The organism is Bacillus sp. Bvel1 (assembly GCF_014872755.1).
Lineage (GTDB): Bacteria > Bacillota > Bacilli > Bacillales > Bacillaceae > Bacillus > Bacillus velezensis.
Genome location: NZ_JAAOBZ010000008.1, coordinates 515737 through 977109, shown reverse-complemented (window position 1 = coordinate 977109; position 461373 = coordinate 515737). Strand labels below are relative to the sequence as shown.

The following is a 461373-nucleotide window of genomic DNA, read 5'->3' as shown; positions in this document are numbered from 1 at the left end:
GCTGTCCGTCAACGAGCGCCAGCAGATTGATTCCGAAAGACGTCTGCAGGGCCGTTTGTTTGTACAGGTTATTCAAAATGACGTGAGCATTGGCGTCACGGCGGATCTCAATGACGATTCTCATTCCGTTACGGTCGGATTCGTCTCGCAGATCGGTAATTCCTTCGATTTTTTTGTCTCGGACAAGATCCGCGATTTTTTCAATTAATCTCGCTTTGTTCACCTGATAAGGAAGTTCCGTGACAATAATTCTTTCTTTTCCCGATGAAGTCTCTTCGATTTCAGCCTTAGCCCGGATCGTGATTGATCCCCGTCCGGATTCATATGCCTTGCGGATGCCGCTCCGGCCCAAAATCTGACCTGCAGTCGGAAAATCCGGGCCCGGGATGTATTCCATCAGCTCCTGGTTTGTAATCTCAGGATTCTCACTTACGGCAAGCACGCCTTCAATGACTTCCCCAAGCTGATGCGGGGGAATGTTTGTCGCCATTCCGACCGCAATACCGGCAGCCCCGTTTACGAGCAGATTCGGAAATCTCGAAGGCATGACGGCAGGCTCTCTTTCTGAACCGTCATAGTTATCTTGATAGTCAATCGTGTCTTTCGTAATGTCACGCAGAATTTCCATTGCGATTTTTGACATTCTCGCTTCTGTGTAACGCATCGCGGCCGCTGAGTCGCCGTCAACCGAACCGAAGTTGCCGTGTCCGTCAACAAGCATGTAGCGGTAGTTAAAATCCTGCGCCATTCTGACCATTGATTCGTAAACCGCTGAGTCACCGTGCGGGTGGTACTTACCGATAACTTCACCGACGATACGGGCAGATTTTTTATATGGTTTGTCACTGGTCATGCCTAAATCATTCATTGCGTACAAAATCCGTCTGTGAACCGGCTTCAGACCGTCACGCACATCCGGAAGCGCCCGGGATACGATAACGCTCATTGCATAGTCCAGGAAGGATGTCCGCATTTCCTGACTGATATTGACTTCACGTACTTGTGGTGTGTTTTGTTCACTCATTAAAAAAACCTCCCTGAAGTATCACATGAAATAATGTGGGAGTAGATTGTCCATTATGATCTTCAATACGATTTCACTATTCTCCATTATATCAATAAACTTGTGTTTATACACATTAATTTAGTAGAATATACGGGTTTTGCGGGTTTTCAGAGGCTTTAGAAGCCGCTTTGAGAAAAAAGCCTTATTTCTTAACGAAAATAAGGCTTTCTTGGTTAAATATCAAGATTTTTCACGTATCTGGCGTTTGCTTCTATGAAGTTTCTCCGCGGTTCTACTTTGTCACCCATCAGCATTTCAAAAGTCTCGTCAGCGTCCATTGCATCTTCAAGATTGACTTGCAGAAGCGTTCTGGTCGCAGGGTCCATTGTCGTTTCCCAAAGCTGAGTCGCGTTCATTTCTCCAAGACCTTTATAACGCTGGAGGCCGGGCTTAGGTGATTGCGGAAGCTCTTTTAACAGCTCATCAAGCTGCTTATCGTTATAAGCGTATTCCACCCGTTTTCCCTGCTGCACTTTATAAAGCGGCGGCTGGGCAATGTAGACATAGCCGTTTTCGATGATTTCCCGCATGTATCTGTAGAAGAACGTTAATAAAAGCGTTCTGATATGGGCGCCGTCAACATCGGCATCCGTCATGATGACCACTTTATGATAACGCGCTTTTTCAAGATTAAAATCTTCTCCGATTCCTGTTCCGAGGGCCGTGATCATTGATCTGACCTCATTGTTTGAGAGAATCTTATCAAGTCTGGCTTTCTCAACGTTCAGAATCTTACCGCGCAGCGGCAGAATGGCTTGGAAATGACGGTCCCGTCCCTGTTTCGCTGATCCGCCCGCAGAGTCACCCTCTACGATATACAGCTCGGAAATGCTCGGATCTTTAGAAGAACAGTCCGCCAGTTTGCCCGGCAGATTGGAAATCTCAAGCGCACTTTTGCGCCGGGTCAATTCCCGGGCTTTTTTCGCCGCCATCCGCGCTCTTGCGGCCATTAAACCTTTTTCAACGATTTTGCGGGCTGAGTCCGGATTTTCAAGAAGGAATGTTTCCAGCGCAGAAGAAAACAGCGTATCAGTGATCGTTCTCGCTTCGGAGTTGCCGAGCTTGGTTTTCGTCTGCCCTTCGAATTGCGGATCAGGGTGCTTAATTGAAATAATGGCAGTCAGCCCTTCTCTCACATCATCCCCGCTTAAATTCGGATCATTTTCTTTGAAAATCCCTTTTCTTCTTGCATAGTCGTTTATGACACGGGTCAGACCGGTTTTAAATCCGGCCTCGTGCGTGCCGCCTTCGTATGTGTTGATATTATTTGTGAAAGAATAAATATTGCTTGTATAGCTGTCGTTGTATTGCAATGCAACTTCAACCGTTATGCCGTCTTTCTCGCCTTCGATATAAATCGGCTCTTCATGAACGACTTCTTTGGAACGGTTTAAGTACTCAACATAGCTTTTGATTCCGCCTTCGTAGTGGTACTCGTTTTTCCGTTCTTGTCCTTCACGTTTGTCTTCAATCGTGATGTTTACGCCTTTTGTCAGGAAGGCCAATTCCCGGACACGGTTTGAAAGCAGATCATAGTCATATACAGTTGTTTCTTTGAAAATTTCCGGGTCCGGAACGAAGTGCGTAATCGTTCCGGTCTTATCAGTTTCGCCGATCACTTCAAGATCGGCCACAGGTACACCGCGCTCGTACGCCTGATAATGGATTTTTCCGTCACGATGAACCGTAACGTCAAGAGTGGTCGACAAGGCGTTTACGACGGATGCCCCTACACCGTGAAGACCGCCGGATACTTTATATCCGCTTCCGTCAAATTTACCGCCGGCGTGGAGAACGGTCATGATGACTTCAACCGCAGGGCGGCCCATCTTCTCCTGGATACCGACCGGAATTCCGCGCCCGTTGTCCTTAACGGTAATGCTGTTATCTTTTTCAATCTCGATGTTAATATCTGTACAATAACCGGCCAGGGCTTCGTCAATACTGTTGTCGACGATTTCCCACACCAAATGGTGAAGGCCTTTGCTGTTAGTTGATCCGATGTACATCCCCGGTCTCTTTCGAACAGCTTCCAAACCTTCTAATACCTGTATCTGATTCTCATCATAACTATTTTGCTGCTGTTCCATAGCCATGCACATTCACCTACACTTTTCTTAAACGATAATATATTCATTGTAAAGATCCGCTAAGAATCTATTTCTAACATAAATTGCGCACGTTTCTTCAGTGTGCCGGAAGATAAGGGAGAGTAATATATATTCTCAGTCGTGACTACGATAGACTTTGGCGTGCCGTTTACGGACGGCACTACTTTTTCTTTCTGTCTGTCCAGAAATTCTTCAACGATCGGCGATACATTGACCTTGCAGTCAAAAATGCCGACGATATCGCGGGTTGAAACGACAAAGTCGTCACCTAAATGAATATACAATCGCTCACCTCATTTCTTCACTTCACTAACGCACCGTTTTCCACACGGAACATTCCTGCTTGATGTAAGGTATCGTGGTCAATGCCATCCACGCTCGTCGTGGTGACAAATGTCTGCACACGGCCTTGGATCGTATGAAGCAAATGGGACTGTCGGTAATCATCCAGCTCGCTTAGTACATCATCCAAAAGTAAAATGGGGTATTCTCCGATTTCTTCATGAATCAAATCTATTTCAGCCAGCTTCAGAGACAAAGCCGTCGTACGCTGCTGTCCCTGCGAACCGTAAGTCTGCACATCGCGTCCGTTCACATAAAAAAGGACATCATCCCGATGCGGTCCGAATAATGTGACGCCTCGTTCTATTTCTTTTTCTTTTAATTTCGAAAAAGACTCCTGGTAGCTGTTACCTATTTTCGACAAATCTTTGGGATCTGATACATCAAGCGCCGTGTGATACTTAAGCGTCAGTTCTTCAAGTCCCCGGGAAATGCCGGAATGGATCGGCTGCGCCCATTTTTCAAGCTGCGCCGTAAACTGCAGACGTCTGGCGACAACTTTTGCGGCTGCTTCAATCAGCTGATCAGTGAGAACGTCAAGCATGGTCCGGTCAGTCTGTTTCCGGCTTTGCAGCTGTTTCAGAAAATGATTCCGCTGTGAAAGGATTTTTTGATAAAGAGATAAATCATACAGATAAACGGCAGAAACCTGCCCGATCTCCATATCGAGAAATCTTCTCCTCACCTGAGGGCTTCCTTTGACGAGATTTAAATCCTCAGGGGCAAACATAATGGTGTTCAGCGCTCCGACATACTGACTGAGTTTTTGCTGCTCTATATGATTGACCTTGCCCTTTTTACCTTTTTTGGAGATGACAAGCTGCATCGGGATGTCCCCGTTGCGCTTCATCACTCTTCCTTCTATTTTAGCATAGTCTTCGTCCCACCGTATAAGTTCTTTGTCATTTGAGGTGCGGTGTGATTTTGCCATCGAAAGGACATAGATGGCTTCCATCAGATTGGTTTTGCCCTGGGCATTTTCCCCGATGATCACATTCACCTTGTTTTCGAATTGAAGCTCAGCGCGCTCATAATTACGGTAGGATGTTAATTCTAAATTTTGGATATACAACCGCTGTCACCCGCTTTAATTGACGACTTGAAATGAACCAAATCCTTCAATCGCGACCACGTCTCCAACGTAAAGCTTTCTGCCGCGGCGATTGTCAGGTTCATTGTTGACAGTCACCTCATGCTCGCTCAGAAACCACTTCGCCATGCCGCCGGACTGAATCACATCAGCTAATTTTAAAAACTGGCCAAGCGTAATCATTTCTGTATCAATCGAAATCGGATTTGCCATAATATCGACCTCTTTCAAATATCACTAATATCTAATTGTACTAAAAAATCCTGAAATAAGGAAAGGGAAAACTTGAGGGAGCGGCTGATGAATAGAAAAGCTGCCGAACTAAGCCGGCAGCACATTCTGTTTGATTAATACGTTCTGACCGGAAGGATGAGCTGAACGATAGTCTCATCATTCGGCGTACGGATAAGAAACGGTCTCATCGCTCCCGTAAAGCTGATACGGATGTCCGCTCCTTCAAGTACTTTCAGTGCGTCCATCATATATTTTGGACTGAATGAAATATTTAATTCCTCGCCGTCAATCTTGTCAGCCAGCACAGCTTCGACCACTTTCCCGATTTCCGGAGAATTTGATGAAATCTCAAGCGAATCCGCCGGTTTGGCAGAAAGTTTTACAACGTTGTTGCGGCCTTCTCTCGCCAATAAAGAAGCACGGTCTATCGCCTGTAAAAATTCCTTCGTGTTCACGACGATTTCCGTTTTGCTTTCCTGCGGAATTAAGCTGGTCGTGTCCGGATAGTTTCCGTCAAGCAATCTTGAGAAGAATAATACGTTTTTCGCTTTGAACAGAACTTGGGTTTCTGTAATGACGATATCCACCAGCTCTTGGCTGTCATCAAGAATTTTGCTCAGCTCGGTTAAGCTTTTCCCGGGAATGACGACGTTATAAGTACTGTCTTCCGGAATATCAAGCTTCGCCTTTCTTAAAGCGAGTCGGTGGCTATCCGTGGCAGTGCATAATAATTCACCGTTTTCAACTTTCCAGTTTACACCTGTCAAGATGGGGCGTGTTTCTGAGGCGGACACAGCGAACACGGTTTGGCGGATCAGGTTTTTCAAAAGATCCGTCGGAATCTGAATGGCGTGATGCTCTTCGATTTGCGGTAGATGCGGATATTCATCTGCATCAAGGCCGTTTAAATTAAATTCGGCTTTTCCGGAACGGATAATCGTTAAATATTGATTTTGAACTTCGATTTCAACAGTCGCCATCGGCAGTTTTTTAACGATTTCGCTGAAGAAACGCGCTTGCAGCACGATACTTCCCGGCTGATCGATCGTCACGATTTCTTTATCATCATCTTCTTTCGGAATGAATGACTCAATTGAAATATCAGAGTCACTTCCTGTGAAAGATACTCCTTCATCTGAGGCGACGATCTTAATACCGGTGAGAATGGGAATTGTGGTTCTGGATGAAACGGCTTTTAGAACGTCTTGTACACTTTCGACTAACCGATCTTTTTGAATCGTAAATTTCATGTTTATCCTCCTAACGGATAATATAATTAATATATTTTAAAAATAGCAGTAGTAATAGCAGGGCCTGTGGATTTGTGGATAAGTTGTGAAAAAGACAGGAAACACAGCCTATCCACATGTGGACAGACTGTGCATGGCTATGAAAAAGTTATTCACACTTTCCCCGATTCATCCGAGGGCACATTATTTAAGCAGTTCTTTTATTTCTTTCACCTGCTGCTGAAGCTGCTCGTCATCAATCAGCAGTTTTGAAATCTTTTCGTGGGCGTGAATGACGGTTGTATGGTCTCTCCCGCCAAATTCTTCCCCGATTTTAGGCAAAGAAGAATCCGTCATTTCTCTTGAAAGATACATCGCAATTTGTCTTGGGAAAGCCACAGATTTCGTACGCTTTTTCGCTTTGAAATCTTCAAGCTTAATGTTGAACTGCTGTCCGACAATCCGCTGAATCTCTTTTATCGTAATGACCTTCGGCTTAGAAGACGGAATAATATCTTTCAATGCTTCTGCAGCCAGGTCTGCGTTAATGTCTTTATTGATTAAGGATGAATAGGCGACAACCCGGATTAATGCCCCTTCCAGTTCGCGGATGTTGCTGTCAATCTGATTGGCGATGTAAAGCATGACCTCGTTCGGAATATCAAGGCCCTCCGCCTTCGCTTTCTTTCTCAGAATGGCAATCCGCGTTTCCAGATCCGGCGGTGTGATGTCTGTAATCAATCCCCATTCGAACCGCGAACGCAGGCGGTCTTCAAGGGTCGGGATCTCTTTCGGCGGTCTGTCACTGGAAATCACGATTTGTTTGCTTTCTTCATGAAGCGTGTTGAATGTATGGAAAAACTCTTCCTGTGTTTGTTCTTTTCCGGCTAAAAATTGAATATCATCTATCAAAAGTACATCAACGTTCCGGTAGCGGTTGCGGAAATCAACGGCTTTATTATCGCGGATTGAGTTGATGAATTCATTTGTGAATTTTTCAGAAGACAGGTACACCACTTTGGCTGAAGGATTATGATCAATGACATAATGGCCGATCGCGTGCATTAAGTGGGTTTTTCCTAAACCGACTCCCCCGTATATAAATAAAGGGTTGTACGCTTTAGCGGGTGCTTCCGCCACAGCCAGTGATGCTGCATGGGCGAATCGGTTTCCCGATCCGATGACGAATGTGTCGAATGTATATTTCGGGTTGAGCATGCTTTGGGGAAAATCAGACGGTTCCTCTTTTGCCGCTTTTTTCACTTGCGGTTTCGGCAAAAAGTCTTCTTCGTCCTGATTTTGAGGAATGACAAATTTGACGCTCAATTCTTCCCCGGTTAATTCATATATGGTATCTGCAATGAGATGTAAGTACCTGGACTCCAGCCAGTCTCTGGCAAATTCATTGGGAGCGGTGATGGTTAAGGTATCTCCTTGCAGCGAATGGGCTTTCGTCGACTTCATCCAAGTTTCGAAACTCGGTTTGCTTAGCTTTTTCTCAATTTGAGCTAGAGCTTGATTCCAAAGATCCAATATATTCTCCATTATCCGGCACAGCCCTCCTTTTCTTTAAAAATCAGCGCCCTTCCCCTGTTATAGAACACAAAAAAAGAGCATATGGCTCTGACCATTCGTACACACGAAATGTTGAAAACATATAGTATAGTAGAAAAATAGCTTTTCGACAAATTCCACAAGTTGTGGACAACAATCTACACAAGCTGTGTGAAAACAATCCACAACTTATCCACAATTTGTGGATAAAGAGAATGGACTGGATAAGTAATTAAGAGTTAAAACACAAATATAATATCAAATTAAGCGAGGACTTGCAATGGTTCTCGTAATCTTATCCACAAACCTGACAACTTGTTGAAAAATCTTTGTCCACAGGGGTTAGCAATGTGAAAATGTTGTCGATAACGATTGTGGATATTAAAAAAAGACCGAAAAATTATCCACATGTCGTTTTTTCGGGGGAGCGCGGCTTTTTTTGTGCGTTAAAAAAAGGAATATGAAAAATAAGGTTTCTAATCTGGTTAAGGTATGTTATCCTATTATGGTTGTAAGAAATAAAAGCACTGCTGAAGTTGACAATGAATAGGCAGCACAAATATAATAAGTAAGACTGTCTTTAACAGCTATTCCTCGAGGGAGGTGTCATAAATGAAAAGAACATTCCAACCGAATAACCGTAAACGCAGTAAAGTTCATGGCTTCAGAAGCCGTATGAGTTCAAAAAACGGTCGTCTAGTATTAGCACGCCGTCGCCGCAAAGGCAGAAAAGTATTATCAGCTTAGGCCACTGAATAATGTCAGTGGTCTTTTTTCACATTAAGAGAAAAGAGATGTCATGCGTCGCCCGGTACTGGAGAAATTTCTTCAGTATTCCGGCGGCCCGTTTTTTTTAGATAGAAATAAAAGTTTCTGCGAGTGAATATCGGAGTGAATTAAAGTGAAGAAGCGAAATCGGTTAAAGAAAAATGAAGATTTTCAAAAAGTGTTTAAACGCGGAACGTCTATGGCAAACCGCCAGTTCGTGCTGTATACGCTTGATCAGCCGAAACAGGAAGAGCTCCGGGTAGGGCTTTCTGTCAGTAAAAAAATCGGCAATGCCGTCGTGCGCAATCGGGTGAAGCGGTTAATCAGGCAGGCGGTTCAGGAGGAAAAAGAGCTGCTCAAGCCGAAAGATTTTATTATTATCGCAAGAAAACCCGCCGGCGACCTCAGTTTTGAAGAAACGAAAAAGAGTCTGCAGCACTTATTCAGAAAAACCTCATTATATAAGAAATCTTCGTCAAAATAGCTCATATTTTGTTTTCTTCACGTTTTTAAAAGCGCTTCCTTTTATTTGGCGAAAAATGAACGCCATTTGAAACTGAAAGATGCTAAAATACATACAAGGTTTATAAAGATTGGTATAGGAGGAAACGTTCTTGAAAAGGAGAATATGGTTACTACTGAGTATGGTCGGTATGCTCGTGCTGCTGGCCGGGTGCTCGAGTGTGAAAGAGCCGATTACGGCGAATAGTCCGCATTTCTGGGACAAATATGTTGTGTATCCATTGTCAGAAGTCATTACGTACGTAGCGAAACTGACGGGCGATAACTATGGTTTGTCGATCATCATCGTTACGATTTTAATTCGTCTGCTGATTCTGCCGCTGATGATCAAGCAGCTTCGAAGCTCAAAAGCGATGCAGGCGCTGCAGCCTGAAATGCAGAAGCTCAGAGAAAAATACAGCTCTAAAGATCAAAAAACGCAGCAGAAGCTTCAGCAGGAAACAATGGCCCTGTTTTCAAAGCACGGGGTAAACCCGCTGGCGGGATGTTTCCCGATCCTGATTCAAATGCCGATTTTGATCGGATTCTACCACGCCATTATGCGTACGCAAGCCATTTCACAGCACAGCTTTTTATGGTTTGATTTAGGAGAGAAGGATCCTTACTATATTCTTCCTATCGTTGCCGGTGTGGCCACTTTTGTCCAGCAGAAGCTGATGATGGCGGGAAATCCGACTCAGAATCCTCAAATGGCAATGATGGTATGGATTATGCCGATCATGATCATCGTATTTGCGATCAACTTCCCGAGCGCGCTTTCTCTGTATTGGGTAGTCGGAAACCTGTTTATGATTGCTCAGACATTCCTTATTAAAGGACCTGACATTAAACACGATCCGGAAACGCAGAAAGCCGGAGGAAAGAAAAAGTGAAGAAGGTGACTGCTGCGGGACGGAATGTCGAAGAAGCAGTTCAATCAGGCCTTCAGGAACTTCAACTGACGAAAGATCAAGTAGAAATAACGGTGGTGCAAGAAGAATATAAAGGGTTTTTGGGTATTTTCGGAAAAAAGAATGCGATCGTAGAACTGGAAGAGAAAAGAAATCCTGTTCAGGAAGCGAAAGCGTATTTAGAAGAAATCATCCATTCCATTGCCGGGCCTTCTGAGATTGTTACGGAAGAAAACAAGAAAACAGTCTGTTTTCACATTAAAGGTGAAAAAGCGGCGCTGCTTATTGGCAAAAGAGGACAAACACTCAATGCCTTGGAAACATTGACGCAGCTTGTTTTGAACCGCGGCTCCGGCCAGTATCGCCAAGCCGTTGTCGACGCTGAGAATTATCGGCGGAAAAGAAGAGAAATTCTGGATCAGCTGGCAAACAGGCTGGCCAAGCAAGTGTCGAAAACGAAAAAAGAGGTGCATTTAGAACCGATGCCGTCAGGTGAAAGAAAAATCATCCATGACGCGCTGTCAAAGCATCCAAATATCAAAACGTTTTCTACCGGTGAAGGCCGGTACCGCCATCTCGTTATTTCCCATAAAGATAGCAGAAAACCGAAGTCCGGGTAAAATCGGAACTTCGGTTTTTTTATTGGTAAAAATGGCTCTATTCCTGAGCAGAATCGCATTTTTTGCGTTTAAGTTTTTTCTTTTTCGGTCTATGCTGTTGATAAAAAAGGTTTTAGGAAATAAAATTAATTGTTATTCACATGTGGATAAGTTAAAGTAATAAGGGATGAATTTCTGCTTTTGTGGATAACGTATCTTCCGCTTCAAACCAAACTATGTTATCTTTTAATTTTGGCATAAATAAATTTTTTATATAGATGGAAACAGAGATAAAGAGAGGTGAACAGCATGGATACAATTGCAGCGATTTCAACTCCGATGGGTGAAGGCGCGATTGCGATCATTCGGCTGAGCGGCCCGGAAGCCGTAAAGATCGCCGACAAAATGTACAAGGGTCCGAAAGGCAAAACGCTCAGTTCGGCAGAATCGCATACCATTCATTACGGGCATATCGCGGACAGTACGACGGGACGGATTATTGAGGAAGTCATGGTGTCTGTTTTAAGAGCGCCCAGAACATTCACAAGGGAAGATGTCATTGAAATCAACTGTCACGGGGGTATTGTGACGGTTAATCAGGTGCTCCAGCTTGCTTTAAGAGAAGGTGCGAGACTGGCAGAACCCGGTGAGTTTACGAAGCGCGCATTTTTAAACGGACGGATTGACCTTTCACAGGCGGAAGCGGTGATGGATCTGATCAGGGCCAAAACGGACCGTGCCATGAATGTCGCCATGAACCAGATGGAAGGACGGCTTTCCGCGCTTGTCCGCCGTCTGCGTGATGAGTTGTTAGAAACACTTGCCCATGTTGAGGTGAATATAGATTATCCGGAATATGATGACGTCGAAGAAATGACGCATCAGCTTTTAGTGGAGAAGGCAAGCGGCGTGAAGAAAGAAATCGAGGCGTTGCTCCGTACGTCTGAGCAGGGGAAAATTTTGCGTGAGGGACTGTCTACCGTGATCATCGGCCGTCCGAACGTCGGGAAATCCTCTCTGCTTAACAGCCTTGTCCATGAAACGAAGGCGATCGTAACCGATATTCCGGGAACGACGCGTGATGTGATTGAGGAATATGTCAACGTGCGAGGCGTGCCGCTTCGGCTTGTCGATACCGCCGGAATCCGTGAGACAGAAGACATCGTCGAAAGAATCGGTGTGGAACGGTCACGGCAGGTTCTGAAGGAAGCGGATCTCATTTTGCTTGTGCTTAACCACAGCGAAGCGCTTTCTGAAGAAGATGAGAAATTGTTTGAAGCGATTGAGGGAATGGACGTCATTGTCATTATGAATAAGACGGACCTTGAGGCTAAGATTGACGCTGAGCGCGTCAAGGAACTGGCGAAAGGCCGGCCTGTCGTTACGACCTCATTGCTGAAAGAAGAAGGCATTCAAGATTTAGAGGAAGCGATTCAGTCGCTATTTTATACAGGAGCGATCGAAAGCGGAGATCTCACCTATGTCAGCAACACCCGTCATATTTCGATTCTGCATCAGGCAAAGCAAGCGATTGATGATGCGCTGAACGGAATTGAACAGGATGTTCCGATTGATATGGTGCAAATTGATTTGACAAGGTGCTGGGAACTGCTGGGCGAAATCATCGGTGATGCCGTCCACGAAAGCTTAATTGATCAGCTCTTTTCACAATTTTGTTTAGGTAAATAAAAGGGAGGAAAAAACCATGGGGTATGAAGCAGGCCAATACGACGTGATTGTCATCGGCGCCGGGCATGCCGGTGTTGAGGCTGCCCTCGCATCCGCGCGCCAGGGAGCCAAAACGCTTGTTTTGACGATTAATCTTGATATGGTTGCGTTTATGCCATGTAATCCGTCTGTCGGCGGCCCCGCGAAAGGGATTGTCGTCCGCGAAATTGACGCGCTCGGCGGAGAAATGGCTAGAAATATAGATAAAACTCATATTCAAATGAGAATGCTGAATACAGGAAAAGGTCCGGCCGTACGGGCGCTGCGTGCGCAGGCGGATAAATTCCAATATCAGCACGAAATGAAGCATACGCTGGAAAAAACACCGAATTTGACACTTCTTCAAGGGATTGCCGAGCGTTTAATCATTGAAGACGGAGAGTGCCGCGGTGTCATTACGCAAACCGGTGCTGAATACAAGGCAAAAACGGTCGTGCTGACAACCGGAACGTATTTAAGAGGGCGGATCATTCTCGGGGATCTGTCTTACTCAAGCGGTCCGAATAACCAGCAGCCGTCTATTAAACTTTCTGAGCACTTAGAGGAGCTCGGTTTTGATCTCGTCCGTTTTAAAACGGGCACGCCTCCTCGTGTCTCAAGCGATTCCATTGATTACAGCAAAACAGAAATCCAGCCGGGGGACCCGGTTCCGCGCGCTTTCTCATATGAAACGGTTGAATACATTACCGATCAGCTGCCTTGCTGGCTGACTTACACGAGTCCTGAGACTCATGAGATCATCGACAGCAACCTGCATCGTTCGCCGATGTATTCCGGTATGATTAAAGGAACGGGACCGAGATACTGCCCTTCGATTGAAGATAAAGTCGTTCGGTTTAATGATAAACCGCGCCATCAGATTTTCCTTGAGCCGGAAGGCAGAAATACGCAGGAAGTATACGTTCAGGGTCTATCCACGAGTCTTCCTGAGGACGTGCAGCAGCGGATGCTGGCGACCATTCCGGGACTGGAAAAGGTGCAGATGATGAGAGCCGGATACGCGATTGAGTATGACGCGATTGTACCGACGCAGCTCTGGCCTACACTGGAGACGAAAAAAATCCCTAACCTGTACACAGCCGGTCAAATTAACGGTACATCAGGTTATGAGGAAGCAGCCGGGCAAGGAATTATGGCAGGGATCAACGCAGGCCGCAAAGCGCTTGGAAAAGAAGAAGTGATCCTCAGCCGTTCCGATGCTTATATCGGTGTATTGATTGATGATTTGGTAACGAAAGGAACCAATGAACCGTATCGTCTGCTGACTTCACGGGCGGAATACAGACTGCTGCTCCGTCACGACAACGCGGATCTTCGCCTGACGGAAATCGGCCATGAGATCGGCTTAATTTCTGATGAGCGCTATGAAGCGTTTGAGAAGAAAAAAGCGGCGATCGAGGCAGAGAAAAAACGTCTCTGGTCTGTTATTATCAAGCCGTCTCCTGAGAATCAGGAATATATCCGTTCACTCGGCGGAAGCGAGCTGAAAGACGGAGTGCGCGGCACAGATTTAATGAAACGTCCGGAAATGAACTATGAAACAGTGACAAAACTTGCGCCTGCAGATTCTCCGGTTCCGCAAGATGTGGCGGAACAAGTGGAAATTCAGGTGAAATATGAAGGATATATCGAAAAATCCTTGCAGCAAGTGGAAAAGCTGAAGAAAATGGAAAACAAAAAAATCCCTGATCGGATTGATTATGACGCCATTAAAGGAATTGCTACTGAAGCGCGTCAAAAGCTGAAAGAAGTGCGTCCTTTATCAGTTGCTCAAGCGTCCCGTATTTCCGGCGTCAATCCGGCAGACATTTCAATCCTGCTGGTATACCTGGAGCAGGGCCGTATTGCCAAGGTAGCTGAATAGAAAGGATGACGGCATGAATATAGAGCAATTTACATCCAGTTTAGCGGAGAAAGGGATTTCCCTTTCTGACCGCCAGCTGGAGCAATTCGAGTTGTATTACCGGATGCTCGTGGAATGGAACGAAAAAATGAATCTGACATCCATCACTGAGAAAAAGGAAGTTTATCTCAAGCATTTTTATGATTCGATAACGGCGGCATTTTATATTGATTTTGAAAAGGTCACCACTCTTTGTGATGTCGGCGCCGGCGCCGGTTTTCCAAGCCTGCCCGTCAAAATCTGCTTCCCGCATCTGCATGTCACCATCGTCGATTCACTGAATAAGCGGATTACTTTTTTGGAAACTCTCTCTGATGCTTTACAATTAGAGCATACGACATTTGTCCATGACAGAGCGGAGACATTCGGACAGCGGAAAGACGTCCGGGAAAGCTTCGATCTCGTGACGGCCCGTGCGGTGGCGCGTCTGTCGGTCCTGAGTGAGCTTTGTCTGCCGCTGGCCAAGAAAAACGGTATTTTTGCGGCACTAAAAGCTGCAGCCGCTGATGAAGAGCTGAAAGCGGGGCAAAAGGCGATTAAAGTATTGGGAGGAGAGCTTGAACAAGTTCATTCCTTTACACTTCCCGTTGAAGAAAGTGAACGGAACATTATGATCATTCGCAAGACGAAAAGCACTCCGAAAAAATATCCGAGAAAACCGGGTACTCCAAATAAATCGCCAATTGAAGGGTAATTTAGACAGCCTGATGTGACAATTCCATCATATTTTCTGCAAAATTGATGAAGATACAGCAGGAAAAACCATGAGAAAATAGAATTATAAAAATGGCAGTTTTTAAAGGTGGTGTAGGTACATGAAGCATTCATTCTCTCGTTTCTTCGGGTTTGGTGAGAAGGAAGAGGAACCGGAGATAGCTGAGCATGATACAAACAAAGAAGAGATACTCGAAATACCGGTACATGCTATCGTTCCCAACCGTTTTCAGCCACGCACCATTTTCTCAGATGAAAAAATCAAAGAGTTAGCAATGACTATCCATACACACGGCATCATTCAGCCGATTGTTGTCAGACATACAGAAGATGAAGGACAATATGAGCTCATTGCGGGTGAAAGGCGCTGGAGAGCGGTACAGACGCTTGAATGGGAGAATATTCCCGCAATTATTAAAGATTTTTCTGATACGGAAACAGCATCTGTCGCTTTGATTGAAAACCTGCAAAGGGAAGAATTGTCCTCCATTGAGGAAGCTCATGCGTACGCAAGGCTGTTAGAACTTCATGATTTAACACAGGAAGCCTTGGCGCAGCGCTTAGGAAAAGGCCAGTCAACGATTGCGAACAAGCTCCGATTGTTAAAGCTCCCGGAACCCGTCCAGGATGCGATTATGGAGAAAAAAATTACGGAACGTCATGCAAGAGCACTGATTCCGCTCAAACAGCCGGAGTTTCAGGTCACATTGCTTGCGGAAATCATTGAGAAAAGCTTAAACGTCAAGCAGACGGAAGACAGAGTGGTGAAAATGCTTGAACAGAATAAGCAGAAACCAAAGCCGAGACGCAAAGCGTTCAGCAGGGATACAAGAATTGCGATGAATACGATTCGTCAGTCACTGTCCATGGTGGAAGACAGCGGCGTCAGGCTGAACACTGAAGAAGAAGAATTCGAAGAGTACATCCAGCTTACCATTCGGATACCTAAATAAAAACTCTCCTGATCAGCAGGGGAGTTTTTATTTTAATCAAAAAACTATTTTGAGATAATAATAGATTTATTGTGCACTATACATTACATATGTAAAATTTTATCTTTTTGTGTCGTGAATTGTCTTTTTACAGTCAAAAAAGTCACTTTATCGGAGAACTTATATTAGAAAGTGTCTTTTTCGTTTACATTTTTTTCACTTGCTGATAAACAAATTATGAAAAAAATAAAACGCTTTACTCTTTTTTTGATAAGATAGAAACAAGACAGTACATGTTCATGTGAAGGTAGGTGACATCGTGGGAAAAATCATAGCAATTACGAACCAAAAAGGCGGAGTCGGGAAGACGACGACTTCTGTTAATCTGGGGGCTTGCTTGGCTTACATAGGTAAAAGGGTTCTTCTTGTTGATATTGATCCGCAGGGCAATGCAACGAGCGGATTAGGGATTGAAAAAGCCGATGTGGATCATTGTGTGTACGACATTTTAGTAGATGATGCAGATGTTACAGAAATTATTAAACCGACTTCAGTAGAGAACTTAGATGTCATTCCGGCCACGATCCAGCTTGCGGGAGCGGAAATCGAATTGGTTCCGACGATCTCACGGGAGGTCAGGCTGAAAAGAGCATTAGAATCTGTGAAACAAAATTACGATTACATGATTATTGATTGTCCTCCGTCTCTCGGGTTATTAACGATTAATGCGCTTACCGCTTCAGATTCAGTCGTTATCCCGGTTCAGTGCGAATACTACGCTCTTGAAGGATTGAGTCAATTATTAAATACAGTTCGGCTTGTGCAGAAACATTTAAATACCGACTTAATGATAGAAGGAGTGCTTCTGACGATGCTTGATGCCAGAACGAATCTCGGCATTCAAGTGATAGAAGAGGTAAAGAAATACTTTAGAGATAAAGTGTATCAAACCATTATTCCTCGCAATGTCCGTTTAAGTGAGGCGCCGAGTCACGGCAAGCCGATCATATTATACGATCCGCGTTCGAGAGGTGCGGAAGTATATTTAGATTTAGCAAAGGAAGTGGCAGCGAATGGCTAAAGGCGGGCTCGGAAAAGGGATTAACGCGTTGTTTAATCAGGTTGATTTGTCTGAAGAGACAGTGGAAGAAATTAAAATCAGTGATTTACGCCCCAATCCTTATCAGCCAAGAAAACAATTTGATGATGAGTCATTAGCTGAACTGAAGGAATCCATCATTCAGCATGGCATTCTTCAGCCCATTATCGTGAGAAAATCATTGAAGGGCTATGATATTGTAGCCGGCGAACGCCGTTACCGCGCCGCAAAACTTGCCGGTAAAGAGACAGTGCCGGCTATCGTGCGGGATTTATCTGAATCGCTGATGCGGGAAATCGCTCTTTTGGAAAACCTTCAGCGTGAAGACTTATCACCGCTTGAAGAAGCTCTGGCATATGACTCACTGCTGAAGCATTTGGATTTAACCCAGGAACAGCTCGCTAAACGGCTCGGGAAAAGCAGGCCTCATATTGCCAACCATTTAAGACTGCTGACGCTGCCGGAAAGCATCCAGAACCTCATTGCAGAAGGTACGTTATCCATGGGACACGGCAGAACCTTGCTTGGCTTGAAAAATAAAAACAAGCTTGAACCGCTTGTGAAGAAAGTGGTTGAAGAACAGCTGAACGTCCGCCAGCTTGAGCAGCTGATTCAGCAGTTAAACAACAATGTTCCACGTGAAACAAAGAAAAAAGAACCTGTTCAAGATGTTGTGTTAAAAGAGCGGGAATCGTATTTGCAAAATTACTTCGGAACAACAGTCAATATTAAGAGACAAAAGAAAAAAGGGAAGATTGAGATTGAGTTTTTCTCAAATGAAGATCTTGAACGTATCCTGGAACTATTGTCCGAAAGAGAAGCGTAAAAACCATCTTTTTTAAAAAAGATGGTTTTTTATATACGTCTTGTCAGCTTATGAAACGGACTGAGCCGTTCCTGCCGGCCTTCTGATTTATCTGTCAGCTGTAACCCCTCTGCTAAAACATTTGCCATGCTCATAACAAGATGAAGCCTCGTATTCTGCAGGACAAAATACTCCATAAACCCGCTGACATTGACGATTCCATTGATATGGACGTCACCGATTTCAGGAAGGTCTTTTTGAACACCTGCTCCGGGCTTCAGCGGCCCATCGCCGATTTGAAATGAGCCTACGCTTTTGACGCGGCCTAAACAAGCATCAACCGCTATAATAAACGGATTTTTATGTAGATGTTGAATATCTTTCAGCTTGTCTTTCATATTGACGGCGTGAACAGGATCTGACAGCGTGCCGTAAACGTGCAATCTGCCTAAATTCATTTTTTCTAACTTTGTTCCTACGAGCGGACCTAATGAATCTCCGGTCGACCGATCTGTACCGATACACACGGTGACTAACGGTCTGCCGGCTGCTTTACGTAAAGATGAAGTAAGGATTGCTTGTATTTGATTCGCAGCAGAAGAATCCGTATGGGATACATATTGTTTTGCCCGTTCTTGAGAAAAAAGCCCGCCTTTTCGATTCATAAGGTTCACTTCCTTGTCATGTCATACGAGTATTACATTGTTGTTTTTGGTGATGTATGGTTGTTTACAGTATATCCAGCGCTGCCTTTTTTTATGCTTATGTCATGATGAGCATGCCGGTTGTTTGAAAAGAGCGGGATAGAAAAAAGAACCCAGAGCAGTTATTCTCTAAGTTCATGAAAGAAATAAGACCATTTGATCTACATCAACATATTGCTGATGATCTAATTCCAGCGCTCTTTTTTCTGCAGAGAAGAGGATAATCCTAACTGAGCGCAGAGTTTTTTTGCGGGTTCCATTTGTTGAAGTAACAGAGAGATGGAGCTGTTCTGTGTCTTTCATCTTTTTTGCCCGGCTGATGGCTTCCGTCATTAAAGCTTTTCCCGCGCCTGACCCTAGGTGTTTGGGGGAAATATACATAGAACCGATAACCGCAATGTGTCTTAGTTTAAACAGCAGATGCTTGGAGATCTTGAGGATTCCTATCAGGCTGTCTTGTTCAAAGGCGCCAAGCACGATGGCACTGCCGGCTTCAAGCCTGGCTTTGCATTTTTCGGACGGCCATTCTTTCTCCTCATCATAGCTGACGGCGAATGCGTCCGGGTGATCTTTTAAAGCTTTGAGCCTGAATCGGAGTAAGGCTGGGTATCACTTGCGGTTAAACGCCTGATGTCCATGATTTGAGCGCCTAACATAAATGAAGTTTCTGAATAGTCAATCGTCGTTATCATACCATATTTGTCCCAATTGTATGAATGTTTGCTGCTGTCACTCAATATAGTAGCAATATGCGGAGATGATCAGAAATTTTATGAGGTGATGAGGGTGTGGAGAGCCGGGATGAAGTGGATGCTGCTCATATTAAGCAGCCAGATTGGGGCCGGGTATGCAAGCGGGCAGGAAATATGGCAGTTTTTCGGTGTCGAAAGCGGACTGGCTATTGTATTGTTTACAGTCATGTTTACGATTTCGGCTTATATTGTGTTGAAGATCAGCTATCGGGTTCAATCAACGCACTTTTTACCTGTGCTTGAGCATCTGATGGGGCCGGCTCTTGCTAAAGTCTATGATGTGCTTATTATGTTTTATTTGTTTTCAATGACGATGGTTATGATTGCCGGCGGCGGTGTGACGCTGCAAATGTACAAGCTGCCGTTTTGGATCGGTATTTTTCTTCTTTGCATTGTGACCGTGGGTTTATTCTTTTGGGATATAAAAGGGATATTATCTCTGAATAGTATTTTGATACCGATTCTTGTAGCGGGGCTGTTATATGCATTGGTCTTTTTTCAGACAACGCATCATTACACGTGGACGATAGACTTGACCCGCCAGTATAATTGGCCGGCAAGCATTACCTTCACGTCCTTAAACATTCTTTCTGTTGTCGCTGTTCTTTCTTCAATCGGGAAAGATATGAAGGGACTGGGAGAAGCCAAAATCGCAAGCGTTGCAAGCGGGCTGATTTTCGGTATGATTTCATTTGTTTACAATGAAACGCTTGTACAGCTTTCAGGCAGTCTTACACAATATGAGATTCCTCTTTTCGCCGTCCTTGAAGGCGCTCCTTATCCGTTATTTCTTTGTATGGCCGCCGTGCTTTTTTTAGCCATCTATACGACAACGGTGACCGGTCTTTTCGGGCTGTCCAGCCGAATGCTTGCATTTGTGAAATTGCCGAGATGGACGCTCGTATCTCTTCTTTTAGCTGTGATGGTGCCTTTTACGACAATCGGTTTTTCAGATTTGATCGCCATTTTATATCCCATTTACGGGCTTTTAAGTCTTTATTTGCTGGTATGTCTTCTTCTTTACCCTATTTTAGGGAGATGGAAAAAAGTATAATGCTCATTTTGAGTGCGGCCGTTGCTCTTATCCTGTTTTTTTTTGTACAATAAATAAAGCAGTCTATGGAGAGAGGTGAAGGGTCTTGGCGGATAAAGACTTTGGCCTGAATGATATTGTTGAAATGAAGAAACCGCATCCTTGCGGTGAAAACAGATGGAAAATCATTCGGATGGGAATGGATATTCGGATCAAATGCACGGGTTGTTCCCACAGTGTCATGATTCCGAGAAGAGATTTTGAGAGAAAGCTGAAAAAAGTACTCGTCAAGCATGAGGAGCCTACATCATAAGGGCTGGCGCTCATGCTTTTTCATATAGAGGAGAGGAAGAGGCCCGATGAGCAAAGTGCATCAGTCAGCGTGCCCGCTGAATTGCTGGGACAGCTGCGGCTTTTTGGTGACAGTTGAGGATGGAAAGGTGACGAAAGTAGACGGAGACCCGAATCATCCTATTACGGAAGGGAAAATTTGCGGCCGGGGCAGAATGCTGGAGACGAAAACGAATGCGCCGGAACGGCTTCGTTTTCCTTTAAAAAAGAAAGACGGCGAATTTGTCCGCATTTCCTGGGAGCAGGCGTTAGATGAAATTGCTGAAAAAATGGCGGTGATTAAGGAGACGCTGGGCACTGCCGCAGTGCTGCACAGTCATGACTACGCCAATAACGGTCTTTTGAAGGCGCTCGACCAGCGTTTTTTCAATGGATACGGCGGTGTAACCGAGATTGCGGGCAGCATTTGCTGGGGTTCCGGCATTGAAGCGCAGCGCTGGGATTTCGGGCGTTCTTACGGGCATGGACCGCTTGATATTTATCACAGCAAGCATGTGATCGTATGGGGCAGAAACGTGTCCCGGACGAATATGCACCTCTATCATCATCTGCAGCAGGTGAAGAAAAAAGGAGCGACACTGACGGTCATTGACCCTATTTTTAACCCGACTGCAAAGCTTGCCGACCGGTATATATCCGTCAAACCCGGCATGGATGGCTGGCTTGCGGCGGGTGTTTTAAAAATATTATGCCAAACCGGCAGAACCGATTCTGATTTTATTCAAAAGCATTCGGTCGGTTTTGAGGAAATAGACAAGCTTCTGCAGACGATTTCTTTTGAGGAGATCATTGAGAAAACAGAAACGTCTTTAGAAGCGCTTGAATATCTTGCCGATTTATATGCTGACGGTCCCGCCTCCACTTTTATGGGTCTTGGGATGCAGAGATATAAAAACGGGGGCGGGACGATACGGTGGATTGACGCTTTAGCTGCGGCGAGCGGAAATGTCGGTATCAAAGGCGGCGGCGCCAACTTCGGAAATGTGCAAGTCGGTGAAAGCTTTGCAAAGGCCGAGCTCACTCGTCCTGATTTGAAGAAAAGTTCGAGAACGTTTTCGATGATGACTCAAGCTGAAGAGGCGCTGAATGCAGCCGACCCGCCGATTGAGATGATCATCGTGACGTGCGGCAATCCGCTGACACAGGTGCCGAATACAAAAAAAGTGAAGGAAGCGTTTGAAAAAACGCCGGTCACAGTGGCCATTGATTCGGTCATGACCGATACGGCGAAGCTCTGTGACTATGTGCTGCCGACGGCCGTTGTTTTCGAAGAGGAAGATATTTATTATTCCAGCATGTATCATCACTATGTTCAATATGGTAAGAAGCTTGCGGAACCGCAGGGAGAGGCAAAATCAGACCGCTGGATCTGGACGGAACTCGCAAAGCGTCTGGGATTCGGGGAGCTGTTTGATTACAGTGCGGAAGATTTCTTGAAAATGGGGCTCTCTTCCTTGGAGAAAGAAGGAATCACCCTTGAGCAATTAAAGGAAAAAGGACATATGCCGCTTCCGGTTAAACAGGTTCCGTGGAGTGATTTTCAATTTTTAACCCCAAGCGGAAAATTAGAATTCGTCTCGTCACTGGCAGAAGAGAAAGGATACAGCGGCCTCCCTCAATTGGAAGTGCCGGAGGAGTCTGTTTATCACGACGCCGGACTGGCCGGGAAATATCCGTATACGCTGCTGTCCATTCACCCGCAGCGCTCCAATCATTCACAGCACGTGCCGTTTATTAAAAAGCTCCAGCAGATTCAGGTGGACCTGTCGCCGGATATCGCCGAGGAGCTTTCACTTCAAGACGGAGATACGGCAGAGGTATACAATGACCGCGGCCGTCTGCGCGGCAGGGTGAAAATCATGAAGCAGGCTCACCCGAAGACGGTGAATATAGATGAAGGCATGTGGGCGGCATTCGGAGGCTCCGTCAACATGCTCACAAAGGATTCAAATTCCGATAATGGAATGGGAAGTACGCTTTTTGACTGTCTGGTAGCGGTTAAAAAAGGATAATCTAAGGAGAGAGAGGGCGGGAAATGCTTTTTTCTCAGCTTGTCTTTTCCTATGAACCTCCTTATAATTGCTCTAGGTTTACAATACGTTTATACGATGATGGTTTGATATAGAGGAGATGAAAGAATGGCTTTAACTGCTGGAATTGTCGGTTTGCCGAATGTCGGAAAATCGACGTTATTTAATGCAATTACCCAGGCTGGTGCCGAATCAGCCAACTACCCGTTCTGTACAATTGATCCGAACGTGGGAATCGTGGAAGTGCCGGATGAACGTCTGCAAAAGCTGACTGAATTGGTGAACCCGAAAAAAACGGTGCCGACTGCGTTTGAATTCACTGATATCGCGGGGATCGTAAAAGGCGCATCTAAAGGTGAAGGACTCGGAAATAAGTTTCTTTCTCATATCCGTCAGGTTGATGCGATCTGCCACGTTGTACGTGCATTCGCTGATGACAATATTACGCACGTGTCAGGGAAAGTCGATCCGATTGACGATATTGAAACGATCAATCTTGAATTGATTCTTGCCGACATGGAGACAGTCGAAAAACGCATCACGCGTGTAAGCAAGCTTGCGAAGCAAAAAGACAAAGAAGCGGTTTTTGAATTTGACATTCTGTCTAAATTAAAAGAAGCTTTCGAACAAGAAAAGCCTGCCCGTTCCGTTGAATTTACGGAAGAACAGCAAAAGCTTGTGAAGCAGCTTCATTTGCTTACTTCAAAACCCGTGCTTTATGTGGCGAATGTAAGCGAAGATGAAGTGGCTGATCCTTCAGACAATGAATACGTTGCGAAAATCCGTGAGTACGCCGCGGGTGAAAATGCCGAAGTTATCGTCGTCTGTGCGAAAATTGAGTCTGAAATTGCCGAATTGGAAGGCGAAGAAAAGCAAATGTTCCTTGAGGAGCTCGGCATCGAAGAATCAGGTCTTGATCAGCTGATTAAAGCGTCATACTCTCTTCTCGGCCTTGCAACATACTTTACGGCGGGCGAACAGGAAGTGCGCGCATGGACATTCAGAAAAGGCATGAAAGCTCCTGAGTGTGCGGGTATCATCCACACTGACTTTGAACGCGGCTTTATCCGCGCTGAAACGGTTGCTTATGAAGACCTTTTGGCAGGCGGCGGAATGTCCGGAGCGAAAGAAGCCGGAAAAGTGCGTCTGGAAGGTAAGGAATATGTAGTCCAAGACGGAGATGTCATTCATTTCCGATTTAATGTATAGGACACAGTTGTAAAGGGACAAGAGCTTTGGTATAATATAAACTTGTGAGTAATAGAATTATTGCTCCTTGCCCATTATAGGGCCGCTTAGACCAAAAGGAGGTGCAAACAGATGAAAAAGTACGAAGTTATGTACATTATCCGTCCGAACATTGACGAAGAGTCAAAGAAGGCAGTTATCGAGCGTTTCAACAACGTATTGACTTCTAACGGAGCGGAGATCACTGGAACAAAAGATTGGGGTAAACGTCGTCTTGCTTACGAAATCAACGATTTCCGTGACGGTTTCTACCAAATCTTAAACGTTCAGTCTGAAGCTGCAGCGGTTGCTGAATTCGACCGTTTAGCTAAGATCAGTGACGATATCATTCGCCACATCGTTGTTAAAGAAGAAGAATAAGCAATTTGAAATATATAATGTTAAAAGGTGGTCTTTCATATGCTTAACCGAGTTGTATTAGTCGGAAGACTGACAAAAGACCCAGAGCTTCGTTATACGCCAAGCGGTGCGGCTGTCGCCACGTTTACTCTTGCTGTGAATCGTACATTCACGAACCAGTCCGGAGAACGTGAAGCCGATTTCATTAATTGTGTCACTTGGAGAAGACAAGCCGAAAACGTTGCAAACTTTCTTAAAAAAGGAAGCCTTGCCGGCGTAGACGGCCGACTCCAGACAAGAAATTATGAAAATCAGCAGGGACAGCGTGTCTTCGTGACAGAAGTCCAAGCTGAAAGTGTTCAATTTCTTGAGCCTAAAAACAGCGGCGGTTCTGGATCAGGCGGATACAACGAAGGAAACAGCGGCGGAGGCCAATACTTTGGCGGAGGCCAAAATGATAATCCGTTCGGCGGAAATCAGAACAACCAGAGACGAAATCAAGGGAACAGTTTTAATGATGATCCATTTGCCAACGACGGCAAGCCGATTGACATCTCGGATGATGATCTTCCGTTCTAATAGATTATCGCTATATTCATAACGAGAAAGGTGGGAAATGACAATGGCAGGAGGACGCAGAGGCGGTCGTGCGAAACGCCGTAAGGTTTGTTACTTCACTTCTAACGGCATTACGCACATCGATTACAAAGATGTAGATCTTCTTAGAAAGTTTGTTTCTGAGCGTGGTAAAATCTTACCTCGCCGTGTAACTGGAACAAACGCGAAATACCAACGTAAATTGACTATCGCGATCAAACGCGCACGTCAAATGGCTTTACTTCCATACGTAACTGGCGAGTAAGCCGAAAGAAAAGAGCAAGAGCCTGCGGGCTCCTGCTCTTTTTTTATATCAGTCCTCCTCCATCCTGCCGAAATGTTTCACATGAAACATGGAAGTGCTCCTGACATCTATCTTTGTTATCTTGCTCCTCTATTCAAATACGCGTACTTATGCAATGAATTTGTTTATACTGAAGAACAGGGGGTGGCTGAGATGGAGACAGACAGAAATATCCTGACTGATGAAAAGTGGAGCGCAATCATACGCAATGATGCTTCTTATGACGGGGCATTTTATTATGCAGTAAAAACGACGGGGATTTTCTGCCGGCCTTCTTGTAAATCGAGAATTCCGAATAAAGAAAACGTGCTGGTGTTTGATACGGCTGATGCAGCGATTGATAAACATTTTCGTCCCTGTAAAAGGTGCCGGCCGAACGGTCTTCGTCTTCCTGATGAAGAATGGATTGCTCAAATCATTGAGTACATTGACCGCCATTATCACGAATCTCTGACTCTGAGTGTACTGGCCGAAATGTGTCACGGCAGCCCTTATCATTTACAGCGGACATTTAAAAAAATCAGGGGAATATCCCCGATTGAGTATATACAGAAAATAAGATTGGCGAAGGCGGAACACCTTTTAAAGCATACTGATATGACAGTCATGGAGATTGCTCTGACGGTCGGAATTCCAAACACAGCGCATTTTGCCACTCTTTTTAAAAAGAGAACCGGGAATTCGCCCACAGAATACCGAAAAACTGCCGGAATGGGACAGGGAGGTTCAATATGAGTAAAGAGACAATGGTCTATTGGACACTTTTCACACGGAATGATTGGAGCCTGTATACAGCCGCCACATCTAAAGGGCTTTGCTTTATAGGTTCAAATCATGGAAGCTTTGAAGAGCTTGAGCAGTGGGCAAAAAAATCACTGCCGCAATACCGATTGGCACGTGATGATGAGAAGCTGGCGTCTTACACGGCAGAGCTGTCCGAGTACATCGAAAATGGCAGATCAGCTTTTTCAGTGCCGGTGGATCTTTACGGGACAGAATTTCAGCTTGCTGTATGGAAAGCGCTTATGGACATACCGTACGGCGAGACATACTCCTATTCGGATATAGCAGAAATGATTCAGAAACCGGCAGCCGTAAGAGCCGTGGGCGCCGCAATCGGGAAAAATCCGGTATTGATTACGGTTCCGTGCCATCGCGTCATCGGAAAAAACGGAAAACTGACCGGATTCAGAGGCGGTTTAGAAATGAAAAAGCAGCTGCTGGCATTAGAGGGCGGAAACATTGAAACACTGGAATGCCGGCTGAGCCGGACAGGGGGGAACACATGAAACTGATTTCTTGGAATGTAAACGGCTTACGTGCCGTGATGAAAAAGATAGATATCAATACTTACGTTCAGGAAACGAAAGCCGATATTTTATGTCTGCAAGAAACGAAAGTACAGGACGGACAAGTATCATTACAGCTTGAAGGGTATCATGACTATTGGAACTACGCGGTGAAAAAAGGCTACTCAGGCACGGCTGTTTTTTCGAAAGAAAAGCCGCTTCACGTGTTTTATGGACTGGGAATTGACGATCATGATCAAGAAGGACGGGTGATCACACTTGAATTTGAGAACCTGTTCGTCGTCAACTGTTATACGCCGAATGCCAAACGCGGATTAGAGCGAATTGATTACCGTCTTCAATGGGAAGCCGATTTTAAGGAGTATCTGCAGAAGCTTGACCGGAAGAAGCCCGTGATATTATGCGGCGATCTGAATGTCGCACACAGGGAGATAGATTTAAAAAATCCGAAAGTCAACCGGAAGAACGCCGGTTTCTCGGATCAGGAGCGGGAAGCGTTCAGCGCCCTGCTGAACACCGGATTTACCGACTCATTCCGCTATTTATATCCTGATCGGGAAGGCGCCTATTCCTGGTGGTCTTACAGGACGAACGCACGTGAGAAAAACATCGGCTGGCGGCTTGATTACGTCATTGTTTCAGACAGACTGAAGCCGCGGATCAGCGAAGCGGCCATTTGCGCCGATATCATGGGTTCTGACCATTGCCCTGTTGAAATGACAGTGGATTTATGATGAGATAGCAGTAAGAGAAATCCACTCTTGCTGCTTTTTTATCACCAAAAATGGAGGAGCACATGGCAAATATAAAAGAGATTGCGAAACTGGCGAATGTGTCGGTGGCTACCGTATCACGCGTATTAAACCGACACCCGTACGTATCTGAGGAGAAAAGGCGTCTTGTGAATCAAGTGATGAAGGAGCTGGATTATACCCCTAATCGAACCGCCATTGATCTGATTCGAGGAAAGACCAATACAATCGGCGTGATTTTGCCGTACAGCGACCATCCCTGCTTTGACAAAATTGTAAACGGTATCACGAAGGAAGCGTTTGCCCATGATTACGTGACAACCCTTCTCCCCACCAACTATGACCCCGCTATAGAGATGACCTATTTCGAACTGCTGAAAATGAAAAAGATTGACGGACTGATTGTCACGTCCCGCGCGAATGAATGGGAAACCGCTGTGCCTTATCTGGAGTACGGTCCCATTGTCGCTTGTGAATATACGCAGCATCAAGAGATTCCCTGCGCTTATAATGACAGGCAGGCAGCTTACAGAGAAAGCTTTTTGTATTTGAAAAACCGCGGGCATCAAGATGTTGCTTTTACATGTGTGCGGGAAGCGGAAAAAAGCCCGAGTACGGCCGACAAGGTAACCGCATATAAGGCGGTTTTCGGCTCTCTTGATGAAACCCGCATTCTGATCGGATGCCATGATATGGACGACGGAAAGCGGGCAGGTGAACACTTCTGGGGTTTCGACAAGGCGCCGACGGCCATCTATGCGCACAGTGATGATGTGGCTGCCGGCTTGTACCAGTTTGCGAAAGAACAGAAATGGGACGCGGAGATCATCGGCGAGGGAAACCTGAGCGTCAGTCGGGCATTGAATATCCCATCTCTGGAACTTCATTTGGAACGGGTCGGAAGGGAAGCATTTTTGCTGTTTTTGCACGGAGAAACGGTTAAAAAACAAATTATGCATCAATTTCAGCGGAAAAAGTCTTGAGCTGAAATGGGTTTCATGCTTTATAACTAGATTGAGAAAAAAAAGGAGGCGGACATATGCGAATTGAACATGCGGCCATATGGGTGAAAGATTTAGAACGGATGAAAGAATTTTATGAGAAATACTTCGGCGCCAAGGCCAATGACCTTTATCATAATGAGAAAAAAGATTTCAAATCGTATTTTCTTTCGTTTGACTCCGGATGCAGGCTGGAACTTATGAAAAAAGGCGGCATTGATGAAGCTCCGTCACAGAATATGACCGGATGGGCGCATCTCGCATTTTCTACAGGCAGCAAGGAGCGGGTGAATGAATTGACGGAGACGTTTAAAAATGACGGATTTCAGGTTGTAAGCGGCCCGCGCGTGACGGGTGACGGATATTATGAGAGCGTGATAGAGGATGGGGAAGGCAATTTGATAGAAATCACAGTGTAACAGTGCGGGGGAACCCGCACTGTTTTATTGATTAAATTTGCTGAGCATTAGTTTTCGGACCGAAGAGGATTAACAAAACGGAACATAGAAGCCAGCAGCCGCCGATGAACAAAAAGACGCTGATGTAGCCGAGCTTAACGGCAATAAATCCGACGAGCAGGGAGCCGAATATATTGGAAAAACGGCCGAGCCCGTACGCCAGCCCGCTCCCGGCCGAGCGATATTCCGTAGGATACGGCTCCGATGTATATGCGTATAAGTTTGAGGTGAAAACCCGTTCCGTGACGTTGACGACAAATCCAAACACAATAATCATGACGGGAATAAACGTCATGCCGTATAACAGTCCGGCAATGGCAGTCAGAAAAGCGCTTGCGGCCAGGATCCATTTCCTTTGGAACGTCTCGGATATCCTGGAACCGAGCAACGCGCCAAGCGGTGCGCCGACAGAGTGAAGCACATTGTACCACAGCGTTTTTTCCATGGTGATGCCGTTGCTTTTCAGCAGGCTGGGCACCCATGAAGCAAAGCCGTAAAAGCCAAAGGTTTCAAGAATCCATACCGCTGACAGGATGATGGTGATCTTTAAATTCCTGCCCTGAAACAGCCCTAAGTAGCCTGCGTGCTTCACTGTATGTACTTCTGCCGCCTCTTTTGGCGCGGGAAGCGGGCCTTTTTCTTTCTCTATACGTGCTTCAAGACGGTTCATAATGGCGTTTGCCTGATCATATGCGCCCCGATTTTCGTGCCAGCGCGGCGATTCCTCAAGCCGGCGGATAAAAAAGAAATAAATGAGACCGGCCGCCCCCCATACGAATACGAGCCGCCACCCCCATGAGCCTAAAGGAATGACAAAAGCGGAAACAACGTTTGTGACGGGAACGCCGATCAGTCCGATCATGGCGCAAAAGGAGATGTATTTTCCCCGTACGGATGATGGAAAAAATTCCGCCAAATAGCTGTTCGTCACAATCATGGCGGCCGCGACGCCGAGCCCGGTCAAGAAGCGGAAAATCATTAAGGACGGAATGTCCCATGCCAGTGCATTCAGAAAAGATGAGATCGAAAAGACAAGGACAAAACAATTCAGCGCTTTTTTCCTGCCGATCCGATCGGACAGTCTTCCGCCGATGGAGGCGCCTAAAAACATGCCCAGGAAGGATGCCGCCGTGATGTCGGCAATGACGGACAGCTTCACGCCCCAATGCTCAATCAGCGCCGGAGCCACGTTGCTGAGCGTAAACAGATCAGCGAGATCGAAAAAATAGATGATTCCGAGAGCGGTTAATACTTGATAGTGCACACGCGAAATGGGGAGACGGTCTAATCGGTTCGCTACATTTGAGAATGTCTGATGTTTCATAAAAAACCCCCTGACTTAGCAATTGTAATCAGAAAATACTGTAAATTTATCTGACGAATACATTATAAAGGTCTTTTTTTGGCAAAAACAGAGTGTAAATAACCAGAGCCAAAGGAAACGGCATAGCGCTTTCTTCTTAAAATATATAACATTTCCTATATCTGTTTCTGTTTATATTGTAAAATGTTGAAGGAAAGGAAGTTGATGCATAAATATGAATACATTTGTACGGCCCGCAGAGGGAAGAAATAGTGTATCGAGATATCTTCTTTCTCTGTTGCTCATTGTGGGTTTGTTCTTTTTCGGAAGCATACTGACCGTGTTTTATATGTTTCTCACGTCCGCTTTCAATCCTTCACTGACGATAAATTGGGATGAGGCGGCATTAAGTGACCCGCTGGCGGATATTTATTTACAGCATATCGTCTATTTCATAGCGATTCCGGGCATTTGGATAGCGGTTCGTTTCATTATGAAGCGGCGGTTTTTATCCATCATTACACCGAATCAGTCGCTGAACTGGAAGAGAATTTTCTTTGGATTCGGCACATATGTTGTGCTGATGTTTGTTGCGGGGCTGATTGATTTTTTAATTCATCCGGATCGTTTCACGCTTCAGGAATTCCATGCTTCACGTTTTCTGCTGCTGTTAGCGGCGGCCGTCTTGTTGGTGCCGATTCAAACCTCTGCGGAGGAATTTCTCTTTCGCGGTTTCCTGCTACAGTTCGCCGGAAAATTGACGGCAAACGCGGTGGTTCTGACGGTCATTATCGGCGGATTATTCGGCGCACTTCATTTCGGAAATCCGGAGATGGAAAATGGAGCTCTCTGGGCGGGAATCGGATATGTTACCATCGGCATGATCTGGACCTTTATCACGGTTAAAACGGGCAGTCTGGAGATGTCCCTTGGCGGTCACGCTGCCAATAATATGTTTTTATTTATCTTTCTCACAGAGGATCATTCGGTATACGGCGGCATTCCGTCGATATTTACAACAGCAGCCGGCGGCTATGAAATATACGATTGCATATCGACTCTGGTGATCAACATCATCTTCGCATGGCTCGCATTCCGTTTTGTGAAAAAAGAAAATCAGCAGGCCGCCTAGGCTCTGCTGCTGATTTGTAAGATGTTCATCGCTTCATCAATATCCGTCGTCGGCCTCCGGCAGGCGAAATTCTCACAAATGTAGACCGTTGTCTTCCCATCGATCATTTGATAACCCGCGGCAAAGTCAGAAATGCCGGCAAGCTCATCCGGATGTTCTGCGGCGAGAATCGTATAGGCGGGAGTGAAATGCTCCTGAAGCGCCTCAATGAAACGTTTTCTGTCCGGGTCATCTTTCCTTCCGAACAAAACGATTTCTTTTTGGGGCATTGTGTGTGCCAGTACGCTTTGCATGAAGAAAGCGCTGCTGCTCGGATAGGCCTCTATTTCCCGTTTGAACACGGAAAACATCGCTTCGGCTTTTTCAATCAGTGATACATCACCCGTCAGGCGGCCGAGACGAAGCAGCTGTACGGCAGCCGCGCTGTTTCCGGAAGGCACGGCTCCGTCATAAACTTCTTTTTCCCTGACAAGAAGAGTCTCAGCATCATTCCCCGTAAAGAAAAAACCTCCGTGCCGTTCATCCCAGAACAGCTCCAGCATGCTTGTACATAACGTTTTCGCTTTCTGCAGATAAGACGGATGAAAACCCGCTTCATACAATTCAAGGTAAGCCCAGATGAGAAAAGCGTAATCATCGATAAACCCTTTGTTTTTCACTTCGCCCTCGCGGTATCGGACCATGACGCGCCCGTCCGGCATGAGGTGACGTTCGAGAAAGCGGATCGCTGTTTCCGCCATGCTGAGAAAGTCAGGCTCGTGAAATACCTTTGCGGCTTTTGCCAGCCCGGCAATCATGAGCGCGTTCCATGAGGTCAGCACTTTGTCATCTGTATGCGGATAGCTTCTGTTTTCACGCGCTTCCAGCAATTTTGTTCTTGCCTCTTCAAGGCGTTCGGCCAGCTCATGTCCGGTGAGGCCGGTCTCTTCGAGGATGGCCTCACGCCGCGTGAAAATGAGGTGCGGGATGTTTTCGCCTTCAAAATTGCCTTGATCTGTGATGTTATACACCTTGCAATAAAGCGGGCCGAGTTCATCACCGAGAAGATTCATGATTTCTTTTTTGGACCATATGTAATATTTCCCCTCACGGCCTTCGGTATCAGCATCTAAAGCTGAGAAAAAGCTGCCGTCTTCATGCATCATTTCCCGCTGAATAAACGTTACGATCTGCATCGCAATCTGTTTGTAGCGCTCATTACCCGTGACTTGATAGGCTTCCGTATAGGCGGTCAGGAGAAGGGCGTTGTCATACAGCATTTTCTCAAAATGCGGCACGAGCCATTCATTATCAGTCGAGTAGCGGGCGAATCCGAACCCGATGTGATCAAAAATTCCGCCGTTCGCCATGCCGTCGAGTGTCTTGGTTACGCCGGCCAAAGCCTGTTCCTTGCCCGTATAGCTGTAGTAGCGAAGCAGAAACATGAGCATATGCGGCATCGGAAATTTCGGAGCCTGGCCGAACCCGCCGTACACCGTGTCAAACCTGCCGGCCAGCTGGCGATACGTGTCATGAACAGCCTGTTCGCCAAGCATGCCCTCAGCCGGGTGAATCTTGACTTCAAGATGAGCGGCGGCGTTTTCGGCGATATCCTCGACATGCTGCCGGTCATTCGCAAACGTTTCGGACAGATGTTCAAGCACATCAATAAAGCCCGGACGGTTAAATTTGCTCGTCTTCGGAAAATACGTTCCCGCATAAAACGGCTTCTGATCTGGTGTGACGAACACGTTCAGCGGCCACCCGCCCTGCCCCGTCATCAGCTGGCAGATTCTCATATACACGGAATCCACATCAGGCCGCTCTTCACGATCAACCTTGATGGCTATGAATTTATCGTTTAACATACCGGCGATCTCTTCGTCCTCAAAGGACTCGTGAGCCATTACATGGCACCAATGACAAGTCGAATAGCCGATGCTGACAAGAACCGGCTTGTTTTCGCGTTTCGCTTTTTCGAAGGCTTCTTCTCCCCAAGGGTGCCAGTTTACGGGGTTGTGGGCGTGTTGAAGTAAATATGGAGATTTCTCAGCGATTAATCTATTGGGTGTACTGTTATTTGGCATGGGCTCACCTTCTTTCACTTTTAAATTGGTTGCTATTTTTACTTTACCATAATGGAGTTTAGTTTATACCTTATTAGATTAACTAGACTAGATTTTATCTACTCGTCTAAGGAAAACCAGTCATTTTGCGCACAATTTTTTTGCAAAATAAAGACTTATAAACATTTGCTGTTTCTTGTAAAGTGGTAACTAATAAAGAAATAATGAAACAAACGATAGAGGTTTAGTACAAATTTATAAGACGTTGATTATTTATACAGGAGGAGAGAATTAACAATGGCATATTTATATTTATTGCTCGCAATTTTTGGTGAACTTATTGGTTCCTCTATGCTCAAGGCCGCAGAAGGCTTCACGAAACTTTACCCTACTATTGGTGCAATTATTGCTTTTATAGGTTCCTTTTTCTTCTTATCACTTGCAATGAAGTCCATACCTTTGAATACCGCCTATGCAGTTTGGTCTGGTGTAGGGACTATTGCTACTACAATAATTTCGATTTTGATTTGGAAAGAAAAAATTAACATTGCCAGTGTTACTGGGATTGTTTTGATACTTGTAGGAGTTGTAATATTAAATCTTTTTGGACCTGGTCATGGTGAAGCACATAGTGTTGAAAACGCAAGCGCAACAACAAACAATGAAAAAATAATTGAGTAGTGACTGTTTGATAGTGAAGTCTATAAAACCTCACTTTTTTATTTATAGTCATATAATATTTGAATGTCATCATCTTTCATGAAAAGTAAAGTCTCTTCGTTTTTAAGTTGTTCAATTGCTTCATTGACTGTTTGATCCAATTTAGATTTGGGTCTGTCCTTTTCTTCTCTACCGACCAAAAAATCAGTGGATACATCATATAAATCAGCGAGTTTCTTTAATGTCTCCGGATCGGGCGATCTATAATCCCTTTCGTAATTAGACAATGTCTACCCTGTTAATCCAATTTTCTCTGCTGTCACGTCTTGATTAGAGTAACCGGATTTTTTTCGAGCCCATTTTAATCTTTGGCCTAATGTCATTTGTTATCATCCATTCCACAAAGAGTTGATTAATTATTATAATATCAGCAATTGCTGACCCTTTCATAAAGTAGAACAAAAAGGCGAACATTAACCTTTGACTCTCCGAATCGGAGTGTTAAACTTAATCTGTAGTTTTATTCATTTTGTTGTCTCGTCCATACTTTCGTAAAAATTCTCCGAAGGCATCTTGAAGCACAAAAAAGCTCTGACTAATTAATTTAGTCAGAGCTTTTTTTTTATGAAGTATTCCCGAGTATCTGTCCTTGTTTTTTTAGGCAATACTACGTCCAATTCTTTATTTAACCATGCGAGCGTTTTATTACGAAGATAATTACGCATCTGTTCTTCTGCTTCAAGCATTACCAAGTTAATTGTACAAGAAGAATTGCTGGATTCACAAGAGTTGCATTTGTCTCGATAAAGCAGACCATTGCTTACAATATTTTTACATTGAAAAATGGGTTTTGGTCCTTCAACAGCCTCTATTACATCCCAAAAGGAAATATCCTCCGGGGATTTTGCTAACCTATATCCTCCCTTTACACCAGGGACAGAATTTACAATACCAGCTTTAGATAATTTACCGAAAACTTTTGAAAGAAATGTTTCTGAAAGTCCTTGGAACTCTGCAAGGTCCCGAATCCCGACACTTTCCTTGGAGGGAACATCTATTAAATAAACCAGACAATGTAAAGCATATTCAACCCCAACACTGTACTGCATATAAACTCACCTGCTTTTGATTTTAAGGTTTATCACATTGTATCTTAGGAGTATTTTTGATGATAGTCAATCTTAAAACCCTTCTTCAGATACTATTTGTTCCGTTTGACAAAATAAAATACAAGGTTTATATTAGTGACCAAGTTAATCGTCGATTAATATAGTCTTTAATATAAAATAAAAGGAGAGTTTCAAATGAGCAAAACACTTATCATTAACGCACATCCAAAAGTAGATGATACGTCATCATACAGTTTACGGGTAATGAACCACTTTTTAGAGGCTTACAAAGAATTAATTCCAGAGAGTGAAGAGCTTGAGCAAATTAACTTATATAGTGATGATGTGCCTATGATTGATAAAACAGTTTTAAGTGCATGGGATAAGGCAGGAAAAGGCGAAGAACTGACAAGCGATGAACAAAAAGTAACAGAACGCATGACAGAAGTATTGAAACAATTCAAAAGTGCAAAAACGTATGTCATTGTTTTGCCTTTGCATAATTTCAATATTCCATCAAAATTAAAAGACTATATGGACAATATTATGATCGCACGTGAAACATTTAAATATACTGACACTGGGTCAGTAGGTCTTCTTAAAGATGGACGAAGAATGCTTGTCATACAAGCTAGCGGATCAATTTATACAAATGATGACTGGTATGAAGAAGTTGAATACTCAAATAAATATCTGAAATCAATGTTCAATTTCCTCGGTATTGAGGATTATCAAATTATCCGAGTGCAAGGAACAGCTTTACTGAGTCCGGAGGATGTTTTACAAAAAGCAAATAAAGAAGTTGAAGAAGCTGCTTCAAGATTGGCAGGTAAATAAGGTATAGCATGAAGATCATTGTTGCTTGGTCGGTCCCTTCTTCCTAAATTAATACAAAACGGCTATCCAGTATTTGCATTGACCCGAGGTAACCGGTCGAACACGTTCCTCAAAAGAATAGGGGTAACTCCTGTAAAAGCAGATGCAATGGATCGAGATGCTGTTCTTAATGCTTTTAGGAAAATTTAACCTGAGGTTGTTGTCCATCAGTTTACCTCTTTAACAGGTTACAATCTTGAAGAAAAAGCGAGAATCAGAATTATAGGTGCGCGAAATACTGTTGATGCGTGTCATGAAATTGGAGTGAAGAGGATAATTGCTCAAAGTCTTTCTTTTGCTTATGAACCCGGATTAATACCTGCCAATGAGGACGTCCCTTTAGATCTCGACGCACCGAATCCAAGGAAAATAAATGTAATTGGAGTGGCATCATTAGAATCAGCAGTTGCTGAATTACCCGATTTAGTAAACAACATTAAAACATTGCAAGAAAATGGGTTGAACAATATCTCATTTGAAGTAAATCATGACACGTTAGAGCATCTTTCCAGCGTGTTTTTTTATTTGTGAAAATGAAAAACCTGTCAAGAAACACAAGACATACAATAACCGCAATAAAAACGAAAAGAATAATTTAATCAATAGACACTTTGTATCTTTTTACATTTTAACTTTGTCAAGAAATGTTCAATCTGCCATGTAAGTTTTCAAAATTCTTTACGGGAGTGGGGGAATTTGCTTGCAACAAGTTTTCTTGAACAAAGGTAACGCCCACAACCCCGTAAACTGGCACCCTTGGGGAGAAGAAGCCTTCGAAACCCAAGTATTAAAAAGGAGAACTGCTTATGACTCTATTTTCAGGGTTAAATGTCATCTGCTTTATTGCTTTTTAGATAAGAAATAAGGATTTAAAATCTTTATCTTTTTATTTACTGTTAGATAGGTGAAACACACCCCGGCGACTGTAACCATCCCGCCTGTCAGTGCAATAAACGCAGGTACTTCACCTAACCACACCCAAGAAATGACCAAGGTTATGGCTGGTGTTAAATAAAGTGAAATGGCTGCTTCTGAAGCACCGACGAGTGAAGTGATATACGCAAGTGCAAAGTAAGGCACAACCGTTGGTAATAAGCCTAAGTAAACGATAGACAATGTTGAGTTCATTGAAGCGTTCAAAAACTCTTCCCCTAAGCCAGGCAGAAATACAAGCATAGGTATTGTCCCGCCCCAAATAGTGAATGTAACGAATGGGATAAATCCATATTTTTTTATATAGCGGGCTTGAAAAACGAAATAAATACTCTCCGAAAAAGCTGCCAGCAGGATTAACAAAATGCCGTTCACTGAATTTGTATAGTTTCCTGCCCCGAAAGAAATGATCGATACACCCAATAAACTAATGATAGAGCCGACCCATTTATAAAAACCGAAATGTTCACCAAAAAACAGACGGGATAACATTGCAGAAAAAATAGGTGTCATGGTCACGAGTAAGCTCGCAACTCCTGCGTTGACAGTTTTTTCTCCGATATTCAGCAAAATGTGATATAGTGCAAAACCTAAAAACCCTAACGATAAAATAGCGGGGATATCCTTCATGTCAGGCAAACGCATATGAGTCAAAACAGCAAAAACCAACAATGCCATTGACCCAATCAACAAGCGAAACAAAGCAAGGTGTTCCGGCGTGTAACTCTCAAGACCCGCGCGAATTCCCGGGAAAGCTGATGCCCACAACCCAATCATCAGACTGTAAGCTATGCCGATTCGAACTGTTTTCTTTCTCATCTTTCTCACTCCTCTTTACAAAAACCAACCAGTTATTTAATGTTTTTCTATATTAATAAAGATTTGATGAGATGACTTCAACCAGTTAAATAGATTTTGACCCAACCACTTTAAGGAGGACCCTTTTAATGAGCGCTCCAGAAGAAAAAAAGATGAGAAAGCTTCCTAAGTACATACAAATCATTCAATTTATAAAAGAGAAAATAGGAAATGGAGAATGGCCGATCGGAAGTAAGATTCCAAGCCAGCGCACGCTTGCCAAACACTTTGAGGTGAACAGGAGCACAGTCATTACAGCTTTAGAGGAATTGACGGCGGATGGATTAATCGAAGGCAGAATGGGCAAAGGGACAGTTGTTACGAACAATACATGGACACTTTTGGCTAAGAATTCCGCTCCCGATTGGGATCAGTATGTAACCTCCGGAATTCAGCAGCCAAGCCAAAAAATCGTTCAAGAGATCAATAAATCAGAATCAAATTCTGATCTTATACAGCTCAGTAAAGGAGAACTTTCACATGAGATTTTTCCTTTAGCTGTTATGAAAGAGATCATGGGAAAGGTATCTCAAAACATAGAGGCATTCGGATATGAGGAACCAAAAGGATATTTGCCTTTGAGAGAGGCATTAAGCGGCTATTTAAGAACAATCGGCATTCAAGCTTCTCCTTCTTCCATTCTTATTGTTTCGGGCGCACTGCAAGCCTTACAGCTTATATCAATGGGGCTTTTACAAAGGGGATCGACCGTTTATCTTGATCAGCCTTCCTATCTTTATTCATTACACGTATTTCAATCAGCCGGTATGAAGCTGACTGGAGTTCCTATGGATCATGATGGAATTTTGCCGGAACATATCCGCATGGCAAGGGGGGAACGGGGGAGGGCTATATTATATACAAATCCTTGTTTTCAAAACCCGACAGGTATTTTAATGTCAAAAAAGAGACGAGAAGAAATCCTTGCGGCAAGTGAGAATACACAGCTTCCCATTATTGAAGATGACATTTATCGTGAGTTATGGATAGATGAGATTCCCCCGGATCCTATTAAAACAATAGATAAAAATGGGCATGTGCTTTACATAGGCAGTTTATCGAAAACATTAAGTCCGGGCTTGAGGATTGGCTGGATTGTCGGGCCGGAACCAGTGATTGAACGTTTATCCGACATAAAAATGCAAACAGATTACGGCTCCAGTTCGTTATCCCAGAGAGTAGCGGCAGAGTGGTTTATATCCGGTGAATACCAGCAGCATCTAGAACAGGTGAGAAGTCAATTAAAGGTGAGAAGAGAATTGGCCTTGAGTGTTTTAGAAACTCATTTGAAAGATGTGGCGACATGGAATATCCCAAAGGGAGGATTCTTTGTCTGGGTAAAAATATTGCCTTCCATATCCATGAAATTACTTTATACCAAAGCCTTATCAAAAGGGATTCTGCTCAATCTCGGCAGGATCTATGCTGAGGAAAAAGGGAATTATATTCGCTTATCATATGCTTATGCATCTCTTGAAGACCTTCAAAAGGGAATTTATGAATTGGGTTTGATGATTAAGGAATTGGCAAGCAGATAAATTTATCATGATTACTTTAATAGAAAGAGACATGACACCAATGACACGCGGATTGTTCGCTGACTACGGTTGGGGTGCTGGTTAAAAAATACTTAGGACAACTTGATATTCAAAGAGCTGTAAGAGAGAGATTATCTTTAAAACCGTCACTAGCAGAAGTCTTCAAAATTATTTAAGTTAATATACCGGTCTTTATTGAGATTTGTTGAAATATTTCCTGAAAAACTTTGATTTTTAATTGCAGATTGATATAACAGCCAACCATTGAAGATAAATTGAAGCAGAATAGTATTAATTCTACTCTGCCGGATGCTCATGCTGCTGAGATGAAAAGTGCGGGCGCATTATGGGGAGAGGGGAATCTTACACACTTATCTGCAGCTTCACCGACATACTTTGTGAAAGCCCCAACAGCTTCTTCGCATTCTGCAAGACAACAACTATTCCGTTGCTTTTTAACATTTTCACATTACAGGATTCAGGATAAAAAAGCCGCCAACAGGGCGGCTTTTCTTAAGTTAATATACCAAATATATATCAAACTTCAATCTGTATAGCTATGTCTTTCCTAAAAAACCATCGGCTTGGTTCTTGAAGAGTAAATCATTTAATCCAAAGCACTATTACTCCTGCAGATGAAATTTAGATTATTGGGCTGTATAGCCGCCATCCATTACGACGGCCTGCCCTGTAACTCCTTTAGCTTTGTCACTGGCGAGGAATACTGCGTAATCAGCGATTTCTTGCACGGCTAACAAACGTTTTTGAGGAACCAAGGGGTAAATGACTTCTTCAAACACCTTTTCTATAGAAATGCCTCTAGTCTCTGCAATATCTTGTAACTGGTTTTGTACCAATGGAGTGTCGATATATCCCGGACACAAGGCATTGACAGTAATTCCGTATTCCGCTCCTTCTAATGCTGATACTTTAGTTAAACCGATCAAACCGTGTTTAGCGCTGCAATAAGCTGCTTTCCCTGCAAAACCAATTAAACCATTTATGGAAGCCATATTGATGATGCGGCCAAATTTTTGTTTTTTCATCAAAGGGAACGCTCTTTTTGTCGCACCAAAAGGAGCAGTAAGCATTAATTTCAGCATAAATTCAAATTTATCAGTCGGGAAGTTTTCTATATCTGACACATGCTGAATCCCCGCATTGTTTACCAGAATATCCAATCGCCCAAAGGTTTCAAGTGTCTTAGAGAAACTTTTTTCAACTTGTTCTTCGTTTGTTACATCACAAACCGCAGGCAGGACTTCATATCCTTGTCCCTTAAGTTCCTCAGCTGCATGATGCACGGCTTTTTCGTTCAAATCGGAAATTACCACTTTTGCGCCTTCTTTAGCGAATTCACGTGCAATTTCTAAACCAATTCCGCTAGCCGCGCCTGTAACAAGAGCAACTTTACTTTCTAATAATTTACTCATAGTAACCCCTCCAGGAAACATTTTGGTCTCCTAAAAGTTTACACCCGGCAATTGTATAAGTAAAATGAATAAAAAGAATATAATGTATTCGTTAAACTTATGGAATGGAGATCATACGATGGATATACGCCAAATCACATACTTTCTTGAAGTTGCTAAATCCAACAGTTTTACTAAGGCATCAGAAAATCTGCATTTGTCACAGCCTGCCTTAAGTAAGATGGTTAAAAGTTTGGAAGAGGAATTAAAGGTTGAGCTCATTGATCGATCCGCTAGACAAATCGCTTTGACAGATGCGGGCGAAATTGTATTTGAGCAAGGCCAAATGATTATGAAGTCATTAGATGACTTGTCGACGAACTTATACGATCTTTTGCATTTAAAAAAAGGAAAAGTGAAAATTGGAATACCGCCGCTGATCGGTGTCTTGTTTTTTCCTAAAATCATTAGAGGGTTTAAACAATTGTATCCTGATGTGAACATCAAGCTGATAGAACATGGAGGAAACAAGGTGAAACAGGAGGTTGAAGATGGAGTACTGGATCTTGGCGTGGTTATTGAACCAGTGGACAAAGAGCAGTTTGATATCATTCCATTGCTTAATGAAGAACTGATGCTCTTCGTTCATTCCGCTCACCCGCTTGTTCATAAAGAGATTGTGGAAATGCAAGACTTGAAAAATGAACCTTTCATCCTGTTTAGTGAAGACTTTTCTCTTCACGATCGGATTATTCAGGAGTGTATTAGAGCCGGTTTTCGTCCAAATATTGTTTATGAAAGTTCTCAATGGGATTTTATCAGCGAAATGATTGGAGAAGAACTAGGTATTTCCATTTTCCCTCAGTCAATAGTGAAAAAGACTGATCAAAGTTTAGTTAAGGCAATCTCCATTGTTAACCCATCCATTCCTTGGAAAGTGGCAATTATTTTAAAAAAAGGAAAATACGTTTCACACGCAGTACGCGAATTTATCCGGTATATTTCATCTTTTTGTAAGAGTAATTACGTAGACTAAGATCACTCATGAAAAAAATGAATGGTTTTTATAGTTTTTATGTATTTTACGGTTAGAGAGGGCTGCGATATATTATCTTATGTCAGGAAATAAGTACCTTTCAGGAGGAATTTCAAATGGAACAAAGCCGTTACCAGCAAGGTTTAGACAAATTAATGGAGTACACTTTAACAAGCGATGATAAAATCTCTACGCATTTAAAGATTTCTGAAGACTTGAAAGATATCGCTCCAGATGTAAGTAAGTACATTATAGAATTTGCTTACGGAGATATATATTCACGACCGGGATTAACCAATCAACAACGTGCGCTTGTTACCATTTCATCCCTTGTAACGCAAGGAACCGAGCCGCAGCTTGAACTTCATATCAATACAGGGCTTACATCCGGATTAACACCGACTGAGATTGTAGAGAGTATCACCCAATTGGTTCCTTATACAGGCTTCCCGCGTGTACTTAATGCTCTTTCAGTGGCTAAGAAGGTGTTTGCACAGCGGCATGTAGAAAGCCATTGAGAAATAAAGAGCTTGTATGGAATGCGGGATGAAGTAGTATAAACTCATCAATAGAATATACACAAAACGACAGCCTATAAGGCTGTTTTTTAACACAAATGTCTGACCTCTTTTTTGTTTTCGGCTGATCATATGTAAAAGCGATTATATGAATCGCTTTTTGATACTTAGAAACATGCTAACCTTCGACCTCTTTATCAGTAAGCACTTTTAAAGCATTTCTTACTTTTAAGGCGAAGTTGACAGGTTTATCAATCGCTTCGAAATGAATATACATCAGTCTCGGTTTGTCAAACAGCCAGTGATTGTGTAGAGACGTTACAATCAGATCATGTTTCCGAAGAGCGCTGATAAATGGATTGATTTCTTTTTGCAGAATTACAGTTTCTCCGCTGCAAAGAGCACGGCCGTCTTTTGTCATTGATTCAAATGAAAACATTTGCGGAATGAGCAAAAATGATCTTCCGGGCCGTCCCAGTACAACCGGTTTTATATTCGTTCGTGATCTCATTACTGTACAAATTCCATTTTCAAACGTATGCATGGTTCCGCCCAGAATATCGTTGAATTCGTCACAAAGACCATGCCGTTCAATCATTTCCCCGTCAGTTTTTGGTACCGCACGCACAGTTTTAGTAGTCAGAACTCTCAGGGCCTCTCTCACTTTTCTTGCAAAATTGAGAGGTTTGTCAATTGATTCAAAATGCATAAACATCAGACGCGGTTTATCAAACAGCCAATGGTTATGAACGGCAGTTACGATGATACCGAATTTGCGCAGTTCACTCATTAATGGGTTCACTTCTTCTTGCAGTAAAACAGTCTCACCTAAACATAAGGCTCTGCCTTCCGAGTCCATGCTTTCAAATGAAAAGGCCTGAGGAATAAAAGGAAATGCCTCGGCTCTTCTTCCGAGTACCACCGGGTGAATGTTGCTTCGAAATCTTGTCGCCGTACATACGCCATTTACGACACTGGGCGTTGAATTGAGAATTCTTGCAAATTCTTTGCAGAGTCGTGATGGCTCCATACTCGTTTCTTCCACTTCATATCTCCTCCTGAAATCAATTTAAACGTACTTAGTAGTAAAGATATGTGAAGATAGAAAAAATGTAACGCGGCAGGAGTCCATAATAGAGAGAATCAGCTTTTTTCACCATCTCTTCAACTGTTAATTATTAATAGATTTTAATCGGACTATTTAAGATGTGATAAAAGCCTTCCGCATGTGTTTGTCCATTCAGTTTACATTGGGTGATGCCTTTTTCTTTTACCATGTTTTCTCATTCGCTTATGATTACTTTGCCCAACCCGTATTTGCGGTAAGGCTTCAGGATGCAGATTCGTTCGAGCTTGCCTGTTTGGTTTACGATGCGGATCCGTCCTGTGCCGGCAGGCTGATTCTCATGATAAACCAAGACATGCCCGCACTGTTCCCCAAGCGTATCGAACTGATCAAATTCATCGGATTCAGGTACTTGCTGTTCCTCAATGAATACTGCTTTTCTCATCTCAAGCGCTGCTTGCAAATCAATTTCCGTTGTTATTCTTTTTATCCTCATGATCAATCAATCCTTTTCACATATTAGTCTGGACTGCACGGCTTGCTTGTGGTCTTATAGAAGTAACGACGAAACATTTATATTGCAAGTGCAACAAAAACATGAAGGGTTTGAAAAGATATGACTGATATTTTGCGGGAAATCGGCATGATCGCACGGGCATTGGATTCCATCAGCAATATTGAATTTAAAGAATTAGACTTAACAAAAGGGCAGTATCTCTATCTTGTGCGTATATGTGAAAACCCGGGAGTGATACAGGAAAAACTGGCGGAAATGATTAAAGTTGATCGAACAACAGCGGCGAGAGCGATCAAAAAACTGGAAATACAAGGATTTGTTGAAAAGCGTCCTGATGATCAAAATAAAAAAATAAAAAAACTTTTCCCGACCGAAAAAGGGAGAAAGGTTTATCCGTTATTGCAAAGAGAAGGAGAGCACTCTGCGGAAGTAGCCCTGTCCGGCTTTACGTCTGAGGAAAAAGAAACCATTTTCAGCCTTCTTCAGCGGGTGAGAAAAAATATAGAGCATGATTGGGAATATGTGAAGAAGGGAAACAAAAGAGACTATTAATGGATGATAATTCCTTTTACTGAATGATTGCGTTGTGAATGATTAAAGTCATAAATGGATACGTTATCTGTGAAATCTCCTTCCTCGGTTCCTGCTTCAACTAGCCGATAGGCTTATTTTTAACGAAAAGTATCAATTATGGTATATTTAAATAAGACAAAATAATTGAAGCGGGGAATGATATGAGTACAATCGAAAAACAAAGACGTAAGAAATTCAGAGCCAAATCAATCGTACGGGCCATCATGGTCATCATCGGCGGAATTATTGCCGCGTATGGACTGGAAACCGTACTGATTCCGAATAGTGTATCTGACGGCGGTGTAACCGGGCTCAGCATTGTCGGTTCACAGCTCTTTCATTTGCCTCTTGGGATCTTGATTGCGGTGATTAATATACCGTTTGTCTGGTTAGGATATAAGCAAATCGGGAAAGGTTTTGCGTTTCTATCAATTATCGGTATTGTCTCACTTGCCGCGGGCACGAGTTTTTTCCACCACACGCCGGCTATCATTGAGGGAGATACCCTGTTAATCACCGTTGTCGGCGGGATTATTCTCGGCTTGGGAATGGGATTGGCATTGCGCAACGGCGGCGCCTTAGATGGAATTGATATGCTGGCTGTGCTTCTGTCACGGAAATTGCCGTTTGGCACGAGCGATCTCATTTTATTTTTAAACATTTTTGTGTTTATTTTTGTTTCTTTTGTATTCGGGCTGCAAGGCGCATTGCTTTCCGTCATTGCTTACTACATCGCATCCAAGGTGATCCATGTGGTTGAGGAAGGTTTAAGCGGTTCTAAAACATTTCAGATTATCACCAACGAGCCTGCATTAATGGTAGAGACCATTCGTGAAGAATTGGGCCGAAGCGCTACGTATAAAGAAGCATACGGCGGTTTTTCTCATGAAAAATTCAAAGAAATCACATGTGTCATCAACCGTTTGGAAGAAACCAAACTGAAAGAAATTATTAATGACATTGATAATCAAGCCTTTGTGACGGTATATGATGTCGCTGAAGTAAAAGGCAGTAATTTCAGAAAAATCCATAATCATTAAGAAGGAGCTGCCGTTCACCGGCGGCTTTTTTTAAAAAAGGAGAAAACACTTGCAAAAAAAGAATAACGGATGTATATTATTGATATATCAAACATTGACTAGTCAATTAATTGCGCAAAAGAAAGTAGGGATGGGTTTTGACAGCATGTTGCTCAGAGGAAGGCGAGATTTTGTATCAGCTCCAATCACTGCACAAAGTGATCGGCACGAAGTTTGAAGCGTGCACCGGAATCAGCCAATCCCGCCTTGAGCTTCTCGCCGTGCTTTTTTACGTCGATGAGATCAGCCAAAGCGATCTTCAGAAAAAGGTGAATATTGACGGCGCAGCTGTGACAAGACACTTGAAACAGCTTGAAGCCAAAGAAATGGTCACAAGAAGGCGGAAGCCCGAGGACAACCGAATTATACTTGTCCGGCTTACTGATCAGGGGCGGGAGAGAATTGAGGCTTCCAAAAAGGAGAAAGAGCGTTTCATAAAGGAAATGCTTGCCGGTGTCAGCGAGGAAGAACGCAGTATGTTAAAAAACGTATTGTCGCAGATGCAGAATAATATAGAAAATATGAAAGCATAGGAGTGCATTACACATGAAAACAGAACTGAAAACAAACGACTTTATGGACATTATGAAAGGGCGCCGTTCCATTCGGAACTACGATCCGGCCGTAAAAATCAGCAAAGAAGAAATGACACAAATATTGGAAGAAGCAACGACAGCGCCGTCTTCAGTTAACGCGCAGCCATGGCGTTTCCTCGTCATTGACAGCCCTGAAGGAAAAGAAAAACTCGCGCCGCTTGCCAGCTTTAACCAAACACAGGTCAGCACATCATCTGCGGTGATCGCGGTTTTCGCAGATATGAACAGTGATGACTATTTAGAAGAAATTTATTCAAAAGCGGTCGAACTGGGCTACATGCCGCAGGAAGTAAAAGACAGACAAATCGCTGCGTTGACGGCGCATTTTGAAAAACTGCCGGAGCAAGTGAACCGTGAAACGATTCTGATCGACGGAGGTCTTGTTTCCATGCAGCTGATGCTTACGGCACGTGCGCACGGCTATGATACAAACCCGATCGGCGGCTATGATAAAGAAAAGATTGCCGAGGTTTTCGGAATGGATAAAGAGCGTTATGTACCGGTCATGCTGTTATCAATCGGAAAAGCGGCAGACGAAGGATATGCTTCCTACCGTCTTCCTATCGAAACAATCGCACAATGGAAATAAGGTTGAAGTGAAGCTGAGAGGAGAGGGACAGTGGACATAATTGCGGCTGTTTTCGTCGGAATTGTAGCTTTAGAACATATATTTATCATGATACTTGAAATGTTTTTTATCAATTCGAAGGCTGCCAAGCGGTCTTTCAAATTGCCGAAGCATTTAGAAGGTGATCGGAATGTGGCGGTCATGTTTGCAAATCAAGGTCTGTATAATGGATTTCTGGCTGCCGGCCTCATTTGGGGACTGATCCTCGGAGCTGATCCGATTGGCCATATGATTCAAATGTTTTTCGTCATCTGTGTGGTCATTGCGGCCATTTTCGGAGGCTTTACTTCAAACAAATCAATTATCGTAAAACAAGGACTTCCGGCTGTTTTAGCGCTTATTTTTCTTTTATTGGCGTAGCAGACGGAGTGAGTGAGGGCTTCCGGAAAGGAAGCCCTCTTTTTTTATTCTGTTTTGAAAATCATTTCTTATATACATCACTATAGATTGGGGATGTCAAATCAGCTGTTACTCCTTCTTAATTGTTATTTGCTGAAAGTCTTCTTTCTGCTAATAAAGCCTAATAGATGGAGTGGACTCCATGTCAATCTGTTTTTTTAAAAAAAGCTGATCGGCAAATATGGTATGATTTACATAATTAGGGAGTGGGGTTGCAGAGGATGAATATGAAGAGAGCGTATTACGCTATTTTATACAGCCAGACCGCTATCAACTTGGGGTTTTCACTTTATACGATGGCCGTCATCTTGTTTTTGTTTACAAAAACCGGTTCGACGGCGATGGCCTCTCTTATGACGCTCGTCAGCATTGTATGCCGCGTATTGGGCAGCGCCGTTTTGCCGCTGGTCACCGGTCGGTTCACGCTTCGTTCTTTGTTAATCAGTTCTCAATTGATACAGATCACACTGTTAGTCTGTTTGTTTTTTGTCATCCAAACCGGTTCATCCGCATTCTTTTTTCTGCTGTTTTGTCTGATCGGAGGCATTTCTTTTTGCAACGGATGGTTTGCTCCGATAAAAAGCGCGCTGATTGGGGAAATCATTCCTCCTGATCGAAGGGCGAAAGCGAACAGTTTATTATCGGCGGCGGATCAGACCGTTCAGTTTGCGGGGTGGTCTCTGGGCGGCGTCATCATAGCGTTCCTGGGAGAGAGCGATACAATGATCGTCACTGTCATGTTATTGGTTTCTTCGGTGTTGGGCATCATTCTGTTTCTTCAAGTACGCATGTGTGCGCCGGCAGCAGTCAGGGAACGTTCCCTTTTTGCAGATGCGGCAAGCGGCTGGGTGTATTTATTTCAGCAAAAACAGCTCAAGGTTCTCATTGTGATGGATGTGATCGAATCGTGGGCAGGCATGATATGGATCGGGTCTGTGTCCTTAACTTATGTGCATGACGTCCTTCATAAAGGAGAGGCTTGGTGGGGGTATGTCAACGGAGTCTATTATGCAGGGACGATGATCGGCGGACTGATCATCTATAAGTTATCCGGTAAGCTTCAGCATCATCTCATTCCGCTTATGCTGACGGGAGCCTTGGCATATGGAATGTTCACGTTTATTTACGGGCTGATCACAAGCGCCGTTACGGCCCTTTTTCTGGTGCTGTGTATGGGGCCGGCTTGTGTATTACGAGATCTCACGCAGGAAACATTACTTCAAAATATCACGACCGAAAAGACACGGGTCAATATATTAGCGGCGAGATCAGCTTTAGTTCAGTTCATTTTTATGTTTTCCATTATCGGAACGGGGATTATCTCGGATGTATTCGGCGTGCGGTTTATTTATATTGGCGCAGGCCTTCTCTTATTAATTTCGGCTTTTATCGGATTTTCTCAGCTGCGAATGAAGAAAATGGTACAGAGCGGCATGTAGTGTAGTATAATTAGGAACGTACGTTCTATATCGAGAGAGGAGAGGGTAATGTGGGACATCTGGCACTGCAATTGTATGATTATCATCTTTGGGCAAATCAGCAAATATTCACCCGGCTTAAAGAGCTTCCGGAGGATGTGTACCGTAAGGAGATTCAAAGTGTCTTTCCGTCGATAGCCGGTGTATTGACTCATGTGTATCTGTCGGATAAGGGGTGGTTTGATGTGTTCTCCGGAGAGCGTCTGGAGGATACGCTGAAATCAGCTGAACAGCAAAAAGAGGACATCTTGTCTAAAGAGATAGAAGAGCTGGAAGATCTATTTTTGGAATTATCAGACCGATATCGACTATTTTTGCAAAAGGAGGAAAATATCAGTCTCCCCCTTGAAATAGAGCATCCGTCAGGTGACATCATGAAAACCGCAGCGGCCGATATGATCCTCCATGTTGTGAACCACGGAACGTATCACCGCGGGAATATAACAGCCATGCTCAGACAGATGGGGTATGCTTCTGTGCCGACGGATTACGGTATTTATTTATATATAAACAAAAAGTAAACAAGACAGCCAACGCGGCTGTCTTGTGATATCCGTAAAAGAGCCAAATCATATGAGTGATTTGGCTTTTTCGTTTGCTATGCCATGTTTTGCAGCCGTTCTAAACTGTTTTTCCAATTCGCTTCAAGCGCTGTAAAAGCAGCGGCGGCATCTTGCTGTTCTAATGCGTGAATGATATCAGAGTGTTCATTATATGATCTGTTTAAAGCGCCATTTTCACTGAAATAGCGGATTTCCAGTCTCTGAATTTTGACTTTCAGGCTTACTAGCAATTTGTGAAGTTCAGCGTTGTCCGCAAGCAGAATGATGCGATGGTGAAATGCATTATCCGCTTCCAGAACGGCCATTTTATCGCCGTCTTTCATCGTTTGAAGAAGATTTTCATTCAGCTGTTTCAATTCTTGAATCACGGCATCGTCCATACGCGGGAGGGCTTGCTGCAATGCGAGTTTCTCAAGCGTCCAGACGATGGAATACAAGTTTTCCGCTTCTTTTAACTCAATGGGAGCGACAAGCGTCCATCTGTTCGCTTTTGTTATCACCAAGCCGTCATCTTCCAGCCGCAATAAGGCTTCCCGTATCGGGGTGCGGCTGATTCCCAATGTTTCCGACAAATCCTTGTCCTTTAACTTTGTTTCCGGTTTGAGCTTGCCCGTTATGATCCAGTTTCTGAGTGTGCGATACACTTCGTCCCGCATGATGGTTCTTTTCAGCACAGGTTCTTTGTTTTGATTATCCAATGGAACACCTCATGAATCGTAGTATACATATTTGCATTTTACCACAGTCCGGGCGCCGGTTAGAAATGAAGAGGGACGTCTAAGAATGAATCGAACCGAGATGCTTCATCTCAATATGCTGAAAGTCAGCGGAGCCGCCTTCAGAAAAGAGCGTGATTCCCTGATCTTCGTGTTTTGGGAACACTTCATTTGTCAAAACGGTTTTTCCGTCGTCTGCAAATACTTCAATACTGGTTTTATCCACGAGAATTTTCAGATGGACGCGCCCTTTGTTTCCGTCAAATGGAGCTTTGCTTTCGACGTATGCGCCGGTTTTATCAGGCTGGTCTGTAAACGATCTGTTCACATAGGCACAGCCGTCTTCTGCTGAAATACCGACATCAATATGCCGGCTTTGGTCTGCTGATTCTCTGAGTCTGACGCCTGCATTTTTGATATCTGACCAAGCGATATCCATATCAAGCTGATATGTATCACCTTTGATCGGCAGTGTCTCTGAACCGTTCACCTGTTTGTGTTCTATGCTGTCAGTTGAAGAAGTTAATTGGTTCAATGCTTCAATCGGCTCTGACACAAGGCTGTATGTGCCGCCGTCCTGCTGCTGAAGACGGATTTCACGGACGATAGAATCCGTGCCGTTAAAGCCGTTTTTTAGTGTCGGTGTTTCATTCGGATAATCCCAATTGTTCATCCATGCCAGCGCATAGCGTTTTGTCAGCGGATCTTCGCTATTACCGTCTTCAAATGTGACGCCGCCGTACCAGTCAAAGCCGTAATCAAGCCATTGCGGTTCTTCTTGATCGGCGGTAAATTCCTTCCCGTCAAAGTTTCCGGTCCAATACGCGTACGTATTCGGTTTGCCTGCGGGTTTGCCGTTTGCGCTTGCGCCCAGAACCCACTTGGCTGTTCCGTCATCTGCACGCATCATATAAAGGTCGGGGCATTCGATGAGGCCGATCTGCTGAGTGATAAAACCGCCCGTGTATTTCCAATTTTTTAAATCGGGTGATTCATAAAAACCGATTTTTTCTCCTTCGGCCATGGCCATCACCCATTTGTCATCCTGTTCATCCCATATCACTTTCGGGTCCCGGAAATCCTTAGTTCCAGGGTTTTTCATAACGGGCTGATCACTATAGGAAGTAAACGTTTTTCCTTTATCCGTGCTGTACCATAAATATTGTTCCTGGGCTTTTGTTTTGGCTGTCGGCTGCGTTGTGACGGCGACCAGCGCGTTTTTGCCGAAGCCCGCGGTGTTGTGTTTATCAATGACGACAGAACCGGACCAGATATCGCCGTTTTCGTTGGTGTATTTCGGAATAGCCGTGCCTTCGTCCGTCCAGTGCACCAAGTCCTCTGATACGGCGTGCCGCCATTCTGTGCCGTTGCCGTTCGGGTAATCCCGATTATAAAGATAGTAGTAATGATATTTCCCCTCGAAAAAAATGGGCTTTTGAGGGTCATTTTTCCATTTGTCCGGAGTCGTAAAATGATACGCCGCCCGGTAATCCTTCTTATGCTCCGTGTTGTTTATGTCAGAGGAATTGTGGTTTTTGTTCGGCAGTAAGCCGACAAACAGGAACGCACCCAAAAAGATCAATATTACAACGGGCCATTTTCGTGCCATGATTGAATTCACCATCTTATTGAGAAATAAAAGAAAATGCCAATGAAGTATCGGCATTTTCTTTTTGTTGTTATTAGTTGTTAACCGTAAGCTGTCCTTGTTCAAGGATGCTGTTTTTAACAACGGATGTTTTCTTGCCTTTGATGTTCATTAAGAAGCTTGGCGCAAATGTCGCCTTTTTATCCTCAAAGAAGCCTCTGTTTGTCATGTAGCTTGTGATCACGACATTGTTGCCTTTGGCTTGCGGCACTGCGAAGTGAGAGTAAGTGAACGTTACATCGTTAGGATCAAGACCCATTTGCAGGACAAGACCAGTTTTGTTCAGCGGCTTGTAAGGACCTGTTAAAGAGTTTGATACATAACCAAGCATGTAAATATCGTTTGAGTTAATACCGTCGATCGTCATTTTTGAACCGCGTGAATCAGTGAACAGGTACCATTTGCCGTTCATTTTGAAAACATTCGCGCGCTCGATTTCATCAGTTACCGTGTTTGAAGTGATCAGCGGCTTCATGACTTTTTTCAATGTGTAATCATCGTTTAACTCTACCATACCGAGGGCGCCGTTCGCTAATTCAGCATCGCGTTTTTTAGCGCTTTGCTGAAGCTTCTGACTTTCTTTACGGAAGAAGTTTGTGCTGCCGCCGTAGTACGCTTTGTTAAATAAAGATTCTTCGCCTTGGTATCCGTTTTCTGTTCCCGTGTTGGCTTCGAATACAAGGTATTTATGTCCTTTGTCTTCAACGTAGTGAGGGTCTCTCAGCGTATGGTTGTCGCCGGATGTATAGTTCCCTTCATCGATAAACTGCTGAACGTTTTGATATGTTTTTCCGTCGCCGTCAAAAATCGTTTTATGATCTTCCACTCCGTTGATCTTGAGCGTGTCATCAGATTTTGACACATTTACCTGCGCCGTTGTCAGGCTTTGTTTGCCGTAATGTTTACCGGAAAAGTCAGTGTAGAATAAACGGATTTTTCCGTCAGATGTAAAGGTTGCAGAACCGGACCATTCTTGTGTCTGTTCTTTCAGGATTTCATCGTTGGCGTCGAACTTATCGCTGTCTTTAAAGACACGGCCCGCGTTTTTCCAGCTGTCGATCGAGTTGTCGCCGACTTTTTGATAAAACATGTAGATGGATGTGTCATCAGCGTCTTTCGGGCTTCCGGCAAGAGCAAACACGACGTGATAGCCGTTGTATTCAGCTACTGTTCCGTCAGCGTTTTGGAGCGGCCAGCTGTCCCACACATCCAGTCCTTTCGCGGACTCGATATTTTTAATTGTTGATGGGTCGAATTGAGGCACTTGGTATTTTTCACTTTGCTGCTGTTTAGGGATCTGCAGCATATCATGGCGTGTGATATGAGAGACGCCGTACGTTTCTTTGTAAGGTTTTTGGGTATTTTCTTTCGCGAAGGCTTGAGTCGCTCCCCCTGCCAGAAGTGCAGTCGTAAAAGTTAGAACTGTGGCTCGTTTTGCAAATTTTTTGATGTTCATGTTCATGTCTCCTTTTGTATGTACCTTTTTTTGCGATCTGCCGATTCGATCCTCCTGCATTCATGGATGACAGGTTTGTTACAGAAAAAAAGACCTAAAATATGTATGGGGTGACGCCAAAGAATACACTTTGCCCTTAACACATTTTAGGTCTTGCCTGCTTTATCAGTAACAATCCTGCATGATTTACTTGTCGACATCATTCTATTAGACTCTGATTCTATTGACAACTGGTCTATTTTCCTCTTTTGGATGATAGTAAAATGAAAAAAGGCCTTTTAATATATGGGTAATTGAGCCTAAGGGGTGCTCTGGCCCTAGGAAAAAACCTCTCTAAAAAAGAGAGGTTATTTTTTCTTGATAGATAATAAAGCGATGGTGGTTAAAATCAGCAAAGTACCCAGCCATTCTGATATTCCGAAGGGAACATGCAGCCAGATAACAGTTAAAAAAGCTGCCGACAGCGGCTCTGCACAGGCGAGCAGGCTGGTTTCAGAGGCACTCAGATATTTCAGGCTTTCCAAGTAGCAATAAAAAGCGATGAGCGTTCCGAAAATGATGATAAACACAATCGCGGCATATGCAGGAAAGGACCACTCGCCTTCAAATGTCCAGGGCGGGCGGATCAAGCTGAGGGCGGCTCCGCCGATCAGCATGCCCCATCCTACAACAATGGCGGATCCCCATTTCTTCAGCAGACGATGCGGCTGAAGGGTGTAAAACGCCAGTGCAAACGCCGAACTGATTCCCCAAAAGACGGCCAGACCGGATATGGACAGGCTTCCGACATTCCCGTGCGTGACCAAAATGAATGTGCCGGCAACCGCCAATAAGACGGCGAGCAGCTCTTTTCCTGAAGGAATTCTCTTTGCGCGAATCGCTAAAAAGCATGTAATGATCGCCGGTCCTAAATACTGAAGAACGGTAGCTGTTGCCGCGTTGCCATGCTCAATTGCCGCGAAGTAGGTGTATTGAACACCTAACATTCCGAAAATCCCGAATAAAAGAAGGGGAATTCTGTCCCGTCTGTCTTTCCAAACAGCCCATATCCGTCCTTTTTCTTTGCGGTACGCGATTCCGAGCAGAAGCGCCCCTGACACCAGAAGGCGCACTGAAGTCAGCCATTCTGTATTAAAATGGCGGTGCTGGAACAGATACTGGGCAACCGTTCCCGAGACCCCCCATAAGATAGCTCCTGTAAGCACAAGCCAAATGCCTGTTGTTCGTGAATAAGAAAGAGCAGCGTGTTTTTCCAGGATAGACACCCCCGATTCTGATGTTGTGATAGCAACTTACAATAATTAGAAAAAAGAACGCCTTACATGTGATATATTATATATTGTATATTAATAGGCGTCAAAATAATTTTAGAGTAAGCGCTTGCAAAACGGACGTCTGATGAACGAGCTGTAAAAAAAACACCCCGGCTGGTTGCCGGGGTGTTTTGGTTATTCTGCAATCGCGTCTGTTAAAACAGGAACGACTTGTTTCTTTCTGGATACGACGCCTTTTAAAAGAGCCGTGTTGTTTTCTAACGTCACGTTGAATGCTTTTTCCACTTTTGACGCTTGATCACCGATGGCAAGCGCAAGGGAATCGTTTTCCAGAATATCCGTAATCACGAGAAGGAACAGGTCAAGGTTCTTCTCGGCAATTACTTTTGAAAGAGCCGCTTCTAATTCCGGCTGCCGCTTTTTGACATCTTCAATATCAACTGTGTTGACTTGGGCGATTTCGACTTTTTTGCTGCCGAGCGTGAACTCTTTCGCATCAAGAGAAATCAGTTCTTCCACAGTTTTTTTGCTTAAGTCGGCGCCCGCTTTCAGCATGTTTAAGCCGTACTCTTCCGCATCTACGCCGGCAATTTCAGCAAGCTCTTTTGCCGCTGCGATATCTTGCTCCGTGCAAGTCGGAGATTTAAATAACAGAGAGTCGGAAATGATTGCTGACAGCATGAGGCCAGCAATTTCTTTCTCGATTTTCACGTTATTTTCTTTGTACATTTTGTTTAAGATCGTAGCCGTACAGCCGACCGGCTCAGCACGGTAGTAAAGAGGTTCCGCTGTTTCGAAGTTGGCGATACGGTGGTGGTCGATCACTTCAAGAACCTGAACGTCTTCGATATCTTTGATGCTTTGCTGGCGTTCATTGTGGTCAACAAGGATGACGCCGTTTACTTCGTTTGCGGCTGTTTCCACCAAACGCGGGCTTTCGTGCTTGAAATAATCAAGCGCGTATTGTGTTTCGCCGTTGACTTGTCCAAGGCGGACGGGCTCAGCATTGAAGCCGAGTTTATTTTTTAGATCAGCGTAGGCAATGGCAGAGCAAATGGTATCTGTGTCTGGGTTTTGATGTCCGAAAATAAGAATTTTTTCCATAATAACTCCTTGTCCTTTTTTGTAGTGTAAACAATCTTTTTATAGTTTAACACGTCTTGCGGAGGGTGTAATCTTCAAAACCTTAAAAATTGATGTGAAAAAGAAGCATTTTTGTTGAGCGGTGAGGAGGATTGCGAGTAAAATACTGGGTAAGTCAGATGCTAATCAGCATATAGTATCAAAAAAGGTACTATGGAGGATGAAAAATGAACATATATCCGAATAAAGAAGGTTGTCCGGTTGAACTGACGCTTTCCGTTATCGGCGGAAAGTGGAAGGGTATTTTGTTTTATCATATGATCGGCGGAAAAAAGCGGTTTAATGAGTTTCGGCGCATTTGCCCCAGCATTACGCAGCGTATGCTGACGCTTCAGCTTCGCGAGCTTGAGGCGGACGGCATCGTGCATCGCGAGGTATATCAGCAGGTGCCTCCAAAGGTGGAGTATTCTCTTACCGAATTCGGCAGGTCGCTGGAACCGATCGTTTTGCAAATGAAGAAATGGGGAGATGCCAACCGGGAGTTTCTCGAGACATACCGGGAAAAAACGTCGCCTCAAGATCAGTCCGCTCAAAAATAAGAAGCAGCAAAGGATTAAATTCCTTGCTGCTTTTTTTTATTTCATCGCGATGGCTTTTCTGGCGTTGCGCACATCATTCTTCAGCAATTCGCTCAGGTTGTAAGCCGGATATTGACCGCGTTCTTCCATATACTCAAAGACCATTTGATGCCACTTGATAGCCGCGTTTAAGTGCTTGACGAAAACGTGTCTTAATTGGGGTGTGGCCGTCTCTGTAATGGCTCCGGCGTAATTGCGCACAGACGTTTTGGCCATGCTCAGCAGGCCGCCGCTGTAAAACGCGGAATCAGCGCGCTCTTCTGTTTCATCCTCACGAAAAGCGGGAGCTTCAGGGAAGAAAGGAAGCAGTTCACGCAGATTTTGTTCCAGCGAATGGATGGAAAATCGGTAAAGCTGTTTTAATCTGGCATCGCTTACGTCCCGCTCTGTTCTTTTTAATTTCACAAGTCCGTTTGCCTGGAAAGCCACTAACTCATGCAGTTCTAACGTTTCATGCCATGCTAATGTTCTCCGCTCGGTCATAGTGTAAGAATCTCCTTTATCCTTCATTTTCACTTTCAGCATATGCCCCGGTCCCGATGTTGTTCCTGATGTTTTGAAGTTTCCAGAAAGGGAAACTCAATGTAAAGGAAATACGAAATAGAGGTGAAACTATATGTGGGACATGATAAAGAACTTCTTCCTTTTCAGCAGCGGGGTTTTACAGGCGACCACTCTCTTACTTATCGTTATCGTCTTGTTATATGTACGAAAAACCAAAAAGAAAAACAGAGATACTTCTGGTTTCATGGATGATCAGGATCACTGATACAACGGGCATTCTTTCACGGGGATGTCCGTTTGTCTGTTTTCATGTTTCACATGGAACATTACGGCTGTCCGCGCTCATTTTACTTGCGATTTCGACTTATGTTAAAATATATACGTGTATTTTGGAGAGTTTATGGAAAATTCAGGTCTTGAAAGAGACATTGCGGCGTCAAAAGAGCAGTCGTCTAAGCTGCTCTTTTCTATTCGTATGTTCGAATGATACAAGGTTTGAGGTGAGTAAGTGAAAAATACAAGGGCTCTAATAGAAGGCGCCATTTTGATCAGTATTTTTGCAATCATTTCCCTTTTGGTCGTGTACCTCCCTTTACTGGGGGCAATTCTTCTCTTTGCTTTGCCGCTGCCGATCATTCTTTACACCATTCGGCACGGTCTGAAGCCCGGGGTATGGATGGGGCTTGCCAGCCTTCCTGTCAGCTTTATTGTAGGTTCGTTTACCGGGCTTACAGGCGCTTTTATGGCGGCCTGTACGGGAATCGCCATGGGATATTATTTTAAAAAGAAACAGCCCGGCTATGCGGTTGCTGCCGGCGCTATGGCGTATGTGCTGTGCGGCGTCGTTTTTTTTGTGGTCAGCATCGTGTTTCTTAATATGAATGTGATCGATACCACCATGTCCCAGCTTCGGGAGTCGATGTCTTTAGCAGAAACCATGTCAAAGCAGCTCGGTTACGGAGATCAGTTCGGGAAGCAGATCAAGCTGATGGAAAGTCAGCTGAGCACGGTTCAATATCTTTTTCCGACAGTGCTCGTATTGACCGGCATCGTTTTTTCTTTCCTCAGTTATGCTATGGCAAGGCCGCTTTTACGGCGATTTTCCCCTGATCTTCCGAAGATGAAGCCTTTTAGAGAGCTCAAACTCCCGCAAAGCGTTGTCATTCTGTATTTTATTGTGACGATATTAGGGTTTCTGCCTTTAGAAAAAGGGCATATGCTGTATTCGGTTTCATTGAATGGGGGATTTATTCTCAGCTTGCTGATTTGTATTCAAGGGTTAGCGTTTATTTTTTTCTATTGCCGCGAAATGGAGATGCCGAAAGCCGTTCCTGTTTTAGCAATTGTGCTGGGTGTGCTTTTTCCGCTCATCTTGTCCGTGTATCTCCTCTTAGGCATCATTGACATAGGCTTTAACATAAGAAATAAGGTGACGCGAAATTGAGTGTGACTTACAGGTGGGGAGTTGATAGAAATGCCTAGTTTTTATGAAAAACCGTTGTTTCGGTATCCCATCTATGCATTGATTGCATTGTCAATCATCATAATCCTCATCAGCATTTACTTTAACTGGCTGATAGGAGCCATCGGCGTTGTGCTGCTCGCCGTGATCCTGTTTTTCATTAAGCGTGCGGATTCTCTGATCAGAAAAGAAATTGACGATTATATCTCCACGTTATCGTATAGATTGAAAAAAGTAGGCGAAGAGGCATTAATGGAAATGCCTATCGGGATTATGCTGTTTAATGATCAATATTACATTGAGTGGGCGAATCCGTTTTTGTCTTCCTGTTTTAATGAAAGTACGCTCGTCGGGCGCTCGCTGTATGACACATGCGAGGCCGTCGTGCCGCTGATCAAGCAGGAGGTCGATTCGGAAACGATCACCTTGAATGAGCGGAAGTTTAAAGTAGTGATTAAAAGAGATGAGCGCCTGCTCTATTTCTTTGATGTGACAGAACAGATTCAGATTGAAAAGCAGTACGAAAATGAGAGAACCGTGCTGGCATATATCTTTTTAGATAACTATGATGACGTCACACAGGGGCTGGATGACCAAACGAGAAGCACGATGAACAGCCAGGTCACCTCATTATTAAATGCGTGGGCGCAGGAGTACGGCATTTTCCTGAAACGGACGTCCTCGGAGCGGTTTATCGCGGTGTTAAATGAACACATTTTAACGGAGCTTGAAAACGCGAAATTTTCGATTTTGGATGAAATCCGTGAAAAAACATCCGTTCACACTGTATCTTTGACCCTCAGCATCGGGATCGGCGCATCGGTTTCTTCCTTGAAAGAGCTTGGAGATCTGGCGCAGTCCAGCCTCGATTTGGCTCTCGGCCGCGGAGGCGACCAAGTGGCCATCAAAATGCCGAACGGCAAGGTGAAATTTTACGGCGGCAAAACAAATCCGATGGAGAAACGCACAAGGGTGCGCGCCCGGGTGATTTCTCACGCGCTCAAGGAGATTGTCTCAGAAAGCAGCAATGTCATTATCATGGGGCACAAATTTCCTGATATGGACGCAGTCGGAGCCGCAATCGGAATATTGAAGGTGGCGCAGGCCAACGGCAAAGAAGGCTACATCGTCATTGATCCGAACCAGATCGGATCAAGCGTTCAGCGCCTGATTGAAGAAATTAAAAAATATGAAGAGCTGTGGTCGCGGTTCATCACACCGGAAGAGGCGATGGAGATTTCAAATGACGACACGCTGCTTGTCGTCGTTGATACACATAAACCGTCCCTTGTGATGGAAGAGCGTCTCATGAACAAAATCGAGCACATCGTTGTGATTGACCACCACCGCAGAGGCGAGGAATTTATTAAAGACCCGCTGCTCGTTTATATGGAGCCATACGCTTCATCCACCGCAGAACTCGTGACGGAGCTGCTTGAATACCAGCCGAAGCGGCTCAAAATCAATATGATTGAAGCGACGGCCCTGTTAGCTGGTATAATAGTGGATACGAAGAGTTTTTCCCTTCGCACGGGCTCGCGGACGTTCGACGCCGCTTCTTATTTGAGAGCGAAAGGCGCAGATACGGTTCTGGTGCAGAAAGTTCTCAAAGAATCCGTCGGTTCTTATATCAAGCGGGCGAAACTGATCCAGCATACAGCTCTTTATAAAGAACATATCGCGATTGCTTCTCTTCCTGAGAACGAAGAGGAGTACTTTGACCAGGTGCTGATTGCGCAGGCGGCTGATTCCCTCTTATCGATGAGTGAAGTGGAAGCTTCATTTGCGGTAGCCAGACGGGATGAGCATACGGTGTGCATCAGTGCGAGATCGCTGGGCGAGGTCAATGTGCAGATTATTATGGAGGCGCTGGATGGCGGAGGGCATTTAACCAATGCGGCAACCCAGTTATCGGGCATTTCTGTCTCAGAAGCGCTCGTCCGGCTGAAGGAAGCCATTGATGAATATTTTGAGGGAGGCGTTCAGAGATGAAGGTTATTTTCTTACAAGATGTAAAAGGTAAAGGAAAAAAAGGCGAAATGAAAAACGTAGCAGACGGTTATGCACATAACTTTCTCATTAAAAAAGGCCTCGCTGTCGAAGCAAATGCAACAAACATCAGCGCATTGAAAGGACAGAAAGAAAAAGAGAAAAAAGAAGCGATTGCCGAGCTTGAAAGAGCGAAAGATTTGAAAGAAACGCTTGAACAGCTGACTGTTGAGCTGAGTGCCAAATCCGGTGAAGGCGGCCGCCTGTTCGGGTCTGTCACAAGCAAGCAGATTGCAGAAGCGCTGCAAAAAACGCATAAGATTAAAGTGGATAAACGGAAACTGGAGCTCCAAGACGGTATCCGCACACTGGGATATACAAACGTTCCTGTAAAGCTGCACCCTGAAGTTCAGGCTGTGCTGAAGGTTCACGTAAAAGAAGAAGCGTAATACACAATGAAAAACCCGCCGATCCGGCGGGTTTTTTTCATGCAGCAGACGGCGCAGCGCAAGAAAATGATGAGATTGTTTCATTTCCGATCGTTACCAGATTGCATATTATATTACATCATAACGAAGGATGTGTCGGTATGAAACGATTTTTTTCTGAAACATATTTTAATAATCCGGAGAATAAAAAGGCGCTGGAGCATTATCCGCTGATCGGAGACGGAAAAGACGGGGAAGTCTACCGCTTAACACACAACAAATGCATAAAATACTTCTTTGAAAAAGGGACATGCAAGAAGGAATTGGCGGCTTTAAAGACCGGACAAGGTTCCCCGGTGATTCCAAGACTGTATGAATACGGAGATCGTTATATTGTGATGGAATACGTCCAAGGCACCTCTCTTGCCCGCCATATCAGAAAAGAAAAATCCCTGTCCGTCAAAATGACTGCTGATATTTTAAATATGCTGGATGAATTAAAAAGAATCGGTTTTACCAGATGGGATGCCGAAATCAGGCACATTCTGATCAATGAACACGGAAATCTTAAAGTCATCGACCATAAAAGAGCTTTTTCCGCTATTACCCGGTTTCCCGTAAAACTATTAAAAGGACTGGACAAATACGGCTTGGCGGATGAGTTTTTGAATACTATAAAAAAATTAAATCCGTCACGTTACCTGGAATGGCAGCCGCACATGTAAGTTTCTGAAAATCCGCACATGTAAGTTTCCTTTTTTTAGGGTCGTCATATGATATTTGTAACATTTGTTTGGTGGAGTGTGGAAAAAATGGCAGAATACATTATGGTTATCGGCGCTCATCCCGATGATGAACTATTGGGAGCAGCGGGCACCATAAAACGGCTGATCAATGAAGGATATAAAGTGATTTCCATTATTACGGCATTAGGAAGAAAAGAAGAAGCTCATCATATTAAACAATTAGGCGAACGCGCGAATCAAGAGCTTGGAATTGAGAAAGTCATCTTTTTGGAGCATACAAATTTAGAGCTGGAATGTATTCCTCTTCATAAGCTTGTCAAAGAATTAGAGCAGCTCATTCGCGTCTATCAGCCTGATAAAATCTTTACACATCATTACGGCGATATCAATATGGACCACCAGAGAACATTCCAAGCAGTTTTAACAGCCGCCAGACCGCTTCCGAATCAAAAGCCTATCGAACTGCTTACGTTCGAAACGCTATCTTCAAGCGAGTGGGAGAGGAATACGGCTGATAAACTCTTCAAACCTAATTACTTCGTTAACATCACAGACACAATGGATGCCAAACTCGCGGCGCTTCACCACTATGACGTAGAAATGAGGGATTACCCTCATCCCCGTTCATATGAAGGCGTTAAACATTTAGGAAGAGTCAGAGGGATGACGGCGGGTGTGGAATACGCTGAAGCTTTTGAAGTCGTGCGGAGGATCTGGAAATGATCAAGACATTTTCCGTCCCGTATCCGTATATGGTTCAGACGCTTGACCGCTACTACGGGGTCAAAACGCGCCCTCAAAAAAAGGCGGCAGTAAAGACACAGTTGAAACATGAACATCATATTCCGCGGTTATACAGGAAAAAAAAGAAGTTATCCATTTTGATTGCCACGTTTTGGGACTACCCGCACACGGGCGGTTTATCAAACTATATTAAAACGCTTAGTGAAGGCCTGAAAAAGAGAGGTCATAAGGTGGATGTCATCTCCCCTAATCTGTTTCCGTCCGCACAGGTAAAAGAACTGCGGGCGGCTGTTGTTCCGAAATTAAAAGATTTCTTTAAAGACAGATATGGGGATTATAACGATCATATTTTGAAAAATAATCGGCTGATGTTTATATACGAGCAAATGCTTCAAAAGATTCATTTGGAAAGATATGATGTGTTCCACGCTCAAGATTTATTTACAGCCAATATGTTAGGCAGGTTCAATCAAATCTATAAGAAACCTTTATTTTTCACACCGCATGGCATGTTTACTTTCAACAGACTTAAATTTCACATCTTTAAAAAAGGCTCGGTAGAAGAGTTTTATTATAAAAAACTAGAGATGAAAGCCATTGAATACGCAGATCGCCTGATTATTATCAGCGATACGTTCCGCAGCCCGCTCATGAAGCTCGGAGCCGAACAGGAAGACATGACAACGGTGATCACAGGAATCGATTACGATGCAAAAACAGGCGGGAAAAGAAAAATCCCGGTACCGAAAAATAAGATCATCATCTCGTGTATTGCAAGATTAGGCCCGAGAAAAGGTCACAAATATTTACTGGACGCACTTTCGAGAATTCCATCTGATGTACTTGAACATGTTCAAGTGCTGATCGCGGGCGACGGAGAGATGAGGAGCGCCTTAGAGGAACAGGCTCGAAAACTGAATCTATCTATGGTCTCCTTTTTAGGAAAAAGAGATGATGTTCCCGCTATTTTGAATATGACGGATATATTCGTACTGCCGACCATTAATGATAGTCTGCCCATCTCGATTATTGAAGCGATGTTCAGCGGCTCGGCTATCATCGCGACCGATTGCGGGGGTATTCCGGATCTGATCCGCCATAACAAAACGGGACTTATTGTCGAGCCGGGAAATGCAAAGGTTCTTGCCCGGGCTTTAGCGTTTTTTATCACTAACAAATCTGCGCGGGAGAAGGCTGCTTCAAACGCAAAGGCCTACGCGGAGAAATATTTAAGCAGTGAGACGATGATAAAAAATATCGAATCGATTTATCAAAATACCAACAGCTCGGAGGGAGATCATGAAACATGAACATGCAGCCGTTGTACTTGATTTCAGTGCCAACGGGATTGGGATCATTCGCAGCCTGGCCCGAAGAGGAATCGATGTTTACGCGTTTGACACGGAGGGACCTTATCGTATCGGAAAATCAAGATTGGCAGATTGCGGGATATGTCCCAGCCCTTTAACACAAGAGGAAGAACTGCTGACATTCCTGACTGATTTCGGGAAGCGATTCCAAGCAAAGCCGGTTCTGTATGCAGGTTCTGATGATTATGCGGGATTTATATCTAAATTCCGCGAGACATTAGCCGGTTTTTTTTTATTTTTGCTCCCGAGCCGCTCTCTGTTAGAAACGGTCTTAGATAAAAGCAAAGCATATGAATTAGCGGTCAAGCATAACATCCCCTGCCCGAAAACCTTTTTTCCGAACAACCGGGATGAGCTGGAAGAGGCCATCGCCAATATTGACTTCCCGTGTATTTTAAAACCGGTGGCCGGCCATGAATACAGAAAAAAAGTAAACAAAAAAGCAATTGTAATGAAGGATGCCGCACAATTGCGCAAGGAGTTCAGCTCCTACAGAGAAAATGGAGAACTGCTCGTGCAGGAGATCATCCCCGGAGACAACCAGTGTTTTTATAAAGTCGCCACTTTTTATGATGACCAAATGAAATTAATGGGCTTATTCTCTCTGCAAAAGAACCATCAATTCCCTGCTGATTTTGGCGCGGGGGCCCACGTCGTCAGCAAACGGCTTCCTGATTTAATCGAGAAGACCCTGCCGTTTTTTGAAGCGATTCAGCTGAAGGGAGTAGGCATGGCGGAATTTAAAAAGGACCCCCGGGACAATGTTTACAAGTTTATCGAAATTAATCCGCGCTTTTGGCTCAGCCATAGCCTGACAGAACCGGCAGGCATTCACTTCGTTTACATGTACTATCTGTATTTGACCGGACAACATGTGAAGCCCCAGCTCGAACAAAAAGACGGAATCAACTGGATTTATGAGGTGCGTTACTTCTTAACGTTTTTGAAGAAACGAAAAAGAGGAGAAATGACGTTCCGGGATTTTTGGAAAGGATTTAAAGGAAAAAAAGAGTACGCTCTTTTTGCTTGGAATGACCCGATGCCATTTATCAGAAACACTTGGTCTCATCTCAAAAACAGCTGGAAACGGAAGCGGAAGGAAGATCGGCATGTATGAAAAGGATCTTTTGTATGACGCATTTCAAAAACTGAGAATTGACGAAAAACTGTCGTATTCGTTCGGTGAAAGGGCCGCGGTGAATCCGGATGACATCACATGCCTGAAATCAACAGACAGAAGCGCCATTTATAAACTGTTTGTAAAGAAAAAATCCGGAATTGTTCCGCTGATATTGAAGGTGTATAAATCTTCCCGTGAAAAAAACAAGGTCGAGATTAATATATACGGGAAAGCCCGTTCTGTTTTAGGGGATTTGCTGCCGGACATCTATCTTATAGAGGAAAGTGACCATGAAACGTGGATATTTATGGAGTTTGTCAGCCAGATCAGAGGACAGCTTACATTTCATCCGAAGCATTTCAAGTATATTATTCCGTCTGTCGCAGAACTGCACAGCCGCACCTTTGAAAACAAGGCTGTTTCTGACGGTAAATGGCGGTCGTGGCTGCCGGTATACGAATCGGAAACCATGAGAAAAGGGCGTAAAAAGCAGATCAAAAAGACAGCGGAATTATTGGATAGAGCTCTTAAAGATGAGCGCACAAAAGATATCGTGAAGCCTCATTATCGGCAAATCACAAACTTGCTGGAGCAGGAGGAGCCGGATTTTTTCCCTGAATTGATCCAAAACGGCTCAGCCATCACACACGGTGATCTTCATATGCAGAATATCTGCACCCACGATGCGTCCGGACATGAACCGTGGGATATTCAATTCATCGATTGGGAATCCGCAAAGTACGCGCCGGTTTGGTTTGATATGACGGTGCTGGTCGAAATTCTGCTCGGCTTCAGAAAAGACTGGAGCCGGCACGCAGAAGATATTCGGACGTATTGCGTAAAAGTGTATACGAAAGAAATGAAAAAGCGGGGCATTCATTTTCAGACCCCTCCTATGACGCTTTATAAAATGGCTTATTTGCAGAGAACACTTGAGAAAGGGCTTCATACCCAATTGCGGAGAATCTTCGACAATCGGGGAGGAGAACTGCTGCCGTATCATGTTGACAAAGTGTCAAAATGGGGACGGGAATTAGGATTATAAGTTTAAGAGAGGGGGAGCGGATTTGAAAGGAGAGATCGGCAAGCCGAACGGTCTGGTGCCTCTTGCCTTATTGCGCGTCATGGATCAATTTTACGGGATCGAACATCAAAGTGAGCCGGAGATGCTGTATTCGTTCTGTGCGGAAGGAAAAAGCTCCCCCAAACGAAAAAAGCCATTGCGTATTCTGTACGCAACCTTTCTCCGTTACCCGAATGTCGGAGGACTGGCGAGTTATATCACGTCAATTAAGACGGGTTTTGAGCGCATCGGTCACCAGGCGGATGTCATCTCGCCGCTCCAAATGCCGCCAACTTTTTTTCAGGAAGATATCCCGCGGGCCGCTGACGAGATCAGAGCGTTTCTTGTTGGCAGATACGGGGCCGCAAACGAAAAGTTTGTGAAGAATCTCAGCTATTTACATGTCTTTCAAAGATTTTTGAAGGAGAAGGACTTAGAACAATATGACCTGTTTCACACGCAGGATTTATTTGCGGCATTTTTGCTGGGATACCTTAATCAAACGTATCGGCGTCCGCTTTTTTTCACGCCGCACGGACATTTCACGAAAAGCCGGATGAAGTTTCATAAAATCCAAAAGGGTTCAATAGAAGAGGCATATTTCAGTGAAATAGAAAGGCAGGGTATTCGGGCTTCGGATAAAATCATTACAATCAGCGACTCCTTTCACGAGCCCTTGCTGGAGTACGGAGCGAAGGAGGCTCAGCTGACGACTGTTCATACCGGCATTGACATCCGGGTTGCACCCGAGCCAAAACGTGCTGAAAAGGTCGTGATTGCGTGCGTTTCCCGTCTGACCGAGCGAAAAGGACATGATGTGCTGCTGGACGCTCTCGCCCGCATCCGGCACCATTTATCCGGAGTGGATATATGGATCATCGGAGACGGAAACATGAGAGGGTTTCTGGAAGAGAAGAGACGGAAACTGGGCCTCTCAAACGTGTTTTTCCTCGGAAAACGACATGATGTGCCGGCGCTTTTGGCTGAATCATCTATATTTGTCCTGCCCACATTGAATGATAATTTCCCCATAGCGATCATCGAAGCGATGTTCTCAGGTCAAGCCATTGTCGCAACTGACTGCGGAGGAATCCCTGAGATGATCCGGCATGAGGACACAGGGCTTATCTGTCAGCCTGGCAACAGCCGTGAACTTGCTGATGCCCTCGTAAAGCTGATTACGGATCAGTCTTTCAGGGAACGGCTTGGAAAAGAAGCGCGCTCCTATGCCGGCCGGCATCTGCGTCAGGAACTGATGGTTTCAAAAATAGAAAGGATTTATCAATCATTTTTCTGAATGATACCGGCGCCGCATGGCAGGTGCTTCAAGAGCAAAATAAAGAGGCCGGTGTTTAACTATCCAGCCTCTTTCCGAGCTGTTTTTTCATCTCATACAGAGTCTGCTGACTTTGTCCGTCCGGGCCGCCTGTCATTCCTCATCGGGCTGAGCCTGTTTTTCCGGTGCTGTATCGGTCAGCTGAGATTTTTGTGCCGTTCTTTTTAATCCATGAGACAAGCTTTGTGTTGCCTGAATTGTTTCCGGATAATAAGAAATAGTTCAATTTTCCTTCGTCAACAAGTTTTTTCAGCTGTGAGACGGTTTTACCGAAATTTTCTTCATGGAAAAAAGAGGCGGAAAGCCATCGCTTCCGCCTCCCGCACATATATATGAGAGAGCAGCCTTTATTTGTGATCGTTCTCTTTTTGGATTTCAGCTAATTTGGCAAGCAGAATGTGCTGAGGCATGTGCATGATTCTCTCAAGCGGCATATTCAGTGATTCTGCGAGCTTTTGCGCCGTTTCGGCGGAAATTTGCAGCGGTTTCATGTGATCACTCCTTCCGTTTCTTTATTGTACTAAAATCAGAAATCTATCGTAAGAGGATATGACAAAGGAATGGAGGTTTGAAAAGCGGGGCTTTATAACAGAATGGGGGAGGTTTTTTATGCAATCGCCATTGATGTTATTACAGCTGAAGCTGGCTGATTATCAGAAAAAAGCCGCAGAACTGCGGACAATTGACGAATTTATCATACTGAAACAGACATTGCAGGACATGATGAAAGTATTCGCCGCCTTTGAAGAATGGGAGCTGTATCAAAAAACGGCCGATCTCATGGCGCAGACGGTGCTGCACATCCGTTTCATCGAATAAGAAAAGCCCTCGCACGGGCGAAGGCTTTTCTTAAAAGGAACGTTCCTCTTCAATGTTTTTATGCTGATCATAAATGACAAGCTTAGCCGGGCTGTTCTCTTTCGCCATCTGCTCCGCTTTTTCAATCGCCGCGTCCTTTGATGTACAAAGAGCCGTCGGCGCCACATTTTCCACCTTCACAAACCATCCGTCCGCATCAACACTGGGTGTTACTGCATATGTTTTCATCCTTCTTACCTCCCGGTTTCGATTTATTTATTTGTTTCCCGGCATTCGGAACGGCAAAACACATAACCCTCTCCTGACAAATACAGGCAAAGTGATATTTTTCTATTCTTTTTCATGAGAAATGGTAAAATGAAGTTTGGATATTTTTTAAGGAAAGGACGGTGCTTAGCATGACAGACCTTCTGAATGATCGGCTGCCGCCGCAAAACATAGAAGCTGAGCAGGCCGTGTTAGGTGCTGTTTTTTTACAGCCGTCTGCGTTGACACTGGCTTCTGAAGTGTTGATTCCGGATGATTTCTACAGAATGTCACATCAAAAAATTTACAATGCCATGCTCGTGCTCGGAGACCGCGGTGAACCGGTTGATTTGGTCACGGTAACGTCAGAGCTTGCGAATACCGATTTGTTAGAAGAGGTGGGAGGCGTCTCTTACCTGACGGACATCGCGAATTCCGTTCCGACAGCGGCTAATATAGAATATTACGCGAAAATCGTTGAGGAAAAATCCATTCTCCGCCGTTTAATCAGAACGGCGACCTCGATCGCTCAAGACGGGTATACGCGCGAGGATGAAGTTGAAGATTTATTAAGCGATGCGGAAAAAACGATTATGGAGGTCGCGCAGCGAAAAAATTCGGGCGCCTTCCAAAATATTAAAGACGTGCTTGTTCAAACATACGACAACATTGAGCAGCTTCACAACCGGAAAGGCGATATTACCGGGATTCCGACCGGCTTTATCGAGCTTGACCGGATGACGGCGGGTTTTCAGCGGAATGATTTGATCATTGTCGCAGCCCGTCCGTCTGTGGGGAAAACGGCGTTTGCCTTAAATATTGCGCAAAACGTGGCTACCAAAACGGATGAGAGCGTCGCGATATTCAGTCTTGAGATGGGTGCCGAGCAGCTTGTCATGCGTATGCTCTGCGCCGAAGGGAATATTAATGCCCAAAATCTCAGAACGGGTAATCTGACGGAAGAAGATTGGGGCAAGCTGACGATGGCGATGGGAAGCCTGTCAAACAGCGGTATCTTTATAGATGACACCCCCGGCATCCGCGTCAGCGAAATCCGTTCAAAATGCCGCCGGCTGAAGCAGGAGAACGGATTGGGCATGATTTTAATTGACTACCTGCAGCTCATTCAGGGAAGCGGCCGTTCGAGCGACAACCGTCAGCAAGAGGTATCGGAAATTTCACGGGCGCTAAAAGCGCTGGCGCGGGAGCTCGAAGTCCCGGTCATCGCCCTGTCTCAGCTCTCCCGGGGTGTTGAGCAGCGGCAGGATAAACGTCCGATGATGTCAGATATCCGTGAGTCGGGAAGTATTGAGCAGGATGCCGACATCGTCGCCTTCCTGTATCGTGATGATTACTATGATAAAGAATCCGAAAACAAAAACATCATCGAAATCATTATCGCCAAACAGCGTAACGGCCCGGTGGGCACCGTCTCACTGGCTTTTGTGAAAGAATACAATAAGTTCGTAAATCTGGAAAGGCGCTTTGATGACGGCGGTGTTCCGGCAGGTGCGTAAAGCCTCAAGCAATGTCTTGAGGCTTTTTTTCATCCGAAAGAATGAGAGAATGCCGTCTGTTCGGCAGTCGATAAAAAGAAAGCGCTTTTATATAATGGCATTAAGGGAGGGATGATGATGACAATTGAATTTCCGCAATTTCAAGCGGCGCAAATCCGGATTGCCCGGCCGACCGGACAGCTTAAGGAAATCATCAGGTTTTATGAAGAAGGCCTCGGATTGAAGAGGGTCGGCAGTTTTTCCGGACATGAGGGCTACAGCGGCGTCATGTTCGGCCTGCCGCATACGCAATATCATTTAGAATTCACCGAAGAAACCGGCTCGTCTCATCCGGCGCCCGTTCCGCACGGCGACAGCCTGCTTGTCTTTTACGTCCCTGATCAGCAGGAGGTCATTCGCATCAGCACGAAATTAAAGCAGATGGGATATGAGGAGAAAGAACCCGAAAACCCGTACTGGGAAGAAAAAGGCGTGACCATCGAAGATCCTGACGGCTGGCGGATCGTCCTGATGAATACAAGCGGAATATAAATGACTGTCTGAAGAACCCGGGATATGGGTTCTTTTTCGTGTTAAAGTATGAAAGTTTCGGGAGTAATAGATAGCAAATGAAAGAGAAAACGCTTTTAATCAGGTTTAAGGCGAACAAATATAGAATAATAAGATTTTAATGTTCGGATTTACGATTGACTTTCTGTTTCGGCACTGATACACTTAATTTGTTTGAATGAGATATCGTTTTGAAAGGTTAACGGAGGTGCACGGATATATGTCTTCAGTAGTCGTAGTAGGTACGCAGTGGGGCGATGAAGGAAAAGGTAAAATTACAGATTTCCTATCAGAAAATGCAGAAGTGATCGCACGTTATCAAGGCGGAAACAATGCAGGACATACCATCAAGTTTGATGGCGTCACGTACAAGCTTCATTTAATCCCATCAGGAATTTTTTATAAAGAAAAAGCGTGTGTCATCGGGAACGGAATGGTTGTTGATCCGAAAGCGCTCGTAACGGAGCTTGCGTATCTTCATGAACGCAATGTGAGCACGGATAACTTGAGAATCAGCAACAGAGCCCACGTCATTCTTCCATACCATCTGAAACTGGATGAAGTAGAGGAAGAACGCAAAGGGGCCAACAAGATCGGCACAACGAAAAAAGGCATCGGACCTGCTTATATGGACAAAGCGGCGCGGATCGGCATCCGGATCGCAGACCTGCTAGATCGTGACGTGTTTGCAGAAAAGCTTGAACGGAACCTTGAAGAGAAAAACCGTCTGCTGGAAAAAATGTATGAAACGGAAGGCTTCAAAATTGAAGATATTCTGGATGAGTATTATGAATACGGCCAGCAGATTAAAAAGTATGTATGCGATACATCCGTCGTTCTGAATGACGCGCTGGATGAAGGCCGCCGCGTTTTATTTGAAGGCGCTCAAGGGGTTATGCTTGATATTGACCAAGGGACATACCCGTTTGTCACTTCATCCAACCCGGTCGCCGGAGGGGTGACGATCGGTTCAGGCGTAGGTCCGACAAAAATCCAGCACGTCGTCGGTGTATCTAAAGCGTACACAACCCGTGTCGGTGACGGTCCTTTCCCGACTGAGCTGAAAGATGAAATCGGAGATCAAATCCGTGAAGTCGGACGCGAATACGGCACAACAACAGGCCGTCCGCGCCGTGTCGGCTGGTTTGACAGCGTTGTTGTCCGCCATGCCCGCCGTGTCAGCGGAATCACAGATCTTTCTCTGAACTCAATCGATGTGCTGACTGGCATTGAAACATTGAAAATCTGTGTCGCTTACCGCTACAAAGGTGAAGTGATTGAAGAATTCCCGGCAAGTCTGAAAGCTCTCGCAGAGTGTGAACCGGTATATGAAGAAATGCCTGGCTGGACGGAAGATATCACAGGCGCAAAAACATTAAGCGATCTTCCTGAAAATGCGCGCCATTATCTGGAACGCGTATCTCAGCTGACAGGTATTCCGCTTTCTATTTTCTCTGTCGGTCCCGATCGTTCACAAACGAACGTCATCCGCAGTGTATACCGCGCTAACTAAGAATTTGCAGTAAACAAGCCTCCGGTCACGGAGGCTTGTTTTTTTATGTAGGAAAAAAATAATAGATTTTTTTCAAAAAAGTAGTTGCCACTTTCGAATGTTCTATGATATTATAAATCTCGTTGTTACGGAACAGCTTCAATAGAGTACTGCAAGAAAGCTTTTGTCTCAATGCTCTATGATACATAATCCGACACATCAAGAGCCATTAGCTCAGTTGGTAGAGCATCTGACTTTTAATCAGAGGGTCGAAGGTTCGAGTCCTTCATGGCTCACCACTTTTTATGGCCCGTTGGTCAAGCGGTTAAGACACCGCCCTTTCACGGCGGTAACACGGGTTCGAATCCCGTACGGGTCATTGATTTACTTTAGCGTTATTGCTAACTCCTTATTTGTCCTCGGAGGACCGCCACGATACGGTTCTCCGGACAAATTACTGTAAGGTCCGGTAGTTCAGTTGGTTAGAATGCCTGCCTGTCACGCAGGAGGTCGCGGGTTCGAGTCCCGTCCGGACCGCCATTTTACTTTACTTTATAGTATAGAAAAGAAACATCTGGCTCGGTAGCTCAGTTGGTAGAGCAACGGACTGAAAATCCGTGTGTCGGCGGTTCGATTCCGTCCCGAGCCACTTACCCAAACGCATCTGCAATAGTAGGTGCGTTTTTTCTTTTGTTATAAAAAAGGGAGAGCCGGCTTTTCAGCCGGCCCAGAAGAAGACGTCAAACACTAGACGGCGTTTTTTTTCTTGAGGTTTCAAAAAAATATTATTTTTTAAAAGAAAATAAAAAACATGACAAAAGGATGGCAGTTCAATACGTTTTTGCGCTGTTCTCTTTAATTTTTTTATCTTTTGACCTGAAACCGTTATAATAGACGGGGAACGTTTTTCACGATACGAATTGTGATCATCATGAAACATCAATAGATGAAATGAAGTCATTCTGGCAGGAGGAAAATCAAGATGATGGATAAGAAAATCCTTGTAGTCGATGATGAAAAACCGATTGCAGATATATTAGAGTTTAATTTAAGAAAAGAAGGCTATGACGTGCATTGTGCGTACGATGGAAACGAAGCCGTGGAAATGGTGGAGGAGCTTCAGCCTGATTTAATTCTTTTAGATATTATGCTTCCGAATAAAGACGGAGTTGAAGTGTGCCGGGAAGTCCGGAAAAAATATGATATGCCGATTATTATGCTGACGGCAAAAGACTCGGAGATTGACAAGGTCATCGGGCTTGAAATCGGAGCGGATGACTATGTCACGAAGCCTTTCAGCACGCGTGAGCTTCTGGCCCGCGTCAAAGCGAACCTGCGCCGCCAGCTTACGGTTGCGCCGGCTGAGGAAGAATCAGCTTCTAATGACATTCATATCGGTTCTCTCGTCATTTTCCCTGACGCTTATGTCGTATCAAAAAGAGAAGAAACGATCGAGCTGACTCATCGTGAGTTTGAATTGCTTCATTACTTAGCCAAACATATCGGACAGGTCATGACCCGTGAGCATCTGCTGCAGACTGTGTGGGGCTATGACTATTTCGGTGACGTGAGAACGGTGGATGTAACAGTGCGCCGTCTCCGTGAGAAAATCGAGGATAATCCGAGCCATCCGAACTGGATCGTCACAAGACGGGGTGTCGGTTATTACTTGAGAAATCCTGAACAGGACTAACCGGCGATGAATAAGGTTGGTTTTTTTCGGTCGATTCAGTTTAAGATCACGCTGATCTATGTGCTTCTCATTATCATCGCCATGCAGATTATCGGCGTGTACTTTGTGAAACAGGTGGAGAATTCTCTTCTCAAGTCCTATGAATTATCGTTAAATCAGCGGATTGACAATCTATCCTATTATATTGAGCAGGAATATAAAGGAGATAATGACAGCACCGTCATTAAAGATGACGTCAAACGGATTTTGAATGATTTTACGAAAAACAATGAAATACGGGAGATTACATTTGTTGATAAAAGCTATGAGGTCGTCGGTTCTTCGAGGCCTTATGGCGAGGAAATAGCGGGGAAACAGACGACTGACCCGATTTTTAAACGGATTTTCTCAACAAAACAGGCCTATTCAAAAAAATATTATGATCCTAAAAGCAAAAACAGAGTGCTGATTTCAGCAAAACCTGTCGTCACAGAGAATCAGGAAGTTGTCGGCGCGATTTATGTCGTGGCCAGTATGGAAGATACCTTTAACCAGATGAAAACCGTCAACTCGATTCTTGCTTCAGGAACAGGCTTAGCCCTTGTTCTGACGGCTCTTCTCGGTATATTTCTCGCCCGCACCATCACCCATCCGCTGTCGGATATGCGTAAGCAGGCGATGGAACTGGCAAAAGGGAATTTCTCCAGAAAGGTGCGGAAATACGGGCATGATGAAATCGGTCAGCTCGCAACGACATTCAACCATCTGACGAGAGAGCTTGAAGATGCCCAAGCCATGACGGAAGGGGAGAGAAGAAAGCTTTCTTCCGTTATCGCGTATATGACGGACGGTGTCATCGCTACGAATCGCAACGGGGCTATTATTCTTTTAAACAGCCCTGCGCTTGAGCTGCTGAATGTTTCACGTGAAACGGCTTTAGAGATGCCGATTACGTCTTTATTGGGCATAAAAGAGAACTTTACATTTGAGGATTTAGTAGAACAGCAGGATTCAATGCTGCTGGAGATCGAACGTGACGATGAAACGACTGTACTGCGGGTGAATTTTTCCGTTATTCAGAGAGAGCACGGAAAAATCGACGGTTTAATCGCGGTTCTTTATGATGTCACCGAACAGGAAAAACTCGATCGGGAACGCAGAGAGTTCGTTGCCAACGTGTCTCATGAGCTGCGGACACCGCTGACGACCATGCGAAGCTATTTAGAGGCGCTTGCAGAGGGCGCGTGGGAAAACAAAGATATCGCTCCGCGTTTCTTAATGGTGACCCAAAATGAGACTGAGCGCATGATCAGATTGGTGAACGACCTGCTTCAGCTTTCTAAATTCGACAGCAAAGATTATCAGTTTAATCGGGAGTGGATTCATATGATCCGCTTTATGTCACTGATTATCGATCGTTTTGAAATGACGAAAGAACAGCATGTTGAATTTATCCGCGAGCTTCCGGACAGAAATCTGTACGTGGAGATTGATCAGGATAAAGTGACGCAGGTTCTCGATAATATCATTTCTAACGCACTGAAATACTCACCGGAAGGCGGGCATGTCACTTTCTCAGTCGATGTGAACGAGAAAGAAGAGCTGCTTTATATCAGCGTAAAAGATGAAGGTATCGGCATTCCGAAAAAAGATGTGGAAAAAGTCTTTGACCGTTTCTACAGAGTGGATAAAGCGCGCACGAGAAAACTCGGCGGCACCGGGCTCGGCCTTGCGATTGCAAAAGAGATGGTTCAGGCGCACGGCGGAGACATTTGGGCCGACAGTGTAGAAGGCAAAGGAACGAAGATTACATTTACTCTTCCATATAAAGAAGAGCAAGAGGATGATTGGGATGAGGCGTGAAAATATAAAAACAGTCATACTGTCAGTGCTGGTCGTCATTAGTCTTGTTTTAACATGGGGAATTTGGACATTCCAGCCCAATTTTTCAGAAGGCACGGCCTCAACCAAATCGACTGTCCGGGAAAAGCATAAAATTGATAAAACGAGCCAAAAAGTGTCGCAAACGGTAAAACCCCGGGATATGTTTATTCATACAAACGGCTCTCATTATAAAGTGGATGATGAGACGCTCTTTAATGACCTGTGGGCGGATTTGCCGCAATGGGAAGTAAAAGGGATGAAGGATATTTCCGATCAATACGACAAGCTCGGTTTTAAAAATTGGCTTTACGGCAGAAACGGCAATTCGGCAAAGCTCGATCTGCAATTCAATGACACCATTCCGATTGATTTCTTCCAATCGATGTTTAAATGGTCAAATCCGTCAATGGAATACAGCTCATTTGACCATATTGTTATTCCGTTTAATGAGAATAAGACGAATAAGAAGATTTACATGGTCTCGTACAGCAAGCAGCTGATTTTGGAAGTGACTGTGGAATCGGCGAATTACCGCAATCTGATGAATGAGCTGTACAGCAAAAAGTCGAGTATGCCGTTATACCACCTCTATTCGGTCGGAAAAAGCAAAGAATTTCTCATGCCGAATGCGCGGTTTAATATGAAGGAAAAAGAATTTATCACTGAAACCATTAAGACGAACCTGTTTAAGCAGACGCTTTTTAATGATCCGAGCACGGTCAGAGAGGACCCGAATTACAATCGGAATGTGCTGACTGACGGAATCAGCCGTCTGGAAATCAATTCGACACAGCGGCAGATTCAATTCCAGCATCGGAACCTGGCACAAAGCGCTTCTTACCAAACGGGTGAGCTGATTAAGAAAAGCTATAAATATTTAGAGGATACGGGAAGCTGGACGGATCATTATCAATTTTTCAATGTGAGTGATAACCAGCAGCTGAGTTTCTACATGTTTAAAGACCAAATGCCTGTGATCAACAGCACGTCTAAGCCTTTCGGATCCGGACCTGTTTTGACCCTGCAATGGGCCAATGACGAGGTTCTCAGCTACAAGCGGCCGAACTATGTTCTCGGGCCGAATCCGATTAAAACAAAAGACGTAAAAATGATGAACGGCAATGAGGTTGTGTCTCTGCTGGAGCAGCAGGATAAATACGACGTGAACAAAATCGACCAGATCTTCCTGTCCTATCAAATGGTCTCTTCTTCAACGAATGATCTCGTTGAACTGGAACCCGTCTGGAGTATGAAGATCAACGGGAAGATCGTCCCGATTACGAAAGATCTGCTGGGGAAGGAGGAGGACGATAATGGAGTGGAATAAGACAAAAACGATCTTCATCATTGCCTTCCTCATCCTCGATATTTTTCTCGGCTATCAGTTTTTTGAAAAACGCTCGAGCAGTGAATACGAAGTGATTAAAAATTCAAACGTGGAAAAAGACATGGAGATGGACCATATCACATTCGGCAACCTGTCTTCTGATTCCGCGACGGGCTACCGGCTGACGGCGGGCCAAAAGGTATTTACCGCTGAAGATATTGATGCTTTGAAGGATCAAAAGCCGTTAATGGAAATGCCGGCGGATGATCATAAGGTCACAACGCTGAAAATGAAATTTACCGATCCGGTCGGTTTATCGAAGCAAAAACCGCAGGAGGATGCGGAATCGCTCGTCAGTTCTAAAGTAACCGGCGGTGAAAAATATAAACTGTGGAAAGTCGACAAGGATCAAAAACAGATCATTTTTTACCAGACATATGACGGACAGTTTATTTATCAGGATTTTGACTCGTCCACGGATGCGATCGGACAGGTGATTCTGCATCTGAACGATAAAAACCAGGTCGTATCCTACGAGCAGACCATGCTGGAGTCATTCAAGCGAATCCAGACCGAGAGCCTGATTCCTGAGCTTGATGCGGTCGAATTATTGTATTCTCAAAATTACTTAAAAGCGAATTGCGCCGTTAAAAGCGTCAAGTTCGGCTATATTGCCCAATACCCGCTGACAAGTACGCAGGTGCTGGCGCCGGTATGGAGAATTACAATTGAAGATAAGTCAAAAGGGACGAAGAAAAAGACACAGCAAACGTACACTGTGAATGCATTGGAAAGCACAGTCATTGATAACAATCAAAATAAATAATGGAGTGAGACACAATGGGCTTGCAATTTAGCGTGCTTGCGAGCGGGAGTACCGGAAACGCGTTTTATCTGGAGACAGAGGAGCATTCTTTTCTGGTGGATGCCGGCCTGAGCGGTAAAGCGATGGACGGGCTGATGGAGAGAATCGGCCGCAAGATAGACGACGTCGACGGCATCTTTGTCACTCACGAGCACAGCGACCATATTAAAGGGCTCGGCGTCATTGCGAGAAAGTACGGTCTACCCGTCTACGCCAATGAAAAGACGTGGAAAGCGATGGAGAATCAGATCGGCAAGCTTGATACCGGACAAAAGTTTTTGTTCCCGATGGAAAGCGTAAAATCTTTCGGCGGGCTTGATGTTGAGTCATTCGGCGTCTCTCATGACGCGGCCGAGCCGATGTTTTATGTTTTCCACTACCAAGGCAGAAAGCTCGCGCTGATGACGGACACCGGATATGTGAGCGACAGAATGAAAGGCATCATCCGTTCGGCCAATGTGTTTGTGTTTGAAAGCAACCATGACGTCGGCATGCTGCAAATGGGCAGATACCCTTGGAGCATTAAGCGGCGGATTTTAAGCGATGTCGGCCACGTCTCGAATGAAGATGCGGCGCTCGCCATGACTGATGTCATCGGCGACGGCACATCGCGCATCTATTTGGCGCATCTGAGCCAAGACAACAATATGAAGGAACTGGCGAGAATGTCCGTGCAGCAGACATTGGCTGCGAAAGGATTTGTCGCCGGGGAAACGTTTCAGTTATTTGATACCGATCCGAAAATTCCGACGCCGCTGTGCGCCGTGTAATTTTTCCAAATGAATCATGATTATTAATCCGCGATCTGACCCACACTATAAGCAAATCGAGTACTCTTGAAAGGATTTGAGATAGGGTGGATTATAATCGCGATGATGAACAGTACGCCTCCGAACAGCCCCGCCGCAGCAAGAGAGGATACTTTCTATCAAGTCTGATCGGCGTCATCGTCGGGGCCGCGCTCATGGCTTTCCTGATGCCGTACTGGACAGGCGGAGACCATGGAGACAGCAGCAAAAGCACCAGCCGGCGTCTCGGCAGCGAACAGGTGAAAACAGTCAACGTAAATGTCAATGACGCTGTCACGAATATGGTCAGCCGTGTATCGGATTCGGTAGTCGGCGTTCTCAATATCCAAAAGACTGATATTTGGGGAGAGGGCGGCGAAGCGGGAAGCGGGTCGGGCGTCATTTACAAAAAGAACGGAAACACTTCTTATATCGTAACCAATCACCATGTCATTGAAGGTGCGACTGAGATTGAGATCAGCCTGAAGGATGGTTCGCGCGTGCCTGCTGAGCTGATCGGGAGCGACCGTCTGATGGATCTCGCGGTACTGAAGGTGAAGTCTGATAAAATCAAATCGGCCGCCCAGTTCGGCAATTCTGATCAAGTCAAAGTCGGAGAACCGGTCATTGCGATCGGAAATCCGCTCGGACTTGAATTTGCGGGATCAGTGACACAGGGGATCATTTCAGGCACGGAAAGAGCGGTGCCCGTTGACTCAAACGGCGACGGACATCCGGATTGGAATGCGGAAGTGCTGCAGACCGACGCCGCGATTAATCCCGGCAACAGCGGCGGCGCTTTGATGGATATTTCGGGCAAGGTGGTCGGCATCAACTCAATGAAGATCGCTGAATCCGCCGTTGAAGGAATCGGCCTGTCCATCCCGTCAAAGCTTGTCATTCCCGTTATTCAGGATTTAGAAAAATACGGAGAAGTCCGACGGCCTTTCCTCGGTATTGAGATGAAATCCTTAACGGATATTGCGAGCTACCATTGGAGCCAGACGCTGAAACTTCCGAAAGGCGTTAAAACCGGGGCGGTCATTATGGGTGTCGACGCGTTTTCACCGGCCGGAAAAGCGGGTTTGAAAAAGCTCGACGTGATTACCGGGTTCGACGGACATAAGGTCAATGACGTTGTGGATCTCCGTGAGCGCCTGTATCGCAAAAAGATCGGCGACCGTGTGAACATCACGTTCTACCGTTCGGGAAAGAAAAAAACAGCGGAAGTCAAACTGACAGAAGCGGATCGATTACAGAAATAAAAAAGCAGCCCGGACATCCGGGCTGTTTTTTATTGATTTATTTGTTAATATTATACTATTGTGAAGCAGGGAGGTGAAACACATGAAAACGGCTGATGTGATCATCGTATTGAATGAAATCGAGGGTGAATGTGAAGGAAGAATTATTTTAGAATGCAGAATTTAAGAAAATGAAACATGTCATATTAAACGTCCTTTTTCAGGGGCGCTTTTTTTTATGCCTTTTTTCAGAAGCTATAAAAAAGAACTGAACGCGGGTCACAACACGTTCAGTTGAAAATGGATATATGTAGAAAAAGGCAGACATGACCTTAGAACTTTGTGATTGAAACAGACTGGTGCTGCTGAATAGCGGCAGATGAAACTGCCGGCAGCTTATTTGCAGATGGCTCCGTTTTCAGCGTTTATTTTCACCAATTCAGCTTAGCTTCCGTTTTGTTTCAGATAAAAGCGAATAATAGAAGGGGAAGCGAAAAAAATAAACACAGGCTGATACATCTAAGGAGAGACTGCATCATGGATAAGTTGAAAGGCATCAAGCTGCTGAGTGCAGACGGCGAGTCTGCACTCATTGATTCTTTAACGATGGGGCTTCATCACGGAACGGTTCTCGGGGAAGACAATATCGTCGAGACATACATTCGTTCTTTGCGCGAAAAGCTGAAGGACAAAGAACACAAGGTGATTCGCACGGTTCGGGGCGCCGGGTACAGGGTGGACCTGGCATGAAACGGCTGTACAGAACCCTGCGGTTCCAGCTCCTGTTCAGGTCACTGGCGATTTTGACCTTGCTGTTATGTTTCATCGGCGGTACACAGTACATGTTTATGAGACGGACGATGTATGAAAATCAGGCGATCAGCATTCAGAGTGATATCAATTCAATGGATCAAAGCGTATGGAGGTCAATCAAAACTCCTGCCCGTTCCGAAACACCGGCTCATCCGAATGTGATTTATCCCGGGGTGACGGTTGCTTTTATCAATCAATCATACAAGATGTCAGTTTTATCAGAAGACCCGCACGCGGGAGCCGCTCCTTCTTTCCCGAAAAACGTGTATCGGGATGCGCTGACAGATACAATGGCGCTTCACTATCAGGTGGCTCACAATAAGGCGGGTGAGGAAATCATCGTCGTGTTTCAGGCGATTTCCGTTGACGGAAGGCAGGCGGGAGTTGTACAGATGAGCACGCTGACCCAGCCTCTGAATGATTCGCTTTTCCGCCAGATCAGCATTTTCGCGGTGCTTTCCTTTGCGGCTTTGGTTATCGGACTGTTTGTTTTTTTGCCGGTGATCCGGCTCACACTCAAGCCGATGTCCCGCATTGTGCATATGATGGGTGACATTCATGCCGGCAGTCTCGATAAACGGCTGCCGATTGATAGGAAGCAGGCCGAAATTGAGTCATTGGGCATCTCCATCAATCAGATGCTGGAACGGATTGAAACCGCGTTTCAGGCGGAAAAAGAAGCGAAGGAGCGCATCCGGCAGTTTGTATCAGACGCATCACATGAGCTGAGAACGCCGCTTACCTCCATTCACGGCTTTATCGAAATTTTAATGCGCGGAGCGGCGGAAAAGCCGGAGCAGAAAGAAAAAGCGCTTCAAAGCATGTACGCGGAATCCGTCAGGGCGAATAAGCTGATAGAGGATCTTTTGTTTCTCGCGAAGATTGACCGGGAGCCGAGCTTTGAAATGAAAAAAGGGGCATTGGGAGACGTCATTTTGGAAATGGAGGCTGAGCTGAAGCTGCTCGCGAGAAACCGGAAACTCGAGTTCTTTGTTGATCAAAAGATAGAAGCTGTTTTTGACAAAGACAAAATGAAGCAGGCCATTCTCAATCTCTTTTACAATGCGGTGCAGCATACGGATGAAGACACGGGTGTCATCACCGTCTCCCTGCAGGAAGACGGAGGAATCATGCTTATGATTGCGGATAACGGAACGGGAATCGCTCCGGAGCATGTGCCTCATGTGTTTGACCGGTTTTACAGGACGGAAACCTCCCGATCCCGTCAATCCGGCGGCGCGGGGCTGGGTCTTGCCATTACAAAAACCATTATCGACAGCCATAACGGAACAATTGAAGTGAAAAGTGAGCAGGGAAAAGGCTCCGTGTTCATCATCCGGCTGCCGGGGTAAACCGGGATAGCGGAAGAAATATCACAATTTATATATAAATTCTAAATTTTCAAAAAATAACTTGTCCTTTTCCAATATTGATGATAATATCTAGTTATTGGTAAAGGGGGTGTGTACTGATGAAGATTGAAGAACTTGATCTTGATACAGAAACAGCAAGCTTGGTGCATCGCTGCTAGTAAAGCCGTGACTCCCCTTATTGGGGAGTTATTATCATTCAGGGGGTATGTCATGATGTCAACGGACTGTAAGCGCTGGAAGTTTAAAGACAGCGTGCAGGTGCTGACCTACACGGGGCATATTATCATTCAATATCGAAAGGCGATTAAGCTTGCGCATACGAGTGAGATCAAAGAGGCGGTTGAACGGCTGATCACCGGCTGTGAAAAACAAGAGCTTTCTGATCTTCTGGGAGAGGAAGCGGGAAACCAGTTTTTCGATGCGTTAATGAAATTGGATGCTTTAATAGAGCCATGGCAAAACGGCCGTGAAGGCTGCATCACTGAAAAGCAGCTGTACCATTTTGAGAAATACAACCAAAACCCCAATCTGATCCAAAAAAGATTAGACGGCAGCAGGGCAGCGATCGTGGGTCTGGGGGGCGTCGGAACGATCATTCTTCAAAACCTTTTGGCGGCGGGCATGCAGCATTTTATTCTCATTGATTTCGATGCCGTATCAGTACATAACCTGAACAGACAATTCGTCTATACTCAATCTTCTGTAGGCAAATTAAAGATCTCAGAATGCAGAGATTATATCGCGGGTATCAATCCCCATGCGGACGCAGCACTTTACCATCAGGAAATGACACAGCCGCAGGACCTGCGTGTGTTAGATCCGTACGAAATTGATATCGTCATAAATGCCGCTGACAAACCCCATAACATTTCTGAATGGGTTTATCAGTATTGTAAGGAGCGGAATATCGCGTTTATGACCGGGGGTGTCGGCAGCTTCAGCGGCCAATGGGGGCCTCTGCTCACGCCTGAATCCTATCAATCCGGCGTCACCTATGAAAAAAACATGCCGGCCGGACTTCTGAACTGTTACCCCGATGAACCGATCAAAGGTTCGTTAGGAGCGACAAACGGTATTATATCCTCGTTTATGTCTCATGACATTATCACATACCTTGCAGGCGGAAGCCCGAAATCCCTGAATACCCGCATCGGCCTGGACTTTGACGGACTTCATATTACAGAAACGAAGCTTTCTCAAAAGGAAAGCGCTTTATGAAGACGATGCATCGTACGGCGAGAAAACCGGGCGACCCTCTGAAAATAGAAATCGACACAAGCCCGATACGCTTGAACCCATTAGATACGCAGGATTACACAAGCAAGATGATTTGCAGCATTATGTATGAAAGCCTGCAGGACGGCTATAACTGCCGAATCATCCGCAAAGATCGCCGCACCTGTCAGGTGGACATTCACCCGGACTATTTAGGTGACGCCGAGGGTGTGGTTCAAACGATCATCTATCATCTGACAAAAGAAAACCAAAGTCCCCATCTCGGCAGTTTCCTGAACATAAAACAGGCCGTTCCGTATGTAAAAGGCCTCGTCTCATCCGATCAGCTCGGGGTGAACGTAACGGGCGAAAAACGCTTTGAAGTCACCTTGGACGAGCCGTCTGATGAAATAGAAGCCGTTTTGCAGAGCAGCTTTCTGATTCCGGCGACCGCCGGGGGCGATGTGCCGGAAAATGGCCCGTACCGATTCAAGCGTACGTTTGAGAAGGGACTGGAATTTGAGCGGAATCCGCAATATAAAATGACGCCCGCGGATGACCGCACCGTTCAGATCATCCAATTTATTTTGAATAATGATCTGGAAAAAAGCATCGGGCTGTACGAAGCGAATCAGACCGATGTGACCTGCCACACCCAGTTTCATCATTCCAACATGAGGTATCGGCAGTATGCTGATTTTAAAGAAAATCATTTGCCGATGTTATTTACCTTCAAGGTAAAGGACGGCATGCTGAGAACTTTCATTCAGCATTATTTTGATAAACAAAAGCTGGCCGGGGATTTGGGGCATATCATCACACCGACTGATTCACTGATCGGTATATGGGAAAGCGGACGGACACCGCAGAAAGATCCGCCCCTTTTGACAAAAGAAGAGCCGATCCGAATTGTTTATGCCGATTATTATCCCAACGGAGAGATCATTGAAAGGCTGGCTGAATTGTTTCGGAGGGCCGGAGCGGACGTATCCGTCTCCCGCGTCAGTCATTTCAATGATTATTACCATATGGATAAAAGCGGGTTTGATATTGAGCTCCATTTGTTTCTGCCGGCTTATATGCATGAGCTGAGCTATATCAAATATTTCATCCGCGACATCAGCGATTCGGAGAAGAAAAAAACGATCATTGATGCCATAGGATCTGAAAAAAAGAAGGAACTTTTTGGGTTATTCGAGAATACAACTCATTATTGCCCAATTTGTTTTGGGAAAAGTCTGTATCTGCAAGATCCATGTATAGAGGGTTTTAGTGTAAAGACTGACGGGCTCCTTTCTGTTCATGATGTTAAATGCAGATAGCTGGAAAGGGGTATTCATTTGCGGAATCGAAATTTGCTTTACTTCTCCGGTTTTTTCGGAAACTTCTTTTTCGAACGGGGAATTTGGATTTTATATTTAACAAGCATGAATTATTCATTGTTTCTAGTGGGCATCCTGCAATCGGTCCTGAATTTGGCGATGTTTCTGGCGGAAGTGCCGAGCGGCGTCATCTCGGACAGAATCGGGAGAAAAAAATCGCTCTTGCTCGGCCATTTTATGGTCATTGTCTATTTGGTAATGTTCCTGAGCTTTCATAACTTCATCGCCCTCTTCATCGCTCATATTATATACGGTATCGGGCTGACGTTTATATCAGGAACGGATCACGCCTTTTTGTTTGATTCACTGAAAGAACAAGGGAAAGAAAAGTGGTACGGCAAATCCATCGGAAATTATAACGGACTTGTCATACTCGGTCTTGCGATCGCCATGGGCATCGGCGGCTACTTGCAGGAAATATCATGGTCGTATGTGTTTATCGCCGGGATTGTGACTCAGCTGATTGCGATGGCGGTCATTACACAGCTGACGGAGATCAAATTTGAAAACAGTGAACACGAAACGCAGACGGTCGGGGACATCTTAAAAGAAGTCAAAGATTTCTTCAGGCTGAACAAAGCCTTTAAATATTTGGTGCTGTCACTCTCCGTTTTCTTTGCGATTACATCGGTTTTTTATATGTACGGACAAGATCTGTTAAGTCAGGAAGGGCTGTCCGTGCGCAATATATCCATTATTTTTGCGGGGCTGTCCATCTTGCAGGCGCTGTGCTCCATCTTTTCTTCAAAGCCGGCGGAAAAATTCACGCCGAGGCGCGTGCTTCTGCTGACATTCTGCATCATCGGGGCGGCCTATCTGTTTATACCTTCGGGCAGTCTGTACGTGACGATTGCAGCTTTTGTCGTCATCAACGCGCTCTATGATGTGATAGAACCCGTATCCAGTCAGGTGGTGAATAATGAGATTCCGTCCAGAACGAGAGCCACGCTGCTGTCCATTATCAGTTTGATGACCTCGCTCTTCATGTTCATTGCCTTTCCGTTTATCGGATTCTTAACGGACTATTTTGATTCAGCTTTGCTGCTGACCGCAATCGGGGTATTATCCATCTTATTGTCGCTGTTTATGATGCTCAGCTTTTACAAACTGAAAGCGAGCGTCGCCATCCAGAATAAAGTCGAGCTTTGAACCAGAATGACAAAGGGATGATGTGAGTTGCTGAATATTCATAATCTTACGGTAAATTTAGCGGGAGATACCATTTTCAAACAAGTTTCTTTCTTCATCAATGAAGGCGAAAAAGTGCTTGTGGCCGGGCCGAACGGTTCCGGCAAAAGCACGCTGTTCAGGGTGCTTTCCGGGGAGCTTGAGGCGGATGAAGGAACGATTGCGATCAACAAAGGGGCGAAGGTCGGTTTGCTGAAGCAGATCGCTGATCCCCATGAGGATCTGACATTGTATCAATATCTGGAAAAATCGTTTGAAGCTCTCGCGGCGATCCAGAAGGAAATGAAGGCCATTGAGCTGAAGCTTTCGGAACCGATGGGTGAGGACGAGCTGACTGCTTTATTGGAAAAGTACAGTCAATACACGGAAACATTTGAGCGGAACAACGGCTACCAGATGCATGCGATGATTGACGAGGTATGCAACGGGCTCAGCCTCAGCGAATTAAAGGATCAGCCGTTTTCAAAGCTGAGCGGCGGCGAAAAAACAAAAGCCGGCCTTGCCGAAATTTTAATCCGCAACGACGACATTATACTGCTGGACGAGCCGACCAACCATTTGGATGTTCATGCGATTGAGTGGCTTGAAGGGTTTATTAAAAAATCGAACAAAACCATTCTGTTTACGACCCACGATAAAACGTTTGCCGACCAGACGGCGATGAAAGTGCTCGAGATTGACGATACCGAGGTGAAGATTTGGCCTTACGGTTTCAGCGAATACCTGAAAAAGCGGGAAGAATTCATCATCGCCCAGTTTGAGAAATATGAAGAACAGCAGAGAAAAATACAGAAGATGAAGGAATCCATCGCCCAGCTGAGAGATTGGGCCAACCGCTCGAATCCGCCGTCTGTCGGGCTGCACAGACGCGCGAATAATATGGAAAAGGCGCTGAAAAGGATCGAGCTGATCAATAAGCCGGTCCGGACGGAGCAAAAATTAAAAAACGCATTTCAGGAAGCGGGCGCCGGTTCAAAAGATATTGTGTTCATTGAAAACGGAAAGGTGGCCAACGGATCTTCCCTTTTATATCAAAATGTGAATCTGCGTATAAAGCATAAAGACAGAATCGGCATCGTCGGCAGAAACGGCGTCGGCAAAACAACGCTGATCCGCTGCATTATCGGGGAAAGAGAACTGTCGGACGGCACCATTAAAGTGGGGGAAAATCTTAAGATAGGCTACATTGATCAAAAGAGCCACGTCGGAGATTCGAGTCAGACGATTCTGCAATTCTTTAAAGAAAATCTGCTGACTGAAGAGGGCATGGCCCGGAATATGCTGGCCAAGTACGGATTTTACGGGTCGTCGGTCTTTAAAAAACTTTCCGTCCTGTCGGGCGGTGAGAGAATCAGGCTGAAGCTGTCTATCTTAATGGAAAAAAAGCTGAATGTCCTGATCCTGGATGAGCCGACCAACCACTTGGATATTGAATCTCAGGAAATTCTCGAAAACAGCCTGATGCAGTTTCAAGGCACCATCATCTGCGTTTCTCACGACAGAAACCTGCTGGAGAAGTTCAACAAGATTTTCTGGCTTGAGAATCAAAACGTCACCATCTTTTCAGGTCCATACAGTTACGCCAAACAAAAAAAACGGCAGATTGCCGAATAAAAGGGGAATGGATATGACCATTGACAGACTGACAATCAATGAGTTATCGTACGATCTTTTTGTAAGCGAGTATGCTGATAAGAAACCTTTTATTTTGACGGGGGCAATGGATCACTGGGAATGCAGGCCGTGGACGCTTGAATACATTGACGAACACTATGGAGACAGAATGGTCACCATCCGGAAATCAGATATCGAAGGGGTCAAAACGTTTAAACAAGTAAAGCTTTCCAACTATATCGAGTACATTGATCAGAATGATGACAAATGGTACTGTGACTGGAATTTTACGCAGCTGAACCAAAATGACTTAGACCTTGTCTATTCCGCACCCGAGTATTTTACAAAAGACACATTGAGAGCGGATGAAGAAACGGGACGGGACTGGAAATGGTTCTTTCTCGGTTCTAAGCAGACAGGCACGCCGCTGCATCAGGATTTTAACAGCACGCACGCGTGGAACGGCGTCATTTTCGGGGAGAAGGAATGGATTTTCTATCATCCGGACGACTCTCCGTATTTGTACGAAGGAAATATCAATGTCTTTGATGAAAAAGATATAGAGCAAAAACCGCTGGCGCAAAAGGCGTCTCCGATCCGCTTCAGGCAAAAGGCGGGAGAAATCATTTACGCGCCGCGCCATTGGTGGCATCAAGTCGAGAATACGGAACATACATTGGCAGTGAGTGAGAACTTTTGGTTTACCGGAGAGCGGCTTGCCAATCAGATATAAACGAAAGGCTGAGGAGCACCTCAGCCTTTTTTTGTATGGATTCATTTCATCCGGTCCAGACCGAATTTTTTCAGGCGGTATTGCAGGCTCTGCCTGCTGATTCCGAGCTCGTTTGCCGTTTTGGATATGTTATTGCCTTGTTTTCTCAGGGTTTTTTCGATCATGTATTTTTCGAAGTTTTCCATTTTGTCTTTTAAATCTGTGCCGGGCTGGGTGCTTGCGGCTGCTTTGCTTTCCGTGTCAGCGGGTTTGATTTTCATCCGGTATTGGTAAGGCAGGTGGGCCGCCGTAATCGTCGTTTCATCCGTCATAAAGTTCATGGCGCCTTCAATCATATGTTCAAGCTCACGGATGTTGCCCGGCCAGTCATACTCCAGGAAAAATTGCTGCACATCGTCACTGATCGAATCGACATGCATTTGAAACAGGTGGTTGTTTTTCTGAATAAACACTTCGGCCAGAGGCAGAATGTCTTCCTTGCGCTCCCGGAGCGGGGGAATGATCAGCGTGACAACGCTTAAGCGGTAGTATAAATCTTTGCGCAGCCGCTCTTCTGAAATGGCGGTGATCGGGTCTTCATTCATCGTGGCGATGATACGGACGTCAATCGGTTTGTCCTGAGCTGATCCGATGCGCCTGATTTTCTTTTCCTGAAGGGCGCGGAGCAGTTTTGCCTGCAGGCTGAGATTGAGAGAGTTGATCTCATCGAGGAGCAGGGTGCCTCCCTGCGCCTGCTCAAATAAGCCGGGCTGGTCGATGGCTCCGGTAAAGGCGCCTTTTTTCGTGCCGAATAAAATACTTTCGACCAGACTGTCCGGCAGGGCGGCGCAGTTTTGTGAGATGAACGGGGCGCCTGAGCGCTGGCTGCCGTTGTGAATGCTTTGGGCGAACAGCTCCTTGCCTGTTCCCGTCTCGCCGGCCAAAAGCACGGACGATGATGTACGGGTTGCCCGTTTCGCATTTTCGATGACTTCCTGAATGACCGGGCTGTTGCCGAGAATGCTGTCAAACGTGTAGCTGTTCTGTTCTTTTCTGTGCATGTTCTCCCTGATCAGCCGTTCGAGCTTGGTGACGTCCTTGGCGATTTCCACGGCGCCCTTGATCTCGCCGTTTTGCACAATCGGGAAGGTGTGGTTGATCGTCGTGATTTCCTGGCCTTTGTTATTGAAATAGCTCTGCTTTACATTTTTAATCGTTTTGCCTTCTTGAAGGGCCTGAACGAGCGTGCTGTCCTGCTGATTGGAAAACATAAATACATCAGTCAGGTTTTTATGCAGGACGTCCCGTTCATCCATATCTTCAATCTGCATCATTTTCTTATTGTAAATGACGGTGCTGCCCTTTTCGTCCACCACATGCAGCCCGACATCAATCTCTTCCAGAATGCTTTGTAACACGAGTGTGTAAAATTCGCTGGTTGTGTGCAGGTCAATTCCCCCTCTCAATCGTCTTAACATTCATTATTTTAAAATAAATCGAACAGGAAACGCAAAAAAATTTTGCGCTTGGCTGAAGTTTGCACGCAAACTGCCGGAATATTTTGCAGGAAAAGAAAGAATGCTGGCGAAACATCCCGTTTTTTCGGATTGGCACGGAACTTGCTTTATAAAAAGGGAAAGCAAGATCTAATGTTGAATGATTACAAAACAAGGGGGAATCAGATTATGTCAGCTTTCACAAAATCTCAAGAAATTATCAGTCAAACTTCACATTACGGCGCGAACAACTATCATCCTCTGCCGATTGTTATTTCCGAAGCGCAGGGTGTTTGGGTAAAAGACCCTGAAGGCAATCAATATATGGATATGCTGAGTGCTTATTCCGCGGTGAACCAGGGGCACAGACATCCGAAGATCATTCAGGCGCTGAAGGATCAGGCGGATAAAATCACTCTGACGTCACGCGCGTTCCATAATGATCAGCTCGGCCCGTTTTATGAGAAAACAGCCAAGCTGACCGGAAAAGATATGATTCTGCCGATGAATACGGGGGCGGAAGCCGTTGAATCCGCTGTCAAAGCGGCGAGACGCTGGGCATATGAGGTCAAAGGAGTAGCGGATAATCAGGCGGAAATCATTGCGTGTATCGGCAACTTCCACGGCAGAACGATGCTTGCGGTATCCCTTTCTTCAGAAGATGAGTATAAACGCGGTTTCGGACCTATGCTTCCGGGTATAAAATTAATTCCATACGGAGACGCGGAAGCGCTGCGCCGGGCGATCACGCCGAACACAGCCGCTTTCTTATTCGAACCGATTCAGGGAGAAGCGGGCATCGTCATTCCGCCGGAAGGATTTTTACAAGAAGCGGCCGCTATTTGTAAGGAAGAAAATGTGCTTCTGATCGCTGATGAAATTCAGACGGGACTCGGCCGCACAGGGAAAACATTCGCGGTTGACTGGGAAAATATCGTACCGGATATGTTTATCTTAGGCAAAGCGCTCGGCGGGGGCGTTTTCCCGATTTCGTGCATCGCGGCGAACCGTGACATTCTCGGCGTGTTTAACCCGGGTTCCCACGGCTCGACATTCGGCGGAAACCCGCTCGCTTGCGCGGTATCGCTCGCATCTCTTGAAGTCCTTGAGGAAGAAGGGCTGGCAGAGCGTTCCCTTCAGCTTGGCCGGTATTTTAAAGAAGAGCTTGAGAAAATTGATAACCCGATCATAAAAGACGTGCGCGGACGCGGCCTGTTTATCGGTGTTGAACTGACAGAAGCGGCCCGCCCGTACTGTGAAAAGCTGAAAGGCGAAGGGCTTTTATGCAAAGAAACACATGATACCGTGATCCGTTTTGCACCGCCGTTAATGATTTCCAAGGAAGACTTGGACTGGGCGATCCAAAAGATCACAAGCGTCCTTCAAAACGCGTAAAACCTTGATGCGGAAATGCTTTCCCTCGGCTTGTATGGAATTTACAAATAAAAAATTCAGCACACTCTATTTGCGCGGAGACAGTATTTTAGTATAATGTATCTTTATGTACGAAAATGAATTTCATATAACATTCATATACAAATAGAGGCTCTTTGGACAGCAAATCGGTTTCAAAGCACCGGCTTGGTTCCAATACAAGTTGCTGAAGGGGTGCAGAATAGTGAATACAAATCAAAAAGAGAATCAGCTTCAGCGCACAATGAAATCGCGCCATTTGTTTATGATTTCATTAGGCGGAGTGATCGGCACCGGGTTTTTCCTGAGTACCGGATTTACAATTAACCAGGCGGGACCGCTGGGCGCGGTTCTGTCTTATCTGGTCGGCGGTTTTATTATGTTTTTGACAATGCTCTGCTTAGGCGAGCTTGCGGTTGCCCTTCCCGTATCAGGGTCGTTTCAGACGTACGCAACCAAATTCATCAGCCCCGCTTTCGGTTTCGCATTCGGCTGGCTGTACTGGCTCGGCTGGGCGGTGACATGCGCCATTGAGTTTTTATCTGCGGGACAATTGATGCTCCGCTGGTTTCCGCATGTTCCCGTATGGGTGTGGTGCCTCGTGTTTGTCGGACTGATGTTTCTTTTGAACGCGATTACCACAAAAGCGTTCGCTGAGTCGGAATTTTGGTTTTCCGGCATTAAAATTTTAGTCATTCTGCTGTTTATTATTTTGGGCGGCGCCGCCATGTTCGGCCTGATCGACATGAAACACGGCGAGCAGGCTCCTTTCTTCTCTCATTTTTATGAGGATGGATTGTTTCCGAACGGCATTAAGGCTATGCTTATTACGATGATTACCGTAAACTTCGCGTTCCAGGGAACGGAGCTGATCGGGGTTGCCGCGGGAGAAAGTGAAAATCCCGAGAAAACGATTCCGCGCTCTATCCGGCAGACGGTATGGAGAACGCTTGTCTTTTTCGTTCTCTCCATCATCGTCATTGCCGGCATGATTCCGTGGAAGCAGGCGGGAGTGGTGGAAAGCCCGTTTGTCGTGGTGTTTGAACAAATCGGTATTCCATATGCGGCCGATATTATGAACTTTGTTATCTTAATTGCGCTGCTCTCAGTGGCCAACTCAGGCCTGTTTGCATCGACGCGTATCTTATATGCCATGGCGAACGAAGGACAAGCCTTTAAATCACTCGGCAAAACAACTAAACGCGGCGTGCCGATGAACGCTCTGATCGTGACGCTGGCCGTCGCCTGCCTGTCCCTGCTGTCTAAAGTGGCAGCGCCGGAAACCGTTTATATGTTTCTCTTATCATTAGCCGGACTAAGCGCGCAGGTCGGCTGGATCACGATTTCCCTGTCACAGCTGATGTTCAGACGGAAATACATCCGCGAAGGCGGCAAAGTGGAAGACCTGAAGTTTAAAACACCGCTGTACCCGGTGCTGCCTATTATCGGGCTGACGTTAAATACGGTCGTTCTGATCAGTCTCGCATTTGATTCAGAACAGCGGCTCGCCCTTTATTGCGGCATCCCGTTCATGGCGGTGTGCGTTATCGTCTATCATCTGTATGTAAAAAAGCATAAGCAGTCAGAAAAACAGATAGAGCTTTAAATCTTTTCGTGTCCAAGTCATCTTTGAGAAACCCGCACAGGACAACATACAACATGTTGAGGTGGAAAAACGGATGAACAAGAATATCTCAGTTATTGGAATGCCGATGGATTTAGGACAAGCACGACGCGGAGTGGACATGGGCCCGAGCGCCATCCGCTACGCGCATCTCATTGAACGGTTATCTGACATGGGGTATGCGGTGGAAGACTTAGGCGACATCCCCGTCAATCGTGAAAAACTCAAACATGATGAAGAGCTGAAAAATTTGAACTCTGTGCTCTCGGGGAACGAGCAGCTCGCCCAAAAGGTGGACAGCGTCATTGAGAATGAGCGGTTCCCTCTCGTCTTGGGCGGCGATCACAGCATCGCGATCGGAACGCTGACAGGAACGGCAAAGCACTATAAACAGCTCGGCGTCATCTGGTACGACGCGCACGGCGACTTAAACACCCTGGAAACATCGCCGTCAGGCAATATTCACGGAATGCCGCTGGCCGTCAGCCTCGGCGTCGGGCACGACACGCTGGTGAATCTGGGCGGGTATGCCCCGAAAATCAAGCCGGAGAACGTCGTCATCATCGGCGCGAGATCGCTTGATGAAGGCGAGCGTGAATACATTAAGGAAACAGGCATGAAAGTCTATACGATGCATGAGATTGACCGCCTCGGCATGACAAAGGTCATTGAAGAAACCATTGACTACCTGTCAGACTGTGACGGCGTTCACCTCAGCCTTGATCTAGACGGCCTTGATCCGAGCGACGCACCCGGCGTAGGCACGCCTGTCGTCGGCGGCATCAGCTACCGTGAAAGCCATTTGGCAATGGAAATGCTGTATGATGCCGACATCATCACTTCAGCTGAATTTGTCGAAGTCAACCCGATCCTCGATCACAAAAACAAAACCGGCAAAACAGCCGTCGAGCTGGTGGAATCTTTGTTGGGAAAAAAACTATTATAAAATATGCGCCTCCGCACCTGCGGAGGTTTTTTTGTTGCCACGAGGAAACTAGCGGGCTGTCACCCTCTTTTTGGACCTGTAAATATGATATATTTATTACACAAAATGGGAAAGGGGGGTGTCCTGACAGATGGCTGAAGTGATGGCCCACGAAACAGTTGCGAAAAAAATCAGTGACTGGTATGAGGAAATCAAAAAGCACAACACTGAATCGGCTGAGGCGTTAAGAGAACAACTGCTTACGGATCTGCAAAATATGACACAAAATCAAACGGTGCTCCTTTATTTTAATTTAATTGATTCCCGCTATAAGCTTTTAATGGAAGAGTATGAGAAAACAGACGGCATTTTAAAAACGATCCAGCTGAACGCCGATAAAGAAAAAACAGACCAGATGATTCAATACTATTATTATTTCTTTTCCGGAATGCACGAGTTTTACCGTAAACGGTTTATGAACGCCATTAATTTTTACCGGATTGCTGAAAGCAGGCTCCGGCACATACCGAATGAGATTGAAAGAGCCGAGTTTAATTATCAAGTGGCGATTGCCTACTATGAAATCCGCCAAAACTACTTTGCGATGAACCACGCGGAAAAAGCGTTGGAGATCTACAAAGCCAATGAAATGTACGCGGTCAGAGAAGCACAGTGTTTAATGGTGATCGGCTGTAACAGAATGGACTTGTTCCACTATCAGAAAGCCGAAGAGCTCCTGCAGACGGCGGTTCATCAAGCCGCCAAAGCGGGCGATCCGCATATTGAAGCGCTCGCCCACTTTAACGCAGGCATTTGCTATGAAAGACAGGAAAAACTGGAAGAGGCGCGGGTCGAGTTTGAAACGGCTCTTGATCAAAAGGAGCATTTGCGATCAGCGTATTCGGTGCGGAGTCTGTACATGCTGGCCAGAGTGTTATTGAAGCAGGAAAAGACGGATGAGGGCCGGTTTTGGCTGCATAAAGCGCTGAATGCCGCTGAAGAAAAAAACGAGCCTGTATACACCCAAAAGCTGCGCATTTTACAGCATGTCTTTATTGACCGCAATGAAGAAGCGCTTGAATCAGCTTTCGCCGAGTTAAGAAGGAAAGAGCTGTGGAGTGACGTTTCCGATTTGTCGTATCAGGCCGCGGCGCATTTTAAAAAACAGGAGAAATACAAACCGGCGGCGAAGTATTTTCAGGAATCAATTGATGCCAATGACCAAATTTTGAGATTAACGGAGGGGATTCGTAATGAAAACATGTAAATTCATTGTACTCTCAGCAGCCTTGGCAAGTCTCATTTCGATTGGATTATTTGCACAAACTGGTTCAACGGCACAAGCCGAACAAATCATAAAACCGGCGGAAAACGGAGCCTTCGGATAATACTGCATGATACCGCTTTCGTGTAAGGAGTGATTCAATGGCTATCACGCTGCAGCCGATGACAGGACAAGAATTTCAGTCCTATCTCGCTCATTCAACCAAGCATTACGCTGAAGAAAAGGTAAAAGCGGGAACGTGGCTGCCTGAAGAAGCGCCGGAATTAGCGGAGCTGGCGTTTGAAGACCTGCTTCCAGACGGCTTGGAGACAGCCGATCACTATTTATGGACGCTGACATTGGACGGAAAGGAAAATGCCGGCTGGCTTTGGCTGCACGCCGATCCGGACCACCCGCAGCAGGACGCATTTATTTATGATTTCGGCCTTCATCCGCCTTTCCGCGGCAAAGGCTATGCAAAAGAGGCGCTCGCAAGGCTGGAGGACAAAGCCAAAGATCTGGGTGTCCGCAAGATTTCTCTCCATGTGTTCGCTCATAACGAAACGGCGCGGAAGCTGTATGAGAAGACGGGATTCCTGGAGACGGATGTCATTATGAGCAAAAAGCTGTCATGAAAAGAGGCCCGCACGATGGGCCTCTTTTGTTATTCATCTAACAATGTCATCATTTGTTTCGGGTAACGCTCGCCGGCCGCCGTGCCGATCGGAAACATCTCATCCAACCGCGCCTTCACATCCCCCGGAAGCACAATGTCGAGAGCGGCGAGGTTCTCTTCCAAGTAGTGTTTCTTTTTTGTACCCGGAATCGGAATGAGATCATCGCCGTTTGCGAGAACCCATGCGAGCGCAAGCTGAGGCGCGGTGATATTCATTTCCCGGGCAATGGCGGTAAGTTTTTGGACGAGCCCTATATTCACCGCCAAATTGTCTTCCTGGAATCTCGGCGTTCTTCTTCTGTAATCATCGGCATCCAGCTGATCTGTCGACGTCATCTTTCCGGAAAGAAAACCTCTGCCGAGCGGACTGTAAGGCACAAATGAGATGCCGAGCTCACGGCAGGCGGGCAGCACATGCTCCTCCGCTTCCCTGCTCCATAAAGAATATTCCGATTGAAGCGCGGCAATCGGGTGAATGCGGACGGCGCGCCTGATCGTTTCTGCGGAAGCCTCTGACAATCCGATATACCTCACTTTTCCTTCGTCAATCAGCTTCTTCATGGCGCCGACAGTTTCTTCAATCGGCACCCGCGGATCAACCCGGTGCAGATAATAAAGGTCGATATAATCCGTCCCAAGGCGTTTCAGACTGGCATCACACGCTTTTTTCACATAATCGGGCCGTCCGTTGATTTCGATAAACTCACCCTTTTCGCTTCGGACATAACCGAATTTCGTCGCGAGGCACAGCTCCTTTCTGAATGGGGCGAGCGCTCTGCCGACAAGTTCTTCATTCGCACCCAATCCATATTGATCAGCCGTATCAAACAAATTCACGCCGAGATGAACGGCATGATGCAGTGTGGAGATCGACTCTTCCTCACGCTGGCTGCCATAGTATTCCGACATGCCCATGCACCCTAACCCCATTGCGGAAACCCGCATCGAACCGATCGTTCTGTCCTTCATATGTCCTCCCCCTTTCTTGTATGATAACCAGATTTCCTGATATTTGAAAATGATTTATGTATATGATTTACATATTGTTATAAAATTTTTAAAAATCTGTAAATTGTATATTTTTTTATCACAATTTCGTCATATAATGAAAACGTGGAAAAATTAACCTTTGAGAAAAGAGGCGAAGTCAATGTGTAAAAAGCTGTTCAAAGCCGTCCTCCCGTTTGCCCTGTCATTCACCATGGTTCTGTCGTTCTCCGGTTTGAATGTAAAAGCGAAAGAAACAGAAATACCACGCTACGCAAAAGAAATCGCAGACCTTCAGCAGGGCACGACTCCTCAAGACGTTCTCCAATCCGCCAAAGAGCTTGCCAAACAGAAGCACGTTTCAACAGAAGCAATTCTCAAGCAGTTTCATCAAGAAATCACGGCAGACAAGGTGCAAGGAAATGTAATCGCTTCCAAAGAAGGACTCTCTGCGATGGGCGGATCATCAGGTACAAAAAAACTTCCGAAAAGCACAAAAGGCAATATTTATTACACGAACTCATACACGGCTTATTACAACCACGGGCATGTCGGCATGTATTCATCCGCTGATAAAATTGTTGAATCCGTGCCGGGAGACGGCGTCCGTCAGATTGCTTATAACGGCAGAGAAGTCGAAGACAATTCAATCGTCCAGACCGTGAAAGTTACCGATGCTCAAAAACAAGCCGCCGCTGACTGGGCCGTATCAAGAGTGGGTGATGAGTACTCCTTCAACTTCGTCAATAACAGAAATACGGGCCATGAAGGCGCCAAAAACTGCTCAAAACTGCTGTGGTCGGCATTCCTTTTAAAAGCGGGGATTGATATCGACTCTAACGGCGGCTTAGGCGTATACCCGCGCGACATCACAAGCTCGTCCTACACAACCACGATCCTGACCATTCACTAAGGAGAACAACGTGAAAAAAATCATCTGGATACCCTTAGTGATCATCGCCGCCGCAGCGGTCTTATGCTTCTTCTATTTCCGCACGGAAGACCCTGCGGAGGTTGCGAGAGACACATTAAATGACCCTGATTTTCTGAAAGATAAAGAGGCGCTGCTGTATTTCTCCACTGCGGCTGACCAAGACACGTTCGGCGGCGGAAAAAGCTACGCCCTCTTCGCCGATGAAAAAGGGCGGCTTTCTTCTTATCAAATGAAAGGGCTTGAGCTCGGATCGGCCAAAGTGCATGACGGCAACGTGCTGCTGGAGGACAAAAAAGGAATCTACACCGTTCAAAATGGTCTTCACACATATAAAAGAGCGTATCAGCATACGGGAGACAGCGCCGGGTATATCGAACGGACGAAAGGCTTTTACACGCTGTACAATTCGGGCTACGACAAGAGCGGCGGCAGCTATCGCTCAGAGCTGTACCGCCAGATTGACGGCAGGTGGAAGCAAAACGTCATCCCGCACTATATCCGCGCCTCAGGCTATTTTAAAGATCATCTTTTCGCGCTCACGCCGACAGATGACGAAAAAGGCTATCACATACAAGACATTCAGGCCGATAAAGAAAAGCTCCATACAAAATCAATTGCGACATGGACGTATAAAGAAGGCGCGTCAGTCGAATCCCAGCTCGCCGCGGACGACGGCGCCGTCTGCTTTGTCACCAGAGGGGAAAAAGCAGAACACATCTATCAAATGGTGAAAGTTATGAGAAAGAGCGGCGCGATCAAAACATATGACATCGCCGCTTATAAAAATGACGAACAGACGATCTATGACTCCATGCCGTTCAGCTTCAAAAAAAGCTTTTTCATGGAGCATCGCAGCTTCTATTTCGTTGACGGCTTCGGAACCGTCTACCGCATCAACCCTGAGACCGGAAAAAGCAAAAAGGCCTTCACCCTCCCCGCATCACGAATGAAGGCCGACTTTAAAGAACTGACGCATCAAAACGGAAAGCTGTATCTGTTCACGTACAGCTACAAAAAGCCCGCCAAAATCGAATCCTTCGACCTGAAAACGGGCAAAAAACTGAACGACCTGACCATCCCAAACTTAAAAAACATCGTCACGCCGAAAAGCCATCTCAAGCTGTATGATGTGCAGGTGATGGATGGGTTTTAAAGAGTATGAACATTTCGGAAGAGCTTGCCGCTTTTGGTAAGCTTTTTATAATGAAACGTTACTGTGGGAAAGAAGGTGTTCATTTGAAATCATTCAGTATCTTCTTATTGTTGTCCGTCATTTGTATAACCATTGTTTTTGTCATAATGAATATATTGATTGGATACCCTGATGTGAGTAACGGGGCATTGATTATGATTGTATATATCGTTGTGACCCTCTTAATCAGGCTATATAGCAAGAAAAAAACTGACCGAACATAGAGATAGAGGAATTTGAATCGTAAAAGCAGAAGACAATCAGGTGAAGGAGGGAGCCGATGAAGAAAAAGCTTGCCGCGGTGACCGTCACCATTCTCCTGGTTTCCGTGATAACCAACTCTTTTTTAAACGGCGGAAAGCCGGACTGGATTGATGTATGCTGTACGCTGCTGGCGTGTCTATTAGGAATTCTGTTCGTCCTTCGCTTAGAAAAAAGAGAAAACACGTAAAGAGCCGGATGCTGAAAACACCGGCTCTTTTTGCGCGTCATTTGCCGAATTGTGGATAAAACTCAGCCCGAAGCACTACTAACATGTGTATAAATAGGTTATATTGAAAAGAGAACAATTGCCGCGCGCAAAAGAAAACCGGAGGATGTAACAATGAAAACTGCTTATTATTCTTGTGAAGAACATATCGAAACCGTGCTGGACATGTACATAGACGATCATGAGCTTCCGCCCGAAATCAGAAAAATCGAACATACTAACAGTTTATCCACAGCCTGTGAATTATGTGGGGACACTGCAACATATCTAGTAGGGAACGAATGATCCTACACAAAATACAGAAAAGATATCCACAATTGTGGACAATATATATGAATAACTTGTTTCTAAAGTGGGGATGACCTGTGAATATCAATATTGTGACAATCGGAAAACTAAAAGAAAAATACCTCAAGCAAGGCATTGAAGAATACAAAAAACGACTCTCAGCCTACGCAAAAATCGACATCATCGAACTCCCGGACGAAAAAGCACCGGAAAACCTGAGCGACCAAGACATGAAAATCGTCAAAGACAAAGAAGGCGAACGCATCCTGGCCAAAATCAGCCCGGACACCCACGTCATCGCCCTCGCCATCGAAGGAAAAATGAAAACATCCGAAGAACTGGCCGATACAATAGATAAGCTGGCGACTTATGGAAAAAGCAAAATCACCTTCGTCATCGGCGGCTCACTCGGCCTAAGCGACGCCGTCATGAAACGGGCAGACGACAAACTGTCATTTTCAAAGATGACGTTTCCTCATCAGCTCATGCGGCTCATACTTGTAGAGCAGATTTATCGCGCGTTTCGGATTAATCGTGGGGAGCCTTATCATAAGTGAGTGGGGTTTTCTACTTTACATTAATTAATCATTCTAAAAAGAATTGATTATCTACGAAGTGAAAAGTCTAACTTGATCGGGGTGTTTTATATATATTGAAATAGTCAAATAATGCGAAATTAGTTTGGGACCTGCCCCGCTCAATTGAAAGGTTCAGTTTTTATGGATAGTCTACGAAGGTCTGGGGACTAATAGTCTTAGAATACATACAAGTGCAGTTTATAAAAGAATCACCTAGAACCATTTATTAATACATGTAACTACTAAGGTTATGAGAAAAGTAAAATGAGGTGAGAAATTTTGAAGAATAAAGAAGATTTTTATGTTGACATTAAAAAGAGAGCATTAAATATATATGAACAATACCAATTTCTTACGAAAAAAATTTTTAAAAATGAATCAAGCATCTCAAAATACAGACTAAATTTTTATATTAAAGAAGATGCGAAATTAGGTGGAAAAGCATGGTGTGAAAAATATACAGATAATATACTAATAAACAAGGGGGTTATAGATAATTTTTTTGATTACTTTTATAGCTTTACAAAAATGCAAAGTGAAACTTTCTTGAAAAAATTAAATTTTAACGATGAAGACGAAACTGAAGTATCATACGAGTTTTTTAAATTTAATGATAATGGAAAATACACTATTTTTGATAGTAAAATTATAGATATTAAATTAGCAGGATTGCTTACTATTTTTGTATCACGCTTTATAATAACTCATGAATTAGGACATTTACTTAATGGGCATTGTGAATTTATAAATTCAAAAGATGAAAAAAGTATACAATATATCCCAATGTTTGAGAAAGATAATAGTCAAACTCCAAAGACTATTTCTCCATTAGATTTCAGAACTCTAGAAATGGATGCAGATGCATTTGCTGCGACAGATAATTTCAGAAATTTGATCTTACTTTATGAACGTTTTGAAGAAATGGTGGACGGAGATTTAAATATAAAACCAATTGAGTTATTTTATTGGTGGTCATTTGCAATTAGAAGCAATTTTTTAATAACACAAAGAATCTTAAATGATGAGGAATATAAAGCTGATAAAACTCATTTGCCAAGTGTAGCACGCTGGATTTTAATATTAGGATCAATATTAAATCCTATAGAAAGTGATACATATAAAATAAATTATAGGGTTGGAGATAATAAAGCGAAATTATTACAATCATTAGCAGCTGGGTTTGTATACGCTGAAAAGTGTTATAATGAAGTTTTTTATACAAATTATAATTGTATAGAAGAAACTAGTAATAGTGCAGATTATGAATATTATGCAACAGCAACTCAAAAAAACTGGGGAAATCTTCAGAGTGAACTAAATGCATTTTCAAGGCTGCCTCTGTATAAATCTGGCTCATAGTGTATATATAAATAAGATTAAAGACTTTCTATAGGTAGAGAGTTTATACTTTTTTCATAATAAATCCTCATTTAGACATTTTACGGAGAGTCGTATCATAAGTGATGGTAAATCGGAAATTTAAAATAACACTCTAAATGTTGCTTTGTGGAAAGAGTAAATAACAATATATCCCTACGCGCTTTTTGACTCTATAAAGAAATACATAGTCATATGAAAAATTGTGAGGTATAAACTATGACCACTAAAAGTTTGAAAAAGAAGGATACACGTTCAAAAAAAACAAAATATGAAAGTATTACCCCTAAAAATAAGGATTATATCTTTAGATATCTTGAAACTATAGGAAAGAAGGATTCTGCTGATATTTATGAGGGGTCATTATTAAAGATTATATTATTTATCGATAAGGAAATAACTGAAATTAATAGTGGTGATATTGATGATTATGTAGCTGAAGCTAAGAAGATTTCTTTTTCCGTTCAAACAATTAATAGAGACTTAGCGGCGTTTAGAAATTTAATTAAATTCTGTATAGAGGAAAAAATACCTGTTGAAGTCTCCTTAAAAGACTACAAAAATTTACCGGACGAGGGGAACGAACGTGCCTTAGAGGGTGTACCGTTAACATATAAACAACTCTTGCAAGTAAAAGATGTTTTAAAGGCTCCTGATACTATTAAAAAAATGGAGTATTCAATAGTTTGGCATTTGGTATTTGAAAAAGAACTACGGAATGGTGTACTTAATGAGTTCTGCACAGAGAAGTTTTCTTCAAAGGAAAATAAGTTTGTTACGTCTTCTGGTGATGTTTTTTTGGACGAATTAAATGGCGAGTTTATGAAGAAATTAATAGCTGAAAAGGGAAAGAAATTTGGATTTTCTAAATATCTATCCGATAGGATTATTAGGGATTTAGGAAACGTTATTGGGATTAAAGAATTAACTTATAGAGATATAATTGCTACAAAGAAAAAATATAGCATGATATGCCCGGTTTGCGAAAATGTATTAGAAAACCGTGGTGATTTATGGGTTATTCTAGGAGGGAGAATAGTTTGTGTTAACTGTTCAGGGGAGATAAAAAAAAAGATAGTAGTGAATGAGGTTTCTATACCGATGAGTGAATTTTTGGTTGAAAAGGAGCCTCATCCTCTACTGGAAGATAACTTTATTTCCGCTAGAAAAAAATTTGAAATGACTATAGATGACCTATTGAACTTAAAAGATTTTCAAAGAAGAGTAGGAAGTTTAGGAGAGCGGTTTGTGTTAGACCAAGAAATTAAAAAATTAGAAGGTACAGAATACTTTCCTGAATATGTAGGAGAAGTTGATGTTACTGCCGGATACGATATTGTTTCTTATGAGCGAACAGGAGAAAAAATTTATATTGAAGTAAAAACCTCTGTGAACGTAGGTAGCTGTTTTTATCTGTCGACTTCGGAATATAGCAGGGCAAAAGAATTAAGCGATTCTTATTATATATATCGTGTTGAAAATGTATTGGCAAAGGATTCAAAAGAAGTAAGATTAAATCGGTATAAGAATCCGTGTAATAACCGTTTGTTTAACTTTATTAATAATGGCTGGAAAGTAGATATTGCTTTAGATTAAGTAATAATAGCATATAGGTGATTTTAGTTATAAGTTATTGTATTGTTTTATTTTAATAAGAGTAAAAAGTTTTCTCTGAAAAGTTAATTTAAATGGGGGATTTTGTGATCTCTTAAATATTATGGTGTTCCTCTTGTGGGGCGGGTATCATGATGAATAAATCGAAAAAATCATATGTAATATTATTGCTTTTTATATTATATTTTGCCAAGTTTAAGCTAGTAAGGGATTAAAAACATGTAAGTATATTTGATTAGAAAAGAAGTAATAGAGAAGAAAGTCCTTCGAAAGATTAAAGTGCTCTTAAGGGTTTTGAAGATAGTAGAAAAGGTCCAAAATAAATTTGAAGAGGATGCTGTATGAACTTCCCCCTTACCAATTAATAAAAAACTCTGTAAGAAACGTTCTAACTGAGAAAAAATCAGTAACGACTATTATGCGGAAAGGATAGATACAGGAGTTTATAATAATCAAGCCAAAACGCTAGAGGGAGATAGCTAGTTTAGAAGAGAATAGGAGAAGGGCTGAGAGAGTGTTAGACGAGATGAAATCCCGAACGATTATAACAAAAGAAGCTATGTATCGGATTTAGAAAATTTCGGGAATCTGTACGAAGGTGCTAGCAATCAGGATAAAGATATTGTTGATAAGAGCACTAATTTTTTTAAAAAAAGTTCTACTGAACCGAAAGGATATGGATTATATAACTTTTTGGTTTAATTATAATGACGCTTTACTACCTAGTAAGACGGGGAGAGCTATATCATAAATAAATACCTAAATTTAAATTCGAATAAATATATACAAAACGTATAGAATAAAAACTTATATATACTTAAGTTTTTATACCAAAAATCGGATTAATTATAGCTCCCATTCCGCCAAACCTGCAGCTTCATGTTTCCTAAAGCACCTTTACTCCAAAGAGTCCTCAATAATTCATAACTTCCAAATGTTTCCTCAACCCCAAAAAGAAGCTGTGATTCAAGAATTCCCCCCTTGAATCACAGCTTTTTTCTCTTTTTCCATATGTCAGTATAAATCCCTTTCCGTCACGGAAACCTAGTGGAAAAGGTTTCTGAAAGGAGGGGGCGTATGATGAAAAGTGAAAAAATTCAAAACAAAACATCTTTGGTTTGGAAGATGGCGATTGCCTCTGCGGTTGCTTGGGAAGCGGCAAAACTGGCGGGTTCTGATCATCCATATTTAGCGCCTCTGTCTGTTATCTTATGTTTGCAGCCAACGATAGATCAGTCAATTCGCTTTTCTTTTCATCGTATTGCGGGAACTGCGATTGGGATCATGCTAACGTCCTTTCTTGTCAGTCACTTGCCAATGAATGGCTGGATGCTGGGGCTGTTCCTGTTAGGCGGGACTTACATTGCGAAGTGGTTGCGAATAGATGTAACGGTTTTACATCAGGTAGCGCTCACCATTTTATTGGTCTTTACGTTTGAACGAAACTCTAAAGATTATGCATTCGACCGAATCATCGATACGGTGATCGGCGTCATCATCGCGATTCTGATTCACATGTTCCTGTTTCCGCCGGACTACACAAAAAGGGCAGCGGACTCTTTTCAAACATTGGCCCGTCAGCTTTCCGGCACACTTTCAGACCTTTCCAAATGGGTGCAATCAGAGTGGGGGCAAGGAACAGGGAACCTTATGGAATATAAAATGAACCATCTTCTGCAGGAGCTGCATACGGCAAAAGAGATGCTGCAAACAGCCTCTGACAGCTTAAAATTCAACCCTGTCAGAAAAAAACATAAACACAACATTTCAAGCTATCAAATAGAGATGCAAAAGTTGAACGCCGGGTTTGAGTATCTATCAAATATAGTGAAAACGTTAAAAGAATGGGAAACAGAGGGGGAGTTATCTTCAAGTGACAAAAGGGAGCTGGGGAATGATTTACAAGTGTTAAGTGAATACTTTGCGGGTTTTAAAGGCATACAGCATGGTGAAACAGACAATTGGAAACAGAAGGAACAGGACATGTTATTGGAATCTCTCCGCTCCGACTTGCTGTCGCACCCGCCGCCCGGTCATAAGGTCTATAAAGACTCTTTTTTTTTAGAAACGAAGAAATTGCTGAAGCGTTTGTAATGTTTTCCGGAAATAAAGAATACGGATATACAGATGCAGATATGATCAGGTAAAAGCGGGGGACATGAGATGGATGATATACACCGGATTTTGGATGTCATCGCCAATTCTAAGAAAGCTAAGGTACTGGCTACCATCATTAAAACAGAGGGGTCCGCTTATAAGAAAGAAGGGGCTTCGATGCTGATTTTAGGGGATAAAACAAGAGTCGGAATGTTATCCGCCGGTTGTCTGGAAGAAGATCTCGTTGAACGGGCAGAACAGGTCTGGGCTGCAGGACAGCCGTTGATTGTCCGCTTTGATATGAGCGCGGAAGACGATTTATCCTGGGGACAGGGCGTTGGCTGTAATGGTGTTTTGACGGTTTTACTTGAGCCTGTAAAAGGAGAATTGGAACGAAATCTGATGACAGTCAAGACATGCTTAGATGAAAAAAAGTCTGTGACCCGAGTGAAACGATTCACTGAAACGTTAGAGCCGAAGGAAGATCTGTATATCGCTGAAGACGGCAGCGTGTTTGGAACCGGGGATGTGATGGAACAAGGCCGTATTCAAAAACTGAGACAGATAGAAAAGGGAATCAAAAGGGATGAACATACATCTGATTTATTTTTTATCCATCAGATGGTGCCAAAACCTTGTTTATACGTCTTCGGAGCAGGAGAAGATGCGAGGCCGTTAGTTTCGTTGGCGGCTCGTGCGGGCTTTCATGTGACGGTGATTGACTGGCGTCCCGCCTTATGTCATCACGGCCATTTTCCTGAAGCCGGCCATTTGATAACGGGAGCGCCGGAAAAAGTCATGGAAGGCCTGAGCATGACAAAAAGGGATTTTGTTGTCATTATGACGCACAGCTTTCAAAAAGATCAGATCATTTTACATACAATAAAAAACGAGAATGTGTTTTATAAAGGCGTTTTAGGCCCCAGAAGGCGCACGGAGCGGCTGTTAGGCGGGGCAGAGATTCCGGCAGATATTCATTCCCCTATCGGCCTTCCCATCGGGGCACAAGGCCCTGAAGAGATTGCTGTAAGTATTGTCGGCGAGCTGATTCAAAAAATGCGAAAACAAAGGTCCCGCTTATGAAAACAGCAGCCATATACCTGGCAGCCGGTACAAGCAGACGCATGGGAACGGATAAGCGAAGTTTATTTCTCAATGGCGTTTCCCTTGGAAGTATGGCTCTTAAACATGCCTTGTTATCTGAATTAGATCATATTTTCGTTATTACGGGAAAGGGAGATTCACTGCATTGGCTTTCGGATTTTTTCTTTTTAGATCCCATGTCAAATAAGTGGAGCCAGGCAGAATGTGAGCAGGCGGGTAAGGGCCAAGGCCATTCTATACAATGCGGTGTAAAAAAAGCGGCAGCGTACGAGGCTGACGCCGTTATCATTCTCCTTGCAGATCAGCCGTTTGTCACCGCAGATATCATCAATACGTTAATTGATTCCTATCAAAAAGAGCGCCGTTATTCATTTATCGCCGCTGAAAATCAGCATCTTCCTATGCCCCCCATTTTATTCTCCAATCAATGTTTTCCAGTCTTGTATCAATTAAAGGGAGATCAGGGCGCCCGGCATGTCATCCGTGAAAGTATGATCAAGGCGGGAAAAATGATCAGCTTTCAAGACCCTTTGCTTTTTTATGACGTCGATACAGTTGAAGATTATAGGCTGCTGCTGAATAAATTCGGGGAGTGAATGAGTTGGAGTATATCGGGAAGAGTGTCATTCGGAAAGAGGCCCTTGAAAAAGTGACGGGTAAAGCGAAATATACGGATGATTTTCAAGAAACAGGGACGTTGCACGCAAAAATGCTGACCAGTCCATATGCTCATGCCGATATTGTGTCGATGGACTTTTCAGAAGCTTGGAAGATTCCCGGCGTGAGAGCGATATTGGGGGATGAACCTTTTCCGCTTGCAGGTGAGGAAATTAAAGACAGATCGCCGATTGCTTACAAAAGGGTCAGATACCATGGTGAGCCGGTTGCTGTTGTTGTTGCGGAAAATCCGATTACAGCTAAAAAGGCCGCGGATGCCATCAAAGTATCCTATAAACCTCTTCCCGTCGTCAATTCCCCCCGTGAGGCCTTTCAAAAGGATGCGCCGCTCGTCCATGAACATGCGGACCGCTATGAGAAGACAAAAGGTGTATTCCCGGTTCCGAAGACAAATATCGCAAACGTGGATAAGGTTAGAAAAGGAAATATTGAAGACGGATTTAGGGAAAGTGATGTGACAGCAGACTTCCAGATTTCCTTTAACCCTTCTGATCACGCTGCGATGGAGACAAGATGCTCGATCGCTGAAATTCGGGCGGATGAGGAGATTATCATTACCACATCCTCTCAAGCTCCTTTTGCTATTAAAAAATTAATGCAGTGGTATTTTGGAATTGAACCCGGAAAGGTTATCGTCAAAACGCCTTTAGTAGGCGGGGCGTACGGGGGAAAAGCAGCCGTTCAGTTAGAGGTGATTGCCTATTTGGCATCAAAAGCAGTCGGAGGCCGGCCCGTCAAATTGTTTAATACGAGAGAAGAGGATATGATCACATCTCCCGTTCATGTAGGATTGGATGCCATTGTCAAATTAGGGGCCACAAAGGATGGAATTTTAAAGGCGGCGGACATTCAGCTTTTATTTGATGGCGGAGCATACTCTGATAAAGGAGTGGACATCAGCCGGGCTGCGGTGGTTGATTGTACGGGTCCGTACGCTATCGACCATATATCGTGTGATTCATATTGTATGTATACAAATCATCCATATCCAAGTGCATTCAGAGGCTACAGCCATGCTGAAGTGTTATTTGCTTTTGAGCGGACGATGGATGTATTGGCGGAAAAGCTGAACATGGACCCGTTAGAACTTCGCTATAAAAATGCCATTCGCCCCGGTGACACCACACCGACTCAAGTTCTTCTCAATTCAAGCACGGTCGGAAATGTGCCGAAATGTATTGAAAGATTGAAGGAATTAATGAATTGGGACGAGGGACAGCGAATTGAAATAGACGGCCGGAAGATACGGGCGAAGGGGATCAGCTGTATTTGGAAAACCTCAACATTTGATACAAATGCAACGTCCGGAGTGATTTTAACCTTTAATCCTGATGGAAGCATTAATTTGATGTCAGGGATAGTGGAAATTGGAACAGGGACAAAAACAGTGCTAGCCCAAATCTTAGCGGAACGAATGAAAATGGATATAAGCAAAATTCACGTAAAAATGCTTGTAGATACACAAACAACACCCGAGCATTGGAAAACCGTGGGGAGCAGAGGGACGTTAATGGCCGGAAAAGCCGTACTGAATGCAGCGGAGGAAGCCATTCGAAAGCTGAAGGACGCGGCATCATGTGTGTTGCGGGTTCCTGTCGAGGAATTGGAAGTGGCCGACGGAAAGGTTTATTTTATAGATCATCCTTCTGTACATGTTGACATAAAAGACATTGCTTACGGATATACGTTTCCGAATGGAAATACCATTGGCGGCCAAATCATTGCGAGCGGCAATTACACATTAACCCGGATGACGAATTTAGACCGGGAAACGGGAAGAGGAAAGCCGGGACCCGAGTGGGCTGTCGGTGCTCAGGGAATTGAAGTTGAGTTGGATAAGCGGGATTATACGTATCGGATTACAAAAGCCTATTCTGTTGTGGATATAGGAACTGTACTGAATGAAAAAGCTGCAAGGGGTCAAGTGATGGGGGGGATGAGTATGGGAATCGCATTCGGAGGAAGAGAAACCTTTGTCTTTGATTCATATGGCAGAGTATTAAATCCTCAGCTTAGAACATACCGCCCCCTTCACTATGGAGAGCAGCCTGAATATATCATTGAATTTGTTGAAACCCCGCATGAGATTGCGCCTTATGGAGCGCGCGGCGGCGGGGAACACGGACTGCTGGGGATGCCGGCTGCATTGGGAAATTGCCTTTCCGCCGCTTTAGGTGTCCAATTGAATCAACTTCCTCTCATTCCCGAACAATTATGGAGGACGCAAGAGGGGTGGAAAGATGATACCGTTTGATTTTGACTATTTTAAACCGAAGACCATTCAAGAAACAATCAATCTATTTCACTCGCTTGCGGCCGAAAAGAAAACACCAATGTATTATTCCGGCGGCACGGAAATTATCACGTTAGGAAGGCTGAATATCATCTATACGGATGCGGTGATAGACATGAACGCGCTTCCGGAATTTCACGCCATCCGTTTTTATGAACGTTATCTGGTGATCGGAGCGGGCGTGTCATTAACGAAACTGGAGGAAGAAAATCCATTTCCGCTATTAAGTAAAACGGTAAGTGAAATAGCCGATCGGACGACTCGAAATAAGATCAGCCTGGGCGGAAACATTTGCGGGGGCATCTACTACCGTGAGGCCGTGCTGCCGTTGCTGATTTCTGATAGTTTGCTAGGGATTGCAGGGAGAGCGGGGATTCATTACCATCCTATAAATAAAGTATTTAACAAGGAAATACAATTGCGAAAAGGAGATTTTCTATTTCATATCGTTGTCGATCGAGCGTACGTTGACCTGCCGTTTGTCAGTATCAAAAGAAGACAGCAGTGGAATGTCGGGTATCCATTGGTGACAGTCTGTGCGCTGAAAAAAGATGATGAGATCAGAATGGCCTTCAGCGGCGTATGTCCATTTCCGTTTCGTTCTGCTGAAATGGAGGCTGTGCTTAACGATAAAAGCTATTCATTAGAAGATAGAGCGCGCAGGTCTTTACAGTATGTACCCAAACCCGTTCTTGATGATGCGGAAGGCTCAAGTGAATACCGAATATTTGTCTTGCAACATACAATTTTAGATGCCTTACGGGAATTAGAAGGAGGTCCAAATGTCTGATCTTATTACGTTGAAAGTAAATGGCGAGGAAAGACAGATGACGGTCAGACCGGCTGATACTTTGTTATTTGCTCTTCGTCTTCGTCTCGGATTAACTGGTGCAAAACCGGGCTGCTTAAATGGGGATTGCGGCGCCTGTACGGTATTAACGGACGGGGTGCCGATGAAACCTTGCTTAATGCTTGCGGCAGAAGGGGAAGGAAAGGACATTACGACAATTGAAGGACTGATCAATACGCCGATTCAAAAGGCTTTTATTGAAAAATTCGCGTTTCAATGCGGTTATTGCACACCGGGTTTTCTCATGAATTGTCATGCTTTAGTGAATACTGAGCCGAATGCAAGTGATGACACGATAAAAAATTGGCTGGAGTCCAATATTTGCAGATGTACGGGTTACAGGGAGATTGAAGAAGCGGTTAAATCCGTTTTACGTACAGGGAAAGGGACTCATTAGTCCGTAACCGTAAAAAAAAGAGCCCAGAGAATCATCTCTGAACTCCATATTCTTCACTTCATATACCGATACTCCCGCAGTTTCTCCAAAATCGCCACTTCTTTCATCAGTTCTTCACCGACGTTTGTTTCTTTTACTTTCTTCCGCTCCAGCTCTTTGTCGACTAATCGTTTCACTGTTAAGACGTCGGTTCCGGTGCTCAGCACTTCGGCCTTGGAGTTAAAGTGTTTATGGGCGACGAGCTGCATGCCGTAGGAATTGTATAAGAGCGTGTAGCCGGCGATGCCTGTTGTGGATTGGTAGGCTTTGGAGAAGCCGCCGTCGATGACGATCATTTTTCCGTTTGCCTTGATCGGATCTTCGCCTTCGATTTCTTTTACCGGTGTATGGCCGTTGATGATATGGCCGTGATCCGGATTGAGGCCGAATTCCTTCAGGATGTTTCGGCAGGTTGCCTCGTCTTCACGCAAATAGTAATACGGGTTTTTCTTTTCTTTATGCGTTTCCTTCTCTTTAATGAAATACCGCTCAAAGGTTGTCATGGCCCGTTTTCCGAAGAGGGAGGAGTATTCGCCTGTCCATAAGTACCACGTCATATCTGTCGCCAGATCATCGGTTTCTTCCGGATGGGCAAACGCTTCCCGTAAGAACCGTTCAAATACATCGAGCAGCTCACGGCCCGCATAAGCTTTATCCTCTATCATCATCGTTTCCATGCTGCCGTTTTCATCGACGGGAATACAGCCGTGAATCAACAGGTTGCCGTTATATTTCAGATACAGGCTGCCTTTTTTCATCATAAAATTCATATGGCGGCCCAGCTTTTCGGAGTGCTGGACAGAAAACAGCAGCTTGTCCATGACTTCTGCTTCTTCTTCTAGCAGCTCGTCAGGCTGTTTGGGATTCACCGTCGCAAAGCAGGTGTTTTCCAGTTGATACGTTTTTCCGTTCAGCGTGATTTCATTGCGGTCATAATCGATCTTTTCCAGTAACAGCCGTTCCTCCATATTAAAGTTTGGCCGTCTCTTAATAATCGGGCTCTCAAGCTTGAATTGGATCATCGCGATCGCCTGATGAATTTTTGTGATTTGTTTAATCTCATCTTCCGGTCTGTTTTCGTCCGCTTTCGGGCGGAAAGACGGGTTATCATCGTAATATTTTTCGGCAAGGTTCAATAGCGGTCTCAGATTGATGCCGTAAACGTCTTCAATAATATCCAGATTGTCATAGCGGGCACAGATGCGGATAATATTTGCCAGGCATACTTTTGAGCCGGAATAAGCGCCTATCCAGAGAACATCATGATTCCCCCATTGAATATCCACTGAATGATAGTTGATCAGTTCTTCCATGATTTTATCCGGCTGCGGTCCGCGGTCATAAATATCGCCGACAACATGCAGATGGTCGACCACCAATCGCTGCGTGCTGTAGGCAAGACCGGTGATCAGCTTATCGGCCTGGCCGAGCGCAATGATCTGTTCTATGATTTCGGAGTAGTATTGTTCCTTGTTGGCGGCTTGTTCTGTTTTGTACAGCAGCTCTTCGGAAATATAAGCAAATTGGGCGGGCAGTGCTTTGCGCAATTTGGAGCGGGTGTACTTGGAAGAACAATAAGAAACGAGCTTAATCATCCGATGAATCGTTTCTTTATACCACTCGTTTAATACCTCTTTCGTATCAAAGCCATGTTTGATCAGCTTCAGTTTGTCTTCCGGGTAATAGACCAAAGCCGCCAATTCATCAATTTCTCTATCGTAAATGACGCCGCTGAAAATATCGCGGATCTTCTCTTTTACTCTTCCTGAACCGTTCCGCAGCACGTGCTGGAATGCCTGATACTCCCCGTGCAGATCACTGACGAAATGCTCGGTTCCTTTCGGCAGGTTCAGTATCGCTTTCAGATTAATGATTTCCGTGACCACTTTTTCTTCACAATCGTATTTTTGTGCGAGCAGATCTAAATATTTGGTTTCCAATCTCGTCCATCCCCTTTTTATTTACGAGCAATTGTATGATAAAGTGAATTTAAAGTATGACATAATGTTTAAATGATTAGACCTTATATGATAGTACCGCATAACGCCTTTTTGAGACAATGAAAACGGAAGATACGGCGCTTCAGGCATCAAAAATTGGACCGGGATAACGCTGTGAGCGTATACCCCTGTTGACAATGCATTCAACTTTCATTAAAATAAAAAGTTAGCTGATAGTTATTTCTATCGGAAACTCAATACGTAGCAGGCTATGATTGCTGTGGGTCGCACTACAGCAGGAGCGGCTTCTGGAGAGACCGCGGGTTTTCCGCGGCGCCGAAGGGTTCACAATCTCAGGCAAAAGGACAGAAGAGTACCGAATATGTATTTGTCATGCTGTTGATTGTCAGCGGCGCAAATATAATTTGATATTCTTATGACCATGAGATTGGAGGGCATCCAATCTCTTTTTTTTATTGGCTTTTTTTGCTCGTCGTTCACTAGAGAGGTAAGGAGGAGTCAGATGTGGAGCAGCGAGAGCTAAAGAGGGATCTATCGAATCGGCACGTGCAGCTGATCGCTATTGGCGGCACGATCGGCACCGGATTGTTTTTAGGGTCCGGTAAGGCGATTCAGCTGGCGGGTCCTTCTATCATCTTTGCGTATTTTATTGTAGGTATTGCGCTTTTTTTCGTCATGAGGGCGCTGGGAGAACTGCTGTTATCTAAAGCGGGGTACCAATCATTAACGGATATAGCCGAGGCGTATTTAGGGCCGCGTGCAGCGTTTGTCACTGGCTGGACTTATTGGTTTTGCTGGATTATGACGGCTATGGCGGATGTGATCGCCGTCGGTGTGTATGTGAAATATTGGTTTGATATTCCGCAGTGGATTCCGGCACTTATCTGTTTGCTCATTTTATTAGGGCTTAATCTGTTAACGGTTAAGATTTTTGGAGAATTGGAGTTTTGGTTCGCCTTAATTAAGGTAGTCACGATTCTCGCGTTAATTGTCATCGGGGTGGTTCTGCTGGTGATTGGGTTCAAAACGCATACCGGAACGGCTTCAGCGGCGAATCTGTGGGAGCACGGCGGCTTGTTCCCGAACGGATTTTCAGGCTTTTTGCTTTCATTCCAGATGGTGATCTTCGCCTATGTCGGTGTGGAATTAGTGGGTGTGTCGGCGGCGGAAACGTCAAATCCGAAAAAAAATATTCCGTCCGCTATCAATAAAATTCCATTGCGGATTTTATTTTTCTACGTCGGGGCATTGCTCATTCTTTTATGTATTAACCCGTGGATGCAGCTGAATGCAACGGAAAGTCCATTTGTAAAGACCTTCAGTCTGGTCGGCATTCCGTTAGCCGCGGGAATCATTAATTTTGTCGTATTAACGTCTGCCGCTTCTGCTTGTAACAGCGGGATGTTTTCAACAAGCCGGATTCTGTATAACTTAAGCAAAACGAAACAGGCGCCGGCAAGTTTTGCGAAGCTGAATAAAAATCATGTGCCGAGCCGCGCGTTATGGATATCGGTTATTGTGCTGTCAGCGGGCGCTCTTTTAAGCAAATTGATACCGGAAGCGGCCTTTGGCATCGTGACAACCATCAGCGCGATCTGTTTCATTTGGGTGTGGGGCGTGATTCTTGTCTGTCATATCAGATACAGGAAAACCCGTCCGGACTTACACGCAAGCTCGTCTTTCAAGGCGCCGTTTGCGCCGTTTATCAATTACGCCGTGCTGGCGCTGTTTGCCTTCATTCTGGTGATTATGCTGTTTGCGGATGCGACGCGCCCGGCTTTGCTGCTGACGCCGCTGTGGTTTATTGGATTGTTTCTTATCTATCGGGCGAGAGGGAGAAAGACAGATTGAATTACTTCAGACGGTGTACTGCTATGCAGTATGCCGTTTTAATATAAAAAAAGCGCTATCCTGCCGTGTAAGCAGGGTAGCGCTTTTTACATTAATTCCGGATCAAATAATCAAATGCGCCTAAAGCGGCAGTTGCACCTGATCCCATGGAGATAATGATTTGGTTGTACGGGCCGTCTGTGCAGTCCCCTGCGGCAAATAGGCCGGGAACGCTTGTCGCGCCGCTCTTATCGACGATGATTTCGCCGATGCGGTTGCGTTCGACGGTTTCGTCTAACCATTCTGTATTAGGCACGAGACCGATTTGGACGAATACACCTTGGAGTTCAACGTGTTTTTCTTCGCCTGTTTCACGGTCAACGAACGTAATGCCGTTTACGTTTTGGTCGCCTGTGATTTCTTTCGTTTGTGCATTTTTGTGCACAGTGACGTTCGGCAGGCTGTAAAGACGTTTTTGCAGGACTTCGTCTGCTTTCAGTTCAGGCGCGAACTCCAGCACAGTCACGTGATTGACGATACCTGCAAGGTCAATCGCCGCTTCGATTCCGGAGTTTCCGCCGCCGATAACGGCTACGTCTTTGCCTTCAAATAATGGTCCGTCACAGTGCGGGCAGTATGCAACACCTTTGTTTTTGAACTCTTGCTCACCAGGTACGTTGACATTGCGCCAGCGGGCACCTGTTGAAAGGATCACTGTTTTACTTTTCAGTACAGCGCCGTTTTCAAGTTCAAGTTCGAAGAGGTCTTTTTTCTCAAGGCGTTTCGCGCGCTGAAGGTTCATGACGTCAATATCATAATCTTTCACGTGCTCTTCAAGGCTTGCAGCGAGCTTCGGTCCTTCAGTCGCTTTGACGCTGATGAAGTTTTCGATGCTCATGGTGTCGAGTACCTGGCCGCCGAAGCGTTCAGCGACGACACCGGTGCGGATGCCTTTACGCGCCGTGTAGATCGCCGCGCTTGCGCCGGCAGGTCCGCCGCCGACAACAAGAACGTCAAACGGCTCTTTGTCGGCAAACTCAGACGCATCTGCGCCGCTGCCCATTTTCGCGAGAATCTCTTCGATGGTCATACGGCCGCTTCCGAAAGATTCACCGTTTAAGAAAACAGTCGGAACAGCCATGATGTTTTTGCTTTCTACTTCTTCTTTGAATGCCGCGCCGTCAATCATTGTATGTGTGATATTCGGGTTGAGCACGCTCATCATGTTTAATGCTTGGACGACATCAGGGCAATTGTGGCACGTCAGGCTGATATAAGACTCAAAGCGGTATTCTCCGCTGATGTTCTTAATCTGGTCAATGACCTTTTGATCAGCCTTAGGCGCTCTGCCGCTGACTTGAAGCAATGCCAGCACTAATGATGTAAATTCGTGGCCGAGAGGAACACCGGCGAATGTAACGCCTGTGTCTTCTCCGGTACGATTAACGCTGAAGCTCGGTGTTCTGTTTAATTCAGTTTTTTCAACTGAAATTTTAGATGACATGGAAGCCAGTTCGTCAACGAGAGCCAGCATGTCCTTAGAAGTGTCATCGTCACCGGCGCTTACTTTGAGAACAATGTCGTTCTCAATTAGCTGCATGTATTGATTTAATTGTGCTTTGATATTTGCATCAAGTACCAATGGAATGCACTCCTTAGATTTTACCTACCAAATCAAGGCTAGGTGTAAGTGTTTCGCCGCCTTCTTCCCATTTAGCCGGGCAGACTTCACCTGGGTTTTGACGAACGTATTGAGCTGCTTTTACTTTGTTTACTAGGTTGCTTGCGTCACGGCCGATACCGCCTGCATTGATTTCAACTGTTTGGATAACGCCATCAGGATCGATGATGAATGTTCCGCGGTCAGCAAGACCAGTTTCTTCGTCAAGAACGTCGAAGTTGCGGGAGATCGTTTGAGATGGGTCTCCGATCATTGCGTAAGTGATTTTGCCGATTTTTTCAGAGCTGTCATGCCAGCCTTTGTGTACGAAGTGAGTATCTGTAGAAACAGAGTATACTTCAACACCTAATTCTTTCAGTGCAGCGTATTGTCCTTGAAGATCTTCAAGTTCAGTCGGGCAAACGAAAGAGAAATCCGCTGGGTAGAAGCAGAAAACGCTCCATTGACCTTTCAAATCTTCGTTTGTTACATCGATGAATTCACCGTTTTTGAAAGCTTTTGCTTCGAATGGCAGTACTTCTTTTCCGATTAAAGACATAATATCTTCCTCCTGAAATGTGATTTGAAATATATTAAAAAGACAAAGCATTCACTTTATCTTTCAATAATAATTCTAATTATATATAGATTATTAAATAACATTTATTTTTTGTCAAGCTATATGGGGTATTATTTTCTGCTTTTTTTGCTTCAGACGTTAAAAAACGCCTGGTATAAGCGGTTTGGCGCTGTTTGTCATGTTTAGCGCCGGGCGAAAGGGGGATTCTCAATTGGTGAATCGAAACAGTAGGAAATCAACCCCTCTATATGGCAGTATAAACCAAAGGGGGTATGATCATGCAAATAAATCACATTACTTTGTACAGTTGTGCGTTGGAGGAGACGAAACACTTCTATGAACGGGTGTTAGGTTTTCCTTTAATTGATGAGTCCGGTGATTCGTTTACCATCAAGGCGGGAGAAAGTGAGTTGGAATTCAGGCGCGCCGATTCTCACTCTCATCCGACGTATCATTTCGCGTTTAATATTCCGAATAATCGTTTTGATGAGGCGAAGGCGTGGATAAAGGATAAAGTCGTTTTTCAAACGGAAGATGGGGAGGATGAGGTGTATTTCACTCATATTCAGGCGCGTTCCTTTTATTTCAAAGATCCGTCCAACAATCTGGCGGAATTCATAGCGAGAGACACATCGCCGGAAAGCGCGGAACGTTTTTCGATTGAGTCCGTCCTGAATATCGGCGAGGTGAATCTGACGGCTGCCGAGGTGGTATCGACGGGGAAGGAGCTGCAGCGTCTCGGCATTCCGGTGAGAAAGCATGCGCCTCTTAGTGAAAACGGGTTTCATTTTATGGGTGATTACAATGATGGGGCGTTTTTGCTTTTAGGGCCGAGCGGCCGCCGCTGGATTTTTTCTGATCAGCATGCGGAGTTCCATCCGCTGTCTGTCATTGTGAACGGGACGATCCGCATTGAGGCTGACGGAGAAGGCAGCATTGACATCAGGCGGGCACAGCCGTCATAAAAAAGCCCGGGCTCAAAAGGCCCGGACTTGGGGACATTATTTATAAACAAACCGGGTGCTGCACATGATGTCGTGCAGCGTTTTTTTCTCTCCGAAGGCACCCATGATGAATCCGATATAAAGAATGAGCTTGGATATGATATAGGCGAAAGCGCGTCCGAAGGCCTGGCCGATGGAAATGCGTCCGCCATCTTCATTGACGACCTTAAGGCCGAGCAATGCTTTTCCCAGGGTCCCCTGCATCTTTGAGGCTGTGAGCAGGCTGAAATATAAGATGCTGATCACAATAGAGCTCACAAGAATCGGAATGACGCCGAACACCAGAAAAGAGATGTTAAACTGATTTTCGGTCATGAAGGGGTCAGCCGCCGCAACGCCTGCCGCAAATAAAAAAGAGACCATAAATTGAATGATAAAAATCGGAATTCCTATGATGATTTGATCAATGACGTAAGCCAGAAACCGAATCCAAAATCCTGCCGGTCTTTCCATGTATCTTTTTCTCTCCCTTGCTTTAATCTGGAATATTATACGTAATCATTCCGGATTTTGCAATGGAGCTTAAGCTTCTGCGAGCAGCCTCTTTCCCCATGCCAAGCGTCCCATGATCAGCCCGAAAGCCAGAAGGGCAAACATGATGCCGCACCACATCAGCTGATGGATTCCCAAATGTGAAATAAACCAGCCGCCCGCCGCCGTTCCGATGGTGATGCCGAGGTTGGAAAAGGAGACAAACAGGCTGTTGCCGAATTCGGGCGCCTCCTTTGCTTCCGCAGTAAGCCATGTCTGGCTGACAATGAGACCGCCGGAATGAACGGCGCCCCATACGAAGACGAGGACGGCCATCGGCGCGAAAGACGTCCCAAACCCGTATATGAGCAAGTAGGCGGCTGTATAAAGAAGCGGAAACAGGATGACGGTCTTTTTCATATTTTTATATAACAAAGCACCGAAGACGAAATTCCCGGCTATCATAATCACCCCGAAACTCATCAGCATGAAGCTGACCAATGTGCCGATCATATGGGACACCCGCCCGAGGTACTCCGCAAAATAGCTGTAGACAGAAAACATGGCCGCAAAGAGACAGGTGACGGCAGCGATATTGAGCCACAAAGCCGGTTTGCGAAGAATGCCGAGCTGGCTACTGAAAGACATTTTTTCTGTGACCGGCATGGATGGCAAAAAGAGAAGAATGCCCGTGAACGCGATGAGACTGATGATAGCGCCGAATAAGAAGGCGGCTTCAAGAGAGAGACGATCCGCCAGATAAGACGTGAAAGGCACGCCGAACGCAAAGCCGGCGGTGATGCCTGAAAAGACTTTCGTTACGGCTTTTCCGGATTGGCCGGCGGGGACAAGCCGGGCCGCGGCCGCAAGCGCTACAGAAAAGAACACCGGGTGGCATAAAGCCGGAATGATCCGAAACGCCAGCATGACATTGAAATGCGCCGTATACGCGTAGACCGCATTTGAAACGGCAAACATCAGCACCGCTAAAAGCAGAATGTATTTCCGGTTTATACCTGAAGCAAGCAAGGTCAAAAACGGTCCCGACACAGCGACGATGAACGCGAAAATACTGACAAGCCACCCCGCTTTTGAAGCAGAAATATGAAATCTGTCCGCCACTTGCGGAAGAACGCCGATAATGCCCATCTCGGTCGTGATAATCCCGAAAACCCCTAGTGCCAAAAATAGAATGAAGATGGAGCTGCTTTTTTTCATTGTTATGTATGCCTCCTTTTATTTAACTACATATACAGAAAAATAGATATGTTAGAACAAAAAAAGCCCTCCTTTCATGGTTATAGCTGGTGCTGGACATAGTCAGCAAAGGCTTTAATTTGTTTTTCATTTCTTCTGTAATAGGTCCACTTTCCGATTCGTTCGGATTCCAGCAGGCCGGCTTTTTGCATCGTCAGCAGGTAGCTGGAGATGACGGACTGCGCAAGCCCTGACTTTGCCTGAATATCACCGACGCAAATTCCGGTGCGGAAACTGAGTCCCTGATCAAGATAAGGTCTTTCATTAAAATGGTCTTCCGGGTGTTTAAGCCACGTCATAATATCACTTCGTGTTTTGTTAGATAACGCTTTATGAATCAATATCGGTTCCATAACGTTTATTATATCTATTTTTCTGGATTTGTAAATTCGTTTTTGACAAAACATTCTCAAATTAAGTAAATATCGTGCTAAAATATAACATATTATCAGATTACCGGTAAAAAAGCCGGGTTATTGTCAGGAGGATATTCACATGAATCAAAAGAAAAAAGGTGCGGTTGCGGTGACCTTGCTTTCCGCTCTGATGTTTTGTTTATTGCCGGTCCTCGTCTCGCTTTCTCCGCTTGCAGAAACGGGGCCGAACGCGAATCGTTTTAATTCCGCGGGCATGTGGGCCGCCGTCGGTCAGATCCTTGTTATATATGCGGTCCCGCTCATTATGTATATTCTCGGTGTTCGTGGCATGAAAATCATCATGGCTGTTTTTTGCGGGATCGGGCTTATCATTTGCGCGGCTGTCTTGTTGGTGGCGTTATTGACCGCAATTTCCTTAGGGCAGGAGCTGTCTCTTTATTACGGTCTTTTCGTTTGGTCAGGCGCGGCTTTCATCGTCAATGTGGTGTGGTATATTGCCGCGTTTCGATCATCCCCGAAGCATCAGCAGGCTATGTGACATTTGTTCTATAAATCTACCGAAAATACAAATATTTCATAGGATGATTATGGTATGATGAAAGTGGTATAGCAGTTTTTAATAGAAACGGGAGGAACTGACATTGAAAAAAAAGACAGCTTCATTGCGAATGAAAACATTGGCGGCCGGCGCTGCGGTTGCTGCGGCTTTATCTGTGGGGGCGGTTTCTGATCTGCCGGGGGCAAAATGGCTGCATCCGGCGGCTGCTCAAGCCGCGGAAACGGTATTTAAACAAAATCATGCGGCATCCGGTTTCTTGGCGGGACGGTATGACGCGCAGGCGATGTCTCCGACGATGTTCAACTGGTCAAGGGAAAGCCGGTTTACAAGCACTGCCGATGGCGCGTTAAAATGGGAAAAGAATGTTCCGGCCACCCCTCAAAACGGTGCGGGAGCCGCGGTTGACGGGGACGGCACCGTATTTATTCAATCAAAAGACGGGAAGCTGATGGCGTATCATCCGGACGGTACTGTGAAATGGGTGACGGAAAACCTCGGGACGACCTATACGCTGACTCCGGTGCTCGGAACAAACGGTGTCATTTATCTTCCTTCTCACGATAAAAAACTGTATTTCATCGACAAAGAAACCGGAAACATTTTAACATCGGTTCCGCTGAGCGGAGCGCCGAGTTCCGATGCGGCTATCGGCTCTGACGGCACGCTGTATGTGTCGACGCTGGATAACTATATCTATGCGATTAAACCGATGTCGCCTTCGACATGGACGCAAAAGTGGAAATTTAAAACAAACGGCGTGGTCGGCTCCGCTCCCGTGTTAGCATCAAACGGCACTCTGTATACGGCAACGTACAATAATATCTTTTACGCGATCAATTCCGGAACGGGCCAAGTGAAATGGTCAAAAACGACGTCCAACGGGTTTAAAGGTTATCCGGTTATTGATAGAGACGGCACCGTTTACGCCGGAAACCAGGACGGCAACTTATACGCCTATACATCAACGGGTGCTGTAAAGTGGACGTTCCCGTTAAACGGTTTCTCCAGCTCTTCATTAGCGATCGACCATAACGGCAATGTGTATATCGGTTCGGGAAGCGGCGAGCTGTTTTCCATCAGCAAAACCGGTAATATGAACTGGTCTTTCTATACGGACGGGCCTGTGAGAACGGCGCCGCTGATTGATGCGGACGGCAATGTGTACTTCGGCTCTGACGATAAAAACGTCTATGCGGTTGACGCTGACGGCAATGAAAAATGGCGCTATCAAACAGACAGCAATGTCATTTCCTCCCCGGTTCTGGCTGAAGACGGCACGCTTTATGTCGGCACTTATACGAAACTGCTCGCATTCGGGGCAAAAAAATAATAAAAAAGAATCCGCGCACGCGGATTCTTTTTTTTATTTAGAGGCTTGAATGAATACGCCTTTTTCATGAGAGAATTCTTTAAAGCCGTACACACCGTGATATGAACCGATCCCGCTCGTATTGACACCGCCGAACGGAAGGTTGACGTCAGTGAAATGAACGACGACATCATTGACAGAAGCATTGCCGGACGTCGTATGCTGCAGAACATAATCGATCAGCTCCTGATTATGGCTGAATACATACAAGGCAAGCGGCTTGTCCCGTTCAGTGATGTAATCAACGGCTTCACTGATATCTTCGTAATTCATAATCGGCAGAATCGGTGCGAAGATTTCTTCCTGCATGATCTTCATATCAGGCGTGACGTTTGTCAGCACGGTCGGAGAAATCGTGCGGTCATGAGCATCGAATACGCCGCCGAACGCCGTTTTTGCCCCTTTTTCAATGGCATCATCATACAGGGCTTTGACACGGTTAAAGTTGCGGTCATTGACAATCTGCGTGAATTTGTTGCGGTCAACCGTATGATCATCCTCCATAAAACCTGCATTGACAATGGTCTGCAGGAGATCTGTAAAGGTGTCCTGTACATCTTCCTTCATAAGGAGATAGTCAGGGGCGATACATGTTTGCCCCGCATTGACAAATTTGCCGACGGCGATTTTTTTCGCCGCGTCCATCAAATCATAGCCGCTGTCGATGATCGTCGGGCTCTTTCCGCCAAGCTCAAGCGTGACGGACGACAAATGCTTCGCCGCTGCCGTCATGACGATTTTACCGACATTCGTGCTTCCGGTGAAGAAAATGTGGTCAAACGGCTGGTCGAGCAGTTCTGTCGCGACATCGACCTCACCTTCAAAAATGGCGACTTCTTCTTCGTGAAATGCCTCGCGAATAACTGTCGCGGCGATATGGCTCGTCTCCATCGTAAAATCGGACAGCTTCACAATCGCGCTGTTTCCCGCCGCAATGGCAGCCGCAAGCGGAGCCATCGTCAGCATAAACGGATAATTCCATGGGCCGAGAATTAAGGTAAGGCCTTTTGGCTCGTACATTAATACGCCGTCAGCGTCGGGGCTGACGGATGAGCCGACGCGTTTCGGCGCCATCCAGGTGTCGAGATTGTTCATATTATCTTTAATCGCCTTGATCGTTCCCTGCGTTTCCGCTCTTTTCACCTCATGATAAGGCTTGCGGACGTCCCGTCTGATCGCCTCGATGATTTCTTCTTCATGTGCGGTGACGGCATCTAAAAAGCGCTGAAGCTTTTCTCTGCGCTGCCCGGCTGTTGAAGCACGCAGCGTTTTTTGATTTTTTTTCTGAAGCGCAAAGACGCGTTTGATGTCTGCTTTTATATGCTGATCCATCGGTTTTCCTCCTCTGGTTGCTTTTTTATTTCTTCAGGGCCTATTATAATGTGATGTGTTTTTGCGGCAAAGACAGCGTAAACGCATCTATACGTTACCGTACAAATTGCCGTGATCTGTCTAATGAAAGGAGTGTCTCTTATGCCGGATTCTATGACAAATGACATCAAACAAGCGCTTTTGGCCATGCTTGGAGAGCGGGATATCCGCCGTGTGACCATGAAGGACATCGCCGAACGGGCGCACGTGAGCCGGGGGACACTGTACCTTTATTACGAAGATAAATATGCGATTTTAGAGGATATAGAGGAAGAAATGAAAGACGGGCTGAGCGAAGCGCTGTATGATTCGCTGAAGAATAAAGATGTGCTTCATTTACAGGGCGGATGGCAAAAAGTGCATCCGACACTGTCTTTTGTTGACCGGCACCGGGTGTTTTTTCAAACGATGATGGACCGTCATAAAATGCCGTATTTTCACGTTCATGCTTTTTTAAAAGATGTGTTCCGGCATGATGTGCTGCTGTCACCGGTCAATGCGGATTTCTCACCGACTGAACAGGATATGTACATTCATTACCGCGCGTTATACACATATGCCATTGTGTTGTACTGGCTGAATGAGGAGCCCGGGGCATCCCCGGAAGAAATCAGCGGACAGGTGTGGGATTTGATTTCTCAAAAACGGTTTTACTGGCTGTTTGGCCGCCGGGTGCCGGAACAAGAAGAAAAAAAGCCCGCCGACCGCCGGGTGACAAGGACGAGGCAGGCCTTGCAAGAAGCCATGATCGGCTTAATGGCGGAAACAAAAGAGTACGCGGCGATCACGATTTCCGATATTGCCCGTCAAAGCAACCTCCGCCGTGCCACTTTTTATGACCATTACGCCAACAAAGAAGCATTGCTGAAAACGATCATCCATCAATCATGCCGGGATCTGATCGGATTATTGACGGTAAAAGGAGATCCTGCCGACTGTTCCGTGGAAGAAGCGGAAGCCGCGCTCGTCCGGCTCTTTTCGGCGCTGTCCGGCGGCCTTCCGCTCGTTCATTTTCTGAGAGAGGGTTCAGGAGTGCCTGACGTCATCCCGGAAATGTTCAGAGCGCTGCAATCGTTTTATCTTCATCAGCCTCTGCACATTCAGGCGGGCAAAAAGCTCTATGCATACTATGTCGCGTCCATGCTCGTCGGTCTGATTCAATATCGTCTTCATGAAGGAAAAGACCACGCGCCGGATATGCTGGCCCGGGAGTTTCTGCAGTTTTTGGATGTGAAGAAGTATCGGGTGATTTTGCTGTGAGGATGATGAAAAAGAACTCGGCCGAAAACAGGCCGGGTTCTTTTTTGCTGTTTTCTTTGAGAAGTGCAGATATGAAAGAAACCTTCCATATGACGCCTGATCAGCATTCTGCCGCCAAACATGACAAATGTCATATTCGGGGCATGATGGCTGCTACTACAACCGCGTCGGGCGCCCCGTTATACTTGAGGTCATAATGAAAAAGAAGGGACATGACATTCATGATCAATCACGCCGCAACTCAAAAACAAGCGTCTTTAAAAAAGCAGGTTGCCGCATTTTCCGGCGCCGATACAAAGCATAGTATCATTCAGCTTTTCAACACGTTTGTGCCGTTTTTTGCCCTTTGGTTTCTTGCTTACTTCAGCCTCAATGTCTCCTATCTTCTGACCCTCGCCTGTACTGTTATAGCAGCGGGATTTTTGACAAGAATCTTTATTATTTTCCACGACTGCTGCCACCAATCCTTTTTCAAACAAAAGAAGCTGAACCGGCTGTTCGGGTTTATTTCAGGTGTGCTGACACTGTTTCCGTTCCTTCAATGGCAGCGAAGCCACTCCATTCATCATGCGACAAGCAGCAACTTAGATAAACGGGGCACCGGCGATATTTGGATGATGACCGTCAAGGAATATAACGAAGCGTCAGCCTGGACAAAAATACGCTACAGACTTTATCGCAATCCGTTTATTATGTTTATTCTCGGCCCGATTTACGTATTTCTGATTAAAAACCGTTTCAATGTAAAAGGCGCCCGCCGCAAGGAGCGCTGGAACACCTATTTCACGAACGCGGCGATTGTCTTATTGGCTGCTGCGACGTGCCTGCTTCTCGGCTGGGAAAACTTTTTGCTTGTTCAGGGTCCGATTTTCCTTATTTCGGGGTCAATCGGCGTCTGGCTCTTTTATGTTCAGCACACGTTTGAGGATTCTTATTTTGAAGCCGATGAGCATTGGGATTATGTGCAGGCCGCGGTAGAAGGAAGCTCCTTTTACAAGCTGCCGAAGCTTTTGCAATGGCTGACGGGCAATATCGGCTACCATCATGTCCACCACTTAAGTCCGAAAGTGCCGAACTACAAGCTGGAAGCCGCTCATGAGAGACATGAGCCTTTAAAAAACGTACCGACCATTACGCTTAAAACAAGTCTTGAATCCATGAAATTCCGTCTGTGGGATGAGGACGAAAAGCAGTTTGTCAGCTTCCGGGAGGCGCGGAAAACATCGGCGCCCCATCCGGTGCCGAAAGAACCTTTAAAGAAAAATGCCTGATACGGCGCACGGCTCTTTCTCTTATCAGAAAGAGCCTTCTCTTCATGCGTGAGGGTGCAATGAGGGCGGTGTTTTGATAAAGTGATGGTAGACACAAGCAGCAGAAGGTGGAACAAAGATGAAGAAGTATTTTAAATTTCAAAAACTGAACGGGATTTCTCCTTATATATGGACGATTTTTTTCATCCTGCCTTTTTATTTTATTTTTAAAAGCTCTTCTACCTTTGTCATCGTGGCCGGCATCATTTTCACGCTCGTTTTCTTTGGCGCATACCGCTTTGCATTTGTTGCAAAAGGCTGGCCGCTTTACTTATGGGCGCTTCTTCTGATCGGCATTTCGACCGGCTCAGCCATGCTGTTCAGTTATATTTATTTCGCCTTCTTTATCGCCTACTTCATCGGCCATATCCGAGACAAAGTTCCATTTTACATCTTATATTACATTCATATCATCAGTGCGGCGGTTGCCGTCAACTTCAGCCTTGTTCTGAAAAAAGAGTGGTTTTTGACACAAATTCCGTTTATCGTCATTACACTGATCAGTGCCATCCTGCTTCCGCTCAGCATTCGAAGCAGAAAGGCACGGGAGCGCCTTGAGGAGAAATTAGAATATGCAAATGAGCGAATTGCCGATCTTGTGAAGCTGGAAGAAAGGCAGCGCATCGCCCGGGACCTTCACGATACACTTGGACAAAAGCTCTCCTTAATCGGACTGAAAAGCGACCTTGCCCGAAAGCTGATATATAAGGATCCTGAACAGGCCCGCGCTGAGCTGAAAAGCGTGCAGCAGACGGCCCGCACTTCCTTAAATGAGGTCAGACAAATCGTCTCATCGATGAAAGGCATCCGATTGAAGGATGAGCTCGGCAATGTTCGGCAAATTCTTGAAGCGGCAGGAATTGAATTTGTGTATGAAGAAAAAGAAGCGCCCAAACATATCTCTTTGCTGAACGAAAACATCGTCAGCATGTGCATTAAAGAAGCCGTCACCAATGTCGTGAAACACAGCGGCGCAAAAGTATGCCGCATCACCATTCAGCAGCTTTGGAAAGAGGTTGTCATTACGGTAGAAGATGACGGCAGCTTTCAATGCAGAGAAGACCGCTTTTTTTCAAAGGGGCACGGCCTGCTTGGAATGAGGGAACGTCTTGAATTCGCAAACGGCAGTTTAGCCATCGATACAGCCGCCGGAACAAAGCTGACCATGAGAATCCCGAATGATTCAAAATCAAAAGAAAAGGATGGTAGCAGATGATCAACATCTTCATTGCCGAGGATCAGCAAATGCTGCTCGGCGCACTCGGTTCGCTGTTGAATTTAGAAGAGGATATGACGGTTGTCGGCAAAGGCACAAGCGGCCAGGATGCCATCGATTTCGTGGAAAAACATGCGCCCGACATCTGTCTGATGGATATCGAAATGCCCGGGAAATCAGGTCTTGAAGCGGCAGAAGAACTCAAGGACAGCGGTGTGAAAATCATCATTTTGACGACCTTTGCCCGCTCCGGCTATTTTCAGCGGGCGCTAAAAGCAGGCGTCAGCGGGTACATGCTCAAGGACAGCCCGAGCGATGAGCTCGTCAGCGCCATCCGCAGCGTCATGAAAGGGAGACGCGTCTATGCACCTGAATTAATGGAGGACATTTATAGTGAAGAAAACCCGCTGACCGAACGGGAAAAAGAGGTGCTCGAGCTTGTCGCAGACGGAAAAAACACGAAAGAAATCGCAAACGCCCTCAGCATCAAAAGCGGCACAGTCCGCAATTACGTTTCGATGATTCTGGATAAACTAGAAGTGAAAAATCGAATTGAAGCCATTACCCGATCAAAGGAAAAGGGCTGGTTTAAGTAACCCGCCCTCAGCTTGTTCAGCCAGTGTTTTTGCACTGGCTTTTTTTATTATCTATCGTCACTCCGTCTCTTCCTTCCACTTCTTATCAATCAGCATTTTCCCCGGCCAAGTGTATGCCATGATGCCGCCGTCTGCGGTGATGTCTTCTCCCGTGACGTAAGAGCTGTCGTCTGAAGCGAGGAAGAGCGCGACAGCCGCCATTTCTTCCGGTTTTCCGAGCCGGCCGAGCGGCGTGATCCATTTGTTGGCTTCACGGAACGCCTCGCCCATTTCGTCTTCTTTCGTGCCTGCCAATTTATCAATGAGCGGCGTTTCAATTGTACCCGGCGATAAGGAATTGACGCGGATTCCGCTTCTGGCGTAATCAATGGCCATCGCTCTCGTCAGGTTCGTGATTCCGCCTTTTGCGGCGTTATAGCCGGAACGGTCAAGGTCTGCGGCCCGGCCGGACATGGAGGAGGTGTTGATGATGGAGCCTCCTTTTTCGAGCATGAGCGGAATCAGGTATTTGCTGCACAGAAATGTGCCGCGCAGATCGACGGCGATGATCCGGTCAAAAAGCTCGATTGGGTATTCATGGACTTTGCCGCCCTCTTGGTCAACACCGGCATTGTTAAACAGAATATCAATTGTTCCGTACCTTTGCTGAATGCCGTCCGCAAAAGACTTTACGTTTTCTTCGTCTGATACATCAAGGTGAAAGGCTTCTGCTTCTCCGCCGTTTTTTCTGATGGCGCTGACGGTTTCATTCAGTTCGCTTTCATTGATGTCACCGCAGATCACGCGGGCGCCTTCATCGGCGAAAACCCGTGCCGTCGCTTGTCCGATGCCTGTCGCGGCCCCTGTGATGATTGCGGTTTTGTCTGTTAATCTTCCCATAATGCGATTCCTCCTTTTTCTATATCTGTTCCCGCTGAATAGGGGGATAAACATACGGAGGTTTGTTTCTAAATACCTATTAAATATGTTGATATTATGTATATACATCATTGGGAGGTTTACATATTTTGAAGATACAGCATAAAAAGGAGATAGCGTTTTATTGTTATGCCATTGTTCCTATGCGATTTGTGATTTACACCGTTATCTCTATTCTGTTTCAGGACATTACGTTTCCTCTCACTGTAAGAAATGTTCTGCATGAGTCTTTGCGAAACTTGGGATCTCTTATCTTATTTAGTTTGTTTTTCTACCCGTCATACATATGGATGAAGAAGGAATTCGGCCGCCGGAAAGAAGCAGAGAGGAGAGGATGATCAACATTCTCTCTTTTTTATTGATAAAATGGGTGAAATGAATCCATTAACATGTTAAATTTACAATATATGCATCTGCTAATCCTAGTTGACAATTGTCACTGTATATGATAAATAGATGCTGAAAAGATTTTACATAACATCAAAGCATAATTAAAGGAGAGATCTGAAGTGCGGAAAAAAAAGTTTAAAGCAGAATCCAAGCGATTGCTGGACATGATGATTAACTCCATTTACACGCAGAAGGAAATTTTTCTCCGCGAGTTAATTTCCAACGCGAGCGATGCGATTGACAAAATCTATTACAAGGCGTTAACCGATGATTCATTAACGTTTGATCAAGACAATTACTATATAAAAGTGACGGCGGACAAAGAAGCGAGAACGCTCACCGTCACAGATACCGGTATCGGGATGACAAAAGACGAGCTTGAACAGAATCTCGGCACGATTGCGAAAAGCGGTTCACTCGCTTTCAAGCAAGAAAATGACTCGAAAGACGGCCATGACATTATCGGCCAGTTCGGCGTCGGATTTTATGCGGCGTTTATGGTGGCTGATAAAGTCACGGTGAAAAGTAAGGCGCTCGGCAGTGACGAGGCGTATGTATGGGAGTCGGAAGGGGCTGCCGGCTACACGATCGCGCCGTGTGACAAGGAAACCGTCGGTACGGAAATCACCCTGAAAATAAAAGAAAACACAGAAGATGAAAGCTATGATGAGTTTTTAGAAAACTACCGCATCAAAGCGATCGTGAAAAAGTACTCTGATTTTATCCGCTACCCGATCAAAATGGAAGAGACGGTCAACAAGCCGAAAGAGGGCAGCGAGAACGAATTTGAAGAAGTTCAGGAAGAACAGACGGTCAACAGCATGGTTCCGATCTGGAGAAAAAACAAAAGCGAGCTGACGGATGAGGATTACGAGGCTTTTTACGCCGAGAAGCATTACGGTTTTGATAAACCGCTGACCCACGTGCATATCAGCGTCGATGGAGCGGTGCGCTACAATTCGATTTTGTTTATTCCGGAAAACATGCCGTTTGACTATTATACGAAGGAATTCGAAAAAGGATTGGAGCTGTATTCCAACGGCGTGCTGATCATGAACAAATGCGCCGACCTGCTTCCGGATCATTTCAGCTTTGTAAAAGGCATGGTGGATTCTGAGGATCTGTCGCTGAACATTTCCAGAGAGATGCTGCAGCACGACCGCCAACTGAAGCTGATTGCGAAAAACATCAATAAAAAAATCAAAGCCGAGCTGAAGAGCCTGCTGAAGAACAAAAGGGAAAAATACGAATCTTTCTATGAATCTTTCGGCAGACAGCTGAAATTCGGCGTCTATAATGATTTCGGCGCGAATAAAGACGTCTTAAAAGATCTGCTTCTCTTCTATTCATCTAAGGAGAAAAAGCTCGTCACTCTGGACGAATATGTGTCCAGAATGCCTGAGGATCAAAAATATATCTATTACGCGTCCGGCGATTCATATGAGCGGATTGAAAAGCTGCCGCAAACTGAAATGGTGGCGGACAAAGGCTACGAAATTTTATATTTCACGGAAGATATTGATGAATTCGCGATCAAAATGCTGACAAGCTACGAGGAAAAAGAGTTCAAATCCGTCTCAAGCGCCGACTTAGGCATCGACAGTGACGAAGATGATAAGCAGACTGAAGCCGAAGAAAACGTATATAAAGACCTGTTCGAAAGCATGAAAGAGATTCTTGCGGATAAAGTCAAGAATGTCAGAGCCTCAAAACGCTTAAAATCTCATCCGGTCTGCTTTGCGACAGACGGCGAAGTGACGATCGAAATGGAGAAAGTGTTAAACGCCATGCCTGACAGCCAGCAGGTCAAAGCGGAAAAAGTGCTGGAAATCAACCCGAATCACGAAGTGTTTGAGACGTTAAAGAACGCGCACGGACAAGATCGGGAAAAGCTTGCTTTATACACAAACCTGCTGTACAATCAGGCGCTTCTGATTGAAGGGCTGCCGATCCATGATCCGGTCGAGTTTACGAATGATATCTGCAAAGTCATGGTATGACGCCAAAAAGGAATCGCCCAGCGGGGGCGATTCCTTTTTTGATTACAGTGTGCGCTGTTTAAGAATTTGATTTTGTTTGCTGCGCTTTTTTAAGGAGAACCGTTTTTTCAAGTGCGTTTCGATTTCTTCTAAACTTTTGCCCTTCGTTTCAGGAACGATGTAAGCGGCGAAGAAGAAAGATGAGAGGCAAATGACTGAGAATATTCCGAATACCCAGCCGATGCCCATAGCGCTCAGCATAAGCGGGAATACCAGTGAAACGATCAGGTTGGTTGCCGACAGAATCAATGTCGTAAATCCGGTTGCGGCTCCGCGTGCGTTTGACGGGAACAGCTCCGGCATCAGAACCCATACGACGGGACCCCATGTCGCCTGGTAAAAGACGATATAGATTCCGAGAAACAGCACGGTCAGCCATGCTGTTGAAGCTGACAGGCCGGCCAGAAGGAGAATGGCTGATAGTGACGCCAGGCTCAAGGTAATGCCGACACTTCCCCACATCAGCAGTTTTTTTCGGCCGATCCGGTCGATTAAGATCATGGCGGTGATACACATGATGACGTTTAAGACACCGATGCCCATCGTGCCGAGAACGGACGCCGAAGTGCCGAGTCCGGCCTTTGTAAAGATGGTCGGCGCATAGTAAATCACCGTGTTGATACCGACCGCCTGCTGGAAGATGGCGAGGCCGATCCCGATCAGCAGCATAGGGCGGATCCATTTTGCTTTCAGCAAGCCGAGCGTAGATTCTTTTTTCTCAGCTTCTCCTTGTTTCATTTCCGCCAATTCAACGGCGATATCCTCTTTGTCGTGCGTCATTTCCATGACTTGTCTGGCTTCCTGCTCACGGCCGCGTTTGACGAGCCATCTCGGAGATTCCGGCATAAACGCGATTCCGATTAATAAAAGCGCCGCCGGTACTGCCGCGAGACCGACCATCCAGCGCCAAGCTTCAAACGGGGTGAATATGTAATTCACAATATATGCGAGTAAAATTCCGGTTACAATCATTAAGTTATTCAATGTGCCGAGCGTTCCGCGTATTTTTGTCGGCGCCATCTCAGATAGATAAACGGGAACCAGCGCCGTTGAGCCTCCGACGGCTAACCCGAGTATGACACGGGAGATAATCAGCATGGTGACGGTTTGCGAAGCCGCACAGGCAAGCGCGCCGATAATAAAAATGAGTGAAAGGACGAAAACCACTTTTCTCCGGCCCCATCGGTCAGAGCATGTCCCGCTTAAGGCGGACCCGAAAATCGCACCGAGCAGCAGCATGCTGACGACCAACCCCTCGGTCAGCGTGTTTAAAGGAATATCATTGTTAATAAATAACAAAGCCCCTGAAATCACACCGGTGTCATAGCCGTAAAGCAGCCCGCCCAATGCTCCGAAAAAGTAAATCAGGTATTTTTTGGTGTTTTTCTTCACAGATGATCCTCCTCATCTTTTGGAACGCATAATAGTTTATTTAGATAACTATTTCATTCCCCGAAGAGAAAAATATAAACATAAAAAAACACGCCCTTTCAAAAAAGGCGTGTTTTTTTCTTAGGAAAACAGCTTGTCGATAAACGCGATTTCTTCAGCAGATAGCGTAATGGAGGCTGCTTTCATGTTGTCTTTTAATTGATCCGCGCGTTTGGCGCCCGGAATCAGGATATCGATTTCAGGTCTCGCCAAGTACCAGGCAAGCACGATATGCGCCGTATCGGCATTGTGCTTTTCAGCAATCGGTTTGAGCTGGTTGACTTTTTTGATGTTTTCTTTAAACTGCTCCCCTTGGAAATGCGCCTGATCATTGCGCAGGTCGCCTTCCGGGAAGGTTGTGTTCTCGTCGTATTTGCCGGCCAGCAGTCCGGATACGAGCGGGAAGTACGGAATGAATGAGATGCCGTGTTCTGTCGTATAAGGGAAGAAAGTCTTTTCCGCCTCACGGTTCAGCAGGTTGTATTCTCCTTGAATCACGTCGACTAAGCCGTCTTTATTAGCTTCTTTCAGCTGCTCCAAAGAGAAATTGGATACGCCGATGGAACGGATTTTTCCTTCTTTTTTCAGCTCATTCAATGCTTGAACGGCTTCGTCCTTCGGCGTGTGCTCATCCGGGAAATGGATGTAGAATAAATCGATGTAATCCGTCTGCAGGCGTTTCAGACTGTCTTCGACCGATTGTTTCAAAAAGGCCGGTGAGTTGTCGAAAACAAAGTCATCGCCTTCTTTTCTGTGAGCGGCTTTTGTGGCGATGAAGACATCCTCGCGGTTATATTCTTTCAGCACCTCGCCGATCAATTCTTCAGAACGGCCCACTCCGTAAATATAGGCGGTATCTAACATGGTAACACCGCTTTTAATCGCTTCCCGGACCAATTCTTTTCCCGTTTCTTCATTCAGATTCGGATAGAGATTGTGTCCGCCGACCGCATTTGTTCCCAAACCGATCGGAAATACCTTTAGGTCAGTTTTGCCGATTGTTACTTTGCTCATGTTTTCGCCCCCTGAAAAAATTGGATATCATAGCGCCTGCCGGGAAAATACGGCAGCGTTCTCTATTAACTATAACGCTATGCCAAGTGAATGTCGATTTGGTGCTCTTGGCAATACTTCGTATATTCCTCATCGAGCTGCTGAGAAGTGACGATGCTGTGAAGCCGGTCGAAAGGCGCGTATGTCAAAAGCGTGGATTTGCCGAATTTGGAATGATCCGCGAGCAGATACACTTCGTTCGCCTTTTCGGAAATTTTCTTTTTCACCTCGTATTCCAGTAAGTCGGAATTCGTCAGGCCGTGGGTGATCGTTGTCCCGGTAGCGGACATGAACGCCTTGTTAATGTTGTATTTATTGAGTGTGCTCGGATCATCAATGCCGACAAACGACCTTGTCTTCCGTTTGTAGTTATTGCCGATGATGATCAGGTCGATATTTTTCATGGATGAAGCGGCGTTAATAATATCAAGGCTGTTCGTCAACACCGTTACATTCTTGTCGGGATCAAGCGTCTCCAGCATCGATTTGGTCGTCGTGCCGGAATCAATAAATACAAGATCGTGATCCTCGATAAACCGCGACGCATAGCGGGCGATTTTGATTTTTTCATCCTGATGTTGAATGGTGCGGTTCTCAAAAGGGACGAGCACAGATTTTTCTGCTGACGTCACGCCGCCGTACACCTTTTTGATCACCCCTTTTTCCGCAAGCTTATTAATATCGCGTCTGACCGTGTTTTTAGAGACGTTGAATACCTCGCACAGCTCATCCAGCGAAGTGGCTCCGTGTTTGAGAATGTATTCTTCCATCTCCTGAATCCGCATCAGTTTCATAAAAAAACTCCTTCTAGAATTCTTAAAGTAATTAAAATATATAATAAACACCAAGAGTTAATCAATAGTTACTTAACAAATGATAAAAAAGAGGGTTCCCACCGTTCGATTCGACACGGTTCTCCAAATTCCTGTTTTCCCGCTTAAAAAAAGTATGATAAAAATAATGAAAAAATTTTGATTTTTTAGATTGACTTGAAGGTGTGTTGGGCTTACAATGTAACCAAGAAATGACCAAAATATAACCTGTAAAATCAAAAGTGAAAGATGTAACCGTTTGCTTTATCCGGCACATGACCAACTTTTACATGAAAAGATTGGGAGTCACCATCATTTTAGCATTTGTAAGCGTTTAATTCATGTCTTTTATATGTAAAAGATGAATATATTCATCCGTTATTATCCAGCTGAACAGGATGTTTACTATTTAAGGAGGCAATGAGAATGGCAGAGATCAGAAAACTGAAAAACTACATCAATGGTGAATGGGTTGAAAGTAAGACAGATCAATATGAAGACGTTGTCAATCCGGCTACAAAAGAAGTGATGTGCCAGGTTCCGATTTCTACGCGGGAGGATGTGGAATACGCCGTCCGCTCAGCGTCAGAAGCGTTTAAAACATGGTCGAAGACGGCAGTGCCGCGCCGTGCGAGAATTCTATTTAACTATCAGCAGCTTCTCCAGCAGAACAAAGAAGAGCTTGCCCGTCTGATCACTTTGGAAAACGGTAAAAACACGACAGAAGCACTCGGTGAAGTGGGACGCGGAATTGAAAACGTCGAATTCGCAGCAGGCGCGCCGTCACTCATGATGGGCGATTCACTTGCCTCTATCGCCACAGATGTAGAGGCGGCGAACTACCGCTATCCGATCGGGGTGGTCGGCGGTATCGCACCGTTCAACTTCCCGATGATGGTTCCCTGCTGGATGTTCCCGATGGCGATTTCATTAGGAAACACTTTTATTCTGAAGCCGTCTGAGCGCACGCCGCTGTTAACGGAAAAACTGGCAGAGCTGTTTGAACAGGCCGGTCTGCCGAAGGGCGTCTTCAATGTCGTGCACGGCGCGCATGACGTCGTAAACGGCATTCTTGAGCATCCGGAGATTAAAGCCATCTCATTCGTCGGTTCAAAACCTGTCGGCGAGTATGTTTTCAAAAAAGGCAGCGAACATTTGAAACGCGTTCAGGCGTTAACGGGCGCAAAAAACCATACGATCGTGTTAAATGACGCCCACCTTGAAGATACGGTCACAAACATTATCGGCGCGGCATTCGGTTCGGCAGGAGAGCGCTGCATGGCATGCGCGGTTGTGACGGTTGAAGAGGGAATCGCCGATGAGTTTATGGCGAAATTACAGGAAAAGGCCGCAGACATCAAGATCGGAAACGGACTGGATGACGGCGTGTTCTTGGGCCCGGTCATCCGCGAGGACAACAAAAACCGCACGCACAGCTATATTGAAAAAGGCATCGAAGAAGGAGCGAAACTGCTTTGTGACGGCCGTGAACATGTAACGGAAGACGGCTATTTCGTCGGACCGACGATTTTTGACAACGTGACGACGGATATGACGATCTGGAAAGATGAAATCTTTGCGCCTGTTCTGTCGGTCATGCGTGTGAAAAATTTAAAAGAAGCGGTTGACATCGCCAACCAATCTGAATTTGCGAACGGCGCCTGCCTGTTCACGTCAAATGCGAACGCGATCCGCTACTTCCGTGAGAATATTGACGCGGGAATGCTCGGGATCAACCTTGGCGTCCCGGCGCCGATGGCATTCTTCCCGTTCTCGGGCTGGAAGTCTTCTTTCTTCGGCACATTGCACGCAAACGGAAAAGACAGCGTCGACTTCTATACACGTAAAAAAGTCGTGACGGCACGATACCCGTCTCCTGACTTCAATTGATCAGACAGCCGGCCCGGACGGCTTTGTGATTCCGTCCGGGTTTTCTTTTACCATCCATTAAGGAGGAATAAACATGAGTCATTTGCTGCGCAAACCGCAGGCCGATGAAATTTCTCAAGGCGTGACCATCATACATGACGTCACTTCAGCCAATTCAGACCTCAAATACGTCGGATTTAAAGTCGTTGATCTTGCTCCCGGCTCAACCTATACAGAAGATTTGAAAAAGACGGAGTGCTGCATCGTTGCGGTAACTGGAAAAGTTACCGTCACTGATTATGATCAGACATTTGAAAGCATCGGCACCCGTGAAAGCGTATTTGATAGAAAACCGACGGACAGCGTTTATGTGTCCAATGACCGCTCTTTTGGAATCACAGCCGTCAGCGGGGCGAGGGTCGCGCTGTGCTACTCTCCGTCAGAACACCAGCTTCCGACAAAGCTGATTAAAGCGGAAGACAACGGTGTGGAACATCGCGGCAAGCTGGCAAACAAACGAACCGTTCATAACATTCTCCCCGATTCAGATCCATCGGCAAACAGCCTTCTCGTTGTTGAAGTTTACACGGACAGCGGCAACTGGTCGAGCTACCCGCCTCATAAACATGACCAAGACAATCTGCCGGCTGAATCCTTTTTAGAAGAAACCTATTACCATGAAACGGACCCGCCGCAGGGATTTGTCTTCCAGCGTGTGTACACGGACGACCGCTCGATTGACGAGACGATGACCGCAGAAAATGAAAACGTTGTCATCGTGCCGGCGGGCTATCACCCGGTTGGTGTTCCGGACGGGTATACCTCTTACTACCTGAATGTAATGGCGGGACCGACACGAAAATGGAAGTTTCATAATGATCCGGCCCATGAATGGATTCTGGAACGCTGACAAGTGAGGAGTGGCAGATAACGATGAAATATACGTTTAATGAAGAAAAAGAGTTTGATATTGTCGCGATCGGACGCGCGTGTATTGATTTGAACGCGGCGGAATACAACCGGCCGATGGAAGAAACGATGACGTTTTCTAAATATGTCGGCGGCTCCCCGGCAAATATTGCGATCGGCAGCGCTAAGCTCGGATTAAAAGCCGGTTTTATCGGCAAAATCCCGGATGACCAGCACGGCAGATTTATCGTTTCTTATATGCAGGAAAAGGGCGTCGATACGTCACAAATGACCGTTGACAGAGAAGGACGCAAAGCCGGGCTCGCTTTTACGGAAATTCTCAGTCCTGAAGAGTGCAGCATTCTGATGTACCGGGATGACGTGGCGGATTTGTATCTAGAACCGTCCGAAGTCAATGAAGGCTACATCGCAAACGCGAAAATGCTGCTCGTATCAGGTACGGCGCTTGCGAAAAGCCCGTCGCGCGAAGCCGTCTTAAAAGCGGTGCAAATCGCAAAAAAACATGACGTAAAAGTCGTGTTTGAGCTCGACTACCGTCCGTATACATGGCAATCGGCAGAAGAAACAGCCGTGTACTACACGCTGGCGGCGGAACAATCCGATATCGTCATCGGTACGCGTGACGAATTTGACGTAATGGAAAACCGCAGCGGCGGAAATAACGATGAAACCGTCCGCCATTTGTTTGCGCACTCCGCCGACCTTGTCGTCATTAAGCACGGCGTTGACGGATCATACGCATACAGCAGATCGGGAGAAGTTTTCCGGGCGCACGCCTATAAAACAAAGGTGCTGAAGACCTTCGGAGCGGGTGATTCCTATGCGTCAGCTTTCATCTACGGACTGGTCAGCGGCCGGGATATTGAAACGTCGTTAAAATACGGGAGCGCTTCCGCTTCCATCGTCGTCAGCAAACACAGCTCCTCAGAAGCAATGCCGGCTGCCGGTGAAATCATCGAACTGATTGAAGCGCAGCACAGTCTTAACGGTAAATAGAACGTATAAAAGGTGGGATCGTTTGTGGGTAAGACAATTCGCTTAACGACAGCACAAGCGCTGATTCAATTCTTGAACCGGCAGTACATTCATGTTGACGGAAAAGAAGAGCCGTTCGTTGAGGGCATCTTCACGATTTTCGGCCATGGAAATGTGTTGGGGATCGGGCAGGCGCTCGAGCAGGACGCCGGGCACCTGAAAGTCTATCAAGGCAAAAACGAACAAGGCATGGCGCATGCCGCGATGGCATACAGCAAGCAGATGCTGAGAAGAAAAATTTACGCGGTATCGACATCGGTCGGTCCGGGTGCCGCTAACTTGACGGCTGCCGCGGGTACGGCGCTGGCCAATCATATCCCGGTGCTGCTGCTTCCGGCCGATACCTTTGCGACGAGGCAGCCTGACCCGGTGCTTCAGCAGGTGGAGCAGGAATACAGCGCCGCCGTCACGACAAACGATGCGTTAAAGCCCGTGTCCCGCTATTGGGACCGCATCACCCGCCCCGAGCAGCTGATGAGCAGCTTAATCCGGGCATTTGAAGTGATGACAGATCCGGCAAAAGCGGGCCCGGCGACCATCTGCATTTCTCAGGATGTAGAGGGAGAAGCATTTGATTTTGATGAAAGCTTCTTTGAAAAACGTGTTCATTACATTGATCGGATGCAGCCGAGCGAGCGTGAGCTGAAAGGCGCCGCGGAGAGAATTAAGGAGAGCAGCCGTCCCGTCATTTTAGTGGGCGGCGGCGCGAAGTACTCCGGCGCGCGTGAGGAATTAATCGCGCTTTCTGAAACATACGGCATTCCGCTTGTCGAAACGCAGGCCGGCAAGTCAACGGTTGAAGCCGATTTTGCCAACAATCTGGGCGGCATGGGCATCACGGGCACACTTGCCGCAAACAAAGCCGCCCGCCAGGCTGATCTGATCATCGGTGTCGGCACACGGTACACGGACTTTGCGACATCCTCGAAAACGGCGTTTGATTTTGACAAAGCAAAATTTTTGAATATCAATGTCAGCCGCATGCAGGCATACAAACTTGACGCGTTTCAGGTCGTAGCCGATGCGAAAGTGACGCTCGGCAGGCTGCACGGCTTATTAGACGGATATAAAAGTGCATTCGGCACGGCGATTAAAGGCTGGAAAGATGAATGGCTGGCTGAACGGGACCGGCTCGGCAAGGTCACTTTTACACGTGACGCGTTCAAGCCGGAAATTAAAAACCATTTCTCACAGGACGTGTTAAACGAGTATGCCGACGCGCTCGAGACTGAGCTGCCGCAAACAACGGCGCTGTTGACCATCAACGACACGATTCCTGAAGACAGCGTCGTCATCAGTTCGGCGGGATCTCTTCCGGGCGATCTGCAGCGGCTGTGGCATTCCAACGTCCCGAATACGTACCATCTGGAGTACGGCTATTCCTGCATGGGATATGAAGTATCGGGCACGCTCGGCCTCAAGCTGGCTCATCCCGACAAAGAAGTCTATTCACTCGTCGGCGACGGAAGCTTTCTGATGCTGCACTCAGAGCTGATTACCGCGCTTCAATATAACAAAAAAATCAATGTCCTGCTCTTTGACAACTCCGGGTTCGGCTGTATCAACAACCTGCAGATGGATCACGGGAGCGGCAGTTATTTCTGCGAGTTCCGCACAGAGGACAATCAGATTTTAAACGTTGATTACGCGAAGGTGGCAGAGGGCTACGGCGCTAAAACATACAGAGCCAATACGGTTGAAGAACTGAAAGCGGCGCTTGAAGATGCGAAAACGCAAGAGGTATCCACTTTAATTGAAATGAAGGTTCTGCCGAAAACGATGACGGACGGCTATGACAGCTGGTGGCATGTCGGCGTGGCGGAAGTGTCTGAGCAGGAAAGCGTTCAGCGGGCATACGAAGCGAAAGAGATGAAGCTGAAGTCTGCGAAGCAGTACTAGAGGGGAGGCATCACGATGGGCAAACAAAATATTTTGTGGGGCATCGCTCCCATTGGGTGGCGCAATGACGATATGCCGGAGATCGGAGCCGGGAATACGCTGCAGCATTTGTTAAGCGATATTGTTGTCGCCGGTTTTCAAGGTACGGAAGTGGGAGGGTTTTTCCCTGAACCCTCCGTCCTCAATAAGGAGCTGGCTCTCCGGAACTTGCGGATTGCGGGGAAATGGTTCAGCAGCTTTATCATTCAAGACGGTATTGAAAAAACGGCTGAACAATTTACAGAACACTGTGATTATTTGCAGAAAGTCGGAGCGGATGCCGCCATCGTTTCTGAACAGACGTACAGTGTCCAGGGCTTGGATATTGATGTATTTAAGAAAAAACCGCACTTCTCAAATGAAGAATGGGATACACTGTGCCAAGGCTTGAACCGTCTCGGGAAAATCGCTGACGAATACGGGCTGGAGCTCACGTTTCATCATCATCTCGGCACAGGCGTCCAGACGGCGGAAGAAGTTGACCGGCTGATGGATGGAACGGACCCGCGGTATGTCCATTTACTTTATGATACCGGCCATGCCTATATCTCAGACGGAGACTATATGACGATTCTCAACAAGCATATGGATCGGATCAGACACGTTCATTTCAAGGACGCGCGGTTTGACATTATGGAGCGGTGCAGACAGGAAGGCAAGTCATTCAGGCAGTCGTTTTTACAGGGCATTTTTACGGTGCCCGGAGACGGATGCATCGATTTTACCGAAGTGTACCAAACGCTCGTCCGTCATGATTATTCAGGCTGGATCGTCATTGAAGCCGAACAAGACCCGGCAGTCGCCAATCCGCTTGAGTACGCGCTGATTGCGAGAAAGTACATCGACAGTGAACTGCTTGATCCTGCAAATTAGAGGGGGACTTATATGAATAGTGCCAAGGCGGAATCAGCTTTCAGCAAACGGACCATCGCCGCAGCATTAGCAAATTACATTGATGCAGGTTCCATCGTGGCAGGATCAGCGGGTTTATCTATGTGGGTCAGCTACTTGAAGCTGTCCGACAGTCAGATCGGATTGCTCGGCGCCTTCAGCGCAAACGCGATATCAGCGGCCATCGGAGCGCTGCTCGGCGGGTATTTGGCTGATAAGGTCGGCCGAAAAGCTGTATACACAAACAGTATGCTCGTCTACGCTTTAGGAATTTGTTTGGTTTTGTTTGGATTCAACTTTCCCATGCTGTTATGCGGATACATGATTATCGGGATTTCTGTAGGCGCGGATATTACGGCTTCATGGACCATTATCGCGGAAAACGCCCCCGAGAAAAACCGGGCGAGGCATTGCGGAGTGGCGCAGGTGGCGTGGGCCGCCGGAGCCGTTGTGGTTCTGCTGTTATCCGTTTTGGTCGGTGACCTCGGGCTTTTAGGAAATAAAATTGTCTTTGCGCATCTATTGGTGATCGCCCTGATCACATATGTGATAAGAAAGCGTTTACCTGAGTCGGATGCCTGGAAAAACAGTGAAGAGCGGCCTGCCGCCGTGAAAAAAACATCTTATTTTGACTTGCTTCAGCCGAAATTTTTCAAGAACATTTTGTTTTTAATGGGTGTGTTTCTCGTATGGAATCTCGCCGCGGGCGTCATGGGATTCTTCATGCCGTACATCTACCAGCAGGTCGGCGGCGTATCCGCAAATACGGCCAACATTCTGCAGATGGCCCTGTTTATCTTCACCGGGCTCGGCGTCGCCTGTATCTTCATGCCTTTTGCAGATCAATATCGGAAAACGGTGTTCGGAATCTGCGCCTTTATGGCTGTTGTCGGCTGGTCGCTGTTTTTGCTGCCGTTTCAGGGACTCCCGATGCTGCTTTTGTTTGTTTTAGCGATCGGCATCAATAACGGAGCCGGCCAGCAGGCGAACTACCAGCTGTGGGCAAGCGAGCTGTTCCCGACAGAACACAGAGCGTCAGCACAAGGGCTCATGTTCTTTCTCGTCCGTATTTCAATCGGCATTTGGAGTTTATTTGTGCCGGTCATCATGTCACAATTCGGCATCGGTTTTATGGCCGGTATTCTGCTCATATGTGTGACGGCCAGTATGATCATCGGGCTTGTCTTCGCACCGAATACGTCCGGCAAGTCGCTTGAACAGATACAGGAGGAACTGTACGGTGCTCCTCAGGACGGCAGAGAGAAAAGAAAGACGAGAACCATTATTTGATTATCAGAAGGAGTGGCGATCAATGAATTTACGTATAGGTGTTATCGGAACCGGTGCTATCGGAAAAGAGCACATCAACCGCATCACAAATAAGCTGTCGGGCGCGGAAATTACCGCTGTCACAGATGTGAATCAGGAGGCCGCGCAGCAGACCGTTCAGCATTTCAATTTGAACGCCTCGGTTTATCCTGATGACGACAGCCTTCTCGCTGCTGAAAATGTGGATGCCGTCTTAGTGACAAGCTGGGGCCCGGCTCACGAATCCAGCGTGTTGAAAGCGATTCAGCACGGCAAGCACGTGTTTTGTGAAAAGCCGCTTGCGACAACGGCAGAAGGCTGTATGCGCATTGTCGAGGAAGAAATGAAGACGGGAAAACGATTGGTGCAGGTAGGTTTCATGCGCAGATATGACAGCGGTTACGTTCAGCTGAAAGAAGCGATCGACAACCGTGCGGTCGGCGAGCCGCTGATGATTCATTGTGCGCACCGCAACCCGACAGTCGCATCGAATTATTCAACGGACATGGCCGTCGTCGATACGCTCGTTCATGAAATTGATGTCCTCCACTGGCTTGTCAATGACGACTATGAATCCGTACAAGTCATCTATCCGAAGAAATCAAAAAATGCGCTGCCGCATCTGAAAGATCCGCAGATGGTCATCATCGAAACAAAAGGCGGCATCGTCATCAATGCAGAAATCTATGTGAACTGTAAATACGGCTATGACATTCAATGTGAAGTCGTCGGGGAAGACGGCGTCATTAAGCTTCCGGAACCGTCAAGCATCAGCTTGAGAAAAGAAGGAAAATTCAGCACCGATATTCTGATGGACTGGCAGCGCCGATTTGCGGCTGCGTATGATGTGGAAATTCAGGACTTCATTGATTCGATCCGGAAAAAAGGCGAAGTCAGCGGTCCGACGGCATGGGACGGTTATATTGCCGCGGTGACAACAGACGCGTGCGTAAAAGCTCAGGAATCCGGACAGAAAGAGCCAGTGGCGCTGCAAGAGAAACCGGCATTCTATCAATCATTTACGACTGTGAACAAATAATAGATCGGGAGTGAAAAAATGAAACTGGCCTTAGATCCATCCATGTACCGCGATGATTTAACATTAGAGGAAATGGTCTATAAAACGGCGGAGCTCGGATACGAATATATCGAACTGTCCCCGCGCGAGGATTTTTGTCCTTTCTATAAATATCCGAAAGTCGATTCAGCAAAAATCAAACAATTGAAGCGCCTTTTAAAGGATACAGGCGTGAAGCTGTCCTCCCTTCTTCCGCTTTACCACTGGGCGGGTCCTGATGAAGACCGCCGGCAGGCCGCCGTGCGCAACTGGAAACGGGCGATCGAAATTGCGGTTGAACTTGAAGTGGATTTGATGAACAGTGAATTCAGCGGTTCAAAGTATGATCCGTTGACAAGTGAAGAAAAATTCATCAAATCCATGGATGAGCTGCTGCCCGTCTTTGAAAAAGAAGGCGTTAAACTCAATCTTCAAGCCCATCCATACGATTTTATCGAAACGCACAAAGGTGCGATGGATATGATCCGCGCGCTCGATAAGGATTGGATCAATCTTGTCTACTCGACTGCGCATACGTTCTTCTATGATGACGGCAAAGGCGATATCGAAACCATGTTTGATGAAGCCGGCGACCGCCTCACACATGTTTTATTTGCAGATACTTTTAATCATAAAGCGGCGCACGGCCTGCGTTACATCGTCAATCCGCCTGACGCGAAAGTAACGGTTCACCAGCATCTGGACATCGGGCAAGGCGAGGTCGATTTTGAGACGATTTTCAGAAAGATGAGAGAGATGAAATTCGACGGAATTGCGACGAACGCCGTGTTTGCTTGGGTCGGCGAAAGAGCGGATGAATCAAGCCGGACCACGCTTAAGAAATTAAAGGAAGAACTGGGTATGGCATAAGCTGAGTATGGAGTTCGGCGGAGCGGGGCAAAAAAGCCCTCCAGCCGGACTCCCTTCATATCGAAAACGCGGATGGGAGAGGCTGACATGAAACTTTGCTTTAATGAAGCGACTACGCTGGAGAATTCAAACCTGAAACAGGATTTAGAACTGTGCGAAAAGCACGGCTATGATTATATTGAAATCCGCACAATGGATAAGCTGCCGGAATACTTAAAAGACCATTCACTGGCCGATCTGGCGGAATATTTTCAATCCCATCACATTAAACCGCTTGCCCTGAACGCCCTGGTTTTCTTCAACAATCGTGATGAGAAGGGTTATAGGGAGATCATTTCGGAATTCAAAAGCATGATGGAAACCTGCAGGACGCTCGGCGTGAAATATGTGGTGGCCGTGCCGCTTGTGACAGAGCGGAAAATCTTGAAAGAAGAAATCAAAAAGAGCAGCATAGAGGTGCTGACTGAGCTTTCGGACATCGCGGAGCCGTACGGCGTAAACATTGCCCTTGAATTTGTCGGCCACCCGCAATGCACGGTCAATACATTTGAACAGGCGTATGACATCGTGAACGCTGTCGGCCGCGATAATGTCGGACTGGTGTTTGACAGCTTCCATTTCCACGCGATGGGCTCCAATATTGAGAGCTTGAAGCAGGCGGACGGAAAGAAAATTTTCATCTATCATATCGACGATACAGAAGACTTTCCGATCGGCTTTTTAACGGATGAAGACCGCGTCTGGCCTGGGCAGGGTGCGATTGACTTAGACGCCCATCTGTCAGCGTTAAAAGAAATCGGATTCAATGATGTTGTCTCCGTAGAGCTGTTCAGACCTGAATATTATAAGCTGACTGCGGAGGAAACGATCAAAACGGCAAAGGAAACAACGGAAGCCGTCGTATCAAAATACTTCATGAAGGAGGCGTGAACATGGCTTTTGTCACCATGAAACATCTTCTTGCAGAAGCGAAACGGGAGCATTATGCAGTCGGCCAATTTAATATCAACGGCCTCCAATGGACGAAGGCGATTCTGCAAGCGGCGCAAAAGGAGCAATCGCCGGTCATCGCCGCGGCTTCCGATCGTCTGGTCGGCTATTTAGGCGGATTTAAAACGATTTCCGCCATGGTCGGCGCGTTAATGGAAGAAATGGCGATTACCGTTCCCGTCGTGCTCCATCTTGATCACGGAAGCAGTGCGGAACGCTGCAGACAGGCCATTGACGCCGGATTCAGCTCAGTGATGATTGACGGCTCCCATCAGCCGATTGACGAGAATATCGCGATGACAAAAGAAGTCACCGATTATGCCGCAAAGCACGGCGTCTCAGTAGAAGCCGAAGTCGGCACGGTCGGCGGCATGGAAGACGGACTTGTCGGCGGGGTCTGTTATGCCGATATCATGGAATGTGAACGGATCGTGAAAGAAACCAATATCGACGCGCTGGCGGCCGCCCTCGGCTCCGTCCACGGCAAATATCAGGGCGAGCCGAATCTCGGATTTAAAGAAATGGCGGCTATCTCCCGCATGACTGATATTCCCCTCGTTCTCCACGGAGCATCCGGGATTCCTCAGGATCAGATCAAAAAAGCCATCACGCTCGGCCACGCGAAAATCAATATCAACACGGAATGTATGGTAGCCTGGACAGACGAAACACGCCGCATGTTTCAGGAAAACGGCGATCTGTACGAACCGCGCGGCTACATGACACCCGGCCTTGAAGCCGTGGAAGAGACGGTGCGAAGCAAAATGAGAGAGTTCGGATCAGCCGGTAAAGCCGTAAAACAGCAGATCGGCTGATGAAAACGGAAACCGCCAAGATGGCGGTTTTTTTGTGCGGTGTTGCGTCCGTACGCCCGAAACGATTATGATGATGGCAGCAGTGTAAGAAACGGGAGTGGTTCAGTTTGAATAAAATCATGATTGTGGAAGATAGTGAAGACATTCGCGGACTATTGCAGAATTACCTTGAAAAATACGGATATCAAACCGTGGCCGCCGCGGATTTCACGGCTGTTCTTGATGTCTTTTTGCGGGAAAAGCCTGATGTGGTGCTGCTTGATATCAACCTGCCGTCTTATGACGGCTATTATTGGTGCCGCCAGATCCGCCAGCATTCTACAAGCCCGATCATTTTCATCTCAGCCAGAAGCGGGGAAATGGATCAGGTGATGGCGATTGAAAACGGCGGAGATGATTATATCGAAAAACCGTTTTCTTATGATATTGTGCTGGCGAAAATCAAAAGCCAGATCCGCAGGGCATACGGAGAGTACGCCGCCAAGCAGGGAGAGAAAGTGGTTGAATATGCCGGTGTGCAGCTCTTTGTGGAACGGTTTGAACTGCGCTTTCAGGACGAAAAAAGCGAGCTTTCTAAAAAAGAAAGCAAGCTTTTGGAAGTGCTGCTGGAGCGGGGAGAAAAGGTGACGGGAAGAGACCGGCTCATGGAAAAAACGTGGGACACCGACATTTTCGTCGATGATAATACGCTTAACGTGTATATCACGCGGCTCAGAAAAAAACTGCGGGAGCTGAACGCGCCTGTTTCCATTGAATCGGTGCGGGGCGAAGGCTACCAGCTGAGGGCGCTGTCATGAAGCTGTTTCTCCGGTCTCATGCCGTGCTGATTCTGCTTTTTCTCCTTCAAGGGCTGTTTGTCTTCTTTTATTACTGGTTTGCGGGTCTTCATTCTTTTTCCCACCTGTTTTACATATTGGGCGTGCAGCTTCTTATTTTGGCGGGGTATCTTGCCTATCGCTGGTACAAAGACCGCGGTGTGTATCATTGGCTCAGCTCGGAGCAGGAAGGGACGGACATCCCGTATCTCGGTTCTTCAGTGTTCTGTTCAGAGCTGTATGAAAAGCAGATGGAGCTGACCCGGCTGCAGCACCAGAAGCTCTACGAGACCGAAGCCAAGCTCGACGCGCGGGTGACGTATATGAATCAATGGGTGCACCAAGTAAAAACGCCGCTGTCGGTCATTAATTTAATCATTCAGGAAGAGGATGAGCCCGTTTTTGAACAAATCAAAAAAGAGGTCCGGCAGATTGAATTCGGGCTGGAGACGCTCCTTTATTCATCAAGGCTTGACCTGTTTGAGCGGGATTTTAAAGTCGAAGCGGTTTCCTTATCAGAGCTTCTCCAATCGGTCATTCAAAGCTATAAACGATTTTTTATTCAATACCGCGTCTATCCGAAAATGGATATTCGCGATGATCATCAGATTTACACCGATGCCAAATGGCTCAAATTTGCGATCGGCCAAGTGGTCACAAATGCGGTCAAGTATTCAGCGGGCAAGAGTGACAGACTGGAGCTGAATGTCTTCTGCGATGAAGACAGGACGGTGCTTGAAGTCAAAGATTACGGTGTCGGCATTCCCTCGCAAGATATCAAGCGGGTGTTTGATCCTTATTACACCGGCGAAAACGGGCGGCGATTCCAAGAATCTACGGGAATCGGCCTCCATCTCGTCAAAGAAATTACGGGCAAGCTCAATCATACGGTGGACATCAGCTCGTCCCCCGGTGAAGGGACATCGGTCCGATTTTCATTTCTTACAAAAATGTAAGACTGCGTTAAGAAAACAACATAGCTCATTCTGTTTCCCCTTGATAACATGGATTTACGTCAAGGGGATTTTTTATGCTGAATGCCCCGGCACTACATGAAAGCAGCCCAGATCAACAAGAATAAAACCATAAGGAGGATTCTCATGGCGAATATGCTTGAAGTCAAACATATAAATAAAACCTATAAAGGACAAGTATCCTATCAAGCTTTAAAACAAATTTCATTTTCAATAGAAGAAGGCGGGTTCACGGCGGTGATGGGACCGTCCGGCTCCGGAAAAACAACACTTTTGAATATCATTTCAACGATCGACCGGCCGGATTCAGGCGATATCCTGATTCACGGAGAAAACCCGCACCGGCTGAAGCGGACAAAGCTCGCTCATTTCCGCCGCAAGCAGCTCGGATTTGTGTTTCAGGATTTCAACCTTCTGGACACGCTGACAATCGGTGAAAATATCATGCTGCCGTTAACGCTTGAAAAAGAAGCGCCGTCTGTCATGGAAGAAAAACTGCACGGCATCGCGAAAAAGCTCGGAATCGAAGATCTGCTCAATAAACGGACGTTTGAAGTATCCGGCGGACAGCGCCAGCGGGCCGCCATCGCAAGAGCGGTCATTCATAAGCCGTCACTTATTCTGGCCGATGAACCGACGGGAAACCTTGATTCCAAAGCGTCAAAAGATGTCATGGAAACGATGCAGAGCCTGAATCAGGATGATCATGTCACGGCTTTGATGGTGACCCACGATCCGGTTGCGGCAAGCTACTGCCGCCGCGTCATCTTTATAAAAGACGGCGAACTGTTTAATGAGATTTACCGCGGGGAAAACCGCCAAGTCTTTTATGAGCAGATTCTTGATGTGCTGTCTATGCTGGGGGGAAACGCAAATGACCTTTCTTCAGTTCGCTTATAAAAACGTCACGAGAAACAAAAGGGCCTATCTTGCATTCTTCTTGAGCAGCGCCTTTTCCGTTTTGATTTTCTTTACCTTTGCGATGTTCCTGTTTCATCCGGCACTAAAGGAAGGCTACCTGAATAACATCGCCAAAAAAGGCTTAACCGCCGCGGAATGGATGATCTTTGTTTTTTCTTTCTTATTTGTTCTGTATTCGGTTAACGCATTTTTGAAATCGAGAAATAAAGAATTCGGTATTCTGCTGATGCAGGGTATTACGCCGGTGCAGCTGAGAAAGCTCATTACGGCGGAAAACATGATCATCGGCGTCATGTCGATCGCAGCGGGGATTATCGGAGGCTTCATTTTTTCGAAAACGTTCTTTACGGTCGGCGCTTATATTTTAGAAATGGACGCGCTGCCTCTGTACATGCCTTGGAAAGCGCTCGGCATTACGGCCGGCGGATTTCTGCTCTTATTTTTCCTTTTATCGCAGTTCACGATCCTTTTTGTCAGATCAAATACGGTGATCAAATTAATAAAGGGCACTGACAAGATTAAGCCGGAGCCGAAGCCGTCCGTGCTTCTGTCCTTATTCGGCATCGCCTGCCTGTGCGGCGGGTACGGCATGGTTCTGAAAGGCAATGTCCACGGGACCGAGCCGTTCATCATTTTACTGCTTACCGTCATCGGCACGTATTTCTTTTTCAGCCAAAGCAGCATCTGGATTCTGCGCGCGCTGAAGAAGTGGAAAACCTTTTATCTGCGCGGGAAAAATGTTATTTGGGTTTCTGACCTTGTCTATCGTTTAAAAGACAATGCCCGCCTGTTCTTTATCGTCAGTATTATTTCCGCGGTTGCCTTTACGGCGACGGGCGTGCTCGCGATGTACAAATCGACCGTCGGGGCGGAAGAGTCCGCCTATGAGATGGAGTATTTATCTTTCAGCAATAACCCGAAAGAACAGACTCATTTGAAAGATATTGACCATGAACTGAAAACACACGGCTTTACGTATAAGAAAGACAAAATAAATGTTTCCTATGTCCGCTATCAGGAAGGAGATACTGTTCCGCCTGTTTACATGATCAGCGAATCGGATGTATCAACATACTTCCATGTTAAGCTGAACGGCCTGAAACATAATGAGGCTGTCTATTTCCCGGGCACGTATGACCGCAATTTCAAAAACGAAGCGCCGGATCAGCTGAAGCTGCTGAACCAAAAAGGCAAGCCGTCTGACCAAAAACTGACGGTAAAAGAAGTCAAAAAACCGCTGATTTCATTGAATGCCATCATCGCGGTGAACGATCAAACCTTTGATCAGCTGAAATCACTCGGTGAGAAAGCGTCATTATACGGCTACAGCTATGATCATTGGAAAGACAGTCTTGGGATCAGCCAATCCTTGAAAAATGAGATTTACGGCAACTATATCGATGTGCATTCTGATTTTATGGCAAAAGCCGGGACGTACTATGATACGGTGCAGCTGCCGAGCCTGAGTTTATTCATCGGCCTGTTTATCGCGATCGTTTTCTTTGTCGCGGCAGCGAGTTTCTTATATTTCAGGCTGTTCACCGATTTAGATGAGGACCGGGAGCGCTACCGCTCATTGGCCAAAATCGGTCTGAGTGAGCGTGAAATGGCACAAAGCGTGACGATACAATTGGCGATTCTCTTTTTCTTTCCTTTCGTCATTGCCGTCATGCATACGCTGTTTGCTTTGAGAACATTAGCGGTGGAAGGCTATTCCGATGTAGCGGGGCCGCTCAGTCTGACCATCGGAGGGTTTTTCATCTTTCAGCTTCTGTTCTTCCTAGCGGTGCGGACAAGCTATTTGAAAAAAATGAACAAGTAAGGGGAGTGCACAGATGAAAAAAGCATTGGCAATCCTGGCCGTCTTAGCAGCCGCTGCCGTCATATACGGACTTCTCTTTTTTCATAATGATGTTACAGACAGATTTAATCCGTTTATTCACCAGCAAGATGTTTATGTACAGATTGATCGAGATGGCAAACATCTTAGCCCGGGCGGTACTGAGTATACATTAGACGGATATAACGCATCCGGGAAAAAAGAAGAAGTGACCTTTTTCGCCGGGAAAGACCTTCGGAAGAACGCGTATTTGAAGGTGAAGGCGAAAGGAAAGTATGTCGAGACCTGGGAAGAAGTCAGATTTGAAGATATGCCGGGATCCGTACAGTCAAAATTAAAGTGAACATGAAAAACGGCACAGTGTCATGACTGTGCCGCTTTTTTTATTTCTTATTTTCTTCAGCCCGTTTGATCAGCATGTCGGTGATGATATCCATCTGTTTGCTGACGGCAATCGGGTCATACGGATAGAAGGTGTTGAAATCGTTGATAAAGACACGGTTGTTCTTTACGGCATCGAGATTTTTCCAAACGGATGACTCTTTCAGACGCTCAAATGTTTTGCTTTCTCCATTCGGGTTGTAATCGGTAATGAACATATAATCAGCCGCATATTGAGGGATGACCTCTTGGGAAACCTGTTTCATGGCGCCCGTTTTCATGATGTCTTTTTCGATTTTGGCCGGTGCTTTCAATCCGAGCGCGTTATAAACGGCTTGGCCGCCGCGGCCGGAATTGTCATTAAAAATCCAGATTTCGCCTTTATCCGTCGTTTCATAAAGGCCGACTGTCTCGTCTTTGCCGATCACGTTTTTGAGGCGCTTTTGATCGGCTTCAGCCTTTTTGTTGAAGTCTGCCATAAAGCTTTTGGCTTTATCCTTCGCCCCGGCAATGTCGCCGAATAGGCTGACCGTATCTTTCGTATTCTTTGCGGTGTTAAAAGGAATGACAATCGTCGGTGCGATTTTCGATAGTTTCTCGTATTGGTCATCCTTCATCAGCACGATTAAATCAGGCTTCAGCTGCATCACTTTCTCCACATTGACGGGATTGCCGATGTCCGTGGTGTTTTTCAGCTGTTTTTTGATAAACGGATTTTTGAAAGCCCATGAGCCCGCCCCGACGACATTTGCGTCAACGGACAGCAGCTCACCCGCATAAAAGTCAGTGACGATCCGTTTCGGATGTGCGGGTATGTCAATATTTCCTTTTGTTGATTCATATGTACGCATGTCTGTCTTTCCTTTGCCTGATGCCGATCCGTTGTTTTCCTTCGCGCCGCTGCAAGCGCTTAATGCGAAAACAAGCAGAAGTGCCAGGCCGATCAGCCATGATTGTTTCTTCATAATGATCCCCCTATTTCGGTGATAATGATTATCATTATTAATATAGCAGGAAGACGTCATTCCGTCTATGTTTTTTATAGAAAACCTTCCTTGATTATCCATGTTATAGTAGTAAAGGAGGAGGAATGAATGTTGATTACGAAAAGAGGGACTTGGTGGGAAGTGCTGCACAGCTGGTGGCTGCTGCTGACTTTCGCGCCGTTTGGGCTGACCGCTTTCTTGGCCTTTTTCTATATCGGCTACCGGGCCAAGAACAAAAAATGGCTGAAATACGGACTTATCTATTTTATTATTTTAGCAATTGCTTTTGTGCTGCCGAGCACGCCGGGCGTGTATATCGTGCTGCCTTTATGGGTCATCTCCATCATCCACGGGCTGAAAGTGCGGGCGGCTTATTTAATACAGCTTGATGTGTTTAAACAAAACGTCGAAGCAAGAGCGTTTGAAGCGGTAAGGCATGAGGCGGAGGAAAAATTCGGCGGAAAACCCGCTCAACGCATTGATCTGACAAAACAGAGATAAAAACAAATGACAAAGCCGGTATCTCGCGCTTTGTCATTTGCATGACCGGCCTATTGCTGGTATGAATGCTGCTGAAACGGTGTGTGATGCTGTGTTTGCGGGAATGAAGAAACATTAGCGTTTGCCATCGGTGCAGGCATGTGTCCGCTTACTTCCTGCTGAAGCTGATTGCACACATTCACGATTTGCTGGCATTTCTGAATGGCCAGTTCATGCCCCTGCAGCGCTTGCTGAATGGTATGAACGGCATGCTGTTCATGGTTAAGCATCTGCTGAAGCATTTGAATGTTTTGCTGTTCCTGCTGGAGCATTTGCTTGTACTGCTGACTGCTTTGCTGTGTCTGCTGAATAAGCTGCTGTGCTGTTTGACGGCATTGCTGCAGCTGATTTCCGCTGTATTGGTTTTGATACATCATGAAGACCTCCTGAAGTGATTGATTTTACACATTTATCATGTGAAAGAATAGGAGAGGCATTCATGCAAGAAAAGGATTCAAATATTTACCTGTTATGTACAGAGCGGAATACAAGGCTCGGGATGGCCTGTCGAGCTTTGTATTCCGGCCCTTTTTCTCAGAAGCCGCCTTCTGTAGCGTGAAAAGGAATATTGAGTCTGTTTTCGACTGCGCGCAGGCGCTGATTCAAACGGTTTAAGCGGCGGGTATGGATTTCAATGGACTGGCTCAGCCGTCTGATCTGCTCATTCATACGCGTGATTTCCCGGTTTTGGCGCTGGTCTTCTTGTGAGAGGCGGGTGAGCTCTCTCGTTTGCTGGGCGTTTTGTCTTTCAAGCTGGGCGACTCTCCGTTCTAAAGCCGTCGGCTGCCGCTCTTCAGACTGAGGGGGCGCATAATAATAGCTTTCCTGCTGCTGATACGGCTCATACTCAACGGGGCTCACTTCGTATTCCTGCTGCTGAGGGAAATAGGCAGATGGGGTGTAGTACTGATATGGGTTCATTCATCATTCTCCTTATCTAGTGAAGTCTTTATACACTATGTAGTCAATTGCACAGTGCCACGGCATCCGCCTAACTTACAGGCGTAAAAAAAGCTTCAAAAGAAGGTGATCATGTTGCGGAACATACGGATTTTCATCATGACGGTTCTGGTTATCGGATGCGTCATGATAACAGGCTGCTCGCAAAAGAAAGCAGACGAACCCCCTTTTTATTACGGGACATGGGATGCGGGGCTGAAACCGGGCCCGATGGACGGGGTCAGATCTGAAACCGTTACGTTTACGAAAGACAGCGTGCTGACAAAGCAGGTCATTAAAGGCCGCGGCGAGGTTCCCATGCCCTCAGATGTTTACAAGGTGGTCTCACAAAACACGGACGGAACGATCGAGATTGAATACCTCGGACATCCGCACCCCGTCAAAAGCACGTTGAAAAGAGGAAAAAACGATACGCTCATTTGGAAGATATACGGAGAAACAAAAACAATGACAAGAATAAAAACCGGCGGGGAGGATGCACATGAGAAATAAGGCTGCCGACAGACTCGTTTTGACGGGTGTCATCGTACATATCATTCAATGGTTTTCACTGTTGTGGTTATTTTTTATGCTTGTAGAGCAGTTCGGGCGTTTTACCATTTATAATCCCAATGTCGTTAACGGCAGCATGCAGTCTTTTTCATTCTTTGATATGATGCGCGCTCTTCTGTTTTCCGGCACGCTGCGGAATACGCTCCTGCTGTTTCTGTTTGCGGCGATGCTCATTTACTTGTGGGTGAACGCTCTGTTTATCCTGCTGGAAATCGTTTCTTATATCATGATCAGGCGGAACAGCCGTTCATTATGGGCATACTTTCCCGCAGCGATGGGAATAAAGCTTGCCCTTCTGGACATAGCGGCCGTCCCTTTCTTTGCGGCGGGGCTGATGCTCTTGAAGCAGAAAACAGATGACAGCGGCGAACAAGCTGACAAGGGGAAAAGACGGCCCCGCATCCGGAGGCAGGCCCGGTATAGGAAGAGAAGGCGGAGAAACTTGTCCGTTTGATTTTTCATTGAAACGAAAAAACGATATGATGAAAGCATAAGCAGAAAAGGATACAAAGGAGATGCAGGATGTACAAGTTAATCGCAATAGATATGGACGGAACACTATTAAACGATCATCATGAAGTGACGGCTGAAGTCCGCGGGGCGCTTGATGCCGCCAAAGCGGAAGGGGTCAATATCGTCCTGTGCACGGGCCGGCCGATCGGCGGCGTGCGTCGGTATTTGGAAGAGCTGAACTTACAGGAAGAAGGAGACTTTGTGATTGCCTATAACGGCGCACTCGTCCAAAATACGTATACAAACGGTGTCGTGGCCGAGCAGTCATTAGGCTTTGAAGATTTGGAGTCGCTTTACGAGCTGAGCTTACAGCTGGATACTCCGATGCATTACTTTGACACAGCCAATCTGTACACGCCGAACCGGGATATCAGTGAATACACGGTATACGAATCATACATTACGAAAGTGCCGCTTCATTTCCGCACGATCGATGAAGTGCCGAAGGATATTCTGATTCCGAAAGTCATGTTCATTGACGATCCGGACAAGCTGGAGAAAGCGATCGCTTCTATTCCGGAATCATTCAGGGAAACATACACAATGGTCAAAAGCGCGCCATTCTTCCATGAGATTCTTCACCCGAAAGTCAGTAAAGGAAACGCGGTCAAGCTGCTGGCCGAAAAACTCGGCATTGAACAGAAAGACGTCATGGCAATCGGCGATAACGGCAACGACATGTCCATGATTCAGTGGGCCGGCTGCGGCGTGGCAATGGCCAATGCCATCCCGGAAGTAAGGGAGATTGCTGATTATGAAACGAAATCAAATAACGAACACGGCGTGGCGCATGCGATTCAGGAGCTTGTGCTGAAAAAATAGGCACCCCATCAGAGGGTGCTTTTTTACCGCGTGTTTTGGTGATATGATAAGCGGAGAGGGGAGGCGCGACATGGATCGTGAAAAACAGCAGCTCAGCATAGAAGCGGCAAAACTATATTATCAATCAGATTACAGCCAGCAGCAGATCGCCGAACGGCTTAATCTGTCACGCCCCACCGTTTCAAGGCTGCTTCAGTACGCAAAGGAAAAAGGGTATGTGCAAATTCGCGTCATGGACCCGTTTGAGGATCTGGATGAACTCGGCGCGAAGCTGGAAGAAAAATACGGGCTGCTTGAGGCGCACGTCGTCTTTTCTCCAAGCGACGATTACCAGGCCATTACACATTACTTAAGCCGCTATGGCGCAGACTATATGCATAAAACCGTAAAGGACGGCGATATACTCGGCGTAAGCTGGGGGACGACGATGTACCAGATCGCAAGCCGCATGGAGCCGAAGCAGGTAAAGAGCGTTGAAGTCGTGCAGCTGAAAGGCGGCATCAGTCATTCCAATGTCAATACGTATTCGTCAGAAACGATTCAGCTGTTCGCCGAAGCATTTCAGACCATGCCGAGGTATTTGCCGCTGCCGGTTATATTTGACAGCGCCGATGTGAAACAGATGGTCGAGCGGGACAGACATATTAAGCGGATCATTGAAATGGGCAGACAAGCCAATATCGCCCTGTTTACGGTCGGAACCGTCCGGGATGAGGCGCTGCTTTTCAGACTCGGCTATTTCCGGGAAGAAGAGAAACAATTGCTGAAAGCACGCGGAGTCGGCGATATTTGTTCGCGCTTTTTTGACGAGGAAGGCAGGATTTGCAGCAGCAGCATTAACGGCAGGACGATCGGAGTTGAGCTCAGCGACCTGAAATTGAAAGAGCGTTCGATTCTGGTGGCGGGCGGCAGCAGAAAATGCAAGGCCATTCACGGTGCCCTGAAAGGAAAGTACGCCAACGTTTTGATTACTGATCAGCATACGGCCAAAAAACTCATTCAAGAATTGTGACAATTCATGAACATAATTTCAATTACCAATTTACATATGTTCAAAATTCGGTTATTCTAAACGTATCCTAGGAAAAAGGAAGTGCATACAATGTCAATTGCAAGTCAAATAGACCATACTGCTTTGAAACCGCATACACAAAAAGCGGATATTTTACAACTGATAAAAGAAGCAAAAGAATATAAATTCGCTTCCGTTTGTGTGAACCCGACTTGGGTCAAACTCGCAGCGGAGGAACTGAAAGGCACGGGAGTTGACGTTTGCACCGTTATCGGATTTCCTCTCGGCGCAACGACATCGGAAACAAAAGCATTTGAAACGAAGGATGCCATCTCAAAAGGAGCCACTGAGGTTGACATGGTCATCAATATCGGCGCATTAAAAGACGGCGATGATGGAGCGGTTGAAGCTGATATCCGCGCGGTAGTTGAAGCAGCTGATAAAAAAGCGCTCGTCAAAGTGATCATCGAAACATGCCTTTTGACAGATGAAGAAAAAGAGCGTGCGTGCCGCTTGGCGGTATCCGCAGGCGCTGATTTCGTCAAAACGTCTACCGGTTTTTCTACAGGCGGGGCAACGGCTGAAGATATCGCTCTCATGAGAAAAACAGTCGGACCGGACATCGGGGTCAAAGCATCAGGCGGCATCAGAACAAAAGCTGATGTTGACAGCATGATCGCTGCGGGCGCGAGCCGGATCGGCGCAAGTGCGGGCGTCTCTATCGTGAGCGGCGGAGACAGCGGCAGCAGCGACTATTAATCAGCATTGCGGAAGCCGAAAGCTTCCGCCATCCTCTTTCTTTGTTGATGCATAAAAAATTGTAAGCGAATACAAATAAAAGGAGAACACATATGAAGTATCTCATCGGAATTATCGGAATCATTGTGTTTTTAGGTCTTGCCTGGCTTGCCAGCAACGGCAAAAAAAGAATCAGAATCCGGCCGATCGCCGTCATGCTCGTGCTGCAGCTGATTCTCGGTTATATTCTCCTCAACACCGGTATCGGGAATTTTCTTGTCGGCGGTTTTGCAAAAGGATTTAACTACTTGCTGGAATATGCATCAGAAGGGATTAACTTTGTATTCGGCGGGCTTGTGAATGCGAAACAGACGACGTTCTTCATGAGCGTGCTTCTGCCGATCGTCTTTATATCCGCTTTAATCGGAATTCTGCAGCATTGGAAGGTCCTTCCCTTCATCACGAAGTATATCGGTCTTGCGTTAAGCAAGGTGAACGGAATGGGGAAAATCGAATCTTACAACGCTGTCGCATCCGCGATTTTAGGGCAATCAGAAGTCTTTATCAGTTTGAAAAAACAGCTCGGCTATCTTACTGAACAGCGCTTATACACGCTTTGCGCGTCCGCAATGTCGACGGTCTCAATGTCGATCGTCGGTTCTTACATGATGATGCTGAAGCCTGAATACGTCGTGACGGCGCTTGTGCTGAACTTATTCGGCGGATTTATCATCGCTTCTATCATCAACCCGTACACCGTCAGCAAAGAAGAGGATTTGATCGTCGTTCCTGAAGAAGAAAAGCAATCCTTTTTTGAAGTGCTCGGTGAGTATATAATGGATGGATTCAGAGTCGCCGTTGTCGTAGCTGCGATGCTGATCGGATTTGTCGCACTCATTGCCCTGGTCAACGGCGTTTTTAACGCGGTCTTCGGCATTACATTCCAGGCGCTGCTCGGATATGTATTCGCGCCGTTTGCGTTTTTAACCGGTATTCCGTGGAATGAAGCGGTGAGCGCCGGAAGCATTATGGCGACGAAAATGGTATCGAATGAATTTGTGGCGATGCAGACGCTCTCATCCGGCGATTTCCATTTCAGCGCGCATACACAGGCAGTGGTATCTGTATTCCTTGTCTCATTCGCGAATTTCTCCTCTATCGGAATCATTACCGGTGCGGTGAAAGGGCTGCATGAAAAACAAGGAAACGTCGTCGCGCGGTTCGGGCTGAAGCTGCTGTACGGCGCAACGCTCGTCAGCTTCCTAACAGCGGCGATCGTCGGATTGATTCACTGAACATAAATGAAGGACAGGTGATAGATCATGAGAATGGTAGATCTTATTGTGAAAAAACAAAATGGAAAAGAACTGACAACAGAAGAAATTCAATTTTTCGTAAAAGGATACACGGACGGAAGCATCCCTGATTACCAGGCAAGCGCCCTTGCTATGGCGATTTACTTTCAGGATATGACGGATCAGGAGCGCGCCGATCTGACAATGGCGATGGTCAATTCAGGGGAAACGATTGATCTCTCCGCCATTGAAGGCATTAAGGTCGACAAGCACTCTACGGGCGGGGTCGGCGACACGACAACTCTCGTACTCGCTCCGCTCGTCGCGGCGCTCGGCGTTCCCGTCGCTAAAATGTCCGGCCGCGGCCTTGGGCATACGGGGGGAACCATTGATAAGCTGGAAGCGATCGAAGGCTTCCACGTGGAATTGTCAAAAGATGAATTCATCAAGCTTGTGAACCGCGACAAGGTAGCCGTCATCGGACAAAGCGGGAACTTGACCCCTGCCGATAAAAAGCTGTATGCGCTGCGTGATGTAACGGGTACGGTGAATTCCATCCCGCTGATCGCAAGCTCAATTATGAGTAAAAAAATCGCCGCCGGAGCAGATGCCATCGTGCTTGACGTCAAAACGGGAGCCGGCGCGTTTATGAAAACGGATGAAGACGCCGTGAACCTCGCCAAAGCAATGGTCCGCATCGGAAACAACGTCGGCCGCCAGACGATGGCCGTGATTTCTGACATGTCGCAGCCGCTCGGTTTTGCGATCGGGAATGCTCTGGAAGTGCAAGAAGCCATTGATACGTTAAGAGGGGAAGGCCCTGAAGACTTAAACGAACTCGTCCTCACGCTCGGCAGCCAAATGGTCGTATTGGCGAAAAAAGCTGAGACATTGGAAGAAGCGAGAACGAAGCTTCAGGAAGTCATGAAAAACGGCAAAGCGCTTGAAAAGTTCAAAGAGTTCCTGAGCAATCAGGGAGGAGACGCTTCTGTCGTTGACGATCCGTCCAAACTTCCGCAGGCGGCGTACAAAATTGACGTTCCGGCAAAAGAAGCGGGTGTCGTTTCAGAAATCGTCGCTGACGAAATCGGCGTCGCAGCGATGCTGTTAGGCGCGGGACGTGCGACAAAAGAGGACGAAATCGACCTTGCCGTCGGTATTATGCTCCGCAAAAAAGTCGGTGACAACGTCGAAAAAGGCGAGCCGCTCGTCACCCTTTACGCCAACCGCGAAAACGTTGACGACGTGACCGCCAAAGTCTATGACAACATCCGCATCTCAGAAAAAGCGGAAGCGCCGAAACTGATTCATACGCTGATTACGGAATAAGACAAAAAAGGCACATACCTCATCAGTATGTGCCTTTTTTTTATGGCATGGTTTTATCCAAATGAATGTCACGGACGGATTGTTTCGGCTGTTTCTTTCTCAAAAAACGAATGAGATAGCACAGGATCATACAAGGAATTCCGCAGAAGAGGGCGATTCTTTGATTGGGATCAAATGCAAGGCCTACGCATGAAGCGAAACATAAGATCACAGCGGCGATCGGAACGAGAGGGTATAACGGCGTGCGGAAGGTCAGATCCGCGACGCGTCCGCCGTTTTTCACATAATGTTTTCGAAATAACAGCTGAGACAGGGCGATGCTCATCCACACCACGACGCCGGCAAATCCGGCTATTGCCACGAGCACCACGTAGACCGTGCCCGGGGCGGCGATGCTTGAGATCAAGGATATGCAGGAAACGGCCATGCTGGCGAGCAGAGCATTCAGCGGAATGCCTTTCGGCGTGACTTTTTTGAACCGGGCGCTGATCATGTTTTCATTCGCAAGAGACCACAGCATCCGGGTGGAAGCATACAGTCCGGAGTTGGCGACCGAAAGCAAAGCCGTTAAAATCACGAAGTTCATGATATCTGCGGCGTATGGGATACCGATCTGGGAAAAGACCGCGACAAACGGACTTTCAATCACACCGGCTTCCTTCCAGGAGATCAGTCCGGACAGCACAAAAATGGCGCCGATAAAAAAGATGACCGTTCTCCAGGCGACATTTCGGATCGAACGCGGAATATCTTTTGCCGGATTGGCGGTTTCACCCGCTGTAATTCCGATCAGCTCCGTCCCTGAAAAGGCGAAGCTTACGGAAATCATTGCGATGAAAACCGCAAGAAAGCCGTTCGGAAACAGTCCGCCGTGTGAGGTGAAATTCGACAGCATCGGAGCTTCTCCCGAACCGTGCAATGAAATCAAACCGAACATCGCGGCGCCGCCTAAGATGATAAATAAAAGGATGGTGACGATTTTGACGCTGGAAAACCAAAACTCTGTTTCTGCAAACAATTTAACGGAGAATGCATTGGCGGCAAAAAGGAGAGCCGCGAAAATCGCGCTCCACATCCAGACGCTGCTGTGGGGAAACCAGCGCTGCATGAGGATACCGGAAGCTGTAAACTCCGATCCTACCGTCACCACCCAATTCACCCAATACATGATACCGACCATAAAACCCGTGGACGGCCCGATAAACGTTGTCGCATACGTTTGAAATGAACCGGTCACAGGCATGGCTACTGACAATTCTCCGAGACACTGCATGACAAGATACATCATCAAGCCGCCGATCAGGTAAGCGGCGATTGTCCCGCCCGGCCCGGCCTGGCTCAATGTATACCCTGTGCTCAAAAACAGCCCCGTGCCGATGACCCCTCCCAATGAAATCATAAATAAGTGCCTGCTTTTCATCGTGCGCTTTAGTTGATTGCCGCCTTGATCAACATCCATCGTGATCTCCCCCTTCTTGCGTGGCATGAGAATCTTCCGGCAGCCGAGATCACGCGTGCCGGATTTGACTTTAACGTGACAATTTAAATCCCTTCAATGCATGTAAAATGACGTGTGCGGCTGCCCGGCTTGTCATATCGCGAAAATCAAGTGTCGGATCAACCTCAACGATCTCAATACCCGAGATGTCAGCCTCCTGGGCTAAAAACCGGACCGCCTGAAGCAGTTCCTCGGTATACAGGCCTCCGGGGCCGATCGCAGGACAGCCGGGCGCATGAGCTTGATCCAGCACATCCATATCAACCGAAATAAAAATGGCGTCGGCTCTTTTTTGAACGGCCGGCAAAGTGTCTTGTATCGTTCGGAGAAGCCCTTTCTCCCGGATCATCTCCATTGTATGCACGTCTGCCTGACGCTCTTTTACATATTGTTCATATGCCAAGCTGTTGCTGAACTCCCTGATTCCAAGCTGAATCAGGTTTTGTCCGCTTATGATATTTTCATCTAACAGACGGCGGAATGGCGTGCCGTTTGTCGGCCCTCCGTCTTCCGTGTTGCGGACGTCGTGGTGGGCGTCGAATTGAAAGACGGCCGTTGTTCCTTTCGTTTCCGCAATGGCTTTAATGGTGGAATAACTGATGGAGTTGTCGCCGCCGAGAATGACGGGCACCCAGTCAGGCTGGTCCGTCAGAATATCATAAAAGGTCCGATAAATGTGTTCGTGAGATTTGACGACATCCGTGACGTGAATCTGAATATCGCCGATATCGTACAGATGGTCAATGACATGCTCCCGCAGCTCCGCGGAATATGCGGAAATGCCGCCGAGCGCCCGGCGGATCGCACCGGGTGCAAAGCAGGCCCCGGAATGGCTGATTGACGACTTAGAAAGCGGAACGCCGATCAAAGCCGGCCCTTTGATCGTTTGTCCCGCCCACGCTTCCGTCACATCGCCGATCCTTGTCACATGGCGGTCGTTGAAGAGGGAGCCGGCTTTTTGCAGAAACGGATACTTATCCAAGAGCGGCTCCCTCCCTTGAAACGACCGTCTTTCCGTTCTTGATGACACGGCGGACATGATTGACGCCGTAATGATACGGGATATACATGTAATTCGGCGCTTCCCAAATGACAATGTCAGCCGCCCGTCCGGCTTTGATTTGTCCGGCCTCTTCGCCTTTTCCGATCGCATACGCAGCGTTAACGGTGACAGCGTGCCAGATTTCTTCTGCGGTCATTTTTAAATGAAGCGCGGCAATCGACATAATGAGCTGGAGATTTTCCGTCGGTGAGCTGCCCGGGTTGAAGTCAGTCGCCAAACTGACCCGTACGCCCGCATCAATCATCTCCCGGGCTCTCGCATAAGTGTGTTTTCCGAGATAGAAAGTCGTGCCCGGCAGCAGGACGGCGATCGTTCCGGACTCCGCCAGCTTTTCGATGCCTGCATCAGATGCCCCCACCAAATGATCGGCAGAAACAGCATGCAGCTCTGCCGCCAATTCCGCGCCGCCGAGCGGGTCAATTTCATCAGCATGGATTTTCAGGCCGAAACCAGCTTCAGCCGCCTTTTTCAGGTAGTCCCGCGACTGGCTGACGGTAAAGACGCCTGTTTCTGTGAAAATATCGGCAAATTGCGCAAGGCCTTTTTCTTTTATGTCAGGCAAAAGCTGCAGCATGCGATTCAGAAATTCGTCAGGGCTGTTCCGGTACTCAGGCGGAATGGCGTGTGCTCCCATAAAGGTCGTGACAAGGTCGACCGGCTGGCGCTCACCCAGTTTTTTCGCCGCGGTCAGCTGTTTCAGCTCCGTGTCTTTGTCGAGTCCGTACCCGCTTTTTACTTCCGCGGTCGTGATGCCGTATGACAGCATGCGTCCGAGGTGAAAAAGCCCTTTTTCAATCAGTTCTTCTTCGGAGGCGGCTTTCGTGTCTTTGACCGTTGACAAAATACCGCCGCCTTGCGCCAGAATATCCAAATAAGACATGCCCTGAATTTTTAAATTCAGTTCTTTTTCGCGGGACCCTCCGAATACAAGATGGGTATGGGGATCGACGAGGCCGGGGGTGACGAGCCGTCCCCCGCAGTCAATAATGTCTCTTGCCTCGTATCCTTTCTCCGCTCCTTGATGTCCGGCAAAAACAATGCGCCCGTCGTGAACGCCGATGACGGCATTTTCCGTGACATGAAGATCCTGCATGCTTCCGCCGGATCGGGGGCCGCCGGATTCCATCGTCAGCAGCTGGCCGATGTTGGTGAGTATGGTATCTATTTGTTTCGGCATGTTACCGCTCCTTTTTCATCGGTATCATAATGTCTTGTTCCTCGGCGACTTGAACCGCTTTTTCATAACCTGCGTCCGCATGGCGGATGATGCCCATACCCGGATCGCTTGTCAGAACGCGGGAAAGCCGTTGTTCCGCAAGGATGCTGCCGTCAGCGACCGCGACCATTCCCGCGTGAAGGGAATACCCCATGCCGACGCCTCCGCCGTGGTGAAAAGAAACCCAGCTTGCACCTGATGCCGTGTTGATCAGCGCGTTCAGCACCGCCCAATCGCCGACCGCGTCGCTTCCGTCTTTCATCGCTTCTGTTTCCCGATTCGGAGAGGCGACAGATCCGCAGTCTAAATGGTCTCTTCCGATGACGATCGGGGCTCTCAGCTCGCCGTTTCTGACCAATTCATTGATGGCGAGCCCCATCTTTTCCCGTTCACCGTAGCCGAGCCAGCAAATACGGGACGGCAGGCCTTGGAACGTGACTTTTTTCTGCGCCATGTCAATCCAGCGGTGGAGGGCTTGATTTTCTGGAAACAGCTCTTTTAATAAAGCGTCCGTGCGGTATATATCTTCAGGGTCACCGGACAGCGCAGCCCAGCGGAACGGCCCTTTTCCTTCACAAAATAAAGGCCGGATGTAGGCCGGAACGAATCCCGGAAAATCAAAAGCATCGGCGAGACCCTCATCTTTGGCAGCCTGGCGGATGTTGTTGCCGTAATCAAAGACGACGGCACCTTTTTTCTTGAAGGCGAGCATGGCTTCCACATGCTTTTTCATACTCTGCTTGGAAAGCCTTACGTATAAATCAGGCTGATCCCGGCGCAGGCGGTCGGCCTCCTCAAGTGAGTATCCTGCCGGAATATAGCCGATCAGCGGGTCGTGAGCGGAAGTCTGATCGGTCACGATGTCAATATGGACGCCGCGGTTCAAAAGCTCATGATGCACCTCTGCCGCATTGCCGAGAAGGCCGATCGATAAAGGTTCTCCGGCTTGTCTGGCTGTTTCGGCCCAGCGCAGCGCTTCGTCAATTGATGCGGTTTTCCGGTCGCAATAGTTTGTTTCTATCCGTTTATCAATCCGTGTTTCATCCGCTTCAACGGCGATGACGACGCCATCATTCATCGTGACGGACAGCGGCTGGGCGCCTCCCATTCCGCCAAGTCCGGCCGTCAGCGTAAGGGTTCCTTTCAGACTGCCGCCGAAATGCTGTCTCGCAAGCTCCGCAAAGGTTTCATAGGTGCCTTGCAAAATACCTTGTGAACCGATATAAATCCAGCTGCCGGCGGTCATTTGCCCGTACATCATCAGTCCTTTTTTCTCAAGGTCATGGAAATGCTCCCAATCCGCCCATTTCGGCACGAGGACCGAATTAGCCAGCAGGACGCGGGGCGCGCGGCTGTGCGTGCGGAACAGTCCGACCGGTTTTCCGGATTGGATCAGCAGTGTTTCATCATCTTTTAACGTTTTGAGGGAGCGCTCAATCGCGTGAAAAGCATCCCAGTTTCGCGCGGCCTTGCCTATGCCGCCGTATACGATCAGATCCTCCGGCTTTTCGGCAACCTCCGGGTCAAGGTTGTTTCGGAGCATGCGGAGCACGGCTTCCTGCTCCCATCCTAAGCATTCAAGTTCGGTGCCGCGGCCGGCGCGGATTGATTTCTTTACATCAGTCATCTTGTAATTCCCCCTTCATTGGTCATCAGTTTTTGGTGATGCTCATTCGGCAGAAAAGACTCCTTCTTCAGCCAGTCACTCAGATGTTCGATGTCATAAGAAAACACGCGGTCTTCTTGTATGGACGGCACGATGTTTCTCATTTCGAGATAGAGCTGTTTTGTGTACGAGGCGCAATGTTCCGCACCCCGGTATTCCACGGCCTGCAGCGCGCAAATGGCTTCAACGGCAAGCACCCGTCTCGTATTCGCGATGATCTGGTAGGCGTGCCTTGAGGCGATGGTTCCCATGCTGACGTGATCCTCCTGGTTTGCCGATGAAGGAATGGAATCGACACTGGCGGGATGGGCCAGGGTTTTATTTTCTGACACGAGGGAGGCCGCCGCATATTGCATGATCATCGCTCCGGATTGTAAGCCGGGCTGAGGGCTCAGAAAGGGCGGCAGGTCATTCAGCTGCGGATTCACAAGCCGTTCAATACGGCGTTCAGAAATATTCGCAAGCTCGGCCGCCGCCACTTTGAGAAAATCCATGGCAAAGGCGATCGGCTGTCCGTGAAAGTTTCCGCCTGAGATGATTTTGGCGCCGTCTTCGAAAATGAGCGGGTTATCTGTCGCGGCATTCATCTCAATTTCTAATTTTTCTTTTACATACGCTAATGTCTGCCATGATGCGCCGTGGACCTGAGGGATACAGCGGATCGAATAGGCGTCCTGGACACGCAGCTCCCCTTGGACGGTCGTCAGCTTGCTGTCTGACAAGTAATAGCGGATTCGCTCTGCGACATCCATCTGTTCCTGATATCCGCGGGCGGCATGAATGTCCTCGTCGAACGCATCGATAATGCCCTGAAGGCCTTCGATCGTTAAGCTCGCGATCCGTTCCGACTGATAGGCCAGCTTTTCGGCCTCGAGGTAAGCGATCAGTCCCATCGCGGTCATGGCCTGCGTTCCGTTGATCAGCGCGAGCCCTTCTTTAGAGGTCAGGACGGCCGGCTGAAGGTTTGTCTTTTCCAAAGCATGAGCTGCCGGCATCCGGGCCCCTTCGTAAAAGACTTCGCCTTGCCCGATAAGCGCCAGTGCAAGATGAGAAAGCGGCGCCAAATCTCCGCTCGCCCCCAGTGACCCTTGCTGCGGGATGACCGGGTGAATGCGATGATTGAGAAACGCGAGCAGTTGATCAATCAGCTCAGTCCGTACGCCGGAAAAGCCTTTCAGCAGGGCATTGGCGCGCAAAAGCAGCATGGCCCGCGATACAGATTCCGGAAACGGATCACCGACGCCGCACGCGTGAGAAAGAATCAGATTCAGCTGCAGATCCGCGGCGTCTTCTTTTTGAATCAGCACATCGCTGAACTTGCCGAACCCCGTCGTAATCCCGTAAATGGTCTTCTCTTCTTGAACGATCCGTTCAACCGCCGCCCTGCTTTTTTTCACACGTTCCATGCTTTCGGCAGATGCTTGAACCTCTTCAAAATCAAACAGCACACGCTGGGCATCTGCGGTTGTCAGTGAGGAACCGTCTAACGTTACCATCATTTCAACCCCTTTTTCTTTACTTTGGTAAAGCGCCCATACAAAAAGGAGCTATGCCATGAAAATGATATTTCACGCATAGCCCCCTATCATCTGAAATCTATGGGCTGATTCATATGTGATTAATTCCGACTCCGAATGTTTCGTGCTCAAGCCCCTTAATCGGAGCTCCGATCGTGCCGTAAAGGGAAACGGCGATCCAATCGCCTTCCGCCTCGCTTTCATACGGATTTCCCCGCAAGACGGCAAACTTCAGGCCCACGGTACGAAGCAGCGAGCCAAGCAGCATTTCGCCCCGCGTCACTCCGTGCAAAGCTTCCATTGTGGCATGATACAGCGCATGTGATTCGCGATAACCCTCAGATTGAATGACGCCGCTCTTTTTGGAAGCGGTTTCAATTGCAGCTACCACCTTATGCGCATCCATTGAACCCACCCTGCCGAGACAGACTTTCCAGCCGTCCCGTTCCAGCCGGCTGATCTGCTGGTTTTCTTCAGTCTCATGAAGCAGAAGAAGGACGGACAATCGCCCGATGCGGCGGTCTTTGTGTAAGGTCATATATGCTTCACTCAATTCTTAAATATTCTGATAACTAGTAACTGTTTTTTATATTAAGTGTTTGCGAATCAGAAGTCAAAACTTTTTTTCCAGTCTTTCACAAATCAGATTGCTATTGTATTAAAGCGGTACATCGGGAAGCCGGCGCTGTTGATCACATATTTCCGCCATCCGCGTCATAAAATGGAGCGTTGTCTTGAAAGCGTTTTAAGAAAAGAAGAGAGCGAGGAGATTTCAGAAAATGAAAACCAGTTTCTTTCGTGTGTGCCTGGTCTCAGCAGCGGTTATCGGGTTCACTCTGCCGCAGGCAAAAGCCCAGCATCCCGTTTTTTCAGAGGTCAGCGTGCATGACCCGTCCGTCATCAAAACAGGCGATACATACTATGTATTCGGCTCGCATTTGGCTTCCGCCAAGTCGAAAAACCTGATGCAGTGGCAGCAACTGTCTTCAAGCGTCAATCCCAATAATCCCCTGATCCCGAACGTCTACTCCGAATTAAAAGAGACATTCGACTGGGCCCAGTCTGATACGCTGTGGGCGCCGGATGTGGCTCAGCTGGCTGACGGGAAATATTACATGTACTATAACGCCTGTAAAGGAGACTCGCCGCGATCCGCTCTCGGTGTCGCCGTGAGTGACAAAATCGAAGGACCCTACAAAAACAAAGGCATCTTTTTGAAATCAGGCATGGAAGGAAAAAGCGAAGACGGCACGACGTATCATGCAAACGTTCACCCGAACGTCGTAGATCCGCAAACGTTTTTTGACCATAAAGGCAAGCTCTGGATGGTGTACGGCTCTTACTCCGGGGGGATTTTTATACTGGAAATGAATCCGAAAACCGGTTTCCCGCTCCCGAACCAAGGCTACGGAAAAAAACTGCTCGGCGGAAATCACAGCAGAATCGAAGGCCCGTACATCAGCTACAATCCGGAAACGAAATATTACTATCTGTATCTGTCATTCGGCGGACTTGACACAGCCGGCGGCTACAATATGCGTGTGGCGCGCTCTAAAAATCCGGACGGTCCGTACTATGACGCCGCAGGCCATAACATGCTTGACGCCAAAGGAAAAGACGGCAGTTTCTTCGATGACAAAGCAATTGAACCGTACGGGGTCAAACTCATGGGCGGCTACAGCTTCGCCTCACAATCTGAAAAAGGCACGGGCTACGTTTCACCGGGACACAACTCCGTGTTTTACGACGGGAAAACGAAACGATCATACCTCATTTTCCACACCCGTTTCCCGAACAGAGGCGAAGAGCACGAAGTCAGAGTGCATCGGCTGTACATGAACAAAGACGGATGGCCCGTTGCAGCGCCGTACCGCTACGCAGGAGAACCGGATACACACATATCGGCAGCCGCCGCATCCGGAGCCTACAAACTCATCCAGCACGGAAAAGACATTACAGCTACGATCAAACCCCCAAAAACCATCCGGCTTAACAACGACGGCACCATTTCCGGGGAAATGACCGGAACCTGGACAATAACCGACAGCAGCAAAGCCCGAATCAACCTGAACGGCACACATTATGACGGTGTCTTCCTGAAAGAATGGGACTCAGCGAGAGAGAAAGAAGTTGTGACGTTTAGTGTGCTGAGCGGTGATGGGGAGGCTGTTTGGGGAGTGAAGTGAGGAGGACCCAGAATCTTCTTTTAATTAAGAAGGTTCTTTTTTTTGTAATATAAAAAATCACTTGAAAAGTAATTAATACTCTATAGAGTATAATATTGTTATAGAGATTGTTTTATTATAGTTGTAAGTTCTTTTAAAACAAGTTCATTTTTTGAAAGAGGAGAAATATGAGTAATGTTGTACTTCAAAGCTTTTTAGAAAAGGTTATAGCGAAAAAGATTTTAGATAAGTTAAATAGTATCCGGGATAATAGTAATATTAAACAAACTCATTTAAGTACAAAAGCCGGTAAGAGTGATAATGCTTTTAACAAAATGCTGAATGAAATGAAGGTTCCTAAAATATCAACAGTTTTGAGATACCTCGATGCTACTAATGAGCTGCTGAAAGAAAATAAAATGAATGAAATAACAATAGACGAGCTTTTGGATATTGAAATTCTAGAAATAGTGAGAAGAACAAATAACATTACAGATGGCGATTTTGACAGTTATATTGAACACAATAAGGATTTTTTAAAAGGTATAACGTTCTATTTAGAAATTATGAAAAAGAAAAAAATAATGAGTATTGAAGAAGAAAAACTTTATATGAAAATTAAAGAATTATAAACAGAAATGGAGACTGAGATATGGCAGCAGAAAGGCTTATTTGGTTCATTACAAGGCCGGAAAGGGATCCAAAGTTTCACAAGGAAGCCATAAAGGCTTTATATAAAGCAACTGATGAATTAAAACTGACTTGGTCAGGTAATAGAGAAGTACACAAAAGATATGAACAAGAGTTAGCAGATATAGGTATTAAAAGACAGAATATAAGTGAGAGCGGATCGGGCGGGAGAACATGGATGGCATTACTAAGGACTTTTGCTTATTGTTATTTAGATGAAGAGGGAAAGGTTGTACTGACTAAAGCCGGAAGGTCTATACTAAAAGAGGAAAAAGTATATCAAAATATTCGGAAGCAGATACTCACCTTTCAATATCCAAATGCATACTTCTTAGAAAAAGGATTTAAACCTAAGTTTCATGAGGACTTTCAAATACGTCCCGTAAGATTTTTAATTAAATTAGTTAATCAAGAATCGCTAGATTATTATGTTACAAAAGAAGAAATTACCTATTTTGTAATGGTAGCCCAAAAAGATAATCAAATAAAAGAAATAACAGAAAGTATTATCAATTTCCGAAATTCTAGTGTTGAAGAACAAAATAAATTAAAACAAAATATAGCTGAAAAGTTCGAACATAGAGAGAGGTCAGATAAAGGAGCTCGAGATTTCAATACTGCTCATTCTGATGTTGCGCATACTTTTATGCTGATAAGCGAGTATACGGGATTGGTGAAATATGTTAGAGGCAAAGCATTAATAGTTGAAAATTCCAAAAAAGAGGAAATAAAAAATGAGATGGAAATATTGGATGCAAAGTATCCGTTTAATAAACGCTATCTCATTTCTTTGCAAAGAATGTTTGAAAATAACGGATTAGATGTTGACAGCTACAAAGCAAGCTCCTTCCATAACATAAAACCTGCAACTAATTCATTAAAAACAAAAAGGAAGCTTCAAAGTATTCTTAAAAATATACCTACTCCGTCTATGCTTGATAAAGTAGATCTTGTTGGAATTCTAAATGAAGAATTTCCTCGGAGTGATGCAGAAGAGTATGCTGATGAAATCCTGGCTGATAATCAATATAAAGCCTTAAATATTAACTTTGTCGAGAGCTACTTAAATGAGAACAGCGATCATCAATTTGAAAAAAGTACGGGAAACATTTTTAAAGCGTTGGGTTTTGAGGTCACAATGCATCCTAAAGCTTTAAATGGGGAAAGAACAGAAATTGATATTTTAATCAGTTATGGTAACGTGTATGGAATAATAGATGCAAAGAGATACAAGGATAAGTTTACATTAAGTGCTTCTTTTGCCTCTCATATGGCTTCGGAATATATACCAAATTATAAAGGTTACGAGGATAAAGAAATGGTTTTTTATGGGTACGTAACAGCATCAAATGAATTTAGAGGTGTTAAAAATTTAGAAAAAATAAAAAGATTAACTGAAAGAAATCTTCAGGGATACTCTGTTGATGGTATTATGCTGAATTCTAAAACTTTATTAGGATTACTGGATTATTGTATAGAAAATGAATTAATGCCTGAACAAAGAGTAAGTATTTTTCTCGGAGCAGTAAAAAATAAGAGTTTTTCATCATTTGAACAATTACTAAAAGAAGTCAACAAAGGTTAAGAGATTGAATTATGCATTTAGAGTAGAAACTTTAAATTATCTATTAGTACTATGTTTTTAAGCGTGCTTACAGAGTTGTGTTTACATTTATAAAGCGCCTGAATTAGAAAAAGGAATCTGACTGCAGATTCCTTTTCCTTAAATCATATAAGGAACTTTTTCCTCTTTAACTAACTCTTTAAAAGTCCATTTTGGCTCAATGGAGTCATATTCAATTCCAGCAAACGTTTTTAGTATCGCTTCTGCAATAATTTGAGCAGCTTTTGGAGGGACAGCCATGCCGATTTGCTGTCTTACCTTTTCTTTCTTTCCTTCAAATACAAAATGATCAGGAAAGGTTTGCAGGCGTGCCCGTTCTCTATTTGTTAAGGCGCGGGGCTCTTCCCAATGGTACACGTGAGTGCCGCCGCCGCCGCTTCCAGTCACCGTATAAGATGGTTCATCCGGATGAAGACGTTTATAAATCTGACTCATTCGGGCACCTTTCACTTTAAGTCGTAATTCTTCCGGAATGCCCTCATACCAGGCGTTCTTTCCGGGAGGAATATAGTTCAGCATCTCAATAGTTTTTTGATTATGTTTCGTAGGCTCATGATTTTCAGTAAAATCAAGAATAGGCGGATTATTGAGTGCGTCGTATGCAGTAACATACTGAGTTGGAGTAGTAGGAGCAGGAATTTTAAATTCTAAATTCTGGTCTTTTCTGATACCTACTATAATAATACGGTGTCTTTTTTGCGGTACGCCGTATTCCTCAAATTTATATAAGTGAGGAGTGATTGTATAACCCATCCCCGCTTCTCCCAGTTCCCTCAATATCTGAATAAAAGCTTTACCTTCATTTGCACTTTGCAGACCGCCCACATTTTCAGCAATGAAAAATTTTGGGTTATGATAATTGAGCACCTTTACACCATATGAGTAGAGAGGGCCGTAATCGCCGCTCATTCCTTTATGTTCTCCAACTATACTGTAATCATTGCAAGGGAATCCAAAGGCTAATGCATCTATAGGAGGGAGGCTTTCTATATCCAATTCTTGCACAGGACCCTCAATTACTGACGGGTCATCAATATTTTTGCAGATATTTCTTCTGTATGTTTTACATGCAGATTCGTCATAATCATTAGACCACTCATGTTTTATGCTGTATTCATTACCGGAACTGTCAACGACACGGGCGCTTGTAATTCCTAAAGACAGTCCTCCTGGTCCGCTGAACAATTCTCCTTTTCGGAAGATCATATAAAAACCTCCATTTGTTGATCTCATACACATTATAAACTATAACACATCTTAACGCTAAAAAGAGAACGTTTGTTTCGCGAATTTAAAAGGAGAAAACTTTTGTTTTAATAGAAGATTTAAATGTTTTCATTGAGGGAAAACTTTTACAAATCGGGAGGGGAATCGTATGGCTGACACTCATACAAAAGAACAAAGAAGAAAGAATATGCAGGCGATTAAAGCAAAATCAAAATTAGAAGATAAAGTATCCGCAGCCTTATGGAACAGGGGGCTGCGATTCAGAAGAAATGTTTCATCTCTTTTTGGTAAGCCAGATATAGCTATTAAAAAATACAAAATTGTTATCTTTGTTGATTCTTGCTTTTGGCACGGATGCAGCTCTCATGGAAATCAGCCAAAAAGCAACAAAGCGTATTGGGAGAAAAAACTGAAGCGGAATAAGGAAAGAGATCAAGAGGTTACTTCCTACTATATAAAACATGGCTGGCATATATTAAGGGTTTGGGAACATGCTTTTAAAGAGAATTTTGAAAGAACAATAGATGAGATAGAAACTTTTATAAAAACGAATATGTAGATAACTGATTATAAATTTTCCCGATGATAAATAATTCCTTTTTCCTACTCATCCAAATAAACCCATAGTGTAACATGAAAATAGTCTATAATGCCCGAAATTTACAAGCGAGGTGTTTACTTATACTAGCAGAGATGAACGCATTACATTCGGCAAGAGCCGACTTTGCTATAAAACAAGAGCACATTCATGCCTTGAAACAAGTCAGACATGAAATAACAAATTTAAAACATGAGTTTGCAGATATCAACCATTTGATCAGTCAGCCTCATTTATCCCCGCATACGTGGAAAGGGAGCCATGCAAAGGCCTTTGAAGAGTGTCGCGAAGATATGGCACATGCCTGGGCTGATATCAAAAAGGACCAGGTGAACGGGATAATTGAACGCATTAATGAAAAGATTTCTATATTAGAGGGTGACGTGCATACACTTCAGCACAGAATACGATCTATTGAGAATGAGATCCGAAAACAAAAAGAGAAGAGATGAGGTGCGATATGGGACAGGAGATCAAGATGGATTTCCATATGGTAAAGCAGGGGACAAACTGAAGCTGTATCAAGCCCATTTTTGCAAAGTGAGGTTATGCCCTATGTGTGCGTGGCGCCGGTCGTTAAAAATTGCTTATCATAATAAATTAATTGTGGAAGAAGCTAACCGGCAGTACGGTTGCGGGTGGATTTTTCTCACGCTGACTGTCAGAAATGTAGCAGGAGAAGAGCTGAAGTCTAAGATTTTTGACATGATGAAAGGGTTTAATCGTCTCATGAAATACAAAAGGGTCGATACAGCGGTACTTGGCTATTTTAGAGCTTTAGAGATTACTAAAAATCATGAAGAAGATACATATCATCCGCATTTTCATGTGTTATTGCCTGTGAAAAGAAGTTATTTTGGCAAAAATTATATCAAGCAGGCAGAATGGACAAGTCTTTGGAAAAGGGCGATGAAACTGGACTATACGCCGATTGTTGACATTCGAAGAGTCAAGGGAAGAGCTAAAATTGATGCTGAGCAAATTGAGAGCGATGTGCGGGAAGCCATGATGGAGCAAAAAGCAGTTCTCGAAATTTCTAAATATCCTGTTAAGGACACGGATGTGGTGCGTGGCAGCAAGGTGACGGATGATAACTTAAATACTGTGTTTTACTTGGATGATGCGCTTTCTGCGCGAAGGCTGATCGGGTACGGCGGCATTTTGAAGGAGATAGGAGATACATAAAGATCTGAGATCTGAACCTTGAAGATGCGGAAGACGGCGATCTGGTTAAGATTGATGAGGAAGACGATGAGGTGGCAAACAGCGCTTTTGAGGTCATGGCTTATTGGCATCCCGGCATCAAAAATTACATAATCAAGTGAAAGGGAGCAGGCCATGTGGCTTGCTCTCTTACTTTGTGGAACCGTTATTCAATACAAGCAGAAACGATGGCCGTAATGCCAAAGAAGTCCATTATCGCCTCTTTTATTTCAGGGCTGGCTTTTGAAGCTGCTTTGGAGACTGCTTTGTTCCAAGCGGTTTTTTTACTGCGGTATTTTTTCTTGTAATAATTGTAGTACTGATATGTTTTAGTGACGAATGTCTTTACTCCACCCAAGGCTTTTATTGCCTTTTTGATCTTTAACAATTTTGCAGGAGCGAAAGCTAGGCTGGCAAGTGCGGTACCGACAGCACTTATACAACCTAGGACACCTTGAGTCTTGAATGGTTTGTCCGATTGATGAAGCTCAGTTGCAGCGGCGTTCATATCATTGATTAGCGATTGATCATCGATGTTATTTCTGAACCAATCTAAAATTGCATCAGAACCTTGGTTGACCACTGAGTCAGGTATGTTTTCAATTGCGTATAATGCTTTTTGACTAGAAAGCAAACTTGAAAATTCTTTTTCGAGATTAGTGTCTCGAACTATTGATTGATTATTCGGTGATTCAGCGGCTTCAGCGGCTGTCGTTCCAAGGATTGAAAATAAAAACACTGAAACAACTGCCAAAATAATTTTACTTCTGTACTTTAGAACAAATTTCATATTATCCCCCTTTTTTACTTGAAAATACCTTGTAAATTATAAACCATTTTACCACTTGATTCCATAGCGGAAATTGTGTCATGATGGATTTAGGTATATAAAGTGTTTAACAGAAAGAGTGAGGGGATCAGCAATGAGTGACAAAAAATATGAATCTATACACTGGTTTGCGTCAGTACTAGCGTTTTTATTAATAATTTTGAATAGCTTTTTTACAAAAATTGAGGGTGTAACTGTTGGTATTGCGATTGTATACATAGTGATCATGGGAATTGTTAGGAGTACATGGAAAAAAGCTAAAATAGATTAAGCAGGCCTTCAGGCCTGTTTTTTTATTGCGGTGCAAAAGAGAGAAAATTGTTATGCATGAGTGAAAAAATAAAAAAGTGGACTCGGTGAAAGTCTCCTTTTTTGTAACACGCCTGACGGAAATCGAGAGATTTAGCATGTACACAGGGTGGTGTGTATAAGTGCGCCATTTTCCGTGTGTTCTATTTCCAAAATTGCCACTACTTTTTTTGTTTAGTGGCTGCGATCATTCTTTGTGTCTCTAGCGACTTCCGTAATGCCGCAGTGAGTGTCTCGTGTCTTTCATGCTGTCTTTTTTCGAATTGTTCCATCCGTTCCGCCATTCTTTGGTTGAATTCTTCCTGTCGCTTCATGAATTCCACCAAAGGATTGTCCTGTAGCGATGTAGCGGTATCCGATATGGTCAGTTTTGAACGATACAGGCTTGCTATATGCTTTACCGTTTCGTCGAGTGAGTGTCCATTGATCTTAGTCATTGTACATAGATACTCTAAAGTCTTTACGTCATCTTCGGTATAGAGTCGCCATCCTTTCGAATCTTTATTGAACGAGTAGCCTTGTTCTTCAAGCATACTGGCATACTTGCGGACAGTCACCGGCTCTATACCGAGGTGTTTTGCGACGTCCTTGGACGATAATTTGACTCCCATATCCATCACGAATCACCTCGTAAAATAGGTTCGCTATGGCGAGGTCAGACACCTTTAAGTGTTGCATCCTTTATTATGATTTGAGTTGTTTTGAAAAGGGTGCATTTTAAAAGGCGCTGCATACCTAAACGAGAGGAAAAATCCAGTCATGACAGGGGACTGACTGGGTTCTTTTGTGTTTGAGTTTGTTTTGGAATTTAGGAGCGGTCACGGAGTGCCCAGTTATACGCACCAAATAAATTGGGGCGTACTGGCGAAAATGACCCGCAGGGCCTTTTGATAAAGAGGAGGGGGTAGTAATGCAAGAGATTCATTTTGAAACAGGGATGAAATATGTAAGAGCAACCCTTGGCTTTGAGGGCTTAGTGCTGACGGAAGAAGAGGAAAAGCTCTTAGAAAGGCGGTTTCATGGAGAAATCACAGAAGAAGAATACATACGAAAAGCGCTAGAGCTGTCTTATTCCGGTAGTTCAAAATAAGTGATGTGAAGTTTTCGAGGGGTTGGGAAGGAGCCGAAAAAATGAATGTTGATAAGAAGAGGGAAATCCAAAGAAAATATAAAGAGCAAATGCGAAGGAAAAAAGTGACCTACACTGTAGAAGCAGTGGTTGTTACTGCGATTGTTGTGTTAATTATTTTTTTGAATTGCGTTATTAAAGGATTTTAGGGAAGCAAGCGAATAGGGCGTGAGTCAACGGTAACCGGACCGTAGGGAGGATTAAGGAGTTGACTCACTCAGCGCCACCCGGACCCTTTTAGAATGAAAAAACGCTACGGCTATATCTATGTCGACCGCGGCAATGACGGAAAAGGCACGTTTGAAAGAAAGAAAAAGAAAAGTTTTTATTGGTATAAAAACGTCATCGCCACAAACGGAGAAAGTCTGTAAGCGCAATGTTCCGGAGAAAGCCGGCAAAATTGACATTCAGCAAAGAGAGGAGGACAATAAAAGCAGAAAGGCGGGATTCATATGTTTAAAAAAATTCTTGCAGCAGTAGACGGTTCAGACATGAGCAGCAAAGCTTTGGACGCAGCGATCCATCTGGCGAAAGAACAGCAGGCTGAACTCACCATTCTCTATGCGGGACGTGAAGCCGTTGTCTCCACATCAGCCCTAACAGGGATTGTCTATGTTCCGGAAAACTTCATTGAAGACATCAAACATGAAGTCGAGCAAAAAGGAGCGGCCATTCTGGAAAATGCCAAGCAGAAAGCGGCTGAAAGCGGGGTAAACGCGGAAAGCCTGTACGTCCAAGGCGAACCTGCGCATCAAATTTTAAACATAGCGAAAGAACAGCATTTCAATCTGATTGTCGTCGGAAGCCGCGGAATCAGCGGATTTAAAGAAATGATGCTCGGAAGCGTGAGCCATAAGGTCTCACAATTGTCTCCTTGTCCTGTACTGATCGTTCATTAAACAGAAGACCCTGCTGATGCGGGGCTTTTTTTAATGAGAAAAGACCGCCGTCTTTCGAAAAATAGGATGAAATCTTCCTCTGAATCAAGTAAAATGGCTGTTAGTATTTGTCTGAATAAACAGTCAATGATATGGGGGAAGCAAATCAATGCAAGCTGAACAAACATCAAATGCCGTCATCAAAATGGTCATTTCCATGGTCATTTTCGGATCAATCGGCTTTTTCTCGGAACATACAAATGTGCCTTCAATTGAACTGGTCTTTGTGAGATGTCTGTGCGCCTCATTGTTTCTGGGCGTTTGCTGGTTTGGTTCCGGACGGCACCGCACCGAACAATGGAACCGGCGCGAGGTGCTGCAGACATTGGCCTGCGGGTTTTTTCTCGTGCTGAACTGGGTGTTTTTATTTAAATCATTTGAGGAAACATCAGTGACGATAGCGATTTCCGTTTATCATCTGGCTCCGGTTCTCGTCCTTCTTCTAGGGAGCCTTATATACCGGGAGAAACTGCATATTGTGTCCGTCACTTCCATCGTAATTTGTTTTCTGGGCACCGCCCTGATTTCCGGCATCAACGGAAGTACATCATTTTCTCAGCTGATGGGATCGGGTATTATTTGGGCCGTGCTGGCCGCCCTTTTTTACGCCTTTACGACACTGGCCGGGAAAGGTATCAACAGTCTCAGCCCATATGCGGTCACCTGTTTGCAGACCGGGTTGGGCGTTATCATTCTTCTCCCGTTCGTCCGTTTCGGCGCTTTTTCTGATTTGTCGCATGTGAACTGGATCATGATTGTGTCAACCGGTATCATTCATACGGGAATTGTGTATTTGCTCTTTTTTGACAGCTTGCGGTTTTTATCCACCCGGTTTATATCAATCATCGTATTTCTTGATCCGGCGGTGGCGATTGTGCTTGACACCGTATTTACGGGGTTTCGCCCCGACCTTTATCAATCTTTGGGGATTGTGATGATTTTTGCGGGGATGGCGCTGTCCTTGATTCGAAAGCAAAAAGCCGTGCCGGCGGAAACTCAGGCAGACAGCACCCGTATATAGGCGGCCGTATCGGCTGCTTTTTTTGTTTTGGGGCTTTTCAGCCATAACGAAAAAGCAGACAAACAGATCATGGAAAAAGAGGATAGTAATTGTATAATACTTCATGTGTTTGCAATTTAAGAGATTAAAGGAGTGAAGGGCATGAAAAAGAAGACGCGTCATCTCGCTTTCTTGGCTGCACTCGGCTTTGCGCTTTGTCTGGCCATCGTATGTTCCGCATCCAAGCAGGCAGAAGCGGCAGCGGCTTATCCGGATGTGATGCAGGGACTTACCGGATTCGCTGGCAATGCGAAGGATCATAACGGAAAAGCAAAATCCGCCGTATCGGGAGGCCAGGGCGGCCCCGTCGTCTACGTCAGCAATCTCAATGATCTGAAAAACAATGCGGGCGGAACGGACCGCAAAACCATCGTCATCACAAGTGATATTTCTTCCCCGGGGAAAGCCGTTGTGACAGTCGGCGCCAATAAAACCATCGTCGGCTCTTATACCAGCCACAGGCTGACCAACATCTATCTGACCACCGGCTCCGGATCAAACAATGTGATTTTCAAAAATCTCATTATCAGCCATAATGCCGCCATTACAGGCAACAACGACATTCCGATGTACATAGCGAACGGGCAGAATTACTGGATTGACCACGTGTGGTTTGAAGGACACAGCTACAATCCGAACAGCCACAGCGATTTGGGAAAGCTTCTGTATGTCGGCGCCAAAGCGGATTTTGTGACGCTGTCTAACTCTAAATTCACAGACCATCTGTACGGCCTGATTCTCGGTTATCCGAATGATGATAACGAAGGACGCAATTATATCGGCTATCCGCATATGACGATCACCAACAACTATTTTAATAACGTCTATGTGCGTTCACCGGGCCTGATGAGATACGGCTATTTTCACGCAAAAAACAACTATGTGACCAATTTCAATTTAGGATTCACCATTCATACAAACGCGACTGTCTTCTCAGAAGCCAACTATTTCGGTAACGGAAATGAAAAAGGCGGAATGATAGACGACTACGGGACGGCCCAATTCACCGACATCGGTTCATTCCCGTCGCTCAAAGCCCCGAAATCACCGCGCACCGGCTGGAATCCGAGATCAAATTACAGCTACGGCACGCTTTCAGCCCAGGACGCCAAAAACTTCGCCCAATCCTACGCGGGAGCGCAAAATACAAATCTCCGCTATCCATAATACGAAAAACCGCCGGCAGCCGGCGGTTTTTTATATGAATAAAAGGTTCAAAATTCCTATAATCCTTAAAATAACCTTAAATACCTAGGGAAATATTGATAAACAATTTCAATAATATTACTATTGTTAAAACTGTGTTGCACAAGAAGTGGAACTTAACTCACCCTAACCGCCAGAATACCGGAGAGTAACATGAAAACATCAACCTGAATAGAAAAACATTTTGAACGAATCGCATTAAACAAATTATGAAACAATCAAGAAACGTTTAGAAAAATGGGATTGAAAATTGAAGCTGCTTTTGGAAGAGTCGGGAGAATACCTATCATTCACTGATATTTTTTTTTGCAGCCTATTTGGGCGGCACCGGCTTTCACGATAATGAAGACGGCTATTGTGTAGATCATTTTGATATATGGGTTTGTGAAAAAAAGTTGTTTTCAGGTAAAGCGGGATATTTATCAGATCTAGAAAGTGATGAAGAAATCGCAGAAGAAATTCAAAACAGGATAAATGAATTGTACTTAGAAGCGGCAGAAATGATTGAAATGTTAAATGAATCCTAGTCTATTAATGTGAAGAGAGGTTCCCAGCCTCTCTCACTCAAAGGGAGGAGACAGCGACCAAAATCGGAGACAGCTGTCTGGAACTTGAAATAACACCGAGAAGGTATTACGAGGCGGAGGATGATCCTTTTATCTCAACAATGTTTGAACTGTTGGAACCTAATAAAGTAATCGCCCGCGATTACTCTGCCGTTTTATTAGAAAGTGAATATAAAATGCTGACATCAGGGATTGAAGCATTATTAGCGGGGAATCAAGACAGGATACGTTTAGAAACAATTGAACCATTTTTTATTTTGAGTATTGATAAAGAAAACGAATATTACAGATTTATCATTAGATTTGTGGAAAATCACTTAAATACGACTTTCTATAAAGTGAACTGTAATGAAGAGAAGCTAGAACTTTTCGTGAAGACTTCAAAATCAGATCTCAAAGACTCCAAAACGTCATTGGGGAGATAAACGATGTACAAAACAATTAATGAATGGGTAGATTACATAGATGGGGGGTGCGCTGTCCTTCATTTTGATTTTCAAGTGTTTAAAAAAGAACTTTCACTTAAGATTCAGGTCGTTGAAAATAAAGCCGAATATACGCATAACATTCTTTTTCAAAATGTAGCATCTGTTTATTTTAGTGCAGATATTGGTGATATGAGATTAGAAAAAATAGATCCCGAAGAATACAATTGGCAAGTATTTGAGATGAGTTACCACCCGGAAGGAATCGGTAATCTATCAAATGCTGTAATTCCGGAGTATCAATCAAATGCTAATTTTCTCATTGACATGAACAGAATGCTGATTGCTATAGAAGCTGAAACAGTTCGCTTTGACGACCAATCATTTTATGCGTATCATTCGAAATCATAAATAAACAAATAAGAGAGGTTCCCAGCCTCTCTTTTCTTAAAGGACAGAAACCAAACCGTGGATATGCAGCAAATACATTTATACGTTGGAAACCGTTTATTCCACACAGAATATGGCTGTGAGCTTGCGTATAAACCGCCGAAAATAAGAGGTACAAGATGCATCCCTTTTTTATAAAGAACACAAAGGAATCGGCAGTCTTTCAATCTCAGATATATTCCTTATTTCATGAAGACAAAACGTTGCCCGAACAAGTATTTAAACAACAAAAACATTATTATCTATTCGAGGAATTCCACTGGGTCTTGTCTGAAGAAGGCTGGATGATGCTCAAAAGTTTGGCGCAACATCATCACGATGAATTTATCTTAATGGCCGTTCTGGAACACTCGGATGATATGAATCGGTTTTACGGGGAATTCGGATATTTTAACTGGTTAAAGATCCCTTTGCATATAGCTGCAGATGAATATCTTTCAATCTTAACTGATTATCCAAAGCACAGTAAAAATGACTGTATATTGAACATGGCATCTCGTGTTGTTTGGGCTTCACCGACTTTCAAGTGGGCGATTTACGGAGAGAGGGAATTTGAAATTTGTATTTTAGGCATTGATCAGGAGATTGCGGGAAAAATGTTAGAATCATGGAGGCTGTTAGATGATCATGTTTTAGACTGGATATCAGTTGTATTCCCGAATCAGATCGTTCCGGATGAATTTCAAAGAAAGCTCGCCGCTCATTATAAATAGCAAGGGGCAATTACATGAAAATAAAAATGAACAAGCTACATGACGAACCAGTAAAAGGATGTTTCATCCATTTTGATGACCGTGGGCGTCTGTATCTCGGACGGCATCAGAATGGCAGTCTTTCGTTTACGATCACGGAGGAATCCGGCGACACCCGAGAGGTTCATATCGATGAACAAATTCCGTGTGAGGATATTATGCTGTTTCAACAGAGTTCGGCTGCCAGGTATGTGTTGATTTTCTTTGAATCGCATGAGTATAAAGTGAAAGTATTTTCAGCAGAAGGAACAGAACAAAGTGCATTTTCTCTGCCTTCAGGGGTTTCATGCAGTCTTTTGGACGAAAAACAAAACCTGTGGATCGGTTTAAGTGATGAAGGTATTTATAGTGATGAAAATCATGAAGGGCACAGTGTGCTGTGCTTCACTTTAGACGGGCAGCTAAAGAAAATTCACATTGATCAGCAGCTTTCAGAAATATATGCACCCGCGGCAGATGACTGCTATGCACTTGCAGAAAAAGACGGACTGATCTACATGCTGTATTACGCTTATACAGTCATTGCTGCGTTTGATGAAACCGACGTGAAACGAGTTTGGATTATTTCTGATAAAACATATTCCGGGGTTTACGACCAGCTAGCGATTTCAGATGACGGGTTTTGGATATGCAAAGATGATCATTCACTGTCTCTCATTCCGGCTGATGTCAGTCTGCCGATGCAAGAGATAACGTGCTGTGATGCGGATGGCGATGAGCTTTCCGGGCATCAGCTGAAGCTGACTAGCAATGCCATTTACGCGGTCTCGAATTCAGGGATTTATAAGCGGGATATCAGTAATGGGAAAGCGGCTAAATGAGATGTTAAGATCCAACAGATATTCTTTAAATAATGACGTCATCAGAAGCTTGAAATTACACAAAAAAGAATTAGAGGGTCCGCTGCCTTCGGATGCTGGGAGATTCGAAGAAGACTTTGAGGGGGCTGCCTGCGCGGGGGATTTTTATGAGTATTTCGCGCTTGTCTGCGGCAGCTTAGATTTTGTTTTGGCGAATAAACAAATGCCTAAGCGCCAGCGTAAAGCCTTATATAAATCCTTTTTTGAGCTGTATCCGCAATATGCGCAGCTGAAAAACGCTTTAACAGATTATCCGGAGCTCAGCCGGGAAATCGGGCGGCACGAACGGGTGAGAGGGCTGTTGGTCAGCATTTTAAACAAGAAAGGCAGGCTTCTGACGTGAAAGAACCCACAATAGCAGAATGTCTGAAGAAGGCTGATCTGATCCTGAACGGTCAAGCGGCGAGGGAAGAAGTGTCGGATTGGGCATGCGAGTACGTGGCTGCAGATGATCCGGAGGTTGAGGATGAAAACGTTTGGGAGATGCTCGTGTATTTGAGCGGGTTTGATCTGAAAGATTCGCCTGATTCGTATCTGCATACGATTGAAGAATTAAAAGATTGGGTGCAGGGTTATATGAAAACGCATGAAGAAAGGGTGCGTTCATGTCGGAATTAGTCTTTACAAAAATCAATACAAAAATAAACACAAGCGACCCAATCATTCTGACCATGAATGCAGTGGAACTCATCGTACTGCAGATACTAAAGGCACTTCAATCTTGTACCTTAAAGCAAGAGTTTATATATGCGCTGGACTGGCAGCATGAATGTTATCTATTTAATCCTCATGCGCCAATTGATAAAGATGAATTCGGTGAATGGCTGGTCTCCGTTATTCCAAATGGAGACTATTGTTTCTTTATTCATCAGGACTTCCAGTGGGGGCTGCTGGGGGATCCGCGGCAGCAAACCATTACGGTTTTTGGCTCACCGCTAATAAGGGCGATAGAAAGAAACTCTCCTGTCTTATTTCAAAAGTGAAGACCGCTTGCAAATGAATCTCATGTTTTTACGGGGGAGGAATAACAGGATGACAGAAGAAGAGTTCAGGGCTGCGGAAAAAAGCTTGAGAGCGTCTTTTCCGAAAGCGTATAAACGGCTGCTTCATAAAAAGAACCCTGCGGAGATCGGAGAGTGGATTTTTTTCGCTATCCGTGAACAAAGCCGTTTGCAGAAAACCTGGGATGATGTGATCAGGCAAAACAGTGTGTGCAGAGAAGAGAGTATGCCCGACGATTTGATCGTAATTGCCGACAACGGAACCGGGGATAAGCTGTGCTTGAAAAAGACGGACAGTGTAATGGAGGAGACTGTCTATCTGTGGGATCATGAGACTGCCGATGTTGAGTTGTATGCCGCTTCTATAGGAGAATTTATAGAAAATGAAAAAGAATAAGTGGCTGATTCAGGAGCTTTTAGAATTCCGCCTCCTTCGGGGACGAGAGATTTCTGTAATTGAGCTGGCGTTTTCCTCTGAGTATGAACATCAGCTCATTCGTGTAAGGCTCACATGCAAAGACGTTTCTTCCGTTCAAATAAAAGAAATGGAGAGTCAAACGGCTGGCTCAGGCATTGTAGCAATTGATCTTGCTGACGGAGATGATGGACAGCATTTTCTCGTGGAGGAGTGGGAGAACCAAACGTTCCGTTTTTACTGCCGTCAATATGAAGCAGCAGAGAAGAAGGTGTTAAGTAAGGAGGCGCAAAATGGAATGGCACAAACATGAGAAAGCAGTTCTGCCGGGGCCGGGTTCGCCGGGTTGTTTTGAATTGACGGAGTTTACGTTCTATACCGGGTATAACGAGTATTATGATAAAATCCCGGTGTTTGAGCTGAAGCTGACTGACGGACAGTATGATGCCGTGCTGCGGTTTGAGGATGTGAGGTCTGCCCGGCTGGATGATCTTGAAAGCATCACCGACATCCATCTGGATATCAGCCCGGTCGACGGCGGCTGGGAATCGATCCGCTACTATGTCAATGACGGGGAAGGAAGCATGAGCTTTTATTGCGCCAAATGGGTCGTGCTCGATGAAGAAAAAGCAGTCCCCCGAACGGCCCGGCAAAACGTCAGGGTAAAGCGGCGGCATTTCGCGTATAATGAGGGGAGCCGGACAGAGAAGGAGTTTAGTCATGAATGAGTTTAATGAATATGCGATCAGCCCCGAGATCCGACGGGCGCTGAATGGCTTGCAATACACCGAGCCGACTGAAGTGCAGCGGCGCGTCATCCCCGCCGCGCTGCAAAAAAAAGACCTCGTTGTCAAATCGCAGACGGGCAGCGGCAAAACCGCAGCTTTCGGCATTCCGATCTGCGAGCTTGCGGAATGGGAGGAAAACAAACCGCAGGCGCTGATTTTAACGCCGACCCGCGAGCTTGCGGCGCAGATTAAAGAAGATATCACGAATATCGGCCGTTTCAAACGGATAAAAGCCACGGCGGTTTTCGGAAAAGCTTCTTTTGACAAACAGAAAACCGAACTGAAGCAAAAAAGCCACGTCGTTGCCGGAACGCCGGGGCGCGTGCTTGATCATATAGAAAAAGGGACGCTGCCGCTCGAACGGCTGGCGTATGTGGTGATTGACGAAGCGGATGAAATGCTGAATATGGGATTTATTGAACAGGTGGAAGCCATCATTCAGCATCTGCCGAAAAACAGAGTCACCATGTTGTTTTCAGCGACGCTGCCGGATGACGTCGAGAAGCTGAGCCGCACATATATGAAAGACCCTGAATTGATTGAAGTAAAAGCGGAAGGCCTGACGACAAAAGACATTGAGCATTTTGTCACCAGAACAGAAGAAGAGGATAAATCATCTTTGCTGCGTGATGTCCTGATCACCGAAAACCCGGACAGCTGCATCATATTCTGCCGGACAAAAGAAAGAGTTATCCAGTTAACCGATGAGCTGGACAGGCTGGGCTACCCTTGCGATAAAATTCACGGCGGAATGGTGCAGGAAGACCGCTTTGACGTCATGAATGAATTCAAGCGCGGCGAGTTCCGCTATCTCATTGCGACCGACGTTGCCGCCAGAGGAATTGATATCGAAAACATCAGCCTCGTCATCAATTATGATATTCCGCTTGAAAAAGAAAGCTATGTGCACCGCACAGGCAGAACGGGCCGCGCCGGACACCGCGGACGGGCCGTTACGTTTGTGACGCCGGCTGAATCGCGGTTTCTGAATGACATTGAGACATATATCGGTTTCCGCATCCAAAAGCGGGAAGCGCCGTCGGAGAAAGAAACAGCGGAACGGAAAGCGGCATTTGCGGAAAAATTGAACGCCCGCCCCGATGTCAAAACAGACAAAAGCGAACAGTTAAACAAAGACATCATGAAACTGTATTTTAACGGAGGGAAAAAGAAAAAACTCAGAGCGGTCGATTTTGTCGGGACGATCGCGAAAATCGACGGCGTTTCAGCCGATGATATCGGGATTATCACGATTCTGGACAACGCATCATACGTCGAAATTCTGAACGGAAAAGGCCCGCACGTTCTTGACATCATGAAAAATACGACGGTCAAAGGCAAAAAACTGAAAGTCCATAAAGCCAAGAAATAAAATAGAAAGCCTGCCGCGCGCAGGCTTTTTTTACGCCGTTTCCTCAGGCACAAACGCAAGGATGGCAATGCCGATCACAAATAACAAAATCAGGCTGAACACGGCGGCTGACGAATTTCCGGTCAGCTGGGCGGTGACGGCAATTAAAAGCGGGCCGATAATCGAAGCGAACTTGCCGAAAATATTATAAAAGCCGAAAAACTCATTGGCGTTCTGTTTGGGGACAAGCTTGGCAAAGTAAGAGCGGCTCAGCGCCTGAATACCGCCTTGGGAAGTGGCGACAAGCATAGCCAAAACCCAGAAATCAAAAGCGGAATCCATAAAATAAGCATACGTGCAGACAATCATATACACGCCGATGCCGGCATAAAGCATTGTTTTTCCCTTAAACCGTTCGGCCAGCCGCCCGTACAAAATTGAAAAAGGGGCGGCGACGACCTGAGTGACAAATAAAACAATCAGCAGATTTGCCGCGCTGATACCGAGGTCAGCCCCGTATGACGTGGACATCGTAATGATGGTGCCGACCCCGTCGATGTAGAAGAAATAGGCGAGCAGAAACAAAAACAGCGCCCGGTGCTTCCTGATCTGCTTCAGCGTGCCGGCCAGCCGTATAAAACTGCTGATCACAAGCCGCGGCTCCCTCTCGATATAATAGCGCTGGCGGACGCGGAGAAGGAGCGGAATCGAAAACAGTCCCCACCATGCCGCCGTAATTAAAAAGGCAATGCGGCCCGCAGTCTGGGCGGACAGCGGAATCACCTCCGCTTGTGCTGACAGAATCACGGCAATGCTGAGGAGAAAAGGGATTGTACTGCCGATATAGCCCAGTCCAAACCCCCTGGCGGACACCATATTCATCCGCTCCTTTGCGGCCACATCAACGAGAAACGCATCATAAAACACATTAGATCCGGCAAAGCCGATCGTGGAAATCGTATAACAAATTAATAACAGCATCCAAGATTCGCCGGGAATCAAAGCCAGCGCGGCGGTGCCCGCCACACCGATCAGAAAAAAGAAGGCAAAAAACCGTTTCTTGCATCCTTTGTAGTCGGCAATCGTTCCTAAGACGGGGCTGAGCATCGCCAAAATAAAAGTCGCGGCGGCAATCGTATAGCCCAAATAAGCGGTGGAATCAGCTGCGCTGACGCCGTTTTCCGCCGCCGCCGCTTTAAAAAACAAGGGGAACACCGCCGTCATAATAATGACCGAATAAGCTGAATTGGCCCAATCATACAGCATCCAGCTGCTTTCTTCTTTCGAAAACCGTTTCATCACACACGCTCCTTCCCAAAAACCGGTTCTCTGCATTATATGCGCCTCTGCCTCATCGTTGGACAATGATTTCTGAACGGCGTTTTCTGATTGACCTGGAGATATTGGCCTGGTACAAAAGGGATGTACAATCAAGGTGTAGCAGGTAAATGGTCAGGCGGGAGGGAGACGGAATTGAAGATTGCGAAAGTCATTAATAATAATGTCGTCAGTGTGCTCATAGAAGGCAATCAGGAATTGGTCATCATGGGCCGGGGCATTGCTTTTCAAAAGAAAATGGGAGATCCTGTAGATGAAGCCCGCATTGAGAAAGTGTTCACCCTCGATAACAAAGATGTATCCGAAGTTCAAAACCCTTTTGTATGATATTCCGATCGAGTGTATGGAAGTATCCGAGAAGATTATCAGCTATGCGAAATTACAGCTTGGCAAAAAGCTCAACGACAGCATCTATGTGTCGCTGACCGACCATATTAACTTTGCCATTCAGCGCAATAAGAAAGGGCTGGATATCAAAAACGCCTTGCTGTGGGAAACGAAGCGGCTGTACAAAGACGAATTTGCAATCGGCAAACAAGCGTTGGCCATGGTGAAAAACAAGACTGGCGTGTCTCTGCCGGAGGATGAAGCAGGCTTTATTGCGCTGCATATTGTAAATGCCGAGCTGAATGAAGAGATGCCCAATATCATCAACATTACAAAAGTCATGCAAGAGATTTTGAGGATCGTAAAATACCATTTTAAGATTGAATTCAACGAAGAATCGCTTCACTATTATCGGTTTGTCACCCACTTAAAGTTTTTCGCGCAGCGTCTTTTTAACGGCACACATCGACTTTTTGCTGGAGAAAAATACCATCGGGCGTATGAATGCACGAAGAAAATCCAAACTTGCATTGAGAGGGCGTATGAGCACAAGCTCACCAGTGACGAGCTGCTGTATTTAACGATTCACATAGAAAGGGTAGTCAAACAAGCATAATGAAAGCGTTGGCATTATTGTTCTTGGATTCATTTTTTCTTACATTCACATATGATCTTGTTAGGATTGTTGCTGATAAGCATGCAAAACCTAAATTACAATGAGCGCGGATCATTTCTGTTTGTGCTGATGGTAATTTAGGTTTTTTTAAGATTCGTTATTATCATTATTCTGACCGATGTTCCCTTTTAACAGAATCATGTATGATCGATAAAGAAATTGCTCTCAAAGAAAGGGGAATGCCGACATGTTTTATCGTATGAAACGAGTGCTGCTCATTCTTGTCACTGGATTGTTTTTGAGTTTGTGTGCGATCACTTCTGCTGCATCAGCTCAAACAGGCGGATCGTTTTTTGAACCTTTTAACAGCTATAACTCCGGTTTCTGGCAAAAAGCAAATGGTTACTCCAATGGAGATATGTTTAACTGCACTTGGCGTGCAAATAACGTATCTGTGACGTCATCAGGTGAAATGCGTTTGGCGCTGACAAGCCCGTCTTATAACAAGTTTGACTGCGGGGAGAACCGCTCCGCTCAAACCTATGGCTATGGACTTTATGAAGTCAGAATGAAACCGGCTAAAAACACGGGGATCGTTTCATCGTTCTTCACTTATACAGGTCCAACGGATGGTACCCCTTGGGATGAGATTGATATCGAATTTTTAGGAAAAGACACGACAAAGGTTCAATTTAATTATTATACAAATGGCGCGGGAAACCATGAGAAGGTTGCGGATCTCGGATTTGACGCGGCCAATGCCTATCATACGTATGCGTTCGATTGGCAGCCGAACTCTATTAAATGGTATGTCGATGGGCAATTAAAACATACTGCGACAAGCCAAATCCCGACAACACCGGGAAAGATCATGATGAACTTGTGGAATGGGATAGGTGTCGATGACTGGCTCGGTTCCTACAATGGTGTAAATCCGCTATACGCTCATTATGACTGGGTACGCTATACAAAAAAATAATGTACAGAAAAGGATTTCCGCCAGCGGAAATCCTTTTTTAATTAAAACGAAATAATCCCAATCAAAAGCGCCGCAATGGTCATTACAATCGTTGTTCCCACGGCCCATTTAATAGTGAATTTTTGATGGTCGCCAAAGCTGACGCCTGCCATTCCGACCAATAGATAGGTGGAAGGCACAAGCGGGCTGAGCAGATGCACCGGCTGTCCCAGCAAGGAGGCCCTTCCGATTTCAGCGGCATCTATTCCGTAAGCGGAAGCGGCTTCGGCGATGATGGGAAGGACACCGAAGTAAAAGGCGTCATTCGACATGAAAAAGGTGAAAGGCATGCTGGCAATCGCCGTGATCAACGGCAGATGCGGACCCATGGCATCAGGGATGAGGGAAACGAGAGAATGCGCCATCGCATCGACCATTTTTGTGCCTGAGAGAATGCCTGTAAATATGCCTGCCGCAAACACCATTGAGACAACGTTTAACGCATTACCCGCATGCGCCGAAATCCGTTTCTGCTGCTCTTTGACATTTGGATAGTTGATCATCAAGGCGATGGCGAACGCGATCATAAAAAGAACAGGGATGGGAAGCAGGCTGGTGATCAGCGCGGCCATCAGAGCGACAGTCAGCAGCAGGTTAAACCACTGGAGAGCGGGACGCTTCAGCGGCGCCGCCTCCGGATCAGAAGACGGCGCGTGTTCAATCGAAATGATGCCGAGACGCTTCCGTTCTTTTTTTCCAAGGAGATAAGCAACGGCGATCACCCAGAGAACGCCGGCGATCATAGCGGGAATCAGCGGCGTAAAAACTTCTGACGTGTCCAATTTCAAGGAAGCCAAAACTCTCGCCGTCGGTCCGCCCCACGGAATAATATTCATGACGCCCGAACCGAGCATCGCAATCCCCGCCAGCACCAAACGGTTCATGCCGAGCCGTTTGTAAAGGGGCAGCATTGCCGCAATCGTAATCATATACGTTGTTGTCCCATCTCCGTCCAGCGAAATGGTCATCGTCAGAACCGCTGTGCCTACGGCGATTTTTAACGGATCTCCTTTGACAAACGATAAGATTTTGGCAATGAGAGGATCAAACAGGCCTGAGTCGATCATAATGCCGAAATACAGGATGGCGAATAACAGCATAATCCCGGTAGGAGCGAGGTCTGTAACACCCTGAATCATCATCCCGCCAAGATCTTTGCCAAATCCGCTGATCAGGGCAAACATAACAGGAACGACAATCAAAGCAATAAGTGCGGAAAGCCGGTTAGACATAATAAGGTACATAAAAACAATCATCATCACAAAACCGAGTATGGCAAGCATGATATGACCTCCCCTGTTCAACAGCTGTTTTGTAAGCGCTTTCACATTTTGTTTCTGTGAAAATGGCTTATTTCAAAATGTGTATGACCGCATACGTAAATACAGACCTAAAATCCTAATGAGCGGATCAGCAGTTTATTTGAAGAACGCCGCGGGTAAATGTGCTGTAGAATGTTTCGTTTTAGAAGGGGGAACTGACATGAGTGATGATCAAAACAAACGAGTAAATGAACACTCAAAGGACGAACAGCTGGAGCAGTACCGATCTGATAACAGCGGCAAAAAAATGACGACCAATCAGGGGCTTCGCGTGTCTCAGGATGAGCATTCTTTAAAAGCGGGCGTCCGCGGCCCCACGCTGATGGAGGATTTTCATTTTCGTGAAAAAATGACGCACTTTGACCACGAGCGGATTCCGGAACGGGTTGTTCATGCACGCGGGTACGGCGTTCATGGGCATTTTCAGGTGTACGAACCGATGACGGAATATACACGGGCGAAATTTTTGCAGGACCCGTCTGTCAAAACACCTGTTTTCGTCCGTTTCTCAACAGTGGCGGGCTCCAAGGGGTCAGCTGACACCGTCCGTGACGCCAGGGGATTTGCGACGAAGTTTTATACTGAAGAAGGGAACTATGACCTCGTCGGAAACAATATTCCGGTGTTCTTCATTCAGGACGCGATCAAATTCCCGGATCTCGTTCACGCCATAAAACCGGAACCGCACAATGAAATGCCGCAGGCTGCGACGGCTCATGATACGTTCTGGGATTTTGTCGCAAACAATCCTGAATCCGCGCACATGGTCATGTGGACGATGTCTGACCGCGGCATCCCGCGAAGCTATCGGATGATGGAGGGCTTCGGTGTGCATACGTTCCGTTTCGTCAACGAGAAAGGAAAAGCGCGCTTTGTCAAATTCCACTGGAAACCCGTGCTCGGCGTTCATTCCCTCGTATGGGATGAAGCGCAGAAAATTGCCGGGAAAGATCCCGATTTCAACCGCCGCGACCTGTGGGAAACGATTGAAAACGGCGACAAAGTCGAGTATGAGCTCGGTGTTCAGATGATTGACGAAGAAGATGAATTTAAGTTTGATTTCGATATCCTTGATCCGACGAAGCTGTGGCCGGAGGAGTTGGTTCCCGTCAAGCTGATCGGAAAAATGACCCTCGACCGCAATCAGGACAATGTCTTTGCGGAAACGGAACAGGTCGCCTTTCACCCGGGAAATGTCGTGCCGGGCATTGATTTCACCAATGATCCGCTTCTTCAAGGCCGGCTTTTCTCTTATACAGATACACAGCTCATCCGTCTTGGCGGGCCGAATTTTCACGAGATTCCGATCAATCGGCCGGTCTGCCCGTTCCATAACAACCAATACGACGGCTACCACCGGATGACGATTAATAAGGGCCCTGTCGCCTATCATAAAAATTCCCTGCAGAACAATGATCCGTCGCCGGCCTCAGAAGAAGAAGGCGGATACGTTCATTACCAGGAAAAAGTAGAAGGCAGAAAAATCCGCCAGCGCAGTGAGAGCTTCAATGACTATTTTTCTCAGGCCAAGATGTTCTGGAACAGCATGTCTCCCGCCGAGAAAGAACATATCATCTCCGCGTTCTGTTTTGAAGTCGGAAAAGTGAACAGCAAGGATGTGCAGCAGCAGGTGGTTGATGTCTTCAGTCACGTCGACGCCGGTCTTGCCGAGCGTGTTGCGAAAGGAATCGGGGTGAACCCGCCGCCGAAGGACCGTGAATCTGATGAAACGTTCACTTCCCCGGCCTTAAGCCAGGAAAACACGGTGAAGACGGCAGCGACAAGGCAGGTTGCGGTTTTAACCGACCACGGGTTTTCTGATGAGCAAGTCAAACAAGTGCTTGACGCATGCAAACAGGCGGGAGTCAGAGCCGATATCATCAGTCCTGTGCTTGGAACCGTTAAGGGAGAAAACGGCACGGAGCTCGAAGCGTCAGCCACGTTCCTGACAGCGGATTCCGTCCTGTACGACGCTGTTTTCATTCCGGGCGGAAAACAAAGCACAGACAGCCTCAAAGCCCAAAAATCGGCCAGAGACTTCGTCAACGAAGCTTTCAGCCATTACAAAGCGATCGGCGCCTCCGGTGAAGGAAAAGAACTTCTCGCCCTCGCCGCCGGAACCGAAAGCGGCCCCGGTCTTGTTCCGGACGGAAACCATGAACAATTTCTGAAAGCCGTGGCTGAGCATCGGCATTGGCACAGAAACATATAAGAATGAAAAAGCGCCTTTTTATGAGAGGGGCGCTTTTTTCTTGTGAAAGAATATTGGGAGAAAACGAAATTGCTTCCGTGCAAATCCGTACCTTCCGCTGTCCGGGACAGTCAGGGCATTGCATTATTTAAAGCAGGCGGGTTGATGAAATAATATGTTTCACCCTCTTTGGTTTACTTCCGCTCTGTGTTTGTGTATCTTAGGGGTAGATTTTCTGGAGGAGCGATTGATAGTGAAGCCGTTTACCGAAAAACAACTCGAAGAATATTACCGGCGTGACGAAAACATGATGATTTTGGTGTTTGCCCAATGGTGCGTCAATCATGACCTTGATCCGATGGCCATTTACAGCAAAGCTTACCCCGGACAGCCTTTAAACGAAGAGCTGCGAAAAACGGCTGAAGAGCTTGTCGTGCCGAAGGAGGAATCAGAACCGATTCCTGATCAAACCGTCATCGGCGTTTTGGAGATGTTCGGCAACTCCGATTTGGCGGAAGCCGTTTATGAAGCCATTGCGCAAAGACCTTCCCGGTAAAAGAGGCGTGGATTATCCATGTCTCTTTTTTCATGGAGAAAATGTGAAAGAAGGCCCAGAAACAATTTGCTGATCTGCGCTGTCTATAGAGTGTAAACCGTTTTCAAAAAGGGAACGGTAATGAAAAGGAGGAGTTGTGATGAAAAAGGCATTCAAAATGATGGCGGCCGTGCTCTTAACCGTGCTGACAGCCGCGCCGTTCGGAGGTTTCGCGCCTTCAGCAGAGGCCGCGCAAACCGCAAAGCCCGTCGTCAAAAGCCAGACGTATAAGCATGTAAAGCAGCTGACCTACCCCGAGGTCACAAATACGGGAAACGCATCATTTGAAAAGAAAATCAATCAGGACTTCAAACGCTATATTGAAAACTCGTACAAAGAATATGTAAAAAACAAAAAAGACGGTGAAAAACAAGGCTACAAAGCGGAATACCAGGCAGATTTCAAGGTGAAGTATAATCAAGGCGGCAAGCTCAGCATTCAGACGGAAAACTACAGTTACACAGGCGGCGCACACGGGCTGACAGCCGTTCAGACCTTTAATTACGACCTGGCCGCAAAAAAACGGGTCACGCTCAATGATGTGCTGAATACAAAAACGAAAGCCAACAAAACGAGAGACTATCTTTACGGCTACATTAAGAAACATAACGATCTGTTTGACCAGGACGTCAAAAAACAAGAGATCATCCTCAATAACGAAAGACCTTTCTTCTTTACGAAAAACGGCATTGCCGTTGTGTTCGGACAATATGATCTCGGACCGTACGCGGCAGGAATCCGGGACGTTTTCGTGCCTGCATCCGTCTATCAATAAAAAAAGCGATATCACTCCAAAACGGAGCGGTATCGCTTTTTTTCTTTTACCAGACAAACAATCCGACAATCGCCGCGCTCAATAAGGAAACGGCAATTCCGCTGACAAGCAGCTTCCAGACGTTTTTCCCGATGATGGCTGATTTTTCACCATCAAGCAGAGATTGATAAGATCCATAGATCATACCGATGGTGCTGAAGTTTGCAAATGATGTCAGGAATGTCGTAGCCACGGCAATCGTGTGCGGCGGAAGTGATTTCAGCTGCCCTTTCAGATCGGCCATTGCCACAAATTCATTCGTCGCGAGCTTGATGCCCATCAGCTGTGCGACATACATCGCGTCATGTACGCCTAATCCGAGAAGGAAGGCAAACGGACTGAAGATGTATGAGAAAATCTTTTGAATGGTCAAACCGTGCATGAACAGTCCGAGTACGCCGTTTAACGCAGCCGTTAACGCCACATATCCGATTACCATCGCTAAAATAACAATGACCATGTTCATGCCGACAAGCATACTGTTAGAAATCGTGGAGAAGAAGTCTTTTTTCTCCGCTTTTGAAGGAACGTAAATAATATCATCCTCTTTAGAAACGTCCACGGGATTCAGCATATTGGCGATTAAAAGCGCGTTTAAGCAATTCAGCGGGATGGCTGTAAACACATAAGTGGACGGAACCATCGTCAAGTACGATCCGATGATCGAACCGCTGATGCTGCTCATGCTCATCAGCCCGAATGTCAGAAGCCGATTGTTGCTGACGGCGGCAAGCTGCTGGCGGATGACGGCTAAAGCTTCCGTATTTCCTAAAAACATCATCTGGATGGAGAAAAAGCTCTCCAGCTTCGGCAGACGGGATATTTTAGAAATCAGCCAGCCGATTTTATCAATGAGCCACGGCAGAATACCGAAATATGACAGCATATCAAAGAAGGTCACGACGAAGATAATCGGCAGCAATGCGCTGAAGAAAAAATCAACCGTCGGGTTCGCCATGACAGACGGAAAGGCGAACGCAATCCCTTGACTGGCGCAGGAAATCAGCCATGTAAAGAACGCGCCGATCTTCCCGATGACAAAGCCGCCGACTTTTGTCCCTAACATAAACCAAGTAATCAGAAACTCAAAGACGAGGAGCATGACAATCGGACGCCATTTAATCTTCTTCTTGTTGGGAGAGCATAAGAAAACAACAGCCATGACAACAATGAGACCGACAATGTTCAATAAAAAGTACATGTGAGCAACTCCTATAAGGGTATTATGGAAATAAAAAAAGCTCTTATTCGTCACAAATTCCTGAAAGCCAGAAAGTGTGATAAATAAGAGCCAAAAGAAAAGAATAGACTGACAGCATCATATGCTTTTCACTCGTTCAAATTTATGCAAACTTTCTTGTAGTCTAGTCTTTTACGGCACTAGGTAGAAACAATCAGACCATATTACTGATCATATACAAGAATAACGATATTACATGAGATAGCAGTATTTTATCGTTTCAATTTTTGAAAATCAACCTTTTTAGATATTTTCAAAATAATAAATTTATATTATAAATAAAGAAAATAAAGGATGTTCACAAGTAATTGGATAATAAAGGTATAAAAGCCCCCGAAAAACAGTTCCGGTTCATTGTAAAGACGGGATGCAGCTGATAAAATGGATCTGAGGGCACCGCCTTCAAAAGACGGCAGAAAAGGGGTCATTTTCATGATCATTCAGTTCATTCGTTACAGATAATGAGAGGTATAGATAAATAGGTTAAACTTCCAATTTTGCGAGGTTTATTTGTCTATGCCTTTTTCATTTCATCGGAATAACGAATGAATGAGGTGTTTTTATTGACGTCTATAAAAAGAAAACGCGCGGAATTACTGCAATCATGCCAGTCCGTATTCAGGTGTCCGCTATGCAGTTCGGCCATGGCGGTCTCACAATACAAAAGCTTGATGTGCGGACACGGGCATACATTTGATATATCAAAGCAAGGATATGTGAATTTCCTCAATAAATCGGTCAAAACCCGCTATGACAGGCGGCTGTTCGAAGCGAGACGCGCTCTTTTTGACAGCCGGGAATTTTTTGTCCCGGTTCAAAAGGAGATCGCCGCCATCATCAGCCGCATTCAATCTCCGCAAACAACGGCGGCGATATTGGATGCGGGATGCGGAGAAGGTACTCATTTAGCCGCCGTATGCAAATGGCTTCAGCCCGCTTTTTCCGTGACGGGAATCGGCATTGATCTTTCGAAAGAAGGTGTGCTGCATGCCGCAAAGGCCTTCGGGGATCATTTGGTTTTTGCCGTTGCTGATGTGGCGGATGCGCCGTTTGCCGACAGCTGTTTTGATGTCGTGATGTCTGTTTTATCACCTTGGAATTACAAGGAATGCAGCAGGCTTTTACGAAAGGGCGGCACAGTCATTAAAGCGGTGCCGCGGCGTGATTATTTGAAGGAAGTAAGGGAATTCTTCTTCGGAGACAGTCCTCGGCGGAATGACACCGCCGATTCTGCGGCCGGACGATTCCAAGCGCGCTTTCAAACCTTTGAGCGCAAACGGCTGTGTTACACGAAGACCTTATCGCAGCCTGACCTCGAGCGGCTTGTGAAAATGACGCCCTTAACATGGAAATGTACTGATGAAAGCATCCGGCGGTTTATCAGCCGAAAAGCGGCGGATATTACGATAGATATCGATATTTTAATCGGAACCGGTCCTCTGTAAACAGAAAAGACACGCTGATCGCGTGTCTTTTTTTATTTCCAGACTTCACCGGCAATGCTGACGACATGGCGCAGTTTCGCCCATTGCTGTTCTTCTGTGATCAGGTTTCCTTCCTCAGTGGAGGCGAATCCGCATTGCGGGCTGAGGCAAAGCTGATCCAGGCTGACATATTGTGAAGCTTCTTCAATCCGGCGTTTAATCGCGTCCTTGTCTTCAAGTTCGCCATGTTTTGATGTAATCAATCCAAGCACAAGCTGAAGATCAGAGCGTTTGACATAGCGGAGCGGTTCAAAGCCGCCGGAGCGGGAATCATCATATTCCAGGAACAATCCGTCAAGGTCAAGCCCGTCAAAAATCGTTTCAGCCGCTGCATCATAGCCGCCTTCAGCCGTCCATGTGGATTGGAAGTTGCCGCGGCAGATATGCATCGTAACCTTCAGATCGTCAGGGCGGTCCTTGATCGCGTCATTAATGGAAGCGGCAAACAGCTTGCGCAGCTCATCCGGCGTTGTGCCGAAATCTTCAATCTGACGAAGCCCCGCTTCAGATAAGAAAACGGCCCATGCGGTGTCATCAAGCTGAAGGTAGCGGCACCCGGCGTCATAGAAAGCCTGAATCGCTTTTTTATACGCTTTTGACACATCGTGCTGAAATTGTTTGTAATCATTCTGGTAGGCCGCTTTTTCCAATTTTCCGCGGAAAAACAGCATATTCGGACTTGGGATGGTCATTTTCGGAACAGCATCGCCGGCAATGCTGTGCAGGAATTTATAATCTTCGAGCATCGGATGCTGAGAAAAATCAATATCTCCCGTTACTTTAATGCCGCGCGCTTTCGTCTGTACGTTGTGAAACTGAATGCCGCTTTCAGGCGTAAATGCCTCAACCCCGTCTAAATTTTCGAGAAAATCAAAATGCCACCAGGCACGGCGGAATTCGCCGTCAGTCACGACATTGAGGCCGGTTTCTTTCTGCTTTTCCACGCTGCGGATGATTTCTCTGTTTTCGATTTCGCGCAGCTGTTCTGCCGAAATCTCACCCGCCGCTCTTTGCAGGCGGGCTTGCTTCACAGCCGCCGGCCGCAGCAGACTTCCGACCTGATCCGCGCGAAACGGCGGGTTTTTTCTTAGAAGAGTATGCAATGGTTGTTCTGTGTTTTGCTGTGACATGAACGATTCCTTCTTTCCTGATGAAATATAAAAAAACTCTTCCCTCGGATAGGGAAGAGCTTGCGTCCGCAAATCTCAACCTTATCTTCAGGATTTAGCACCATTCTGCTGAACAGCGGTTGCCGGGTATCATAGGGCCAGTCCCTCCACCTCTCTTGATAAGGAAATATGCTATTTTTCAGAATAAACTGTAATACTCTTAATCTTAGTATGTTTTCTCATATTGTCAATATATTTCGATAAATATTTTTATTTGTCACCCTCAAATAGAATCATATCTATCACGATGGCGATGGCAAGACAAAGAGCAATATCCTCTTCCTTTTCAATCTGCAAATGATAGGAATCGCCCCAGCTCATCCATGATTTGGTGACGGTCATCCGGTTTGATTTTCCGTCTGTCACTTGAAAATTCCGGCCCCACACATCGCCGGTAAGATTCCAGCCGAGTCCGGAAATTTCAAATTTCGGTTTGAAAAACGTGACTTTCTTGATGACTTGGCAGACGGGTTTGCCGCTGACGGAAATCTCGTAACGGGGAACGAGCGACATCAGTTTCTGATTGACGCTGGCGAGCGTGCGGCCGTCCAAATCAGTCAGCTTCAGTTCATCACCGAATGAAAACAGCTTTCCTTCAACATTGTAGACTTCTTTTCCGCTTTCAAGAAACACTTGAAAACGATTCTTAAACGTAAACATTCGCTCTTTGATGTAAAAATGGTACATAAAAAAACTCCTTTTTTATGTTTTACGAAAAAAGGAGGCGGAAGGTTTCATATCGGCCGGGTGCATAAAAAAAGGCTGCCGATTTTGCGGCAGCTGTCGTTTTTATGATAGCGGCATCCGGCGTTTTTGACGGATCGCATTTAAATCAATGATGTTATTCGTGTCGGCAGCTGTCACCAGCGGGCTTGTCTTTGGCGTTTTCCGGCGGTTGTCCTTACTGAAAGAGAAAACAAGATACCCTGTCAAAGCAGCGAAAATAAGTAGCATCATTTTACATACCTCCCAAAAAAAGTTTTGGTATTATTATTGTACGAAAAAACAAACGAAAAGTATTCAAACAATTGTCACTTTTTTAAAAAATAACTTCATTTTCCGTAAAAATAACTATGGGTTGAAGAAATTTTGCTCTTGTTGTGGTTCTATAGATTGTATCGGCTGATGAATGATGATCGTTTATATAACTTTATTACTATTTTTTGTAAGTGTCTAATTAACTACTTCGGTGTTTTCGTTTGCCTTGTGTTATTCAGTACCCTAAAAAACCTTATGATATGCAAAATAACTGCTTCTAACAGATGACTGCGAGTTGACAGCGCTTTCTTTATTTTTTTAAAGAAAACGAGATGTTATCTTAAAAAAATCGTTTGAACATTTTCCGCAGTTTTTTAAAAGGGTTTGATTTTGTCTCCAGTACACGCGGGTCTTTTAAGGTTTTTTTCAATTCTTTCGCTACAGTCCCTCTTGCCATAGTCTTCACTCCTTCTTTCCATTTCATACCTTATATACGGAAAGAAAGAAGGAAAGGTTTCATGTGAAAGAAAAAAACCAAAGCAGGGGGCTTTGGTTTTAAGCGCGCTCTTCAAAGAGCCTGGCGATTTCAACAATGACGTTTACCGCCTTTTCCATATGATCGACGGAAATGTATTCATATTTTCCGTGGAAGTTTTGGCCGCCCGTGAAAATGTTCGGTGTCGGCAGTCCCATGTAAGAGAGCTGTGAGCCGTCGGTTCCGCCCCGGATCGGTTCGATAATCGGTTCGATGTCGAGGTTTTTCATGGCTTGATACGCGACATCGACTATCTCTTTGACCGGTTCGATTTTTTCTCTCATGTTGTAATATTGATCACGCAGTTCAAGCTTGATGCTTTCCTTGCCGTATTTGGCCGCCAGCGCATCGGCGGTTTTCTGCATATATTCTTTTCGTTCTGCGAAGCGGTCTCTGTCAAAATCTCTGATGATGTACGACAGGGCGGCTTCAGAAACGTCTCCGTCCATGGAAAGTAAATGATAGAAGCCTTCATACCCTTCCGTATATTCCGGCGCTTCTTCTTTCGGCAGCGCGTGATGAAATTCCATCGCGATTTTTGAAGCGTTGACCATTTTGTTTTTCGCCGTTCCCGGGTGGACGCTTTTTCCGTAACAAGTAAGCTTTGCGGCGGCTGCGTTAAAGCTTTCATATTGCAGTTCGCCGAGGGGGCCTCCGTCTATCGTGTAGGCGAACGCGGCGTTGAAGCGGCCGACATCGAATTTGTGAGGGCCTCTGCCGATTTCTTCATCAGGCGTGAACGCGACCCGGATCGTTCCGTGCTTGATGTCCGGATGTTTGATCAAGTATGCCATTGCCGTCATGATTTCGGCAATGCCCGCTTTGTTGTCGGCTCCGAGCAGCGTCGTGCCGTCTGTTGTAATCAGCGTCTGGCCTTTATAGCGGGAAAGTTCCGGGAATTGCTCAGGCGACAGGACGACATTGAGTTTGTCATTCAGAACGATATCATGACCGTCGTAGCTTTCAATAATCTGAGGATTCACATTTTTTCCGGTAAAATCGGTCGCGGTGTCCACGTGAGCCAGAAAACCGACAGTCGGCACGTCTTTATCCGTATTCGCCGGCAGAGTCGCCATGACGTACCCGTTGTCATCGACTGTAATTTCTGTCATGCCGATCGACTTTAATTCATCTGCCAGCATGTTGGCTAATGTCAGCTGGCCGGGGGTTGAAGGGCAGTTCTCATTGTTTTCGTCAGACTGTGTATCGACTTTTACGTAAGAGGTAAAGCGTTCAATGATTTCATTTTTCATACCGTCATCTCCTTTGTCTTATCTTACCATGCGCGGGGGAGGGATTTCTATTTCACAACCCGTTTGAATCGAGGGCTCTGTTTTTTACGCGAATGAAAATAAATTATGAAGAAACGATGACTAAACGATTAAACTTTTTGGAAATGGATGATTGAGGAAGAAAAAACCGATATAATATGGTCAATTCATTCAATAGGGGAGGCTTTCTTCATGGCGATTTTAGTGACAGGCGGAGCGGGTTATATCGGAAGCCACACATGTGTCGAGCTGTTAAACGGCGGCTATGACATCGTGGTTCTGGATAATCTGTCAAACAGTTCACCGGAAGCATTGGAGCGTGTGAAAGACATTACCGGAAAAGGGCTTGTGTTTTATGAAGCGGATCTCCTTGACCGTGACGCCGTTCACCGGGTGTTTGCTGAAAATGAGATTGAAGCCGTCATTCATTTTGCGGGATTAAAAGCCGTCGGTGAGTCTGTGGCTGTTCCGCTCCGTTATTATCATAATAATCTGACGGGAACGTTTATTTTATGTGAAGCCATGCAGGCACACGGTGTGAAAAAAATCGTCTTCAGTTCTTCAGCGACGGTTTACGGCGTTCCGGAAACAACGCCGATCACTGAGGATTTTCCTTTAAGCGCCACCAATCCTTACGGGCAGACAAAGCTGATGCTGGAACAGATTTTACGCGATCTGCATAATGCGGACTCTGAATGGAGCATTGCGCTGCTCCGCTACTTTAATCCGTTCGGCGCGCACCCGAGCGGCCGGATCGGAGAAGACCCGAACGGCATCCCGAATAATTTAATGCCGTACGTCGCACAAGTCGCTGTCGGCAAGCTTGAGCGATTGCAGGTGTTCGGCAATGATTATCCGACAAAGGACGGCACCGGCGTGCGGGATTACATCCATGTCGTTGACCTTGCCGAGGGCCATGTCAAAGCGCTCAAAAAGGTGCTGAACACAACGGGCGCCGACGCCTATAATCTCGGCACAGGAAGAGGCTACAGCGTTCTGGAGATGGTCAAGGCGTTTGAAAAAGTATCAGGAAAAGAAGTGCCGTACCGTTTTGCCGACCGACGCCCGGGAGACATCGCCGCATGCTTCGCAGACCCGGCAAAAGCGAAGGCTGAATTAGGCTGGGAAGCAAAGCGCGGGCTTGAAGAAATGTGCGCCGACTCTTGGAAGTGGCAGTCCTCCAATGTGAACGGGTACCAAAAGGTGTAAAAAGAAAGAGACCTTCAAATGATGAGGGTCTCTTTTGTTATGATGATTATTTAATTTTCACTTCAACATCGTTGCTGAACTTTAATTTCCAAGTGCCTTTAGAGTATGCGTTTTTATCCACTTCAAAAGCTTTTACGTCAGTCACTTTAATGTTCGGGTTCAAGTCACTTAAAATTTTACTGTTGTCTACTTTTGTTTCTGTTGCATAGCTTGAAGAAGCATCAATATCTGAATCATAAGATGTTCCTTTAGAATCTACTAATTTCGCTCTTGGAATGGAGAAAGAGCTTAACGGCTTGTTTGAAACATTTTTAACCGTGTATTGAACAGCTACGATAACGCCGCCGTCAGACGCTTTTTTCTCGACAAATTGAGAGCCTACTGAATCTCTTTTTTCCACTTTCGTAACAGTAACTTCAGTTTTCTCAGTCTTAACAGTGTCACCGATGTTATACAGTTTTTCTTTAGATTCCGCAGCTTTTGAAGACGCAGTTTTAGATGATGAAGAACCGCCTCCGCCGCCGATGTTTACGAGAATGATAATAACCACCACTGCCAGAAGCAATGTGATGATTTTATGTCTCATGAAAAAGTTTCTCTGATCTTTACCGCAGTTTGGACATTTTTTAACGCCTTTAGCGATTTCTTTGCCGCACGCCTTACAAGACACCAGGTTGCCTGCCATAATATTTCCTCCTATGTAAACTATTTCTTAAAAACTACATACTATAATGCCTGTAAAATAACCTATAGTCAATAATATTTTGAGAAAAAAAGTATTTTAATGATTTTTTAGTCATGTATTTTAAGGTCCTTTTTAGTATCGGCAGATCGTTCGCATTTTCCATAGGTTTATTGAAAAAAGAGTGGTTGAACATGTTCGTGATTTCCCGTATAATCTTGAAAGATAATATAAAAACTGAACATAAAAAACAGTGGTTTTCTAGGGTTCCGCAATGCTGAATTGGTCTGGACCGAGAGAAAACACACAGCAGGTTCCTGCTGTGACACGTTGGGATAAAAGCCCGGGAGTTTCTGCTCTTTTAATGAAGAGTGCTCTCCCGGGCTTTTTTGATTTTATAAAAAAGGGAGTGTCTGGGATGAAAAAGAGATTGCTGGATGTGCTGATGCTGATTATTGGAGCTTTTATCTTTGCTTTGGCCGTTAATTTATTCGCCATTCCGAATGATCTTGGAGAGGGCGGGGTAACGGGAATCACCCTGATCTTGTACTATGTGTTTGAATGGTCGCCCGGGGTGACGAATATCATTTTGAACGGGATTTTATTGATTATCGGATATAAATTTTTAGACGGAAAAACAACGCTTTATACGATCATTACCGTTGTCGCCAACTCACTGTTTCTGCATCTGACGCATGATTGGCACTCGCCTTCACATGAACTCATTATTAATACTATTTTTGCGGGTGTGTTTGCCGGTGTCGGAATCGGGATCATTATTCGAGTCGGTGGCACGACTGCGGGTTCTGCCATTTTGGCGAGGATTGCGAACAAATATCTCGATTGGAATATCAGCTATGCGCTTTTGTTCTTTGATCTGATTGTCGTCTTCAGTTCTTATTTCATCATCGGTGCGGAAAAAATGATGTTTACCATTGTTATGCTGTACATCGGAACGAAGGTGATGGACTTTATCATTGAAGGCCTGAATACGAAAAAAGCGGTGACAATTATATCTGAGCATAAGCACGAAATCGCTGAACAGGTCAACACGCTGATGGACAGAGGGGTTACGCTGCTGTCGGGTAAAGGAAATTACACGGGGCAGTCGAAGGAAATTTTATATATCGTCATCCAGAAACAAGAGCTTTCCATGCTCAAAAAAATTATTAAAAGCTGTGATACAAAAGCGTTTGTCATTGTTCATGATGTGCGTGATGTCTTTGGTGAAGGCTTCGTCGATATCTCTAAATAAAAAGGATCCCTCTGCCGGCGCGGAGGGTTTTTTTCTTATGCCGGCAGAAGCGGTTATATCCGTTTCCCGGGAAATAGCCTGAAAGCTGTTTCTTAAAACGAAGTGGATACAATCGGCCGGACGTTTTATACTGAAAATATGATAGAGCGATAGAAAGGAGCGCATATGAACCCGTTATTGGCAATTTACCCGAGGGCTGTGTTGTCTGATACGTGCTGTACGGCGGAGGATGTCTTTTGCTTTTATGATGAGAAAAGACGGGTCTATGTCGCCATTCCGAAGGAGGATATCACCCCGAAGGAGAAACTGCTTCTGGAATCATTTTTGACGCCCGCTGAAGAAAAAGGCGTTTTTTTTCCGGAGACGGCGGCAGCAAAGAGGTGGCGGCGTTTTCTGCTGGAAGAAGGTCCGGTGCCTGATGTCAAGGAGCCGCGTGTCCGTTTTATCCATTATGACTTATTGGGAGAACGGGACTGGGGGGCATTTACGGAAGCGCTGCGCCATTTCTGGCCGGTTTCATATACAGTTGTCCGGACGGGGAGGGATCATGGCGTGATTGTGGAGGAAGAAAAGCTGGAAGCGCCAGATTCGGATGACATCGCATCTTTTGTGAAGATTCTCGAAGGCGATTTTTATTTCAGTGTCCGTTTTTTCGTCGGAAGGTATTACTGCAAGGGGGAACGTCTGCGCCTTCATTATCAGAGAGAACAGCAATATTGTCAGATCGGCCGGCGTCATCTCCCGCAGCTGAGCACGCTGACCGCGGAAACGGTATTTCCGGCCATGCTCACGGAGGAAAGCAGAGAAAAGCTCTCAGCCTTGCTTCACGAAGAAGCGGCGCTGCTGTTTCAGAAAGAACCGGAGCTGAAGCATACGATTCAGACTTTTATTGAACATAACTCAAACATGTCGCTCACATCGAAAAAACTGCATTTGCACCGCAACAGTCTTCAATATCGGATTGATAAATTTGCGGAACGCTCAGGTATTGATATTAAGACATATCGGGGCGCCCTGCTGGCTTATTTCATTTGTCTGCAATATGAAAAATCACATTAAATGGGAAATGTGCACGAAGACAGCGGTCTTTTTTTATGAACATTGCCTATATCCGCCGCCGTCTGACGCTGTTACAATCCTATTTAAGAAAGCGTTTACAAATAAAGGGGGATATACATGGCGGAACTTCGGCTCGAGCATATTTATAAGTATTACGATCAAAAAGAAGCGGCTGTCGATGATTTTAACCTTCATATTAAAGATAAAGAGTTTATCGTGTTTGTCGGTCCGTCAGGTTGCGGCAAGTCGACAACTTTGCGGATGGTAGCCGGGCTGGAAGACATTACGAAGGGCGATTTCTATATCGGTGACACGAGAGTGAATGACATCGCTCCTAAAGACAGGGATATCGCCATGGTGTTTCAAAACTATGCGTTATATCCGCACATGACGGTCTATGATAATATCGCATTCGGTCTGAAGCTGAGGAAGATGCCGAAACCGGAGATTAAAAAACGTGTCGAAGAAGCGGCGAAAATGCTGGGGCTCACAGAGTATCTGCACCGCAAACCGAAGGCGCTCTCCGGCGGACAGCGTCAGCGGGTTGCATTAGGGCGGGCGATTGTCAGGGACGCCAAAGTGTTCTTAATGGATGAGCCGCTGTCAAATCTGGACGCAAAGCTTCGGGTGCAGATGCGGGCAGAAATTATTAAGCTCCACCAAAGGCTGCAAACAACCACAATCTATGTGACGCACGACCAAACAGAAGCACTGACGATGGCGACACGCATCGTAGTCATGAAGGACGGAAAAATTCAGCAGATCGGCACCCCGAAAGAAGTGTATGAACATCCTGAAAACGTATTTGTCGGCGGGTTCATCGGCTCCCCGGCGATGAACTTTTTCAAAGGAAAGCTGACGGACGGCGCCATTCAGATCGGTTCAGCCGCTCTCAGCGTGCCGGAAGGGAAAATGAAAATGCTCCGGGAAAAAGGGTATGCCGGCAAAGATATCATCTTCGGCATCCGCCCGGAAGACATACATGACGAGCTGATTGTGGTAGAATCTTATAAGAATTCATCCATCACAGCTAAAATCAATGTCGCGGAATTGCTCGGGTCAGAAATTATGGTTTATTCCCGGATCGGGGATCAGGATTTTATCGCCCGGATTGACGCCCGCCATGACATTCGTGCCGGTGAGGAATTGACCGTCGCTTTCGACATGAATAAGGCTCACTTTTTTGACAGTGAAACAGAAATCAGAATCCGCTCATAACGCAAAGCCGGACAGCTGGATGTCCGGCTTTTTTGATGTAACAATTTATAACGCATAACCGATATAAAAAGTAAATAGAAGACAGAAAGCAGGAAAACGATGAAACGCATGATCATGTGCATGTGCCTTTTGGCTGCCGTGTTTACACTTGCCGCCTGCTCAGGTCATGAGGCAAGCGCCGAACAAAGCATTCCGAAGGCAGAAGCGCACAGCGAAAAAAAGTCCGTAAAGAGGCAAATCAAAAAAGAGCCGGATACGTCCGCCTGGGTTCAAACGAAAGGGACGGCGAGACTGCCGATTCTGATGTATCACAGCATTTCAGAGGGAAACAGCCTGCGTGTGCCGAAGGAAGAATTCCGGCAGCATATGAAGTGGCTTCATGATCACGGCTATTATACGATGACTCCTGAAGAAGCCTATCTGATGCTGACGGAGGATAAGGAGCCGCGTGAAAAATGTGTTCTGATCACATTTGATGACGGCTATACAGACAATGTGAAAGCGGCCTATCCCATTTTAAAGAAATACAAGATGAAAGCGACAATCTTTATGATCGGAAACTTTATCGGGCATAAGAATCATCTGACTGAGAAGCAAATGAAGGAGATGGCCGCCCACGGCATTTCCATTCAGAGCCATACGATGAACCATCTCGAATTGAACGGGCTCACACCGCAGCAGCAGCGACGTGAAATGAAGGACTCTAAGCGTTTATTTGATCAAATGTTCGGGCAGCGGACGACTATGATCAGCTACCCTGTCGGACGATATAATAAAGAAACATTAAAAGCCGCCGCCTCGTCAGGCTACCGTATGGCGGTCACGACAGAGCCGGGAGCGGCGTCTAGAGATCAGGGGCTTTACGGGCTTCACCGCGTCCGTGTGTCGCCGGGCATGTCCGGCGCGGCATTCGGCTCTTATATTCAAAATGTGATGAAATAACAGAGCCTCCGCATATGCGGAGGCTTTTTTTCAGTTTAATAGAATTGATGAAGCAGCAGAAGGGTGACGCTCACGGTAATCGCTCCGCCGATTCTGGTCGACACTTGGGCGAACGGCATAAGCTCAAGCCGTTCAGCGGCGCTCAAGATCGCGACGTCGCCGGTGCCGCCCTGGCCGGAATGGCAGGCATTAATGACCGCCGTCTCAATCGGGTACAGATTCAGCCATTTTCCGGTCAGAAAACCGACGGCCATCATCGTGATGACGATTGATAAAATGGTAATGATGTTGCTGATCGTAAACGCCGCAATCAGTTTGTCCCACGGTGTCATTGAAACGCCGATCGCAAATAAGAGCGGATAGGTCACGGCTGTCGAGAAAAAGCGCGAGACGCCGAAGGCTCCGTTTTCAATCGAAGCCGGCGCCAGCCTGAACAGCTTAATGAGAACGGCAAGGACGAGCATCACGACTGGAGCCGGAAGCTGAAAGAAATCATGCGCCAGCATGCCGACCAAATAAAGGGAAACCGCTAAAATACCGCCCGAAGCGAAAAAGGACAAATCAAACGTTTTATCATCGGCCGGCTGTTCCAATGCGGGAGCGGAATGATCAGACTTATCAACCTTCCCGTTGCCCGTCCATTCCGGTTTGCGTTTCCCGATGACATTCAGCAAACCCGATAACATAATGGCGCACAGGCTGCCGAGCATGATGGACGGCAGCACAAGCGCAAAGGCGTCTCCCTGGGACATCGGCATAATATCGGAGTAGCCGATGGATAAAGGAATCGCGCCTTCACCGACACCCCCCGCCATAATCGGAACGACGATATAAAGCAGCGTGTGCTGAAAGCCGAGCCCGAGCAGCGTCCCGACGCATAAGCCGACGATGGCGGCCGCGATAGACCCGGCGATCAGCGGAATAAAAATCTTAACGAAAGCTTTGACGAGCGTCTCTCTTTTCATCCCGAGAATACTGCCGACGACGATACCGGCAATAAATAGATAGAGAAAGTTGGAGCTTTCCGTGAATTCTGTTGTTGAAGTAATAATGTCTTTCGGAAGCAGGTGGTAGTAGACGACAGCGGATGGAATAAAGGTTGCGAGAATCGCAGGGCCGCCGATGGACCGCACGATCGGAATGGATTTTCCGATCTGGCCGAAGGTAAATCCGAAAAAACTCATGACGGCAATTGATGTCAGAATGTCGCTTTTTACATCACGGCTCATGACAAACACCGTAATAAGCAAGAAAAGCAGGATATAGATAGGAAGAGGAATAATGCCGATTCTTATATTCATTGCTCTGGCAAACCAGTTATCATTCCGTTCCTGTTTTTGGATTGAATCCGTTTGCAATTTTGGTTGAAGTTCTCCCATGCTTGTTCCCCCAGTCGTTATGTAGTGAAAAAATATCCCCATTTAAAGTATACTAAAAAATTTAAATTGTTCATATATTATGAATTTACTAGAGGACATGCTTTCTTCACATTTTCTTTCTCAAAATGGCGATTTGGCGGGCTTTTTCACCGAGAAAAGCATTTTGTTCGCCACACGAATAAAAAAGAGGTACGATATCAAAGGGACAAATATCCTAGGTGCTGACATAAAATCTCTACAAATCCGACAATAATCAGTCACAATTTCAGCCTGATTTTAGGTATATTGATCTTTTTTTTTGGGCTGAATCGTTGTAAAGTAATGATATTGAATCATTTCTATGACAGCCGCTGTCCCCCAGGGTGTACAGGCTGATATTTCAATAGTTTTGACGAATTTGTGAAACATTGAGCAAATATATCATTTTTTGTGAAATACCGAGCAATGATTTCACTATGTTTGTGAAATGTTGAGCAATTTACCAGATTGGAGGAAAAACATCATGAGTGAGTTGGTATTAGCCCGCATTCAATTTGCATCTACAACATTGTTTCACTTCTTGTTTGTGCCTATGTCTATCGGGCTTGTGTTTATGGTTGCTTTGATGGAGACGCTTTATGTTGTCAAAAAACAAGAGGCCTATCTCAAAATGGCTAAATTTTGGGGGCATCTCTTTTTAATTAACTTTGCTGTCGGCGTCGTCACAGGGATTCTTCAGGAATTCCAGTTCGGATTGAACTGGTCTGATTATTCCCGTTTTGTCGGGGACGTATTTGGGGCTCCGCTTGCGATTGAAGCGCTTTTGGCGTTTTTTATGGAGTCTATTTTTATCGGATTATGGATTTTCGGCTGGGACCGTTTATCTAAAAAAGTGCATTTGCTTTGCATTTGGCTTGTATCCTTCGGAACGATTATGTCATCTTTCTGGATTTTGACGGCAAACTCATTCATGCAGGAGCCGGTCGGCTTTACGATTAAAAACGGCCGCGCGGAAATGAATGACTTCGGAGCGCTTTTGACAAACCCTCAGCTTTGGGTTGAATTCCCTCACGTCATTTTCGGAGCGCTTGCGACGGGTGCTTTCTTTATCGCCGGTGTCAGCGCATTTAAATTATTGAAGAAAAAAGAAGTGCCTTTCTTCCATAAATCTTTCAAGCTTTCGATGATTGTCGGTCTGATCGCCGGTATCGGCGTTGCGTTCAGCGGACACATGCAGGCTGAGCATTTAATGGAATCGCAGCCGATGAAAATGGCCGCCAGTGAAGCGCTTTGGGATGACAGCGGTGATCCTGCCGCGTGGACGGCTTTTGCGAATATTGATACGAATAAAGAAAAAAACACATCAGAAATTTCAATTCCTTACGCACTCAGCTACTTGGCTTACCAGAAGTTCAGCGGCAGTGTGAAAGGGATGAAAACACTTCAGAAAGAATATGAAAAAACGTACGGAAAAGGCGATTATATCCCGCCTGTTAAAACGACGTTCTGGAGTTTCCGCATTATGGCGGGAGCGGGTGCGCTTATGATTTTTGCCGCGATTGCAGGCTTTATTCTGAACCGCCGCAAAAAGCTTCATACGAGCAAGTGGTATTTACGGGGCATGATCGCACTGATCGTATTCCCGTTCATTGCGAACTCTGCCGGATGGATTATGACTGAAATCGGCCGCCAGCCGTGGACGGTTATGGGGCAAATGACAACCGCACAATCCGTTTCGCCTAACGTAACGACGGGATCTCTGCTGTTTTCAATTATCGGTTTCGGCGTCATGTACTTGATTTTAGGCGCGCTGCTTGTCTTCCTATTCGTTCGTGAAATTAAAAAAGGTGCGGACCATGATGATCACAAGGATGTTCCTGTATCAACGGATCCGTTCAGTCAGGAGGTCTACCATGGGGTCACTTCATGATCTTTGGTTTGTACTCGTTTCAGTTTTGTTTGTCGGATTTTTCTTTTTAGAAGGTTTTGATTTCGGTGTCGGCATTTCGACCCGATTTCTTGGCCATAATGAATTAGAACGCAGAGTGCTGATTAACACCATCGGCCCGTTCTGGGATGCGAATGAGGTATGGCTGCTGACAGGTACGGGAGCGATCTTCGCGGCATTCCCGAACTGGTATGCGACGATGCTGAGCGGATATTATATTCCGTTTATCATCATCCTTCTTGCTTTAATGGGCCGCGGGGTGGCGTTTGAATTCCGCGGAAAAGTGAATCATTTAAAATGGGTCAAAACATGGGACTGGGTGATTTTCTTCGGCAGCCTTATCCCGCCGTTTGTATTCGGCCTTATCTTCACAAGCTTGTTCCGCGGCATGCCGATTGACGGCCATATGAATATGCATGCGGGTTTCTCAGATATTGTGAACGTGTATTCCGTTCTTGGCGGAGCAGCCGTCACCCTTCTTTCATTCCTGCACGGTTTAATGTTTGTCACACTGCGCACGATCGGTGATTTACAAGAGCGTGCGAGAAAAATGGCAAAACGCGTAATCGGTGTTATCTTTCTTGTTGTACTTGCTTTCTTTGCGATGTCTGCATACGATACGGATATGTTTACACGCCGGGCAAACATCACGATTCCGGTATTCGTGCTGATTGTCATCTGCAACGTTCTTGCTGTTGTGTTCATGAGCAAGAAAAAAGACGGCTGGGCATTCGGTATGACCGGCGCGGGTCTTGCTTTGACAGTTGCGATGATTTTTATCTCTCTGTTCCCTCGCGTCATGGTCAGCTCGCTGAAAAGCGCGTATGACTTAACAGTAGCTAACGCGTCTTCCGGTGATTATTCACTTAAGGTCATGACAATTGCCGCACTGACTCTGCTGCCGTTTGTCATCGGCAGTCAGATCTGGAGCTATTATGTCTTCCGGAAACGCGTCAGCCATAAGGAGCCTATGACTTATTAATGGGAAAAGACCTGTTTCTTTATAAAGGAATGAAGCGGATTCTTGCGATCATTACGGGATTAACGATTATACAAACGGCCGCCATCATCTTGCAGGCGGAATGGCTGAGCCAGGCGGTAACCGGATTATTTAACGGGAAGCGGATTGCTTCTCTTTATCCGGTTATCGGCTTTTTCCTGCTTGCGTTTTTGGTCCGGCATGCGGTAACCGCGGTCCGGCAGAAAATCGTGTACCAATATGCCGCGCAAACCGGCGCAGACTTAAGAAAAAGATTTCTTGAGCAATTGTTCCGTCTCGGCCCCCGCTTTGCGAAAAAAGAGGGAACGGGCCGGATGGTGACGCTGGCGATGGAAGGCATCAGCCAGTTCCGCCGTTATTTAGAGCTGTTTCTGCCGAAAATGGTCAGCATGGCGATTGTGCCGGCGGCCGTTGTTATTTACGTGTTTTTTCAGGATAAAACATCGGCTTTGATTCTGATTCTTGCGCTTCCGATTTTGATTGTATTTATGATCCTGCTCGGACTTGTCGCACAGAAAAAAGCCGATCGCCAATGGAAGTCCTATCAGACGCTTTCCAATCATTTCGTGGATTCGCTCCGCGGACTGGAGACATTGCGGTTTTTAGGGTTAAGCAAATCACACAGTAAAAACATCTTTCATGTCAGTGAGAGATACCGCAAGGCGACGATGAGCACGCTCCGGGTCGCGTTTTTATCATCATTCGCCCTGGATTTCTTTACGATGCTGTCGGTGGCGACAGTGGCTGTGTTTCTCGGCTTGCGGCTGATAGACGGACAAATTCTGCTCGGTCCGGCATTGACAGCTCTGATTCTCGCGCCTGAATATTTTCTCCCGGTCCGCGAAGTGGGAAATGATTACCACGCGACGTTAAACGGGCAGGAGGCGGGGAAAACCATTCAAGCGATTTTGGCGCAGCCCGGTTTTAAAGAAGAAAAGCCGCTCGAACTTGATACGTGGACTGACGGGGATGAATTACAGCTTACGCGTTTGTCCGTCCGAGAATCGATGTCTGAATTTCATCTGTCCTTTAAAGGGAAGAAGAAAATCGGAATTATCGGGGAAAGCGGTGCGGGAAAATCGACACTCATTGATGTGCTGGGCGGCTTTTTAGAGCCTGCGTCCGGTGAGATCAAGGTAAACGGTGAATCCCGCTCGCATCTGCAGTCAGACGGCTGGCAGAAGCAGCTGCTTTATATTCCGCAGCATCCGTACATTTTTGATGACACGCTTATGAATAATATCCGGTTTTATCATCCTGATGCTTCCCGTGAGGAAACGGCGCGCGCTGCTGATTCAGCGGGTCTTTCCGGACTGATCCGCGATCTGCCCGGCGGCCTTGACGGCCGGATCGGCGAGGGCGGACGGGCGCTCAGCGGAGGGCAGGCTCAGCGTGTCGCGCTGGCCAGAGCCTTTTTAGGAAACCGGCCGATTCTCCTTTTGGATGAGCCGACCGCTCACCTTGATATTGAAACAGAATATGAAATAAAAGAAACGATGAAAGACCTGTTTGAAAACAAACTTGTCTTTCTGGCCACTCACCGTCTTCACTGGATGCTTGAGATGGACGAAATTATCGTGCTTGATGACGGCGCGGCGGCGGAAATCGGCACCCACGACGAATTGATGGCGAAACAAGGCGTATATGCCAAACTTGTAAAGGCGCAACTGGGGGAAAGAACATGAGAAAAGAAGAATGGATTCTGCCGTATATAAAGCAAAATGCCCGTTTGTTTGTTCTTGTGATTTTTTTAGGCGCGGTGACGATTTTTTCGGCGGCCTTTCTCATGTTCACTTCCGGTTTTTTGATCTCTAAGTCGGCGACAAGGCCTGAGAATATCCTGCTGGTGTACGTTCCGATTGTGGCCGTGCGCACCTTCGGGATTGCCCGTTCAGTCTCACGGTACGCCGAGCGCCTGACGGGGCACCATATCATTTTGAAAATCGTGTCCGATATGAGGGTGCGGCTTTACAATATGCTGGAGCCGGCCTCGCTCATGCTTTCATCCCGTTTTCGGACGGGCGACATGCTCGGCATTTTGGCTGAGGATATTGAGCATTTGCAGGATGCGTTTTTAAAAACGATTTTCCCGGCGGTTTCCGCTTTGCTGCTGTATGCGGCATCCGTTATCGGACTCGGCTTTTTTTCCTGGCCGTTTGCCGCTTTTGCGGCGATTTACCTGTTTATATTGGTTGTATTGTTTCCGGTTGTGTCGCTTCTTGTGACGAGAGCGAAAAACATGAGGCTGAAAAGCGGCCGGAATACGCTCTACAGCCGGCTGACAGATGCCGTGCTCGGCGTGAGCGACTGGATGTTCTCGGGACGACAGGCGGCCTTTATTTCCTCTTATGAAGAGAAAGAGAAGGCATGGTTTGACCTTGAAAGCAAACGTCAGCGGTTTACGAGATGGCGTGATCTCGCCGCGCAATGCCTTGTCGGCGGCTTCATATTGATCATGCTGTTCTGGACGGCGGGTCAGTATGCGGACGGCAGCATCGCCAACACGATGATCGCAGCCTTTGTGCTTGTCGTATTTCCATTGACGGAGGCGTTTCTGCCCCTTTCGGATGCGCTGACGGAAGTGCCTTCTTATCAGGATTCCATCAAAAGAATGAGTAAGGCGGCTCCGGAGCTGCGAAGTCGTGAGGTGAAGCAGACAGATGAGATACTGGATGTATCCGATGTGACACTTACATTTGATAACGTGACGTTTTCTTATGATCAGCACAGTCATGTGCTTGACCGTTTTTCCTTCACTCTCCGCCAGGGGGAAAAAATGGCGCTGCTCGGCAGGAGCGGCTCCGGTAAGTCGACCTCTCTCGCTTTAATTGAAGGCGCCTTAGTTCCCGATTCGGGCAAGGTGATGCTGAACGGGCTGGAAACTGCGGCCGTGCAGGAGCAGATTTCCTCAGCGGTGGCCGTTTTGAATCAGAAACCTCATCTCTTTAACACGAGCATTATGAACAATATCCGGCTCGGAAACGGCAAGGCGAGTGATGAAGATGTTAAGCGTGCGGCTCGGCAAGTGAAGCTGCATGATTATATTGAATCACTGCCTGACGGATATGAAACGTCCGTGCAGGAGACGGGGATTCGTTTCTCAGGCGGGGAACGGCAGCGGATCGCGCTTGCCCGTATTCTGCTCCAAGACACGCCGGTCATTATCCTTGATGAACCGACGATCGGCCTTGATGCGGTCACTGAACGAGAATTGCTTGATACGATTTTTGATGTCTTTAAAGAGAAAACGATCCTCTGGATTACACACCATTTAGCGGGTGTGGAAACAGCTGATAAAATCGTCTTTTTAGAAAATGGAAAAGCAGAAATGGAAGGAACCCATCAAGAGCTGCTTGCAGAAAACGAACGGTACCGGAAGCTTTACCGTCTTGATGTTCCGATCAGAACATAAACAGCCGCAAACGAGCGGCTGTTTTTTTGTGCGGTTTAAAATCTCTTCTTGTTTGGAATATAAATAGGAGACAGAAGAGGAGGTACAGAGATGAATATAATGGATTGGACGGAACAGGATGTGAAAGATACGCTGCCGAAACGGGAGGCGGACAGCCATAAAGGCACGTTCGGGACGGCGTTATTGCTGGCCGGGAGCGATGACATGCCGGGAGCCGCCCTTCTGGCCGGATTGGGTGCGATGAGAAGCGGTGTCGGCAAGCTCGTCATCGGTACATCGGCAGGCGTCATTCCGCTTATCGTCCCGGTGCTGCCGGAAGCCACGTACTGGCGGGACGGGTGGATAAAAGCCGCGGCGGGCCAGCCCGGGGAAACCATCCGGGCCGCTGCCATCGGGCCGGGCCTTCCCCAAACAGACGAGGTGCAGCAGGCGGCTGATCAGCTGCTTTCTGGCGATTATCCCGTCATACTGGATGCGGGCGCCATTACGAAAAGAACCTATCCGAAGAGGAAAGCTCCCGTGATCTTGACGCCTCATCCCGGCGAATTTTCCAGAATGACAGGCCTTCCGATTCAAGAGATTCAGCAGAACAGAGCGGAATATGCCGCGGAATGGGCGGAGCGGCTTCATGTCACGATTGTCCTGAAAGGAAACGAAACCATTATCGCTTTTCCCGACCGGGAATGCCGCAGGAATACAACCGGAAACGGCGCGCTTGCAAAAGGCGGGACCGGCGACACGCTGACGGGAATGATTCTCGGCATGCTGTGCTGTCATCAAGATCCGAAGCACGCCGTATTGAACGCCGTCCGCCTTCACGGCGAATGTGCGGAATTATGGACGAAAGAGCGCTCCGCCCATACCTTATTGGCGCACGAACTTTCTGAACTGCTGCCGCGTGTATGGAAGGAATATGAATAAAGAAAAGGCGTCTTCATAGGGAAGGCGCCTCTTTTTGTTTTAACCTTGATTTCATCAGGACATAATACAGCAGCGACGGAACGGCCAGGCCGATGACCCAGGCAATGTCGCCTCCGCCGAATATTTCAGCGAGCGGCCCGATGTAAAAGGATGTATTGATGAACGGGATTTCTAATATAATCGACAAAACGAAGGCGGCCGCTGTAATCCAATTGACCCTGCCGTATTGTCCGTTGACGTCAAACATCGATTTGACGTGGTATTTTCCGCGGCGGATAAAATAGTAATCCACGAGGTTGATCGCCGTCCATGGAATTAAGAAATAACTGATGAAAAAGATGAAATTTAAAAACAGTTCCATGAAATTGCTTTGGCCCAAGAGACTTAATACAGTACCCGCTGCCGTCACACAAAGGATCATTACCACTCTCGTTTTCGGCGTCACCTTCAGTTTTAAAAACGGCTCCAAGGTAGTCGTGGTTGACATAAAGGCTCCGTATAAATTAAAGACGTTGATCGCCATTTGCCCGAACAGGACGATGATCAGCATAATAAAGGAAAACGGACCGAACAATCGGACAATCTCATTTCCCGCATTAGCGGTAAATTCCGGGAGCGCCGTCGTCAAAATGGCGCCGAGAAGCATCATCCAGATGGAACTGACTGACGTACCTGCATAGCTGTACCAAAAAGTATGCGATGCCGGTGTTTTGACCGGCAGATAACGGGAATAATCTGCGACATATGGCGCGTATGCCAGCTGCCATGTGGCCACCGCGCTGACCGCCACTAGAAAAACAGGCAGATCTAATGAGCCGGGCACCCAGCTTCCTGAAGGAATCGGCAGTTGAAAAATAAGAATCGTTGCAGCAAAAAAAACGGCAAAGGAGGTCCAAGAGAGGATTTTCTGCATTTTGTGAATCAGATCATGACCGTAGATCGTGAGTAAAAAACAGATGGCGCTTAAGCCGATAATACACCATGAAGCCGGAATCGGGACAAAGCTGCTCAGTGTACCGGCTGCGAGAATCGTACTGCTCGCAAAGAAGCCCAGGTAGATAAACATGACCAAAAAGAGGGGCAGAATCGCTCCGATCACGCCGAATTGCGCGCGGCTTTGAATCATTTGCGGAATTCCGAGCTGAGGTCCTTGTGCGGAATGAGACGCCATAAAGATTGCGCCGATAAAGGTTCCGATCACAATGGCGGCGATACTCCAAAAGAGATCGAGTCCCATTGTAACGGGCAGTGTGCCTGTGACTAACGTCGTAATATGCATATTAGCCCCGAACCAGACGGGGAATAAATCTTTAGCCTTTCCGTGTCTTTCGTCATGCGGAATATGTTCAATCGTTCGCCTTTCTACTTTCAATAGATAATCTCCTCCGTATGTTCTTCTTTAACATAAAGACATAGCTTAACAGATTGACCTGCCGTTTACAAATTCCAGCATGCAGGAAAAACATTGTAAAGCCTCGCTGACAGCCGTTCAAAGTTTTTTTGAAAAACGGTACAAACACTGCCGCCTAAACGATTTACCAGGGATTAAAAGGCATGGATATGCTTACGGACTAATATGTATGAAGGAGAAATGTGTCAATCTTTTGACGAATGGAGCCATTATTCGTTAAGCTGAAAGAATAGTTTACTTTGTGTAAATTTCATTTATGAAAAGGGGATTGATGATATGTGTACAAGTCTTACATTGAAAACGACAGACGGTAATCACCTATTGGCGCGAACGATGGATTTTGCATTTCAGCTCGGTACGGACGTCGTGCTTTACCCTCGTCAGTACAGCTGGAAAAGCGAAGCTGACGGCAGGATGCATAAGACGAAATACGCATTTATCGGCATGGGGAGAAATCTCGGCAATGTTCTGTTTGCCGACGGCGTAAATGAAAAAGGGCTGTCGTGTGCGACGCTGTATTTTCCGGGCTTTGCGGGATACGAGAAAGCGGAACGGGAGGGCACCTGTCACATCGCTCCTCATGAGTTTGTCACCTGGGCCTTATCAAACTGTGAATCTCTTGAAGACATAAAGGAAAAGCTCTCAATGCTGACGATTGTAGAGAAGAAGTTAATGTTATTGGATACGGTGCTGCCTCTTCATTGGATTTTATCAGACCGCACGGGCGGCTGCATTGTCATCGAGCCGACACCGGAGGGAATGAAAGTATATGACAACAAACCCGGAGTGATGACCAACAGTCCGGAATTTCCTTGGCATGTGACCAATCTGCGCCATTATATCGGAATCAGGCCGCAGCAGTCAGAAAGCAAAACATTGGGCGGAATGACATTAACCGCTTTCGGCCAAGGATCTGGAACGATCGGGCTTCCCGGTGATTACACGCCGCCATCCCGGTTCATCAGAGCCGCTTATCTGAAAGAGCATTTAGAGCCTGCCGCTCATGAAACGGATGGCGTTACGGCCGCTTTTCACGTGCTGTCCAATGTGAATATTCCAAAAGGCGCGGTGATCACAGAGGAGAATGAAATTGATTATACGCAGTATACGTCGGTTATGTGCTGTGACACCGGGAACTACTACTTTCATCTGTACGACAACCGGCAGATTCACAAAGTAAGTTTATTCCATGAAGATCTTGACCGTCCGGAGCCGAAAGTATTTGCGGCCGCGGCGGAGCAGAATATACAGGAGCTGAATTAGCTCAAAAAAAAACAGGACGCGATTGTCCTGTTTTTTTATTTAATACGGATCAGACGGATGGCTTTCCTGTTCAGCCTGTTTTGCGGCTTGTGCTGTATCAGTAGTGCCGATCGGCCCGCCGCTGCTGCTTTCGGAGGCTTTTTTCAGCCCTTCCGCAACACGTTTTCCGTAGTCCGGATCTGCTTTTGTGAAATTCTCAATCATTTGATCCTGAATGTCTTTCCGGCAGGAAGAAAGCGTATTGACCAGGTTTGTGATCAATTCGGTCCGTTCAAATTCCGAAAATCTGCGGTATGTTTCACCGGCCTGGCCGAAGTTATTCGGCCGGTCGATCGCTTCCCGCTTCACATCGCCTTCGACATGAGGTGTATGGTCTTTCCCATCCTGCTTTGCTTCGGTGAGTCCTCCCATAATGGACGGCTCATAGTTGACGTGCGGGTTTTGTCCTTCTGCCCGATCGACCCGATACTGCATTTGTCCGCCTTCCTGGTTGGTGGCGACATGCTTTTTCGGCGAGTTGATCGGGAGCTGCAGGTAATTTGCGCCGACGCGGTACCGCTGGGTATCTGAATAGGCGAATGTCCGTCCCTGAAGTAATTTGTCATCTGAAAAATCAAGGCCGTCCACAAGCACGCCCGTTCCGAATGATGCTTGTTCCACCTCGGCATGGTAGTTTTCCGGGTTTTTGTTCAGAACCAATTTGCCGATCGGCTTCCAAGGGAAATCGTCTTTATACCACAGCTTGGTCGGATCAAGCGGATCAAAATCCAGCTCGGGATGCTCGTCATCAGTCATGATTTGCGCATACACTTCCCATTCAGGGTAATCGCCTTTTTCAATCGCCTCATACAAATCCTGTGTCGCATGGTTAAAGTTTTTCCCCTGAATCTCTTCCGCTTCCTTCTGTGTCAGGTTGCGGATGCCCTGTTTCGGTTCAAAGTGATATTTGACGAGCACGGCTTTTCCTTCTTCATTGACCCATTTGTAGGCATGGACGCCTGAGCCCTGCATCTGCCGGTAGTTGGCCGGGATGCCCCACGGCGAAAACAAGAAAGTGATCATATGAGTCGCTTCCGGTGATTGGGAAATGAAGTCGAAAATACGCTCGCCGTCCTGAATGTTCGTAACGGGATCAGGCTGAAATGCGTGCACAAGATCCGGGAACTTCAGCGGATCACGGATAAAAAAGATTTTCAGGTTGTTGCCGACCAGATCCCAGTTGCCGTCTTCGGTATAAAGCTTAACGGCAAAACCCCGGGGATCACGCAATGTTTCCGGGGAATGCTTCCCGTGGTTGACGGTAGAAAACCGCACAAACGCCGGAGTTTTCGTTCCTTTCTTTTGAAACACTTTCGCTCTTGTATATTTAGAAATCTCCTCGTCTCCAAAACTTCCGTACGCCTCAAAGTATCCGTGTGCGCCGGCGCCGCGCGCGTGAACGACGCGCTCGGGAATCCGTTCGCGGTCAAAGTGGCTGATTTTCTCCAAAAAATCATAATTCTCCAATGTCGTCGGTCCTCTATTGCCGACTGTCCTGACATTCTGGTTGTCAGTGACCGGATGGCCCTGCCGGTTTGTCAGCGTGTCTTCTGACTCGCCTTTACCGGTCGTCTTACTGGAAAGCGTTTCTTCGCTGTTTTTGTTATTTTCCATTGTTGAACCCTCCTTTTTGAACGGTAACAATATGCCCAGCAGAGCCGTTTTTTAAAACCGATTTTCAAAAGAAGCGGTTATTCCGCGATCGGCGTCAAGGACCCGCCGTTCCATATTTCGCCCTTGTTCAGCGTCCAGCTGTTTTGATAAAGGCTTTGCGCGCCTTGATTGGCCGCCGGACTTAATTGTTCATCCCATGTCAAAAAGTACGCGGTCTGAGGGTATTTTTGCCTGATCGCATTAATAAAAGCAGCATAATCAAAGCTTCCGATATTGCCGGACGGACCGGTTTCGGCAAAGGCAAACGGTTTTTTCAGAGACAGCATTTCATCATAGCCTGATATCGCATACGGATCAGTGAAGTAAGCGTCCAGACCGGTAATATCCACATAAGATGAGCCTGGGTAGAAGTCTGTTTTAAAGTCTCTGTTGGCATCCGGCGAATACACCCACAAAAGGTTATCCAATCCTCTTGTCTCTGTCATATAGCGGTATATCTTCTTGTAAAGCTCTTTGTACAGCGAGATTCTCTCATTGTCTTTTTGGTTGTAGCCTGTCAGCCCCCACCAGAACCACTCGCCGTTCATTTCATGCAGCGGTCTGAACAGAACGGTGACGCCTTGATTTTTCAGCTGAGTAAGGCCGTCGGCGATTTTGCTGAGCAGCGCCTCAAGCCGTTTTCCTTCCACAGTTGAAGGGTCAAGGATGTTTTTGTACTGGCTGTTTGAGATGGCCGTTTTATAGTTTCCGGATGGAAAGGCCGGATTTGCGAGATGCAGGCTGACCTGAGGGAGGCCGCCGCTTTTCCAGTATGAGATTAAGCTGCTGTTGCAGCTGTAATCGATAGTATCGGTGATATCCGCTGTTTCCAGCCACCCTCTCCCATAGTCACAGCCGTAGATGGCGGGAGACTGTCCCGTCGCGTTTTTCAAGCGGTTTTCCTCTGTCATTGAAAAAGTGACATCACTGTACCCGCCGAACGCTCCGGACATGACCCTGTTTTCTGAACGGTTGGGCAGGTGGGCCAGCCAGTTCATGATATCTTTTGTCGTCTGCTGGGCATTTGGGTTGACGGGATAAACGGTGTGAGCCGATATCGGACTGGCGGCTCCTAAGAGTAATAAAATGATAGACAGGCAGACTGCTAATTTTTTAAGCATATAAAAGACCTCCTGATTTTTAAGATGATGAAGGATGTGAAACGATAACCTCACAATCTCCTTCTATAACAAAATCTCCGGAATCCGCCGGCACGATAAAGTGATCGCCTTTGTGAACGGGGCATCCATCCAGTTCTCCGCGTCCTTTAATGACGCTTGCGAGTAAATACCGGCCGGGTGCGGGGAATGATGCTTTCCCGCTCACATCCCATTGATAAACTGAAAAGAAAGGTGTTTCGGCGAGTATCGTAATAAGAGCATCTCCGATCCGATGCTTAGTGCTTTTTACATTTTCATCGGTATGGGGAATGTCTGTTACGTCAATTGCTTTCTCAAGATGAAGCTCGCGTTTATTCCCGTTCCCATCCGTCCGGTCATAGTCGTAAAGCCGGTAGGTGGCATCAGAGCTTTGCTGGATTTCAAGAACGAGCGTACCTTCACATAAAGCGTGCAGTGTGCCGCTCGGGACATAGAAAAAGTCGCCGGGCTTAATGGGGATGCGGCGGAGCAGGTGATCCCACTCGTTTCGTTCAATGAGCCGAACGAAATCTTCTTTTGTTTGGGCGCGGTGCCCTAAAATGAGCTCCGCGTCTTTTTTGCAGTCCAACACGTACCAGCATTCCGTTTTTCCGAGTTCTCCGTTTTCATGCCGATGTGCATATGCGTCATCCGGATGAACCTGCACGGATAAGTCCATATTTGCGTCAAGAATTTTTGTGAGCAGGGGAAAAGCGTCTTCTTTCGGATGTCCGAACAGGTCAGGGTGTTCATTCCAGAGCCGGTGTAATGATGTTCCGGAAAAAGGCCCGTTCCGCACGATGGATGTACCGTGCGGATGAGCTGAAATCGCCCAGCACTCTCCCGTCCGCTCAGAAGGAATCTCATACCCGAATGTATCGCGCAGCTTCGTCCCGCCCCATAATCTTTCTTTAAAAACCGGTTCCAAAAATAAGAGTTTCGTCATTTTCCCGCCTCCCGGTTTGCCGTCTCTAATGCGCGCTCCGCCAATACGAGCGAACCGGCAGCGCCGGAGTGAATCCCTAATTGAGGGGAAACGATGAAGTGTTCAATGTCGGGCAGATCAATATATTGATTCAGCCGCTTTTTCACGTGCTGACGGATATAAGAGAACAGCTGATGCTGCTTCATGACGCCCCCGCCGAGGATGATCTTTTCCGGCGAAAGTATGAGAATATACTGCACAAGCGCTTCGGCAATATAATAGCCTTCAAGCTCCCACACTTCCTGCTGATCCGCCAGCAGATATGCTTTTTTCCCCCAGCGTTTCTCAATGGCGGGACCTGCCGCGAGGCCTTCCAGGCAATCTGTATGGTAAGGGCAATTGCCTTTGTAGCCGTCGTCCGGGTGTCTTCTGACATAAATGTGGCCCATTTCAGGATGAGACAGCCCTTGAACAAATCTGCCGTTCATGATGGCGCCCGCTCCGATGCCAGTGCCGACCGTCAAATAGAGGCAGCTGTCCGTGTTTTTGGCCGCGCCGAAAGAAGCTTCTCCGAGCGCCGCCGCATTAACGTCGGTGGTGAAGCCTGCGGGAATATGCAGTGCGCTTTTGATCGTTTGAAGAATAGGGCAGTTCCGCCAGGCTGTCTTCGGCGTCGCGGTGATGCACCCGTATGTTTGACTGTCGGGGCGGATGTCAATCGGTCCGAACGACCCGATGCCGATGGCTTCTATCGGGAAATCTTTAAAGTAACGGATGACTTGTCTGAGTGTGTCATCCGGTTCTCCCGTCGGAAACTCCGCCCTGTCCAGAATGGTGCCGTCTTTTTGTCCGGCGGCACAGACAAATTTCGTGCCGCCGGCTTCAATACCTCCAAGCATGGCCGTACCTCCTCATCTGTTAAAATCCGTTTTGATCGGAAACGGATTTGAACCAGCGGCCGCTTTTTTTGACGGTCCGTTCGCCCCCGTTTTCCAGATTGACAGATACAAAGCCGTAGCGGTTTTTATAAGCATTTGTCCAAGACCAGTTGTCCATGAAAGTCCACAGGTGATAGCCTTTTACATTTGAACCTTCTCCGATGGCCCGATGCACCCATTTGAGATGTTCCCGGATAAATTCAATCCTGTAATTATCCTGAATGATGCCGTTTTCATCGCGGAAGCGTTCCTCGCCTTCAACTCCCATGCCGTTCTCGGAAATAAAACATTCGATATTTCCGTAATGTTCTCTGAGATTGGTGAGAATGTCATAGATTCCTTTTTCGTATATTTCCCACCCGCGGTGAGGGTTCATTTTCCGTCCGGGCATAACATACGGATCGAAGAAACGCTCAGGCAGGAAAGGGGCGTGCGGATTCGGAACATGTTCTTTTGCCTTGACGCGTCTCGGCTGGTAGTAGTTCACGCCTAAGAGGTCAACCGTATGCTCCTGAATGAGGCGGAGATCTTCTTTCTCATAACGCGGCAGAAAGCCTTCCGCCTTGAGAATCTCGACAAGCTCCTCAGGAAATTCGCCCTTTACGGCGGGATCTAAAAATGAGCGGTTGAAAAAGGCGTCGGCAATCCGGGATGCTTTCAGATCTTCAGGGTGTGAGCTTCTCGGATAAGAAGGCGTCAGATTCAGAATGATTCCGATTTGTCCGTCCTGTTTCAATTCTCTGTAGGCTTTGACAGCCCTTGCATTCGACAGCAGGGTATGGAAGCCGGCCTGCACCGCTTCTTGAAAATTAACGTGATTCGGATAGTGAAAGTCGTATAAGTAGCCGCCTTCAATCGGCACAATCGGCTCGTTGTGAGTGAACCATTTTTTCACTTTGTCACCGAATAGCGAAAAGCATGTTTTGGCGTAATGTTCAAACGCGTCAACGGTGTCCCGGCTGACCCAGCCCCCCTTACGCTGAAGGGCGAGAGGCATGTCAAAGTGAAACAAATTGACAAACGGCTCAATGCGATGGGCAAGCATTTCATCGATGACGTCCTGATAAAACGCGACCGCTTTCTGATTGACCTCGCCAGTTCCGTCCGGAATCAATCTTGACCAGGAAATAGACAGCCGGAAGGAGTTGTGTCCGATTTCTTTCATCAGCCGGATATCCTCCTTGTATTGATCATAAAAACGTGACGTGTCGCCGGGGCCGACGCCGTTAAAAAAACGGCTCGGCTCTTTTTCATACCAGTAATCCCATATGTTTTGGCTTTTTCCGTCTTTGTCGGCGGCGCCTTCTGTTTGGGTGGCGGAGGCGGAAGACCCCCACCAGAATCCTTCCGGAAAACGATATTGAATATTAGATTCAGTCAATTGATTTCTCTCCCTTACTGCGATTTTGATTACATACTCATGCTGTCATCCCGTGCATGCTGCTCGGCCTCGGCTTCTTTTTCCTTTGCCATGTTTAATTTGTCCAGCGCTTTAAGAAACGGGAACCAGATAATAAACACAATACAGAGGTTGACCAGCTGCATAATGCCGCCCATGACGGAATTGGTCGCCATAATCCCGTTAATGAAAAGGGGGACGGTCCAGGGCACGGTCACGCCGGTAGGAGGGGGCACGATCCCCGCCGACATGGCCAGGTAGGTGACGAGCGTGACAACCATCGGTGCGATCACCCACGGAATGATAATGATCGGGTTCATCACGATCGGCAAACCGAAAATAACCGGCTCATTGACGTTGAAAATGCCCGGCGCGAGACCGAGTTTGGATATCTGTTTCATCTGTTTGCTTTTCATAAAAAGCAAGATGGCGATCACTATGGCCAATGTCATTCCGGTTCCGCCCATTCCGACGGTGTAAATCTCCATAAACGGCTTAGAAATAATATGGGGAATCTCTTTTCCCGCTGTATACGCAGCCAAATTTTCGACCTGTAATGTATTCCAGATCGGGTCCATCACGGAATTGATAATGATCTGTCCGTGAAGTCCGAAAAACCATAAAATCTGAATAAAGAAAACAGCGATTAATGTAGGAATGATGCCGCTTCCAAGTCCGACAAGCGGGGCTTGAACCGTATGATAAATGACATCATGCAGATTGGTGTGAAAGATCTGGGTGACAGCCGCATTGATCAAGAGGAAGACGGTAAGCGTGATAAAAGCCGGAATCAATGCGGCGAACGATTTAGCAACAGCCGGAGGAACACCGGCAGGCATCTTAATCGTTAAGTTTCTCTGGACGATTCTTCTGTAGATTTCACCCGACAAAAAAGCGGTTATCATGCCGAGAAACATCCCTTTTGCTCCAAGCCGGTCAACCGGAATGACGCCTGCGACCGCTTTGCCCGTTTCCGGCTCTAAGACGAACGGGGTGAGCAGCAGAAAAGAAACCAATGCAATCGCTCCGCCGAATACGGCCTCCACTTCGTAGCTTTTTGAAAGGTAATAGCCGATCCCGAAGACGACAAAAATGGACATAATCCCCATCGTCGCCGTCGAAGCGCCGCCAAATCCGGATTGAAAGACAGACAGGGCGGAGCTGCTCATGATTTTGTTTAAAAACGGCAGGTTCGTCAGCACGACGAACACCGAACCGAAAATGGTCAGCGGAAACGCCAGCATAAAAGCATCCCGTAAGACTTGCAGGTAGCGGTTATTGTTTAATTTGCCCGCGATCGGAACAAGGAATTGGCTGATTTTCTCAAACACGTCTTCACCCCCGGCTTTTTATAAATTCTTTGATTGAAATAAGTCGAGCATTTCTTTGACGATCTCTTTCATTGAGAGCGCTGACATTAAGTGGTCTTCAGCATGCATAAAAAGCAGGGAGACATCCGTCTTGGCGCCGCCGGCTTCTTTTTGAATCATCTGAAAATGGATGTCGTGCGCTTTTCCCAGTTCTTCTTCAGCCTTTGTCAGAAAGGTGTCTGACTCATCTGGCCGGCCGTCTTTATAAGCGCGTATCGATTGAATAATACAGCTGCGGGCATTGCCGCTGTGAAGAATCAGCTGAAAACTGATCTGTTCATCCGTGTACGTTTCCATGCTTATCGCCTCCTTTATTTGTTCTCTATCAAGGCAACGGCCTGTTCGTATGCTTTTTTGCCGTCTCCCATGCCGTATGCCATCATATCAATCACATCAACGGTGATGTGAAGCGGGTCCGCCTCTTTCTGAAGCTCGCCTTTTAAAAAACTCATCTGCGGGCCGATCAGTACGACGTCTGCGTCTTTCATCGCTTCTTTTGCTTTATCCTGTCCGACTGCCCAAATCTCGGCCTCCTCACCGATGGAGCTGGCGTAATTCTGCATTTTCGTCACAAGAAGGCTGGTGGACATGCCTGAGCTGCAGGCTAATAAAATTCTTTTCATGAGGAATCCCTTCTTTCATAAAGTTAAAACGTTTTCATGAATATTATAATCTTTTGAAATTAAATGTCTATACTTTTAAAATATAAAAGTTTTACTTTTCGGATTTTTGACACAAAAAAACCTTTTAAGATTCAACTTAAAAGGTTTTTCATCTCAAGCGAGCCATAACAGCCATAAATAAAGTCCGATCAGGGTGATGAATAACGTCGGAATGGTTAATATCAGACCTGTTTTGAAATACATTCCCCAGGAAATTTTCACGTTTTTCCGGCTCAGCACGTGGAGCCATAACAATGTCGCCAGCGACCCGATCGGCGTGATTTTCGGCCCGAGGTCAGAACCGATAACATTCGCGTAAATCAATGCTTCTCTCAGCAGCCCGTGAGTGTCCGTTCCGTTGATGGCTATGGCGTCAATCATCACCGTCGGCAGGTTATTCATAACGGAGGAGAGGATCGCAGCGATAAAACCCATTCCGAGTGTGCCCGCAAACAATCCGTGATCTGCCGCTTTCTGAATAAGCTGAGAAAGAAGATCCGTCAGTCCGGCATTCCGCAAGCCGTACACGACAACATACATGCCGACAGAAAAAAACACGATGGCCCACGGGGCGTCCTTGATGACTTGTTTCGCAGGGACGGCGGGGCTTCGCTGCGCCAGAATGAGAAAAATGACCGCGATGGAGCCGGCAACGAAGGAAACGGGTATCGACAGCAGTTCGCTGACGAAATATCCGATCAATAAAACGGCCAGCACAGCCCACGATAACCGGAAAAGGCGTTCATCCTTAATCGCGGATGCCGGATGTTTCACAAGACCGGTGTCATACCGTTTCGGAATGTTTTTTCTGAAATAGAGATACAGCACCAAAATGCTTGCCGCCAGAGAAAAAAGGTTGGGCACCAGCATGCGTGTTGCATATTCAATGTACCCGATATGAAAGTAATCAGCGGATACAATATTGACCAAATTGCTTACAACGAGCGGAAGCGAGGTGGTGTCGGCGATGAATCCCCCGGCGATAATAAATGGAAAAACCAGCTTTTCAGGTAAATTCAAAGCCCGCACCATCGCCAGTACGATCGGCGTCAAAATGAGCGCCGCTCCGTCATTGGCAAACAGGGCGGAGACAACAGCCCCTAAGACCGACACATAGAGAAACATCCGCAGCCCGCTGCCTTTGGCCGCCATGGCCATATGCAGCGCGGCCCACTCAAAAAAACCGATACTGTCAAGAATTAATGAAATGATAATAATGGCGATAAAGGCGAGTGTCGCATTCCAGACGATCCCCGTCACTTCCGCGATATCGTGCAGGCTGACTGCTCCGGCGATCAAAGCGAGGACCGCTCCGCCGCAGGCAGACCAGCCGATTGATATATGTTTCGGCTGCCATATGACAAACACAAGTGTCAGCACAAAAATCAGCGCTGATAAAACCGCAACTCCCAAGAATATATCCCCCTTACCGGCATGTAACAGTGACTTCTTTTTGCCGCAATGTCTGTAAAACTTCGTCCTTTTCATCTATCTGCTGCAGAATCGAGCAAACCAGCGCGTATTCCGGTCCGGACGGATGAATGGCATAGTACCGCCACTGGCCCTCGCGTCTTTCGCGCACAAGGCCGGCGTTCTTTAATTTCCGCAAGTGCTGGCTGATGCCGGGCTGACTTATATGAAAAATAGCCGTCAGCTCGCAGACACAATATTCCTTATCCTCCAGAAGCTTCAGCATCAAAAGCCTCGTCGGGTCGCTTAGAAGTTTGAGGCACTGGCTGATCCCTTCGGAACTTAAAGCATTATGCCGCCGTTCCATGCGCTCACTCCTTTTTTACACTATTATATAAGCAGACATTTATATAAGTAAACGGCAATATAAAAAAAGCCGGTCTTGCACTTTTTGCAAAACCGGCTCATGTTTATTTTTGGAACAGTTTTTTCGCTTCATCCATTGCTAATTTATTTCCCAGTGCCGAATAATCAAGCCAAGGCTGATCGGCAATTTTATAGACATGGTTTGCTTTCACGGCCTTAAGCCCTTTCCAGACAGCGCTTTTTTGCAATTCTTTATAGGCTTGCTGTGACTTGTCGTCTCTGTTAACGACCACGAAAATCGCATCTGCGTTGTAATCAGGCAGCACTTCTTGAGAAATGACTTCATAAGGGCGGGAGGTATTCATTTCTTTAATGCCGTCAGCCGGTTTCAGCTTCAGATCGTCAAACAGAATCGGTCCCATCGGGCGGCGTGTGCTGAAGACGCGAAGCTCTTTTGCGTTCACGCGGATCGCCATGACTTTGGCGTTTTTCCCTAATTCCTTATTCATCATGGATCTGACTTGTTTTGTTTCATCTTCGTAATCTTGAATAAATGTTTTCGCTTCTTTTTCACGGTTGACGATTTTTCCGATGTCTTTTAAATGATCACGCCATGTGCCTTTATCAAGGTCGAAAACGTGTGTGTTTCCGATTTTCTTGTATTTAGACACATCTTTTCCCGCAAATTCTTTATCAAGATAAATGTTGTCTGGATTCAGCTCAAGTAAAGCTTCCATATCCGGGTCTGAGGCAGGTCCGAGTTTTTTCGTGTCTTTCAGCTGATTTTTCACATGAGGGAGAAAATCTTTTAATTCTCCGCCCACGACGGAACCGGCAGGTGTAACGCCGAGAGCCAGCAGATCATTTGTCAGGTGAATGGACATCGAAGCGATTTTATGATCGCCGGATTTCTTTTTTGACTCCGGCTGTGATGAATCGGATTGGCAGGCAGCCAGTAAGAAAATACACATGAAACTGATGAGCGCAATTATTTTTTTCATGGGAATACTCCTTGTTTTATGATTTGATTTTCATGACGAGATAGAGAAAATACGGCGCGCCGATGGCTGCCGCAACCACGCCGGCCGGAATGGCGTTCGGCTGAAACAAAGACCGGCCGATGGTGTCTGCCGCGACAAGAATGACAAGGCCGATTAATCCAGCAATCGGAATAATATGCTGATGCATGGTGCCGACGAGCCGTCTTGCCAAGTGAGGGGCGGCAAAGCCGATAAAGCCGATTCCGCCGGCCATCGCGACGCTCGCGCAGGACAAGCCGACCGCTATGGCGATCAGCATGATCCTTTTTCTCTGCACGTGTGCGCCGAGCCCCGCGGCTGCCTGGTCACCGAGCATTAAAATATTCAAAGACCGGGCGTTAAGCCATGCAAGCGGTGCGAGAATGCCGATCCAGGGCAAAAGCGACCACACGTGAATCCAATCCCTGCCCCAGACGTTTCCCACCAGCCAGCGGGAAGCGAAGGTATAAGTTTCTTCATTCAGGCGCAGCGACATAAACAATGTAACGGCGCTGAAGCCCGCGGAAACGGCGATCCCGACCAACAGCATGCGGATCGTTAAAAAACCGTTCAGCCTGTCGTACGTAAGCACTACGATCAGCAGGGCGGCGAGTGTTCCGCCCGCAAACGTAAACAGCGGGATGAACATCGACGCCTGCGCCTCCAGGGAATGAAAGAATGTGATATACATCATCAAACCGAAGGAAGCGCCGGCATGCAGTCCGAGAATGCCCGGATCGGCAAGCGGATTTCGGGATACACCCTGCAAAATAGCGCCTGACACGCCTAAGCCGATACCGGCCAGCATCGTCACCAGTATCCGGGGGAGCCGGTAATCGAATAAAACGGTTGTGCTTTGAAACGTGCCGTAACCGAACAGCGTTTTTCCCACGGTGAGGGGAGAAAGCCGGAATGAGCCCGTGTGCAGCCCGATCAGAATAATGCAAACGGCGATGACCAGCAGAACGAGACCTGCCGCCGCCGCTTTTTTTGTTTCTTTCTGCACTTTCATTTATAAGTCTCTCCCTTCCTTGCGGGCAATATAAAGAAAGAAAGGGACACCGACAAGTGCCACCATGATGCCTATCGCCAATTCTCTCGGGGGACTGACCGTGCGTGAGGCCAAGTCGGCCAAAATCAAAAGAATCGCGCCGAGCAACGCGGACATCGGAATAATCAGCCTGTACGTAACGCCGACGATCTTGCGGGCGATATGAGGAATGACCAGCCCGACAAAGCCGATCGCGCCGGCAGCGGAAACAGACACACCGGCAAGAACGACGGCGATCATTAATCCCGCGGCACGCGTCAGAGCCGTGTTCACCCCTAAATTCGCCGCCACGTCATTTCCCATTGAGAGAAGGGTGACGGACCTGCCCATGAATGTCGCGAGAATGATGAAGACCGCAATCACGGGAACAAGGACTTGTAAATGAGCCCACTTGATCCCCGACACCCCGCCGGCGTACCAGAAGGCCAAATCCTGGCTTAAATCGTAATAAATCGCTACACCGGTACTGAGTGAATGTAAAAGCGCGGCCACGACCGCCCCGGCAAGCGTCACCTTTAAAGGTGTCATGCTGCCTTTTCCCGCCGCACTGATAAAGAAAATCAAGCCGGTGCTTGCCAGTGCTCCCAAAAATGACATCACCATCAGCAGGGCGTATGACAAATGAGGGAAAAAAGCAAAGCTGAGCGCAACAACAAACATGGCGCCCGCGTTTACGCCTAAGACACCCGAATCGGCAAGCGGATTTCTCGTGACACCCTGCATGAGGGCGCCGGCTGCGGCAAAAGCGGCTCCTGTAACGGCCGCGCCGAGCACTCTCGGAAGACGCAATTCATGAATGATCTGCTGGCCCGTTATGTTCGGATTGTAATCAGCAACAGCCGACCAAACCGTATGTAAAGTAATGTCTTTCGCGCCGAATGAGACGGCGAAAAAAATAGAAACAAGCAGCCCGACCACCGCGATCAGGAAGAAAACCCCGTTTTTTAAGATGCTGATCAGACGGCTTGCGGACGTGACAGAATCGCTCAAAAATCAATTCACCTACTTTTATGATCATTGTCCGGCATTTATTGAATATGAGAATCATTTTCATTTGAACCATCATATTATACCGGGCCGATTTTCAAAACGCAATAGAGTGTTCAACAATGATGCCCTTTTTTCTTTCATGTTTATATTGTAAAAAAGAAGTGAAAAACGTGAAAGAGGAAATCGCTATATTCAGAAAGGAGGGAGGCAAATGGCGGGAGAAGGAAAGCCTTTGCCGATTGAATTTTACCAGAGACCGTCAGTGGAGCTTGCCCCTTTATTGCTCGGCTGTCTCCTTGTGAAGGAGACGGATGAGGGAACGGCTTCAGGTTATATCGTGGAAACGGAAGCTTATATGGGAGCGGGTGACCGGGCGGCGCACAGTTTCGGCAACCGGCGCACGAAACGGACGGAAATTATGTTCCATGAGGCGGGCCGCATTTATACATACGTCATGCACACTCATACATTAATGAACGTCGTCGCCGCGGACATCGGCATTCCGCAGGCCGTGTTAATCAGGGCGGCGGAGCCTCATGAAGGACAGTTCCTGATGGAGAGCAGGAGACCGGGCAGACCCCCGAGAGAGTGGACAAACGGCCCGGGAAAACTGACGAAGGCGATGGGCATTTCAATGAACGACTACGGCGGCATGATCACGGAACCGCCGCTGTATATTACGGAGGGCTTTACGCCTGAACATATATCAACAGGCCCGAGAATCGGGATTGACAACAGCGGAGAAGCCCGGGATTATCCGTGGCGCTATTGGGTGACGGGGAACCGGTATGTCTCACGCTGACCATGTTTATAAACGCTGATAACAGGGGAAAGACAAGGTAAAAGAAAGGGGATTCAGACATTGAAAAAATTTTTCAAAACGATTATCAAATGGGCGCCCGTCATCTATCCGATTATCAGAAAAATCATAAAAGAACGGAAGGCATCTAAGCGGAACCGCATGTCCGCATCCCGAACAGCCGGCTGATCCGGCTGTTTTTTTACGGTCTTGGCATCGGATTGCCGCATTGACTTGAAATCCTCCCCAGTATAGAATTTACATACATTTACCCCTTCCTCATTCTTTTTGCCCATTTTTCACATCTGCATCTGATCTGATAGGAGGTTTTTCTCATGCTTCATGGGCGGCTTCGTGAACTTCTGCGCTTGCTTTTAGCTGCTGAAACACCGGTTACAAGCTCAGTCATCGCTGCAAATGTAAAGGTAACGACGCGGACGGTCCGCAATGACATAAAGGAACTGCAAACCATTGTAGAAAAACACGGCGCATCCATTCAATCTGTCAGAGGGAGCGGCTATAAGCTGCTGATCCGGAATGAGCAGCCGTTTAAAAACTGGCTTCAGGACAATTTCCAGCAGAACAGCACCGTGCCGATTTTTCCCGATGAACGGATAGATTACCTGATGAAAAGAATGCTTCTGGCCGACGGCTACCTCAAGCTGGATGACTTGGCGGAAGAACTGTTCATCAGTAAATCCACACTTCAATCTGATTTAAAAGAAGTCAAAAAACGGCTCCGCCCCTATGACATCATTTTGGAAACAAGGCCGAACTACGGCTTTAAGCTGCGCGGCGAAGAGCTCCGCCTCCGTTATTGTATGGCGGAATACTTAGTGGACGACCGCGAGCCCGAGCCTGATCTCCTGAGTGAAAAGGCCGGTATTCTGCCGAAAGACGACATTCATGTGATCCGCACAGCCATTATGAAGCAGGTTCGAAACCATAAGATCCCGCTTTCTTTCTTCGGCCTGAACAATCTCATCATCCATATCGCCATTGCCTGCAAACGAATCCGGACAGAAAACTATGTATCTCTCATTCCGGAAGATCTTCATGATATTAAGCTCGAAACAGAATATCAGTCAGCGGAAGCCATCGTAAAAGAGCTTGAATCTGCGCTTTCGGTCACCTTTCCCGAACAGGAAACCGCCTATATCGCCATTCACCTGCTCGGGACAAAGCGCATGACCCAGTCACAAATGGAAGGAAAAGAGCTTACAAGGCTGATAGACGGGGAAACCAGCCGTTTGACGGAGGCCATGATTGAAGCCATTGAGCGGGAGCTGAAGCTCGGAATCACGGACGACAATGAGCTGAAAGCGGGTCTTGCGCTCCATATCAAGCCGGCGATTAACCGAAACCGGTACGGAATGAACCTGAGAAACCCGATGCTCTCCGCCATAAAGGAGAATTATCCGCTCGCATTTGAAGCGGGAGTGATTGCGGGAATCGTGATCAAGGAGCAAACCGGCATTGATATTCATGAAAATGAGATCGGGTATTTGGCGCTTCATTTCGGAGCCGCCATTGAAAGGAGAAAGACGGAACGGCCGCCTAAACGCTGTCTGATTGTCTGTGCGTCCGGCGCCGGCAGCGCGCAGCTTTTAAGAGAAAAGCTCCGTTCCCGGTTCGCAAAACGTCTTGAAATCGTCGGAACGGCTGATTACTGCAGCCTTGACCAGCTTTCCTTTGAGTCGATTGATTTTGTGGTCAGCACAGTGCCGATCAAAAAAGACCTGCCCGTTCCCGTATTGAAGGTTCATACGCTGCTGGGCGGCGGGGATTTTACAAAAATCGACGCCATGCTGGAAGAAAATCGGGAACAATTGAACTTTCTGAAACCGGAGCTGGTATTTTTGCAGCAGGATCTGGAGACGAAGGAGGACGTCATCCGTTTTCTCGGACAGCAGGTTGCAGAAGCCGGCCTCGCTTCTGATTCTCTGACCGATTCTATTTTTGAAAGGGAAGCGATTTCTCCTACGAGTTTCGGCAATCTTACGGCGATTCCGCACCCGCTCGTTCCGCAGACAGACACGACGTTTTGGGCGGTATGCACGCTGAAGAAGCCGATTGACTGGGCGGATAAGCGTGTCCAATTTGTCTGCCTGCTCTGCGTCGAGAAAGAAAGCAAAGCCGACCTCCAGCATATGTACAAATGGCTCGGCGGCATGTTGGATGATCCGGCCGCGGTAAGCCGTCTCTTAAAATGCACAACCTATCAGGAGGTTTTACGAGTATTCAGAGACAAACGATCAGAGAAAGACCGGGATACACCTTTTTTCCGTTAGCAGCGGAAAAAGCCTGAGTAGTTATGAAAGCGATTTCATAATATGATGTTACTAACATCGAGACATACAAAATATCAAACTTTCAGGAGGTCTTTTACATGAATATATTACTCGTTTGTGCAGCAGGGATGTCAACAAGCTTACTCGTCACCAAGATGGAAAAAAGCGCGCAGGAACAAGGAAAAGAATATAAAATCTGGGCGGTGTCAGGCGATTCAGTCAACCAGCATATTGATAAAGCGGACGTATTGCTGCTTGGGCCTCAAGTCCGTTATTTGCTTCCGCAGCTGAAAAAATTGGGTGAATCAAAAGGAGTGCCGGTTGAAGTCATCAATACCGTCCATTACGGCACTTGCAACGGAGCGGAGGTTCTGAAATCAGCGGAACAGCTCGGAAACGCATCGTAGAAAGGGGCGGGCCGTGTGAATAAGGTGAACCAGTTTTTAGAAGAGAAAGTCATGCCCATTGCCGGAAAAATTGCCTCCCAGCGGCATCTGCAAGCACTGCGTGACGGAATCATCCTCACCATGCCGCTTATCATCATCGGTTCATTTTTTCTGATCATCGGCAACCTGCCGATTCCGGGATATGCGGATTTCATGGCGAAGACGTTCGGAAGCGCCTGGTCTCAAAAACTGCAATATCCGGTTGATGCGACCTTTGAAATCATGGGCCTTGTCGCCGCTTTCGGAATCGCCTACCGCCTGGCTGAAAAATACGGGGTGGACGCATTATCGGCCGGTGCGATATCTTTGGCGGCGTTTCTCTTGGCAACGCCGTACAAAGTTCCGTTTCTGCCTTCCGGCGCAAAAGAGGAAATCATGGTGGGCGGCGGCATCCCGCTGTCTCTCATGGGAAGCAAAGGGCTGTTTGTCGCGATGATCATCGCCATGCTGTCGACGGAAATTTACCGCCTGATCATCCAGCGGAATTTCGTCTTCAAAATGCCGGACGGCGTGCCTCCGGCGGTCAGCAAATCATTTGTCGCTTTAATTCCCGGCTTTGCCGTCATCTTTCTGATCTGGGGTGCGCGTTTAATTGTCGAAGCGACGCCGTTTGAAAGCCTTCATAACATTGTAAGCGTTGTACTGGGGACGCCGCTCTCGATTCTTGGGGGAAGTCTCGGCGGAAGCCTGGTAGCCGAAGCGGTTCAAATGCTCTTGTGGGCGTGCGGATTACATGGGGCGAACATTGTCGGCGGCGTCATGGCGCCGATCTGGTTCGGAGCGATGGATGCCAACCGGGTTGCGTTTCAGGCAGGCGATGCGCTGCCGAATATTTTCACCCAGCAGTTCTTTGAAATCTGGATCAACATCGGCGGAAGCGGCGCGACACTGGCGCTCGTGGTCACCATGTTTCTCCGTTCGCGAAGCAAGCAGATGAAGCAGCTTGGGAAACTCGCCATCGGGCCGGCTGTCTTTAATATTAATGAGCCGATTATTTTCGGAATGCCGATCGTCATGAACCCGATGCTTCTCATTCCGTTCATCATCACACCGCTTGTCACACTGGTCTTTACCTATATCGGCATGAGCACAGGCCTCGTCGCCAAACCTGCCGGCATTGCCGTCCCATGGACGATGCCGCCGATTTTCTCCGGCTATCTTGCCACGGGCGGAAAAATATCAGGGGCTGTCATGCAGGCGATTAATATCATCACAGCCTTTATCGTGTACTATCCGTTCTTCAGAATGTGGGATTCGCAAAAGCTGAAAGAAGAAAACGAACTTGAACAATCGCAGGCGCCAGCCGTACAGGGAGACGAAAAAGCCGTGCTGTAGAGAAAGGGAGTGAAACACATGAATGAAAAAATGGAACAGACCATTTTTCAGATCATCCTGCATGGCGGCAACGGCAGAAGCGCATCAATGGAAGCCATTGCCGCCGCAAAGCGGGGGGACAGAGCCATGGCCGAGGAAAAGCTTCAGGAAGCCGCAAGGGAACTGACCGAAGCCCATCATTACCAGACAGAATTGATCCAAAATGAAGCCGGCGGAGAAAAAACAGACATGACGCTTTTAATGGTGCATGCGCAGGATCATTTAATGAATGCCATGACCGTGAAAGACTTGGCCGCTGAGTTAGTCGAGATTTACGAAAAAGTGAGTCTGCAAGGGGGAGCAAAAATATGACAAAAGGAATTAAAATTGTAACGATCGGCGGAGGTTCAAGCTATACACCGGAGCTTGTGGAAGGCATCATTAAGCGCTATGAGGAACTGCCTGTCAGAGAATTATGGCTCGTCGACATTCCCGAAGGCGAGAAAAAACTCAATATCGTCGGCACGCTTGCAAAACGCATGGTCGAAAAAGCGGGTGTTCCGATAGAGATTCACCTGACGCTTGACCGGAGAGAAGCCTTGAAGGATGCGGATTTCGTAACGACTCAATTCCGCGTCGGTCTCCTTGAGGCCCGCGCCAAAGACGAACGGATTCCGTTAAAATACGGCGTAATCGGCCAGGAGACAAACGGTCCGGGCGGTTTATTCAAAGGGCTGCGCACCATCCCGGTTATTCTGGAAATCGCGAAAGACATCGAAGAGCTTTGTCCGAATGCGTGGCTTGTGAATTTCACAAACCCTGCCGGCATGGTTACCGAGGCCTTGCTCCGCTACTCGAATCTCACAAAAGTCGTCGGCCTCTGCAATGTGCCGATCGGCATTAAAATGGGCGTCGCAAAAGCATTGGATGTGGATGTCAGCCGGATCGAAGTGCAATTTGCCGGACTGAATCACATGGTCTTCGGGTTAGATGTTTTCTTAGACGGCGTCAGCGTGAAGGATCAAGTCATTGAAGCCATGGGAGACCCGGAAAACGCCATGACGATGAAAAATATTTCCGGAACGGAATGGGAGCCTGAATTCCTGAAGGCGCTCGATCTGATTCCTTGCGGCTACCACCGCTATTATTTCAAAACGAAAGAAATGCTCGAGCATGAAATAGAAGCATCACAGACGGAGGGCACACGCGCCGAGGTCGTGCAGAAGGTTGAGAAAGAACTGTTCGAACTGTACAAAGATCCGAATCTCGCCATCAAACCGCCGCAGCTGGAAAAACGGGGCGGAGCGTACTACAGTGACGCGGCCTGCAACCTGATCAGCTCCATCTATAACGACAAACATGATATCCAGCCCGTCAATACGATCAACAACGGCGCGATCGCCAGCATTCCGAATGACTCAGCGGTCGAAGTGAACTGCGTCATGACGAAAGACGGTCCGAAACCGATCGCCGTCGGTGATCTGCCGGTGTCTGTCCGCGGACTCGTCCAGCAAATCAAATCATTTGAGCGCGTCGCCGCTGAAGCAGCCGTCACGGGAGATTATCAAACGGCGCTTCTTGCGATGACGATCAACCCTCTTGTCCCGTCAGACTCCGTGGCAAAGGCCATTCTGGATGAAATGCTTGAGGCTCACAAAGAACATCTGCCCCATTTCTTTAAGTCGATTGAAGCATAAGAGCAATAAAAAAAACCCCGGATTTGCTTCCGGGTTTTTTGCTTATTTTGATTCGCTTAGTGAGGCGACTTTCGTCGTCCAGCCGAACACGTCGGCTTCCGCGCCTTTTTGAATGCCTGTAATGGTATCATACAATTTCTTCGAGATCTCTCCGGTTTCACCGCTGCCGATGACAAGACTTTCATCATTCCAGATCAGTTCGCCGACCGGAGAAATGACCGCCGCCGTACCGGTTCCGAATGTTTCTTCCAATCGGCCGTCGCGATGCGCCTGGATGATTTCATCGATCGAAATCTTCCGCTCGGACACAGTCAGTCCCCAATGTTTGAGAAGGGTGATGACGGAATTCCTCGTAATTCCTTCAAGAATGCTTCCGTTCAGCTCCGGCGTCACGATTTCGCCGCTGATTTTGAAGAAGATGTTCATGCTGCCGACTTCTTCGATGTATTTTTTCTCAATGCCGTCAAGCCATAAAACCTGGGAAAATCCCTTCTCTTCCGCAACCTGCTGCGCTTTCAGGCTTGATGCGTAGTTGCCGGCGGTTTTCGCGTTTCCGGTGCCGCCTTTGACGGCGCGCACGAATTCGTTTTCCACGGCGATTTTTACCGGTTTAATGCCTTCTTTGTAATAAGAGCCGACCGGGGAAAGAATGATAAACAGCTTGTACGTATGGGATGCCGCTACACCGAGGAAAGGCTCGGTCGCAATAATAAACGGACGGATATAAAGGGAAGTGCCTTCCGCTTTCGGAATCCAGTCTTGGTCGATGGCTACGAGCTGTTTCAGGCCTTCAAGAACAAGCTCTTCATCAATGAGCGGGATGCAAAGGCGGTCATTTGACTGGTTCAGGCGCTCCATATTTTTCTCCGGTCTGAACAGAAGCACTTCCTGATCCTTCGTTACATACGCTTTAAGCCCTTCAAAAACGGTTTGGCCGTAATGATAAACCATGGCCGCAGGATCCATTGAGATGGACTGATAAGGGATAATTCTCGGATCATACCAGCCTTGATCGGCGTCGTAATCCATAACAAACATATGGTCGGTGAAAATTCTGCCGAACGCAAGGTTATGGGGGTCCGGTTTCGGTTTTTTGGCTGAAGTCAATTCAACACGAATGTCTTGTTTCATAATGTTCTGTCTCCCTATTGGTGTTATTGTCAAACTTATTTGAAAATAATTTATATTCTATTGTATACCTTCAACAAATATTCGCAATAGTTTTCCTCAAATTTGTGAAAAAATCAAATCACATAAAAAGCAGGGGAGAGAATGCCCCCTGCGTGTTCGTTTTTACGTATTCTGTCATCACCGTGCTCAGTGAACCGTCACCTTGCCGGTTTTGTAAAACTGCTCCATTGCTTTATCGACGTACACCCAGCCCTTCCAGGCGATATGGATGGTGTCTTTCATAAAGTACGGATCATATTCGTGCCCGGATAAGTCGGCAACCTGAAAGCCCTTCGCTTTAATTTGCTTAGTGACTTTTTTGTAGTAATCAGTCCGGCCTTTTTTCGGGAAGCCGGTGTAGTCATACCATTTTCCGTTGACCGGAATAACTACGAACATCGGTTCAGCGCCGGCATCTTTCAGAATGTTCAGCATATCCTCAAAGTCGTGATATTCGACTGATTTGGCGTACGTTCTTCCTTTGTTGATTCCTTTCACTCTCTTTACTTTCTTCTTAATCTTTTTATAAGAAGCGTCATCTATATAGAAAGGATTGGACGTGGAGCTCCGTTCTCCTAATTGAGCGGCGGCTGTTTTTAACTCTGACCACGATTTCCCTTTCAGGTTTTCAGAGATCGTCCGTTCAGGGCCCTTGGTTACTCCCATTGAATAATAAAGATCTTTTTTCTCAAGCAGAGAATAATAAGCTTTGGCAGCCGGCATGACCGCTTTCACTTTCCATGATTGTCCGTTGACCATTCCCTTGTATAATTCAGAAAGGACGGCATCATGCTGAACAACTTTAAAACGGAGCATGCGCTTCATCATGTTCTTTTTGACCGCGGGATCAATCTGGTTATTAAATGCTAAATCCAATGCCTGAAGTGATGAAAAATTCGGCGCAAAGTGCTGTTCATCAGAACCTTTTTTGATAAACCATTGCGGAGAAACAATGAATACCAGCTTTTTGCCCTTCAGCTGCTGATAATGCGCCGCAAAGTTCATGGCGTGTATCAAGGATTGGTCCCCGCCTTTTCCGACAAGATAAGGCGTAAAGCCTTGGTTGTTCACTTGGAAATAGTTGGACGGGTGAAACTCATCCAGTCTTGAAAGCTCGGAAGAACCGAAAATCGGCATATACTTCGAGTCTTCGAACATTTTGTTTTGCAGATAGAGGCCCTGGAACATATTCGGATTTAAGGCCGCTGCCGACTCTTCGACACGTTTTTCAGGAATGAAGCGCGTAAGCCATGAAGCCGGAACTGCGATAGCTCCGACAAACAGGACAAACGCTAAAATAATTGGTCCAAAGAAACGCTTTTTCATTTACTTCAACTCAGTCAGTTTGTTTACAATGTTGTTTGGCGTATTCCACTCGTCACGGTCAAATTCAGTGATCGGCACTGTAATGCCGAAGCGGTTTTCGATGGCGACAAGCAGTTCTACAGTTCCGAAAGAATCAAGCAGTCCTTCTTCAAAGATTTCAATATCAGGATTTTCTTTCACAGCGTCCTCCTGACAAACTTCAGCTAATACGTCTAATACTTCCTGTTTAAATTCCATGTGTTTTCAATCTCCTTTAGTGATGAAATGGTTTTCCTGAGAAAATATAAAATCCGAAACATACGAAATGGAATGTGATGACGATGGCTAAAAAGGCCGTAAAACGATTGGCGGGCAGCCACTTGTATTTCTTATTCCATTTCTCAAAAAAGTTATACCCGGTCATTAATACGGCGTGGTAAAGGCCGTATATAATATATTGCAGGGCGAGTCCGTGCCAGACGCCCATCAGCATGAACAGCAGGAAATACCCGATGTTCGAGACGGCCATCCGGTTCTTTATCCATTTTTTCTTTGTCATCCAGAATACAAAGCGCATAAATACGTAGTCTCTGAACCAGAAGGATAAGGACATGTGCCAGCGGTTCCAGAAGTCTTTAATGTTTTTGCTGATAAACGGCTTATTAAAGTTTTCCGGAGATTTGATACCCATGATATAGCTTACACCGACGGCAAACATCGTGTAACCCGCAAAATCAAAAAACAGGTACAAGCTGTATCCGTACATGTACAGCACATTACCCCACAGTTTACTGTGGGTGATATGAGACAGATTCATAATGAAATACGTGTTAATCGCATATCCGATAATGAATTTGTACAAGAAACCGATAAAAATTTTATGAATGCCGGTATACAGTAAATCAGCGTATTCTCCCTTTGTCCATACTTTCTGTTCGTCCTTGGCAAATCTGCGGTATCTGTCGATCGGACCGGAAGAAATGGTCGGGAAAAACATAATAAAGTACAAAAGGCGGTGAAGCGGCATTTTTTCTTTAATCAGTCCGTCTCTCGTTTCCATGATCAGCTGGACGCCTTTAAATGTCAAATAAGAAATTCCTAAGAAACTGATCAGGTTATGAACCGGATGATGAGGCGCCGGCGGGAAGAAAAACGGCCATAATTTAGATAAAAACAGGGGTAAAATGGACGCGATCACGGCCATACTGAAGACAAAGCCGCTGTTGGCTTTCAGTCTGTAAGCGAGATAACCCCTGATTAAAAGCACCTGCCACAGCGTAAAGATACATAGTGCGATCACGCCGTGCAGATCATGCGCGAAAATCAAAGCCAATACGATGATGGATATAAACATGTTGTATCCTTGGAATCTCTTGCCGTTCAGCCCTAAAATAATCGTCGGCAAAAGAAGGATTCCAAGTAAGATAAAGAAGAAAAACGAGCTGTAAGGCGTCATACAAGAACCTCTTCGCCAATGCGTTTACGGTCGATTTTTCCGTTCGCAGTCATTTGAATGTGATCCTGATAAATGAATTTTCTCGGAATCATGTAGGCCGGAAGCGAAGCGGCCAGTTCTTTTTTAATGGCGCTTGTCAGCTGGAATTCTTTTTCAAAATCATGTTTTTCAGGCACGATGGCGGCAATTAAATATTCGACTGGTCCGTTAGGCTGATACGGGATGACAACCGCCGTCTGCACATATTGAGACTGCCTTACATGTACTTCGATTTCCTCCAGCTCCATGCGGTAGCCGTGAAGCTTAATCTGGAAATCAAGGCGTCCTTGGCAGAAAATCTGACCATCCTGAACATAACCGGCATCACCCGTGTGATATGCCCACTGGCCGTCAATTGAGAAAAACGCTTTTTCCGTCAGAGACGGTTCACCGAGATAGCCTTTGCTCACGCTCGGGCCGGCGATGATGATTTCCCCTTTTTCTCCGTCCGGAAGCTTATTCCCGTTTTCATCCATGATGAAGATATTCATATCGGGTTTTGCAAAACCGACGGGCAGAGATTCATTTTCATCGATAATCTGCTGCGTAATTTCAACGGAGGTGACGGCAACCGTTGTTTCAGTCGGGCCGTATGTATTGAATACGCGGGCCTTCGGAAAACGGTTTAACAGTTCCTGTGCCACGGCAGCCGGAAGCGCTTCTCCGCAAAACATAAATACTTCTGCCTCAGGCAGGAGCTCCTGCGTAAAGCCGGGATCCATCAGACACATTTGGACGAAAGACGGCGTCGATGTCCAGACGTTCAGTTTGGATTTCTCCAGCTCTTCAAATAGTACTTTCGGTTTATTGATTTTGTCTTTCGTTACGCAGTGCAGCGTACCTCCCGTTTGAAGCGACGGGAAAATGTCCATAACAGATAAATCAAAAGAAAACGGAGCTTGGTTTAAGAATGTCTTACCCCCGCCCACAGGAAAATCCCTGCAGATCCAGTCAGTGAAGCTTTGCAGGTTATCAGCCGATATCTGCACGCCCTTCGGATTTCCCGTGCTGCCGGACGTGTAAATAATGTAAAACGTATCCAGCTCTTTTACCCAGTTCTCACGGCTGAGGTCTGCATCTCCGTCAGCTGCAAGCTCTTCGGGCGTAACGGTTTTAATCAGATTGCTTCCCGTATCGACTGCATCGCCCGATACGCTGATAAGCAGCTCTGCGCCTGAGCTTTCAATGATTTTGACGATCCGCTCCGCCGGAATGGAAACATCGACAGGGATGTAAGGGCGGCCCGCTTTGACGCTTCCCAAGAAAGAAACGATCATATTCGGCTCCATATGTCCGTAAACCAGGACAGGCGCTTTCGAACCGTCAGCCGTATGTTTTTGAATGCCGGACGCAACCCGCTCCGACAAATCCCATAATTCCCCGTAAGTGAGGGAATGATCTAAGGAACGAAACGCTTCGGCCTGCGGCTTGGCGTCTGCGTATGTTTTTATAGCATCAAGTAGTTTCATAGTTATCCTCCCCGATTAGAAATCGTTGTAAATATAAGTGCCGGTATTCGCTGTATGAAATCCATACATCCAAAAGAGCAATACTAATATCAGAAAATAAAAGCCCGTATGAAACGTCCATTTGATCAATGTATTTTCATAAGCACGTTTTAATTTTTGCATCATATTCAAAATTCCTTCCCCGCGTATTCAATAATTACACCAGTATATGACGATTAGATTAACAAAAAGTTTCAAAATATGTCTAATATCCTAAGCTTAAAATTTCCTTAAAAATGAATGAGAAACAAAAGGATGGAAAACACGCATGTATAAATTGGCAAATGATCATACTAAAAAGGCGCTGTTCAGGCGGGATTTTTAACTTATCGTAAATATAAACGAGGTAAAAAAATTTTGGCGGCTTTTTCTTAAGCAGGCTTGTGCCGAACCCCAATGGAGAAGGGCGAAAAGCCGTTTCCGGCAGGATAGCTGATAAAGCGCCGCATCTTGTGAAATGAGGAAGAAATTATTATGATAGATAAGGTAGCAGAAAACGTGAAAACCCCAATTCAACACTACTGTTATCGGCTGACTGTGAAAGCCTTTTAATAGAAAGGAAGAGGAAAATGAATCAAAACAATATGGGGGGCAGCCAAAAGACGCCCGAGAAAGAAAGCATGGGCCGCATTTTGTGGCAGCTAACCCGCCCTCATACATTGACGGCATCGTTTGTGCCCGTACTTCTCGGCACCGTATTGGCGATGTTTTACGTAAAGGTTGATTTCCTGCTGTTTTTGGCCATGCTGTTTTCCTGCCTTTGGATCCAGATCGCCACGAACTTATTCAATGAATATTACGATTTTAAACGCGGTTTAGATACGGAGGATTCCGTCGGTATCGGCGGAGCGATCGTCCGCCACGGCATGAAGCCGAAAACAATTCTGCAGCTGGCGCTCGGCTCTTATGCGATTGCTCTCGTGCTCGGTGTTTATATCTGCATGAGCAGCAGCTGGTGGCTTGCGGCTATCGGCCTTGCCGGCATGCTGATCGGCTATCTGTATACGGGCGGCCCGCTGCCGATTGCGTATACACCGTTCGGGGAACTGTTCTCCGGCATTTGCATGGGCTCTGTATTTGTCCTTATTTCTTTCTTCATTCAGACAGGCAGAATTAATGAACAGAGCATTTTGATTTCCATCCCGATCGCCATCCTGGTCGGAGCGATTAACCTGTCCAACAATATCCGTGATATTGAGGAAGATAAAAAAGGCGGACGTAAAACGCTGGCCATTTTGATGGGGCATAGAGGGGCCGTTATGATACTGGCGGCATCTTTTGCCATCGCTTACATCTGGATCGTCGGTCTTGTCATCATGGGTTACACAAGCCCGTGGCTGTTCCTGGTCTTTTTGAGCGTGCCGAAACCCGTTCAGGCCGTGAAAGGCTTTGTGAAAAACGAAATGCCGATGAACATGATTATTGCGATGAAATCAACGGCGCAAACCAATACATTCTTCGGATTCCTGCTTTCAATCGGACTCCTGATCAGTTATTTCCGCTGATCAAATGAAAGGGCAAATGCTATAACCGGCATTTGCTTTTTTTTATGACATAATCTTCACGATATTGTAAAGAACCTGACCGCGGACTGACCCGTCTCATATATGGACAGCAAAGCAAGGAGATGAAAAAAATGGACTTGTCAACAGCCCATATGGATGATTTGAAAACGGTCATGGAAGATTGGAAAAATGAATTATTAGTTTATAAATTCGCTTTAGATGAGCTGGATACGAAGTTTTCTATCATCAGCCAGGAATATAATCTGATTCACGGGCATAACCCGATCGAGCATACAAAATCACGCGTGAAAAGTTTTGAAAGCATCGTTAATAAACTGATGCGCAAAGGCTGCGATGTGACGACGCAGGAAATGAAAGAGCATATTCATGATATCGCGGGTGTCAGGATTATCTGTTCCTTTATTTCCGATATTTATAATGTCGCTGAGGTTCTGAAGCAGCATAAGGACCTGAAGATCGTAAAGGTGAAGGATTATATCAAACATCCGAAGCCGAACGGCTACCGCAGCCTGCATTTGATTATTGAAATTCCCGTTTATTTGACGAATCGTGTGGAATATGTGAAGGCGGAAATTCAAATCCGCACCATCGCCATGGATTTTTGGGCGAGCCTTGAACACAAAATTTATTACAAATTAAATAACGAAGTCCCAAAGCATCTGACCGACGAGCTGAAGGAAGCGGCGGACATCGCCCATTATTTAGACGAAAAGATGCTTGGGATTAAGAAAGAAGTCGATTAAACGATTGACCCGTCACAACCAGCCGGACCGCTATTATACGCAGTCCGGCTGGTTGTTTTTATGTTTAGGTGTTTTCGCTTTCCCGCGCGATGTATTCTGACGATGATTCAGGCTGAAATCCTGATTGAATTTGAATAGAGAATGCAATAGATATCAAATCGCAAACAGCACATTCCCGCAGAAAAAATGTGTAAGATTGAGGTTTACTTTTTAAAAAAAGGGAAAGACATTTGTACAACAAAAAGGGAGATGAATATCAGTGGGAAAGAATGAAACAATGCATATCGTATCATGTGCCGATGATAATTATGCTCGTCATTTGGGTGGGATGTTCGCTTCTTTATTGATGAATATGGATAAAACAAGGAATGCCAAATTATATGTGATCGACGGCGGAATTACTGCCGAAAACAAGGACAAGCTTGAACAGACTGCGATGTCATTCGGAACGCCGCTTGAATTTTTAGAAGTAGACGCTGATCAATACAAGCATGCAGTCGAAAGCAGCCACATTACAAAAGCGGCTTATTACCGCATTTCTATCCCTGATTTAATTAAGGATGAGTCCGTAAAGCGGATGATTTACATCGATTGCGATGCAATTGTGATGGAAGATATTTCGGTTTTATGGGACTTGGATATTTCCCCGGCAATAGTTGCGGCGGTAGAAGATGCCGGACAGCATGAAAGACTGAAAAAAATGAATATCAGCGACACTGCCAAGTATTTTAATTCCGGTATTATGATTATAGATTTCGAACCTTGGAGAAAACAGAATATTTCTAAAAAAGTGATTGATTTTATCAATGATAACAGCTCGGAGGATTTTCTCGTGTTTCATGATCAGGACGCGCTTAACGCGATCTTATATGATCAATGGCATGAACTGCATCCGCGCTGGAACGCGCAGACGCATATTATCATGAATGAGAAAACGCCTCCTGAACTGATCGACCGTATACGTTACAGAGAAACACGTGCCGAACCGGCCATCGTCCATTTCTGCGGCGGGGACAAGCCTTGGAATACAGGCACCTCGCACCCGTATCGTGATCATTATTTCCGATATATGTCCTTTACGAAATGGAACACGATTGACCGCCCGGCCATGAACCAATAGGCAGGTGTGATGAAAACGCTTGTGAAGCCGTTGATCGGCTCACAAGCGTTTTTTTTATTATTTCACCCGAATCGCACGCACGCGTTTTTGCAGGCTGGTCTTTTCGGCAGACGGCTTCAATCGGCTGACTGCCGTTTGCGCCGCTGATTTTGCTTTTTTCGTCTTGGTTTTTTCCGCCGTTTTTACTTTGTCCCTTGCCTGCTGCCGGTTGAGTTTATCTTTTATCCAGCCAAGCCGTTTTTCCAGAGCGGTTTTTTCTTTTCCCGGCTGGATTTCGCTGACTGCTTTTTGGGCTTTTGCGGTGTTGGCCTCAGAAGTCTTTTTTTCCGCCTGCTTGACGCTGGCCTCAGCAGTTCTCAAAAGGCTTGAGTTGACAGCGTTCAGCCGCTTTTGCAGCCCTTTTTTCTCTGAACCGGCCGGTAATTTGCGAATGGCGCTTTGTGCGGCATTGACGGCGGTTTTTTTCTTTTGTTTTTCGGCAGTCCGGACTTTGTCTCTTGCGTCCGTCACATTTCTTGCCGTCTGAACTTTATTGATCCGCGCCTCGAGAGCGGTTTTTCCCTTTAACTTGGACAGTTTGCTGACTGCCGTTTTTGCTTCATTGATATCTGCCTGCTTTTTCGTCTTTTCCGCTTTTATTACGGCCCGTTCGGCAAAGCCCTTTTGTTTTGTGTGATATTGCGCCAGTCCGTAGCCGAATCGGCTGTCACGTCCGGGAGCGCCCAGATCTTTGACGTTCTGCTGCATCTGCTGCCGGAGCTGTGTATTTGCTTCCTCCGGATATTTCTGCCTGAGCAGCGCGAACATGCCGGTGACGTGCGGCGCGGCTTGAGATGTGCCGTCAGCTGTGGCGTACATTTGATTCAGATACGTGCTCGTAATATTAGTGCCGGGTGCGGCAAACTCAATTTGTTTTCCGGTCGTGGAAAAAGCCGCGAGCCCGTTTTTTTCAGTTGACGCTGAGACTGCCGTTACGCTGCTGTAGGCGCCCGGATAATTGACGGGTTTTTTATTGCCGTCGTTTCCTGCGGCAGCAACGATCACGATTCCTTTTTTGTAAGCTTTGTCAACGGCGTCGTGAAGACTTTTGCTGTCTGCGTTTGTCCCGAGGCTCATATTGATGATGTCCATTTTATTGGCGATCGACCAGTCGATCGCTTTAAGAAGGCTTTTGAGATCTCCCGCTCCTTTTCTGTCTAATGCTTTAACCGCATATAACCGGACATCCGGCGCGATGCCGTCGATGCCGTATCCGTCATGTTTGGCCGCAATGATTCCGGCGACATGCGTCCCGTGTCCGTTGTCATCTTTGTATGAGGGAGTATAGCTGACTGCGGAATAGCCTCCGGCAATGGAGAGATCATCATGAGGGTAAATGCCGCTGTCAATGACAGCCACTTTCACCTTTTTTCCCGTCAAGCCTTCTTTCCACGCCTGCTTAACCTGAGTCGGTTCGATATCCCATTGCGGCAGCACGTAACTGCTGCTTTGGGCCGCTGATAACGGGCGGATATCAGAACCGCCTGCTGCCTGAAAGGATACATTCTCTTCTACATATAAGATGTCAGGGTCCTGTTTCAGGTCTTTCACCGTTTGCGAATCGGCTGACACGGCGACTGCCGGAAGATGCTGATAGGTCTGTTCCACATCCGCTCCGCTGTCTATGGCGGATTCCTTGCCGTTTTGATTTTTGTACACCACGATAACGTCCCGGTCATGCGTCTCGGCGTGCGCGGGCGCCGCGGCGGAGAACAGGCTGATGCACAAGGCCGCGGCCATTATCGGTTTCAGGGTGTGATACATTGCAATTCCCCCTTTTTCTTTATATATCGGCAGTGCGGAATTCTTTTTTTCCTGAGGGATAAGGAAAATTTCTGTATGCAAATGTAAGCGTTTCCAAAATATGATGGAGAAAATGCTTTAAGACATCTGCGCAATGAACTCAAAAAGGGGGTTTTTGATAAATGAGTACGTTCAATCGGGTCATGGAAGAAAAAATCATGCCTGTCGCCGGAAAAGTCGCCGGCCAAAGGCACTTAAGAGCTTTGCGGGACGGCATTATTTTGACTATGCCGCTTATCATCATCGGATCGGTTTTTCTGATTCTGACGAGTCTTCCGATTCCCGGTTATGCCGATTTTATGGCTGGTCTTTTCGGTGAAAATTGGGTTGAAAAACTCGGGTATCCCGTGAATGCGTCCTTTGACATTATGGCGCTTGTCGCCGCCTTTGGGATTGCTTACCGGCTTGCGGAAAGCTATGAGGTGGATGCCCTGTCGTCGGGAGCCATTGCCCTTGCCGCCTTTTTATTGGCGACGCCGTATCAGATTCCGTTTATCCCTGACGGCTCGTCAACAGAGATTATGGTGGGAGGCGGCATACCGATTTCGCTGCTCGGAAGCAAAGGTCTGTTTGTCGCGATGATCATTGCAATGCTGTCTACGGAAGTGTACCGGTTTATTATACAAAGAAATATCGTCATTAAGATGCCTGACGGAGTGCCGCCTGCGGTCAGCAAATCGTTCGTTGCGCTCATCCCCGGTTTCATTGTTATTACGCTTGTATGGCTGGCCCGTCTGTTTATTGAAATAACTCCTTTTAAAAGTCTCCACAATGTCGTAGGCGATCTGCTGGGCACCCCGCTGTCTATTTTGGGCGGGAGTCTCGGCGGAAGTCTTATCGCCGAATTCGTGCAAATGCTGCTTTGGTCGTGCGGCATACACGGCGCGTCCATTATCGGCGGCGTCATGTCGCCGATCTGGTACGGGGCGATGGACGCCAACCGTTTGGCTTTTCAGGCGGGAGAAGCGCTGCCGAGCATTTTTACGACACAGTTCTTTCAAATATGGATTAATGTCGGCGGAAGCGGAGCGACGCTTGCCCTTGTGCTGACCATGCTTGTGCGCTCCAGAAGCAAACAGATGAAACAGCTCGGCCGTCTCGGCATCGGGCCCGCGATTTTTAACATTAACGAACCGATTATTTTCGGGATGCCGCTCGTCATGAATCCGCTGTTAATCGTGCCCTTTATCATCGCGCCGCTCTTGACCATTACGGCGACGTACATCGGGATGAGTACGGGGATGGTGGCAAAACCGGCGGGAATCGCCGTACCGTGGACGATGCCGCCGCTGATTTCCGGTTATTTGGCGACGGGCGGGAAAATCTCCGGTTCGGTCATGCAGCTGATCAATCTCCTGATTACATTTATCATTTATTATCCGTTTTTCCGAATTTGGGATCTTCAAAAATGGAGAGAGGAACGGGCGGCGGAACAAAACGTCACAGAAGAAACATAAAAAAAAACGGGCGCTTTCGCCCGTTTTTTTAACGCTGGAAAAATTCGATCCATTCGCCGTCAGGTCCTTCAATGTAAAAGTAGCGGTATCCGTTCGGAAGCGTCGTGATTTCTTCATCAATGAATACGGCGCCCTGACGCTTCGCATGCGTGAACTCCGCCGCGATATCTTCAGTCAATAAAGCGACATGGTGCACTTTTCCTTCTGCGGGAAGCTCGCTGCTGTAGCCCTGGATCAGCTCAATTTCTGTCTCCGGCCCTTCTTGAAAGCCGAGAAAGGCAAGTTCAATAATGCCGTTCGTATGAGTGATACGATCCTTTAACTGCATACCGAGAACGTCTTGGTAAAAGGCGATGGATGTTTCAATATCTTTGACCATAATGCCTGTATGGTCGATTCTTTTGGCTGTCATGGTTTTCCCCCTGTTTTGAATTTTTCGGGACAATGCGGTGTTGATCATGTTTTATGGTACGATAAGAGAAAGCAAAACGAAAGAGGAATGCACAATGAAGCTACTTACAGTGAAAGATACATTTGCCGGAAAGCTGAAAAAAGGATTCCCCCTGATTGAAAAAGACGCTCTGTCCGGAAGCTCGGCTCATTTAACAGAGGGCGATCTTTTTGATGTGACATCCGAGAAGGGCGAGTTTATCGGAAAAGGCTATTACGGTTTGCAGAATAAAGGAGTCGGCTGGGTGCTGTCCCGCGCGAGAGATGAACGGATCGACGGACGTTTCTTTCTGGACAAGCTGAAAAAAGCGGCTGAAGCAAGAGCCCATCTGTTTAACGCGCCCGATACGACGGCGTTCCGGCTTTTCAACGGTGAGGGCGACGGCATCGGCGGCGTCACGATTGACTTTTATGACGGTTATCTGCTGATTCAATGGTACAGTAAAGGAATTTACGCTTATAAGGACAGCATGATTGAGGCGATTGACGGACTGGAGCTTTCTTATAAAGCGATCTATGAAAAGAAACGATTCGATACTGCCGGGCAATACGTGGAAGACGACGATTTTGTCAAAGGCGAAAGAGGAGATTTTCCGGTCATTGTTCAAGAAAACGGCATACGGTACGCGGTGGATTTAAACGATGGGGCGATGACGGGCATTTTCTTAGACCAGCGTCATGTACGCAAAGCGATTCGGGACAAGTATGCAAACGGCAGACGGGTGCTGAATACGTTCTCTTATACGGGGGCATTTTCCGTTGCGGCGGCGCTTGGCGGAGCTGAGAAAACGACCAGCGTCGATGTCGCCAACCGCAGTCTCGCAAAAACGATTGAACAGTTCAGCGCCAACGGAATTGATTATGAGGCGCATGACATTAAGGTCATGGATGTTTTCAAATACTTCGGCTATGCGGAGAAAAAAGGGCTGGCGTTTGACCTCATCATCCTTGATCCGCCTTCTTTCGCCCGCACAAAAAAACGGACGTTCAGCGCGGCGAAAGATTATAAAAACCTGCTGAAGGAAACGATCGCCATCACCGCAAAAAACGGCATCATCGTCGCTTCGACAAACAGCAGCGCCTTCAATATGAAGAAATTTAAAGGTTTTATAGAGACCGCCTTTAAAGAAACAAATGAGCGTTACGACATTTTGGAAGAATACACGCTTCCGGAAGATTTCAAAACGATTCCCGCGTTTAAAGAAGGGAACTATTTGAAGGTTGTTTTCTTGCGGAAAAAATAGGATATCATTTATAGCGTGGAAAGAGGGGGAAAAGAAAACCCTCTTCCATCGCTTTAATACGGGACAAAATAATCTTCATATCTTACTGTTTAAAGAAAAAAACCGCTATTACTTAGTATCTCATCTGTGCCGAGTAAAGTGGCCTCACTAATCCCTCCGCCCAATTGTATCCTCGATAATGATTTTAATGGGCACCACCCTTTTTTTGAGTATCTATATAAATTGTAATGGCATCACTCATGAGCTTCGCCAACCCTTCACCATACCGGTCGATGTTCTTAGTGAAGCGTTCATCTTTAATATAGAGTTGACCTAATCCGTAAAAGGCATCAAAAGAATATTCACCAAAATTTTCATTGAGAAAATCAAACCACTCTTTGATAGCTGTTTGTACGTCTGGGGAATCGGGAGATTGGTTAATAAGGAGTGCAAATTTATTGAACATTGCAGTCCACTTATCAGATAAATCTTTTTGCTCACCATCAGTCATGTTTTTCAATCTAATATTTACCTTATCGACAGGTTGATCACCCCACCGTTTGCGGGCTTCTTGCTCATAAAGATTATGATTGAAGTTCATTCCCTCAAACCGCTCTTTGTTCGTCATGCAAATCTCTCCCATCATATGTTTGATTGATTTATCGATGGTTTCAATCATCTTATCGACTCTATTCCGTTTCTCAATCAACATTTTCTTTTGTAAAATGAATGCTTCCCTTCGGTTAAATGAAGGATTAGTAATGATTTCTTTAATCTCTTTTAAGGAGAAATCGAGCTCCTTGAAAAATAGTATCTGCTGCAGCTGTTCAAGATTCTCTTCAGAATAAAGCCGATAACCGGAATCGGTCGTTTCCTGAGGAGTCAATAATCCAATTTGATCGTAATGATGGAGAGTGCGTATGCTTACTCCAATCAGGTCAGCTACTTCTTTTACTTTCATACCCATTACGTTTGCCGCCTCCTTAATGGCTACTTTAAAGTATTACGCAACGTAAGAGTCAATAGTTGGTTAAAAATTTTTTGTATATAAAGGGAGAACATATGAGGATTTCATTGCTGAAATTAAAGAAAAAAAGCCGGGCGTGAAGCTCCGGCTTTTTTCTATTCAATAATGTGCTGCACTCGGCCGATTCGCCCGTCTTCAAGGCGGACCTTAATGCCGCGCGGGTGGAAGCTTGAGTTCGTCAAAATATCCTTCACGATTCCTCTTGTCAGCTTTCCTGAATGCTGATCGGCTTTCAGGACGATATCGACTTCAAGTCCTTTTCTGATGCTGCTTCGCTGCTGGCCGTTCATATGACACATCCGTTCTTCAGTCTTTTCACTTCATGTCTTATCATATCGTGTTTTCGTCTTTTTATGAAGGACAGACAAATCAATTCTTCATGGCCAACTAAAAAAAGACCGCTCTGTAAGGAGCAGTCTTTTATGACATAAACGAAAGCAAAATCGGGGCCGCGCACAGTGTCATAATCGCGGCGAGAATCATGGACACGCTTGAGATCGTTCCTGATACGGAGCTGAGCTCAAATGCTTTAGATGTTCCCGCTCCGTGCGCGCTAGTTCCGAGCAGCACGCCCCGGGCAATTTCGTTATCAATGCGGAAATAGCGGATGACCATCGGCCCGATGATCGTTCCCAATAAAGCCGTTAAAATGACGAAAACCGCTGTAACGGCCGGCATCCCGCCGATCATTTCTGAAACGTTCATGGCAATCGGCGTCGTCACGGATCGCGGCACGAGACTGTCGACTAAGCTGCTGCCGAGATTGAACCATTTTGCGATAAAGGCTGTTGACAGAATGGCGATACATGAACCGACCGCTACGTTCAAAATAATTTCCACGGCGTATTTCTTTAAAATCGGGAAATATTTATAAAGCGGGATGGCGAACGCCACTGTTGCCGGCTGAAGCATATCGGTCAGCAGTCCGCCGCCGAGATTGTATGTCTGATACGGGACATTGACAAGAAGCAGCAGTACGACCAAAACAGCGGGCGTAATCAGAAGCGGCGACGTATACACCCGCGGAAAACGAATGTAGAGTTTTTTCGCGCCCAAATACACTAAGACAGTTAAGAATAAACTTATGATTCCGATGAACACGTTTGTTTTTTCTCCTTTCTTTTTGCTATCAGCTGTGTAAGCGTACCTGTTGAAACCATCACGACAAATGTGCTGATGACGACGACAAGTAAAATGCTTACGCCGAATTTAGACATAATATCTCCGTATTCAATCACTCCGACGGCAGACGGGATGAAAAACAGCAGCAGCTCACCGAGGAGCCATGCTGCGCCAAGCTCAATCCATTCAAGTTTGATAATCTTGAAATGCAATAATGTGAAAAGAATCACAATCCCGATTATACTGCCGGGAATATTTATATGAAGAGCCGCCGTGACCCAATTGATCAGACGCGCAAATATAAACAGCAGAGCGATTTGAATAACGGTAAGCAGCAATTTTTTCATAATGATGCCTCCCTTATATTTATATTGTACAGAAGGTTTTGCTATAGGTAAAATACATATAAAGAATAATGTGTATTCCTTTTGTCTATAGAAAGGATGAAATGTAATGGATATCCGGCACTTAACGTATTTCTTGGAAGTGGCCCGTTTGAAAAGCTTTACGAAGGCTTCACAGTCTCTGTATGTTTCACAGCCGACAATCTCAAAAATGATTAAAAACCTTGAGACGGAGCTCGGCATTAAACTGTTTTACCGCAATGGCCGGCAAGTTGAACTGACTGACGCCGGGCAGAGCATGTATGTGCAGGCGCAGGAAATCACAAAGTCATTCCAAAACCTGACGTCAGAGCTGAACGATATTATGGAAGTGAAGAAAGGGCACGTCCGCATCGGTCTTCCGCCGATGATCGGGTCCGGCTTTTTCCCGAGAGTGCTCGGTGACTTCCGCGTCACATACCCCGATGTGACGTTTCAGCTTGTTGAGGACGGCTCTATTAAAGTGCAGCAAGGGGTGGAGGACGGCTCGCTTGATATCGGGGTCGTCGTGCTTCCCGCGAATGAAGAGATTTTTCATACCTTCACAATCGTCAAGGAAACCCTTATGCTTGTCGTCCATCCGTCACATCGGCTCGCTGACGAGAAAGAATGCAGTCTTCATGAATTGAAAGAAGAGCCGTTCATATTTTTCAGGGAGGATTTTGTCCTTCATAATCGAATTATGACGGAATGCGTGAAAGCCGGATTCAGGCCGCATGTCATTTATGAAACATCACAGTGGGACTTTATCAGCGAAATGGTATCCGCCAATCTCGGTATCGGCCTGCTGCCGGAAAGAATCTGCCGCGGTCTTGATCCTGACAAAGTCAGAACCATTCCGCTCGTTCATCCGGTCATTCCGTGGCATTTAGCCATCATTTGGCGGAAGGACCGCTATATGTCCTTTGCCGCCAGAGCCTGGCTGGAGCATACGAAATCGTATTTATGGAATCCGAAAAAGAGAAAAAAGGATGATTAAGCATGGACGCACAAACCGCAGCTCAACACTTGAGTAAAGTGCGGGATCAAAACCCGCTCGTTCACAGTATCACCAATAATGTCGTCACGAACTTCACCGCTAACGGACTGCTCGCGCTCGGCGCATCGCCCGTTATGGCTTATGCAATTGAGGAGGCTGCCGACATGGCGAAAATCGCCGGAGCGCTCGTCCTGAACATAGGCACCCTCAGCTCGGCATCGGTTGAAGCTATGATCGCAGCCGGAAAATCGGCCAATGAAAACGGTGTTCCGGTCATTTTAGATCCGGTAGGCGCCGGCGCCACGCCGTTTCGGACGGCATCAGCCCGCAAGATCATACAGGAGGTCCGCTTGTCCGTTATTCGCGGAAATGCCGCGGAAATTGCCAATATTGCCGGCGCCCCTGATTGGAAGATAAAAGGCGTGGATGCGGGGGAAGCCGGAGGAGATGTGGTTCAGCTCGCTAAGACGGCTGCAAGCGGGCTGAAGACGGTCATTGCGATTACCGGAAAAACCGACGTCATCTCCGACGGCACCGACACATACGCCGTACATAACGGTGATAAACTGCTGACGAAGGTGACGGGGGCGGGATGCCTGCTGACGTCTGTAATCGGAGCCTTCTGCGCAGCGGGGCAGGACGTTCTGCAATCGGCCGTTTCAGCCGTTTCTGTATACGGAAGCGCCGCTCAGCTTGCCGCTTTGGACACCTCCCATAAGGGGCCGGGCAGCTTCCAGATTGAGCTTTTAAACAAGCTGGCAAGCATCTCAGAACAAGAAGCGGCTGAGCTTGCTGCAATTGAAAGGGTGACAGAAAAATGACGCGTATTTCTCGGGAAATGATGAAGGATATGTTATCGGTTTATTTTATTATGGGATCAAACAATACAAGCGCAGACCCGGTTTCCGTGGTGAAAAAAGCAATTGAGGGCGGCGCTACGCTTTTTCAATTTCGGGAAAAGGGGAGCGGTTCTTTAACAGGGTATGAACGTGTCCTGTTCGCGAAGCGGGTGCAGGATGTCTGCAGGCAGGCCGGGATTCCTTTCATCATTAATGATGATGTCGAATTGGCCTTGCGCCTTGAGGCGGACGGAGTGCATATCGGACAGGATGACGCAGACGCCGAAGAAACGAGAGCGGCAATCGGCGATATGATTCTCGGTGTGTCAGCACATAACGTCTCCGAGGTGAAGCGGGCGGAAGAAGCCGGAGCCGATTACGTCGGAATGGGCCCGGTCTATCCGACCGAAACAAAAAAAGATGCTGAAGCCGTGCAGGGCGTTACATTGATTGAAGAGGTACGGCGTCAGGGCATCACCATTCCGATTGTAGGAATCGGCGGCATTACGGCTGACAACGCGGCGCCCGTCATTGAAGCGGGTGCAGACGGCGTCAGCATGATCAGCGCCATCAGCCAAGCCGAAGATCCAAAAGCGGCGGCGCGGAAGTTTTCAGAGGAAATTCGGCGCTCCAAAGCAGGGCTGTCCCGATAGGGCGGCCCTTTTTCTGTGTGCGCAAAAAGGCGTGACGGACTGGGGGAATATAAGCCGTATGTCAAGAACAGAGCAATCAAGCTTGCAATATCGACCGAAACGTTTGACGGCTCTATCGCTTCTCTCAAAGTGACGCCTGAACCAATCACCGCAGGCTCAAAAGCCCTCTATAAAACAGTGAATAGCGCGCAGTGAGAGACCATTTCGAGGTCACGGAAAAACTTAATGCGGAATTCAGCGAATTTGAAGTTTTGATGTCGAAATACAAAACGTGCGATCAATGTATACGTCTTGTGATACATTAAGTACAGATCAAATCAGAGAGATAAGCACGAAGCTGACGGCCCTTTCTGAAACCATGTCGAAGATTGCCGATGTGCTTTAAAAGGAGTTAAGACACAGCATGAGCGATGAACATAACAAGGAAAAACAGATCCACAGACGGGATGTCCTGAAGTGGGGCGCCGTCGCGGGCGCAGCCGTCGCTGTCGGAGCGAGCGGCCTCGGAGGACTCGCGCCGCTCTTCAAACCGGCGGCCACCGCTTCAAAGAAGAATGATGAAAAACGTGATCGTGATCAAATCGTTCCTTTTTACGGAAAGCACCAAGCAGGAATCACAACGGCGCATCAGACGTATGTGTATTTTGCGGCGCTTGATGTCATGTCAAGCGACAAAGCCGATGTCATCTCCCTTTTCAAACAATGGACAAGCTTGACGCAGCTGCTGACTTCAGGCGCCGTCCCGTCAGGCGAACAGAAAAATAAATATATGCCTCCGCAGGATACCGGGGAGTCGCAGGATCTGGCACCGGCGAATTTGACCGTTACCTTCGGCTTCGGCCCCGGGTTTTTCGAGAAAGACGGGAAGGACCGCTTCGGACTGAAGGATAAAAAACCGAAGCACCTCGCCGATATTCCGCCGATGCCTAACGACAAGCTCGATAAGAAACAAGGCGGCGGTGATATCGTCATACAGGTCTGCGCGGATAATGAACAAACGGCGTTTCACGCGGTGCGCAACCTGATGAAACAGGCAACAGGCGTGTGTGAAGTCCGCTTTCTTAATAAAGGTTTCTTAAGCGGCGGAAAAAACGGAGAAACACCGCGCAACCTCTTCGGATTCAAAGACGGCACCGGCAACCAAAGCACGAAGGATGAAAACCTGATGAATTCGATCGTTTGGGTTCAATCAGGAGAGCCGGACTGGATGACGGGCGGCACGTACATGGCGTTTAGGAAAATTAAGATGTTTTTAGATATATGGGACCGTTCATCCTTGAAGGAACAAGAGGACACGTTCGGGCGGGTGAAAAGCTCGGGCGCGCCTTTCGGACAAAAAAAGGAAACCGATCCCGTGAAGCTGAATCAAATTCCCGCCGACTCGCATGTCAGCGTGGCAAAATCAACCGGCAGACAGATTCTGCGCCGGGCATTTTCCTATACGGACGGAATTGATCCGAAGACGGGCTATGTTGACGCAGGCCTGTTGTTTATCTGCTTTCAAAAAGACCCGGACCGCCAATTTGTCCCGATGCTGAAGGCTTTGGCGGCAAAGGATGCGCTGAATGAATACACACAAACGATCGGCTCTTCCTTATTCGCCTGTCCCGGCGGCTGTAAAAAAGGAGAATATATCGCCCAAAGGCTGCTGGAATCGTGACACCTTCCATATGGAGGGTGTTTTTTTTAAAAAAACACTTGTAACTATAAAAGTTACAACTTAAAATGATAAGGAAAGGAGACTTACAATGACACTGCAGATTAAAGTATATTCTGATTATGTATGTCCGTTTTGCTATGTCGGCAAAGCGGCGTTTGAAGAAGCAATCAAGGACAAGGACGTACAGGTGGAATGGATGCCGTTTGAATTGCGTCCGAGCCCCTCGCCGAAACTTGATCCGGTGAATGATCCCGCCAAGCGGCAGATGTGGAAAAACTCCATTGAGCCGATGGCGCAGTCGTTAGGCGTTGAAATCACGTTCCCCCGCGTGTCACCGCATCCATACACGGATTTGGCATTTGAAGGCTTTCATTTCGCAAAGGAACACGGGAAAGGAAGCGAATACCATACACGCGTTTTTCAGGCGTTCTTTCAGGAAGAACAAAATATCGGTGACGTTGGCGTGCTGACAAAGCTTGCGGAAGAAGCCGGACTTGACGGCGCTGCCTTCAAAGAGGCGCTTGAGACAAGAGCGTACAAGGACGTACAGCGGGAAGCGCTCCGCCATGCTTATGAGGAAGCCGGCATTACGGCAGTGCCGACGTTTATCATCGGCGATGAGAGAATCCCTGGCGCGGCGGGAAAGGAAACCTTTGAACAAATCATTGAGCGGGAACTGAATAAACGTTAACCCGAAAAAAGCCCTCTCGATCAGCGAGAGGGCTTTGCCATATAGTGTTTGACAAATGTTTGTCTGTCCGCTTCATATGCCGCGGCGTCAAAGGAGTCGCCGCAAAAATGAAGGCACCAAGGGTCTTTCTGGCAGGCGACGCCGACTTGATAGCCGTGTTTTTGAAATTCGAGCGACTGTGATGTGTCGTAAAAATGAAAGCCGCGAAACAAATCCTCCCGCCACTCCACGTCATATTGAGCCGCCATTAACAAGCCGTCAATGGCGTCAGCGGGCGTAAACAGGCCGTCTTCATCACCGTGCTCAAAATCCAGCGGGTGATAAGCATTCCCCCGGTATTCAATCACTTTTCCCATCCGCTGTCCGCTTTCCCACCAAATGCCGTTCGGCGGCAGGGTTTTGCAGCCGGCGACACCGAGAAGGCCGAGCTCCTGATGAGATTGAAAGATATGAAGCATGTCATGAAGGAAATGCTGATGAATGATAAAAGTATCCTGATGCAGATAAATTTTATATTTGGAGGGGTGTTTCAGCGCTTTGTTGTAGGACGAGGCCATGCTTGCTGAATCGTATATCGGCATGATATCAACGGAGTATGAAGGGGGGACGGTAAGCTGCATGATATGGCTCTTGCACCGGGAGTACAGCGACTCATCATTCACACAGACGACAAACAGAAATGAATGTGAATCCATTACATGCTCCTCTCGGCCTCAATCACATATTGATAGGCCGATGCTTCTGTCATAAAGTCATGCCTTATGCCAAGCTGTACGCATACTTCGTGCAATGATGCGATGGCTTTGTGGTAAGAAGGGTGATCAACGCGGATCGCCTCAATGCGTTTGACCTCATAGCCGGCGGCTTTAAATAATGAAAGAGTCTCTTCCCGGGTAAAAAAACGCAGGTGGGTCTGATCCATTAATCCGGCGTCACTGTAAGTCCATTTGCCGGCTAAAAGCTCCAGCACGACTGAGATGTGGCCGACATTCGGTATGCATGCAAGCACCGTGCCGTCTTTTTTTACATAAGGACGAAGCTTTTTCAGCACTGTCCACGGGTCGATAAGATGCTCAAGAACGTCTCCGAACAGCATGCAGTCGAATTGCTCTGATTCGTACGGAAGAATGGCGGATTCAATGTCGCCGCAAAGCACGTGGCTCAATTTGCTTTCCGCCTTTTTTGCGGCTTCGGGATACGCTTCAATGCCGTAAACCGTTATTCCGCGGTCTTCGATCGCCGCTCCTAAATTGCCCGTGCCGCAGCCGACATCAAGCACTGTCCGCCAGTTTTCGTCTATTTTGTTCAATAAATAAGGATTCAGGCCTTCGTAGTAGTTCTGTTGTTTTTCATCATAATAGGGATTCGTATCCATCTGTGTATCACCTCATAAATGGGCATAATACACAAGATATGCAGCGGGGGGATCTCATATCACCATGTTTGGCTGTTCAATTGCGGAATGCGGACGGGAATGGTTGTCCGGTATACGGTTTGTTCTCTGATTCCCCTCTTATTGCGGGTGTTCCTTTGAAAACTCGGGTGCGGGCGGACTGTGGCAGGTCATATAGTAAAAGGATCCGCCTGTAATCTTACCGCTGGCGGATGGTGTTTTTCATTGGTGTTTTTTTCTTCACCGCTTTTTCAGTATTTAAGAAGCGCCTCACATCGTCAATGTGCAAACCCATGATTCTAGCCTCTTGAATTAACAATTGCCAATCTTGATCTATATCTTTCATTACATGAGTTTTCATAAGAACCTCCAATTGAAAAATTGATTTGCCCAGCTACAGCAGCCAATGTATAACAAATATCACACATAGTTGGCCGGTAATCCCAAATTGAAGATGAATTCACCTACCTATTCCCTAAGAAAATGACTGAAATAACCAAAATCCTTCAAGAATTCTTACATATAATAATAAACAAATAAATACTGACTGGATAGTATGCAAATAAAAATAAACCATATGACCTATTAACATTTACCCTCAAAACGTCGATTAGCATATTCTTTTTGCATAAAAAATACCGCAAAAGAATGATTCGGTGTAAGATAAAGTGAATGATCAAACAGCTGGGGTAAAAAATGAAAAAAAACAAATTTCAAATTAAGAGAGAAGAAACATTTGAAAGTTTTATTGACGCAGGCCTTCATCTCCTGATTGAAAGAGCTTACGATTCAGTCTCAATCGATGACATCAGTAAAGCGGCGGGTTTCAGCAAAGGGGCGTTTTACGTTCATTTTGAAAGCAAGGAAGATTTTCTGAAGCATTTGTTAGAGAGGCGTCAGATTAAAAAAAGGATCATCACTGGCTATCTCGACGAATTAGAAAAGCAAACAGAGCGGCCGTTGACGCTTTGTGAAGCCGCGGCCAGCGCGGCCAGCCTGTTGATGCGGTTTGTAAACAGCAAGCCTGCCTGGAATGTTGTGTCTTTTGCCGTTCATATGCCTACTTACAAAGTCGTCAGTGAATATGAAGCTTATATCCGCCTGTATAAGTTATGGATAGAAGAAAGCACCATGTACATAAATTGGCTCAAATCGAGAAATTTAATAGAAGACCATATAGATACCGAGCATACCGCTAACATGATGTGCGCGCTCATCGACGGGATGATTAAGCAATCCAATGTGCTGGGAAGGCCGGTTACTTTCCGCAGCATGTTTGACGCGCTCTATGTTTTTGTCAGCGGCAGAAAATCAGGGTAACGTTCTTCTTGATTTGACAAAAGGTTTAGAAAAGTCTTTCAGAAAGCGAGGAACTGCCATGCGCTACAGAGAAATTATGATGTATATCATTATGGGGATATTCACGACCATCGTGAATATCGTCAGTTTTTACATTCTGACGTCGGCATTTGAGATGGATTACAAGGCGGCGACTGTCGCCGCTTGGATTCTGTCCGTTCTATTTGCTTATGTTACGAATAAACGGTATGTCTTTCAGCAAAAGACCGCGGGGATGCGGAGTCTGATGAAAGAATTAACGGCCTTTTTCAGCGTGCGGGTACTGTCTCTCGCCATCGATCTCGCCATGATGATTCTTCTGGTCAGTCAATTTCATATGAACGAAACATTGGCGAAAATCGCCGATAACGTCATTATCGTAGTCGTCAACTATGCGGCCAGCAAGTGGATTGTCTTCAGAAAAGCGAAAGAAGAGGGCGTGTCATAACCGTTTCTTTCCGCGTCCCGGGGGGAAAGTGTAATGGTGAAAAGGGGATGCGTTTGAAGCGCAAAATAAAGAAAGCGTTTGCTGATGTATTCGGGGAATCCGAGACCTGCGCTTTTTCTTTGCGCCCGGCAGAGTGAATCTCATCGGAGAGCTAACGGGGACCGCTATGAGGAGAAGACAGAGAGAAAAGCTGACTTTTACACGGCGGATATCGGCGCCGGAGCGAGAGAACTAAAGGGGGATGACGATGGCAATTGAGCGGCACGTGGAACGTTTAATCCGGTACGGATTGCAAAAAGAGCTGATTTCATTTCTTGATATTGAATATACAAGAAACCGTTTATATGAAACTTTGCATATTACCCATCCGGAGGCTTCAGAACAGAAAGAAAATGAATCGGCGGCATCATTGCCGGACATATTGGCCCCGATTTATGAATGGGCGGCAGAAACGGGCCGGATTGCAGCCGATACAGACACCTATCGCGACCTGCTGAGCGCGAAGATCATGGGCTGCTTTGCCCCGCAGCCGTCCGAGATTGTGCGTCGTTTTGAAGAAACAAAGGCGGTGCACGGGCCGGAGCAGGCGACAAAGGCGTTTTACCGATTTTCAGAGGATGTGTATTATATCCGTTCGGACAGAATACAGCGGAATGTCGGATGGACGGCTGAGACGGCTTACGGAAAGCTGGACATCACGATCAACCTTTCAAAACCGGAAAAAGATCCGAAAGCAATTGCCGCTGCCAAAGAGCAGCCTCAATCCGATTATCCGGGATGTGTTCTTTGTAAAGAAAATGTCGGGTACAAGGGGAGACCGGATCACCCGGCGCGTCAAAACCTTCGTGTCATTCCGGTCATTCTCGGCGATGAGCAGTGGTTTCTGCAATTTTCTCCGTATGTGTATTACCGGGAGCATTGCATCGTTTTGAAAGACCGGCACGAACCGATGAAGATCAGCAAAAAAACGTTTGACCGGCTGCTGTCGTTCGTCAGCCAGTATCCTCATTATTTTCTCGGTTCCAATGCTGATCTGCCGATCGTCGGCGGCAGTATTTTAAGCCACGACCATTTTCAGGGGGGCCATTATGAATTCCCGATGGCGCTGGCGGAGACAGAAAGCTGGTACAGGCTGCCTGACTATCCGAAAACGGTGCTGGGAATTGTGAAGTGGCCGATGTCGGTCATCCGCCTGCAAAGCGAGAGCGCGTCTGAGCTTTCCGGCGCGGCGGATGCCATCCTGCGGGCATGGCGCGGTTATTCCGATGAGGCGGCTGATCTCCTCGCCTGTTCAGGAGAAACACCGCACAATACAATTACGCCGATTGCCAGGCGGAGAAACGGTTTATTCGAATTAGATCTCGTCCTCAGAAATAACCGCACCTCTGATGAGCATCCGCTGGGAATTTTTCATCCCCATCAGGAAGTTCATCACCTGAAAAAAGAAAATATCGGACTGATTGAGGTAATGGGGCTTGCGATTCTGCCGGGCCGCCTTGAACAAGAAATGAAATACACGGCTGAAGCGCTGTGCTCACCGGACCCGGAGGCGGTCTTAACGGCAGACCCTTCTGCGGCAAAGCATAAAGATTGGGCGCTCAGTGTGCTGCATAAGCGGAAGGTAACGAAAGAAAATGCGGAACAGATTCTGAAAGAGGAAATCGGCCATGCCTTTGCGCGGATACTGGAGCATGCCGGCGTCTTTAAACAGACAGAAGAAGGCAGAGCGGCTTTCCGGCGGTTTATCCGCCATTTGGGCGCTCTACCGGAAAAAAGCCCCATCCCATAAGGGACGAGGCTTTTTTTATCCTCTGCTTCTGGCGATCAGGCTGAATAAGAATACCACGATCGCAGCTCCGATGATTGCCGGAATGATGGCAAAGCCGGCAAGGTGAGGCCCCCATGTGCCGAGCAGTCCGTGCCCGATCCATGCGCCGATCAGACCGGCGATCATTGACCCGATGATTCCCCCGGGCATACTGCCTTTTACAAATAAACTTCCGATCCAGCCGATAATAATAGCGACAATCAGAGATACGATAAAACCCATAAATATCACTTCCTATTTTTTATTATTTATGCCTATATGTTTCCTTCGTTTTGTCCATATTAAACATATGAATGCGTTTTTTATAATGAACATATCAAGGCGCGTTCCGGTCTTTTTTTTCACAATGCGTTGCGTTAAAATGGAAACCGTGTGAAAAGGTGTGAGCAAAGGAAAAAATAATTCTTTTGTAGAATGTTTAACAAAATGAAACTTTTTGTTGACCAGCGATTTTTATTATGGTAAACCTTTATTTGGTATTATTCGTTCTCGCTATCTTTTTTCTCTATATATGCTAAATGATCTAAAACTTTTTATGTTTGACTTACGCAAGTGGAAAAAGTTCATGCATTTTTTGACGATTTTGTGACATTAGGTCGAAAAAAAGATGAACTTTAGAAAAAAATAAAGCTAATAAGGGCAGATTTTGATAGCATAACAAGGTAGATAGAGAAAAGATTTTGAGAAAGTACATTTCAGATTCACTACATCAATAGGAAGGATGGTGATCTTCTTGTTCAGAGCATTTAAACCGTTACTTTTATTAGCGATGTTGGCTGTTGTTTTCGTACTGGGCGGATGCAGCGACATTTCCGTTTTAGATCCGAAAGGACCTGTAGCAGACCAGCAGAAAGATCTGATTCTCTTGTCAATCGGATTTATGCTGTTCATTGTCGGCGTCGTATTCGTACTATTTACAATTATTTTAGTGAAATACCGCGACCGCAAAGGCAAAGACAGCGGAAATTACAAGCCCGAGATGCACGGCAACACGTTCTTAGAAGTAGTCTGGACAGTGATCCCAATTTTAATTGTTATTGCACTTTCTGTGCCTACCGTACAGACGATATATTCGTTAGAAAAAGCGCCTGAAGCGACAAAGGATAAAGAGCCTCTTGTTGTTTATGCTACTTCGGTAGACTGGAAATGGGTATTCAGCTACCCTGAGCAGGATATTGAGACGGTTAACTACCTGAACATTCCTGTAGACCGTCCGGTTTTATTTAAAATTTCTTCAGCAGATTCAATGGCATCGCTATGGATTCCTCAGCTTGGGGGACAAAAATACGCGATGGCGGGAATGCTGATGGATCAATACTTACAGGCTGACAAAGTGGGAACATATGAAGGCCGCAACGCGAACTTCACCGGCGAACACTTTGCCGACCAGAAATTCAACGTAAAAGCTGTTACGCAAAAAGACTTTAACAGCTGGGTGAAAAAAGCCCAAAGCGATTCTCCAAAGCTGACGAAAGAGAAGTATGACGAACTGATGCTTCCGGAGAATGTCGGAAAATTAACGTTCTCTTCTACACACTTAAAATACGTTGACCACGGCCAAGATGCCGAATATGCGATGGAGGCGCGCAAACGCCTTGGCTACAAAGCCGTATCACCGCACTCTAAAACAGACCCGTGGGAAGATGTAAAGAAAAACGAATTTAAAGTATCCGACGATAAACAAGATTGAAATTGAACAAGAAAGGAGGAAGCCCGAATGAAATTGAGATGGGATGAATTTTTTGTAACAGGTGACCCATTAATTCTGGGCGCACAAGTTTCCATTGCGCTTTCCACTATCGCTATCATCGTTGTACTCACATACTTCAAAAAGTGGAAATGGCTCTGGTCTGAATGGCTGACGTCTGTAGACCATAAGAAACTTGGAATCATGTACATTATCTCTGCTGTTATCATGCTGTTCCGCGGCGGGGTCGACGGCTTGATGATGCGCGCCCAGTTAGCGCTTCCTAATAACAGTTTTTTAGACTCAAACCACTATAATGAGATCTTTACGACTCACGGTACGATCATGATTATCTTCATGGCGATGCCGTTTTTAATCGGTCTGATCAACGTTGTCGTACCTTTGCAGATCGGTGCGCGCGACGTAGCATTCCCTTACTTGAACAACCTGAGTTTCTGGACGTTCTTCGTAGGTGCGATGCTTTTCAATATTTCTTTCGTTATCGGAGGTTCTCCGAACGCAGGATGGACGAGTTACATGCCGCTGGCAAGCAACGACATGAGTCCCGGGCCTGGTGAGAACTTCTACCTGCTCGGTCTTCAGATTGCCGGTATCGGTACGCTGATGACGGGTATCAACTTTATGGTGACGATCCTGAAAATGCGTACAAAAGGCATGACGCTGATGCGTATGCCGATGTTCACATGGACGACGCTGATTACAATGGTTATTATCGTATTCGCCTTCCCTGTTTTGACAGTGGCATTGGCGCTGTTATCATTTGACCGTTTGTTCGGCGCTCACTTTTTCACGCTGGAAGCCGGCGGTATGCCGATGCTTTGGGCTAACTTGTTCTGGATTTGGGGACACCCTGAAGTATATATCGTTATCTTACCGGCATTCGGTATTTTCTCTGAAATTATTTCAGCGTTTGCAAGAAAGCAGTTATTCGGTTACAAAGCGATGGTCGGCTCAATTATCGCCATTTCCGTCCTGAGTTTCCTTGTATGGACCCACCACTTCTTCACAATGGGGAACAGTGCGTCCGTTAACTCTTTCTTCTCGATTACAACGATGGCGATTTCGGTTCCGACCGGGGTTAAAATCTTTAACTGGCTCTTTACGATGTATAAAGGCCGGATCAGTTTTACAACACCGATGCTGTGGGCGCTTGCGTTCATCCCGAACTTCGTTGTCGGCGGGGTAACAGGGGTTATGCTTGCGATGGCTGCAGCGGATTATCAATACCATAATACGTACTTCCTCGTATCTCACTTCCACTATGTGCTGATCGCGGGTACGGTATTTGCATGTTTCGCAGGATTTATTTTCTGGTATCCGAAAATGTTCGGCCACAAGCTGAACGAAAGAATCGGAAAATGGTTCTTCTGGATCTTTATGATCGGATTTAATGTATGTTTCTTCCCTCAATACTTCTTGGGGCTGCAAGGTATGCCTCGCCGTATTTACACTTACGGACCGAATGACGGATGGACTGCATTGAACTTTATTTCAACTGTCGGAGCCTTCATGATGGGTGTCGGATTCTTAATCCTTTGCTACAACATCTACTACAGCTTCCGCTACTCTACTCGCGAGATCAGCGGAGATTCATGGGGCGTGGGACGTACGCTTGAGTGGGCGACTTCATCTGCGATTCCGCCGCATTACAACTTTGCGGTGCTTCCTGAAGTGAAATCTCAAGATGCGTACCTGCAATTGAAAGAAGACAAAACGGATATTCATCCGGAAAGCAAGTTCAAGAAAATCCATATGCCGCACAACTCCGGAAGACCGCTTATTATGTCAGTGGCGTTCGGTATTGCTGGCTTCGGACTTGTGTTTGAATGGTTCTGGATGGGCATTGTCGGCTTGATCGGCATTCTGCTTTGCATGGTGCTTCGTTCATTTGAATATGACAATGGCTACTATATACCTGTTGAAGAAATAAAAGAGACGGAAAGAAAGATTTCCGAATAAAGGAGGCGTGATTTATGGAACATGCAGAACACGGCAATTCTAACGCGCCTATGGAATATCAATCTGAAACCGGCAGACTCAATATTCTCGGGTTTTGGATCTTTTTAGGGGCAGAGATTGTGTTGTTCTCAACACTATTTGCAACCTTCTTCGTTCTTCAAAGAAGAACAGCAGGAGGAGTCTTACCGGCTGAATTATTTGAAGTGAAGCTTGTCATGATCATGACATTCCTGCTTCTGATCAGCAGTTTCACCTGCGGGATCGCTGTTCATGAAATGCGTCGCGGAAGTTTAAAAGGCGTCGTCATTTGGACGATCATTACGCTTCTTCTCGGTGCGGGCTTCGTCGGATGTGAGCTTAACGAGTTCATCCACTATGTACATGAAGGAGCATCTCTCGGTACAAGTGCTTTCTGGTCTGGATTCTTCGTCCTTCTGGGAACGCACGGAACGCACGTAACGATCGGTATCTTCTGGATTGCCGGCATCTTACTGCAATTGAAGAAACGCGGATTAACGCCGCAGACGTCTTCAAAAATCTTTATCTCAAGTTTATACTGGCACTTCTTAGACGTTGTTTGGATCTTCATCTTTACAGGCGTCTATCTCATCGGATTGGGGGGACTATAATATGGCAAACAAATCTGCTGAACACAGCCACTTTCCGTGGAAGCATATCGTAGGTTTTGCGTTGTCTATTATTCTGACCCTGCTGGCCCTTTGGGTTGCGGTATATACGGATTTAAGCTCATCAGCAAAACTGTGGATCATTTTCGGATTCGCATTTATCCAAGCCGGTCTTCAGCTTCTCATGTTCATGCACATGACAGAAAGCGAAAACGGCGGGATTCAAGTCGGAAACACGCTCTTCGGATTTTTCGGAGCGATTGTTATCATCCTTGGTTCCATCTGGATCTTTGCGGCGCACTACCATCACGGTGACCATATGGATGGAAACCCTCCTGGCGGTGCGAAGCAACATTCCGAACATCAGGAATAAAAAGAAACCCTCTTCGTTCAGGCGAAGAGGGTTTTTTGTGCCTTTATTGGCTTCTTCTCCGGCGCAGGCGCGGAAGGCCGTAAATGATAAAGGCGGCGATATGGGCAACGATGACGTTGACGGCAAACAGGATGATCATGAGTGTGTGGCCGAGAGGGGACAGGCTGCTGGTTGCGTAAAAATAGAAGAAAACCCACATGAGAATAATTGGCGGTATGGCCGAAAGAGCGACTTTTTTGTTATCCAGCCAGATAAAGAGGGGTGTTGCGCTTGCGACCAGTAAATAAGCAAAAAACATGTCCATCTTACATGTCTCCTTTCATTTTATGGGAGCGTTTCCAAAATGAAATACAGAGAATAAAATGTGTCTGTTTTGTGGTCGTTTTTTGAACATTTTGTTACAATTATTATACCATGTTTTCCAATTTTTGATACCGCTTTTTCGAGAAATGTATTGCAACTATTGCCTCATTTTTGGATAGGTACAAGAAACCGGAAAGGTCAAATACCCTGTCACATTTCCGGACAAGGGAATGGCACAGGCTGTGAACCTTTGCTATGTTCAAAGAAAACATGCACAGCAAGGGTGGTTTTGAAGTGGACATAACAAAAGACGATGTCACAGCGCCGGACGTCATTGCGCTTTTGCAGGAACATCTGAAGAGCATGACCATGCATTCTCCCCCGGAAAGTATACACGCGCTCAATGCGGACCGGCTGCGTCAGCCTGACGTTACGTTTTGGAGTGCGAGGGAAAACGGCGTCCTGCTCGGCTGCGGCGCCTTAATGGAGCTAAACAGCCGGCACGGTGAGATCAAATCAATGAAAACGGCTCCGCATCATGTCAGAAAAGGCGCAGCCAACCGGATCCTCCGCCATATGCTTGAAGAAGCAAGGCGGCGGGGCTATCAGCGGATCAGCTTAGAAACCGGTTCTATGGAGGCTTTTCTCCCCGCCAGACGCCTGTATGAAAAAGCAGGGTTTCAATATTGTGATCCGTTTGCACATTATAAAGAGGACCCGAACAGCTTGTTTATGACGTTAAACATAGACTGAAACCCCTTTTCTGACGAGAAGGGGTTTTTTATCGGAAAAGTTTCATCATGACCGAAACATTTCCTTTTCTGACACGTCATATGTCGTGTAGTCCCCAAACCATAAAAAATAAAAAGGAAGCAACCTCATCATGTTTTCTTGAACGGTGTTCATGTATAATAAACAATAGTGACTTCCGATGAAAATGTAAGGCGGGATAGAATGAGTCGATATAAGAAACAGCAAAATCCCTATTATCAGGGGGATTTGATTTTTATATTTGGTGTGTTTTTAATAATTAGTGTTGCGGCGATTTATGCGGCCGGACAGTTCGGGCAGTATGGAGGCAGTGCCTGGATGAAACAGATTGTCTTCTATGTTATAGGTGCGGGATTCATCGGATTATTGCTGTACTTTGATTTAGAGCAGCTTGAGAAACTGAGTCTGTACGTATTGATTGCCGGCGTGCTGTCGCTGCTCCTTTTGCGTGTGGCGCCGGAATCCATCGCGCCGATCAAAAACGGAGCGAAGAGCTGGTTTCAAATCGGCAGCTTTACCCTCCAGCCCTCTGAGTTTACGAAAATAGGAATTATGATGATGGTCGCGTCCATTATATCGAAGGCGGGCCCGAAAGATCAAAGATCACTTCGGGAAGATGTCAATCTGCTTTTGAAAATTGCGGCATGGACGGTTATTCCGATCGGGATGATCGTTTTGCAGGATGCCGGAACGGGTGCGATCTGTCTGTTTATCGTTATGGTGATGGTGTTTATGTCAGGTGTAAACTGGAAGCTGATCACCATTATCGGCGGTTCGGCCGCGCTTGTGCTTGGCCTATTCTTAGTGCTGGTAATTGAATTTCCCCATGTGGCGAATTCGATCGGTATTGCGGATTATCAAATTAACCGGATTACATCGTGGATGTCTGACTCCAGTGCGGCAACGACTCAGGCCGAGAGCGATAAAAGCTGGCAGGTGGATCAGGCCGTTATGGCGATCGGATCGGGCGGCATTACCGGAAACGGCGTTCATAATCTGAAGGTGTACGTACCTGAGGGACAGACCGACTTTATCTTTGCGATTTTGGGTGAAAGTTTTGGGTTTTTAGGCTGCGCCATTGTGGTTGTCATGTTTTTCTTTTTAATTTACAGGCTTGTGGTGCTGATTGACCGCTTGCATGCGTTTAACCGATTTGGTGCGTTTTTTTGCGTAGGATTTACTGCACTTATCGTGATTCACACCTTCCAGAACATCGGGATGAATATCGGCATTATGCCGGTTACCGGTATTCCGCTGCTGTTTGTCAGCTATGGGGGGAGCTCGGTGCTTTCTACATTAATCAGCTTCGGGATCGTATATAACGCAAGTGTGCAGCTGACGAAATATAAAAGCTACTTGTTCAATTCTTAATGTGAGACGGCTCGTTTTTCGGGCTGTCTTTTTTTGTTTAGAGCATTTCGCTTTTGGCATGATACTCTTTCGGATATGATATATAGAGAAGGAGGCTTTATATATGAACAATACCATCGAAACCATACTTAATCATCGGTCGATCCGATCATTTACTGACGAGCTTCTGACAGCAGAAGAGATAGATACATTAGTGAAAAGCGCCCAGGCGGCGTCAACGTCCAGTTACGTGCAGGCTTACTCCATCATCGGCGTAACCGATAAGGAGAAAAAGCGGAAGCTGGCGGCACTGGCCGGAAACCAGCCTTACGTCGAAAATAACGGGCACTTGTTTGTGTTTTGCGCTGATTTGTACCGCCATAAAAAACTTGCTGAGGAAAAAGGAGAAAACATTACCGAGCTTCTTGAGAATACGGAAATGTTTATGGTCAGCATCATTGATGCCGCACTTGCCGCACAAAACGTAAGTGTTGCCGCGGAATCAATGGGACTCGGCATTTGTTATATCGGAGGCATTCGAAATGAACTTGATCAGGTGACAGAAGTGCTTGGTACACCTGACCATGTGCTGCCGCTGTTCGGCTTGGTAGTCGGTCATCCCGCTCATCCGTCCGGTCAAAAGCCGCGCCTGCCGAAACAAGCCGTATATCATGAAAACACGTACGATACGAATGAAGAAAACTTCCGCAGTTATATGAAGGAATATGATGAAACCATTTCCGATTATTATGATAAACGGACAAACGGCAAGCGGGTTGAAACGTGGTCTGATCAAATCCTGCAGTTCATGAAACAAAAACCGAGAACCTATTTAAATCAATATGTAAAAGATAAAGGTTTTCAAAAGAATTAAGAAAAAACCTCTCCTGACCGGGAGAGGTTTTTTTATGTTTCACGTGTAACATATTTCGACAAAATGGAACAAGGTATATAAATGTTTATCATCAGGGATGCTTATAAGCATACAGAAAGAAAAAACGGCTTAGCAGTGGTACGATGTTGATGAGGTGACAGTGATGATTTCATTAAGTATATTGGATCAATCTCCTGTATCAGAAGGTTGTTCTGCGGAAAGTGCACTGCGGAATACAGTAAGATTGGCGCAGGAGGCGGAAAAGCTCGGATATAAGAGGTTTTGGGTGTCAGAGCATCATTTTTCAGAGCGGTTGGCGGGCTCAAGCCCTGAAGTGCTGATCAGCCATATTGCGGCGAAAACGAATGACATTCGGGTAGGATCAGGCGGTGTGATGCTTCCGCATTACAGCGCATATAAAGTGGCGGAGAATTTCCGCGTGCTCGAAGGGTTGACGCCGGGCAGAATCGATCTCGGATTAGGGAGAGCGCCGGGCGGAATGCCGATCGCATCATGGGCGCTGAATGACGGAGGGAAGCGTAATGCTGATCAATATCCGCAGCAGCTTCGTGAGCTGGCGATGTATTTGCATGATGCAGCGGATGACAATCACCGTTTTCCGAATCTGACCGCATCACCCCTTATTAAGACGGCGCCGGAAGTCTGGCTTCTCGGTTCTTCGGGGGAAAGCGCGCTTCTGAGCGCAGAAATGGGAGCAGGCTATATGTTTGCCCATTTTATTAATGGAGAAGGCGGAGAAAGCACGACAGCACAATATAAGCGCAGATTTAAACCTTCTCTATTAGGAAAAGAACCAAAAACAGCCGTGGCGGTGTTTGTGCTGTGCGCGGACACGGAAGAGAAAGCGGAGGAACTCGCGGCCGTCATGGATTATACGCTGCTTGCGGGTGAACAGGGGATTCCGCTTCACGGCGTACCGTCTTACGAAACCGTCCGCGGCAATACGTATACACCGTATGAACAAAGACGAATTGCCGATAATCGGAATCGGATGATCATCGGAACGAAGCAGCAAGTGAAGGAACAGATTCTGGCTCTCAGTAAAGCATACGCAACAGAAGAAGTAATGGCTGTGACCATTACTCATCATTTTGAAGATAAACTTCAGTCATATCGCCTGCTTCGAGAAGCTTTTGCCGATTAATCAGAAAGAAACCCTGCTGATGCTCCAGCAGGGTTGTTCGGTTATTCAATGATAAAAGGTTTTTCAGTCAGCACCTGGCTTGATTTCCCTTTGTTCGCGGCATAGGCCAGCATATAATATTCTCCTGCCGGCAGTGCGGTGTCACCATTGACTTTGCCGTTCCAGTCGAAATATTGATAGCCTTTATCCTGCTTTTTGTAGATGCCGGCTTGGCCGACAAAGTCAAGATTACTGTCATATACAAGGAAGGCAAGCTCTTCGGCTCCAGCCGGAAGATAGGTTTCAATTTGGTAGGTTCCCTGCGTTGTGCCGTCCTGTACGTCGATTGACGTTACGCGCGGATAGTCCGGCTCTTTTACAATCAGCAGCGTCGGCACTTTTGCGACTGTTTTTCCGCCTTCACGCACTGTGACGGTTCCCTCATAGGTGCCTGCCTTTACTTTTTTGGCATTGACCTTTACTTTCGCATTGACCTTTCCGGTTTGATGAGCGGGGATCACGACCCGGTCTGTGCCCGAAACGGTAATGCCCGTGCCGTTGAAAGAGTACTCGAGCTGATATGATTTTCTGATGGACGATTGGTTTTCAATCGTAAAGGTTTCTTTTTTCGTTTCATTGCCTTTGTCTTTCATAAACGTTCCGTAAGAATAACTTCCCGGGGCGACAAGGGAGTCTGCTTTGATCGCCTTCATGATTCTGATGCTTCCGGCGCCTTGCGCATTATGCGGGTATACGTCACCGTCCGCGTCCGTTAAGGTTTCCGCCGTGTTCATAAGAGCGGCTTTTATTTGTTCCGGGCTCCATTTCGGTTTGGCCTGCTTGATGACGGCAGCTGCGCCGGCTACATGCGGGGAAGCCATGCTCGTTCCCTGCTTCGATCCGTAGCCGTACGGGTCGGCCGGATCATGGGTCGGAATGGTGCTGACGATGTTTACGCCGGGAGCGGAGACGTCAGGTTTAATCATCCACGTGTCCATAACCGGACCGCGTGACGAAAAGTCTGCCATTTGTTCAGTGAGCGATTTAGCCACGGATAAATGGAATGTCGCTTTTGTGCCGCCCGCTTTTAATTGGCTGACGAGTTTTTCGCCGTCTTCTGATGAAAGCTTAACCGTCGGCACGGACATGCCCGGTACGTTGGCTTCAATTTCTCCCGGGGCATTGTTATACACAACCATACCGATCGCGCCCGCTTTTTTGGCGTTGTCTGCTTTATCCACAAAGGCGATGCTGCCCCGTTTGACGACCGCGACTTTTCCTTTCAGATCTTTGCCTTCAAAATCCTTTTGCTCGCCGATACCCGCCTCTATGAGCTCTGTTTCTTTTTTATTCAGTGCTTTTATGTCATCTTCTTTGTTGTACCCCATTACTTTCGCTGAGGAATAGGAACCGAAGGAGACGGCGTACTCGTTCAGCGGCAGCTGTGTCGCTCCGACGGAGATAGCTTCTCTGGACGTTCCCGGAGAGCCGACGGTCCAATTGTTCGGCCCGCTGTTTCCGTTTGATGTAACGGCCGTGACGCCTTCTGACATCGCCCAGTCAAGCGCCGTGCTTGTCGCCCAGTCTGGGTTATTCACAGAATTGCCGAGAGAAAGGTTCATGACATCCGCTCCGTCCTGTACGGCGCGTTCAATACCGGCGATGACGTTCTCCGTTGTTCCGCTTCCGCCCGGACCGAGCACACGGTAGGCAAGGAGTGTAGCATCCGGCGCTACGCCTTTAATCGTTCCGTTTGCCGCTACCGTGCCCGCGACATGGGTTCCGTGGTCAGTCGACGCGCCTCTCGGATCACCGGACGGCGTTTCTTCAGGATCGTAATCGTTATCCACAAAATCGTATCCTTTATATTGTCCGAAATTTTTCTTTAAGTCAGGGTGTTTATATTCGACACCGGTGTCAATAATGGCCACCTTGACGCCTTTCCCCGTATAGCCGAGCTTCCACGCGTCATTTGCCCCTATATAAGGCGCGCTGTCATCCATCTGCGGAGACACGGCATCCTTAGATAGGGTGATGTCTTTATCTTTCAGCTGATCGGTATGATAGGTGACGTTCGGATAAACCGCTTTGACATCCTGATCACTCAACAGTTTCGGAATTTCATTTGCCGGGAGTTTCATGGAGAAGCCGGAAAACACTTGCTCATATTCCCTGTTGATTTTTCCGTGTTTAATGGTTTTGAGCGCTTTCTTTTTTACTTTTGAGCGTTCGCTTTTCAGCTTGCTTTTTGTCTGTGCTTTGCCGAGTTCCTTTGCTTCCGCCAGTGACTTTTCCTTCAGCTCGACGATGACTGTCGTTTGTTTGCCGGTGGTCATATCAATGTCACCAAATACCTCAGCCTTCTCAAGATCAGGAGTTTGCGGTTTTGTTGCCGGCGCAGCCTGTGAACTTGTGGATAAGGTAAAGGATAAGACAAAAGCCGGAAGCAGATAACGGATGATTCCTTTTTTCAATCGTGTTTCCCCCTTTTTCTTTATCTAAATTAGAAATCTAGTATATATTTCTTGAAAATTCAAAATAATCCTTGTGACATATGACTCATTTATGGAAATTGGTCTGTGAATAAGGAGGGAGTTATACACAAAATCCTGTGCATAACTGAATAAAATTGTGTATATATATTGTTGGGAACGAGTGTTCCTATACAAAATATAGATCGAGTTTGTGGATATGTGGATATACCCTGTGTTTAAGCTGTGCTTAACCAAGGGATAAGGTGTGTATAACTTTTTTTATCGGCTTTTCCATTTTTCAGGTCATTTCCATCAGCTTTCAACAAAACTTCTGAAAACTAGTTTGTTTTTTCACTCATATTGTGACAAACAATTCGCCCTGCCGCGTCTATCATAGAGTCATAGGGTTGCTAGACCCGCTAGTTTTTAGCGGAGAAGGATCGGCCGCCTTTTCCGTTAAAGCGGAGAGAAAAACAGGCCTGCGAACAAGCTGTCTGTCAAAAAGAAGCGGAGGGATGATTTGCAATGAAACGTTTGCTAGTATCTTTACGGGTGTGGATGGTCTTTCTGATGAACTGGATGGCGCCGGGTAACGGAAGATATCCATTAGCCGCCGTGTACGGAAACCAAGCGGCTTATCATAAGAAAGCGAAGCGGACGGCTGGTGCTTTTTCGTTTGTGAGCCGAGTCCGATCGGCGGATTTGACCGATGAAACGAAATCGGCCCGCGGCAGGCTGGATAAAAACCGATGGATGCCTGTCCGCAAAGAATTGCCGAAACGGGAGCGCGCGGGTCCGGCACCTTTACATCATATGAAAAAGAGGGTACAATCCCACTAAACATATGAACGGGAGCGAACCTCTTGAGAATAGACAAAGTATTAAATAACAATGCGGCGTTAATAAAAGAAGACGGACGGGAAAAGATCGTAATGGGTCCCGGAATCGCTTTTCAAAAGAGAAAAAATGATGTGATTCAAAAACATAAAATTGAAAAAATATTTGTCGTGCACGACGAAAATGAAAAGTTCAAACAAGTGTTAGAAACGCTTCCCGAAGAGCATATAGAGGCGGCTGAAGATATCATCAGCCATGCGGAGGGAGAGCTTGCGGCGCCTTTGAACGATCACATCCACATTGCGCTGGCGGACCATTTATCCTTTGCGATCGAAAGGATTCAAAACGGCCTTCAGGTGCACAACCGATTGCTTCATGAAATTAAGGCGCTTTATAAAAAAGAATATGAAATCGGCCGCTGGGCGGTTGAACACGTGAAACAAACCCTCGGTATATCATTGCCTGATGATGAGGCGGGGTATATCGCGCTTCATATCCACACTGCCAAGGCGGATGCCAAAAGCATGTATTCGGCGATGAAGCATACAACCATGATCAGAGAAATGATCGAAAAGATCGAATCCTTTTTCGAACAGAAGGTGGATGAAGACAGTATTTCCTATCAGCGCCTCGTCACGCACTTGCGGTATGCGGTCAGCCGGTTGGACTCAAATGAAGCACTCCATTCCATGGACGAGGAGATGCTTTATTTCATCCAAAAAAAGTATCCGTTTGCTTATCGGTGTGCGCTTGAACTGGCGGCGTTTTTAAAAAATGAATATGATTTGGAACTGCCGGAATCCGAGGCCGGCTATATTACGCTGCATGTCCAGCGTCTGCAAAAAAACCCGGAATAACGCGTCTGTTTCGAGAAACAGACTTTTTTTTGAAAACATATTGACGAAAGCGCTATCATGAAATAAAATGAAAGCGCATTAAAAAACTGAATCGGCGGGATTGTGACTGGTAATGCAGGCAAGACCTAAAATTTGCGTACATGAAAAAGGGATCATGCTGACCTTTTTCGTTGGCGAATTTTAGGTCTTTTTTGATTTTAGAAAGGGGGATACATCATGAATTATCAAGAAACGGCAAAACAGCTTATCAAACATATCGGAGGGAAATCAAATATCATCAGCGCGACACATTGCGCCACACGGCTCAGGCTCGTCATTCAAGATGAACAGAAGATCAGCCAGGCCGATATTGAAGAGACAGAAGGAGTAAAAGGGGCTTTCAGCAGCTCGGGGCAATATCAGATTATATTCGGTACCGGCCTTGTGAATAAAGTGTATGACGCTTTTTCAAAAGAAGCCGATTTGGGGCGCGAGGATCGTGAGACACATCAGGACGCGGCGAAAAAAAAGCTGAATCCGGCCGCAAGATTTGCGAAAACACTGTCTAACATATTCGTTCCCATCATTCCGGCTATCGTGGCAAGCGGACTTTTAATGGGGCTGCTCGGTATGATGAAGGCTTTCCACTGGGTGTCTGAACAATCATCGCTGTTTAAGCTTTTAGACATGTTTTCAAGCGCGGCGTTTATCTTCCTGCCCGTATTCATCGGGTTCAGTGCGGCGAAGGAATTTGGCGGCAATGCCTATCTCGGTGCCGTGCTCGGGGGGATTATGATCCATCCGGCGCTTTTGAATCCGTGGGGGCTTGCGGATGCATCGCCTGATTTTATGCAGCTCTTCGGCTTCGACATTGCGCTGCTCGGCTATCAAGGGACGGTCATCCCCGTACTGTTAGCCGTTTACATTATGAGCAAAGTGGAAAAGGGCACGAGAAAAATGGTGCCTCACGCATTCGACTTATTGGTCACGCCGTTTGTCACGGTGATCGTCACAGGATTTATTACCTTTATCGCAATCGGTCCGCTTGGCAGGGCGATCGGATCAGGCATTACCGTCTCGCTGACATATGTGTATGATCACGCGGGCATTGTTGCCGGACTGCTTTTCGGCGGTCTTTATCCGCTTATTGTGCTCACCGGTGTGCATCACAGCTTTCATGCGATTGAGGCCGGCCTCATCGCTGATTTGGGCAGAAACTATATCCTTCCTATCTGGTCGATGGCGAATGTCGCTCAGGGCGCGGCGGGACTGGCTGTATTTTTCCTGACGAAAAAAGCGAAAATGAAAGAAATCGCTCTGCCTGCCGCATTTTCCGCTTTTCTCGGCGTAACCGAACCAGTTATTTTCGGTGTGAACCTAAGGTACCGGAAGCCGTTTATCGCGGGAATGATCGGCGGAGCGCTGGGAGGGGCCTATGTCGTGGTGACCGGCGTCGCCGCCAATGCTTACGGTCTGACCGGAATTCCGATGATTGCCATCACGGCTCCGCTCGGTTTAGGAAATCTTATAAACTATCTGATCGGAATGGGCATCGCCTCTGTCTCGGCGTTTATTGCCGCTTACATTATGGGAGCTAAAGAAAAGGAGGCTGTCAAATGAGGACACCGGATCAAGAGCTGCGCCTGCAGGCTGAGGAAGCGAAAAAGAAGCGGCAAGAAACAGCCGCGTCAGATCCATACCGCCAGAACTATCATGTTATGCCGCCGGTCGGGCTTTTAAATGATCCGAACGGCGTGATCCAATGGAACGGCGTATATCACTTGTTTTTTCAATGGCAGCCATTTCATACGGGGCACGGCGCGAAATTTTGGGCGCATGTGACGACGAAGGATTTCGTTGAGTGGAAAGAGGAAGAAATCGCGCTTGCGCCGGGTGAGTGGTATGACAAAAACGGGTGTTATTCCGGAAGCGCCATCGAAAAAGACGGGCGGCTCTGCCTGATGTACACAGGCAATGTCCGTGACGGAGAAGGCAATCGGGAAACGTATCAATGCCTCGCCGTATCCGAAGACGGGATCGTATTTGAAAAAAAAGGAATCGTCGCGCGTCTCCCAAAAGGCTATACCGCTCATTTCCGTGATCCGAAGGTTTGGAAGAAAGACGGAGCGTATTACATGGTGCTCGGCGCGCAGACAGAAAAGCTCACCGGAAGCGCTGTATTGTTCACATCAGAGAACCTGACGGATTGGACGTTTCTCGGTTCGATTGCGGGGGCGGACTCGGGCGGTCTCGGGTCATTCGGCTATATGTGGGAATGTCCCGACCTGTTTTCCCTTGACGGAACCGACGTGCTGCTCGTATGTCCGCAGGGGCTTGAAGCCGACGGGATAAAATATCATAACAGCCACCAGGCGGGCTATTTCCTCGGCAGGCTGCATACAGAGCCGCCAGAATTTAAGCACGGTGAATTTACGGAGCTTGACAGAGGATTTGATTTTTATGCGGCACAGACGCTGGAAGATGATAAGGGACGGAGGATTCTGTTCGCGTGGATGGGCGTTCCGGATCAGCATGAGGACAAACATCCGACACATGCGTATCACTGGATTCACTGCTTAACGATGCCGAGACAGCTGTCACTGTCCAACGGCAGAATCATACAGCGCCCGCTCCCGGAAATGAAATCGCGCCGCACGGATGAACAAAAGCGCCGTCTTCAATTGAATTGCTCGTCTGTAAGCCTCCCGGTGAAAGATGCGTCCCGGGCTGAAGTGCTGCTGGAAGACATTACTTGCGAATCCGGTTTTGAAATCTCAATTCGGGGCGCGGCCCGGTTTATATTTCATCAGGAAGAGGGGCTGGCTGTGCTGGAGCGCACCGCTTTCAGCGGAGAAGAAAAAGAAAAGAGAAGCTGCGCCATCAGCGAGCTGCATTCCGTCCAGCTCTTTCTGGATGCATCCTCCATCGAATTATTTTTGAATGATGGAGAAGAGGTATTCAGCGCCAGATATTTTCCTTTCCCGGGAAATGATGACGTAACCGTCACTTCGGTTGGAAAAACGGAAATAAATGCCTCAATTTGGACACTTTTGTAGAAAATCGTTCTTTTTTCTTATGTGAAACCTATGCCATCTGTGCTATTCTTCAAACGAAAGCCTATGATTCCAGGAATAAAAGGAGTTGTTTTCTCAGTTTTGAAAAATCAGAAGATGACGCCGAAATGTTTACTTGTCAAAGCCGCAGAGCAAGTGGAAGATAAACGGGAAGAATATAAAGAAGTATTGCTTCAGCTGAATCGCATGCTCAAGAGGGCTGAGCCGCACAATGAATGGAGTGATCGGCTGAGGCATACATATGAACAGATGAAGGAATACGCGCTGTTTGTGCAATCGATTGAGATGTTTTTGCGGTCATCCGCGAAAAAAATGAAATAATCCCCCTCGATCATGAGGGGGATATTTATTTTATTTTCCGCTAAGACGCATCGCCGAATGTTTAGTCGGTCCGATGTATTGGTTCAGCGGGAAGGATTCTTTGATTGCCGCAGTGATAAATTCTTTTGCCGCATAGATGGCTTCCTTCACTTCAGCGCCTTTGGCCAGTTCTGCCGTCACGGCGGCGGAGAATGTGCATCCGGCTCCGTGCGTGTAAGGTGTATCAATCATTTCGCTTTCTAATACTTCCGCGGTTTCTCCGTCATACAGCACGTCGATCGCTTTTTCATGTTTCAATTTGCCGCCGCCTGTAATCAATACATATTTCGCGCCGAGTTCGTGAATTTTCTTGGCCGCTTCTTTCATGTCTTCCACCGTTTTTAATTCATCCATACCGCTCAGCTGGCTTGCTTCAAACAGGTTTGGCGTGATGACGGTTGCCAGCGGCGCCAATTGGGTGCGAAGCGCTTCGGCATGCTCCGGATACAGCACTTCGTTCGCTCCTTTGCAGACCATGACAGGATCGATAACGACATTCTTCAGCTGTTTTTCTTTAATCGTTTTCGCCGCAAGCTCGATGATCTCCACGGTAGGGAGCATTCCCGTTTTCATGGCGTCTACGCCGATTCCGTCAACAATCGTCGCCAGCTGTGCGCGAATCGTATCGGCATCAATCGGAAATACTTGATGATCCCAGCTGTTCTCCGGGTCCATCGCTACGATCACGGTCAAAGCCGTCATTCCGTATACGTTTTTTTCTTGAAATGTTTTTAAATCGGCCTGGATTCCCGCGCCGCCGCTGGAATCAGAACCGGCAATAGTAAGTGCTTTGTGCATTGACATATCAATGGCCTCCATCAGTGTTTTATATCTCATTATAGTTAGATTTTCTCCCGATCACAATACGGAAGGCTTGGAGGAATGATTTGACAGCCGCGGGGGATGTGCGTACAATACCTACATAAGAATACTAGGTAAGGGTGAGAAAATAAATGCTCAACAGAGAGCTTGTAAAGGGCAGCACGGTCATTCTGGTGCTGACGCTGCTGAATGAACGGCCCATGTACGGGTATGAACTTGTGAAAGAAATGGAGAAAAGAAGCGGGAATGAACTGCAAATGAAGGAAGGCACGCTGTACCCATCGCTTCATAAGCTTGAACGCCAAAGCTATATTTCTTCTTACTGGGAAAAGCAGACCAAAGGGCCCGACCGAAAATATTACCGGATCACCGATGAAGGAAAAAACATTCTAGCCGAACGGACGAAGGAATGGAATCTGTTCTCCGCTCTGATGGACCGGATGCTGAAGCGGGGCGGGCAGAATGGATAAAGACCTTTATGTGCACGAAATCAGAAAAGGGCTGGAAGGCAAGGCCGGAAGCCGTGAATTATTAAAGGAAATCGAAAGCCATATTCATCATGCCATTTGTGTTCATCTGGAAAAAGGCAAAACCGAAAGCGAAGCGATGGAGCTTATTCTGCGGGAAGTGGGGACTCCGTCTGAAATTATCTCTGCTTTTCAAAAAGCTTCGGCGGTGCCCGCGCGGACTTTTATGCTCTTTTATCTGTTCTGCAACTGCGCTCTTTTTGTGATGGGGGCGATGATTACGATGATGCACGCGTGGAGGATTCATCCCGCAGTTGACGCGCTGTGGAAAGGGATTTCCGTGTCAGTATGGCTGATTATGATCGGTTATGTGCTGTATTGGTTCCAAATCGGCTATCAAGCTGGCAAAGAGTTCGGGGCTGGCGGCAAAAAGCTTGCTGAGCGGACGGTATGGGCTTCAATGGTGCCGAATCTATGTTTTATGTTTGTCTTTTTGTTCAATCTGGTTCCGGCTGGGCTGTTTCCTTCGGCGGTGACACCGAGTTTTGCGGCAGTATGCGCCGTTGTGACGGTATGTTTTCCGTTTTGCGGCAAAATGGGTTTTTACGCAGGCAGGCAGAGACTTGCCTGATCTTTTTTACTATATACATAGAGAATCTATATAGGAGTGTTTATATGAGATTAGGTTCGTGGATGTACGGCGCGTGCGCCCAAATAGCCGTTACCGTATTTACCGTCTGCGGCTTGGTTCTTGCCTTGCCCGTTGTGAGTCTTTTTATTATGGTTCTGAACGGGATGCAAGACGCTATTTTTGTTGTTTTCAGTATTTTGCTTCTTCTATTGTTTTATGCGCTGGGATGGATTTGGGCTGTTTCGTTTGCGCGTGAGTGGAAGGTGAAACTTTTCGAGCTGCAGATCAGCTCGCTCATTCCGCTGGCGGGTATATTATACTTGTACATTGACAGCGGGGTGAGTATACCGGAACTGATTCATGATTGGCATGAGGATGGATGTGCGCTTGTCCCGCCGGCTTTTGTCTGCTTGTGCACATGCTATGCGATGGTGTTGGTGCCTGTTTATCAATCAAAACTGTGGAATGCCATGGAGGCGGGCAGATTTAATGCCAAGGCGGTATGCACTGTTTGGGGAGACCTTCTGATCATTCTGGTTTTGCTGGCGGGGATGACGTGGATTTGTTTCTGAATGGGCCGAAATCAAAAATCCCCCCTGATCTCTCCGCCGCTTTATGTTTTAATAGAACATGAGAAAAAGCAGAAGGAGCGGGTCATGAATATATCAATTGTCATAGTCACGTATAATCGGATTCCGGCTTTGTGTGAGCTGCTGGAGTCGATTTCCAGGCAGACCATTAAGCCTTATGAAGTGATCATCGTAAATGATGCCGGGGAATCGGTCGAACACGCGAAGCAGCTGTACAGCGATCTGCCGATTCAGATTATTGATTTAGAACAGAATGCCGGACATGTGGAAGCGCGGAACGCAGGTGTGAAAAAAGCGTCGGGTGATTATATCATGCTGTGCGATGATGATGATTTCATTACGCCGGGCCATTTGGAAAGAATGACGGCTGCACTTGCTGATGCGGATTTTGTCCATTCTGACGCGGAAATTGTGTCATTTGAAGAACGGGGCGGCACGAGATACCCGGTGTCACGAAAGCCGTTCGCCTATACGGCGGATTATGCGGATATGCGGGTATTTTCCACGTACGTTCCGTCAGGCAGCATGTACAGACGTTCTCTGCATGACACGTTAGGGTATTTTGATCCGGATGTCCATAATTATTGGGACTGGGACTTTTATTTGCGCGCCGCGAAACAGCACCGTGTGAAGCGTGTTCCTTGCGCGAGCGTCATATATGCGTTTTTTGAGGGAGGCGGCAATCAGTCCGCGGATCTCGGCGGCAAACGGAAGCGGTACTTAGACCGGTTAAGCGAAAAGCACGGGCTTGGGGAGCTCCCGACGAAAAACTTCGCGGTTCTTCTAGAAGAGCCGGACATGAAGAGGCGGGAGGCGCCGACTGACATTGTGTGGGACGGAAAGCCCGTCCATTCAAGACTGCACAGTTCATAAGGGGGACGGACAGTTTGAAACAGCTTTTAAAAGACAGCTGGTGGAATCAGCTGAAAGATGAATTTGACAAACCGTATTATCAAGAGCTGAGAGAGATGCTGAAACAAGAATACAGCAGCCAAACGATTTATCCTGACAGCCATGATATTTTTAACGCCTTGCATTATACGCCCTATGAGGATGTAAAAGCGGTCATTCTCGGACAGGACCCGTATCATGGCCCAGGACAGGCGCACGGGCTTAGTTTTTCCGTTCAGCCCGGGGTCAGACAGCCGCCGTCTTTGAAAAATATTTTCATAGAGCTTCAGGACGATATCGGCTGCTCCGTACCGAACCACGGATCGCTCGTCAGCTGGGCGAAGCAGGGAGTGCTTTTGTTAAACACAGTGCTTACGGTTCGCCGCGGTCAGGCCAATTCCCACAAAGGCAAGGGGTGGGAGCGGCTCACTGACCGCATCATTGATGTGGTGAATGAAAGAGAGAAGCCGATTGTCTTTATCCTGTGGGGGCGTCACGCGCAGATGAAAAAAGAGCGCATTGACACCTCGAAACACATTATTATTGAATCGACTCATCCGAGCCCGTTTTCGGCAAGGAACGGTTTTTTCGGGAGCAGACCGTTTTCCCGTACAAACGCCGCCCTTGAAAAAATGGGGGAGCAGCCGATCGATTGGTGCATCCCCGACCTGCCGCAATAAACGGTTTTTTGAGGCGCTTCCGCCCGGCGGAAGCGTCTTTTTTGATGTTCCGGGCGGTATGCCGTCAGAAAAAATAACAAACTCAATTCTGCGATCCGCTCAGAAATTTGATAAAATGCAGGAAGAAGACAAATTACTGCTGGAGGATTTACTCATGAACATACATATCTCTGCTTTAATTCAGAAGATGGAAGAAGAACTGAGGCAGGCGAAAACGGCGACCCGCACCGAGGAGGTCAAAATGCACGCGGCCGCCATCCGCTCTCTGTGTGATGTCGTGCTCGGCACTCAGACGCACACCGCTCCGGCGCCTGTGCAGAATCCGATTCCGAAAGCGGCGCCGAAACCTTCCGCGTCTCCTTCGACAGACCCGCTGCTGCTTGAAAAAATGATGGGCAGCGCCGGGCTGAACCAATATCAGAAAAAAGCGAAAGACGAACGTGAGGAAGACGGAAACGGGGATTCCATTTTCGATTTTTAACAGGAGAGGTTGATTGACTTGAAACTGATACTCGGGGGTTTGCAATGGACGGCATTTATGATTGCGGCTGCGATTGTAGTTCCTGTCGCCATCGCACAATCATTTCACTTGAACCATGCCGATTCTGCCGCATTGATTCAGAGCACATTTTTTGTGCTTGGCGTCGCTGCGGTCATCCAATGTCTCCAGGGACATCGTCTGCCGATTAATGAAAGCCCGGCAGGCTTATGGTGGGGCGTATACACGATTTACGGCGGACTGACGGGCACGGTGTTTGCGACATTCGGCGAGACGCTGCGGGCGCTGCAGGGGGCGCTGTTATTAAGCGCTGTCTTTTTCTTTTTGTTCAGCCTTTTTAAAGTGATTGAACGGCTGGCCGTGCTGTTTACGCCGGTTGTGACCGGTGTGTATCTGCTGCTGTTGGTCATGCAGCTGAGTCAGCCGATTGTGAAAGGCCTTTTGGGCATCGGCTATTTAAAAAACAGCGTCGACGGCCTTGTATTCGGGCTCGCCATGGTTGTGACGGCGGCGATGTTCATCATGTCCCGATCGAATGTTACGTTCTTAAGACAGTATGCGATTCTCCTTTCGCTTGCCGGTGGATGGATCTTATTCGCCGTCTTCGGCGCTGCCAAACCGATTCAAATACCGGATCGCGTGATTCAGCTGCCGGTTCTTTTTCCGTTTGGAAAACCCGTGTTTGACAGCGGCCTGATCATTACGTCACTCTTCATTACCGTACTTTTGATTGTCAACATGCTCGCGAGCATCCGGGTTGTAGAAGCGGCGGTGAAAAAATTCGGCGGCACCGTTGGGAAACGGCGTGAGCGTCCGGCAGGGTTTGCGGCTTCGATCAGCCACCTTTTGAGCGGGCTGTCAGGGGGCATTGCGCCTGTGCCGATTTCAGGGGCGGCCGGTTTTATTGAGACGACGAAGCTTCCTTCAAAAAAGCCGTTTCTTTTGGGAAGTGTATTTGTCATGATCATCAGTATGATCCCGCTATTTATGAATGCGTTTGCGAGTCTGCCCTCACCGGTCGGCTTTGCGGTAAACTTCGTCGTTTTCTCCACGATGGCGGGTCTTGCCTTTACGGAGTTTGACTCTTATGAGAAAGCGGAGCAAAAACGAATCCGTTCCATTATCGGTCTGGCGCTCCTCACGGGGGTCGGCGTAATGTTTGTGCCGGAGAGCGCGTTATCAGGGATGCATCCGATCCTGATTTCGCTCTTAAGCAACGGCCTTGTGCTCGGGACGCTGCTGGCGATAGCGATTGACCGAATCCAGCTTATCAAAAAGAAAAAATCCGACAATCTCGTGTCATCGGATGACGGACGTTGAATTTTGCCGATGTTGGGTTATGATTGAATTGGAAACTTTAACGAAAAGGCGGGAGAAAAATAGATGAAAGTGTTTATTATTCTTGGTGCGATTAACGCTTTATTGGCCGTGGCGCTGGGCGCTTTCGGCGCGCATGGGCTTGAAGGGAAAATCCCCGATAAATATTTGCAGGTGTGGCACACAGGCGTGCAATATCATATGTATCACGCGCTCGGTCTTCTGGCTGTCGCGTTTTTGGCTGAAAAGCTCTCTGGCGCAGGCAGTGTTTCTGTTGCGGGCTGGCTGATGTTTGCGGGCATCGTTCTGTTTTCAGGAAGCCTGTACGTATTGAGCGTGACGCAGATTTCCATTCTCGGCGCGATTACACCGCTCGGCGGCGTGGCGTTTATCATCTCTTGGATTATGATTATCGTCGCGGCCGTCAAATATTTATAAAGAAAAAAAGCCAATCCTCTGTCAAGTGAGCGATTGGCTTTTTGATTTATCTCGGAGAATATGAAGACATGGAGTACGGATAAGTATAAGCGATTTCCTCATCAAATGTGATGTAATCAAGGTAAATGGTCAGAAGCAGATAGCGGGTGCCCGTTTTCGGATCGCTGATGATGATATGGTCACGTCCCGCCGCCTCAATCACACCGCGGAAAATCTTTGAATTCCATTCTTTGCTGTTTTCAAATGTCATATAAATCGTCGCCGTTTTGCCCCGGTTCAACCGCAGAATATTTTCAATGTATGACTCTTCAATCGGCAGCATGCCGGGAACGTTTTGTGACGATGATGGACCTGACGGGATTTGAAAGCTGCCGCCGCCCTGCTGCTGCGGCTGGCCGGGGAACCCCCCGCCGAAGCCCTGCTGGCCTTGCTGCATCGGCATTGTCATTTGCTGCTGCATCGGCATCATTTGTGATCCTTGGCCCTGAGGCTGCGGATAAGGATTAGGCCCGAGCTGCGGCTGGAATCCCTGCATATCCATTCCCATCCCCATCCCCTGCATTTGCTGATATTGATTCTTTTTCGGTTTCATATTGTTCCTCCTTTGATGAAAACCTCTTGATGCTGAAACCTCCTGACAAGTATCAGACAGCCGACAGAGCGGCTGCTGTTTTTATCTATTCCACCATATGAGCCCAAAGAAAGATTTATGCGAAAAAAGAAAATACGATCCAATGTTTCCGGATATCAGAGCCGGCTTTTTTTGTGCGCGCAATGCTGACTTTTCACATAATAGTCTGTATTCCTAGCGCATCTTCCGCATAAGGAACATATGATAGCGGTAGTTTCAGGTGCGAAAAGGGGGTGACGAGTTGCCTAAAGTGTCAGTGATCATGACGAGCTATAACAAAAGTGACTATGTGGCCCGCTCTATTAAAAGTATTCTGTCTCAGACGTTTACGGACTTTGAGCTGTTCATTATGGATGACAACTCAAATGAAGAGACATTGGCGGAAATACGTCCTTTTCTCACGGATGACCGCGTCCGGTTTTATCAAAGCGATGTATCGGGCGTCAAAGAAAGAACGGAAAAAACACGCTACGCCGCCTTGATTAATCAGGCAATAGAAATGGCGGAGGGCGAGTACGTGACGTATGCGACCGACGACAACACGTATGTGCCGGAACGGCTTGAGAAAATGGTGAAAGAGCTTGATGAAGACCCGGAAAAAGCCGTCGTGTATTCAAGTTCCAAAACCTATCATCTGAATCAGCGGAAAGAGACGGTGAAGGAGACGGCCAGGCCCGCCGAACGGATCGTGTGGAACGCGCCGTGCGCCATTGACCATTGTTCGGTCATGCACCGGTTTTCCGTGCTGGAACAGGTCAAATCGGCATTCGGTTCCTATTGGGATGAAAGCCCCGCGTTTTACCGTATCGGTGACGCCCGTTTTTTCTGGAGAGTGAATCATTTTTATCCGTTTTACCCGATTTCTGAGGAGCTTGATATCAATTATATTACCGATCAATCCATCCATTATCAGCTTTTCGCGGCGGAGAAAAACGAGTTTGTGAACAGCCTTCCGCAGCAGACCACGTGCCGGGAGCTGAGGGAATCATTAAAAAAGCTTGGAAAGGGGTGAGGGCTTGTCGGCATACTTAGCGAACTATTGGGTGCTGTACCGGCAGTATATTGACCTTTTTCAGTCACTTCGCTACAAAGACATCCCGCTCGCATTGATCAGTAATTTTTATCAATATATCAGTCCGGCGCTTCGGGAGAGCATGGAGCAGAACCCGGAGCTTTTCGGTCCGGCGGATCAGCATATTCCTGAAGCCGGTATTCAGCCTTATTATGATCAAAAAAGGCAAAACATTAAGAAAACAGATGAGAAACCGGTAAACGGAAAAGTCATTCTGCATTTCGATCATCTTCGGTTCACCGAGGGAAATTACCGGCAGTTTGATCCGGCAAAAACAGCGGTACTGGCCAGATGGAGTCTGCCTGACCATCATGGGCTGCCCGTTATCTGCAAATTGGAGCTGACGGGAATGGGGCAAAAAGGGAACCCCGTCCCTTATATTGAAAAAGCCCATTCCATTTTGAAAGAGCTTCACAGCCATCCCGCTTTCGGAAACAGAGAATTTCAGGAACGACTGTATAAAGACATCCCGTTATTTATTGAAGCGATTGACGCCGTTGATATTTTGTTTACGGCCGAGAAGATTTCCGCCGTTGTAGTCGGCACGACGGAGGATATTTACAGCCGTGTGCTGGCGCTGATGTCCGCGAAAAAAAACGCCGTCAGCATCTGTCTTCAGCACGGGGCGCTCATGGGAGATGAAGCGTTTCTGCCCGTATTTACGGACTATCAGGCTGTATTCGGGGCTTATGAAGCGGAGTGGTATAAAGCAAAAGGCTGCAGGGAGGAACAAATCATCATCACGGGGCATCCCCGTTTCGACGAGATTTTCTCAAGAGAGCCGATAGATCGGGACACGTTTTACCGCAAACTTTCTTTTCTCCCGTCACAGCGGACGGTGCTGATCGCCACGCAGCCGTTTTCTGATGAATTTTATACGGGAGTGCTTGAAGAGCTTGCCGGCCAAAAGAACATGCAGCTCATTATTAAACCGCATCCGTGGGAAATCGGCAAAAACAAGCTGGATGCTTATAATCAGGTGCTGCGGAAATATAAAGCAGGCAAAATCATCAAAAAAGAGATGGAGCTGTATGATATTCTCCCGTTTGTTGACGCTGCGGTGACACAGACATCAACGGTCGGTCTTGAAGCGATGCTGTTTCAAAAGCCCGTGCTGATCGGAAAATCAGCGGGAACCCGCCGATACCCTTATTATCATTCACTTGGAGAATTTGTTTTTGAGGACCCGCAGGCACTCGCTCAGGAATTAATCCGGATATGCGAAAGCCCCGCAGAATATCAAAAAGCGGAACAGGCGCGCCGTGCTTTTGTCGCCGCGAACTACCCGGTACAGGATTCGCTTGCCGCTTTATGCCAAGTGCTTCAGGAAAAAACCGGAGTCAGCTTCAGACGGGTTGACCCTTCATAAAAAAGATAGGAGCGCAAAAAAATGGTGCAAAAAAGATCAGCTTTTCTTCCCTATTCATTGCCCATGATCGGGAAGGACGAAATTCAGGAGGTTATTGATACGCTTGAATCGGGCTGGCTTTCAAAGGGACCGAAAGTAGAGGCGTTTGAAAAAGCCTTTGCCGCCTGGACGGGGGCAAAGCACGCGATCGCGCTGAACTCATGTACCGCCGCTTTGTTTTTGGCCCTGAAAGCGAAAGGGATCGGTCCCGGCGACGAGGTCATCACGTCTGCCGTGACGTTCAGTTCAACAGCCAATACAATCGTGCACACAGGCGCCGTTCCGGTGTTTGCTGACATCGATCCGCTTACGCTGAATGCAGACCCTGAAAAAATTGAGGCGGCCGTCACCCCGCGGACAAAAGCGATTGTACCCGTTCATTTCGCCGGCCAGTCGTGTGATATGGATCAAATTTTGGCCATTGCCGAAAAGCATCAGTTATTTGTCTTAGAGGATGCCGCACATGCCGTGTATACCACTTATAAACAGAAAATGATCGGATCAATCGGTGATGCGACGGCATTCAGCTTCTACGCGACAAAAAACCTGGCAACCGGTGAAGGCGGCATGCTGACGACGGACGATGACGGGCTTGCCGATCAGATCAGGGTGCTCAGCCTTCACGGCATGAGCAAAGGCGCGTGGAACCGCTATTCTTCAAACGGAAGCTGGTACTACGAGGTCGAAACGCCCGGCTATAAAATGAATATGTTTGATCTTCAGGCGGCGCTTGGGCTTCATCAGCTTAAACGGATTGACAGCATGCAGCAAAGAAGGGCTGAAATTGCTAGCCGCTACCAGGACGCTTTCAGAGACATGAAAGGGCTCACCGTCCCATATGTCAGTGATGACGGGCGGCATGCATGGCATCTGTATGTTCTTCAAATAGAGGAGCAGGAGGCCGGGATCAGCCGGAACGATCTGATTTCCGCTTTGAAAGACCAATATAATATCGGCACAAGTGTTCATTTTATTCCGGTTCCGTTCCATCCGTATTATCAAAAAACGTACGGATATAAGGAAACTGATTTTCCGGCCGCGGCCGCGTATTATCACCGCACCGTATCACTCCCTCTTTATCCGTCAATGACAGATGATGACGTTGAATACGTCATTGCAGCCGTTACGGATATCGTCAAAGGGGCTGATTAGGTGTACAGACTGAGAGAAAATCTTGCACAGGACATGATTCATGCCTTCCTGCATCAGAAGGGCATTCAGCCGGAAGCTTATGAATCGTCGCTCTGTTTATTGGAAGAAAACAGCCTTCAAGGCGTGATTTTATATGAAAACTCTTCGTGGGAAAGTCAATTGTTCCGAAAAAATATCATCAATGTGAAGCTTGCAGCCGCAAACAGCACCGGACAGCTCAAAAGGCTGTTTCAGGAATTTTACGCAGCAAGGCGGGCGGACGGCACTGATTTTATATTTATTAAAATACCGGCTGAAGATATCGGCGCGATGCAGGTCGTGCAGTCGCTTCCGAACGCTTATTTTGTAGGGAGTCTTCTCAAGCTCGTCAGTCCGGTGCGTGTATATAACAGCACGCCGCCGTTTGAGATTACAGAAGCCGGACCCGGCGACACGGAAGCGATCAGCCGGCTGGCCCGCGACGCCTTTACAAAAAGCAGGTATTATCAGGACCCCCGTCTCAGCTATGAAAGTGCAAACCGCCTGTTTGAAGAGTGGGCGCGGAATAACGCGGAAGGAAGAGCTTCGTTACAATTCCTCGCCAAATATAAGGGAGAGACCGCGGGCTTTGTTCAGGGGCTGTCTAAAGGCGATGAATTCGTCCTTGATCTGATGGCGGTAAAGCCGGGATTTGAAGGAAAAGGAGCGGGATTCCATTTAGCGGCGCACGTGATTGAACAATCATTGCGCTTTCAGCATAAGACTGTATCAGCGGGAACGCAGCTCCACAATGTAAGAGCCATCCGCCTGTATGAAAGAATGGGATTTAAAGCGGATGCGTCCTATTATTACTATCATGTGTGGCCCGGGAAGGAGGCGGACTGATGGCATCATGCAAAATCGGAACGAAGTCAATCGGCGAAGGTTCGCCCGTATTCATCATCGCCGAAGCCGGAATTAATCATGACGGAAAACTGAGCCAGGCGTTTGAATTGATAGATGCGGCCAGTGAGGCCGGCGCGGACGCGGTCAAGTTCCAAATGTTTCAGGCTGACAAAATGTATCAGAAAGACCCCGGCTTGTACAAAACCGCTGCGGGAAAAAACGTCTCTATTTTTTCTTTGGTGCAATCAATGGAAATGCCCGCTGAGTGGATCGAACCGCTGCTTGAATATTGTAAGAAAAAAGGCGTGCTGTTTTTAAGCACGGTATGTGATGAAGGCTCTGCCGACTTACTGTATGCGACTTCCCCTTCAGCCTTTAAAATCGCCTCCTACGAGCTGAACCATCTGCCGTTATTGAAATATGTCGCGGGGCTGAAGACCCCGATTATCTTTTCCACCGCGGGCGCTGATATTTCAGATATTCAGGAGGCTTACCAAACCATTACCGGCGAGGGGAACAAAGAAATTGCGATCATGCATTGTGTGGCGAAATATCCCGCGCCGCCTGAATACAGCAATCTAAGCGTCATTCCCATGCTTGCCGCCGCATTCCCGGATGCTGTGATCGGTTTCTCCGATCACAGCGCCCATCCGTATGATGTGCCGTGCGCGGCTGTCAGGCTCGGAGCGAAACTGATTGAAAAGCATTTTACGATCGATAAAAACCTGCCCGGTGCTGATCACTCCTTCGCCCTCAATCCGGATGAATTAAAAGAAATGGTTGCGGCGATCCGCTCAGTTGAAGCGGAGCTGCGGCAGGGGCATCACGCTCCGGTGCCGGAAGTGCTGTCGGGAAGCTCCCATAAAACGACGACACCGATTGAAGGGGATATCAGAAGGTTTGCTTACAGAGGCATTTTTTCAACAGCGCCGATTCAAAAAGGCGAATGTTTTACGGCGGAAAACCTTGCCGTCCTTCGTCCCGGTCAAAAACCGCAGGGGCTTCACCCGAGATATTTTGAGCTTTTAACTGACGGCGCGCGCGCGGTCAGGGATATCCCCGCCGACACGGGCATCACTTGGGATGACCTTTTGACGAAAGGCAGCCCATATGATGACTGACATTTTGTTTATCATTCAGGCGCGGATGGGAAGCGGGCGTCTTCCCGGCAAAGTGCTGAAACCGATCGGCGGGTATACGATCCTCGATATGATTGTCAAAAGGGTTCGTCAAAGTGCGTTTTACGATCAATCACGGGATAATCTGATCGTCGCCGCGTCTGACAGCAAGACCGACGACATTCTGTCTGCGCACTGCCTCAGCAACCGCTACCGTGTCCACCGCGGCAGCGAACAGCGTGTGCTTGACCGGTTTGCACAAGTCATCGAACAAGTAAAACCGGACATCGCAGTCAGACTGACGGGGGATAACCCGTTTGTCGACCCTTCGCTGCTTGATTTTCTGATTCAATCGCATTTAGATCAGCACGCAGACTACACGTATATCTGCGGTACACCGCTCGGGATCGGCGGCGAGGCGGTGAACGCGCGCCTTTTAACGGAGATCAATGCGGACAAAACGCTGGCGGACAAATATCAGGAGCATGTCACCCTTTTGATAAGAGAATCCCCTGAGAGGTACCGGCTTCTCTTTCCTGAGCCCCCGCAGGAACTCCGGGCTCCTCACTTGCGGATGACCGTCGATACAGAAGAGGACTACAGGCTGGCCCGCGAGCTGTACGTAAAAGCGGGCTCGCGTCCTGATATTCCGGCAAAAGAATTGATCCATCTGCTGAATCGTGATCCGGAGCTCAGGGCTATTAATCAAATGATCCGGCAAAAAGAGGCTGATTAGCATGCGGGTTTTGATTTTCGCGGACGGGGGCCGTGACATCGGCATGGGGCACGCGGTTCGGATGAAGCTGCTTGCCGGTGCCATTAAGAACAACTGCTCAATAACGTTCTACACAAATAAAGAGGCTTCTTCTTATCTGTCATCTGATCAATGGGAAGTGATCATCAAGCCTGACAAGGGACAGAAGGAATTTATTGTCCGGGAAATAAACACGCGGGCTCCCGACCTTCTCATATTCGATCTGCTCGATATGCCGTGTGACTGGCTGGAGGAAATCAAAAAGCATTCATCGGCTCGTATCGTCTTATTTGAAGAAAAGAGGGAACATGTCATTCATTTATGCGATGCCGTTATAAACGGCATTTACGGCGGGCTGAAAAGCCGGACGGTTCAAATGGGCAGCGCCGCGGTATATGAAGGCCCGGATTATATGATTCTTCATCCGGGTTTTGAAAAAGCAAAGCAGCTCTATCAGCTGAGAAAAGAATGCCGGACCATATTGGTCTCTTTAGGAGGAAGTGACCCGAAGAAGCTTGTCTTTAAAGTGATGGAAGCATGCCGCCGCATCCCTGATATTCAGCGGAAACGAGTGATCATCGTCATGGGCGGCGCGGCGCCTCATGCTGATGACGTGCGCGCGCATCTCACACAAATGCCTTATGCCGAGATGGTAAGGCAGACAAATGACATGGCCGCGCTTCTCACGAGGACTGATATGGCCGTCGTGTCCGGCGGGATCACTTTATATGAGACCATTTGTACAGGTGTGCCCTGCATCGTTCTTTCTCAAGTGGAGCATCAAACTGAGACGGCGGAAAAATTCGCCGCACGGGAGGCCGCCGTTCATCTCGGCCTGGGAGAACACACCGCGGCGGGCGTTCTCGCTCGGCATATGTCTGAGCTGGCTGCTGATTATCCGAGACGGCTCGGGCTTCATCAGAACGGAAAGCCGCTGCTTGACGGCAGGGGCATCAAACGGGCGGCGGCGATTCTTTATGATTTGTGATAAAACCACACGTAAGGAAGTGTTCATGTGAAAGGTGTTATCTTAGCCGGAGGCACCGGCTCACGCCTTATGCCGCTGACAAAAGCGGTCAATAAGCATTTACTCCCTGTCGGTCCATATCCGATGATTTACTGGTCGATCATGAAGCTGGAAGAAGCGGGGATTACGGATATCTTGCTGATTACGCAAAAAGAATATATTCCGCAATTTCATAAACTTCTCGAAACCGGAGAAGAGCTCGGCGTCTCAATCACATATCAGGTTCAGCCAGCCGCATCCGGCATTTCCGACGGTTTATCATACGCAAAGCGGTTTACCGGGCGCGATCCGTTCGTTCTGCTTTTGGGAGATAATATTTTTGAAGATTCATTAAAAGCTTATACGGAGCGTTTCGCAAAGCAGGGAAAAGGAGCGAAAGTGCTGCTGAAAGAAGTGGACGATCCGGAGCGCTTCGGCATCGCCGAGATTGATGAGGAAAACAAACGGATCAAGTCGATCATTGAAAAGCCGGAGCAGCCGCCGACCAGACTATGCGTCACAGGGATCTACATGTACGATGCAGAAGTGTTTTCTTATATTGAACAAATTTCCCCTTCAAAACGCGGCGAACTGGAAATTACGGATGTCAATAATTTATACATTGAACACAGTGAGCTGACGTATGATGTGTTAACGGGCTGGTGGGTGGATGCGGGCACGCATGAATCGCTCTACCTCGCCGGAAGCCTGGCGCATCAGGCATTACAGAAAGGACAGGAGCATTAATCATGCCAAAATCATATTTAATTACAGGGGGCGCCGGATTTATCGGCCTTACCTTCACAAAGATGATGCTGAAAGAAACAGATGCGCAGATTACCGTCCTGGATAATCTCACGTATGCAAGCAGGCCGCTTGAAATAGAAGCCTTAAAAAAGAACGGCCGTTTCCGTTTTATCAAAGGTGACATTTCTGAAAAAGAGGACATTGACAAAGTCTTTTCCCAAATGTATGACGCTGTCATTCATTTTGCGGCTGAATCCCATGTGGACAGAAGCATAAATCAGGCAGAGCCGTTCATCACAACAAATGTGATGGGCACATACCGACTGGCTGACGCGGTGTTACAGGGAAAAGCCGGCAGGCTGATTCACATTTCCACAGATGAGGTGTACGGAGATTTGGCGCCGGATGATCCCGCTTTTACAGAGACGACGCCGCTTTCTCCGAACAATCCGTATTCCGCCAGCAAGGCAAGCTCAGACCTGCTCGTCATGTCTTATGTGAAAACCCATAAGCTTCCTGCCATCATTACGAGATGCAGCAACAATTACGGGCCGTACCAGCACCACGAGAAAATGATTCCGACCATTATCAGGCATGCCGTAAACGGCACGCCGGTTCCGCTGTACGGCGACGGGATGCAGATCAGAGACTGGCTGTTTGCCGAAGATCATTGCCGCGCTATTAAGCTCGTGCTGGAAAAAGGAACACTAGGCGAAATTTACAATATCGGCGGAGGAAATGAACGGACGAATAAAGAGCTTGCGTCATTTATCATGAAGGAGCTCGGTGTCGAGGAACGGTTTGCTCATGTCGAAGACAGAAAAGGGCATGACCGCCGTTACGCCATCAATGCTTCAAAGCTGAAAAATGAGCTGGGATGGCGGCAGGACGTCACATTTGAAGAAGGAATGAGAAGAACCATTCGCTGGTATACAGACAGCCAAGACTAATCGGAAAGAAGGGGATCCGATTGACGAAGGTATTAGTAACCGGAGCGGCCGGTCAGCTGGGGCGGGAGTTATGCCGCCAGCTGAAGCGGGAAGGGTATGAAGTGATCGCCTTGACAAAAGCGATGATGAACATATCCGACCAGCGTTCGGTGCGGCACTCGTTCAGCCATTACAAGCCGGATATCGTCGTCAATACGGCGGCATACACCTCCGTTGACAAATGTGAAACGGAGCTCGACAAAGCGTATTTAATAAACGGAATCGGCGCTTATTATGCCGCGCTTGAGGCTGAAAACACCGGCGCGAAATTCATTCACATCAGCACCGATTACGTCTTCAGCGGCAAAGGAACACGGCCATACCAGACCGATGATCCCGCAGATCCGGGCACGATTTACGGAAAAAGCAAAAAACTCGGCGAAGAACTGATCCGGTTAACGGGAAAAAACCACACCATTATCAGAACGTCGTGGGTGTACGGCAGCGGCGGGCACAACTTTGTCAATACGATGCTGAAACTTGCGGATACACATGATCAGGTTCGTGTCGTTAACGATCAAGTCGGAGCGCCGACGTATACAAAAGATTTAGCCGAAACGGTGATCGGTCTGTTTGACAGGCCGCCGGGCTTGTACCACGCCGCAAACAGCGGAGTGTGCAGCTGGTATGAATTTGCCAAGGCTATTTTTGAAGAAAGCGGCAGAACCGCCGCCGTGCTGCCCGTCACGACGGAGGAATACGGAAATGAGACGCCGCGCCCCGCTTACTCGGTGTTGAGCCTTGAGTCGATTGAACGGCAGGGGCTCGGCATGAGGCATTGGCGGGAAGCGCTGCAGGATTATTTACAAAGGGAGGGACAGTGCAAGTGATCGAAGGCGTAAAAATTAAAAAGCTGATCAAACACAGCGATGACCGGGGTTTTTTCTCAGAACTCGTCCGTGACGATGAACATCTCTTAGAGCGTTTCGGGCAGGCTTCCTGGTCCAAAAGCTATCCCGGCGTCATTAAAGCGTTTCACTATCATGAGAAACAGGATGACCTGTGGTTTTTCCCGACGGGCCACGCCCAGGTCGTGCTGCATGACCTTCGCGAAGAGTCGGCAACCAAGGGAGAAACGGATGTCTACTACATGGGAGAAGACAATCCGATGCTCCTTCTCATTCCCAAAGGCGTCGCACACGGGTACAGAGTGCTGGGCGAAACCCCGCTGACCATTATTTATTTCACGACAATGTCCTACAATCCGGATCAGCCTGACGAAAAAAGAATCCCGTGGAATGATGAGAGCATCGGATTTGACTGGCAGACGGCTCACCGGTAGCGCACAAGACGAAGACAGCGGATGTCTTCGTTTTTTGTGCTGGTTCATCTCGTGAAAAATAAATGATTGAATATTCCAAAAAATAATTTACTTCCATGGATAAAGGTGGTAGATTATTCTCAGGAAAAGAGAAACCCAATTCGCGAATGGAATCATCAGACACGCTTTTCCGGCAGAGGACGCTCTGAATCCTATATGATCTGGAGGAATTCATGATGTTAAAAAGAAAATCATTTTCTGCCTTTCTCATCAGTGCTGCGGTATTTTCAGCTGTGTTCTTGCCATCTTTTCATGCGAACGCCCAATCTGCCGTTATTGAAGCGAAAACCGTCAATAGTACGAAAGAATACGCGACGTCTGATATTGAAGTCACATACAAGCCGAATGCGCTGCTTGCCGTCGGCGCCGTTGAATTTCAATTTCCTGACGGATTCAACGCCACTGTGAGGGACTCTGTAAACGGAAGAACACTGAAAGAAACGCAAATTCTCAACTGCGGAAAAACGGTCAGACTTCCGCTTACCCTTGACTTATTGGGCGCGTCTGAATACAATCTCGTCCTGGTGCGTAAAAACCTTCCGCGCGCGGGCACGTATACAATTAAAGGCGATTACGTAAACGGTTTGGGGGCCGGCAGTCTCTACGCCGAAACAAAGCTGGTTATTGACCCGCGTTAATCCGGGATGAAAGAGGCTGACAACAGCCTCTTTTTTTATGCGCAAAATCCTGGCATGAATCTTGCATATAAAAAGGGGTGTAACGACAAAGTGAAAGGGATTGATGGGTTTTGGTGTAAAAGCGCTTACATTTTGTTCTGCCGGTAATTGAAGCTTACACGTAAAATACGATGAGGTGATAAAACATGTCAGCCAACCCGCTTTCTAAAAGCAATCAGAAAGATGAAGAAAAAGAAGTTCTTAATTTGTTCTTGTCCACACAATCGATCATAAAAGAAGCCCTGCGCAAACTGGGCTATCCTGACAATATGTATGAACTGATGAAAGAGCCGATGCGGCTTTTGACCGTACGCATCCCCGTCAAAATGGACAATGGCTCAGTACAGGTTTTCACGGGCTACCGCTCACAGCATAATGACGCAGTCGGCCCGACAAAAGGGGGCGTGCGGTTTCACCCGGAAGTCAGTGAAGAAGAGGTTAAGGCGCTTTCCATCTGGATGACTTTAAAATGCGGCATCACAAATCTTCCTTACGGGGGCGGAAAAGGCGGCATCATCTGTGATCCGCGGACGATGTCATTCGGAGAGCTGGAACGGCTGAGCCGCGGATATGTGCGCGCGATCAGCCAGATCGTCGGCCCGACAAAGGATATTCCGGCTCCCGACGTATATACCAACTCGCAGATTATGGCATGGATGATGGACGAATACAGCCGCCTGAGAGAATTTGATTCACCGGGATTCATTACGGGCAAACCGATTGTTCTCGGCGGTTCACAGGGGCGGGAGACGGCGACCGCGCAAGGTGTCACGATTTGTATTGAGGAAGCCGTTAAGAAAAAAGGGATTCCGTTGGAAAATGCGCGGATCATCATTCAGGGGTTCGGAAACGCGGGGAGCTTTCTCGCTAAATTTATGCATGACGCCGGCGCCAAGGTGATCGGCATCTCAGACGCCCACGGGGCTTTGTATGACCCTGACGGCCTTGACATTGATTACCTGCTGGATAAGCGGGACAGCTTCGGCACGGTGACGAATCTCTTCTCTGATGTCATAACGAACCGGGAGCTGCTGGAAAAGGACTGTGATATTCTCGTGCCTGCCGCAATCTCCAATCAGATAACGGCTGAAAACGCCCATCACATTAAAGCCTCAATCATTGTGGAGGCGGCGAACGGCCCGACAACGATAGACGCCACGAAAATCCTGAATGAAAGAGGCGTGCTTCTCGTGCCGGATATTTTGGCAAGCGCCGGCGGCGTGACGGTGTCTTATTTTGAATGGGTGCAAAATAATCAAGGCTTTTACTGGTCTGAGGAAGAAGTCGCCGGAAAACTGCGCAGCGTCATGGTGAATTCATTTGAATCCATTTATCAGACAGCGCATACCCACAAAGTCGATATGCGTTTGGCCGCCTATATGACGGGCATCAGAAAGTCGGCTGAAGCGGCCCGGTTCCGCGGCTGGGTATAAGTGTTATCCGCAAAGAGATTTTGCATCAGTTATATAGCGGATCGCAAAATTTCTTTGCGTTTTCAGATTGCAGCTGACAGGTTCGGACAAGCTTCGTCCGCTTTCGGCAAAGATTTTCTTTTTTTGATCACAAATTGCTATGCTGGTATGCTTCTTGCATCTTCATTAAGCGTGAGCACACATTACAAAATACGGGGAGGAATTCTAATGACAGTTTCATACGCACACGAACCATTTACAAATTTTCAGGAAGAGACAAATAAACAATCGTTTCAGGAAGCGCTGGCTTATGTGAATTCACAGCTCGGCAAGCATTATCCGCTTATCATCAACGGTGAAGCGATTGAAACGGATAAAAAGATCATTTCCGTCAATCCGGCAGATAAAAAAGAAGTGATCGGTTCTGTATCGGCAGCCGGAAAAGAACTTGCGGAAAAGGCCATGCAGGCTGCGCTGCAGGCATTTCAAACATGGAAAAAAGTACGGCCGGAACACCGCGCGAATGTGCTGTTTAAGGCGGCGGCGATCATCCGCAGAAGAAAGCACGAATTCTCCGCGTACCTGGTGAAAGAAGCGGGAAAACCGTGGAAGGAAGCGGATGCGGATACGGCGGAAGCGATCGACTTTTTAGAGTATTACGCCCGTCAGATGCTGAAGCTGAAAGACGGTTCTCCTGTAAAGAGCCGTGACGGAGAATATAATCAGTATCACTATGAGCCGCTTGGGGTGGGAATTGTCATTTCTCCATTCAACTTCCCGCTTGCGATTATGGCCGGAACGGCGGCAGCCGCCATCGTAACAGGCAACACGATACTGCTGAAACCGGCGGATGCGGCGCCTGTCGTGGCGGCGAAATTCGTAGAAGTGATGAAAGAAGCGGGCCTGCCGGACGGCGTGCTCCAATTCATACCGGGCGACGGAGGAGAAATCGGCGACTATCTCGTTGAGCATCCGAAGACGAGATTTGTGTCGTTTACAGGCTCCCGCGCGGTCGGATGCCGCATCTATGAACGCGCCGCAAAAGTACAGCCGGGCCAAAAGTGGCTGAAACGGGTCATTGCCGAAATGGGAGGGAAAGATACGGTGCTTGTAGACAGAGATGCTGATCTTGATCTTGCCGCTTCCTCAATCGTGTATTCCGCCTTCGGATTCTCAGGCCAAAAATGTTCAGCCGGTTCGCGCGCGGTCATTCATCAGGACGTCTATGATGAAGTTGTTGAAAAAGCCGTCGCTTTAACAAAATCACTCACCGTCGGAAGTCCGGAAGATTTTGATACATACATGGGGCCAGTCATCCACGAAGCATCTTATAATAAAGTCATGAGTTATATCGAAATCGGCAAAACAGAAGGAAAACTCCTGACGGGAGGCGAAGGTGATGATTCAAAAGGATACTTTATTCAGCCGACCATTTTTGCGGATGTTGATGAAAACGCCCGCCTGATGCAGGAGGAAATTTTCGGGCCGGTCGTCGCGATCTCAAAAGCCCGTGATTTCGACCATATGCTTGAGATTGCTAATAATACCGATTACGGACTGACGGGCGCTCTGTTATCAAAAACCCGCGCGCACATTGAACGCGCCCGCGAAGATTTTCACGTCGGAAATCTATACTTCAACCGCGGCTGTACGGGAGCGATTGTCGGATACCAGCCGTTCGGCGGCTTCAATATGTCAGGAACCGATTCGAAAGCCGGAGGACCTGACTATCTGATTCTTCATATGCAGGCAAAAACAACGTCTGAAGCCTATTAATCTTTCGGAAATAGCGCGATGAAAAAGAGAGTCGCGCTATTTTCTCTATATGAGGGTAAGGGGGATGGAACATGTATCAGCAGCTCAGCAAAATGCTTCCGGAGGAGAAAATAGAAGCCATTACGAAATCACTGGTGGCGTTAAACAGCATCAACGGCACATTGGGAGAAGGAAAAAAAGCCGACTATATCAAAGATATGATCAAGAGCTTTCCCTACTTTCAGGAGAATCCGTCACATGTGTGGGAGCAGGCGATTCCTGAGGACCCTTACGGCCGCAAAAATATTTTCGCATTTATTGAGGGAAACGGCGAAAGCCTGAATACGGTCATTTATCACGCTCATCTTGATACGGTCGGCATCGAGGATTTCGGCCCTTTAAAAGATATCGCTTTTGATTCCGACCGTCTCGCGGAATATTTCTCAAACTATGAATTTGATCGGGATGTGCAGCGGGACGCCCGCTCAGGCGAGTGGATGTTCGGAAGGGGTTCGGTTGATATGCAGAGCGGTATTGCCGTTCATCTCGCCAATCTGCTTCACTTTTCTGAACGGCGCGATCAGCTGCCGGGCCATATTCTGTTCATGGCAAACCCGGATGAAGAAAGCCAGCATTCCGGCATTTTAACCAGCATTTCTGAATTAAAACGGCTGAAACAAGAAAAGCAGCTTCGTTATTTAGCAGCAATTAATAACGATTTTATCACGCCGCTGTATGAGGGTGACACGACAAGGTACATATACACGGGTGCGGCAGGGAAGCTTTTGCCTTGCTTTGCGATTTACGGGCGGGAGGTGCATGTCGGAGATACGCTGTCCGGCATCGATCCGAATTTGATCGCGTCAGAAATCACCAGAAGAATTCACAACAATATTCATATGGCGGAAAACATTGAAGGGGAGCTTGTGCTTCCGCCGACCTGCCTCTACCAGCGTGACAATAAGGAAGCGTATAACGTGCAGACCGCCGTCAGCAGCTATGTCTATTTTAATTATTTTATTTACGAGAAAACCGCCAAAGAAGTCATGGATCAGCTGACCGCCGTGGCTGACGAAGCCTGCAAAGAGACAGAACAAAAATTATCTGATTATTACGACGAATACTGTGAGAGAACGAGCCTGCCGAAAAAAGAGATGTCATGGAACGTTCAAGTGTACAGTCTGGAAGATTACCTGAAAAGGCTGAGAAGCCGCGGGATAGACCCTGCACAGTGTATCGGGCAGGCATTTAAAACATATGAACATCTTGAACTGCGGATGAGATGTTTTAAAGCCGTCGAAGAACTGCAAAAACTCGATCCTGAGCAGGGAGCCAAGGTCATTATTTTCTATGCGCCGCCTTACCTTCCGCACAATTATCTGAAGGAAGAAAGCACACGGGACCGGCTTTTGCAGCATGTCATTCAAGAAGCGGTCGATAAAACAGCGGCATCAACCGGAGAAACATTCGTCTTTAAAAAGTTTTTCCCTTATTTGGCGGACGGAAGCTTTTTATCGCTGCATGAAACAGATGAGGAGGTCTCCGCCTTTACCGATAATTTTCCGGGCTGGGATGTCATCGGGACGATTCCTTTTAATGAAATCAGGGAATTGAATATTCCGTCGGTCAATATAGGGGTATACGGAAAGGACGGCCATAAATGGACGGAACGCGTGTACAAACCGTACACATTCCATGTGCTGCCGGAACTCATTCAGCAGACGACAATGCACCTTTTGCACAGCTGCCGATTAGACATACGCACAAATGGCTGACATAACGGAATAAGGGGGATGTATATGCAGGGAGATACCAATCAAAATGAATTGCAGCGCACGATGAAGGGCCGGCATTTGTTTATGATCGCCCTCGGCGGCGTGATCGGGACGGGGCTTTTTCTGGGCTCCGGTTTTACGATCAGTGAAGCGGGACCGATCGGCGCGATATTGGCTTATGTGATCGGCGGATTTTTAATGTACCTGGTGATGCTTTGTTTGGGGGAGCTCGCGGTTGCCATGCCGGTCGCAGGATCATTTCAGGCGTATGCCGCAAAGTTTCTCGGGCCGTCGACGGGATTTACGATCGGATGGATGTACGCATTCAGCTGGGCCAATACAGTGGGGCTTGAGCTGACGTCGGCGGGGATTTTAATGCAGCGATGGTTTCCGGCCGTTCCGATTTGGGTGTGGTGCCTGGTATTCGGCGTCGTCATTTTTTCCATTAACGCGCTGTCTGCGCGGAGTTTTGCGGAAATGGAATTTTGGTTTTCCAGCATTAAGGTCATGGCCATTGTATTGTTTATTATTCTCGGCTGCGCTGCGGTATTCGGCTTTGTCGGTTTTAACGGCGGGCAGACGGCTCCGTATCTGTCAAACTTTACGACGGACAAAGGGCTTTTTCCGAACGGCGCCCAAGCCGTGCTGTTTACCCTTGTTATGGTGAATTTTTCATTCCAGGGTACCGAACTGGTCGGAATCGCCTCGGGAGAAAGCGAAAATCCGGAAAAGACGCTTCCCCGCTCGATCCGAAACGTCATATGGCGGACGCTGTTTTTCTTCGTGCTGACGATGTTTGTTCTCGTGTCCATTTTGCCGTATCAAACGGCAGGCGTCATCGAAAGCCCGTTTGTGGCTGTGCTGGATAAAATCGGCGTTCCTTATGCGGCTGATATCATGAACTTTGTCATTCTGACCGCCATGCTGTCGGTGGCGAATTCCGGGCTGTACGCTTCGTCCAGAATGATGTGGTCCCTGTCAAAAACTAAGATGGGCCCCGCTTCCTTAACGAAACTGACGAAAAAAGGCGTGCCTCTGAAAGCTCTTTTCATCACCATCGCCATCTCCGGTTTATCCCTGCTGACAAGTGTAGTCGCGGCTGAAACGGTGTATGTGTGGCTCATTTCCATCTCCGGTATGATTACCGTCGTCGCGTGGATGTCAATCTGCGCTTCACAATTCGTTTTCCGGAGACGCTTTCTCGCTGAAGGAGGAAATCTGAAGGACCTGGCATTTAAAACGCCTCTTTATCCGATCGTGCCGATTCTCGGATTTTCGGTTTACGGTCTTATCTTAATCAGTCTCATCTTTATCCCCGACCAGCGTATCGGTCTGTACTGCGGCGTCCCGCTGATGATCATCTGTTACGCGTATTATCACTTCGGTATCAAAAAACGCCTGAAGCGTGAGCCGGCTTCTTCGGAAAAAGGCGCTGCCGGATAAGAAAAAAAGCCCTTCGCTTAAAGCGGCGGGCTTTACTTTGTTTTCCGTTTTGACGACAGCACATAGGATAGAACGGCACAGAACTGAAAACCGAAAATGCTGACGGCCATCGGCCAGGCATTTTCTTCTCCGGCAATACCGACCAGGGGAGCGGCAGCTGCACCGCCGATAAAGGGCAGGAGTCCGAGAAGAGCCGCAGCGCTTCCCGCGCCTTTCTCCTGTTTCTGCATAGCCAAAGAAAATCCCGTCGTCGTGACGATCCCGACAGAAGAAACAATGATGAATAAAGAAATGCAGACTGCCGCCAGGCCTAAACCAAACGCAAGTGATAAAAGCAAAGCGATGCTCCCGATGACGGCAATCATCAGACCGGAGACAAACAGCTTCCGTTCATCATGTGTTTTGGCCATCCGTCCGGTGATTTGGGTGGCGCATATGATTCCCGCACCGTTTACGGCGAACAGCAGGCTGAACATTTGCGCCGATACGCCGTAGATGTTTTGCAGTATAAACGGCGACCCGGCAATATATGCGAACATGCCGGTCATCACAAATGCCTGGCTGAGCGCAAATCCCATAAACATCCGGTCGCCAAGCAGGCCGCGAAACGTCATCAGCGTCTCCCGGAGTCCGCCGCTTGTCCGCTTTTCCGGCGGGAGTGATTCAGGCAACGCCGTAAGCACGGCGGCAGAAATGATACAGCCGATTACCGCCAGCACGATAAATACGATTTTCCAGCCGGCGAACTGAAGGATAAATCCCCCTGTAATCGGCGCTAAAATCGGCGCCGCCCCATTGACGAGCATCAGTAATGAGAAAAAAGCCGTCAATTCTTTTCCGGAATACATATCGCGTGCGGAAGCCCGTGCGATGACGATTCCGGCCGCCCCGGTGAATCCTTGAATAAACCTCATGACAATTAAAAACGAAACAGAAGGGCTGAAGGCGCATAATAAAGAAGACAGCGTATAAAGCAGCAATGACAGAATCAGCGGCTTCCGGCGCCCGATCATATCACTGAGCGGCCCGACAACGATCTGCCCGACAGCCAGCCCCAAAAGACAAAACGTCAGGCTCAGCTGCGCAAGTGACGCTGTCGTATGAAGATCGGCCGCCACCTCAGGCAAAGCGGGCAGATACATATCGAGCGAAAGCGGCCCGAATGAAGCGAGCGTCCCGAGAATCAGTACCATGCCGAAGCCTGCGCGGGCGGCCTTTGAATCAGCGTTATTCATTTCATGACCCCCACCTTAACAAATGATTCTATCACTATAGCATAACCAGACGGCGTATTTTATATCATTTATTGAATATAAACTAAATATTTTATTTAAAATCTGAATGTAAATAAAAAATCAGAATTAGTTTTCATGTGAAATGTAAAATGAAATATAAGGATGCTAAACTATAAAACAACAAAAGGTAGAAAAGTTTTACGGAAGAGGTGTTCAAAGAGCATGAACAGCAAACAAACCGATCACATCGAAACGAAACGCCGATTTCCGGTCTGTCTCGCGCTTGCTTTGACATTAGGGGTATTTGCCGCGGGTTCTGAAGAGCTGGTGATTTCTCCGCTGCTTCCGGATTTAGCGCGGGCTTTCAGCTCTGATGTCAGTGTGCTGGCGCTTTCCATCAGTATTTACGGAGTGATGATTTTTATCGGGGCGCCGCTTCTCGTTCCGCTGGGAGATAAATATTCCCGGGAACTCAGTCTGCTGGCGGGACTGCTTATATTTACGGCCGGCACGGTGATCTGCGCGCTGGCGCACAATCTCTTTTTCTTCTTTCTGGGCAGGGCGCTTTCCGGGCTTGCAGCGGGTGCGTTTGTGCCGACAGCATATGCGGTGGTCGGCGACCGTGTGCCTTATGCGTACCGCGGCAAGGTGATGGGTCTGATCGTGTCAAGCTGGTCGCTCGCTTTGATTTTCGGCGTTCCGATCGGCTCTTTTATCGGCGGCGTTTTGAATTGGCGGTGGACGTTTTGGATTTTCGCCCTCATGTCTGTCCTCGTTGCTTCGCTCATTTTCATTGAGGCGCGCCGCAGCACGGCGGATGGGAATAAAACAGAAGAGGAAAACGGACGGCAGGCAGGCACTTTCCGGGATGCGCTGAAGGTGCCCCGTGTCCCTGTATATCTCACGATCACTTTTTGCAACATGATCGGTTTTTACGGCATGTATTCCTTTCTCGGTACATATCTTCACCGCGTGCTGCCGGGTGGGAATACAGCTTCAGGGCTGCTGATCATGGTGTACGGAATCGGTTTTTCCATGAGCGTGTTCACCGGAAAAATCGCAGATAAGGCGGGGAAAATGCGCTCTTTGATCGCGGCATTGGCCGTGATCAGCATATGGCTTTCCTGTCTCGCCTATGCGCCGTCATCAATGCCGTTTTTGGTCATCGGGTTATTCGTCTGGGGATTGATGCAAAGCCTGACGGTGACCTTGCTCAGCACTATTTTAAGTGATTGCTCACAGAGCCGCCGGGGCAAAATCATGGCATTTTACAGTCTGGCGTCCAATTTGGCCGTCACCTTGGGTACTGCTGTCATGGGTCCGGTCTATGTCGGATACGGATATGCAGCTGTCGGATTTATCTGTGCGGCCGTCACCCTCATCGGCTTTGTCCTCAGCGTTTTCGCATACAGAAGGTATGGAAAATATGAGCATAAGACCGACCAATCATTGTATCGGTAAAATAAAGTTTCTATAATTTTGTAAATGTAAATTTTTAACACCTTATATCGTAAGGTGTTTTCTAATATATAGGAATAATTATCAATATTTTCAAATAATATTGACAGCTTGAACGTCTATGGATAATATTTACTTAAAATTTAACAGATTGGTTGGTGCTCATGATTATATTGGATAATAGCATTCAAACAAAAAGCAAGGCTTATTCAATATCTAAACTGATTACGATCAACACGCTCGGTCCTGAAGGGACAAGCAGTGAGTACGCAGCAAAAAACTTCATCACCAATTTCACCCTTCTCCAAGGGGTGAACAGCAAATTATCATTGCATGATACATTTGAATCGTGCATTGAAAAAACGCTTCAAAGTCCGCTGGAATACACAATTGTGCCTCACGCGTATGACGGCATTAAGCACTTCTACATGAGACCGGATCTGCAGCTTCTGCAAATTTTCAGGTGCGACACCCCGATGTACGGCCTGGCTGTCCGGCCCGGTTTTGAATATACGGATGACATGCTTGATAAGACTGTCATCGTATCCCACCCGTCTCCTATCAATTTGATTAAGTATTTTACCCGTAAAGATGTCACGTTTGATCTGGTGAACTCAACGAGCGCAGCCGCGAAAAGAGTGAAGGACGGTTTGTCCGACATCGCGCTGACAAATGAGCTGGCCAGACAAAAGTACGGCCTTCACTTTGTCAAAACATTTAAAAGCATTCCCATGAGCTGGTCATTATTCGGAAAAGGAGAGATTCATGATGAAAACTGAACAAGATTTGCAGGAACTTTATTTCCCGACGCCTAAATTAATAGAATGGGATAACGGAGTAAGACAATATTCGTCCGTCAGAGGCGATACGGAAGTTCTGCTTTCTTACGTTCCGCCGCATACAAACGTGGAACCGCATCAGCATAAGGAAGTCCAAATCGGCCTTGTCGTTTCCGGCGAGCTGTCCATGACTGTCGGAGATGTCACAAGAAAGATGACAGCGCTGGAATCAGCCTATATCGCGCCTCCTAACGTGCCTCACGGCGCAAGAAATGAGACGGATCAAGAAGTGATCGCCATTGATATTAAACGCCTGAAAGCCGGTGAAACCTATACAAGCCCTGAGGATTATTTTTTGAATATTTTTAAAACGAGAGACTTATTGCCTGGGATGGAAGTCACGTTCTTCGTGGAAGACTGGGTGGAAATCATGCTTGCCAACATTCCGGGCAACGGAGGAGAAATGCCGTTCCATAAACACCGCAATGAACAGATCGGCATCTGCATCGGCGGCGGCTATGATATGACCATTGAAGGCTGCAAAGTGGATATGACATTCGGTACAGCTTATTTCTGCGATCCGAGAGAAGATCACGGCGCCATCAACAGATTTGAAAAAGATTCAAAATCAGTCAATATCTTTTTCCCTCCGCGCTATAACAGAGCAAAAGCGAAAAAATTAGAGGCGAAAGAGTCATGAACCTGACGGATAAAACGGTCCTCATCACAGGGGGCGCATCAGGCATCGGTTATGCCGCGGTTCAGGCGTTTCTGAATCAAGAGGCGAATGTGGTCGTCGCGGATATTGATGAGGCGCAGGGAGAAGCGATGATCCGGAAAGAAAACAATGACAGGCTGCATTTTGTGCAGACGGATATTACAGATGAACCGGCATGTCAAAACGCCATCCGGTCAGCGGTTGACAAGTTCGGCGGATTGGATGTGTTAATCAATAACGCCGGCATCGAAATTGTCGCCCCGATTCATGAGATGGAGCTGAGCGATTGGGACAAAGTGCTCAACGTCAATCTGACGGGCATGTTTCTTATGAGCAAGCACGCGCTCAAGTATATGCTCAAAAGCGGCAAGGGCAATATCATTAACACGTGCTCCGTCGGAGGAGTCGTCGCATGGCCCGACATTCCCGCATATAACGCCTCTAAAGGCGGCGTACTGCAGCTGACGCGTTCGATGGCCGTCGATTACGCCAAACACAACATCCGCGTCAATTGCGTGTGCCCGGGAATCATTGACACACCTTTGAATGAAAAGTCGTTCCTTGAAAACAACGAAGGCACGCTTGAAGAAATCAAAAAAGAAAAAGCGAAAGTCAATCCGCTGCTGAGACTCGGCAAGCCTGAAGAAATAGCGAACGTCATGCTGTTTCTCGCTTCGGATTTATCAAGCTATATGACCGGAAGCGCGATCACCGCAGACGGTGGATACACCGCACAATAGAGAAGGAGTGTTTACATATGGAGAGAAAAACAGTATTGGTTATCGCTGACCTTGGGGGATGCCCGCCGCATATGTTTTACAAAAGCGCAGCCGAAAAATACAACCTCGTCAGCTTTATTCCGAGACCTTTTGCAATTACAGCCTCTCATGCGGCATTAATTGAAAAATACTCGATTGCGGTCATTAAAGATAAAGACTATTTTAAGAGTCTGGCTGATTTTGAGCATCCCGATTCGATTTACTGGGCTCATGAAGATCATGACAAACCTGAGGAAGAAGTCGTCGAAGAAATCGTCAAGGTGGCTGACATGTTCGGGGTTGACGCCATTACGACCAACAATGAACTGTTTATCGCTCCGATGGCAAAAGCGTGTGAACGTCTCGGCCTGCGGGGAGCGGGCGTACAGGCCGCTGAAAATGCCAGAGATAAAAACAAAATGAGAGCCGCCTTCAACCGGGCCGGCGTCAAGTCCATCAAAAATAAACGGGTGACGACGCTGGAAGATTTCCGCGCCGCGCTTCAGGAAATCGGAACGCCGCTCATTCTGAAGCCTACATATCTGGCGAGCTCCATCGGCGTGACGCTCATCAAAGAGAGGGAAACGGCAGAAGCTGAATTTAACAGAGTCAATGAATACCTGAAGTCGATTAACGTACCGAAAGCGGTCACGTTTGAAGCGCCTTTTATCGCGGAAGAATTTTTGCAGGGCGAGTATGACGACTGGTACGAAACAAGCGGTTATTCCGACTATATCAGCATAGAAGGCATCATGGCCGACGGGGAATACTTCCCTGTGGCGATTCATGATAAAACACCGCAAATCGGATTCACGGAGACATCGCATATTACGCCGTCCATCCTGGATGATGACGCAAAGCGGAAAATTGTCGAAGCTGCCAAAAAGGCGAATGAAGGACTCGGCCTCGAAAACTGCGCGACACATACAGAAATTAAATTAATGAAAAACCGGGAAGCCGGACTGATTGAATCAGCGGCGCGATTTGCGGGCTGGAACATGATTCCGAATATTAAAAAGGTCTTCGGCGTCGATATGGCGCAGCTGTTATTGGATGTTCTCTGTTTCGGAAAAGAAGCCGATCTGCCGAAAGGATTATTGGAGCAGGAGCCATGTTATGTCGCCGACTGCCACTTGTATCCTCAGCATTTCAAAGAGAACGGCCAGCTGCCTGAGACAGCTGTCGATTTCGTCATTGAAAGCATTGACATTCCCGACGGCGTCTTAAAGGGAGACACCGAACTCGTTTCTTTCTCGGCTGCCGAGGCGGGTACATCCGTGGATCTGCGGCTGTTCGAAGCGTTCAACAGCATTGCGGCGTTTGAGCTGAAAGGAAGCAATTCGGGTGACGTGGCCGAATCAATCAAACAAATTCAGCAGCAGGCGAAGCTGACTGCAAAGTATGCGTTACCGGTATGAAACAGCTGAAACCGAACTCGAAGTATTTGCTTTTCGGGCAGGCGCTTTCGTTTATGGGAGACTATTGCGTTCTCCCGGCCCTGCTCATTTTGTCTACATACTATCATGACTACTGGGTGACGTCCGGCGTTATCGCGGTCCGCAGCATTCCGATGGTGTTTCAGCCGTTTTTAGGCGTGCTCGTGGACAGGCTCGACAGGGTGAAAATCATGCTGTGGACGGATGTGATCAGAGGTGTCATCTTTTTGGGGCTGACATTTCTCCCGAAAGGCGAATATCCGATGCTTTTTCTGGCGCTGCTGTTTGTCTCATACGGAAGCGGCGTGTTTTTTAACCCGGCACGTCTCGCGGTCATGTCGTCTTTAGAAGCGGATATTAAAAATATCAACACTTTGTTTGCAAAAGCCACGACGATTTCGATTATTGTCGGCGCTGCAGCCGGCGGACTTTTTCTGTTAGGCGGTTCTGTGGAGTTTGCCGTCGCGTTTAACGGGGTGACCTATCTTGTCTCCGCGTTTTTCATCAGCCGCATTAAGCTTCAATACGTGCCGATTCAGTCAGAAAACGTAAGAGAAGCTTTCCAGTCGTTTAAAGAAGGCCTGAAGGAAATCAAAACAAATGCTTTTGTGTTAAACGCCATGTTCACGATGATTACGATGGCGCTTTTGTGGGGTGTCGTCTACAGCTATTTCCCGATTGTCAGCCGCTTTTTAGGCGACGGGGAAATCGGCAATTTCATCCTGACGTTCTGTATCGGCTTCGGCGGCTTTATCGGCGCCGCTCTTGTCAGCAAATGGGGCTTTAACAACAATAAAGGGCTGATGTATTTTACAGTGTTATCGATCGTCTCGCTTGCGCTGTTTTTGTTTACCCCGATTTTCGCCGTGTCAGTCATTGCCGCCATTCTTTTCTTTATCGCAATGGAATACGGTGAAGTGCTGGCAAAGGTCAAAGTTCAGGAGAACGCGGCGAACCAGATTCAGGGCCGGATCTTTTCGGTGGCGGAGGCGTCCATCGGATTGTGCATCGCCGCCGGTTCCATGCTGATCAACATTGTAGACGCGGCAGTCATCATGGCGTTTATCGTCCTTTTGGTCAGCGGGCTGTTTCTGCATACAAAACTGGTCAATAAATCCTTTTCAGAACGGAATAACGAATCAGAGCAAATCCATTTATAAGGAGCCTTTCAGATGGAAATCATACCGTCCGATGTCATCAAGACACTTCCGAAACAGGAATTTTCGCTCGTTTTTCAAAAGGTAAAAGAGATGGAGAAAACGGGAGCCCAGATTATTAATCTCGGCCAGGGGAATCCCGATCTCCCCACTCCGCCGCATATCGTTGAAGCATTGCGGGAAGCTGCGCTGAATCCTTCATATCACGGATACGGCCCTTTCAGAGGCTATCCGTTTCTGAAAGAAGCCATCGCGGAATTTTATGAGAGAGAGTACGGGGTATCGGTCAATCCGGAGACAGAAGTCGCGCTGTTCGGCGGAGGGAAAGCAGGTTTGTACGTTTTGACGCAATGCCTGCTGAACCCCGGCGATATCGCCTTAGTCCCGAACCCCGGCTACCCTGAGTATTTATCGGGAATCACAATGGCCAGAGCGGAGCTGCATGAGATGCCGCTTCATCCGGAAAACGGCTATCTGCCGGATTTTGAGCGGATTGATCCCGCCGTCCTGAAAAAAGCCAAGCTGATGTTTTTGAATTACCCGAATAACCCGACGGGCGCGACTGCGGATCAGGCGTTTTATGAAAAAGCGGCTGCGTTTGCAAAAAAACATGACATCCATCTTATTCACGATTTTGCATACGGCGCGTTCGAATTTGATCAGAACCCGGCCAGCTTTCTTCAGGCGAAAGAAGCGAAAACGGTCGGCGCGGAGCTTTATTCATTTTCGAAAACCTTCAATATGGCAGGCTGGAGAATGGCATTTGCCGTGGGGAATGAGAAAATCATTCAGGCGGTCAATGAGTTTCAGGATCACGTCTTCGTCGGCATGTTCGGCGGTCTTCAGCAGGCGGCAGCGGCGGCGCTGTCAGGAAATCCTGAGCATACGGAGCGTCTGAAGCGCACATATAAAGAACGGATTGATTTTTTCACGGCGTTATGTGAAAAGGAATTAGGCTGGAGCATTGAAAAACCGAAAGGGACTTTTTATGTCTGGGCTGAAATTCCGAATGAATTCGAGTCTTCACACCAGTTTTCAGACTATCTGCTGGAGCATGCCCATGTTGTCGTGACGCCCGGCGAGATTTTCGGCAGCGGCGGAAAGCGTTATGTCAGAATATCAATGGTGGCAAAACAGGGCGATTTAAGGGAATTCGTGCTGCGGATTCAAAAGCTAGGTTTGTCCTTTCCTTCATTACAAGAAACATCCCGCTGAGAGCGGGATGTTTTTATTATATGCTTTTCATGCTGCCGCCGTCGGCTGACACTTGCTGCCCGGTAATATAGGAGGCTTCTTCAGAGGCAAGAAAGGCAGCCAGCGCTGCGGTTTCTTCCGCAGTTCCGACACGCTTCATCGGGACGCCTGAGGCAATCCGTTCCTCCGCTTCCGCTTTAGAAATGCCGTTTTGCTTCATGACATTCTTTACGAATTGGTGATAACGGTCTGTGGCGATAAATCCGGGATTCAGACAGTTGACAGTAATGTGAAAAGGCGCAAGCTGAATGGCGATGTTTTTGCTGGCATTAATTAAAGCGGCGTTCATCATGCTGTTGGTAAACATATTGGCGCCGGGTTCTTTCCATAGGTTTCCGACGATATTAATGATTCTGCCGAATTCGTGCTGTTTCATGATCGCTGCGGCCGTTTTCATAGAGTCGATATAGGCGATCGTTTTATTCGTAAAGGTATTTGTCATATCCTCTATATCGCAGCTTTCAAAGGTATCCGGCGAGCCGCCCGGAATGTTGTTGATCAATACATCAAGCCGTCCGCATTGTGATCTGATCTCTTCAAAAATGCCGGCTCTCGCCTTCTGGTCCGACATATCGCCGGCCAGAACGGTGACGCCCGCATCCGGATGTTTGGCGAGGATCTCTTCTTTTACCGATTCGATATTTTCGGGAACTCGTGAATTAATGACGGTATAAAAGCCATTGTCCGCCAGTTTCAGAGCGATCGCTTTGCCAATCCCCTGGCTGGCTCCCATAATAAATGCGGTTCGTTTTGACAACTGTCTGCACCCCTTTACCAAAATGGAATCTCCTTTACATCGTAAAAAAAAATGATAAAAATAGCAAATTTTATTTAAATTCTGACAAAGAAAAAACCCGCCGGACAGGCGGGTGGGTGTTACACGTGCAAAAACTTCGGAAGCGTGTCGAGAGACAAGCGGTTTCCGACAAAAAATGAACCGAATTCTCCGTAGCGCGCGCTGACTTCATCAAAGCGCATTTCGTAAACAAGTTTTTTGAACTGAAGCACATCATCGCTGAAGAGCGTGACGCCCCATTCGTAATCGTCAAAACCGACAGACCCCGTGATAATCTGTTTGACTTTGCCGGCATAGCTCCGTCCGATCAAGCCGTGGCTTCTCATCAGGTTTCTGCGTTCATCCATAGAAAGCATGTACCAGTTGTCGTTGCCGCTTCTTCTTTTATCCATCGGATAGAAGCAGACGTATTTCGCTTCCGGCAGCTCAGGATACAGGCGTGCGCGGACATGCGGGTTTTCATACGGATCGCCTTCTCCGCTTGCGAGGTAGTTGCTCAGCTCAACCACGGACACGTAAGAGTAAGCCGGGATCGTAAATTCAGCAAGCTTTGATTTGTTAAATTCAAGCTCGATTTCGTTCAGCTCTTCCATTGTCGGGCGAAGAATCATCAGCATGAAATCAGCTTTCTGTCCGACGATGCTGTAGATGGTTTGCGAGCCTTTGCCTTCTTTTTGGGCGACGCCCCATTTTTCAAGCAGTCCCGTAAATTCGTGAATAATCGACAGGCGCTCATCGCTGGATAACATCTTCCATGACGTCCAGTCCATTGTGCGGAAATCGTGAAGCGCGTACCAGCCGTCAAGTGTTTGGGCGGCTTCGTTCGTTTTTTGCTGCTCACTCATGTATCTTCACTCCTATATCTTTTCATTACATTGATGCCTTCACTATATCACAGTTTAACCGTTTCGGCTGTGGAGAAACCTTGAATAATCCGAAGCCTTGTGTCAGAAACTAAGCCGTGAAACAAACCGTCAATTAAATTAGTTAGAAAAATAAGATTTCTTTTTGAAAGCGCTATAATAGAAGTTGGTTATTTGAATTTAGCTGGAAGAAGAGTATGCTGTAAAAGTAAGCGTTTTTTGTCAACATAGAGGAGGGAATATCGTGGCAGATTTATTTACAAAAGTACAAGAAAAAGTCGCAGGAAAAGATGTGAAAATCGTATTTCCTGAAGGGTTGGACGAACGTATCCTGGTTGCGGTCAACAACTTGGCAGGCAACAAGGTATTAAAGCCGATCGTAGTCGGCAATAAAGAAGACATTCAAGCAAAAGCGAAAGAATTAAATCTTACGCTTGACGGCGTGGACATTTTTGACCCGCATACATATGAAGGCATGGAAGAACTCGTTCAGGCTTTCGTAGAACGCCGCAAAGGCAAAGCGACGGAAGAACAGGCCCGCAAAGCTTTGCTGGACGAAAACTATTTCGGCACGATGCTTGTGTACAAAGGTCTCGCGGACGGACTTGTCAGCGGAGCCGCACATTCTACAGCCGATACGGTGCGCCCTGCACTGCAAATCATCAAAACAAAAGAAGGCGTGAAAAAAACATCAGGCGTCTTCATCATGGCCCGCGGTGACGAGCAGTATGTGTTCGCTGATTGCGCGATCAACATTGCTCCTGACAGCCAGGACCTTGCCGAAATCGCCATTGAAAGCGCCAATACGGCTCAAATGTTTGACATTGACCCGCGCGTTGCCATGCTCAGCTTCTCTACAAAAGGATCGGCGAAATCAGACGAGACGGACAAAGTGGCTGAAGCCGTGAAAATTGCGAAGGAAAAAGCGCCTGAGCTTACGCTTGACGGCGAATTCCAATTCGACGCTGCATTTGTGCCGTCTGTCGCGGAGAAAAAAGCGCCGGACTCCGACATTAAAGGAGACGCGAATGTATTTGTATTCCCAAGCCTTGAAGCAGGAAACATCGGCTACAAAATCGCTCAGCGCTTAGGCGGCTTTGAAGCGGTCGGACCGATTCTGCAAGGATTGAATATGCCTGTAAACGATCTTTCCAGAGGATGTAATGCGGAAGACGTCTACAATCTTGCGTTAATTACGGCTGCTCAAGCGCTGTAATCCGCAAAAGCCGGTCTTTACGAGGACCGGCTTTTTTTATAGAAAGAATGTCACTGCGGCCCAGCCGAACAGGGACAAACAGAGAGAACCGATCAAGCCTGCTGCGAGCGCCCGCCAGCCGCTATGACGAAACGCCGATATATGGACTTTCAAACCGAGACCCGCCATCGCCATGCCGATTAAAACATAAGACACTTGAACAAGAAACGCGGAAGACGAAGCTGAAATAACGCCTGATGTATGGATGGCGCTCATTCCGAGAAATCCGAAGATAAACCAAGGGATGGGGAGCGAAGCGGCAGAAGCCGTCTTTGACTTTCCGCTGCGGCGCGCCCGCATTCCGAGCATGAATGCGGCCGGGACGAGCAGCGCGACCCGGGTCAGTTTGACGATCACCGCCATCTCGACGGCTGCTTTTCCTCCGGCGCTGCCGGCCGCCGCCGCATGCGCCACTTCGTGAAGCGTTGCCCCGCAAAAGGCTCCGTAAGCCGCAGGAGAAAAGCCTAATCCATGATAAGCAAGAGAATATACAACAGTAAAAACGGTTCCTAATAACGAAACGGCGGCCGCGCTGATGGCGGCTGCATTTTCATTTGATCTGATCTGCGGCGCGATCGCGGCAATGGCAGCCGCTCCGCAGATCGCTGTGCCGCAGGCTGTCAGCGTGCTGAGTGTCTGATCTATACGGAACAGCCGGGACAGTCCGTATACAACGGCACCCGCAAACATCATACAGCAGACGGCAATTGCAAATACGTGCCAGCCCGCATGATAGATATCCGCCAGATTCAGTCTCATGCCAAGCAGGATGATGCCTGCTTTCAGCAAGTATTTGCTTGAGAACGCGATCCCCGGCTCTAATGCCGCCCGCTGTCCGAATACGGCGCGCCAGAGCATGCCGATCAGCATGGCAAGGACAAGCATTCCGAGCATATGCAAAAACGGCAGGCGGCTGACATAGAAAGCCGCAAACGCAATTCCTGCGGTAACTGAAATACCCTTTATCATCTTCATCTCAGTCACTTCCCATTATCTTGATAACTCCACTTTACTGCGGTCTTAATCATTAGTAAAATATATTTATATGATCTAAACGATTAGGAAAAATAATGATTAGGGGCGATGCTTTTTGTATTATGGGGAACTGAAAACATTCATTGCCGTCGTGGAAGAAAAAAACTTTACAAAGGCGGCGCAGAAGCTGATGATTTCTCAGCCAAGCGTCAGCCTTCACATTAAAAATCTGGAGAAAGAATTTCAAACCGCTTTGCTGAACCGCTCTCCGAAGCACTTTACGACGACGCCGACGGGGGACATTCTCTATCAGCGCGCCAAGCAGATGGTCTTTTTGTACGAACAGGCGAAATCCGAAATTTACGCCCACCATCATTATGTCAAAGGGAAGCTCAAAATCGCCGCGAGCTTTACCATCGGCGAATATATTCTGCCGCCGCTTCTCGCAAAGCTTCATAACGAGTATCCCGAACTGAACCTGGACGTCATGATCGGAAACACGGAGGAGGTCAGCGAAGCGGTTCGGATGCTTCAAGCCGATATCGGATTAATTGAAGGGCATACGGGGAAAAACGAGCTCGACATTCAGCCGTTTATGGAGGATGAATTGTGCATTGCCGCACCGAACGGACACCCGCTCGCCGGCAGAAAAAACATCCCGGCTGCCGAATTGCAAAATCAAGCGTGGGTGACAAGGGAGAAGGGTTCGGGAACGAGGGAATATTTAGACCACGTCCTTCAATCAAACGGACTGCGGCCGAAATCCATGATGACGATCAGCAGCAACCAGGGCGTCAAGGAAGCCGTGATCAGCGGAATGGGTCTTTCCGTTCTGTCAAAAAGCGTGCTGCAAAAGGATCTGCTTCACGGCAGCATTTCCGTGCTTGAGATAAAAGGATTCTCCTTAAAACGGAAACTGTCTATCATCCAATCTTCCATTATGGAGAACACAAAAAACAAAGAAATCTTCATCGCTCTTTTGAAAAGCCAATTTCAATCATCTCAAGCGGAGTGATATAATAAACGCATGGAAAGCTTATGACGAAAGGGATTTAATATAGATGGGAAAGCAACCGATTGATTTACTGATGCAGCCGAGCTGGAGAATCATTGACCAATCCAGCCTCGGCCCTTATTTTGATGCGAAGCAGTCATTCGCAATAGATGATACGCTGTGCGCCTCCGTAGGCAAAGGGGAATCGCCTGCGACGGCACGCACTTGGGTGCACCACCGGACGATCGTGCTCGGCATTCAGGACACACGCCTGCCGTTTTTAGAGGACGGCGTGAAATTGCTGGAGGGCGAAGGCTACCGTGTCATTGTCCGCAATTCCGGGGGCCTCGCGGTCGTTCTCGATGAAGGCGTATTGAATATTTCTCTTATTTTTGAAGATGAGAAAAAAGGCATCGACATTGACAGAGGCTACGAGGCGATGACAGAGCTGGTGCGGCGGATGCTGCGTCCGTACAATGCCGAAATTGAAGCATATGAAATTAAAGGATCGTACTGTCCGGGCAGCTATGATCTCAGCATCGGCGGCCGAAAATTCGCGGGAATCTCACAAAGACGCCTGCGGGGCGGAACCGCGGTTCAGATTTACCTCTGTGCCGATAAAAGCGGAAGCGAACGCGCCGATCTGATCAGACGTTTCTATCAAGCCGCTTTAAAAGACAAAAGCAACGATACAAAAAGCGTATATCCCGATATCCGGCCCGAAACGATGGCTTCATTAAGCGAATTGCTGCAAACGGACATTACCGTGCAGGACTTAATGCTGGCGCTTTTGACTGAACTGAAGGAACTCAGCGGACGCCTGTATGCAGCCGGATTATCGCCGGAAGAGGAAATGGTATTTGAAAAAAATCTGATCCGAATGCTGGAACGGAATGAGAAGGTGTTCGGCACGCAGGAAAGCTTGGACTGAGTCCGGGCTTTTTTGTTTCAATGATAACCCCGATATGTCTCATAAAATATTCAAAGTCGCTGTCCGGTCTGCCTCTGAATGAAATGGCTCCTTCTGTTTTTTTAATAAGCTGTACGATCATTCTGAAAATAGTGGTTTTACCTGAGCCGTTCGGCCCTAAAAGGCCGAATATCTCGCCTTTTCTCACATCGAAAGAAATTGACTGTACAATAGGGGTATGATTGATGGTTTTAGAGACATCTTTTAATATCAGGGCTGGTTCACTCATGCTACTTGCACACCTTCCTTATGATTTAGGGTAAAAGCCGTCAAAACCGAAGAACATGCTTCCGATCAGGCCGGCAGCGATTAAAATGAGAGCAATGCTATACCACATTTTTCGATTCAATGGTTTCCCTCCTTACAATGCTGACATTCCATTTGAAATAGCGCAAAAAGATGCGGAATATCAGTTTCGAAAGATCAAATCCGGCCATAAACACCGCCATACCCGCTCCGAGGACCATACATCCGTTAAAAATGGCTGTTACAATCGGCACTTTTATGAGGAGAAAGAATGATCCGGTCATCAGCATCAGGCCGATTGCCATCAAACTTAACACCGCAACAGAGGCAAAAAGAAACGGTGTCAGCATAAACATGAAGTTGAACATGCCCATACCCAGCATCAGGCCGAATGCTTTGAAAAAGGAGCGCCATGTTTTCTGCTCCTCGGCATCACTGATGAAAATATCCGCTTTTAAGGCGCGCGCAAGTGTTTTGGGGTTTCCTAAATTGCCGGCGATTTGTTCATCGCTTTTTCCTTCAGCGACGCCCATTTGGAATATTTCGCCGATATCGGCGAGTATCTCTTTTTGCTCAAATTCCGGCAGATCTTTTATTTCCCGCCGGAGATGTTTTAAATATTGGTCTTTACACATTCATTTTCCCTCCTTAATGATGCTGTTCACTTTTTCGGACAGGTCAAGCCATTCCGATTTTAATGTGTGATGATAAAAGGCGCCTTCTTCTGTTACTTTGTAATATTTGCGTGACGGGCCTTGATCTGAAGCTGCTGTATACGTTTTTAAATAGTTATTTTTCGTAAGTCTTCGTAATATGGGGTAGATGGTGCCCTCCGATACAGGGAACGTTTCACTTATGACCTTGATTAATTCATAACCATATAAATCTTCATAAAGAAGCAGGGACAACACACAAAGTTCCAATGCTCCTTTTCGTAATTGGCTACTCATTTACTATCATTCCCATCATATCTAATAATTGTATTCTCTATACAGTGTATTGCACAGTAGCTAATCGATCAATAATTCCCAAGAACCATTTGGGATGAGGAATTGAATCTTTATGCTTATGTGCGGGCGGGGACCGAGATGCGCAGCCCTTGCGGGAAGAAGGCCTCCTGAACAATGTTTACATTAATATAGATCAGGATGCGCGTCATTGACAAATGGCAAAAACCCCTTTTTCCATGACAAAGAAAGGGGTTTTTTGCGTTATTCGGCCATTTTTTCTAAATTGCCGTTTCGGTCCATTTTAAAGGACGGAGACGCATGCTCGTCGTCTTCAAATAAAACTAGTTTTCTGGCTCTGTTCATAATTTTCACCAAGGTTTCGTAGTCTTCCTGAATGGTTTTTTGATCTTTTTCAAGCTTTTCGACGGCCGCTTCCAGCTGCTCGGTTTTAGACTGAAGTTCTTGGTTTTCCCGTTTTAAACGGTCATTTTCCATCTGCAGGGCGGAAGTTTGCTTTCCGCTGCCTTCATAGCTCTGCAGAAATTGAATGACGTCTGCCATTGTGAGCTCCGCCTTTTGGCTCGGCTGCTGAGGCGCCAGCAAATGTGATAAACTAGCTAACTCTTCCTTGAAGCTTTCATCGACATAAGGCATATGTTCGCCGGACATGACGGCTTGCCGGTCCTCTTTTGGCGCTTCCGTTTGAACCGTCTCTTCGGCTGCGGTTTCTTGAATGATGTCCGCATCCGGTGCAGGCGGCTGGTATAATAGTTTCTTCTTGGCCGGCTGGCCGTTTCCGAGCGCGCGCATCCGCTGTTTCCGCTGTTTTTTTGCAAGCTGAAGCGCTTTTTCATATTGATGGCGCACGACGGCATTCCATCTGAATCCGCACGCTGCCGACGTTCTGTTTAATTTATCGCCTACCTCTTCAAAGGCGTTCAGCTGCGTGCTTCCTTCCCGGACGTGCCGGAGCACGGTTTCCGCAAGCAGCAGGTCATTTTCCTCCGACCAGGCGTCCTGTCTTTGCTTTGTCAATGTTCTCAACCCCCAATAATCTTTGATGGTATTAGAATGTCCAGATTGGAAAATATTTATACAAATTGGCTGAAAGAATGAGAGATACGCAGAGCCTTGCAGGATAAGATGAATCCTTGTACAATAAAACGTGATGTGATTTTTTTCGTTTTTAAAATTTAAGATTTAACATAGAGGAACATTGAATGAAGGGAAGCGTACATCATGGCTAATGAATTCCGAGTGTGTGATGATTGCCAGGCCACCAATATTAAGACATTGCTGCCGCGTTTGAAAGAAGCTGACCCGGATGCAAAAGTGGAGGTCGGATGTCAGTCATATTGCGGGCCCGGACGCAAGAAATCGTTTGCTTTCGTAAACAACCGCCCGCTGTCGGCGCCGACTGAGGACGAGCTGATTGAGAAAGTGAAAAAGAAGATCAAAAAGTAAATGTGCATTTTTACGACAGCCTCGCCCGATGGGTCAGGCTTTTTTGCTTCAAAAAATCAATGATTGAAAACTGGAACAAAACGCCGGACAAATTCAAGGATGTTTTCAAATTACAGAGCCGATATAATAGAATCACGGCTAAAAAAAAGAGGGAATGACGATGGCGTATCCAAACGGAAAATTATCAGAAGAAAAAGTGTTTAAAGATCCCGTTCACCGCTATGTTCATGTGCGGGACAAGCTGATCTGGGATTTGATCGGCACCCGTGAATTTCAGCGGCTGCGCCGGATCAAACAGCTCGGTACGACGTATTTGACGTTTCACGGCGCGGAACACAGCCGTTTTAACCATTCTCTCGGCGTCTATGAGATTGTCAGACGAATGGTTGATGATGTTTTTAAAGGGCGTCCTGAATGGGATGACAATGAACGCGAACTCTGTCTCAGCGCCGCGCTTTTGCACGATTTGGGACATGGGCCGTTTTCGCATTCCTTTGAAAAGGTTTTTCATCTGGATCATGAAGACTATACGAGGGAAATCATTCTCGGCGACACCGAGGTGAATCAGGTTCTCAGAAAGGCGGGACCGGGATTTCCGCAGGATGTTGCCGAAGTCATTGCCAAAACATACAAAAACAAACAGGTGGTCAGCCTGATTTCGAGCCAGATTGACGCCGACAGGATGGATTACCTTCAGCGGGACGCATACTATACGGGCGTCAGCTACGGACATTTTGATATGGAACGGATTTTAAGGGTCATGCGTCCGCGAGAGGACCAGATCGTCATTAAGCAAAGCGGCATGCACGCCGTCGAAGACTATATTATGAGCCGCTATCAAATGTACTGGCAGGTGTATTTTCATCCCGTGACGAGAAGCGCTGAAGTCATTTTGACGAAAATTCTCCACCGTGCGAAGCAGCTCCATGAAGAAGGGTATATATTCACTCATGCTCCCGTTCATTTTTATTCCATTTTTGAAGGGAAGCTGACGCTTGCGGATTATCTGAAGCTTGATGAAGCCATCATTTTATATTATTTCCAGGCTTGGGAGGAAGAAGAGGACCCGATTCTGTCCGACTTGTGCCGCCGCTTCATTAACCGCCAGCTGTTTCAATATGCCGAATTTAATCCGAATGAGGAAATGTCGGCTTATTTTGAACTGACCGCTCTCTTTAAAGAGGCGGGAATTGATCCCAATTACTATTTAGTGGTCGATTCTTCATCGGATCTGCCGTATGATTTTTACCGGCCGGGTGAAGAGGAGGAGCGTCTGCCGATTCATCTGTTAACGCAGAACGGCCAGATCAAAGAGCTGTCCAGGCAGTCCGCCATTGTCGAATCCATTTCGGGCAAACGCCGGACGGACCATAAGCTCTACTATCCGATGGACCTCATTTGCGACGATTCAGAAAACCCTGAAGCAAAATTAAAAATCCGGCAGCTGCTGGGACTGACATAGAAGGATTTTGGTAAAGAAGGAAAAGGAGATGTCGGGAATTTGTTGAAAGAACATGCAAAACTGATGAAGGTGTTCTCGGATTCTGGAGAAATCATCGGGCGGAAAAAGCTGCAGAAAATCATTTATATCGCGAAGAAAATGCAGTATCCTTTCTACGAAAAATATGATTTTCATTTTTACGGCCCGTATTCCGAAGAACTGACGCTTCGAATTGAAGAGCTGTGCAATCTTGGGTTTCTGGATGAGGTGAAGGAAAAAAAGGGCGGCTACTTTCAATACCGGTACTCGCTGACGGAGACGGGAGCCGAGTTTTTACATCATGCGGAGCTTAAGATGCCGGATATGAAGAAGTACATCGACAGCGTCAACAGCCGCTCATCCCGGTTTCTGGAGCTGGTGTCTACGATTTTGTATTTTGACGGCCTTGAAGCTGAGGAAAAGAAAGAGAAAGTGTTTACGATAAAAAGCAAACAGAAATATACGGATGAAGAATATGATGAGGCGCTTCACTACATAGAAGAGCTGAAACACATTTGTTAAAGGCGATGGCTTTCGTCTTTTTTTATGAAAAAACCAGGCCGCGATGAAGCGGGCCTGGTTTTGTTTATTGTCTCAATTTGCTGTGCTTGTACGAATATAAAAAGTAAACGATGACGCCGATGATCAGCCAGACGGCAAAATAAAGCCACGTTTTCAGCGGCAGATTGACCATTAAAAACAAACAGCAGATAATGGCCAAAATCGGCAGTACGGGTACAAAAGGCACTTTAAATCCCCGTGGCAGATCTTTATGGGTGCGGCGCAGAATCAGCACGGACAGACTGACCATGGCAAATGTCAATAGCGCGCCGATGTTTGAGAGATCCGACAGCTCTTTCAGATCAACAAAACCCGCGATGCAGGCGCTGATCAGTCCGATCAGCCATGTATTAAAGATCGGCGCTCCCGATTTCTTTCCGACAATGGTAAAGACTTTCGGCAGCATTCCGTCTCTTGCCATCGCAAAAGATATACGGGTCGCCGCATATGTATGGGCGAGAACGACGGCCATCAGTCCGATCACCGCACCGGCAGCGATAACGCCCGCCACCGCGTTTTGTCCGACAGTCTGTAACACATAAGACATGGCTTCCGGCACATTAAGCTGTGAATACGGAACCATACCCGTCATGACGAGACAGACGATGACGTATACCAATGTACAGATCACCAGGGAACCGATAATACCGATCGGCAGGTTGCGCTGCGGTTTTTTGACTTCTTCAGCCGAAGCCGAAATCGCGTCAAACCCGAGAAACGCAAAAAAGACGGCAGAAGCCCCCGTAATGACGCCTTTGATTCCAAAAGGCATAAAAGGATGCCAATTGCCCGGCTTTACAAAAAAGCTTCCTGTGATGATAAACAGCAAAACAATTCCGATTTTTACGAGAACCATTATATTATTAAAGGTTTTGCTCTCTTTAGAGCCTCGTGACAGAACGACGGCAATTAATAGAGTAATGATGATGGCAGGAAGGTTGACGATGCCCCCCTGGCTCGGCACGTGCAGCAGACTGTCCGGCAAAGGCATGCCGATTTCGGCTAACAGATTATTAAAATAACTTGACCAGCCGCTTGCCACCGCCGACGCCGTCACCATATAAACGGATAAGAGCGTCCAGCCCATTAAATGGCCGACAATTTCTCCCATGGTGGTATAAGAGTAAATATAGGCGCTTCCGTAAACCGGGAGAACAGAAGCGATTTCGGCGTAACATAATGCTGCAAGGCTGCAGACAACGGCTGCAATGATAAAAGAAAAGATTACGGAAGGCCCAGCGTTTTTCGCGGCTGTAATGCCTGTAAGAACCATGACGCCCGTCCCGATGACGGCGCCGATGCCCAGTAATGTTAAATCAAATCCACCCATCGTTTTGGCAGTCTGCCTTTTTCTGCTTTGTTCAAGCAGCTGGGTGATGTCTTTTTTTTGTAGGATATTCCGCAACACGCATCCCTCCATCCAAAAGCAAAAGCCAAGAGGGACTCTTTGGCTTTTACCCGTGTCACATCTTCTGTGTAATCGACAATCCTGTGTTCTGTTTCCCCGTCTGTTCCGTTTCTTTTCTTTTCCAATCATATTGTCTGCCGCATCCGATCAGATTATCCTTTCCGTCAAACGCAGTCACCCTTAATGATTTTACCTGAATCGTGTCTATAAAACCAGCATTGCATAAAAGGATATGGTAAAAAAGAGGGAGACAAAAGTCTGTGCAGGGCAGGATAAAAGTTGCGGGCATTCCGGCCGGAATTTTGACTTTCTCCGTAAGGTATCAGTAAAATGTAATAAAAAACAAACAAATGATGATGGATGCATCTTGAAATGGGGAGTTTCTGCATGAAGCACGATAACTTGCAAGCAAATGTACTGGATTACGCGCTCACGAAATATTTAAAGAGCACGAAAAAGCTTGATGAGGCGACAATTCCAAAGAGTATAAACAATATCAGAGGATTTATTCTGAGGATTATTTACCGGCATGGCACGTGCACGATTAAAGATATATTGCAGGAGGTCACATTATCGCCTTCCGCCACGACAACCGCTCTCAATCATTTAGAAAAAGAAGGATTCGTGGAAAGGTCGAGAAACAATGAAGACCGCCGCACGGTATGGATGACGCTTTCCGAATCGGGAAAAATGGCGGCCATGCAAATGATTGAAAACCGGCAGCTGCTCATTGACGAACTGTTCGAAGCATTGACAGAGGAAGAAAAGAAAATCTTTTTCAGCCTGGTTGAAAAGGTTGTGAAATAAGCCGGCCTGACATAGCAGCGCCGGCCATTATCAAGGATTACTCCGTATCGCTGATCCGTTTGCCGGCGACGGCGTAATGATCCTTTCTCATTTCTTCAATCATGACAATGATCTTTTCTTCGGCTGCGCCAGTCGTTTCTTTTACGGCTTCGGTCACTTTTTCAACCAGATTCCGTTTTTGTTCATCTGTGCGGCCTTCAAGCATTTTAACGGTTACGAGCGGCATGGTGCTGATCCTCCTTTATCGTTTCCTCTCTTTGGAAGAGAGATCACTTATAGTATACTGAATGAAGGACAATCTTGCATTTTTAAAAAAAGGGGATTTTGACATTTGGACAGATTTTTATATTATCCGCTGGAGCTTATGCCCTATGTCGTGATTACGCTGATCGTGGCATTTACGATGCATGAACTGGCGCACGCGTATGTCGCGTATCGGTTCGGAGACGATACCGCGGCGAGACAGGGCAGATTAACGCTCAATCCGATTAAACATCTTGATGTTTTCGGAACGATTCTAATTTTGGTCGCGGGTTTCGGCTGGGCCCGTCCGGTGCCGGTGAACCGCCGCGCCTTTAAAAGACCGCGGCTGGCGGGAGTGCTGGTTTCCGTCGCCGGGCCCGTAAGCAACCTGCTTCTTGCCTTTATCGGTTTCTTTTTGCTAGTGTTGATGCATGCTTACGGAATGGAGCTGCTTTCTGCATTCAGCATGGGGCTTGACCGCTTTTTCTCTATTTGGATTCAGCTGAATCTCGCGCTGTGTTTATTCAACCTGCTGCCGCTTCCTCCGCTTGACGGCTACCGGATTATTGAGGATCTCGTGCCGCCGCGGGTGCGCGCCAAAATGACTCAGTTTGAGAGCTATGGGATTATCGTGTTTCTCGTGCTGTTTGTGACACCGGTCGGCTCCTATGTCGTGTGGCCGCTGTTAAGCGAGGGGAGAGACTGGATTCTCAAGGTATTTGCCATTATATTTCAACCGCTTTTGTAGGAGGGTATTTTCATGGAAGAAAAAAAGAAGAAAACAATCGGATTTAATATTATTAAAAGTGATCCGACCGACGGACATGGCGGTTTTGGCGCCGGGTCGCTGAGCCTTGATAATATTTCTCCGGTATTTGTCGATGTGGAAGAGAAGGAAGCCTTCGTTGACATCGGCGCAATGCATGCCCGCAGTGTCGTTGAAAAAGGCATCAAATTCCTGCCGAACAAAGATGAAGTGCCGAACGGAAAACCGTACTGGCTCGTGTGGGTCACCATCGACAGAAAAGAAGAAGGCCCTTATTACGCGGGTGTGACGGCTTGTGAAATGACCGTGGACAGAAGTATCCGCAGAGGCTATAAGTCATTGCCGGAGCATGTGAATTTAATGGATAAATCAATGAAGCGCCGCATTATCGTGGACAAAATGGACGCCAGCTCAAAGCAGGTGCTTGCTGAATTTCTGCAGAAGCATGACCAAGGGCTCTGGGAACGTTCATCCGATGAATTGAAAACGGGTCTGCTTCCGGACGAAAAATAATTTGTGAACTTTATGTGAACTTTATAAATATTTGCACTAATTTGCAATTGTACTGAGTAAACTGTTGATACAGAATCAGGACATGGAAAGTCCCGAGCCGAACCAAGACTCGGGGTTTTTCATGTTTACGCGGAGGTTTCATCATGTTCACCGTCTTTGACATCGGGCCTTGGATCATTGAAGCAGATACGGCGGAAACGAGAAAACAATATGAAAAATCATGGCCTGATCCCTGCGATTGCGGGAGCTGCCGGAACTTTTCCGAGGCGGTGAATCTCCTTCCCGCCGAGAAAACAAGACTGTTTACGCAGTTTGGGATTCGTCCGGCTGTCTGTCACGACTTGGGGGAGCATGGAAAGGAAAACGGCCTGCATCATTATGCGGGCAGCTATCCGATTGTCGGCAGGCTTAGGGAAGGCTGGCCGAAGTTTCATATTGAGAGAGCGGGAGATATCCGCTTTTCGTTTTCTTTGCCTAGTACAACATTTTTTATACCGAAGGGTTTTCCTGACCCTATTATCCATCTCGACTTTTCACTCTTGCTCCCATGGGTGCTTGAGGAAGACGCGGATTAAGCCCGGCGCGCAATGCACCGGGCTCAGTCTTTTTTGCCGAGCCACTTATCCCACCACTTTTTGCGCGGAGCTTCTTTACGGGCGGGGACGTGTTCCTTTTCTTTTTTAGACGGTTCCGGTCCGTAGCACACATCCGCGGGCTCAGTGCCTGCGATGAAATACGTGTAATGCTTTGCGGCGCATCCGGGTCCCGAAGTGTAGCCGGAAGCGGGGTCAATATAGACGCCCGTGACGCCCTTCGGCGGTTTAAGCGCTATTTCCGGTTCTCCTTCGAGCGCCTTCTCCATAAAGTCCGCCCAAATCGTCTTCGCATAGCTTTTTTCTTCTACTGAATCAATCGTGCTGCTTTTGTCATAGCCTGTCCACACACCGGCGGCAAGAGCCGGATTAAAGCCGATCATCCAGCTGTCTGCGCTGGTCGTGCCTGATTTCCCGCCGTACGTCCGGGTCAGCCGGTCTGAAATGGTGCGTCCCGTGACGGAAGTATAGCCGTTTAAATCCTGATCAAACATGCCTGTCATCATGCTCGCCGTCACAAAAGCGGCTTTTTTATCAAGCGTCTGCTGATGTCCGCGCGGCTGTTCATACAAGATGTTGCCGGCGGTATCCGTCACTTTTGTGATAAAGGAAGGGGTGATTTGTTTTCCCCCGTTTGCGAGCATCGCATAGGCATTAACCATCTCAATCGGGCGCACGGGTTCAGTCCCGAGCGCCAGAGACGGAAGGGGCTTTAAATGTTCGCTGATGCCGAATTCCTTTGCCGCCGACACGAGCTTATTCATGCCGAGAAAGAGATGGGTCTTCACGGCATAAATGTTGTCTGATAAGGCAAGCGCCTGAAGCAGCGTAATCGGTTTATTAGCGTAGTAGCCGTTGTAATTGCTTGGAGAATAGGTATCTCCGTTGTCGTCAATCTGGAACTCTGTGGCTTCGCTTTTCATCAGCGTGACCGGTGTAAAGCCGCTTTGAATCGCTTTGTAATACAAAAGCGGCTTGATCGTGGAAGCCGGCTGCCGTTTCGCCTGTGTCGCCCGGTCAAACGGGCTTTTTTCGTAGTCACGTCCGCCGAGAAGCGCAAGCACGCGCCCTGTTGCCGGATCAATCGCGGAAAAGCCGACCTGAATGTCAGAGCCGGTACGGATCGTATGTGCCACAGTGTTTTCCGCGATCCGCTGCATGCGCTTATCAAGCGTTGTATAAACACGCAATCCGCTCGTTGCGAGCTGTTCGCGCGTCATGCCGAGCTTTTTCTCGAGTTCTTTCATCGCATCATCGTAAAAATAAGGCGCCGTTTTTGCCGCGGTTCTGCTTTTCAGCGGCTGATAGGCAAGCGGCGTTTTCTTAATCCTTTCCGCCTTTTCTTTTGAGATCATTTTTTGTCCGGCCATCAGACGGAGAATGGTTTCCTGGCGCTGTTTGGCCTTCTTTTCACTGACATATGGCGAATAGCCGGACGGGCCTTTCGGTATGCCCGCCAGAAGCACGGCTTCCGCATCGTTCAGATCTTTGGCGTGTTTGCCGAAATACAGGCGGGAGGCGGCTTCAATTCCGTATGCGCCGTGGCCGTAATATATCGTATTTACATAACCTTCTAAAATCTCGTTTTTGGAATAGTTCTGTTCAAGGCGGATCGTGTAAAATGCTTCGTTCCATTTTCGTTTCCATGTTTTATCATGCTCAAGGTAGAGATTTCTCGCGTATTGCTGGGTGATGGTGCTGGCGCCCTGAACCTTGGCCATTGCCTTTATGTCAGCCAGCGCGGCGGCGGCCATCCGCCGGTAATCAAAACCGTGGTGATTGTAAAAGTTTTGATCCTCCACCGCAATCGCGGCCTGCACCGCTGTCGGATTGATATCTTTTAACCGAACCCAGTAGCGCTTTTCCCCGAAATCGGTCTCACCTAGCTTTGAGCCGTCATTTGCATAAAGAATCGTAGACTGAGGAACCCGGACGGAGGGGGCGCCCTGCCATTTCGCTGCAAGAAGAACGGATGTGAAGCAGACGCCGGCCAGCATTCCGCCGATCAGTGTCAGAAAGATGCAGGCGCGGATGATTTTGAACGTGATTCTGAGCTGTTTTCCAGATACTTTATCCACTTTTGGGAACCCCCTTTTTCATGATTCTATTATTATGTGAAAAAAGGGGGTTTTTTAAACATATCAAACCGGACACTTCTTTACTTTTTCCCCTCCATCCTCTATACTTTTTCCTTAGGTGAAAATGAGATTTTAACCGGAATAAAAGCGATACAGACGCTTACAATAAATGAAATAAGCCTTGAAAGGGAGATGACAATTGAGCGAGCTTTGGTATACGGAGAAGCAGACGAAGAATTTCGGCATTACATTAAAGGTGAAACAAACATTACATACGGAACAGACGGAATTTCAGCATCTGGAAATGGTGGAGACAGAAGAATTCGGCAACATGCTGTTCTTAGACGGAATGGTCATGACATCTGAAAAAGACGAATTCGTCTATCATGAAATGGTTGCGCACGTCCCGTTATTTACGCACCCGAATCCGGAAAACGTTCTCGTTGTCGGCGGCGGAGACGGCGGTGTCATCAGAGAGATTCTGAAGCACCCAAGCGTAAAAAAAGCGACGCTTGTCGACATTGACGGCAAGGTTATTGAATACTCTAAAAAATTCCTTCCGTCCATTGCGGGCAAGCTTGATGATCCGCGCGTCGACGTGAGAGTCGATGACGGTTTCATGCACATCGCGAAATCAGAAAATGAGTATGACGTCATCATGGTTGATTCAACAGAACCGGTCGGACCGGCCGTCAATCTGTTCTCAAAAGGCTTCTATGCCGGAATTTCCAAGGCGTTAAAAGAAGACGGCATCTTCGTCGCGCAGACGGACAACCCGTGGTTTACACCGGAACTGATTACAAACGTACAGCGTGACGTGAAAGAAATCTTCCCGATCACCCGTCTGTATACGGCTAATATCCCGACGTACCCGAGCGGCCTGTGGACATTTACGATCGGTTCTAAAAAGTACGATCCGCTTGAAGTAGAGGACAGCCGTTTCTTCGACATCGACACGAAGTATTACACGAAAGAGCTTCACAAAGCAGCATTTGTTCTTCCGAAATTTGTGAGCGACTTAATCAAATAAAAACGTACGGCGCAGGAGCGAATCTTGCGCTTTTTTACAGGAAAGCGAGGGTATTATTGATGAGATTTGATGAAGCATATTCAGGAAAAGTATTTATCGCGAGCCGCCCCGACTGGAAAGAGGCGGACGCCATCCTTTACGGCATGCCGATGGATTGGACGGTCAGCTACCGTCCCGGTTCACGATTCGGCCCGGGGAGAATCCGCGAGGTGTCTATCGGTCTTGAAGAATACAGCCCGTACCTCGACCGTGACTTGGCTGATTTGAATTTCTTTGACGCCGGAGACATTCCGCTTCCGTTCGGCAATCCGCAAAGAAGCCTTGATATGATTGAAGAATACGTGGACGGCATCCTAGAAAAAGGCAAGTTCCCGCTCGGCATGGGAGGGGAGCACCTTGTATCATGGCCTGTCATAAAAGCCATGTATAAGAAGTTTCCGGATCTTGCCATCATTCATTTTGACGCGCACACCGACCTGCGCACGGATTATGAAGGCGAACCGCTTTCCCACTCTACTCCGATCCGCAAAGCGGCCGAGCTCATCGGGCCGCAAAACGTATTTTCATTCGGCATCCGCTCCGGAATGAAGGAAGAATTTGAATGGGCGAAAGAAAACGGCATGCACATTTCTAAGTTTGAAGTGCTTGAGCCGTTGAAAAAAGTGCTGCCGCAGCTTGCGGGACGCCCGGTTTATGTCACCATCGATATCGACGTTCTCGACCCCGCTCATGCGCCGGGAACGGGCACGGTTGACGCGGGAGGCATCACGTCTAAAGAATTGCTCGCGTCCATCCATGAAATCGCGCGCTCAGAGGTCAGCGTAAAAGGCGCCGACCTCGTAGAAGTGGCACCGGTCTATGACCACTCAGAACAAACCGCAAACACGGCAAGCAAGATGATCCGTGAAATGCTGCTTGGGTTTGTGAAATAATTAAAGTCTCTTATATAACAGCTTTCTTTAAGTTGGGTTAATCTGTTAAAATAAAGGAAACTAACCTTATCGATGAGATTTAAATCAGATATGGATTTTTTTAATGAAGTGAGCATTACGGAATAACAGAAACTAGATATCTTTTCTGATATTCCAATAAAGAAGTACTTATATTTCGGACACAGGGCTATTGCTTTATCAAGAGGAATAGTCCGCTTTAAATATAAAGAAGATTAGGAAAATCAGAAAATTAAAACGTTTTAAAGTCAGTAATAAGAAATTATAATAAAGAGAATTGGAACACATAAAATTATAGTTTGGGGAGTTTGATACATGCACTATAGTATAAATCCACTACTGCATATCATTCACATAACCTTATTGCTAGATTATGAAGGAGGAATGTATTCATGAATATCCTACAACAGGTACAGGAGAAACTCAAAATTGAAATTAACTCAGCGGTTATTGAGGCTGGTTTAATAGATGATATTGATATTTTAAATATAAGACTGGAAAAACCGAAAGACAAGTTAAACGGGGATTTCTCGACAAATATTGCTATGCAACTGGCTAAAAAATTAAAAAAAGCCCCACTTCAAATCGCAGAGAAAATAGTTGATCTCCTTGTTAAAGAAAAAGCTTATATCAAAAAAGTTGATATTGTACGACCAGGATTTATCAATTTCTATATGGACAATCATTGTTTAACAGAACTTATTCCTGTTGTAATTAAAGCAGGCGATTCTTATGGAGAGATTAATTTAGGAAAGGGAAAAAGAATTTTAGTGGAGTATGTATCAGCTAATCCTACAGGTGATCTTCATTTAGGACATGCGCGTGGAGCTGCTTTTGGCGATTCACTTTGTAATATTTTTGATAAAGCAGGATTTGATGTAGTGAGAGAATTTTATATCAATGATGCCGGTAATCAGATGCAAAACCTTTCATTATCTATAGAAGCACGTTATTTTCAAGCTTTAGGGCACAACAAGGGTTTACCGGAAGGGGGATACCAAGGATCGGATATAAAAGAAATTGCAATAGAGCTTGTAAAAGCATATGAAGATAAATATTTACATGAAGAAGAAGGTAAGAGACGAAGCTTTTTCTTTGAGTATGGGTTAAAACATGAGTTGGGGAAACTACGAAGAGATTTGGAAAATTTCCGAGTTTCATTTGATGTATGGTTTTCAGAAACCTCACTCTATCAAAAAAATAAAATAACTCCAAGTCTTGATGTGTTGAAAGAGAGAGATTATATATATGAAAAAGATGGTGCCACCTGGTTTAAATCAACAAATTTCGGAGATGATAAAGATCGAGTCTTGATCAAAAAAGATGGATCATTCACTTACTTATTACCTGATATCGCTTATCATAAAGATAAGATAGATCGAGGATTCGATAAACTAATAAATCTATGGGGAGCAGATCATCATGGCTATGTTTCTCGAATGAAAGCTGCAATAGAGGCTTTGGGTTACGAAAAGGAGAAGTTAGATATAGTAATTATTCAACTTGTTAATCTTCATAAAAATGGAGAAAAAGTTAAAATGAGCAAAAGGACAGGAAATGCATTAACAATGCGGGATCTTACTGAAGAAGTCGGTCTTGATGCAGCTCGATTCTTTTTTGCTATGCGGAGTGCAGACACACATCTTGACTTTGATTTAGATCTTGCCGTAGCCAAATCTAATGAAAATCCAGTATATTACGTGCAATATGCACATGCGAGAATTTGTAGTATAATTCGGCAAGGAAAAGAGGAAGAACTATTTGCTGATACTGATTGTAACTGGGCATATATAAATACGGAAAAAGAATATGACTTACTAAAAAAAATTGGGGAATTTCCGGATTCAGTTAGTGATGCAGCAAAAAAACAAAATCCAAATCGCATTACTAGCTATGTCTATGAACTAGCTACGGCTCTTCACAGCTTTTATAATGCTGAAAAAGTAATCGATCCTAATCATAAAGAAAAAAGTCGAGCTCGTTTGGCTTTAATGAAAGCTACCCAAATAACTATGAAAAATGCATTAAAATTGATAGGAGTTTCTGCCCCAGAAAAAATGTGATATTGGTGAAAAACATTGCTTACTTGGAGCAATGTTTTTTTTTATTTAGTTTTCTGAATAGGAAAATTAAACAAAGTATTCAAAAAACGGTTGAAAGTATATAACTTATTTGGTAATATTTTAAAGTGAAAGGGAGGTGAAAAAAATGAAAAAAAATTACAAAGAAGATATTTCGAAAGAAAAAATGAACAATAAGGAAAATAACAAACTAGTCATTAAAGCGACTGATTTTAAAATTGAAGAAATATCAGAAATGCCAATGGCTCTCCGTCAACAGTCCTGGTATAACAGATAATTTTTTTCAAGATCCGAAGAATTTTTTCGGGTCTTGAAATCCCAGTAAGAAATGTGGAGTAGGTGAAAATGTGATTAATTTAAATTTAGAAGATAAATTATATCTTAATGCAGGGATAAGAGTTAAATTTAATGATGATAGTTGGGAATTGATTGACCTCTTAAACAAAAAGAGAAATAAGGTCAACACGTTGATAGTCATGGTAATATCAGTTTTTTCCCATGGAGAGAGTATAGATAATTCTTATAAAATGATCTCTCAAAAAATTAACGTCGAACTATCTGAATTCATTTCTGTAGTTGAAAATTTACTTCATAGAGAAATATTAATCGATAAGAAAAATAGTAATCATTTGTGGGCTTTGGAAGTAATAGAAGAATGGAGTAAAAAGGGATGGGATAAGGCAGTTGATTATCACTTATTAACGTATGATTACCCTTTTTTAGATTATAAAAAAGACGGACAACTAAAAGATGTATTTTTAATGGAAGAATATGCTAAAAAGGAAATGGATCATAACAGAGGAAAAAAATGCGAAAAAGTGAGAAAAGAAATCAAAGTTGATTCACCGATTAATATTTTAAAAAATTTATCAGTGTCATATAAAGATGGATTAAACGCTGATACAATCACGAAATTAATGAGTTCAATTTTTGGAGTACTTAGAAAGAAAAGAATAACATGGGAAAATGTATCTGATCTGGTCAAAAAAACGAATCCATCGGGTGGTTCGAGACATCCTTCAGAAGGCTACCTTTTTAACTTATCAATAGATAATCTAGAAAAGGGCATTTATCATTTCTCAAGTTTAACTTCAACCTTGGATTTTATTAATGATCTTCCAGAAGAAGATTATTGTAAAAAAGCATTTGCTGGTCCTTTAAGAGCCCCGTTTACTCCAAATGCATTTATTGTAATAACATCGGTTTTTGAAAGAAATATGTATAGATATAGAGAGCCTAGAACCTTTAGAACGGTATTTATGGATGTAGGCCATATAGTTGAGAATATAAGCAAAACAGGAAATTTTTTGGGCATGCATATCTATCCACACCAAGGCATTGATGATGAAATGATAGAAAATATTTTGGGTATAAACTATTTAGAAGAAGGAGCAATTATGGGTATTGCAATAGGAGGAGAAAAATGATCAGTGAATTTAAAACAGCCCTTACTTTTAAAAACAAAACAAATATTAGATTTTTAGAAAATAACTTAGTAGAATTCTCTAATCCTCTAGAAATGAAAAAGTATAAAACTTCTAAAGAAGATCTATTAGAATTAATTTCTCAAATCGAAAATAATAGTTTAGAAGAGGAAATATCAAATAAACTTGTTGATTTAAACATCCTTGAATATGAAGGAGAAGAATCATGTACATCATTGATAAAACACTGGGATAAAAGAAACTGGGACGAATCACTAAATTATTATTGTTGGACAAGAGGTATAAAATTTATAGATGAAGGAGATAACTATCAGTCTAAAAGAAAAGAAACTATAGATATGTATTTAAAGGAGGATGGTCTTCCGCTTAGTCCTAAAAGTTCCACGGATAGGAGTATTAAGCTTATAAAAGGTCAGGCACATGATACGAATAAAAGCCTAGGTGAGGTTCTATTGAAAAGAACTACTGTAGAAAAATTCATAAATAAAAAAATTCTTTTTAAAACATTTAGCGAATTTTTGTATTATTCAATGAAGGATATCCGAAATGAAAGGAAAGAATTAGGGAATTCAGTGGATAAACTAGATCTCTTAAATGGACTTAGTTATGCATTCGATTTTTATATAGTGAGTTTTGACGTTGAAGGAATAGAGCAAGGTATATATTTTTATGATGTACGTGAACATAGTCTTGAACTCAAATCGAAAGGAGATTTCAGAGGCAAAGTTCAAGAGGCTCTTATTGGTCAGATGTCACCTTTAACTTCAGCATTTGCATTAATTATTACAGTAGATTATAGAAGAAAACAGTGGAGATATAGGCATAATAGAGAATTAAGAAATGTTTACATAAACTCAGGACAGGTTTGTCAAAAAATGGTTCTAGGTGCGACTCAATTTGATTTATATTGTAACTTAACCCCTGCGGGGAGAGATGGATTTTATAATCAATTGTTAGAGTTAGATAGTAGGTTTGAACAGGTTATTTATACAATAAATATAGGGTATGCAAATAAAGGTAGAGATAAGATATGAAAATAAACTATTTAAAAGAAATCTCTAAAATATCACTTCCGATTTTTGTTAGCTCTAGCACAAGTATATTGTTAGGTTTGGTTGATACTATTTTAATAGGCCGTACAGATGTCAGCCAACTTGCCGGAGTGTCAGGAGGTGCTGCAGTTTTTTCTCTATTTACATCTATTGTTACAGCAACCTTGGTTAGCAATCAAGTGTTTTCCGCAAAATATTTTGGTGAAAATAGATTGGATAAAGTATACAATACATTGGCTAACAATTTTATTTTCAGTATTATTATTGCTGTAATTTCAAGTGTTATAATTCTAACTTGCTCACCATATTTATTTAGCTTAATTGATAGCAATAGTTTAGTCTCGGAAATTTCTTATTTGTATTTAGCGATGCGACTACCTGAACTCTTCTTTCTAATCCCTCTACTATTATTAAAAGATTTATTAAGTTCTTATAAGAAAACAAAATACATTTTGTTTTCTAGTCTATTTATAAATATAGCCAATGTGATCTTTAGTTATATTCTAATTTCCGGGGTGGGTTTTTTTCCTAGAATGGGTGCATGTGGAGCTGCAATTGGTAGTAGCTTAGCAACTTTATGTGGTTTAATATATATATATATAGTTTACAAAAAGGAGAACATATACCGAAAACAAAAAATTATCTATAAAGTTAATTTTAGGGAAATTTTCGAAGTTCAAAAGTTTTGTCTTCCTGCTATGAGTTCAGCAACTTTTGATTATATAGTCAATTTAATCATATTCGGGTTATTAGGAGTAATGGGAGCTATATATCTTGCTGGAGGCAGAGTTGCATTTCAACTGGATATGTTGATTTTCACATTTTCAATGAGTCTTGGTATAGGGGGGAACATTTTGATAGGTAGAGCTTGGGGAGAGGGAAAAGAAGAAGAAATTAAGAAGATTTTTTCTACAAGTGTTTTATTCTTATGCATAATAATACTGGTACCTAGCTTAGTTTTCATTATCTTCCCTAATAATATTTTAAGTATATTCACTAATATACCCGAGTTAGTAAGTGTTACCAAAAACTCCGTGGTGCTAATTGGAATATCTGCTCCTATAATTGCTCTCTCTTGTGTATTATCAGGGACACTACGTTCCTTAGGAAAAACTAAAAATGAAATGTATGCAAACTTAATACCAATTTGGTTTATCCAGTTACCTTTGGCTTATTTTCTAGGAGTTAGACTAGGATATCATTTAGACGGTGTTTATATTGCTTTTCTGTTTTATTGGATAGGTAGATGCTTAATGTCAATTTGTTTTATTAACGCTGTTTTTAAAAATCAAAACTACATGAAAAATGTGAATGCCTAAATGAGCAACAGTAAGAGTGCCTTGAAAAAAATAGCATCTAAACACATTAACAAGTGGAGAATAAAAAATCCTATCCAATCTAGATTGAACGGAGGAATTTTAAATCATCTTCAATTAGAGGACTTAACTGTCGGAGGATTTGAGAACCAGATATTATTATTAAATGATTTTGAAAAGGAAATAAAACTTGTAAAAAACTTTGATAAAGAAGATGAATTTTTCAAAAAGGAAATACTTCGTTCTATAAAATTAAAAAAATATATTTTAAAAAACGATAACCCTTATAAAAGAAGTTTAAATAGTTATCTAAAGTACATAACACTGGTGATATATTTCCATAAAGAAAATTTAAATTCAGATACTGTTGAGAATATTTACAGAGCACTGGTTACTGCGTCTGAACTAAAAATTAATGTGAATTTAGAAGATCAAAAGTTTGCTCAAGATTTGATAATTTATTTGATGAAAATTCATGTAAAAGATTGGCGAATAAAGAAACAATTAGATATGTGTATTAAATTATTGATCAGTATATCTTTAAATAAAGAAAAAAAACTATTTAGGCCTGAAATAGAAAACATAAACTATTTGTTAACGGAATGTTACGGAACCAAAAATACTCTAGGTAGTTGGCGGAATGATATACAAGAATGCTTACTTGAAGAATTAACTCAATTAAATAAAATGGAGTACCCGGAAATAAACAATAATATAGTTACTATCAAGGAAAAGGAAGGGCTTACAAAATATATATATGATTATATAAAAAAATTGTATAAAAAAAGTCATTTTGAGCAGGATAATTCTTTAGATTTTGATATTGAATTGCTCCCTAATATATTTAGTTATATAACAAGAGAAGGTTTCTATTTGCATAACAAGATAGAAAAAAAATTACTGATTTCTAACGAGATGACAAAATTATACAATGCGGACAAGCGAGAATTTGAATCGTTCATTTATGCATTTTTGTCGCATGAAATTTATCCTGGACATCACCATCATATTAATTCAATAAAGTATAAATTTATTAAAGAACATCTTGATTTTCTAACCAATCCTATTGGTTTAGAAGGGTGGGCAGTTTATAGCGAGCAGATATTAAATCAATTGGGTTTTGGTTATGAACTTAAACTTAACAACCTTAAAAAAATAATACCGGTCTCTATTTTTTTTGAAATGCTTCTAAATGGCGAGAAAAGTGCAGAAAAATTAATTGAAAAAATATTTAGTTCTAATAAACAATTGTATAATGAATTTAAAAGAAATAAAGGTTTTGGTTCTGTTAATTTAGTTTACGTAATTGGTTATATTGAATATACTAAGATTTTAAAAAGTAATAAACGTTATGATCTCAATAAAGTGCTATCTCTTGGACCGTTAACTCCTTCTTATTTCAACTCTTTATTAGACTTACAAAAAAAATAACTTCAAAATAAGCCTAAGACAATTTATTTAACCCTAGAAAAAATAACTTCTGGATTTTGGCAATATGGTTGTACTTGTGAGTATTTCCAGATCTGAAAGTTCGTATATTAAAGTTTTAGCCTGTCAGATAAGGGTTTCGTTGAAAAATTTAGAAGAAGTAAGGCGAACCGCTTTCCCACTCTACTCCGATCCGCAAAGCGGCCGAGCTCATCGGGCCGCAAAACGTATTTTCATTCGGCATCCGCTCCGGAATGAAGGAAGAATTTGAATGGGCGAAAGAAAACGGCATGCACATTTCTAAGTTTGAAGTGCTTGAGCCGTTGAAAAAAGTGCTGCCGCAGCTTGCGGGACGCCCGGTTTATGTCACCATCGATATCGACGTTCTCGACCCCGCTCATGCGCCGGGAACGGGCACGGTTGACGCGGGAGGCATCACGTCTAAAGAATTGCTCGCGTCCATCCATGAAATCGCGCGCTCAGAGGTCAGCGTAAAAGGCGCCGACCTCGTAGAAGTGGCACCGGTCTATGACCACTCAGAACAAACCGCAAACACGGCAAGCAAGATGATCCGTGAAATGCTGCTTGGGTTTGTGAAATAGAAAGAAGAAAACCCGGAATAACAGGGCAGAAGCAGCCTTTGTTCCGGGTTTTTTGTAATAGATATTAAAACACTCGAGGGGATTGTCCCTGCAAACCTAAAATGAAATCTTTCATAATAAATTCAAATCATGGCGCGTTCAGAAACATAATAATGAGGAGTTAAGCTATTCATTATCCCTGCTGATACTAATGTCGTACTCACAGCAAAACAGACTATAAGTAATTTATACTTCAATTTCATATAAATTCACTCCTCCTTCGATCTGCTGTCTGGCTTCTTCAACTTTTAAAAAGTAGACAGAAGCTTTTTTATATTCTTCTTTTGTGTAATAATATTTAGCTACATCAAGGGCTAATTCCTCAATATCAGCATACATCAATTTACTTTCAAGAAAATGCAGACAATCGTTTATTAATGTATCTCTTGGATCCGGCATATATAAATATTCCAAAAATTTAAATTTTTCCTCGTAAATTATATCATCTATTTCCTTACATATTGAGATACCTTTTTTATGATAATCGTACGCATTATCTATATTTTCTAACTTAAAATAAATCTGCGTAAGTAAGAAGTAGGGCTGCGGAAGTGAATGGCTCATTTGAGCTTTTTCAAAAACAGCTATGGCTTCTTTTAAATGGGGAATAGCCTCGACTTTATTGTTTTGATTATTATGGCATAAAGCGATGTTAAAAAGTGTTCTCCCCATTAATTGCGGCTGCTGCTCCAATTCAGCCATCGTATATGCCTTTTGAAAGTGGGAAATCGCGTGATCGTATTGCTTTACATCAAGATAATTAGCCCCAAATAAAGAATGGCACTGGGTTAATCTAATATTGTATTTTTTTTCATCTTTATAAATTAAATAAGCCTGCCGCGCGTAATCCATCGATACATAAGTTTGTTTCATATAATAATAGACTTCTGACATTTTAAAGTAAAATTCAGCTTTTTCTATATGATCTTTAACGTACGTCAGTTTGCTTTCAGCTTTCTTAAAAAACTGAATCGCTGAAAGATATTCACGGCATTCCAGCTCATACATCCCCCGGAAAAAATTAAAATAATAATCAAGCCGTCCGGTCAGCCGGGCCTGCTTTTTATCAATATCCGCGAGCAGATCCGATAGTCTCGGCTGTTCTTCTATCCGCTGCGATTCCAGCGGTTCGAGGTATTCGAGCATCAGATTGTGGCGGAATTCCATGAGAGAATAGTACAGATGAAGATCCTGGTCATCTTCCAGGCCTGCAAGCTCTTCTTTGATTTCTCTCCGCAAGTACTCGGCGTCCGGGATGCTGAACCTTCGAATGTACATATACCATTCGTTGATTTTTTCTCCAACCGCTGAAGACGATAAAACACTCGCCACTATTCCGAATCCCTCCCTTCCACGTTATGTATATGACATATTTTATCATTTTCATTCGGAAGGATAGCGCAAAAATACCGCAAACTTTTCCCCTTTGACAAAGCCGTCCGCCGAAGGAACCGCATTTATCCCGCAGCCTAGGATTTCCGGTTTTTTCATTTTCCTTAAAAATCATGTTTATCTTCAAAACCAATCAGCAAAGATGGTAAGATAGGAGGAAGCGGTTGAACTTTTTCCCTTGAAAACTTATACTATTCAGGTTAAGCGGGATGATGAAAAGGAAGTGTCAGCATGAGACAGGAGACACCAGTAGCCATTCATGTGCAATCATTCATTCATAACGGCTCCGAAGAAGAGTCGGTTGAATTTACATCGAGTGGGTTCTATTACGTGAGAAACGGCAAAACGTATCTTTCCTATCACGAAGAGCATGATTTGGGCAAGATTAAAACGGTCGTCAAGATCACAGAAAAAGAGATTCTCGTAATGAGATCGGGCGCCATCCAAATGAAACAGCGGTTCATTCCGGGGGCATCGACACTCACTCAATATAAACTGCCGTTCGGACAAATGGAGCTCCGTACGGAAACGAAAAACATTCAATCTGATGTCGGCGGTTCGGAAGGCTCCGTCAAACTGACATATAACATGACTGTAGGCGAAAACCAAGAACATGTACATAACATGACGATCCAATATAAGGAGGAAACAAAGGCATGAATATTGCGGAACAAATGAAGGACGTGCTGAAGGAAGAGATCAAAGCGGCCGTTCTGAAAGCGGGCCTGGCGGAAGAAAGCCAGATTCCAAGCGTACTGTTAGAAACGCCGAAAGACAAAACACACGGTGATTATTCCACAAACATGGCGATGCAGCTGGCGAGAATCGCAAAAAAAGCGCCGCGCCAAATCGCTGAGGAGATCGTGGCGTCATTTGATAAAGGCAAAGCTTCCATTGAAAAGATGGATATTGCGGGGCCCGGCTTTATCAACTTTTACATGAACAACAGCTACTTAACAAAACTGATTCCGTCCGTGCTTGAAGCGGGTGAACATTACGGAGAGACAAACATCGGACAAGGCGAAAAGATTCAGGTCGAATTCGTATCGGCCAACCCGACGGGAGATCTTCACTTAGGCCATGCGCGCGGCGCGGCGGTAGGTGACGCGCTGTGCAGCGTGCTTTCTAAAGCGGGCTATGATGTGAGCCGTGAATACTATATTAATGATGCGGGCAACCAGATTAACAACCTGGCGCTTTCCGTTGAAGTCCGTTATTTTGAAGCGCTCGGCCTCGAGAAACCGATGCCGGAAGACGGTTACCGCGGCGAGGATATTATCGCCATCGGGAAAAAGCTTGCCGAAGATTTCGGCGACCGTTTCGTACATGAAGAGGAGAGCGAACGTCAGGCGTTTTTCCGTGAATACGGCTTAAAGTACGAGCTTGATAAACTTCGCTCCGACCTGGAAAATTTCCGCGTGCCGTTTGACGTATGGTATTCTGAAACGTCACTGTACGAAAACGGAAAAATTGATCAGGCGCTCGAGGCGCTTCGCGAAAAGGGCCATGTATACGAAGAGGACGGCGCGACATGGTTCCGCTCCACAACGTTCGGCGACGATAAAGACCGTGTTCTGATCAAAAAAGACGGCTCATACACTTATCTGCTGCCGGATATCGCATACCATAAAGACAAACTTGACCGCGGATTCGACAAGCTCATCAATGTATGGGGCGCGGATCACCACGGGTATATTCCGCGTATGAAAGCGGCGATTGAAGCGCTCGGTTACAAGAAAGGCACATTGGAAGTTGAGATCATTCAGCTCGTTCATTTATACAAAAACGGCGAAAAAATGAAGATGAGCAAACGTACGGGGAAAGCCGTAACGATGCGCGACCTGATTGAAGAAGTCGGCTTGGATGCCGTGCGTTATTTCTTCGCGATGCGCAGCGCTGATACGCATATGGATTTTGACTTGGATCTTGCCGTATCCACATCTAATGAAAACCCTGTGTATTATGCGCAATACGCACATGCACGTATTTGCAGCATGCTTCGCCAAGGGGAGGAGCAGGGACTTAAACCGGCGGCAGATCTTGATTTCAGCCATATTCAATCAGAAAAAGAATATGACCTGCTGAAAACAATCGGCGGCTTCCCTGAAGCAGTGGCAGAAGCGGCGGAAAAACGCATTCCTCACCGTGTCACAAACTATATTTATGATCTGGCTTCCGCTCTGCACAGCTTCTACAATGCGGAGAAAGTCATCGATCCGGAAAATAAAGAGAAGAGCCGCGCGCGTCTCGCTTTAATGAAGGCGACGCAAATTACGCTGAACAATGCGCTTCAGCTGATCGGCGTATCCGCTCCGGAAAAAATGTAATGATGATCAAAGGACAAAGTCTTCGGGCTTTGTTCTTTTTTTGCATATAAAGCGTGTGATGTAATTCACAATCCAGCACACTGAGTTTTTGTATGATAAGACTGATATTGAATCAGTGAAAGGGGCAAGCCGAATGATCAATCGTCAACATATTCAATTATCGCTGCAGTCTTTAAGCTTAGTGGCAGGGTTTATGGTGTGGGTGCTGATTTCATCGCTCATTTCTCAAATGACATCAGATATTCATTTAAGCAAAGGCGAGATTTCATTGGTGACGGCGATTCCCGTTATTCTCGGATCGCTTCTCCGTATTCCTTTAGGATATTTAACGAACAGGTATGGCGCGCGGCTGATGTTTATGATCAGCTTCATCCTGCTTTTGTTTCCCGTATTTTGGATCAGTATCGCGGATTCTTTATTTGATTTAATCACGGGCGGCTTTTTCTTAGGGATCGGCGGAGCGGTATTCTCCATCGGAGTGACGTCCCTCCCGAAATATTATCCAAAAGAAAAGCACGGTGTCGTCAATGGGATTTACGGTGCCGGAAACATCGGGACCGCCGTTACTACCTTTGCGGCGCCGGTTATCGCTCAAGCCGCGGGATGGAAAGCAACCGTGCAGATGTATCTTGTTTTGCTGGCTGTTTTCGCATTACTGCACGTTTTGTTCGGCGACCGGCATGAGAAGAAAGTCAAAGTTTCCATAAAGACACAAATGAAAGCCGTTTACCGAAATCATGTGCTGTGGATGTTGAGCCTGTTTTATTTTATTACGTTCGGCGCCTTTGTCGCCTTTACCATCTATCTTCCGAATTTTTTGGTTGAGCATTTTGGGCTGAGCCCTGCGGACGCCGGTCTGCGGACGGCCGGCTTTATTGCGGTCTCTACGCTGCTCAGGCCTGTGGGAGGGTTTCTTGCAGATAAACTGAGCCCGCTCCGCATTCTGATGTTCGTTTTCGCAGGGCTTACGCTGTCAGGCGTCATGCTGTCATTCTCCCCGGCGATCGGCCTTTATGCGTTCGGATCGCTGACGGTGGCAGTCTGCTCAGGGATTGGAAACGGGACGGTATTTAAACTGGTGCCTTTCTATTTTTCGAAGCAAGCTGGGATTGCCAACGGTATTGTGTCTGCCATGGGCGGACTGGGCGGTTTTTTCCCTCCGCTGATTCTGGCAAGTGTATTTCAGGCAACGGGTCAATACGCGATCGGGTTTATGGCGCTTTCAGAGGTTGCGTTAGCCAGCTTTGTCCTTGTGATCTGGATGTATTGGCAGGAAAGAATGAAAACACATACGGAGAGAAACAGTCATAGCCTTGATTCATAATGATCCATTCACAAGATTGTTAGTTTTTTCTGGGTGAGTGCAAATCAAGTCACGTTACAATATACATACGCAACGTGACTTTCTTCGAGGTGAGCTCATGAATATTCTCTCTGTCCGAAAATCTGATAAAGAACTTCTTTCCCGCGAACTGCATGAATTGCTGGAATCGATCAGTACGAAAAGGAAAATGAAAAAACACACGTATTTGTTTCAAGAAGGAATGGATGCAGAAGAGCTTTATCTGATTCAATCAGGACTCATTGAAATCGGCAAGCTGACATCTGACGGAAAAGACCTGACACTTAGAATCTGCCAAAAACACGATATTGTCGGAGAATTGACGCTATTCACAGATGAGCCGAGATATATGCTCAGTGCGAAAGTGTTAGAGGACGGGGAGGTGCTCGTCATTAATAAAAACAGGCTGGAAAAGGAATTGATCCAAAACGGTGTTTTGACGTTTGAATTTATGAAATGGATGAGCACCCATCTGCGAAAAATCCAGTCTAAGATCAGGGATCTGCTTCTTCACGGCAAAAAAGGGGCGCTCTATTCCACCCTTATCCGCTTATCAAACAGCTACGGGGTGGAACGAAGCGACGGGATTCTGATTAACATTGTGCTGACAAATCAGGATTTGGCTAAGTTTTGCGCGGCGGCAAGGGAGAGCGTCAACCGCATGCTGGGAGACCTCCGCAAACAAGGGGTTATTTCGATAGACGAAACCGGAAAAATTATTTTGCATAAGCGGGACTATTTACGATGCGAGATCGAGTGTGAAAATTGTCCGCTTGAGATCTGCAATATTGACTGAAAAAACAAGGGCAGCCGATGTCCTTGTTTTTCAGCTTGTGATACATATACACATGACGGCGAAAAAGAAGCCGGCATTTACGATTTCCAGAATGCCGATCGTTTTCACCGGCCAGTCTCTTCCGTGAAAAAACCAGGCCCGCAGACTGCTTGGGATAAAAGCAAGAAACGCCCAGCCTGCCCCGAGAAGAGCCGATAAAAAGGGGAGCAAGAGGTGATATCCCCACGACCAGTAAGCAAACCTTCTGTTTTTTCTCTCCCGTATGACCGATTTCACATAAAAAGAACTCCCGACAAAAAATAAAGCGGATTGCAAGAATAGAAACCAAGCCCAGCCGTCAAGGATTCCCGTTCCCAGCCAGCAGCTCGCAAGCCCGCCTGAACAAAAGAACAAGACTCCCGCAATATCATTCGTGAGCGCCCGTTCGTTTTTTCGGCGGGCATAATGCGTATGTATGAGAAACAGCGGCAATAAAAAAACGCCGATCCAGACAAGCTGCGGCTTATGAAAGACAGAAATGATCAAAAAGCAGCAGGCCGGAAAACCGTAATACCATATCCACTTTTGATAAGGCTGAAGCTGTTTCTTTTTCAAAGCGAGCGAAACGGGATAAACCGTCAAGTAAAGGAACAGCCAGCCCAGAAAGAGCGGAATATGCCAGAAAACCGGGCCTCCCTTGACCATGCCGAGTAAAAATGGAATCAGCAGCATCGCCCATGCGCCGTGCTGCTTCGGAATCATCGCTTTCATCGAAACCCTCCTTTTTATTTCATTATAAGTGCAGTCATCCTTCCGATAAGTGACATTCATCATACAAGCTGTGAAATATATCACTGCTGTACAGGCTCAATCGGGCTACACTAAAGCTATCAATAGCACAGGAGGCTTTCCTATGAATCAGTGTGACTATTTATTATTTCTGAAACAACTTCCTATGTTTAATGAAGTGCCTCTGTCCATTGTCGAAACCTTGCTGAAAAACGGGACGTTTATCCGCGGCTCATCTGACCAATCTCCCTCCTTTCTTCATTCACAATCCGTTTATATTGTATTAAAAGGCAATATCCGTTTTACGGACAGCAGGCTCCCTGAAGGGTCGCAAACCGTTGCGCTGTGGGAAAAAGGCGATGTGTTTCCGATTGATGAAAAAGGCGGGCTCTCTTTATCGCCTTTTATCTCAGTCAATGCCTCACCGGATATTCTGGTACTCCATATTCCATATTCTATATTTAAGCAAATGATGTCTTACCATCCGCGGCTGCAAATGAACTTTTTGGCGATGCTTCAGCAAAATGTCTTCTGTTCCTATCAGTTGTTTTTGCGGTATCTGCATACATCACAGGATGAAAATGCCGAACCCGGTTCTTAAACAGAACCGGTTTTTTTGATGACGCGGGCGTCCTCATATCGTTTGAAAATCCTTCCTGCTGCTCTGTGTGAACGTTTTGTGAAAAAAGCAGAGTGTGTGACTTAGTTCACAAGGTGATGCGCCGTCTCTGTTTATAGTGTACATAGCATCACCTGACTCGGAAGGAGTGAACGATCATGAAGAAAAAGAAAATGAGTCCGTTGCTCAGGAGATTAAACTATTTTTCTCCTATCGAACATCATTCAAATAAACATAGCCAAACGACAAGCGAAGATCGTGATTGGGAGAATGTATACAGAAACAGATGGCAGTACGACAAAGTCGTTCGCTCCACCCACGGCGTCAACTGCACGGGTTCTTGCAGCTGGAATATTTATGTGAAAAACGGAATTGTCACGTGGGAAGGACAAAACTTGAATTATCCATCAACAGGACCGGATATGCCTGATTTCGAACCGAGAGGCTGTCCGCGGGGGGCCAGTTTTTCATGGTACATCTACAGCCCGCTCCGTGTGAAATATCCATATGTGCGAGGTGTGCTGATCAATTTGTGGCGGGAAGCATTGCAGACGCATCAAAATCCGCTGGATGCCTGGAAATCGATCGTTGAAAACCCTGAAAAAGCGAAGTCCTATAAACAGGCAAGAGGGAAAGGCGGCTTTGTCCGCGCGGAATGGCCGGAAGTGCTGAAGCTGATTTCAGCCTCTCTGCTGTATACAGTCATGAAATACGGGCCTGACCGGAATGTCGGCTTTTCTCCGATTCCAGCTATGTCCATGATCAGCCACGCGTCAGGTTCGCGATTCATGTCTTTAATCGGCGGCCCAATGCTCAGTTTTTATGACTGGTATGCGGATCTCCCGCCGGCGTCCCCGCAAATTTGGGGCGACCAGACGGACGTTCCGGAAAGCAGTGATTGGTACAATTCAGGCTATATCATCACATGGGGCTCCAACATTCCGCTAACGAGAACGCCTGACGCGCATTTTTTGGCGGAGGCCCGCTATAAAGGCGCCAAGGTGATTTCAATCAGTCCCGATTTTGCGGAGTCCTCAAAGTTTGCGGATGACTGGCTCAGTATCCGCCAAGGGACTGACGGAGCCCTGGCGATGGCGATGGGTCACGTCATTCTGCAGGAATTTTACGTGAATCAAGAGACGGAACGTTTCATGGAATACGCGAAGCAATACACGGATTTTCCATTCCTCGTCACCTTATCAAAAGAAAATGGCGTATACACAGCGGGACGGTTTCTGCATGCGAAGGATATCGGACGGCAGACAAAGCATGATCAATGGAAGCCGGCGGTCTGGAATGAACAGACAGGTGCGTTTGCCATACCGCAAGGAACAATGGGCTCCCGCTGGGACGGGCAGCAGAAATGGAATCTGCACATGATCGACGAAGACACCGGGGAACAGATCGAGCCCCGTCTCTCCGTGCTCGGAATAGAGGACGAAATCAGTACGGTGCGCATTCCGTATTTTTCAAATGACGGAAACAAAGTGCTTGAGCGGAATCTTCCTATTAAAAAACTGGGACTGAACGGCGAAGAGGTGTGTGTCACGACTGTATTTGACTTGATATTGGCCAACTACGGCGTGAACCGGGGCATCGGCGGACAATCAGCCGCATCTTATGATGATCCCCGTCCGTTCACACCTGCCTGGCAGGAACAGATCACGGGAATTAAAAGAGAAGCCGTTATACAGATTGCCAGGGAGTTTGCCAAAAATGCGATTGATACAGACGGCAGATCGATGATTATCGTAGGGGCGGGAATCAACCACTGGTTCAACTCCGACACGATTTACCGCGCGGTGTTAAATCTTGTTTTATTGGTAGGCGCCCAAGGCGTAAACGGCGGAGGCTGGGCTCATTATGTCGGTCAGGAAAAGCTCCGTCCTGCTGAAGGGTGGCAGACGATCGCAACCGCAAAGGACTGGGAAGGCGTGCCTAAACTGCAAAACGGCACCTCATTTTTCTACTTTGCGACAGACCAGTGGCGTTACGAAGACCAGCCGATCAGTGACTTGGCTTCACCGATCGCTTCTTCATCCCGCTACAAGCATCACGCCGATTACAATGTGCTGGCGGCGCGATTAGGGTGGCTGCCGTCCTACCCGACATTCAATCAAAACGGCATTGATCTGTACAAAGAAGCTGAGAAGGCGGGGGCGGCGACATCTGAAGACGTAGGTGCGTACGTGGCCTCACGGCTTCAAGAGAAAAAACTGAAATTCGCGATTGAAGACCCGGACAATGAAGTGAATTTCCCAAGGAATCTCTTCGTATGGCGGGCAAATCTGATCTCAAGCTCAGGAAAAGGGCATGAATATTTTCTTAAGCATCTGCTGGGGACGACGAACGGTTTGATGAATGACGACAGCGACAGCATCCGCCCTGAAGAAATCAAATGGCGGGAGCAGGCGCCGGAAGGCAAGCTCGACTTGTTAATCAATCTCGACTTTCGAATGGCCGGTACGGCGCTGTATTCCGATATCGTGCTGCCGGCGGCGACATGGTATGAAAAACACGATCTCAGCAGCACGGATATGCACCCGTTCATTCATCCATTCGCTCCGGCGATCTCGGCGCCGTGGGAATCGAGGTCAGACTGGGATATTTTCAAAGCACTGTCAAAAGCCGTTTCCGACCTGGCGGAAGAAGTCGATATGGAGCCGGTGAAAGAGGTAGTCGCGACGCCGCTCCTCCACGACACGGTGCAGGAATTGGCCCAGCCGTTCGGAAAAATCAATGACTGGAGCAAGGGCGAATGTGAAGCCATTCCGGGAAAAACGATGCCGAATATCCAAGTCGTTGAACGGGATTACAAACACATTTTTCATAAAATGACCGCGCTCGGCCCTCATACGGCTTTAAAACCGAGCGGAACAAAAGGGATGAGCTGGTCGATTGCGGATGAATATGAATCACTCAAAAAGAGACTGGGAGAAACCGATTCAGACGGCGTTGCCAAAGGATGCCCGAATATAAGTGAAGCAAAGCAGGCGGCAGAAGCGATTTTAACCCTGTCGTCCACCTCAAATGGAAAGGTCGCCGTAAAAGCATGGGAATCGCTTGAAAACATCACAAACCTGAAGCTGAAAGACCTGGCGGAAGAACGCGAGGAAGAATGCTTTACGTTCGAGCAAATTACAGCCCAGCCGAAAACGGTCATCACGTCTCCGGCCTTTACCGGCTCAGAAAAAGGAGGGCGCAGGTACTCGCCGTTTACGACGAATGTGGAAAAATTAATCCCGTGGCGGACACTGACCGGCAGACAATCCTATTATGTCGATCATGAACTGATGATGGAATTCGGTGAAACGATGGCGACATTTAAACCGATCCTCCAGCACCGTCCGTTCCTAAGCAAGCGGCCTGATCAAGAGGGCAAAGAGATCGTTCTTAATTATTTGACGCCGCATAATAAATGGTCCGTCCACAGCATGTATTTTGATTCCCTGCCGATGCTGACGCTGTTCCGGGGCGGGCCGACCGTGTGGATGAATAAAGATGACGCAAAGGACACGGATATCAAAGACAACGATTGGATTGAATGCTTCAACCGAAACGGCGTTGTCGTGGCGAGAGCGGTTTTGTCTCACCGGATTCCTAAAGGAATGGCGTTTATGCACCATGCCCAGGACCGCCACATCAACGTGCCCGGCACAAAACTGACGAATAACCGCGGAGGCACCCATAACAGCCCGACAAGGATTCACGTCAAGCCGACCCAGATGATCGGGGGCTACGCACAGCTCAGCTACGGCTTTAACTATTACGGTCCGACGGGGAATCAGCGCGATCTGAATGTCGTCATCCGCAAGCTGAAGGAGGTCGATTGGCTTGAAGATTAAAGCGCAGATCGGAATGGTCATGAACTTGGATAAATGCATCGGCTGCCACACGTGCAGCGTCACCTGCAAAAACACGTGGACAAACCGTTCCGGTGCGGAATATATGTACTTCAATAATGTTGAAACAAAGCCCGGTATCGGCTACCCGAAGCAATGGGAGGACCAGGACAAATATAAAGGCGGCTGGACGTTGAAAAAAGGAAAGCTTGAACTGAAATCAGGCCCGAAAACAAACCGGCTTGCAGGCCTTTTCTATAACCCGAACCAGCCGACGATTGATGATTACTATGAACCTTGGAACTATGATTATGAAACATTAACAAACAGCCCGCAGAAAAATCACCAGCCGGTGGCGCGGCCGAAATCGTCCTTGACGGGCGATTTTATGAATATCGAATGGGGCCCGAACTGGGAGGATGATCTCGCTGGCGGCCACATTACGGGTCTTGAAGATCCAAACGTGCAAAAGATGGAGGAATCGATTAAAACAGAATTCGATGAAGTCTTTATGATGTATCTGCCGCGTATTTGTGAGCACTGCATCAATCCGGCGTGCGTGTCCTCCTGCCCGTCCGGCGCCATGTACAAACGCGAGGAAGACGGCATCGTTCTCGTTGATCAAAACGCATGCCGTTCATGGAGATATTGCGTCTCATCCTGTCCTTATAAAAAAGTCTATTTTAACTGGCAAACGAACAAAGCGGAAAAATGCACACTCTGCTTTCCGCGCTTGGAGGCGGGGCTGCCGACCATCTGCTCCGAAACGTGTGTGGGCAGAATCCGCTATCTCGGCGTCATGCTGTACGACGCGGACAAAGTGGAGGAAGCGGCCTCAATTGAAAATGAAAAGGATCTCTACCATTCTCAACTGGACGTTTTTCTTGATCCGAATGATCCTGAGATTGCCAAACTGGCAAAAGAACAAGGCATCCCGGCTGAATGGATAGAGGCCGCGCAGCAATCGCCGATCTACAAAATGATCATCGATTGGAAGATTGCGCTGCCGCTTCATCCTGAGTACCGCACACTGCCGATGGTTTGGTACATTCCGCCGCTGAGCCCGATTATGAATCTCTTTGAAGGAAAAGGCAGCCGGCAAACGGCGGAAGATATTTTTCCGGCTATCGACCAAATGAGAATTCCGATTGACTATTTGGCCCAGTTATTAACGGCCGGTGATACGGATCATATTCGGTCAACGTTAAAGAAAATGTCTGTCATGCGCCAGTATATGAGAGCAGTCCAGACGAATAAATCCATCGACCCGGCACTGATCTCCAGTGTCGGCTTAACAGAAAAGCAAATTGAAGACATGTATCGGCTGCTTGCGATCGCCAAATATGATGACCGCTTTGTGATCCCAAGCAGCCATCGAGAAGAAGTGTCTGATTTATACGCTGAACAAGGAAGCTGCGGCTTGTCATTTTCAGGCGGCCCCGGCTCTTGTTTCTAACTTTTGATAAATGAGGTGAAACAAGATGAACACCACAGACCGGCAAATGACGTTCGCAGCTCTTTCCATTCTTCTCTCTTATCCGGATGAAGAGTGGAGAGCCGGGCTTCCCGATTGGAAGGCTCTTATCCATGACGTCACCAATCAGCAAATCCGTGAGAAACTGCTGCACTTTTTAGAGGCGGCAGCCGGCTTTTCTCCGCAAGCGCTGATTGAACACTATGTGTATACGTTCGACTTCGGGAAAAAAACGAATATGTACGTCACCTACTTTAACTCAGGCGAGCAAAGGGAGCGCGGAATTGAACTGCTGCATTTAAAAAACACCTACCAGCAATCCGGTTTCCTGCCGACAGAGAAAGAATTGCCTGATTACCTGCCGCTGATGCTGGAATTCGCCGCGGTTGCGGAGATTGAAGCGGCGAGAAGCGTGTTTGAGAAATACCTGTCCAATGTGCGGGAGCTGGCTTCCCGCCTCGAAAAAAATGACAGCCTCTATGCTGAGCTGCTGCACGTGCTGCAGGCCGCGCTGGAAAGCATCGGTGTACGTGAAAGCACTGAAGAAGGGGCTGTTCAGGCATGAGCGGGCAGATCCTGTGGGGGATTATGCCGTACATGGTATTGACGATCTTTATCGGCGGGCATATTTACCGCTATCAGCATGACCAGTTTGGCTGGACGGCGAAATCAAGCGAGCTGTTAGAAAAGAAAAAACTTGCGGCGGGCAGCACACTTTTTCACTGGGGACTGCTGTTCGTTGTCGGCGGACATGTCATGGGAATTCTGATCCCGGAAGGCGTGTATACTGCACTTGGCATTTCAGAGCATACGTATCACAAAATGGCGATCGGCGCAGGCCTGCCGGCTGGGATCGCGGCTTGTGCCGGACTAGTGATCCTGACATACAGAAGGCTGTTTGACAAAAGAATCCGCAAAACCAGCTCGCCATCGGATATCCTGACGCTTATTCTGCTGCTGTTCATGATGCTGTCGGGCGTTGCGGCCACGTTTCTCAACATTGACTCGAAAGGATTTGATTACAGGGCAACAGTCGGGCCGTGGTTCAGGGAAATTGTTTTGTTCCGGCCTGACGCTTCTTTGATGGAGAGTGTCCCGCTATGGTTTAAGTTTCATATCATCATAGGGTACGTCGTTTTTATCCTCTGGCCGTTTACAAGATTGGTTCACGTGTTCAGCCTGCCCCTCAAGTATTTGACCCGCAGCTATGTCGTCTATCGGAAACGCACGTAAAAATCCCCTGCAAGAGGGGGATTTTTTTATGGTGAAAAAATAAAAACATAAGATATTTTCTGCCAAGGTAATGGCTGGGCGGCGGGGATTCCTGTTATGTTTTATGTGGAAATAATATCAACAAAAGGAGAGTGAAGAATGAAGCGGATTTTCCTCATTTTAGCCGCCTGTCTGATGACAAGCGCCGGCGTCCTGACACTCAGACATTCTCATGTATTAACCGGCGGCACAGCGGGACTGTCACTAAGCCTGTCGTACTTGTTTCATTCCTCATTTGCGATTATCTTCTTTCTGATCAATATCCCGTTTTATATATTTTCTCTCATCAGAATGGGAATCAAATTCACTCTATCCACCGTTTTTGCAGTCACTGTGCTGACTCTGTTTACCGGCGCGGATCACTGGCTGCCGCCGGTCTCTGTTTCACCGCTTGCCGGGGCGATTTGCGGCGGGGCGCTGATCGGGTTCGGCCTGTCGCTCATGTTTTATCATCAGGCATCGCTCGGCGGCGCCAATATCCTCGCTTTATTTCTGCAAAAGCGCTGCGGATGGAATCCGGGTGCCGTTAATTTCCTCTTCGATTTTGGCGTCGTGCTGGCCGGCATTTTTTCCGTCGGATTGCTGAAAGGGCTCTTCTCCTTAGTGTCGATAGCGGTCACCGGTCTGATCATCGGCATCTTCAAAAATAAAATCAAAGGCAGCTGCTCGCTCAATCCGGCATTGCTTCAGAACATCACAACCGGCCAGTCACAGGAAGTGTCATCATAATCCTTTCCGCTCGTGCGGAGAGGATTTTTCATATGTTTACAGGCTGGAAAACAGAGGGTATACAGAGATATCGGATCAGATGGGAGAGAGTCGGGATGCTGAAAAGGAGACTGGAATTTTGCTTTTTATATATGATGCTTATCGGAGCATATGTCATATGGTTTTTTCCGGTTTCCAGGCTTGAGTTTTACGGAGGGTTGCTTTGCTACGCAAGCATTATTTTGTTCAGCATCTATTCGTTAATTCTTGAAAACCGCACCTCGCAGCACACGCTGTTATGGATTCATATTCTTGTGTTTTTTCCGATCGCCGGGTACTTATTTTACCTTTTTTCCGGCCAGCTTTATGAAAAAGGCAAGCTGTTCAGGTCGAAACGGACATACAACCGGGAAAAGCTGAGAACGATATTTGATATGGAACAGACGCCCGATCTGTCCGGGCTGAAAGGAAATCAGAAGCGTTTCTTTCAATATTCAATCAAGGCGTCCCATATGAATATCAATACAAAAAGCAGGCTGAAGGTGCTCAAAAACGGGGATGAAACATTTCCGGAGCTGTTTGAAGCGATCAGGTCGGCAGCATCATTTATACATATTGAGTATTACATGTTCAAATCAGACATGCTTGGGCACAAGATGATGGACATTATGATGGAAAAAGCGCGTCAAGGCGTGGAAGTGCGGTTTTTGTTCGACGCGGCCGGCAGCCTGAAGCTGGCCGGAAAAGACATTAAAAAACTGAAACGCGCGGGCGTGAACATCGTCCCGTTTCTGCCGCTGAAATACGGTTTTTTCAACCAAAAGTTCAATTTCAGAAATCACCGCAAGATCGTCATCGTTGACGGGAAAACCGGTTTTGTCGGCGGGCTGAATGTCGGCAAGGAGTATATCGGCAAAGACCAAAATGTCGGCTTTTGGCGGGACACCCATATGAAAGTCGAAGGAGAAATCGTTCAGACGCTCCACAGCATTTTTATGCTTGATTGGGAATACGTTTCGGATGAGGTGCTGATTGATCAGAAAGCATACAGCCGCCCGGTCCCTGCAGAAAGCGGCGGCGTCTATCAAGTCGTTCCGACGGGACCCGATATGAAGGAGCGGATGAGCGATCTGTATTATGCCATGATAGCGGCGGCCGAATCATCTGTATGGATCGCGACGCCTTATTTCGTGCCGAATGAGCCGATCCGCACAGCGCTAAAGGAGGCTGCTGCCAGAGGCGTCCGGGTGCGAGTCATGGTGCCGGAAACCAATGACGGATTTTTAACCCAGTACGCGACGAGATCGTATTTCCCCGAGCTTCTTCGCGAAGGAATCGAAGTCTATTCCTATCAAAAAGGCTTTATGCATCAAAAGGTGCTCATCACTGACGGAAACCTCGCCTCTGTCGGGACGGCGAACATGGACATGAGAAGCTTTCAGCTGAACTTTGAGGTCAATGTCTTTTTTACAGATCAAAAGGCGATCAAAGATCTTGAAGCGCATTATCTGGAGGATATGAGAGAGTCTGAGAAAATCAGCCCCGTGCGTTTCTATAAGCGCACATTATGGGAAAGAACGAAGGAATCCTTCGCGCGGTTATTTTCCGGCGTTTTATAAAAAACGCTTTTAAAACTCCTTGTGTATAGTATAATTGAGAAATATTATCATTAGGAACGAGGCACAAGGAGGACGGAAACGTGCTGCGACAATTTTTTTCTTATTATAAACCGTACAAAAAGCTGTTTTTTCTCGACTTCTTTTCTGCCATCGCCGGCGGATTGATGGAGCTGAGTTTTCCTCTGATTGTTAATTACTTTATCGATACATTGCTCCCGGGGCGGGATTGGCGTCTGATTATTTTGACTTCCGCTGCTTTATTCGGAGTCTACGCCCTCAGCTCGGCGCTTCAGTATGTTGTGACGTATTGGGGCCATATGCTCGGCATTAACATTGAAACCGATATGCGGAAAAAGCTTTTTGACCATCTGCAAAAGCTTTCGTTCAAATTTTACGATAACAACAAAACGGGCAGTTTAATGTCCAAGCTCACCAATGATTTGATGTATATCGGAGAAACCGCCCACCACGGGCCTGAAGACCTGTTTATCGCGGTCATGACGATTTTGGGCGCGTTCGGTGTGATGCTGTTCATTAACTGGCAGCTCGCGCTGTTGACCTTTATCATTATGCCGGTCGTCATTTGGCTTGCTTTGTATTTTAATAAAAAAATGACCTCTGCGTTTACAAAACTGAACAAAGACGTCGGAGACTTCAGCGCGAGGGTCGAAAACAATATCGGCGGCATCCGTCTTGTTCAGGCTTTCAGCAATGAAGCGTTTGAAAAGCAGCGGTTTGACGTGAACAATCAGCGTTTCCGCAAAACAAAGCTGAAGTCATATAAAATCATGGCGAAAAACGGCTCGATCAGTTACATGCTGACAAGATTCGTCACGCTGTTCGTCCTGTTGTGCGGGACATGGTTCGTGATCCGCGGATCGTTATCTTACGGGGAATTCGTCGCTTTTGTGCTGCTGACGAACGTTCTGTTCCGTCCGATTGATAAAATCAATGCGATTATTGAGCTGTATCCGAGAGGCATAGCCGGTTTTAAAAGCTTTATAGAAATAATGGAAACGGAGCCTGATATCAAGGACGCCCCGAACGCGAGACATGTGTCCGGTTTAAAAGGGAATATCCGTTATGATGGTGTGTCATTCGGTTACGAAGAAAACAGCCCGGTTCTGTCGGGAATCAATTTGTCCATTCATGCAGGGGAGACAGTCGCATTCGTCGGGCCTTCGGGAGCCGGAAAATCAACGCTGACAAGTCTGCTGCCGCGTTTTTATGATCCGTCTGAAGGCGTGATTTCCATCGATGGAATTGATATTAAGGACATGACGCTGTCATCATTGCGCGGACAAATCGGCGTCGTCCAGCAGGATGTCTTTCTGTTTTCCGGCACATTGCGGGAAAACATTGCGTACGGGCGGCTCGATGCGTCTGAGGAAGAAATCCGGCAGGCCGTCCGCCAGGCGCATTTAGAGGAGCTGGTAAACGGGTATTCCGACGGTTTAAACACGGTGATCGGCGAGCGCGGCGTGAAGCTGTCAGGCGGGCAGAAGCAGCGGCTTTCCATCGCCAGAATGTTTTTGAAAAACCCGTCGATCCTAATTTTAGACGAGGCTACATCAGCCCTCGATACAGAAACGGAAGCCGCCATTCAAAAATCGCTGCAAGAGCTGTCTGAAGGACGCACGACGCTTGTGATCGCCCATCGGCTGGCTACGATTAAGGATGCGGACAGGATCGTCGTCGTCACGAAAGAAGGCATCGCTGAACAAGGTCATCATAAGGAACTGCTGGCATCCGGCGGCATATACCAGAGACTCCATCAGGCCCAATTCGGCGAGCTGATACATGAATAATGGAAAAAGGATAGACGAGCGGGGGCCGGGCAGCCTCCTGTCTATCCTTTTTTTATGTAGTCCGTATTTAATGGGCTTCTTTTTGCGCAGGTTCGATGATATGTTTGAAACGGTCAACAAGCTGCACCGCTTTCTTTCCTTCCACTACAATTAAATATTCTTGTTCTTTATGAGCCATTCTGAACGTTTCCAGCTCAATGATATCTTTGATTTTGCACATTGTTTTTTTAGAGTAGATATACAGCTCGTGGCCTCCCGTGTGGCAAAGCTGATAAAGCTGAAGCATGTTTCTTAAAGTGAACTTCTTAGCGGCTATTTTCAAAGATGTAATGTTTTTCATGTGTTTTCTCCTCCGTCTGATGGTCTGTTATTTCGGAAATTCCCCATATGAACGGGTGATAAACCTGGTTATGCCTTCCACCTCAGCACTCCGCCCGCCAGGCGTTTAACTCCGCGGATGGCGCTTAATTCTTCGACGAGCCGGAGCAGCGCCCGGTCTTTCTCTTTCGCCTCAATCATAAAATCGATGTCCGCATCCCATTGTCTGAACCGCTCCAGCACCGGCAGAATAAAATTCGCGTCCACATAGTCCGCATGACTGCGTACGGCTGATTCTGATTTTGGCGAGGAGAGATGGACCTTCGGCTTTAAGCCGATCCGCTGCCATGTTTTGATCATCCGCGGAAGAATGTCATCTAAATCAGCGTCATCGGCCGGATTGGCGTAAAAATGGTGATAATCAAACACAAACGGAATGCCTTCTTGCTCACATACACTGAGTGTTTCCTCGGACGTATATGTTTTATCATCGTTTTCTAAAGTCATCCGCTGTTTGATGACATCGGGAAGTTCTTTCAGATTCACGCGGAAACGGGCAAGCGCGCTTTGTTTGTCACCGTAAGCGCCTCCGACATGGATGTTGATGACGGAACGGTCCGCGATGCCCATTGTGTCCAGCATGTCATAATGATAGGCCATATCCTTGACCGCATTTGCGGTAATCTCCCGTTTCGGGCTTGTAAAAAGCGTGAATTGGTTCGGATGAAAGCTCGTTCTGAGGTCATATTTTCTGACCAGCCCGCCGATCTCACGAAACTCCTGGCGAAACGGCGTGACAAAATCCCACAGTACATCCGGGTGCGTGGCGAGCGGCACAATTGAGCTTGAGAACCTGTACAAAGGGATGCCGTGGCCGACCACATAGTGGAGGGTGCGCAGCGTATTGGTAAGATTTGCTTTCGTCACAGAAAGCAGAGCGTCTTTCCGCTCACTGCGGGAAAGCTTGGTATAGCGCGCATATGTTAAGGTTTTGGCGGGGGACGCGTCCCAAAGGCACATGGCGTTTGCGACGAATCCGAATCTGAACAGCATATGGTTTCTCCTTTATAAAAAGTAAGATATGGCCTTTCCCAGCCATTCTGCAGGAAGCTGTCTGACGGAGCGCTGTTTCACTTTTTCTAATGTGAGAAGCTCGGATTTTTCGATGTCCTGCTTTATGGTTGAAAGCACTTCCTTTGTAAAGGCCTCATCATGAATGATGACATTTACCTCTTCATTCCAGAACAGGCTCCGTTTATCAAAATTCGGCGTGCCGATAATGCTGATGCGGTCATCTATAATGAAGGCTTTAACATGATAAAAGCCTTGATAATACCGATAGATGAGGCAGCCGGCCTTCAGGAGCTCGGGATAATAGGTAAAAGCTGTTTCCCGAACGAGCGGGTGATCTGATTTCATTGGAACGATCAAGATGACTTTGACGCCTTTTCGGCAGGCTGAAATAAGCGCTTCCTGAAGCTTTTTGCTCGGTACATAATAAGGCGTGCCGATGATGATTTTTTTCTCCGCCTTACGGATGCAGTTTTCATAATGCGATTCAAGCGAAAAACCGTCAGATGCATATGTCCTATGAGAGATATTCCCTTCGGATAATGCCGGATAAACCCCGGGTGATTCGGGTGTTTTTCCGGTGTTTCGTTTCAGGTCGCTTACAAAAAGAGTCTGAAGATCCGCCGTGCCTTCGCCGGTCATCCGCAGGTGATAATCCTCCCAGTTTCCGAACTTCGCTTTTTTGCCGAGGTACTCTTCAGCGATATTAAAGCCGCCGACATAGCCGATTTTGCCGTCAATGACGGTCACTTTCCGGTGATTCCGTTTTTGCAGCCTGAAAAAAAGAAAGGGAAATGCCGGTTTATTTAGAAAATGAACGTGAACGCCGGCTTTTTTCATCGTTTGAATGGAAGGCTTTTTCACTTGGCGGCTGCCCGCCCAATCGAGCAGCAGATATACGGAGACGCCGGCCCGGGCCTTTTCTTTCAATAAATCAAACATCTCATGGCTGACTTGGTCGTTCTTCATAATAAAAAACATCATATGAATAGAAGAGACGGCTTGGCGGATATCAGCCGTCATCTGCTGCACAAGCTCGCTGCCGCAGTGAATGAGTGTGATATCACTTTTTTTGGGGTCAAAAACGGGCTCATACGCCTGTTTTTTGTACGCCGCCCGGCCAAGCAGCATATCAAGCAGCATAAGTGCGATCAATATGATAAAAATGACAAGCAACACAAAAATGACCTTCATACCGACGCTCCTTTCCGAAGTATCCGTAGTGTGCCCTGAGAATGTGAATTTAATTATTGACTGAACACTCATTCATTATTTATGATAAAGTAAAGATATGACAATGAAGAGGGGAATCAGAACAAAGGGGGAGACAAGATGAACGCATTTCTCATGGTAAACGCGCTGCTGTTTTCAGCTGTAACCGCTTACGCCGTTTATTTATTCGTTTACCTGATCAGAACGAGGATCGCTTATATTAAGCTCGGCCAAAGGGAAGAATTTGATAAACGCCTGAAAGAACGTCTTCAGAAGATATGGGTGAATGTGTTCGGACAGAAAAAATTGCTGAAAGATAAAAAGAGCGGAATCATCCACGTTCTGTTTTTTTACGGTTTTATACTCGTTCAGTTCGGCGCAATTGATTTTATTCTGAAAGGGCTGCTTCCTGACCGGCATCTGCCGTTCGGCCCGCTTTATCCGGCATTTACCTTTTTTCAGGAAATCGTCACGTTTCTGATTTTAATCGCCGTAGTCTGGGCGTTTTACCGGCGCTACATTGAAAAGCTCGTCAGATTGAAACGCGGGTTTAAAGCGGGGCTTGTCCTGCTGTTTATCGGCGGACTGATGGTGACGGTGCTGCTCGGGAACGCCATGAACCTTTTATGGCACGATCATTCTCTGTCTTGGACGGAACCGATCGCTTCCTCCATTGCGTTTGTGCTCGGCAGTCTTTCAGCGCCGGCGGCCGCCGCCGTATTTTATGTTTCATGGTGGCTTCATCTGTTGTTTTTGCTCAGCTTTTTAGTGTACGTGCCGCAATCAAAGCATGCGCACTTAATTGCGGGTCCGGCGAATGTGTTCCTCAGCAGGCTGGATTCAAAAGGAAAGCTGGAAAAAATCGATTTTACCGATGAGACGAAAGAAAGCTACGGCGTCGGAAAGATTGAAGACTTCCGCCGCTCTCAGCTTGTCGACCTTTACGCCTGCGTCGAATGCGGCCGCTGTACAAATATGTGTCCGGCCTCCGGTACGGGCAAGATGCTCTCGCCGATGGACCTCATTTTAAAGCTCAGAGACCATTTGACGGAAAAAGGCGCTGCCGTGACATCAAAATCTCCGTGGGTGCCCGCACCCGTTTTTCAGCACACGAAGGCGAATCAGCTCGCCGCGGCTTCCTCAGGGGGAGGATCGCGTGAAGCGGCGGCAGCCATTGATTACAACCCGAGCTTAATCGGCGAGGTCATCACGGAAGAGGAGATTTGGGCGTGCACCACTTGCCGCAACTGTGAAGATCAATGTCCGGTCATGAATGAACACGTTGATAAAATTATCGATCTGCGCCGCTATCTTGTGCTTACGGAAGGGAAGATGGACAGCGACGCGCAGCGGGCCATGACAAGCATTGAAAGACAGGGAAACCCGTGGGGCTTAAACCGGAAAGAGCGGGAGAACTGGCGGGAGCAGGCTGATACAGAGATTCCGACAGTGAAAGAAATGAAAAAACAAGACAAAGAGTTCGACTATTTGTTTTGGGTCGGCTCAATGGGTTCCTACGACAACAGGAGCCAAAAGATTGCCGTCTCATTTGCAAAGCTGCTCAATGAAGCGGGCGTATCCTTTGCGATTCTCGGCAATAAGGAAAAAAACTCAGGCGATACGCCGCGCCGTTTGGGCAACGAGTTTCTGTTCCAAGAGCTGGCGGAACACAACATCGGCGAATTTGAAAAATACGGAATCAAAAAAATCGTCACAATTGATCCGCACGCCTATAATATGTTCAAAAATGAATACCCTGATTTCGGATTCCGGGCCGAAGTCTATCATCATACTGAATTATTAGCCGAGCTTGTGTCACAGGGGAAACTAAAACCGCTTCACCCGGTCAATGAAACGATTACCTTCCATGACTCGTGCTATTTAGGAAGATACAACGAAGTGTATGAGCCGCCGAGAGCGATCTTAAAAGCCATTCCGGGCGTTCAATTGAAGGAAATGGAGCGCAGCCGCGAAAACGGGATGTGCTGCGGCGCCGGGGGAGGGCTCATGTGGATGGAAGAAGAAACGGGAGCGAGGATCAACACGGCCCGGACTGAGCAGGCGCTTTCTGTCAGTCCGACGGTCATCAGCTCCGGATGTCCTTACTGTCTGACCATGCTCGGTGACGGGACGAAAGCGAAAGAAGCCGAAGACGCGATCGGCACTTATGATGTCAGTGAATTGCTCGCCATGTCTGTATTCGGCGCCGAAAAACAAGAGTCTTTATAGAAAGAAGCGGGCCGCCGGCGCATATGCCGGCGGCTTTGTTTTCGCACATCAGCCGATTTATGAAGGGAAGGCTCTAAAATTTCTTAAATTACGCTGTTTAGGGTAGCATATTCTGTTTTAATTTGTTTATAATGAGAGGTATGGTTTATGAACAAAACAATACAAATTCGTTCTTATTATAGGATAGAAACAGATACATATAAGTAATAGAAAGGGAGTGTCCGACCTTGAGTATCAAACAATATTCTCAGGAACAGCTGAAGCAGATGGCTTTAGTTGAAATCGCTCACGAAATTTTCTCAGAACATAAAAAACCGGTTCCGTTCCAGGAGCTGCTGAATGAAATGATCTCCTTGCTCGGTGTTACGAAAGAGGAACTGGGCGACCGTATCGCCCAATTTTATACAGACCTCAACATTGACGGCCGCTTTATTGCTCTGTCAGATCAGACATGGGGGCTCCGCAGCTGGTATCCGTACGATCAGCTGGACGAAGAAACACAGCCGACTGTAAAAGCGAAAAAGAAAAAAGCGAAAAAAGCCGTTGAGGAAGATCTCGACCTTGATGAATTCGAGGAAGTTGATGAAGATGACATCGATCTCGATGAAATGGAAGAAGATATTGACCTTGACGCAGACAGCTTTGACGACGAAGATATCGATGAAGAAGATGACGACGAGCTTGAGATTGAAGATGAGATGATTGAAGAAGATGAGGAAGATTATGATGATGAGGAAGAGGATCGCAAAGACTGATTTTATATCAGCAAAACGATCTTGACTTTCATTGTCGAACTATGTAGTATGTATTTTGGGCTCTTCAAAAAGAAGAGAATTCATAAGAGTGCTACGCTCCCTTTCAAGAAATTGAAAGGGAGCTTTCTTATTTTCATCTCCCAAATTCTTTTACACATCATTTGTTTTTAGTGAAATGATTTTCTATAAAACGGCACATTTTAAGGAATGTAGCGCAGACCGAAGAGAGGAGCAAACGAAATGACGAAATATATTTTTGTAACCGGGGGAGTTGTATCATCACTCGGAAAAGGAATTGTGGCAGCATCACTTGGCCGCCTTTTGAAAAACAGAGGCATGAGCGTCACCATCCAAAAATTTGACCCTTATATCAACGTTGACCCGGGAACGATGAGCCCGTACCAGCACGGTGAGGTATTCGTTACCGATGACGGCGCTGAGACTGACCTTGACTTAGGGCATTATGAGCGGTTCATTGACATTAATCTGAACAGATTCAGCAACGTGACGACAGGTAAAATCTATTCTGCCGTATTGAAAAAAGAGCGCCGCGGGGACTACCTCGGCGGAACGGTTCAGGTCATTCCGCACATCACAAATGAACTGAAAGACCGTGTGTACCGTGCAGGCAAAGAAACAAACGCAGATGTAGTCATTACTGAGATCGGCGGAACAGTGGGAGACATCGAATCTCTTCCGTTCCTTGAAGCCATCCGTCAAATGAAAAGCGACATCGGCCATGAAAACGTGATGTACATTCACTGTACGCTTGTTCCGTACATCAAAGCGGCGGGCGAGCTGAAAACAAAACCGACGCAGCACAGCGTAAAAGAGCTGAGAAGCCTCGGTATTCAGCCTAATATCATCGTTGTGCGCACGGAAATGCCGATTTCTCAAGATATGAAAGATAAAATTGCGCTCTTCTGCGATATTGACACGAAAGCGGTCATCGAGTGTGAAGATGCGGACAACCTTTACTCCATCCCGCTTAACCTTCAGGAGCAGGGACTCGATAAGCTTGTCTGCGATCATATGAAATTAGAATGCAAAGACCCGGATATGACGGAATGGAAAGACCTTGTCACGAAAGTGAAAAACTTGTCTAAAACCATTACAATCAGCCTTGTCGGTAAATACGTCGAGCTTCAGGACGCTTACATTTCAGTCGTTGAATCACTGCGCCACGCGGGCTATGCGTTTGACGCTGATGTGAAGATCAAATGGATTAACGCCGAAGAAGTGACAGAAAGCAATATTCAAGAGCTGACTGGCGGCACAGACGGAATCATCGTGCCCGGCGGTTTCGGGGACCGCGGCGTAGAAGGGAAAATCATCGCCGCCAAGTATGCGCGTGAGAATAAAATTCCGTTCTTCGGCATCTGCCTCGGTATGCAGATTGCATCCATTGAATATGCGCGAAACGTATTAGGTCTGGAAGGGGCTCACTCTGCGGAGATCGATCCGTCCACTCCTTATCCGATCATCGACCTTCTGCCAGAACAAAAAGATGTCGAGGATCTTGGAGGAACGCTTCGTCTCGGACTGTACCCTTGTAAGCTTCAGGAAGACACGAAAGCCTTCGAAGCGTATGCGGATGAAGTGGTATACGAACGCCACCGCCACCGTTATGAATTCAACAACGAATACAGACAGCAAATGGAAGAGAACGGTTTTGTGTTCTCAGGAACAAGCCCTGACGGCCGTCTTGTGGAAATCATCGAGCTGAAAGACCATCCTTGGTATGTCGCTTGCCAGTTCCACCCTGAGTTCAAATCAAGACCGACAAGACCTCAGCCTTTATTCAAAGACTTTATCGGCGCTTCCGTACAAGCTGCAGAACAGAAGTAATAAAAAAAGACTTGCCTCCTTTAAAAGCGGCAAGTCTTTTTTCTGCATCAGGCATATTCCTGCATCATTTCCTTTAACGTAAAGGACAGCGCGTGATAGACATACAGGCCTGTCATTAATGAAGGAAAGCCGTATCTTGTCCCGTCTTCATCGGGCAGAAGCGGCATTTTTAATTTGCTGTCAATATGAACATCACAAAATTCCTCAATCCCGGTTTGATCTTTGATGACAGGAGATACGCAAACGAGGCCGACCCCTTTTTCATAAAGCTTTTGAGCCAGCGCCTGTTCTTCAGCCGTGCCCGGACCTGAACAAAACATCAGCACCCTGTCGCTTTCTGTAATCGAATCAGCTGTATCCGGAAACGCTTTGACAGAAGGCATCGGTTCTGAGCCGAGCTCCGCCTCGCACAAAATGCCCTGCATCTCATTTGCGCCGTATAAATAAATGGTATGACCGCTGACGGCTGCCTGCGCCAGCAGGCGCGCGCCGTCTTCTATTGCTTCGGACTCCTTATCCTGAATGCGGGAAAAAATGCCTGCAAGCTGCGTCGTAAATATCTTTAACATGAGTGAAACCTCCTTTACACATACAAGAACAGTATACAACAAAAGAGAAAATGCTCAGAAAATGTCGGAAAGTAGACTATTATAATTAAAGGAAATGTGAAAATCAAACAGAATACATAAACAACTGCTTCCTTTTGACGAAAATGATAATATTGGGGTGTAAAATGATGAATGAAAAGATTTTAATCGTAGATGACCAATACGGTATACGCATATTGCTCAATGAAGTGTTCCATAAAGAAGGGTACCAGACGTTACAGGCCGCCAACGGCATACAGGCGCTGGACATCGTAACGAAAGAACGGCCCGATCTCGTGCTTTTAGATATGAAAATCCCCGGCATGGACGGAATCGAAATTCTCAAGCGCATGAAGATGATCGACGAATCCATCCGCGTCATTATCATGACCGCTTACGGAGAACTCGATATGATTAAGGAATCAAAAGAGCTCGGAGCGCTGACTCATTTTGCGAAACCTTTTGACATTGATGAGATCAGAGACGCGGTTAAAAAATATTTACCTCTAAAATCGAATTAATAAAATTAGAAACAATTATGTCATTGTGTTGCCGATTTGTCGAAAAGTTGGTATCCTAGAGATGGAGAAAAAGCGATCTGTTGTTTTACATATGACAGGTTTTTATGGTCATGCTATAGGTGGAAAGCTTTTTTCGAGAAGAAGCAAATCAGGCTACATAAGGAGGACTTTCGACATGCCTTTAGTTTCAATGACGGAAATGTTGAATACAGCTAAAGAAAAAGGATATGCTGTTGGACAATTTAACTTAAATAACCTTGAGTTCACTCAAGCTATTTTACAAGCAGCAGAAGAGGAAAAATCCCCGGTTATTCTTGGTGTTTCAGAAGGCGCGGGACGCTACATGGGCGGCTTCAAAACAGTGGTTGCCATGGTTAAAGCTCTTATGGAAGAATACAAAGTGACAGTTCCTGTCGCGATTCACTTAGACCACGGTTCAAGCTTTGAATCTTGTGCGAAAGCGATTCATGCAGGTTTCACTTCTGTAATGATCGACGCATCTCACCATCCGTTTGAGGAAAACGTAGCAACTACAGCTAAAGTGGTTGAGCTTGCTCATTTCCACGGCGTTTCAGTTGAAGCAGAGCTTGGAACTGTAGGCGGACAGGAAGATGACGTGATCGCTGAAGGCGTAATCTATGCTGACCCTAAAGAGTGTCAAGAACTTGTAGAGCGCACTGGCATCGACTGCCTTGCACCTGCACTGGGTTCTGTTCACGGCCCTTACAAAGGCGAACCGAACCTCGGTTTCAAAGAAATGGAAGATATCGGCAAATCAACCGGCCTTCCGTTAGTACTTCACGGCGGTACAGGAATTCCGACTGCCGACATTAAAAAATCAATCTCACTTGGTACGGCTAAAATCAACGTAAACACTGAAAACCAAATTTCTTCTGCAAAAGCTGTCCGCGAAACATTGGCAGCTAAGCCGAACGAATACGATCCTCGTAAATATCTTGGACCTGCTCGTGAAGCGATCAAAGAAACGGTTATCGGCAAAATGCGTGAGTTCGGTTCTTCAAACCAAGCTTAATCCAATGTAACATCCATAAACCGCCTGACAGCATTGACAGGCGGTTTTATGTCTTACCTTTAGAAAGCGCAATCATGTTTTACAGTTCTGAAAATTTATTACTGGGGAGGCTTTCCTTATGTTATTTTTCATTGATACAGCAAACATTGACGAGATTAAAGAAGCTTATGAACTTGGCGTTCTTGCCGGAGTTACGACAAACCCTAGTTTAGTGGCGAAAGAAGCTGACGTGTCTTTCCATGACAGACTTCGTGAAATTACGGAAGTCGTGAGCGGATCAGTAAGCGCGGAAGTCATTTCCCTGAATGCTGAAGAAATGATTGAAGAAGGTAAAGAACTTGCGAAAATCGCGCCGAATATTACGGTGAAAATCCCGATGACGTCTGAAGGGTTAAAAGCCGTAAAAGCGCTGAGCGACCTGAACATTAAAACAAACGTAACGCTCATTTTCAGCGCCAACCAGGCGCTTTTGGCGGCAAGAGCCGGGGCGACTTATGTATCTCCGTTCTTAGGCCGTCTGGATGACATCGGCCATAACGGTCTTGAACTGATTTCAGAAATAAGACAGATTTTTGACATTCATGACATTGATACTCAAATCATCGCAGCTTCCATCCGTCATGCGCAGCACGTGACTGAAGCCGCTTTACGCGGTGCGCATATCGGTACGATGCCGCTGAAAGTCATTCACCAGCTGACGAAACATCCGTTAACGGATAAAGGCATCGAGCAATTCTTGGCTGACTGGAATAAATAAGGGGCGAAAAGGGCGGCAAACCGGTTGCATCCGTTTGCCGCACCCTTATGTTTTCCTGTTTGGCAGCGGGCCTTCAGTATCAAAGTGAAGAGTGTGTTTCCCCGGAATATGAACCCGGCGGGCCTCTGTGCATCCTGTGTTAAAAATGCCCCGCAAAGCTTCGCTATTTTCTTCCTGTTATTTTATAATGTCCTTGTATTCTTTCTCTTCGAATTGGCTACATTTTGGACAAGAGCTTTATTTGCAGAGACAGAATAAAATGCCATTTTATTTACGCTCCGCAGCTATCTTCTTATGGAAGGAGACTATCATGGAAAAGTTGAATATTGCCGGCGGCGATCCGTTAAACGGAACCGTACATATCAGCGGTGCGAAAAACAGCGCCGTCGCATTGATACCCGCAACCATTCTGGCAAATTCCGAAGTAACGATCGAAGGGCTTCCGGAGATCTCAGATATTGAAACGCTGCGTGACCTGCTGAAAGAAATCGGCGGAAACGTCCATTTTGAAAAAGGAGAAATGGTCGTTGACCCTTCCCCGATGATCAGCATGCCGCTTCCCAACGGCAAAGTGAAAAAACTCCGCGCTTCCTATTACTTAATGGGCGCGATGCTCGGCCGCTTCAAACAGGCGGTCATCGGACTGCCGGGCGGATGCCATCTCGGTCCGCGGCCGATTGACCAGCATATCAAAGGGTTTGAGGCGCTTGGAGCGGAAGTCACCAATGAACAAGGCGCGATTTATCTGCGCGCCGAAAGGCTGAGAGGCGCACGGATTTATTTAGATGTCGTCAGCGTCGGAGCGACGATTAATATCATGCTTGCCGCTGTACTGGCTGAAGGTAAAACCGTGATAGAAAACGCCGCCAAGGAACCTGAGATTATTGATGTTGCCACATTGCTCACCAGCATGGGCGCAAAGATCAAAGGTGCGGGAACCAATGTAATCAGAATCGACGGCGTAAAAGAGCTGCACGGATGCAGGCATACGATCATTCCGGACAGAATTGAGGCGGGCACCTTTATGATCGCCGGCGCCGCGATGGGGAAAGAAGTCATTATTGATAATGTTATACCGACTCACTTGGAGTCTTTAACGGCGAAGCTCAGGGAAATGGGTTTTTACATTGAGACGAGTGACGATCAGCTTCTTATGCTCGGCGGGCAGAAGCAGATAAAACCGGTCGACGTGAAAACGCTTGTTTACCCGGGATTCCCGACTGATCTTCAGCAGCCGATGACATCTCTGTTAACGAGAGCCAGCGGCACGAGCGTCGTAACCGACACCATCTACTCGGCCCGATTTAAACATATTGATGAGCTGAGACGGATGGGGGCCAATATGAAAGTGGAAGGCAGGTCGGCCATTATCACCGGTCCGGCCGAGCTTCAGGGCGCAAAAGTAAAGGCGAGCGATCTGCGTGCAGGCGCTTGTCTGGTCGTCGCCGGGCTCATGGCTGACGGCGTAACCGAAATTACCGGTCTTGAGCATTTAGACCGCGGCTACAGCAATCTTGAGAAAAAACTCGAAGGTCTGGGCGCCACAATCTGGCGGCAAAGGCTGACGGACGAAGAGATAGAACAGCTCCAAAATTCATAGAAATGCGGACTTTTGAGAGGAGATCGTGTTGAAATGGAAAGAAGCTTATCGATGGAATTGGTTCGAGTCACTGAAGCGGCGGCTTTAGCATCTGCCAGATGGATGGGCCGCGGGAAAAAAGATGAAGCTGATGATGCGGCGACAAGCGCAATGCGTGACGTGTTTGACACGGTGCCGATGAAAGGCACGGTCGTGATCGGGGAAGGCGAGATGGATGAAGCGCCGATGCTTTACATCGGCGAAAAGCTTGGAAACGGATACGGCCCGCGCGTCGATGTCGCCGTCGATCCTCTTGAAGGCACAAACATCGTAGCGAGCGGCGGCTGGAATGCGCTGACGGTGATCGCGGTCGCCGACCATGGAACATTGCTGAACGCCCCGGATATGTATATGGAAAAAATCGCGGTCGGTCCCGAAGCGGTAGGCTGCATCGATATCGAAGCGCCTGTCATTGATAACTTAAAAGCCGTTGCGAAAGCGAAAAACAAAGACATTGAAGATGTCGTGGCAACCATTTTAAATCGTGACAGACACGAAAAAATCATCTCTGAATTGCGTGAGGCGGGCGCCAGAATCAAACTGATCAACGACGGCGATGTCGCGGGCGCCATCAATACGGCCTTTGACCATACGGGAGTAGACATTCTCTTCGGTTCAGGCGGGGCTCCTGAAGGCGTGCTGTCTGCCGTTGCGTTAAAAGCGCTCGGCGGCGAAATCATCGGCAGGCTTCTGCCGCAAAGTGCGGAAGAGCAGGCCCGCTGTGAGCGAATGGGCCTTGATGTATCCAAAGTGCTCCGGATGGAGGACCTTGTGAGAGGGGATGACGCCATTTTTGCCGCAACGGGCGTCACGGACGGAGAGCTGCTGAAAGGCGTTCAGTTCAAAGGCTCCGTCGGCACGACTGAAAGCCTGGTCATCCGGGCGAAATCAGGAACGGTCCGATTCGTTGACGGAAGACACAGCCTGAAGAAAAAACCAAATCTTGTGATCCGGCCATAAATAGAGAAAAGCGGGACGGAAAGTCCCGCTTTTCTTTTGCAAAAAAGAGTCAACCCTATCATTTATATGTCAAAGCATTATTTAAGTTGAATAATTTTTTGAAATGAGGTAAAAATAAAGAGTGCTGCGATTTTTCTGTGTCATTCCTTCTTTTGAGTACTGGGAAATTTTCAAATTCTACCGCATACAGACGATATAAATATTGATCTTCTCAAGTTTTTGTCCTCGCTTCCTTCAAAACTCATTAAGACATTCCTTTTTTAAAAAAGCGCCGATCATGGGTGGAAGTGTTACCGATAGAAGTTCCTGAACGTTTTATAAAAGAATGTGCTTTGGCGGAATCATGCGAAGCAGCCGATTTGAATGAAAACAGCAATACATTGACTATGAAAAGCGTGGTGTTTTTATGAAAGACGTATCTATTTCCTCTTTGGAAAATATGAAATTAAAAGAACTATATGAACTGGCCAGACATTATAAAATCTCCTACTACAGCAAACTGACTAAAAAAGAATTAATCTTTGCCATCCTGAAAGCCAACGCCGAGCAGGAGGATCTTCTGTTTATGGAAGGCGTGCTCGAAATCATCCAATCGGAAGGATTCGGCTTCCTCAGACCGATTAATTACTCGCCAAGCTCAGAAGACATCTACATTTCTGCTTCCCAGATCCGCCGCTTTGATTTAAGAAACGGTGACAAAGTATCCGGCAAGGTGCGTCCGCCGAAAGAAAACGAACGCTATTACGGACTTTTGCACGTTGAAGCGGTAAATGGAGACGATCCGGAATCTGCGAAAGAGCGCGTTCATTTTCCTGCGCTGACTCCGCTTTATCCGGACCGCCAAATGGTGCTTGAGACGAAACCGAATTATCTCTCAACAAGAATTCTCGATATGATGGCTCCCGTCGGTTTCGGCCAGCGCGGTCTGATCGTGGCGCCGCCGAAAGCCGGTAAAACCATGCTGTTAAAAGAAATCGCTAACAGCATTACGACAAATCAGCCTGACGCTGAATTGATCGTTCTCTTAATTGATGAAAGACCGGAAGAAGTAACGGATATTGAACGTTCCGTAGCGGGCGATGTCGTCAGCTCGACGTTCGATGAAGTGCCGGAAAATCACATTAAGGTAGCGGAGCTTGTGCTTGAACGGGCGATGCGTCTCGTTGAACACAAAAAAGACGTTATCATTCTGATGGACAGCATTACCCGCCTGGCACGGGCCTACAACCTCGTTATCCCGCCAAGCGGACGTACGCTTTCCGGCGGGATTGACCCGGCTGCGTTCCATCGTCCGAAGCGCTTTTTCGGTGCCGCGAGAAACATTGAAGAGGGCGGCAGCCTGACCATTTTGGCGACGGCGCTCGTAGACACGGGCTCCCGGATGGATGACGTCATCTATGAAGAGTTTAAAGGAACGGGCAACATGGAGCTTCACCTTGACCGTTCTCTTGCGGAAAGACGGATTTTCCCGGCGATCGATATCCGCCGCTCCGGCACGCGGAAGGAAGAGCTGCTCGTGCCGAAAGAGCATCTTGACCGTCTATGGGCGATCCGCAAATCGATGTCTGATTCTCCGGACTTCGCAGAGAAGTTTATGAGAAAAATGAAAAAAACAAAAACGAATCAGGAATTCTTCGATCTGATCAACCAAGAATGGAAGCAGGCAAACCTTTCATCATCAGCCCGCCGCTGATAAAAAATGTATTTGCAAATGCAGTAAATGACTGATATAATTCTCTCATATGCGTTCCGGATTCGCTCCGGAATAATAACTCTGTTTCCACACGGGATTCAGGGCGGAAGGAGATGGATACAATGAAAGCAGGAATTCATCCTAATTTCAAAAAAGCAACAGTTAAATGCGCTTGCGGAAATGAATTTGAAACAGGCTCAGTAAAAGAAGAGGTACGCGTTGAGATTTGCTCTGAATGCCACCCATTCTACACTGGACGTCAAAAATTCGCTTCTGCTGATGGTCGTGTTGATCGCTTTAACAAAAAATACGGTCTTAAGTAATAATAGATTTTACAGGCAGGCAAGAATTGCTTCTTGCCTGTTTTTTATGTCCATAAACAGGAAAAAAAGGGGAGCGGATAGCCTATGTACATAATGAAGCAAAGCGGATGGCTTGAGCTGATATGCGGCAGCATGTTCTCTGGGAAATCAGAAGAGCTGATCCGCAGAGTGAAAAGAGCGACATATGCGAAGCAGGAGGTCAAGGTGTTCAAACCTGCCATTGATAATCGCTACAGTGAGGAGGCTGTCGTTTCTCACAACGGCACATCCATCACAAGCCACGTCATCTCGTCTTCGGCTGAAATATGGGATCATATCAGTGAAAACACGGACGTCATCGCGGTAGATGAAGTGCAGTTTTTCGGCGAATCGATCATCGGCGACTTATCCTTGCTTGCGGATAAAGGCTATCGTGTCATCGCGGCCGGACTTGATATGGATTTCCGGGGAGAGCCGTTCGGTGTGGTGCCGAATCTGATGGCGGTTGCCGAATCAGTGACGAAGCTGCAGGCGGTCTGCTCCGTTTGCGGGTCGCCGGCAAGCCGTACGCAGCGTTTGATTGACGGGAAGCCCGCTTCCTATGATGATCCGGTCATTTTAGTCGGCGCGTCGGAGTCATACGAAGCGAGATGCAGACATCACCACGAAGTGCCGAAAAAACAGACTGATAAATAACCCTTTTCATGAAAACATCGGTAAAAAATCCGGTGTTTTTTTGACGGTTTTTCAAAAATTGTAGTTAATTAACTTAAAAAAGAGTATGAAAAAATTAAGTAATTTTCATCTCTTGAATTTTCATTTTTACAGGCATAAAATGACTAAGTAATGTAAATAGTTATGAGACATTGTTCGAATAATTGTCAAAAAAAGATATAGCAGATCGCGATCACACTAGCCAAAATGGGTAATTACTTAACTTTGTTAACTATTTGAAGAAAGAAGGAGATTTTCTTGAATAATATTAAAGTAACGAAGGAAGGCAACTTAGAAACTACTTTAAGAGGAAAAGAAGTTCTATCTATCCCTACTTTAAATAAAGGTGTTGCGTTTTCAGCAGAAGAAAGAAAAAGCCTTGGATTAGACGGGCTGCTTCCTCCGACCATTCTGTCTCTTGATGAGCAGGCAAAACGCGCATACGAGCAGTTTCAAGCTCAGCCGGACCGCCTTCGCCAAAACGTGTATTTGAATGATTTGCAAAACCGTAACGAAGTTCTTTTCTTTAAATTGCTTCAAAACCATCTTCGTGAAATGCTGCCGGTTGTTTACACACCGACTGTCGGTGAAGCGATTCAAGAATACAGCCATGAGTACAGAAGACCTCAAGGGATTTACCTTTCTATCGACAATGTAGAAGGAATCGAAGAGGCATTTGAAAACCTTCATGCCACTGCCGGAGATATTGATCTGATCGTTGCGACAGACTCAGAAAGCATCCTCGGAATCGGAGACTGGGGTGTAGGCGGTATCAACATCGCCATCGGTAAATTAGCCGTATACACAGCTGCTGCCGGTATTGACCCAAGCCGTGTTATTCCTGTCGTTCTTGACGTCGGTACGAACAACGAAAAACTTCTGAACGATCCTTTATACATCGGTAACCGCCATGAACGTATCCAAGGCGAACGTTATGAAGCTTTCATTGACGCTTATGTAAAAGCTGCGCTTAAATATTTCCCTAAAGCTCTTCTTCACTGGGAAGACCTTGGAAACAAAAACGCGCGCAATATCATGAAGAAATACAATCATGAAATTCTTACATTCAACGATGACATTCAAGGAACAGGCGCGATTACGCTTGCAGGTGTGCTTGCGGCTATGAAGAAAACAGGCGCGTCTATTAAAGACCAGCGTGTGGTTGTCTTCGGTGCGGGATCTGCCGGAATCGGAATCGCTGACCAAATCCGCGACACTATGGTGCTTGCCGGTCTTTCTGAAGAAGAAGCCAACAAAGCGTTCTACACAATGGACTACAGAGGCTTGTTAATTGAAGGTATGGAAAACATTCTTGATTTCCAAGAGCCGTACCTGCGCACAGCTGAAGAAATTAAAGATTGGAAACGCGATGAAAACGGACAAATTCCTTTCATTGAAGTGATCCGTCAAGCGAAACCGACAATCTTAATCGGTACATCAGGCCAAAGCGGCGCGTTCAGTGAAGAAATCGTCAAAGAAATGGCAAAACACGTTGAGCGTCCGGTCATCATGCCGATGTCTAACCCGACACCGCTTGCTGAAGCCGTTCCTAGCGATCTATTCAAATGGACTGACGGCAAAGTGCTTGTGGCGACAGGAAGCCCGTTTGACAATGTAGAGTACAATGGCGTTTCTCATGAAATCGGACAATCTAACAACGCATTCGCGTTCCCTGGACTTGGTCTCGGTTCAATCGTTGTAGAAGCGAAAGTGATTACTCCTGCAATGTTTGCGGCAACTGCTGACGCAATCGCAGAAAGCGTTGATTTTGAAACACCGGGTGCAGGCCTTCTGCCGAGCATGAGCGACTTACAAGAAGTTTCAATTAAAGTTGCGATCGCCGTAGCGGAAACTGCCATTAAAGAAGGCGTGGCAAACCGCATTCCTGAGAATGTAGAACAAGCCGTTCTTGATGCAATGTGGAGACCGCAATATAAACAAGTTATCGCTAAATAATTTTTACGATTAATTTTACAGTCCGAGGGAAAGCTTTTATGTAAAGGCTAAAGTATACGGACATTAAGGATTTGGAGGAGAATATTTTGAGCTTCTTAGATATTTTAATCCTCCTGGCGCCGATCTTTTTCGTGATCGTGCTGGGATGGTTCGCAGGTCGCTTCGGAAGTTATGACGCGAAGTCAGCAAAAGGGGTAAGCACCTTAGTTACGAAGTACGCGCTTCCGGCGCATTTTATCGCAAGTATTTTAACCACTTCAAGAAGTGCGTTTTTATCACAGGTTCCTTTAATGATCGCTTTGATCATTGGGATTGTCGGATTCTTTATCGTCATTCTGTTGGTTTGCAAATTTATCTTCAAGTATGATTTAACGAATTCATCTGTATTTTCTTTAAACTCTGCACAGCCGACATTTGCATTTATGGGTATTCCGGTACTCGGAAGCTTATTCGGAGCAAACGAAGTAGCGATTCCTATCGCCGTTACGGGTATCGTGGTTAACGCCATCCTTGACCCGCTTGCGATCATTATCGCTACAGTCGGTGAGTCATCTAAGAAACAAGACAGCGAAAACGAGAACTTCTGGAAAATGACTGGTAAGTCTATTCTTCACGGTCTTTCCGAACCGCTTGCGGCTGCACCGCTTATCAGTATCATCCTGGTACTCTGCGGTGTAACACTCCCTGGCTTGGGTGAAAAAATGCTTGATCAGCTCGGAAGCACAACATCAGGTGTTGCACTCTTTGCCGTCGGTGTAACTGTCGGTATCCGCAACATCAAGCTCAGTCTGCCGGCTTTCGGTATCGCTTTGTTAAAAGTTGCCGTTCAGCCTGCGCTGATGTACTTGATCGCTCTTGCAGTCGGACTTCCGGCTGACCAGATCACTAAAGCGGTATTGCTCGTCGCATTCCCTGGATCTGCGGTAGCGGCGATGATTGCCACACGTTTCGAAAAACAAGAGGAAGAAACTGCGTCCGCGTTCGTGATCAGTGCGATTTTATCTCTTATCTCACTGCCGATCATCATTGCGCTGACTGCATAGTGAAAAGCTCCCTGTTTCAGGGAGCTTTTTTGATTAGAATTGAAATTTAAAAGGCGAAAATCTCGTTTTTTTTCTGGGTTTCTTATGTTCTGAAGAAGCGGCTGTTTCTGAGAGGGGAGCTGTCTGGGCAAGTTCCTGGATGCGGGAGGCCAATGTCTGCAATTCGGTATTGAGGTCGTCAATTTCCCGTCTGTGCTGAAGAAGCTGATAAGACACCCCTTCATCCGCCTTTTGTTTCAGCTGGCGTTCAAGCTCCTCTATCCTTGAAAGCAGATGGTTCTCATCCTGTTTCTCTTTCGTGAGAATGTCCAGTTTACGCTCCAGCTCTGCCAACCTTTGTTCAGCGCCGCCATTGATTTTCGGACGCTGCAAAATGAAGCCCGTCCGTTTTTTCGGCTGCCGGGGCACTTGAACGTCCAGAAGGGCAGTGCCTTCAGAAATTTGCCGTTTGACCGATTTCAGCACATCAAGATCCTCAGGTGTAAAGGAATAATGTCCGAGCTCATTCCGTTCAGCCGGAAGATTCAGCTGCTTGACCCACCTTTGCACCGTTTTTGCGGAGACGCCGAGCTCTTTCGCGGCCATGTTTGTATTCATGATCACATACCTCCTTTTTGCTAGGTATTCGACCATGAGGCGGCGTTCCCTTCATGTTAGACAAAACAAGAAGGAATTCGCCAAAGAAAGCGGCATTTCTTCAAAAAACGTTACGCTTCATACAATTCAAGCGGAAGCTTGTCGGGATCGAAGAAAAAGGTAAACCGTTTCCCCGTCAGCGGATCGGTTCTGATCGGTTCTGTGCCGACGCCCTTTTCCTTTAACTCCCTGACGGCTGCTTCAAGATCGTTTACGGTGAAGGCGAGATGCCGGAGACCCGCGGCTTCCGGTCTGGTCGGCCGTTCGGGCGGATCGGGAAAGGAAAACAATTCAATCGCATACGCGCCGTCCAGCGCCAGATCGAGTTTATAAGATTCCCGTTCCTTTCGGTATGTTTCTTTTATAATGCCGAAACCGAGTATCTCGGTGTAAAAAGCTTTCGACTTTTCATAATCAGAGCATATGATTGCTATATGGTGGATGGATTTCAGCATATCCGCCCCTCCTTTTTTGCTTCAGTATAACAGAGGCGAATTGCTTTTGACTGGTGATAAGCCCTATACTATAATGAGAATGTTACGCACAGGAAAACAGAGGTGAAGACCGTGTTAGACCGTTTACAGTCAATTGAACAACGATACGAAAAATTAAATGAGCTTTTAAGTGATCCGGAAGTGGTCAACGATCCGAAAAAGCTTAGAGAATATTCGAAAGAGCAATCTGATATACAAGAAACCGTTGAAGTCTATAGACAATACAGAGACGCATCAGAACAGCTTGCCGATGCAAAAGCGATGCTTGAGGAAAAGCTTGATGCCGATATGAGAGAAATGGTGAAGGAAGAAATCTCCGAACTGCAGGGAGAGACGGAAACCTTATCAGAGCGTTTGAAAGTGCTCCTCATCCCGAAAGACCCGAACGATGACAAAAACGTAATTATGGAGATCCGCGGAGCAGCGGGAGGAGAAGAAGCCGCGCTGTTTGCGGGAAATCTCTACAGAATGTACTCCCGTTACGCCGAGATCCAAGGCTGGAAGACTGAAGTCATGGAAGCAAACGTGACCGGAACGGGCGGTTACAAAGAAATCATCTTTATGATTACGGGAAAAGGCGCATACTCCAAGCTGAAGTATGAAAATGGCGCGCACCGCGTACAGCGTGTGCCGGAAACGGAATCAGGCGGCCGTATTCATACATCCACGGCGACGGTGGCGTGTCTTCCTGAAGCGGAAGAAGTAGAAGTGGACATCCACGAAAAAGACATCCGCGTCGATACATTCGCATCAAGCGGACCGGGCGGACAAAGCGTAAATACGACGATGTCGGCCGTACGCCTGACGCATTTACCGACCGGTGTCGTCGTATCCTGTCAGGATGAAAAATCTCAGATTAAAAACAAAGAAAAAGCGATGAAGGTGCTCCGCGCCAGAATCTATGACAAATTCCAGCAGGAAGCTCAGGCTGAATATGATCAGACCCGTAAATCAGCCGTCGGATCAGGCGACCGTTCCGAGCGTATCCGCACATACAATTTCCCGCAAAACCGTGTGACGGATCACCGCATCGGCCTGACGATTCAAAAGCTGGATCAAATCCTGGAAGGCAAGCTTGATGAAGTGGTTGAAGCGTTAATTGTAGAAGACCAGTCAAGCAAGCTCCAGCAGGCGGAAAATTAAGATGAAGACCGTTTTTGAAGCCCTAAGCTGGGCTTCTTCTTATTTAACCGAAGCGGGAAGAGAAAAAAACGCGGCCGAGCTGCTGCTGTTAAATGATACCGGAATGGATCGGAGCAAGCTTCTCGCAAGTCTGCAGGAGCCCGTCGGCGAGGACGAGCTTTACCGATTCAGACGGCATGTGGAAATGCATAAAGAAGGCGTTCCGATTCAATATATTATCGGGAAAGAACAGTTTTACGGCAGGGAATTCTTTGTGAATGACGATGTTCTCATTCCGCGTCCGGAAACGGAAGAAGTCGTCTTTCATCTGCTGGACAGACAGAAGCGGGTGTTTTCTGAGGGAGAACGCCTGAACGTCATTGATATCGGTACGGGGAGCGGAGCCATTGCGGTGACGCTCGCGCTTGAATGCGGACATTTTTCAGTATCGGCTTCGGACATTTCAAAAGAAGCGCTTCAGGTGGCGGAAAGAAATGCGCAAAACCTCGGAGCGGACGTCCGCTTTTTGCAGGGAGATCTGTTAACTCCTTTTATTTCATCAGGAATAAAAGCGGATATTATTGTTTCCAATCCGCCGTATATTTCTGAAGAAGAAATGGCGGATTTGTCGGATATCGTCCGTTTCCATGAGCCGCTTCATGCACTTACGGACGGCGGTGACGGTTTGAAATTCTACAAGCGGTTTATGGAGGAGCTGCCTCTTGTCATGAAAGATAAAGCGCTTGTCGTCTTTGAAATCGGATATAATCAGGGAAAAGCCGTGAAAGACCTGTTCCGTCATTCCTTTCCGAATGCGGAAGTGGAAGTCGTACAGGACATCAACGGAAAAGACAGAACCGTATCCGCGGTCATCACATCATGAAAAAAGCCCGCCGGTGACGCACACGGCGGGCTTTTGTTACAATGGAAAGAAAATGAAAGGGGCATCCGCCTTGAAAAAAGCGTTCGCCTTCGGATGTATACTCGCCGCCGCAGCTTATGCGGCTGGATTTGTCCTGCCGTTTGGCTTTGACATCATTCTCGGCGCCGTTACGGCTGTTCTTATCGTCGCAGCGGTCATCGTTTCCGGGCTGGCCGTAAGCGGAGCGGAGCAGCGGGCCAATTATCATTCTGAAACAGAAGAAGGACGGCGCGCCCGTTTAAAGATGGCCGCCGTTTTCTTTTGCGCCGCTCTCCCTTCAGCCGGCTGTCTGCTGATTACGCTTCTGTAGCCGGATTTTGTCTTTGCAGCAATACGGAATCCCATACCCAATAGACGACGGCTGTTAAAACCGCAAAGATATAAAAGGCTGAATTAGAAAACAGAGATTGGCCTGACGGCTGCAAAAGACCGAAGATGATCCCGTTTGCAATGAACGACACCCCCAAATAATAAAGAAAATACAGCGGATGAAATCTCTTCGGCTTTTTATTCAGAAAGTATTGAAGCGGCAGCGCAAAAATCAAATAAGGAAACAAAAAATAAAACGCCATCGAAATGAAAGCCGCGATAATGAATTGATGAACATACAAAATAGAATAAATGACAGACATACATGCCGCCGACAGCAGCACGGTGTAATTATATTTCATCTGAAAACCTCCTATCAAAATAATATCGTACCATATTTTGAATCTGTCAATGCAGATTATCAGCTTGCTAGATTTTTTTCTTCCCGCCGGTTTAAACCTTTTCCGTCATGTCCATAATGGGACTAGATAAAAAAAGCACGGAGAGGAACGGTGGGGACCGATGAAACAGACAATGATGATCTGCATATATATTTTTCTTTTATTATCAGGAGCGCTTGCGGGTTTGACAAAAGAAGAAACGGCGCGGGCATCAGCCGATGAGCCCGTCGTCATACCGGATGAAGCGATCCGGCTCAGAATTTTGGCCAACAGTGATAACGATGAAGATCAAAAGCTCAAGCGCCAGATCAGAGATGCTGTAAACAAGCAAATCACAGACTGGGTGAAAGATATCACTTCCATTGAAGAAGCGCGGCGGCTCATTCGTTCGAAGCTTCCTGAAATTAAAGAAATCGCCAAACAAACGATGAAAGAAAAGGGTGCGCATCAATCCGTTTCAGTTCAATTCAATAAAATCTCGTTTCCGACAAAGCTGTACGGCAATATGGTCTATCCGGCCGGAAAATATGAAGCCATTTTAATTACACTCGGCAATGGCGAGGGCGCCAACTGGTGGTGCGTCTTGTTTCCGCCGCTGTGCTTCCTTGATTTCTCAAACGGCGAAGCGGTGAAAGATCAGGAAGACGGCGGACAGAAGCAGGAAGAAACGCAGAAACAGACAGAAAAAGTGCTGGATGACGTAAAAGCAAAGGCTGATAAAGCGAAGAAAGAAAATAAAGATGACGATGATACCGAAGTGAAGTTTTTCCTCGTCGATTGGATTTCAGATCTATTTTCCTGAAGCAAAAGGCATAAATCCGGATTCGATTCATAGATTGGAAGAAAGAGTTGATCGAAACGGAGGGAAATATATGTTTTATCAGCTGAGAGTGGCAAGAGATCAAGATACGGAGGCGCTGGAGGCCTTTTTGAAAAAGTCTGATACGGCACATGCGGAAATCGATCAGCAGATCAGCCGGTTTATCGTGCTGGAAGACAGCGAAAAAAAGATTGCCGCCTGTCTCGGGATCGAAAAATTCAGCGGCGGAAAAGGGCTTCTCCGTTCACTCGTCATGTCGGACAGGCTGAATCAAAGCCATATCGTTACACTGTTTCAAAGTATGGATGTGCTGTGCAAAAAACATGAGATTCAAGATGTCTACTTAGTCGCCAATCAGCCCTCATCTGCTGAGTTTCTGAATGTGATGGGATTTGAAGCGTGCGCCGATGCGCCTGATGAACTGTATACGTCCGAACATTTCCGCAACTCGTTATGCACAGAAGGTTCGTTTTTAATGGTGAAAACCTCTGCCTGATCTAACTTATACACAAGGTTATCCACTTATTAAAAAGTGTTGTCCACAGTTTGTGGATAACGCTTGTTTTATTAAAGGACATCTTTTATACTTTCAAAAGGAATACACGAGAGAAAATAAAGTTTTACCGCTTTAAAATAAGGAGTTTGGTTATACATGAAAACAAGAAGATGGTTTGTGGATTGTTCCGCAGAATTATCCACAACCGATCCCCAAATTACACAAGCCGCGGAATTGCTCCGGCAGAATGAGGTTGTGGCTTTTCCGACAGAAACCGTTTACGGACTGGGCGCTAACGCTGAAAATACGGAAGCCGTAACGAAAGTATATGAGGCGAAAGGAAGGCCGAGCGATAACCCGCTGATTGTGCATATATCCCATATCAGCCAGCTTGATCGTTTTATCAGCCATATTCCTGAGACGGCGAAAAAGCTTATGGAGCTATTCTGGCCGGGGGCGCTGACCCTTGTCCTGCCGTGTAAGCCCGGTGTGCTGTCACCCCGTGTCACCGCGGGACTTGAGACGGTAGCGGTCAGAATGCCTGATCATCCGGCAGCATTAGCCCTCATCAGCTCGGCCGGACTGCCGATCGCCGCGCCGAGCGCCAATTTATCAGGAAAACCGAGCCCGACGAAGGCCGAGCATGTAGCTCATGATTTAAACGGCCGTATTGCCGGTATTGTGGACGGCGGCGCGACGGGAATCGGAGTGGAATCAACCGTTCTGTCCTGTACGGGGAAACAGCCCGTGCTGCTTCGTCCGGGCGGCGTGACAAAAGAGCAGATTGAATCCGCCGCCGGTCCGGTTCTTGTGGATAAAGGGCTGACCGAAGAAGATGAGGTTCCTATTTCTCCCGGTATGAAATATACACATTACGCGCCTTCTGCGCCGATGGCTATTGCCGACGGCGGCGCCCGGAGAATTCAAGAACTGGCAGACGCATATAAAAGCCGGGGAAAACGAATCGGCATTTTGACAACAGAAGAGAACGCCGATAGTTACCAGGCTGATTATATCAAGGTCTGCGGCAGACGCGCCGACCTTGAAACAGTGGCGTCCGCCTTATACGATGCGCTCCGCAGCTTTGATGAAGCGGAAGTGGATATGATTATTTCTGAGTCCTTTCCGGATACCGGAGTGGGGCTCGCCGTTATGAACAGGCTGATGAAAGCCGCAGGCGGCACCGTTATCCATTAACTTGTTCTACCCCTAATCGGACATGCATAAGCTAAACAAGCGGGCACGTCCAAGGGGGTTTTTATTCATGTCGAATCTATTCATCGGGGAACTTGTCTCCTTAAGCATCATGGCATTTGCTTTGGGGACGGATGCCTTTTCCGTCGGGCTCGGAATGGGAATGATTCAGCTGAAGAAAAAACAGATTTTTCATATAGGGGTTGTCATCGGGCTGTTTCATGTCATGATGCCGCTTGTGGGAATGGCGGCCGGGCATCTGCTGTCCGGTTTTCTGGGGATGCTCGCCGTTTACATCGGCGGATCTCTTCTTTTCATTTTAGGGGTGCAGATGATGATCGCCGCGTTTAAACAGTCAGACGGGCCGCTCATATCTCCGGCAGGCTCGGGACTGTTGCTGTTTGCGGTCGGTGTCAGTCTGGACAGCTTTTCTGTCGGGCTCAGTCTCGGGATGAACGGCTCCAATCCGTTTCTGGCCGTTACGCTGTTCGGGGTCTTCAGCACCGTTTTAACATGGGCGGGCCTTTTGGCGGGAAGAAAGGTGCAGTCATGGCTCGGCTCCTACAGCGAAGCGCTTGGCGGAGCCATTTTGATCGGATTCGGGCTGAAACTGCTTTTACCGATATAAGATACGTAAAAAAAGAAACGAAGATGCCGTTTCTTTTTTCTTCATTTATAATAGGCAGTAAGAGGTGACGGACATGAAAATAATCTTTGTTTGTACAGGCAATACGTGCCGCAGTCCCATGGCTGAGGCTCTTTTTAAATCCATAGCAGAAACGAAAGGGCTGGATGTCAGCGTAAGCTCGGCCGGCGTATTCGCGTCTCCGCACGGAAAAGCGTCGGCTCATGCCGTAGAAGCGCTGTTTGAAAAACGGATCGCCCTCAATCACAGTTCATCTCCCTTATCGGAAGAACATATCGAGACGGCCGATCTGGTGCTGGCGATGACCGAACAGCATAAACAGCTGATTGAAGGCCGATATCAAAACAGTCAGGGCAAAGTCTTTACCATTAAAGAATACGTAACGGGGGAAAACGGCGATATCTCTGACCCGTTCGGCGGTCCGCTTGATGTTTATAAACAGACGCGGGACGAACTGGAGGAGCTGCTGACCCTTTTGGCTGATCAATTGCTTGACGGGAAAAGCAAGTAATCTGTCAGAAAATCTGCAAACAGGTCATTTGCAAAACGAATGTGAAAGAGTAGAATGAAATCAACGGATTTCGTAATAAAAAGGACAAGCACACTGGGCTGTCTTCGCCCAGCCACACCTAGGAGGTAAATGAATGAAAGTAGCTATTGCGTCAGATCACGGCGGCGTCCATATCCGCGAAGAAATAAAAAGTCTTTTGGATGAATTGCAGATTGAATACATTGATATGGGCTGTGAATGCGGCGCCGGCTCTGTCGATTATTCAGACTACGCTTTTCCGGTAGCGGAAAAAGTGGTGAACGGCGAAGCTGACAGGGGAATTTTAATTTGCGGCACAGGCATCGGCATGAGCATCTCCGCAAATAAGGTAAAGGGCATACGCTGTGCGCTTGCCCATGACACCTTCAGCGCAAAAGCGACGCGTGAACACAATGACACGAATGTTCTTGCGATGGGCGAACGCGTCATCGGCCCGGGCCTGGCGCGCGAAATCGCAAAAGTCTGGCTGACGACTGAATTTACGGGCGGCCGCCACGAACGGCGGATCGGCAAAATCGCAGATTACGAAGAAAAAAATCTGTAAGAGGTGCTGGACAATGGAAGAGATAAAGCAAAAATGGACGGACATGCTGACTGAGTTTCAAGAGCAGGCAGGACTGACGGACGGCAGTCTGCTGGTGGTCGGGTGCAGTACAAGTGAAGCCGCCGGAAGCCGGATCGGCACCGCCGGAAGCGGGGATTGGGCTGAATTGATATACGGCGGACTTAACCGGTTTAAGGAAAAAACGGGTGTGCATCTTGCTTTTCAATGCTGCGAGCATTTAAACAGGGCGCTTGTCATTGAAGCGGAAACGGCCGAGCGGTTCAGGCTCCCCATTGTTTCAGCCGTCCCCGTCCCGAAAGCGGGCGGAGCGATGGCCTCTTATGCATACCGGCAGATGCGTTCTCCAGTGCTCGTTGAATCGATTCAGGCTGACGCCGGGATTGACATTGGTGATACGTTCATCGGCATGCATCTGAAACCCGTTGCCGTCCCTGTCCGGATATCGAGCCGTGAGCTTGGAGAAGCACATGTGACGATGGCCCGGACAAGACCGAAGCTGATAGGCGGAATTCGCGCCGTTTATGAATGCGAATGATGAAAATACTTTTCCTCTATAATGTTCGTGTTTTCTAATTAAATTTTGTGATTTTTTTAAATAAGCTGTTACATTCACCTGAAAAACCATGTACAATAAGGTGGTAAAAATAAAGAACAGGAAACGGATAGGAGAGGATCTCGCTGATGAAACATTTACCTGTACAAGATAAACAAGTGTTTAACGCCATCAAAGATGAGCGTAAGCGTCAACAGACTAAGATCGAATTAATTGCTTCTGAAAACTTCGTGACGGAAGCGGTAATGGAAGCACAAGGCTCTGTTTTAACAAACAAATATGCTGAAGGCTACCCCGGCAAACGCTACTACGGCGGCTGTGAGCATGTTGATGTCGTTGAGGACATCGCCCGCGACCGCGCGAAAGAGATTTTCGGAGCTGAGCATGTAAACGTTCAGCCGCACTCAGGCGCTCAGGCGAACATGGCTGTTTACTTCACGATTTTAGAGCACGGCGACACGGTGCTCGGGATGAACCTCTCCCACGGCGGCCACTTAACACACGGAAGCCCGGTTAATTTCAGCGGCGTTCAATACAACTTTGTAGAATACGGTGTCGATAAAGACACGCAATATATAGATTATGAAGATGTGCGTGAAAAAGCGCTGGCGCATAAGCCGAAACTCATCGTTGCCGGAGCGAGCGCATACCCCCGCACGATCGACTTTAAAAAATTCCGTGAAATCGCTGATGAAGTCGGCGCTTACTTCATGGTAGACATGGCGCATATCGCGGGTCTTGTCGCAGCCGGCCTTCATCCGAATCCGGTTCCTTACGCTGACTTTGTAACGACAACGACTCACAAAACACTTCGCGGACCCCGCGGAGGAATGATCCTTTGCCGTGAAGAGTTCGGCAAGAAGATTGATAAATCCATTTTCCCGGGAATCCAAGGCGGACCGCTTATGCATGTCATCGCGGCAAAAGCCGTTTCTTTCGGAGAAGTGCTTGAAGATGATTTCAAAACATATGCGCAAAACGTCATCTCGAACGCGAAGCGCCTGGCTGAGTCTCTGAACAAAGAGGGCATTCAGCTCGTATCAGGCGGAACGGATAACCACCTTGTGCTTGTCGACCTCCGTTCTCTCGGACTGACCGGAAAAGTCGCTGAACACGTTCTTGATGAAATCGGCATTACATCTAATAAAAACGCGATCCCTTACGATCCGGAAAAACCGTTCGTCACAAGCGGAATCCGTCTCGGTACGGCGGCTGTGACAAGCCGCGGCTTTGACGGTGACGCGCTTGAAGAAGTCGGCGCCATCATCGGCCTCGCGCTGAAAAATCATGAAGACGAAGCAAAACTTGAAGAAGCGAAACAGCGCGTATCTGCCTTGACTGAAAAGTTTCCTTTATATAAAGAACTGGACTATTAATAAGGAAGAAACCCGCCGGAATCTTAATCCGGCGGGTTTTTTTATGATTTTCTTGAAACTGTTTGTCTTTTTCTGTAGAATCAATAGAAGTGTGAAAAAGTCACTCGGACAACATAAAAGGAGCTGAACACAGTATGGGAAAGGTTTACGTATTTGATCATCCTTTAATCCAGCATAAGCTGACATATATTCGGAATGAAAATACAGGCACAAAGGATTTCAGAGACCTTGTGGATGAAGTCGCATCACTGATGGCGTTTGAAATTACACGTGATCTTCCTCTTCAAGAAGTGGAAGTGAAAACACCTGTTCAAACAGCGACATCCAAAGTGATTTCAGGGAAGAAACTCGGTATCGTGCCGATCCTGAGAGCGGGTCTCGGAATGGTTGACGGCATGCTGAAATTAATCCCGGCCGCTAAAGTGGGACATGTCGGATTATACCGTGATCCGGAAACCTTAAAACCGGTGGAATACTATGTCAAGCTTCCTTCTGATGTAGAAGAACGCGAATTTATTGTCGTGGATCCGATGCTTGCTACGGGAGGCTCTGCGGTGGAAGCGATCAACAGCCTGAAAAAGCGCGGCGCGAGAAACATTCGTTTTATGTGTCTTGTAGCGGCTCCGGAAGGCGTGGAAGAGCTGCAGAAACATCATTCTGACGTTGATATTTATATCGCCGCCCTTGATGAAAAACTGAATGAAAAAGGCTATATCGTTCCGGGCCTCGGTGACGCGGGTGACAGACTGTACGGAACCAAATAAATCGGAAAACCTCATTCAGGGGGTTTTCTTTTTTTTATCCAGATTTTAGCTGAATGGGCAGAGTTCATACATTTATAGGTGAATTTGTGAACATTCTGTGTATGCTTCCGGTATAAAAAGTTTTTTAACTTTAAACAGATTGACACATGTTAGGGGCTATTGTATGCTAAACGAGGGTATTATGAGAAGGTTTTCATTCCTTTCATTTCTAGTATCCATCCTCATTTTAAATCCTCCAAAAAAACCCGTTATATGAGGATTTATCTAAGCGAATGAAACAGCATCCCGTAGCATCAGGAGGATGAGTGGTTTTTTCGAACAGGCCGTTTTGCGGACAAAAAAGGCCTTCTGCAAGGGTTAACCGCATGTTTTGCCGTATCCAGGAATTATATTACATTTTCATCAGGAGACAGATAGTTGATGGACGATCCCAATCTTACATTCAGCAGACAACGGAGATATGTATTTGTAATCTTAGCAATCTATTTGCTGGGATATGGTCTTACGGCGTATAAAACTGTTTTTTTAGGCCTCTTTTTGGGAACTGTTTTCAGTTTGTTTAATTTGTGGCTCTTGACCAGAAGAATGAATGCTTTTGACAAGGCCGTGGCGAAAGGAAAGTCCATACGATCACTCGGGAGCGCAGCGCGTTGGTGCAATGCGATACTTGCGATGGCTGTCGCCTTTAAATATCCCGATAAAGTCAGTGTGGCAAGTGTGATTATTGGATTAATGACAATTTATCCCGTCATTATGATAGATTCCATTATTCAGCTCAAACGTTCATCAATGGAAGAGAGGTGAAAACCCATTGAATCACGATTACAGAACTATTGATTTGTTTGGTCTTACTTTTAATCTGACAAACATTCTGATGATTACTGTGGCAAGTGTGATTGTGCTGCTGATTGCGATTCTTACTACAAGAACGCTGTCCATCCGTCCGGGAAAAGCCCAGAACTTCATGGAATGGATTGTTGATTTTGTCCGCAATATTATAGGCAGTACAATGGATTTAAAAACAGGGGCTAACTTCTTGGCGCTTGGTGTAACCTTGCTGATGTACATATTTGTATCAAATATGCTAGGGCTGCCGTTTTCTGTAACGGTCGGACACGAGCTTTGGTGGAAATCACCGACGGCCGATCCGGCTATTACTCTGACTCTAGCCGTTATGGTTGTGTCGTTAACGCACTATTACGGCGTGAAGATGAAAGGTTTGAAGGAATACTCTAAGGATTACCTCAGACCGGTTCCGCTTATGTTCCCGATGAAGATCATTGAGGAGTTTGCGAATACGCTGACACTCGGACTTCGTCTTTACGGTAACATTTTCGCCGGGGAAATTCTTCTTGGCCTGCTTGCGAATCTGGCGACGAATTTCTACTCAAACAGTTTCTTTCTCGGTTTGGTCGGCACAGTCGGAGCCATTATTCCGATGCTTGCATGGCAGGCATTCAGCTTGTTCATCGGTACCATCCAGGCATTTATCTTTACGATGCTGACGATGGTGTACATGTCACACAAAATCAGTCATGATCATTAAAATCATATATCCATTCGGATAACATTTTAAAGGAGGAACTTTTTCATGAATTTAATAGCAGCTGCAATTGCAATCGGTTTAGGTGCACTTGGTGCAGGTATTGGTAACGGTCTGATCGTTTCACGTACGGTAGAGGGAATCGCCCGTCAGCCGGAAGCAGGAAAAGAACTTAGAACTCTTATGTTCATGGGTATCGCATTGGTTGAGGCCCTTCCGATTATCGCTGTCGTTATCGCGTTCTTAGCGTTCTTTGGCTAAGCAAAAAAGCCTTATATGAACTAAAAATGGCGAAGATCACTCTAAGAGAACCTTCGCCATTGCTTTATGTCTGATAAGCAGGCCGTCCCGAAACGGCTTTTTATCAGCAGAGAAAACCTGCAGAAGGGAGTTGCCGTAGTAGATGTCTCAATTACCTCTTGAATTAGGACTGTCGTTTAACGGCGGAGATATCCTATTCCAATTGTTAGCTATGTTAGTTTTATTAGCGCTTCTCAAGAAATTCGCTCTGGGACCGCTATTAAATATAATGAAACAGCGTGAAGATCATATCGCCGGCGAAATTACGTCCGCTGAAGAAAGAAATAAAGAAGCGCAGAAGCTGATTGAAGAGCAGCGCGTTCTTTTAAAAGAAGCGAAACAGGAATCACAATCACTCATTGAAAATGCGAAAAAACTGGGTGAAAAGCAGAAGGAAGACATTATCCAGGCTGCACGCGCCGAGTCTGAAAGATTGAAAGAAGCGGCGAGAACCGAAATTGTCAAAGAAAAAGAACAAGCGGTTTCCGCACTTCGCGAGCAAGTCGCATCACTTTCTGTCTTAATCGCATCGAAAGTGATTGAAAAAGAGCTTGATGAACAAGCCCAGGAACAACTGATTCAGGACTATCTTAAAGAGGTAGGAGAAAGCCGATGAGTGGATCTGCTGTCTCTAAACGATACGCGTCAGCGCTTTTCGACATTGCCGTTGAGACTTCTCAAATCAATGAAATCGAAGAAGAGCTTACCGTACTAAAAGAAGTGTTCCGGAACGAAGCCGGATTACAGGAAGTGCTAAGCCATCCGAAGGTATCGGCCGCTAAGAAAAAAGAGCTGATTCAGCAATCGTTCGGCGCACTGTCTGAGTCTGTGCTGCATACGATTTTTCTTCTGATTGACCGCCGCCGGTCTTCGATTGTGCCTGATCTCACAGACGAGTTTATCAAACTTGCCAATCAGGCCCGTCAGACAGAGGACGCGGTTGTTTATTCAGTAAAGCCGCTTTCAGAAGCGGAAATGTTATCATTGTCTCAAGTGTTTGCAAAAAAAGCCGGAATCGCTTCGCTCAGAATCAGAAATGAAGTGCAGACGGATTTAATAGGCGGCATTAAAGTCCGCATTGGAAACCGGATTTATGACGGAAGCGTAAGCGGAAAGCTTGAGCGCATGGAACGTCAACTTGCCGGAGGAAATCGATAGAAGGGGTGAAACCTAAGTGAGCATCAAAGCTGAAGAGATTAGCACGCTGATAAAGCAGCAAATTCAAAATTACCAATCTGAAATTGAAGTTCATGACGTAGGTACAGTCATCCAAGTCGGAGACGGTATTGCGCGTGTACACGGCCTTGACAATTGTATGGCCGGTGAACTTGTTGAGTTTTCAAACGGCGTTTTGGGTATGGCTCAAAACCTTGAAGAATCCAACGTAGGTATCGTTATCTTAGGACCTTACAGAGATATCCGCGAAGGTGATGAGGTCAAAAGAACGGGCCGCATCATGGAAGTTCCTGTAGGTGAAGAATTAATCGGACGTATCGTCAACCCGCTCGGACAGCCGGTAGACGGACTGGGTCCGATTCTGACAAGCAAAACACGTCCGATCGAAAGCCAGGCTCCAGGCGTAATGGACCGTAAATCGGTACATGAGCCGCTGCAAACGGGTATCAAAGCGATCGACGCGTTAATTCCGATCGGCCGCGGACAGCGTGAACTGATTATCGGGGATCGTCAGACAGGTAAAACATCTGTTGCGATTGATACAATCTTAAACCAAAAAGATCAAGACATGATCTGTGTGTACGTAGCGATCGGCCAAAAAGAATCTACAGTACGCGGCGTGGTGGAAACGCTTCGTAAGCACGGCGCGCTTGATTACACGATTGTCGTGACGGCATCCGCTTCACAGCCGGCTCCGCTTCTTTACCTTGCACCGTATGCAGGGGTGACAATGGGTGAAGAATTCATGTACAACGGCAAGCACGTTCTCGTCGTATATGATGATTTATCCAAACAAGCGGCCGCTTACCGTGAGCTGTCATTGCTTCTTCGCCGTCCGCCGGGCCGTGAAGCATTCCCTGGGGATGTATTCTATCTTCACTCCCGTCTGCTTGAGCGCGCAGCCAAGCTGAGTGACGCTAAAGGCGCAGGATCAATTACGGCGCTGCCGTTCGTCGAAACACAAGCAGGAGATATCTCCGCTTATATCCCGACAAACGTCATTTCCATTACTGACGGACAGATTTTCCTTCAATCCGATCTATTCTTCTCAGGCGTGCGTCCTGCGATCAATGCCGGATTATCCGTATCCCGTGTCGGCGGGTCAGCCCAAATCAAAGCGATGAAAAAGGTAGCGGGAACATTGCGTCTTGACCTTGCTTCATACCGTGAACTTGAAGCATTCGCCCAATTCGGATCTGATCTTGACCAGGCGACTCAGGCGAAACTGAACCGCGGTGCGCGTACAGTTGAAGTGCTGAAGCAAGACTTGAATAAGCCGCTTCCGGTTGAAAAACAGGTAGCCATTCTTTATGCGCTGACAAAAGGATATCTTGATGATATTCCGGTTGCGGATATCAGACGTTTTGAAGAAGAGTACTACATGTACCTTGATCAAAACCATAAAGATCTGCTTGACGGCATTGCGAAAACAGGAAACCTTCCTGCTGATGAAGACTTCAAAGCTGCAATCGAAGGCTTCAAACGCACATTTGCACCAAGCAACTAACCCTTAGAAGATGAGAGAAAAAGGTTCTCTTTTTCTCTCTTTTTACGCAAATGAAGAATAAAGGTGGTGAAATCTTTGGCCTCATTACGCGATATTAAGTCAAGGATCACGTCAACGAAAAAAACAAGCCAGATTACAAAAGCCATGCAGATGGTATCCGCTGCGAAGCTGAACCGTGCGGAAACCAACGCGAAGTCATTTGCTCCGTATATGGATAAGATCCAGGAGGTTGTGTTTAACGTCGGAAAAGGCGCGAAAAACGCGAAACACCCGATGCTTGTCTCAAGAGAAGTGAAAAAGACGGCGTATCTCGTCATTACGTCTGACCGCGGGCTTGCGGGTGCGTTTAACAGTTCGGTTTTGCGAAACGCTTACCGCACCATTCAAGAACGCCATCAGTCTAAAGATGAATACACGGTGATTGCAATCGGCAGAGTCGGCCGCGATTTCTTCAAAAAACGGGAGATGCCGATTTTGTCTGAGTTAGTGGGGCTTGGCGACGAGGTCACTTTTGCTCAGATTAAAGATTTGACCCGTCAGACGGTTCAAATGTTTATCGACGGCGCTTTTGATGAACTGCATTTGGTGTATAACCATTTCGTCAGTGCGATTTCACAGGAAGTGACGGAGAAAAAAGTGCTGCCTTTAACGGATTTCGGAACGAGCGGCGGGAAGCGCACGGCTTCTTACGAGTTCGAACCGGATGAAGAAGAGGTGCTCGAAGTGCTGCTTCCTCAATATGCGGAAAGCTTAATTTACGGCGCGCTTCTTGACAGTAAAGCAAGTGAACACGCTGCGAGAATGACAGCAATGAAAAATGCGACTGATAATGCGAAAGAACTCATTGATTCACTTTCGCTTTCATATAACCGCGCGCGTCAAGCGGCGATTACACAAGAAATTACCGAAATTGTCGGCGGTGCAGCCGCTTTAGAATAGAAAGATTTTGTCAGGAGGGATAGCGATGAAGAAAGGACGCGTAAGTCAGGTGCTTGGACCGGTTGTCGACGTACGTTTCGAGGACGGCCACTTGCCTGCGATTTATAATGCGATTAAAGTTTCACAGCCAGCTACAGGCGAAAATGAAGTAGGCATCGACCTAACGCTAGAGGTTGCTCTTCATTTAGGCGATGATACAGTCCGTACAATTGCCATGGCATCTACGGATGGAATTCAGCGCGGAATGGAAGCCGTTGATACAGGTGCGCCGATTTCCGTTCCTGTCGGTGATGTGACTCTCGGACGCGTATTTAACGTACTGGGAGATAAAATTGATTTAAATGAACCGCTGCCTGCGGATGCTCAAAAGGACCCGATCCACAGATCAGCTCCTTCATTCGATGAGCTTTCAACTGAGGTTGAAATTCTTGAAACGGGGATTAAGGTTGTTGACCTGCTCGCTCCTTACATCAAGGGCGGTAAAATCGGATTGTTCGGCGGCGCCGGCGTAGGTAAAACCGTATTAATCCAGGAATTAATCAACAACATCGCGCAAGAGCACGGCGGTATTTCCGTATTCGCCGGTGTAGGAGAGCGTACTCGTGAAGGGAACGACCTTTTCTACGAAATGAGCGATTCAGGCGTTATCAAGAAAACAGCCATGGTCTTCGGACAGATGAACGAGCCGCCGGGCGCACGTATGCGTGTAGCACTGACGGGTCTTACAATGGCTGAGCATTTCCGTGATAAACAAGGACAGGACGTACTGTTCTTTATCGATAACATTTTCCGTTTCACACAAGCGGGTTCAGAGGTTTCCGCGCTTCTCGGCCGTATGCCTTCTGCGGTTGGTTATCAGCCGACGCTTGCGACAGAAATGGGTCAGCTTCAAGAGCGTATTACGTCTACAAACGTTGGTTCAGTTACATCTATCCAGGCGATCTACGTGCCTGCCGATGACTACACTGACCCGGCTCCGGCGACAACGTTCGCTCACTTGGATGCAACGACTAACCTTGAGCGTAAATTAACTGAAATGGGTATCTACCCTGCGGTTGATCCGCTGGCTTCCACTTCCCGCGCGCTTGCTCCGGAAATTGTCGGAGAAGAGCATTATGCGGTGGCGCGTGAAGTTCAGTCAACGCTTCAGCGTTACAAAGAACTTCAGGATATTATCGCGATTCTCGGTATGGACGAATTAGGTGAAGAAGACAAGCTTGTCGTTCACCGCGCACGCCGTATCCAGTTCTTCCTTTCTCAAAACTTCCACGTAGCTGAGCAGTTTACGGGACAAAAGGGTTCTTACGTGCCTGTTAAAGAAACGGTACGAGGCTTTAAAGAAATCCTTTCCGGTAAATATGACCATCTTCCGGAAGATGCATTCCGTCTTGTGGGACGCATTGAAGAAGTCATTGAGAATGCAAAAGAGATGGGTGTAGAAGTTTAATCTGGTCCTAGGAGGGTAAAAGCATGAAGACCGTTAAAGTCAATATCGTTACTCCCGACGGCCCAGTATATGATGCTGATATTGAAATGGTGAGTGTAAGAGCCGAGAGCGGTGATCTCGGTATCCTGCCTGGCCATATTCCGACCGTGGCTCCGCTTAAAATCGGCGCTGTCCGCCTTAAAAAAGACGGGCAGACCGAATTGGCGGCTGTCAGCGGCGGATTTTTAGAAGTCCGTCCTGATCAGGTCACTATCCTTGCACAAGCCGCTGAAACAGCGGAAAGCATTGATAAAGAGCGCGCCCTTGCTGCGAAAAAGCGGGCGGAAGACCGTTTGAACAAACGATCAGATGATACTGACATTCGTCGGGCTGAGCTTGCGTTACAGCGGGCTGTAAACAGATTGGATGTTGCAGGAAACTAAAAAAGAATCCTTCTCGGCTGTCTGAGAAGGATTCTTTTTCTATATTAACGCATAAGAGATTCATAGACGCCGATAAGCGGATGATCCTCTTCTTTTTGCAGATATAAATGTTCGCAGCAGTTGTCGGTGTGCCACGTTTTGTTTCCTCTCCGCACACCCGTCGTATAAGCGCCGTCCGTATACGGATAAGGTTTGACGACCCATTCGGCATCGTCATGATGTCTGATGGCGCAATCGATGACATACACACTGAGCATTTTCTCAAATTCGTCAATCGGCAGGTTCCAATCCGCCAAAAGCAGCTCTTTTATGCTGCGGAAGTAAAGAGCTTCCACTGCCAGCAGGCTGCCGGGTGAATAATCAAGAGAAATGTTGAAAAACTGACATAATTCTTTCAGTTCCTCTGTTTGAGACTGTCTATAATCATAGTAGAATGCTATCGCTTCCCACTCGTGGTCAAATACGGGAAGTGTTTCTCCATACTGCTTTTCCGGATGAAAAAAGGAATGATTCATATTCCCATCTCCTTTCCAAAAAAGTATATCATGCCGGAGAACGGACATTTAAGCGGGGATTGCCCCTAATTTTGGATAAAAATTCTGATGTAAAAATGATCATCTTTCTCTCTTCTTCTTATATAATAAGAGAGGATATGAGGGGCGGAAAAAATGAAAGGAGATGGAATTTGTGAATGTATTGGGGCAGCAGGCCGCAATCAGCATCCTGGTTCACCTGGTATGCATTGCGGTGACATGGTGGGCGCTTCAGGCCGTCAACTTTGATCCGCTGATCCGAAAAGGAAAAATAGTGCAGGCGAGGCTGCTGATCATTCTTCTTACCATTGCGATCGGTACGGCAGTCGCCAACTTCTTTTTAGATTATCTTACCTATTCGAAACAGCTTCCATACTTATTTTAAGATGTTTCGTCTGTTGAAATGAAGGGAATCGCTGGGTGAGAAACCAATTTTTCTTCACCCGCTTGGCGAGTTTTGACGAAGTTTTCCATGTATTGCTTTCCCCGGCTCCGGCAAAAATGGGAGTAAGGGGGAGAGATCGATATGAAGAAAAAAAGAGCAGGCCGCATCATCTTGTTTTTTGTTTTTTTAAGCGCCTTAATAGCGGTATTTCATTCCATTCATGCAAGTGAGCTGTCTCCGCTTGCCCAGATTGCCGAAGGAATGGAGCGGCAGCAGGTCACTGTGGATGAATGGACGCTTCATGCGAAAAAAAATCTGAACCTGTCACTGAGTGAATTTGATGACAAGGTAAAAGAACTGAAGACGCAGTATCCGCAATATCATTGGGAATCCGCGCGGGAAGATAAAATCGTAAAGGCCGTCGGCACGTATTCTGACAAAAAAAATCACACAACTTTTAAACTGCAGCTCGTCACTACCCTCAAAAACCAGAACCCAACTTCGTATTTATTATATGAGCAAATGAGCCCGGAGCAACCGGAAAACTGGAATGATACATATGAACAGTTTGAACGGCAGGCACATGACATATTTCAAAATAAAGTATTTATTTTTACTTGTCTAAAGGGTCATTTAAATGATAATATGAGTATTGTTTTGCAAAAAAAAGCAGAACAGCTCATGAAAGAATTTGAAGCAAGTCCAGTTGAACATGTAGTTGAGCCTCATTTCGTTTCTGTTTCTGCATTTACATATAAGTGGACAGATTACATCATGACATCGAAACATAAGATGAATGTGCAAGTTGCGCTTAGAAGTGCGGGAATGGGCGGAAAACATACCGTTACGGTTGGCACACCAATCGTGACAACTGAATATTAATATAGAGAATATAGGGACGCGGAGGGGAATACCTTGGAAAAAATCATCGTCCGCGGCGGTCAGAAGTTAAACGGCACAGTGAAAGTTGAAGGAGCAAAAAATGCCGTTTTACCAGTTATCGCTGCATCTTTATTAGCAAGTGAAGAAAAAAGCGTAATATGTGATGTACCTACGCTCTCCGATGTATATACAATTAATGAAGTGTTGCGTCATTTAGGAGCAGATGTGCATTTTGAGAATAATGAAGTTACCGTAAACGCTTCTTACGCTTTAGAAACAGAAGCACCTTTTGAATATGTGCGCAAAATGCGCGCGTCAGTGCTTGTTATGGGCCCTCTGTTAGCTCGTACGGGTCATTCAAGAGTAGCGCTTCCGGGCGGCTGCGCAATCGGCTCAAGACCGATTGATCAGCATTTAAAAGGCTTTGAAGCAATGGGTGCAAAAATCAAAGTAGGCAACGGCTTTATTGAAGCAGAAGTGGAAGGCCGTCTGCAGGGCGCAAAAATCTATTTAGATTTCCCAAGTGTGGGTGCGACAGAAAACTTGATTATGGCAGCTGCTTTAGCTGAAGGAACAACAACGCTTGAAAACGTGGCAAAAGAGCCTGAAATCGTTGACTTAGCGAACTATATCAATGCGATGGGCGGAAAAATCCGCGGAGCCGGCACAGGCACCATTAAAATTGAAGGTGTCGAGAAGCTTCGCGGCGTAAGACACAACATCATTCCTGACCGTATTGAAGCGGGTACTTTCATGGTGGCTGCGGCTATCACGGAAGGAAATGTATTAGTCAAAGGTGCGGTTCCTGAGCATCTTACGTCTTTAATTGCGAAAATGGAAGAAATGGGAGTCAAAATTACGGATGAAGGAGAAGGCCTTCGTGTCATCGGTCCTGCCCAGCTGAAGCCGATCGACATTAAAACGATGCCTCACCCAGGATTCCCGACTGATATGCAGTCGCAAATGATGGCGCTGCTTCTCCGTGCGAGCGGAACAAGCATGATTACTGAAACTGTGTTTGAAAACCGTTTTATGCATGCTGAAGAATTCCGCCGGATGAATGGCGACATTAAAATTGAAGGACGTTCTGTGATCATTAACGGTCCTGTACAGCTGCAAGGCGCAGAAGTTGCCGCTACGGACCTGCGTGCGGGCGCGGCGCTGATTCTTGCGGGATTAGTGGCTGAAGGTCATACACGCGTCACGGAACTGAAGCACTTGGATCGCGGTTATGTGAATTTCCATAAAAAACTTGCGGCTCTCGGCGCTGACATCGAGCGTGTCGTTGATGAAACGGCCGCTGAACAAGAAAGCAAAGAAGTCGTAACTGACCTAAACGCATAATGGCTGTAAAAACAGTATGTCAATCTGGCATACTGTTTTTTTATGGTTTATCATCATTATTATGCTCTGATTTTCAAAAAAGAATACGTTTTTCGCGTGAAAAATGGAATAAGATTCTGTCCAAAAGGAAGTCATATTAGCTTGTCCCTGCCCATAAGATGAAGTAGAGTCGAATCCCAAGCAGGAGGCAGCTGATATATGAAACCGATTGTATTTCTACTATCCGGGCTGTGTATACTTATTCTTCTTGTTCCCACCATTCTCGTTCTTCCGTTTCAGGCGGAAAAAGGAGCAGCCGTAAACAGAGAGCCCGGACACAAAACAACACACACCACACGAGAAACAAAAGGAGCAGAAACATTGAAAGAATCACCTGTATCCATTCCGGTTTATCGGACATCCAATCATTCTGTAGAGAACATTCCGCTTGAAGAGTACGTGATCGGTGTCGTGGCTTCCGAAATGCCCGCAACCTTTAAACCGGAAGCCTTAAAAGCCCAGGCGCTCGCCGCCCGGACATTCATCGTCAGATTGATGGTCGCTGACTCAGCCGTTCAGGCGCCGAAAGGATCACTGGTGGACGATACGCAAATGTTCCAAGTCTATCAAAGCAAAAGCCAGCTGAAAAAAGAATGGGGTTCTAAGTACGCACACAACCTCAAGAAAATCACAAATGCGGTCGCAGGCACGCAAGGAAAGATTTTAACGTACGACAACAAGCCGATTGAGGCATCTTTCTTCTCTACGAGCAACGGGTATACGGAAAATGCGGAAGCCTATTGGACAAGCGCCATTCCTTATTTAAAGAGCGTGAAAAGTCCGTGGGATAAGCAATCGCCGAAATATCTCGCCACCCAGACCTTCAGTGTGCCGGAGTTTCAGCAAAAGCTCGGCGTACAGCTCTCGGGACAAAACACGGTAGGGCAGATTACAGCCAGAACGCCGGGCCATCAAGTGGCGACGGCCGTCATAAACGGCAAAAAGCTGAAGGGAAGAGACATCCGGGAAAAACTCGGACTCCGTTCTGCCGACTTTGAATGGAAACGGAACGGCGGCAGCATCACCATTACGACAAAAGGATTCGGCCACGGCGTCGGCATGAGCCAGTACGGGGCCAATTACATGGCGGAGCAGGGGAAATCCGTGGCGGACATCGTCAAGCATTATTATCAGGGAGTGGACATATCCGAAGCAGATTCATTTTTAAACAAATATATGGCGAAAAAATAGACGCTTTCATGAGCGTCTGTTTTTTTTTGAAAACTATTCCATAAACGGTAAAGCAACCAACAGACTCATATAACGAAAGCCTAAAGGCTGACAAATGCCGTCTGAAGGCTGAGCGCCGGGTGAAAATCACTGATAAAAATGCCGTATCTATGTGAATATACGCAAAAATAATGAGGAACGCCGTCCTATTTATTTCCCTTTTCATCTCATTTACGATAAATATTGTTCGGCGTTGAACGTAAATCTATTGAAAAGGGGAAGAAGCAATGAAAAAAACACTTTCACTCATAATCATGCTCGGATTGATGCTGACTGCTGCATCTCCTGCTTTTGCTGCCGAGAATGCAAACGAGAAGACATTTTTATTTAAAAACAATATCGCCATTTTGCTTGATGCGAGCGGCAGTATGGCGAAACGGATTGACGGCGTTTCTAAATACAATATGGCAAAAGATGAAATCGTCCGTTTTGCAGATCGAATTAAGTCTACATCACAGGTCAGAATGACGGTTTTCGGTTCGGAAGGCAATAATAAAAACTCCGGAAAAGTTCAATCTTGTGAATCCATTCGCGGTGTATACGGATTCCAAAAGTTTGACAGACAGAGCTTCCTCAACTCTCTGAACGGAATCGGGCCTACGGGCTGGACACCGATTGCAAAAGCATTAGAAGATGCGAGGGCTTCTTTTAACGGCGTTCATAAATTCGGCTTTAAATCCGTTTACCTGTTGACGGACGGTGAGGAGACATGCGGCGGAGATCCTATTAAGACAGCGAAAGAACTTCGCAAACATCATATTAAAGTCAACGTAATCGGCTTTGACTTTAAAGAAGGCTTCAACGGACAGCTTCACGCAATTGCCGGTGCGGGCGGAGGAAAATATTACGAAGCTCACAGCCAAAAGGATATGAACCGCATCTTTACGATGGAAGCGAGTTCATTAGCGAAATAAGAAAAGGTGCCGTTTAGCGGCCCTTTTTTTTATTTTTATTTAACAAAAATTTCAAGAAAAGATGAAGAGAAAACTGTAAAAAGAATCAGATTCCGGACTTATATTACAAAAAGGGCGAAAAAGGCATTAAATCTGTCATCATTTATCCAATCTTTTTAGGATGATGCGCATAATTCTGTTCATTTTTAACGGCGTACAGCCGCTTATACAAAAGGAATCCCGCCCTATATCTTTTTGCATACTCCTCATCTAGCATAGAGAAGAGCCGGGGGCCCATCGGCCAAAAACAAACGGAGAGGAATGAAGGAAATGAAAAAAATGTTCACTGCGGGGATTGTCGGACTTTTGACGCTTTCACTCGGATCACCTGTTTTTGCAGCTGAGAAAAAGCACGAAGAAACAAACGTCGCCGTGCTGTTTGACGCAAGCGGGAGCATGATACAAAAAACAGGGGGAGAGCGTAAAATAGATGTTGCGAAAGAGTCTGTCACTTCTTTTGCGGAAGTTCTTCCTGAAGACACGAATCTGATGCTTCGGGTATTCGGGCATAAGGGCAATAATAAAAACTCAGGCAAAGCCGTATCATGTAACGCGACAGAAACGTTATACGGCCTTCAGCCGTACGCCGTGACTCCATTTGAGCAATCACTCAGCAAGATTAAACCAACCGGCTGGACACCGATAGCGAAAGCGCTTTCTGATACACGTGAAGAATTTGAGCGGGCCGGCGCTAAAGGGAAAAACGTCGTATATCTGATCACAGACGGTGAAGAAACATGCGGCGGGAATCCTCAAGCCGAAATTCAAAAGCTCCGTAAAGCGAATGTCAACACGGTCGTCAATATCATCGGCTTCAACTTCGGCATGAAAGGAAGCGAAAGCCTTGAAAAAGCGGCGGAAGCGGGAGGCGGCACATACGTCTCAGCTGACAGCGCGGACGAGTTCAAACAGGCTTGGGAAGACGCCGCAAAGGATTTAGCAAAAGAATAGGTTAAAAAAGGACGCCCGTGCGGCGTCTTTTTTTGTTTAGAAAACGGAACCGCGGGAATGATACGGATAAAAGGAGATGAACGCTGTTGTTAAAAGGAGCAGGCATTATATTGGTGCTGGCGGCAGTCGTTTTTGTTCTGATAGGGATTTTTCTGAAGCTTGCCGCCTTCATATTCGTCAGTATATTGGCCATTATCGCCGCAGTTATTTTATTCACCATTCTGAGCAGACATCATCGCAATGAAACATAGAGTCCGAAGAGGGCTCTTTTTTTAAACCGCAAATTCGACAAAATACAGGGATTGTGGAAGAATAAAAGAGAAGGATACTGCGGAGGGGAAAACAGTGGATGAAAAAACAACAGCGGTAAGAGACATATACCGCTATGAAAAAGGGGTATTAACAAAGACGGCAGATCGGATGGTTTCAGAGTATCCGCTTACCGTCATGGTGAACGGGCAGGAATTTGTTACGCTCGTCTGCACGCCTGACCATTTAGAGGAACTCGTCATCGGATTTCTCGCATCAGAAGGCGTCATTCGTTTTGAAAAAGAGATCAAAAGCTTTACTATAGATGAAAGTCTCGGGTTCGCATATGTTGAACTGACGAATCCCGGAGTGCTTGAGCAAAAAGACTATACGAAGAGGGTCATCGGTTCATGCTGCGGGAAAGGCCGCCATTTTTACTTTCAGCAGGATGTGAAAACGGCCAAAACCGCCGTCAGCCGGATTACCATAACTCCTGAGACGTGCCTTCGCCTGATGAAGGAGATGCAAAGCGGAAGCGGCACCTTCCGGGAAACGGGCGGCGTCCATAATGCAGCGCTGTGCGATACGGAAAAGCTGCTCTTGATGAGGACGGATATCGGGCGCCACAACGCGCTGGATAAGCTGTACGGCTGCTGTTTGAAAAACGGAATGCCCGTCCGTGACAAGCTGATCGTCTTCAGCGGCCGGATTTCCTCAGAGGTTTTATTAAAAGCCGCAAAAATCGGCGTGTCGATTGTCATTTCAAAATCGGCGCCGACGGAGCTCGCGCTGCAAATGGCGGAAGAGCTGAACATCACCGCGATCGGTTTTGTCAGAAACGGATCATTTAACGTATACACACATCCTGAACGGGTTGAACAATAGAAAGGGGTCTTGGGCTTATGAATACAGAAACGCGCCGGGTGACAGACAAAAAGGAAAGGCCGCTCAGGGATCTTCGTATCTCTGTAACCGACCGCTGCAACTTCAGATGCACGTACTGTATGCCAGCCGAATTATTCGGACCGGATTATCCATTTTTACAAAAGACGGAATTGCTCTCCTTCGAGGAGCTTGAGCGGCTTGCGAAGCTGTTTGTCGGCCGCTTCGGCGTTGAAAAAATCAGGCTGACGGGCGGAGAGCCGCTCATGAGAAAAGATATGCCTGAATTGATCAAAAAACTTGCGCGCATCCCCGGACTTAAAGATATCGCGATGACGACAAACGGCTCTCTGCTTCCCGTGTACGCGGAAAAACTGAAGCAGGCGGGGCTGCATCGAGTGACAGTCAGCCTCGATTCTTTAGAGGATGAGCGGTTTAAGGCCATTAACGGCCGCGGCGTTTCGGTGAACAAGGTGCTTGAGGGCATTGAGGCGGCAAAAGCGGCCGGACTCGGTGTGAAAATCAATATGGTTGTTCAAAAGGGCGTCAATGAAAAAGATATCCTGCCGATGGCCCGCTATTTTAAAGAAAAGGGTCATATTCTCCGGTTTATTGAATTTATGGATGTAGGCAATACGAATCAATGGAATAAAAAAGACGTGATCACGAAGGCCGAAATTATTGATCTGATCAACCAGCACATGCCGACGGAGCCGATAGAAGCGAATTATAAAGGAGAGGTCGCTTCCAGGTTCCGCTATCTTGACGGTTCCGGCGAAATCGGCGTGATTTCCTCCGTCTCGGATGCATTCTGCGCCTCCTGCAACAGAGCGCGCCTGTCGGCGAGAGGCGAGCTGTTTACGTGCCTGTTTGCCTCAAGCGGCTATGATGTTCGGAAACTCGTGCGCGGCGGTCTGACCGATGATGAATTGACGGAATCCATCGCTTCTGTTTGGAGAAATCGCACGGATCAGTATTCAATTGACCGCGCGCTTTCTAAAACGGATGGAAAAAAGAAAGTGGAAATGTCTTATATAGGCGGATGAAGAAAAGCTTGCCCGGACAAGGGCAGGCTTTTTTATTCACATTATGAGAGCGGTCTGTTCAAAAAATACCGGTAACAGCCGAAATATATGATAGGAATTTTGATGCAGGACAATCAAGTTATGCAATTCCAAAGCCATACAATATGTTAAAATATAACCAATAGAAATTAGAAAAGGTTGTGAAAGGGGCATGACCGCATACGAGATTCCGTCATCTCAAGTTGGAGTCAAGATCAACAAATGGTACAAGCACATTTTAGCGTTTCAAGCGGCTGATGCCATAAAGCTGAAAGAGGAAATTGATGAGGATATACAACGTATGGAGGAAGACCAGCTGCTGCTGTTATATTATCAGCTGATCAGCTACCGCCATCATATTATGCTTGATTACGTCAAGCCGGAATGCACCGAACAATCACAGATTCAGTACAGCGAGCTGCAAAAGACGATCGAAAGCACGGACAGCATATCGGGACTGTCTGAGTATTATTTCCATTTGTTCAGAGGGATGTATGAATTCGATCACAATAACTATGTTGCGGCTATTTCTTTTTACCGGAAAGCGGAAAAACTCCTTTCATTTGTCGAGGATGATATAGAGAGGGCGGAATTCCATTTCAAGATGTCTGAAGTGTTTTACGTCATGAAGCAGACTCATTTTTCCATGAATCACGGGATTCAGGCGCTGGATACGTATATGAAACACGATTTTTACAGAGTGCGGAGAATTCAATGCCATTTCGTCATTTCAGGAAACTACATCGACTGCAAAAACTACGACAAAGCGCTTGAGCATTTAGACGAAGCCCTCCGCCTTTCTTTGCTTGAAGGACAGCCCCGCCTGATCGGGTCTTCGCTTTACAATCTGGGGAATTGTTATGCTGAAAAGCGGGATCTGGATGAAGCGGCCCGGTACTTTAGAAAAGCGGTTCCCGTTTTTGAAGAGCATCAGCTTGAACAGCTTCCGAAGGCGCTGTTCAGCTTAACGCACACCCTTTTCAGGCTGCATGATGACCAAGCGGCCCTCACCTATTATGAAAGAGGGATCATGATCGCGAAAGAACGCGGCGACCGATTCAGTTTAGAGAAGTATAAGTTTTTACAAGCGCTTTATTTGGAGTCACTCAATATGGATTTAATCCATGAAGTGTTTGACTATATGAATGAAAAATCGCTGTATGTGTATATTGAAGATTTCGCCTTGGAGGCCGCCGTTTACACAAGCGCACATGAGCAATATAAAGAAGCGGCGTATTTTTATGAAAAAGCGATTCGCATGAGAGAAAACATTCAAAAAGAACAGTGTTTATACGATATATAATTTTTCTTAACCATCTGATCAGCAGATGGTTATTTTTTTATGCACATCAGGACGTTTGATCATAGAAAAAATCGGAAAAATCGCAAAAGAGGGAAAAAAGTACGATGGGAAGGAGGGATTTGTTGTTCGGATTTAATGATATGATAAAGTTTTTCGTTTCATTTCTCATCATTCTCCCGATGGTGTCTGTCATCCATGTGTCGGGACACAGCTTTATGGCCATGCTGTTCGGAGGCAAGGCGTCGTTGGATATCGGAATGGGGAAACGTCTTTTAAAAGTAGGGCCGATTCAGGTTCGGCGTATCTACTTCATAGATTCTTTCTGCAAGTTCGGCGAATTGCGGATAGATAACCGACTGACGAGCGCGCTCGTCTATTCCGGAGGCTGTCTGTTTAATCTCGCTTCTATCTTTTTAATAAATCTGCTGATCATAAAAGATTTCCTAGAGCCAAACTTATTTTTTTACCAATTTGTCTATTTTTCGACTTATTATGTTTTCTTTGCTCTTCTGCCCGTGCAATACGGGGATAATAAGCTGTCAGACGGATTGGCCGTTTACAAAGTGATCCGCTACGGGGAACGCTGTGAAATCAATAATTGAGAGTTGAAATGTTTGCTATCAGGCTGAAAGGGAAGAAAACAAGTACACAAAAACAAAAGGAGCTGAAGAGATCATGAGTGAAGATAACGGTTTAAAAGACAAAGTAAAAGGCGGCATGAACAAAATGAAAGGGGAAGCAAAGGACAAAGCAGGCGACATGGCAAACAAGTCCGACTTAAAAGCGGAAGGGAAAAAAGACAAAGCGAAAGGCAGCCTGCAAAAGGGTGTCGGTAAAACGAAAGATAAACTCAGTGATGATTAATTTGATCGTGAAACACAGCAAAAGCCCAAAATATTTTGGGCTTTTTGTTATGAGAAATGACAAAAATTCCAGTTCGTTTGGTTAATATTCACTAAATTTTTAAATATTCTATAAATTCCCCGGCGATTTCTTTATAATATTCACAAAGAATGTAACCTTTCTTCACATTTAATTAAACGTTTGTTGAAGAAAAAAATGAGAAATCGGTCATTTCTGCAAAAGGAATCGGGCCGTTCACTGTCGAATAACTTTTATCACTTAACATTTCATGAGGTGAAGGGGGTGGCGGCCGCCTGCATCGTTTCGGTTGACCATGCGGATTGTGTTTGACTATCACTAAGGGGGAATACAGATGAAACTGACACCGGTTGAACAAGAAAAATTGCTTATTTTTACGGCGGGAGAGCTCGCTAAGCAGCGGAAGGCGCGCGGCGTTCTGCTGAATTATCCCGAAGCCGCCGCATATTTGACCTGTTATCTGATGGAAGGCGCGAGAGACGGAAAAAGCGTTGCTGAGCTGATGGAATCCGGCCGCAATGTATTGACTGAAAAAGACGTTATGGAAGGCGTTGCGGAAATGCTGGACAGCATTCAGGTGGAAGCGACGTTCCCGGACGGGGTTAAGCTTGTCACCGTTCATCAGCCGATCAAAGCGGAGGTGAAGTCATGAAGCCGGGAGCGATTCAAGTCGCAAAGGGGACCATCACCATTAACGAAGGCCGGAAGACGCTGGAGGTGTCAGTCACCAATAACGGAACGCGGTCAGTGCAGGTCGGATCGCATTTTCATTTTGCCGAAGCCAACGGCGCCCTTTCCTTCAATCGGGACAAAGCCATCGGCATGCGCCTTGATATCCCGTCAGGCACATCTGTCCGTTTTGAACCGGGAGAAGAGAAAACCGTCACGCTCGTGGAAATCGGAGGGCGAAAAACGGTCAGAGGTCTCAACGGCATGGCCGATACGTACATGGATGAGCGGGGAAAAGAGAAGACGCTGTCAAATCTTAAAAAAGCCGGATGGATGGAGGAGGCGATCCGATGAAAATGTCGCGTGAGCAATACGCAGAACTGTTCGGACCGACAACGGGAGACAAAGTCAGACTCGGAGATACGGATTTATGGATTGAAGTCGAAAAAGATTTCACGAATTACGGGGAAGAAATGATTTTCGGCGGAGGGAAAACAATCCGGGACGGCATGGGGCAGAACGGGCGTATCACCGGGAAAGACGGAGCGCTTGATCTGGTCATTACAAACGCCGTCATCCTGGATTATACCGGAATCGTCAAGGCGGATATCGGGGTGAAGGACGGCCGGATTGTCGGCGTCGGGAAAAGCGGCAACCCTGATATGATGGATGGGGTGGACCCGCACATGATTATCGGTGCCGGAACAGAAGTCATTTCCGGCGAAGGGAAAATCGTAACGGCCGGCGGGGTGGATACGCATATCCACTTTATCTGCCCGCAGCAGATGGAAGTCGCGCTTTCTTCAGGCGTGACTACGCTTCTCGGCGGCGGAACAGGTCCTGCGACGGGAAGTAAAGCGACGACTTGTACATCCGGTGCATGGTACATGTCGAGAATGCTTGAAGCGGCCGAGGAGTTTCCGATCAATGTCGGTTTCTTAGGAAAAGGAAATGCATCCGATAAAGCGCCGCTGATCGAGCAGGTGGAAGCAGGCGCAATCGGCCTGAAGCTGCATGAAGATTGGGGATCAACGCCAAGCGCCATTAAAGCTTGCATGGAAGCAGCGGATGAGGCGGACATTCAGGTGGCGATCCACACAGACACGATAAATGAAGCGGGCTTTTTAGAAAATACGCTTGATGCGATCGGCGACCGGGTTATCCATACATATCACATAGAGGGAGCCGGCGGAGGCCATGCACCGGATATTATGAAACTCGCATCTTACGCCAATATCCTGCCGTCCTCTACGACGCCGACGATTCCATATACCGTCAACACGATGGACGAGCATCTTGATATGATGATGGTCTGCCATCATTTAGATTCAAAAGTGCCTGAAGACGTGGCGTTCAGTCATTCACGCATCAGAGCGGCCACCATTGCGGCGGAGGATATTCTGCACGATATCGGCGCGATCAGCATGACGTCATCTGACTCGCAGGCGATGGGCAGGGTGGGAGAAGTGATTATCCGGACATGGCAGGTGGCCGATAAAATGAAAAAACAGCGCGGCGCTCTATCGGGAGAAAACAGCAATGACAATGTGCGCGCCAAACGCTATATCGCCAAATACACGATCAACCCGGCTGTCACTCACGGTCTGAGCCATGAAGTCGGTTCCGTTGAAAAAGGAAAGCTCGCCGACCTCGTACTATGGGACCCGGTTTTCTTCGGCGTCAAACCTGAACTTGTGCTCAAAGGCGGCATGATTGCCCGCGCCCAGATGGGAGATCCGAATGCTTCCATTCCGACGCCTGAGCCCGTGTTTATGCGGCAGATGTACGCATCATACGGTAAAGCAAACCGCAATACCTCTATTACATTTATGTCCCAGGCCGGTATCGCAAACGGTGTGCCGGAAAAGCTCGGCCTTGAAAAAATGATTTCTCCCGTACGGAATATCCGTAAGCTGAGTAAGCTCGACATGAAGCTGAATGACGCGATGCCGAATATACATGTCGATCCGAAAACCTATCAGGTGTTCGCCGACGGAGAAGAGCTGGCATGCCAGCCCGTCAGCTATGTTCCGCTAGGACAGCGTTATTTCTTATTTTAATCCCTCTCCGGCCGGTTTCCCGCCGGCCTGTTTACCCTCTATTGCCAACTTGATTTCATCCTGCCGCCCGTTTTAGTGTATATTAGTAGTTGACAAACAAATGAAATGTAACTATTTTGGTTACAATGGTGGTGAAAAACATGATTAACAGCCGTCTTGCTGTGGCCATTCACATTTTATCGCTGATCTCAACGGATGAACGGGCGTCATCGGACATGATTGCGGGCAGCGTAAACACCAATCCCGTCGTAGTGCGGAGAACGATCAGCCAGCTGAAAAAAGCGGGTATTCTGACATCCCGGGCGGGTGTTCCGGGAGCCAGCCTGAAAAAAGATCCGTCGGAGATCACCCTCTTAGAGGTTTACAGGGCGGTGCAGAATAAGGAAGAGCTTTTTGCGGTTCACGACAATCCGAATCCCGACTGTCCGGTCGGCAAAAATATTCAGCGCGCGCTCGATGAGACGTTCGGAAGCGTACAGCGGGCAATGGAGAATGAACTTGCGAGCAAGTCCCTTTATGATGTAATGAATCATCTCTTTTGTTAAAAAGAGATGGGTTCATGCCGCTAGACGTGTAACGAAAATGGTTACAATGGATAATGAGGAAATCACGGTTTTGGCTCCATATTCAGACAAGCCTGGATGCGGGGATTGCGATCTGTTTAATGAAGAAAACCTCTGAAACTAAAGGAGGTGGTAACCGGGATATTTTTATTTTGCTTAAGGCTTATGTGAAGGTGTCTGTTGGAAGCGGGTTACCAAAAAAAGACGGAACTCTTATTTTAATACGCGCTAAAAAAACTGATGGAGAATATCCTGCCTCCGGTAATGCCAAAACCGTTCGCCTCTTCACAATCATTATAAAATTTCTCAAGGAACGATCAGCAGCCCGTTAGCTGCCCCTCATTAGAGATGAGCTGTTACCACACTGTTACATTAGAACTTCCGCTGCTTTTATATCCTTCTGTCGCTAAGACTTGATAAGCCCAATTACTGCCCAGATTCATTCCATGGCTCTTCCATGCGTTAACATGATTGCTGAAAGTGATTGCAGCGTTGCTTCCGGTCGGTCTCTTCGACTGGCGGACACTCCAGTACTGCGTAAAAGTAGTGTTATCGCCATCAATGGAAGGTGCGTTATAACGTGTCGTTGTATATATGTCATATGTACCTCCATCACTCTTTACAGTACCTTTATACGTTCCGGTAGGTCTGTAAGTACCCCATGAATCCACCACATAATATTCGATGAGGGGCGATCTCGTCCAGCCATATAAAGTCAAATATCCATTGCCGTTCGGCGCCCAAACTCCGGCATTATAGTTTATTGTTCTAAATGGCGAGCCTGTAGTCCAGCCTTTACCAACAACGAAATTCCCGGTATTTGACCAATTAACACTGTAATTTCCGCCAGAGCCATTGACTGCGTTTACTGTCCCGCCCCCGTCAGTCCAATTTTGCCAGTAATCTGTGCCAGCTGCAGAGGCGGTTGCCGAAAACATGCTGATACTCATGAAAGCTGCCGTTAATCCCACTAAGAATTTCTTTTTAAACTTAAACATATGTTACCTCCTATACTATTTTTTCTGACTTTGACATGAGGCAGCACTCGTAAATATTTAACGAACGCCAACGCTTTTGATCGTTCCTTTCAATATAATAGCATGAATACATGGGTGAATATTAAGAACAATTGTAATTTAATTACAAAGACCCAAAAAATTGTATGATGAGTGGTCTTGTACCGCCATAGCCTTATTTCGCAGAACTGAGTGATTTCAGTTGAAACTCTGAGGAAACGTTTTATTTGAAAAAACTTTTTTGTCGAAAGAATATCTGCATACAGCGTCAATGCTGTTCGCCGCCGTATTGGCAAATCCAAAGCAGAAAAACTTTACCATTGTCGGAGAAGCGGAATAAGAAAAAATCCCGGGCGGATGCGCCGGGATTTTCCTTTTTAATATGTATTGGCATCAATATTATTAAACGCGTCGTCCACGATGCCGAGCGTCATGAGGACAATGAAAAGAACGATACCGAGAACGGACAAGCCGACCGTCACGATCAGATAGATCCCCTGCATTTTCACGAACTTTGCATAATTCTCCAGCATATGTTCCTCTGTCAGTTCATTGAACTGCGCCGCCATCTGTCCCGCTTCATTTGCCGAGCGCATCAGAAAAATGCCGGCAATGATCTGCAGAACGCCGGGAATGGCTCCGATTAAAAAGAAAAACGCGCCCGAAAGCGCCGCAAACGCGCCTATAATAATAAACAAAATACCTGTCGCTTTTCCCCATTTCGAAATAGAAATAAGCGAACGATTCACTGATTCAGGTTTCAAACTATGGCACTCCTTTACAAAAAAATACTCACTTTTCATTTATACACTATTCGGTCATTCTTTTGAATATAAAATGTGTTTTTTCAAGCCGTGTCCGTTTTTATATCAGAAAATTCCCGAGAAACATCCCGGGAATTACAAAATCGGCGACAGAAGCCTTGAAATCGATTCTTTAATGCGGATCCGCAGCGAACGCTCCTGATATTCTTCATACGTATATTTTCTGGAGACGAGCAGATCTTCTTTAAATGAGGAAATGAGTTTTTTCGCGATGGTGACGTCATAAATAAAGGCGTTGACTTCAAAATTAAGTCTGAAGCTTCTGACGTCGATATTCGCCGTACCGACTGAAGCCGTCTCATCATCGACGACAATTGTTTTTGCATGAATAAAGCCGTTATCGTAAATGTAGACTGAGGCTCCGGCTTTCAAAAGATCGCCGATGTAAGATAAAGTCGCCCAGTAAACGAAAGCGTGATCCGGCTTGTTCGGAATCATGATTTTGACGTCAATGCCTGACAGACAGGCGATCCTGAGGGCATCCAAAAGACTTGAGTCAGGAATAAAGTAAGGCGTCTGAATCAGGATCGACCGTTTGGCCGTTGAGATCATCTTGATATAGCCGTTTTTAATTTGTTCCCATTCTGAATCCGGTCCGCTCGTGACAATCTGCATCCCGACATTGCCCTTCGGCTCGCATTCCGGAAAATGATTCGGAACGTAAGTGAGCGTATGGTGATGGGAAGCTTGGTTCCAATCGAGAATAAACCGTGTCTGAATGGCGTGTACCGCCGTGCCTTGAAGTCTGAGGTGCGTATCGCGCCAGTAGCCGAATTTCGGATTCAGCCCGAGATATTCATCTCCGACGTTAAAGCCGCCGACATAGCCGGTTTCGCCGTCAATGATGACGAGCTTGCGGTGATTCCGATAATTGAGCCGCAAATTAATCGGACGAAGCCTGGAAGGAAAAAAGACTTCCACATGGCCGCCGGCGTCCCGCAGCGGTTTGAAGAATTTTTTTCTGAGTGATCTTGAACCGAGTTCATCATATAACACTCTGACTTTTACGCCTTCCCGTGCTTTTTTCACTAAGGCATCGCGCAATTTTTTTCCCAGTTCATCACCTTTATAAATATAGTATTGAAGGTGAATGTGATCTTTTGCGTTGGAAATGTCCTTCATTAAGCGTTTGAACTTATCGCGCCCGTCCGTTAAAATCTCCACCGAATTATCCTCTGTAAAGACTGCGTGGTTGTTCATGACAAGCATATAGATGAGGTCTTTATTATCCACAGTCGCCCTGTTGTTAAATTGGAATTGCCTCGACTTCAGATCTTTCAGCTGAAACTTCAGCAGCTTTTCTATTCCGATTTTTTTACGGTCTTCCCATTGAAACAGGTGCTTGCGTCTCAGGTTATGGCCGAATAACAGGTATAAAATAAACCCTAAAATGGGAATAAAAAAAAGAACCAAGAGCCAAGCCCATGAAGCGCTGGCATCGCGTCTTTCTTTGAAAATCATGATGACGGCCAAAAGTATATTTAAAACGAAAAAAAATCCGAATAAAATAAATGAAATGCTCACTTTGCAACCCCGCTATATCATATTTATCAAGACTGTGCCCATTAGTATTCCGACAAGTGCAGCAATCTGATTCCCATTTCAAATTATAACATTGACATTTTGAAAGAATAAAGAGCCGGAATCAAAGATGAGTGCAGTTTTCTTTCAAAGAAAGTTCCGGGTGCGGTAAAATATGCATATATGAAAAAGAAGACAAAAATGACAGCAAAGGGGAGAGGGCATGAAGCTGGAGCATGCGGAACAATTGCCGGGATTCATAAAAAAAGAAATTCAGAAAATACAAATCGCCATCGCGCCGCTGATGAAAAAAAGCATCATTTACCGTTTTCTTGCTTTCCCGCTCGCCGCTTTTAGTCTGTTTCATCTGGCATCGCTTTTGATTCAGGCCCCTTCCGGGAGAGGAGCTCTCGTATCGGCCGGCATTTTTGCCCTCCTTGCGGCTTTGGGTCTTGCGTTTTTTAAGGAAGCCGGCTATCAGCGGAAACAGGTGCAAAAAACGATCCGTCTTTATATGCTGAACAGAATCAGAAAAAGCGATATTCTGTCCGAGGAACGGAAAAGCGCCTATACCCGGCTGATTGCCGAGGAGCCGTCTGCGATGAAGAGCTTTATTGAATTTTTAACGGAAGAAGACCGGAAAAAAGAAATGCTTTATTAAAAAAGAGCTGACGCGCGATCAGCTCTTTTTGTCATTCAAATACAGGATCGTTCTCATAGTAATATGAATCAGGCGTGTCATACGTATCAGTGCTGTAATAAGCCATAATTCCGATGACAGCGAAGATGACGACTAAAATAAAAGCGAGAATGCCCAGTACCACACTGGATGCCGCGTAAAAAAACTGCATTTTGATAAATGACGCGTAATGTGCAAGCATATTTTCTTCCGCGTTTTCTTCTAGCCCTTCCTGAAGGGCGGCAGCCGCTTTTGCCGAGCGCATCAGCATGACGCCGGAAATGATGAGCAGAACACCCGGAATGGCTCCGAGCAGCGTCACAATGGCTGACAGAGCGGAAAGAGAACCTGTGATGATCAGAAACACGGCGGTGATCTTTCCCCATTTGGCGATGTCGGCAAGGGAACGGGCTTTTTTATTGAGCGGCTGGTTTTCGTCTTTGTCTTTATCGATGGTGATCATGACAGTTCTCTCCCTAAAATGTTCAAGTCATATCGTTTTCCGTCCATTTCGGCGATACCCGGGAATACGCCCCATTCGGTAAAACCGAATTTTTCAAACAGCTTAATGCTCGGCACATTATGTCCGAAGATAAAAGCCATCAGGCTGCGGATGCCGATTGCCGGAGCGAGTGCCAGGGCTTCTTTCAGCAGAAAGCTTCCTGCTCCTTTGCCGCGGCAATCCTGATGCAGATAGATGCTGATCTCCGCCGTTTTGTCATAGGCCGGACGGCCGTAAAACGTTTCAAAGCTGATCCAGGCCGCCACTTTGCCGGTTTCATCTTCCGCGACCATCAGCGGGCGCCGGTCCGTGTGCCGCAAAAACCAATCCATCCGGTCTGCGGGCGTCACTTCTTCCGTATCAGCCGTTACCATTCGTGAGGCAATCGTCGAGTTGTATATGGCCACCACCGCATCTAAATCCTCCAATACGGCTTTGCGCAGGGTTAAATTCATATTCCGGGATCTCCCTTCACATTTCATTACATAATTAAGTGCAATCTGCACATACTACTTCCAAAAAAGTTTTTTATGGATGTGTATATATTTTCAGAAAAGTGTTCAGAATGTTGCTGAGGTGATGAACAAATGAGAGAGGAAGAAAAGAAAACTTCTCAAGTCAAAAAACTTCAGCGGTTTTTTCGCAAACGCTGGATATTCCCTGCAATCTACTTAGTCAGTGCGGCCGTCATTTTAACAGCTGTCCTTTGGTATCAATCCGTTTCGAATGATGTGAAGGACAATCTGACGAACAACGGCGGAAACTCCGCGTATGACAGCGGCAAAGACGATGCCGTCGAAGTAGGCAAGTCAATGGAAAACGTCGCAATGCCGGCTGCTCATTCTGAAAATGTTTCTGTTGTGAAAAAGTTTTACGAATCTGATGCCGCAAAAAAAGAGAAAGAAGCAGCACTTGTTAACTATAATAACACGTACAGCCTCAGTAAAGGAATTGACTTAGCTGAGAAAGACGGAAAATCATTTGATGTTTCTGCTTCTCTGAGCGGTACGGTTGTTAAAGCTGCTAAAGACCCGGTACTGGGGTATGTGGTTGAAATTGAACACTCAGACGGCCTGTCTACTGTCTATCAGTCTTTATCTGAAGTCAGCGTGGACCAGGGCGACAAAGTAAAGCAGAACCAGGTCATCGGTAAATCCGGAAAAAATCTTTACAGTGAAGAAAGCGGAAATCACGTGCACTTTGAAATCCGCAAGGACGGCGTAGCGATGAACCCGCTCAATTTTATGGACAAGCCGGTAACATCTATTGAAAAAGCGGCGGCTGAAGAGAAAAACGCTGTGACAGAAGAAACGGAAGGGTCAATTCAGCAGTCTTCCGAGAAAAAAGATGTGACGCCTAAAAAAGAAACCGAAGAAAAACCAGGTGACAAAGAAGACGGCACAAAAGACAAGACAGATGGTAAAGATGACGGCTCAATGAAAGATTCGGGCAAGTAATCTTGATCCCAAAGCGTCTATCAGCTCTGATAGGCGCTTTTCATATTGCTGCATGTGCCTTTATACTAATAGAAAACGAAGGAGATGCTGAATGAATAAATGTCTGGCGGCCGGGTGGCTCGTCTTTGTTTTCGTTTCTGCTTTGACTGAAAGCTTTCACGATATGATTGTGTCGCAGACGGTGTCCTTCCGTTTCACGTCCCATCCGGATGTGTCCGGTTTCTTTGTGTTCGATATGGCGGAGCTCGCCATACCGGAAGCGGCGATTCAAAAGCTCGGGCACGCGTTTTCATTTTTTGTGCTCGCCTATTTGTTTTTCAGGGAGCGCAGGCGCATGAAGAGGGCGGTGCTGTATGCATTGGCCGCCGCTTTCCTGACAGAAATCGTCCAGCTCTTTTTCGGCAGAAACGGATGCCTCCGCGATGTGCTGATTGACAGTCTCGGCATTGCCGCATTCTGTGCTTTACAAAGGAAAAAGCATACAGCCAAACATACAAAAACCGGCAGTCTGTGACAGACGCCGGCTTTTTTTTATATATTATGGTTTGTCGATTTGCTTTTATGAACGATACTTTCATAGATTCGCACGATCAGATCGACAATCGGACGAAGCACATTTGAAAATCTGAACAGCAGGAATCCGACAATGAGGGAAACGATAATGCTTCCGAGCACATCGATCGGATAATGATGGCCGACCCAAATTCTTGAGAAGCCGGTCAAAAGGCCGAAAATCACAAGCGGCCAGCCGAGTTTTTTGTTGCGGAACAGAATCGCAATTGAAATCGCCAAAGCGCCTGTCGTATGGTCACTCGGGAATGAAGCATCCGCGGCATGAGGGATCAGCGTATGAACCGTATGCTCGACAAAGGGGCGCGGCTCGACATAGACTTTCGTGATGAGGTAGTTGATGATAAGCGCCGCAACACCCGTGAAGCCCGCGTACAGGGCGTTTTGTCTGCCTTTTGTGCTTCCGAACAGCCACATGGCAAGCAGGAAAAGGGCGTAGGCGTAAATGGCGTATTCCGTTATAAATACCATGATAGAGTCGAGAATGGCACTATGGTGCGACAAACCATTGATCGCTTTAAATAGTTCGTAATTCACAAATATCACCTTTTATCTTTATTTTATATGAACAGTGTAATGCTTTTTTCTATGAGACACAATTGGTATTAAAAATAATCATAAAAAAGTAAACAGAATGAAACGTGACTGTATTACTGTGCGTCAAGTATGCGGGAAAAGAATAGCCGAAGGAGTTTTGTCCGTTGCTGAAACGTTTGAAAAACGCCGATCTGCCGCTTGTGTTTGTCATTATGCTGCTTTGCGGATTCGGCTTGTTAATGGTGTACAGCGCCAGTGATGTGATGGGGTCTCAGCGGTACGGAGATCCATCCTATTTCTTCCATAAACAAAGTGCCTCTTTACTGATCGGATTATGCTTATTTCTATTTGCCGCCTGTCTGCCGTATAAGCGGTATGCGCGGCTTGTACCGCTGTTTGTGGTCGGTTCGCTGGTATTGCTGCTGCTCGTATTGATACCGGGAATCGGGCTGGAGCGGAATTTTTCCCGCAGGTGGCTGGGAGCGGGCCCGCTTGTCGTACAGCCGTCTGAATTGGCGAAGATCGCCATGATTTTGTATTTCGCTTCGATTTATACGAAAAAGCAGCCGTACATTCATCAATTTGTGAAAGGGGTTCTGCCGCCTTTAGTGATTTTGGGGACCGCTTTTCTGCTGACTTTGGCGGAGCCTGATTTAGGGACGGCTTCCTTAATCCTGGCGGCGTGCGGGTCGATTTTATTATGTGCCGGCTTGAAAAAGCGCCATCTGTTCGTGCTCGGCGCGACGGCGGTGTCGGGGGTTGTTTATCTCGCATTTTCTGCTTCCTATCGTGTGAAGCGCCTCGTTTCCTTTACCAATCCGTTTGGTGACGCGAACGGGGACGGCTATCAGCTGATTCAATCCTATTTTGCTATTTCCGGAGGCGGGTTTTTCGGAAGAGGGCTTGGAAACAGTGTTGAAAAAATGAACTATCTGCCTGAGGCGCATACCGATTTCATTATGGCCGTGATCAGTGAAGAGCTGGGGATATTCGGTGTTCTGATCGTTTTGGGATTATATTTTGCGTTAATGCTTCTCGGCGTAAAAACGGCCGTGCGGGCTGATGACCCGTTCGGGAAGCTTCTTGCCATCGGAATTACGTTTCAATTAATGTTTCAGGTTGTCTTGAATTTGGGAGCGATGAGCGGACTCCTCCCGGTTACGGGTGTGCCGCTTCCGTTTATCAGCTATGGCGGTTCTTCATTGATTATGACGCTGTTTTTGTGCGGCATACTGGTCAATATCAGTACATATGCGAAAAAACAAACCGTACGGCATAAGCGTCCTGCCCCGCATGAAAAAAAGGCTTCTTCTTTTTAATGAAGCGAGAAAAAACGCCCGGGATATTTCTGTCTCCGGGCGTTCTGTCTGTTTATAAAGCTCCTGGTCCTTCTTCTCCGGTGCGGATATTAATCGTGTTTCCGATTTCATAGACGAATATTTTGCCGTCTCCGGGCTCTCCCGTTTTCAGCACTTTTTTCGCCGTTTCCACCACTTGATCAACGGGGACCTTGCTGACAACGATTTCCACTTTCAGCCGTTCATACACATTGCTTTCAATTTTGACTCCGCGGTACAGTTCGGTGTGAGCTTTTTGAAGGCCGCAGCCGTGTACGTTGGAGAAGGTCAGCGATGTGACTCCGATTTTACCGAGTTCCTGTTTTAATGTTTCAAACTTAGCCGGACGCGTAACGATTTCTACCTTGAACATTTGACCGCTCATCTAAGCCACTCCTCACTTTATAAGTCCTGATATGCTTTTTCCCCGTGCATCGTTAAATCAAGGCCAAGTGACTCTTCTTCTTCGCTGGCGCGGAGGGGAATGAACAGACCTACAATTTTAATGATAACGAAAGTGACAATAAATACAAATACATAGGTTGCCGCAATGGCCGCAATCTGCTTCCAGAGCAGTCCCGGATCGCCGTAAAACAGTCCGTTTGCCCCGCCGTCATTGACGGAAGTGGTGGCGAATAAACCGGTCGCGATGCCGCCCCATGTCCCGCCGATTCCATGCAGGCCGAAAGCGTCAAGCGCATCATCGTATCCGAAAGTCTTTTTGAGCCAATACACGCCCCAGAAGCAGACAAGCCCGCCGATGAAACCGATTACGATGGAAGAGAACGGCGTAACGAACCCGGCAGCCGGCGTAATGGCGACAAGCCCGGCAATAGCGCCTGACACAGCACCCAGCATGGTCGGTTTTTTGTTCAGCATCCATTCGATTAAAATCCAGCCGATAATTCCGGCCGCAGCCGCGGTGTTTGTGTTAATGAAGGCAAACATCGCGATACTGTCAAGCGTGAGGGCGCTGCCGACATTGAAGCCGAACCATCCGAACCAAATGAGCGCCCCGCCCAAGAACGTGTAAATTAAGTTGTGAGGCGAAGCCGCCGTGCCGTCCTTGCGTTTCCCGAGCACAATCGCCAGCACGAGCCCGGCGACCCCGGAAGAAATGTGGACGACGTTTCCGCCTGCGAAGTCAAGAGCGCCCATTTGGCCGATCCAGCCGCCGCCCCATACCCAGTGCGCAACGGGCGTATATACGAGGGAAGCCCACAAAAAGGAAAATACAAGAAAAGCACTGAATCTCATGCGTTCAGCAAATGCTCCGGAAATAATGGCCGTCGTCAGTACGGCAAACGTCATTTGGAACATCATGAATAATGAATGCGGGATCGTATCACTATAACTTCCGGGTTCAAAGCCGACCCCCTTCAGTCCGGCCCATTCAATCCCGCCAAGCCATGTATTCCCGGGGGCAAAAGCAAGTGAATATCCGTACAAAACCCAAACGACGGATACGATGGCGAGGGAAGAAAAACTGTGCATCGCCGTGCTGAGCACGTTTTTGCTTTTTACCATTCCGCCGTAAAACAAAGCCAGCCCGGGGGTCATCAGCCACACGAGTAAAGCGCAAAAGAACATAAATACTGTATCGCCCATCTGCATGTTGTATTCCTCCGTCTCATTCAAAATGTAATCGTGATTAATTCATTATTATAGAGAAAAAAGAACGATAAAACATTTTCGTGTAAGGTTATCTGACATGGTTTTTTGCGTTCATAATGTCGCTTTTTCAAAGGGTTGTCATGCGACTTTATATCCATAAAAAGAGCGCTGGAGCATGGCGGAAGAAATCCTGTCCGGGAAAGAGTAAAATAAACGGGGTGAGAAACACTAACTGCATCAGGAGGAATCATTATGACAACATCATTGAATCTGCAATTTGAAAAAACGGCTTTGGTCCTTATTGATTTACAAAAAGGCATCGTGCCGATGGATAAAAGCGGTACCGTTGTGCCGAACGCGAAAAAATTAATTGATGTGTTCCGGGAAAAAGGCGGATTTATCAGCTTTGTGAACGTAGATTTTCATGACGGAGCGGATGCGCTGAAGCCGCTGACGGATGAAGAGGCGGCGGGCCATTCGGCTCCGCCGGCTGATTGGGCTGAATTTGTGCCTGAAATCGGAGTGAAAGAAAACGATTATACGGTAACAAAACGGCAGTGGGGCGCGTTTTTCGGCACGGACCTGGACCTTCAGCTCAGAAGACGGGGAATCGACACGATTGTGTTATGCGGGATTGCAACAAACATCGGTGTGGAAAGCACGGCGCGGGAAGCTTTTCAGCTCGGGTATCAGCAAGTTTTCGTAACTGACGCGATGGCGACATTCAGCGATGAACAGCACGAAGCGACACTCAAGTTTATCTTCCCGAAAATCGGCAGAAGCCGGACGACGGAAGAATTTATCGCACAGACAAAATGACAATCTCCAAAAAAAGCCGCGTCCTGTTCTTGACGGCCGTGGCTTCGGGGACGATGCTGAACCCATTGAACTCGTCGATGATTTCTCTTGCGCTTCACAGTATTCAGCATGAATTTCACCTGTCGTTTACAACGGTGTCCTGGCTGATATCGTCCTTTTATCTTGCCAGCGCGGTGGCGCAGCCTGTTACCGGGAAGCTCGGTGATATGCTCGGCAGGAAGAAGCTGTTTTTGATCGGGCTTCTGCTTGTTGCCGTCTCGGCGGTCGGCGCGCCGTTTGCGCCGACTTTTATGACATTGCTGATCATGCGGCTTTTTCAATCGATCGGAAGCAGCGCGATATATCCGTCCGGCGTCGGATTGATCCGTTCAAATATACAGGAGAAGCAGGCTTCGGCGCTGGCCGTCCTGTCAATCTTTGCATCAGCCATGACGGCGCTCGGTCCGACTCTCGGCGGTTTTCTGATCGTTTGGGGAGGGTGGCCGGCGATCTTTTTCGTCAATCTGCCGTTTATCATCCTCAGCTTTTTTCTCGGAATGTATATGTTTCCGAAAGATGAAAAACGCGAGATCGGCGGCTTGAAAGGCGTGCTCCGCCAGCTTGATACGATCGGGATACTTCTGTTTGCCGGAGCGATTATCCTTCTCCTGTCGTTTTTATTGTCCTTCAGTACGAAGCCTCACTATACAGAAGGCGTATTCGGGCTTTTGTTTGTCGGGCTGTTTATCTGGCGCGAGCTGAAAACGGAGAAGCCGTTTATTGATGTCAGGCTGTTTAAAACGCATCGGAAACTATCGTCGGTGTATATTCAATTTATTTTGCTGAATATATTCTTTTACTGCATCTTTTTCGGGCTTCCGAGCTATTTTCAGGATGAAATGCATTTGTCCGTTCAGACAAGCGGATTGATTATGCTGTTTATGTCGGGCATGAGTATTCTGGTGTCGCCTTTGACCGGAAAATGGATAGATAAGAAAGGGCTTCTTCAGCCGATTGTTGCCGGAACCTGCCTGACCGCGATCGGGGCGGTGCTGTTAACGTTTTTCTTTCTTCAGGCGCCCATGATAGGAAAAGGGCTGATCCTGTCCGTGCTTGGTGTCGGCTACGGCTTCGGAAATGTCACGTTTCAGGCGGCCATGCTGAAAACGAGCCCCGCCGACATGGTCGGAACAACGTCCGGCCTGTTTCAGACCTGCAGGTATCTCGGTTCGATTTTGTCTTCTGTCATTTTGGGCATTCTTTTCGGGAAAGAAATTACCGCCGCCCATTTTCATATGCTTGGGACGATTCTTATCGTTGTCGGCGCCGTAAGCCTTTTGATGGCGTTCCGGTTTTCGGTTCTCCTCAAAAAAGCCTCTTAACAGGCGCGAAAAAAAGAGACGGGCTCTCCCTGTCTCTTTTTTTGTGTAATGTGCTCAAAAATCAAAACGATTATTGTCGACAGCGACCAATGTTATTTGCGGAATTTTCAGTTATATTTTTTCACATGTGATGTAAGGAAAACGTACATGCGGGAGGGAGAAAATGACAAAAATAACGAGTGATCGGCTAAGCAACAAAGATTTACTGCCTTTAGAAGACGGCGAACGGACATGGAAGGCGGTGAATTTTGCATCCATTTGGATGGGTTGTATTCATAATATCCCGACCTACGCGACTGTGGGCGGGCTCATTGCGATCGGCCTTTCTCCGTGGCAGGTGCTCGCCATTATCGTGACGGCGTCACTGATTTTGTTCGCCGCTTTGGCCTTGAACGGCCATGCCGGAACGAAATACGGCCTGCCTTTTCCGGTCATTATCAGGGCTTCTTACGGAATATACGGCGCTAACATTCCGGCGCTTCTCAGGGCGTTTACAGCCATCATGTGGCTCGGAATTCAAACATTTGCCGGGAGCACTGCCTTACACATTCTGCTTTTGAACATATGGCCGGGCTGGGGGAGTCTCGGCGGAGATTGGAATATATTCGGGCTTCATCTGCCGGGCTTTCTGTCGTTCATTTTCTTTTGGGGCATTCATCTGCTTGTGCTGCGGCACGGCATGGAATCGATCAAAAAATTTGAAGTGTGGGCGGGCCCGCTTGTTTATCTCGTCTTCGGCGGCATGGTCTGGTGGGCGATAGATATTGCCGGCGGGCTCGGTCCGATTTACTCACAGCCGGGAAAGTTCCATACATTTTCTGAAACGTTTTGGCCGTTTGCCGCCGGAGTGACGGGCATTATCGGAATATGGGCGACGCTGATTCTGAATATCCCTGACTTCACCCGGTTCGCCGCGTCGCAAAAAGAACAGATTCGCGGCCAGTTTTACGGGCTGCCGGGAACGTTTGCGCTGTTTGCGTTTGCAAGCATCACGGTGACATCCGGATCACAGGTAGCATTCGGAGAACCGATCTGGGATGTGGTGGAGATTTTGGCCCGGTTTGATAATCCTTTCGTTATCGCTCTTTCGGTCATCACACTTTGCATCGCCGCCGTCTCGGTTAACGTGGCGGCAAACATCGTGTCACCGGCCTATGACTTGGCGAATGTCCTGCCGAAGTATATTACATTCAGAAGGGGAGGGTATTTGACCGCCGTTTTGGCTCTGTTCACAATACCGTGGAAGCTGATGGAGAGCGCCACGAATGTATATGCGTTTCTCGGACTCATCGGCGGGATGCTCGGACCGGTGGCCGGGGTGATGATGGCTGATTATTTTATTATCAGAAAAAGGAAGCTCTCAGTTGAAGACCTTTATTCAGAAACCGGACAGTACACTTATTACAAAGGCTATAATTACCGGGCCTTTGCCGCGACGTTTCTCGGCGCGTTTATTTCTTTAATCGGAATGTACGTCCCGGCGTTCGCCGGCATCTATGATATCTCCTGGTTTGCGGGTGTCATTTTGTCATGTCTCGGTTATACGGCGCTTATGTACATTCATCCTCCTTATGCAAAAGCGGAGGGACGAATCGTGCGGGAAAGAGCGGCCGAATAAAAAAAGCCGGGGGCTGCCCCCGGCTTTTTGTCATATCAGTCTGCGATTGAAACGTTTCCGTCCGCTTCAAGCGGCGTTCTTTTTTTCTGGCTCCAGCCATACAGGAGCAAAGCAATCAGGACGAACAGCCCCGCTGCCAGATAAATCGAATGGAATCCGGCCGAAGCGACGAAGAGGCCGAATACATATGACCCGCCGGCAATCCCGCTGTCAAAGAAAGTGAAGAAGGTCGCCGTCGCAAAGCCTGAACGGTGTCCGGGCGAATTCTGAATCGCCAGCGTCTGCATACACGGTACGATAGAGCCGTATCCGAGACCGATTACGGCACCGGACAAGAGAAGCATGAGGGCGCTGTTTGTCATCGCCAGCATGCAAAGCCCCGCGGAGAACACGATAATCGACGGATAGATGACGATTCCCGGCCCCACTCTGTCAAACAGCTTTCCTGTGAAAGGACGGGCGGCCATCATCGTCACGGCGAAACAGACGAAGAAATAGCCGCTGACATCCAACAGGTGGATCGTCTTTGCATAAACGGATAAATATGAAGTCACACTTGAATAACAGAAAGAAATGGACAACCCGACAATCGCGATTTTAAGCGCGCCTTTTTCAAACATGTCGGAGAAAGAAAAACGGAACACAGTCGTTCCGCTGTTGTTTTGATCAGGCACACGAATCATAAAAGCAATCAGCAAGCCTAAAGAAACAAATACAGCAAAAAGCGTAAAGAACACCGGGAACGATATGACTTTCACAAGGCTCAGTCCGAGAAACGGACCGATCGCCATGGCAAGGTTCATAGACATCGCAAAATAACCGAGCCCCTCGCCGCGCCGCTTGGCGGGAATAAGGTCAGCGGCAATTGCGCCTGTGACCGTCGTTAAAATGCTGAACCAGATGCCTTGGAAAAAACGCAGTCCGAGCAGCAGATAGAAATTGTGTATCGGCAAATACAGATAAGAAGACAGGGCGAACAGCGCCAGAGATACAATCGTCATTCTTTTCTTGCCGAACCGTTCAATAATCGCCCCTGAAAAAGGACGGGTGATAATAGCAGATAACAGGAACAGGCTGATCAAAAGCCCTCCTTGCGATTCACTGCCGCCAAGCTCCTGAATCATATAGATAGGCAGCACGGCCAAAAATGTATAAAAGAACACAAAGACAAATAAATTTACGAGTACGACCATAATAAAATCTTTGGTCCAGATCGAGTCAGATTTACTCAAAAGTACAGCACTTCCCTTTCTTTATTATTTCGTTAAAAACACATTCAGAAACTCAGAAAAAGCTTCCTTATCTCCATCTTGGAAATCCGCAAGCATGTCTTCCTCGAACTTCAGCATCTCTTGATTGATGCTGTTGTATTTCAATTCAGCTTCCTTCGTCAGGACGACGAGCTTTTCCCGCTTGTCTTCTCCCTGTTCCCGCTGAATCCAGCCGTTTTCTTCAAGGCGTTTGATCGTTCTGGTAACGGTCGGCGCCTCTACGTTCAGATAGGACCAGATTTCTTTTTGGGTCATCGGTCCGATCGTTTTTAAGCAATATAGGATTGACCATTGAGAGGAGTACAGGCCGAATGGTTCCAGCCGTTCATTGGCTTTCTTCGTAATCAGGCGGGCGCATTGATTGATTTGGTGAATGAGGCGTCTGTTGACGTGGATCATTTCCGTTCTCCTTTTCAAAAAACTTACCTAAGTAACTAATTGTGCTGTTTCATTCTACAGCAGGATCGCGCGGATGTAAACCCCCCGTTCAAAAAGCAGAAAATTATGACCCGCCCCTTGTCCTTATTGAGTTTTTAGCATATTCCCAATTCATTGCTAATACACTGTTACAAACCTATCAAAGAGAGTGTTTGAGGTGAGGGATCGTGGGCATATTTCTAAAACCTTCTTATATAATCGGACAACGAAGAAGCTGCATCATCAGTGAATCTGTTACAGAATACGGATCTCATTTCACACTTCTCACATCCAACTGGGGAGGTCGAGTGGTGTGCACGATTACATCAAAGAGCGAACAATCAAGATTGGTAAGTATATCGTGGAGACGAAAAAAACCGTTCGTGTCATTGCGAAAGAGTTTGGTGTTTCCAAAAGTACCGTACACAAAGATCTGACAGAACGCCTGCCTGAAATCAATCCTGACTTGGCGAATGAAGTAAAAGAAATACTCGATTATCATAAATCCATCAGACATTTAAGGGGGGGCGAGGCGACGAAATTAAAGTACAAGAAGGATGAAATTCTTGAAGGGGAGCCCGTTCAGCAGCCGTAGCGCCTGACATCTGCCGGGCCCTTTTTTCTCCTCCGGGCGGTTTCGCGAATATCCGCAAAATTTTGTCAAGAACTTATATCGTTCAGCAGCTTTTTTTTGATAAATTATGATAATATATATAATTAGGGCACAATGTGGATATTTTACTGTGAAACAGATATCAAGGAGGATATAAATAGATGTTTGCAAGGGATATTGGAATTGACCTCGGTACTGCAAATGTACTGATCCATGTAAAAGGAAAAGGAATTGTTCTGAATGAGCCTTCCGTTGTGGCACTTGATAAAAACAGCGGCAAAGTGCTGGCTGTCGGTGAAGAAGCCAGACGAATGGTTGGACGTACACCTGGGAATATTGTTGCGATCCGTCCGCTGAAAGACGGCGTAATCGCAGACTTCGAAGTAACTGAAGCTATGCTGAAACATTTCATTAATAAGCTGAATGTAAAAGGACTTTTCTCAAAACCGCGTATGCTGATCTGCTGCCCGACGAATATTACATCCGTTGAGCAGAAAGCGATTAAAGAAGCAGCTGAAAAAAGCGGCGGAAAGCATGTGTACCTTGAAGAAGAACCGAAAGTTGCCGCTATCGGCGCGGGTATGGAAATCTTCCAGCCGAGCGGTAACATGGTTGTTGACATCGGAGGCGGTACGACAGATATCGCAGTTATTTCTATGGGCGATATTGTCACCTCCTCTTCTATTAAGATGGCTGGGGACAAGTTTGACATGGAAATCTTAAATTATATCAAACGCGAGTATAAGCTGCTGATCGGTGAACGTACCGCTGAAGATATTAAGGTGAAGGTCGCAACGGTTTTCCCAGACGCACGTCATGAAGAAATCACCATCCGCGGCCGTGACATGGTTTCCGGTCTGCCGAGAACGATTACAGTAAACAGCAAAGAAGTGGAAGAAGCCCTTCGTGAATCAGTTGCCGTCATTGTGCAGGCCGCCAAGCAGGTTCTTGAAAGAACACCGCCTGAATTGTCCGCTGACATCATCGACCGCGGCGTTATCATTACCGGCGGGGGAGCGCTGTTAAACGGGCTTGACCAGCTTCTTGCCGAAGAGCTGAGGGTGCCTGTTCTTGTCGCTGAGAACCCGATGGATTGTGTTGCGGTCGGAACCGGCGTCATGCTGGATAACATGGACAAGCTTCCGAAACGCAAACTGAGCTGATGATAAAACCTCATTCTGAAAAAGAATGGGGTTTTTTTCTGTCAAACCCTTCACGAACGGGAATGTAAATCCGATAATAAGAAAAAATGCTGATTTTCATTATAGAACAAATGTTCCGGTGAGGCAACTGGAAATAATGCTATTTCAGAGGTGGAAGACTTGTTAAAAGGATTATATACCGCAACGTCCGCAATGATTACACAGCAGAGAAGAACGGAAATGCTGTCAAATAACATCGCAAACGCGAATACGTCAGGATACAAAGAGGATCAAGGTTCAATCCGCGCCTTTCCCGAGATGCTTCTGAGCCGAATAGAAGGCGATAAAAAAACGAAAATCGGTTCCGTCAACACAGGCGTATACATGCAGGAGCTGAAACCGTTGTTTACGCAGGGAAGCCTGAAAACGACCGATCAGCCGACGGATATCGCGCTTATGGAGAATCAGGTTCCCAAGAATGCCGAAACGAATGAAAACGCCGAGCTGTTTTATCCCGTGCAGACTGCGGGCGGCGTCCGCTATTCAAAAAGCAGCACTTTCTCATTAAATGAAAACAATCAGCTTACGATAAACGGAAACCTTGTTTTATCAACAAACGGACAGCCGATTACAGTAGACAATGAAAAATTCACCGTATCAGAAAACGGAACGGTCACGACAAACGGCCGGCCGGCGGGGCAGATTGACATCAGAATGGAAGAAGACGTGCGCAATCTGAAACGGGACGGCAATGACCTATACAGCACGGCCGACGGCTCTGAACTGCCGAGCGCGGCGGCGAATCCCCAGGTCTCGTATTCATTAAAGCAAGGCGTCTCGGAGCTTTCGAATGTGGACGTGACGAGCACGTATACAGAAATGACGGAAGCATACAGATCATTTGAAGCCAATCAGAAAGTCATTCAGGCTTACGATAAAAGCATGGATAAAGCCGCAAATGAAATCGGCAAAGTGTAACAAAATGGGGGACGTTCAATTATGATGCTCAGATCAATGCTGACGGCTTCAACAGCCTTAAATCAGCTTCAGCAGCAGATGGATACAGTCAGCAGCAACCTTTCAAACAGTGATACAACAGGCTATAAAGCGAGGGACTCCCGCTTTTCCGAGCTGATCAGACAGCAGTATGACCATATAGATGACAAAAAGGAAAATTCGCCGAACATGCGGAAAACGCCGCCCGGCCTGCGTCTCGGCGCCGGAACGGTCATGACTCCGCAGCTGGACTCAGGGCAGGGAGGCATCAAAAAAACCGACCGTGACCTTGATATCGCGTTCACCTCACCTTATCAATATCTTCAGGCAGAAGCGGACGGACGGCGGGTGTATACAAGGGACGGCTCACTTTCCCTCAAGCCGGCCGGCGGAAATGACCGGGTGCTTCAGCTGATGACAGCGGGAGGCAATCCCATTCTCGATGAGAACGGCCAGCCCATACAAATTGACAGTTCGCTGAATCAGCTGAAAATCAGCAAAACCGGAACGCTGACTGCTTCAGACCAGGCAGGAACCCGTTCGCAGACGTTTAATCTCGGCATCGTCAATGTCAATAATCCTCAGGCCCTTCATGCGGAAGGGGATAATCTGTTTTCCGTAAACGGAGCGGGGGCTTCAGCGATTGAAGAGCTTACCGGCGCAAACCGACAGGCAATCGGCATGGAGCAGGGCGCGCTTGAAAGTTCAAATGTCGATATGTCAAAAGAAATGACCGACCTAATCGTGTCTCAGCGTTCCTATCAGCTGAACAGCCGCACGATTACATTGGGAGACCAAATGCTGGGCTTAATCAACTCAGTCAGATAAAAGAAGGGGCGTTTTGATCAGCCGCGCATGATAAAAAATGCGGCTTTCTCAAAATCGCCCTTTTTTTTGTAGTAATCAGTAATATCCTGAAGCAGCACTTCCAAATCCACCCACGCTTCAATTTTCTGCAGCTCCAGCACGAGTTTCTGCAATCGGTCGTACGGGTCCTCCTGAGCGGTGTACAGTATGTTGAGCGCGGTCAGCTTCAATTTCATAATCTTGTTCTGCACTTTTTCAGATATGTATAAACCTTTCTGCAGCACGGTTTGTCCTTCGGCGGCATATCCGGTTTTAAAAAGTGCTCTGACCGCTTCGTATACACAATGCAGGTAGGAAACGGGAGACTCTTTCTCGAAACGCTGATTGCCCAATACCTTTTTGTAAAAAGGGAGGGCCTCTTTATCTTTTTTCTGGGCGGTCTTTAAAAAACCAAAATTATAATAGGCGTGGCACAGCAGGTTATTGTCATTGATCCGGTCCGTTATCTTTATGGATTCATTAAAGAGCTGTTCTGCGTCTTCATAGCGTGCCTCGTCTATGTAATTCACGGCGAGAAGCAGCCGGCAGCTGAGCGTTTTTTTGATGTAGCCGAATTCACCTTGATAGATTTCCAGCGCTTTATTGACATATTGAATGGAGAGCGCAGGCGACTTCATCATGTAATATGCACCCGCTGTTTTATAATAAAATTCAGCGGCTTCAAAACGGTCCTGAATGGCCGGCAGGTACTGTTCAGCTTCTTTAAAGCGGCAGACAGCACGGTTCGGAGCGCCATTCACCATATGGAATAACCCTTTGAAAAAATAGAAATAATAAGTTAATTCATGATCCATCTCATCTTTGCGCCGCTTCAGCTCGCAGAACAATTTAGTCAGACCGTCTTTTTTCTCAAACAGCAGCTGAAACCGTGCGAAAAACAGCTGATATCTGAGTTTGAGCTTTGCGTTCTTTTGTAATTTGGGGAGATGCTGATTGATTTGTTCGTGAAGGGAACGGGCTAGATCGAATTGGCGTTTTCCCATGGCGTCATACCACTCATTCAGCATCACCAGCGTACGTTTTTCAGTAAACTTAGCAATCATCTTCCAACCTCTTTGCATAGGGTAAAAATCTTTATTTATCATAACACATTAATGGACGAGGCTCATTGCCAGCTGGTTACAGTTTACAGCGCGGTTGAAAAAGAAATTGATTCATAATATACTTCCAAATGTACAGATTGGTTAGCGCATATACCTTCTATACATACTATTGTCGATGAAGGAGATGTCAAGAAAATGCTTGATACTCAGCAAATTAAAGAAATTATTCCCCATCGCTATCCGTTTCTTCTGGTAGACAGAATTACAGAAGTCGAAGAAGGAAAACGGGCGGCGGGATATAAAAATGTGACGGCGAATGAAGATTTTTTCAACGGCCATTTTCCTGAATACCCTGTTATGCCGGGCGTCTTAATCGTAGAGGCTTTGGCGCAGGTCGGAGCGGTTGCGATGCTGATTAAAGAAGAAAACCGGGGCAGACTCGCATTTTTTGCGGGGATTGATAACTGCCGTTTCAAAAAGCAGGTAAAACCGGGCGACAAGCTGGAGCTTGAGGTTGATATTACCCGCGCGCGCGGTACGATCGGACGCGGCAAAGGCGTTGCCAAAGTTGACGGCGAGCTCGTGTGTGAAGCTGAATTAACATTTGCGCTCGGAGAATAAAAACAAACGAATGGGCTTATAAAAAAGCCCATTTTGTATAGAAAGGGGTGAATGTAATGTGGTCAGAATTTAAAAGCTTTGCGATGCGGGGCAATATCATGGATCTGGCAATCGGTGTCGTCATCGGCGGCGCTTTCGGCAAAATTGTGACGTCGCTCGTTGAAGACATCATCATGCCGCTTGTCGGCCTGCTTCTTGGCGGTCTTGACTTTTCAGGGCTGGCCGTGACATTCGGCGATGCTCATATCAAGTACGGAAGCTTCATTCAAACGATTGTGAACTTCTTCATTATTTCATTTTCTATCTTTATCGTGATCCGCACAATAGGCAAGCTGAGACGTAAAAAAGAAGCAGAAGAAGAGGCTGAAGAAGCAGAAGAAACAGATCAGCAGACAGAACTGCTGACTGAAATCAGAGATCTGCTGAAACAGCGGGCTCCTCACAATGACTAAGGCACAAAAAAAGGCTGGATGATTAACGTCCGGCCTTTTTTATGATTATAATTTTTGTTTAAACGCTTCAATCAGCCGGCTGCCCGAGTAGCCTTCTTTCACGAGCGACTCCAGAATGCTTTCTGATCCGGGGTGGTTTCTTGACACCATTTGACCGTAAATTAAAACTTGTATACTCTTTTCCAGCTCCACAATATTTTTGATGCTTCCCGTCAGCTGGGCGGGGCGGTTGCTTTTTTTCGTAATCGTTACAAACACCTTCGCTTCTTTCTGGCTTTTCATCAGCATGTCAAAAAAAGAAAAGTGTTCGGCCGGGACCAGTGCTTCAATTAACCAGTGGTTTTCTCCGTCCTCTTTGTTGATAATCAATCCGTCTAAAAGGGGAAACTGTTCAATCGGCTGATCGTCTTTATCTAAACGTTCCACATTCAGATCAACCAGTTTAAAGGTTTTCATCTCTTATTTTCACCCCTGTTGTCCATGTTTTTCGTTCATTTATTATAACACATATCATTTTTCCCGGGAAAATGCTGTAAGACATGCTTCATCATTTTTGTAGGCGGTCAACATTTAATCATTTCTATTTTTTCATTATAATGTAAAAGAATATGGTCATGGAGAGATGCTTATGAATCAATTGCGCCTGAAGGAAATCTATATAGAAGACGGTTCAAGGCGAAAAGACGATCATTCCTACTTGGTATGCAAAAAGGAAGATTGTGAGGTGCATCTTAACAGAAGGGGAAATGTCGTCTTTTTATATGAAACAAAAGACCGCATGGAACAGTATAAAATTCAGCTTTCATTGACTGATAAAAAGCTGAGTTTTTACTGGTTCGCATGGGACGGCGGAAAGTTTGTCCGCATGTTTGAGAAAGACTGGCTCAAAACGAAACTTTTCTCGCGGCTGCTCAAAAATACATATTACATAAGCGGTCAAAAACAAAAGTTTTTTTTATCAGAAAGAAAAACAAAAACATAAAAGCAGCCTAAACGGATAACGGCTTTTTCCGCTTTTTGCTTTCATGAGCCTTTGTACTACAATGAAGCCAGCCTCGAAAAAGAGAGGAGGATACGGCTTGTTTAACCACGTTATGCTTGTCGGCCGGCTGACGAAAGACCCGGAGCTCCGTTTTACATCAGCGGGCATTCCCGTCGCTCATATTACGTTGGCGGTAAACCGCAATTTTAAAAGCGCGTCGGGTGAAACCGGAACCGACTTCGTCAACTGCACCATCTGGAGGAAAAACGCTGAAAACACGGCATTGTACTGCCAAAAAGGGTCAATGGTCGGTGTAAGCGGCAGAATCCAGACGAGAAGCTATGAAAAGACAGACGGCGTAAAAGTTTATGTGACCGAGGTCATGGCTGATACCGTTCGGTTTATGGATCAAAAACGGAAAGAGCCGCTGGCTGAATAGCATGCTTTTTTCCTCGATTTCCCGCCTTTCAGCGGGCCCCGCAATACCTCCTTCCCATTCGCCAGTCGAAAGACTGGTTTTTTTGTGCGGGAGCTGAAAAATGGTTAAAAAGAAGTGATTTCGCTTATAAATACTTAAAAACATTGAATATATTGGGATAAAAACTTATAATTACTTACAGATAAGTGACGAAAAAAAGGGAATGAGGACGTGTATCAAGAAGAAAGACTGATTGCGATAATGGAATATTTGAAACAGCACCGGCGGATCACCGCTGAACAGATATGTTCGCTGCTTCATATTTCAAGAGATACCGCAAGAAGGGACCTTGTAAAGCTGAAAGAGCGAGGGGCCATTATCAGAACACGGGGCGGCGCGATTCTGCCGTCAGTGAATCAGGAAGTTCCGGGCTATTCGGGCCGGCTGAAAACCGTTTCTGAAGAGAAAAACAAAATCGGCAAGCTGGCCGCATCCCTGATTCATAAAGGAGACCGGATCATCCTGGACACATCGACAACCGTTCAGGCCTGCGCGGAGCATTTAAATGTCACCGGCTGCACTGTTATTACAAATTCGATCAATCAGGCCGATATCCTTTCCGCAAAAGAGGGAATTGATATTCACCTGCTCGGCGGAAAGCTCCAGAAGGAACACCGGTTTTTATACGGGGCTTCCGTTGTAGAAAAACTGGGGGATTATCACGCTGATAAGGTGCTGATCGGCGTTGTCGGCATCTCGGAAAACGGCCTGACGATTCCGCATGAAGAAGACGGCATGGTAAAGCGTAAAATGATCCGACAGGCTGAACAGGTGATTGCGCTGAGCGATCACTCGAAGCTTGGCCGTACGAGTTTTTATCAGTATGCAGACCTGCACGAGGTTGACCTGCTGATTACCGATCGGCTGCCTGATCAGGATTTTTGCGATCTGCTCGACCGGCACGGCGTAGAATTGCTTGTAACTGAATCTGAAGAAGAGGATGAGGACATGTGAAACTGATTGCCATAGATCTGGACGGCACACTGCTGAACAGCAGTCATCAAGTAAGTGATGAAAACAAGCGGGCTTTAAGGGAAGCCCGGCAAGCGGGAATTGAAATCGTGGTTTCCACTGGACGCGCGCATTTTGATGTGCACTCCATATTCGAACCGCTCGGCATAAAAACATGGATTATCAGCGCAAACGGAGCCGCCATTCATGCTCCTGACGGCAGCCTGTACCATTGTGAAGCGATTGAAGAATCAAGAGCCCGGGGGATTTTGTCATGGCTTGAAGAGAATCAATATTATTATGAGGTGTTTACAAACAAAGCCATCTATACGCCTGAAACCGGCAGGCAGCTGCTCGATATCGAAATGGACCGGGTGAAAAGCGCCAATCCGGAAACCGATCTTTCCGTTTTGGAACAGGCGGCTTCAGTGCAATACAGCCAGTCCGGCTTTGCTTACATTCATTCATACCGTGAGCTCTTTGAGAAAGAAGAGCATCTGGATTTTTATAATATTCTCGGATTTTCGTTTGATGAGCGGAAGCTGAAAGCGGGCTGGGACCGATTCAGCGGTCAGAAAGATCTCACCCTTGTCAGCTCTGCCGATCACAACTTTGAAGTGGCGTCTCGAAACGCCTCAAAAGGGCAGGCGCTCAAACGGCTGGCGCAAAAGCTCGGCATTCCGATGGCTGAAACCGCCGCGGTCGGTGACAGCTTAAATGACTATTCAATGCTTCAGGCGGCCGGAAAAGGCATAGCGATGGGGAATGCGAGAGAAGATATTAAAGAGATCGCTGATGCCGTTACATTGACAAATGATCAAAACGGCGTTGCGTATATGATCAGGAATTTACTGTGAAAGGTATGGCGATACTGTTCATGACTGGCGTGACGCATTCATGGCAAATGCGGCGTAACAGTAAGGACGACATAAAAGACCGGCTCTTCCGAGAGAGCCGGTCTTTTTGCGTTTAATGTGATTGCGCCGATGCGCTGAGGGTGAATAATTCTTCAAGCTCATCGGATGACAGCTCGGTAATCCAATTTTCACTTTGGATAATCTGATCGTTCAAAGTTTGTTTCGTTTCGAGCATGGCATCAATTTTTTCTTCAATCGTTCCCGTCGTAATGAGTTTGTGAACGTGGACGAACCGTTCCTGGCCGATTCGGTAGGCGCGGTCGGTCGCCTGGTTTTCCACCGCCGGATTCCACCACCTGTCATAGTGAATGACATGATTGGCAGCCGTCAGATTCAGGCCGGTTCCGCCCGCTTTCAGTGACAAAATCAGCGTCGGGTATTCTTTCTTCTGGAACCGTTCGACGAGGGAATCGCGTTCCTGCTTGGACAGGCTTCCGTTTAAAAACTGAACCGGTTCTCCGAATGTTTTTTCCAGGAGGCGCTTCATCATGTTGCCCATCTGAATGTATTGGGTGAAAATGAGGCAGCTTTCCCCTTGTCCGCGGATCGCCGCCATTAAGTCAAGCAGCTTTTCCAGTTTGACGGATCTCCCGTTTAACAGATCTGTCTGTTCTTCCTTCAAATAGAGCGCAGGATGGTCGCATATTTGCTTCAAGCGGCCGAGCATGCTCAGAATCAGCGCTTTCCGCTGCATCCCGGTCAGAGAAGCCATATGTTCAAATGTATCTTTGACAAGCTGTTCATAAAGGGATGCCTGTTCGGCTGAGAGCGGGATAAACTCTTTTTGTTCCAGCTTGTCAGGAAGATTAAGCGCCACTTCTTCATCCCGTTTTGTCCGGCGCAGTAAAAACGGCCGGATTAACTGCTGAAGCTGGTTGATTCTTTTTTCGTCACGGTCTTTTTCAATCGGCAGCACATAGCGTTTATGAAAGCCGGTCAGACTGCCGAGATAGCCTTTGTTCATAAAATCAAAGATCGACCAAAGCTCTGTCAGGCGGTTTTCCATCGGTGTTCCGCTCAGCGCGATATGATGGACGCCTTTCAGCTTTCTGATTGCGCGGGACTGCTTCGTATGCGCGTTTTTAATGTTTTGCGCTTCATCAAGGCAGACGGTGCTCCATGTCACGGAAGAAAGCTCTTCCTGATCGGCGTGCGAGAGGCCGTAAGAAGTAAGAACGACATCCGCGTCCTGATAGGCCGGGACAAATGCTTCCCCCTTCGGCCTGCGGGGGCCGTAATGAAGCACGGCCTTCAGCTGCGGCGCGAAGGTCTGGAGCTCACGCTGCCAGTTGCCGAGCACCGATGTCGGCGCAATGATTAAGGCAGGCGCTTTTTGCCGGCCGCTTTCCTTCACATGGAGAAAATAAGCGATCATCTGAATCGTTTTTCCAAGTCCCATGTCATCTGCGAGACAGGCGCCGAAGCCGTTTTCCCGTAAAAACAGAAGCCAGTTCATGCCGTACATCTGATAAGGGCGGAGCTGGCCCTGAAACGCGGCGCTGACTTCATGCTCCGGCAGATCCCCGGCATCCGTCAGTTTGCGGATCAGGCTTCTGAGATGCTTTGATAATTCGATCTTGATTCCGGCAAATGCCGATGAGTCAATGATGTCCGTGTCCTCGGCTCCGTTTTCCCCGTGATCCATCAGTTCGCGCGCCAGCACGTCGGACATGTGGAGGCCCTCAGATTCCGCTTTTTCCATCAGTATTTTCATCTGTTTAATAAATTGCGGATCAATTTTCACCCATTGGCCGCGGATGTTGACGAGACGTCTGTTGTTTGCGACGAGCTCATTGAATTCATCCTCTGTCAGCTCAATCCCGTTTGTGGCGAATCTCCAGTTGAAATCAAGCAGAGCGTTCATGCCGACGAAGGACTCGCCCCGCGGGGAGGATGACACTTTCGCCTTAAGCATCATATTGCTGTCCCGGACAATCTGCCACCATGATGGGAGAAGAATCTCCACACCCATATCGACAAGCGTCTCACTCGCTTCCGATAAGAAGATCCAAGCCTCTTCTTCAGATATCAGCGTCGTTCCTGAATCAAACGAAAGCCAGGGAACCGTTCTGCGGAAGCGGTCCTGTTCACGCGCGATTTTTCCGCTGTATGCCTGCCACGCTTTTTTCAGCCCTTTCAGTCCGTCGAAAAAGGTGATGGAGCCGGTTTTTTTCTCACGTAAAAACATCTCGATTTTCCAGTCGTCACCGTCGAAATCAGGCTCGTTTAATCGGAGGCCGACGGTAAACGGCGTCAGATCGTCATGCCAGCCGATTCCCTCCAGAAAATCCTCTTCATCCAAAAAGGAGCCTTTAAACGTATGAACGGCCGGCGAACGGGTTTCGATCCGCCGCCATTTTTCCAGCAGGTCATCATTGTACTGAATGTAGTCCTGTACCGCGGCTGAGAACCAGTCTGCCGTAAAGCCTTCCAGCAAAAGCTCGCGGTCTTTGAAGCGCAGGACGCCATTTTGCCATGCGTCATAATCCGGAAGAAAATCGCCGTCGGCAATAAATTCGTATATCGTCGAAGCCGCTTCGATTAACGGTTCCGTTTCCTTTGTCAGCTGCACGGTGCTGAATGAATTGAACGAGTTTTTTCCAAGCAGCTCGACGGTCATCCAAGGGCTGAGCAGAACGGCCGGAGTGCCGATGAAGCTGACGTCTTCAAGAAACGTTCCGTAAAAGGTGGACTCATGCCATTGGAACAAATGAGTCTTCATCTGACTGAGAGTAAGCGGCTGCTCCTTCTCATCATGGCTTGACAGCGTAAATGTCCAATCTTCCATTTGTTCTACATGAATGAAAATTTCCTTAAGACTCGCCATCAATCAACTTTCCTTTCTGCAATTCTTCTTGAAGGGCGCGCAGCCTCTTGTAGCTTGCGCTCAGCCGGCTGATATAACGCTCCCATACCTGCTGTTTTTTTGCCTTTTTATAAAGCGTCCGCAGTTTTTTCAGATGGCGCGCAGCCTCTTTATAGGCGCTGCGGTTTTTTTGGTCGATAAAAAAGGCCGCCGCCCGGTGATAGGAGGGGATGAGCGCTTCCGGATCACTGGCGGCAATTTCCTTCAGGATGTCCTTTTCAATTTCCCAGACGGAAAAACCGACGAGGCTGTGAATCTCCACCCATTCCGCGTACCGCCGTTTTTCGTACAGGTACTGGCTGTATTCGGTAAAGGTATAGGGAAGGCAGCCGGAAGCAAACCGTTCAAACAGCTGATCATCCCGTGAGTGCCGCGCATAATCCGCCAACAGTGCAAACAGCTCTCCGATGATGTCGCGCATTTCTTTAAACGGCTTATCAAGCTTCGTATAGTTCACGGCAAGCGGTTCGATCCGGCCATACCATGTTTTCAGCCGTTTCCAGTCTTTTTTCGCGGTGAGTTCACCGAGCCATTGAAAAGTGTACGGCAGCGCTTCAGGAGGGAAGCGGGACATATCTTCAAAGACCGCTTCATCATCTTTTTGCAAAAAGGCCAGATGAAGCCGTCCGAACCGCACTTCCGGCGAAAAACGGCGCCCGCTTTCCTGTTCGAGAATCTCCTGTTCACGCGCGACCCATTTCGGCCGGTTCAAAAGCGCGCTCCACATTTCACCGAATACCCGGAGGCGTTCGTATTGAAAAAGCTCTTCTTTCACAAGCAGTCTGCGGAGCACCGGGGGCGTCCGGTCTAAAAAAGGATCGAGTGAAAAAGACAAGGCGTACGTTTTCAGTCTGTCAATGGAGGAATAAATCGTATCCATCAGCTGTTCCACGTATGGATTAATGCTGTAATAATCTTTTTCGGCATCCAATCTGCCTGACTCAATCAAAGTGAACATGTGAAGCCAGACGGCAAGCGCCGAATGAATCTGATATAAGCTTTTAAGCTCGGGTTTTTTCGGGGCGTGTTTTTTGAGCGCTGACAGATAGCCGTAATAAAGGCCCTGCATCGTCTGGCTTCCGGCCGGCGTCCGCGCCTCCCACAGCGAGAATTCCGAATCAAAAAAAGCGAGCCAGCTTGACAGCGACTCTTCATTCGGCAGCACTTTTTCCTGAAACTGCCGGCGGACAAGCTCCCTGCTTTCCACAAGCTTTTCTCTTTCCAGCCAATGTTCGGTAAAGGTACCGACCCGCTCGAATTGGGCATATACGTAAAGAAAAACGGCGAGCACGTGGCGGCAGATCGCCTCAGACGGGCATGCGCAGCCGCTTTTCACCATGAAAAATAAGTTCAGCGTGACCCTTACAGGCACAACATCCTGCACATATGCGGAAATCTCTGTCGGGGTTTGAACCTGTATACGATAGACGGAATCCTGCCGATATAAAATGAGTGCTTTCTTCATCAGCTGAACATTGTCTTCATTGTAAGGAAGAAGTTCTTTAAGCTGTTCAGCCGCTGCGAGCACATCTTCTTTAGCAATCATATCCTGAAGCATGATTATCGCTCCTAACGAGTCACAAAATAAAAAGATTCCAATTCCTCTATTATATCGCAACACATGGCCCGGAAAAAGTTTTTCCTAAAAAAGGACATAAAAACCCGAATGTGTCGAATGATGTATTAGAGATTGCAAAACAGCACCCGACAGCATATAATAATCTTGTTTTCAATTTAATGGAAGCCGAAAGGAAACGAATGATGAAGAAAACGAAGTTAGATCAAGAGGAGTTTCTGAAGATTTTAATGCATGCGCACGACATCGGTGAGCAGTCCTCTGAGATGACCACAAAAGAAATGCTTGAGAATTTGATTTCTTATATTAAAAATGGATATGCAACATAAAATCCCGCAGGCTCCTGGCCGCGGGATTTTTTAATCTTCCTGTGACACCAGCATTTAAAGCGCTTACAAATATAAATCAGATTGAAGTGATTGTCTATTTTTGTCGAATTTTGTCATTTGAAAAGGTTAGAAATGACAGTTTAAAGCTGTATAATCGTAATTGGAAAAGATCATTGGAGGGAATGGGAATACACGGAAAGTGATATGGAGGTTATATGGGAGAATCTGCAAGCATAAAGGAAATATTCGCAATACTGAGAAAGCGTCTGCTGTTTATACTTATTATTACCGCGGCGGCATCTTCCGCAGGCGGTCTCATCAGTTTCTTCGCTCTTACGCCGGTCTATGAAAACTCAACTCAAATTTTGGTCAGCCAATCCAAAAACAATCAAAAAGAAGTCCAATTCAATGACGTTCAAACCAACCTCCAATTAATCAACACGTATAATGTCATCATCAAAAGCCCGGTCATCCTCGATGAGGTGATTAAACAGCTGCATCTGTCCATGACTTCGAAAGAGCTGGAATCGAAAATCACGGTATCCAGCGAGCAGGATTCACAAGTCGTGACGATTGCCGTTCGGGATACGGATGCTAAGCGGGCGGCCGTTATGGCAAATGCGGTTGCATCCGTTTTTCAGGACAAGATCACCGCCATCATGAACGTGGATAATGTCAGCATCCTTTCAAAGGCCGAAGTGTCGGACAGCCAGTCACCGGCAGAGCCTAACCGTAAGCTGAACATCGCGATTGCGTTTGCCGCCGGACTTTTGGGCGGAATCGGTCTCGCCTTTTTGCTGGAACATCTGGATAATACGATCAAATCGGAAGAACAGCTGGAAGCGCTGCTCGGCATCCCGATCCTGGGAACGGTTACTTCAATCAGTACTAAAGACAGCGTTGCCAAAAGCTTGAGGATGGCGGAAACCAAACAAGCGGGAGGCGGACATGTTGACGCGTAAAAAAGACAAACCCGGAAAACGAAGCGTGATTGCGATGTCTGAGCCGAAATCCATCAACTCAGAACAATATCGCACGATTCGCACAAACATTGAATTTTCTTCCGTTGATACGGAGGTGAAGTCCCTTTTGATCACATCCGCCGGTCCGGAAGAAGGAAAATCGACAACCGCGGCCAACCTTGCCGTCGTATTTGCACAGCAGGGGAAAAAAGTGCTTTTAATTGATGCGGATCTGCGCAAACCGACGGTTCATTTCACCTTCAAATTGGATAACGGAACCGGATTAACGTCGCTGCTGTTAAAACAGATGCCGTTTCAGAATGCCGTCCTGCCGGCTGATGAAGCAAACTTGGATATTTTAACGAGCGGGCCGATCCCGCCCAATCCGGCGGAGCTTTTATCGACGGGTGCGATGAAAGATCTTCTGTCAGAAGCAGCCGCAGTTTATGATAAGGTGATTTTGGATACGCCTCCCGTTTTGGCCGTAGCCGATACGAAAATATTAGGCAGCTACACTGACGGAGCCATTATGGTGATCTCAAGCGGGAAAACGGACAAAGAAAAAGCGGCCAAGGCGAAAGAAGCGCTCGATTACTGCCCGTGCAAGCTCCTTGGGGCCGTTATGAACGGGAAGAAACAAACGAAACATTCGGACTACGCCTATTACGGACAATAATGTCACAATGGGCGCGGTCCATTCTTTTTAAGGAGGGATTGAAATATGATAGATATCCATTGTCACATTCTTCCTTCCATAGACGACGGCGCGGCGGATGATACAGAAAGCCTGAGGATGGCGAGAGAAGCGGTCAGACAGGGGATTGATACGATCATCGCGACGCCGCATCATGTGAAATACCGCTATGACACGGACCGGCATACGGTCAACGAAGCGGTCAGCCTGTTAAACAAACGTTTGAATAAGGAAGGCATTCCGCTGACTGTTCTGCCAGGCCAGGAAATCAGAATAGGCGGAGATCTGCTGGCAGGTCTTCAAAGCGGCTCGCTTGCCCCGCTCCATAATACAAAGTATGTGCTGGCGGAATTTCCGGCGGATCATGTCCCGGCCTATGCTGAAAGGCTGTTTTACGAACTGCAGCTGAACGGATATGTCCCCGTCATCGCCCATCCGGAGCGGAACAGGGAAATTCGCGAAAATCCTTCCGTCCTTTACAGTCTTGTGAAGAAAGGGGCGGCCGCCCAAGTGACGGCCGGCTGCATTGCCGGAGCATTCGGGCGGAAAGCGAAATCCTTTTCGCTGCAGCTGATGGAAGCGAATTTGATCCACTTTCTCGCATCTGACGCCCATAATCTCGGACCGAGAAATTTTTATTATCAGGAGGCGATCAGCGTTCTGAAAAAAGAAGCAGGAGCGGAGCTGATTTACATGCTCACGGAAAATGCGGCGCTTCTCGCTGAAAACAAAGCCGTTTATAAGGAACCTCCGCTGCCTGTGGCCCGCCGTAAGCGCTGGGGTCTTTTTTAATCGTCGTCTCCATCCCGTTTAAATGAAGCGTAAGCGGCTGTTTTGCAAGATGATTCTTTTATGCTTATGCTATTATCAGCGGCCGGCGCCGTTTTTTCCTATCATGGCCTCAGGCTCCCGGCATTCCGCCGGCGCCGGGATCATATGATAATAGCGGTAAGCTGCCCAGCAGCAATTTCTAAACGGTTGGGGGAACACGATGAAAATAACAGTGATCGGAACAGGCTACGTCGGTCTTGTGACAGGAGTGTCTCTTTCAGAAATCGGCCATGACGTAACATGCATAGATATTGACGAACGTAAGGTTGAGCAGATGAGAAAGGGATTGTCCCCTATCTTTGAACCGGGCCTTGAAGATATGATGAAACGAAATATCGGCCGGCATCGGCTGGCATTTGAAACGAGCTACGAAAAAGGGCTTGCGGAAGCGGACGTTATTTTTATAGCGGTCGGAACGCCGCAAAAAGAAGACGGGCACGCAAACCTTACTTATATTGAAAATGTCGCCGAACAGATTGCCGAACATATTTCTAAAGATGCGATCGTCGTGACAAAAAGCACGGTTCCCGTGGGAACGAATGACAGAATCAGCGAAGTTATTCATTCACGGCTGAGAGCGGACGTGAACATTTCAATCGCTTCGAATCCGGAATTTCTCCGTGAAGGTTCGGCGATTCACGATACCTTTCACGGCGACCGCATCGTGATCGGGGCTGAAGACCGGCAGACGCGGGAAACGCTTGACCGGGTTTTCGCGCCGCTTGCGATTCCGGTATATCATACGGACATCAGAAGCGCTGAGATGATCAAATATGCGTCAAACGCATTTTTAGCGGCAAAAATCAGTTTTATTAATGAAATTTCTCATATATGTGAAAAAGTCGGTGCGGATGTGGAATCAGTCGCACACGGAATGGGATTGGATAAACGGATCGGCAATCAATTCTTAAGAGCCGGCATCGGTTACGGCGGTTCCTGTTTTCCGAAGGATACAAACGCCCTCGTGCAGATCGCGGGACATGTGGAGCATGATTTTGAATTGCTGAAGTCCGTCATTAAAGTCAACAATAACCAGCAGTCCATGCTGGTTGATAAAGTGCTGAACAGGCTGGGCGGTGTGACGGGGAAAACCATCGCGTTATTAGGGCTGTCTTTTAAGCCGAATACAGATGATATGCGGGATGCCCCGTCCATTGTCATTGCGGATCGTCTGGCGGCTCTTGACGCCCGGATGACAGCGTACGATCCGATCGCTTCATTCCGGGCTTCCGGGCTGCTTCCGGCTGCGGTTTCCTATCGGGAGTCCATAGAAGAAGCCGTCAGGGGAGCGGATGCCGTCCTGATTCTGACAGATTGGGAACAAATTAAACACTTCCCGCTTGAAGCGTACAAAGAGCTGATGGAAACCCCGGTTATTTTCGACGGGAGAAACTGCCACTCGCTTGAGGAAGCGGAACAGGCGGGCGTGGAATATATCTCAATCGGAAGAAGAGCCGTCGTGCCTCAGACTGATTCTGTCACTTGAAAGGCCGGCGGTCCGCGCCGGCCTTTTATCATACAATCAATAGAGACGAAGGAGATATTAATCGTGGAAAACACATGGAAATTGCCGAAGCAAATGGAATCATCCCGCGGTCTGCTGGAAACGTCAGCACGGCCCTTTATCAAACTGCACGTCAAAAAAGCTGAAACGGGACGGTATGACAGTAAAATTGCCGGAGACCCCTATTTTCCAAAACATGAACCATACCCTGAAGATGAAAGCGGCAGGCCGATGAAGCTTCTCGCCCAAATCAATTTTGCGGATATGCCCGGACTTCCTGATTTTCCGGACACCGGCATTCTTCAGTTTTACATATCGGTCAGTGATGACGTATACGGTTTGAATTTTGACGACGGGTGCGCGCAAACGGGTTTCTGCGTCAAGTATTTTGAGCACGTGACAGATCGGGAAGAGGAGCTCATGGATGATTTTTCTTTCGTTCAGGTTGAAGAGGAGTACGATTTTCCGATTCAATCCGAAGCGCTGATCACCCCTGAGCTGTCTGCTGAATGGGTGCTCCCGTCTGATTTTCAATTCAGGCAGTATGCCGGGATGGATGCCTTCGGCTATTTCGAGCAGTTTGACGATGAGGTGTATGACGAATATACGGTGAACGCATTCGGCCATAAAATCGGCGGCTATGCGTCCTTCACCCAGGAAGATCCGCGGTCTTATTCCCATCAAAACCATACGATTCTGCTCTTGCAAATTGATTCAGATGATGACATTGATTCGATGTGGGGAGATGTGGGAATCGCCAATTTCTTTATCAGACCGGAAGATTTGAAGAAAAAAGATTTCTCAAACGTTTTGTACAACTGGGACTGCAGTTAACGACATTATTAGAATCATGATACAAGGCAAAGGAGACGGTTAATCACTGTCTCTTTTTTTTTAGGGAATTTATCATGGATACATAGAGGAGATCAATGAATGGATATGCCGTTTAAGTGAGTCTTTTGGCGTTAATGATGAGCATCTCGGCTGCTGAAAATAAGTCATTTAACCTATTTAAGCTGCTTTCTGTCTATTTTAAAATATAATATATGGAAATATAGTATGGAAAAGTCTGTGCTTTTTGTACGACTTTTTGCGTAAGACGAGGTGAAAACAGATGAGCCATTCAAGCACATTAAGCCATATTAACAGCACCATCAGCCATAAACTGGGCGAGATCGAACACCAAATTGATAAATTAAAAGAAGCGAAAAGAGAGATAGAATCTCTGCAGGAAGAGGGCGTGTCTGAAATCAGGGACATCCTCAGGCCGCACCTGGATCATCATTGGACCGGCACTTTTGCTGAAGAATTTGATGACCGGCGCGATCAGGCCCATACAGAAGCATACAGAATCGTCACAGACAAATACGACGGTTATATTTACAGAATCGGCTTAAAGATGACACAGCTTGAAATTGAAAAAGGAGGGCTCCTTGCCGCCAGAAGCATCGCGAGAGAGGCAGAGCACCTGCTGACGCTGGGAGAAGAAGCCCTTGACACGGTCGGAGAAAAAATACAATCAATCAAAAAAAGCTGGAGTTGGTTTTAATGGCAGAAATAAAACTCAAATACGGAGCCGTCATGAAGCAGCTTGAATCCGTCAGCAGCGCTTTGGAGGCCGTTTCTATCGGGAACGCCGGTACAAACGGAAAAAACAAGCTCGACTATACCTCCAAATACCAATCCCGCGAGGCAAAGCTTGTATCGATGATCAGCGAATACAAGCAGGCCGTTCATAAGAACATCGCGGACGTTAAAGACAACGTAGATTCTTTGAAGGAACAGGACGAGGCGATCGCCGTAAAATAACGAAAGAAAGGACTTGCCGATGAGCAAAGTGTTTGAATCACAATCGTTAACGGACGAAGCAGATAAGAGAAAGAAACAATACGAAGCCCTTGAAGAACAGCTGCGTGCGCTCAAACAAGCCTTTCAAGGCGTGGCCGATCTGGGTGATGCTTTGAAAGGGAAAGGCGCAGACAATATAAAAGATTTTTTTCAGGGACAAGCGGAAATCGCCGACAGCTGGCTGACGCTTGTCTCTGCTCAAATTGCGTTTTTAAATGGCATTTCAGGTGACATTAAAGATCAAGAGCTCAGCGATACATATGCGGAGACTTCATTTTTAGAGCATGAGCTGCCCAATGCGGATTTGAGAGCTTCAGAGATTGTCTCCGCTCATAAAGCAGAAATCGATTCGATTTTGTCTGGCATCAGTGATATTATTCATCTCGATACATATACGCTGGATGATTACGCAGATAAAATGGGTGATGCCCAGAAAACCAGACGCGACACGATCACGGCAGTCGATACGCTTGATGAATCCCTGACCGCTGAATATCAAAACTTAGAATCTCTGGACAACGCAGTGCTCAGCAAATATTCCGTTCTTATGCAGGCCACCAGCAACGGGAAAAGCGCCTCCCCTATGTACTATGACAAAAAAGCCTTCCACAGCAATGAAATCTACAAAAGCGTCATGGCGACAGAAAAACAGGGCACGGACTATATTGACGCAAAAGCCCAGCAGGCCGAAGCAAGACGGCTTCAGGAAAAGGCTGAAGAAGAAGCCAATAAACCATGGTACGAAAAAACATGGGACGGAATCTGCAACTTTACCGGCGAAGTCACCGGCTATTATGATTATAAAAGAGCAGCCGAAGGCGTTGATCCGGTGACCGGCGAAAAACTCTCCACCGCAGAACGCGTCACAGCAGGAGCGATGGCCGCCGCCGGATTCATACCGGTCGTCGGCTGGGCGGGCCGCGCTTTCAAAGGCGGAAAAGCCATTTACAAAACCGGAAAAACCGTCAATGCCGCAGAACATGCTTTAGATGCCTATAAAACCGGAAAATCCTTAGACATTCTCAAAATGACAGAAATGGGCGCATACGGTCTTGTCGCCTCAAACGGATTCTCAGAAGCCGTCACAGGACGGGATATGTTCGGAAACAAAGTGTCTGAGGAAAAACGGAAGCAAGGGGCGTTGGAAGCTGCGCTGAGTTTGGTTGGTGCCGGCGCATTGGCGAAGCATGTAAACAAAGGCATACCGCTTGCAACCCATTCAAAAGTTCAAAAAGCTAACAAGACACTAGAAAAAGTTAAACAATTCAAAGTCCCGACAAACGTCCGCGTGTACGCAGAACGCCCAGTAACAGCGAACGGCTTTACGTACGGATTCCCAACAGTCCGTGTCGATGTGGAAAAGACGGCTGTTAAAGAACTTGGGATTGTGAAGATGGCGAGTAGTGGTAAAGGTATTAAGGGTATTGTTAAACCTGTTTCAAATATGAATGAGTTTTTTGATATGGAATTTGGAAAAAAAATAAGTAATTCCTTATCAAAATCAAAAGTAAAGTACGATGGACAATCAATTTATAAGGTGGAAAAGAAAACTGATAACCAATATCTGAAAAAGGGTTATGGAGTTTATCTTGACGCATTACACAAAGACCATTTAGAAGTAATAGATAAGACGGGAAATGTGAAATACGTATTGAATTTAGATGGTACTTTAAACCCTGACAAGACTAAGAAAGCACTTGGACGAGTAGTTAAGGGGTGGAAATAACAGTGGAGGAATTGATATGGATAAAAAGTTAGAAGGAATATTGGACATACTAGATAAACTTAATTCAAGTATTAATATTATAAATAAAGAAGATTTAGATGAACAGTACGAGAACCTTGAAGATTTTAGGGTGTTAACTAGAGATTTAGATATTATATTAAACAATTTTGGTTCATTGGATAAGAACGATGGTGATGAAATAGAGAAAATGTTATTTGAACTTCATAGAATTCTAACGACGTTTGAATGGCATTTCTCAGAAATCAGTGATTTAAACACAACAATTTTAAAAGTTTATAAAGACAAAATCAATAACCTCTAGTAATGAAAAGCCTTAAAAGATTTTTATTTTCTTTTAAGGCTTTTTTAGTGGGGGTGAGTGCCGAATAAACTGTTTTCTATTTAGAGAGTAGAGGTGATCCTTATAAGCCTTATATGATGTTTTACCAAATTATAGAGTGCGTACAAATAACTTTAAAATGTATGCCCTATCGTATGAATCAAACACCTGCACAGATCAATCCAAAGATTCAATTTGAAGGAATTAGAGGAGAATCTTTAAGTACGCTTAAACCTTCACCAGACCCTAAATTGAAAAGAATATTAGATGAGGTTGGTATAAAAGGTTTCAATATAAAAATGGAGTTCCTGATTTTTCACCAATAGCAAAAGCACAAGTTGAAATCAACTATATGCTTGGAGGAAAAGGAACTTATGGGGGGAAAGCCAGACGAGCTAATTTTGTTCAATCAGATCAAAAATCAGCTGACCAAATTAATGGCTCACCTGAGTTAGCAAGTCAATTTGGGATGGAATCTGGTAAAATTAGTGCAAGAGATATAAAAAATATCGAGAAAAAAATAAATTAACATGGCATGAATTAAATGATGTTAAAACAATGCAACTTGTGCCAACAAAAATTAATAGTGAATTCGGACACCTTGGTGGTGTAGGAGAAATAAACGCAGGAGCTTTTAAACCTGGGGGGTTTGCTAATAAACAAAAAGAGGAGATATAAAATGCCTATAAACGATCCAATTTTTGGTGAACTTGAATATGAGTATGGTTGGGTTAAGGATACCATTATTCGTTTTTTTGGAAAAGAATCTGAGATCTCTTTGGTGATAGATGGTGAAGAAGATGGAGAGTTTGATGAACAGTATATGATATATCAAGCATTAATGCAGAATTGGGAGGATTTACAGCCAAAATTATTGCAATCAATATTAGACTATTACAAACAGAAGCGACATGAACTGGGTTATGATATTGAATTAAATGAAAAATTACCCATTAATTGAAACGCCTGAACAAACACTAGAAATGATAACTTTAGATGGAATTGTTATTCCATATGCGGATATTTTTGAAGGACGAGATATTGGAATTACATTTAACTGTTCATGGGATACAGAAAATGGATTAGGGATTCGTCTATTAAATGAAAAAATAATTGAAGTAGGTTATCAGGATGTTGCAATTTAAAATAGGTTGCTAAAAGTAAAAACTCATTGATAGTTGTACCATCATGGAGTACTGTGTGCAATGATAGAATAGAAAACGAAGTACGAGCTTAGGCGAGATCACTTTTTACTGGGTGATGAATATAAATACATGGAATGTATATGAAACTAACGGACTCGGACAAACTCGTAAGTTTTAACGTAGTAGTCGTCACGACATATAAAAGGTGTCATACTGTAACCAAAAACTTATAAATTTAATGGTACTTAAAAATATATGAACTTAAAGCGCTTGATTGTCTACGAAAGGCAACAAGTGCTTTTTTGTGGTTTAACGTGAAAAAATTTTAAAGAGCGCTAAGTGTTAATTTTTATAGATTGTAATGGGTGTGAGCATTGTATGATGATAGTAGAAGAAAAAAGGGTGTATTAAGTTTTGAGGTCATCGTAAAGTGCATTTAACAGATTTACGTTACGAACACGTTATCCGCAAAAAACGGGGGAACGTTACAGGATTTGAAACTTTGTCTTGACTTAGGAGTCCAAGCTGAAGGTGGCTATAGTTTGAAATATCAAGAAGTTAAAATTAAAGAGCAAGTGCAAATAAAATGGATGGAAGTTGATACATAAATAACTTGTATCAACTTTTGAATACAACTTGTCACAGAAGAAAAACTCTCCACCGCAGAACGCGTCACAGCAGGAGCGATGGCCGCCGCCGGATTCATACCGGTCGTCGGCTGGGCGGGCCGCGCTTTCAAAGGCGGAAAAGCCATTTACAAAACCGGAAAAACCGTCAATGCCGCAGAACATGCTTTAGATGCCTATAAAACCGGAAAATCCTTAGACATTCTCAAAATGACAGAAATGGGCGCATACGGTCTTGTCGCCTCAAACGGATTCTCAGAAGCCGTCACAGGACGGGATATGTTCGGAAACAAAGTGTCTGAGGAAAAACGGAAGCAAGGGGCGTTGGAAGCTGCGCTGAGTTTGGTTGGTGCCGGCGCATTGGCGAAGCATGTAAACAAAGGCATACCGCTTGCAACCCATTCAAAAGTTCAAAAAGCTAACAAGACACTAGAAAAAGTTAAACAATTCAAAGTCCCGACAAACGTCCGCGTGTACGCAGAACGCCCAGTAACAGCGAACGGCTTTACGTACGGATTCCCAACAGTCCGTGTCGATGTGGAAAAGACGGCTGTTAAAGAACTTGGGATTGTGAAGATGGCGAGTAGCCAGTCAAAAAAACCAAAATGGTTGGAAAAACCTGAGGGGATGACTCAAAATGATTATGTTGCTCATAATGGTACTAACTACAGTAAAAAGAAACGGACTGAAGAATACAATGCTGCGCTAGCTGATAAAGAGAAGATAGTTGGAGACAATTCAAATGGATATCGTTTAAAAGAACCAACTAACTGGATGGAAGAAAGAGGTATGATACAAATAAAAGAAAGATTAAAAAGAAAATCTTGGTCAGATAGAGATGGGTTTAATTGGCAATGGGATTCCCGGCATGGTAAATTAGAAAAGTGGAACCGCAGAAGAACAGAGCATTTAGGAGAGTTTGATCCTGTAACTGGTAAGCAGACGAAAAAAGGCGAGCCTTCAAGAAGATGGGATGGTTAAAACTATGGAACATGGAATCAGATTTATTAATGAATACCCTGAAATCGGTGAATTGCTTCATCGTCTATTTGTGAATAGGGAATTAGACGAATGGTACAAGAGCAAATGCGCAGAGAAAATAAAAGTACCTGATGAATTTAATCAAATAAAAGGTTTGAAAAAAATTGAAGTTAGAGATTTAAACAATCCTTCAGGAGAAATTGATATCCATTTGCAAGATCTTTCTGGGGAAAATGGTTTTCATTTAGAACAGCAAATCAATATGAAAGTATCTAAATTGGTTCCTGTTTATGTATTAGATTATAGTTATTCCCTAAGACACGATTTAATAGATGGCGCTTATGACATTGTAGGAACCGCTGAATCTTTAGAATTCATTCAGGGAACGAACTATATTAATAAAATAATGCAAGAGAAAGGGTTTATCGAACTCAGTTATTTGTATGATTACTACGATACTGTGTATGAGTGGAGTGAATTGCCACATATACAGCCTTTCAACAGGAGATTAACATTAGGAGATGCCTTGTTTACTGATGTATTAGAATTGCTATAGTTAAGAGCTTGCCTTGTTGTTATCGGCAAGTTTTTTTATAATAATTTAACAATGTGGAGTACAAGGAGAAGCAGTTATGGATAGAGACCATATTTCTCAATTGCTGCCATTAAAAATCTGTAATGGCTGGTCTGTAGTACTGAACAATTTAAGTTCAGAAAAAAGAATGCAAGAAAAATATGAATTACTAAAACTACAAAATGAAAAACGTAATGCTGTTATTAAGGTAATATTTGAAAATGATTAATACCATGTCATAGTAGCGGGCTTAAAAACAGATAAGATTTATAAAGAAGACTCTTTTAATGAAATAGAACAATTATTGGAAGAGTTGGAATATCAAATCTGGACTGTGGGAAGTGGGGTTTTAGAGGGTTTGCAGCACCTAAGCCAACATGTTCCCAATTTCTTAAGGCTTAAGATACCAGCGGGGTGGACTGTTGATTATATTCCATTAAAAGATACTGACCCTAAAACTCTAGAGGAAAATGATGATGCTTGGTTATTTGACTTTAATCAAGATCTCCTGCAGTTTCTCATAAAACTAAAAATTTGCTGCTTGTAGGGTGGTACCCAGAAGGGGATCCAACCGGCAGTTATGGCATTGAACTGATAAAAAACAAAGATTGGGAAAATCCTTTAGAAGATATTATGTGTACTGAACTTAAAGAATTACTTAAACAATTGGATCTTATTTTTATGAAAGAAATGAAAAATGAATTTTAATAAAAAGCAGATTATACTATCTGCTTTTTTCAATGAAGCATATGGAGTCTTCGCTAGATCGAAACACAGGACGATTGAGCGCGAAGACTATTTTAAGAGAGGAAAACAAGTGAAATGAAAATACATCAAATTCACGATTTTGAACAAAAAGATGAATCGGATTTTATTCGAACTCAACAATCTCTTATACATAAAATCAACCTATCCCCCGTCATCCATCCAGACTCCGTCAACACCAGCGCAGGCGTCGACCTCGCTTATTGGGAGCAGGACGGGGAACCGTACGGGGTGTGCAGTATCATCGTGATTGACGCTGATACAACAGAGGTGATTGAAAAAGTGCACAGCATGGGGAAAATCAGCGTGCCGTATGTGTCCGGTTTTCTTGCGTTTCGCGAGCTGCCGCTGATCATCGAAGCGGCCAAAAAGCTGGAGACGGAGCCGGATGTGTTTTTGTTTGATGGCAACGGGTATCTGCATTACAATCATATGGGCGTTGCCACCCATGCGGCTTTTTTTCTGGGGAAGCCGACGATTGGGATTGCGAAAACCTATCTCAAAATCAAAGGCTGCGATTTTGAGATGCCTGAAAATGAAGTCGGCGCCTACACCGATATTCTCATTGACGGCGAGGTATATGGCCGGGCGCTTCGGACACGGCGGGACGTGAAGCCTATCTTCTTGTCTTGCGGACATAACATTGATTTAGAAAGCAGCTATCAGATCACAATGAAAATGATCAATCGAGAAAGCAGGCTGCCGATCCCTGTCCGTCTGGCTGACCTTGAAACGCATGTTTTGCGAACGTTTTATCGGAAAAATCACATGTAACACTTGGAGCTCTAAGCCACCAAGTGTTTTTTTGTATGCCTGGTGTCTGCTTTATTAAAAACTTTGTCGTCCTTGCAGCAGGTTTTTATTTGAATGTTTTTCGCGTCAAATCGATAAATGCCTTTAATGGCGCAGACATCCACTTGTCCTTATGCCATGCTAGTTGAGTAAAAACGGGGCATTCATTCTGCCAGTTGAGTTCTTTCATCCGTCCTTCGGCAATATCGTCTTTTACTGTCATTTCAGGCAATAGTCCGATTCCGAGTCCGGCCATCACGCATTGTTTGATGGCTTCTATGCTGACGAATTCTAATTTATTAGGGTAGACTCCGGCGTCATGTAAAGTGTTCTCAAAGAGCGTGCGATATGAACAGCCGTCCTCTGTCAGCAGAAGGGTTTCATTTTGAAGATCCTTCAATGTTGCTGGTGAGTCTGCTGGAAAAGGATGGTCATTGGCGGCTACCATTTTGATTTCATCCTGAATCAGAGATTCAACGTGCAGTGCGTCTTCCGACCGATTCACATCCAAAATGAAAGTGATATCAAGCTGGCCCTGCAAGAGCTGTTCTTTCGCTTGTTCGTTGGAAATATACGGTTTGAATATAAGCTTTACTTGAGGAAAAGCCTGTTTGAATTCTTTTATGATAGGCGGAAGGCGGTATGTGCACTGGCTTTCCGTCGCACCGATTTTCAAGGTTCCGGTTGTTTCTCTTGCTTGATTTGCGGCCATTTTTGCTTCTTCTGTTAACGCAATGATCTTCTCCGCATAGGATTTGAACGTTTTGCCGGCTTCTGTCAGGAAAAGCCGCTTGCCCAGCCGTTCAAATAAAGGAGTCCCGATTTCTTCTTCCAGTGATTTGATCTGAGAGGTAACACTTGATTGTGCATAGTTAAGCATCTTGGCGGTTAGGGTGAAGTTTACATGTTCTGCTGCGGTAATAAAGGTGATCAGCTGCTTCAATTCCATTTGATCTCGCCCTTTCTAAATCGGTTTTATCGATTGAAACAATCGAAATAATCATCTGTATTGATTGATGAATCCATTATATGATGAAGAAAATCATTCGTAAACAAAGGAGCAGATGCATCATGAAAATTGCGGTTATTAATGGCGGAACTCGTTCTGGCGGAAATACGGATATTCTTGCGGAGAAGGCTGTTCAAGCATTCGATGCGGAGCACATTCATTTGCGGAAATATCGGATCCGGCCAATTGAAGATCTGCGTCACGCCCAAGGCGGCTTTCGTCCTGTTCAAGATGACTACGATTCTATCATTGAGCTGATATTACCGTGCGATATTCTTGTATTCGCCACCCCAATTTATTGGTTTGGCATGTCAGGGACATTAAAGCTGTTTATTGATCGCTGGTCACAGACGCTGAGAGATCCGAGGTTTCCTGATTTTAAACAGCAAATGTCAGCGAAGCAGGCATATGTAACAGCAGTGGGCGGAGACAACCCTAAACTAAAAGGGCTGCCGCTGATTCAGCAATTTGAACATATTTTTGATTTTATGGGGATGTCCTTTAAAGGCTATGTGCTGGGAGAAGGCAATCGTCCCGGTGATATTCTTCATGATCAACAGGCGCTGTCCGCTGCGAGCCGTTTATTGAAAAGAAGTGATGCGATATGAAGTTGCTGCTGGTTATCTCTGGTATGTTGATTCTTGCACTCTTTCTAGCTTGGAAAGCGCCGACTTCTGTTTGGATACAGGCTGAAACCAATTCGCCTCAGGTTCAGCAATTTGTGAGAATGGCAGGCGCAACGCTGCAAGTCAAGCAAATCATCAAGAGTGATGCAGGCGATGAATCTGTTGTCATATCAAACGGCATTGTGGGGCCAAAATAAAAAAGCACCTGTCCAGGTGCTTTTCTTTATAAATGAGGAATCACAAGCCCTCCATACAAAAACGCCGCGATAATCAGAAAGGCCGGATGCATCTTGAATTTTGTCAAGACAAGGAGGGAAATCCCCGCAATCACTATCGCTTGAACCCAGCCGATCGCTTTGATGCCGTCTGCGCCGATTTGCCAGGTAAGAATGAGCATCATGACGGCGATGACAGGCTGGACGGACAGCGTCATACCTTTGATGACGGGGGATTGGCGGAAGCGCTGAATGATGCGCAAGAGGACGATCAATGCGAGCGCCGACGGTACGACGGTGGCGATCAGCGCAATCAGGAATCCGGGCCATCCGCCTGCGCTGTAGCCGACATACGCCGCGATTTTGGTTGCGATCGGGCCCGGCAATGCGTTCGCAAGTGCGAGCATATTTGAGAATTGATCGTTTGAGAGCCAGCTGTATCTGTTGACGACTTCTTCAAACATCAGCGGGATCGACGCCGGTCCGCCTCCATATCCGAGTACGTTTGCGACAAAAAACGCCATAAATACATAAATCAAGATCATGAGGCCGGCATTCCTTTATCTTTTGAACGTTTCTTTGTGATTTTGTCCTTTAATTTAAAATGAAACGCGCCGTATGCCAAGAAAATGATAATGACAAAGCCGGGATTGATCTGTAACGTTTGCAGGCCGATAAAAGCGATGATAAAAAACAGGATGCCCGTGACCCAGCCGAAACCTTTAAGCGCTTTTTGGCCAAACTCGTACGCCATGATGCCGAGCATGACGGCGATCACCGGTGTTACGGCGCCAATCATGCCGGCAACGATTGCTGAGCGGCTTAAGACATTGACAGCCGCAAACAAGCCCGCCATAGCGAGACATGTAGGCAGAATATGTGCGAGGGTTGCCGCGATTGCGCCTAACGTGCCTTTCAGCTTGAAGCCCAGATACGCAGCCATTTTTGTGGCAATCGGTCCGGGAAGCGCATTAGCGATCGCTAATATTTCTCCGAATTCATCATCATCTATCCATTTGTATTTATTGACGGCTTCATGGCGGATGAGCGGGATCACCGACGGGCCGCCTCCGAATCCGAGAATGCCCGTTCGGACCATCGCCGCCGTAATGTCCCAATAGGGATGTTTCATGGCTATGTCCTCCTTACAGCTTCATGCCCGTTCTGCTTTTATACCGTTTAATCAGCATTTGGCAGTCGACGCTGACGACGCCTTTTTGCGTATAGAGCCGTTTTGTCAAAAACTCTTCCATCTCCTGATCATTTGCGAAAATGCCGTGCATATGCAGCTTGCTCGGTCCGGTCATATGATAAAGGCTTGTCACCGCCGGCTCCTTTTCAAGCTTTAATGCGGTTTCCTCCAAATACTGCGGCTCCACCTCCACGTTAAAAAACACGGACACATGACGGCCGATTTTCGCCGGGTTGATGACAGCGGTGAATTTTTCAATCACACCGGCATCCAGTAAATGCTGAATGCGGTGCTGAACCGCCACTCGCGACAGGTTAACCCGCTTTCCTAAGTCTGTATAGGAAATCCTCCCTTCCTCGTGCAAAATCGAGAGAATCTGTTTATCCGTTTCATCAAGGACAAGATTCGGAATGCTGTACTCATGTTCCAACCGGCTTCACCTTCCTTCATTTGGTGGATATTATTGTATCATGAAATGTTACGGTATGAAGGAGAAATTTTTTTATTGTTTTCGTTACGTAATAACTTAGAATTATTTCTTATCGGAAAGTAAATAGTGTGTGAGCTTTTCTTTCAGGAAGGTGGATGCCGGTGAAGCCGCTTTTTATACTTAGGAAAATTTGTAAAGGGGCTTGCCATGAATACTTCAACCATCGGAACGAAACAAATGGTCGTCAATCCGCATTATCTTGCTTCTCAGGCGGGGGCCGGCATTCTGGAAAAGGGAGGAAACGCGTTTGACGCGGCAGTGGCGGTCAGCGCCTGCCTGGCAGTCGTGTATCCGCATATGACGGGTCTTGGCGGGGATTCATTTTGGCTCACTTACCATAAAGAAACGGGACGAATCAAAGCTTATAACGGGAGCGGCCGTTCAGGGAAGCATGTGACGAGAGACTTGTATCGGGGCAGAGAAGCGATCCCTCTGCGCGGGCCAGAAAGCGCCATAACCGTTCCGGGAATGGCGGACAGCTGGGATGCCGTGCTTTCGGCGTACGGGCGTCTTTCGCTCGCTGAGGTGCTGAAGCCTGCTCTTGATTACGCGGCAAACGGATTTCCGGTGTCCGCCGACCAGTGCGCCCACACAGAACACAATCTCGCTCTTTTAGCCTCGACGCCTTACACCTCGGCCATTTTTACGAGAAACAAAAAAGCGCCCAGGCCCGGTGAACGGTTTGTCCAAAAGGATTTGGCGGACAGCTTGGAGCAGCTTGCCGAGAAAGGCAGAAGCGCTTTTTATGAAGGAGACCTCGCTCAAAGCATCACATCCTTTCTGCAAAACAACGGCAGCCGTCTGACACTTGATGACTTTAAAGCCCACCGCGGCGAGTGGACGAACCCGGTATCCTCTGATTACCGCGGATACCGCATCTATCAGGCTCCGCCGAATTCACAGGGCTTTACAGGCTTAATGACGCTCAATATATTGGAAAACTATGATTTTTCTCAGATTGAACACGGCTCCTTTGACTATTATCATCTGCTGATCGAGGCGCTGAAAAAGAGTTTTCAGCACCGGAATGAAGTGCTGACTGATCCGGCATTTTCTCATATTCCGCTGGATCGGCTGCTTGATAAACGGTATGCAAAGCAGCTGGCGGAAGAAATCGGTGACACGGCTGCGCCGGCGCTAAGCCGTCCGGTCGGAAGCGACACTGCTTATGCCGCCGTCAGAGATGCGGAAGGAAATGCCGTTTCCTTTATACAGAGCCTTTATTTTGAATTCGGGTCAGCCGTTACGGCGGGGAAGACGGGCATTCTGCTGCAAAACCGCGGGTCATTTTTTTCGCTGGATGAATCCCATGTCAATACACTTGAACCCGGCAAGCGGACGTTCCACACTCTCATGCCGGCGATGGCCTGTAAAGAAGGAAAGCCGCACATCCTGTACGGAACCCAGGGAGGAGAAGGCCAGCCGCAAACTCAGACAGCGATGATTACGCGCATCATTGATTACAAAATGGACCCGCAGCAGGCGATCAATGAGCCGCGCTGGGTCTGGGGGCGGACATGGGGAGAGGAGTATGAAGGGCTGAGGGTTGAAAGCAGAATCAGCCCTGAAACGAGAGAAGCCTTAAGGCAGAGCGGCCACCGCGTCGAGACCGTTGGTGATTTTGACGGGCTTATGGGCCATGCGGCAGCGATCGTCATTGATGAAGAAGGCTTTCTCCAAGGCGGGGCCGACCCGCGCGGCGACGGAGCGGCCGCAGGAGTATAGAGCATGATACGCTAACTGATGAAAAAAATAAGCACGCCAAGAGCGGCAGAAAGACCTGCGTAAAACGAATCGTACACATATTGCTTTTCCTCCCGCCGGTGCCGCCATTCCATTAAGCCGCTGCAGCAAAATAGCATGAAAACAACTCCCGCAAATACGTACATTTCATTGAACAAAGTCACCGCTGCGATGCCCGTAATAAGCAGTGTGATTTCGATTAATCGATGTGTGCCGTTTATCGGCTTCTGCTTTTTAACAGCCTTTGGAAAATGAAGAACTTTGACGGCAAATACTTGAAACATAAGGCTGAGCAAAATAAATACGGCTGAAAAAATCAGTAACTGAATGAAATCCATCGTCTCCTCCTAAAAATGTGTCACTCGTTTCATACGGGTGAGGGCCTTGTAAGTTTCAGCATTCTATAAGACATTAGGCTGAGTTTAATGGTAAAAGACTCAAAAAAGACCCCTTTCGAAAGGGGTCTTTTTGACTAGTTTCTTCTATTATAATGGTTCCTGCTTCAGGTCGGGCGGACAAGTGTATATGTCTTCCCGAGTCTGACGTATTCATTCCCCGCGAGCCTTGCCGCAGGCTTCAGCTCATCTGTCCGTATGTAGCCTTTATCGGCGTCATATACTTGGTCATTCAAATGAAAACAAACGACTCTGCCGATGATGAGGTCTGTCGTCGTTTCTCCGCTGTCATTTTGAAACGGAAGATGGCGTTCGAGTATACATTCAAACCTGACTTTTGCTTCTTTTATACCGGGAACGCTGATGCAGGCGCTGTCTGTCACAGAAAGGTCTGTCATGCCAAGTTCACTGACATCAGGATCAAGCCTTGCCGCCGTTTTGTTAATGTCTTCAATAATGGACTCATCACTGACGTGCACCACGAATTCCCGATGAGCGATTGCGTTTCTCGCGGTGTCTTTCTGCCGTCCGTCCGCGCGGCTGACAGAGATGGCCAGAAGCGGCGGTTCTGCGGAGACAACGTTATAGAAACTGAAGGGCGCCGCGTTTACGGCGCCATTGATGGATGACCGCGTCGTGACAAATGCGATCGGCCGGGGAACGACTGTGCCCGAAAGCAATTTGTAGGTGTCTTTTGCGTTCAGTTCGTCTGCTCGTAAGATATGCATGATTTCGGCCGCCTTTCTTTATCGTATGACCTGATTATACAGAAAGAAAATTCGGAAACACAACAAAAGAAAACCGGCTGCATATCTTATCACGTGGCATATATCTGATTGAGGAAAAAGGCTTCCGTTTAGCCGGCAGCCTATTTACAAATGGCGTTACTTGTAGTTTTTCTTTACAACCCAGATGTTCCCGTCTTTCCAGTACTCTGTTTTGCTGCAGTAATCGTCTTTTTTGCAAGGGTCTTTTTTATGAGGACGGTAAGGTTTTTTCTGCGTGCGTTTTTTCTTGCGGCGGCAAGATTTTTTGTGGCTGCGAGATTTTTTGTGAGAACGGCAAGATTTTTTACGGCTGCGAGATTTTTTGTGAGAGCGTCGCGATTTTTTATGGCTGCGAGATTTTTTGTGAGAACGGGATTTTTTATGACTGCGAGATTTTTTGTGAGAACGGGATTTTTTATGGCTGCGAGATTTTTTGTGAGAGCGGCACGATTTTTTATGGCTGCGAGATTTTTTGTGAGAGCGGCACGATTTTTTATGACTGCGAGATTTTTTGTGAGAACGGGATTTTTTATGGCTGCGAGATTTTCTCTTCTTACTGCTTTTTGGTTCTTGGTACAAATAATCTTCCAATCCCTCGGTGCTTGCGGACTTTACTGCTTCTTCGATATCAGAATGGGAATAGTGGCCCATTTTGAAACCTCCTCATGATATATGTTTTAAGGATGCGATCCTTACTACCACATAGTACGCATGAATGAAAAAAGTGTATGTGTGATTCGCTGAGTTTTATATAAATAGCACAGCCTAAATTAATACAGGGAGGGTTACTGATGAAAGACCAATCAACATTGCCTCTATACCAGCTGTTTATTCACCCGAAAGACTTAATGGAGCTGAAAAAAGACATTTGGGATGATGATCCGGTGCCCGCGGTGCTGAGAGTGAATCAAAAACGGCTTGACATTGATCTGGCGTACCGCGGCTCTCATATAAGAGATTTTAAGAAAAAATCGTATCACATCGCTTTTTATTCGCCGAAAACATTTCGCAGGGCGAAAGAGATACATTTAAACGCTGAATACAAAGATCCGTCGATGATGCGGAATAAGCTGTCTCTCGATTTCTTCGCGGAGCTTGGGACGCTGTCACCAAAGGCGAATTTCGTAACCCTGCAAATCAATGGCAGACATGAGGGGGTGTATCTTGAGCTGGAGTCAGTGGATGAATATTTTCTGGCGAAACGGAATTTGGCGGACGGGGCTGTTTTTTACGCGGTTGATGACGACGCCAATTTCTCCCTCGTCAGTGATCTGGAGCGGGATACGAAAACATCGCTCGAACTTGGTTATGAAAAGAAAACGGGAACGAAAGAAGACGATTTATACTTGCAGGACATGATCTATAAAATTAATACCGTGCCGAAGTCAGAGTTCAAGGGGGAGATCGTCAAACACTTGGACGCCGATAAGTATTTGCGGTGGCTTGCGGGCATCGTGTTTACCTCAAACTACGATGGATTTGTTCATAATTACGCTTTGTACCGGAATCATGAAACGGGACTTTTTGAAGTCATTCCGTGGGATTACGATGCGACGTGGGGAAGAGACATTCACGGTGATCGAATGGACGCCGATTATGTCAGAATACAAGGGTTTAATACCTTGACTGCAAGGCTTCTGGATGAACCGTATTTCCGCAAAGCGTACAAACAGCTTTTGGAAGAAACGCTTCAGACCCGGTTTACCATTGAACATATGAAGCCGAAGGTCATGTCACTGTATGAGCAGATCAGGCCGCATGTCGCGAAGGATCCTTATAAGAAAGAGGAGATTGATTGCTTTGACCGGGAGCCTGATGTGATTTGCGAATACATTAAGGAGCGGTCCGCCTTCATCAGCAGTGAGTTAGAGCGGTGGAATATCTGATTTGGAAATGAAGAAAGATTTTTTACAAATAGGCTGGTGAATCAGTTCCCGAAAATAATCGTGATACGTATATATGCATTATGCTTTTTACATTATGAGAAAAATGACTAGGAGGACAATAGATGAAACGCAATACGAAGCGGCATCGGTCTGATGACAACTTTTTGCATGCGATGGAAGGAAAAGTAATTACTGTCTACCGGGGAGGCCCGGAGTCCAAGACAGGGAGATTAGCAGACATCCAATCGGATTATATCGCTCTTCAAGTTGATAATAAAATCGTTTATTATCAATGGAAACACGTGAAAAGTGTGACGGAAAATACGAGTGAAACCGTATCGCCGGCCGAAGCGGCAGAATGTGAAAAAGCTGATGATTTTCAAGATCTGATCAGCCGGATGACCAATCGCACGGTGCAATTGAATCAGGGAGGTCCGGAATCGAAAAGAGGAAAGCTTCACGAAACAGGGGATGATTTTCTCGTGCTGGAAACGGAAGATGACGGAATCGTATATTTTAACGCCGATCATGTCAAAAGCATCAGCGCGGAACAAGAAGAGGACGGCCAGGAGGAGGAGCGCCCGGAATTTGAAATGGCTGATGATTTTCACGGCATATTTAAACGCCTGATCCACAAATGGGTATCCATCAACCGCGGAGGTCCTGAAGCCGTTGAAGGTATACTTGTGGATAATTCCGACGGCCACTACACTCTTGTGAAAGATAAAGAAGTGCTGCGGATCTATCCTTTTCATATCAAGAGCATCAGCGAAGGGGCAAAAGGAGCAGCCAAAAAAGAGGAGAATAAAGACGACGAGAATAAAGGCGGGAAAGAGAGCGCCGAAGAAGAAAAGTCACATGAAGAAGAATCACGCGAAGAGCAGCGTACTTCCTCTAAAAAGTCGAAAAGATCGTCAAGATCCGTTCGATCCTCAAAACGGGAGGAAGAGAACTCTTATAGCTACGCCACTGTATTAAGGACAATAGATTATAGGTGGAAACACGGCCGTAAATGATTGGAAAGATTGTCCGTAAACGCGGGAGAGGGGGAATGAAATGGCTGGATTAAGCAGATTTCTGGATAAACAAGTCGATATTGAGATATCGGGGAATACGACATTTTCAGGAACTCTTTTGGATATCGGTCAGGATATCATTGTGATTCATGACGGCCGGACGTTTCTTTATATTCCGCTGCTGCATCTTCAGAGGATGACATTGACGCTCCCGGACGAAGAGAATAAAGAACCGTACGCAAGAAAAAAAAGTCCGCATCCCGAAAAACAGGAACATTCCTTTTCTTACCGGAATACCCTCCAGCATATAAAAGGCAGATTTACAGAAATTTTCGTTACGGGAGACCGTTCCATTCATGGGTATGTGACAAGTGTTTTAAATGATTATTTTGTTTTCTTCTCTCCGGTTTATAAGACTCTTTTCATCTCGATGCATCATTTGAAATGGCTGACACCCTATTCCGATGAGCAGACGCCGTATACATTAAACAGTTCAGAGCTGCCGGTTGTTCCCGCTAATGTGCCCCTTGTCCGGAATTTTGAGGAGCAATTAAAAAGATATGTCGGGAAGCTGATTATTCTGGATTTAGGAGATATACCGAATAAAGTGGGGCTGTTACAGGACGTCTCAGATAATATTCTTGAATTGACCAATGCAGACGGGGATACTGTCTTTTGGAAATTGAATCATTTAAAAACCATGCACCTGCCATAAATGATAAAACTGCCTCTCTTATACAGCAGGCAGTTTTTTTTCATAGCTAAAGGTAAATCCAGCTGATCCAAACATATAAAACGGTAATGGTAAACACGACGGTGAGAGGGACAACGACAATGGTCGTTTTGATATATTCTGACCAAGAAACTTTTTCGCCGTGCTGTCTGATGATATGCATCCAGATCAGTGTGGCTAATGTCCCGATCGGCAGAAGCAATGATCCGATATCACTGCCGATAATATTAGCCAGATAAATGATTTTTACGGTTAATGGGTCGATGGACATTTCAGTTAATGTCAAAGTGCTGATCATTAAGGCGGGATGGTTATTGAACAAATTAGAGAGGACGGATGTAGCAATGCCCATAATAGATGCAGCGTGGGCAATGCTTTGTGAGACATAAGGCTCAATAGACTGAACAAGCAATGCCGTCAGTCCGATATTATGCAGTCCGTAAATGATAATGTACATCGTG

At 46.4% G+C, this 461373-nt stretch carries 468 protein-coding genes, 4 tRNA genes, 16 pseudogenes and 4 riboswitches (2 of these 492 cut by a window edge); of the genes and pseudogenes, 350 read left to right on the top strand and 138 right to left on the bottom strand.

Features of this window, described 5'->3' with window-relative positions:
• The 7 genes from gyrA to dnaA form a co-directional block, all read right to left on the bottom strand.
• Positions 1–1024 carry the beginning of a DNA gyrase subunit A gene (gyrA, locus tag HAP68_RS19300; RefSeq protein ID WP_004392898.1) on the bottom strand. It extends 1436 nt beyond the left edge of the window, so 1024 of the gene's 2460 nt are visible here — the first part of the coding sequence; it begins with the start codon at positions 1022–1024; its stop codon lies off the left edge, out of view.
• A gap of 215 nt (positions 1025–1239) precedes the next feature.
• Positions 1240–3156, bottom strand: coding sequence for a DNA topoisomerase (ATP-hydrolyzing) subunit B (gene gyrB / locus HAP68_RS19295; protein ID WP_004392900.1), 1917 nt, complete (start codon positions 3154–3156; stop codon positions 1240–1242).
• A 59-nt stretch (positions 3157–3215) separates the two neighbouring features.
• Complete coding sequence (gene remB / locus HAP68_RS19290) at positions 3216–3461, bottom strand: extracellular matrix regulator RemB (RefSeq protein WP_004392908.1); 246 nt, start codon at positions 3459–3461, stop codon at positions 3216–3218.
• Positions 3462–3478: 17 nt separating this feature from the next.
• The gene (recF, locus tag HAP68_RS19285; protein ID WP_024084783.1) at positions 3479–4591 is read right to left on the bottom strand and encodes a DNA replication/repair protein RecF; all 1113 of its coding nucleotides are present in this window, start codon (positions 4589–4591) and stop codon (positions 3479–3481) included.
• A 15-nt stretch (positions 4592–4606) separates the two neighbouring features.
• Complete coding sequence (gene rlbA / locus HAP68_RS19280) at positions 4607–4822, bottom strand: ribosome maturation protein RlbA (protein ID WP_004392910.1); 216 nt, start codon at positions 4820–4822, stop codon at positions 4607–4609.
• 134 nt (positions 4823–4956) lie between these two features.
• The gene (gene dnaN / locus HAP68_RS19275; RefSeq protein ID WP_004392911.1) at positions 4957–6093 is read right to left on the bottom strand and encodes a DNA polymerase III subunit beta; all 1137 of its coding nucleotides are present in this window, start codon (positions 6091–6093) and stop codon (positions 4957–4959) included.
• 183 nt (positions 6094–6276) lie between these two features.
• On the bottom strand, positions 6277–7617 hold the full coding sequence (gene dnaA / locus HAP68_RS19270) for a chromosomal replication initiator protein DnaA (RefSeq protein ID WP_004392913.1): 1341 nt from the start codon (positions 7615–7617) through the stop codon (positions 6277–6279).
• A gap of 621 nt (positions 7618–8238) precedes the next feature.
• Between dnaA and rpmH the strand changes: the two genes are divergently transcribed.
• From rpmH to HAP68_RS19220, 10 genes are all read left to right on the top strand, one after another.
• Positions 8239–8373: a 50S ribosomal protein L34 gene (gene rpmH / locus HAP68_RS19265; protein WP_003178075.1), complete on the top strand. Its 135-nt coding sequence runs from the start codon at positions 8239–8241 to the stop codon at positions 8371–8373.
• Positions 8374–8527: 154 nt separating this feature from the next.
• On the top strand, positions 8528–8878 hold the full coding sequence (gene rnpA / locus HAP68_RS19260; RefSeq protein WP_004392944.1) for a ribonuclease P protein component: 351 nt from the start codon (positions 8528–8530) through the stop codon (positions 8876–8878).
• Between the two features lie 160 nt (positions 8879–9038).
• Positions 9039–9788, top strand: coding sequence for a YidC family membrane integrase SpoIIIJ (gene spoIIIJ, locus HAP68_RS19255; protein WP_007409906.1), 750 nt, complete (start codon positions 9039–9041; stop codon positions 9786–9788).
• Complete coding sequence (gene jag, locus HAP68_RS19250; protein ID WP_004392953.1) at positions 9785–10426, top strand: RNA-binding cell elongation regulator Jag/EloR; 642 nt, start codon at positions 9785–9787, stop codon at positions 10424–10426. Before spoIIIJ ends, jag begins: the two co-directional genes overlap by 4 nt.
• Before the next feature lie 288 nt (positions 10427–10714).
• Positions 10715–12094: a tRNA uridine-5-carboxymethylaminomethyl(34) synthesis GTPase MnmE gene (mnmE, locus tag HAP68_RS19245; RefSeq protein ID WP_024086047.1), complete on the top strand. Its 1380-nt coding sequence runs from the start codon at positions 10715–10717 to the stop codon at positions 12092–12094.
• Between the two features lie 16 nt (positions 12095–12110).
• Positions 12111–13997 carry a tRNA uridine-5-carboxymethylaminomethyl(34) synthesis enzyme MnmG gene (gene mnmG / locus HAP68_RS19240; RefSeq protein WP_004392959.1) on the top strand — a complete coding sequence of 629 codons (1887 nt, stop codon included), beginning with the start codon at positions 12111–12113 and terminating at the stop codon, positions 13995–13997.
• Positions 13998–14010: 13 nt separating this feature from the next.
• Positions 14011–14730 (top strand): 16S rRNA (guanine(527)-N(7))-methyltransferase RsmG, encoded by a 720-nt coding sequence (rsmG, locus tag HAP68_RS19235; protein ID WP_004392961.1) that lies wholly within the window; start codon positions 14011–14013, stop codon positions 14728–14730.
• A 121-nt stretch (positions 14731–14851) separates the two neighbouring features.
• Positions 14852–15703 (top strand): nucleoid occlusion protein, encoded by an 852-nt coding sequence (gene noc / locus HAP68_RS19230; RefSeq protein WP_004392962.1) that lies wholly within the window; start codon positions 14852–14854, stop codon positions 15701–15703.
• A 298-nt stretch (positions 15704–16001) separates the two neighbouring features.
• Positions 16002–16763, top strand: coding sequence for a sporulation initiation inhibitor protein Soj (gene soj, locus HAP68_RS19225; RefSeq protein ID WP_004392964.1), 762 nt, complete (start codon positions 16002–16004; stop codon positions 16761–16763).
• A complete protein-coding gene (locus HAP68_RS19220; protein ID WP_004392966.1) occupies positions 16756–17607 on the top strand; it encodes a ParB/RepB/Spo0J family partition protein in 852 nt (283 codons plus the stop codon). The genes soj and HAP68_RS19220 overlap by 8 nt, the downstream gene beginning before the upstream one ends.
• Positions 17608–17636: 29 nt before the next feature.
• On the opposite strand, the gene yyaC is transcribed toward HAP68_RS19220, so the two are convergent.
• Both yyaC and HAP68_RS19210 read right to left on the bottom strand, forming a co-directional pair.
• A complete protein-coding gene (gene yyaC, locus HAP68_RS19215; protein ID WP_004392969.1) occupies positions 17637–18251 on the bottom strand; it encodes a spore protease YyaC in 615 nt (204 codons plus the stop codon).
• A gap of 174 nt (positions 18252–18425) precedes the next feature.
• A pseudogene (locus HAP68_RS19210) lies at positions 18426–18788 on the bottom strand (N-acetyltransferase family protein); the annotation flags it as partial.
• Positions 18789–19070: 282 nt separating this feature from the next.
• Here HAP68_RS19210 and HAP68_RS19205 point away from each other — a divergent pair.
• The 12 genes from HAP68_RS19205 (at position 19071) to HAP68_RS19150 (ending at position 28426) form a co-directional block, all read left to right on the top strand.
• The gene (locus tag HAP68_RS19205; protein ID WP_088005468.1) at positions 19071–20096 is read left to right on the top strand and encodes a YkvI family membrane protein; all 1026 of its coding nucleotides are present in this window, start codon (positions 19071–19073) and stop codon (positions 20094–20096) included.
• An 85-nt stretch (positions 20097–20181) separates the two neighbouring features.
• Positions 20182–20388, top strand: a complete 207-nt coding sequence (locus tag HAP68_RS19200; RefSeq protein WP_004392973.1) for a DUF951 domain-containing protein — start codon at positions 20182–20184, stop codon at positions 20386–20388.
• 46 nt (positions 20389–20434) lie between these two features.
• Complete coding sequence (locus HAP68_RS19195) at positions 20435–22438, top strand: molybdopterin-dependent oxidoreductase (RefSeq protein WP_015387408.1); 2004 nt, start codon at positions 20435–20437, stop codon at positions 22436–22438.
• A gap of 126 nt (positions 22439–22564) precedes the next feature.
• Entirely contained in the window at positions 22565–23665 is a 1101-nt protein-coding gene (gene ychF, locus HAP68_RS19190; protein WP_004392975.1) for a redox-regulated ATPase YchF, read from the top strand.
• 111 nt (positions 23666–23776) lie between these two features.
• Complete coding sequence (gene rpsF / locus HAP68_RS19185; protein WP_004392977.1) at positions 23777–24064, top strand: 30S ribosomal protein S6; 288 nt, start codon at positions 23777–23779, stop codon at positions 24062–24064.
• A gap of 39 nt (positions 24065–24103) precedes the next feature.
• Positions 24104–24622 (top strand): single-stranded DNA-binding protein SsbA, encoded by a 519-nt coding sequence (gene ssbA / locus HAP68_RS19180; RefSeq protein WP_004392979.1) that lies wholly within the window; start codon positions 24104–24106, stop codon positions 24620–24622.
• A 43-nt stretch (positions 24623–24665) separates the two neighbouring features.
• Positions 24666–24905, top strand: coding sequence for a 30S ribosomal protein S18 (gene rpsR, locus HAP68_RS19175; protein WP_004392983.1), 240 nt, complete (start codon positions 24666–24668; stop codon positions 24903–24905).
• Between the two features lie 192 nt (positions 24906–25097).
• Entirely contained in the window at positions 25098–25679 is a 582-nt protein-coding gene (locus HAP68_RS19170; protein ID WP_015387409.1) for a bifunctional transcriptional activator/DNA repair enzyme AdaA, read from the top strand.
• Positions 25676–26233: a methylated-DNA--[protein]-cysteine S-methyltransferase gene (locus HAP68_RS19165; protein WP_015387410.1), complete on the top strand. Its 558-nt coding sequence runs from the start codon at positions 25676–25678 to the stop codon at positions 26231–26233. Before HAP68_RS19170 ends, HAP68_RS19165 begins: the two co-directional genes overlap by 4 nt.
• Positions 26230–26988, top strand: a complete 759-nt coding sequence (gene xth / locus HAP68_RS19160; protein WP_024086046.1) for an exodeoxyribonuclease III — start codon at positions 26230–26232, stop codon at positions 26986–26988. Before HAP68_RS19165 ends, xth begins: the two co-directional genes overlap by 4 nt.
• A 62-nt stretch (positions 26989–27050) precedes the next feature.
• On the top strand, positions 27051–27989 hold the full coding sequence (locus tag HAP68_RS19155; RefSeq protein WP_024086045.1) for a LacI family DNA-binding transcriptional regulator: 939 nt from the start codon (positions 27051–27053) through the stop codon (positions 27987–27989).
• Between the two features lie 56 nt (positions 27990–28045).
• Positions 28046–28426: a VOC family protein gene (locus HAP68_RS19150; protein ID WP_004392999.1), complete on the top strand. Its 381-nt coding sequence runs from the start codon at positions 28046–28048 to the stop codon at positions 28424–28426.
• 31 nt (positions 28427–28457) lie between these two features.
• Here the strand turns inward: HAP68_RS19150 and HAP68_RS19145 are convergent, their stop codons facing one another.
• Entirely contained in the window at positions 28458–29789 is a 1332-nt protein-coding gene (locus tag HAP68_RS19145; RefSeq protein WP_015387413.1) for an MFS transporter, read from the bottom strand.
• Between the two features lie 214 nt (positions 29790–30003).
• Between HAP68_RS19145 and HAP68_RS19140 the strand changes: the two genes are divergently transcribed.
• Positions 30004–30900, top strand: a complete 897-nt coding sequence (locus HAP68_RS19140; RefSeq protein WP_024086044.1) for a CPBP family intramembrane glutamic endopeptidase — start codon at positions 30004–30006, stop codon at positions 30898–30900.
• On the opposite strand, the gene HAP68_RS19135 is transcribed toward HAP68_RS19140, so the two are convergent.
• Positions 30897–32966 carry a thioredoxin domain-containing protein gene (locus HAP68_RS19135; protein WP_024086043.1) on the bottom strand — a complete coding sequence of 690 codons (2070 nt, stop codon included), beginning with the start codon at positions 32964–32966 and terminating at the stop codon, positions 30897–30899. The two genes, HAP68_RS19140 and HAP68_RS19135, sit on opposite strands and share 4 nt — an antisense overlap.
• A 276-nt stretch (positions 32967–33242) precedes the next feature.
• Here HAP68_RS19135 and HAP68_RS19130 point away from each other — a divergent pair, with 276 nt between their 5' ends.
• A complete protein-coding gene (locus HAP68_RS19130; RefSeq protein ID WP_014306198.1) occupies positions 33243–33626 on the top strand; it encodes a DMT family transporter in 384 nt (127 codons plus the stop codon).
• Between the two features lie 38 nt (positions 33627–33664).
• Here the strand turns inward: HAP68_RS19130 and HAP68_RS19125 are convergent, their stop codons facing one another.
• Both HAP68_RS19125 and HAP68_RS19120 read right to left on the bottom strand, forming a co-directional pair.
• Complete coding sequence (locus HAP68_RS19125; RefSeq protein WP_015387417.1) at positions 33665–33892, bottom strand: helix-turn-helix domain-containing protein; 228 nt, start codon at positions 33890–33892, stop codon at positions 33665–33667.
• 321 nt (positions 33893–34213) lie between these two features.
• On the bottom strand, positions 34214–34714 hold the full coding sequence (locus HAP68_RS19120; RefSeq protein WP_024086041.1) for an RrF2 family transcriptional regulator: 501 nt from the start codon (positions 34712–34714) through the stop codon (positions 34214–34216).
• Positions 34715–34909: 195 nt separating this feature from the next.
• On the opposite strand from HAP68_RS19120, the gene HAP68_RS19115 reads away from it, so the two are divergent.
• On the top strand, positions 34910–35551 hold the full coding sequence (locus HAP68_RS19115) for an FMN-dependent NADH-azoreductase (RefSeq protein ID WP_004393012.1): 642 nt from the start codon (positions 34910–34912) through the stop codon (positions 35549–35551).
• 879 nt (positions 35552–36430) lie between these two features.
• Here HAP68_RS19115 and HAP68_RS19105 read toward each other — a convergent pair.
• Positions 36431–37342, bottom strand: a complete 912-nt coding sequence (locus HAP68_RS19105) for a DMT family transporter (RefSeq protein ID WP_024086040.1) — start codon at positions 37340–37342, stop codon at positions 36431–36433.
• A 128-nt stretch (positions 37343–37470) separates the two neighbouring features.
• Here HAP68_RS19105 and HAP68_RS19100 point away from each other — a divergent pair, with 128 nt between their 5' ends.
• A complete protein-coding gene (locus HAP68_RS19100) occupies positions 37471–38919 on the top strand; it encodes an aminotransferase-like domain-containing protein (protein ID WP_024086039.1) in 1449 nt (482 codons plus the stop codon).
• A 647-nt stretch (positions 38920–39566) separates the two neighbouring features.
• On the opposite strand, the gene HAP68_RS19095 is transcribed toward HAP68_RS19100, so the two are convergent.
• Positions 39567–40352 carry a 3-hydroxybutyrate dehydrogenase gene (locus HAP68_RS19095; RefSeq protein ID WP_015387420.1) on the bottom strand — a complete coding sequence of 262 codons (786 nt, stop codon included), beginning with the start codon at positions 40350–40352 and terminating at the stop codon, positions 39567–39569.
• 118 nt (positions 40353–40470) lie between these two features.
• Between HAP68_RS19095 and HAP68_RS19090 the strand changes: the two genes are divergently transcribed.
• A complete protein-coding gene (locus tag HAP68_RS19090; protein ID WP_024086038.1) occupies positions 40471–41367 on the top strand; it encodes a LysR family transcriptional regulator in 897 nt (298 codons plus the stop codon).
• Between the two features lie 116 nt (positions 41368–41483).
• Positions 41484–41885: a carboxymuconolactone decarboxylase family protein gene (locus HAP68_RS19085; protein WP_014306192.1), complete on the top strand. Its 402-nt coding sequence runs from the start codon at positions 41484–41486 to the stop codon at positions 41883–41885.
• 178 nt (positions 41886–42063) lie between these two features.
• Here the strand turns inward: HAP68_RS19085 and HAP68_RS19080 are convergent, their stop codons facing one another.
• Complete coding sequence (locus HAP68_RS19080; RefSeq protein ID WP_015387422.1) at positions 42064–42930, bottom strand: DUF1259 domain-containing protein; 867 nt, start codon at positions 42928–42930, stop codon at positions 42064–42066.
• A gap of 133 nt (positions 42931–43063) precedes the next feature.
• Positions 43064–43447 (bottom strand): annotated as a pseudogene (locus HAP68_RS19075) (GNAT family N-acetyltransferase).
• Positions 43448–43567: 120 nt separating this feature from the next.
• Here HAP68_RS19075 and HAP68_RS19070 point away from each other — a divergent pair.
• The 7 genes from HAP68_RS19070 (at position 43568) to HAP68_RS19040 (ending at position 48742) form a co-directional block, all read left to right on the top strand.
• The gene (locus HAP68_RS19070) at positions 43568–44020 is read left to right on the top strand and encodes a MarR family winged helix-turn-helix transcriptional regulator (protein ID WP_014306189.1); all 453 of its coding nucleotides are present in this window, start codon (positions 43568–43570) and stop codon (positions 44018–44020) included.
• A gap of 182 nt (positions 44021–44202) precedes the next feature.
• On the top strand, positions 44203–45081 hold the full coding sequence (locus HAP68_RS19065; RefSeq protein ID WP_014306188.1) for a YitT family protein: 879 nt from the start codon (positions 44203–44205) through the stop codon (positions 45079–45081).
• 137 nt (positions 45082–45218) lie between these two features.
• The gene (locus HAP68_RS19060) at positions 45219–45653 is read left to right on the top strand and encodes a MarR family winged helix-turn-helix transcriptional regulator (RefSeq protein ID WP_004393037.1); all 435 of its coding nucleotides are present in this window, start codon (positions 45219–45221) and stop codon (positions 45651–45653) included.
• Between the two features lie 13 nt (positions 45654–45666).
• Positions 45667–46305 carry a nitroreductase family protein gene (locus HAP68_RS19055; protein WP_004393039.1) on the top strand — a complete coding sequence of 213 codons (639 nt, stop codon included), beginning with the start codon at positions 45667–45669 and terminating at the stop codon, positions 46303–46305.
• Between the two features lie 30 nt (positions 46306–46335).
• Positions 46336–46704, top strand: coding sequence for a DUF1304 domain-containing protein (locus tag HAP68_RS19050; protein WP_004393040.1), 369 nt, complete (start codon positions 46336–46338; stop codon positions 46702–46704).
• Between the two features lie 260 nt (positions 46705–46964).
• Positions 46965–48182, top strand: a complete 1218-nt coding sequence (locus HAP68_RS19045) for an MFS transporter (RefSeq protein WP_024086037.1) — start codon at positions 46965–46967, stop codon at positions 48180–48182.
• Positions 48183–48232: 50 nt separating this feature from the next.
• Positions 48233–48742 (top strand): DinB family protein, encoded by a 510-nt coding sequence (locus HAP68_RS19040; RefSeq protein ID WP_004393042.1) that lies wholly within the window; start codon positions 48233–48235, stop codon positions 48740–48742.
• Between the two features lie 77 nt (positions 48743–48819).
• Here HAP68_RS19040 and HAP68_RS19035 read toward each other — a convergent pair whose 3' ends face one another.
• The 5 genes from HAP68_RS19035 to HAP68_RS19015 all read right to left on the bottom strand — a co-directional run bounded on the left by HAP68_RS19035 (position 48820) and on the right by HAP68_RS19015 (position 54982).
• Complete coding sequence (locus HAP68_RS19035) at positions 48820–49482, bottom strand: GntR family transcriptional regulator (RefSeq protein ID WP_014306186.1); 663 nt, start codon at positions 49480–49482, stop codon at positions 48820–48822.
• A 79-nt stretch (positions 49483–49561) separates the two neighbouring features.
• A complete protein-coding gene (locus HAP68_RS19030; RefSeq protein ID WP_024086036.1) occupies positions 49562–51121 on the bottom strand; it encodes a glycoside hydrolase family 32 protein in 1560 nt (519 codons plus the stop codon).
• Between the two features lie 61 nt (positions 51122–51182).
• Positions 51183–52604, bottom strand: coding sequence for a glycoside hydrolase family 68 protein (locus HAP68_RS19025; protein WP_014306184.1), 1422 nt, complete (start codon positions 52602–52604; stop codon positions 51183–51185).
• Between the two features lie 347 nt (positions 52605–52951).
• Positions 52952–53869, bottom strand: a complete 918-nt coding sequence (locus HAP68_RS19020; RefSeq protein ID WP_283256411.1) for an EamA family transporter — start codon at positions 53867–53869, stop codon at positions 52952–52954.
• 183 nt (positions 53870–54052) lie between these two features.
• Complete coding sequence (locus HAP68_RS19015; RefSeq protein ID WP_024086034.1) at positions 54053–54982, bottom strand: manganese-dependent inorganic pyrophosphatase; 930 nt, start codon at positions 54980–54982, stop codon at positions 54053–54055.
• A 206-nt stretch (positions 54983–55188) separates the two neighbouring features.
• On the opposite strand from HAP68_RS19015, the gene HAP68_RS19010 reads away from it, so the two are divergent.
• A complete protein-coding gene (locus tag HAP68_RS19010; RefSeq protein ID WP_004393054.1) occupies positions 55189–55560 on the top strand; it encodes a winged helix-turn-helix transcriptional regulator in 372 nt (123 codons plus the stop codon).
• A gap of 36 nt (positions 55561–55596) precedes the next feature.
• On the opposite strand, the gene HAP68_RS19005 is transcribed toward HAP68_RS19010, so the two are convergent.
• Positions 55597–56082 (bottom strand): spore coat protein, encoded by a 486-nt coding sequence (locus tag HAP68_RS19005; RefSeq protein ID WP_004393056.1) that lies wholly within the window; start codon positions 56080–56082, stop codon positions 55597–55599.
• A 133-nt stretch (positions 56083–56215) separates the two neighbouring features.
• On the opposite strand from HAP68_RS19005, the gene HAP68_RS19000 reads away from it, so the two are divergent.
• The 10 genes from HAP68_RS19000 to HAP68_RS18955 all read left to right on the top strand — a co-directional run bounded on the left by HAP68_RS19000 (position 56216) and on the right by HAP68_RS18955 (position 66322).
• The gene (locus HAP68_RS19000) at positions 56216–56368 is read left to right on the top strand and encodes a hypothetical protein (protein ID WP_004393059.1); all 153 of its coding nucleotides are present in this window, start codon (positions 56216–56218) and stop codon (positions 56366–56368) included.
• Positions 56369–56611: 243 nt separating this feature from the next.
• Positions 56612–57547 carry a YybS family protein gene (locus HAP68_RS18995; RefSeq protein WP_014306181.1) on the top strand — a complete coding sequence of 312 codons (936 nt, stop codon included), beginning with the start codon at positions 56612–56614 and terminating at the stop codon, positions 57545–57547.
• 30 nt (positions 57548–57577) lie between these two features.
• Positions 57578–59557: a DHH family phosphoesterase gene (locus HAP68_RS18990; protein ID WP_014306180.1), complete on the top strand. Its 1980-nt coding sequence runs from the start codon at positions 57578–57580 to the stop codon at positions 59555–59557.
• Entirely contained in the window at positions 59554–60003 is a 450-nt protein-coding gene (rplI, locus tag HAP68_RS18985) for a 50S ribosomal protein L9 (protein WP_004393063.1), read from the top strand. The genes HAP68_RS18990 and rplI overlap by 4 nt, the downstream gene beginning before the upstream one ends.
• A 140-nt stretch (positions 60004–60143) precedes the next feature.
• Complete coding sequence (locus HAP68_RS18980) at positions 60144–60707, top strand: protein kinase family protein (protein WP_015387431.1); 564 nt, start codon at positions 60144–60146, stop codon at positions 60705–60707.
• A gap of 87 nt (positions 60708–60794) precedes the next feature.
• The gene (locus tag HAP68_RS18975) at positions 60795–61451 is read left to right on the top strand and encodes a PIG-L deacetylase family protein (protein ID WP_004393067.1); all 657 of its coding nucleotides are present in this window, start codon (positions 60795–60797) and stop codon (positions 61449–61451) included.
• Positions 61448–62782, top strand: coding sequence for a glycosyltransferase family 4 protein (locus HAP68_RS18970; RefSeq protein ID WP_024086033.1), 1335 nt, complete (start codon positions 61448–61450; stop codon positions 62780–62782). The genes HAP68_RS18975 and HAP68_RS18970 overlap by 4 nt, the downstream gene beginning before the upstream one ends.
• Positions 62772–63959: a carboxylate--amine ligase gene (locus HAP68_RS18965; RefSeq protein WP_004393071.1), complete on the top strand. Its 1188-nt coding sequence runs from the start codon at positions 62772–62774 to the stop codon at positions 63957–63959. Before HAP68_RS18970 ends, HAP68_RS18965 begins: the two co-directional genes overlap by 11 nt.
• Positions 63952–65007: a phosphotransferase gene (locus HAP68_RS18960; RefSeq protein WP_014306175.1), complete on the top strand. Its 1056-nt coding sequence runs from the start codon at positions 63952–63954 to the stop codon at positions 65005–65007. Before HAP68_RS18965 ends, HAP68_RS18960 begins: the two co-directional genes overlap by 8 nt.
• Positions 65008–65029: 22 nt before the next feature.
• Positions 65030–66322 (top strand): glycosyltransferase family 4 protein, encoded by a 1293-nt coding sequence (locus HAP68_RS18955; RefSeq protein WP_024086032.1) that lies wholly within the window; start codon positions 65030–65032, stop codon positions 66320–66322.
• A gap of 139 nt (positions 66323–66461) precedes the next feature.
• On the opposite strand, the gene HAP68_RS19870 is transcribed toward HAP68_RS18955, so the two are convergent.
• A complete protein-coding gene (locus tag HAP68_RS19870; RefSeq protein WP_014306173.1) occupies positions 66462–66689 on the bottom strand; it encodes a mannosyltransferase YkcB-related protein in 228 nt (75 codons plus the stop codon).
• A gap of 19 nt (positions 66690–66708) precedes the next feature.
• Positions 66709–66852: a YycC family protein gene (locus HAP68_RS18950; RefSeq protein WP_014306172.1), complete on the bottom strand. Its 144-nt coding sequence runs from the start codon at positions 66850–66852 to the stop codon at positions 66709–66711.
• A 118-nt stretch (positions 66853–66970) separates the two neighbouring features.
• On the opposite strand from HAP68_RS18950, the gene HAP68_RS18945 reads away from it, so the two are divergent.
• Positions 66971–67180 (top strand): hypothetical protein, encoded by a 210-nt coding sequence (locus HAP68_RS18945; protein ID WP_014306171.1) that lies wholly within the window; start codon positions 66971–66973, stop codon positions 67178–67180.
• Between the two features lie 30 nt (positions 67181–67210).
• On the opposite strand, the gene HAP68_RS18940 is transcribed toward HAP68_RS18945, so the two are convergent.
• Entirely contained in the window at positions 67211–67408 is a 198-nt protein-coding gene (locus HAP68_RS18940) for a DUF2188 domain-containing protein (RefSeq protein ID WP_004393099.1), read from the bottom strand.
• A gap of 170 nt (positions 67409–67578) precedes the next feature.
• Here HAP68_RS18940 and dnaB point away from each other — a divergent pair, with 170 nt between their 5' ends.
• The 20 genes from dnaB to HAP68_RS18840 all read left to right on the top strand — a co-directional run bounded on the left by dnaB (position 67579) and on the right by HAP68_RS18840 (position 87082).
• Positions 67579–68943, top strand: coding sequence for a replicative DNA helicase (gene dnaB / locus HAP68_RS18935; protein ID WP_004393100.1), 1365 nt, complete (start codon positions 67579–67581; stop codon positions 68941–68943).
• Between the two features lie 117 nt (positions 68944–69060).
• On the top strand, positions 69061–69474 hold the full coding sequence (locus tag HAP68_RS18930) for a VOC family protein (protein ID WP_024086031.1): 414 nt from the start codon (positions 69061–69063) through the stop codon (positions 69472–69474).
• A 238-nt stretch (positions 69475–69712) separates the two neighbouring features.
• Positions 69713–71005: an adenylosuccinate synthase gene (gene purA, locus HAP68_RS18925; protein ID WP_004393102.1), complete on the top strand. Its 1293-nt coding sequence runs from the start codon at positions 69713–69715 to the stop codon at positions 71003–71005.
• Between the two features lie 202 nt (positions 71006–71207).
• Positions 71208–71283, top strand: a tRNA-Lys gene (locus tag HAP68_RS18920).
• Positions 71284–71291: 8 nt separating this feature from the next.
• Positions 71292–71363 (top strand) — tRNA-Glu (locus HAP68_RS18915).
• An 84-nt stretch (positions 71364–71447) separates the two neighbouring features.
• Positions 71448–71524 (top strand) — tRNA-Asp (locus HAP68_RS18910).
• Between the two features lie 36 nt (positions 71525–71560).
• A tRNA-Phe gene (locus HAP68_RS18905) sits at positions 71561–71633 on the top strand.
• 336 nt (positions 71634–71969) lie between these two features.
• Complete coding sequence (walR, locus tag HAP68_RS18900) at positions 71970–72677, top strand: cell wall metabolism DNA-binding response regulator WalR (RefSeq protein ID WP_004393104.1); 708 nt, start codon at positions 71970–71972, stop codon at positions 72675–72677.
• A 6-nt stretch (positions 72678–72683) separates the two neighbouring features.
• Positions 72684–74519 carry a cell wall metabolism sensor histidine kinase WalK gene (gene walK, locus HAP68_RS18895; protein ID WP_004393106.1) on the top strand — a complete coding sequence of 612 codons (1836 nt, stop codon included), beginning with the start codon at positions 72684–72686 and terminating at the stop codon, positions 74517–74519.
• Entirely contained in the window at positions 74509–75867 is a 1359-nt protein-coding gene (gene yycH / locus HAP68_RS18890) for a two-component system activity regulator YycH (RefSeq protein ID WP_004393107.1), read from the top strand. The genes walK and yycH overlap by 11 nt, the downstream gene beginning before the upstream one ends.
• Positions 75854–76693, top strand: coding sequence for a two-component system regulatory protein YycI (locus HAP68_RS18885; protein ID WP_004393108.1), 840 nt, complete (start codon positions 75854–75856; stop codon positions 76691–76693). Before yycH ends, HAP68_RS18885 begins: the two co-directional genes overlap by 14 nt.
• A 14-nt stretch (positions 76694–76707) precedes the next feature.
• Entirely contained in the window at positions 76708–77502 is a 795-nt protein-coding gene (locus HAP68_RS18880; RefSeq protein WP_004393110.1) for an MBL fold metallo-hydrolase, read from the top strand.
• A gap of 86 nt (positions 77503–77588) precedes the next feature.
• Entirely contained in the window at positions 77589–78785 is a 1197-nt protein-coding gene (locus tag HAP68_RS18875; RefSeq protein ID WP_015387437.1) for a S1C family serine protease, read from the top strand.
• A gap of 516 nt (positions 78786–79301) precedes the next feature.
• The gene (locus HAP68_RS18870; protein ID WP_024086030.1) at positions 79302–79514 is read left to right on the top strand and encodes a winged helix-turn-helix domain-containing protein; all 213 of its coding nucleotides are present in this window, start codon (positions 79302–79304) and stop codon (positions 79512–79514) included.
• The gene (locus HAP68_RS18865; protein ID WP_024086029.1) at positions 79511–80929 is read left to right on the top strand and encodes a sensor histidine kinase; all 1419 of its coding nucleotides are present in this window, start codon (positions 79511–79513) and stop codon (positions 80927–80929) included. Before HAP68_RS18870 ends, HAP68_RS18865 begins: the two co-directional genes overlap by 4 nt.
• 231 nt (positions 80930–81160) lie before the next feature.
• Positions 81161–82168, top strand: coding sequence for a ThiF family adenylyltransferase (locus tag HAP68_RS18860; protein WP_041482388.1), 1008 nt, complete (start codon positions 81161–81163; stop codon positions 82166–82168).
• Positions 82165–83487, top strand: a complete 1323-nt coding sequence (locus HAP68_RS18855) for a periplasmic substrate-binding domain-containing protein (RefSeq protein ID WP_024086027.1) — start codon at positions 82165–82167, stop codon at positions 83485–83487. Before HAP68_RS18860 ends, HAP68_RS18855 begins: the two co-directional genes overlap by 4 nt.
• 18 nt (positions 83488–83505) lie before the next feature.
• A complete protein-coding gene (locus HAP68_RS18850) occupies positions 83506–84696 on the top strand; it encodes an MFS transporter (protein ID WP_014306161.1) in 1191 nt (396 codons plus the stop codon).
• Between the two features lie 27 nt (positions 84697–84723).
• On the top strand, positions 84724–86349 hold the full coding sequence (locus HAP68_RS18845; RefSeq protein ID WP_024086026.1) for an ABC-F family ATP-binding cassette domain-containing protein: 1626 nt from the start codon (positions 84724–84726) through the stop codon (positions 86347–86349).
• A gap of 13 nt (positions 86350–86362) precedes the next feature.
• Positions 86363–87082 (top strand): cupin-like domain-containing protein, encoded by a 720-nt coding sequence (locus HAP68_RS18840; RefSeq protein ID WP_004393125.1) that lies wholly within the window; start codon positions 86363–86365, stop codon positions 87080–87082.
• A gap of 41 nt (positions 87083–87123) precedes the next feature.
• Here the strand turns inward: HAP68_RS18840 and HAP68_RS18835 are convergent, their stop codons facing one another.
• The gene (locus tag HAP68_RS18835) at positions 87124–88539 is read right to left on the bottom strand and encodes a sigma-54 interaction domain-containing protein (RefSeq protein ID WP_046341460.1); all 1416 of its coding nucleotides are present in this window, start codon (positions 88537–88539) and stop codon (positions 87124–87126) included.
• A gap of 207 nt (positions 88540–88746) precedes the next feature.
• On the opposite strand from HAP68_RS18835, the gene HAP68_RS18830 reads away from it, so the two are divergent.
• The 6 genes from HAP68_RS18830 (at position 88747) to HAP68_RS18810 (ending at position 94418) form a co-directional block, all read left to right on the top strand.
• Complete coding sequence (locus HAP68_RS18830; RefSeq protein ID WP_024086024.1) at positions 88747–89952, top strand: ornithine--oxo-acid transaminase; 1206 nt, start codon at positions 88747–88749, stop codon at positions 89950–89952.
• 223 nt (positions 89953–90175) lie between these two features.
• Entirely contained in the window at positions 90176–91576 is a 1401-nt protein-coding gene (locus tag HAP68_RS18825; protein WP_004393132.1) for an amino acid permease, read from the top strand.
• Between the two features lie 73 nt (positions 91577–91649).
• Positions 91650–92540, top strand: a complete 891-nt coding sequence (gene rocF / locus HAP68_RS18820) for an arginase (RefSeq protein ID WP_014306158.1) — start codon at positions 91650–91652, stop codon at positions 92538–92540.
• Positions 92541–92670: 130 nt separating this feature from the next.
• The gene (locus HAP68_RS18815; RefSeq protein ID WP_024086023.1) at positions 92671–93786 is read left to right on the top strand and encodes a response regulator aspartate phosphatase; all 1116 of its coding nucleotides are present in this window, start codon (positions 92671–92673) and stop codon (positions 93784–93786) included.
• On the top strand, positions 93773–93907 hold the full coding sequence (locus HAP68_RS19675) for a hypothetical protein (protein ID WP_007407881.1): 135 nt from the start codon (positions 93773–93775) through the stop codon (positions 93905–93907). Before HAP68_RS18815 ends, HAP68_RS19675 begins: the two co-directional genes overlap by 14 nt.
• A gap of 37 nt (positions 93908–93944) precedes the next feature.
• A complete protein-coding gene (locus tag HAP68_RS18810; protein ID WP_014306156.1) occupies positions 93945–94418 on the top strand; it encodes a GNAT family N-acetyltransferase in 474 nt (157 codons plus the stop codon).
• Positions 94419–94447: 29 nt separating this feature from the next.
• Here HAP68_RS18810 and HAP68_RS18805 read toward each other — a convergent pair whose 3' ends face one another.
• Positions 94448–95428, bottom strand: a complete 981-nt coding sequence (locus tag HAP68_RS18805) for an aldo/keto reductase (protein WP_024086022.1) — start codon at positions 95426–95428, stop codon at positions 94448–94450.
• A gap of 181 nt (positions 95429–95609) precedes the next feature.
• Between HAP68_RS18805 and HAP68_RS18800 the strand changes: the two genes are divergently transcribed.
• The 13 genes from HAP68_RS18800 to HAP68_RS18740 all read left to right on the top strand — a co-directional run bounded on the left by HAP68_RS18800 (position 95610) and on the right by HAP68_RS18740 (position 109338).
• Positions 95610–96359, top strand: a complete 750-nt coding sequence (locus HAP68_RS18800; protein WP_024086021.1) for a YiiX/YebB-like N1pC/P60 family cysteine hydrolase — start codon at positions 95610–95612, stop codon at positions 96357–96359.
• 10 nt (positions 96360–96369) lie between these two features.
• Positions 96370–97533, top strand: a complete 1164-nt coding sequence (locus tag HAP68_RS18795; RefSeq protein ID WP_024086020.1) for a hypothetical protein — start codon at positions 96370–96372, stop codon at positions 97531–97533.
• Positions 97534–97852: 319 nt separating this feature from the next.
• Positions 97853–98023, top strand: coding sequence for a hypothetical protein (locus HAP68_RS18790; RefSeq protein ID WP_004393146.1), 171 nt, complete (start codon positions 97853–97855; stop codon positions 98021–98023).
• Positions 98024–98176: 153 nt separating this feature from the next.
• Positions 98177–98347 (top strand): CxxH/CxxC protein, encoded by a 171-nt coding sequence (locus HAP68_RS18785; RefSeq protein ID WP_004393147.1) that lies wholly within the window; start codon positions 98177–98179, stop codon positions 98345–98347.
• Positions 98348–98427: 80 nt separating this feature from the next.
• Positions 98428–98907 (top strand): 23S rRNA (pseudouridine(1915)-N(3))-methyltransferase RlmH, encoded by a 480-nt coding sequence (rlmH, locus tag HAP68_RS18780; RefSeq protein WP_013354196.1) that lies wholly within the window; start codon positions 98428–98430, stop codon positions 98905–98907.
• Between the two features lie 300 nt (positions 98908–99207).
• Positions 99208–100287 carry a hypothetical protein gene (locus HAP68_RS18775; protein WP_024086018.1) on the top strand — a complete coding sequence of 360 codons (1080 nt, stop codon included), beginning with the start codon at positions 99208–99210 and terminating at the stop codon, positions 100285–100287.
• Between the two features lie 237 nt (positions 100288–100524).
• Positions 100525–101901 carry a protein NO VEIN domain-containing protein gene (locus HAP68_RS18770; protein ID WP_024086017.1) on the top strand — a complete coding sequence of 459 codons (1377 nt, stop codon included), beginning with the start codon at positions 100525–100527 and terminating at the stop codon, positions 101899–101901.
• 1095 nt (positions 101902–102996) lie between these two features.
• Positions 102997–104013, top strand: coding sequence for an FUSC family protein (locus HAP68_RS18765; RefSeq protein WP_024086016.1), 1017 nt, complete (start codon positions 102997–102999; stop codon positions 104011–104013).
• 69 nt (positions 104014–104082) lie between these two features.
• Positions 104083–105099 (top strand): XdhC family protein, encoded by a 1017-nt coding sequence (locus tag HAP68_RS18760; RefSeq protein ID WP_024086015.1) that lies wholly within the window; start codon positions 104083–104085, stop codon positions 105097–105099.
• Complete coding sequence (locus HAP68_RS18755) at positions 105096–105716, top strand: NTP transferase domain-containing protein (protein WP_015387461.1); 621 nt, start codon at positions 105096–105098, stop codon at positions 105714–105716. The genes HAP68_RS18760 and HAP68_RS18755 overlap by 4 nt, the downstream gene beginning before the upstream one ends.
• Positions 105717–105721: 5 nt before the next feature.
• Entirely contained in the window at positions 105722–108052 is a 2331-nt protein-coding gene (locus HAP68_RS18750) for a xanthine dehydrogenase family protein molybdopterin-binding subunit (RefSeq protein WP_024086014.1), read from the top strand.
• On the top strand, positions 108039–108881 hold the full coding sequence (locus tag HAP68_RS18745) for an FAD binding domain-containing protein (RefSeq protein ID WP_024086013.1): 843 nt from the start codon (positions 108039–108041) through the stop codon (positions 108879–108881). Before HAP68_RS18750 ends, HAP68_RS18745 begins: the two co-directional genes overlap by 14 nt.
• Positions 108874–109338: a (2Fe-2S)-binding protein gene (locus HAP68_RS18740; protein ID WP_024086012.1), complete on the top strand. Its 465-nt coding sequence runs from the start codon at positions 108874–108876 to the stop codon at positions 109336–109338. The genes HAP68_RS18745 and HAP68_RS18740 overlap by 8 nt, the downstream gene beginning before the upstream one ends.
• Positions 109339–109391: 53 nt before the next feature.
• On the opposite strand, the gene fbp is transcribed toward HAP68_RS18740, so the two are convergent.
• On the bottom strand, positions 109392–111317 hold the full coding sequence (gene fbp, locus HAP68_RS18735) for a fructose-1,6-bisphosphatase (RefSeq protein ID WP_024086011.1): 1926 nt from the start codon (positions 111315–111317) through the stop codon (positions 109392–109394).
• Positions 111318–111615: 298 nt separating this feature from the next.
• A riboswitch (glycine riboswitch) is annotated at positions 111616–111696 on the top strand.
• Positions 111697–111842: 146 nt separating this feature from the next.
• On the opposite strand from fbp, the gene HAP68_RS18730 reads away from it, so the two are divergent.
• The gene (locus HAP68_RS18730; protein ID WP_024086010.1) at positions 111843–113189 is read left to right on the top strand and encodes an amino acid permease; all 1347 of its coding nucleotides are present in this window, start codon (positions 111843–111845) and stop codon (positions 113187–113189) included.
• Positions 113190–113280: 91 nt separating this feature from the next.
• Here HAP68_RS18730 and ahpF read toward each other — a convergent pair whose 3' ends face one another.
• Positions 113281–114810, bottom strand: coding sequence for an alkyl hydroperoxide reductase subunit F (gene ahpF / locus HAP68_RS18725; RefSeq protein ID WP_007614902.1), 1530 nt, complete (start codon positions 114808–114810; stop codon positions 113281–113283).
• Between the two features lie 13 nt (positions 114811–114823).
• The gene (gene ahpC / locus HAP68_RS18720; RefSeq protein WP_004393188.1) at positions 114824–115387 is read right to left on the bottom strand and encodes an alkyl hydroperoxide reductase subunit C; all 564 of its coding nucleotides are present in this window, start codon (positions 115385–115387) and stop codon (positions 114824–114826) included.
• A 299-nt stretch (positions 115388–115686) separates the two neighbouring features.
• Here ahpC and HAP68_RS18715 point away from each other — a divergent pair, with 299 nt between their 5' ends.
• Positions 115687–116373 (top strand): VOC family protein, encoded by a 687-nt coding sequence (locus tag HAP68_RS18715; RefSeq protein WP_015387467.1) that lies wholly within the window; start codon positions 115687–115689, stop codon positions 116371–116373.
• A gap of 36 nt (positions 116374–116409) precedes the next feature.
• Here the strand turns inward: HAP68_RS18715 and HAP68_RS18710 are convergent, their stop codons facing one another.
• From HAP68_RS18710 to HAP68_RS18700, 3 genes are all read right to left on the bottom strand, one after another.
• Entirely contained in the window at positions 116410–116865 is a 456-nt protein-coding gene (locus tag HAP68_RS18710; protein WP_024086009.1) for an RDD family protein, read from the bottom strand.
• Between the two features lie 69 nt (positions 116866–116934).
• Positions 116935–118101 (bottom strand): MFS transporter, encoded by a 1167-nt coding sequence (locus tag HAP68_RS18705; protein WP_024086008.1) that lies wholly within the window; start codon positions 118099–118101, stop codon positions 116935–116937.
• Positions 118102–118181: 80 nt separating this feature from the next.
• A complete protein-coding gene (locus HAP68_RS18700) occupies positions 118182–118493 on the bottom strand; it encodes an ArsR/SmtB family transcription factor (protein ID WP_004393195.1) in 312 nt (103 codons plus the stop codon).
• A 142-nt stretch (positions 118494–118635) separates the two neighbouring features.
• Between HAP68_RS18700 and HAP68_RS18695 the strand changes: the two genes are divergently transcribed.
• Positions 118636–119055, top strand: a complete 420-nt coding sequence (locus HAP68_RS18695) for a DUF5391 family protein (RefSeq protein WP_004393203.1) — start codon at positions 118636–118638, stop codon at positions 119053–119055.
• 130 nt (positions 119056–119185) lie between these two features.
• Positions 119186–120406 carry an outer membrane protein assembly factor BamB family protein gene (locus HAP68_RS18690; protein WP_184123324.1) on the top strand — a complete coding sequence of 407 codons (1221 nt, stop codon included), beginning with the start codon at positions 119186–119188 and terminating at the stop codon, positions 120404–120406.
• A 33-nt stretch (positions 120407–120439) separates the two neighbouring features.
• Here the strand turns inward: HAP68_RS18690 and HAP68_RS18685 are convergent, their stop codons facing one another.
• The gene (locus HAP68_RS18685; RefSeq protein ID WP_004393206.1) at positions 120440–121777 is read right to left on the bottom strand and encodes an aldehyde dehydrogenase family protein; all 1338 of its coding nucleotides are present in this window, start codon (positions 121775–121777) and stop codon (positions 120440–120442) included.
• A gap of 141 nt (positions 121778–121918) precedes the next feature.
• Between HAP68_RS18685 and HAP68_RS18680 the strand changes: the two genes are divergently transcribed.
• The 4 genes from HAP68_RS18680 (at position 121919) to HAP68_RS18665 (ending at position 126198) form a co-directional block, all read left to right on the top strand.
• Positions 121919–123076, top strand: a complete 1158-nt coding sequence (locus tag HAP68_RS18680; RefSeq protein ID WP_024086007.1) for a TetR/AcrR family transcriptional regulator — start codon at positions 121919–121921, stop codon at positions 123074–123076.
• Positions 123077–123297: 221 nt separating this feature from the next.
• Positions 123298–124347: a Delta(5) desaturase DesA gene (gene desA, locus HAP68_RS18675; protein ID WP_024086005.1), complete on the top strand. Its 1050-nt coding sequence runs from the start codon at positions 123298–123300 to the stop codon at positions 124345–124347.
• Between the two features lie 118 nt (positions 124348–124465).
• Positions 124466–125602: a sensor histidine kinase gene (locus tag HAP68_RS18670; RefSeq protein WP_004393210.1), complete on the top strand. Its 1137-nt coding sequence runs from the start codon at positions 124466–124468 to the stop codon at positions 125600–125602.
• Positions 125599–126198, top strand: a complete 600-nt coding sequence (locus HAP68_RS18665) for a response regulator transcription factor (RefSeq protein ID WP_007407848.1) — start codon at positions 125599–125601, stop codon at positions 126196–126198. Before HAP68_RS18670 ends, HAP68_RS18665 begins: the two co-directional genes overlap by 4 nt.
• Positions 126199–126255: 57 nt before the next feature.
• On the opposite strand, the gene HAP68_RS18660 is transcribed toward HAP68_RS18665, so the two are convergent.
• The gene (locus HAP68_RS18660; RefSeq protein WP_024086003.1) at positions 126256–127077 is read right to left on the bottom strand and encodes an SDR family oxidoreductase; all 822 of its coding nucleotides are present in this window, start codon (positions 127075–127077) and stop codon (positions 126256–126258) included.
• Between the two features lie 128 nt (positions 127078–127205).
• On the opposite strand from HAP68_RS18660, the gene HAP68_RS19600 reads away from it, so the two are divergent.
• Complete coding sequence (locus HAP68_RS19600) at positions 127206–127454, top strand: hypothetical protein (RefSeq protein ID WP_024086002.1); 249 nt, start codon at positions 127206–127208, stop codon at positions 127452–127454.
• A gap of 171 nt (positions 127455–127625) precedes the next feature.
• Entirely contained in the window at positions 127626–129506 is a 1881-nt protein-coding gene (gene htpG, locus HAP68_RS18655; RefSeq protein WP_024086001.1) for a molecular chaperone HtpG, read from the top strand.
• Between the two features lie 42 nt (positions 129507–129548).
• Here htpG and HAP68_RS18650 read toward each other — a convergent pair whose 3' ends face one another.
• The 3 genes from HAP68_RS18650 to HAP68_RS18640 form a co-directional block, all read right to left on the bottom strand.
• Positions 129549–130937 carry a sugar porter family MFS transporter gene (locus HAP68_RS18650; RefSeq protein ID WP_015387474.1) on the bottom strand — a complete coding sequence of 463 codons (1389 nt, stop codon included), beginning with the start codon at positions 130935–130937 and terminating at the stop codon, positions 129549–129551.
• Between the two features lie 120 nt (positions 130938–131057).
• A complete protein-coding gene (locus HAP68_RS18645; protein WP_014306133.1) occupies positions 131058–131990 on the bottom strand; it encodes an aldo/keto reductase in 933 nt (310 codons plus the stop codon).
• Positions 131991–132067: 77 nt separating this feature from the next.
• Positions 132068–132823, bottom strand: a complete 756-nt coding sequence (locus HAP68_RS18640; protein WP_004393223.1) for a DeoR/GlpR family DNA-binding transcription regulator — start codon at positions 132821–132823, stop codon at positions 132068–132070.
• A gap of 444 nt (positions 132824–133267) precedes the next feature.
• Between HAP68_RS18640 and iolA the strand changes: the two genes are divergently transcribed.
• The 15 genes from iolA to HAP68_RS18565 all read left to right on the top strand — a co-directional run bounded on the left by iolA (position 133268) and on the right by HAP68_RS18565 (position 149437).
• Positions 133268–134731 carry a methylmalonate-semialdehyde dehydrogenase gene (iolA, locus tag HAP68_RS18635; protein ID WP_014306132.1) on the top strand — a complete coding sequence of 488 codons (1464 nt, stop codon included), beginning with the start codon at positions 133268–133270 and terminating at the stop codon, positions 134729–134731.
• Between the two features lie 73 nt (positions 134732–134804).
• Complete coding sequence (gene iolB, locus HAP68_RS18630) at positions 134805–135620, top strand: 5-deoxy-glucuronate isomerase (protein WP_015387476.1); 816 nt, start codon at positions 134805–134807, stop codon at positions 135618–135620.
• A gap of 23 nt (positions 135621–135643) precedes the next feature.
• Positions 135644–136636, top strand: coding sequence for a 5-dehydro-2-deoxygluconokinase (iolC, locus tag HAP68_RS18625; RefSeq protein WP_014306131.1), 993 nt, complete (start codon positions 135644–135646; stop codon positions 136634–136636).
• A 24-nt stretch (positions 136637–136660) separates the two neighbouring features.
• Entirely contained in the window at positions 136661–138574 is a 1914-nt protein-coding gene (iolD, locus tag HAP68_RS18620) for a 3D-(3,5/4)-trihydroxycyclohexane-1,2-dione acylhydrolase (decyclizing) (protein WP_015387478.1), read from the top strand.
• Positions 138575–138589: 15 nt separating this feature from the next.
• The gene (iolE, locus tag HAP68_RS18615) at positions 138590–139486 is read left to right on the top strand and encodes a myo-inosose-2 dehydratase (protein WP_004393234.1); all 897 of its coding nucleotides are present in this window, start codon (positions 138590–138592) and stop codon (positions 139484–139486) included.
• A gap of 12 nt (positions 139487–139498) precedes the next feature.
• Entirely contained in the window at positions 139499–140794 is a 1296-nt protein-coding gene (locus HAP68_RS18610; protein ID WP_014306129.1) for an MFS transporter, read from the top strand.
• Positions 140795–140816: 22 nt separating this feature from the next.
• Positions 140817–141851, top strand: coding sequence for a bifunctional inositol 2-dehydrogenase/D-chiro-inositol 1-dehydrogenase (gene iolG / locus HAP68_RS18605; protein WP_024086000.1), 1035 nt, complete (start codon positions 140817–140819; stop codon positions 141849–141851).
• Between the two features lie 18 nt (positions 141852–141869).
• Positions 141870–142739 carry a sugar phosphate isomerase/epimerase family protein gene (locus HAP68_RS18600; protein WP_015387482.1) on the top strand — a complete coding sequence of 290 codons (870 nt, stop codon included), beginning with the start codon at positions 141870–141872 and terminating at the stop codon, positions 142737–142739.
• Positions 142740–142826: 87 nt separating this feature from the next.
• Positions 142827–143669, top strand: coding sequence for a 2-keto-myo-inositol isomerase (iolI, locus tag HAP68_RS18595; protein WP_015387483.1), 843 nt, complete (start codon positions 142827–142829; stop codon positions 143667–143669).
• A 2-nt stretch (positions 143670–143671) separates the two neighbouring features.
• Complete coding sequence (gene fba, locus HAP68_RS18590) at positions 143672–144544, top strand: class II fructose-1,6-bisphosphate aldolase (protein ID WP_024085999.1); 873 nt, start codon at positions 143672–143674, stop codon at positions 144542–144544.
• Positions 144545–144651: 107 nt separating this feature from the next.
• Positions 144652–145341, top strand: a complete 690-nt coding sequence (gene yxdJ / locus HAP68_RS18585) for a two-component system response regulator YxdJ (RefSeq protein ID WP_004393241.1) — start codon at positions 144652–144654, stop codon at positions 145339–145341.
• On the top strand, positions 145338–146315 hold the full coding sequence (gene yxdK / locus HAP68_RS18580) for a two-component system sensor histidine kinase YxdK (protein ID WP_014306127.1): 978 nt from the start codon (positions 145338–145340) through the stop codon (positions 146313–146315). Before yxdJ ends, yxdK begins: the two co-directional genes overlap by 4 nt.
• 144 nt (positions 146316–146459) lie before the next feature.
• On the top strand, positions 146460–147233 hold the full coding sequence (yxdL, locus tag HAP68_RS18575) for an ABC transporter ATP-binding protein YxdL (RefSeq protein WP_004393250.1): 774 nt from the start codon (positions 146460–146462) through the stop codon (positions 147231–147233).
• The gene (gene yxdM / locus HAP68_RS18570) at positions 147208–149076 is read left to right on the top strand and encodes an ABC transporter permease YxdM (protein ID WP_024085998.1); all 1869 of its coding nucleotides are present in this window, start codon (positions 147208–147210) and stop codon (positions 149074–149076) included. The genes yxdL and yxdM overlap by 26 nt, the downstream gene beginning before the upstream one ends.
• Before the next feature lie 13 nt (positions 149077–149089).
• A complete protein-coding gene (locus HAP68_RS18565) occupies positions 149090–149437 on the top strand; it encodes a YxeA family protein (protein ID WP_004393256.1) in 348 nt (115 codons plus the stop codon).
• A gap of 40 nt (positions 149438–149477) precedes the next feature.
• On the opposite strand, the gene HAP68_RS18560 is transcribed toward HAP68_RS18565, so the two are convergent.
• Entirely contained in the window at positions 149478–150440 is a 963-nt protein-coding gene (locus tag HAP68_RS18560; RefSeq protein ID WP_004393259.1) for an iron-hydroxamate ABC transporter substrate-binding protein, read from the bottom strand.
• Positions 150441–150569: 129 nt separating this feature from the next.
• Here HAP68_RS18560 and HAP68_RS18555 point away from each other — a divergent pair, with 129 nt between their 5' ends.
• Positions 150570–150962 carry a hypothetical protein gene (locus tag HAP68_RS18555; protein WP_004393261.1) on the top strand — a complete coding sequence of 131 codons (393 nt, stop codon included), beginning with the start codon at positions 150570–150572 and terminating at the stop codon, positions 150960–150962.
• Positions 150963–151012: 50 nt separating this feature from the next.
• On the opposite strand, the gene HAP68_RS18550 is transcribed toward HAP68_RS18555, so the two are convergent.
• A complete protein-coding gene (locus HAP68_RS18550; RefSeq protein ID WP_004393264.1) occupies positions 151013–151375 on the bottom strand; it encodes a hypothetical protein in 363 nt (120 codons plus the stop codon).
• Between the two features lie 160 nt (positions 151376–151535).
• Positions 151536–151922 carry a hypothetical protein gene (locus HAP68_RS18545; protein ID WP_004393267.1) on the bottom strand — a complete coding sequence of 129 codons (387 nt, stop codon included), beginning with the start codon at positions 151920–151922 and terminating at the stop codon, positions 151536–151538.
• Positions 151923–152033: 111 nt separating this feature from the next.
• On the opposite strand from HAP68_RS18545, the gene HAP68_RS18540 reads away from it, so the two are divergent.
• From HAP68_RS18540 to HAP68_RS18510, 7 genes are all read left to right on the top strand, one after another.
• Positions 152034–152453, top strand: a complete 420-nt coding sequence (locus HAP68_RS18540; RefSeq protein WP_015387486.1) for a lipocalin family protein — start codon at positions 152034–152036, stop codon at positions 152451–152453.
• Entirely contained in the window at positions 152443–152967 is a 525-nt protein-coding gene (locus HAP68_RS18535) for a hypothetical protein (RefSeq protein ID WP_015387487.1), read from the top strand. Before HAP68_RS18540 ends, HAP68_RS18535 begins: the two co-directional genes overlap by 11 nt.
• A 68-nt stretch (positions 152968–153035) precedes the next feature.
• Complete coding sequence (gene yidA / locus HAP68_RS18530; RefSeq protein WP_004393274.1) at positions 153036–153848, top strand: sugar-phosphatase; 813 nt, start codon at positions 153036–153038, stop codon at positions 153846–153848.
• Between the two features lie 70 nt (positions 153849–153918).
• Positions 153919–154860: a sugar-binding transcriptional regulator gene (locus tag HAP68_RS18525; protein ID WP_015387488.1), complete on the top strand. Its 942-nt coding sequence runs from the start codon at positions 153919–153921 to the stop codon at positions 154858–154860.
• A 90-nt stretch (positions 154861–154950) separates the two neighbouring features.
• Entirely contained in the window at positions 154951–155619 is a 669-nt protein-coding gene (gene deoC, locus HAP68_RS18520) for a deoxyribose-phosphate aldolase (RefSeq protein WP_015387489.1), read from the top strand.
• 92 nt (positions 155620–155711) lie between these two features.
• Entirely contained in the window at positions 155712–156893 is a 1182-nt protein-coding gene (locus tag HAP68_RS18515) for a NupC/NupG family nucleoside CNT transporter (RefSeq protein WP_004393280.1), read from the top strand.
• Between the two features lie 27 nt (positions 156894–156920).
• Positions 156921–158222: a pyrimidine-nucleoside phosphorylase gene (locus HAP68_RS18510; protein WP_007614811.1), complete on the top strand. Its 1302-nt coding sequence runs from the start codon at positions 156921–156923 to the stop codon at positions 158220–158222.
• Positions 158223–158262: 40 nt separating this feature from the next.
• Here HAP68_RS18510 and HAP68_RS18505 read toward each other — a convergent pair whose 3' ends face one another.
• From HAP68_RS18505 to hutP, 6 genes are all read right to left on the bottom strand, one after another.
• Positions 158263–159681, bottom strand: coding sequence for an amino acid permease (locus HAP68_RS18505; protein WP_004393284.1), 1419 nt, complete (start codon positions 159679–159681; stop codon positions 158263–158265).
• Positions 159682–159751: 70 nt separating this feature from the next.
• Positions 159752–160702, bottom strand: coding sequence for a formimidoylglutamase (gene hutG / locus HAP68_RS18500; RefSeq protein ID WP_004393285.1), 951 nt, complete (start codon positions 160700–160702; stop codon positions 159752–159754).
• Complete coding sequence (gene hutI / locus HAP68_RS18495) at positions 160695–161960, bottom strand: imidazolonepropionase (protein WP_004393286.1); 1266 nt, start codon at positions 161958–161960, stop codon at positions 160695–160697. The genes hutG and hutI overlap by 8 nt, the downstream gene beginning before the upstream one ends.
• Before the next feature lies 1 nt (position 161961).
• Positions 161962–163626 carry a urocanate hydratase gene (gene hutU / locus HAP68_RS18490; RefSeq protein ID WP_024085997.1) on the bottom strand — a complete coding sequence of 555 codons (1665 nt, stop codon included), beginning with the start codon at positions 163624–163626 and terminating at the stop codon, positions 161962–161964.
• Positions 163623–165161: a histidine ammonia-lyase gene (hutH, locus tag HAP68_RS18485; RefSeq protein ID WP_024085996.1), complete on the bottom strand. Its 1539-nt coding sequence runs from the start codon at positions 165159–165161 to the stop codon at positions 163623–163625. Before hutH ends, hutU begins: the two co-directional genes overlap by 4 nt.
• Positions 165162–165273: 112 nt before the next feature.
• Entirely contained in the window at positions 165274–165720 is a 447-nt protein-coding gene (gene hutP, locus HAP68_RS18480; protein ID WP_004393292.1) for a hut operon transcriptional regulator HutP, read from the bottom strand.
• A gap of 241 nt (positions 165721–165961) precedes the next feature.
• On the opposite strand from hutP, the gene abnB reads away from it, so the two are divergent.
• The 3 genes from abnB (at position 165962) to HAP68_RS18465 (ending at position 169622) form a co-directional block, all read left to right on the top strand.
• Positions 165962–167368: an arabinan endo-1,5-alpha-L-arabinosidase AbnB gene (gene abnB, locus HAP68_RS18475; RefSeq protein WP_024085995.1), complete on the top strand. Its 1407-nt coding sequence runs from the start codon at positions 165962–165964 to the stop codon at positions 167366–167368.
• Positions 167369–167535: 167 nt separating this feature from the next.
• Complete coding sequence (locus HAP68_RS18470) at positions 167536–167979, top strand: hypothetical protein (RefSeq protein WP_024085994.1); 444 nt, start codon at positions 167536–167538, stop codon at positions 167977–167979.
• A gap of 20 nt (positions 167980–167999) precedes the next feature.
• Positions 168000–169622 carry an AlwI family type II restriction endonuclease gene (locus HAP68_RS18465; RefSeq protein ID WP_024085993.1) on the top strand — a complete coding sequence of 541 codons (1623 nt, stop codon included), beginning with the start codon at positions 168000–168002 and terminating at the stop codon, positions 169620–169622.
• Between the two features lie 138 nt (positions 169623–169760).
• On the opposite strand, the gene HAP68_RS18460 is transcribed toward HAP68_RS18465, so the two are convergent.
• Entirely contained in the window at positions 169761–170867 is a 1107-nt protein-coding gene (locus tag HAP68_RS18460; RefSeq protein WP_024085992.1) for a DNA cytosine methyltransferase, read from the bottom strand.
• 169 nt (positions 170868–171036) lie between these two features.
• Here HAP68_RS18460 and HAP68_RS18455 point away from each other — a divergent pair, with 169 nt between their 5' ends.
• The 3 genes and pseudogenes from HAP68_RS18455 to HAP68_RS18445 all read left to right on the top strand — a co-directional run.
• The gene (locus tag HAP68_RS18455; protein WP_024085991.1) at positions 171037–171447 is read left to right on the top strand and encodes a very short patch repair endonuclease; all 411 of its coding nucleotides are present in this window, start codon (positions 171037–171039) and stop codon (positions 171445–171447) included.
• Between the two features lie 134 nt (positions 171448–171581).
• The gene (locus HAP68_RS18450) at positions 171582–171938 is read left to right on the top strand and encodes a YwqH-like family protein (protein ID WP_223203783.1); all 357 of its coding nucleotides are present in this window, start codon (positions 171582–171584) and stop codon (positions 171936–171938) included.
• Positions 171939–171993: 55 nt separating this feature from the next.
• Positions 171994–172811 (top strand): annotated as a pseudogene (locus HAP68_RS18445) (protein rep); the annotation flags it as partial.
• 44 nt (positions 172812–172855) lie between these two features.
• On the opposite strand, the gene HAP68_RS18440 reads toward HAP68_RS18445, so the two are convergent.
• Entirely contained in the window at positions 172856–173479 is a 624-nt protein-coding gene (locus HAP68_RS18440) for a hypothetical protein (RefSeq protein ID WP_024085989.1), read from the bottom strand.
• Positions 173480–173612: 133 nt separating this feature from the next.
• Between HAP68_RS18440 and HAP68_RS18435 the strand changes: the two genes are divergently transcribed.
• A complete protein-coding gene (locus HAP68_RS18435) occupies positions 173613–173789 on the top strand; it encodes a hypothetical protein (RefSeq protein ID WP_024085988.1) in 177 nt (58 codons plus the stop codon).
• Positions 173790–173988: 199 nt separating this feature from the next.
• On the opposite strand, the gene HAP68_RS18430 is transcribed toward HAP68_RS18435, so the two are convergent.
• Positions 173989–174444: a MerR family transcriptional regulator gene (locus HAP68_RS18430; protein ID WP_041482386.1), complete on the bottom strand. Its 456-nt coding sequence runs from the start codon at positions 174442–174444 to the stop codon at positions 173989–173991.
• A gap of 293 nt (positions 174445–174737) precedes the next feature.
• Here HAP68_RS18430 and HAP68_RS18425 point away from each other — a divergent pair, with 293 nt between their 5' ends.
• The 18 genes and pseudogenes from HAP68_RS18425 (at position 174738) to HAP68_RS18340 (ending at position 184789) form a co-directional block, all read left to right on the top strand.
• Positions 174738–174917: a hypothetical protein gene (locus HAP68_RS18425; protein ID WP_024085987.1), complete on the top strand. Its 180-nt coding sequence runs from the start codon at positions 174738–174740 to the stop codon at positions 174915–174917.
• A 41-nt stretch (positions 174918–174958) separates the two neighbouring features.
• Positions 174959–175105 carry a hypothetical protein gene (locus HAP68_RS18420; RefSeq protein ID WP_024085986.1) on the top strand — a complete coding sequence of 49 codons (147 nt, stop codon included), beginning with the start codon at positions 174959–174961 and terminating at the stop codon, positions 175103–175105.
• 93 nt (positions 175106–175198) lie between these two features.
• Positions 175199–175327 (top strand): annotated as a pseudogene (locus HAP68_RS18415) (family 1 glycosylhydrolase); the annotation flags it as partial.
• 81 nt (positions 175328–175408) lie between these two features.
• Complete coding sequence (locus HAP68_RS18410; RefSeq protein WP_004393301.1) at positions 175409–175855, top strand: universal stress protein; 447 nt, start codon at positions 175409–175411, stop codon at positions 175853–175855.
• Between the two features lie 148 nt (positions 175856–176003).
• Entirely contained in the window at positions 176004–176915 is a 912-nt protein-coding gene (locus tag HAP68_RS18405; protein ID WP_024085984.1) for a DMT family transporter, read from the top strand.
• 141 nt (positions 176916–177056) lie between these two features.
• Positions 177057–178121, top strand: coding sequence for a polysaccharide lyase family 1 protein (locus HAP68_RS18400; protein WP_014306116.1), 1065 nt, complete (start codon positions 177057–177059; stop codon positions 178119–178121).
• Between the two features lie 356 nt (positions 178122–178477).
• The gene (locus HAP68_RS18395) at positions 178478–178687 is read left to right on the top strand and encodes a hypothetical protein (protein ID WP_015387497.1); all 210 of its coding nucleotides are present in this window, start codon (positions 178478–178480) and stop codon (positions 178685–178687) included.
• A gap of 62 nt (positions 178688–178749) precedes the next feature.
• On the top strand, positions 178750–179151 hold the full coding sequence (locus HAP68_RS18390; RefSeq protein ID WP_041482385.1) for a WapI family immunity protein: 402 nt from the start codon (positions 178750–178752) through the stop codon (positions 179149–179151).
• A gap of 3 nt (positions 179152–179154) precedes the next feature.
• The gene (locus HAP68_RS18385) at positions 179155–179562 is read left to right on the top strand and encodes a YxiG family protein (protein ID WP_015387499.1); all 408 of its coding nucleotides are present in this window, start codon (positions 179155–179157) and stop codon (positions 179560–179562) included.
• A gap of 158 nt (positions 179563–179720) precedes the next feature.
• On the top strand, positions 179721–180314 hold the full coding sequence (locus HAP68_RS18380) for a hypothetical protein (protein WP_024085981.1): 594 nt from the start codon (positions 179721–179723) through the stop codon (positions 180312–180314).
• Between the two features lie 14 nt (positions 180315–180328).
• Positions 180329–181174, top strand: coding sequence for a hypothetical protein (locus HAP68_RS18375; RefSeq protein ID WP_024085980.1), 846 nt, complete (start codon positions 180329–180331; stop codon positions 181172–181174).
• 1 nt (position 181175) lies between these two features.
• Positions 181176–181556, top strand: a complete 381-nt coding sequence (locus tag HAP68_RS18370; RefSeq protein WP_024085979.1) for a YxiJ family protein — start codon at positions 181176–181178, stop codon at positions 181554–181556.
• Positions 181553–181831, top strand: a complete 279-nt coding sequence (locus tag HAP68_RS18365; protein WP_015387502.1) for a hypothetical protein — start codon at positions 181553–181555, stop codon at positions 181829–181831. The genes HAP68_RS18370 and HAP68_RS18365 overlap by 4 nt, the downstream gene beginning before the upstream one ends.
• Positions 181819–182196 carry a DUF2716 domain-containing protein gene (locus HAP68_RS18360; RefSeq protein WP_015387503.1) on the top strand — a complete coding sequence of 126 codons (378 nt, stop codon included), beginning with the start codon at positions 181819–181821 and terminating at the stop codon, positions 182194–182196. Before HAP68_RS18365 ends, HAP68_RS18360 begins: the two co-directional genes overlap by 13 nt.
• Positions 182197–182245: 49 nt before the next feature.
• A complete protein-coding gene (locus HAP68_RS18355; RefSeq protein ID WP_003150757.1) occupies positions 182246–182611 on the top strand; it encodes an SMI1/KNR4 family protein in 366 nt (121 codons plus the stop codon).
• On the top strand, positions 182598–182942 hold the full coding sequence (locus HAP68_RS18350) for a hypothetical protein (RefSeq protein WP_024085976.1): 345 nt from the start codon (positions 182598–182600) through the stop codon (positions 182940–182942). The genes HAP68_RS18355 and HAP68_RS18350 overlap by 14 nt, the downstream gene beginning before the upstream one ends.
• Positions 182923–183295 (top strand): annotated as a pseudogene (locus HAP68_RS18345) (hypothetical protein). The gene HAP68_RS18350 and the pseudogene HAP68_RS18345 overlap by 20 nt, the downstream one beginning before the upstream one ends.
• A 54-nt stretch (positions 183296–183349) precedes the next feature.
• Entirely contained in the window at positions 183350–184789 is a 1440-nt protein-coding gene (locus HAP68_RS18340) for a DEAD/DEAH box helicase (RefSeq protein WP_024085974.1), read from the top strand.
• A gap of 30 nt (positions 184790–184819) precedes the next feature.
• Here the strand turns inward: HAP68_RS18340 and HAP68_RS18335 are convergent, their stop codons facing one another.
• Complete coding sequence (locus HAP68_RS18335) at positions 184820–186070, bottom strand: MFS transporter (protein WP_128974149.1); 1251 nt, start codon at positions 186068–186070, stop codon at positions 184820–184822.
• 171 nt (positions 186071–186241) lie between these two features.
• Between HAP68_RS18335 and licT the strand changes: the two are divergent.
• Both licT and bglS read left to right on the top strand, forming a co-directional pair.
• Positions 186242–187049: pseudogene (gene licT, locus HAP68_RS18330) on the top strand (BglG family transcription antiterminator LicT).
• A gap of 247 nt (positions 187050–187296) precedes the next feature.
• Entirely contained in the window at positions 187297–188028 is a 732-nt protein-coding gene (gene bglS / locus HAP68_RS18325; RefSeq protein ID WP_003150769.1) for a beta-glucanase, read from the top strand.
• Between the two features lie 41 nt (positions 188029–188069).
• Here the strand turns inward: bglS and citH are convergent, their stop codons facing one another.
• Positions 188070–189350: a citrate transporter CitH gene (gene citH, locus HAP68_RS18320; protein ID WP_024085972.1), complete on the bottom strand. Its 1281-nt coding sequence runs from the start codon at positions 189348–189350 to the stop codon at positions 188070–188072.
• A gap of 199 nt (positions 189351–189549) precedes the next feature.
• Here citH and HAP68_RS18315 point away from each other — a divergent pair, with 199 nt between their 5' ends.
• The 3 genes from HAP68_RS18315 (at position 189550) to HAP68_RS18305 (ending at position 192950) form a co-directional block, all read left to right on the top strand.
• The gene (locus HAP68_RS18315; RefSeq protein WP_024085971.1) at positions 189550–191601 is read left to right on the top strand and encodes a catalase; all 2052 of its coding nucleotides are present in this window, start codon (positions 189550–189552) and stop codon (positions 191599–191601) included.
• Between the two features lie 286 nt (positions 191602–191887).
• Positions 191888–192136 carry a hypothetical protein gene (locus HAP68_RS18310; protein WP_046341506.1) on the top strand — a complete coding sequence of 83 codons (249 nt, stop codon included), beginning with the start codon at positions 191888–191890 and terminating at the stop codon, positions 192134–192136.
• 139 nt (positions 192137–192275) lie between these two features.
• A complete protein-coding gene (locus HAP68_RS18305) occupies positions 192276–192950 on the top strand; it encodes a DUF3298 and DUF4163 domain-containing protein (protein WP_003150773.1) in 675 nt (224 codons plus the stop codon).
• Between the two features lie 46 nt (positions 192951–192996).
• Here the strand turns inward: HAP68_RS18305 and HAP68_RS18300 are convergent, their stop codons facing one another.
• Positions 192997–194190 (bottom strand): NupC/NupG family nucleoside CNT transporter, encoded by a 1194-nt coding sequence (locus tag HAP68_RS18300; RefSeq protein WP_003150774.1) that lies wholly within the window; start codon positions 194188–194190, stop codon positions 192997–192999.
• A gap of 139 nt (positions 194191–194329) precedes the next feature.
• A riboswitch (purine riboswitch) is annotated at positions 194330–194430 on the bottom strand.
• A gap of 362 nt (positions 194431–194792) precedes the next feature.
• Here HAP68_RS18300 and HAP68_RS18295 point away from each other — a divergent pair.
• Complete coding sequence (locus HAP68_RS18295) at positions 194793–195674, top strand: methyltransferase domain-containing protein (RefSeq protein ID WP_014306100.1); 882 nt, start codon at positions 194793–194795, stop codon at positions 195672–195674.
• Between the two features lie 32 nt (positions 195675–195706).
• Here the strand turns inward: HAP68_RS18295 and HAP68_RS18290 are convergent, their stop codons facing one another.
• The 4 genes from HAP68_RS18290 to pepT all read right to left on the bottom strand — a co-directional run bounded on the left by HAP68_RS18290 (position 195707) and on the right by pepT (position 199648).
• A complete protein-coding gene (locus HAP68_RS18290) occupies positions 195707–196843 on the bottom strand; it encodes a 5-methyltetrahydropteroyltriglutamate--homocysteine S-methyltransferase (RefSeq protein WP_015387510.1) in 1137 nt (378 codons plus the stop codon).
• Between the two features lie 78 nt (positions 196844–196921).
• A riboswitch (SAM riboswitch) is annotated at positions 196922–197008 on the bottom strand.
• A gap of 84 nt (positions 197009–197092) precedes the next feature.
• Complete coding sequence (locus tag HAP68_RS18285; protein WP_003150780.1) at positions 197093–197569, bottom strand: LURP-one-related/scramblase family protein; 477 nt, start codon at positions 197567–197569, stop codon at positions 197093–197095.
• A 102-nt stretch (positions 197570–197671) separates the two neighbouring features.
• Positions 197672–197839 carry a hypothetical protein gene (locus HAP68_RS18280; protein ID WP_003150808.1) on the bottom strand — a complete coding sequence of 56 codons (168 nt, stop codon included), beginning with the start codon at positions 197837–197839 and terminating at the stop codon, positions 197672–197674.
• A gap of 576 nt (positions 197840–198415) precedes the next feature.
• Positions 198416–199648, bottom strand: coding sequence for a peptidase T (gene pepT, locus HAP68_RS18275; RefSeq protein WP_003150810.1), 1233 nt, complete (start codon positions 199646–199648; stop codon positions 198416–198418).
• A gap of 210 nt (positions 199649–199858) precedes the next feature.
• Here pepT and galE point away from each other — a divergent pair, with 210 nt between their 5' ends.
• Positions 199859–200875 carry a UDP-glucose 4-epimerase GalE gene (galE, locus tag HAP68_RS18270; protein ID WP_024085969.1) on the top strand — a complete coding sequence of 339 codons (1017 nt, stop codon included), beginning with the start codon at positions 199859–199861 and terminating at the stop codon, positions 200873–200875.
• Positions 200876–200921: 46 nt separating this feature from the next.
• Here the strand turns inward: galE and HAP68_RS18265 are convergent, their stop codons facing one another.
• Positions 200922–201461, bottom strand: coding sequence for a DUF4352 domain-containing protein (locus HAP68_RS18265; protein ID WP_119834765.1), 540 nt, complete (start codon positions 201459–201461; stop codon positions 200922–200924).
• A 346-nt stretch (positions 201462–201807) separates the two neighbouring features.
• Positions 201808–201909, top strand: a riboswitch (guanidine-I (ykkC/yxkD leader).
• A gap of 66 nt (positions 201910–201975) precedes the next feature.
• On the opposite strand from HAP68_RS18265, the gene HAP68_RS18260 reads away from it, so the two are divergent.
• The 4 genes from HAP68_RS18260 to HAP68_RS18245 all read left to right on the top strand — a co-directional run bounded on the left by HAP68_RS18260 (position 201976) and on the right by HAP68_RS18245 (position 206031).
• On the top strand, positions 201976–202812 hold the full coding sequence (locus HAP68_RS18260) for a YitT family protein (protein ID WP_003150818.1): 837 nt from the start codon (positions 201976–201978) through the stop codon (positions 202810–202812).
• Positions 202813–202977: 165 nt separating this feature from the next.
• Positions 202978–203871 (top strand): PucR family transcriptional regulator, encoded by an 894-nt coding sequence (locus tag HAP68_RS18255; protein ID WP_003150820.1) that lies wholly within the window; start codon positions 202978–202980, stop codon positions 203869–203871.
• A 117-nt stretch (positions 203872–203988) separates the two neighbouring features.
• Entirely contained in the window at positions 203989–205089 is a 1101-nt protein-coding gene (locus HAP68_RS18250; RefSeq protein WP_014306096.1) for an ABC transporter ATP-binding protein, read from the top strand.
• Positions 205090–205188: 99 nt separating this feature from the next.
• Positions 205189–206031 carry a polysaccharide deacetylase family protein gene (locus tag HAP68_RS18245; protein ID WP_003150825.1) on the top strand — a complete coding sequence of 281 codons (843 nt, stop codon included), beginning with the start codon at positions 205189–205191 and terminating at the stop codon, positions 206029–206031.
• 35 nt (positions 206032–206066) lie between these two features.
• On the opposite strand, the gene cimH is transcribed toward HAP68_RS18245, so the two are convergent.
• Positions 206067–207410 carry a citrate/malate transporter CimH gene (gene cimH / locus HAP68_RS18240; RefSeq protein WP_024085968.1) on the bottom strand — a complete coding sequence of 448 codons (1344 nt, stop codon included), beginning with the start codon at positions 207408–207410 and terminating at the stop codon, positions 206067–206069.
• Between the two features lie 502 nt (positions 207411–207912).
• Between cimH and HAP68_RS18235 the strand changes: the two genes are divergently transcribed.
• The 5 genes from HAP68_RS18235 to HAP68_RS18215 all read left to right on the top strand — a co-directional run bounded on the left by HAP68_RS18235 (position 207913) and on the right by HAP68_RS18215 (position 214670).
• On the top strand, positions 207913–209319 hold the full coding sequence (locus HAP68_RS18235; protein ID WP_024085967.1) for a cytochrome ubiquinol oxidase subunit I: 1407 nt from the start codon (positions 207913–207915) through the stop codon (positions 209317–209319).
• Positions 209303–210319, top strand: a complete 1017-nt coding sequence (cydB, locus tag HAP68_RS18230) for a cytochrome d ubiquinol oxidase subunit II (RefSeq protein WP_003150830.1) — start codon at positions 209303–209305, stop codon at positions 210317–210319. Before HAP68_RS18235 ends, cydB begins: the two co-directional genes overlap by 17 nt.
• Positions 210319–212022: a thiol reductant ABC exporter subunit CydD gene (gene cydD, locus HAP68_RS18225; RefSeq protein WP_024085966.1), complete on the top strand. Its 1704-nt coding sequence runs from the start codon at positions 210319–210321 to the stop codon at positions 212020–212022. Before cydB ends, cydD begins: the two co-directional genes overlap by 1 nt.
• Positions 212019–213749 carry a thiol reductant ABC exporter subunit CydC gene (cydC, locus tag HAP68_RS18220; RefSeq protein ID WP_024085965.1) on the top strand — a complete coding sequence of 577 codons (1731 nt, stop codon included), beginning with the start codon at positions 212019–212021 and terminating at the stop codon, positions 213747–213749. Before cydD ends, cydC begins: the two co-directional genes overlap by 4 nt.
• Positions 213750–213839: 90 nt before the next feature.
• Positions 213840–214670 carry an NAD(P)H-hydrate dehydratase gene (locus HAP68_RS18215; protein ID WP_046341458.1) on the top strand — a complete coding sequence of 277 codons (831 nt, stop codon included), beginning with the start codon at positions 213840–213842 and terminating at the stop codon, positions 214668–214670.
• Between the two features lie 13 nt (positions 214671–214683).
• Here HAP68_RS18215 and HAP68_RS18210 read toward each other — a convergent pair whose 3' ends face one another.
• Complete coding sequence (locus HAP68_RS18210; RefSeq protein ID WP_015387516.1) at positions 214684–216042, bottom strand: purine-cytosine permease family protein; 1359 nt, start codon at positions 216040–216042, stop codon at positions 214684–214686.
• Positions 216043–216357: 315 nt separating this feature from the next.
• Here HAP68_RS18210 and HAP68_RS18205 point away from each other — a divergent pair, with 315 nt between their 5' ends.
• Positions 216358–217344: a choloylglycine hydrolase family protein gene (locus tag HAP68_RS18205; RefSeq protein WP_003150840.1), complete on the top strand. Its 987-nt coding sequence runs from the start codon at positions 216358–216360 to the stop codon at positions 217342–217344.
• 39 nt (positions 217345–217383) lie between these two features.
• Here the strand turns inward: HAP68_RS18205 and katX are convergent, their stop codons facing one another.
• The 13 genes from katX to HAP68_RS18140 form a co-directional block, all read right to left on the bottom strand.
• Entirely contained in the window at positions 217384–218997 is a 1614-nt protein-coding gene (katX, locus tag HAP68_RS18200; RefSeq protein ID WP_003150841.1) for a catalase KatX, read from the bottom strand.
• A 77-nt stretch (positions 218998–219074) separates the two neighbouring features.
• Positions 219075–220157 (bottom strand): glycosyl hydrolase, encoded by a 1083-nt coding sequence (locus tag HAP68_RS18195; protein WP_024085963.1) that lies wholly within the window; start codon positions 220155–220157, stop codon positions 219075–219077.
• A gap of 19 nt (positions 220158–220176) precedes the next feature.
• The gene (gene manA / locus HAP68_RS18190) at positions 220177–221121 is read right to left on the bottom strand and encodes a mannose-6-phosphate isomerase, class I (RefSeq protein WP_024085962.1); all 945 of its coding nucleotides are present in this window, start codon (positions 221119–221121) and stop codon (positions 220177–220179) included.
• Complete coding sequence (locus tag HAP68_RS18185; RefSeq protein ID WP_024085961.1) at positions 221118–221999, bottom strand: ROK family protein; 882 nt, start codon at positions 221997–221999, stop codon at positions 221118–221120. The genes manA and HAP68_RS18185 overlap by 4 nt, the downstream gene beginning before the upstream one ends.
• 19 nt (positions 222000–222018) lie before the next feature.
• On the bottom strand, positions 222019–223419 hold the full coding sequence (locus HAP68_RS18180) for a glycoside hydrolase family 1 protein (protein ID WP_024085960.1): 1401 nt from the start codon (positions 223417–223419) through the stop codon (positions 222019–222021).
• A gap of 29 nt (positions 223420–223448) precedes the next feature.
• A complete protein-coding gene (gene celB / locus HAP68_RS18175; protein ID WP_024085959.1) occupies positions 223449–224768 on the bottom strand; it encodes a PTS cellobiose transporter subunit IIC in 1320 nt (439 codons plus the stop codon).
• Positions 224769–224786: 18 nt separating this feature from the next.
• Positions 224787–225104 (bottom strand): PTS lactose/cellobiose transporter subunit IIA, encoded by a 318-nt coding sequence (locus HAP68_RS18170; protein ID WP_014306083.1) that lies wholly within the window; start codon positions 225102–225104, stop codon positions 224787–224789.
• A 14-nt stretch (positions 225105–225118) separates the two neighbouring features.
• Positions 225119–225430 carry a PTS sugar transporter subunit IIB gene (locus HAP68_RS18165; protein WP_003150851.1) on the bottom strand — a complete coding sequence of 104 codons (312 nt, stop codon included), beginning with the start codon at positions 225428–225430 and terminating at the stop codon, positions 225119–225121.
• A 153-nt stretch (positions 225431–225583) separates the two neighbouring features.
• Complete coding sequence (locus tag HAP68_RS18160) at positions 225584–226882, bottom strand: arsenical efflux pump membrane protein ArsB (protein ID WP_024085958.1); 1299 nt, start codon at positions 226880–226882, stop codon at positions 225584–225586.
• Positions 226883–226895: 13 nt separating this feature from the next.
• Positions 226896–227246 (bottom strand): ArsR/SmtB family transcription factor, encoded by a 351-nt coding sequence (locus HAP68_RS18155; RefSeq protein WP_014306081.1) that lies wholly within the window; start codon positions 227244–227246, stop codon positions 226896–226898.
• 103 nt (positions 227247–227349) lie between these two features.
• Positions 227350–228246, bottom strand: coding sequence for an ABC transporter substrate-binding protein (locus HAP68_RS18150; RefSeq protein WP_014306080.1), 897 nt, complete (start codon positions 228244–228246; stop codon positions 227350–227352).
• Between the two features lie 16 nt (positions 228247–228262).
• Positions 228263–229276 carry a FecCD family ABC transporter permease gene (locus HAP68_RS18145; protein ID WP_003150856.1) on the bottom strand — a complete coding sequence of 338 codons (1014 nt, stop codon included), beginning with the start codon at positions 229274–229276 and terminating at the stop codon, positions 228263–228265.
• Complete coding sequence (locus tag HAP68_RS18140; protein ID WP_046341504.1) at positions 229277–230275, bottom strand: FecCD family ABC transporter permease; 999 nt, start codon at positions 230273–230275, stop codon at positions 229277–229279.
• A 241-nt stretch (positions 230276–230516) separates the two neighbouring features.
• Between HAP68_RS18140 and HAP68_RS18135 the strand changes: the two genes are divergently transcribed.
• The 7 genes from HAP68_RS18135 (at position 230517) to licH (ending at position 236852) form a co-directional block, all read left to right on the top strand.
• Positions 230517–231107, top strand: a complete 591-nt coding sequence (locus HAP68_RS18135) for a DNA-3-methyladenine glycosylase (protein ID WP_024085957.1) — start codon at positions 230517–230519, stop codon at positions 231105–231107.
• Between the two features lie 51 nt (positions 231108–231158).
• On the top strand, positions 231159–231293 hold the full coding sequence (locus HAP68_RS19670; protein WP_369719122.1) for a hypothetical protein: 135 nt from the start codon (positions 231159–231161) through the stop codon (positions 231291–231293).
• 146 nt (positions 231294–231439) lie between these two features.
• Positions 231440–233395: a transcriptional regulator LicR gene (gene licR / locus HAP68_RS18130; protein WP_003150860.1), complete on the top strand. Its 1956-nt coding sequence runs from the start codon at positions 231440–231442 to the stop codon at positions 233393–233395.
• Positions 233396–233493: 98 nt separating this feature from the next.
• The gene (gene licB, locus HAP68_RS18125) at positions 233494–233802 is read left to right on the top strand and encodes a PTS lichenan transporter subunit IIB (RefSeq protein ID WP_003150863.1); all 309 of its coding nucleotides are present in this window, start codon (positions 233494–233496) and stop codon (positions 233800–233802) included.
• Between the two features lie 15 nt (positions 233803–233817).
• Positions 233818–235176, top strand: coding sequence for a PTS cellobiose transporter subunit IIC (gene celB / locus HAP68_RS18120; protein WP_003150865.1), 1359 nt, complete (start codon positions 233818–233820; stop codon positions 235174–235176).
• An 18-nt stretch (positions 235177–235194) separates the two neighbouring features.
• Positions 235195–235527, top strand: a complete 333-nt coding sequence (gene licA, locus HAP68_RS18115; protein WP_003150867.1) for a PTS lichenan transporter subunit IIA — start codon at positions 235195–235197, stop codon at positions 235525–235527.
• Positions 235524–236852, top strand: coding sequence for a 6-phospho-beta-glucosidase LicH (gene licH, locus HAP68_RS18110; RefSeq protein WP_024085956.1), 1329 nt, complete (start codon positions 235524–235526; stop codon positions 236850–236852). The genes licA and licH overlap by 4 nt, the downstream gene beginning before the upstream one ends.
• Before the next feature lie 42 nt (positions 236853–236894).
• Here the strand turns inward: licH and HAP68_RS18105 are convergent, their stop codons facing one another.
• The 6 genes from HAP68_RS18105 to HAP68_RS18080 all read right to left on the bottom strand — a co-directional run bounded on the left by HAP68_RS18105 (position 236895) and on the right by HAP68_RS18080 (position 242456).
• A complete protein-coding gene (locus tag HAP68_RS18105; protein WP_032857213.1) occupies positions 236895–237986 on the bottom strand; it encodes a branched-chain amino acid aminotransferase in 1092 nt (363 codons plus the stop codon).
• 183 nt (positions 237987–238169) lie between these two features.
• Positions 238170–239348 carry a D-alanyl-lipoteichoic acid biosynthesis protein DltD gene (gene dltD, locus HAP68_RS18100; RefSeq protein WP_024085955.1) on the bottom strand — a complete coding sequence of 393 codons (1179 nt, stop codon included), beginning with the start codon at positions 239346–239348 and terminating at the stop codon, positions 238170–238172.
• Complete coding sequence (gene dltC, locus HAP68_RS18095) at positions 239349–239585, bottom strand: D-alanine--poly(phosphoribitol) ligase subunit 2 (RefSeq protein WP_003150875.1); 237 nt, start codon at positions 239583–239585, stop codon at positions 239349–239351.
• Between the two features lie 16 nt (positions 239586–239601).
• Positions 239602–240783: a D-alanyl-lipoteichoic acid biosynthesis protein DltB gene (gene dltB / locus HAP68_RS18090; RefSeq protein ID WP_003150877.1), complete on the bottom strand. Its 1182-nt coding sequence runs from the start codon at positions 240781–240783 to the stop codon at positions 239602–239604.
• Positions 240780–242291 (bottom strand): D-alanine--poly(phosphoribitol) ligase subunit DltA, encoded by a 1512-nt coding sequence (gene dltA, locus HAP68_RS18085; RefSeq protein ID WP_003150879.1) that lies wholly within the window; start codon positions 242289–242291, stop codon positions 240780–240782. Before dltA ends, dltB begins: the two co-directional genes overlap by 4 nt.
• Positions 242292–242306: 15 nt before the next feature.
• On the bottom strand, positions 242307–242456 hold the full coding sequence (locus HAP68_RS18080) for a teichoic acid D-Ala incorporation-associated protein DltX (protein WP_003150882.1): 150 nt from the start codon (positions 242454–242456) through the stop codon (positions 242307–242309).
• 443 nt (positions 242457–242899) lie between these two features.
• Between HAP68_RS18080 and HAP68_RS18075 the strand changes: the two genes are divergently transcribed.
• The 3 genes from HAP68_RS18075 to HAP68_RS18065 all read left to right on the top strand — a co-directional run bounded on the left by HAP68_RS18075 (position 242900) and on the right by HAP68_RS18065 (position 245719).
• The gene (locus tag HAP68_RS18075; protein WP_003150884.1) at positions 242900–243835 is read left to right on the top strand and encodes a 1,4-dihydroxy-2-naphthoate polyprenyltransferase; all 936 of its coding nucleotides are present in this window, start codon (positions 242900–242902) and stop codon (positions 243833–243835) included.
• A 131-nt stretch (positions 243836–243966) separates the two neighbouring features.
• Positions 243967–244599, top strand: a complete 633-nt coding sequence (ywaC, locus tag HAP68_RS18070; protein ID WP_007407732.1) for a GTP pyrophosphokinase YwaC — start codon at positions 243967–243969, stop codon at positions 244597–244599.
• A gap of 259 nt (positions 244600–244858) precedes the next feature.
• Positions 244859–245719, top strand: coding sequence for a glycosyltransferase family 8 protein (locus HAP68_RS18065; RefSeq protein WP_003150888.1), 861 nt, complete (start codon positions 244859–244861; stop codon positions 245717–245719).
• 57 nt (positions 245720–245776) lie between these two features.
• On the opposite strand, the gene HAP68_RS18060 is transcribed toward HAP68_RS18065, so the two are convergent.
• Entirely contained in the window at positions 245777–247522 is a 1746-nt protein-coding gene (locus tag HAP68_RS18060) for a S8 family peptidase (protein ID WP_024085954.1), read from the bottom strand.
• A gap of 161 nt (positions 247523–247683) precedes the next feature.
• Between HAP68_RS18060 and celB (HAP68_RS18055) the strand changes: the two genes are divergently transcribed.
• Entirely contained in the window at positions 247684–249018 is a 1335-nt protein-coding gene (celB, locus tag HAP68_RS18055; RefSeq protein ID WP_024085953.1) for a PTS cellobiose transporter subunit IIC, read from the top strand.
• Positions 249019–249046: 28 nt separating this feature from the next.
• Here celB (HAP68_RS18055) and HAP68_RS18050 read toward each other — a convergent pair whose 3' ends face one another.
• Entirely contained in the window at positions 249047–249430 is a 384-nt protein-coding gene (locus HAP68_RS18050; protein WP_003150894.1) for a VOC family protein, read from the bottom strand.
• Between the two features lie 94 nt (positions 249431–249524).
• On the opposite strand from HAP68_RS18050, the gene HAP68_RS18045 reads away from it, so the two are divergent.
• On the top strand, positions 249525–250712 hold the full coding sequence (locus HAP68_RS18045) for a class I SAM-dependent rRNA methyltransferase (RefSeq protein ID WP_003150896.1): 1188 nt from the start codon (positions 249525–249527) through the stop codon (positions 250710–250712).
• 184 nt (positions 250713–250896) lie between these two features.
• Here the strand turns inward: HAP68_RS18045 and HAP68_RS18040 are convergent, their stop codons facing one another.
• From HAP68_RS18040 to HAP68_RS18025, 4 genes are all read right to left on the bottom strand, one after another.
• Complete coding sequence (locus HAP68_RS18040) at positions 250897–251658, bottom strand: MerR family transcriptional regulator (RefSeq protein ID WP_024085952.1); 762 nt, start codon at positions 251656–251658, stop codon at positions 250897–250899.
• Between the two features lie 155 nt (positions 251659–251813).
• Complete coding sequence (locus HAP68_RS18035) at positions 251814–252008, bottom strand: YwbE family protein (RefSeq protein WP_184123323.1); 195 nt, start codon at positions 252006–252008, stop codon at positions 251814–251816.
• A gap of 130 nt (positions 252009–252138) precedes the next feature.
• Positions 252139–252819, bottom strand: coding sequence for a CidB/LrgB family autolysis modulator (locus HAP68_RS18030; RefSeq protein WP_014306070.1), 681 nt, complete (start codon positions 252817–252819; stop codon positions 252139–252141).
• On the bottom strand, positions 252801–253187 hold the full coding sequence (locus tag HAP68_RS18025) for a CidA/LrgA family holin-like protein (protein WP_007407725.1): 387 nt from the start codon (positions 253185–253187) through the stop codon (positions 252801–252803). The genes HAP68_RS18030 and HAP68_RS18025 overlap by 19 nt, the downstream gene beginning before the upstream one ends.
• A 106-nt stretch (positions 253188–253293) precedes the next feature.
• Here HAP68_RS18025 and cidR point away from each other — a divergent pair, with 106 nt between their 5' ends.
• The 6 genes and pseudogenes from cidR to HAP68_RS17990 all read left to right on the top strand — a co-directional run bounded on the left by cidR (position 253294) and on the right by HAP68_RS17990 (position 258045).
• On the top strand, positions 253294–254202 hold the full coding sequence (gene cidR, locus HAP68_RS18020) for a cidABC operon transcriptional activator CidR (protein ID WP_003150908.1): 909 nt from the start codon (positions 253294–253296) through the stop codon (positions 254200–254202).
• A gap of 2 nt (positions 254203–254204) precedes the next feature.
• On the top strand, positions 254205–255023 hold the full coding sequence (thiM, locus tag HAP68_RS18015) for a hydroxyethylthiazole kinase (protein WP_024085951.1): 819 nt from the start codon (positions 254205–254207) through the stop codon (positions 255021–255023).
• Positions 255020–255694: a thiamine phosphate synthase gene (thiE, locus tag HAP68_RS18010; RefSeq protein WP_024085950.1), complete on the top strand. Its 675-nt coding sequence runs from the start codon at positions 255020–255022 to the stop codon at positions 255692–255694. The genes thiM and thiE overlap by 4 nt, the downstream gene beginning before the upstream one ends.
• Positions 255695–255757: 63 nt before the next feature.
• Positions 255758–256079, top strand: a pseudogene (locus HAP68_RS18000) (Efem/EfeO family lipoprotein); the annotation flags it as partial.
• Positions 256080–256097: 18 nt separating this feature from the next.
• Complete coding sequence (gene efeB / locus HAP68_RS17995; protein ID WP_024085948.1) at positions 256098–257354, top strand: iron uptake transporter deferrochelatase/peroxidase subunit; 1257 nt, start codon at positions 256098–256100, stop codon at positions 257352–257354.
• An 88-nt stretch (positions 257355–257442) separates the two neighbouring features.
• The gene (locus HAP68_RS17990) at positions 257443–258045 is read left to right on the top strand and encodes a DsbA family oxidoreductase (protein WP_003150913.1); all 603 of its coding nucleotides are present in this window, start codon (positions 257443–257445) and stop codon (positions 258043–258045) included.
• Between the two features lie 20 nt (positions 258046–258065).
• Here HAP68_RS17990 and HAP68_RS17985 read toward each other — a convergent pair whose 3' ends face one another.
• The 3 genes from HAP68_RS17985 to HAP68_RS17975 form a co-directional block, all read right to left on the bottom strand.
• Positions 258066–258740 (bottom strand): glycosyltransferase family protein, encoded by a 675-nt coding sequence (locus tag HAP68_RS17985; protein WP_024085947.1) that lies wholly within the window; start codon positions 258738–258740, stop codon positions 258066–258068.
• Positions 258740–259420: a class I SAM-dependent methyltransferase gene (locus HAP68_RS17980; protein ID WP_003150915.1), complete on the bottom strand. Its 681-nt coding sequence runs from the start codon at positions 259418–259420 to the stop codon at positions 258740–258742. The genes HAP68_RS17985 and HAP68_RS17980 overlap by 1 nt, the downstream gene beginning before the upstream one ends.
• A 217-nt stretch (positions 259421–259637) precedes the next feature.
• Positions 259638–259799 carry an anti-repressor SinI family protein gene (locus HAP68_RS17975; protein WP_003150917.1) on the bottom strand — a complete coding sequence of 54 codons (162 nt, stop codon included), beginning with the start codon at positions 259797–259799 and terminating at the stop codon, positions 259638–259640.
• Positions 259800–260134: 335 nt separating this feature from the next.
• Between HAP68_RS17975 and HAP68_RS17970 the strand changes: the two genes are divergently transcribed.
• The 5 genes and pseudogenes from HAP68_RS17970 to galT all read left to right on the top strand — a co-directional run bounded on the left by HAP68_RS17970 (position 260135) and on the right by galT (position 263013).
• Positions 260135–260758: a TetR/AcrR family transcriptional regulator gene (locus tag HAP68_RS17970; protein WP_003150919.1), complete on the top strand. Its 624-nt coding sequence runs from the start codon at positions 260135–260137 to the stop codon at positions 260756–260758.
• 79 nt (positions 260759–260837) lie between these two features.
• Entirely contained in the window at positions 260838–261224 is a 387-nt protein-coding gene (locus tag HAP68_RS17965; RefSeq protein WP_032857211.1) for a GtrA family protein, read from the top strand.
• Positions 261225–261312: 88 nt separating this feature from the next.
• Positions 261313–261357, top strand: a pseudogene (locus tag HAP68_RS19720) (hypothetical protein); the annotation flags it as partial.
• A 23-nt stretch (positions 261358–261380) separates the two neighbouring features.
• Positions 261381–261482, top strand: a pseudogene (locus HAP68_RS19590) (hypothetical protein); the annotation flags it as partial.
• The gene (gene galT / locus HAP68_RS17955) at positions 261472–263013 is read left to right on the top strand and encodes a UDP-glucose--hexose-1-phosphate uridylyltransferase (protein ID WP_024085945.1); all 1542 of its coding nucleotides are present in this window, start codon (positions 261472–261474) and stop codon (positions 263011–263013) included. The pseudogene HAP68_RS19590 and the gene galT, both read left to right, overlap by 11 nt.
• 15 nt (positions 263014–263028) lie before the next feature.
• Here galT and HAP68_RS17950 read toward each other — a convergent pair whose 3' ends face one another.
• Positions 263029–263274, bottom strand: a complete 246-nt coding sequence (locus tag HAP68_RS17950; RefSeq protein WP_003150926.1) for a GlsB/YeaQ/YmgE family stress response membrane protein — start codon at positions 263272–263274, stop codon at positions 263029–263031.
• A gap of 502 nt (positions 263275–263776) precedes the next feature.
• On the opposite strand from HAP68_RS17950, the gene qoxA reads away from it, so the two are divergent.
• The 4 genes from qoxA to qoxD are packed head-to-tail and all read left to right on the top strand — an operon-like array spanning position 263777 to position 267718.
• Positions 263777–264742, top strand: a complete 966-nt coding sequence (gene qoxA / locus HAP68_RS17945) for a cytochrome aa3 quinol oxidase subunit II (RefSeq protein ID WP_014306059.1) — start codon at positions 263777–263779, stop codon at positions 264740–264742.
• 27 nt (positions 264743–264769) lie between these two features.
• Positions 264770–266719 (top strand): cytochrome aa3 quinol oxidase subunit I, encoded by a 1950-nt coding sequence (qoxB, locus tag HAP68_RS17940; protein WP_012118743.1) that lies wholly within the window; start codon positions 264770–264772, stop codon positions 266717–266719.
• Positions 266720–266733: 14 nt separating this feature from the next.
• Positions 266734–267348, top strand: coding sequence for a cytochrome aa3 quinol oxidase subunit III (gene qoxC / locus HAP68_RS17935; RefSeq protein ID WP_003150930.1), 615 nt, complete (start codon positions 266734–266736; stop codon positions 267346–267348).
• 1 nt (position 267349) lies between these two features.
• Positions 267350–267718, top strand: coding sequence for a cytochrome aa3 quinol oxidase subunit IV (qoxD, locus tag HAP68_RS17930; protein ID WP_003150932.1), 369 nt, complete (start codon positions 267350–267352; stop codon positions 267716–267718).
• 43 nt (positions 267719–267761) lie between these two features.
• Here qoxD and ywcE read toward each other — a convergent pair whose 3' ends face one another.
• Positions 267762–268022, bottom strand: coding sequence for a spore morphogenesis/germination protein YwcE (gene ywcE, locus HAP68_RS17925; protein WP_003150937.1), 261 nt, complete (start codon positions 268020–268022; stop codon positions 267762–267764).
• 293 nt (positions 268023–268315) lie between these two features.
• On the opposite strand from ywcE, the gene HAP68_RS17920 reads away from it, so the two are divergent.
• From HAP68_RS17920 to HAP68_RS17905, 4 genes are all read left to right on the top strand, one after another.
• The gene (locus tag HAP68_RS17920; RefSeq protein WP_024085944.1) at positions 268316–268774 is read left to right on the top strand and encodes a GNAT family N-acetyltransferase; all 459 of its coding nucleotides are present in this window, start codon (positions 268316–268318) and stop codon (positions 268772–268774) included.
• 201 nt (positions 268775–268975) lie between these two features.
• Positions 268976–270163, top strand: a complete 1188-nt coding sequence (locus tag HAP68_RS17915) for an FtsW/RodA/SpoVE family cell cycle protein (protein ID WP_015387531.1) — start codon at positions 268976–268978, stop codon at positions 270161–270163.
• A 103-nt stretch (positions 270164–270266) separates the two neighbouring features.
• Positions 270267–271016 (top strand): oxygen-insensitive NADPH nitroreductase, encoded by a 750-nt coding sequence (nfsA, locus tag HAP68_RS17910; protein ID WP_003150944.1) that lies wholly within the window; start codon positions 270267–270269, stop codon positions 271014–271016.
• A gap of 163 nt (positions 271017–271179) precedes the next feature.
• Positions 271180–272181 carry an LLM class flavin-dependent oxidoreductase gene (locus HAP68_RS17905; RefSeq protein ID WP_003150946.1) on the top strand — a complete coding sequence of 334 codons (1002 nt, stop codon included), beginning with the start codon at positions 271180–271182 and terminating at the stop codon, positions 272179–272181.
• 41 nt (positions 272182–272222) lie between these two features.
• Here HAP68_RS17905 and HAP68_RS17900 read toward each other — a convergent pair whose 3' ends face one another.
• Positions 272223–274634, bottom strand: coding sequence for a S8 family peptidase (locus HAP68_RS17900; protein ID WP_014306056.1), 2412 nt, complete (start codon positions 274632–274634; stop codon positions 272223–272225).
• Between the two features lie 525 nt (positions 274635–275159).
• Between HAP68_RS17900 and HAP68_RS17895 the strand changes: the two genes are divergently transcribed.
• The 5 genes from HAP68_RS17895 (at position 275160) to HAP68_RS17875 (ending at position 279702) form a co-directional block, all read left to right on the top strand.
• The gene (locus HAP68_RS17895) at positions 275160–275474 is read left to right on the top strand and encodes a hypothetical protein (RefSeq protein WP_003150952.1); all 315 of its coding nucleotides are present in this window, start codon (positions 275160–275162) and stop codon (positions 275472–275474) included.
• 23 nt (positions 275475–275497) lie between these two features.
• The gene (locus HAP68_RS17890; protein ID WP_024085942.1) at positions 275498–276328 is read left to right on the top strand and encodes a PRD domain-containing protein; all 831 of its coding nucleotides are present in this window, start codon (positions 275498–275500) and stop codon (positions 276326–276328) included.
• A gap of 216 nt (positions 276329–276544) precedes the next feature.
• Positions 276545–277927, top strand: a complete 1383-nt coding sequence (locus tag HAP68_RS17885; protein ID WP_003150956.1) for a sucrose-specific PTS transporter subunit IIBC — start codon at positions 276545–276547, stop codon at positions 277925–277927.
• The gene (locus HAP68_RS17880) at positions 277924–279363 is read left to right on the top strand and encodes a sucrose-6-phosphate hydrolase (RefSeq protein WP_024085941.1); all 1440 of its coding nucleotides are present in this window, start codon (positions 277924–277926) and stop codon (positions 279361–279363) included. The genes HAP68_RS17885 and HAP68_RS17880 overlap by 4 nt, the downstream gene beginning before the upstream one ends.
• 63 nt (positions 279364–279426) lie before the next feature.
• Positions 279427–279702, top strand: a complete 276-nt coding sequence (locus HAP68_RS17875) for an LOG family protein (RefSeq protein WP_046341456.1) — start codon at positions 279427–279429, stop codon at positions 279700–279702.
• Positions 279703–279732: 30 nt separating this feature from the next.
• On the opposite strand, the gene HAP68_RS17870 is transcribed toward HAP68_RS17875, so the two are convergent.
• Positions 279733–280545 (bottom strand): bifunctional hydroxymethylpyrimidine kinase/phosphomethylpyrimidine kinase, encoded by an 813-nt coding sequence (locus tag HAP68_RS17870; protein WP_003150959.1) that lies wholly within the window; start codon positions 280543–280545, stop codon positions 279733–279735.
• Positions 280546–280694: 149 nt separating this feature from the next.
• Here HAP68_RS17870 and HAP68_RS17865 point away from each other — a divergent pair, with 149 nt between their 5' ends.
• The 8 genes from HAP68_RS17865 to HAP68_RS17830 all read left to right on the top strand — a co-directional run bounded on the left by HAP68_RS17865 (position 280695) and on the right by HAP68_RS17830 (position 286076).
• Complete coding sequence (locus tag HAP68_RS17865) at positions 280695–281033, top strand: PadR family transcriptional regulator (RefSeq protein ID WP_003150960.1); 339 nt, start codon at positions 280695–280697, stop codon at positions 281031–281033.
• Positions 281026–281661 carry a permease prefix domain 1-containing protein gene (locus HAP68_RS17860; protein ID WP_024085940.1) on the top strand — a complete coding sequence of 212 codons (636 nt, stop codon included), beginning with the start codon at positions 281026–281028 and terminating at the stop codon, positions 281659–281661. Before HAP68_RS17865 ends, HAP68_RS17860 begins: the two co-directional genes overlap by 8 nt.
• Positions 281662–281705: 44 nt before the next feature.
• Positions 281706–282233 carry a hypothetical protein gene (locus tag HAP68_RS17855; protein WP_024085939.1) on the top strand — a complete coding sequence of 176 codons (528 nt, stop codon included), beginning with the start codon at positions 281706–281708 and terminating at the stop codon, positions 282231–282233.
• Between the two features lie 84 nt (positions 282234–282317).
• Positions 282318–283124, top strand: a complete 807-nt coding sequence (locus HAP68_RS17850) for a glycosyltransferase family 2 protein (protein WP_014306052.1) — start codon at positions 282318–282320, stop codon at positions 283122–283124.
• Between the two features lie 14 nt (positions 283125–283138).
• Positions 283139–283822, top strand: coding sequence for a uracil-DNA glycosylase (locus tag HAP68_RS17845; RefSeq protein ID WP_012118732.1), 684 nt, complete (start codon positions 283139–283141; stop codon positions 283820–283822).
• Positions 283823–283880: 58 nt separating this feature from the next.
• Positions 283881–284303, top strand: coding sequence for a YwdI family protein (locus HAP68_RS17840; protein ID WP_003150966.1), 423 nt, complete (start codon positions 283881–283883; stop codon positions 284301–284303).
• A gap of 18 nt (positions 284304–284321) precedes the next feature.
• Complete coding sequence (locus HAP68_RS17835; RefSeq protein WP_003150968.1) at positions 284322–285641, top strand: purine/pyrimidine permease; 1320 nt, start codon at positions 284322–284324, stop codon at positions 285639–285641.
• Positions 285642–285704: 63 nt separating this feature from the next.
• Positions 285705–286076, top strand: coding sequence for a DUF423 domain-containing protein (locus HAP68_RS17830; RefSeq protein WP_003150969.1), 372 nt, complete (start codon positions 285705–285707; stop codon positions 286074–286076).
• A 46-nt stretch (positions 286077–286122) separates the two neighbouring features.
• Here the strand turns inward: HAP68_RS17830 and gerQ are convergent, their stop codons facing one another.
• Positions 286123–286668 carry a spore coat protein GerQ gene (gene gerQ / locus HAP68_RS17825; RefSeq protein ID WP_003150971.1) on the bottom strand — a complete coding sequence of 182 codons (546 nt, stop codon included), beginning with the start codon at positions 286666–286668 and terminating at the stop codon, positions 286123–286125.
• A 280-nt stretch (positions 286669–286948) separates the two neighbouring features.
• Here gerQ and HAP68_RS17820 point away from each other — a divergent pair, with 280 nt between their 5' ends.
• The 16 genes from HAP68_RS17820 to HAP68_RS17745 all read left to right on the top strand — a co-directional run bounded on the left by HAP68_RS17820 (position 286949) and on the right by HAP68_RS17745 (position 304200).
• Complete coding sequence (locus HAP68_RS17820) at positions 286949–287719, top strand: glycosyltransferase family 2 protein (protein ID WP_024085938.1); 771 nt, start codon at positions 286949–286951, stop codon at positions 287717–287719.
• Positions 287720–287723: 4 nt separating this feature from the next.
• The gene (locus HAP68_RS17815; protein WP_015387538.1) at positions 287724–289148 is read left to right on the top strand and encodes a capsular polysaccharide export protein, LipB/KpsS family; all 1425 of its coding nucleotides are present in this window, start codon (positions 287724–287726) and stop codon (positions 289146–289148) included.
• Positions 289149–289169: 21 nt separating this feature from the next.
• Positions 289170–290339, top strand: coding sequence for a DegT/DnrJ/EryC1/StrS family aminotransferase (locus tag HAP68_RS17810; protein ID WP_003150976.1), 1170 nt, complete (start codon positions 289170–289172; stop codon positions 290337–290339).
• The gene (locus tag HAP68_RS17805; RefSeq protein ID WP_024085937.1) at positions 290340–291203 is read left to right on the top strand and encodes a GNAT family N-acetyltransferase; all 864 of its coding nucleotides are present in this window, start codon (positions 290340–290342) and stop codon (positions 291201–291203) included.
• Positions 291203–292324 (top strand): N-acetylneuraminate synthase family protein, encoded by a 1122-nt coding sequence (locus HAP68_RS17800; protein ID WP_024085936.1) that lies wholly within the window; start codon positions 291203–291205, stop codon positions 292322–292324. The genes HAP68_RS17805 and HAP68_RS17800 overlap by 1 nt, the downstream gene beginning before the upstream one ends.
• Complete coding sequence (locus tag HAP68_RS17795; protein ID WP_015387540.1) at positions 292317–293057, top strand: cytidylyltransferase domain-containing protein; 741 nt, start codon at positions 292317–292319, stop codon at positions 293055–293057. Before HAP68_RS17800 ends, HAP68_RS17795 begins: the two co-directional genes overlap by 8 nt.
• A gap of 1 nt (position 293058) precedes the next feature.
• Complete coding sequence (locus HAP68_RS17790; protein ID WP_024085935.1) at positions 293059–294063, top strand: PseG/SpsG family protein; 1005 nt, start codon at positions 293059–293061, stop codon at positions 294061–294063.
• 27 nt (positions 294064–294090) lie between these two features.
• Positions 294091–294828, top strand: coding sequence for a sugar phosphate nucleotidyltransferase (locus tag HAP68_RS17785; protein ID WP_014306045.1), 738 nt, complete (start codon positions 294091–294093; stop codon positions 294826–294828).
• A gap of 2 nt (positions 294829–294830) precedes the next feature.
• Complete coding sequence (rfbB, locus tag HAP68_RS17780; RefSeq protein WP_014306044.1) at positions 294831–295778, top strand: dTDP-glucose 4,6-dehydratase; 948 nt, start codon at positions 294831–294833, stop codon at positions 295776–295778.
• A gap of 20 nt (positions 295779–295798) precedes the next feature.
• Positions 295799–296647: a dTDP-4-dehydrorhamnose reductase gene (rfbD, locus tag HAP68_RS17775; RefSeq protein ID WP_024085934.1), complete on the top strand. Its 849-nt coding sequence runs from the start codon at positions 295799–295801 to the stop codon at positions 296645–296647.
• Positions 296644–297099 (top strand): dTDP-4-dehydrorhamnose 3,5-epimerase family protein, encoded by a 456-nt coding sequence (locus HAP68_RS17770; protein WP_015387544.1) that lies wholly within the window; start codon positions 296644–296646, stop codon positions 297097–297099. Before rfbD ends, HAP68_RS17770 begins: the two co-directional genes overlap by 4 nt.
• 215 nt (positions 297100–297314) lie before the next feature.
• Positions 297315–297776: a biofilm surface layer hydrophobin BslB gene (gene bslB, locus HAP68_RS17765; protein WP_024085933.1), complete on the top strand. Its 462-nt coding sequence runs from the start codon at positions 297315–297317 to the stop codon at positions 297774–297776.
• Positions 297777–297961: 185 nt separating this feature from the next.
• Positions 297962–299248 (top strand): Glu/Leu/Phe/Val family dehydrogenase, encoded by a 1287-nt coding sequence (locus tag HAP68_RS17760; RefSeq protein ID WP_003150991.1) that lies wholly within the window; start codon positions 297962–297964, stop codon positions 299246–299248.
• Positions 299249–299455: 207 nt separating this feature from the next.
• Positions 299456–301003, top strand: coding sequence for an L-glutamate gamma-semialdehyde dehydrogenase (gene pruA, locus HAP68_RS17755; protein ID WP_003150992.1), 1548 nt, complete (start codon positions 299456–299458; stop codon positions 301001–301003).
• Positions 301004–301074: 71 nt separating this feature from the next.
• A complete protein-coding gene (locus tag HAP68_RS17750; protein WP_014306039.1) occupies positions 301075–302757 on the top strand; it encodes a M20 family metallopeptidase in 1683 nt (560 codons plus the stop codon).
• Positions 302758–302781: 24 nt separating this feature from the next.
• A complete protein-coding gene (locus tag HAP68_RS17745; RefSeq protein WP_024085932.1) occupies positions 302782–304200 on the top strand; it encodes an amino acid permease in 1419 nt (472 codons plus the stop codon).
• A gap of 32 nt (positions 304201–304232) precedes the next feature.
• Here the strand turns inward: HAP68_RS17745 and HAP68_RS17740 are convergent, their stop codons facing one another.
• Positions 304233–305435, bottom strand: coding sequence for a multidrug effflux MFS transporter (locus tag HAP68_RS17740; protein WP_024085931.1), 1203 nt, complete (start codon positions 305433–305435; stop codon positions 304233–304235).
• Positions 305436–305657: 222 nt separating this feature from the next.
• Here HAP68_RS17740 and HAP68_RS17735 point away from each other — a divergent pair, with 222 nt between their 5' ends.
• The 7 genes from HAP68_RS17735 to HAP68_RS17705 all read left to right on the top strand — a co-directional run bounded on the left by HAP68_RS17735 (position 305658) and on the right by HAP68_RS17705 (position 312956).
• Positions 305658–306896: an MFS transporter gene (locus HAP68_RS17735; RefSeq protein ID WP_024085930.1), complete on the top strand. Its 1239-nt coding sequence runs from the start codon at positions 305658–305660 to the stop codon at positions 306894–306896.
• Between the two features lie 161 nt (positions 306897–307057).
• Positions 307058–307672: a bacilysin biosynthesis protein BacA gene (locus tag HAP68_RS17730; protein WP_003150997.1), complete on the top strand. Its 615-nt coding sequence runs from the start codon at positions 307058–307060 to the stop codon at positions 307670–307672.
• On the top strand, positions 307662–308372 hold the full coding sequence (bacB, locus tag HAP68_RS17725) for a 3-((4R)-4-hydroxycyclohexa-1,5-dien-1-yl)-2-oxopropanoate isomerase (protein WP_003151000.1): 711 nt from the start codon (positions 307662–307664) through the stop codon (positions 308370–308372). Before HAP68_RS17730 ends, bacB begins: the two co-directional genes overlap by 11 nt.
• Positions 308369–309130, top strand: coding sequence for a dihydroanticapsin 7-dehydrogenase (gene bacC, locus HAP68_RS17720; protein ID WP_003151003.1), 762 nt, complete (start codon positions 308369–308371; stop codon positions 309128–309130). Before bacB ends, bacC begins: the two co-directional genes overlap by 4 nt.
• 17 nt (positions 309131–309147) lie before the next feature.
• Entirely contained in the window at positions 309148–310566 is a 1419-nt protein-coding gene (bacD, locus tag HAP68_RS17715) for an alanine--anticapsin ligase (RefSeq protein WP_024085929.1), read from the top strand.
• On the top strand, positions 310563–311744 hold the full coding sequence (locus HAP68_RS17710) for an MFS transporter (protein ID WP_024085928.1): 1182 nt from the start codon (positions 310563–310565) through the stop codon (positions 311742–311744). Before bacD ends, HAP68_RS17710 begins: the two co-directional genes overlap by 4 nt.
• 12 nt (positions 311745–311756) lie before the next feature.
• A complete protein-coding gene (locus tag HAP68_RS17705) occupies positions 311757–312956 on the top strand; it encodes a pyridoxal phosphate-dependent aminotransferase (protein ID WP_014306032.1) in 1200 nt (399 codons plus the stop codon).
• A 16-nt stretch (positions 312957–312972) separates the two neighbouring features.
• Here HAP68_RS17705 and bacG read toward each other — a convergent pair whose 3' ends face one another.
• Positions 312973–313752 carry an NADPH-dependent reductase BacG gene (bacG, locus tag HAP68_RS17700; RefSeq protein WP_024085927.1) on the bottom strand — a complete coding sequence of 260 codons (780 nt, stop codon included), beginning with the start codon at positions 313750–313752 and terminating at the stop codon, positions 312973–312975.
• A gap of 119 nt (positions 313753–313871) precedes the next feature.
• Positions 313872–314636, bottom strand: coding sequence for a hydrogen peroxide-dependent heme synthase (hemQ, locus tag HAP68_RS17695; protein WP_003151011.1), 765 nt, complete (start codon positions 314634–314636; stop codon positions 313872–313874).
• Between the two features lie 262 nt (positions 314637–314898).
• Here hemQ and pta point away from each other — a divergent pair, with 262 nt between their 5' ends.
• Positions 314899–315870 (top strand): phosphate acetyltransferase, encoded by a 972-nt coding sequence (gene pta / locus HAP68_RS17690; RefSeq protein ID WP_003151012.1) that lies wholly within the window; start codon positions 314899–314901, stop codon positions 315868–315870.
• 36 nt (positions 315871–315906) lie between these two features.
• On the opposite strand, the gene HAP68_RS17685 is transcribed toward pta, so the two are convergent.
• Positions 315907–316884, bottom strand: coding sequence for a YeiH family protein (locus HAP68_RS17685; RefSeq protein ID WP_024085926.1), 978 nt, complete (start codon positions 316882–316884; stop codon positions 315907–315909).
• Between the two features lie 115 nt (positions 316885–316999).
• On the opposite strand from HAP68_RS17685, the gene HAP68_RS17680 reads away from it, so the two are divergent.
• Both HAP68_RS17680 and lipL read left to right on the top strand, forming a co-directional pair.
• The gene (locus HAP68_RS17680; RefSeq protein WP_007407666.1) at positions 317000–317899 is read left to right on the top strand and encodes a LysR family transcriptional regulator; all 900 of its coding nucleotides are present in this window, start codon (positions 317000–317002) and stop codon (positions 317897–317899) included.
• A gap of 46 nt (positions 317900–317945) precedes the next feature.
• Positions 317946–318809: an octanoyl-[GcvH]:protein N-octanoyltransferase gene (lipL, locus tag HAP68_RS17675; RefSeq protein WP_024085925.1), complete on the top strand. Its 864-nt coding sequence runs from the start codon at positions 317946–317948 to the stop codon at positions 318807–318809.
• Here lipL and HAP68_RS17670 read toward each other — a convergent pair.
• From HAP68_RS17670 to HAP68_RS17655, 4 genes and pseudogenes are all read right to left on the bottom strand, one after another.
• Positions 318790–319077: pseudogene (locus HAP68_RS17670) on the bottom strand (ATP-binding cassette domain-containing protein); the annotation flags it as partial. The gene lipL and the pseudogene HAP68_RS17670 sit on opposite strands and share 20 nt — an antisense overlap.
• 97 nt (positions 319078–319174) lie before the next feature.
• Positions 319175–319729 (bottom strand): HAAS signaling domain-containing protein, encoded by a 555-nt coding sequence (locus tag HAP68_RS17665; RefSeq protein ID WP_024085924.1) that lies wholly within the window; start codon positions 319727–319729, stop codon positions 319175–319177.
• Positions 319730–320044 carry a PadR family transcriptional regulator gene (locus tag HAP68_RS17660; RefSeq protein WP_014306027.1) on the bottom strand — a complete coding sequence of 105 codons (315 nt, stop codon included), beginning with the start codon at positions 320042–320044 and terminating at the stop codon, positions 319730–319732.
• 261 nt (positions 320045–320305) lie between these two features.
• Positions 320306–321079 carry an RsfA family transcriptional regulator gene (locus HAP68_RS17655; protein WP_003151032.1) on the bottom strand — a complete coding sequence of 258 codons (774 nt, stop codon included), beginning with the start codon at positions 321077–321079 and terminating at the stop codon, positions 320306–320308.
• A 204-nt stretch (positions 321080–321283) separates the two neighbouring features.
• Between HAP68_RS17655 and HAP68_RS17650 the strand changes: the two genes are divergently transcribed.
• The 3 genes from HAP68_RS17650 to HAP68_RS17640 all read left to right on the top strand — a co-directional run bounded on the left by HAP68_RS17650 (position 321284) and on the right by HAP68_RS17640 (position 323510).
• Entirely contained in the window at positions 321284–321508 is a 225-nt protein-coding gene (locus HAP68_RS17650) for a YuzB family protein (protein WP_003151034.1), read from the top strand.
• Positions 321509–321668: 160 nt separating this feature from the next.
• Positions 321669–322970 (top strand): HD domain-containing protein, encoded by a 1302-nt coding sequence (locus HAP68_RS17645; RefSeq protein WP_003151035.1) that lies wholly within the window; start codon positions 321669–321671, stop codon positions 322968–322970.
• A 39-nt stretch (positions 322971–323009) separates the two neighbouring features.
• Positions 323010–323510 (top strand): YwgA family protein, encoded by a 501-nt coding sequence (locus HAP68_RS17640; protein ID WP_003151036.1) that lies wholly within the window; start codon positions 323010–323012, stop codon positions 323508–323510.
• Between the two features lie 64 nt (positions 323511–323574).
• Here the strand turns inward: HAP68_RS17640 and HAP68_RS17635 are convergent, their stop codons facing one another.
• The gene (locus tag HAP68_RS17635; protein WP_024085923.1) at positions 323575–324954 is read right to left on the bottom strand and encodes an amino acid permease; all 1380 of its coding nucleotides are present in this window, start codon (positions 324952–324954) and stop codon (positions 323575–323577) included.
• A 390-nt stretch (positions 324955–325344) separates the two neighbouring features.
• Here HAP68_RS17635 and HAP68_RS17630 point away from each other — a divergent pair, with 390 nt between their 5' ends.
• A complete protein-coding gene (locus tag HAP68_RS17630) occupies positions 325345–325764 on the top strand; it encodes a MarR family transcriptional regulator (RefSeq protein ID WP_003151040.1) in 420 nt (139 codons plus the stop codon).
• Positions 325765–325801: 37 nt separating this feature from the next.
• On the opposite strand, the gene HAP68_RS17625 is transcribed toward HAP68_RS17630, so the two are convergent.
• Positions 325802–325990, bottom strand: a complete 189-nt coding sequence (locus HAP68_RS17625) for a 2-hydroxymuconate tautomerase (RefSeq protein WP_003151042.1) — start codon at positions 325988–325990, stop codon at positions 325802–325804.
• 105 nt (positions 325991–326095) lie between these two features.
• Here HAP68_RS17625 and HAP68_RS17620 point away from each other — a divergent pair, with 105 nt between their 5' ends.
• From HAP68_RS17620 to HAP68_RS17610, 3 genes are all read left to right on the top strand, one after another.
• A complete protein-coding gene (locus tag HAP68_RS17620) occupies positions 326096–326755 on the top strand; it encodes a site-2 protease family protein (RefSeq protein ID WP_003151043.1) in 660 nt (219 codons plus the stop codon).
• 12 nt (positions 326756–326767) lie between these two features.
• Positions 326768–327286 carry a YwhD family protein gene (locus HAP68_RS17615; protein WP_003151045.1) on the top strand — a complete coding sequence of 173 codons (519 nt, stop codon included), beginning with the start codon at positions 326768–326770 and terminating at the stop codon, positions 327284–327286.
• 143 nt (positions 327287–327429) lie between these two features.
• Positions 327430–327861, top strand: coding sequence for a hypothetical protein (locus HAP68_RS17610; protein ID WP_003151048.1), 432 nt, complete (start codon positions 327430–327432; stop codon positions 327859–327861).
• Positions 327862–327884: 23 nt separating this feature from the next.
• On the opposite strand, the gene HAP68_RS17605 is transcribed toward HAP68_RS17610, so the two are convergent.
• Entirely contained in the window at positions 327885–329957 is a 2073-nt protein-coding gene (locus HAP68_RS17605; protein WP_003151050.1) for a transglycosylase domain-containing protein, read from the bottom strand.
• A gap of 199 nt (positions 329958–330156) precedes the next feature.
• On the opposite strand from HAP68_RS17605, the gene speE reads away from it, so the two are divergent.
• The 9 genes and pseudogenes from speE to speB (HAP68_RS17560) form a co-directional block, all read left to right on the top strand.
• On the top strand, positions 330157–330987 hold the full coding sequence (gene speE, locus HAP68_RS17600; RefSeq protein WP_003151052.1) for a spermidine synthase: 831 nt from the start codon (positions 330157–330159) through the stop codon (positions 330985–330987).
• 59 nt (positions 330988–331046) lie between these two features.
• Entirely contained in the window at positions 331047–331919 is an 873-nt protein-coding gene (speB, locus tag HAP68_RS17595) for an agmatinase (RefSeq protein WP_003151054.1), read from the top strand.
• A 410-nt stretch (positions 331920–332329) separates the two neighbouring features.
• Entirely contained in the window at positions 332330–334000 is a 1671-nt protein-coding gene (gene argS / locus HAP68_RS17590; RefSeq protein WP_046341454.1) for an arginine--tRNA ligase, read from the top strand.
• Between the two features lie 145 nt (positions 334001–334145).
• On the top strand, positions 334146–334295 hold the full coding sequence (locus HAP68_RS17585; RefSeq protein WP_154018703.1) for a hypothetical protein: 150 nt from the start codon (positions 334146–334148) through the stop codon (positions 334293–334295).
• Between the two features lie 70 nt (positions 334296–334365).
• Positions 334366–335445, top strand: coding sequence for a SagB/ThcOx family dehydrogenase (locus tag HAP68_RS17580; RefSeq protein ID WP_046341453.1), 1080 nt, complete (start codon positions 334366–334368; stop codon positions 335443–335445).
• On the top strand, positions 335442–336497 hold the full coding sequence (locus HAP68_RS17575) for a SagB/ThcOx family dehydrogenase (protein ID WP_046341452.1): 1056 nt from the start codon (positions 335442–335444) through the stop codon (positions 336495–336497). Before HAP68_RS17580 ends, HAP68_RS17575 begins: the two co-directional genes overlap by 4 nt.
• Entirely contained in the window at positions 336494–337834 is a 1341-nt protein-coding gene (locus tag HAP68_RS17570) for an MATE family efflux transporter (protein WP_025853604.1), read from the top strand. Before HAP68_RS17575 ends, HAP68_RS17570 begins: the two co-directional genes overlap by 4 nt.
• Positions 337835–339262 carry a DUF885 family protein gene (locus tag HAP68_RS17565; RefSeq protein WP_046341451.1) on the top strand — a complete coding sequence of 476 codons (1428 nt, stop codon included), beginning with the start codon at positions 337835–337837 and terminating at the stop codon, positions 339260–339262.
• A 161-nt stretch (positions 339263–339423) separates the two neighbouring features.
• A pseudogene (gene speB, locus HAP68_RS17560) lies at positions 339424–339861 on the top strand (agmatinase); the annotation flags it as partial.
• Positions 339862–339983: 122 nt separating this feature from the next.
• On the opposite strand, the gene HAP68_RS17555 reads toward speB (HAP68_RS17560), so the two are convergent.
• Both HAP68_RS17555 and HAP68_RS17550 read right to left on the bottom strand, forming a co-directional pair.
• Positions 339984–340103: a PhrC/PhrF family phosphatase-inhibitory pheromone gene (locus HAP68_RS17555; RefSeq protein WP_131242041.1), complete on the bottom strand. Its 120-nt coding sequence runs from the start codon at positions 340101–340103 to the stop codon at positions 339984–339986.
• Positions 340087–341232: a Rap family tetratricopeptide repeat protein gene (locus tag HAP68_RS17550; protein WP_024085922.1), complete on the bottom strand. Its 1146-nt coding sequence runs from the start codon at positions 341230–341232 to the stop codon at positions 340087–340089. The genes HAP68_RS17555 and HAP68_RS17550 overlap by 17 nt, the downstream gene beginning before the upstream one ends.
• A gap of 291 nt (positions 341233–341523) precedes the next feature.
• On the opposite strand from HAP68_RS17550, the gene HAP68_RS17545 reads away from it, so the two are divergent.
• The 4 genes from HAP68_RS17545 to HAP68_RS17530 all read left to right on the top strand — a co-directional run bounded on the left by HAP68_RS17545 (position 341524) and on the right by HAP68_RS17530 (position 345757).
• Positions 341524–341952, top strand: coding sequence for a YwiB family protein (locus HAP68_RS17545; RefSeq protein ID WP_003151069.1), 429 nt, complete (start codon positions 341524–341526; stop codon positions 341950–341952).
• Positions 341949–343619 carry an arginine--tRNA ligase gene (gene argS, locus HAP68_RS17540; protein WP_003151071.1) on the top strand — a complete coding sequence of 557 codons (1671 nt, stop codon included), beginning with the start codon at positions 341949–341951 and terminating at the stop codon, positions 343617–343619. The genes HAP68_RS17545 and argS (HAP68_RS17540) overlap by 4 nt, the downstream gene beginning before the upstream one ends.
• A 133-nt stretch (positions 343620–343752) precedes the next feature.
• A complete protein-coding gene (narK, locus tag HAP68_RS17535) occupies positions 343753–344943 on the top strand; it encodes a nitrate transporter NarK (RefSeq protein WP_003151073.1) in 1191 nt (396 codons plus the stop codon).
• A gap of 97 nt (positions 344944–345040) precedes the next feature.
• Entirely contained in the window at positions 345041–345757 is a 717-nt protein-coding gene (locus tag HAP68_RS17530; RefSeq protein WP_014306017.1) for a Crp/Fnr family transcriptional regulator, read from the top strand.
• Between the two features lie 30 nt (positions 345758–345787).
• On the opposite strand, the gene HAP68_RS17525 is transcribed toward HAP68_RS17530, so the two are convergent.
• Positions 345788–346507, bottom strand: coding sequence for a YwiC-like family protein (locus HAP68_RS17525; RefSeq protein WP_017418714.1), 720 nt, complete (start codon positions 346505–346507; stop codon positions 345788–345790).
• Between the two features lie 142 nt (positions 346508–346649).
• Between HAP68_RS17525 and HAP68_RS17520 the strand changes: the two genes are divergently transcribed.
• From HAP68_RS17520 to HAP68_RS17485, 8 genes are all read left to right on the top strand, one after another.
• Positions 346650–347126, top strand: a complete 477-nt coding sequence (locus tag HAP68_RS17520) for a cyclic nucleotide-binding domain-containing protein (RefSeq protein WP_024085921.1) — start codon at positions 346650–346652, stop codon at positions 347124–347126.
• 176 nt (positions 347127–347302) lie between these two features.
• The gene (locus HAP68_RS17515) at positions 347303–350989 is read left to right on the top strand and encodes a nitrate reductase subunit alpha (RefSeq protein ID WP_024085920.1); all 3687 of its coding nucleotides are present in this window, start codon (positions 347303–347305) and stop codon (positions 350987–350989) included.
• On the top strand, positions 350979–352442 hold the full coding sequence (gene narH, locus HAP68_RS17510) for a nitrate reductase subunit beta (RefSeq protein WP_024085919.1): 1464 nt from the start codon (positions 350979–350981) through the stop codon (positions 352440–352442). Before HAP68_RS17515 ends, narH begins: the two co-directional genes overlap by 11 nt.
• 25 nt (positions 352443–352467) lie before the next feature.
• A complete protein-coding gene (gene narJ / locus HAP68_RS17505; protein ID WP_024085918.1) occupies positions 352468–353025 on the top strand; it encodes a nitrate reductase molybdenum cofactor assembly chaperone in 558 nt (185 codons plus the stop codon).
• Entirely contained in the window at positions 353022–353693 is a 672-nt protein-coding gene (narI, locus tag HAP68_RS17500; RefSeq protein ID WP_024085917.1) for a respiratory nitrate reductase subunit gamma, read from the top strand. The genes narJ and narI overlap by 4 nt, the downstream gene beginning before the upstream one ends.
• A 138-nt stretch (positions 353694–353831) precedes the next feature.
• A complete protein-coding gene (locus HAP68_RS17495) occupies positions 353832–354461 on the top strand; it encodes a YitT family protein (protein ID WP_003151082.1) in 630 nt (209 codons plus the stop codon).
• A gap of 95 nt (positions 354462–354556) precedes the next feature.
• Positions 354557–356059 carry a cardiolipin synthase gene (gene cls, locus HAP68_RS17490; RefSeq protein WP_014306012.1) on the top strand — a complete coding sequence of 501 codons (1503 nt, stop codon included), beginning with the start codon at positions 354557–354559 and terminating at the stop codon, positions 356057–356059.
• Positions 356060–356139: 80 nt separating this feature from the next.
• Positions 356140–357867, top strand: coding sequence for an ABC transporter ATP-binding protein (locus tag HAP68_RS17485; protein ID WP_024085916.1), 1728 nt, complete (start codon positions 356140–356142; stop codon positions 357865–357867).
• 67 nt (positions 357868–357934) lie between these two features.
• Here HAP68_RS17485 and HAP68_RS17480 read toward each other — a convergent pair whose 3' ends face one another.
• From HAP68_RS17480 to cls (HAP68_RS17470), 3 genes are all read right to left on the bottom strand, one after another.
• Positions 357935–358207 (bottom strand): hypothetical protein, encoded by a 273-nt coding sequence (locus HAP68_RS17480; protein ID WP_003151087.1) that lies wholly within the window; start codon positions 358205–358207, stop codon positions 357935–357937.
• A gap of 68 nt (positions 358208–358275) precedes the next feature.
• Positions 358276–359238, bottom strand: a complete 963-nt coding sequence (gene uvsE, locus HAP68_RS17475; protein WP_024085915.1) for a UV DNA damage repair endonuclease UvsE — start codon at positions 359236–359238, stop codon at positions 358276–358278.
• Between the two features lie 12 nt (positions 359239–359250).
• On the bottom strand, positions 359251–360450 hold the full coding sequence (gene cls, locus HAP68_RS17470) for a cardiolipin synthase (protein WP_003151091.1): 1200 nt from the start codon (positions 360448–360450) through the stop codon (positions 359251–359253).
• A gap of 138 nt (positions 360451–360588) precedes the next feature.
• On the opposite strand from cls (HAP68_RS17470), the gene HAP68_RS17465 reads away from it, so the two are divergent.
• The 3 genes from HAP68_RS17465 to pyrG all read left to right on the top strand — a co-directional run bounded on the left by HAP68_RS17465 (position 360589) and on the right by pyrG (position 365300).
• A complete protein-coding gene (locus HAP68_RS17465; RefSeq protein WP_024085914.1) occupies positions 360589–362697 on the top strand; it encodes a (Fe-S)-binding protein in 2109 nt (702 codons plus the stop codon).
• 227 nt (positions 362698–362924) lie between these two features.
• Positions 362925–363452, top strand: coding sequence for a DNA-directed RNA polymerase subunit delta (gene rpoE / locus HAP68_RS17460; RefSeq protein WP_015387570.1), 528 nt, complete (start codon positions 362925–362927; stop codon positions 363450–363452).
• 240 nt (positions 363453–363692) lie between these two features.
• Positions 363693–365300, top strand: a complete 1608-nt coding sequence (gene pyrG / locus HAP68_RS17455; protein ID WP_003151098.1) for a glutamine hydrolyzing CTP synthase — start codon at positions 363693–363695, stop codon at positions 365298–365300.
• Positions 365301–365347: 47 nt separating this feature from the next.
• On the opposite strand, the gene HAP68_RS17450 is transcribed toward pyrG, so the two are convergent.
• The gene (locus HAP68_RS17450; RefSeq protein WP_003151099.1) at positions 365348–365869 is read right to left on the bottom strand and encodes a DUF2529 domain-containing protein; all 522 of its coding nucleotides are present in this window, start codon (positions 365867–365869) and stop codon (positions 365348–365350) included.
• 164 nt (positions 365870–366033) lie between these two features.
• Here HAP68_RS17450 and spo0F point away from each other — a divergent pair, with 164 nt between their 5' ends.
• The 11 genes and pseudogenes from spo0F (at position 366034) to HAP68_RS17400 (ending at position 376505) form a co-directional block, all read left to right on the top strand.
• Positions 366034–366408, top strand: coding sequence for a sporulation initiation phosphotransferase Spo0F (gene spo0F / locus HAP68_RS17445; protein ID WP_192580583.1), 375 nt, complete (start codon positions 366034–366036; stop codon positions 366406–366408).
• Between the two features lie 175 nt (positions 366409–366583).
• Positions 366584–367441, top strand: coding sequence for a class II fructose-bisphosphate aldolase (locus HAP68_RS17440; RefSeq protein ID WP_003151102.1), 858 nt, complete (start codon positions 366584–366586; stop codon positions 367439–367441).
• Between the two features lie 118 nt (positions 367442–367559).
• The gene (gene fsa / locus HAP68_RS17435) at positions 367560–368198 is read left to right on the top strand and encodes a fructose-6-phosphate aldolase (protein WP_003151103.1); all 639 of its coding nucleotides are present in this window, start codon (positions 367560–367562) and stop codon (positions 368196–368198) included.
• Between the two features lie 310 nt (positions 368199–368508).
• On the top strand, positions 368509–369798 hold the full coding sequence (locus tag HAP68_RS17430) for a UDP-N-acetylglucosamine 1-carboxyvinyltransferase (RefSeq protein WP_014306008.1): 1290 nt from the start codon (positions 368509–368511) through the stop codon (positions 369796–369798).
• Positions 369799–369831: 33 nt separating this feature from the next.
• A complete protein-coding gene (glpX, locus tag HAP68_RS17425) occupies positions 369832–370797 on the top strand; it encodes a class II fructose-bisphosphatase (RefSeq protein WP_003151105.1) in 966 nt (321 codons plus the stop codon).
• Between the two features lie 201 nt (positions 370798–370998).
• A pseudogene (locus HAP68_RS19865) lies at positions 370999–371207 on the top strand (hypothetical protein).
• Positions 371204–372490: a transcription termination factor Rho gene (gene rho / locus HAP68_RS17420; protein WP_003151107.1), complete on the top strand. Its 1287-nt coding sequence runs from the start codon at positions 371204–371206 to the stop codon at positions 372488–372490. Before HAP68_RS19865 ends, rho begins: the two are co-directional and overlap by 4 nt.
• A gap of 122 nt (positions 372491–372612) precedes the next feature.
• A complete protein-coding gene (rpmE, locus tag HAP68_RS17415; protein WP_003151132.1) occupies positions 372613–372813 on the top strand; it encodes a 50S ribosomal protein L31 in 201 nt (66 codons plus the stop codon).
• Between the two features lie 84 nt (positions 372814–372897).
• Positions 372898–373488, top strand: a complete 591-nt coding sequence (locus tag HAP68_RS17410) for a thymidine kinase (protein ID WP_024085913.1) — start codon at positions 372898–372900, stop codon at positions 373486–373488.
• A 276-nt stretch (positions 373489–373764) separates the two neighbouring features.
• Positions 373765–375462 carry an oxaloacetate-decarboxylating malate dehydrogenase gene (gene malS, locus HAP68_RS17405; RefSeq protein WP_024085912.1) on the top strand — a complete coding sequence of 566 codons (1698 nt, stop codon included), beginning with the start codon at positions 373765–373767 and terminating at the stop codon, positions 375460–375462.
• Between the two features lie 86 nt (positions 375463–375548).
• Positions 375549–376505, top strand: a complete 957-nt coding sequence (locus HAP68_RS17400) for an AEC family transporter (protein WP_003151136.1) — start codon at positions 375549–375551, stop codon at positions 376503–376505.
• Positions 376506–376538: 33 nt separating this feature from the next.
• Here HAP68_RS17400 and racA read toward each other — a convergent pair whose 3' ends face one another.
• Positions 376539–377102: a chromosome-anchoring protein RacA gene (gene racA / locus HAP68_RS17395; RefSeq protein ID WP_003151137.1), complete on the bottom strand. Its 564-nt coding sequence runs from the start codon at positions 377100–377102 to the stop codon at positions 376539–376541.
• A gap of 110 nt (positions 377103–377212) precedes the next feature.
• A complete protein-coding gene (gloA2, locus tag HAP68_RS17390) occupies positions 377213–377596 on the bottom strand; it encodes an SMU1112c/YaeR family gloxylase I-like metalloprotein (protein ID WP_003151138.1) in 384 nt (127 codons plus the stop codon).
• 111 nt (positions 377597–377707) lie between these two features.
• On the opposite strand from gloA2, the gene prfA reads away from it, so the two are divergent.
• From prfA to HAP68_RS17375, 3 genes are all read left to right on the top strand, one after another.
• Positions 377708–378778, top strand: coding sequence for a peptide chain release factor 1 (prfA, locus tag HAP68_RS17385; protein WP_003151139.1), 1071 nt, complete (start codon positions 377708–377710; stop codon positions 378776–378778).
• Position 378779: 1 nt separating this feature from the next.
• Positions 378780–379640, top strand: a complete 861-nt coding sequence (gene prmC / locus HAP68_RS17380; RefSeq protein ID WP_003151141.1) for a peptide chain release factor N(5)-glutamine methyltransferase — start codon at positions 378780–378782, stop codon at positions 379638–379640.
• Between the two features lie 70 nt (positions 379641–379710).
• Positions 379711–379989, top strand: a complete 279-nt coding sequence (locus tag HAP68_RS17375) for a DUF5316 family protein (RefSeq protein ID WP_021734081.1) — start codon at positions 379711–379713, stop codon at positions 379987–379989.
• Here HAP68_RS17375 and HAP68_RS17370 read toward each other — a convergent pair.
• The gene (locus tag HAP68_RS17370; RefSeq protein WP_003151143.1) at positions 379976–380350 is read right to left on the bottom strand and encodes a UPF0715 family protein; all 375 of its coding nucleotides are present in this window, start codon (positions 380348–380350) and stop codon (positions 379976–379978) included. The genes HAP68_RS17375 and HAP68_RS17370 overlap by 14 nt on opposite strands.
• A 160-nt stretch (positions 380351–380510) precedes the next feature.
• On the opposite strand from HAP68_RS17370, the gene spoIIR reads away from it, so the two are divergent.
• From spoIIR to HAP68_RS17280, 18 genes are all read left to right on the top strand, one after another.
• Complete coding sequence (gene spoIIR, locus HAP68_RS17365; RefSeq protein WP_003151144.1) at positions 380511–381191, top strand: stage II sporulation protein R; 681 nt, start codon at positions 380511–380513, stop codon at positions 381189–381191.
• Positions 381192–381261: 70 nt separating this feature from the next.
• Positions 381262–381705, top strand: coding sequence for a GNAT family N-acetyltransferase (locus HAP68_RS17360; RefSeq protein ID WP_003151145.1), 444 nt, complete (start codon positions 381262–381264; stop codon positions 381703–381705).
• 156 nt (positions 381706–381861) lie between these two features.
• Positions 381862–382902, top strand: coding sequence for an L-threonylcarbamoyladenylate synthase (locus HAP68_RS17355; RefSeq protein ID WP_024085911.1), 1041 nt, complete (start codon positions 381862–381864; stop codon positions 382900–382902).
• 67 nt (positions 382903–382969) lie between these two features.
• Entirely contained in the window at positions 382970–383527 is a 558-nt protein-coding gene (locus tag HAP68_RS17350; protein ID WP_003151147.1) for a manganese efflux pump MntP, read from the top strand.
• 73 nt (positions 383528–383600) lie between these two features.
• Positions 383601–384056: a low molecular weight protein arginine phosphatase gene (locus tag HAP68_RS17345; RefSeq protein WP_003151148.1), complete on the top strand. Its 456-nt coding sequence runs from the start codon at positions 383601–383603 to the stop codon at positions 384054–384056.
• A gap of 133 nt (positions 384057–384189) precedes the next feature.
• Positions 384190–384639 carry a ribose 5-phosphate isomerase B gene (gene rpiB, locus HAP68_RS17340; protein ID WP_003151149.1) on the top strand — a complete coding sequence of 150 codons (450 nt, stop codon included), beginning with the start codon at positions 384190–384192 and terminating at the stop codon, positions 384637–384639.
• 13 nt (positions 384640–384652) lie between these two features.
• Positions 384653–385195 carry a TIGR01440 family protein gene (locus HAP68_RS17335; RefSeq protein ID WP_024085910.1) on the top strand — a complete coding sequence of 181 codons (543 nt, stop codon included), beginning with the start codon at positions 384653–384655 and terminating at the stop codon, positions 385193–385195.
• A 146-nt stretch (positions 385196–385341) separates the two neighbouring features.
• On the top strand, positions 385342–386589 hold the full coding sequence (gene glyA / locus HAP68_RS17330; RefSeq protein ID WP_003151153.1) for a serine hydroxymethyltransferase: 1248 nt from the start codon (positions 385342–385344) through the stop codon (positions 386587–386589).
• A 134-nt stretch (positions 386590–386723) separates the two neighbouring features.
• The gene (gene upp / locus HAP68_RS17325; RefSeq protein WP_015387576.1) at positions 386724–387353 is read left to right on the top strand and encodes a uracil phosphoribosyltransferase; all 630 of its coding nucleotides are present in this window, start codon (positions 386724–386726) and stop codon (positions 387351–387353) included.
• 420 nt (positions 387354–387773) lie between these two features.
• Positions 387774–388157, top strand: a complete 384-nt coding sequence (atpI, locus tag HAP68_RS17320; protein ID WP_003151155.1) for an ATP synthase subunit I — start codon at positions 387774–387776, stop codon at positions 388155–388157.
• 7 nt (positions 388158–388164) lie between these two features.
• A complete protein-coding gene (atpB, locus tag HAP68_RS17315) occupies positions 388165–388899 on the top strand; it encodes a F0F1 ATP synthase subunit A (RefSeq protein WP_003151158.1) in 735 nt (244 codons plus the stop codon).
• A gap of 45 nt (positions 388900–388944) precedes the next feature.
• Entirely contained in the window at positions 388945–389157 is a 213-nt protein-coding gene (gene atpE / locus HAP68_RS17310) for a F0F1 ATP synthase subunit C (protein ID WP_003151167.1), read from the top strand.
• A gap of 142 nt (positions 389158–389299) precedes the next feature.
• Positions 389300–389812, top strand: a complete 513-nt coding sequence (gene atpF / locus HAP68_RS17305; RefSeq protein ID WP_003151168.1) for a F0F1 ATP synthase subunit B — start codon at positions 389300–389302, stop codon at positions 389810–389812.
• Complete coding sequence (locus HAP68_RS17300; RefSeq protein ID WP_003151169.1) at positions 389809–390354, top strand: F0F1 ATP synthase subunit delta; 546 nt, start codon at positions 389809–389811, stop codon at positions 390352–390354. Before atpF ends, HAP68_RS17300 begins: the two co-directional genes overlap by 4 nt.
• A gap of 16 nt (positions 390355–390370) precedes the next feature.
• A complete protein-coding gene (gene atpA / locus HAP68_RS17295; protein WP_003151170.1) occupies positions 390371–391879 on the top strand; it encodes a F0F1 ATP synthase subunit alpha in 1509 nt (502 codons plus the stop codon).
• A gap of 75 nt (positions 391880–391954) precedes the next feature.
• Complete coding sequence (gene atpG / locus HAP68_RS17290; RefSeq protein ID WP_003151172.1) at positions 391955–392818, top strand: ATP synthase F1 subunit gamma; 864 nt, start codon at positions 391955–391957, stop codon at positions 392816–392818.
• Between the two features lie 25 nt (positions 392819–392843).
• A complete protein-coding gene (atpD, locus tag HAP68_RS17285; protein ID WP_003151173.1) occupies positions 392844–394265 on the top strand; it encodes a F0F1 ATP synthase subunit beta in 1422 nt (473 codons plus the stop codon).
• Between the two features lie 23 nt (positions 394266–394288).
• Positions 394289–394687, top strand: a complete 399-nt coding sequence (locus HAP68_RS17280; protein WP_003151176.1) for a F0F1 ATP synthase subunit epsilon — start codon at positions 394289–394291, stop codon at positions 394685–394687.
• 44 nt (positions 394688–394731) lie between these two features.
• Here HAP68_RS17280 and HAP68_RS17275 read toward each other — a convergent pair whose 3' ends face one another.
• Positions 394732–395202, bottom strand: a complete 471-nt coding sequence (locus HAP68_RS17275; RefSeq protein ID WP_003151179.1) for a hypothetical protein — start codon at positions 395200–395202, stop codon at positions 394732–394734.
• A 172-nt stretch (positions 395203–395374) separates the two neighbouring features.
• Between HAP68_RS17275 and HAP68_RS17270 the strand changes: the two genes are divergently transcribed.
• The 17 genes from HAP68_RS17270 (at position 395375) to HAP68_RS19580 (ending at position 409008) form a co-directional block, all read left to right on the top strand.
• Complete coding sequence (locus HAP68_RS17270) at positions 395375–395605, top strand: DUF1146 family protein (RefSeq protein WP_003151181.1); 231 nt, start codon at positions 395375–395377, stop codon at positions 395603–395605.
• A 141-nt stretch (positions 395606–395746) separates the two neighbouring features.
• The gene (locus tag HAP68_RS17265) at positions 395747–396487 is read left to right on the top strand and encodes a YwmB family TATA-box binding protein (RefSeq protein ID WP_003151183.1); all 741 of its coding nucleotides are present in this window, start codon (positions 395747–395749) and stop codon (positions 396485–396487) included.
• A gap of 33 nt (positions 396488–396520) precedes the next feature.
• Positions 396521–397831 (top strand): UDP-N-acetylglucosamine 1-carboxyvinyltransferase, encoded by a 1311-nt coding sequence (murA, locus tag HAP68_RS17260; protein WP_003151185.1) that lies wholly within the window; start codon positions 396521–396523, stop codon positions 397829–397831.
• 198 nt (positions 397832–398029) lie between these two features.
• Positions 398030–399061 (top strand): stage II sporulation protein D, encoded by a 1032-nt coding sequence (gene spoIID, locus HAP68_RS17255; RefSeq protein ID WP_015387577.1) that lies wholly within the window; start codon positions 398030–398032, stop codon positions 399059–399061.
• A 266-nt stretch (positions 399062–399327) separates the two neighbouring features.
• A complete protein-coding gene (locus HAP68_RS17250; protein ID WP_024085909.1) occupies positions 399328–400014 on the top strand; it encodes a VWA domain-containing protein in 687 nt (228 codons plus the stop codon).
• Between the two features lie 309 nt (positions 400015–400323).
• A complete protein-coding gene (locus HAP68_RS17245) occupies positions 400324–401004 on the top strand; it encodes a VWA domain-containing protein (protein ID WP_015387578.1) in 681 nt (226 codons plus the stop codon).
• Positions 401005–401090: 86 nt separating this feature from the next.
• Complete coding sequence (locus HAP68_RS17240; protein ID WP_003151191.1) at positions 401091–401255, top strand: hypothetical protein; 165 nt, start codon at positions 401091–401093, stop codon at positions 401253–401255.
• Positions 401256–401349: 94 nt separating this feature from the next.
• Positions 401350–402138, top strand: a complete 789-nt coding sequence (gene fdhD, locus HAP68_RS17235) for a formate dehydrogenase accessory sulfurtransferase FdhD (RefSeq protein ID WP_014306001.1) — start codon at positions 401350–401352, stop codon at positions 402136–402138.
• A gap of 17 nt (positions 402139–402155) precedes the next feature.
• Positions 402156–403181 carry a GTP 3',8-cyclase MoaA gene (moaA, locus tag HAP68_RS17230; protein ID WP_014306000.1) on the top strand — a complete coding sequence of 342 codons (1026 nt, stop codon included), beginning with the start codon at positions 402156–402158 and terminating at the stop codon, positions 403179–403181.
• Between the two features lie 190 nt (positions 403182–403371).
• Complete coding sequence (locus tag HAP68_RS17225; RefSeq protein ID WP_003151195.1) at positions 403372–404502, top strand: response regulator aspartate phosphatase; 1131 nt, start codon at positions 403372–403374, stop codon at positions 404500–404502.
• 122 nt (positions 404503–404624) lie between these two features.
• A complete protein-coding gene (locus tag HAP68_RS17220) occupies positions 404625–405104 on the top strand; it encodes a hypothetical protein (RefSeq protein ID WP_003151196.1) in 480 nt (159 codons plus the stop codon).
• Between the two features lie 73 nt (positions 405105–405177).
• Entirely contained in the window at positions 405178–405366 is a 189-nt protein-coding gene (locus HAP68_RS17215) for a CsbD family protein (protein WP_003151197.1), read from the top strand.
• Positions 405367–405718: 352 nt separating this feature from the next.
• Complete coding sequence (gene ureA, locus HAP68_RS17210) at positions 405719–406036, top strand: urease subunit gamma (protein WP_003151198.1); 318 nt, start codon at positions 405719–405721, stop codon at positions 406034–406036.
• Positions 406033–406407 carry an urease subunit beta gene (gene ureB, locus HAP68_RS17205; protein ID WP_003151199.1) on the top strand — a complete coding sequence of 125 codons (375 nt, stop codon included), beginning with the start codon at positions 406033–406035 and terminating at the stop codon, positions 406405–406407. Before ureA ends, ureB begins: the two co-directional genes overlap by 4 nt.
• Complete coding sequence (ureC, locus tag HAP68_RS17200; protein ID WP_024085908.1) at positions 406404–408113, top strand: urease subunit alpha; 1710 nt, start codon at positions 406404–406406, stop codon at positions 408111–408113. Before ureB ends, ureC begins: the two co-directional genes overlap by 4 nt.
• 140 nt (positions 408114–408253) lie before the next feature.
• Positions 408254–408658: an Rrf2 family transcriptional regulator gene (locus HAP68_RS17195; RefSeq protein ID WP_003151203.1), complete on the top strand. Its 405-nt coding sequence runs from the start codon at positions 408254–408256 to the stop codon at positions 408656–408658.
• A 119-nt stretch (positions 408659–408777) separates the two neighbouring features.
• The gene (locus HAP68_RS19580) at positions 408778–409008 is read left to right on the top strand and encodes a hypothetical protein (RefSeq protein WP_223203781.1); all 231 of its coding nucleotides are present in this window, start codon (positions 408778–408780) and stop codon (positions 409006–409008) included.
• A gap of 24 nt (positions 409009–409032) precedes the next feature.
• On the opposite strand, the gene xynA is transcribed toward HAP68_RS19580, so the two are convergent.
• The 3 genes from xynA to cls (HAP68_RS17175) all read right to left on the bottom strand — a co-directional run bounded on the left by xynA (position 409033) and on the right by cls (HAP68_RS17175) (position 412040).
• Positions 409033–409674: an endo-1,4-beta-xylanase XynA gene (gene xynA, locus HAP68_RS17185; RefSeq protein ID WP_003151206.1), complete on the bottom strand. Its 642-nt coding sequence runs from the start codon at positions 409672–409674 to the stop codon at positions 409033–409035.
• Between the two features lie 395 nt (positions 409675–410069).
• Positions 410070–410456 (bottom strand): DUF5362 family protein, encoded by a 387-nt coding sequence (locus HAP68_RS17180; RefSeq protein ID WP_003151208.1) that lies wholly within the window; start codon positions 410454–410456, stop codon positions 410070–410072.
• 135 nt (positions 410457–410591) lie between these two features.
• Entirely contained in the window at positions 410592–412040 is a 1449-nt protein-coding gene (cls, locus tag HAP68_RS17175; RefSeq protein WP_003151210.1) for a cardiolipin synthase, read from the bottom strand.
• Positions 412041–412260: 220 nt separating this feature from the next.
• On the opposite strand from cls (HAP68_RS17175), the gene HAP68_RS17170 reads away from it, so the two are divergent.
• Positions 412261–412698 (top strand): DUF5392 family protein, encoded by a 438-nt coding sequence (locus tag HAP68_RS17170; protein WP_007614328.1) that lies wholly within the window; start codon positions 412261–412263, stop codon positions 412696–412698.
• Between the two features lie 31 nt (positions 412699–412729).
• Here the strand turns inward: HAP68_RS17170 and HAP68_RS17165 are convergent, their stop codons facing one another.
• On the bottom strand, positions 412730–413179 hold the full coding sequence (locus HAP68_RS17165; RefSeq protein WP_003151216.1) for a DUF5362 family protein: 450 nt from the start codon (positions 413177–413179) through the stop codon (positions 412730–412732).
• Complete coding sequence (locus tag HAP68_RS17160) at positions 413176–413673, bottom strand: GNAT family N-acetyltransferase (RefSeq protein WP_014305994.1); 498 nt, start codon at positions 413671–413673, stop codon at positions 413176–413178. Before HAP68_RS17160 ends, HAP68_RS17165 begins: the two co-directional genes overlap by 4 nt.
• A 132-nt stretch (positions 413674–413805) precedes the next feature.
• On the opposite strand from HAP68_RS17160, the gene spoIIQ reads away from it, so the two are divergent.
• Both spoIIQ and HAP68_RS17150 read left to right on the top strand, forming a co-directional pair.
• Positions 413806–414675 carry a stage II sporulation protein SpoIIQ gene (spoIIQ, locus tag HAP68_RS17155; protein ID WP_017418752.1) on the top strand — a complete coding sequence of 290 codons (870 nt, stop codon included), beginning with the start codon at positions 413806–413808 and terminating at the stop codon, positions 414673–414675.
• Positions 414676–414766: 91 nt separating this feature from the next.
• Complete coding sequence (locus HAP68_RS17150; protein ID WP_014305992.1) at positions 414767–415189, top strand: VanZ family protein; 423 nt, start codon at positions 414767–414769, stop codon at positions 415187–415189.
• Between the two features lie 17 nt (positions 415190–415206).
• Here HAP68_RS17150 and HAP68_RS17145 read toward each other — a convergent pair whose 3' ends face one another.
• On the bottom strand, positions 415207–415782 hold the full coding sequence (locus HAP68_RS17145) for an undecaprenyl-diphosphatase (RefSeq protein ID WP_003151220.1): 576 nt from the start codon (positions 415780–415782) through the stop codon (positions 415207–415209).
• Positions 415783–415946: 164 nt separating this feature from the next.
• On the opposite strand from HAP68_RS17145, the gene ftsW reads away from it, so the two are divergent.
• Complete coding sequence (gene ftsW / locus HAP68_RS17140) at positions 415947–417101, top strand: putative lipid II flippase FtsW (protein ID WP_003151221.1); 1155 nt, start codon at positions 415947–415949, stop codon at positions 417099–417101.
• A 52-nt stretch (positions 417102–417153) separates the two neighbouring features.
• Here ftsW and HAP68_RS17135 read toward each other — a convergent pair whose 3' ends face one another.
• Together HAP68_RS17135 and HAP68_RS17130 are read right to left on the bottom strand one after the other, a co-directional pair.
• The gene (locus HAP68_RS17135; RefSeq protein ID WP_003151222.1) at positions 417154–417504 is read right to left on the bottom strand and encodes a P-II family nitrogen regulator; all 351 of its coding nucleotides are present in this window, start codon (positions 417502–417504) and stop codon (positions 417154–417156) included.
• Between the two features lie 17 nt (positions 417505–417521).
• On the bottom strand, positions 417522–418733 hold the full coding sequence (locus tag HAP68_RS17130; RefSeq protein WP_003151223.1) for an ammonium transporter: 1212 nt from the start codon (positions 418731–418733) through the stop codon (positions 417522–417524).
• 252 nt (positions 418734–418985) lie between these two features.
• On the opposite strand from HAP68_RS17130, the gene HAP68_RS17125 reads away from it, so the two are divergent.
• The 3 genes from HAP68_RS17125 to HAP68_RS17115 all read left to right on the top strand — a co-directional run bounded on the left by HAP68_RS17125 (position 418986) and on the right by HAP68_RS17115 (position 422531).
• Positions 418986–419552, top strand: coding sequence for an isochorismatase family protein (locus HAP68_RS17125; protein ID WP_003151227.1), 567 nt, complete (start codon positions 418986–418988; stop codon positions 419550–419552).
• The gene (locus HAP68_RS17120) at positions 419549–420913 is read left to right on the top strand and encodes an MFS transporter (RefSeq protein WP_024085907.1); all 1365 of its coding nucleotides are present in this window, start codon (positions 419549–419551) and stop codon (positions 420911–420913) included. The genes HAP68_RS17125 and HAP68_RS17120 overlap by 4 nt, the downstream gene beginning before the upstream one ends.
• A gap of 163 nt (positions 420914–421076) precedes the next feature.
• On the top strand, positions 421077–422531 hold the full coding sequence (locus HAP68_RS17115; RefSeq protein ID WP_024085906.1) for an NCS1 family nucleobase:cation symporter-1: 1455 nt from the start codon (positions 421077–421079) through the stop codon (positions 422529–422531).
• Between the two features lie 35 nt (positions 422532–422566).
• Here HAP68_RS17115 and HAP68_RS17110 read toward each other — a convergent pair whose 3' ends face one another.
• Together HAP68_RS17110 and HAP68_RS17105 are read right to left on the bottom strand one after the other, a co-directional pair.
• A complete protein-coding gene (locus HAP68_RS17110) occupies positions 422567–423763 on the bottom strand; it encodes an MFS transporter (RefSeq protein WP_024085905.1) in 1197 nt (398 codons plus the stop codon).
• Positions 423764–423787: 24 nt separating this feature from the next.
• Complete coding sequence (locus HAP68_RS17105) at positions 423788–424201, bottom strand: MarR family winged helix-turn-helix transcriptional regulator (RefSeq protein WP_014305988.1); 414 nt, start codon at positions 424199–424201, stop codon at positions 423788–423790.
• A 331-nt stretch (positions 424202–424532) separates the two neighbouring features.
• Between HAP68_RS17105 and spoIIID the strand changes: the two genes are divergently transcribed.
• The 4 genes from spoIIID to HAP68_RS17085 all read left to right on the top strand — a co-directional run bounded on the left by spoIIID (position 424533) and on the right by HAP68_RS17085 (position 427798).
• The gene (spoIIID, locus tag HAP68_RS17100) at positions 424533–424814 is read left to right on the top strand and encodes a sporulation transcriptional regulator SpoIIID (protein ID WP_003151236.1); all 282 of its coding nucleotides are present in this window, start codon (positions 424533–424535) and stop codon (positions 424812–424814) included.
• 179 nt (positions 424815–424993) lie between these two features.
• Entirely contained in the window at positions 424994–425995 is a 1002-nt protein-coding gene (gene mbl / locus HAP68_RS17095; protein ID WP_003151237.1) for a cell shape-determining protein Mbl, read from the top strand.
• Between the two features lie 159 nt (positions 425996–426154).
• A complete protein-coding gene (locus HAP68_RS17090) occupies positions 426155–426952 on the top strand; it encodes a flagellar hook-basal body protein (RefSeq protein ID WP_007614310.1) in 798 nt (265 codons plus the stop codon).
• A gap of 24 nt (positions 426953–426976) precedes the next feature.
• On the top strand, positions 426977–427798 hold the full coding sequence (locus tag HAP68_RS17085) for a flagellar hook-basal body protein (RefSeq protein ID WP_015387588.1): 822 nt from the start codon (positions 426977–426979) through the stop codon (positions 427796–427798).
• Positions 427799–427815: 17 nt separating this feature from the next.
• Here the strand turns inward: HAP68_RS17085 and HAP68_RS17080 are convergent, their stop codons facing one another.
• The gene (locus HAP68_RS17080; protein WP_003151240.1) at positions 427816–428880 is read right to left on the bottom strand and encodes a tetratricopeptide repeat protein; all 1065 of its coding nucleotides are present in this window, start codon (positions 428878–428880) and stop codon (positions 427816–427818) included.
• Positions 428881–429075: 195 nt separating this feature from the next.
• Between HAP68_RS17080 and fabZ the strand changes: the two genes are divergently transcribed.
• Positions 429076–429501, top strand: coding sequence for a 3-hydroxyacyl-ACP dehydratase FabZ (gene fabZ, locus HAP68_RS17075; protein ID WP_003151242.1), 426 nt, complete (start codon positions 429076–429078; stop codon positions 429499–429501).
• A gap of 56 nt (positions 429502–429557) precedes the next feature.
• Positions 429558–429953, top strand: coding sequence for a large conductance mechanosensitive channel protein MscL (mscL, locus tag HAP68_RS17070; RefSeq protein WP_003151243.1), 396 nt, complete (start codon positions 429558–429560; stop codon positions 429951–429953).
• 45 nt (positions 429954–429998) lie between these two features.
• On the opposite strand, the gene HAP68_RS17065 is transcribed toward mscL, so the two are convergent.
• Positions 429999–430409, bottom strand: a complete 411-nt coding sequence (locus HAP68_RS17065) for a YwpF-like family protein (RefSeq protein ID WP_003151245.1) — start codon at positions 430407–430409, stop codon at positions 429999–430001.
• A gap of 172 nt (positions 430410–430581) precedes the next feature.
• Between HAP68_RS17065 and HAP68_RS17060 the strand changes: the two genes are divergently transcribed.
• The 4 genes from HAP68_RS17060 to HAP68_RS17045 all read left to right on the top strand — a co-directional run bounded on the left by HAP68_RS17060 (position 430582) and on the right by HAP68_RS17045 (position 433221).
• On the top strand, positions 430582–430935 hold the full coding sequence (locus HAP68_RS17060; protein WP_003151247.1) for a hypothetical protein: 354 nt from the start codon (positions 430582–430584) through the stop codon (positions 430933–430935).
• 97 nt (positions 430936–431032) lie between these two features.
• Positions 431033–431374 carry a single-stranded DNA-binding protein gene (locus HAP68_RS17055; RefSeq protein WP_003151249.1) on the top strand — a complete coding sequence of 114 codons (342 nt, stop codon included), beginning with the start codon at positions 431033–431035 and terminating at the stop codon, positions 431372–431374.
• Positions 431375–431584: 210 nt separating this feature from the next.
• Positions 431585–432367: a DeoR/GlpR family DNA-binding transcription regulator gene (locus tag HAP68_RS17050; RefSeq protein WP_003151250.1), complete on the top strand. Its 783-nt coding sequence runs from the start codon at positions 431585–431587 to the stop codon at positions 432365–432367.
• The gene (locus HAP68_RS17045; protein WP_024085903.1) at positions 432364–433221 is read left to right on the top strand and encodes a Cof-type HAD-IIB family hydrolase; all 858 of its coding nucleotides are present in this window, start codon (positions 432364–432366) and stop codon (positions 433219–433221) included. The genes HAP68_RS17050 and HAP68_RS17045 overlap by 4 nt, the downstream gene beginning before the upstream one ends.
• A 112-nt stretch (positions 433222–433333) precedes the next feature.
• Here the strand turns inward: HAP68_RS17045 and HAP68_RS17040 are convergent, their stop codons facing one another.
• The gene (locus tag HAP68_RS17040) at positions 433334–436108 is read right to left on the bottom strand and encodes a DEAD/DEAH box helicase (protein WP_024085902.1); all 2775 of its coding nucleotides are present in this window, start codon (positions 436106–436108) and stop codon (positions 433334–433336) included.
• Positions 436095–437705, bottom strand: coding sequence for an SWIM zinc finger family protein (locus HAP68_RS17035; protein WP_024085901.1), 1611 nt, complete (start codon positions 437703–437705; stop codon positions 436095–436097). Before HAP68_RS17035 ends, HAP68_RS17040 begins: the two co-directional genes overlap by 14 nt.
• Positions 437706–437908: 203 nt before the next feature.
• Here HAP68_RS17035 and HAP68_RS17030 point away from each other — a divergent pair, with 203 nt between their 5' ends.
• The 16 genes and pseudogenes from HAP68_RS17030 to HAP68_RS16955 all read left to right on the top strand — a co-directional run bounded on the left by HAP68_RS17030 (position 437909) and on the right by HAP68_RS16955 (position 450822).
• Positions 437909–438052: a YwzD family small protein gene (locus HAP68_RS17030; RefSeq protein WP_003151259.1), complete on the top strand. Its 144-nt coding sequence runs from the start codon at positions 437909–437911 to the stop codon at positions 438050–438052.
• A gap of 215 nt (positions 438053–438267) precedes the next feature.
• On the top strand, positions 438268–439014 hold the full coding sequence (tkmA, locus tag HAP68_RS17025) for a protein-tyrosine kinase activator TkmA (RefSeq protein ID WP_003151261.1): 747 nt from the start codon (positions 438268–438270) through the stop codon (positions 439012–439014).
• Positions 439001–439690, top strand: coding sequence for a CpsD/CapB family tyrosine-protein kinase (locus HAP68_RS17020; protein WP_021734086.1), 690 nt, complete (start codon positions 439001–439003; stop codon positions 439688–439690). Before tkmA ends, HAP68_RS17020 begins: the two co-directional genes overlap by 14 nt.
• Positions 439691–439735: 45 nt before the next feature.
• Entirely contained in the window at positions 439736–440500 is a 765-nt protein-coding gene (locus HAP68_RS17015; protein WP_024085900.1) for a tyrosine-protein phosphatase, read from the top strand.
• A gap of 199 nt (positions 440501–440699) precedes the next feature.
• Entirely contained in the window at positions 440700–442025 is a 1326-nt protein-coding gene (locus HAP68_RS17010; RefSeq protein WP_015387591.1) for a UDP-glucose dehydrogenase family protein, read from the top strand.
• A 63-nt stretch (positions 442026–442088) separates the two neighbouring features.
• Positions 442089–442877, top strand: coding sequence for a YwqG family protein (locus tag HAP68_RS17005; RefSeq protein ID WP_003151271.1), 789 nt, complete (start codon positions 442089–442091; stop codon positions 442875–442877).
• A gap of 280 nt (positions 442878–443157) precedes the next feature.
• Positions 443158–443592 (top strand): coiled-coil domain-containing protein, encoded by a 435-nt coding sequence (locus HAP68_RS17000; protein WP_003151273.1) that lies wholly within the window; start codon positions 443158–443160, stop codon positions 443590–443592.
• Positions 443592–443852, top strand: a complete 261-nt coding sequence (locus HAP68_RS16995; RefSeq protein ID WP_003151276.1) for a YwqI/YxiC family protein — start codon at positions 443592–443594, stop codon at positions 443850–443852. The genes HAP68_RS17000 and HAP68_RS16995 overlap by 1 nt, the downstream gene beginning before the upstream one ends.
• A 19-nt stretch (positions 443853–443871) precedes the next feature.
• Positions 443872–445617 carry a ribonuclease YeeF family protein gene (locus HAP68_RS16990; RefSeq protein ID WP_192580582.1) on the top strand — a complete coding sequence of 582 codons (1746 nt, stop codon included), beginning with the start codon at positions 443872–443874 and terminating at the stop codon, positions 445615–445617.
• A 16-nt stretch (positions 445618–445633) separates the two neighbouring features.
• On the top strand, positions 445634–445939 hold the full coding sequence (locus HAP68_RS16985; RefSeq protein ID WP_003151282.1) for a hypothetical protein: 306 nt from the start codon (positions 445634–445636) through the stop codon (positions 445937–445939).
• A gap of 170 nt (positions 445940–446109) precedes the next feature.
• Positions 446110–446635: pseudogene (locus HAP68_RS16980) on the top strand (HNH endonuclease); the annotation flags it as partial.
• Position 446636: 1 nt separating this feature from the next.
• Positions 446637–447102 (top strand): annotated as a pseudogene (locus HAP68_RS16975) (DUF6985 domain-containing protein).
• Between the two features lie 638 nt (positions 447103–447740).
• A pseudogene (locus HAP68_RS16970) lies at positions 447741–448709 on the top strand (colicin E3/pyocin S6 family cytotoxin); the annotation flags it as partial.
• Positions 448710–448713: 4 nt separating this feature from the next.
• On the top strand, positions 448714–449265 hold the full coding sequence (locus HAP68_RS16965; protein WP_041482406.1) for a hypothetical protein: 552 nt from the start codon (positions 448714–448716) through the stop codon (positions 449263–449265).
• 76 nt (positions 449266–449341) lie between these two features.
• Positions 449342–449991: pseudogene (locus HAP68_RS16960) on the top strand (hypothetical protein).
• Positions 449992–450105: 114 nt separating this feature from the next.
• The gene (locus tag HAP68_RS16955) at positions 450106–450822 is read left to right on the top strand and encodes an endonuclease V (RefSeq protein ID WP_024085893.1); all 717 of its coding nucleotides are present in this window, start codon (positions 450106–450108) and stop codon (positions 450820–450822) included.
• Between the two features lie 85 nt (positions 450823–450907).
• Here HAP68_RS16955 and HAP68_RS16950 read toward each other — a convergent pair whose 3' ends face one another.
• The gene (locus HAP68_RS16950; protein WP_003151293.1) at positions 450908–451789 is read right to left on the bottom strand and encodes a LysR family transcriptional regulator; all 882 of its coding nucleotides are present in this window, start codon (positions 451787–451789) and stop codon (positions 450908–450910) included.
• Between the two features lie 122 nt (positions 451790–451911).
• Between HAP68_RS16950 and HAP68_RS16945 the strand changes: the two genes are divergently transcribed.
• Positions 451912–452457 carry a flavodoxin family protein gene (locus tag HAP68_RS16945; protein ID WP_024085892.1) on the top strand — a complete coding sequence of 182 codons (546 nt, stop codon included), beginning with the start codon at positions 451912–451914 and terminating at the stop codon, positions 452455–452457.
• A complete protein-coding gene (locus tag HAP68_RS16940) occupies positions 452454–452672 on the top strand; it encodes a hypothetical protein (protein WP_014305970.1) in 219 nt (72 codons plus the stop codon). Before HAP68_RS16945 ends, HAP68_RS16940 begins: the two co-directional genes overlap by 4 nt.
• Positions 452673–452698: 26 nt before the next feature.
• Here the strand turns inward: HAP68_RS16940 and chrA are convergent, their stop codons facing one another.
• Genes chrA through chrS form a run of 3 tightly spaced genes read right to left on the bottom strand, consistent with a single transcriptional unit; the run spans position 452699 to position 454312 of the window.
• Positions 452699–453235, bottom strand: a complete 537-nt coding sequence (chrA, locus tag HAP68_RS16935) for a chromate resistance efflux protein ChrA (protein ID WP_014305969.1) — start codon at positions 453233–453235, stop codon at positions 452699–452701.
• Positions 453232–453822, bottom strand: a complete 591-nt coding sequence (chrB, locus tag HAP68_RS16930; protein ID WP_003151297.1) for a chromate efflux transporter subunit ChrB — start codon at positions 453820–453822, stop codon at positions 453232–453234. The genes chrA and chrB overlap by 4 nt, the downstream gene beginning before the upstream one ends.
• Positions 453823–453835: 13 nt before the next feature.
• Positions 453836–454312, bottom strand: a complete 477-nt coding sequence (chrS, locus tag HAP68_RS16925; RefSeq protein ID WP_003151298.1) for a chromate efflux transcriptional regulator ChrS — start codon at positions 454310–454312, stop codon at positions 453836–453838.
• Between the two features lie 207 nt (positions 454313–454519).
• On the opposite strand from chrS, the gene ggt reads away from it, so the two are divergent.
• Complete coding sequence (ggt, locus tag HAP68_RS16920; protein ID WP_184123322.1) at positions 454520–456097, top strand: gamma-glutamyltransferase; 1578 nt, start codon at positions 454520–454522, stop codon at positions 456095–456097.
• 11 nt (positions 456098–456108) lie between these two features.
• Here ggt and HAP68_RS16915 read toward each other — a convergent pair whose 3' ends face one another.
• From HAP68_RS16915 to HAP68_RS16905, 3 genes are all read right to left on the bottom strand, one after another.
• On the bottom strand, positions 456109–456453 hold the full coding sequence (locus HAP68_RS16915; RefSeq protein ID WP_014305966.1) for a DUF4181 domain-containing protein: 345 nt from the start codon (positions 456451–456453) through the stop codon (positions 456109–456111).
• Positions 456454–456617: 164 nt separating this feature from the next.
• Positions 456618–457238: a flavin reductase family protein gene (locus tag HAP68_RS16910; RefSeq protein ID WP_003151304.1), complete on the bottom strand. Its 621-nt coding sequence runs from the start codon at positions 457236–457238 to the stop codon at positions 456618–456620.
• 156 nt (positions 457239–457394) lie between these two features.
• Positions 457395–457928, bottom strand: a complete 534-nt coding sequence (locus HAP68_RS16905; protein WP_003151306.1) for a CotG/ExsB N-terminal domain-containing protein — start codon at positions 457926–457928, stop codon at positions 457395–457397.
• A 140-nt stretch (positions 457929–458068) separates the two neighbouring features.
• Between HAP68_RS16905 and HAP68_RS16900 the strand changes: the two genes are divergently transcribed.
• The 3 genes from HAP68_RS16900 to HAP68_RS16890 all read left to right on the top strand — a co-directional run bounded on the left by HAP68_RS16900 (position 458069) and on the right by HAP68_RS16890 (position 460894).
• Positions 458069–459163, top strand: coding sequence for a CotH kinase family protein (locus HAP68_RS16900; RefSeq protein WP_024085889.1), 1095 nt, complete (start codon positions 458069–458071; stop codon positions 459161–459163).
• 122 nt (positions 459164–459285) lie between these two features.
• Positions 459286–460179, top strand: a complete 894-nt coding sequence (locus tag HAP68_RS16895) for a hypothetical protein (RefSeq protein ID WP_003151310.1) — start codon at positions 459286–459288, stop codon at positions 460177–460179.
• A gap of 40 nt (positions 460180–460219) precedes the next feature.
• Complete coding sequence (locus HAP68_RS16890) at positions 460220–460894, top strand: hypothetical protein (RefSeq protein ID WP_014305963.1); 675 nt, start codon at positions 460220–460222, stop codon at positions 460892–460894.
• Between the two features lie 46 nt (positions 460895–460940).
• On the opposite strand, the gene HAP68_RS16885 is transcribed toward HAP68_RS16890, so the two are convergent.
• Positions 460941–461373, bottom strand: partial view of an arsenic transporter gene (locus tag HAP68_RS16885; protein ID WP_014305962.1) — the final stretch only. 902 nt of this gene lie beyond the right edge of the window; only the last 433 of its 1335 coding nucleotides appear in the window; the start codon falls outside the window, past its right edge; the stop codon is at positions 460941–460943.

What these genes read in the sequence shown, in the direction of transcription:
- gyrB (WP_004392900.1), bottom strand. Translation starts at nt 3,156, where the DNA reads ATGGAACAGCAGCAAAATAGTTATGATGAGAATCAGATACAGGTATTA.
- rlbA (WP_004392910.1), bottom strand. Translation starts at nt 4,822, where the DNA reads ATGGCAAATCCGATTTCGATTGATACAGAAATGATTACGCTTGGCCAG.
- dnaN (WP_004392911.1), bottom strand. Translation starts at nt 6,093, where the DNA reads ATGAAATTTACGATTCAAAAAGATCGGTTAGTCGAAAGTGTACAAGAC.
- dnaA (WP_004392913.1), bottom strand. Translation starts at nt 7,617, where the DNA reads ATGGAGAATATATTGGATCTTTGGAATCAAGCTCTAGCTCAAATTGAG.
- rpmH (WP_003178075.1), top strand. Translation starts at nt 8,239, where the DNA reads ATGAAAAGAACATTCCAACCGAATAACCGTAAACGCAGTAAAGTTCAT.
- spoIIIJ (WP_007409906.1), top strand. Translation starts at nt 9,039, where the DNA reads ATGGTCGGTATGCTCGTGCTGCTGGCCGGGTGCTCGAGTGTGAAAGAG.
- mnmE (WP_024086047.1), top strand. Translation starts at nt 10,715, where the DNA reads ATGGATACAATTGCAGCGATTTCAACTCCGATGGGTGAAGGCGCGATT.
- mnmG (WP_004392959.1), top strand. Translation starts at nt 12,111, where the DNA reads ATGGGGTATGAAGCAGGCCAATACGACGTGATTGTCATCGGCGCCGGG.
- rsmG (WP_004392961.1), top strand. Translation starts at nt 14,011, where the DNA reads ATGAATATAGAGCAATTTACATCCAGTTTAGCGGAGAAAGGGATTTCC.
- noc (WP_004392962.1), top strand. Translation starts at nt 14,852, where the DNA reads ATGAAGCATTCATTCTCTCGTTTCTTCGGGTTTGGTGAGAAGGAAGAG.
- HAP68_RS19220 (WP_004392966.1), top strand. Translation starts at nt 16,756, where the DNA reads ATGGCTAAAGGCGGGCTCGGAAAAGGGATTAACGCGTTGTTTAATCAG.
- yyaC (WP_004392969.1), bottom strand. Translation starts at nt 18,251, where the DNA reads ATGAATCGAAAAGGCGGGCTTTTTTCTCAAGAACGGGCAAAACAATAT.
- HAP68_RS19205 (WP_088005468.1), top strand. Translation starts at nt 19,071, where the DNA reads ATGAGGGTGTGGAGAGCCGGGATGAAGTGGATGCTGCTCATATTAAGC.
- HAP68_RS19195 (WP_015387408.1), top strand. Translation starts at nt 20,435, where the DNA reads ATGAGCAAAGTGCATCAGTCAGCGTGCCCGCTGAATTGCTGGGACAGC.
- ychF (WP_004392975.1), top strand. Translation starts at nt 22,565, where the DNA reads ATGGCTTTAACTGCTGGAATTGTCGGTTTGCCGAATGTCGGAAAATCG.
- rpsF (WP_004392977.1), top strand. Translation starts at nt 23,777, where the DNA reads ATGAAAAAGTACGAAGTTATGTACATTATCCGTCCGAACATTGACGAA.
- ssbA (WP_004392979.1), top strand. Translation starts at nt 24,104, where the DNA reads ATGCTTAACCGAGTTGTATTAGTCGGAAGACTGACAAAAGACCCAGAG.
- rpsR (WP_004392983.1), top strand. Translation starts at nt 24,666, where the DNA reads ATGGCAGGAGGACGCAGAGGCGGTCGTGCGAAACGCCGTAAGGTTTGT.
- HAP68_RS19170 (WP_015387409.1), top strand. Translation starts at nt 25,098, where the DNA reads ATGGAGACAGACAGAAATATCCTGACTGATGAAAAGTGGAGCGCAATC.
- HAP68_RS19165 (WP_015387410.1), top strand. Translation starts at nt 25,676, where the DNA reads ATGAGTAAAGAGACAATGGTCTATTGGACACTTTTCACACGGAATGAT.
- xth (WP_024086046.1), top strand. Translation starts at nt 26,230, where the DNA reads ATGAAACTGATTTCTTGGAATGTAAACGGCTTACGTGCCGTGATGAAA.
- HAP68_RS19155 (WP_024086045.1), top strand. Translation starts at nt 27,051, where the DNA reads ATGGCAAATATAAAAGAGATTGCGAAACTGGCGAATGTGTCGGTGGCT.
- HAP68_RS19150 (WP_004392999.1), top strand. Translation starts at nt 28,046, where the DNA reads ATGCGAATTGAACATGCGGCCATATGGGTGAAAGATTTAGAACGGATG.
- HAP68_RS19145 (WP_015387413.1), bottom strand. Translation starts at nt 29,789, where the DNA reads ATGAAACATCAGACATTCTCAAATGTAGCGAACCGATTAGACCGTCTC.
- HAP68_RS19140 (WP_024086044.1), top strand. Translation starts at nt 30,004, where the DNA reads ATGAATACATTTGTACGGCCCGCAGAGGGAAGAAATAGTGTATCGAGA.
- HAP68_RS19135 (WP_024086043.1), bottom strand. Translation starts at nt 32,966, where the DNA reads ATGCCAAATAACAGTACACCCAATAGATTAATCGCTGAGAAATCTCCA.
- HAP68_RS19130 (WP_014306198.1), top strand. Translation starts at nt 33,243, where the DNA reads ATGGCATATTTATATTTATTGCTCGCAATTTTTGGTGAACTTATTGGT.
- HAP68_RS19120 (WP_024086041.1), bottom strand. Translation starts at nt 34,714, where the DNA reads ATGCAGTACAGTGTTGGGGTTGAATATGCTTTACATTGTCTGGTTTAT.
- HAP68_RS19115 (WP_004393012.1), top strand. Translation starts at nt 34,910, where the DNA reads ATGAGCAAAACACTTATCATTAACGCACATCCAAAAGTAGATGATACG.
- HAP68_RS19105 (WP_024086040.1), bottom strand. Translation starts at nt 37,342, where the DNA reads ATGAGAAAGAAAACAGTTCGAATCGGCATAGCTTACAGTCTGATGATT.
- HAP68_RS19100 (WP_024086039.1), top strand. Translation starts at nt 37,471, where the DNA reads ATGAGCGCTCCAGAAGAAAAAAAGATGAGAAAGCTTCCTAAGTACATA.
- HAP68_RS19095 (WP_015387420.1), bottom strand. Translation starts at nt 40,352, where the DNA reads ATGAGTAAATTATTAGAAAGTAAAGTTGCTCTTGTTACAGGCGCGGCT.
- HAP68_RS19090 (WP_024086038.1), top strand. Translation starts at nt 40,471, where the DNA reads ATGGATATACGCCAAATCACATACTTTCTTGAAGTTGCTAAATCCAAC.
- HAP68_RS19085 (WP_014306192.1), top strand. Translation starts at nt 41,484, where the DNA reads ATGGAACAAAGCCGTTACCAGCAAGGTTTAGACAAATTAATGGAGTAC.
- HAP68_RS19070 (WP_014306189.1), top strand. Translation starts at nt 43,568, where the DNA reads ATGACTGATATTTTGCGGGAAATCGGCATGATCGCACGGGCATTGGAT.
- HAP68_RS19065 (WP_014306188.1), top strand. Translation starts at nt 44,203, where the DNA reads ATGAGTACAATCGAAAAACAAAGACGTAAGAAATTCAGAGCCAAATCA.
- HAP68_RS19055 (WP_004393039.1), top strand. Translation starts at nt 45,667, where the DNA reads ATGAAAACAGAACTGAAAACAAACGACTTTATGGACATTATGAAAGGG.
- HAP68_RS19045 (WP_024086037.1), top strand. Translation starts at nt 46,965, where the DNA reads ATGAATATGAAGAGAGCGTATTACGCTATTTTATACAGCCAGACCGCT.
- HAP68_RS19025 (WP_014306184.1), bottom strand. Translation starts at nt 52,604, where the DNA reads ATGAACATCAAAAAATTTGCAAAACGAGCCACAGTTCTAACTTTTACG.
- HAP68_RS19015 (WP_024086034.1), bottom strand. Translation starts at nt 54,982, where the DNA reads ATGGAAAAAATTCTTATTTTCGGACATCAAAACCCAGACACAGATACC.
- HAP68_RS19010 (WP_004393054.1), top strand. Translation starts at nt 55,189, where the DNA reads ATGAACATATATCCGAATAAAGAAGGTTGTCCGGTTGAACTGACGCTT.
- HAP68_RS19005 (WP_004393056.1), bottom strand. Translation starts at nt 56,082, where the DNA reads ATGACCGAGCGGAGAACATTAGCATGGCATGAAACGTTAGAACTGCAT.
- HAP68_RS19000 (WP_004393059.1), top strand. Translation starts at nt 56,216, where the DNA reads ATGTGGGACATGATAAAGAACTTCTTCCTTTTCAGCAGCGGGGTTTTA.
- HAP68_RS18990 (WP_014306180.1), top strand. Translation starts at nt 57,578, where the DNA reads ATGCCTAGTTTTTATGAAAAACCGTTGTTTCGGTATCCCATCTATGCA.
- rplI (WP_004393063.1), top strand. Translation starts at nt 59,554, where the DNA reads ATGAAGGTTATTTTCTTACAAGATGTAAAAGGTAAAGGAAAAAAAGGC.
- HAP68_RS18980 (WP_015387431.1), top strand. Translation starts at nt 60,144, where the DNA reads ATGAAACGATTTTTTTCTGAAACATATTTTAATAATCCGGAGAATAAA.
- HAP68_RS18975 (WP_004393067.1), top strand. Translation starts at nt 60,795, where the DNA reads ATGGCAGAATACATTATGGTTATCGGCGCTCATCCCGATGATGAACTA.
- HAP68_RS18970 (WP_024086033.1), top strand. Translation starts at nt 61,448, where the DNA reads ATGATCAAGACATTTTCCGTCCCGTATCCGTATATGGTTCAGACGCTT.
- HAP68_RS18965 (WP_004393071.1), top strand. Translation starts at nt 62,772, where the DNA reads ATGAAACATGAACATGCAGCCGTTGTACTTGATTTCAGTGCCAACGGG.
- HAP68_RS18960 (WP_014306175.1), top strand. Translation starts at nt 63,952, where the DNA reads ATGTATGAAAAGGATCTTTTGTATGACGCATTTCAAAAACTGAGAATT.
- HAP68_RS19870 (WP_014306173.1), bottom strand. Translation starts at nt 66,689, where the DNA reads ATGTGCGGGAGGCGGAAGCGATGGCTTTCCGCCTCTTTTTTCCATGAA.
- HAP68_RS18950 (WP_014306172.1), bottom strand. Translation starts at nt 66,852, where the DNA reads ATGAAACCGCTGCAAATTTCCGCCGAAACGGCGCAAAAGCTCGCAGAA.
- HAP68_RS18945 (WP_014306171.1), top strand. Translation starts at nt 66,971, where the DNA reads ATGCAATCGCCATTGATGTTATTACAGCTGAAGCTGGCTGATTATCAG.
- HAP68_RS18940 (WP_004393099.1), bottom strand. Translation starts at nt 67,408, where the DNA reads ATGAAAACATATGCAGTAACACCCAGTGTTGATGCGGACGGATGGTTT.
- dnaB (WP_004393100.1), top strand. Translation starts at nt 67,579, where the DNA reads ATGACAGACCTTCTGAATGATCGGCTGCCGCCGCAAAACATAGAAGCT.
- HAP68_RS18930 (WP_024086031.1), top strand. Translation starts at nt 69,061, where the DNA reads ATGACAATTGAATTTCCGCAATTTCAAGCGGCGCAAATCCGGATTGCC.
- purA (WP_004393102.1), top strand. Translation starts at nt 69,713, where the DNA reads ATGTCTTCAGTAGTCGTAGTAGGTACGCAGTGGGGCGATGAAGGAAAA.
- walR (WP_004393104.1), top strand. Translation starts at nt 71,970, where the DNA reads ATGGATAAGAAAATCCTTGTAGTCGATGATGAAAAACCGATTGCAGAT.
- walK (WP_004393106.1), top strand. Translation starts at nt 72,684, where the DNA reads ATGAATAAGGTTGGTTTTTTTCGGTCGATTCAGTTTAAGATCACGCTG.
- yycH (WP_004393107.1), top strand. Translation starts at nt 74,509, where the DNA reads ATGAGGCGTGAAAATATAAAAACAGTCATACTGTCAGTGCTGGTCGTC.
- HAP68_RS18885 (WP_004393108.1), top strand. Translation starts at nt 75,854, where the DNA reads ATGGAGTGGAATAAGACAAAAACGATCTTCATCATTGCCTTCCTCATC.
- HAP68_RS18880 (WP_004393110.1), top strand. Translation starts at nt 76,708, where the DNA reads ATGGGCTTGCAATTTAGCGTGCTTGCGAGCGGGAGTACCGGAAACGCG.
- HAP68_RS18870 (WP_024086030.1), top strand. Translation starts at nt 79,302, where the DNA reads ATGGATAAGTTGAAAGGCATCAAGCTGCTGAGTGCAGACGGCGAGTCT.
- HAP68_RS18865 (WP_024086029.1), top strand. Translation starts at nt 79,511, where the DNA reads ATGAAACGGCTGTACAGAACCCTGCGGTTCCAGCTCCTGTTCAGGTCA.
- HAP68_RS18860 (WP_041482388.1), top strand. Translation starts at nt 81,161, where the DNA reads ATGATGTCAACGGACTGTAAGCGCTGGAAGTTTAAAGACAGCGTGCAG.
- HAP68_RS18855 (WP_024086027.1), top strand. Translation starts at nt 82,165, where the DNA reads ATGAAGACGATGCATCGTACGGCGAGAAAACCGGGCGACCCTCTGAAA.
- HAP68_RS18840 (WP_004393125.1), top strand. Translation starts at nt 86,363, where the DNA reads ATGACCATTGACAGACTGACAATCAATGAGTTATCGTACGATCTTTTT.
- HAP68_RS18835 (WP_046341460.1), bottom strand. Translation starts at nt 88,539, where the DNA reads ATGTTAAGACGATTGAGAGGGGGAATTGACCTGCACACAACCAGCGAA.
- HAP68_RS18830 (WP_024086024.1), top strand. Translation starts at nt 88,747, where the DNA reads ATGTCAGCTTTCACAAAATCTCAAGAAATTATCAGTCAAACTTCACAT.
- rocF (WP_014306158.1), top strand. Translation starts at nt 91,650, where the DNA reads ATGAACAAGAATATCTCAGTTATTGGAATGCCGATGGATTTAGGACAA.
- HAP68_RS18815 (WP_024086023.1), top strand. Translation starts at nt 92,671, where the DNA reads ATGGCTGAAGTGATGGCCCACGAAACAGTTGCGAAAAAAATCAGTGAC.
- HAP68_RS19675 (WP_007407881.1), top strand. Translation starts at nt 93,773, where the DNA reads ATGAAAACATGTAAATTCATTGTACTCTCAGCAGCCTTGGCAAGTCTC.
- HAP68_RS18810 (WP_014306156.1), top strand. Translation starts at nt 93,945, where the DNA reads ATGGCTATCACGCTGCAGCCGATGACAGGACAAGAATTTCAGTCCTAT.
- HAP68_RS18805 (WP_024086022.1), bottom strand. Translation starts at nt 95,428, where the DNA reads ATGAAGGACAGAACGATCGGTTCGATGCGGGTTTCCGCAATGGGGTTA.
- HAP68_RS18800 (WP_024086021.1), top strand. Translation starts at nt 95,610, where the DNA reads ATGTGTAAAAAGCTGTTCAAAGCCGTCCTCCCGTTTGCCCTGTCATTC.
- HAP68_RS18790 (WP_004393146.1), top strand. Translation starts at nt 97,853, where the DNA reads ATGAAGAAAAAGCTTGCCGCGGTGACCGTCACCATTCTCCTGGTTTCC.
- HAP68_RS18785 (WP_004393147.1), top strand. Translation starts at nt 98,177, where the DNA reads ATGAAAACTGCTTATTATTCTTGTGAAGAACATATCGAAACCGTGCTG.
- HAP68_RS18770 (WP_024086017.1), top strand. Translation starts at nt 100,525, where the DNA reads ATGACCACTAAAAGTTTGAAAAAGAAGGATACACGTTCAAAAAAAACA.
- HAP68_RS18765 (WP_024086016.1), top strand. Translation starts at nt 102,997, where the DNA reads ATGATGAAAAGTGAAAAAATTCAAAACAAAACATCTTTGGTTTGGAAG.
- HAP68_RS18760 (WP_024086015.1), top strand. Translation starts at nt 104,083, where the DNA reads ATGGATGATATACACCGGATTTTGGATGTCATCGCCAATTCTAAGAAA.
- HAP68_RS18755 (WP_015387461.1), top strand. Translation starts at nt 105,096, where the DNA reads ATGAAAACAGCAGCCATATACCTGGCAGCCGGTACAAGCAGACGCATG.
- HAP68_RS18745 (WP_024086013.1), top strand. Translation starts at nt 108,039, where the DNA reads ATGATACCGTTTGATTTTGACTATTTTAAACCGAAGACCATTCAAGAA.
- HAP68_RS18740 (WP_024086012.1), top strand. Translation starts at nt 108,874, where the DNA reads ATGTCTGATCTTATTACGTTGAAAGTAAATGGCGAGGAAAGACAGATG.
- ahpC (WP_004393188.1), bottom strand. Translation starts at nt 115,387, where the DNA reads ATGTCTTTAATCGGAAAAGAAGTACTGCCATTCGAAGCAAAAGCTTTC.
- HAP68_RS18715 (WP_015387467.1), top strand. Translation starts at nt 115,687, where the DNA reads ATGCAAATAAATCACATTACTTTGTACAGTTGTGCGTTGGAGGAGACG.
- HAP68_RS18710 (WP_024086009.1), bottom strand. Translation starts at nt 116,865, where the DNA reads ATGGAAAGACCGGCAGGATTTTGGATTCGGTTTCTGGCTTACGTCATT.
- HAP68_RS18705 (WP_024086008.1), bottom strand. Translation starts at nt 118,101, where the DNA reads ATGAAAAAAAGCAGCTCCATCTTCATTCTATTTTTGGCACTAGGGGTT.
- HAP68_RS18700 (WP_004393195.1), bottom strand. Translation starts at nt 118,493, where the DNA reads ATGGAACCGATATTGATTCATAAAGCGTTATCTAACAAAACACGAAGT.
- HAP68_RS18695 (WP_004393203.1), top strand. Translation starts at nt 118,636, where the DNA reads ATGAATCAAAAGAAAAAAGGTGCGGTTGCGGTGACCTTGCTTTCCGCT.
- HAP68_RS18690 (WP_184123324.1), top strand. Translation starts at nt 119,186, where the DNA reads ATGAAAACATTGGCGGCCGGCGCTGCGGTTGCTGCGGCTTTATCTGTG.
- HAP68_RS18685 (WP_004393206.1), bottom strand. Translation starts at nt 121,777, where the DNA reads ATGGATCAGCATATAAAAGCAGACATCAAACGCGTCTTTGCGCTTCAG.
- HAP68_RS18680 (WP_024086007.1), top strand. Translation starts at nt 121,919, where the DNA reads ATGCCGGATTCTATGACAAATGACATCAAACAAGCGCTTTTGGCCATG.
- desA (WP_024086005.1), top strand. Translation starts at nt 123,298, where the DNA reads ATGATCAATCACGCCGCAACTCAAAAACAAGCGTCTTTAAAAAAGCAG.
- HAP68_RS18670 (WP_004393210.1), top strand. Translation starts at nt 124,466, where the DNA reads ATGAAGAAGTATTTTAAATTTCAAAAACTGAACGGGATTTCTCCTTAT.
- HAP68_RS18665 (WP_007407848.1), top strand. Translation starts at nt 125,599, where the DNA reads ATGATCAACATCTTCATTGCCGAGGATCAGCAAATGCTGCTCGGCGCA.
- HAP68_RS18660 (WP_024086003.1), bottom strand. Translation starts at nt 127,077, where the DNA reads ATGGGAAGATTAACAGACAAAACCGCAATCATCACAGGGGCCGCGACA.
- HAP68_RS18645 (WP_014306133.1), bottom strand. Translation starts at nt 131,990, where the DNA reads ATGAGCAAAGTAACAATCGGCAAAACTGACCTAAAGGTATTTCCGATC.
- HAP68_RS18640 (WP_004393223.1), bottom strand. Translation starts at nt 132,823, where the DNA reads ATGAAACTGATGCGGATTCAGGAGATGGAAGAATACATTCTCAAACAC.
- iolA (WP_014306132.1), top strand. Translation starts at nt 133,268, where the DNA reads ATGGCAGAGATCAGAAAACTGAAAAACTACATCAATGGTGAATGGGTT.
- iolB (WP_015387476.1), top strand. Translation starts at nt 134,805, where the DNA reads ATGAGTCATTTGCTGCGCAAACCGCAGGCCGATGAAATTTCTCAAGGC.
- iolC (WP_014306131.1), top strand. Translation starts at nt 135,644, where the DNA reads ATGAAATATACGTTTAATGAAGAAAAAGAGTTTGATATTGTCGCGATC.
- iolE (WP_004393234.1), top strand. Translation starts at nt 138,590, where the DNA reads ATGGGCAAACAAAATATTTTGTGGGGCATCGCTCCCATTGGGTGGCGC.
- HAP68_RS18610 (WP_014306129.1), top strand. Translation starts at nt 139,499, where the DNA reads ATGAATAGTGCCAAGGCGGAATCAGCTTTCAGCAAACGGACCATCGCC.
- iolG (WP_024086000.1), top strand. Translation starts at nt 140,817, where the DNA reads ATGAATTTACGTATAGGTGTTATCGGAACCGGTGCTATCGGAAAAGAG.
- HAP68_RS18600 (WP_015387482.1), top strand. Translation starts at nt 141,870, where the DNA reads ATGAAACTGGCCTTAGATCCATCCATGTACCGCGATGATTTAACATTA.
- iolI (WP_015387483.1), top strand. Translation starts at nt 142,827, where the DNA reads ATGAAACTTTGCTTTAATGAAGCGACTACGCTGGAGAATTCAAACCTG.
- fba (WP_024085999.1), top strand. Translation starts at nt 143,672, where the DNA reads ATGGCTTTTGTCACCATGAAACATCTTCTTGCAGAAGCGAAACGGGAG.
- yxdK (WP_014306127.1), top strand. Translation starts at nt 145,338, where the DNA reads ATGAAGCTGTTTCTCCGGTCTCATGCCGTGCTGATTCTGCTTTTTCTC.
- yxdL (WP_004393250.1), top strand. Translation starts at nt 146,460, where the DNA reads ATGGCGAATATGCTTGAAGTCAAACATATAAATAAAACCTATAAAGGA.
- yxdM (WP_024085998.1), top strand. Translation starts at nt 147,208, where the DNA reads ATGACCTTTCTTCAGTTCGCTTATAAAAACGTCACGAGAAACAAAAGG.
- HAP68_RS18565 (WP_004393256.1), top strand. Translation starts at nt 149,090, where the DNA reads ATGAAAAAAGCATTGGCAATCCTGGCCGTCTTAGCAGCCGCTGCCGTC.
- HAP68_RS18560 (WP_004393259.1), bottom strand. Translation starts at nt 150,440, where the DNA reads ATGAAGAAACAATCATGGCTGATCGGCCTGGCACTTCTGCTTGTTTTC.
- HAP68_RS18555 (WP_004393261.1), top strand. Translation starts at nt 150,570, where the DNA reads ATGTTGATTACGAAAAGAGGGACTTGGTGGGAAGTGCTGCACAGCTGG.
- HAP68_RS18550 (WP_004393264.1), bottom strand. Translation starts at nt 151,375, where the DNA reads ATGTATCAAAACCAATACAGCGGAAATCAGCTGCAGCAATGCCGTCAA.
- HAP68_RS18545 (WP_004393267.1), bottom strand. Translation starts at nt 151,922, where the DNA reads ATGAACCCATATCAGTACTACACCCCATCTGCCTATTTCCCTCAGCAG.
- HAP68_RS18540 (WP_015387486.1), top strand. Translation starts at nt 152,034, where the DNA reads ATGTTGCGGAACATACGGATTTTCATCATGACGGTTCTGGTTATCGGA.
- HAP68_RS18535 (WP_015387487.1), top strand. Translation starts at nt 152,443, where the DNA reads ATGAGAAATAAGGCTGCCGACAGACTCGTTTTGACGGGTGTCATCGTA.
- yidA (WP_004393274.1), top strand. Translation starts at nt 153,036, where the DNA reads ATGTACAAGTTAATCGCAATAGATATGGACGGAACACTATTAAACGAT.
- HAP68_RS18525 (WP_015387488.1), top strand. Translation starts at nt 153,919, where the DNA reads ATGGATCGTGAAAAACAGCAGCTCAGCATAGAAGCGGCAAAACTATAT.
- deoC (WP_015387489.1), top strand. Translation starts at nt 154,951, where the DNA reads ATGTCAATTGCAAGTCAAATAGACCATACTGCTTTGAAACCGCATACA.
- HAP68_RS18515 (WP_004393280.1), top strand. Translation starts at nt 155,712, where the DNA reads ATGAAGTATCTCATCGGAATTATCGGAATCATTGTGTTTTTAGGTCTT.
- HAP68_RS18510 (WP_007614811.1), top strand. Translation starts at nt 156,921, where the DNA reads ATGAGAATGGTAGATCTTATTGTGAAAAAACAAAATGGAAAAGAACTG.
- HAP68_RS18505 (WP_004393284.1), bottom strand. Translation starts at nt 159,681, where the DNA reads ATGGATGTTGATCAAGGCGGCAATCAACTAAAGCGCACGATGAAAAGC.
- hutI (WP_004393286.1), bottom strand. Translation starts at nt 161,960, where the DNA reads ATGCCGAAACAAATAGATACCATACTCACCAACATCGGCCAGCTGCTG.
- hutU (WP_024085997.1), bottom strand. Translation starts at nt 163,626, where the DNA reads ATGACTGATGTAAAGAAATCAATCCGCGCCGGCCGCGGCACCGAACTT.
- hutH (WP_024085996.1), bottom strand. Translation starts at nt 165,161, where the DNA reads ATGGTAACGTTAGACGGTTCCTCACTGACAACCGCAGATGCCCAGCGT.
- hutP (WP_004393292.1), bottom strand. Translation starts at nt 165,720, where the DNA reads ATGACCTTACACAAAGACCGCCGCATCGGGCGATTGTCCGTCCTTCTT.
- abnB (WP_024085995.1), top strand. Translation starts at nt 165,962, where the DNA reads ATGAAAACCAGTTTCTTTCGTGTGTGCCTGGTCTCAGCAGCGGTTATC.
- HAP68_RS18470 (WP_024085994.1), top strand. Translation starts at nt 167,536, where the DNA reads ATGAGTAATGTTGTACTTCAAAGCTTTTTAGAAAAGGTTATAGCGAAA.
- HAP68_RS18465 (WP_024085993.1), top strand. Translation starts at nt 168,000, where the DNA reads ATGGCAGCAGAAAGGCTTATTTGGTTCATTACAAGGCCGGAAAGGGAT.
- HAP68_RS18460 (WP_024085992.1), bottom strand. Translation starts at nt 170,867, where the DNA reads ATGATCTTCCGAAAAGGAGAATTGTTCAGCGGACCAGGAGGACTGTCT.
- HAP68_RS18455 (WP_024085991.1), top strand. Translation starts at nt 171,037, where the DNA reads ATGGCTGACACTCATACAAAAGAACAAAGAAGAAAGAATATGCAGGCG.
- HAP68_RS18450 (WP_223203783.1), top strand. Translation starts at nt 171,582, where the DNA reads ATGAACGCATTACATTCGGCAAGAGCCGACTTTGCTATAAAACAAGAG.
- HAP68_RS18440 (WP_024085989.1), bottom strand. Translation starts at nt 173,479, where the DNA reads ATGAAATTTGTTCTAAAGTACAGAAGTAAAATTATTTTGGCAGTTGTT.
- HAP68_RS18435 (WP_024085988.1), top strand. Translation starts at nt 173,613, where the DNA reads ATGAGTGACAAAAAATATGAATCTATACACTGGTTTGCGTCAGTACTA.
- HAP68_RS18430 (WP_041482386.1), bottom strand. Translation starts at nt 174,444, where the DNA reads ATGGATATGGGAGTCAAATTATCGTCCAAGGACGTCGCAAAACACCTC.
- HAP68_RS18425 (WP_024085987.1), top strand. Translation starts at nt 174,738, where the DNA reads ATGCAAGAGATTCATTTTGAAACAGGGATGAAATATGTAAGAGCAACC.
- HAP68_RS18420 (WP_024085986.1), top strand. Translation starts at nt 174,959, where the DNA reads ATGAATGTTGATAAGAAGAGGGAAATCCAAAGAAAATATAAAGAGCAA.
- HAP68_RS18410 (WP_004393301.1), top strand. Translation starts at nt 175,409, where the DNA reads ATGTTTAAAAAAATTCTTGCAGCAGTAGACGGTTCAGACATGAGCAGC.
- HAP68_RS18405 (WP_024085984.1), top strand. Translation starts at nt 176,004, where the DNA reads ATGCAAGCTGAACAAACATCAAATGCCGTCATCAAAATGGTCATTTCC.
- HAP68_RS18400 (WP_014306116.1), top strand. Translation starts at nt 177,057, where the DNA reads ATGAAAAAGAAGACGCGTCATCTCGCTTTCTTGGCTGCACTCGGCTTT.
- HAP68_RS18385 (WP_015387499.1), top strand. Translation starts at nt 179,155, where the DNA reads ATGTACAAAACAATTAATGAATGGGTAGATTACATAGATGGGGGGTGC.
- HAP68_RS18380 (WP_024085981.1), top strand. Translation starts at nt 179,721, where the DNA reads ATGCATCCCTTTTTTATAAAGAACACAAAGGAATCGGCAGTCTTTCAA.
- HAP68_RS18375 (WP_024085980.1), top strand. Translation starts at nt 180,329, where the DNA reads ATGAAAATAAAAATGAACAAGCTACATGACGAACCAGTAAAAGGATGT.
- HAP68_RS18370 (WP_024085979.1), top strand. Translation starts at nt 181,176, where the DNA reads ATGTTAAGATCCAACAGATATTCTTTAAATAATGACGTCATCAGAAGC.
- HAP68_RS18360 (WP_015387503.1), top strand. Translation starts at nt 181,819, where the DNA reads ATGTCGGAATTAGTCTTTACAAAAATCAATACAAAAATAAACACAAGC.
- HAP68_RS18355 (WP_003150757.1), top strand. Translation starts at nt 182,246, where the DNA reads ATGACAGAAGAAGAGTTCAGGGCTGCGGAAAAAAGCTTGAGAGCGTCT.
- HAP68_RS18350 (WP_024085976.1), top strand. Translation starts at nt 182,598, where the DNA reads ATGAAAAAGAATAAGTGGCTGATTCAGGAGCTTTTAGAATTCCGCCTC.
- HAP68_RS18340 (WP_024085974.1), top strand. Translation starts at nt 183,350, where the DNA reads ATGAATGAGTTTAATGAATATGCGATCAGCCCCGAGATCCGACGGGCG.
- bglS (WP_003150769.1), top strand. Translation starts at nt 187,297, where the DNA reads ATGTTTTATCGTATGAAACGAGTGCTGCTCATTCTTGTCACTGGATTG.
- citH (WP_024085972.1), bottom strand. Translation starts at nt 189,350, where the DNA reads ATGCTTGCCATACTCGGTTTTGTGATGATGATTGTTTTTATGTACCTT.
- HAP68_RS18315 (WP_024085971.1), top strand. Translation starts at nt 189,550, where the DNA reads ATGAGTGATGATCAAAACAAACGAGTAAATGAACACTCAAAGGACGAA.
- HAP68_RS18310 (WP_046341506.1), top strand. Translation starts at nt 191,888, where the DNA reads ATGATGATTTTGGTGTTTGCCCAATGGTGCGTCAATCATGACCTTGAT.
- HAP68_RS18305 (WP_003150773.1), top strand. Translation starts at nt 192,276, where the DNA reads ATGAAAAAGGCATTCAAAATGATGGCGGCCGTGCTCTTAACCGTGCTG.
- HAP68_RS18300 (WP_003150774.1), bottom strand. Translation starts at nt 194,190, where the DNA reads ATGTACTTTTTATTGAACATTGTCGGTCTCATTGTTGTCATGGCTGTT.
- HAP68_RS18290 (WP_015387510.1), bottom strand. Translation starts at nt 196,843, where the DNA reads ATGTCACAGCAAAACACAGAACAACCATTGCATACTCTTCTAAGAAAA.
- HAP68_RS18285 (WP_003150780.1), bottom strand. Translation starts at nt 197,569, where the DNA reads ATGTACCATTTTTACATCAAAGAGCGAATGTTTACGTTTAAGAATCGT.
- HAP68_RS18280 (WP_003150808.1), bottom strand. Translation starts at nt 197,839, where the DNA reads ATGATGCTACTTATTTTCGCTGCTTTGACAGGGTATCTTGTTTTCTCT.
- pepT (WP_003150810.1), bottom strand. Translation starts at nt 199,648, where the DNA reads ATGAAAAATGAAATCATTGAACGCTTTACCTCTTACGTAAAAGTCGAT.
- galE (WP_024085969.1), top strand. Translation starts at nt 199,859, where the DNA reads ATGGCGATTTTAGTGACAGGCGGAGCGGGTTATATCGGAAGCCACACA.
- HAP68_RS18265 (WP_119834765.1), bottom strand. Translation starts at nt 201,461, where the DNA reads ATGAGACATAAAATCATCACATTGCTTCTGGCAGTGGTGGTTATTATC.
- HAP68_RS18260 (WP_003150818.1), top strand. Translation starts at nt 201,976, where the DNA reads ATGAAAAAGAGATTGCTGGATGTGCTGATGCTGATTATTGGAGCTTTT.
- HAP68_RS18255 (WP_003150820.1), top strand. Translation starts at nt 202,978, where the DNA reads ATGAACCCGTTATTGGCAATTTACCCGAGGGCTGTGTTGTCTGATACG.
- HAP68_RS18250 (WP_014306096.1), top strand. Translation starts at nt 203,989, where the DNA reads ATGGCGGAACTTCGGCTCGAGCATATTTATAAGTATTACGATCAAAAA.
- HAP68_RS18245 (WP_003150825.1), top strand. Translation starts at nt 205,189, where the DNA reads ATGAAACGCATGATCATGTGCATGTGCCTTTTGGCTGCCGTGTTTACA.
- cimH (WP_024085968.1), bottom strand. Translation starts at nt 207,410, where the DNA reads ATGGGAGAACTTCAACCAAAATTGCAAACGGATTCAATCCAAAAACAG.
- HAP68_RS18235 (WP_024085967.1), top strand. Translation starts at nt 207,913, where the DNA reads ATGAGTGAGTTGGTATTAGCCCGCATTCAATTTGCATCTACAACATTG.
- cydB (WP_003150830.1), top strand. Translation starts at nt 209,303, where the DNA reads ATGGGGTCACTTCATGATCTTTGGTTTGTACTCGTTTCAGTTTTGTTT.
- cydD (WP_024085966.1), top strand. Translation starts at nt 210,319, where the DNA reads ATGGGAAAAGACCTGTTTCTTTATAAAGGAATGAAGCGGATTCTTGCG.
- cydC (WP_024085965.1), top strand. Translation starts at nt 212,019, where the DNA reads ATGAGAAAAGAAGAATGGATTCTGCCGTATATAAAGCAAAATGCCCGT.
- HAP68_RS18215 (WP_046341458.1), top strand. Translation starts at nt 213,840, where the DNA reads ATGAATATAATGGATTGGACGGAACAGGATGTGAAAGATACGCTGCCG.
- HAP68_RS18205 (WP_003150840.1), top strand. Translation starts at nt 216,358, where the DNA reads ATGTGTACAAGTCTTACATTGAAAACGACAGACGGTAATCACCTATTG.
- katX (WP_003150841.1), bottom strand. Translation starts at nt 218,997, where the DNA reads ATGGAAAATAACAAAAACAGCGAAGAAACGCTTTCCAGTAAGACGACC.
- HAP68_RS18195 (WP_024085963.1), bottom strand. Translation starts at nt 220,157, where the DNA reads ATGCTTAAAAAATTAGCAGTCTGCCTGTCTATCATTTTATTACTCTTA.
- manA (WP_024085962.1), bottom strand. Translation starts at nt 221,121, where the DNA reads ATGACGAAACTCTTATTTTTGGAACCGGTTTTTAAAGAAAGATTATGG.
- HAP68_RS18185 (WP_024085961.1), bottom strand. Translation starts at nt 221,999, where the DNA reads ATGCTTGGAGGTATTGAAGCCGGCGGCACGAAATTTGTCTGTGCCGCC.
- HAP68_RS18170 (WP_014306083.1), bottom strand. Translation starts at nt 225,104, where the DNA reads ATGGAAACGTACACGGATGAACAGATCAGTTTTCAGCTGATTCTTCAC.
- HAP68_RS18165 (WP_003150851.1), bottom strand. Translation starts at nt 225,430, where the DNA reads ATGAAAAGAATTTTATTAGCCTGCAGCTCAGGCATGTCCACCAGCCTT.
- HAP68_RS18155 (WP_014306081.1), bottom strand. Translation starts at nt 227,246, where the DNA reads ATGGAACGGCGGCATAATGCTTTAAGTTCCGAAGGGATCAGCCAGTGC.
- HAP68_RS18150 (WP_014306080.1), bottom strand. Translation starts at nt 228,246, where the DNA reads ATGAAAAAAATAATTGCGCTCATCAGTTTCATGTGTATTTTCTTACTG.
- HAP68_RS18145 (WP_003150856.1), bottom strand. Translation starts at nt 229,276, where the DNA reads ATGAAAGTGCAGAAAGAAACAAAAAAAGCGGCGGCGGCAGGTCTCGTT.
- HAP68_RS18135 (WP_024085957.1), top strand. Translation starts at nt 230,517, where the DNA reads ATGGCGGGAGAAGGAAAGCCTTTGCCGATTGAATTTTACCAGAGACCG.
- licR (WP_003150860.1), top strand. Translation starts at nt 231,440, where the DNA reads ATGCTTCATGGGCGGCTTCGTGAACTTCTGCGCTTGCTTTTAGCTGCT.
- licB (WP_003150863.1), top strand. Translation starts at nt 233,494, where the DNA reads ATGAATATATTACTCGTTTGTGCAGCAGGGATGTCAACAAGCTTACTC.
- licA (WP_003150867.1), top strand. Translation starts at nt 235,195, where the DNA reads ATGAATGAAAAAATGGAACAGACCATTTTTCAGATCATCCTGCATGGC.
- licH (WP_024085956.1), top strand. Translation starts at nt 235,524, where the DNA reads ATGACAAAAGGAATTAAAATTGTAACGATCGGCGGAGGTTCAAGCTAT.
- dltD (WP_024085955.1), bottom strand. Translation starts at nt 239,348, where the DNA reads ATGAAAAAGCGTTTCTTTGGACCAATTATTTTAGCGTTTGTCCTGTTT.
- dltC (WP_003150875.1), bottom strand. Translation starts at nt 239,585, where the DNA reads ATGGAATTTAAACAGGAAGTATTAGACGTATTAGCTGAAGTTTGTCAG.
- dltB (WP_003150877.1), bottom strand. Translation starts at nt 240,783, where the DNA reads ATGACGCCTTACAGCTCGTTTTTCTTCTTTATCTTACTTGGAATCCTT.
- dltA (WP_003150879.1), bottom strand. Translation starts at nt 242,291, where the DNA reads ATGAAACTACTTGATGCTATAAAAACATACGCAGACGCCAAGCCGCAG.
- HAP68_RS18080 (WP_003150882.1), bottom strand. Translation starts at nt 242,456, where the DNA reads ATGATGCAAAAATTAAAACGTGCTTATGAAAATACATTGATCAAATGG.
- HAP68_RS18075 (WP_003150884.1), top strand. Translation starts at nt 242,900, where the DNA reads ATGAATCAAAACAATATGGGGGGCAGCCAAAAGACGCCCGAGAAAGAA.
- ywaC (WP_007407732.1), top strand. Translation starts at nt 243,967, where the DNA reads ATGGACTTGTCAACAGCCCATATGGATGATTTGAAAACGGTCATGGAA.
- HAP68_RS18060 (WP_024085954.1), bottom strand. Translation starts at nt 247,522, where the DNA reads ATGTATCACACCCTGAAACCGATAATGGCCGCGGCCTTGTGCATCAGC.
- celB (WP_024085953.1), top strand. Translation starts at nt 247,684, where the DNA reads ATGAGTACGTTCAATCGGGTCATGGAAGAAAAAATCATGCCTGTCGCC.
- HAP68_RS18050 (WP_003150894.1), bottom strand. Translation starts at nt 249,430, where the DNA reads ATGACAGCCAAAAGAATCGACCATACAGGCATTATGGTCAAAGATATT.
- HAP68_RS18045 (WP_003150896.1), top strand. Translation starts at nt 249,525, where the DNA reads ATGAAGCTACTTACAGTGAAAGATACATTTGCCGGAAAGCTGAAAAAA.
- HAP68_RS18040 (WP_024085952.1), bottom strand. Translation starts at nt 251,658, where the DNA reads ATGGGTATGAAAGTAAAAGAAGTAGCTGACCTGATTGGAGTAAGCATA.
- HAP68_RS18035 (WP_184123323.1), bottom strand. Translation starts at nt 252,008, where the DNA reads ATGAACGGCCAGCAGCGAAGCAGCATCAGAAAAGGACTTGAAGTCGAT.
- HAP68_RS18025 (WP_007407725.1), bottom strand. Translation starts at nt 253,187, where the DNA reads ATGAAAAAATTGCTGCTTACCGTTATTCAAATCGCTCTGCTGTTTATA.
- cidR (WP_003150908.1), top strand. Translation starts at nt 253,294, where the DNA reads ATGGATATCCGGCACTTAACGTATTTCTTGGAAGTGGCCCGTTTGAAA.
- thiM (WP_024085951.1), top strand. Translation starts at nt 254,205, where the DNA reads ATGGACGCACAAACCGCAGCTCAACACTTGAGTAAAGTGCGGGATCAA.
- thiE (WP_024085950.1), top strand. Translation starts at nt 255,020, where the DNA reads ATGACGCGTATTTCTCGGGAAATGATGAAGGATATGTTATCGGTTTAT.
- efeB (WP_024085948.1), top strand. Translation starts at nt 256,098, where the DNA reads ATGAGCGATGAACATAACAAGGAAAAACAGATCCACAGACGGGATGTC.
- HAP68_RS17990 (WP_003150913.1), top strand. Translation starts at nt 257,443, where the DNA reads ATGACACTGCAGATTAAAGTATATTCTGATTATGTATGTCCGTTTTGC.
- HAP68_RS17985 (WP_024085947.1), bottom strand. Translation starts at nt 258,740, where the DNA reads ATGGATTCACATTCATTTCTGTTTGTCGTCTGTGTGAATGATGAGTCG.
- HAP68_RS17980 (WP_003150915.1), bottom strand. Translation starts at nt 259,420, where the DNA reads ATGGATACGAATCCCTATTATGATGAAAAACAACAGAACTACTACGAA.
- HAP68_RS17975 (WP_003150917.1), bottom strand. Translation starts at nt 259,799, where the DNA reads ATGAAAACTCATGTAATGAAAGATATAGATCAAGATTGGCAATTGTTA.
- HAP68_RS17970 (WP_003150919.1), top strand. Translation starts at nt 260,135, where the DNA reads ATGAAAAAAAACAAATTTCAAATTAAGAGAGAAGAAACATTTGAAAGT.
- HAP68_RS17965 (WP_032857211.1), top strand. Translation starts at nt 260,838, where the DNA reads ATGTATATCATTATGGGGATATTCACGACCATCGTGAATATCGTCAGT.
- galT (WP_024085945.1), top strand. Translation starts at nt 261,472, where the DNA reads ATGGCAATTGAGCGGCACGTGGAACGTTTAATCCGGTACGGATTGCAA.
- HAP68_RS17950 (WP_003150926.1), bottom strand. Translation starts at nt 263,274, where the DNA reads ATGGGTTTTATCGTATCTCTGATTGTCGCTATTATTATCGGCTGGATC.
- qoxB (WP_012118743.1), top strand. Translation starts at nt 264,770, where the DNA reads ATGAAATTGAGATGGGATGAATTTTTTGTAACAGGTGACCCATTAATT.
- qoxC (WP_003150930.1), top strand. Translation starts at nt 266,734, where the DNA reads ATGGAACATGCAGAACACGGCAATTCTAACGCGCCTATGGAATATCAA.
- qoxD (WP_003150932.1), top strand. Translation starts at nt 267,350, where the DNA reads ATGGCAAACAAATCTGCTGAACACAGCCACTTTCCGTGGAAGCATATC.
- ywcE (WP_003150937.1), bottom strand. Translation starts at nt 268,022, where the DNA reads ATGGACATGTTTTTTGCTTATTTACTGGTCGCAAGCGCAACACCCCTC.
- HAP68_RS17915 (WP_015387531.1), top strand. Translation starts at nt 268,976, where the DNA reads ATGAGTCGATATAAGAAACAGCAAAATCCCTATTATCAGGGGGATTTG.
- nfsA (WP_003150944.1), top strand. Translation starts at nt 270,267, where the DNA reads ATGAACAATACCATCGAAACCATACTTAATCATCGGTCGATCCGATCA.
- HAP68_RS17905 (WP_003150946.1), top strand. Translation starts at nt 271,180, where the DNA reads ATGATTTCATTAAGTATATTGGATCAATCTCCTGTATCAGAAGGTTGT.
- HAP68_RS17895 (WP_003150952.1), top strand. Translation starts at nt 275,160, where the DNA reads ATGAAACGTTTGCTAGTATCTTTACGGGTGTGGATGGTCTTTCTGATG.
- HAP68_RS17885 (WP_003150956.1), top strand. Translation starts at nt 276,545, where the DNA reads ATGAATTATCAAGAAACGGCAAAACAGCTTATCAAACATATCGGAGGG.
- HAP68_RS17880 (WP_024085941.1), top strand. Translation starts at nt 277,924, where the DNA reads ATGAGGACACCGGATCAAGAGCTGCGCCTGCAGGCTGAGGAAGCGAAA.
- HAP68_RS17875 (WP_046341456.1), top strand. Translation starts at nt 279,427, where the DNA reads ATGATTCCAGGAATAAAAGGAGTTGTTTTCTCAGTTTTGAAAAATCAG.
- HAP68_RS17870 (WP_003150959.1), bottom strand. Translation starts at nt 280,545, where the DNA reads ATGTCAATGCACAAAGCACTTACTATTGCCGGTTCTGATTCCAGCGGC.
- HAP68_RS17865 (WP_003150960.1), top strand. Translation starts at nt 280,695, where the DNA reads ATGCTCAACAGAGAGCTTGTAAAGGGCAGCACGGTCATTCTGGTGCTG.
- HAP68_RS17860 (WP_024085940.1), top strand. Translation starts at nt 281,026, where the DNA reads ATGGATAAAGACCTTTATGTGCACGAAATCAGAAAAGGGCTGGAAGGC.
- HAP68_RS17855 (WP_024085939.1), top strand. Translation starts at nt 281,706, where the DNA reads ATGAGATTAGGTTCGTGGATGTACGGCGCGTGCGCCCAAATAGCCGTT.
- HAP68_RS17850 (WP_014306052.1), top strand. Translation starts at nt 282,318, where the DNA reads ATGAATATATCAATTGTCATAGTCACGTATAATCGGATTCCGGCTTTG.
- HAP68_RS17840 (WP_003150966.1), top strand. Translation starts at nt 283,881, where the DNA reads ATGCCGTCAGAAAAAATAACAAACTCAATTCTGCGATCCGCTCAGAAA.
- HAP68_RS17830 (WP_003150969.1), top strand. Translation starts at nt 285,705, where the DNA reads ATGAAAGTGTTTATTATTCTTGGTGCGATTAACGCTTTATTGGCCGTG.
- gerQ (WP_003150971.1), bottom strand. Translation starts at nt 286,668, where the DNA reads ATGAAACCGAAAAAGAATCAATATCAGCAAATGCAGGGGATGGGGATG.
- HAP68_RS17810 (WP_003150976.1), top strand. Translation starts at nt 289,170, where the DNA reads ATGGTGCAAAAAAGATCAGCTTTTCTTCCCTATTCATTGCCCATGATC.
- HAP68_RS17800 (WP_024085936.1), top strand. Translation starts at nt 291,203, where the DNA reads ATGGCATCATGCAAAATCGGAACGAAGTCAATCGGCGAAGGTTCGCCC.
- HAP68_RS17795 (WP_015387540.1), top strand. Translation starts at nt 292,317, where the DNA reads ATGACTGACATTTTGTTTATCATTCAGGCGCGGATGGGAAGCGGGCGT.
- HAP68_RS17790 (WP_024085935.1), top strand. Translation starts at nt 293,059, where the DNA reads ATGCGGGTTTTGATTTTCGCGGACGGGGGCCGTGACATCGGCATGGGG.
- rfbB (WP_014306044.1), top strand. Translation starts at nt 294,831, where the DNA reads ATGCCAAAATCATATTTAATTACAGGGGGCGCCGGATTTATCGGCCTT.
- bslB (WP_024085933.1), top strand. Translation starts at nt 297,315, where the DNA reads ATGTTAAAAAGAAAATCATTTTCTGCCTTTCTCATCAGTGCTGCGGTA.
- HAP68_RS17760 (WP_003150991.1), top strand. Translation starts at nt 297,962, where the DNA reads ATGTCAGCCAACCCGCTTTCTAAAAGCAATCAGAAAGATGAAGAAAAA.
- pruA (WP_003150992.1), top strand. Translation starts at nt 299,456, where the DNA reads ATGACAGTTTCATACGCACACGAACCATTTACAAATTTTCAGGAAGAG.
- HAP68_RS17750 (WP_014306039.1), top strand. Translation starts at nt 301,075, where the DNA reads ATGTATCAGCAGCTCAGCAAAATGCTTCCGGAGGAGAAAATAGAAGCC.
- HAP68_RS17745 (WP_024085932.1), top strand. Translation starts at nt 302,782, where the DNA reads ATGCAGGGAGATACCAATCAAAATGAATTGCAGCGCACGATGAAGGGC.
- HAP68_RS17740 (WP_024085931.1), bottom strand. Translation starts at nt 305,435, where the DNA reads ATGAATAACGCTGATTCAAAGGCCGCCCGCGCAGGCTTCGGCATGGTA.
- HAP68_RS17735 (WP_024085930.1), top strand. Translation starts at nt 305,658, where the DNA reads ATGAACAGCAAACAAACCGATCACATCGAAACGAAACGCCGATTTCCG.
- HAP68_RS17730 (WP_003150997.1), top strand. Translation starts at nt 307,058, where the DNA reads ATGATTATATTGGATAATAGCATTCAAACAAAAAGCAAGGCTTATTCA.
- bacB (WP_003151000.1), top strand. Translation starts at nt 307,662, where the DNA reads ATGAAAACTGAACAAGATTTGCAGGAACTTTATTTCCCGACGCCTAAA.
- bacC (WP_003151003.1), top strand. Translation starts at nt 308,369, where the DNA reads ATGAACCTGACGGATAAAACGGTCCTCATCACAGGGGGCGCATCAGGC.
- bacD (WP_024085929.1), top strand. Translation starts at nt 309,148, where the DNA reads ATGGAGAGAAAAACAGTATTGGTTATCGCTGACCTTGGGGGATGCCCG.
- HAP68_RS17710 (WP_024085928.1), top strand. Translation starts at nt 310,563, where the DNA reads ATGAAACAGCTGAAACCGAACTCGAAGTATTTGCTTTTCGGGCAGGCG.
- HAP68_RS17705 (WP_014306032.1), top strand. Translation starts at nt 311,757, where the DNA reads ATGGAAATCATACCGTCCGATGTCATCAAGACACTTCCGAAACAGGAA.
- hemQ (WP_003151011.1), bottom strand. Translation starts at nt 314,636, where the DNA reads ATGAGTGAGCAGCAAAAAACGAACGAAGCCGCCCAAACACTTGACGGC.
- HAP68_RS17685 (WP_024085926.1), bottom strand. Translation starts at nt 316,884, where the DNA reads ATGAAGATGATAAAGGGTATTTCAGTTACCGCAGGAATTGCGTTTGCG.
- lipL (WP_024085925.1), top strand. Translation starts at nt 317,946, where the DNA reads ATGGGAAAGCAACCGATTGATTTACTGATGCAGCCGAGCTGGAGAATC.
- HAP68_RS17665 (WP_024085924.1), bottom strand. Translation starts at nt 319,729, where the DNA reads ATGTGTAAAGACCAATATTTAAAACATCTCCGGCGGGAAATAAAAGAT.
- HAP68_RS17660 (WP_014306027.1), bottom strand. Translation starts at nt 320,044, where the DNA reads ATGAGTAGCCAATTACGAAAAGGAGCATTGGAACTTTGTGTGTTGTCC.
- HAP68_RS17650 (WP_003151034.1), top strand. Translation starts at nt 321,284, where the DNA reads ATGGCTAATGAATTCCGAGTGTGTGATGATTGCCAGGCCACCAATATT.
- HAP68_RS17645 (WP_003151035.1), top strand. Translation starts at nt 321,669, where the DNA reads ATGGCGTATCCAAACGGAAAATTATCAGAAGAAAAAGTGTTTAAAGAT.
- HAP68_RS17630 (WP_003151040.1), top strand. Translation starts at nt 325,345, where the DNA reads ATGAAGCACGATAACTTGCAAGCAAATGTACTGGATTACGCGCTCACG.
- HAP68_RS17625 (WP_003151042.1), bottom strand. Translation starts at nt 325,990, where the DNA reads ATGCCGCTCGTAACCGTTAAAATGCTTGAAGGCCGCACAGATGAACAA.
- HAP68_RS17615 (WP_003151045.1), top strand. Translation starts at nt 326,768, where the DNA reads ATGGAAGAAAAAAAGAAGAAAACAATCGGATTTAATATTATTAAAAGT.
- HAP68_RS17610 (WP_003151048.1), top strand. Translation starts at nt 327,430, where the DNA reads ATGTTCACCGTCTTTGACATCGGGCCTTGGATCATTGAAGCAGATACG.
- speB (WP_003151054.1), top strand. Translation starts at nt 331,047, where the DNA reads ATGAGATTTGATGAAGCATATTCAGGAAAAGTATTTATCGCGAGCCGC.
- argS (WP_046341454.1), top strand. Translation starts at nt 332,330, where the DNA reads ATGAATATCCTACAACAGGTACAGGAGAAACTCAAAATTGAAATTAAC.
- HAP68_RS17585 (WP_154018703.1), top strand. Translation starts at nt 334,146, where the DNA reads ATGAAAAAAAATTACAAAGAAGATATTTCGAAAGAAAAAATGAACAAT.
- HAP68_RS17575 (WP_046341452.1), top strand. Translation starts at nt 335,442, where the DNA reads ATGATCAGTGAATTTAAAACAGCCCTTACTTTTAAAAACAAAACAAAT.
- HAP68_RS17570 (WP_025853604.1), top strand. Translation starts at nt 336,494, where the DNA reads ATGAAAATAAACTATTTAAAAGAAATCTCTAAAATATCACTTCCGATT.
- HAP68_RS17565 (WP_046341451.1), top strand. Translation starts at nt 337,835, where the DNA reads ATGAGCAACAGTAAGAGTGCCTTGAAAAAAATAGCATCTAAACACATT.
- HAP68_RS17555 (WP_131242041.1), bottom strand. Translation starts at nt 340,103, where the DNA reads ATGAAATTGAAGTATAAATTACTTATAGTCTGTTTTGCTGTGAGTACG.
- HAP68_RS17545 (WP_003151069.1), top strand. Translation starts at nt 341,524, where the DNA reads ATGAGACAGGAGACACCAGTAGCCATTCATGTGCAATCATTCATTCAT.
- argS (WP_003151071.1), top strand. Translation starts at nt 341,949, where the DNA reads ATGAATATTGCGGAACAAATGAAGGACGTGCTGAAGGAAGAGATCAAA.
- narK (WP_003151073.1), top strand. Translation starts at nt 343,753, where the DNA reads ATGATCAATCGTCAACATATTCAATTATCGCTGCAGTCTTTAAGCTTA.
- HAP68_RS17530 (WP_014306017.1), top strand. Translation starts at nt 345,041, where the DNA reads ATGAATATTCTCTCTGTCCGAAAATCTGATAAAGAACTTCTTTCCCGC.
- HAP68_RS17525 (WP_017418714.1), bottom strand. Translation starts at nt 346,507, where the DNA reads ATGAAAGCGATGATTCCGAAGCAGCACGGCGCATGGGCGATGCTGCTG.
- HAP68_RS17520 (WP_024085921.1), top strand. Translation starts at nt 346,650, where the DNA reads ATGAATCAGTGTGACTATTTATTATTTCTGAAACAACTTCCTATGTTT.
- HAP68_RS17515 (WP_024085920.1), top strand. Translation starts at nt 347,303, where the DNA reads ATGAAGAAAAAGAAAATGAGTCCGTTGCTCAGGAGATTAAACTATTTT.
- narJ (WP_024085918.1), top strand. Translation starts at nt 352,468, where the DNA reads ATGAACACCACAGACCGGCAAATGACGTTCGCAGCTCTTTCCATTCTT.
- narI (WP_024085917.1), top strand. Translation starts at nt 353,022, where the DNA reads ATGAGCGGGCAGATCCTGTGGGGGATTATGCCGTACATGGTATTGACG.
- HAP68_RS17495 (WP_003151082.1), top strand. Translation starts at nt 353,832, where the DNA reads ATGAAGCGGATTTTCCTCATTTTAGCCGCCTGTCTGATGACAAGCGCC.
- cls (WP_014306012.1), top strand. Translation starts at nt 354,557, where the DNA reads ATGCTGAAAAGGAGACTGGAATTTTGCTTTTTATATATGATGCTTATC.
- HAP68_RS17480 (WP_003151087.1), bottom strand. Translation starts at nt 358,207, where the DNA reads ATGAAAAACATTACATCTTTGAAAATAGCCGCTAAGAAGTTCACTTTA.
- uvsE (WP_024085915.1), bottom strand. Translation starts at nt 359,238, where the DNA reads ATGCTGTTCAGATTCGGATTCGTCGCAAACGCCATGTGCCTTTGGGAC.
- cls (WP_003151091.1), bottom strand. Translation starts at nt 360,450, where the DNA reads ATGAAGGTCATTTTTGTGTTGCTTGTCATTTTTATCATATTGATCGCA.
- HAP68_RS17465 (WP_024085914.1), top strand. Translation starts at nt 360,589, where the DNA reads ATGAACGCATTTCTCATGGTAAACGCGCTGCTGTTTTCAGCTGTAACC.
- pyrG (WP_003151098.1), top strand. Translation starts at nt 363,693, where the DNA reads ATGACGAAATATATTTTTGTAACCGGGGGAGTTGTATCATCACTCGGA.
- HAP68_RS17450 (WP_003151099.1), bottom strand. Translation starts at nt 365,869, where the DNA reads ATGTTAAAGATATTTACGACGCAGCTTGCAGGCATTTTTTCCCGCATT.
- spo0F (WP_192580583.1), top strand. Translation starts at nt 366,034, where the DNA reads ATGATGAATGAAAAGATTTTAATCGTAGATGACCAATACGGTATACGC.
- HAP68_RS17440 (WP_003151102.1), top strand. Translation starts at nt 366,584, where the DNA reads ATGCCTTTAGTTTCAATGACGGAAATGTTGAATACAGCTAAAGAAAAA.
- fsa (WP_003151103.1), top strand. Translation starts at nt 367,560, where the DNA reads ATGTTATTTTTCATTGATACAGCAAACATTGACGAGATTAAAGAAGCT.
- HAP68_RS17430 (WP_014306008.1), top strand. Translation starts at nt 368,509, where the DNA reads ATGGAAAAGTTGAATATTGCCGGCGGCGATCCGTTAAACGGAACCGTA.
- glpX (WP_003151105.1), top strand. Translation starts at nt 369,832, where the DNA reads ATGGAAAGAAGCTTATCGATGGAATTGGTTCGAGTCACTGAAGCGGCG.
- rho (WP_003151107.1), top strand. Translation starts at nt 371,204, where the DNA reads ATGAAAGACGTATCTATTTCCTCTTTGGAAAATATGAAATTAAAAGAA.
- rpmE (WP_003151132.1), top strand. Translation starts at nt 372,613, where the DNA reads ATGAAAGCAGGAATTCATCCTAATTTCAAAAAAGCAACAGTTAAATGC.
- HAP68_RS17410 (WP_024085913.1), top strand. Translation starts at nt 372,898, where the DNA reads ATGTACATAATGAAGCAAAGCGGATGGCTTGAGCTGATATGCGGCAGC.
- racA (WP_003151137.1), bottom strand. Translation starts at nt 377,102, where the DNA reads ATGAATACAAACATGGCCGCGAAAGAGCTCGGCGTCTCCGCAAAAACG.
- gloA2 (WP_003151138.1), bottom strand. Translation starts at nt 377,596, where the DNA reads ATGCTGAAATCCATCCACCATATAGCAATCATATGCTCTGATTATGAA.
- prmC (WP_003151141.1), top strand. Translation starts at nt 378,780, where the DNA reads ATGAAGACCGTTTTTGAAGCCCTAAGCTGGGCTTCTTCTTATTTAACC.
- HAP68_RS17370 (WP_003151143.1), bottom strand. Translation starts at nt 380,350, where the DNA reads ATGAAATATAATTACACCGTGCTGCTGTCGGCGGCATGTATGTCTGTC.
- spoIIR (WP_003151144.1), top strand. Translation starts at nt 380,511, where the DNA reads ATGAAACAGACAATGATGATCTGCATATATATTTTTCTTTTATTATCA.
- HAP68_RS17360 (WP_003151145.1), top strand. Translation starts at nt 381,262, where the DNA reads ATGTTTTATCAGCTGAGAGTGGCAAGAGATCAAGATACGGAGGCGCTG.
- HAP68_RS17355 (WP_024085911.1), top strand. Translation starts at nt 381,862, where the DNA reads ATGAAAACAAGAAGATGGTTTGTGGATTGTTCCGCAGAATTATCCACA.
- HAP68_RS17350 (WP_003151147.1), top strand. Translation starts at nt 382,970, where the DNA reads ATGTCGAATCTATTCATCGGGGAACTTGTCTCCTTAAGCATCATGGCA.
- HAP68_RS17345 (WP_003151148.1), top strand. Translation starts at nt 383,601, where the DNA reads ATGAAAATAATCTTTGTTTGTACAGGCAATACGTGCCGCAGTCCCATG.
- rpiB (WP_003151149.1), top strand. Translation starts at nt 384,190, where the DNA reads ATGAAAGTAGCTATTGCGTCAGATCACGGCGGCGTCCATATCCGCGAA.
- HAP68_RS17335 (WP_024085910.1), top strand. Translation starts at nt 384,653, where the DNA reads ATGGAAGAGATAAAGCAAAAATGGACGGACATGCTGACTGAGTTTCAA.
- glyA (WP_003151153.1), top strand. Translation starts at nt 385,342, where the DNA reads ATGAAACATTTACCTGTACAAGATAAACAAGTGTTTAACGCCATCAAA.
- upp (WP_015387576.1), top strand. Translation starts at nt 386,724, where the DNA reads ATGGGAAAGGTTTACGTATTTGATCATCCTTTAATCCAGCATAAGCTG.
- atpI (WP_003151155.1), top strand. Translation starts at nt 387,774, where the DNA reads ATGGACGATCCCAATCTTACATTCAGCAGACAACGGAGATATGTATTT.
- atpE (WP_003151167.1), top strand. Translation starts at nt 388,945, where the DNA reads ATGAATTTAATAGCAGCTGCAATTGCAATCGGTTTAGGTGCACTTGGT.
- atpF (WP_003151168.1), top strand. Translation starts at nt 389,300, where the DNA reads ATGTCTCAATTACCTCTTGAATTAGGACTGTCGTTTAACGGCGGAGAT.
- HAP68_RS17300 (WP_003151169.1), top strand. Translation starts at nt 389,809, where the DNA reads ATGAGTGGATCTGCTGTCTCTAAACGATACGCGTCAGCGCTTTTCGAC.
- atpD (WP_003151173.1), top strand. Translation starts at nt 392,844, where the DNA reads ATGAAGAAAGGACGCGTAAGTCAGGTGCTTGGACCGGTTGTCGACGTA.
- HAP68_RS17280 (WP_003151176.1), top strand. Translation starts at nt 394,289, where the DNA reads ATGAAGACCGTTAAAGTCAATATCGTTACTCCCGACGGCCCAGTATAT.
- HAP68_RS17275 (WP_003151179.1), bottom strand. Translation starts at nt 395,202, where the DNA reads ATGAATCATTCCTTTTTTCATCCGGAAAAGCAGTATGGAGAAACACTT.
- HAP68_RS17265 (WP_003151183.1), top strand. Translation starts at nt 395,747, where the DNA reads ATGAAGAAAAAAAGAGCAGGCCGCATCATCTTGTTTTTTGTTTTTTTA.
- spoIID (WP_015387577.1), top strand. Translation starts at nt 398,030, where the DNA reads ATGAAACCGATTGTATTTCTACTATCCGGGCTGTGTATACTTATTCTT.
- HAP68_RS17250 (WP_024085909.1), top strand. Translation starts at nt 399,328, where the DNA reads ATGAAAAAAACACTTTCACTCATAATCATGCTCGGATTGATGCTGACT.
- HAP68_RS17245 (WP_015387578.1), top strand. Translation starts at nt 400,324, where the DNA reads ATGAAAAAAATGTTCACTGCGGGGATTGTCGGACTTTTGACGCTTTCA.
- moaA (WP_014306000.1), top strand. Translation starts at nt 402,156, where the DNA reads ATGAATACAGAAACGCGCCGGGTGACAGACAAAAAGGAAAGGCCGCTC.
- HAP68_RS17225 (WP_003151195.1), top strand. Translation starts at nt 403,372, where the DNA reads ATGACCGCATACGAGATTCCGTCATCTCAAGTTGGAGTCAAGATCAAC.
- HAP68_RS17215 (WP_003151197.1), top strand. Translation starts at nt 405,178, where the DNA reads ATGAGTGAAGATAACGGTTTAAAAGACAAAGTAAAAGGCGGCATGAAC.
- ureA (WP_003151198.1), top strand. Translation starts at nt 405,719, where the DNA reads ATGAAACTGACACCGGTTGAACAAGAAAAATTGCTTATTTTTACGGCG.
- ureB (WP_003151199.1), top strand. Translation starts at nt 406,033, where the DNA reads ATGAAGCCGGGAGCGATTCAAGTCGCAAAGGGGACCATCACCATTAAC.
- ureC (WP_024085908.1), top strand. Translation starts at nt 406,404, where the DNA reads ATGAAAATGTCGCGTGAGCAATACGCAGAACTGTTCGGACCGACAACG.
- HAP68_RS17195 (WP_003151203.1), top strand. Translation starts at nt 408,254, where the DNA reads ATGATTAACAGCCGTCTTGCTGTGGCCATTCACATTTTATCGCTGATC.
- HAP68_RS19580 (WP_223203781.1), top strand. Translation starts at nt 408,778, where the DNA reads ATGAAGAAAACCTCTGAAACTAAAGGAGGTGGTAACCGGGATATTTTT.
- xynA (WP_003151206.1), bottom strand. Translation starts at nt 409,674, where the DNA reads ATGTTTAAGTTTAAAAAGAAATTCTTAGTGGGATTAACGGCAGCTTTC.
- HAP68_RS17170 (WP_007614328.1), top strand. Translation starts at nt 412,261, where the DNA reads ATGAAGCTGGAGCATGCGGAACAATTGCCGGGATTCATAAAAAAAGAA.
- HAP68_RS17165 (WP_003151216.1), bottom strand. Translation starts at nt 413,179, where the DNA reads ATGATCACCATCGATAAAGACAAAGACGAAAACCAGCCGCTCAATAAA.
- HAP68_RS17160 (WP_014305994.1), bottom strand. Translation starts at nt 413,673, where the DNA reads ATGAATTTAACCCTGCGCAAAGCCGTATTGGAGGATTTAGATGCGGTG.
- spoIIQ (WP_017418752.1), top strand. Translation starts at nt 413,806, where the DNA reads ATGAGAGAGGAAGAAAAGAAAACTTCTCAAGTCAAAAAACTTCAGCGG.
- HAP68_RS17150 (WP_014305992.1), top strand. Translation starts at nt 414,767, where the DNA reads ATGAATAAATGTCTGGCGGCCGGGTGGCTCGTCTTTGTTTTCGTTTCT.
- HAP68_RS17135 (WP_003151222.1), bottom strand. Translation starts at nt 417,504, where the DNA reads ATGAGCGGTCAAATGTTCAAGGTAGAAATCGTTACGCGTCCGGCTAAG.
- HAP68_RS17130 (WP_003151223.1), bottom strand. Translation starts at nt 418,733, where the DNA reads ATGCAGATGGGCGATACAGTATTTATGTTCTTTTGCGCTTTACTCGTG.
- HAP68_RS17125 (WP_003151227.1), top strand. Translation starts at nt 418,986, where the DNA reads ATGACAACATCATTGAATCTGCAATTTGAAAAAACGGCTTTGGTCCTT.
- HAP68_RS17120 (WP_024085907.1), top strand. Translation starts at nt 419,549, where the DNA reads ATGACAATCTCCAAAAAAAGCCGCGTCCTGTTCTTGACGGCCGTGGCT.
- HAP68_RS17115 (WP_024085906.1), top strand. Translation starts at nt 421,077, where the DNA reads ATGACAAAAATAACGAGTGATCGGCTAAGCAACAAAGATTTACTGCCT.
- HAP68_RS17105 (WP_014305988.1), bottom strand. Translation starts at nt 424,201, where the DNA reads ATGATCCACGTCAACAGACGCCTCATTCACCAAATCAATCAATGCGCC.
- mbl (WP_003151237.1), top strand. Translation starts at nt 424,994, where the DNA reads ATGTTTGCAAGGGATATTGGAATTGACCTCGGTACTGCAAATGTACTG.
- HAP68_RS17085 (WP_015387588.1), top strand. Translation starts at nt 426,977, where the DNA reads ATGCTCAGATCAATGCTGACGGCTTCAACAGCCTTAAATCAGCTTCAG.
- HAP68_RS17080 (WP_003151240.1), bottom strand. Translation starts at nt 428,880, where the DNA reads ATGATTGCTAAGTTTACTGAAAAACGTACGCTGGTGATGCTGAATGAG.
- fabZ (WP_003151242.1), top strand. Translation starts at nt 429,076, where the DNA reads ATGCTTGATACTCAGCAAATTAAAGAAATTATTCCCCATCGCTATCCG.
- mscL (WP_003151243.1), top strand. Translation starts at nt 429,558, where the DNA reads ATGTGGTCAGAATTTAAAAGCTTTGCGATGCGGGGCAATATCATGGAT.
- HAP68_RS17065 (WP_003151245.1), bottom strand. Translation starts at nt 430,409, where the DNA reads ATGAAAACCTTTAAACTGGTTGATCTGAATGTGGAACGTTTAGATAAA.
- HAP68_RS17060 (WP_003151247.1), top strand. Translation starts at nt 430,582, where the DNA reads ATGAATCAATTGCGCCTGAAGGAAATCTATATAGAAGACGGTTCAAGG.
- HAP68_RS17040 (WP_024085902.1), bottom strand. Translation starts at nt 436,108, where the DNA reads ATGGCGAGTCTTAAGGAAATTTTCATTCATGTAGAACAAATGGAAGAT.
- HAP68_RS17035 (WP_024085901.1), bottom strand. Translation starts at nt 437,705, where the DNA reads ATGCTTCAGGATATGATTGCTAAAGAAGATGTGCTCGCAGCGGCTGAA.
- HAP68_RS17030 (WP_003151259.1), top strand. Translation starts at nt 437,909, where the DNA reads ATGAAGAAAACGAAGTTAGATCAAGAGGAGTTTCTGAAGATTTTAATG.
- tkmA (WP_003151261.1), top strand. Translation starts at nt 438,268, where the DNA reads ATGGGAGAATCTGCAAGCATAAAGGAAATATTCGCAATACTGAGAAAG.
- HAP68_RS17020 (WP_021734086.1), top strand. Translation starts at nt 439,001, where the DNA reads ATGTTGACGCGTAAAAAAGACAAACCCGGAAAACGAAGCGTGATTGCG.
- HAP68_RS17015 (WP_024085900.1), top strand. Translation starts at nt 439,736, where the DNA reads ATGATAGATATCCATTGTCACATTCTTCCTTCCATAGACGACGGCGCG.
- HAP68_RS17010 (WP_015387591.1), top strand. Translation starts at nt 440,700, where the DNA reads ATGAAAATAACAGTGATCGGAACAGGCTACGTCGGTCTTGTGACAGGA.
- HAP68_RS17000 (WP_003151273.1), top strand. Translation starts at nt 443,158, where the DNA reads ATGAGCCATTCAAGCACATTAAGCCATATTAACAGCACCATCAGCCAT.
- HAP68_RS16995 (WP_003151276.1), top strand. Translation starts at nt 443,592, where the DNA reads ATGGCAGAAATAAAACTCAAATACGGAGCCGTCATGAAGCAGCTTGAA.
- HAP68_RS16990 (WP_192580582.1), top strand. Translation starts at nt 443,872, where the DNA reads ATGAGCAAAGTGTTTGAATCACAATCGTTAACGGACGAAGCAGATAAG.
- HAP68_RS16985 (WP_003151282.1), top strand. Translation starts at nt 445,634, where the DNA reads ATGGATAAAAAGTTAGAAGGAATATTGGACATACTAGATAAACTTAAT.
- HAP68_RS16965 (WP_041482406.1), top strand. Translation starts at nt 448,714, where the DNA reads ATGGAACATGGAATCAGATTTATTAATGAATACCCTGAAATCGGTGAA.
- HAP68_RS16955 (WP_024085893.1), top strand. Translation starts at nt 450,106, where the DNA reads ATGAAAATACATCAAATTCACGATTTTGAACAAAAAGATGAATCGGAT.
- HAP68_RS16950 (WP_003151293.1), bottom strand. Translation starts at nt 451,789, where the DNA reads ATGGAATTGAAGCAGCTGATCACCTTTATTACCGCAGCAGAACATGTA.
- HAP68_RS16945 (WP_024085892.1), top strand. Translation starts at nt 451,912, where the DNA reads ATGAAAATTGCGGTTATTAATGGCGGAACTCGTTCTGGCGGAAATACG.
- HAP68_RS16940 (WP_014305970.1), top strand. Translation starts at nt 452,454, where the DNA reads ATGAAGTTGCTGCTGGTTATCTCTGGTATGTTGATTCTTGCACTCTTT.
- chrA (WP_014305969.1), bottom strand. Translation starts at nt 453,235, where the DNA reads ATGATCTTGATTTATGTATTTATGGCGTTTTTTGTCGCAAACGTACTC.
- chrB (WP_003151297.1), bottom strand. Translation starts at nt 453,822, where the DNA reads ATGAAACATCCCTATTGGGACATTACGGCGGCGATGGTCCGAACGGGC.
- ggt (WP_184123322.1), top strand. Translation starts at nt 454,520, where the DNA reads ATGAATACTTCAACCATCGGAACGAAACAAATGGTCGTCAATCCGCAT.
- HAP68_RS16915 (WP_014305966.1), bottom strand. Translation starts at nt 456,453, where the DNA reads ATGGATTTCATTCAGTTACTGATTTTTTCAGCCGTATTTATTTTGCTC.
- HAP68_RS16910 (WP_003151304.1), bottom strand. Translation starts at nt 457,238, where the DNA reads ATGCATATCTTACGAGCAGACGAACTGAACGCAAAAGACACCTACAAA.
- HAP68_RS16905 (WP_003151306.1), bottom strand. Translation starts at nt 457,928, where the DNA reads ATGGGCCACTATTCCCATTCTGATATCGAAGAAGCAGTAAAGTCCGCA.
- HAP68_RS16900 (WP_024085889.1), top strand. Translation starts at nt 458,069, where the DNA reads ATGAAAGACCAATCAACATTGCCTCTATACCAGCTGTTTATTCACCCG.
- HAP68_RS16895 (WP_003151310.1), top strand. Translation starts at nt 459,286, where the DNA reads ATGAAACGCAATACGAAGCGGCATCGGTCTGATGACAACTTTTTGCAT.
- HAP68_RS16890 (WP_014305963.1), top strand. Translation starts at nt 460,220, where the DNA reads ATGGCTGGATTAAGCAGATTTCTGGATAAACAAGTCGATATTGAGATA.